We start from the raw sequence: 461,373 nt of genomic DNA on the forward strand, positions 1-461,373 counted from the left end.
GCAAGCGTTCGCCAATCAGATCGGCATGACGATGCTTCCGCACTTTAAATTTCACGGTGCGAATCAGGCGGCGGACGAACAGATCGAGAGCAGCGCGGAGCGATACGTCAGGCATATCTTGACTCCCGAGCTTGATCCCCGGATTGCCCGGCGGAGAATGCTTAATGACATGAAACAGAAGATGCAGGCCTCCCTGTAAAAACAAAGCCGATGCTCCCCACACGGGGAACCTCGGCTTATGTGACGTTCGGATTTCGGGAGAGTATAATGGGAATGGTTGGGACCAAACAGACACATGGAGAAAACTTGGAGGAATCGGACATGAGCACAGAACCGAATACGGCGGGCTGGGACGCCATTGACAAGGAATTCGTAAAGCTGTACGGAGATCAGGAACCGAAACATTACGGTACGCTTATCTCCTATGCGCTGGGGGGACCGGATCCGCTGGATGGAATCAGTGCGTACAAAACGGACGAGCCTGCCCCGCATTGGCATTTCGTAACGTTCGGATTTTCGGAACTTTACGATAAGGAATCCGATCATCCGGAAGAGAGCGGCTACGGATTCGAATTGACGTTTCGGCTGGACCGCGGTGCAGAAGAGGAAGAGCCTCCGGCGTGGGCGATCAACCTGCTGCAAAATATGGGAAGATACGTATTCAACAGCGGCAATATTTTCCGGTCGGGCGATTACATGGACGCCAACGGTCCGATTTGCCTCGGTTCCGATACCCGGCTGACCGCTCTGGCTTTCATCCGGGATCCGGAGCTTCCCGCAATCGATACGCCTAACGGGCGGGTGGAATTTATCCAGATGGTCGGAATTACGAGAGATGAGCTGGAAGCCATGCAAACCTGGAATACGCTTGGCATGCTGTCCGCTTGTTTGCCTTATATGCCGCACTACATAACGAATTTATCGCGGGATTCTCTGCTTAAAGTCGAAGCCGTTTCCGAAGCCGCTGAGAAAGGAATGCGGGAAGACGGCTCCAATACCGGCTTTTTGTTTGTGGATCAGCTCGCCTGGGAACCGGGTAAAAAAGGCTGGCTGAGCAAAGCTCCCGCAGCGCTGACGCTGGGGGCCAAACAAGCCGGCATAATCGGCAAGCTGCTGCAAGGTCGGATTTTGAAAGGAAAAGACCTCACTCTCGTGGGACCGGAAGTCCGCGCGATCTTTAAGGCGGGAGAAAAGCCGGAGTGTGCGGCCGGAGACGGCGAGGTCCGGATCATGCTCGATGAGCAGGCTGCCGACGAGCTGAGCAGAGGCTTAATCCCTAAAGAAAGCGTGCTTGAGATTCCGTCCTTGCAGGGAACGGTCATTCGCATCGTGAAGACAAACATTAAGGACAGTGAAGGTAACGTAGTGGAAGTTATCGGCTGACTGATAACGATCTCTGACGGGTGCGATTGCATACGGACCTTTGACCGGGAGACGGATGGAGGAGATCGGAGAGATTCTGAATTCGCTGCAAATACAGGAGTAACGGACTATATCGCACGGAGATGAGGGCCTGGAAACGGGCCTTTTTTTGTCGAAAAATAAAAATGAAAACGGTTCCTTACGAAGGGTGGACACAGTGCCCATTTGCTTAAGGAGCCGTTTTTTTGTGCGGCTGAAAAAACAGGAAATACCGCAGGACACAGGAGCATGCAGGCGATCGGCTCTACACGTTTTATCCGAAATGAACCTTTGCAGCGGATTTTACGGATTAAGACCTTGCTTATAATGCGTGGAGACTATAAGAGGTAATTTTTTACCGTTTATTGTCATAAAATGCCGATTAGGATACCGGTAAGCGATAGGTACGAAAGAAGCAGAAGAGAATGACCCGGTTGAAAGCTCAGTCCTATTCGTTGTGACTCAAGCCTTATTTCCTGCAAAATGAGCAACCGAAACACGAATTGTGCGTAGAAGCAGAAGAAAAGAAAATCCAAATATAGGAAATAACCATATATTTATGGTTTATATATCATTCATTTTAGTTCTAAAACAAAAACTAAAACCATTTAATTTCCAAAAATGGTAGTTGACAATTAATTTTGGTAATTATAGGATGTAAATGTATCCATAAATAACACATTATGGAAACTATAGTCGATTAATAGACTTTAAATATCCAAAGGAGAGTTATCATGACCATTCCATTTGACCATTGGCCAGAATGGCCTCAACACTCCGATCGTACCCGCCGGAAAATTGAAGAAGTGTTTCAGTCGAACAGATGGGCGATAAGCGGATATTGGACGGGCGAGGAAAGCATGGAACGGAAATTCGCCAAGGCTTTTGCGGATTTCAACGGGGTCCCATACTGTGTGCCGACGACGAGCGGCTCCACGGCTTTAATGCTTGCCCTTGAAGCGCTCGGAATAGGCGAAGGGGACGAAGTCATTGTTCCCAGCCTCACTTGGATTGCAACCGCTACCGCCGTATTAAACGTGAATGCGCTTCCTGTTTTTGTGGACGTTGAGGCGGATACGTATTGTATTGATCCTCAATTGATAAAGTCGGCCATTACGGATAAAACGAAAGCCATTATCCCGGTCCATTTGTTCGGAAGTATGGCGAATATGGATGAAATAAACGAAATCGCGCAAGAACACAATCTTTTCGTGATTGAAGACTGCGCGCAAAGCCACGGTTCCGTATGGAACAACCAGCGTGCCGGAACGATAGGAGATATAGGGGCGTTCAGCTGTCAGCAGGGCAAAGTGTTAACGGCCGGAGAAGGGGGGATTATCGTGACGAAAAATCCCCGTTTTTTTGAACTCATCCAGCAATTGAGAGCGGATTCCAGGGTTTATTGCGATGATTCCTCCGAATTGATGCACGGTGACATGCAGCTGGTCAAAAAAGGGGACATTCAAGGCTCCAACTATTGCTTGTCCGAATTTCAATCGGCCATCCTTCTGGATCAACTTCAGGAGCTGGATGACAAGAACGCGATCCGGGAAAAGAACGCCATGTTCTTGAACGATGCCTTAAGCAAAATTGACGGCATTAAGGTGATGAAGCGCCCTCCTCAAGTCAGCAGACAAACTTATTACGGCTATGTATTCCGGTTCGATCCGGTGAAATTCGGCGGGTTGAATGCGGATCAGTTCTGTGAAATTCTTCGCGAAAAGCTCAATATGGGGACGTTTTACCTGCACCCGCCGTATCTCCCCGTACACAAAAATCCATTGTTCTGCCCCTGGACAAAGAACCGTTATTTGAAATCGGTTCGTAAGACAGAAGCTTATTGGAGAGGGCTTCATTACCCGGTCTCCGAACGGGCTTCCGGGCAATCCATCGTTATCCACCATGCTATTTTACTGGCTGAACCCTCGCATCTGTCGCTTCTGGTCGATGCCGTAGCCGAACTTGCCCGGAAATTTTGCGTGACTCATTAACGAAGGATGATTAGCGAGGAGGAAATGGGATGGATAAGCTGTTTTCGATGATCGAAGTAGAAGTCAATTCTCAATGCAACCGGACGTGCTGGTACTGCCCCAATAGCGTCTCCAAGCGCAAAGAGACCGGAGAGATGGACCCCGCCCTGTATAAAACGCTGATGGAACAGTTAAGTTCGCTGGATTTTGCGGGACGTATTTCGTTTCACTTTTACGGGGAGCCGCTTTTGTGCAAAAATCTCGATCTGTTTGTGGGCATGACAACGGAATATATCCCTAGAGCAAGGCCCATTATTTACACAAACGGCGATTTTCTTACCGAAAAACGGTTACAGACTTTGACGGAACTGGGCATTCAAAAATTCATTGTGACCCAGCATGCCGGAGCCAAGCACAAATTCAGAGGCGTATACGACCAACTGGCGGGAGCGGACAAAGAAAAAGTGGTCTATCTCGATCATTCGGATCTGGTTTTATCCAATCGGGGCGGGATTCTGGATAATATTCCTCAAGCTTCGAAAGCCAACATGTCGTGCATGGTGCCATCCAATCTGGCCGTTGTTACCGTTTTGGGGAACGTGCTGCCATGCTTTGAAGATTTCAATCAAAAGATGGTTATGGGCAATATCGGGGAACAGCATATTTCGGATATCTGGCACAATGACAAATTCACCTCCTTCCGGAAAATGTTAAAAGAAGGGCATCGAGGCAAATCGGATCTATGCAAAAATTGCAACAATGTAAGCGTGCAGACGGAAGAACAATACGATTATGTGCTCTAACGAGGAGGGGGTGTACGTTTGAATATTTTGCGGCTTACCCCTCATTACTATTTTGAGACTACCGAATGGCCGAGCCGGTTTGATCCGATGGGCGGCATGCAGGTTCAAATCACGAATTTGACGGAATGGCTGGCCGATCAAGGAGTCCGGCAGGACGTGCTCACAACCGGCATTCCCGGCATCCCCCGAACCTTACAACTTCGGGACCGGTTGACCGTCCATTCCGTCCGTTTTATGACGCTGCCCTTTAAGTCCAGCCAAACGGGAACGGTGTTTCTCGATCAGAGCTGGTTCATGGGCGCTGTCAAATGGATCGTTCTGAACGGCAAAAAGAACAGGTACGATGCGATTCATGTCCATGCAAGCGGAGTGGTGTGGCCGTTACTCGCGGGAATGTTCGCTCAAAAATATTTAAAAAAGCCTTTGATTCTAACGATACATTGCAGCCGGATATTTACGTACAAGCCCATGAACAAGTGGGATCAATTCGTTCACGATTTTGTTAAATCCGTGGAATTAAAGAGCATCAAACTCAGCCATAAAGCCGTCGTTCTTACGGATAAGAGACTGGACAGCTACAACCGGCTGCTTGAAGATTCGTCGAAAATGACGGCCATCAGCGACTGTATCGGATCGAATCATCTCAGTCATTCCATCGATTGTCCTTTTTGCAGCCGGTTAAAAACCGAGCTTCTCGGCAAAAAAACGGTTTTGTTCCTGGGCAGAATCGCACACGAGAAAGGCTGGGCCACCTTTGTAAGTGTTGCGAAAGAGCTTGCGGACAAAATCGGCGATTTGCAATTCATCGTGTGCGGGGACGGTCCCCAGCGCGAGGCGATGGAAGAACAAATTAAAGCGGCGAATTTGCAGAACCAATTCCGTATCACCGGTTTTATTTCACATAAATTTGTCTCCTGCTATCTGCATCATGCCCAGTTGTTCCTGCTGCCCTCCCACCATGAGGAATTCGGCGGAAGCCTGATTGAAGCGGCCATTGCGGGAGTTCCGATCATCTCGACCAATAACGGAGGTCCCGCCGATATTTTTACTCACGGTGAAACCGCGATTTTAAAAGACCCGGGCGACGTGTCGGGGATCGCTGACGAGGCTTATAAAATATTGACGAACGACTCCGTCGCCGAGTCCCTGAGGCTCCATTCCAGACCCGAGGTTGTCAGTAAATTTTTGCCTCACTGCGTGTATCCGAATTATTTGAATTTGTACTCTTCCAAAGAGGCTTCCGTCCATGAAGGATAATCCGATCTCTTTGTTTCACGAATTGGAAAGCTACGTCAGAGGAAGCAAGGACCCTCTTCATCGTTACATGTACGCCTGTATCCTGGAGCAGCGATTGGCGGATTTGCTTTTGCTGAGCCGGTGCGGCGTACATCCTGATGACGAGGATCGTCTGGCCGTCCGGCTGGCCTCCCAGCGCAGTCTTTGCGTGCAGGCTGCTTCCGACCTTGCGGAAGGTACGCAGGAGGCGCGGGGGAGTACACCGGCATGGCCCGACTGCAAGGTTATCAAATCGTCCGCTGCGCAGAAAAGACCGGAGCTGCTCTCTTTAGTCAAAGTGTTGCAGGAGCTTCGCACCCCGGAATGCTCCGGGTATGATTTGTGCGACCTGGAGGTTTGCCGGGAGGATGCTCTGCACTGGCTGAGAGACCATGCCGATCCGTCTTCACCGCCCGTGCTCATCGGCGTTCGAACCGGAGGCGCTTTCTACGCTCCGTTCTGGTCTTCGGCTTTGCAGCAGAGGTGGGGGAATAAAGCCCTATATCACACCGTCAGAGCTCTGCGGATGCCCTCCGATCCGGGCGCGTCCTTGTATTTGCCCGAGGAACTTTCGATGCTGCCGGCGGCAATAGAGCCGGATACGGATATCGTGATTCTGGAAGACCAGCCGCATACGGGCGGGACAGTTCTGGAACTGGCCGGAAGACTTAGCGCGAAGTATCGGCTGAACAAGCCTGTCTGGGTTTCTTCTCCGGGCCGGTTGTTCCAAATCGAGAACGGCCGGCTTGCGAAGTACAGCGATCGTATCCCACTGAATACGGCGACAAGAAAGCGCATCTGGCAGATGCTCGGCAATTCGGAAGAAGTGGCGGAGTTTCTTCTGCCGAAGCTCGGCTTATCTGACGCACGTCCTGCGGATTTGGAAGCGGTCCCTTATAAATCCGTGCCTCATTGGAATGATCCGATGTATCGCCGTGAAGTTCCCTTTCGGATTAATCCGAAGAAAACTCCGTTTTTCATCCGACGAAAAAGCACGAATGAGCCGGTCGTATTCGCAAAATTTATCGGGAAAGATCTTTTCGGCGATTTTCAATTTCATCAGCTGAAGAAGTTTGAAAAGTATTTCCCTGATATTTTAGCGTACCAGGACGGTTATGTGATGACCAAATATGAACCGGGATTAAAGGAAATGAGAGAAATGTTCGTCAACATGCCTTCAGCCGTGACAAGGGAGATTTGCCAAAGCGTTTCCGGTTACTGGAAAACGCTGCTTGATTCGTGCCAAATAAGCGGAGGTCATCCCGTTCATCCTTTAGCCGATCATTGGCAAGCCCGTCTTGGAGAAATGGAGGACTTCATCGGGAGAAAGCTGCCTTATGATCTGGATTGGTTCGAACAAAGTTTGTATACCGAATGGATCTCGTCCGCTCATGTTTATACGTCCTTGCCTTACGCCAACCAATACGGACACTGGAAAGCGAGGCTTTCAGCCGGACAACGATTAAAAACGTACCGTTTTCACATCGATTCCACCTGGGGCGGCACTTCCAGCATCGAGGTGGAGCTGGCTTCGTTTCTTTTGGAAAACAGGGTGAGGCCCGATGACTTCCGTCTGCTGGTAAACCAGGTGAAAAAAGCAGCCGGTTCCTTAACCATTGAAGCGGTTACCGATGCCCTGCCGATCGCTTGCGTCCTGCAAGCCGCGAATCTTTTAAAACAGGCGAAGGATGAAAGCCGCTTGTCGAAAGAGCTGATTTTGTCGGAAGCGATGCAATCATTCGAGTATCTTCAGGCCATGAAGCCGAAGCTTTCGGATGTAAGATAAATGTCACGGTCGAACGAAACCACGCACATGTTTGAGGAGGCTTTGTATGAATAGCTTCGGAATAAAATGCGAGAGACTGTTGGAGCTGCGGAACAATGAAACGTTTACAGCGCATATTCCCCCTCTTTATCCGATCGATCCTAAACCAGCCGTTGAGTTCCTGGAACAATACAGCGGTACCGAAGAAGAATTGCCGGGTAGGCTGGCCCGGTACCTAGAGCAGCGCGAACCATCCCGGTTCGATCAAATTAAAAAAGTTTGCGGGGACCTTCCATGGATTATCAGGAGCTCCGGGGAAGAAGACTTAAACGAAACGACGAATGCCGGCGCTTATCTCAGTTTAGTTTGTGAGCACAGGGATAACTTTTACGAGGTGCTTGCGCAGGTCATGCTCAGCGGAAGCACGGAGCACGCCAGGAACCAGAATAGACGTTTCGTGAGCCGGGATTTGCACGATCATGAGCCTATTCCCGTATTTGTACAGCCGCTGGTCCAATCGGAGCACCCGGGGCATCCCATTCCTTATGACGCAACCCCTTATGTCAGGGGAGAGGATTTACAAACGATCATCGGTCTGCTTAAAAACCTCCACAGCACCATGCCGGACTATGCGCTTGATTGCGAATGGGTAGGGGACTCGGACTTCGGAACGATTTCCATGACAAGCTTAACGGAACTTGCCGACGGAAAACTCACGGGGCAGATTGCTTTCGGATTCGATCTTTTCTCTACGCAGCATGTGAAAGCGAACAATAGTGTCCGGTATCTGCTGCCGGGCGGCGAGTTGAACTTGTGGCAGGGGCATATTTTTCAGGAAGTGAACATGCAAAGTTTGTTTCTCGTGCAGACAAGACCGGCTAAGAACTACTGCTTGTTCCAGCACGTCTACGAGCTGTCGGCATCTTCCAAAAAAGAATTGGAAAAGGATGCCGCTCTTTGTCTGGATGCAAAGGAGTTCATCTCGCAGGGCGGCAAGCCGTTCTTCGGCAAGTTTATTAAGGCGGTGACCTTGAACGAAGCCTGGAACGCCTATCTTCAGTACACCGGCAAAGACGTTAAGGAGGATATCGCCGCTATCCTGGTGGAATTCGGTACGAGAACGGAACATGCCGGAATTATGTTTAACCAGGTCGGAATTCCGGTCATTCGTATCGAGATTGCGCTTATACCGGAAAGTATGACTTATATCGTACTTGATCCGTTTTCCCTGCAGTGCCGTTTGTACAGCCACAACAAAGAAGTCAAGGCATTGGAATACGAGACCAGGGAAATTATTCCCCTTCCGGACAACTGCATTCTTGTTCAGGATCGTGAAGGGAAGCACCAGCAGCGGGAGGCCATGGCGGTATCGGCGGACGAGTACTTTAACGAGGTGTTAAACAAGCCCTTCTTCTCGGAAAAGACTAAAGAGCATTTGACGGCAAATAGCGCCTATCCGGCTTACAGCTTCATTTTTCATGGAAAAGATGATGCCCGCTCACCGAGTTACTACGCAAATGACGCCGAACGGTTGACAGCTGAAACGGTTGACGATTTTTTAAAAAGCCGTGAGTGGCCGGAAGCATCGGTGAATTATTTCCTGGCCTTGTTTCATGCGAAAAACTTGCTCAAAGACGGGAACATCGCCGCTTATTTCGGGCGGCAGCCGGATGACCGGGGCCGGTCTAATGAAACGCTCGTGTACTGGAAGGTACTGCGCATCCATCATCTGCTGGCCAAATGCAGCAGCCGGGACCGGGATACGCTGTTGGAGCGGGTCCGTGCGGAAATGAGCGTTAATTCGGCCGTCATCGAGCTGCGGCTGGACGTGCTGTTTTTATTCGAGCAATATCTGGACGCCTTGTGCATTTATTCGAAGCGGGAGGAAGAGGCGCTGATCCAAAGCTTTATCGGCATACTTTCTTCCGTTAAGGATGAAGACCTGCCGGTCGTTCTGGATCTAGCCCGCAACGGGATTTTTAACGCGGGTCACCTGTGCCAATTTTTAAAGCATGCCATAGAGAACCGGCACTTGTTCGATCTTTACCGGAACTATTCTCTAGTCGGCAAAGAGTTTGCCATCATTCCGTACGATTTGAGCGTCGTCAGCAGATTTCCGTATTTTAACGAGGTTTTCGTTGATTTGAACAACGAGATGAATAAATACGAGTCGCTCGGCGAGTTAAGCAGCTCTATTTTTCATACCGTAGTCGAAACCTACGATAAATCGGCCAAAGAAATTCTTTTGAGCGTGATAGATGACGGCAGTCCGTCTTATTATCAAGCGTATCTCAGACTGTTAACCGAATGGCTCGGTTTAATCCGGCAGTTCGATAAGAACGAGAAAGTCATTCAAACTTTCCTTGACTGGATCGGGGTCCAAGAAGATCGGCAAGCGGAAATCGAAGATTACTTCCTGGAAGAAATTCATTGGAAAACAAGAATAGAAGAAGCCGAGGCGGGTACTGCCGAAGACTTGTCGTTAACTAATTTGCATCAGCTGCACAACGTGCTGCACCAGTGGTCGTTGCAGTTGGTTCCCGCGTCCAATGGCGCTCATATGCCTCTTTTCGTCAAAGAAATGGTGGCGTTCGCCCAATCTTTTTCCGAACAGGAAAACCGATTGCTGCGGATGCAAAAGGACTTTTTTGAAATCGAGCTGGCGATGTGTACGCACAAGGCAGGGTTTATGTTTTACAAGCATTCCGTGACTGTCGAATTTAGCGAGCCTCCTTCCGTACATGACGACGAAATCGCGAGACTATCGGCTTTTGCCTCTTTTATGAACAAGTGCAACGACTGGTTCGAGGCTTTTCGATTCCGCACTCATTACGAGAAGGTAGCAGGAACCTGGACCTGTTATATGACCGTAAAATCCGTCGAAGACGGCGCACTTCAGCAAAGCGATTACAAAACGATTTTTCATATCATCCGGTTTGTTTTAGACAGCTCGTACGATTTTTCGCATAATCCGCTTTCTGCGGTTGAGGATTTGTCCGCTCAATTGAATGAACCGGAATGGAAAGATATTTTCCGGAAGCTGGTAAACTATCGTGTCCATTTTGACGATGAAGGGCAGTTTATCAACTTGAAATTGTTCGCCATGTCCACTTTCTTTACGTACCTGTGTCTTTCGCCGTCCCTGCGAAGCCGCCTGCTCTCCTTGTACCGGGATGGATTCGATCGTATGGTCGGTGAGCTCGCCGTACTGGAAGACGGGATGGCACGCGCCGGTCACTACTCGGAATGGCTCGAGCATTATGAATCGGCAACCTATACCGCCTTATTCCTTGCGGCTATTTATCCTTTGGAGACAGTGGGCAAGCTGGAGTCGCTGCGTGACCGGCGGTTGACCTACGATATCGTGGCCAGAAACTTGCTCAAGCACAAAGATGCCGCCAATAAAGTTATCGAGACGCTGCCAACCTGGGATAAAGCGCTTCAATCCAGTGTGACGGACAAGCTGCTGCACTATTGTCCGGCTAAATTTTTCAAAACCGTTTCTTCTGTTAACGAAGTGGCCAAGGAGCTCTCCAAACGAAGCAAATCGTTTAAACGCGCCAAGCAGGTTTTACTCAACGCGTATGCGGATTCCTTGGAGCCAGACCTTTTGCAACAATTCATCGACGACTTGCAGTATGTCCCTTATGCCGGGACCGAGGCGCAAAATCAACAACTGGATAAATGCCTGACGGATTCCGGGAAAAAGAGATATGACATTCAAAAAGAAATTTTGTATATCTGATCCGCCATATCGCACGTTACGACTAAGGAGTGAACGATGAAATGAAACAAGAAACGGTTAAAAGTTCGGAACAGCTGCTATCCGTACTCGGTACTTATATCGATTCGCCGGTCGATCCCTTCCGCAAGGAAAGAGTGATGTTTTCAAGGGGAAGCGGGGCTTATTTGTTCGATTACGACGGCGGCAATTATATCGACCTGATGAGCGGGAAAGGGTCTATTATACTGGGGCACAACGATCCGAACGTCAATGCCGCCTTGCGGAATTTTCTGGAGCAGGACCGGGAGGTTGTAACGGGTCCTTCCAAACCGATCATTGATCTGGCCGAACGGATCAAGAAAGACAGCGCTTTGCCGGATGCGAAGGTTTCGTTCTATACGACCGGAACCGCCGCCTGCAGAGCGGCCGTGTATGCCGCACGCGATTACAGCGGCAAGAAAATCGTCCTCAGCTCGGGATACCACGGCTGGGATCCCATGTGGAGGCAGCAGGGTCCCCTGCTGGAACCGAATGAGGACGGGGTGATCGAGTTTTATTTCATCCCCGAGCTCCTGGAACGCGCCTTAACGGCGCATAAGGATCAAGTCGCCTTGGTCATATTTTCGCCGGACTATACGTATTTATCGGCTTCGACGATGGAGAGAATCCTTGGCATATGCCGGGCGCATGGAGTCCTGGTTTGCTGCGACGATGTGAAGCAAGGCTACCGGCACCGTCAAGGGTCCTCCCTTGAGCTTGTGACGACTGAGAAGGCCGACATGTACGTCTTCTCCAAAGGGTTGTCGAACGGGCACCGGATTTCATGCGTGGTGAGTTCGGAAGAAATTATGGCAGAGACCAAAGAACACACGTACACGGCCTACTACCAGATGCTGCCGATTCTGTCGTCCCTGGAAACGCTGAAAAAAATGGAATCCGGTAAAGGCTACGATTTGATACGTTCTTACGGTCAAACCTTGACGGGGAATTTGAAAGAGCTGTTCGTTCAATCCTCTTTGCCCATCGAAGTGAACGGCAGCTCCATTTTTCAGCTGGTATTCGGAGACGAAGAGCTGGAGGAGGCGTTTTACCGGGAAGCCTTTATTCAGGGACTCATTCTATTCGAGGGGGATAATCAGTCGCTTTCCCTGTGCATGGACAAAGACGTTCAAGTGGACCTGATTCGCAGGTTTGCGAACGTAACCGATGTCTTATCGGAGCAATTTAAACACCTGAGAGGAAAAGAGGTTACGACCGAGCAAACGTTCAGAACCGCCTGGAACATGATTGACGGGGCATCGGATTTGCTTCCCTATGAGAAACAGCTCAAACTTCTCGATAATTTGATCGGTGGAGGTTAAACATGACGACTAAACAAATTTGTTTTGCGGACCGGTGTTTTAACTTTGCATTCGGCGAACATGTTTTGGAATCGGTTGAATCCTATATTCCCCGGGATGAATTCGATCAATATATCGTGATTTCGGACTCGGGGGTACCGGACTCGATTGTTCATTATGCGGCCGAGTACTTCGGCAAACTCGCCCCTGTACATATTCTTCGCTTCCAGGGCGGTGAAGAATACAAAACACTTTCAACCGTGACAAATTTGCAAGAGCGGGCAATTGCTCTGGGAGCCAACCGCAGAACCGCTATCGTAGCGGTTGGCGGAGGGTTAACCGGGAACGTGGCCGGAGTGGCGGCCGGCATGATGTTTCGCGGGATTGCGCTTATCCACGTTCCGACCACGTTTTTGGCGGCCTCCGATTCGGTTCTTTCGATCAAGCAGGCTGTTAATTTAACGAGCGGAAAGAACCTGGTCGGCTTTTATTACCCGCCCCGCTTCGTGTTCGCCGATACCCGAATCTTGTCGGAGTCGCCGCCCCGTCAGGTGAAAGCGGGAATGTGCGAGCTGGTAAAAAATATGCTGATTCTGGAAAACGACAACAAGGAATTTACAGAGGATGATTTAAATTCAGCCAATGTGTATTCTCCGAAGCAGCTGGAGACGTTTATCAACTTCTGCATATCGGCCAAAATGTCGGTATTAAGCGAAGATATTTACGAGAAAAAGAAGGGCCTGATCTTTGAGTACGGCCATACGATCGGTCATGCGATCGAGCTTGCCGAGCAGGGAGGGATCACGCACGGAGAAGCCATTGCAGTGGGCATGATTTACGCCGCTAAAATAGCGAACCGGATGAACCTGATGCCCGAACATGACGTGTCCGCCCATTACTGGCTTTTAAATAAAATCGGGGCCTTGCAGGATATTCCGCTCAAATCGGACCCGGATTCGATCTTCCATTATTTAATCCACGATAACAAGAGGGGCTACATTAAGCTGGATGAGGATAATTTGGGCATGATTTTACTTAGCGGAGTCGGTAAACCGGCGATGTATAACCAAACGCTGCTTACACCGGTCAGAAAAACGCTCATAAAAGAAGTGATCCGGGAAGGGCTGTAAGGATGAACCAGGATAAGCGTGCTTTTATGTTCATCTCGCCTCACTTCGATGATGTCATTTTGTCGTGCGCCTCGACTTTATTGGAACTGATGAATCAGGGGCACACCTGCAAGGTGCTGACCGTATTCGGGGGCTGCCCGTCGGTTCGCTTTCAGCCCGGCGAGATTGCCAGACAGTACGCAGCCGAGGATTTGGGATTGTTCGAGGATGAAATAGAGGGCGATCACTTGTCCATACTCGTGGCGCGCCGACTCCAGGAGGATCAGCAGGCATTCCGGCATCTTCCCGGTGTACAGGTCGAAGTACTTTCCTTTCCGGATGCCATCTACAGGGAAAATAAGGGGCAGCCTTATTACCGGACGGAGGAAGACTTATTCGGCATTCCGGACAAACAGGACGAAGATATTTTCCTGCCTAAAATCGAAACCTATTTGCAGTCCTGCGATCTTGCCCGGAAATACACCTGGGTATTTCCCGCCATCTCCAAACATGTCGATCACCGGCTGCTGACCAAAGCCGGTTTGAGGCTGATGTCGCAAGGGTATCCGGTGCTTTTCTATTCCGAATTTCCGTACTGGCAGCAGCACAATGAGTTTTTACAGGACGGATGGCGTCAGTTGGAATTGAGAAACAGCGTCTACACGCCGGTAAAAAGAGCCGCTGTATTGGAATACAAAACGCAGCTGCTCGGATTGTTCGGCGAGGAGGCGGAAACGAAAATCAATAACGGCGGAGTCCTTAGCGAAGCCGAGCTATTTTGGATACAAGAAACGGATACTCAAGCTTGGCGGGTATTCCGGTCTTTAAGTCCCGAACCGCTTCAAACCTGACACAAAGAAAAGGAGTGCTTTCCATGGAAATTTTAACGTACACGGGTCCAAGCCGATTAATCGTGGAAACGGCGGAAGAATTGCCGTTAAAGAGCGGCGAATGCCGGATACAGTCCCTCTATTCGGGGATCAGTCACGGAACGGAAATGGGGGCTTACAGAGGTATCGCTCCCTATTTCACAAGAGATATGGATTCCGAAACCCGGTTGTTCGAGGATCTGGCCGAAGAACACAAAGTTAAATATCCGATCCGGAGCTGCGAGGACGATGCCTGGTTTATCGGGTATTCGAACGTAGGGAAAATTATTGAAGTTGGATCGGATGTCGAAGGATTTTCGGTCGGAGATATCGTGTTTTCCCACGGCAGGCATCAAACGATCGTGTGCAAGCATCACAAAAAGATCTTTAAACTTCCCCCAAAGCTGGAGCCTGAGCTCGGCATTTTCTACACAAACCTGATGACGGCTTATAACGCTGTATTGGATACGAGAATTAAAATCGGGGACGTTGTCGTCGTATCTGGACTCGGCGTAGTCGGGCAGTTAATCGCTCAATTAGCCAAACTGTCCGGCGCCACAGTCGTCGGAGTCGATCCGCTTGAGAACAGACTGAACATCGCCAGGGAAGTTGAAATCGACTATGTGTTTAATCCGAATCGGACGGATGTCGCCAAGGAAATCAGAGAGATTACGAATAACCGGGGGGCCGATGCCGTCTTCGAAGTATCCGGTCATTCAACGGCTTTGAATCAAGCGATTCGCATAGCGGCGCCGGACACGGTAATTACAGCGGTAGGCTGGTATCAGGGCGGGCAATCGGTGCTGAATCTTTCCGAAGAATTTCACCAGAACCGGATTACGATCCGCGCTTCGCAAACCCTTGGGATCGATCCTTCCATCAGCCATATGTATGACGATGCGAGAAGAAGGAATATCGGGAAAGATCTGCTGCTCAAGCTTAAGCTCCGCAACCTGATCAGCCACCGGATTCCGTTCGGCGATGCGCCGAAAGCCTACGAAATGATCGATAAACACCCGCATGAAGTTCTGCAGGTCGTTCTGACCTACTCTTAAGGGGGAAGCCCATGATCGTTTTCATAACCGGCGCGAACCGCGGGCTGGGACTGAGTCTTTGCGAGGTTTTTTTGGAACGGGGACATCAAGTTCTTGCCGGAGTGAGGAACATGAACAGAGCCGGGCAGCTGCTCCCGTTAAAAACCAAATACAAGGAAGAGCTGAGCATCATTCCCGTGGATGTAAGCAGCCAGGATTCAATCCGGCAGGCTTATTCCCTGATTACCGCCGTGACGCCAAAGCTTGACGCGATTATCAATAATGCGGCCCGTGAAGGCATCCGATGCAAAAAGATCCAGGAAGTGGACATCGCGGATTTCGAAGAAACGTGGAAAACGAACGTTTTGGGTCCGATGGCCATTATCAAATCCCTCAAGCCTATGATGGAAAGCAGCTCGGTCAAAAGCATTCTTAATATCAGCTCCGAGGCCGGAAGTATTTCCGAACTTCCTTTGAAAACGTACGGCTACTGTATCTCCAAAGCGGCTCTGAATATGTTTACCCGTATGCTGGAGAGGGAACTGAAACCGGAGAACTTTAAGGTGGTTGCGGTTCACCCCGGCTGGATGAAAACCGAAATGGGGGGAGAGGACGCCCCTTACGAACCCGGTGAAATCGCCCGGCATTTGTACGAACGCCTCACGGAATCGCCCGGGAAAAAGGCTGATTTCAACATCGTCGATCATCTAGGAAACCGCATGCCCCCGTAAGGGAGTTTAAGGCGATGATTAGCTGGACGAAAGCTTTTACCAAGCCGTTAAAGGGGAGAATTTTCATGCCCAACTTATTTGTCTACGGGACTCTGCGTGAGGGAGAAAACAACCACAAGTATATGAAAGAAGCCACCCTGCTTTCGCGAAAGGCCAGCATAGCCGGTTCCTTGGTAGATACCGGCAACGGTTACCCCGGCTTACTGCTGGAAAATCAGCTGGTGGCGGGCGAGTGGTATGAAGTCTCGGAAGAAACGCTGAAACGGATAGATGAGCTGGAAGAGTATTTCGGTCCCGGGGATACAAGAAACCTATTTGACAGAATCGAATGCCAAGTAAACGAGAGCGGCGGAACACATCTGGGTTGGACGTACGTGTACAACCGGGACGATTACCTGGAAACAAGGTTTTCCGACTGGAAACAATACCGGCTGCAGCATGCTTCCGGAATAGAGGAGAAGCAAGATGTGCCTCACTCGTTATGACGAGAAATTTTTCGATTGCAGAAAATCGCAGATAATCGCTTATTTGGACTCACAACATGTCCCCGTCATTCCTCTATTTTATAACAGTTATCAAAGCACAGCGGAAATTTACCGCCAGATCTTTATCGAAAATAAGAGCAAATGGAAGTATTCGGAGCCTTCTTTTTCCGACGATGATTTACTAAGAAAAGGAATTAGGCCTGTTCGGGCTTCTTTTCCCGACTTCAGCCAGGCTTCGGATTGTTTAAAGGATCTGCTGGCCCGGCATAAACTCGTTTTCGTATGGGGGGACGAGTATTGTCTGCCTTACCGGAAGGAAGCCTTCCAGGCCATTCATTCCACTCATTCGCTTGTCGTCACGGGCTATGACGGTGAGAACAAGGCATACTACGTGGAAGATTGGGACGGGCTCTACGGATATTTGCCGGCGGTACATTTGGAAGCGGCTTTCGACAGTCTGTCCGGACAGATGAGGACATTGTTGGTTCTGGAACTGAACGACGAGGAAATGCGGGAAAACAAACAAGAGGATACAGATTTGTTCCGGAAGTGGCTGCAAGCCTTCGAGGACGACTATAGCTTCTACGACCGGGTGCTGCTGGATATGCGCGATTATGAGGATAACCGGCTGATCTCGATGGATCACGGACTCCGTTTAATCGCCGCATCCCGGCATGTTTTCTCCAAGTTTCTTCATTATATAGATGACGCCCCGGAGGAGGTCGGCCTCCTTATCCGCAACCATCAACTCGCTAACCATATCGCGGCCATTGTCAGGCGGTACATTATCGCCAAACAGATCGATTGGGACGGGGCAGCTTGCAAGATTCGGCAATTAAGAGAGCAAGAGGATGACTTTATGCGAAAGCTAAAGAGCCGCTACGGCTAATTACGGCAGCAAAAGCGGATAAACCGCTGTGCGGAAACCGCCATCCCATACAGAAGGAGTTGAATGTGATGTCTTTAGAAACTCAGGAAAATGTTCGGACCGCTCAAATTGTATCTTGCGTGAATGAAATTCTGCAGACAAAGGAATTCATTACCCCGGAAACCGATTTGTTTCTGCTTGGCTTGGACTCGGTAACCGCCGTTAATCTGATCGTCAGTTTGGAAAGCCATTTCGGGATCACGTTTAACGACGACGAACTGATCGTGGAAAATTTTTCGACGGTGCGGAAAATTACGGAACATGTGACGGTCAAACTTGAGGGAGCCCTATGAAGTTCACTCATCCGCTGGATTATTATCGTCTGAACGGCAAACAAATCCTGTGGTACATGAATATCGGCGAAGATCAGGACAGCCAGGCGTCGAATTACTTTCCCTCCGTCAAGGACCCTCAATCCGAGAAGATTGTCGTGCAGCAGGAGCATCAGCTTCTCTTTCTGGCGAGGCCGCAGGACACGGTATTTTTTCATACGATGCCGGAGCAAGCCTTTCTCGATTATTGGAAAGAGCGCCGCCTCTCCTTGCCGTCGATAATTTGTTGCGACAAACTTTCGCAAGTGCCTGATCTTGAGCGTTATACGATTATCCCGTTCATTGTTTCGGATCAACTGCTTGAGCTGAAGCGGCGGTATCCGCATATGGATATCATTGCGCCGGATTTGGCGGTCTGCCGGGAAATCAATCATAAGTTCAATACGAGAAGACTTATGGAGAGGAACGGGTTTCACGTCACAACCGGTTATTTCTGCAGCGATATCGAGAGCTTGGAGCATGCCTACGAACAGCTCATTTCCGCCGGCTTTTCCAAATGCGTGTTGAAAGTTCCATACGGTTCGTCGGGTAAAGGTCTCAAAGTCATCGACAACGAACGGAATTTCCGTTTTTTGCTGAATTATATTCAAAACCGCCAGACAAACGTCGACCTGCTCCTGGAAGGCTGGCATCCCCACCGTCTCAGCCTGACGTCTCAGCTTTTCATTACCGAATATGAAGTCCATCTTCTGGCCGTCACCGAGCAAATCGTAGACCCGAACGGTGTCTACAAAGGAACGAATTTCACGCCTGCCTTATCGCAATCGGAAGCGGCCGATTATCGCGAAGAAATTTTACGGGCAGGAGAACTGATACGGCAGATGGGGTATAGGGGCGTGCTTGGGATCGATTCGATCCTCGATACGAACGGAGAACTGATTCCGGTTATCGAGATTAACGCCAGGCTCACTCAGGTCACCTATATTCTTCCGTTGGTTATCGAACAGAAAAAGCGTTATGAGTTTGTCGAAAGCAGGGTGCTGGTGTTTAATTCCAGAGCGGATCTGGATTTTGAAGATTACGAAAACGATCTCTCGGAAGTGACCCGCGATTTACCGGTCCGAATCGATCTTTACAATTTCTGCAAGGCTTCGGGAGCCTTTAAAAACACCTATAAGCTCTTTGTGTTAGTTTCTGCCCACAATTCCGAACAGCTGATAAAAGCCGGAAGCCTGCTTGACGAGCTGAACACGAAAATGACAACGGCTGTTCATTAACTCATGAAGAAGGGAGGGGATTTGCGGATGAACCTGGATCAAGCTGAAATCACGGCCTTAACGAAAAGGTTTGAGACTCCTTTTTATTTGTATGACGGCGATTTTATCGAAGCGCATTACCGGCAATTAAGAAGCCGGACGAACCCGGCGATCCAGTTTTATTTGTCCCTAAAAGCAAATAACAATATTCATCTGGCCAAATTGTTCCGGCAGTGGGGACTTGGCGTCGAGGTTGCATCCGCCGGAGAACTCGCTTTAGCCCGGCATGCCGGATTTTCAGCCGAAAACATCATTTTCTCGGGACCGGGGAAAAAGCGGAGCGAACTCGAGATTGCCGTCAAAAGCGGGATTTACTGCATCATCGCGGAATCCGTTGAAGAACTCTTTTACATAGAAGAACTGGCTGAAAAAGAAAACAAAACGGCCCGCGTCGCGATCCGGATCAATCCCGATAAAAGCTTCGGCAGCACGGCCATCAAAATGGGCGGGGTACCGAGACAGTTCGGAATGGACGAATCCATGCTGGATGCCGTAATGGATGCCGTCCGCTCTCTTCAATTCACCAAGTTTATCGGGATACACGTATATACCGGAACCCAGAATCTGAATACCGACAGCATTATCGAGTCGATGAAATATACCGTAGATCTAGGCAGAAACATTTATGAACGATACGGAATCGTCTGTGAATGTATTAATCTTGGCGGAGGGTTCGGAGTCCCGTATTTTTCACACGAAAAGGCACTGGATATCGGCAAAATCACGCGTGCGGTCAGCGATTACGTTCAAGAGGCGAGAGATACACGGTTCCCGCAAACGACCTTTATTATCGAAAGCGGAAGATACTTATTGGCTCAAGCGGCCGTGTATGTAACCGAGGTGCTTTACCGGAAAGCGTCCAAAGGAGAAGTTTTTGTGATCGTAGACGGGGGAATGCACCACCATGCGGCCTCCACTTTCCGGGGAAGAAGTATGCGGAGCAACTACCCCATGGAATATATTCCCGTTAGGGAAGACTCCGGCCGTCGCGAACTCGAAAAAGTCACCATTGCCGGTCCTCTCTGTACGCCCGAGGATTGTGTAGGGAAGGATGTCCATGTGCCGGCCTTGTATCCGGGCGACCTCGTATGTGTGTTGAACTCGGGAGCTTACGGACTGAGCTTTAGTCCGGTTCATTTTCTGGGGCACCCGACGCCCATTGAAATTCTCAAACGGAACGGTTCATACGAGCTGATCAGACGGAAAGGAACGGCGGATGATATAGTCGCGACCCAGCTGCAGACAGAATCAAATCTCCTCTTTGTGGACAAATAGAAAGCCCAATATACGAAAAGCAGGGGGATGATTGCATTGGATACGATTCAGTATTATGGCCAAATTCCAGGCGTCAACCATTATAACGGCAAGAAAGAATTTATGGAAAACGCCGTTAAAATCGCGCAGCTGTCCGATGCTTACGGCATAGTCGGGTCCCTGTCGTTTTTTAACCATTCCGTATTGGACCCTTGGGCCGTAAGCTCGGTTATTATGCGGCATACGGAACGTCATGTTCCTCTAATTGCGCTTCAGCCCTACATGTATCCTCCCTATACGGCTGCCAAGTTAATTCAGAGCTTCACTTATTTGTACGACCGGCGGATCGACTTGAATATGATCACCGGTGCCGTTACCGGCGAGCTCCAGCAAACCGGGGGCTATATCGACCATTCGTCCCGCTACAAGAAACTTCACGAATATGTTCAGGTGCTCCGTCTGCTGCTTGAATCCGATTCTGCCGTTTCGTTCAAAGGGGACTATTATGAGCTGAATAATTTGGAGTTCAAGCCTTCGCTGCCGGACAAACGGCTTTTCCCGCGCATATTTATGTCCGGTTCTTCCGAGGAAGGGCTTGAAACGGGTTTGAAAGCGGCGGATTTCGTCGTTACTCATCCGGGACCGCTGGAACATTTTAAACGCCATTTTAGCGAAAAGGTGCAGGGATCGGCTGTTCAAAGTGCCATAAGAATCGAGATTATCGCCAGAGAATCGGCGGAGCAAGCATGGAAGATCGCTCATGCCCGTTATCCCGGGAACCGGCAGGGGAAGATCCAGCTCCGGATGAAAACAAATTCGGAATCAAGCTGGCAGCGGACGCTGGCCGAACTGGCTTTAGCGAGTGAAACGTACGATGAAGTCTTCTGGATGGGCGGGTACATGAACGGCGGAATATACAGTCCCGTGTTAGTCGGGGATTACGAGCAAGTGGCCGCTTATTTGAATGAGTATTACAAACTCGGCGTGAAAGCCGTGTTGCTGGGTTCCATGTACAGCGAGGAGGATTTTATTCATTTCAGCCGGGTGAAGGAAGGAATTTCGAATCCGGTCTAGGGACCGGACCGCGAGCGAACAATCCGACGGAAGGAGAGATAGCATGCGATTGATTTTAATCCGTCATGCGCAGGCCCGCTGCAATATTCTGGAGGACGACGCTCTTATGGACGCTTACGATCCTCATTGCGAGCTGACGGAAGCGGGGATCGGCCAGGCCGTGAAGCTCCGGGACGAATACCCGGTTTCTCTGACGCCGTCGGTCATTTATTCCAGCCCTTTGAAAAGGGCGAGGGAAACGGCGGGCATTTTCCGCGGGCGCTATCCGTCCGTGCCTTTCGTCGAAGACGAACGTTTGAGCGAGCTGAAAGCTCCGGAGTCTTTTATCCCGCCGATTACGCAGGGGCAGTGGGATCTGTATCTGGAGCAGCGTATCCGGTCGCCTCATTTGGAAATCGTCAAGGGGCTGGAGTCGCTTGACGTACAGCGGGAACGGATCGAGCGGTTCTATAAGGATCTGTTCCGGAAGTATGCCGAAGAAGCGTGCAACATCGTCATTTTTACCCACGCTTTCAGCATCCAGCTGTCCATCCTGTTTTTTCTCGGATTAGGGAACGAGCAGCTCCTGCAATGGCAAATCAAAGCAAGCAATACGGCGATGCACATCATTCATTACGACCCGACCAACGGCAGTTTTCTACTGGAGAGTCTGAACAACCGTTCACATCTTCAAACAACCGGATAAGAAAGGATGAAATGAGATGGATAACAAAGAGCGGAACACGCTGTATCAAGTGATCTACGCGATTTCCGGCGTCACCGGCGAGGACGGGGACGAGCTCGTGGAAACGTTTAAACAGGGACCGATGGAAGTGGATAAGCGGGATTTCTTTGAAATCGTTCAACGGGTCGAATCACTGTTCGACTGCACGCTCGATATGAATTTGGAAGGTCCTTATCTGATACATGCCGATGAAATCGTGACTAAGATTACTAAGCTAAACGTTTAGTACTGGCCATTGAAATAAGCAAGTAGGAGGAATCACCTTGACCAAGCAATTCGATGTATGCGTGATCGGCAGCGGAGCAAGCGGTTCCGTTGTCAGCAAATATTTGGCCGAGAAAGGGTTGGAAGTCGCCATTGTGGAGCAAGGCGGTCTCATTGAACCGGGAACGAATATAGATTCGGTCATGAGCCATGCGGAGAAAGCCTACGCGAGAGAGTCGGACGGAACCTGGGGGAATAACGGCTATCCGTGGTCTGCCAGCGCGGTTGGCGGCGGAACGATATTTTATGCCGGTATCTCGTTCCGATACAAAGACGTCGACTTCGATGCGAGGGAATATGTGGCGTCCGATGCTCTGGACCCCCAGTGGCCCATCGGGTATTCGGATTTGGATCCCTACTACAACAAGATCGAACAGTGGCTTGGGGTGTCCGGGGATTTGAATGCCGATCCGTTCAAAAACAGTGCCGGTACCGGTTCGCTCCGGACGGCCCATTCCTACAGCCAGCAGGGAGCCCTGATCGACCAGGCGGGCAAAGAGCTCGGCCTGCATCCGTTTCCGACTCCGCTGGCGGTTAACACAACGGATCATAACGGATATCCGGGCTGCGACAACTTAACCAGCTGCACGGATTACGCGTGCCCGATCGGCGCCAAAGCGGACAGTTTTACGCGTATTTTGAAGCCCGTGTTGAAGCTGGAGCATGTGACGCTGATGAAAAATACGAAGGCTCTGGCGTTCCATCAGACGGATCCGTCCGTAATCGACTCCTTGGAATGCCTGGATTTGGACACGAAAGAACGGTTCCACATCAGAGCGAAACAATTCGTTCTGGCCGGTAACGCCATCCAAAGCGCCGCGCTCGTGCTGCGTTCGACGAACAAATGGTGGCCGGACGGAGTAGGGAACAAATCCGGTCTGGTCGGCTCGGGATTAAGTTTCAAGAACAGCGAATACGTATCCGGTTGGGTGGACAATCATCCCTACGAGCAGTTGAACGAACCGTTGAAAGGATTGTACTCCACCGTTTCGATTACGGATTATTACCAGGACCCGCATTGCCATTCCGGCCTGGGCGGGCTGATCTACGAAGCCAATCCGTGGACCTATTACGGCCATGAAGGCAGCGGCATGTATGTTCAATTGGAATGTATCATAGCGGACCAGCCTATGGTGACCAATAAAGTCCGGCTGTCGAACGATAAAGAAGCCACGGGGGTACCCAAAATTGTCCTTGATTATCAGACACATGAATGGGACAAGCGCCGGCTGAGCTTTATGATCGAGAGGGCCGGAGAAATTTTGACGGCCATGGGAGCCAAGCGGGTACAATGCAACCCTTCCTACTACTATTTAGGAAGCGCTCATTTGCATGGAACTTGCCGAGCAGGCACGGATGAGCGGACTTCCGTTGTCGATAAGTTCGGCCGATTCCACACGATCGACAATTTGTTTGCGGCCGACGGGTCCTTCATGCCTTTTGCGGGCGGTGTTAATCCAACCTTGACGATCCAGGCGAACGCTCTAAGAATAGCCGAAAATATGAGCGTCTGATTACGGGCGACAACCGGGCGGCACGGGAAATCCGGAAGCGGGGAAGTGATCGTTATCGTTTCAGTTTTGGTGAGGCTCGGCTGGTTTTTTAGAGAGCATAAAATCCGGTATACGCTGGCGGTACTCATCCTGGTCCTCGTAAACGGGGTCGAAATGCTGCCGCCCCTGCTGCTGGGCTCCGCTCTTGACCATATCCAGCAAAACACGCTGACCCCGGCGAGTCTGGCGCAGTATATCGGATTTATTCTCGGACTCTCCGTCGTCATCTATACCCTGAATTACGCTTGGATGTTTCAATTGCACGGCGGAGCGAACCGTTTGCAGCTCAAAATGCGTTCGCGTTTGATGGCCCATCTGTTAAAGATGACACCGCCCTTTTTCGAAAAGTACCGGACCGGCGATCTCATGGCCCGGGCGACCAACGATATCAAATCCATCGGAGAAACGTCGGGCTCCGGCATTTTGACCTTAGTCGACTCCTGTTTGTTTTCGGTGACGATCCTGATTACGATGGGCTTTTTTATCGACTGGAATTTAATGCTGGTCACCATCTTGCCGCTTCCGCTTATCGCGGCGGTCATTACCTTTTTCGGAAAATACCTTCACCGCCGTTTTACGATCGCTCAGGATGCTTTCGGAGCGCTTAACGATCAAGTGCTGGAGACCGTGACCGGTATTCGCGTGGTTAGAGCTTATGTGCGGGAAGAGGCGAATCAGAAAAATTTCGAAACCATGGCGGAAGATCTGTTCCGGAAAAATGTCGCCATCGCGCGGGTCGAAGCTTTATTCGAGCCCACCATCCGCATGTTAATCGGGATCAGTTATTTGATCGGTCTCGGATACGGGACCTATCTTGTTTTTCAGCAGCGCATTTCACTGGGAGAACTGATTACGTTCAACGTCTATTTGGGCATGCTGATCTGGCCCATGTACGCGATCGGGGAACTGATTAATATTATGCAGCGGGGGAGCGCTTCCTTGGACCGTTTGGATGAAATCATGACCTATCCGCCCGACGTACGGGATGGGGAAGATCCGGAAGAGGACATCGCGCTGCCGCATACCCTGCAATTTCACCGCGTAAGCTTCCGCTATCCGTCTTCCCAAACCGATAACCTGAAAGACATCACGCTGCATATTAACCGCGGACAGACCATCGGTATCGTCGGACGGACAGGAAGCGGCAAGACGACCCTGTTAAGGCAGCTGCTCAGGGAGTATCCGGCAGACAGGGGCGAAATCACCGTTTCGGGCATCCCGCTGGAACGCATTCGGCTTGAAGCCTGGAATCGATGGATCGGTTATGTCCCGCAGGAGCAGCTGCTGTTTTCGAAAACCGTCAAAGAAAATGTTCGATTCGGCAAGGAGAACTCGACCGACGGGGAAGTGTTCCGGGCTCTGGAGCTGGCTTCCTTTATGGAGGATATTCATACGCTTCCGGACGGGATCGATACATTAGTAGGGGAAAGAGGGGTGTCCTTGTCGGGCGGACAGAAGCAAAGAATCGCTTTTGCGCGGGCGATCATTTCCGAACCCGAAATTATGCTGCTGGATGACGCTTTATCCGCTGTCGACGCTAAAACGGAGGCGGGCATAATCGCCAACCTTATTGCGGAGCGAAAGGGGCGTACGACGCTCATTTCGACGCACCGGTTATCCGCCGTGGAACATTCCGATTTCATCGTCGTAATGGATCAGGGCCGGATCGTCCAATGCGGCGCGCATGTTCAATTAGTTGCCTGCGAAGGTTGGTATAAAGAACAATACGAGTCGCAAAAACTGCAAATGAACTTGCTAAAGTGAGCGTGGAAAATCCTATGAATGTAGGAAAGAAGCTTTTCAAGTATGTTCTTTATTACAAGAAATCGTTTATCGGGGCGCTTTGTCTTCTCTTGCTGATGGTAGCGGCGGAATTGTCCGGACCAATTATTGCCAAACGGTTAATCGACCAACATATTCTGGGGATAGAAAAACCTTGGTACGAAACACGGGAACCCGGGGAAAATGCCGTGCCTTATAAAGGGAAGCATTACAAAAGAGGCGATTATTTTCACGAGCAGGAAGAGAAGGGACAAGAAGTCCGCATTCTCCAGGTGCAGCGGCAGTTCGTATTTGTTCCGGAAGCTGTGAAGGCGGACGGTGAACGGATTGTACAAGGCGACCGACTCATTATCAAGCGAAATGCGGAAACCGGGACGTACCCGGCCGATATTCTCTCCACGCGCGACTTGTTTCTCTTTTATGAACCGGAATTGGAGAAAATCGTCAACTTGATCCTTCTTTATTTCGGATTCGTAGGGGCAGCCAGCATGCTCGAATACGGTCAAACGTATGCCTTGCAAGTATCTTCCAACCGTGTCATTCAAAAAATGCGGATAGATGTTCTAAAGCAAATCCACCGGATTCCCATTTCGTACTTCGACCGGATACCGGCCGGCCGGATCGTATCTTGCGTAACCAACGATACCGAAGCCGTGAAAGAATTGTTTGTTACCGTATTGAGAAATTTTTTCACCGGAACCGTCTACATCACCGGAATCTTGACGGCCCTCTTTATATTGGACGTCAGGCTCGCGCTTATTTGCACGCTTATCATTCCTGCCCTTGGGGGCTGGATTTTCCTTTATCAGAAATTTGCATCCAAATACAGTCAAACCATCCGATCCACCTTGAGCGATATCAACGGCTTGATCAACGAAACCATTCAATGTATGCCTGTCATTCGCGCGTTCTCCCGGCAGCGCACCGTGCGGCAGGAATTTGAGGATAAAAATGTACGTTACTTTACGTATTCCAATAAACTGCTTACTTTAAAAGCGCTCACTTCCAATAATTTGGTTACGGTTCTCAGAAGTCTCGCGCTCGCCGCCATCATCTGGTATTTCGGCAGCGCCGGTTTGAGCCATCAGTCGGTCTTCACCTTTGGCATGATTTATGCCTTTGTGGAATATGTGGAGCGCTTATTCCAGCCTCTGGTGGGAATGGTGAATCAACTGGCTCAGCTGAATCATTCCCTCGTTTCGGCCGAACGGGTTTTCAGGCTGATGGAAGAGGAAGGCTCGGATGTCGCAGACGAGGAAACGCCGAAAATGAAAGGGAACGTAAAATTCGAGAACGTTTCCTTTGCCTATTCGGACGATCATTACGTTCTCCGAGATATTTCTTTCGAGGCGAAGCAGGGACAGACGATCGCATTCGTCGGACATACGGGATCGGGGAAAAGTTCCATCATGAACGTACTGCTGAGATTTTACGAGCTGCAAAAGGGAACCGTTACGATTGACGGATACAATATCCAGACCCTCTCCAGGCAGCAAGTAAGGAAACAGATCGGCATCGTTCTACAGGAACCCTTCTTGTTCACAGGCACCATTGCCAGCAATATCAGTTTGGACAATCCGGCCATCAGCCGTGAGTTGATCGAGGAATCGCTAAGAGCGGTCGGAGCCCGGCGCGTGCTTCAGCATCTGCCTAATGGATTGGACGAACCCGTGATCGAAAAAGGAAGCACCTTATCGGTCGGGCAAAAGCAGCTGATTTCGTTTGCAAGGGCGCTCGCCTACAACACGCCTGTCCTTATCCTCGATGAGGCAACATCCAACATCGATACGGAGACCGAAGGGATGATCCAATCGGCACTTGAAGTGTTGAAGAAAGGAAGGACTACGCTTGTCATTGCCCACCGGTTGTCTACCATCCATCATGCGGATCTCATTCTAGTGATGGACCGGGGCCGAATCGCGGAACGAGGCAATCACGACGAATTGATGCGGTATCGGGGCATCTATTACCAGATGTATCAATTGCAAATGCGTGATAGGGCGAACGTTCCCGTTTAATCCAAGAAAGCAGTCGGCCGCATCGTGCGGACACTGCTTTCTTGCTTTTTAAGCAAATCGGCGTGGATGAGATAATCCTGTGGAATAAGGGGTTGTAAAAATTGCCTGTTCATGGTAATTTAGCTCCTATCCAGTAAGAATCAGGAGGATTATTCCACATGAATTGGCTCAAATGGGATCTGAATCTGAAAATCAGATTAACAGGCGATACCGTGTTTAATCTGCTTTTTTGGATGTATTTCCCTTTCATTACCTTGTTTTTCAGCGAAGCGTTCGGCAAATCCGTTGCCAGCGTGCTGATGGCTGTACCGCCTATATTCAGCCTGGCTGGCGGCTTGTTCGGCGGTTTTCTGTCGGACCGCCTGGGCAGGCGGCCGGCCATGCTGCTGGGCGCGTTTATGCAAGCTTCGATGTTTGCCGTGTTTGCGTTATCTCCATCGCACTGGCTGGACTATCTCGCTTACATCGGCATCGGCCTCGGGGGAGCCATCTATATGCCGGCCAGTTCGGCTATGGTGGCGGATGTGACGCCGTTACAAGACCGGCGGATGGTCTATGCCACTTTTGTGACCGGAAGGAACATCGGGGCCGTGTTCGGACCCGCGCTCGGTTCGGTCTTCTTTTTCCAGTACCGGCAAGAGCTGCTCTGGACCTGCACGGCTGTCACGCTGCTGTATTCGCTGGCCATCCTGCTGATGATCAAGGAGACGCTGCCGGCGGCGGCCGGAGCAGCCCGGCAAGGCATGAGGCTGTCCGGAATTTTGAAGGAGCAGGTGAGCAGCTACGGCGTCATTTTCCGGGATAAAGTATTTGCTCTCTATATAGCCGCAGGCGTTCTGGTTACGATCGCCTTTATGCAGCTCGATATGTACCTGGCGGTGTACGTGACCGAGTATGTGCCGGCGCAGAAGCTGCTGACCATCGGGGATTGGACCTTTTCCCTCAGCAGTTCGCAGGCATTCGGTCTGATACTCGGTCTGAACGGCCTATTGTTCGTTCTGGGTGTCATGCCGGTAACGAAATGGTTTGAAGAATGGCCGGAACGCAACGTGCTCATCCTGTCTTCGCTGCTGTTCGGAGCGGGAATGTTTATGTTCGGGTTCACGACACAGATATGGCTGCTGCTGATTTTCACGGTTATTTTCACGGTAGGAGAAATTTCACGAAGCCCGGTTACCGAAAGTTTCATCAGCAAATACGCGCCCGACCATGCCAGAGGCCAGTATATGGGGGCATCCGGTCTTCAGTTTTCGGTCGGCAGGCTGATTGCGCCCGTTACGGTTTTGCTCTCTACCTGGTTTCCTCCGCTAGCGGTATTCGGGTTTATTTTTCTGGTTACCATCCTCAGTTCTCTCCTATATATACGCGTGTTTAAAATGCTCCCTGCCAGCTACTACGATCCCCAGCGGAAAGCGGATGCCGTCTGACTAAGAAACGATTGGGGGTAAAATAAACGAACTTGAAAGAAAGCCGGGGAGGCTTTCTTTTTTGTTGCGGAGATGCGGACTGTAAAAAGTAAAAATAAATTTTTTTTCGGGCAGGGGTGTCGATTTTGCCGTTTGTTCTTCGTCGTCTTGATAGAAGGCGGCCGTTGAAGCATTTATTTCGGAATGCTCCTAATTCAGAGAAAGCCGAAAAGAAAGCGCTGGAGAAAGAAGCGGCCGAAGACAGGCATGGAGGAAAGACGCCGCCTGCATGGTCCAGTACTTTCCAAAAACAGCGTTCCGTTTTAAGATAGCTAAATAATCCGTTCAGCAGAAAAGGAGACATTTATGATGGACTCGGTAATTTCAAAAGACGGCACAAAAATCGCTTACGACAAGACAGGGCAAGGCCCGGCGCTTATTCTGGTGACGGGAGCGTTCAGCTACCGCAAATTTCCGGGGCAGGTGCAGCTGGCCGAGCTGCTGGCCGGGCAATTCACGGTGTACAACTACGACCGGCGGGGAAGAGGGGACAGCGGAGACAAACAGCCCTATGCCATCGAACGCGAAATCGAGGATCTGCAAGCCGTTATTGGCGAAGCCGGCGGCTCCGCTTTCGTCTGGGGATTGTCTTCTGGAGCGGTCCTGGCCCTGCAGGCGGCGGTGAGCGGGGCGGGCATCGCCAAATTAGCTTTGCATGAACCCCCGTTTGTGGTCGATCCGGCCGACCGGAAGCCGCCGCACAATTTTACGGCGCATGTAAGCGAGCTCATTGCCGCCGGCCGTCGTGCCGAGGCCATCAAATATTTTATGACCCAAGGCATGGGAGCGCCTTCGTTCGTGGTCGGCATGTTGAAGCTGATGCCGGGTGTCTGGTCAAACCTGATGGCCGTTGCCCATACGCTCCCATACGATGCCGCCCTGCTCGATGGCTATATGGAAGGAACGCCATTGCCGGCCGAATTATGGCGCTCCGTCACGCTGCCAGTTCTTGTGCTTGAAGGCACGGAAAGTCCGGCGGGTCTGCGTCATGGCGCGCAAGCGCTCGCTCATGCCCTTCCCAATGCTCGGCTGCTCAGCAAGAAAGGACTCGGCCATACGAAAAAACTCCCCGCCAAATTAATTTCAGCGGAACTTTCGGCGTTTTTTACAGGAAAACAGTGAAGTTCGATTTAGAGCTGGCAGGTAAGTGGGGGATGGGAGTGTACGGAATGGGACCTATATTTCCGAATAGCAGGAACCAGACTTGCTTCCGCCGAAAGCTAGTAACCAAAGTTAACGTAGGAAATCGAAACGGGAAAATGGTATCCACTGTCGATTCCGTTAATCCCGGTTCGTCGTATAAGTGAAGGTACACGAAAAAGAGGAGGAATTAACCGATGAGATTTATGATGATTGTTAAAGCGACGACGGATTCCGAGGCGGGGGCTATGCCCAGCCAAGAGCTTATCGAGGCGATGCAGAAGTATAACGAAGAATTGGTAAAAGCGGGCGTTCTGCTGGCCGCCGACGGCCTGCAGCCAAGCTCGAGCGGAATCCGGATTTCCTATCCGGAACCCGGAGGCAAACCGAAGGTGGTGGACGGACCGTTCACCGAGGCGAAAGAGATGATTGCGGGCTACACGCTTATTGAAGTCAAAACGAGAGAAGAAGCTATCGAGTGGGCTATGCGTATGCCGGATCCGCACGGATACGGACAAGGCGAGATCGAGCTGAGACAGGTGTTTGAGGTGGAAGATCTGATGAGTAATCCCGAGACGGCCGAGAAGGAAAAATCGCTCCGCAGGCAGGTCGAGGAGCAGAAGAAAGCGTGACGCAGTCTTCAGCACACCGGACGATCGATGCGATATGGCGTATCGAATCGCCCAAACTTATCGCGGGACTGACGCGTATGGTGAGGGACGTAGGACTCGCAGAGGATCTTGCCCAGGACGCTCTCGTAATCGCGCTGGAGAAATGGCCCCTTTCCGGTATTCCGGACAATCCCGGGGCCTGGCTGATGACGACGGCGAAGCGGCGTGCGATTGACCTCCTGCGAAGAACGAAGGTGCAAGACCGTAAATACGCCGAAATGGCCCAAAGCATGGATCTGTATACGGAGGAAGACCTCAATTCCGCACTGGACGGGGAGATCGGCGACGATCTCCTCCGTCTGATCTTTATGACCTGCCATCCGGTGCTGTCGCAGGAAGCCCGAGTCGCGCTGACGCTCCGCCTGCTATGCGGGCTTACCACGGATGAAATCGCCCGTTCTTTCCTGTCTGCGGAGTCAACGGTTGCCCAGCGGATCGTGCGGGCCAAAAAAACGTTAAGCGCGAAGAAAATACCTTTTGAAGTGCCGGCCGGAGAAGCGCTCAAGGAACGTTTGTCGGCCGTACTCGAGGTGATTTACCTTATGTTTAATGAAGGCTACTCCGCAACGTCGGGGGAGGACTGGATCCGGCCGCTGCTGTGCCGGGAGGCGTTGAGGCTCGGACGCGTGCTGGCCGAGATCGCTCCTGGGGAAGGGGAGGTCCATGGACTGGTCGCCCTGATGGAGATTCAATCCTCGCGGTTTCGAACGCGGATTGGCGCGGCGGGCGAACCCGTCCTCTTGATGGACCAGAACCGGGCGCAGTGGGACCGCCTGCTGATACGGCGGGGGTTGGCGGCACTCGAACGCAGCCGGAAGCTTGGACGCCCGCTCGGTCCTTATGCGCTGCAGGCTGCCATCTCCGCCTGCCATGCGGAGGCGATTAGCCCGGCCGAGACCGACTGGATCCGGATCGCGGCGTTTTACGAAGCGCTGTCAAGAGCCGCGCCGTCGCCGATTGTCGAGCTGAACCGGGCCGTCGCCATCGCTATGGCGTTCGGTCCGGCCTTCGGGCTGCAGATGGTGGACGAACTGAGCGGTGAGCCTGCTCTGGAGGGATATCATTTGCTGCCGAGCGTCCGCGGCGACCTTCTGGTGAAGCTCGGACGGCTGGAAGAAGCCCGTGCGGAATTCGAGCGGGCGGCTTCCATGACGCGCAATGCCCGGGAACGGGATCTCTTGCTGAACCGGGCCGCTGAGTGCAGGACGGATGCCGCGGAATAATTTTGTGCCGGCTTGTCGATTGCAAGGCTTCTCGTTCGTTGTCCTAATAAGGGGAGGAGCTGCGGAGGAACTGCCGCAAGTATTCTTCCCGCGAGGAGGAGACGGGGATGCGATTTATGCTGATTGTAAAAGCGACAAGTTATTCGGAGGCAGGTGTAAAACCCGGCCGGGAATACGCGGAAGCGGTGGCTGCGTACCGCAAGTCATTGGCCGATGCCGGTGTGCTGCTTGCCGCGGAAGAGCTGCAGCCAAGCTCGAGCGGAATCCGGATAGGCTATTCTCCGAAGGGAGAGGAACCTGAATTCGAAGCGGGGCCTTTTCAAACCGGGCAAGGGCTTTTGGCGGGCTACACACTCATTGAGGTGAATTCCGAACAGGAGGCCGTGAACTGGGCGCGACAGATGCCGGTTCCGCCTGGACTCGGGACTTTCGGGATTGAAGTCCGAGAGCTCACTGAGCCATTCAATCGGGCAAAAGAACCGGTGAATCGGGCCTTGGAAGCCGATTTGAAAAATCAGCTCGATATGCTGAAACATACCTAAAGGAGAAGAATACCATGAACCAGGAAGTAACCGATTTTATTGAAGCGTTGAAGGAACAATGGCAGAAAGAACTGTCCGCCGGGCTGCGTGAGGTCGTTCGCCAGGCTATCCCCGATGTGGCGGAACGGATCCAGTACAAGAAGCCGCATTTTCTGAAAAACGGAAAATACGCCGCAGTCATTTCCACCTCCAAAGATGCGGTGAGCTTTACGATCTTTAACGCCGCCGATCTCCGGCTGCCCGAAGGAATGTTTGACGGTCCTCCGGAAAGAAAAACGTTGAAGCTGCGTAAAGGGGAGACGTTTGATTCCGGGCTTCTGGTTCCTCTGGTTGTCCAAGCTTCAAGCACACTTTAAAGTACTTTTTCTGTAAATAAAAAAAGCAGGGAGTAATTTAGCAAACGCTAAGTTAATCCCTGCTTTTTTCGTGAAATCAGTTGATTGCTAACCGTAGTAAGGCGGACTCTCGTCCGGAAATCTAGGGGAAGAAGCCGTGCTTCGTGACAAGTTCCCGCCCCTTGAACCCCGCCGTCGGGATGCCCGCTTAAACGTCTATGCCTGTTCAGCCACTCTGGCGATGTTTTCCTTAACACCGCCCTGAACGAGACCGCCGTGGTAACAGACGGCCCGATCAATATCGAAAGCCGCGAACTTCTTCAGTGACTCCAGCGCTTGTCCCATGTCAGGCGTATTCGCAGGATTAGGTCCTGTTAATTCACCGTTCTTGGCGAGCATGGCGTCCCCGGCAATCAGCGTCTTGCTCGGTCCATGATACAGGCTGACATGGCCGGGCGTGTGCCCCGGTGTATGGATAACGGTTAATCCTCCGCCATAAGGCAGTGTCTCTCCGTCGGCAAATGTCCGGTCCACGTTCGGCCCGGGCGGATTCAGGAACGTCCGCTCGAACTGCTCCCGGACGTCTGCGGGCATCTGCTCGAGGAACCCGGTCAGCCGCACGGGCGTCATTTTGAGCATCGGCTGTGTACCGTTAACGGCGCCTTCGTCGCCGGGGTGGGCGAGGACGGTCGCCGAGCCGCCGGTGGCCTCCAGGATGCCGGGCAGTCCCCCGATGTGGTCGATGTCCTGGTGCGTCAGAACAATGGAGCGAAGCGGCAGATCTTCGGTGCCCGCTTGTTTCGCCAGCTGCAGAATCGCCGGAGCGGACCCCGGCATGCCTGTGTCGATCAGCGTCCAGGAATCCTTATCGAACACGATTACCGGATGAATCGTCATCGGTCCTAATTGCAGTTCCAACATCTCAATACCTTCGGCAATTCGCATATGAACGCCGGTCCGAGCCCTCTGTCGGCGGGCCGAACCGGCTGCCTCCTCTCGTAGTGCGTATCGGTTAATTATATTTTAGAACTCAAAAGTTTACGTGTCAATTTAGTGGGCGTGCCGCTGCATAAGGAGTCCCGCCTATCGGATCGAGAAACTTAATTACCGGGCTTCATCATCGGCCGACGGACCGTAGAAGCCCGGTACCGGAATATCGAGAAGCCGCAAGAATACTCCGAGCTGTGCCCGGTGGTGGATCATGTGACTTAATCCGAAGGAGCGGAGCGCGATCGCCCGCGGCTCGCGGAGGATGACATGGTTGCCGTTGCGCAGCGTCCATTCCTCGCCGAGCGTTCTCTCGTCGCATTCGGTGAGCAGCTTTTGTAATTTGTCGACGTTCACATCGAACTCTTCCAGAATGTCAGCGCGTTTTCTCAAAGGCTCCCGCCGCAGCGGCACGGTCGAAAGATCAAACTCCGGATATTGAAAAATCGGGATTTGCCAGTTCAGCAGGTTAATCAGGTGTGTGGCCAGCCCGCCGAGCGTCATCGATTTCTCATGGGGCTTCCACGACATATGCTCCTCGGGTAATCGTTCCAGGATGCGGCGCGTAGTGGTCAGTTCATGTGCTGCGTCTCCGACGATCAGTTGTTTGTCCATAAATCCATCTCCTCTCTTACGGTTTAGCATACTATAAATTCCAGTCGAGCGGGAAAAGCAAGTCCCGGTCGTTTGACGTTTTGTCATCCTGAACCCGGTGCCCCGAGTCTAGCTAGGGTTCATACTTTATACACATAAACATTTGCAAAGCATCTTTTTTACGGACGAGCACAAGATTTCGTAACCCAAACGATACTTTCCCGTATAAATAGAACAAAATCGGTTGCCGTCCGGCGGGGCCGTTGTTTCTCCCGCCACATACGGTTTAACCAAATAGAAGTCGAGGTCGTGCATCCTATGAAGCAGACATTTACAGACCATACCGAAACCTGGTACCGGCTGGCTGAGCAGCGAGCCGCACAGTATTTCACATCGCTTTACGAACAGATCAAGGAGAAGAGCTATGTGCCGGTCCTGACTGAAGATATCCGCGTTTGGAAAAAAGATCATATCCCGCCTTTTTCGCTATTTTCCGTTTTATCCCGGAGAAAAAGAAGGCCCGATTCACGGGATTATTCCCGATATATCCAATGGCTCCGCTACACGGGAAAGTTGGACGATTATCTGGACCGGAGCATTTCGTACATTTATTTGCGGGATCTGGGTCAAGCCCTGGATGCCCCCTCCACACAGAAGAAGGTTCTGGGCCTGATCGGCGATATCAAAAACCGGCTGTTGGATTCCGGCAAAGCGGACGGAGGCGATCAGCCGGATTATATAAGCTGGGCGGGCTTGTACCGCTGGGCCCAGAAGGAAGGTATCGAAACCGCCACAATATGGTTAATAACCAAGCTCAAAAACGTTTCTTCCCGTATCCCCAAAGAAATGAATGCCGAGCAAGCCCAGCGCAAACTGCTCAAAATTATTCTCGGAGTCATTCTGCACGTAGACGACGATATAGAGGATGAAACGCCGCCGGATGAACGGTCCCGCAGATTGGATGAAGCCATCCGGCTCGGATATTCGTACGGTCTGACCTATCCTTTCATAGACGATCTTCTCGATTCCGGTATCTTAACTGACTTAGAGAAAGAACAATTTACCGGCATGATACGTAACGCGCTCCTTACGGGTTCCGTGCCTGAATTAGGCGAGTGGTCCGAGAATAACAGGGCTTTGCTGGAATTCGTACATGCGGAGCTGCGGGATGCTTTTCAGTCGATCCAGGCGTATCAGCGGCCGGAAACACTAAGAACCTTTTACGAACAATCGTATGTGTTCTTCCACTCCCAAGAGCTGGACCGTATAAAGGATCTGTCCTGCGGGTCTTACACGAATGAAGAGCTTTATGTTCCCATCATTTTAAAATCCTCTTCTTCCCGGCTGATTGTGCGTTCCGTACTTAGTGCGGATGCGGACGAAGGCTTTGATAACCGGACGTTTTACTACGGCATTTACAATCAGTTGGCCGATGATTTCGCGGATATGTTCGATGACAGGAAAGACGGTGCGGTAACCCCCTATACCTACTATTTAAAATACCGGGATCGCCGGCCGGATCTGATCAATCCTTATGAATTGTACTGGACGGTTATATCCCATCTGATTCATAACGTGTACCGCTCCGATGCCAAGACCCGTGAGGTCATCCTGGATCGTGCGATCAACGGCCTCAAACGATGTAAAGAACGTCTCGGTGCCGAAAAGTATAACGACATTATGAATATATTCGCGTCGGGAGACCCCGAATTCAACCGTCTCGTCCAAACCATGGTAAGCAAAGCGGACGATGTCGATTTCTTCGATAAACTGCTTCGGGATCAGGTGGTTACCGTTCTCCAAAATAACCGGAAGGAAAAGGAGGCCTTCTCCGATACGATCGGGACTGTCCGCGATCAGATCAACGCCTTCCTGCACATTTCGAAACCTCACGGAATGCCGGCGATGAAAGAAGCGCTCATTGACGCCGCCAATTACAGTCTGGAAGGATCGGGAAAGCGTATCCGGCCCATTTTGACATGGGTTATGGGGGTAAACGAATACGGCTTGAAGGCGGAAGAGATCGTTCCGCTTCTCAAATCGCTCGAATATATGCACACCGCCTCCCTGATCTTCGACGATCTGCCTTCCCAGGATAATGCCTCCACGAGGAGAGGACGGCCGACCCTGCATCAGGTGCACAACATTGCCACCGCCGAGCTGACCGGTCTGTACCTGATCCAGAAGGCCACCCAAGAGCAGACATCGCTGGACCGTTTTCCGGCCCAATCCGTACTTGCCCTTATCCGCTATTCGGCCGAAAAGACCGAAGAAATGTGTATGGGACAGGCGATGGACCTGCAGGCCAGGGGAAAAGCATTGACCCTGGAGCAGTTGAACCGGATCTGCTTTTACAAGACCGGCATCGCATTCGAGGCGGCTCTCGTTATGCCGGCCATTCTTGCGGAAGTCCCGGCTCCCGAGATCGAAGCTTTGAAAAAGTTCGCCTATCATGCGGGTATTGCCTTCCAGATCAAAGACGATTTGCTCGACGCGGAAGGAAATTTGGATGTACTAGGCAAACCCGCCGGCAAAGATATCGAAAACAACAACTCGACTTTTGTGACGATCCTGGGAGTGGACGGCGCCGGCAAAGAGATGTGGGAGCACTACTGTCTGGCAGCGGAAACGCTGAAGAAAATTCCCCGCAATACCGCTTTCCTGAAGCATTTATTGACTTATATAGTCGGCCGGGATCATTAAAGTTACGGGATCGCAAACATAAGACTCTGTAAACATAAAAAAAGCCGATTTTCTGAATACAGAAAACCGGCTTTGCTGGGAAGAACGTTTACCTGAATATGCCGCTTTTATTTTACGGTTAGCTGCAGCTTTTTACTTACGAATACCATCATCAGCGATAAGGCGAGAAAATAAAGCGGCATGGCCAGCAAAGAATCATTGTGAAGGTAACTCATGCCGCTCGTGATCAAGCTGACAAGGATATAATAGCCCAAGCCGAAGATGGCGCCCGCAGTTCCGAGTACATCGCCGTATCGAACCAGAGCCAAGCTTAGACAATTGGGTATAGCCATCCCGATTCCCAACAGGAAGATGAAGATACAGATGGCCAGAAGGATTAGAAAGATTACGGAGGGACTAGCCCAATACAATATGATGGCGGTCATACAGGCCGCTCCGACAGCGGATAGTACCGTGCCGGCGACGATGATCGTTTCAGCGGGGAATCTCGTTAACAGCTTTTTCGAGGACAAGGCGCCGAGAATGGAAGAAAGCGCCACAAGAATTCCGAAAATACCGAACTCGCCAGGTGTCAGTTGAAAATACCCCATAAAAATAAACGGCGACTCGGCATAGTAGCTGAACAAAAGACCGTTAGTTGCCCCGATGAGAAAGCCGAATGCCCATAACTTTCTATCGCCGATCATGCGCCGGAACACAGACAGGATCTTAATGTCAGTTGTTACGGCTCCTTTCGTTTCGGGGAGCGCAGCGAACGTATAGGCAAAAACGGCCGCGCTCATGATAACAAGGGTGAGGAAAACCGCTCTGAAACCGAGCGCTTGATCTACCCACCCGCCAATTAACGGGCCGATCGCCGGAGTGAAGGCCAGCGCTGCGGAAATTTGGGCAAATACGGCGTGACGTTTGGCTCCTCCGATACTTTCTCGCAGGATGGTTTGCGTGACAACCGAGCCGGTGCTGGCTCCAAAAGCCTGAACGAACCGGCTTACCAACAGCCATTCGGCGGTGCCGGACAAATAACATCCTAAGCTTCCGAGACCATAAACGAGGATCCCCCAAAGCTGCGCGGGACGCCGTCCGATACAATCCGAGAGCCTTCCCCAGCAAAAAACACCAAGGGCGAAGCCCAGGAAGTAGATACTGAACGTCAGTTGAATCAAATTCCGGCTGACCTGGAGATGATCCGCGATGTCCGGTAAAGAAGGCGTGTATATCGTTTCGCTAATTTGCGGAAAACCCACAAGAATAATAAACAGCAGGATGGATGGTGTTGAGATTTTTTTTGTTACCACAGTTCAGGCCCCCTATAAATTGAAAAATCTCAATTCGTTCCGGGTATTACGGGATAGGGGGCTTGCATTTAATCAATCGGGCAAATGAGAGCATGTAATTTCACCTTATTTTGTTATAGGGGGGACTATAACGAGCATTATAGCAGGAATTCTCAAAGTTCCCAAGGGTTACGGACCAGTGAATCTGAAAAAGAAGCAAGCAATTACTCGTTGCGTAAGGGTATTCTTGTCCGCTGGTTTGATTAGGAGGAGCTTTGCGGGTTCAAAAAAAAGAAGCGGCAACCCCTTCGGGTTATCGCTTCATGGAAATTAGATTCTTCGTTCAAAAACCAGAACATTCCTTCTGGATGAGACAAGCCGGAAACCGTGGCTTAAAAGACATCGTTCAGCAAAGAGCACACGACCGCCAAAGAATATGAAACGGTTGCATGGTCTGGCGCTGCCGATTATACGGAAGGCGATAATAATTCTTCGTCCGGTTACGACACTGCGTCTAAACTTGATTTCTACCACATCTCTTCTTATGCGGGCCATATCAATCACCTCGCTTTCCTCTAAATACTATAGATAATGCGAGAATAGATAGCTTGGTTACTTAGTAAGCCGCACAATTTTTTATACAACCAGGTGGGAAAAAAAGAGACCCGAGTCATGTCCGGGCCTGAATGTCGAAATGGATTCATCTTCTGATCCTTTTTAGTTGCTCATCGTTCACAGTAAGCTGTTGGCGGCAATCACGAGAAGCATCATGCCGCTAACCAGGGTGCCGAATTGGCCTAGCGTAAAGGAACCGATGCGGATGTCGGCAACTTTGCCGCCCAGCCAGACTCCAAGCCATACGGTCAGAAAACTTCCAAAAGCCGCCGTAAGAGATATCGCAAAGGGAGAGAGGCCGAGCAGCCCCGCACTTAACCCATTGGTCAGCGCATTGGCCGAAAGGGCGATCCCCAGAATAAACGATTCGGCGATTCCGATATGCTTGGAATTGTCCCGGTCTACCTGCTCGGGATTTCGTAAAATCGACCGTAATCCGTTACTCTTTGACTGAGAGGGAGCTATTTCGGACTCCTTTCCCGGAGTTGCCATCAAAATGATCCGTATTCCGATGAAGAACAGGCTAAACGCGCTCAGAAGGACGGGGAGCATGCCGGGCAGGACGGAAGAAATCCATTTTCCAAACCATATTCCCGTATAGCTGAACAAGAAGCAGACAGCGGCAACAATCAAGTTGGACAAAATTCCGATTCGGATTTTTCGAATCCCGTAAGAAATACCCACACCTAAATTATCGAGACTAGATGAAATTGCAAAACCTAAGATAAGCAGCAGCGCCATTTTCTCAACACCTCGTTATGTTGTATTTGCTTTTAAAATATGTTCCGTTGAGAAAGTAGTGCCAGTACCAATCAAAAATCTCAACAAACTTCACGCTTTACGGACAAAGAAAAGGTAAATTATTCAATAGTCTTTCATATACTAGTTCATAAAGGGTCGAGAAAGGAGATGCCCGATGGAAGCCCTTGATCCGCCGAAAGAAAGCACGATTGGGGAACTAATTAAGGTTCAATTGAAAAAGCAATCGCTTTCCATGCGTAAGCTCAGCAGTCTCTGCGGAATGGACACCGCTACGATTTCGCGAATCGTAAACGGCAAACAGGAGCCAAAGCTTATTCATCTTAAGCTTTTTTCCGAATACCTGGATCTGTCGCTGGATAGGTTGATCGAAGCTTCCGGTTATATCGTGAACCCTGGAAAAGAAACCGGGCATTCTCATATCCATCATTCGCTGGGTATGCTGCTGGAGTTGTTCGGGGACTCTAGCGTGTCCGATTTAAAAGCCACAACGGGGCGCATCGAACAGGAATTGGCCAAATACGAACTGTATGCACAGACGGAAGAAGGACACCGCTTGATTTGCCGGGAGTTCGATACCAAGCTGGCACAAGTGAACGGGGTAGGGCCGTTAATCGATCAATTGAAGGAAATGTATACGCTCTACTGCGCACAAAGTTCCTCCGAAACCGATCAGGCTATCCTCGGAAGCGCTTTGTTGTACTTCATTTTGTCTGCCGATATCATACCCGACTATCTGTTTCCGATCGGTTACGTGGACGATGCCATGGCTATTCATCTTGTTCTAGACAGGCTGAGTCAAAGAGGTTTTCCGCACAAGCTTTGACCGCCTGCAGGCGGTTTTTTCTTTTTCATTGCTTAAGGAGGCTATTTCTGTTACCATCATGACGACTTATTAAATGTATTTAATAAGTGAGCGAGGAGTGTGATACAGGGTGAGTGAGCTGCCTCCTACATCCAATGACGGCATGAAGAAAGCGATCCTTAGCAGCATACGCGCAGCTCTTCTGGAGCTGGGAAGTGCAACGAAGGTTGAACTTAGTCGCAAACTAGGCATCAGTTTTCCGACTGTCAGTAAGTTTCTGACGCAAATGGAGAAGGACGGGGAAATTTTTTCAGCCGGTCTCGATGGTTCGAGCGGGGGAAGAAGAGCCAGCAGGTACGTATATAACCCGGATTATCTGCTTGGTTTGGCTCTGTTTCTGGAGAAAACCGAAACGAATTACACGATATTTAATGCTTCGGGCGAGATAAAAGAACAAGGAACAACGTCCGGCATGCTCCTGGACCCTGTTATCTGCTTATCGGATCAAATCGGCAAAATCCTTGCAAAGTACCCGCAAATCGGGTCCATAGCGGTCGGCGTGCCCGGCGCGGTCAATAATGGCCGCATCATCTATATTCCCGGGTACGAGCAGTTTCACCATTTTGATCTGAAGAGCGATTTTGAAGAGCGTTTTTCCATCCCGGTAGCGGTTGAGAACGATATGAATGCGGCGATTCTCGGCTATAGTTTAAACGCGGCCAAGACGGAAAACCCGTCCATGATCTATCTGTATTTCGGACAAAACGGGCCCGGTGCCGGCATTCTGGTCAATGGCGACGTTGTGCGGGGAAGCACGTTCTTCTCCGGGGAAGTTTCTTTCGTACCTCAGTATGATAACCGCAATTTCCTGCAGGCTTTGAAGCGGGAAGCGGGACCGGGGGAAATATCCGACGGCGAGAAGGAAATAGATGCCATTAGCAGGCTGGTCGCTTCGTTTACCGCTATTCTAAATCCCCATGCGATTATTTTTTGCGACGATGAAGCAAACGGCCAACTTCTTGATCGAATCGCAAGCAGGAGCGCCGCTTACATACCGGAAGAGCATCTTCCGGAACTTACGACCAGTGACTGGAAGCGGGATTATTTACGGGGATTACAGAGCCTCGGGCTAGACCTTATGATTCGGGAGAAGAGGTGACCTATGGCTACTTTCTTTTTATTGATTATTTATATGGCATTTATCAGCTTGGGACTGCCTGATTCCTTGCTGGGATCGGCCTGGCCCGTTATGCAGACGGATCTTGGCGTGCCCCTTGAAACCGCCGGTTTGCTGTTTATGACCGTCACAGCGGGCACGATTGTTTCCAGTATGGCAAGCGGAACCCTGCTTAAATGGTTCGGAACGGGGAAACTCACCCTCATCAGCTGCATCATGACGGCCGGTGCACTGCTCGGCTTCGCTGCAGCCCCGTCGCTTGTCTGGTTAATAATCTGCGCCATCCCCCTTGGGTTGGGCGGAGGCGCCGTAGATGCGGGCCTGAACAATTATGTTGCCGCACATTACAAAGCGCATCATATGAGTTGGCTTCATTGCTTCTGGGGAGTGGGAGCTACGCTCGGGCCGATTATTATGGCGCAATTTATTTCAGGACCGGACTCCTGGAGGGATGGATACCTGACGGTTGCCGGGATTCAGTTCGCCCTGGTGATCCTTCTGTTCGTCACTCTGCCCTTATGGAACCGGGTTGCAAAGAATAACCATGCGGCTTTAGGTGAAGAAAAGGAAGACCTGCACGGGGCAGGAGATGCTCATTCCGAAAGTTCCGAGAACTCCATAAAGCCTTTACAAGTTAGGGGCATTAAGCTGGCTTTGGCCACCTTCTTGTTTTATTCCGGAGCGGAAGCGACAATCGGGCTGTGGGGAAGCAGCTTTCTGGTGAATATGAAAGAAGTGCCGGCCGCGGTTGGGGCGCAGTGGGTGTCCCTTTATTATGCGGGAATTACAGTCGGCAGAATGGTTACGGGGTTTATTACGTTCAAAGTGTCTAATCGAACCCTTATCCGGTGCGGCCAAATCACCGCTCTCGCCGGTGCGGCCTTGCTGATTCTGCCATTGCCGCCAGTTTTCTCGCTTGCGGGTTTTATGATAACGGGATTGGGCCTGGCGCCTATCTATCCGTGCATGCTTCATGAAACGCCCGTGCGTTTCGGCCGGAAGCACTCCCAGTCGATTATGGGGTATCAAATGGCCGTAGCCTATGTGGGCAGTACATTTATGCCTCCTCTGCTTGGTTTTCTGGCCTCTTTTGTCGGCATCGGGGTTTTCCCGTTCTATATTGTACTTTCCGCCGCAGCCATGCTCTTGTTCTCGGAAAAATTGAATGCCTTCTTAACGGCGAGGAAGAATGCCTGGAAGAACAACACAACTTTCACAGGATGATCATTTTGTCCTTATGCATTCCTGAGCTATAATAGATGTACTAAAAAATAGGGAGGCTTTTCAATGAGCCAGCGTTATCGAATTACAAGAGCGTTCCAGGAAAACGGCAATTCCGCTAAAACCATCTCTTTGGAGGAGTGCAAACAGATTTTCTCGTCCAAAGCTGATTTTACTTATACATCCGTTTTTACGGTGAAAGGTTCTACCAGCATGTCTATTGAGGGAGATTTTTTCATTTGGAGCTACGACGAGGATACCCAGATTCCGTTCAGGCATTATGATGGCGACCTCTACGTATCCGGTACGAATAAAGTCGTCATTCCCTTAGTCATTGAAGTTGCGAGTGAATTAGGCGCGGATGTGCAGGAAGAGTAGACTGAATCATACGATTGCGGGAAGCCCGCCGGGTTGGTGGGAATGAGAAAAGAGCTTGTCTTCATTAGAAGGCAGGCTCTTTTCGTCTTTTGTAAGTGGTAAGTTTACGAAGAAAATGGGGCAAAAGGCAGAGAATCTTTTAAAGCCCAGAGCTCTTCAAAACTTCTTACCCGGTGATCGGCGAGCGAAAGATCCTGATTGCCCGAACCGGGATTTTGAAGTCCGATGCATCGCATGCCGGCGCTTTTCGCGGCCTTGACGCCGTTGCGCGAATCTTCGATGACGAGACAGGAAGAGGGCTCTACTCCCAGCAAGCCGGCCGCATGAAGAAAAATGTCCGGCGCCGGTTTCCCGTGCTTGACTTCCTCTCCGCTGACTCGTACGTCGAAATAGGGCCCGAGGCCGGTCTTGTCCATAATCAGCTCAATAAGCGGCCGGGGGGAAGAGGAGGCGACAGCTACCGGAATCTGCTTTTCTTTAAGCCAGCTTAACCAGCGCTCCACTTGAGGCATGGCCGTAAGCTCCGTATGTCCGGACAAAATAGTCATCACATTGTCCTTGTGATATGTTAACACCTGTCCCAGCGCAAACGGAATCCGGTGCTTGTCCAGTATTTGCTCCCACATGGATTCCAGCGTTACCCCCACAAAACTATGATGGTCTTCTTCGCTCACGGGCACGCCGAAATGGTTGAACGAACTGCGTTCAATATCAAAATATATCGGTTCGCTGTCTATAAGGACACCGTCCATATCAAACAGAACCGCTTTTATGGAAGCTGCCTTCCGTTCGGATTTGTTGAAATCCTTCAATGAAATTCCTCCTTTGACATACAGCGCGGACTATTAACCCATGCTAGCATATTAGCCCCTCTTTTTAAAGGTTAAAAGGCTGTTCAGGGCTGACGCCGGTTTTCTGTGATTCGATCCATCAGCCCGCCGTCTCTGGCCACGCCGATACAGCCTCTTGGCGGAAATCATCGAACAGTATGCTGAGCGATCAGGTTGAAACATGCGATTATCGCGATGAGAACCGCAAAGATTGGGAGCCCGCCGGAGAAATGGGTGGTGCGCGTGCATACCAGAGACATAAGTACAAGACAAATGGAAAACTCGATAAATTCATGCCTTATCAGAACAGCTGAAAACATGTTTAAATACCAAATAAAAATTTTGTGTATAGGATCTTGTTGGATACTGTGAAAACCGCTTAAACGGCGCGTGAAACCGGTCAAAACATGTGTTTTATACATAGAAAACGTATGCTATTATATAGACCTGCACAAAAAGGAGGGGTTCTTTGCCTTATTTTAATGTTGATGCACAATCGTTGAACAGGCGTTCTTATTTAGCCGATGGGAGGGAGCAATGACTATCTCTCTGATCCTGCTGGTGGTCGCTGCGGTTTTTGTCGGCGCCTTCATGAAATCTATGTTCGGCTTTGGGGAGGCGATCGTGAGCATGCCTTTGCTTGCTCTGCTGCCTGTGCCTCTGCAAACGTCGGTTCCCTTGATCGGTTTGGCGGGACTGACCGTTGCTTTGCTGACCGTGTTTAGCGGCTGGCGCCATGTTGAACGTCCTGTCCTGATTCGATTGGCCGTTTCCACTGTAATCGGTATTCCTTTCGGGCTTATTATGCTTCATCTTGTTCCTGCTATCGTGATTACTTCCGCACTCGGTATTTTCTTAATCATTTTCGGCTGCTATTCCTTACTGAAGAAGTTACTCTCCCGGAAAATCGGTCGGCCGCTGCTGCACAACCGAGGATGGGTTTTGCCGTTTGGGTTTGCTTCCGGAGTTCTTGGCAGCGCCTATAATTTTAACGGTGTACCGGTCGTTGTTTACGGTACCTTGCGGCGCTGGAATCCGGATCGTTTCCGGGGAACGCTGCAAGCACATTTTCTTATATCCGGTTTACTCGTAGTGACAGGACACGCACTCGGCGGATTATGGACGATTGACGCGTTGGTTTTGTATGCGTACTCTTTGCCCGCTATACTTGCGGCTACCGGACTTGGCGTCCTCTTGAATAAGCGTATTTCCGCTGAAAATTTCGAGCGGTACTTGTTTATGATCATCATCGCACTTGGATTTCTGTTAATTCTGCCAAGGGGTTCTAACTAAGCCTACCTCTCTTCCTTCACGGCATCGTACAATTCAAATCCAGATACAGGCGACTAAAATCCCTGTTATGGTAAAATAAGTGAGCGAGTTATTCCTTGGTTATATAGAAAAGAGGCGACGTATTATGAATGAGGAGACCAATAAAGAGATATTAAAAGAACTGAGGAACTTAAACGAAAAGGTCGATCATTTAATCGCAACAAAAGGATTATCCACCCCTTATAAACTTTTAGCTGTTTTTATCGGGTTTGCGGTGATTGGTCCTCTAGTTGCTGTGATTTTGTCGGTCTTGTTAAAGTTATTCTAGAACCGCGTAAAAGGCTGTAAGTTTTAGATTGAGAAGCTTGTAAAGGAAAAGAGGGGGGAGAAATGAGAAATACACCGGGGATCGCGAGGGCAATCGATAGTTTGGGGAAATACGGCGCGAAAATTTATCTGGGATTTGCTTTGGAACAAATCAGGAAGCTGAAAGAACGGGAAGCGCCGCTGGAAACAGCGGTTTCCGATCTCATTGAGCTGTACGACGAATTAATCGAATCGGCAGAAAAAAAGGCAGCTTGGGACCCGGTTCCGACCTGTACTCATGTCCATTTTGTTGTAGGCTGTTCTTTTGCGGGCCTTATGAAAGCGGCTCTGAAGCAGCTCCACTGGTCGGGCACACATAAGGTGATTACGCTGAGCGAGAACTACGCCATTGGACCGGTTCGCGACTTGGACTCTTACGAAGGACGGAAAGCAAGGCGGGACTGGTTTCAGGACCATATAACGGAATTCTTTGAAGTCTGCGATGACCCTGAAGAAGATTACGATCATCTACTGGAAAGGGTCAACAAAATTCCGGAACAGGCGAAGGTTATCGTCTGGGCCAGCCGCAACGCATGCGAGCAGACGGGAATGCTGTACGCGATCCGTTTGCTGAGCGGGCGGTCCAATTCTTTAGCGGTATACGATGCGTGCAGAATCTGTGAGGAGCTTGTTAATCGTCCGGATGTTACCTACAGCTTTAGGTACTCGGGAGAAATTCCGTCAGACAGCCTGCAGGCGGCGCTTGTCCGCACGAAGGATAACAGCTATCTGAGCGATGCGGATAAGAGACGGTTGGAGCGGGAATGGCAAACAATCTCGAAGCAAAGCGGAACATTTCGAATTTGGCGTGATGCGGCGGTGGCCGAGGTGCCGGATGATTATTATGACAGGTACTTGCTGGAAATGTTGGACAAGCTAAGATCTGCCTCCGATCCTCGTTATCTGAAAGCGGCTCGTCTAATAGGAGAAGCGATGGGCTGTTGTGAGCAATATATCGGAGACGCCTATTTTGAATATCGGTTGAGGCAGTTGATTTATGACGGTATTCTTGAGATTAAAGGTGTTCCCAGCTCGATGAGACGCTACAGCGTCAGACGTAAAAACTTTTCGCCAAACTGAGTACCGAGATTGTAAGGAACCTGTTCGGGATTTCCATCGGCACATGCGGCTATAACGCGGCCCGCCTAGGGACCGGAAGAGCAGAGAGGATGAAGGCAAGCTCGTTCAGCATCTTAGCCTTCTAAGCATCCGGAATAATTGTAATGGCAATCGATACCTCCAAGAGCAATGGAGCATACACTCGTAACGCTTGTTTGGATTGCGCTGATCCTCTTTGCGACTAATCACTGGATTTCGGGCAATAAAATCACTTCCGATTAAGTGAACCGCATTGGGCTGAACTTTGCGGGACAGGTTACGCATTTCTTCTTATGTACATCCTTCACAAATGAATGTGAAGAATATAATCATGAAGTTCACAAGAACGGATCAGGGAAAAACAAGTCTTATTTACATGATCGGACTAAGTGACGAAATAACGGATAATTCGGATTGTAGAATGCGTTGATCCGTGACAAGGTTACCAGATCCATCAATGCCGAAAACGGAAAGTAACGCATTGGGTGTTTCAACAGAAACCGTGTTAATTTGAACTTCATAAGCGACGTTTCCGGCGATAAAAAATTCTCTGACATTGTAAGAGTTTGCAGGAACCACATACGTGACCAGATAGGCCGTATAGAAAGTAGTAGAATCTACAGATGCGAATATATGCACCGTAACGGTTACCGGATTAGTGGTATCCAAATTCCTGACGTTCATCACAATGTTAGAAGATGCGGTACCTACGTCTCTCGTATTGGTAATTGTACCTGTTGAAAATGGCATACATATTCCTCTCCTTTTGGTAGATTTCTGTAAGATATGAACGAGTACTAGCGATTGATTGGACTATCATCTACCGGCAAGAGAAATGGATAAGATCTAGTATAAAAAATAAAAACGACGACCCCAATCCGGTAGGTCTGTCGTTTTATAAATCTTAACCTTATGTATGGCGTTTTCGGGAAACCGTAATCACGACAACGGCAGCTATAATGAAGACAGCGGCCGTCAGCGAATTGGGGGACAACTGCTCACCGGCCAGGAACCAGCCCAGAAATACGGCAACGACGGGATTGACGAAGGCATAGGTGGAAACCAGCACGGGTTCCGCATGTTTTAACAGCCAGATGTAGGCCGTATAACTGACGATAGAGCCGAATGCGATTAAATATCCAAGGGCTGCATAAGAACGAAGGGTGATTGCACTCGGCTGCAATCCGGACCATTCACCCAGGACAAGCGCAGCGATTAAAAGCAAAGCTCCTCCGATGATCATTTGGAGGGCGGTAGACAGCAGCGGCGATTCGGGAAGCTTGGCTTTGCGGGAATACAAAGAACCGATTGACCAGGAGACGGAAGCGAGAAGGAGAGAGACGATCCCCGCCATATCCAGACTTCCGCCGGAAGATGAACCGGGATGGACGACCAGAATGACAATTCCCGCAAAACCAAGTAACAGGCCCGTCACGATACCTGCCGAGGGCTTATTTCGGCTGCGGCCTATCCAACCGAATACGAGCATCCATAAAGGAACGGTAGCAACCAGCAGAGAAGCAATGGCGGAGGGGACACGCTGTTCGGCCCAAGCCACGACCCCGTTTCCGCCCAGCAGCAGCAAGGCGCCTGTAATTCCCGCGCTTTTCCATTCTGTGACAATGGGACGTTGTGCCCCTGTTAATCTTGCCAGCACGTACAAGATTAATCCGGCGCTGAGAAAACGAACTCCTCCCATCGTAAAAGGCGGAATCGTTTCAATGGCGACTTTCATCCCGAGGTAGGTCCCTCCCCAGAACAAGTAAACCGACATCAATGCGGCTGCAATGATCATAAATTTGGATGTTCCCGCCTGAGTAAGATTTGTGGCCGCAGGCTGTTTCATATTCTTGCTCCTTTCCTGTCCGACAGAAGACTGCGATAGTGCGGACTTAATTTTCTTTCCGCCCGTTCTCATACACGGTAGACAAAATGAAAGTCGTGGAAGTTTCCTGAACCTCGTGAATCTTAACCATCTCATCGATTAAATTGGTAATATGCTCGGGGGTGGATACCCGCACTTTAAGCATCATGCACCATTCTCCCGCGAGCCGTTGACATTCCAGGATAGTAACATCCCTGACCTGGAGAGCCACGATTTTATCCGAAATTTCTTTGAAATTCAGGCATTTGATTTTGACGTAAATATAAGCTTTGATTTTTTGTTCCAATTGACTCCAATCTACGATGCCGCGATATCCTTTGATAATTCCGTTTTTTTCAAGCTTCGAGACCCGCTGATGAACCGCCGGACGGGAAATGTGAAGCGATTTGCTTATCTCTTCATGGGACAGTCTCCCGTCCTCTTCAAGCAGCCGGATGATTTTTATGTCGATAGAGTCCATCTGTAACCTAACCTCCTCGAATAAATTATAGCACGTGACCGGCAACAGGGAACTATTCGTAATCATAAAGAGATCAAATCAAACGAATCGTTATAATGGAACCTGATTTTGGGGATACATACCGATATTCGTATAAAAAAGGACTTCAGGTTTTACGAATCGTAACGATGATAGAGGCGGTCAACCGGCAGGAACGATGACTCCGCCACAAATATTCCTTTACAGGAATATTCCCTATATGGTATATTGATTTCAGCAAGAAAAGTAAACCGAACAACGACTCCGGACACTTACCTGTAAGACCGGCAGAGAATGGATGATGACCATGGACGCTCGCGTCATGAGTGCTCTTGCCGAGCCGAACCGGCTGTTGATTTTGGAGCTGCTGCGGGAGTGTCCGCTTACGGTAGGGGAAATCGCGGAGCGGTTGCAGATGCGCCAGCCCCAGGCATCGAAGCATTTGCGTGTTCTGAGCGAAGCGGGCCTTGTTAAGGCACAGGCGGATGCGAATCGGCGAATCTACAGCCTTCAGCCGGACCCTTTCCGGGAGCTGGATGAATGGCTGGAGAGCTACCGTGTCATCTGGGAGGAACGATTCGACCGTCTGGACGACTATCTACAGAAGCTGCAGGGCCGGGAAACCGGGGAAGATCGGCAAGACTGACCGAAGAGAACCCAATTATTGAGGAGGAATTTACAATGACAAATTCAATCACTTCCAAGGTGGAAGACAAGACCCTGACGCTGGAGCGCGTATTCAAGTCTCCCCGCGAGCTGGTGTTCGAGGCCTTCTCCCAGGCCGAGCATCTGAAGCGCTGGTGGGGTCCGAGAGGCTGGAGCATACCGGTATGCAATGTGGATTTCCGTGTCGGCGGCGTTTGGCATTATTGCATGAAATGTGAGGACAAAAATCAGGGCGGATTCTACGGCATGGAATCGTGGGGCAAAGCGGTATACAGCGAGATCCAAGCACCGGAGAAGATCGTGTACACGGACTATTTCTCCGACGCGGAAGGCAGCATCGCGGAAACGATGCCGGCTACGATTTGCACGCTGACGTTCATCGAAGTTGAAGGCGGCACCAAAGTCGTCAGCAGAGGCGAATATGCAACGGCCGAGGACTTGAAGCAGGTCCTGGATATGGGCATGCTGCAAGGCATCACCGAAACATGGGATCGTCTGGGCGAGCACCTGGCATCGATTCAGTAGAACAGCCTGTCGGTCACGCGGCCAGTCATTTTTAAAATCCATAAATGAGAGAAGAGGATCACTCCCCGGAGTGATCCTCTTTATCGATAGCCGTCTTCGGGCATTTCCTGAGCAGTACGCGTGACGTATGTAGCAGATGAAGACATTGTCGTTCCCGGACAGATGGTACAGGGGTATAAATGTTCCAGAGCCCCACATATACAATAAGGTATCCGGAAAATGGACGTGTGGGAGGGACAATGATTATGGAAGGAAACAACGGACGGTTTCAATCAGACGCAACATCGCCACGCAGCGGTTCTCCGCAAAGATCTTCGGCGCAGCATGTACCCAAAGAGCATGCTCCTAGAAGTCACACTCCTGCGGAAGGGGCGGGGAACATACCGGCAGCATTCCATTCACAGACGATAGGCGAAAGAGGCCCGGTACTTGAACAGGACAATATTTTACACGAAACACTGGAAACCTTTGTACATACAAAAATTATCGAAAGGCCGGTGCACGTGAAAGGCAATGGTGCCTTTGGTTACTTTCAAACCGTCCATTCCATGGCGGCCTACACCAAGCTCTGCTTTTTACAAAACCCCGGCCAGCAGGTTCCCGTTACCGTAAGGTTTTCCCTCGCCGTAAGCAATAAAGGCACCCCGGATACTTCCCGCAATGTGCGCGGTTTCTCCACCAAATTTTACACGGAACAAGGAGTTTTTGATTTGCTCTGCAATCATATCCCCGTATTTTCCGTACGGGATGCCATTCGTTTTCCGGAGTTCGTTCAAGCCTTTCTGCCCTCGCCGGTAAACAACCTGATCGATCCGGAACGGATGTGGAGCTTCGTTGCCCGTGCGCCCGAATCCACTCATTTTCTGGTCCGGCTCTACTCGGACGCGGGCACGGTCAAAAGCTTCCGCCATATCCCGGGTCATAGTGTGAACACCTATGTGTGGAGAAACGCGCAGGGCGTCCGCACCTATGTAAAATACCACTGGATCCCGTTTGCCGGCGTGCAGGTTATCGACCGTCACGAAGCGGCCCGATTGAGCGAGAATCCGGATCTTGCAGGCCAAGATTTATTCGATACTCTGGCAGCGGGGAGCACCGTTGAATACGGGCTGCATGTACAGCTAATGAACCCGGACGACGAGGCCCTTCTTCCTTTCGATCCGCTGGATGATACCAAGGTCTGGGACGAGAGACAATATCCTTTGCTGCCGGTAGGCCGGCTGATACTGAACCGCAATCCGGACAACTATATGGATCAGGTGGAGAAAATAGCTTTCTCGCCGTCCAATCTCTTGGATGGAGCCGAGTTATCGGACGATAAATTGCTGCAAGGACGCGCCAACATTTACTGGGATTCTCAGCGCCGGCGGTTGGGGACGGATTTCCGCAAAATCCCTGTCAATCATCAACAAAATTGGTCGCCCGATTCCCTTGTGACCAGCGGCAGCGGCAGATATGTTGAAGGCCGTCTCGTGCGGACCGATCTGTCCGAACCGGATAATTTTACACAGGCCGGCCAGTATTATCGCGCTCTGCCTCCTGTGCAGCAAGAGCATCTGGTGGATAACCTCTCTGCCGATCTTGCCGGTATATCCCATGGAACGCAAAGTACGGTCTTGAGCTATCTGTACCAGGCCTCGGCGGAACTGGGAGAACGGGTTGCCCGGCACATTCAAATGCAGACTAAAGGATAATTCCCTAAAAAATGAAGGGCCCTTCAGGGCAGCACGCATAGTTAGATCTGCTTAGAGCGCAGTCTGTTGATAACAAGGATAGATGTTCTTGTCTTAGGCACCGGACAAGAACATCTATCCTTTTCCGTCTAACCGGCAGCATGCTGTATTTCGGGCAAATCACCGAGGCGGAGCAGGGTAGGAGAAGCTGTAAAATTCCGCGTCAGCCAAGGCCAGACTCCGCCGTCCCTACCATTCGTGCAATCATTGTATTGTCAAAAAGCGACGGGAAGGGAGGTTATTCCCTGTGAGCTCAGCGTGAAACTCCAGGCGACGCTCTCCCGCGGGACGTTGAGCCGCAGATTAGGCAAGCGCCTTAGCAGGGTAGTAAAAGCAATGTCACCTTCCACACGGGCAAGCGGAGCCCCCAAGCACATATGGATGCCTTGTCCGAAGGCGAGATGACGATGGATTGTACGCGTAATGTCGAGTTCTTCCGGCTGCGTAAACTGATTTTCATCGCGGTTCGCTGATTTCAACACGGGAATGACGATATCGCCCTTCTTGATCGCCTGTCCGGCAAGCTCGAGATCTTCCGTTGCAAAACGCGGTCCGGCTATAGTGGCAGGACCATTGAAGCGCAGCAGCTCTTCGACGGCGGAAGGAACCAGGCTAAGATCGGATTTGAGTTTCTCGAGCTGCTCGGGATGATCCAGCAGGGTGAAGGCTCCGGTGGCGATCAGATTCGAGGTTGTCTCATGCCCGGCAAAGATCAATAACGTGATCATCGAGAGCAGCTCCGCTTCGCTGAGCCGGTCTCCCTCCGATTCCATCTCGATCAGCCGGCTGATCAAGTCATCGGCAGGACGGCGGCGTTTGTCGGCCACAAGCTGCGCGGTATATTCGCCGAAGGCTCGCAGATGTTCATCGATACCCGGCTCCCGTCTTCCGAGCCCCAGGCCGTGCGCGATGGCCGCGGACCAGACATGGATTTGCTCCCGGTCAGCTTCCGGCACTCCGAGCATATCGGAGATGACGTTGATCGGCAAAGGATAGGCATAGTCTTTGACGAGGTCCATCTCGCCTTGATCCTGCACCCGGTCGAGTAATTCGTCCGCAATTTGCTGCACGCGGGGACGTAAGCCTTCCATGTATCTTGGCGTGAAGACTTTGGAAACGAGGCCGCGCAGTCTGCGGTGATCGGGTTCATCGACAGAAAGCATGGAACTTCCGGTAAAGAAGGTAGGAGGAGCGGACGGGTCCGGATTGCCGCCGGCTAAAGTTTGCCTGATATCGCCGTGTCCGTCGATAGTACTCGGATCGACCGTAAAGCGGGTATGATCCTTGAGTACACGCATCGCCTCTTCCATACGCGTCACCATCCAGGCCTGCTTATCCGCCCCCGCCATCGGGAACGGGACAGAAATAACGGATCCCATTGCCCGCATTTGCGCAAATATCGTAAAAGGGCTTTCATCGCTTTCGCCGCTAAACAAGCTGAGTGCCGACTTCTTTGGAACATTTGGATCCGAATTGTTCATAAATACCATCCCTTCGCTTGAGCTTTTTACTTTTTTAAAAGAAACCGAACCTCCAAGTCAAAATGCCTGTATAAAGGAACCACGATAATAAACCGAAAAGCGCGGAATCTCGACCGGACAAAGTGTCAACGGAGGAATCGATGCGCTTTTTCTCGCTGTCTTACATTGTGAAATCCCTTTCCAAAGAGTATAATGTCACTGAATGACAAATGTCAATGAAGGAAGAAATGTGATGAATACCATAAAATTTCTGCCAAACGGAGACACGCAGCCGGAAAACTTGCGGGAACGCAAGAAACGTCAGGCGCAAGCGGCCATTGAAGAAGCGGCACTACGGCTCTTTCGGCAAAAAGGCTATGAGCAGACCTCCATCCAGGACATAGCTGACGCGGTGACGATGTCTCCGCGCACTTTTTTTCGCTATTTTGCGTCCAAGGAAGAGGTCCTTTCCGGGCTCATTCATACGATACAGAGCGATGGTATCCGTACGCTCGTGCACGCTGCGTCTTCGGCATCGCCGCACACTGCGCTGCGGGAAGTCTTCGGGTATCTGGCTGGCAGGTATCAGGAGCAGCGGTCCAACCTGTATATCCGTCATCAGATTGCCATGCAGACCCCGTCCATCGCTTCCTTGTTTCTGTATGCGCTGCTGGAAACGGAGCCGGCCATTTGCGAAGCGGTTTGCTCCCGCCTCGAACCGGCCAGGGACCGCAACGAGATACGCTTCCTGGTAGCCGTCTATATGGCAGCGCTGCGTGTCTCCCTGGAGGAGTGGCTGGAATATGAGGACAGCCGTGATCTCGTTTCCCTGCTTCACAACCATCTGGATTGCTTCTCTACCGACCCTAATTGAACAAAACGAATGTAAAATGAATGCGAGGAAGTGAAACGGTGAAAATTGCACTTTTAATCGTCGATATGCAAATTGAATTTCTGCAGGGTCTTCCGGTCGCAGCCGCAAGCGAGTATATAAATCATACGGCTCGAATTTTGCGTTCCGGCGGACATCAAGTCATTCATATCCAGGATGTGGAAGGGGCCGGGACGGTTAGTCCGGAACGTCTTGATTTTATACCGGAGATTCAAGTGGAGCAAGATGACCTCCTGGTGAAGAAGACTTTCTCCAACGCTTTCTGGCAGACGGATTTGGAACAAATTTTGCTCGATCGTCAGATCGGCCTTGTCGTGGTAGCGGGCTATGACGCCGGGAATTGCGTCTTATTTACGTACAATGGAGCGATTGAACGCGGGTTTAAATCCGCCGTTTTACAGCATGGCATTATGAGTTCGAGAGAAGATCTCGTTCACCTTACATACCGGGACCGCCATGTGATTTCCTATCCGGTTATCGAATTCATGGTTCAGTCCTAAGCGGCTGGAACGGGACCGGTTGGCTGCCTATCGTTTAAATGTCCTCCATCTTGGTTACAAAGAGAAGTGTTAAACACTTTTCAGTCAACTGTCGAACGAATACAGAGACAACCCAGAGGAGGACTTCACTATGCCGGAACAAGACCAGAATACCGTGCAGGATCCAACTACCCAATATCCGAAGGCGGCACCCGATTGGAAGCAGACACAGCCTGAACCGGGGCTTCAGAACAAAATGACTCCCGTACCCGACGCAGGGGAGACCAGCTATCGCGGCAGCGGGCGATTAACCGGCCGCAAAGCGGTAGTCACGGGAGCCGACAGCGGAATCGGACGCGCGGCGGCGATTGCTTTTGCCCGCGAAGGTGCGGATGTGGTTCTGTCTTACTTGCCGGAGGAAGAGGCGGATGCGCAGGAAGTCGTCAAATTGATCGAAGAAGCGGGCCGGAAAGCCGTTGCTTTTCCGGGCGATCTGAAGGACGAGCATTACTGCGCGCAGCTGATTGCGACAGCGGTGGATAAACTGGGCGGAATCGATATTCTTGCCAACGTGGCAGGCAAGCAGCAGTACGTGGAGAATATTGCGGATCTGACGACCGAACAATTCGACGCCACTTTCAAGACCAACGTCTATTCTCTGTTCTGGCTCTGCAAAGCTGCGATCGGGCACATGAAGCCGGGCAGCTCCATTATCAATACTTCTTCCATTCAAGCGTATAAACCGTCGCCGATCCTTTTGGATTATGCGACTACGAAATCGGCGATCAATACCTTCAGCAAAGCGCTCGCACAGCAGGTAGCGGGCAAGGGCATCCGGGTAAATGTGGTGGCCCCGGGTCCCGTATGGACCCCCCTGCAGGTAGCGGGAGGGCAGCCGACCGAGAAGCTGGCGCAATTCGGCGCGAATACGCCGCTTGGCCGACCCGGACAGCCCGCCGAAATGGCTCCGGCCTTTGTATTTTTGGCGAGTCAGGAATCCAGCTATATCAGCGGAGAAACTCTTAACGCCAACGGCGGAACGCCTACGCCGTAACATTTTCAGCATTCATGAGGACGACTTTGCCCGTAAAGGAACGAGTCACCCCAAAAAACTCTTCCGGTCTTCAAAAAGACGGGTAGGAGTTTTTTTTGGTTTAACAAGAAAGCGGACAAATCGAGCTTCTCTCACACTTACCTTTAGGTAAGTACCTGTACTAAAAGTGCACAAGATTATGTGAGTTTTATTGATCATTTGTAACAGGCTGCTTTAAAAGACGTGAAAAAAGAAGTATTTCCTGATAAGGAAATACTTCTTTTGATTTCGTTCGAAACAGCGGACCTTACCGCTTCCCGGTCTGTGGAACCGGCAAGTTGTTTTCTCCCCACTCGCACATCATATTTAATAAGGGAAGGAGAGATAAGCCGCGTTCCGATAAGGAATATTCGACTTTTGGAGGCACTTGGGGAAATTCCTCGCGCACGGTAAGTCCGTCCGCTTCCATTTCTTTTAACATGATGCTCAGTGTCTTATAGGAAATGCTTCCTATGTTTTAAAGCCTGAATCTGTCCGCCAGACGCTGGATAGCGGCCGATCGCATCAGCATGCTGTAGAGAAGAAAGCCAAGCGCTCCCCCGAGCGTGTTGGCCAAAATGTCATTAATATCCGTGCTCCTTCCGTTGCCCAGAGTGATCCGAATGATCAACTGTAATAATTCTATGGAGAGACTTACAACCAGAGCCAGTTTCGCCGCTTTCGTAAAGGTGCCGTATTTAGGGTTCATGAGAGGCAGGTAAATACCCAGCGGTACGAGCATAAGGATGTTCAGGACAAATGTCTTTATGTCAAGTGTCAGAAGCGGAATAAAGTTAATCGTTTTATACCAGGGCGTCTGATTGGCATACAGCCCGAGATTGACGTCAATCGGAAAAAAGACCAAATGGATGACTGCCAATATATAGATGCAAAATGAGATCAGCAAGATGCATTGTAGAGCTGTAAACTTACGTTTTTTAAACGTTGAAGTCCCGAACAAAGTGACCAGAAAAATCAAGAATAGCGGTATCAGGATGAAATAGGACTCAATCGTAAATTGGATAGACATCAGTCTCGAATCTCCCCCGTTCAATTGGCGGCATGCATATCGATTTTCATTTCAAGCCCTTTGATGTACTGATCCTCGTGCACGTTCTCCGTGAAGTCATCCTTGATCACAAAAGGTTTTAAAACTAAATAGTCGATCTTTCCCGGTGTTGTGGCGTACCGGTTGTCAAAGTTCAGACGATTCCCTTCATATACGCCATCTCCGTTCAAACGGGGCAGTTGCCGGCCTTGATCGTCGAATACCGCTATGCCGATTCGGCGCAATCTGTTTTCTTCATTCAGGTTCAGCGCGGTGACTTTATCCAATGTCACGGACGAATAGATGCGGGTCGTCAAAGGCGTCGCTTGAAGAGCGGTTACCGAGAAAGTAAGCTCGTCCTTGGTAACGGCGGCATCCGGATGCCTGTTAACGATATGATCCGTGGACTTGCGGAAAGGGACATCGAGTTTAAACTCGTGATCAATCCCGTCCAAGACGAGCGTTACTTCGGCATTGAACGAATCGGGAACAGAGCGGGCGCCGGACGTGTCCAGCACTTCTTCAAAGATGAGCATGTTCGGATTTGCTTCTCCGGCCCCCGTAAAGAAACCGCCTTTCAGAATAGAACCCGGAGTGCCCTGCCGTTTACCGTCTACGCTGAAAAAGACGTTGTCGATCGCGTTATTAAGATTCACGGTTCTTTTTCCGTTATCGTACTTGCCATCCCGCAGATTTGGAGCCGTCACCCTCAGCAAGAAGGCGGCCCGGCTTCCGTCGAAGACCGTCTCGGTTACTTCAAGCTTAACATCCTTGTAAAACACCTTGTTGTTCACGGGTGAAGCAAGTCCGAGGTCGCCGGCGTTGCGAAGTCCGATATCGGCTTCAATAGAGCTGAAGAGGCTTCCGATTAAAGGAATACTCTTGATCGAATTGGCCATTACCGGAGACACGAAGCCGGAAGCGAAGAGCGTCGTACCGAGGATAACCGCGGCTGAAGTGACAGAGGTGATCCGGCGCAGGCGAGACTTCGGTTTATTTTTGCGAGTGGCAGCCCTATCCGGGAGTGAAGCATAGGTTTCATCCAGGCGCGAGCGGACAAGCGATGAAATAGCCATATTTGCGGATTTCACTTCTTTCAGTTTTTTTAATTCGTCCGTAAGGTCAAATTGATCCATAATTCATCTTCCCTTCACGAAGGATTTTAAAATGTTTCAGCAGGGTATCGCGCGCTCTGGAAAGGCGCATCTTGACGGCACTCTCCGAAATGTTTAGGGCGCTTGCCACCTGGCGCAGGGGCAAATCTTCAAAATAATGAAGAATGACGACGATACGCTGGTTCTCATCCAACCGGTCTACCGCTTCTCTCAGATCCACTTTATCGTAATCATCGGAGAAGGAAGAGGCTGCTGGGACTTCCGAGTAAGCTACGGCACGGGACCTGTTTGCAAGAATCGTATGACATTCATTTATCAGAATCCGGAACATCCAGGTTTTAAAAAATTTCGGCTCGCGCAGGGAAGGAATCGCTTTATACGCCTTAAGTACGGTTTCCTGCAGCGCATCGGCGACATCCTCGTCTTTTCCCAAAATGGATTTGGCCATATGGTGTAAAGAGTCCTCCGAGTGTCTGACAAGGCTGACAAAAGCTTCACGGTCGCCGGCTATCGCTTCAACCGCAAATTTCGTTAACTCCACTTTCCACACTCCTCTTTCTTGTAGGCTTATATTTATACTAGTTAGACGGCCCAGGTCAGAATATGGTCACATTTATTTTTTTGCCGCGTGTCCGCTGAGGGGACTGCAAACGTTCCCTCCAGGAGAAAAAGACCTCCGATCCGGCAGTTGACTTTCCCCTTAGGGGAAGCTGTACAGTGAAGTTGAACGAACTTCGCCCGAGGAAAGACGAATTGTCACGTACAAAGGCGCGATACATACCCCGCATAGCTCTTAAAAACAAGAAGAATGGAGGCGATCTCTTGCTATCGATTGGAGAATTCTCGAAAATATGCGAAGTGTCCACAAAAACGCTTCGATATTACGATGAAATCGGATTAATTAAACCGGACGAGATTAACCCCGAAAACGGGTATCGTTTTTATTCCGTCGGCCAGCTGAAAAAAATGCTCCTGATAAACCGCTTGAAATCTTATCATTTTTCTCTCGAAGACATCAAAGCGCTGCTTGAAACGGAAGAGGATCGTTCGGAAGAGAAGCTTTATTCCGCCCTTAGCCGCAAAAGGAAAGAAATTCAGAATAAGCTGAATGCTTTGGAATACGCGCTGAACCAAATAAGTACGGACATCTTCCATTTTCAGAAGGGCATATCCATTATGTCACACTTGGATCAAATAGAAGTGCAGCTTGTTGAAACCCCGCCCGTGAATATCCTTTATACGCGTCATTTGTTAAGCGGAGATGACTTTGCCTCGGGCTATGCGAAGTATTTTAGCGGGCTATATGAGAAAATTGCCGCCGAAAAGCTCACCATGCTGGGGACGCCGATGACTGTTTATCACAGTCCGGATTACGATCCCGCCGGCAATGATACGGAGTTCGCCATCCCGATAGCGGAGTCCGTAAAGGGAACGCGGGATTTGCCGGGAGGTCTCTGCGCCAAGTCCGTATGGAGAGGTTCCTACCCGGAATTGAGATCGGTTTATGCCAGGCTCACGGAGTGGATAGAGAATGAAGGATATGAGTGGGTAAGACCCCCGTATGAAATCTATGTAACCGATCCCTATCAAGCCGGGGTTTCGGGGGATATTGTTACCGAGGTGTATGTTCCTGTAAGAAAAAAACGGCTTATAGACTGACATTATCCATAGGAGGCGTCGATCATGCAGAGGAACTATTGGCCGACTAAAGAATGGCAATCCGGAGATCCGGAAGCTTTGGGAATGGATGCGCGAAAGCTTGCAGAGCTTGAACCTGTTATACGATCCGGGTACGGCAACATAAACGGAACGGTCATTGTAAGAAAAGGTTGTATTGCTTATGAGAGCTATAACAACGGGTACGGGCCGGATGATACGCACCATGTGGCATCGGTAACGAAAAGTGTTCTGTCCGCCCTGATCGGGATTGCCGTCGATGCGGGCTTTATTAAACATGCGGACCAGAAGGTGCTGGATTTTTTCCCCGAATATGTTCCGGGTGCCGCTGACGGACAGATACGTGAAATCACGCTGCGCCACCTTCTCACGATGACGGCTCCCTATCCGTTTGAAGATTGGCACGAACCGCTCGACAAGATGTGTATACAGCCGGATTGGGTGAAGTACACGCTGGATATGCTGGGCCGACAAGGTGAAATCGGAACGTTTAAGTATTCCACCGCGGGGGCGCATCTGCTTTCCGGCATCATCACCCGCAGTACAGGCAAAAGTGCCCGGGAGTTCGCCAACGAACGGTTATTCAGCGCCATCGGTATGCAAGAAATTCCGGATTATGAAATGAAGTCATTCGGGTTTGAGGACTTATTCGGAGCTGAAGTAAGGGGATGGGTCAGAGACCCCGGCGGCAACTCCACGGGAGGATGGGGACTCACGCTCACTCCCCGCGATATGGCGCGTTTCGGTCTCCTTTATTTGAACCGCGGCTTCTGGGACCAAACTCCGATTATTTCGGAGAAATGGGTCAAGGAGTCCACTGCGATGAACGATAACCATTACGGTTATTTGTGGTGGCTGCGCGAAGAAGGCGGAGTTCATGCATTCATGGCATTGGGCGACGGCGGAAATGTCCTTTGCTGTATCCCGGAAAAAGACCTGATCGTGGCCATTGTGTCCGAATTTATCGTTCAGCCCCGTGACAGGTTGACGCTGATTAAGGATCATATTCTGCCTGCCGTCCTCGACTAAGCCGTGTCACGCTGTATAAATCTTAGTCCCTATTATCGGGGGCTTTTTTATTTGGTCTTAAGATGCATATATAAATAGGGGCGAGTCGTATAAAATGGAAATCAAGAGTTAATTGTTTTAGCTCTAAACAAATGGAGGTGCCGTCTTACCATGTATAAAGAAGTGGTTTCCATTCAGGACATTACCGGTTTTAAAACCAGAGCCGAAGAGTTTTTCCCGCTCCATTGGTACCGGCGGATGCTGTCCGACGCCCCTGTTTATTATCATGAAGGTACCGATACGTGGAATGTGTTTCGGTATGACGACGTCAAGCAGGTAATCAGCAACTCCGAATATTTCTCCAGTGAAGGCACGCGAACAACGATAGCGGTCGGAGCGGACAACAAGGAAGGGTCAATCCCGGCAAAAGTCAACATTTCGAGTGTCGACCCGCCTCAACATCAGAAAAATCGCTCGCTGCTTTCAGCCGCTTTTACACCCCGCAGTTTAAAAAACTGGGAGCCGCGCATCCGGCATATTGTCCAGCTGCTGCTCGATAATATGGAGCCGCATTCTACCGTCGATATTGTGCAGTCGCTGTCGGGTCCTTTGCCTTCCATGGTAATGTCTGATTTGCTCGGGATTCCTCTGCAGGATAGTCACCGGTTCAAAAATTGGGTCGACATTCTGTTCCAGCCCGTGAACAAAGAGAACGAAAGGGAGAGCGCGGAGAGAAAGCGGACGGCAGCCAAGGAGTATTATCAATTCTTGTATCCGATAGTAATGAAGAAGAGATCGGATCCCGGCGAAGATATTATTACGGATTTGTTGAACGTGGAGTCGGAGGGCGAACGGTTTACGGAGGATGAAGTCGTCCGGACGACCATGCTCCTGCTGGGTGCGGGAATCGAAACGACAAGCCACTCGATATCGAGCGCCTTTTATTCGTTTCTTCATGATGACAAGATGCTGTACGAGGAGCTTAGGAGTGACTTGGATCTCGTCCCCAAAGCCGTTGAGGAAATGCTTCGCTACCGGTTCCATATTTCCAAGCGGCACCGTACGGTTAAACAGGACAACCATTTGCTGGGCGTAGAATTGAAAAAGGGCGATCTCGTCATTGCCTGGATGAGCGCGGCAAACTTGGATGAACGTGTGTTTGAAAATCCGTTCGAGCTGAACATTCACCGCAGCAATAACAAGAAGCATTTAACCTTCGGAAACGGTCCGCACTTCTGTCTGGGAGCGCCTCTTGCCAGGCTTGAATTGGACATCGCGCTAAGGGGGTTTCTGGAAAGATTCCCTCGTATCGAACCCGTCGATTCGTTTGAGCTGGAGCGTAATCTTGTGACTTCCGCTCCCGGTCAGTCTTTGACGCATCTGCCTTTACGAATCGTTCGGTAATCCCTGCCGTTATCGTAATTTGACAAAGCCTCTGCCGCATCTCTATAATTTAAATGAACACCTGTTCAATAACTTTTATGGAGGGACTCCTCATGAGGCTGGAAGGTAAAGTTGCGGTCGTCACCGGCGCCGCATCGGGCATGGGCAAGGCGATTACGGAGTTGTACGCGAAAGAAGGAGCTAAAGTCGTCGTTTCCGATTTGAATATCGAAGGCGCGGAAGCGGTGGCGGCAGCTATTCAAGCGGGCGGCGGCGAAGCGGTGGCGGTAAAAACCAACGTTGCCGAGCTGAACGATATTCAAGCGATGATCGATACGGCCGTCAATAAATACGGAACACTCGATATATTGGTCAACAATGCCGGCATAATGGATAATATGGCGGCAGTCGGCGATGTAGACGACGACAGATGGGATCTTATTTTCGACATTAATACGAAAGGCGTTATGCGCGCGATCCGTAAGTCGATTCCGATCTTCCTGGAGAAAGGAAAAGGCGTTATTATCAATACGGCTTCGACCGGCGGTTTCAGCGGAGCGCATGCAGGCGCAGCTTATACGGCTTCCAAACATGCCGTCATCGGCCTCACCAAAAACACGGCTTTCATGTACGCGCAAAAAGGCATTCGCTGCAATGCGATCGCACCGGGCGCTACGATGACGAACATCGCTTCGACGATCACCAACGTGAACGAGTTCGGCGCTTCGCGAACGAAAGTAACCCAAGGCGTTATCCCTCGTGTCGGGCAAGCGGAAGAGATCGCGCAAGTGGCGCTATTCCTCGCTTCCGACGAATCGAGCTTCGTGAACGGCGCGGTTATCGCCGCGGACGGCGGCTGGACGGCAGGTTTTTGACCTCAGCGGAATTTTAAAAGCGGCATCCTTTAACAGACACAAATACAGGTGAAATCATTGATATTGAGCCTGGTAATGAAGAATGGTTGCTAGAAGTTTTGGAAATGTTATTGAGCCAGACATTGCTGCTCCCGATCATGCCGCTGGCAGTACAAGTCTTTGATCTTCCACATCGAAGCGGGTTTAGACTGCTCGAGCGAGCGATTATGATACCGCAAGCTCATATCAGGAGGAGGGGGAGGTTGCAGAGCGCCAGCACGTCTCTAACGATCGAGGAGCAGTTTTTCAATGTTATTAAGGATCGCTGGTCCGTCCGCAGCTATGATCCCAAAGTCAAGATTTCGCGGAAGAAATGAACGAAATCTTGCAGCTGAGTTATACTTCTTCCGCAACCGGCTTAAGGATAGGCAAAGGCTGGAGAGCCGTAGTCCTGTCGAGATGAACAAACGCATCATAACGGTCCTTCATGCTCGAAGGTACATAATTTCCGAATCGCTCGTGAGTCGGATCGTAAACCACCCCGATAGCACGGTGGCCAATGATCGTCTGGAGCACGGAGGATGCCTCGGAGAGTATGACCATGCCGTCCCGTCCGCCCCCGGCCCGGTGCATATAATCTTCCCAGCTTCCCGGTTGTCCGGGCGGTACGGTCATTTTCTCCACCGAAGCTCCCCAGGCGCTTCCGGCCAGCACCTCGCCTTGATAGGTGCCGAAGCCAACGGCAAACACCCGGTATTCCGGATCTTCCCGCAGCAGTTGCCCCACATTGACCATGCCCTCCCGCGCCATATCCGTCGCCCGAGCATCCCCGATATGCGTATTATGCTCCCAGACAATGGCTTTGGCGGAGGACCCGTAATAGGACATAATTTGCTTCAGCGATTTAACCATATGCCGGTCCCGCACATTCCAGGACTGCGGTCCGCCTCGGACCATCGTCCGATAATAGGCCTCCGAGCTGGAAGTGACCAGCATATTCACCTCCGCATTCAATCCTTCCTCGCTGTCCGGATGCGCCATGCGCCGGCTCTGCATCTGCTTCAGCAGTTCAACCACTTCATCTTCACAGCTCTCCGAGAGCAAGCCGGCCGCGATACCATACGACTGATGGTCCCTGTTGTAGGGATCGAAGCAGGCGTAAGTCCGGCGAGCCTGTTCCAGCTGTGGAGACTGGGTCTTTTCCAGATAGCCGATAATGGCCTCCATCGATTCCCACAGCGAATACATGTCTATGCCGTAAAATCCAACCTTCTGCCGCTCGCTGCTGCCCCCGTGACTTGCCGTATTATGCGCCTTCAGCCAATCCGCGAAATCACGGATCTCCGTATTCGCCCACATCCAGGTCGGCCAGCGGGTAAAATCGCCGAGCGCATCGGCTGCCGAGGAATCGGCTCCTGCTATTCCTTTGACATACCGGTTCATCCGGTAAGCGGCGGGCCAGTCTCCTTCGACGGCGATGATATTGAAGCCCTTGCTTGTAATCAGCCTCTTAGAAAGCTCGGCCCGGATCCTGTAAAAATCCGATGTTCCATGGCTCGCCTCGCCGAGCAGCACAATATTTGCGTCTCCAATGGCTTCAACCATCCGGTCGAGGGTTTCCATTTCGTCCAAAGGGATAAATAAGGCACTCAGCTCTTTCAAATAGGCATTTTGCCCGGTTGTTCGATCATTGGAATTCATGAGGCAGTTCCTCCTATTGTCTGTATGAGTGAATTATTTCCGATTTATCTAATCATTAACCGCAAACGGCTCGCGCATAGTGGTACAGGATCTTTAATGTTAGTACGGGAAGTTACATCGCTCCTAGTTAATGAAACAGCTAACAAGCTCTTTTCTCAAATCTGGAGAAAGGGGCTTTAATGTACTCAAAATTTTAAAATAAATAGAGTTGGAGCCACACATGTCTGGGCGATTGCTGGAGTACTCCTACGCAAAATCATAAATAGATATTGGCGTTTCACCTCATGAGAGGAGAGGTCCAGTCGCTCAAGAAAATTGAGTCGGCTGCACCTTTTTTTCGTTTATAATTAAGGCATCATAGAGAAAAAAAGCACATATACCTTGTTACGAGGTGAACGACGAAGAGAATTGTATCGCCGCTATTGTTAGATTGGACACGAGAAGAAATGAATATATTATCCATATAGATACGAAAAGCGATTCCGCTGACATTACAGTTGAAAACGCCTGAAGCGGTGGACCCGCTCAACAGACCGGCTGGTTGCAGCTTTTTTTATAAGGAGAACAACTTCTATGAATGAAACCGATTTAAGAGTCATAAAGACGAAGAAAGCGCTGCATCAAGCGCTCCTAGCCTTGTTAAGAACAGAATCGCTCGAAACGATCACCGTGTCCGCTCTCTGCCGCGAGGCTTCCGTAAACCGGGGGACTTTCTACTTGCATTACACAGACATCGGGGCTTTGTTCGATGAGCATCTCCATTTTTTGCTCCAAGATTTGGAGGAATCGTATAACGAGCCTTACCGGCATGTGGTACATGTAAACCCGAGCGAACTCGACCCTTCGACGATTCGTATCTTTCATCATGTGAAGAAATTCCAGCCGTTTTACGAGATCGTATTCGAGAAAAAGTCGCCGCTGGCTTACTATTATTCCTTGTTAGAGAAAATAAAAAGCCTGATGCGGACTAACTCGCAGGTTTATCCTTTGGGAGATAGAGATCTCTCCCTGCTGGTTGCTTATCAGGCCAACGCGATTATGGGCTTGCTCCTTCAATGGAGCGAAGACGGCTTTGCCCGCAGCCCGGAATATATGAACGAACAGCTCACTTATTTTTTAAGGAAGCCCGGTAATGGTTCGTTCTCCGAATAATCTTCAGCGGACGGCCATGCATGATTCGATCACCCGGAAAATTCGGCCGGATGTGATGGGAAGCTTGAGCCGCAGCTGATTCGGCAGGGAGGGGGATTAACACGTCGTCATCTGTGATCACGATACCGGGGAGACTCGCCTGCATCGTAGCCTATCCGAAAGGCGGCGCCCTTATCGAATACGAGCTCAGACTGGACTAGTTCGGTAACATCTTCGTCAGGATGTGTACGGGCAATCAGGTCGGTTGCCTGCTCATGAAGCTGATCCAGTCGTTCCCGGGTCTTCCTGATCACCGGTGACAGACGGTTCATATCCGCCTTGGCGTGTACATCGGCTCTAACGGATAGTTCCTTGTCCTTATAACGAAATGCGGTTCAATAGGAACAAAACGAGCTGGCGCATTGAAAAGCATCCATTCCTTTGACCATATGATTCGGCTCAACGGTCAGATTATCGTCCAGCCGTTTCAGACTGCAAATCGGAATATTCTTGACAGGTTCACACAATCGAAGTTATTATAGATTCGTAAAGTCTTTAAATAGAGTGAAGAAAATGAAAGATTCAAAAGCGACGAACTATGGCTTCATCGACGATTCGCCGCGCGTTATCCACCAGGCGATGTTCACTGCCGAGGAAGCGATGGAGCGGCATCCGAGTTACATCGTTATGACCGGTTTTGCCGATCAAGCTGTATTGTCCTTGTTAGTACAACGGGCAACATTAAGCCTTGAATAATTACAGATATAAAATATTTACGAAGTACATGAAGGAGATTGCTGCCGGTGCGACGGACGGACTACCGAAGTGGAGTATACTCTGCCGGGGATTCTGTCTATGTGACGCCTTCCCGATTGTTTCATACCGCAACCTCCGGCAGCAAAGCAGCGTTGGTCGCTGATGCGGACCTTACGGAAGAGAATTTCCAGTTATACAAAAAAAGGAGACAACACCTATGTGCAGCGAACTTTCTAACAACCACTTGAATCCGAACGTGGATCAGGATAATCCGGATTTCGTCGTCAAACCGGGAGCGGAGGTCTTGTCCCTGCTGCTGCCGCAAACCGGAGAGCGAATCCTGGACGTAGGATGCGGGAATGGGGACCTGACGGCGAAGATCGCAGCCGCGGGAGCGGTACCCACAGGTATCGACCTATCGGAGGAGATGGTGAGAAGGGCCGGACAGAAGTATCCTGAACTGAACTTTCTGGTGGAAGACGTTCGTCATTACCGGACAGATGTCCGATATGACGCTGTGTTCTCCAATGCGGCCTTGCATTGGATCAAGGATGCCCCCGCTGTCGCCCGCACCATCTGGCTGGCTCTCCGAGAGGGAGGGCGATTCGTTGCCGAATTCGCCGGCAGAGGCAATGTCGCCGCGCTGACCACCGCCATGGAGCAGGAGCTGGAAGCTCGTGGTTATACGTGGGCGGGACGTAGTCCGTGGTATTTTCCCACCATTGGCGAATACGCCAGCCTGCTGGAGCAGACCGGCTTTCGCGTTATGCTGGCACAGCACTTCGACAAGCCCACTCCGCTCAAGGGAGATACGGGAGTTCGGAACTGGCTGGATAAGTTCTCCGACTACTTCTTCCGGGACGTCACCTCGGCTGACAAAGCGTCCATCTACAGCGCCATCGAGGCAAAAGTTAAGCCGCACCTTGACCGGGGAGGTCAATGGATGATCGACACAAGCCGGTTACGCATCGTTGCCGTCAAGTAACCCATGATTGAAGTCGTGCCGCCCTATGTGCTGAATACCTCCCGGATTATCAACGTTCAGGAGTGAAGAACACCAGTCCGTTCTGAACCGCTTCACACAGGTGAAGGTTTGCCTTGCGCATAACCGGGTCCGACGATTTTCCGACGCCGAGGAAGTCCGATTTGAGAGAAAGTGAAGGCAGCGGAAGCTTCGGCTGGAAGCATCCTCCACTGAATCCTGAACCCTGGACCCTGAGCGGCATCGCGTGTTTCAAGAAGGTGTTATATTACCGCAGAAAAGGAGACATTCCGTTACAGGGTCTCCTTTTTTTGTTAAAAAAAATCATTGTGATATGCTTTGATCCGGCTTATAATATGGAAGATATGCCCATGCATTTCCTGTTTCTACTAAGGCTTGCTGCTAGACTTTTAAGGGAGGTGATATCGTTTAAAACAACGAAATGTAAGCGCTTTTGACGCTCAAAACCCAAATCTGAGGAGGAATGAATGATGAATTTGGCTTTACCGAACCACGCATTGCTGCACAAACTGGTTGCCGCATGCGGAATGCTGCTGATGTTCGCTTTACTGATGGTTTTGTTTCCCGAAACCGGCTCGGCTCACGGGTATTTGGATGTTCCCGCCAGCCGTGCGCTTTTATGCAAAAACAACGTGAATACGGATTGTGGAGGAGCCTCTTACGAGCCCCAAAGCGCCGAAGCGGGCAAAGGCTTTCCTAACGGAGGACCCGGCGACGGTCACATCGCGAGCGCCGGCAACACCTTCCCCAAACTGGACGAGCAAACCTCGACACGTTGGAGCAAAGTTCCTATGAAGGCGGGCCCGCAGGCTTTCAAATGGCAGCTGAACGCCGCCCACGCTACAACGACCTTTAAATATTTCATCACCAAGCCGGGCTGGAATCCGAACGCCCCTCTGACGAGAGCTTCCTTTGACTTGACGCCTTTCTGCCAAGTGGATCTGAACGGTGCAAGCCCTAGCAACTATTACACCACGAATTGTAACGTTCCCGAGAGAACCGGTTATCATGTCATCCTGGCTATCTGGGAAGTCTCCGGTGCGCCTACCGCTTACGTCAATGTAGCGGATGTAGATTTCGGCGGAGGCAGCGCACTCCCCGCTCCGGCGAATTTGGCTTCCACAGCCGTAACGGACAACAGCGTTTCCTTGAGCTGGGCATCGGTAGCGGGAGCGGCTAGTTATCAAGTATACCGCGATAACGTTGCGGTAGGCACGACAACTTCGACCTCCTACACGAACACGGGCTTGTCGAGCGGCACTTCCTACAGCTTTACCGTGACCGCTATCGACTCCTCGGGCAAAGCATCTCCATCCTCTTCCGTAGTGACGGTCAAAACGACGGGCGGCAGCACAACGACGTATCCGGCCTGGAGTGCGACTACGGTTTATGTAGGCGGAAACAAGGTATCCTACAACGGTGTCAACTATGAGGCCAAATGGTGGACACAAGGCGAAACACCGACCGGCACCAACGTATGGAAGGTCATTCCTTAACGTTTGCGCAGCAAGCCCTGGAGACTGAAATCTCCAGGGCTTTTTTTGCATGGATATGGAATTCTAAGCGAAGCGCTTGCCGGCTGCCATGAAAATATCCTGAAATCGCGTGAGGAATGGATAAACTGCTTGGTTTCAGCTTCACACGCTTAGTAGAGCAGCGGCGCGTCTTATTTCAGGTTTTTAATGATATCGCCGGCTCCATCAAAGAAAAGATCGGGCAATCAGGAAGCGACGGACAAAACGTTTTCTTGGTTTATCGAAGCATAGGGGTTCGCACGCAAGAGATTTAAGTTTATTAAGCGCGTTCGGCATAATGTTGGAGGCGGGCGGGACCTCTTTTTACCGAATTATCGTAAATTCTCGGGGTTGACCGTACATTCTGATGATGAACTCGGGAACGGCCAGCAGCAGCACAACGGAGCCGTAAACGCCAATCGTATAACTGGCCGCGTAAGCGAAACCGAATCCTTGATAAAAAAGAGTAGCAATGAGATGAATGAGCAGGTTCGTAAAACAAAAGGCGTAACTTCGGATCATCCAGTTTCGGTGCCGGGCGATCCTTTTCTTTTTGATTTGAACGAGCGCCATAATGGTCATGAACGGCCATATCAAATTTAGCGCATTAAACCCCATACTGGTTATTTTTCCACCGGTGGCGTAAGGTGCCATGTACCCGGAAGTCAGCACGACAAGAAGGACGGACACCAAATAAACGTAGCCGTTTAGGCGATGGAATTTGCGGTTTTTTTCCAGGAGCCGATTAGAAAAGTTAAGCAGTCCCGCCGCCATGGCGATGCAGGCAAATGCAACATGAACATGCATAACGTTTAACCAGACGGGTAGATTAAGCTCGCGCTTCAATCCGGTTTTATGGCTTAAAAACCCTTGAGCTCCGGGCTCTATCAAATAATTGTTTGCTAGGGCATACAGGATAAATGCCACACTGACACAGGCCAATAGGATATATAATGTTTTTCGTATTTTCATCTGCTTTGCAACCCCCGCTGCACTATTTATTTGCTCTCATCCATCATTCCGGATCAGGAAATCCGTCTGCCTGTTAATTTGCTTCCCGGTAACATCCCGGCCTTGGCGGTTCCGGTCATATCATCCCCGTGGGCGGAAACTTCGAATTTCAGATTTAGGCGCATCGGTTTCGTGATCCGCAGCAACCAGGTAAGCCTGTTGCCTTCCAGTGCGGGGTTCAAAAATTCGACCGTTTCATTGCCCTGAGTCGCCTTCCCTTGGATCATTCCGTTCCGTACGGTTATGGAGAGCTTAACCTGCATTTTTCCGACAGGCGTAGCGATTGTCGTATCCCAATTCCCGTCGAAAACAGATGCCTGCGGGCTTGTGTTAACCGGAATGGCGTAAGCTATTGGCTCTTTGTCCGCTTCGGTGTTCGGTTCGTGTCCCGCCGCCGCTTTACGATTGTCAGGCGCCATACCTGCTTCTCTCCAAACCGTCCCCCTCCGTTCAAACTCGAACAACTGCTCTACCGCGTGACTGATACGAGGTCCGAGCTCACGTTCCACCAAGTAAAGAGCAACATCGAGTCCGGAGGTTACGCCGCCGCCGGTAACCAAGTTGCCTGCATCAACGACACGTGCCGGGACGGGAATGGCCCCTGTTGCTCCGAGTAAATCCATACCCAGATGATTCGTTACCGCCGGTCTGCCTTCCAAGAGTCCTCCCATGGCCAGCAGGAGAGAACCGCCGCATACCGTAGCGACGATGATGTCCGGCTGCAAGAGTGCCCGCCCGATCATACCGGGCAGCTCTGTATTCAAGGCTCGGCCCAGAATAGCCGGAATCGAGTCGGGGCCGTCTCCGTCGACGTCGCCGGAAGCGCCGGGAACGAGAATGATTCCCGCTTGACCCGGGTTCAGTCTGCCGCTCGCTTCAATTTTCAACCCGTTGATGCCGCTGGGCACTGATCGGGGCCCTTCAGCAGTGACCAATTTTACGCTTAACGCATGTTCGGCATGCATGGCAGCCGCACAAAAAACTTCATAAGGCGCGATAACATCCAGAAGGTCGAAGCCATCAAATAAGACAATTTGAACGTTTAACATAAATAAACATCCTCCTAAGCTGTGTTCTCAACAGAATCCTAACAAATGAATCTCTCAAAGGAAGCGGCAAAAAAATCACAAAACAATAAACAATTCATCACAAAACATAGGGGGTCATCTGTTCTCGCACAAAAAATGATAAACTGGGTGGTGAAGGTGGGATATTTCATGCATGAATCAAATACGATACTCGTCGTAGACGATGATCAAAGTATCGCTGAACTATTGAGGGATTTTTTGGAAAACGAAAATTTTCACGTTCTTACCGCTTGCGATACCGCTGAAGCTTGGGCTTTGTTCGAGCAGAGCGCCATCGACGGGATTGTTCTTGACATCATGATGCCCGGCCAAAGCGGGTTTGAGCTGTGCCGTCGGATTCGGAAGGAGAGCGAAGTGCCGATCCTTTTCTTGAGTGCTCGCAGCGATGATGTGGACAAGATTCGAGGACTGACTCTAGGCGGCGATGACTATATCGTCAAAACGGCTTCACCCGGAGAGATTGTCGCCAGGGTAAAAGCCGTGCTGCGGCGTACCGCATCAAGTCGGCAGCCGGAACGAAAAATTTTAGATTACGGCCGCATCAAAATGAATTTGTCCACCAGAGAAGTGGTTGTGGAAGGGAAGAACGTTGTGCTCACACCGAGGGAATACGAGCTGCTGCAGCTGTTTTTTGAGCACCCTAGACATGTTTTTACTTATGAACAATTACTTGCAAAATTTTGGGATGGTGTGGGCGATAAGCATACGATTCGGGTCCATCTCAGCCGTCTCCGCGAGAAAATCGAATCCGATCCTAACCATCCGCTGTACCTGATAAATGTGTGGGGAGTAGGGTATCGCTTCGAGGGAGGACAAAATGAAGACGCTTCGCATTCGTAAGTTTACTATCCTTTGCTTTTTGTTCATCCTGTTGTTGCCATGGATCTTCTTTTTGACAGCTCACTTTATGGAAACTAACACGTTTAGCTTCGCAAAAAGTCAGTCGCAAAATGAGACACTGCAAAAACAATTGAACGAGACGATGCATCTGATCGAAGCGGGCAAGGACAAATGGTCGGATACCGATTGGCAAAACCAATTACATCGAGAGCTGCTGAAAGCGAAGATGGATGTGTCTATTCAATCCGCGTCCGGTCAGGAAGTTTATCGGTCTAACCCGGAACGCCGCGGCGCTTTGTCGTCTGCCGAACGATTTTCTGTCCTAGAAGACGGTCAATTGCTGGGAAGAATCACTTTTTATCTGCCCAAATCCAATACCGTTCAAATGATTGCAGCTCTTGCCGGGCTCCTTCTGGCTTTCTTTATTGTCGGGATGGAAATGAGGCGATTCCTCCTTAAACCCCTCGAGAGACTGAGTGTTGCAGCAAGACAAATTGCAGCAGGGGATTGGGAAGCGCAGCTACCCTTGTCCAGGATTTCTGAAATCGCCGAAGTACGCGACAGCTTTCAAAATATGGTGATGGGACTTCAAAAATCATATCGGAAACAGGTAGAATTGGAAGAAGAGCGCCGATTCGTAATTTCTGCCGTCGCGCACGATTTACGGACTCCGTTGTTCGCCTTACGAGGTTATTTGGATGGGTTGGAGCAAGGGATTGCTCAATCACCGGAAAAAATAACTAAGTATATAAGAGTTTGCAAAGAGAAATCGGCACAATTGGATCGTCTGGTAGAGGACCTTTTCACCTTTACCAAGATGGAGTATTTGGAGACGAAACTTGACAATAAAACGGTTGATTTTAGACTCATACTCCGGAAATCGCTTGACAGTCTGAGACCGTCGGCAAGGCAAAAACACATCTCGATCTCCGACTATTCTGCGGACGGCTGCATCCTTAACGGAGACACCCACTTATTGGAACGCGCCATGAGCAATCTTTTGGATAATGCCGTGAGACATACACCCTGCGATGGTGAAATTGTCGTCCATTGTTACCCGGACGGGAATAAAATAAAATTTACGATACGCGATTCGGGGCCGGGCTTCTCTCCTGAAGAATTAGAGCGCGTTTTTGAACCGTTATATCGTGGCGAAAGTTCCAGAAATCGTTCGACCGGGGGCAGCGGGCTGGGGTTAACCATTTCACAAAGAATTGTCAGGCGGCACGGCGGCGACCTTGCCGTCAATAACCATCCTGAGGGGGGAGCCCTGCTGGAAGGCTGGATTCCTGCTTCAGGTCCGGATTAAACATGGAGCCGGAAAGTCGTAGAATATGACGGCAATCCCTTACTTCACCGGGAGGAACGGGATTGCCGTTACAGGAGGGCGTCAGCTGAGTTTAAATGTCGGTTAATTAGACGATAGAGCCTTTAATCATTGTCCATTGGACTTGAAATTGTTCGTCTAACAAGACAAGGTCGGCATCAAAACCCGCGGAAATCTTGCCTTTAGCAGCAAGTCCTAATAGCCGTGCAGGTGTACTTGAGGCCATTTTAACCGCATCCGTTAAAGAAATTCCGGTATCTACGGTTAGACGAAGTGCCTCATTCATCGTAACCGTACTGGAAGCTAAAGTCCCGTCCTCAAGGCGCGCTACACCTTCGGAAACCGTAACGGGATGGCCGCCGAACATATATTTCCCGTCACCGAGCCCCATGGCTTGCAAAGCATCTGTGATAAGTACCATGCCATCCGGTCCTTTAAGACGATGCATCATTCGAACGATCGCCGGATGCAAATGAATGCCGTCTACAATCGCTTGGAGGCTTACATGCTCTTTTTCAAAAGCGGCTACAACCAGGCCGGGATCCCGATGATGAATCGGACGCATGCCGTTGAAACAATGCGTAACATGGCTGGCTCCTGCTTCAAAGGCCTGCTTGGCCTCCTCGTATGTGGCATCCGAGTGCGCGACGGCGATAATTACGTCCCTTTCCTTCAGAAATGAGATGAGTTCCATCCCGCCGGGTAATTCGGGAGCTATTGTAACCATCTTGATCAGCCCGTCCGCTTCGTCAAAAATTTCTTTCATTTCAGCAAGATCCGGATGTCGTAAAAACCGTTCATTCTGCATCCCTTTACGTTTCGGATTCAGATAAGGACCTTCTAGATGAAGTCCGGCGATTTTGGCCCCGGCTTCATGCCCTGCGACACGCTTCGCACTGCGAATCATGGCTATTAAGTCTTCCATCGTTGAGCTGACGGAGGTGACCAGAAACGAGGTACAGCCCGTTGCCGCACAAGCCCGCGAAACCTCCTGAATACTCGTCTCGCTTCCATCCATCATATCGAAGCCGTTGGCGCCGTGAATATGGACATCGATCATGCCCGGGATTAATAAGCAGCCTTGACCGTCCATAAATTCATAGTCGCCCTCCGGAAGAGCAGATAGGGTATTTTCTATCCGTTCAATAATTCCGTCTCGTATCCAAAGTGTGGCAGACATAACGGAGTTATCTTCTTGAACCACGTTTACATTGTGTAAAATTTTAAGACTCATCTTTATTTTCCTCCTTGTAGTTGTCTTTCTCCTCACATTGTATAAGCGTTATATTTTTATTATGAAGTACTTCTCTAATAGCGAAGGGCACTTCTTGATCGGTAATCAAAATATCTACAAAATCAAAATCCATCCGATAAACCGACTTGCTTGTAAACTTCGTAGAATCTGCCACAACAATGACCTGATCCGATCTGCGGGCCATCTCTTTTTTAACCGAGACATCCTCTTCGTACGGAAAATAAAGCCCATCCGCTCGTATAGCCGTTGCTCCGATAAATGCCTTATCGGCTCTTAATTCCCTTAGCTTCTCGATGACGGAAGGTCCGTATAACAACCGGTTTTTGGCATGTAAATAGCCGCCGAGCACATAAACCTGCAGATCTTCCCGACCGGATAGAATCCCGACAATGTCTATGGAGTGCGTGACCGCCGTAATATGTTTAGCTGAAATTTGCTCGGCTGCGGACTGTACCGTAGTGGATACGTCGAGAATGACGGTTTCGTGATCTTGAACTAGTTTAGCCGCTAACTTCCCGATTTTTCTCTTGCTGTCTGTTTCGTCAATTAAACGTTCCTGGTAGGTAGCTATTTCTTTCTGCAATTGCGGGAGAGCGACACCTCCGTGTGTACGAATAACGACCCCTTCTTGCACTAATTTAACAATATCTCTTCGGGCCGTATCCCTGGATACATTTAGAAGCGAACAAATATCCATAACACTCATCGCGTGATGTTTATTAATATAGTCGAGTATTTTCAGTAATCGTTCTTCTTGATACATCGTTTTCACCTCTTATAAGTAAATTTATCATAAAATTTAAGTATTTCAATAAAAATTTTAAGTATGTATAAGTATTATGTGGATTTCCCTAAATCAGCAATATGAAAATTAAAAAAACAAGCCATCCTTCGCTTTAGCCCAGGATGGCTTGTTTTATGTGAATAAACGGATCGGCCTTTAAGACAAAGTTTCGCACCGATCTTAGCGAGTTGCGTTGTGCTCGTCTTGAAGCTACCGCAAACGGCGGTCGCTTGACTGCCGAAATAAAGGATGAAACGGCAGCAAAATCTTGACGGGCAGAGGATACGGCGTCTGCATTTCCTGAAGGAGCGTTCTTGCGGCGACACTTCCGATTTCAAAGGTAGGAATATGGATGGTGGAGAGAGGAGGAACCGTGTAACGGGAAGGCTCGTTGTCGTCAAAACCGATAATGGCGAAATCTTGCGGAATTTGATAGCCCTTCTCGGAAATGGCGCGCATAGCCGCCATCGCCATAATATCGCTGGCTGCAAAAACCGCTGTAGGCAGGTGGCCGCGATGCTCGTCGATGTAATTCAGGACGAGACGGTAAGCCTGATCCGGTTCCCACTCGGCGTTAAGCACGTACTGCTGCTTAACCGCCAAACCGGCCTGCTCCAGTGCCAGCTTATAACCCCGGTAGCGCTTCTCCCTCTGGAATTCTCCGGACAAGCCGGTGCCCCCGATAAACAGGATGTCCTTGTGGCCCTGATCCGTTAAATGTTTGACGGCCGTACGAGCCGCTTCTACCCGGTCATAGGAGATGGTAGGAATGTCCGGGGCGGATACGTCGATTCCGACGATATGCTCCACGTGCTTGCGGATATCGTCATACAATTGTTTCTCGATGCCTTCGATAATAATTAGGCCTCCGATTTGATCTTTGTGGATGACTTGCTGCAAAATTTCAGGTTTTTGCAAATCTTCTTGCGTATAAGTGAACGCAATCTGATAGCCGTGAAGAGCTAACTCTTTCTCTATTCCCTCGAAAATAACGGAAAAGTAGGGATGGTAGCGCCGTCCCTGCATCGTGGAAACGATACAGCCTATTTTCTTCACCGGCTCTTGTGCGGGAAGCTTGACCGTGTAGCCCAGATCATGGGCAGCGTCCCAAATCTTCCGGCGTGTTTTGCTATGGGAAGCGCGGCTGGTATCGTCGGCCAGAACACGGGAAACCGTAGAGATAGAGACGCCAACCCGGTCCGCTATATCTTTTAGTGTGGGCATGCTATGACCTGCCTTCATTTCATCTAAGAATGAACGAACAAAAATTCTTACTCTCTATGTTAAGGAAAATAAAAACGCAGGTCAACTGAAAAAAAGAAGAATGGAAATGCAAATTACGATCAATAAAATGCAATTAAAATGCAAAATAATTATTGACGTTCCATTTTTGTGGAGGTATTATTTTTATATGGACGGAAGAAATTCCAGGTAAAATAAAAAGAAAGGGGTTACAATTTGAAAAATGTCCGCTTTTTTTCATTTATTTCTCTTTTATTTGCGATAATTATCCTTTCATCTTGCGCAAATGATATAGAAACGACGGCTGACAATTCTGCAAATCCGGACGGAAAAGTCAAACTTGTTTTTTGGAGCCATCAAGAAGATGCCTTTATGGATGCGTATAAAAACTTGATTGCCGCTTATCGGACAGCGCATCCGGAAGTAGAGATCGACTATCAATCCTTTCCTTACGATGTTTACCCTCAGAAGCTAAAAGCTTCTTTCATTGCCAAAAATCCTCCGGACATCGCCGAGATGTTCGGCACCTGGGTTCCCGTCTACTCCACGAACGGTCTGCTGGCGGAAATACCGGACGGCGAACGGCTCCGGGACGGCTACTACAAAGCCCCGCTAGGGGGATACACATGGAACGGGAAGCTTTACGGACTTCCTCTCGAATTCAATATCGAAAACGGCGGCATGCTGATTCATCCGCAAATGTTGAAAGAGAGGGGGATCGCCCGGCCTCCTTCCACGTGGGAAGAGCTGGTGGAGAGCGCCCGAAAGCTGACGGTGAGGGACGGGAAGGGCATTAAGGTGAAAGGATTTGATTTTGTGTCCGGCGACAATATCACCTTCACGTTCTTGTCCATGATTTTGCAGCAGAACGGGAAGTATTGGGGCGATAACGATCATGTGAATTTCCGGACGCCGGAGGCGAAAAAAGCGATGCAAGCACTAGTCTCGCTTATCAAAGACGATAAAGTCGCGGATCTCACGACGTTCGGCGGCGAGCTGGACACCTCCGACTATTTCTTTCAGGGAGGTTCGGCGATGACGTATCGCGGACCCTGGTCCATAGCCGCCGGTTTGAATACATACAAGGCAGACGACTTCGAGTATGTGCCGGTGCCGTCTTTCACGGCAAATCCGCCTTTATACGCGGCCGAATCCGGCTGGGGACTGGTAGCCGCACAAAAAAGCAAGCAGCGGAAAGCCGCCGTCGATTTCATCGAATTCGTTTCTTCCAATGAGAATCTGCTGCAGTGGAATCTGAGCACGTTTACGGTCCCCGCCAAAAAAGAGGTGGCCGAAAATCCGGAATTTCTCAAGGCTAATCCGTTTATGAAAACTTCGCTGGATATTTTGACGCTGGGAGAGTGGATCGGACCGGTTGCGGACCGGGATTATTTCTTCAAAGTGATCAACGATCATTTTCAATTAATGGCAAGCGGACAGGAAACCGTCGAAGCCGGTCTGAGCGGCATTGAAAAATCAATAAACGACAATCAGGATCAACACAAATGATCGGAGTGATCGGAGTATGAATCTTGAACCGGCAGCAGGCAGAACCCGAAAGATTCCACCGGCAGCCCAACCTAAAGGCCGAAAGAACGCGCGCGCGTTTGTTTATTTGTCGCTGATTCCAATCCTGCTATTATTCGGCGCATTCGCTTTTCTTCCGATTGGCTGGAGTCTCGGGCTGTCCTTTTTCAAATATAATCCCCTCAGCTCCAACACGACGTTCATCGGTGTGTCAAACTACGCGCGGATGCTGGGAGATTCGGTCTTTCTGAAATCGCTCTGGGTGACGGTTAAATTCGTGGTCGTTGCCGTTGCGGTGAATATAGCCATCACCCTGCTCATTGCGGTGGCCATTCAGCGGCTGCAAACAGGATGGCTGCGAAATTTGATGCGCACGGTGTTTTTTCTGCCGACGATCGCCCCGCTTGCGGGAACGGCTATCGTATGGAGCACGATGTTCAATTATAATCACGGCCTGTTCAACATGCTGCTTGAAAAGCTGCATATGGCGCCCATCCAATGGCTGAGCGACCCGCATTATGCGCTGTATTCCGTCATTATCATGACGTTGTGGGCGGACATCGGCTACAATATCGTCCTGTTCATCGCCGGAATCGATTCCATTCCCGGGCTTTATTATGAAGCCGCTCTCTTGGACGGAGCGAACCGCTGGCATTCATTCCGGTATCTGACGCTTCCGCTTCTGCGGAGAACGATGCTGTTCGTATCCGTGACTACGGTCGTCTCCTATTTTCAGGCCTTCGCCCAATTCCAAATCATGACTAAGGGAGAACCGTTTAACGAAACGAGAGTAATTGCCCTGCACATTTACGAGATGGCTTTCTCCAACTCCAACATGGGCTATGCGTCGGCGATGGCGACTGTTTTCTTGATGATCATTCTGGCCGTGACCGTCCTGCAGCTTAAATGGGGCCGCACGGATTGGGAACATTGAAGGAGGCTCCGATAGATGCAACGTAGAAACAGATGGCTGGACGGAGCGATTCTGACCGTACTGGCGGCTGCCGGTTGTTTAATGCTGCTGCCTTATCTCTGGATGGTTCTGTCTTCGCTGAAAAGCAATATGGAAATTGTCTCCGGATCGCACACCTTGTTCCCGCAGGAGGCAAGCCTGGAGGGATATCGAACGGTGCTTATGGACGCGCCCTTTGTAAGATGGCTGCTAAACAGCACGGTGACATCTGTCGTCATTACGGCAGCGACTCTTTTTACGAGCGCGCTGGCCGGTTATATTTTCGCCAAACATGAGTTCAAAGGTAAAAAGATCTTGTTCCTGCTCATTCTGGCCACGATGATGATCCCGTTTCAGGTCGTCATGATTCCGACTTATTTGATCACGGCCAAACTTGGTCTCGTCAACCAGCTACTGGCGATTATTTTACCGAGTCTGGTCAGCTCGTACGGTGTTTTTCTCGCCAAGCAATTTATCGAGGACATCCCGAAGGATTTGCTCGATGCCGCCAGAATAGACGGTGCGGGGGAGCTGCGGCTGATGGTCCGAATTATTACGCCGCTTATTTTTCCCATGCTGTCGGCGCTTGGCATCTTTACCTTCATGAACTCATGGAACAACTATTTGTGGCCGCTTATCGTTTTGGACGACACCCGAAAAATGACGGTGCCGCTGGCCCTCGTTTATTTTAACGGAACGCATACGGTCAATTATAACGTCGTCATGTCGGCGGCCGTTCTTATCACGATTCCGGTGATTATCGTATTTCTCATTTTCCAGAAGCAGTTTATTAAAGGCTTGACGATGACCGGCATGAAATAGACCTTAACAAGGAGAGAACAACCATGACCAAAATTTCAATTATCGGCGCGGGAAGCGCATTTACGCAGGAAATAGCGACAGATATTTTACTGATCGAAGGAATAGAGGGAGGAACCCTCGCACTCGTGGATATCGACGGGGAACGGTTGGAGATTGCCCGCAAGCTGGTGGCCCGGATTATAGAGCAAACGGGGAAAAAATGGAACGTAATCGCCTCTACCGACCGCAGGGAAGTAATCGGCGGCTCCCGGTTCGTCATTAATCAGATTGAAGTGGGAGGGCTGCAGACCGTCCGCTATGAATACGAAATTCCGTTGAAATACGGCGTGAATCAGTGTATCGGCGATACGCTCGGGCCCGGGGGGCTGTTTAAGACGCTGCGGACGCTTCCCACCTGGATGGACATCGTACGGGATATCGAGGATTTGTGCCCGGATGCCACGATTCTCAATTATACCAACCCGATGTCGGCCGTCACGCTGCTTACGTCCCGCATCACGACGCTTCCCGTTGTGGGCCTGTGCCACTCTATTCAGAACACGTCCAGGCAGTTGGCCAAATATGCCGGTGTGCCTTACGAGCAGATGCAGTGGAAAGCGGGAGGCATCAATCATATGTCCTGGTTTGTCGAACTGACCCATGAAGGACAAGATTTGTACCCGCTGCTCCGGGAGAAAATTCAGGATCCCGAACTGCTGAAAAAAGATCCCGTGCGCTTCGACGCGATGAAATATTTGGGGGCGTTCGTGTCGGAATCGAGCGGGCATTTCTCGGAATACATCCCTTACTACCGCAAACGCCAGTCGTTAATCGACCGGCACTGCAGCTCGGGATACAACGGGGCGACCGGCTATTACGCGGACAACTGGCCGATCTGGCGCAAAGAAAACGACGAGAAAATCATCGAGCAGCTCGAAGGGAACCGGCCGCTTGAGCTTGCGCCGAGCAACGAGTATGCAGCCATCATTATCGAAGGGATGCTCAAAAACGAGCCGAAAGTCATCTACGGCAACGTGCCCAATACCGGCCTCATCACAAATCTTCCGGGCGACGGTATCGTGGAAGTAGCCTGCATGATCGACCGCAACGGCATTCATCCTTGTCATTTCGGCAGCTTGCCGGAGCATCTCGCCGCTTTGTGCCGCTCCAATATGGCCTTTTTCGAACTGGCCGTAGACGCCGTGCTCCGCAAGGATAAAGAGATGGCCCGCCACGCCCTGATGGTGGACCCCTTGTCCGCAGCGGTATGCTCGCTCGAAGAAATCGGCGAGATGTTCGAAGAGCTGTACGAAGCGGAACGGGACTTCGTACCGGTGCTGAAATGATGCCTACCGACAGCAAAAGGAAACCGGTCGTTGTCGTCGCCGGCGAGCTGAACGCGGATATGATCGTATCCGGCAGGGATGTAATTCCGGAGTGGAACCGGGAGAAAATCATCGACGGATTTCAAACCGTGCTCGGTTCCTCTTCCGCGATTACCGCTTGCGCGCTGGCCAGTCTGGGGGTTGACGTAAGGTTCGTGGGAGTTGCCGGCCAGGATGATCTCGGCGCCTTCTGCATCGGTGAGCTGCAGCGGATGGGTGTGAACACCGACGGAGTGACCGTACTGCCGGATGTTCAGACCGGGGTCACCTTGTCGTTCACGACTCCTTCAGACCGGGGTCTCTTGACTTATCCGGGCAGTATTCCCATGTTAGCACCCGAATATATTCCCGAAAGTATTCTGCGCGGAGCGGACCATCTGCATTTCGGTTCCTACTATTTGCAGGACGGCATGAGGCCGCACTGGAAAAAGCTTTTCGGAGAGGTCCGGTCCAGGGGGACGCGAACTTCATTCGATGCGGGATGGGACGTGCGCAACGAGTGGGATTCCGAGGGCATCCGTTCCCTGCTGGAAGAAACGGACTTGTTTATGCCGAGCGAGGAAGAGGCGCTGCATATTTTCGCGGCGGACCGGATCGCGGATATCCGCGAGAAGCTCGGAAGCGCGGCGGGGCGGGTGGCCGTCAAGCAAGGGGCCAAGGGCGCGAGCCTTCTTGCTCCGGACGGGAGCGTCGCAGCAGCCGGACCGTGCCGGGTATCTCCCCGGGATACGACTGGAGCCGGGGATTGTTTTAACGCCGGCATCATTTACGGTTCTCTCCACGGCTTGCAAGGGGAGGAGCTGCTGCGGTACGGCAACGCGTGCGGCGCATTGTCCACCCTTGGCGTCGGGGGAACGGGCAATCTGCCGACGACTGCGGCCGTCGGCAGGCTGCTCCAAGAGCCGTCAGCCACCTAAACGCGGACAGGGAGGTGAGGCCCGCACATTCTCGCAGAGATAGACGCGGTTTCGTTGAAACGAATCAAAGTCCGGCTATTAACCAATCAGGGAGATGATCATTCGTGCAAATCGGCAAAACGTTTATTACGGGTTTAAGCCTGGCCGTACTGGGTTTAGGACTGGGCATGGCCCAATCGTCGTCTGTATCGGCTGCAGGCACCGACTATTATGTGGCGGCGAACGGAAGCGATTCGAATCCGGGTACGCTAAGCTCGCCGTGGAAGACGCTGCAGCATGCGGCGGATCAAGCGGGACCCGGCAGCACCGTCTACGTCCGGGGCGGCGTGTACAACGAGAAATTGAAGATCACGAAATCCGGCTCTGCACAGCAAGGCCCCATCACGTTCGCGTCCTACAATTCGGAGGCCGCCGTCATCGACGGTACGGGGCTTGCAGTCAGCGGAACGGAAGGGCTGATCGATCTCGCCGATGCCAGCTACGTCAACATTAAAGGATTTGAGGTCCGCAACTTCACGACGGCCAAAAGCAATGTCATGCCGGTCGGCATTTACGTGCATGGCGCCGGAGGTTTCATCAACCTGTCCGGCAACAAAGTGCATGATATCAAGAACACGGCGGCTCCGACCGGAACCGATCTTCTGGGAAGGGATGCCCATGGAATAGCCGTGTACGGGACGAAAGCTCCCCAGTCGATCCACGACCTTACGATTGACGGAAACGAGCTGTATAATCTCGTGCTAGGATCGAGCGAGTCTCTGGTTCTCAACGGTAACGTAGACACGTTCGCCGTGACCAACAACACGATCCACGATAACGACAATATCGGCATCGATGTGATCGGTTTCGAGGGCAAAGCGCCGGATGCTTCGTATGACCAAGCCAGAAACGGAGTCATCCGCGGTAATCGCGTATACAACATTTCATCCAATAACAACCCTTCTTACGGCAAAAAGCTTCCGAACAACAGCAATTCGGCAGGCGGCATTTATGTCGATGGCGGCAAAGACAACCTGATCGAGCGGAACTATAGTTACGGCAACGATATCGGCATCGAGATCGCTTCCGAACACGCGGGCAAAGCGACCAGCCGCATTACGGTCCGCAGTAATATGATTTACAACAACCGTTTGACCGGCCTGGCTATGGGAGGTTACGACAAGCAGCGGGGAGCGACGGTAAACTGCGTGGTTGTGAACAATACGTTCTATAAAAACGACAGCTTAGGAGACGGCAGCGGGCAGTTATATGTCCAATACGATACTCAGAACAATGTCATTAAAAATAATATTTTCGTAGCCGGTACCTCGGATGTTCTGATCTATAACGAATACACGAAAAATTCGGGGAACATTGTGGATTATAATTTGTACTTTGCGCCAGGGGGCAGTGCCAACGCGGCCTGGACATGGAAAAATGTGACGTACAACGGTTTCGCCGCTTATAAAAAAGGCACGGGCAATGACGCCCACTCGGTATTTGCCGATCCTTCATTCGTAAATGCGGCATCGAGCGATTTCCATCTGAAGCCAGGATCTCCGGCAATTGACGCCGGATCGACCGAACCGGACATTATCGGCTCGCTTGATATCGACGGAGATCCTCGTGTACGGGGTGCCGCAGTGAATATAGGGGCGGACGAATAAAACCTCCGCTGCCGAACCAAGCGCTAGTTCGCATGAAGACGACCAGCCTTTCCTGGTATAGGGAAGGCTGGTTTTGCGTGTTCATATAAACGAGCAATTAGTCCTAACGGATTCAATCGGAACGGTGAACTGGGTGGAACACGTCTGAAGGCGCATTTGAGATCGGTCTTGCGAAAAATATGATTAAGAGGGTCGCCCAGACCCGGAGCGTGAAATGCGGTGTTTCTATGATGCACCCGACTTCTTCGAGATACTTTCACACTGCTTTTCTGCTTCTATTTTCACTCTAGTAATGGACATTTCAGTTAAGTCTTCTTTGTAAACGTCACTTATTTATTACCGAGTTGTTCCGCCAAACCGATCAGAAGTCCGTCTTTTCCACGAATATAGCAGAGCCGATACGAGTTCTCGTACTGAACCACTTCGCCAACGAGCTGAGCACCATGCTTAGTGAGTCTGGATACCGTTTCGTCAATGTCTTCAACGGTGAACATGACGCGCAGATAACCGAGGGCATTTACAGGAGCAGTCCGGTGATCTGATATAGCAGGTGGGGTGAGAAATCGCGAAAGTTCAAGTCGGCTGTGGCCATCCGGGGTAACCATCATAGCGATCTCTACACACTGTGAACCCAGCCCGGTTACGCGGCCAGCCCATTCACCTTCGACAGTAGCCCGCCCTTCGAGCTTCAAGCCAATCTCCTCGAAGAAAGAGATTGAGTCATCAAGGGATTCTACAACGATGCCAACATTGTCCATTCTTAGTAAATTGTTTTTTGCCATAGTTTTATCTCCTTATGTGTACAAATTTATTACCTGATCAACTTCATACATTTATTCTATCAACAATTACTAATTCCTTCCAAACGCTTAACATCGTGTCACATTTCATGATAACAAAAATACGTTCAGACCGAATACGTCCACGCCCAACAGTGATAGTACTCTAATTATAGAACGTTAGTTCGTATATTTCGAGTATCAACAACAAAGTTTAACATAGCCAAAAAACTAATTAAAATGATTTATTTCCTTTGTCGATTTCATCCTTGTTCATTCGTTGTAATCATAGAAAGACAAATTCAAGGGGAAAGGTTGTTGAATTTTTATGGGAGCACAAATTCACTGTTATCTGATGTCGGAAGATGCAAGAGGTCAGGCGAATTTTTACGTCGAGTCACTCGGTGGCGAAATTCAGTTTCTTACCACATTCGGGGAGGCGCCTGGAACACCCGAGGCGATGAAGGATAAAGTCATGCATTTGGCTTTGACCGTAGCGGGTACGAATAAGTTAATGCTTTCCGACTCTTTCGAACCGGTTTCTTATACCCGCAGCATCCCTATTTCACCACAAGCGGTTCGTGTCTTGTCTGGGGACACAGCTCGAACTCACGAATTGCCGCGGATCCCGCGGCTTTTTTATTTAACGTGAAACGTGAAGTGAAACGTACAATGCCGTTTTTAGAAATAATAGGAGAAGGGTACATCAAATCTATTTATAGTATAATAATATGTACGGCTATATAGGATGGAAAACAGGAAAGAGGGAACAGATGCCTACTATACTGGTTGCGGATGACGATGCGAACATTCGTGAACTCGTCTGTTTGTTTCTACGCAACGACGGATTCGCAACAGCGGAAGCGGCGGACGGCAAGGAAGCACTGGCTGTCTATGCCTCGACGCACATTGATCTTGTCGTGCTCGATATTATGATGCCGATTATGGATGGCTGGACGTTATGCAAGGAACTCCGAAGAGCTAATCCTGATCTTCCGCTGCTTATGCTGACTGCGAGAGGCGAAACCTGGGAGAAAGTAAAAGGGTTCGAACTCGGGACGGACGATTATTTGACGAAACCATTCGATCCGCTAGAATTGACGGTTCGTGTTAAGGCATTATTGAAACGATCTCGGAATGGCTCCATGCAGACAATTCAGATCGGCAGCGTCATCCTTGATCGGCAGACCTATAAGGTAATGAGAGGGACGGAGTCGCGTACATTGCCGCTCAAGGAATTTGAATTGCTGTATAAGCTTGCCGGGACACCCGGACAAGTCTATACGCGCGGCCAGTTGATCGATCAAATTTGGGGGATCGATTACGCCGGAGATGATCGAACGATAGACGTGCATATTAAACGCCTGCGCGAACGATTCGCGACTACACCCGATTTTCGTATCGAAACGGTGCGTGGTCTGGGCTACCGGCTTGAGGTCTGCGAATGATCAGATCCTTATATATACGTGTTGTCCTGACATTTCTAGTCAGCGTCATCGCAGGCACGGTCATTGCTTTTTTTGTGTCAACTTGGATATTCGAAGAAAAATTTAGCGAAAACGCGCAAACCAACTTACGTAACTTTGGCCAAGACATCGTCCGGATCTACAAGACCCTTCCGTTACGTGAAGCAGATTCGTTCGTAAGTGAAATGAAGCAGCTGGATTCCTATCATATTCGAATTTATGAAGCAACGGGGCAGTTCCAATCTTACGGTAAACTTAACGGACACAAACCTGCTACGGTGACGATGGAGCAGCTTAAGAAAGTCATCGATGGAGGCGTTGTTCAAGACACGCCGAACGGTATTGCTATAGTCCTCTTAGGGCTGCCGCTGCAAACGGAAACGGGAACGAAAGCGATGTTTTTGGAAACGATCACTCCTCCTTCTGCCTCTTTTGTCGCCAAGTGGGGACTGATCTTTGCAATCTGTTCGTTGATTGCAGGAAGCTTATTGATTCTAGTTTCTTCTGTATTCCTGGTCAGACCGATCAAAAAGATGACCAAAGCGACCAGGCGTATTGCGGCTGGAGATTTCAACGTCAAACTGAATATTAAGCAAACGAGTGAGCTGGGTACGCTGGCTCGCAGCTTCGAAGACATGATGCACGATCTGCAGCAGCTTGAGCAGATGCGCAGGGAATTCGTATCGAATGTGTCGCACGAAGTACAATCACCGCTCACCTCGATATCCGGTTATGCTCAAGCACTTAAGCAAGTAAACCTCGCAGATCATGAACGAAGCCGTTATCTGGATATTATTATCGCTGAAGCGAAGCGGATGTCCAAAATGAGCGATAGCTTGCTGAAGCTGAGTTTGCTTGAATCCCAGTCACAGCAACTTCGTTTAACCACACGTAGCCTTGATGAACAGATCAGACGGGTCATCGTGGCGCTCCAGCCGCAATGGACTGCTCGCAGGCTGCAGTTTGAGCTTGATTTGAAGACGCTTCAAGTAACGGCGGATCATGAGCTATTAAACCAGGTATGGACGAATATTATCGGCAATAGTATCAAATTTTCCGAGGATGGCGGGATGATTAACGTGAGCATTCAACACGATATCAACAACGTGACCGTCCGAATATCCGACACCGGTATCGGCATACCCCTTGAGGACCAGAAGCGTATATTTGAGCGATTTTTCAAGGCTGATCGTTCCCACAGTCGCAAGGTTGATGGGAGTGGGATGGGACTTGCCATCGTTAAACAGATCGTATCGCTGCATCAAGGCGACATTCGAGTGGAAAGTGAGCTTGGTCAAGGAACGACCTTCATTGTCGCCTTGCCAATCTCTTCGCCTACAGATTAGTTAGATTCATCGGGATCCATCGGATTTACTAAACCGCGTTCTCCATGCCGAGGCCCACCACATGCAAACTTCCTTGTATGTGGTGGGCCTCGGCATTTTTTACATGTTCATATTCAGTTCATATTGTCGTCATGGGGAGTACATCTTTGTCGTTTATGATTGCCTAACGGCCCGTTAAAGCTGCCCAAAATAGAGATAACGACAGGAGAAGAGGCGAGTGAAATAAGCGAGGTAAAGAAAAAAGACTTGGACACAACAACAGGCAAAAAACCAGCTAGCACGATGAAAAAGTTGTTTCTCATTTTACTTAAAGTATTAGCAGCATTCGTTATAGCAATAGTCCTTTTTCTAGCCATTGTGTTTACAGTTAATATTATCAGCAGCAAATCAGAGGAAGGAAGAATAAAACCCTATGGTCAGTCCGTAACAGTAGATGGAAAAAATATGAATGTTTTGATTCAAGGACAAGGCCAAGAAACAGTCGTGCTACTACCAGGTTTGGGAACAGGAACACCGGCACTTGATTTTAAGCCGCTAGTAGAAGAGTTATCCCCTTTTTACAAAGTCGTAGTGGTTGAGCCTTTTGGTTATGGATTAAGTGATGGAACGGATAAGAAACGAAGCACCGAAAATATTGTAAGTGAAATTCATGAAACTTTACAGAGTCTTAAAATTGACCGATATATTCTAATGGGGCACTCCATTGCGGGCATTTACGGACTAGATTATGTGAACAAATATGAACACGAAGTGAGTGCATTTGTCGGGATCGATAGCAGTGCTCCAAGGCAATACGGTGATAAGGTTGTTGAATCTCCAATACCATCTTCAGTAATTACACTACTCAAAAAATCAGGTTTAGCCAGATTGGTAATGAAACTAAGTGCTGACCCATTTGCTGCACTGCCCGTTGATGATGAAACGAAAGAACAAATGAGAATTCTTTCTTTCAAAAACTTTAGAAATCCCACCATTGTGAATGAAATAGAAAATAGGAATTCTAATTTTAAAGCGGCTGAAAATTTAACATTCCCCAAAAACCTTCCTGTTATTTTCTTTTTACAACCGGATAGTACAGGAATTGAAGGATGGTCAACACTACATGAAGAGCAAGTCAAAGATTCTGTACATGGAAAAGTGATGACATTTGAAGGAACACATTACTTACACCATACCAAATTCAAAGAAATCGCTGAAAACTTCAGGGCATTTATGGAAGGAATTAAATAAGAAAGTTGTACAATTCGGATTGTCTACACCGCATAAGGAGTACATCTTCGGTGTGTAAGCTATCCTTAGTGGCCCGTTTTGGCAGCCAGATAAACAGAGGAGGACAGGAGACGATGAGTGTGCAACCGCAAGAAGAGGGAATGAAAATGAGGATGGGGAAACCGTTCCGCGTTATACTTAAAACCTTAGGAGTTATAGCTATAGTAATCGTCCTTTTTCTAGCCATTGTTTTTATTGTGGATAAGGTCGCTGGTAAATCGGAACAAGGAAAAATAGAACCTTATGGTCAGTTCGTAACCGTAGACGGGAAAAAGATGAATGTTTTAATTCAAGGAAAAGGTCAAGAGACGGTAGTGCTTCTGCCTGGTTACGGAACAGCCGCACCGGCACTTGATTTTAAGCTGCTTATCGATGAATTATCGCCCTACTACAAAGTTGTTGCGATTGAGCCTTTCGGTTATGGATTAAGTGATGAAACCGAGAAGGAGCGCACCACGGAGAATATGGTAAATGAATTTCATGAAACATTACAGCAGCTTCATATTACCCGTTATACGCTAATGGGCCATTCCATTGCAGGACTATACGGAGTGGAATACGTAAACAAATATCCCGACGAAGTGAAAGCATTTGTCGGAATCGATAGCAGTGTACCCACACAACCGGGTATGGATGTTAAATTCCCATTAACCATGTTTAAATTTCTTAAGCAATCAGGCCTTCAAAGATTCCTCGTGAATGTAGGTAGCGACCCATATGCATCCTTATTATTTGATGATAAAACAAAGGAACAAATGAAGATGATTATGAATAAAAACGCGAATAATAACACGATCTTAAATGAAATGAAAAATATTTCTTCTAACTTTAAGGGGGCTCAAAATTTAACATTCCCTAAAAATCTTCCCGTTCTTCTTTTTGTACAAGCGAATAATACAGATATAGAAGGATGGATACCTCTACATGAAGGACAAATAAAAGATTCTGTACACGGAAAAGTAATAACAATGGATGCATCCCATTATTTACACCATACCAAATTCAAAGAAATCACTGAAAGCGTGAGGGAATTCAAGGAAGCAATAAAATGAGACCTTACCGGGAATGAATATGTCATTCGGGTGTATTCTACAGCCCCGAGGTCGGGAAGTGAAAAATGATTCGGGAAGCAGATATCGAAGAAGGGCGCTCTTCTGTAGAGCGCCCTTCGCTTCTTAGCTTACATGTCTAATAATGATTCACCGCTTTAACCGGCAGAGAATAATAGGCGTTTCCTTTTTGTTTGCCGTAGCTGTGCACCGCCACGCCGCCAAAACCGGCATGTCCGCCGAAATGCGCTTTTATTGCGGCGAGCGCACGATCCAGATCATCCAAACCTTCTTCATAAAAGGTTATACTGTCCCCGCCGGCCGTTACGGGATCAATCGTTTCAAGTCCAACAGTAATTTTTTTGCCAACTTGTGCCGCATAGTCTATTTCGTTCTGGGCGTCCCGGACGGCTTGCCATTGACCATCGGAATACCGGTCGGTATAATCCATAAGTCCAACCCAATCCAGCCGGTCGATCAAATGTTTATAAAAACCTTTGTCGACGCCGTTGTACGTAACCGTGTATTCCGGGCCGTCATACCATCTCGGAATATCTTGGGCGTATGTCATACCGGTACCGCTCATAAGGGCCGTGGCTTTATCGATATAGGCAAGAGCTTGCTGCATCACATCGGTTTTGTTACTTTCCCATTTTTCTTTGTTAAGGTAAACTTCGATATCTTGATGGACACCGTCGAATTTTTCGCTAGATGCCGCACCTCCGTTGAAGGTAATGACATCGGTTATTCTTTCCAGCCCTATCGAATGCTTGTCTGTCAATCCCCAATCTATATCCCCGCTTAACGCTTCCACTCTTATCCCTTTGGCATGTGCTTGAGAGATAAATTGCTTAAGCTGCGTGTTATAGGTGGTCAAATGGGTTTTGTTGATGGAAAGAAGCAGAACATTAACCCCTTTGTCCTGAGCGAATTGGAACAGGGTCGAACGTTCCGCCGAATCCTGCAGCACGGAAGTCGTTTCCTGCCAGACCCACATCGCCTTGACGTCCTTATTTATCGCTTGGACACCGCTTCTGGCTTTAAGACTAAGATCGTCCAAAAAGGCGTTTGCCCCGCTGTCGGCATTTTTATATATGTATACCTGGAGTTTGGCGGTGCCCGGAACGGTCGTAAAAGCGGTCGATTTAAATTCATACAGCGTTTGATTAAATCTCAGCGTGTTCTTGGCCAGTACATTGTTATTTGCATCTAAACAATCTACACCGACAATGGCCGTATCCGTACCGGCGCTTACGCTGCCGTGCCCGGACAAGACATAGGTCGTTCCCGACGGAATGCCGGAAATGATTTGCCCCGCGCCCCCTTCACCGGAAGCGATGCGTGCCGCTTTGACTCCCGCAAATGCCGGAGAAGTGACGACAGCGGTATTTCCCCAGTTGGTCCAGCTTGCCAAGTTGTCTTCAAATCCCGGATTGGCGATCAGATTATCGCCCAGATTCAAAGCAGCCGCGCCCGAATCGGCACGATCTGTCGATGCGCTAACAATCTCAGGATTCAGCAGCAAATCGTTACCCGCCGCATGTCCATTAGAAGGTAATCCCGAGAGACCCAATAAGAGGGAAAATACCATACCAAGCGACAAAGGTGCGTGCATAAACTTTTTCATCAGCATGTCTCCTTTTTATCATAGATTGGTTTAAATATATATTAATGGTATCATGCCTTGATTTAATAGTATATATAATCCAGTTTTTGGACTGTTAATAGACACGGAATGCGGAAAATGAACATTCAAAACGATTTGTAACCTTTTTATGGTAATTTAATTACTTTACTCAGCAACCTCATGACTATCGTTTATAAAGTTATTGTTAAAATAATACATAAATGTTAATTTGAATCCGAGATCAGAGTACTCATTCTCAAACTGAAAGCAGAGGAGGAACTTTTACGAGAACAGCTCGGTCAATTACGACCGGGCTGTTTTATTTTACCCGGTATACTCATAACCGAAAAACGGCGTGGACGAGCTGCATGAATAAGGTGCGCGCTCCAGTCCTTCCGCTAGGGTTCGGATGCCCTCCTTGTTCGTCGGTCTGATGAAGCCGGGAAACTGCAATTCTTCCAGCCGTTCTTCTGTCTGATGCTTACGGATGTCGTCCTGCGTAACGTTTAAATCACTGTGTGATCGATCATTAAAATGGTAGCCATAAACTAAAATCTGAGATACCATTTGTAGAGAAGTATCCCGAGGTTGCGGAGTCCGAAGCTGTCCGGAGTTAAACGAGATTTGGTGACCGCTGCTTATGTATGGTTGCTCCCAATAAAACAGACAGAGATGATGTTGATAATGAAAATTGTACTCGGCCAACAACAAATAGAAGTTCACGTGGAATACGGTCAGCGCAAAAAGCTCTCGCTCCACATCGATCCTTCCGGACTCGTCACGGTGAAGGCCCCCAATCATACGGCTGATGATGTGGTGATGAACGCGGTAAGGCAGCATGCCAATAAAATTTTAAAGCAGCTGCAGGCGATTGAGACCGCTCGCAAACCTCAGAAACTTCGGGAATATGAAGAGGAAGGCAAGTTTCTTCATCTTGGCCGATATTATCCGCTTCATGAGTTAATCGAGACGAACGGGCGTACGGAACAAGAGCTTCAAGATGATCTGAAGAAGTTTTACTTCGCAAGCTGTAAGCAGGTGATCGGGGAGCGCATAAAAATCTATCAGAAGCAGCTGAAAGTCACGCCTAAATCCTTCATCATCGAGGAGTCCCGAACGAAGTGGGGCAGCTGTAACTCGGCTAAGCATCTTACGTTCAATTATCGTCTGGCGATGGCACCCATTGACGTTATTGATTACGTGGTCATTCACGAGCTTTGTCATCTCTTGCATATGAATCATGATCGGTCCTTCTGGCGGCGCGTTGGAAGCGTGATGCAGGATTACAAAGCGAAGGAAGCGTTCCTCGCGAGGTATGGACACGCCATGACATTGTAATGAAAAGATACATGCTTTCTATCTTCTCTCATGTTACATGGAAAAAGTTTACAAATGAAACTTCAATGCGTTAATATATCTATAGATATAGAAACATCAAATAAAGCGAGGATGGCGACCTATGAACCATGTGCAATCACATCATGAAGCGGTAAAAGTATTCAAAGCACTGGGGGAACCAACCCGGTTAAATATTGTAAAGCTCTTAAACAAGCATAAAGAATTAAGCTGCTCCGAGATTGGAGAACGTCTGCATTTTAAAGGCTCTACTCTTTCGCATCATCTGAAACAGCTCGTCGACTGCGGGGTTTCAAGGCTGGCGCGCAAGGAAAGGACCTATCATTTTTATCAAATTAATGAGGATACATTAAAGCGTCATGTTGTGCTTGGGAGTGATTCAGATTAATTTTTTGCGTTATATTTCGATACTTATAAATGTATGAATTTATCTTGCTTTCAATAAACGATATACTGTCACACTGGTTGACAGCAACTTATCGCTCTATATTTCGATAGCGCGGATTGTTCCATCAGGCGACAATGAGCGGGTCGTGCTGCATTACAAGTTGGCTATCAACTCTGTCGAGTATACGGTGGATCTCGGTCAGGCCTTTAGAGGCCACAGGTTTATGTATCACCCGGTTGAGCAATCCGGGTCTAATACAGAGCCTACTGAGACACCAGCTGAGATCAGCACTCACGATGATTGTAACATCCTGAACCTGCATGGTCTGGTAACAAACGAGTCAGGTATCCATTTTATTTCATCCGATGGCAATCCACTCGTGCTATGGGATGAAAATGACGCTTCCGCTCCATATTGAAGAAAAGGAAGGCAAAAGCGGTTCGGATGTCAACGACAACACTCAAGAATAGAACGAACAATGGACGGTATAAAGGATTAAAACCTGTCGAAACGAAAGTTTTTTGCGAAGTCACATTCCGTGCATGTTCTGCCCATAACCGGAAGAAAGCCTTAAAATAGTTTTCAACGTCCGCTTTTATTCGCAGATTGATATAAGTAATATGAAGTAAAACGCAGAAATGCAGCAGGGGGGAAGAGTATGGTTTCAATCATTCAGATGAAACTCGAAGATTCGTTTAGAATACGCGACATAGACCGTTCCGAAACCATAGAGCTTGTCTATACATGTAAGAATGAAGTTCTGGAGGAAATAAAAACCGGTCATGAGTGCCCTAATTGGAAAGAAGACGATTATAACGCTGTCATTTCAAGGTATGAGTATGAGCTAAAAAACGGCGGTACAGCTTTCGGAGCATACGATGGGGATACCTTAGTCGGGTTTGGTGTCCTGGCTAATAAGTTTAGAGGTAAAGAGAATGACCGGCTTCAGATAGACCTCATGTATGTTACCCGGGACTACCGGAGACAAGGAATAGGCAGGCGTATAATGGATGAGTTAAGTAAAGCGGCAATCGAAAAAGGCGCGAAATACTTATACATCTCCTCTACAGAAACAGAATCCGCTGTAAATTTTTACACAAGCTGCGGTTCGGCCATTACGTCAGAAATCGATGAGGAGCTATTTGAAAAAGAACCTTGCGATATTCATATGATTAAACGACTTTAAGAGTTTTTCTCCCTAACAAAACCTTAGCCATTATGTTACTCTGCAAAGGAATGTGCATCGAAAAGGAGACCCATTAGGCAATATCATAGGGCCCATTCAAGCCGGATCAGTTGCTTCAGACCGAACCCACCCTTACTTCAAAAGGTGGGTTTTTCTATCTTCCGAAAACCTCCATATGCGATTTGAGTGAGCTTGGGATTGATTAATGTCCGCTGGCGGAGGTAATACGGGAAGCGGAGCGGACAATGGCGTCCAGGTCAAAATATTCGATCAGGTAGAACCAGCACGAATCTCCCCCTATTATTTTATATTTTTTCATAAGGTAAGTGGAAGTGTTCAGGGAATAGGGCGCGAATGCTTCCATGCTGCTTCTGTGTTCGATTCCTGTCTCCGTTATTTCCCTTCGTGTCGGATATTCAGCCAGCAGTTTGCCGAGCGGAAACTGCCGGTTATCGAGCTGCCTGGCCAAATCTGCCGGAAGTGTCAGCAGGTTCGCATATACAATATTGTAAGATAACACACGGCCGGGCAAGGTTAGGCTCGATAGGCGTCTGATGAACTGTCCGTTGGCCGGAAAAGCTTGCCGGACGTCTTCAGGAACGGATTCCGAAGCTGCCCGTTCATGTTCATAAACATGAATATTCACTTGGTTACGGACGATAATCTCGATCGTTCGTGTTGTCGTTCCGTCCGTTTGCAGCAGAAGATCGGATATGAGGAGATGGTCCTGTTCGTTGTCCGCGTAAATTGTCATTATGCCTCCTTTATTCTCGTTTCTTACTCTTGATTATATATAAAATGGTTAATTATTCAAATAATTAGTAGTATGATAAAATTATTAGGAATAATTCCGAAAACATGATTTATTATTTTCGGCAATTTATTGACCCCCGTAAGGTTATGAAAGTCGAATTAACTACTTAAAAAATATCATATTTGCTTGAAAATAACATTTTTTTCTCTATACTTGTAGGTAATAAGGAAGGAGGAGGGATAAAGAATCAGGCATCCGTGGGACTGAATAAAAGTCAAGGATTTCATTTATTGCTGCGATAGGAGATGAAAATGACATATAAGGTTTCATTTATAATTCCGACGTACAACTCGGGGAGCTTTATGGCTGAGGGGTTGCGATATCTGGCGGCCCAGCGTAATGAGAGCCGGAAAGAGTTCGAAGTCATCGTCGTAGACGACGGATCTACGGACGATACAGCGGAGTTAGTTGAAGCGGCGCGGGAAAGTCTGGATCGTCTGACTTATCTGTATATCCCCCGCGATGAAAATTCAAGCCGCTCCCGTACCCGTAATCGAGGAATTTGTGCGGCGACCGGGGATCTCTTATGTTTTCTGGATGCCGGAATAATAGTGCCGCCTGACTACCTGGACACGGTTATCGCCCGGTTTCGGGAGCGGCCGGATCTCGTGCTTTTGCACATGGTACTTGGGCTTAATGCGGACCCTGAGCGTGACGATACAACCGTTGTCCATAAGCTGTCACCGCTCAATCTGCGGGAGGAAGCTTCGAAACTGTCCGTGTCACCGGTATGGCAGGACAGCCGGTATCAGGCTCTCAGGATGCTCCGGGACAATCTGGATCTGCTTGCTGCACCTTGGGAGATGGGTCTGGGAGGCGCCATGAGCGTGTCTGCTTCGCGTGTTCGCGAGGTGGGAGGCTATGACGAGAACTTCAGAGGCTGGGGCTCGGAGGATATTGATTTCGCTTACCGGCTCTACAGAACGGGATGTTCTTTCCGTTCGGAGAGGCATGCCTTTGTCCTGCATCTGCCGCATCCCATCGTCCGATCCGAAGACAGAATGGAGAACGATTTTCGCAACAAACGCTGTATTCACCGCAAACTGTGGCAGCTGGAAACGGAAGCTTATCCCCACCATCAAGGGATGTATTACTCCGCTTTTCTGGAGAAGCTGCTGTACATCGACTTATCCCTGTTAATGAAAAAATTTACGGCCCCCTTTATTCAACACCTGTATAACGAGCACATTCGAGGCGCGTCCGCTTCCTTATTGCTTGGACTAAGCGAACAGAACATGGCCAGGCAGTTGAATCCCACTCATATCTACCTTTGGAACCGTCGATTGGAAGAGTTATTCCAATCTTCTCTCTCACAAGAAATCCACTGCCGGCTCGGCTGTGATACCCCTTATGAAGACAGTTTTTTCGACGTGGCGCTTATAACCGATTTTATTCTCTTGTTTCCGTCTTATATGATGGAACAAATTATAACGGAGCTTTTAAGAACCGCCCGTAAAATCGTATATGTGTATGACCCTGATTTCGAGAACGAATATCCCGTCCAACCGGGCGGCCCTATGTCGATAAGCATGCCAGTCGTTTCACCGCATCTTACCCCGCGCTTCCGAACGGAGCTTGCATTGAGCCCAAGTAAGTTAATGATGGAGCGCATCCAGGTGAGTGCCAGGAGTGAGCTGATCACGCTGCTGAACAGAGGCGAGAGGAAGATTGTTCTGGAGCCTCTGTGTGCATTCGGTCAACCGGTTACAACCAATTAAGGAGGAAAACATATGGAAGCGATTACCGAAATGAAAGCTCTCATTACCCGTATTTGCGAGGAGAAAATGAACATGGAGGTCAAGCCGGATGTAAATCCGAAGGAGCCGATTGCCCAGGAATTCACCCTGGACTCCATCTCTTTATTCGAACTGATCGTAAACCTGGAAGAAGAATTCCAGTTCAAAGTGGCCGATGACGATATCGACAAAGTCGGGAAGATGAACATCGAGGAACTTCATGAATTTATCCAAAAGCAGCAGCCGATTCATGGATAAACGAGTCGTTATAACCGGATATGGGGTTGTGACCCCTTTCGGGTTAGGGGAGGTTCCCATTCTCGATAAAGTATTTGAGGGTAAGCATTGTTTCCGGCCTTTGCAGAGTATCGATACTTCCAGAAGCTATACGAAAGTAGGCGGAGAGGCGCCCGTCGAAGAACGTTCCTACAAGTTTTTTACAGAGTACTGCACAGAGCAGGCTTTAGCGATGGCCGGGCTCGACCCAGAGAATCACCGGAGCAGCCTGGAGAAAGCCGCAGTAGCTGTCGGAAATCTGGGAGACGGCACTCATCTTCTGAACTATTACGAGCAGTTCTCGCCTGATTGGGAGGCAGAGGAATTCGCAAGCAGAAAATCCGAATTTACGCGATCGGAGGGAGATCGGCCGGTATCCATTCATGATTCCAATCCATACGAGCAGGCGGCGGCGGTTGCCGGCATAATCGGTTCCACCGGCGAACGCCTTGCGTTTACGAATGCTTGTGTGGCCTCAGCCAATGCGATCGGATACGGCTTCGATCAGGTTCGCAAAGGGAGAACTCCGGTCGCAGTGGCAGGCGGAATCAATGTTCTCTACCCGATCGTTTTTTATAATTTCGATTCGAGCCGGGCTATGGCGGAAGAAGTCGTACGTCCATTCAGCAAGCATCGCAGCGGTCTTCTCATCGGCGACGGAGCGGCTATCCTCGTTTTGGAGGAACTTGAGCATGCCCTTTCAAGAGGAGCCGAGCCCTTGGCAGAAATTATCGGCTGGGGCCTAAGCTCCGACGGTTTTCATATCACGCAGCCCGACCCTGAAGGAGACGGACTGGCGAGATCGATGAAGACTGCCCTGCGACAAGCGAACTGCAGTCCGGAAGAAGTGGACTATATCAATGCGCACGGAACCGGGACACCGCTGAATGACAGCAGCGAAACGAATGCGCTCAAACAAGTTTTCGGAGAGTACGCCCCCAATATTCCCGTTAGTTCCACGAAATCGACAACGGGTCATATGCTGGAAGCTACCGGTGCCGTCGAAGCGATTATCTCTGTTCTTGCCTTGACTCATGGGAAAATTCCTCCAACCGCGAATTTTGTTGAAACCGATGAAGGGCTGGATTTGGACTATGTGACGGAGGGCTCCCGGCGGAAGAGTCTAAACGTGGTGATGTCCAACTCAAGAGCATTCGGCGGGAATAACTGCACACTTCTTTTCCGCAGATGGAATGGAGGGGAATAAGATGAAGGAAATCTCAGAGCAGTCTCACAGACTGGATACACGGAAGATGCAGGTTGTGGTCACCGGTTTCCACGAACAGAGCGAAAACGATCCCATTCCGTCTCTACGGGGATTTGTCCGCTCCTCGTATAATCCGCTGATTTACCATGCGGCAATGAAAGCGGCGGAACAGGCGGGATCCGGGGATATCCAGCCGGCACGCAAGGCGATTCTGCTCGGAAGCTTGTTCACCGACATGATGACGCTCCAGGAGACGAGCAAGGATTTGCTGCAGGGCAGGAAAGTCAGCCCGATCATGTTCCCTCCCTCTGTGCCGAGTTCTGTCATGGGATACATCGCCAAAGAACTCGCTGTGCACGGCCCGCTAAGCTGTATCAGCGTTACGGCTGCAGGTGTGCGTGCGCTGATCCGGCAGGCGGAGGACTATATCGAGGATGGCGCAGCGGATCTTGTGCTGCTTATCCTGTGCGATACCCGGTCCATCCGGTCGTCACACTGGATTTCGGATCACGGGGAAGAGGGAGGAGACCCCTTCGCATCGGGGGGCGTCATTTCGCTTGCCGTCGAATCGGCGGAACAGGCAAAGAACCGGGGCTTGAAGCCCGTCATCGCTCTGGAGCCGTGGCTCGAAAAGTATGAGCGGAATGCAGTCCGGGGTTACGGTCTTTATGTGCCTTCCGAAGGGGTGGAGCGATTATGATCTCTTTCAAGCCTCTTCCTAAAACAGCCCTCCTATCGTCTGAGCTAAGCTTGTCCTACGCCGAGCTAAACGGCAGAATCGGGGACAAAAAGAAATGGCTGGACGACCGGGGCTGGAAGAACTGCCGGGTTGCCATTGACCTGCCGGATTCGTACACGCTGCTCGAATGGACTGTGGCGAACTGGCAGCAGCGCAACCACGTTCTACTGCTCGATCAGCGGATGAAAGACGACGAAAAGCAGGCTCGTCTTCGTCTGTTTTCACCGGATCTGACCATAAGTGCCGAGTCCCGGAATCCCAAGCCGGTCGTTTCGTTCTTTCAAGCGGAAGCTCCCTTCTTCCTGTCTGCGGGAGACGGGGAAGACGTTGATCGCATCGCAAACGACAGCAAAAATACGGGCGAGGAGGAGCAACCTTCGAGCCGTTGGGAAGCGCTTACTTTGTTCAGTTCAGGTTCGACGGGAGCACCGAAGTCAATTACGCGCACCTATCAGTCGTTACTGGATGAATGGTCCGGCTATGCCCGCGAAGAGGGAAGCCCCGGTGAAAACAGCCTGGTGTTGTGTCTGGTTCCGTTAAGTCACGCGCTGGGTCTGATGTCGGCTGCCATGCATACGCTGCTGCAGGGAGGAACCGTCGCATTCCCCGATTTTATAAACGGAGAGGAAATCGTTTCGTCCATCGAACGCTACGAAGCATCGCACGTATACGGTGTCGCTTTCCATTACAAGCTGATGGAAGCCCGTATGGAGGAGTTTGTCTCTAAACAGGGTCACGTCCGAAGCGGTAAGCCCCTGTATCTGATCTCTTCCGGAGGGCCGCTCCCGGCGGATTTGGCCGGCAGATATCGTGAACGTATCGGGCTGCCGATCGGACAGCAGTACGGAATGAGCGAAGTCGGCTATATCTCGGTTGATTTTACGGACAGCCATTCGCCTTCACTCGGTAAAATCTCGCAGCATATCCGCTACGAATGGAGCGAGGAGCAGCCTCAATTGGCGATCCGTCTGGATAACAGCCCTTATACGGGCAAGCAGGACAATTGGATACCCGATCCCGACGGAGACGGGACCGGCGGAATTTTATATACCCAGGATCTTGTTTACCTCGATGAGCACGGCTTTCTTACGGTGACCGGACGCAGCAACGATCAGATCAGTATCGGAGGCCTCAAAGTGACGCTTCAAGAAATCGAAGCGTCTCTGAGAGAACATCCGTTGATCAGAGAGGCCGCAGCCGTGCACTACGAGCATCCGGTTCTCGAACGCGTCATCGAAGCCTTCATCGTATGGGAGGAGCCAACCGCGACCGAACCGCTTGACGACGTCTTGTATTGGCTTCGGAACGTTCTTTCGGATTATAAAATTCCCGAAAGGCTGCATGTAATCGAACAGCTTCCCTTATCGGCTGCCGGCAAATTGCTGAGGGGAGAATTGTTAAAGGAGCTTTCTCATGGTACACATCGCTGACATCAAGTCAATTGTCATTGAATCGGGGCTTTTTCAGACCCTGGACGAACAAGTGGAATCGGATATGCCCTTGCAGCTTGATTCCTTCTCGCTGATCTGGCTCATCGAACAGTTGGAACGCCGATACCGGATCAGCATCGATTACCGGACACTCGATTTGGAGCACTTCAGTACGATCCATAGGATTCATCAGCTTGTCCTGGATAAACTGGGGGCCGGACAGCCATGAAACCGGTGAAAATCTCCAGCTTTCTTCCTTATTTTATGTCGCAGCAGCTATTTACCCAACCGCCAGCCAGGAGGTCGTCCGATGGAAATTCCGGTTACATCCGTACTGCCGCATCGTTATCCGTTTCTGCTGATTGACAGAGTAACGGAAGCGGAGCCCGGAGTATGGGCGAGGGGGTACAAAAATGTGTCGATCAACGAATGGTTTTTCCAGGGTCATTTCCCGGATGAACCGATCATGCCCGGCGTCTTGATTGCGGAAGCGATGGGGCAGCTTGGCGCATTCGCCATTCACAAGCCCGGCCAAGCGCCTTGTGTCGGAATGATCGCCTCCATGAAAGATATCAAATTCAATAAGCCTGTACTGCCCGGCGACAGACTCGATCTTTTCTATGAAGTCATGAGTCATAAAGGTCCGTTTGTAAAAGGAAACGCTCGGGCTTCCGTCAATGGGGAAACGGTTGCGAAAGTAGCCGAAATGATCGTTTTCTTGAAGGGGGCCGGGGGAAAATGAAGGTGCTGCTGGTAACAAGCAACTGGGCGGAAACTTACGGACACGCCGTGAGAAGCATGGCGGCGGCCGAGCAGTTAATGGCGGCGGGACACGAGGTTGCTGTGCTGGCTCCGGCATCCTTTCGTCAGTTGTTTCCGAGCGGGGTCCGCTTCTACGAGTCAGTGCCCAAGCCCGCATACATTGAGAACAAGCTCCCGTTCTTCGGTTATCACACCTATGAAGATTTAATTTTTGTCTCCGGTCATGCGGATGACTTTCATCTGATCGACACGATTGAGCGGGAACGGGCAACGATCCGGGATTTTCAGGCGGATCTGGTTTTTGCCGATATGCAGTTCACGATCGCCATCTCGGCCTGTACCGAAGGCGTCCGGCTCGCTTCAATCGCCAATTGGCCCCTTCATCCGGCCCATAACATTGAACTGGAAGATCTTCATCCCGGGCGCAAGCTTATTCTCAGAAGAGTCCGCAATATCTGGAACCGCGTGCTCCATAAATACGGCATGCCGCCCGTCGATCATGTCTGCCGCACGTTATTCGACCACTGTCAGCTGCTGCTTGTGCCCAGCTGCAAAGAACTGGAGCCCGAGCTGCTCCGGTATGAGCCGGAAGCCGAATTTGTCGGACAGCTGGTTCCGGGCGCATTCAAAGAGGAGCCGGGCTGGTTTAAACAATGGGAGCAAACCTGCAAGGAGCCGCTCGTATTTGTTTACCTTTCGTCGCTCCCGTTCGGTATTAATTCGCGCAGCACGTTCGAAATGATGTACGACGTGTTTGAGAACAATCCGGTACGCGCCGTATTCGCCATCGGCAAATACAATTCGGCTTTCCTGGATCATCCTCTGAAATCTCGACAGGAGCGGATTCGCTTCGAGCCTTTCGTACCGTCCGAAACCGTCATGGCGCATTCGAGCCTCTGCATTACGCCCGGTTCCAATTCCATGATGGTATCGGCGATGAGGCATCATGTTCCGGGGCTGCTTTTTCCCGATACTTATGAACGCAATTTCAACGCCTTCTGTATGGAGCGAGCCGGTCTAGGAATCATATGCGGAGAGGATGATCTCTCGCGCGAACGCTTCGAATCCCTGCTGCATGAAGGGTTGGCGGGGATGCGTACGGAAATTTCCTTGCGGATTCAGAATCAATTGACCGCTCTGGAGAAGACGCCGAGGCTTGTCAGGCTGCTCGAATCAGCCAGCAGAGGCGGTGTGACGTCTTGACGCTTCAACCCGTCTACAACTGTCTGCTGGGCTGTTTTTACAACGAGCTGACGATCCGGCACAGGCTTCGGTTTCCGCTGGAGAAATGGCTGCTTCGCCGGGACTATTTCCAGGTTATTCACTGTGTGGTTCACGGATATTCGAAGCTTTCGGGGCCTCACCCCGGAGACCTGATAGAACAATTTCAGCAAGAATTTCCGGTGATCCGTACAGTCGTTCCTGAATTTCGGGATGTCAAGCAGGCCGTGAATTATGCCAGGGATTATACAAGGAAGCATGGATTTATTGCGGCCGCACATAACCTGAAGCACGCTCCTTTCGAGACGACAACCTATGACAGCGATTCCTGGAACTACCTGCTGCTTACGGAATTTACGGAGAAGGACGAATGCCGTGTCTACAGTCCCTACAATAACGAATATGCAGTGGTTTCGGCGGGACAGCTTGAATTCATGCTGGATACGGCTTTTAATTACCGGCAGGCGGGGAAGTTTACGCCTTATATGTACTGGGAATGCGACGATACACAAAGCATCCAGAAAGCCATGGACCGCTTGGACGAATTGGAGCTGTACCGGGCTGCCGTGCAAAATTATCCCTTGGAGTTTAACTTGCACGAAGGCCGCATTTATACCGAATCCTTAAAAGTGATGCGTGAGCATATTCCTCCGGAGCAAATAAGGATGCAAGTCAACGAAATCCATGCCTTTCATCGTATTCTTCTCAGAAGCCGTCAGGATCTGTCCGGTTTCCTGATTGGGTTGGGGTTAGAAGCCGGCAGGGATATCGATTACCTCGTACATAAGTGGACGAGATTTAATCACCTTGTGGCCTTGGCCATTCTCAGAAACAGTGCCGGGGAGTACGAGCGTCTCTATCCTCAGTTTGAAGAGTTGATTCGTGATGAAGAGCGCTTGCTGAAAAGGCTGCCGGATCGATTTGCAGCTGCATCGCCGCAGAGCAATTTAGGCAAAAGCGGGGGAGATAACGATGTCCATCATAGAAGTTGAGCATGTGACCAAGGTATATGACAAGGGAAACGTCAGAGCGGTAAACGATGTTACATTCGATGTTAACGAAGGCGAAGTTTTTGGACTGCTTGGTCCTAACGGTGCGGGGAAGAGCACGACGTTCAAAATGCTCACCACCTTAATCCGGCCGACGGACGGTGTGATCCGGATGTTCGGAGAATCCATTGCAAAGCAGCCGCGCGAAATCAGGAGCAGGATCGGCTATGTTTCTCAACAGGGCGGGCTGGATGAAAGCTTAACCGCGTACGAAAACCTGAGGTGGGTCGGCAAGCTGTATCATATCAGTTCGTCCGGGATGGAACGCGCCATCTCGGATGCGCTGGAGACGGTGGATTTGCTGGCGGTCAAGGACCGTCTGCTCTACACCTATTCGGGAGGCATGAAACGCAGGCTGTTCATCGCTTCGGCTCTGCTGCACCGTCCCAAGATCCTGTTCCTCGACGAGCCTACAGTCGGTCTTGATCTGGAGCACCGGCAGCAGTTGTGGGAAGCACTAAAAACATTACATGACCGGGGAACAACCGTATTCATCACCACGCACTATCTGGAAGAAGCGGATAAGCTGTGCGACCGCATCATGATTATGGATTCCGGGCATAGCGTCTGCATGGGAGAGCCGCAGGTTCTCAAAGACCAAGTCGGAGGGGACCAGATTTTCCTATCGTTCTCATCTTCGATATCCGCGGTCGACGAATCGCTGCTGCAGCGGCAAATTCAAGAGGCGCTCCCGCTAATGAGCTTGCAGCAAATCTCCGTCGGTCAGAACGGGGAAGAGCTTCGCCTATGGGTCGATTATGCTCATAAGCATATCAGCCAGTTGATTGACTGGTTTGCAACGAGAAATTTACACGTGACTTCCGTACGCATATTCCAGCCGACCCTGGACGATGTCATGATTCAGTATACGAAAAGGAGCTTGGCTGATGATAAAAATGCAGCAGTTCTGGTATGACTTCAGCTCCATGTTTTACCGCAATTATATTTATGCGGTCAAGAAACCGCTGTATATCTTGTTTAATTTGTCCACTCCGCTGATCTGGCTGCTGCTGTTCGGGCAAATTCTGGCGCCGATTTCAAGCATCCCGGACTTCGGGCAGAGCGGAGCCGACTATTTGCTGTTTTTTGCGCCGGGCGTAGTCGTCATGACAACCTTGTATGCGTCGGGATGGTCCGGCATGGCCCTGCTTGAAGATATCCAGTCCGGCGTCATCGAAAAAATCATTTCGACCCCGTCCAGCCGTTCGGCTGTTATCCTCGGGAATTTGTCCTACTCGGCCGCGATGAGCGTCGTTCAGGCGCTTGTGATTGTGCTGATCTCCGTTCTGATTGGCGCAAGCGGCAATTTGACAATCGTTTCCGTTCTTGCGATTGTCCTGTTCGGTTATCTGATTTCGGTCGCAATTTCTTCGTTCTCGTACATTCTGGCGCTCCTTACCCGCAAGACGGTTTCTTTCGTCACCGTGCTGAATTTAACACTGCTGCCGTTAATTATGCTGTCGAGCGCTATGATGCCGGTCCGGCTTCTGCCGAAATGGATTCAGTTTATCGCTGCGATTAATCCCATGGAATGGTACGTCCAGGTCGTACGCCAGGTGTGGCTGACGGGCTCGGGAGTAGCTGGGCTGTACGTGCCGATGGGGCTGATTGCGCTGCTGGCTGTCGGTGGCGTCTTAATCTGCGCGTTTATATTCAACCGGACACTGAACAACGATTGGCGTTAGGAGGCGGGAAGAAGTTGAAACTCTCGATTGTAATACCGGCATACAACTGCGGTCCTCTCCTGCATAAGGGATTGCAGTATTTAGCCCGGCAGGATGCGGAATGGTTTCATTGGGAGCAAGCGGAGCTTATCGTCGTAGATGACGGCTCCAATGACGATACATCCTTCTATATCGAGCAGATTCGCTCTGTTTTACCTAAGCTCCGGTATATGTACCGGCCCCGCGACGAACATTCCGGACGGTCCTGTGCCAGAAACACGGGACTCCGGGAAGCTGCAGGAGAATATGTTTGTTTTCTGGATGCGGGGATGCTAGTGCCACAAAATTTCGTGAGCCGGATCTTCACGCTTTACGAGAAATCGCCCGCAGCCGTTACCCTTCACTTCATGTACGGGATTGATCTGGACCCTGCCGTAACGGACATTTCTGTAGTGGAGGGAATTACGCCGGACAATATCGGAGAAATCGCTGCAAAACTCAGCAAGCTTCCCGCCTGGAAAGACCGCAGAGAGCCGTTCTTTCTGTACATGCGGGACGACATTCAGCAGCTTGCGCTTCCGTGGGAAATGGGATATTCGGGAGCGATTACCGTGCCGGCCCGAACGGCTCTGGAGATAGGAGGATTCGATGAATCCTACAAGGGCTGGGGGGTGGAGGATATCGACTTCGCTTACCGTTTGCACCGGGAGGGAGTGTACTTTCGCTCGGACCGCCAAGCATACGCGATCCATTATCCGCATGAGTCCGCATCTTCCGGCGACCGTCAGACCTTTTCGGATTATCAAAACCGTATACAGATGCACATAAAGTTCAAGGAACTCGAAACAGAGCTGTTTCCCGAGTATCAAGGGCATTTCTACGGTGCATTCATTGAAAAAATGAATACATTGCAGCTCCCCAAGCTTGCGGACTATACAACCGAAGAGCTTGATAAGGTTTCCGCCTGCGCAGCCTTATCATCCCGTACGCTTCTGATCGGTACCGATGATCCGGAACTGGTGAGACACCTGGATGTCTCGCATATCTATGTGCATAACCGGACTACGCTTGAACTTTTCCGGGCAGAGTTTCCTTCCCGGGTAGTCGAATACTCGCTGGGGCTGCGGAGTTTCCTGCCGGCAAATACGTTCGAGCTTTGTATCGTGACGGACATAATCCGGGTGCTTCATCCCGAGGTGCGGGCCAAGCTGCTGAGAGAACTAACCAGAATATCCGGGGAAGTCATTCTCCTTTTGTCAGCAGGAACAGGTGCACCGGAGACCGCTCTGTTGGCCCCGAATGAGACTGGTCAAGCCGCGAAAAAAGAAGCTGTTCAAGAGCATACTCAAACTGCGCCTGAATTTCTGCAATTCGATTTAATCAGAAGCCCCAGGATCCGGCATGTGATGGAGCCGCTTTTCTGGTGTGAGGAGGATGAGCTGCACGATTTGCTGGAGCGGATCAAGCGGGAAAAAGCGAGCGGTTCTATAGCGTAAGAATTTGCCGGAGACGTAACTTGTCCTTCCTCAAAGGTAAGAGCCTGCATTTAGATTGCGGGCTTTTAATTTTGGAAAAAATACCGGCCCGCTGTATCATTCCGACAGTTGAGAAAGACAACTGAAGGAGAGGATACACAAGTTCAGTCGCGATCATGGATTCTATCAAGTGTGGAAGGTCCTGACCAGTTCTTTGGCATACTGTTTGCCTGCCGAGAGAAGGCTACCGCTCAGTTCAGGATCATTAACAGTCCGTGCAAGAACAAGAGAGCCCACCATGGTACTAAGCAGTGCGCTGCCTTTGGACGTATCAATTTCGGCAAGATTGGAGATAAAAGCAATCATCCGCTCCACTTCATAGGTGAATACTTGCCTGACGTCTTCCGAGGAACGGGAGATTTCGGCAGAAAGGGCAGGGATAATGCAGCCCATCTCCGTTTTGTCGCGGTGATACGTACTTAAATAATAATCAATGACCGTATTGATTTTTGGGGTCTGCTTCTCCTGATCGGCGGCTTTCTGCAAAAGCGCGATGGTATCGGTGATGGCGTACCGACAGGCTTCGGCGACCAGTTGTTCTTTGTTGTCAAAGTGTGCATAAAACCCTCCATGAGTCAATCCGGCCCCCTTCATAATGAACGGAACGCTTACATCGTGAATTCCCTTGGTGCGAAAAGCCCGGGCAGCACTTTCAACGATTTTATTCCGCACTTTTGTCTTGTGGCCTTTGGGATACGGCACTGTAATCACCCCGCTGCTTCATCATTTTGCTTCCAAAATATTATAAGCATCATAATAAAAACTGTCAATTTAGGGGGCCCGTAACTGTCAGCTCAAGAAAGGCTGCTCACGGCTGTTGACGGTTTTAAAATATGATGATTATAATATATTATGGTCATCATAATATAAAACAGCTTCAACTTGGAGGTATCGGGATGAATAAGCTTGAATCCGTAGAAACGTTGGTTATTGGCTCAGGTCCGGGAGGTTATGTGGCGGCGCTGCGATCTTCACAGCTTGGTATGAAGACGGCGATTGTCGAACGCGGCCAGCTTGGCGGAGTCTGCACGAACGTGGGGTGCATTCCATCCAAAGCATTAATTGCAGAATCGCATCGCTATGATTTGCTTCGATCGTTCAATCATGCAGATGCGGCTGCGTCGTTTAAGACTGCTCAGGAATTCAAGGAAGGGATTGTGACTAAGCAGGCAGGCGGAGTCCGTTATTTGTTAAATACTGCTGGTGTGAGCGTTTTGGAAGGAGAGGCTAGACTAATCGATGAACATACGGCTGTTATCGAACAATCCGGACAGGAGCAAACCGTTTCTTTTAAGTACGCCATACTGGCAACGGGATCGCGTCCGATTGAGCTGCAAGCATTCCCGGTTGGAGGACGTGTTTTGTCTTCTACAGAAGCTCTGTCGCTCCCTGAGGTTCCGGCCAGCCTTGTCGTTATAGGCGGTGGATATATCGGTGTCGAGCTGGGGCAAATGTATGCCAAGTTCGGAACAGAGGTAACGATTCTGGAGGGAGGAGAACAAGTGCTGCCTGGATTTGAGGCGGACCTTGTGGTCCCAGTTATCCGGCGGTTGAAGGCCGATGGTATTAACATGATTACCGGGGCGACAGCTGAACACGTAGTACAGAATACGGATTCAATTACACTACACTATTCTAAAAATCAGGAGCAGCATCATGTTACAGCGGACTATGTGTTAGTCACTATCGGCAGAAAACCAAATACGGACGGCAAGTTAGGACTGGAACGCATAGGCCTGCCGGTGACGAGCAGGGGATTGATCGAGACGGACGAACAGTGCAGAACGGCTATCCCGCATATTTTCGCAATTGGAGATATTACGGCCGGTCCGGCCCTCGCTCACAAGGCTTCCTATGAAGCCAAGGTGGCGGCAGAAGCTATTGCCGGCCTTACATCCGAGATTGACTATAAAGCGATGCCGCTCGTCGTCTTTTCCGACCCGGAGCTGTCCAGCGTCGGCTTAAGCGAAACGCAAGCAAAGGCAAACGCCACCCCGGTTGTGATCGGCAAAGCATCTTTCGGGATTAACGGAAGAGCATTGGCATTGAGGGAACCCGAAGGGTTTGTCAAGATTGTCGCGGACCCGGCCTCTGGAATCGTGATGGGCGCACAAATCGTTGGAGTGGAAGCATCGACACTCGTATCGGAACTTGCGCTTGCTATCGAAATGGGGGCAACCGTAGAGGACTTGGCTATGACGATTCACCCCCATCCTACATTGGGAGAAGTGATTATGGAGGCTGCCGAAAACGCGGTCAAAAAAATGAGGATAAAAAGTAAAAAAGAGCAGCAGATTTAAAACGGCCGACATCCATGGGTTCGAATGAGACGAGATGAACCGCGGGATTTTACAGGACTTGACATTCGCCAAGGAAGTAAGGTACAGTTAAAAATAATTATAGCCTAAGGGAGAGATTTTGATGTCGGTGAACGTTCTTAACTAATCAAATTCCATAATGAGAGTTCTGGAGATTCATGGGTGAATTTTGCTGTGAAGCAAGGTTTATTTAGCCATGGATTTACGGGCGACTCGGAATTAGTTAAGAACAACGGATATCATACAATGCCATAGGTATATGCCTATCATTGCGCCTGTCATCCGTGCTGAGTTCAGCACGGATTTTCTGTTTTATCAGGCGCTCTTATTTAGGCGTAACATTAAAAGGCAGAGAATGACGCACGTTCATTCTCTGTCTTTTTTTATTTTCTTACAAGGAGAGATTACCCATGAATGAAAAAGCATTGCAGCGTTTGGAATACGGCAAAATCAAAGAAGCTCTGGCGGAATATGCCGTATCGTATCTCGGAAAGCGGCAGATTGTCGAGCTGCTTCCTTTAACGGCGATGTCCGTCGTGCGGGCGAAGCTGGACGAGACGGCGGAAGCGAAGTCCCTTCTTCAGCACGGCGCCAGTGTCCCGATTCCTTCATTGGAAGGCATGGAAAATATTTTGAACCTGCTGGGAACGGGCTACGTGTTCAGTGAAAAGGACTTCATGCACATTCACCAATTTCTGACCAGCTGCGCGCAGCTCATGAGGTATATGGCCGCGAAAAGCGGGGCAGCGCCTCAGATTAGCTCTTATGCGGCTTCCATGTATACGATGGATGCGCTGAAATCGGAGATCGAACGGTGTATCCGTCACGGTCAAGTGGCCGACTCCGCGAGCAAGGAACTCATGAAAGTCCGCAAGCGGCTGGCTGTATTCGAGGAACGTCTGAAGAGTAAACTGGACTCCTTGATGAGCCGCCACCGCTCTATTTTGCAGGAGCATGTCCTCAGCTCGCGCGGCGGACGTTATGTGCTGCCGGTTAAGAAAGAGCACCGCAAGCTGGTGAAGGGGACAGTGCTCGACGAGTCGGCAAGCGGCCAAACGGTATATATCGAACCGGCCGAGGTGATGACGATTCAATTCGAGCTATCGGGGCTTAGAGCGGAGGAAGCCCGGGAGGAGCTGAAAGTACTCAGCGATTTGACCGCGCTGGCGGAAAGCTGCGATCAACAGTTTCTGACGAACATCGAGACGGTAGGCACCTACGATTTCATCTTTGCCAAGGCCAAATATGCGCTGGCCATCGGAGGCTCCAATGTGGAGCTGAACGATCAAGGAATCATCGACCTGCGCGAGGCGAAGCATCCGCTGTTGAACCGGCCGATGGTTCCCTTGAACTTCGTCATCGGACGAAGATATAAGTCGCTAATTGTTACGGGACCGAATACCGGAGGCAAAACCCTTTCGCTGAAAACGGTCGGTCTGCTGACTGTCATGGCGCAGTCGGGTTTATTGATTCCGGTACGCGAAGGAAGCCTGCTTTCCGTTTTCAACCATCTCGCCGTTGATATCGGGGACGGCCAAAGCATCGAGCATGCGCTCAGCACTTTCTCCGCGCATATTCGGAATGTCAATGACATGCTGCGGTTTGCCGATCGTTCGACGCTCATTCTGATCGATGAGATGGCTTCCGGAACCGATCCGGGGGAAGGCGTCGGCTTGTCGGTGGCTATTCTGGAAGAGCTGCACCGAAGGGGAGCGACCGTCGTGGCGACGACTCATTTTACGGAAATCAAAAACTTCGCCGACGTGACGCCGGGGTTCGAAAATGCCCGTATGGAGTTTGATACGGACACGCTGCGGCCGCTGTACCGGTTGAAGATTGGAGAAGCGGGGCAGAGCTACGCTTTCCTGATCGCGCTGAAGCTGGGCTTGCCGGCCGGCCTTATTGAGCGGTCCCGGGAAATTACCGTGCGCGGCTTGCCGCAAAGCTCGCCGCGGGGGACGCAGTCCGCGGGATCTGAGCCGGAGCCGGACGAAACTTCCGCGGCGGATACGGACGATCCGCAGGAAGAAATGCCCGTGATGGATGTGACTCTGTTTCCATCGGAGAAGGAGAAGGAACCGGAAGACGGCGCCGGTAAGACGGTTCCGGAAGTCTCTGGAAGCTTCCGTGTCGGCGACTGCGTGTATATCGCTTATTTGGGCCGTACCGGTATTGTGTTCGAGACGGAGGATGCCCGGGGCAACGTCGGGGTGATGATCCAGAAGCGGAAGGTCAAAATCAACCGGAAGCGGCTGAAGATGCACATCGAGAGCAAGGAGCTTTACCCGGACAATTACGATCTGGACATTGTGTTCGAAACGAAAGAAAACCGTAAAAAACGCAAGTTGATGAGCCGAAAGCACGCACCGGGCGTTACCATCGAGACCAAATCGGAGGAGTGAGATAGAAGAGCCGACGTCTTATAAGGACGATCGGCTCTTTTGCTCGGCTGCATATGTATGCCGGAAGACAAGAACATGAGGTCGTTCGCTGGGAAAATCACGGCTTACTATGCTTGACATCTAGAGAAAGAAGGCATTAAGGTATAGGCAATAAGAACTATATTATTCGTATTTTCACTCCGAAGGGAATGGGTTTATGGAACTACTTTACATATGGGTGGATCATTACAACGGCCTGTTTGAACGCCAGGGATTTAATTTCGGAGGACCTTTTCGCTTTCATTATAACGCGGATACGTCGGTGCTGACGGTTAAGCCAAACCATCACCATATTTCAGGCTTTTTCAACCCGGAATCCGTTGACGAAGATCTCGCCTACATAAGCAACGTAACCGCTATTGTCGGACAGAACGGAGCCGGCAAATCGTCTTTGCTGGATTTGATCAAACGGCAGATCGGCTCAGGCCGCGTATTACAGGACACGATCATAGCCGTTAAGGACACGGAAGGAAATTATGCCGTGTATTACCCGTTCGGGATGGAACTTATCGTCAGCCGCTCTGGCGAAGTGCCCGAGTTCAAACGGAAGCCCTACATCATTGAATCTTCTAAAATCCCGGCACAGATCGGGAACGGTACCCGTACAAAGATTGGATCAATACCCGATTTACAGGCAATGACGTCCGTTTATTTCTCGAACATCTTCGATTTACGCGGTGAACAGACACCGAAAGACGTAGTGAATCTTTCGACTAATTATCTGTTGTCCGATGTGAAGGAAAACTCGCAATATTTACAAACCCATGAAGTCGCCGTATACCGGTGCCGCGAGATCGAACGGCAGCTTCATCTGCTTAATATGCGGTATCATCTTGACGTCAACCTTCCATTCGCGGAGCCGGAGACGCTAACGATTAACTTTACTTACGAGGATTTGGATGAGCTGCCCAATTCATCCTTTGAGCTGTCTGGACTCTTTGAACGGATGGAGCAAGAAGTGTCTGCCGGTACGCTTCAAGAACGGCTTCTGTTAACGCTTGTCAATCACATTTTCGTTGAAATTTGTAATATGGACTTGGATCACCATGTAACGAAACATCTTAAAATTTATAACATTGCACACGGAAAGACTTGGAGCGATCGTGTTATTTACTGGCTGGAAACCGTAAGGATAAAATTGAAAAACGGCAAAGGCATGAGCGCTGTAGAACAGGTCATTGGCGAAACCGTCGAGCTGTACCGTTATTTGGATCGGGAAATCCGGAATGGCATTTTTACTCTTGAGAATGAAGGTTTGCGCCTACCTGTCAGTGAATCGGATACCTTCGAGTCTTTCTTTAGATTATATGCCCGTTCTTTGGCTACTCATGAATATGCCCTCTACGATTGGAGGGATTTAAGTTCCGGCGAACAAGCGCTGTTAGGCATGTACGCCCGTTTTAACACGTTGATGAAGCGTGACGTAATTAATCATGACCATATTTTGATCATGATTGACGAAGGCGAATTATATTTCCACCCCGAGTGGCAAAAGTCGCTGCTTCTGCATCTCTTGCAATTTTTCGCCGGATTATTTCGGTCCGAAGAACGGCGTCGCAACGTACAGATCGTAATTACTTCGAACTCGCCGTTTATCGTATCCGATTTACCGGCATCTAATATCATTTTTTTGCGAAAAAACGGCACACTTAGTCAAGTAGTGGACGGGCTGGACGATCATAAACAAACGTTTGCTTCGAACATTCATACGCTGCTGGCTCACTCTTTTTTTATGGAAAACGGGTTGATCGGCGAGTTTGCCAAGAGCAAAATTAACGCGGTCATAGAACTGTTGGTGCACGGCAAGACGTCGGAAATTAAGGCGAACAAAGAGCAAATCGAGAAAACGATCCACTTGATCGGGGAACCGGTTATCAAAGCCAAGCTTATTTCTATGCTGAACGACAGAATCGCCGTTCATTTTTTGAACATTGATGATCAAATCTACGACCTGCAAAGGCAAATTGACGAACTGCGCGGTGCGTCGCAATGATTCAAATCAATCAAGACCGCAGGGTTAATTTGGATGATATTGCCGCGGAACATTTGGCCTACTACCAATCCAGGATCGAGAAGAAGATCGATACCTATTTGGCAGGCCGGTTGCCCCGAGAGCAGCGCGCTTTTCTACAGCATGTCCGGACAAAGCTTAGCACGATTTTGATCGGATTGCCGGAGGAGCTCGAACGATTCTCGGAGGAAACCGAACGGCAATATCCGGCTGTCGTCACGCAAATAAGACAAGGGAAGAAACCAAAAAAAGGGAGCCCGGTATCTTTTCCCGAGAAAGTCCGGAAGTTGTTCAATTATGAGGCATTCACAAAACGTTACGACCCGTCCCAATGGGGCGCTTACCGGCTCGCAAAGCTTCTTGGCGTTCAAGTATGCGTTTACTGCAACCGGCAATTTACGCATACCTACAATTCCGACAATGGGCGAGTCCGTCCCCATTTTGATCATTTTCTGGATAAAGCGACGCATCCTTATTTGGCGATCTCGATGTATAATCTTATTCCGAGCTGTTCGGTTTGTAACAGCAGCCTGAAGGGAAGCGAAACATTTTCAATACGGACACACCTGCATCCTTTTCTGGAGGGAACCGGGGAGCATATTCGATTTTCGGTCCGGTTTAAAGGGACCTGCACCGATTATACGAAGCTCTGGTCGGGGAACAGCGATGTGTTCGACATTGTGCTGAAGACCGATCCGGGCACAAAGGCGCCGTTCACGTTTCTGAAGAGGGCGATACGAACTACGCGCACGTTTAAGATAAAAGAATTGTACCAATACCACAAAGACTACGCCGCTGAACTGGTAGTCAAAGCCCAAATCTACGACGACGCGCATATCCGTTCGCTGATGGCCGACTTTCCGCAGCTGTTTCGCAGCCGTGAAGATGTGCTTCGCATGTTGACGGCTAACTACACGAAAACAGCGGATGCCGATAAAAGGGTGCTCGCCAAACTGACGATGGATATTGCCAAGGAGTTCGGTCTGTCCTGATTAGCTGTCTCGCTTACGGACAGCCTTTGCCGTTTCCAATTTTTTCGACATGGCTATTTTTGTGCAGATTTAAAGTATAGTACCAAGGATCGGCTTGTATTTAACCGGATCGTCCCGTTAAAGGATTCTTGGAGCAAAAAATGAGGCTTTGAAGCTAAGCATAGCGTAAAAAACTGCCGGTACGACCGGCTCTTGGTATTCGGCTTTTTAACGCGCGCGTCAGCAGAGCGGGAATGTCAGAGGACGAGAACTTGTGTTCATTGCCGATTCCTATGTCAAGGACACTCATCGATGAGTGTCCTTCTTTCGGATTTGTTGATGCTTGAGACTCGCTTAAGTACAGTGAGACACTAAAAGTCTCCTATAGCCCGGTTAGCCGGTGTGTGCGACGGCGCGGATTTCAATCAGTTGGTGTGGGAACGCCAAACCTGACACGCCAACGAGGGTGCCGGCCGGCCGATGATCGCCTACATACTCCTTATACAAAACGACGCACTTTTCAAAATCTTCTTGCGGGTTTGTCAAAAAAATTTCTATTTCGGCGATCTGCGACCGCGTGACACCGAATCCCGCCAGCACGCGATCAAGGTTCTCCAGTGTCTGCCGGGTCTGTGCCTCGAAATCGCCTTCGCCAATGAACGCACCCTGCATATCGTGTGAAAATTGTCCCGAAATGTAGATCATGCCGTTAACGCTGTAGCCTTGGGAAACGCCGAAAGCTTCTTCCCACGCGACACCGTGGTTATATGTTTTAGTCGTAGTCATTTTATTCTCTCCTTTACTTCAAAGTAAGGCTAGTATAAACTGAGCACAAATAAATAAGTAGTACGCACTATTTTGATAGGTACTACTCGAAAGGATAGTGTAAACATGAGCATGGCTGAATATAAAGGCAAAGTTAAACACATTCAAGATACACCTTTTGGTTATACAATGTCCGTCATTTCAGGCAAATGGAAAATGGTACTTATTTATCTGTTGGCAGAAAACCAGCCGGTTCGTTTCAACGATCTGAAAAGACAAGTAGGAGCGATTACTTATAAAACATTGAGTTCACAATTAAAAGAATTGGAAGCGGACGGCCTGGTTAAACGGGTAGAGTATCCCCAAATTCCGCCTAAAGTCGAGTACAGTCTCACCGATAAAGCGAAAACCTTATTACCCATCTTGGAAGATTTATGTGAGTGGGGAGTAAGTAACCAACCTAGTTGAAGAATCCGGTTTATTTGTTAAGATCCGCGCAGGGCGCGGTTTTTTTTGCATGTTCTTACAAACTATAAAAGGGATCAACCGCTATTCCGCTTGACGAGACACCAAATGGTGTCATATAATAAATGTGTCACCAGATGGTGTCCAATTAGAGAATCAATGAACGACTTAGGAGAGGGTGTTGTGAGCGAGGACCATCAGTTGCGGGATGTGTTTGACGCGATTGCAGATCCAACTAGGCGCCGGCTAATTCATCTGTTAGCTGAAGCAGAGGAGATACCTCTTCATGAATTAACGGCACAGTTTCAAATGGGCCGTACTGCGGTATCCAAACATTTGACTATCCTTAAAGAAGCCGGACTGGTACTTGACCGTAAAGTCGGCAGAGAAACGCGATTTAGGCTAAACGCCTCTCCACTCAGAGAAATCCAAGATTGGGTGGCTTTCTACAGCAAGTTCTGGAGCACAAATTTATTGCGCTTAAACCAACTATTAGAGGAGGAAGAAGAATGAGTTTAACTTTGTCCCTGGATTTTCAATACAAAACATCCGTTGAGAAGCTTTGGTCCGCCTTAACCGATTCCAGCAAGCTTGCCAAATGGGTGGCCGACATCCACACCGGTCAAGCGATGGAGAATGATTTTAAGCCGGTCGTAGGACACCGTTTTCAGTTCCGTGCGCAGCCGACCGAATGGTGGAACGGAATTATTGAAGGCGAAGTGCTTGTCGTGGACGCACCTAACCGGTTGTCCTATACTTGGGCCAGCGGAGAGAAACACACGGTCACCTGGACGCTGCAGGATTTAGGGGAGGGGAAAGTTAACCTTCATCTCGAACAAACCGGCATCTCAAATGATCAAGCTCTTAATGGTGCCAAGTATGGCTGGACCAAATGGTGCGGCAATCTCGAAAAGTTGCTGGAACAATAACCACATTCGGTGCTCTATCTCTTTCCTGAAGGCTTTAACCAATGGGAACGCTAGAATGAACCATGCTTGACCCGAATCAACATAAACCGGCTGCATATCGATTGCAGCCGGTTTACTATCTTTTCCGGACAATCTGCCAAGTTCTTGTCGCTTCGTGATATGTTTACACTAGGTACGTATGGATAAAGCTAGTATATGATCGAATCATTTGCTAAGCCCCTCCCAAGCTGATACTTTCTATGCACGGCAGATGGTACAATGTGAATTCAATTGGAGATTAACTATCGGAAGGATGTCAATCATGAGCGATTCTAATCAAGAATATATCGTTATCTCGGCTGCCAGGGAAAACAATCTCAAGAACGTATCCTTGCGCATACCCAAGAGGAAAATCACGATATTCACGGGGGTATCCGGATCCGGCAAGTCATCGATCGTTTTCGATACGATTGCCGCGGAATCCACGCGCTTGCTGAATGAGAACTTCAGCATGTTCGTGCGTACTTTCCTGCCTCGCTATCCGCAGCCGGATGCGGACGCGATCGAAAACCTGAGCATGGCGGTTATCGTCGATCAGAAGCGGTTGGGCGGCGGCTCCCATTCCACGATGGGCACGATTACCGATATCTCTCCCATTCTCCGTCTACTATTCTCAAGAGTGGGCCAGCCCTATGTCGGACAAGCCAACATGTTCTCTTTTAACGATCCGCAAGGCATGTGTCCCGAATGCAACGGGATCGGCCGCAGCTTGTGCGTCGATATGAGCAAGGCGCTGGACAAGTCAAAGTCGCTCCATGAAGGGGCAATTCTGCTGCCGGGCTATTCGGTGGACAGCATGGATTGGACGATAATCGTGCAGTCGGGGCCCTTCGATCCCGACAAGAAGCTGCGCGATTATTCGGAGGAGGAGCTGGAACAACTCTTGTACGGCAAGGCGAGGAAAGTGGCGACGCTGTTCGGAGGGAAGACGATTAACATTACAGTGGAAGGCGTCATTGAGAAGTTCACCAACAAATACATCAAGCAGGACGTGAAAACGAAGTCCGAGCGCACACAAAAAACGGTTGCGCCGTACATCTCCGAAGGTCCCTGTTCCAGCTGCCACGGCGCAAGGCTCAGTCAGGCGGCGCTCGGCTGCAAAATCAATGGACTTAACATTGCGGAGATGTCCTCTATGGAGGTCGGCCGGCTCATACGTGTCATTCGGGAGATTGACGATTCTGTCGCCGCGCCGATCGTTAAGTCGCTGACAGAGCGGCTGCAGCATCTGGTGGACATCGGGCTTGACTATTTGACGCTGGACCGTGAGACGGATACATTGTCCGGCGGCGAGTCGCAGCGGGTCAAGATGGTGAAGCACCTGAGCGGCAGTCTGGTGGATGTCACGTATATCTTCGACGAGCCCAGCATTGGCTTGCATCCCCGTGATGTACACCGGCTAAATGAATTGCTTCAGAAGCTGCGCGACAAGGGCAATACCGTGATCGTCGTCGAGCATGATCCCGATGTGATCAAGGTGGCGGATCATATCGTCGATGTCGGTCCTTACGCCGGCAGCCGCGGCGGTACCATTGTGTATGAAGGAAGCTTTCAAGGCCTGCTGGAGGCAGATACATTAACCGGTACTCACATGAAGCGGCAGCTCCGGATAAAGCATGATTGCAGGCAGCCATCCGGCAAGCTGTCCATCAAGGATGCCACACTTCACAACCTACGGAATGTGAGTGTAGATATCCCAACCGGAGTGCTGACAGTAGTTACGGGTGTGGCCGGCTCGGGCAAGAGCACGCTGATTAACGACGTATTCCTCGGCCAGCATCCGGATGCGATCGTCATCGACCAGTCTGCGGTAGGCGTGTCGACACGTTCGAATCCCGCAACCTACACGGGCATTATGGATGATGTGCGCAAGGCGTTTGCTGCCGCGAACAAGGTGAGTCAAGGCTTATTCAGCTTCAACTCCAAGGGGGCTTGCGAGAACTGCCAAGGTCTGGGTGTAGTGTATACAGACCTTGCATTCCTCGACAGCGTGAAGCTGCCGTGCGATGTATGCGGAGGTAGACGGTTCAAGGAAGAGGTACTCGCGTACAAGCTGAACGGAAAGTCAATTGCGGAAGTGCTGGAGATGACGGTGGAGCAGGCATTGGATTTCTTTCAGCAAAAAGAGGTTGTGCGCAAGCTCCAGGCGATGAATGATGTGGGGCTGAACTATATTACACTCGGCCAGCCGCTCAGCACGCTTTCGGGCGGGGAATGTCAGCGTATCAAACTGGCAAGCGAGCTGCATAAGAAAGGCAGCATCTACGTGATGGACGAGCCGACTACCGGGCTGCATATGTCGGATATCGGTCACCTTCTGGAGATTATGAACCGCCTCGTGGATGCCGGCAATACGGTGATCGTTATCGAGCACAATCTCGATGTGATCAGCCAAGCGGATTGGATCATCGATATGGGACCGGACGGAGGCAGCAAGGGCGGGCAGGTAGTGTTCGAAGGCACACCGCCGCAAATCATCCATGCGGAGCAGTCGATCACGGGAAAGTACTTGATGTAATCATCAAATCCCACAAGTAGAACGTATTAAAGGTTGCTGCCGAAAAAAATCGGCAGCTTCTTTATTATGTGAATGACAGCTCGACTCTGATTGAGACACCTTATACATGAGTTGTTGAATAAAAACAGCCTTCATTCGGTGTACGGCCGGACGAAGGCTGTTTTTTAATTAGCAAGACTCTGCAACCCTTCTAGCTTACTCAATGAGTTTTCTTCGGGATACAAGGATCGCGGCAATCAAGATAATAATGGCAGTGATCATACCGGATTCCCCGACCCAAATTTCAGTATGATTTCCGGTAGTTGCACGAGCGAATGGCCCTTGAACAACGGCATTCCACGCGGAATGGAGGATAACCGCAGGCCAGACGCTGCCTGTGGCAAGCCGCAAATGGGCGATGATATAGCCGAACGGAACGATACATAAATAGATGCCGGCTACGGAGAGAAGAATAGACGGACTATTCACATATAAACCGGCAATGACAATCGGAACATGCCAGGTTGCCCAGATCAAACCGCTAACGAGGATAGGACGCGGAACTTTGGCATCGACCAGCCTTGTCAGCATATACCCCCTCCAGCCGACTTCTTCCCCCATAACCGGGATCAGGTTGATCAAGCTTCCCAGAATTCCGGTTACGACAACGATCAGAATGAAATTCAGCGGAGTTGGCAGATGCTGCAATCCGAGAACTTGGAAGATCGGTTCTAACGAACCGCCCACAGGAAGTTGAAAGATAGCCAGTCCGCTGAACCAGGCGATGGAGTAGGTGATGAAACAGATGGCCATAGGAATCAGTACGGCCAATCCGATGCCTTTCCATATTTTCGCGCTGCCGAGATTGAACGATACGTCTTTAAACCCTTCTCGCAAGAGAAGCCGGGCTAGAATGGAAGAGAGCGCGGGCGTAAACATGTACACGACAATGAGCGGAATGCTCTTCGTCAAGATTACGGCTGTATTCATGACAATAGAAAAAACGAGCAGGATGCTTAAAAAGAGCCGAAGCCCTTTTCTGGCACGATGGACTTGCTCCTCGGTAGAGAGCGTTGCCGCATTAGATATCATAGGTACCCTTTCCTTCCTAATTCATTAGTTTGTTTATCCGATCGAATTATTTACCTACAGGTGTCTGACGGATTTTCCATCTGGATCACATCCTTTTTCGGGAATCATTTATTTCGCTTTGATGGGCTCATTATCACCGGGGAACTGTCATTATCGCCAGTGATAGAACGTCATTTCTCACTGCGTGATGTTTTGTCAAACCGTTTTGTGACGGTTCGTCACTAGGAAAAATGATACTAAATGAGCGAAAATCGGTTTAAAGCGATTGACGATTTGTGTAAGTTTTCGAATCATCTTGCTTAATAATTCGATTGAGGTGGAGACGATGAAAAAGAAAATGATGTACGGAGGAATGGTAGCGATGGTGAGTGCCGCGCTGCTGGTTGGAGGATGCGCAAAAGAAGGGGAGACTAAAACGGTGGTAGTTACCGAATCAACTGTGCCTGTCCAAAACGATGTGATCTCATCCATTAAATCGCAGGCGAAGCCTTTAAAGACGATTGATCCGACACAACCACTCGATGATTTGCAGCCGCTAAAAGGCATGATCGGGGATGCCCGTTATGTGGGATTGGGAGAGAATACTCACGGAAGCTCCGAAATATTTACGATGAAGTTTCGGCTTGTGAAGTATTTGGTCACCGAGCTCGGTTTTACGAATTTTGGGATGGAAGAAGATTGGGGGAGCGGTTTAAAGCTGAATGAATATATCCAAACGGGAAAAGGGAATCCTAGAGAATTTTTGAATCTGTTGTATCCGACGGATGAAATTGTAGCGATGATAGATTGGATGAAAGATTATAATGCCGATCCTGCGAACAAGAGGAAAATTCAATTTATCGGACTTGACATAAAATCGCTGGATCAAGGCGTCTATCAACAAGTGACAGATTATGTTAAGCGGCATTATCCCGATATGCTGGCTGAAGTGGAGCTTAACTACAAAGAGCTTCGGTTATCAACCGGAAGCTTGCAGGATTATATGAAGCTGTCGCCCGAGGTAAGAGAGCGGTTTAAGGGTAACGCGGAGAAAGTCGTCCGATTGCTTGAAGAGAAGACCAAACAGGCAGACAAAGAAGCAGAAACAACCGAGCTTATCTGGGCGAAAGGAACCGCGACGGCTATTCGGAATTTCACGGCCATGTTGATTCCGGATGATTATCCAAGCATGATAAAGCTGCACGAGCAATATATGGCCGATCAAGTGATGTGGGCCGAGGAGGCGTTAAACGGAAAAACGATGATATGGGCTCACAACACCCACGTGGCCAAAGGAATTGTCGATAAAGAATTATATCCGGATGCTTTCGGTAATTTTTTGAAACAGCGTCTTGGCGACCAATATATCATCATGGGAAGCACCACTTCGGAGGGTGATTACACCTTATTCAGTGAGTACAACCCTGAGGGCAACAGTAAGCTCTCAACAGCAAAAATTCCACAGGATGTGAACAGCTCCAATTACATGCTTGGAAAAGTTTCTCCGGAAATGTTTCTGCTTGACGCCCGCCATCTTGAAGGACCGGCCAAGCAATGGATTGGTGAAAAACGTCCTTTTCTGGCCCTCGGGGGACAACTCCTCCCGAACAAGCCGGTATACTTCGACGCGTCTTTACAGGAACAATTTGATATTCTTTTTCACATCCGGAAAACAAGCCCGTCCCATATGAAGTAACCGCCGGAGAGCTGCGCAAGACCGATCCGTACATATAACAGGATCGCGAATTATTGATTCTGAGGTCCACGTGAACCTTCTCAACATACTCATCCGTCATGGATGAGTATTTTTTATTTCCATCGCATGAGAAGGTGAATTACGTTAATTATGGATTGCAATAACTCTATATTTATGGACATTAATATCCATTCCATTTGCTGGTAAACTTACCTCACAAGACTTAAATACAATAGGAGTGATCACAATGGATGGAGTACGTTACAAGATCAGAGAAGTGTTGGACAAGAAAAAGATTGATACATTTCTGCAGCAAGCTCGAATCGGACAACTGGGTATGGTCGATGGTCATCTGCCGTATGTCGTTCCGCTCAATTTCGTTTGGACAAACGGGAAGCTTTATTTCCACGGAGCCACCGGCGGGAGAAGAAATCAGGTGATGGGTGCTAATCCGCAGGTCTGTTTTACGGTTTGTGAAGAATATGGAACGATTACGGATCCGGTGCCGGCCAAAACGGACACTGCCTATATGAGTGTCATGATTTTTGGCAAGGCACAGCCTATCGACGATCTGGATGAAGCTACACACATGCTGCAAGAAATGATGCATAAGTATGTGCCTGGTTACTATAATCGGCCGTTACCCCGGCAGCACGTAGATAAATACCGGTCAGCGGTATTCGGCGGTCCTGTTCAGGTGTACAGAATTGATCCACACCATATCACCGCGAAAGAAAATGCAGTAGAAGAAGAAAAAATGTTCAAACCTGGAAAAACCGTGTGAGATGTTTTTTTAAAATAAATGCTGCCGTTGCTTTTGCGGCAGCATTTGCATTATTACCTCGGTTGTGGAAGAGGAGAGCAGAAAGAGGGGAAGAGAAATGGGCCATCTAGTCGAAGAGAATCTCAAAACCGTAAGGCGGCAGATGGAATTGGCCTGCCAAGCCTCTGGGCGCAAGCTAGAGGACGTGAAATTGTTGTTGGCAACCAAAACCGTACCGCTTGATAAATTGCAAATGGCCGTACAAGCGGGTGAGACTCTATTTGGAGAAAACAGAGCGCAAGAACTTCGGGACAAATTTCCGCTTATGCAGCAATATAATCAAGTGGAATGGCATTTTATCGGACATCTGCAAACGAATAAAGTGAAGGATGTTGTCAAATATGTAACACTCATTCATTCTGTGGACCGTTTGAAATTGGGGCAGGCCCTGCACAATCAGCTCGTCAAAGTGAACAAGACTATGGATATTCTGGTGCAAATCAACACGTCCTATGAAGAAAGTAAATTCGGTGCTTCGCCGGAAACGGCACTGGAGTTGGTGGAGCAATTGTCCCGGTTTGAAACGTTAAACGTGAAAGGATTAATGACAATTGGAAAACTGAATGCTGCAAACGACGAGACCCGGCACTGCTTCCGATTATTAAAATCTATTCAAACACAAATTAGGGAGAAAAAGATTCCGCGTGTAGAAATAGATAACCTCTCGATGGGCATGTCAGGTGATTTCCGGGTAGCCATAGAAGAAGGAGCTACTATTATCCGCATAGGGACAAGCGTATTCGGCCAACGTTACTTGCCGGACAGTTATTACTGGAACGAAAATGCGCGTCAGGACGATTAGGAGAGAGGCAGGAGAAAGGATATGAACACAACATCATCTTCGCTGCGCGGTCGCGATTTGATATCGCCGACCATAGCCGCTTTAATATCGGTCATTGTCAACTACGGGGGCACCTTTATTCTCGTGTTTCAGGCAGCAAAAGTCGCGGGTTTAAGTCCCGAAATGACCGCTTCATGGATTTGGTCGATCTCCATTGGAGTGGGTGTAACCGGGATATGGCTAAGTTTTCGATACCGGGAACCGATTATTACGGCTTGGTCAACACCAGGCGTGGCTTTTCTCGTTTCGGTATTAGCGGTAACCCCTTATCCGGAAGCAATTGGCGCTTATATGATCTCTGCAATAGGATTTATTGTTTTAGGATTATCGGGCATGTTTGAACGTTTCGTCCGGCTTATTCCTCCAGGCATCGCTTCCGGGTTGCTAGCAGGCATTTTGCTGCAATTTGGCATTTCAGCCTTTGGAGGAGCGAAAGTTGACCCATTGCTTGTCATGGTACTGTTTGCCGCTTATGTTGTGCTAAGACGGTTTACATCCCGCTATGCGATTGTCGGCATACTGGCAATCGGATTGATTTATTTGATTTGTATGGGGAAAGCGGATTTCAGTACGATCCAATTGGCGATTGCATCACCGGTATTTGTCGTTCCGGAGTTTTCGTTACATGCTTTATTGGGCGTTGCATTACCGCTGTTTATTATTACCTTGACGGGACAATACATGCCTGGAATGCTCGTATTGCGGAATGACGGGTTCAAGACGAGTGCAAATCCGATTTTGACCATAACGGGTTTGGGTTCGCTTCTTGCAGCACCATTCGGCTCGCATGCTTTTAATGTAGCAGCCATTACAGCAGCAATTTGCACAGGAAAAGACGCGCATGAGGATTCGACAAAACGTTATATTGCAGGCATTGCCTGTGGCATGTTCTACATTGTTGTCGGCATTTTTGGCGTGACGTTGGCTGCGCTGTTTTTAATTCTTCCTGCTACTTTTATCGCAACGTTAGCGGGGTTGGCATTGCTTGGCACAATTGGCGGCAGTCTTGCGGGCGCTTTAACCGATCCCAAGGGACGCGAGACAGCTCTGATTACGTTTTTAGCAACAGCCGCGAATGTGACCTTGCTTGGCGTCGGCGGCGCATTTTGGGGACTGGTCGCGGGTTTGGCAGCGCATTTATTGATTCATGGGAAATTTCATAAAAAGCAACACAGGGCGAGAGGAATACAACAAGTCGAACAAAAAATAGAAGGTGTGAAAAATGAATACAGGTAACATGAATTAATTGTAAGAAAGCACAAAATCTGACGGGGAGGCTTGTATTATAAAAGCATCTCCGCCAGACGAGAAATGCCTTCTTCAATGGCTGCTTCATCTACTTTAGCGAAACCAAGTACCCATCCTTTACGATCGCTTTCCAAACAATACGTGCTAAGCGGATAAACACGGATTCCCTTTTCGATCGCCAAGTTCGTCACGGCTTCTTCGTCAAACGATTTAGCAGCTTCAAGAAGCATATGCAATCCCGTTTCTACGCCGCTTAGCGTGAAGTGTTCGTTCAGACCTGTCGTGATGATGGCCTTCGTCATAGCTTCGTGCCTGCGCCGATATATATTTCGAACTCGTCTCATATGACGCATGAAATGACCGTGTTCGATAAAATGAGTAAGCGTTAATTGCTCCATAATCGGAAGATGACGATAGGTTAATTCATGGACCCGGGCAAGCTGACGAATGGCCTCTCTGGGACCAATGATGGCCGAGATCCGAATACCGGGCGCAACCATTTTGGAAAAACTCATCATATACAACGTGTTCTGAGGGCGCTGACTGAACAAGGTTGGAAGCGGGTCGCCGCGATATCGAAATTCGCTGTCGTAATCATCCTCAACAATCCAAAACCGCTGCTCGGCAGCCATGTGTAACAATTGTTGTCTACGAGGCTCCGACATAATAACTCCAACCGCACACTGGTGCGATGGCGTAACAAAGACAAGTTTGGACCTAGGATGAATGCGGTTAACGCACAGCCCGTACTCGTCGACCGGAACGGGTACAACTTGCATACGCCGATACTTCATCGCCATCCAGGCAGCAGGGAAGCCGGGATCTTCAACCGAAACCGTTTCTCCTTCATGTAAAAGGGCTTGTGCGATCAAATCGATGCTATGTTGTGCGCCTGAGGTTAATAGGATTTGATCGATATTCACATGAACGCCTCGTTCAAGCGACAAATAACGTTGAATCTGTTCTCGCAGCGGCAGGAATCCATAGGAGTCGCCGTAAGCCCAACTGTCCAGGTCTGTTTCAGTGGAGGCATGTAAAAAGGATTGCCTCCAATTCTTTTGAAAATGTTCGTCTAAATAAGGCTCATGGGGACTGAAATCGATCTCTACTTTTCGTTTTTCTTTGTCTCCGAACCAGCTGTGCAAATGGCCGATTGCAGAGTTTAATAAAGGCAATTCGGGGGGGACGGGTCCTTGTGTCGCTGCAACCTCTGTAGGACGAGTCGCATATATCCATTTGCTGACTCTTGTCCCGCCTCGACGAGAGGTTACAGTGTACCCGCGGCTGAATAACTCCTCGTAAACAATCTGTATGGTTGAACGGGAAACGCCAATCAATGGAGCGAGTTCGCGGGATGGGAGCAGCAATTCGCCCGGCGGCCATTTTCCGGTTGTGATATTATGAATCGCTTGGTCTAGAAGCTGCTGCCAGATGGGACGTTCGTCATCTCGGTTTACTTTTAGCATTCATTCACCTCTAGTGTTTCTCCGGGATTATGGATTGCTCCAAAAGATTATATGTTAATAATTATTCACACTCCATTGACAGATATATTATCATAACAGTACTTTCTTTTGCAAACGATACAATTATCGAATTTTAAACCTAACCAGCGTTAAGAAATTGCAAATAGCTTCTCATCCAAAGGGACGAGGAGGCGTGTTGCCACTTAGAACGTTCGTATTTGAAAAATAAACTATTTTCACTTTAAAGTAATCGCTTAAACCGATACATGAATGGATCTGAGAACGTACAAGGGATAAAATGCGGAGGAACCACCGAGGGATTAAAAATCCAGTGCGGTGGTTCTTTTTTTCTCTCCTTTCCTATGCCATCATTAGTAAATGGGGGCGATGAACGATGTTCCAGGATTTTAAGCTCGCCGGTGACCGTCCGGTCGCGCTGCAAGTGAAAGAATATATCAAACGGTTAATTATAAAAGGGGCGCTTCAGGCGGATCAGAAGCTGCCCTCCACACGAGAAATGAGCGGTCTGCTAAAGGTGAGCCGCAATTCGGTCATTACAGCCTATGAAGGCCTGGAGGATGACGGATTTAGGTATGCGATTCCAGGCAAAGGCAGCTATGTGGCCGCTATGGGCGGCCATCTGACTACAGACAACGGAAGAGCTGACGGCCATGCCGCCTGGCAGATCGACTGGAAGGCAAGAATGAACGAGTATGCCGTATCGGCTGTGGAGCTGGATATGATGAAGCAGGGCATTCGCGCCCAAAAAGGAGTCATCTCTTTCACAAGCATCGCTCCGGATGAGCAGCTGTTTGATCTGAGGGATGTAAAACGAGCCTTTATGGATCGGATGGCAATCGAAGGGCAGGTGCTGCTCAACTACGGCTATGCCAAGGGCTATAAGCCGCTGATCGATTATCTGTTACGTTATATGGAGAATAAAGGCATCGATATAAGCGGCAAGGATATGCTGATTACAAGCGGGTTTACAGAAGGCTTTGATATTGTGTTGTCGGCACTGCGTCCTTCCGAGCGCCGCGGAGCGGCAATTTGTGAAAATCCGACCCATCATACAGCGATCAAAAATTTGAAACTGCAAGGGTTTGAAATAACCGGCATTCCGATGGAACGTGACGGTATTGATGTGAACCGGCTTGAGAAGGTATTGCAGAAACAGACAAACAGCTTTGATCTGGCTTATTTGACTCCTTCCTATCACAATCCTACAGGCATCGTCATGTCGCCGGCGAAGCGCAGTGCCGTTATAAAATTAATGACCCGCTATCAAATTCCGGTGATCGAGGATGGATTCAATGAGGAGCTGCGTTACTCGGGAGCGCATGTTGCCCCGTTAATAGCGACAGCAGGGCAAGGGAACGGAGTCATCTATATTGGCAGCCTCTCCAAGGTGCTGTTTCCTGGCTTGCGAGTGGGGTGGGTGCTTGGGGACCGGTCGCTGATCCACAATCTGGAAAGCATTAAGCGTGCACGCACCATTCACACATCAACAATCGATCAATCGATTTTATATCAATACTTGCTCAACGGAAATTTCGATAAATATATAAAAAAAGCGCGTATGGAATATAAGCGCAAATATGAGCTGACGAAGGCGAGCTGTAAAGCGCATCTGCCTGAGGCGCAACTGTCCGGCGACGGGGGCTTGCATTTGTTTCTTACCTTCCCGTCAAGCGTGGATACACGCCAACTGTTGGAAGCTTGCACCGAACAGGGTGTTATTTTTACGCCGGGAGACAAGTTTTTTATTCGGGAAGGCGAAGGGACGAATACATTGCGGCTTGGTTTTTCACGAGTGACGGATGAAAATATCGAGCGGGGTATTCGGATAATCGGCCAAGAGGCGCGCAGTTTTCTTCAGGCATAACGATTTTTAAGAGAATGAGGGGTCATGATGAGGATCGGCGTTATTATGGGGGGTATTTCGTCTGAACGAGAGGTTTCTCTGCAGACAGGTCAAGAGATGATCCGGCATTTGGATCGCAGCCGCTATGAGGTGGTTCCAATTGTGATCGATCGACGAGCGGATTTAATCACACAGGCTCAACAGGCAGGCATAGATCTCGCGCTATTGGCGCTTCACGGCCGGTATGGCGAGGACGGCACGGTGCAGGGAGCGCTGGAGACACTGGGCATTCCATATACAGGCAGTGGTGTCCTGGCAAGCAGCCTATGCATGAATAAGCAGCTATCCAAAAGGCTGCTGAAGACGGTAGGCGTGCATACGCCTGAAGGCCTTTGCTGGCAGGGGATGGACGATTATGAACCGCAGGCGGTTAAACAGCTGGGTTACCCGGTTATTGTGAAGCCGAATATGGGGGGATCCAGCATCGGTATCCAACTTGTGCATAAGGAGAAGGAATTGCTGACGGCTGTTCAGAAAGCCGGCAGTTTCGATCAGGCGATCTTGATTGAGCCCTATATAAAAGGAATGGAGCTTACCTGCTCGATTGTGGACGGCGAGGTATTGCCGATTATCGGTGTTCGCTCCGCGCATTCGGAGTGGTTCGACTACAAAGCGAAATATGAGCCCGGCGGTGCCGAGGAGAAGGTGATCCAGCTGCCTCCAGCTACCCGGCAGCGAGTACGTGAAGCGGCGCTTGCCAGCTATCGGCTGCTGCAGTGCAAGGTTTATGCAAGAGTCGATATGATTTTGTGTGGGGATGTTCCTTACGTGCTGGAAGTAAACACCTTACCGGGAATGACCGGGAATAGCTTGCTTCCGAAGAGCGCAGCAGCATCAGGGATGACGTTTACACAACTGCTGGACCGTATTATTGCCAGTTCGCTCCTCGAACGGAAGCTGGAGTGGGGGATGGTGCAAGATGTTTAGCGAAGAGGGCACAGGGCGGTTTTTATCCTCCCGTGTACGGGATATTCGGCCATCGGGTATTCGCGCTTTTTTTGATCTGAATGCAGCAGGCGGAGATACAATCGCCCTTGGTGTCGGAGAACCGGATTTCGTTACGCCGGAAAAGGTGCGTGAAGCGTGCATTCAAGCATTGCGTGAAGGGCAGACGAAGTATACCTCAAATGCCGGCTCGATGGAGCTGCGGGAAGAGCTTTCTGCTTATCTTGCAGACAGCTTCACGCTTTCCTACGATCCCGAGCAGGAAATCATCGTGACCGTGGGTAGCAGCGAAGCCGTCGATCTGGCTCTGCGAGCAGTAATTAATCCGGGTGATGAGGTGCTTATTCCGGCCCCAAGCTATGTTGCCTATGAACCGATTACCCATCTGCATGGCGGTAAAATCATGGAGGTGGCGGCTTCGGTACAGGAGCAGTTCAAGCTGACCCCCCAAGCACTTCAAGCGGCGATTACGCCTCGTTCGAAGGCTTTGATGATCAATTATCCCTGTAATCCGACCGGAACAGTTATGACTGAACAGGATTGGCTGCCAATTGTAGAGCTCATCATCCAACATAATTTGGTTGTCATTTCGGATGAAGTTTATGCCGAGTTGACTTATGGGAGAAAACATGTCAGTATCGCCTCCTTTCCGGGCATGAAGGAGCGCACGATTGTCATCAGCGGTTTTTCCAAAGCGTTTGCAATGACAGGATGGCGGGTAGGGTATGCTTGCGGCCCGCGCGATTTGATAGCCGGCATGCTTAAAATCCACCAGTACACGGCCATGTGCGCCCCCACCCTTGCACAGATCGCCGCAATCGAATCCTTGCGTCATGGCATGGCTGCCAAGGATGAGATGATGGCGAACTACAATGAACGCCGTAAGCTGTTTGTAGCAGGCTTGAATGCAATCGGGCTGACCTGTCACGAGCCTGAGGGGGCTTTCTATGCCTTCCCTTCAATTGCTTCTACTGGCATGTCGTCTAAGCAGTTCGCTCTTCGGCTGCTGGAGGAAGCGAAGGTGGCGGTCGTGCCGGGACATGTATTCGGATCCGGCGGAGAGGGTTTTATTCGCTGCTCCTATGCAGCCTCGCTCTTCAATTTGGAGAAGGGGCTGGAGCGGATGGGGAGGTTTATGCGGGCGACGCAGCCGATTTGATGACGCTGCACATGGAGTAAGTTTCATTTCCTTTTTCAATAAAGAGTAAAAAAGGGCACGCTGTCCCGTGACATTGTCCACGCTATTTGGACGTAGCGTTCATATACTAAGCTAAACGAACCGAGAGGGAGTGCTTACATGCCTTTAACCACAGGCATCATTACGAATACGGGAATCAACCCTGCATCGAACCTAGTCATCAACATAGACAACGACAATTCCAGTTTTACATCTAACGTTGTTTACCATATCTACGTGTGGAACAGCGTAGTGAGCAAAGCGCTCGTTTATTCGAATTCACTGTTTATCAATGCGAACACCAGCCAAATTCTTACTTTCAACATCGCAGGCAATACTTCTTACCAGGTTCAATTTCTGGTTACAGGTACGGTGCCGACCGATACAGTCATCACGGTTTTCGGAACGGATTCGTCCGGAAACGTAATTCAGCATCAAAGAATCCTGCAACAAGAACTCACTCAAATCGGGCAGCTCAGCCCTTAATTGGGGATAACCGTCGTTATCCTGATAAAGAGAGGAGGAGGACCTGTGGCGAATATACAAATTTCGCCGAGTGCCAGCATTCAGTTTGAACCAAGCATCGCGGTGAACTGGCTAAATCCTTCTGTTATGGTGGTTGTAGCTGTAGATTTTAGCACAGGATCGCCGAATATCGGCCTTTATAAGTCCATTGACGCGGGCGCAACATGGAGTACGACGCTCCTCCCGTTACCGACGGGGTTCGTGGGCATAGAATCGCCTCATATCGATTATCTTTTTCCGAATTCTTTTGTTGTGCTGGCACATGCCTTTGATGAGAACGGCCTCAGCGGTACGATAGTAAGCTATACCTCCAACGATAATGCATCCTCGTTTGGACCGCCTGTGGTTGTCAACCAGGGGTATGGACAGTTTATCAATGACGATCAAGTCGTAGTTACCACCGATAAAGCCGGATCCAGCCCGTTTTTTGGATCTATTTATACGGGTTATACCCACGATTACAACACGGAGTTCACACCGGGAAATACCATATTCTTCAATCGTTCCAAAGACGGCGGAAACACGTACTCGGACCCGACGCTTCTCTCTTCAGTCACCGAATTCGAGGAGTTTCCCGGTATCGCGATCACATTAAATGGAATTCTCATCGTGGGATGGATAACCCAGCCTCCCGGCGTAAGCAATTTTAATATCCGTACTTCACAGGATGGCGGAACCACATTTGATGGGGAAACCGTGGTTACATCGGTCGTTGTTGTACCTTCGCCATTACCCGGCTATCAATTCAGGTGCCTGACGTATCCCTCCTTGTCGGGAGACATCTCAAACGTACCGTCTACGCGGGGAAACGTCTACGCCGTATGGCAAGACTATAGACAAGGCTATTCCGATATCTACCTTTCCATCTCCACAAACTTTGGTGTAAATTGGGGAACGCCAATGCCGATAGCAGACAGTCCGGTCGGATCCCAGAACTTTTTCCCGGCTATCACGGTTTCCCCTTCGGACGGAGCGGTGTTTGTTTCCTATTACACCAATCGGGTCAACCCGCCTAATCTTGACGTTTTTCTCGCTACATCCAGGGATGGCGGATTAACGTTTGTAAACACTCGCCTGACGACGACTTCGTTTAGTGTTGCGGGTCTTCCTGTGATCGGGGACTACATCGGCAATGCGATTGTCCCTCAGACAGACCGTCTTGTCACCGTTTGGACGGACACACGGACAGGAGTTGAAAACATCTGGTTTGGAGATAATCAATAAACTTATGCCGAACCTGAAAAAAAACATACGCATACGCACAATCTAAAATCAAAATTTGCCGTACCGGGCTGACTTCGCTTAAGAATTTGTTTGAGCAGTTGTGTGGGGAGCAGCGAAGTGTTTTTTAACGGGATATAATCGCTTTTGTTGACGCTGACCGGCCAGCAGATTCATCATCCGCTGTTGAATTGTTCTCGTTTGTTCCGTTGCATATGCGGGATGAGCCAGGTTGCATGTTTCCATCGGATCAAGGGTTATGTTATACAGTTCATACTCGTCTGGAACTGGTCGGGTTTTGACTTGGGTGACCCAGAGCGCATCCGGGGTGCCGGAAGCAGCCCCTTTAGCGGGGTGGAGCGTTACGTCTTGTACGCCCGGCTGGCTCCAGAATTGAGCATCATCGAAGTAGCGGGAGAACTTCCATACTTCTTTCTTTCCGTTTCTATAGAACGGTGTGATGACAGTCTCGATGTGGGTAGGCTGAATAACGGATGAATAGGGCACCCCCAATGGACTGATCTGATGCTGGCCCCGGGTAACATCGTCATCCGTCATGAAATAAACCGGCTGATCGTCGATTGCGGACAAGCCCCCTCCGGAGAGATAGGGACTGAGGTCGCGCCCGGCAAAAGGATGAACTTCGCTGAATGTGTTTCGCAAGGTGTTCTGAATCTCTTCGATATTCACATTCGCTAGTCCAAGCATAGTAGGCAGAAGATCAACATGGCTTGTAGGAGTACGGAAGCTTGCATGCTGCGGAAATAAATGTTTATTGTGAATGAGGAAGGGAACATGCAGAATCTCCTCGTAGGCGCAATAAAATTTTTGATGAAGACGGCCCTGAGCGCCAAGCATTTCTCCGTGATCCGATGTAAAGATAACAATCGTTTGGTCATAGAAAGAAGAGCGGGTGAGGGCATCGAACACCTTAAGCATTTGCCGGTCGGCATTTTTTTGCAGTTGGTAGTAGAGTTTGCGATAGAACGACTGATCTATAATAGGCTGTAAAGCTTTTGGATACAGATTCCGGTAGCTGGCCTGACAGCGCGGTTTGGTAAAAAGCGATTCGTTTAAAGTTGGAGGAGGAGCGACCTCCGGCATAGATTCCACTTCAAATTTAAACTGGGGCAAACGTTCAGTAATAGCGCCGTACAAAACTATATCGTGCGGATTCACAAAGGAAGCTACGAGCAGCCAAGGTTCCGCAAGATTGTCTTGACGGTTCAATCGGTTCAGGCCCTCTATGAGTTCGACCGCTTCCGCCGCGTAAATCTCGTCTCTGCCGCTTAGTCCGATTCCGGCCGATGAGGCCGAATTACGCGGGTTTCTTCCGTGAGGTTCTGGTCCGATCCACGTGGAAAAGCCGAAATCGTTCAAGCGGTCGGCGTTCAAATATAGAGCTTCAAGGCTTTTGTCCGGTACACCTGTCACAGGATCGTAGCTTGGAAGGCTGGTGTGAGTACCAGGTATGGTAATATCTTCATGGGATATATGCCATTTCCCTTTATAAAACGTCCGGTATCCGGCTGCGCGAAAATAATCTCCCATCGTAGGTACGGTGTTTCTATCCAGCCAAAACATATCCGAGTCAAAAGCTTCTTTCGCGATTTCCGTTGTCTGCGTGACGCCATGAAGAGAAGGATAATGACCCGTCATTAAGGTGGCACGGCTGGGGGAACACGCTGCGCTCCCTATATAATGTCTGTGAAATTCCAATCCATGAGACTTCAAAAGATTTTGAGCCACAAGATTCTGTTCACGCCATTCTTTGATTTCCACGTTTTCGTAAACAGGCGGGTACCGTTCTTCATCGACCAGGAACACTAAAAAATTAGGCCTTTTTATATGTCGGTTAATGGGAATCACATCCTAGAAAATCTTCTTACCCTAAATTATGTGATCCGGCGTGAAAAAAGTATAACCTGACGGCAGGACTTCAGAAGTGGGATACTCGTTTAAATTAAATGAACACGAAGCCATATACGGTTACCTCCGATACAGCCGTACGGCTGATTGCAAAAAAAACACCCTGACCACTAGTGGAGGGTGTTAAAGCGAATCAATGGAAGCAGCGGTTTTCAGGTTGCCTCATCTAGGTAAGAACGATTTTGAATTCGATCAGGCAGAACTTTCCGCGGTCTTTCCGTGCGGTGTTCAGTTACTCTTCGTGATGAACGATCCGAACGGTAACCGGATTGGACTGCTGGCTGCCGGAAATAAGGCGGCCATCCGGGAGCCTGACAGAGAACCCTACAGGCAGCCGGAGTGAAATCAACCCATACGTAGCGGGAAGTATGGCGACAGCGAACTGAACGTTTATGCTCTCGCCTTCCTGAAGCTCTCCGAGCGGGATTCCCGCGGTTATGTCCGCGTTAGGTGCGGCCATGCCGTTAATCCGAACGCTTCCGGGTACGAAAGCGAGACCGGCGGGGAGGTCATTTTGCGTAAAGATTTCAACGATTGGCGCGCGGCTTGTATTCGTAATGACGGCCGTATAGGTCAGTACATCTCCAGGGGCCGCTTCATGGCTGTCAACATTCAAATCGATCGACGCAGCCGGTGCAAAAACGGGCAGGACGACTTCATTGGATGCGGATGCGCCGGTATAAACGGCTGTTTCGTCCGGCAGCCGGTACGTAAACGTTGCCGTAGCCCGGTTCCGGAGAAGACCCTCCGCCGGAAGCGACGTTATCGTTAAACGGAAAGCTGCTGTTACGGCAGTGCCGGGAGCCAGAAGTCCGATGGCCAGGTCGGACGGGTCAGCCGCTGGACGAGGCTCTCCGTTAACGGTCACGGAATCCGGGAGGTAGGCCGAGTCTGGCGGAAGCAGATCTTGCAGGATAACATCCGCTGCAAGTGTTCCGCTGTTCCGAATCGCCACGGTGTATTCAACGACATCTCCCAGGATGCGGATGCCGGGCGATGCCGATTTTTCCGCAACGATCACTGGGGATTGCACGCTTATGCCGATGAGATTGGATGCAACCACGTCCGAGTAGGTTTTACCGTCCGGAAGAACATACGTGCTTTCAATCCGAGCCTGGTTTTCGATTTGGCCGGAATCGGGCTGCTCCGTTACCGTCACCATGTAGGATACACTCGCTGAACCGCCGGGTCCGAGTGAGGGCAGGGATAGCCCTGCGGAGAGATTGGCCCCGGGCTGAAGTTGCCCGTCGATACGGATACTGTCCGCATCGAGCTGCGTCCCCGCCGGCAGCCGGTCGGTCAAGACGAGCGAGTTCACGGCAATCGTTCCGGTATTCGTCACCACCACGTTATAAGCGATTTCGGAGCCGATCGTGGCAATGGTCTGGACTGAACTTTTCACGGCTTCGATCCCGTACTCGTAGACGAATACGGCGTCCGAACTGGCGGATACCGTGTAGGAATTGTCCGCATACGTGAAGCTTGCCGATGCCGTATTGACGAGCTGGGCCGATGCCGGAACGGAGGTGACTTCCACCTGGAATCCGATCAGGACTTTGCTCTGTGGCGGAACGGCCCCCAAGGCAATTCCGGCTTGTGGCCGGGCATCCGGAAGAGCAGTGCCGTCGACCGTTACACTTCCCGGCACGAAAGACGTTCCCTCCGGCAGGAGATCCGTGACGATCATATCGGCAGCAGGGGCCTGCCCTCCGTTCGTCACGGCTATGCCGAACGCAAGAACATCGCCGATTGCGGCAGCCTCTACGGTGCTGTTTTTGAGCAGGCTGACGGAGTGCGGCGTGACAGGGATCACAACCGGTTCCGAAGCGGAGCTGCCTTCATGCGTGCGGCCGTCCGGCGTCTGGAACGAGAAGGCGGATAGCGCCTGGTTTACGACAATGCCTTCCGGAGGCATCGCGGTAACCCGCACAAGGAAGGAGACTGACGCCGACGCCCCCGGAGCAATGGTGCCGACCGTGATTCCCGCGGCGGGATCGGCACCGGGAATCACGGTGCCGTTGACGGTGACGCTGTCCGGCACAAGAACCGTTTTCGGCGGCAGTACATCCGTGATCGTGGTAAATGCACCGGTGGATCCGGTGTTCGCCACTGTAATCGTATAGAGCACGGTATCCCCGGCCGCCACGCTGTCTGTGTCGCCCGTCTTCTGAACCGTCAGAACCGGCTGAAGAACAGGAACGGTAACGGAATTGGATACAATGGACTCGGATTCGGCGCCGCTGACGAAAGTAACGACAGCCTGATTCGTAAGCTCCGGAGGAGACGGAAGCGATACGACGGATGCCTGGAAGGAAACGGAGGCCGAGGCTCCGGATGCCAGCTGCCCGATAGCGATGCCCGTATTGGGATCGGCATCGGGCAAGGCAACACCGTCCACGGTTACACTGCCTTTCACGAAAGCGGAACCCTGCGGAAGCGGATCTGTGAGCAAGACTTCCCGGATAAGATCGGCATCCTTGTTCGTTACGGTGATCGTATACCGGATGGTATCGCCGAGAATGGAGCTTCGCAGATCAGTCTCCTTGACTGCTGTGACAGGAACACTAGATACCGAAACAATGACCGTGTTCGATGCGCCCGATCCCGTATTCGTCCTTCCGTCCGGAGAAACGAAAGTAAACTGCGCCGATGCTTGATCGATAAGCAGGGGAGGAGCCGGAACGGCCGTAACGAGCACCTGAAAGGTAACGGCAGCGGACCCGCCGGGGGCAATGGATCCCGTAGGTATGCCCGTAACAGGATCGGTTCCGGGCAAGGGGATCCCGTTCAGCGTGACACTGTTCGGCACGAAGGAAGATCCCGGTGGAATGGGATCGGTTACCGATGCGCTCGCCGCAAGATTGCCCGTATTCGTGAGGACAATCGTATAAGTGACGGTGTCTCCCACGGTTGCGTTGTCCGAACTGCCCGATTTGGCGACGGTTAGGATAGGCTGGAAGATCGGCACGACAACGGGATTCGATACCGATGAGAACGTAAAGGCCCCGCTCGTAAACGCGACGGACGCCTGGTTATACAGTTGGGGAGGCGTCGGCAGAGACTGGACGGTGACTTGGAAAGTAACCACTGTCGTGGAGCCTGACGCAAGGGTGCCCAAAGGAATACCGGTAACCGGACTCGTTCCGGGCCTGGTTGTGCCTCCTACCGTGACGCTACCCGGCAGGAAAACGGAGCCGGCCGGGATCGGATCGGTCACGACCGTATCGGTCACGGCTTCTATTCCGTTGTTCGTGACGGCGATAGAGTAAGTGACGATATCCCCGAATATGGCATCGGCCGCAGTCGTTCCCTTTACGACGGATACGTTCGGAGCCGATACCGGAACGGACAAGGTGTTGGAAACGGCGGAGCCGTTTACGGTGCGTCCGTCCGGGGGCAGGAAAGTAAAATCGGCGGTTGCCTGATCCGTCAACTGCTGCGGGTTGGGAACCGATGTAACGAGAACTTGGAACATGACGGAAGCCGTACTTCCCGGGAGAACACTTCCGGCGATTATACCGGAGACGGGTGAAGCGCCCGGTACGGGAATTCCGTTTACGCTGACGCTGTTTTCAATAAACTGCGATCCTGAGGGAATAGGATCCGATACGACGAGGGCGGCGGCGATATTTCCGTTGTTGGTTGTCTGTATCGAATAAGTCAGAGTGTCTCCGACGGTCACATTGGAGAAATTTGCACTTTTGACGAGTTGAAGGATCGGCTGATAGAGCGGTACGGTAACCGGGTCGGAGTAAGAAGTGCCGGAGAAAACTCCCGATGTGAAGCTTACGGCAGCCTGGTTGGACAGAACGGGCGGAGACGGGAGCGATGTAACCGTAACCTGGAAGGTGACGGTGGCAGTTGCCCCCGCTGCGATCGTTCCGGCATTGATACCCGCGTCGGGCCGGGCCAATGGAAGAGGCACACCGCCAAGCGTTACGCTGCCCGGAACGAAAACGGAGCCGGTCGGAATCGGATCGGTTACGATAACACCGGTCACCGCTTCGATCCCGCTGTTCGCCGCCGTGATGGTATACGTCACCGTATCTCCGAATACGGCGTCCGCCGCGCTGGCGCTCTTGGCCACGGTCACGTTCGGAGCCGATACCGGGATGCTGACGGTGTTGGAAAGAGCAGTACCGCTCAGCGTCCTTCCGTCGGGCGGCTGGAAGGTGAACGCGGCGGTTGCCTGGTCGACAAGTGCCGGCGGAGACGGGACGGAAGTAACGACAACCTGGAAAGTCACTCCCGCCGTGCCTGCAGGCGGGATCGGACCGACTGCGATCCCGACGGTCGGGTCGGCTCCGGGGATTGGCTGTCCGTTCACGGTCACGCTGTTGGCTATAAATGTCGAGCCGGCGGGAATCGGATCCGAAATCGTCGTTACCGCTGCGATATCGCCGGAATTGACCGCGAGGATCGTGTAGACGATTGTATCTCCCACCGTGGCATTGGCGGTGTTGGCGCTTTTGGTAATGCTGAGTATCGGCTGGTACACGCTGATGACTACCGGGTCCGAGAGAGAACTGCCGGAAAAAGCTCCGGATGTGTAGCTGACCCGCGCCTGATTGGACAAGACGGGGGGAGACGGCAGGGAAGTGACGGTGACTTGAAAAGAAACCGTCGCTACGGCGCCGGGGGCTACAGATCCGACTGCGATACCGGCAGCCGGGTCAGCGCCGGGCTTAACGACCCCGTTCACGGTCACGCTCCCGGGGACCAAAACGGAACCGGTTGGAATGGGATCTGTCACGACCACGTTAGTCACGCCGGAGATACCGGCGTTGGAAGCGGTAATCGTATAGGTGATCGTATCGCCTACTGCCGCATCCGTGGAACCGGCCGTTTTGGAGACCAAGATATCGGGGGCCGATACAGGAATGGAGACTACGTTGGAGACGGCGGATTCCTGGATAATACGTCCGTCCGGCGGAACGAAAGTAAAGCTGGCGGAAGCCTGGTTGACGAGCGAAGCCGGTACCGGAACAGAAGTGACAATTACCTGGAAGGTGACTAGAGTGGAACTTCCGGGCGCAATGGACCCGACTGCAATTCCCGTGGACGGATCGGACCCAGGGTACGATGTGCCGTTCACGGTGACACTGTTCACAAAGAAGGCGGAGCCGGCCGGAATCGGGTCCGTGATCGTGGCGGCAGCGCCGATATTGCCGGAATTGGTTACCAGAATCGAATAGGTGATCGTGTCGCCTACGGTTGCGTTGGTTGAATTTCCGCTTTTGGCCAAGGTGATAAGAGGCTGATACACGGGAATGGAGAGCGGCGCGGAGACCGAAGATCCTGTAAAAGCGCCGGAAGTATAGCTGACCGTAGCCTGATCCAGGAGCTGGGCCGGAGAAGGCAAAGAAGTGACCGTCGCTTGGAAACGGAGAACGGCCGAAGCGCCTGGCGCGATAATTCCGGAAGGAATGCCTGCAGCCGGATTACCCGCGGTAACAGGCAGTCCGTTCAGGGTTACACTGCCCGGGACAAGAACCGAGCCGGCCGGGATAGGATCGGAAATAACGACGTTGGCCACATTTTCAATGCCGCTGTTCGTGGCGGTGATGGTGTAGGCGATGGTATCGCCGACGACGGCATCCGTGGAACCGGCGGTTTTCGTAACCGTCACGTTCGGCGCGGATACAGGAATCGTAACGGGATTCGAATTGACAGATTCGCTGATGGTGCGTCCGTCCGGAGGCTGGAACGTAAACGCGACCGCGGCCTGATCGTTCAGTCTTGAAGACGGCGGGACGGAAACGACAACGGTTTCGAACGAAACCGATATGGTCGCTCCAGGCGGAAGCGAGCCTGCCGCAATGCCTGTCGTGGGATCCGCTCCGGGGAGAGGCAGTCCGTTCACAAGCACACTGTTAGCCAGAAAAGTGGAGCCCGGAGGGATCGGATCGGTTACGATGAGGCTGGCGGCAATATTTCCGCTGTTCGTTACCGCAATCGTATAAGCGATCGTATCGCCAACCGTAGCGTTGGAGAAATTAGCCGTTTTGACGGCCGCTAGAATCGGCTGATAAACAGGCACAAGCACGGTTTCCGACGTGCTGGACCCGGTAAAAGCGCCCGAAGTGAAGGAGACGATGGCTCTGTTGGACAGGACGGGCGGAGAAGGCAGCGACGTTACGCTGGTTTGAAAGCTGAGTACGGCCGAGGCGCCCGGCGCAATGATGCCGACGGGAACACCCACAGACGGATTGGCCGACGGCAGCGGAACACCGTTCAGAACCACGCTTCCCGGAATGAATACCGATCCGGCCGGGATGGAATCCGTGGCGAGAACACCGGTCACGTTCTCGATGCCGTTATTGGTCGCCGTGATGGTGTAGGAGACGACATCTCCGAGGACGGCATCCGTAGAAGCTGTTGTAAGTGTAACCGTCACGTTGGGAGCCGAGACCGGGATCACAAGCGCGTTGGACAAGGCCGAGCCGGTAACGGAGCGTCCGTCCGGAGGGACAAATACAAAGCTTGTGGAAGCCTGATCGAGAAGGATCGATGAGGCCGGAACGGAGTTTACGACCGTTTGGAACGTGACCGTCACGGGAACGCCGGGCGCGACGGAACCGACGGGAATTCCGGCCGAAGGATCGGCTCCGGCGCGTGGAGAACCGTTCACGGTAACGCTGTTGGCAAGCAGGACGGAACCGGCGGGAATCAGATCCGTCACGGTTGCCGAAGCGGCAATGTTTCCGCTGTTGGAAAGCACGAGCGTGTAAGTAATCGTGTCTCCTACGGTTGCGTTGACGGTATTTGCGCTTTTGGCTATAGACAGAATGGTTTGATAGACGGGAACGGTAACGGTGTTCGATAAAGAAGAGAAAGAGAGCGTGCCGCTTGTAAAACTGACGGAACCGCGGTTCACTAGCTGTCCGGAGGCCGGCAGCGAATTGACAAGCACGCTGAAAGTTACGGCAGCCGCTCCCCCCGGAACAATCAGACCCGCCGGCACGCCTGCGGAAGGGTTTGCGGCCGGCACAGGGACGCTGTTGACAGTCACGCTTCCGGGCACGAGCGTTGTGCCGCCGGGAATAGAGTCGGTCACGATCACGTTCGTCACATTCTCAATGCCGTTATTCACTGCGACAAGCGTGTACGTGATCGTATCGCCTACGACGGCATCGGCGGCGCTTGCGCTTTTGCTTATGACAACATTAGGAGCGGAAACCGGGATCACGACGGTGTTGGACGAAGCGGAGCCGGAAACCGTCCGTCCGTCCGGAGGCTGATACGTATACGACACGGCTGCCTGATCGACTAACTGTGGAGGCGTAGGCACGGAAGTAATCACCACCTGAAATGTCAGAGTCGTTGAAGCGCCGGGTGCCAGAGTGCCCGCGGCGATACCGCCGGCGGGGTTGGCTCCCGGTAGGGGGACTTGGTTGAGGGCGACGCTGTTGGACACAAGCGAACTGCCGGCCGGAATCGCATCGGTAATCGAAGCGGTAACCCCGATATTTCCGCTATTGGAGGCTGTGATCGAGTAGGTGACAAGATCGCCTACGGTTCCTTGCGAGAGATTTGCGCTTTTCTTTACGGTGACGATGGGCCCGTAGACAGGAAGACTGACCGTATTGGAGGCTGCCGAACCGCTGAAGGAACCGCTCGTGTAGCTGACGGTTGCCTGGTTTACAAGCTGCGGCGGGGAAGGCAGCGACAAGACCTGCACCGAGAAGACGAGGGTCGATGAAGCTCCGGCCGCAATGGTCCCCGCAGAGATACCGTTAGCCGGATTAACGGCCGGAACGGCGGTGCCGTTTACTTTTACGCTTCCTGCAACGAAGACGGAGCCGGCCGGAATCGGATCGGTTACTACGACGTTCGATACGGCACCTGTCCCGCTGTTGGAAACCGTCAGCGTATAAGTTACCACATCCCCCGGAATCGCATCGGGTGCGGACGGGCTTTTCACGATCGTAACATTCGGCAGGGAGACGGGAAGCGTAACGCTATTGGAGGAGACGGAGCCAGTCAGCGAGCGTCCATCGGGCGGACGGTAGGTATATGAAACCTGGGCCTGGTCGGTCAAAACAGGCGGTGCGGGGAGCGTGTTGACGACGGTTTGGAATGTGACCGTCACGGCCGCTCCCGGTCCCGCGGAACCCGCGGCTATGCCCGTAGCTGGATTGGCTCCCGGGACCGGAACCCCTCCGACCGTCACACTATTGGCGACAAAAGACGAACCGGCCGGGATCGGATCCGTCACGGTAAGCTGGGCGGCCAGATTGCCCGAATTCGTTACGGTGACGGTATAGGTAACGGTATCGCCGACGGTGACACGTGAGGCGCCGGCGCTTTTCACAGCGGCCAGAACCGGCTGGTAAACAGGTACAATCAGAAGGTCGGATACGGCCGTTCCGGAAAACGCTCCGCTGGTAAAGCTCGCGGAAGCCTGGTTGCTAAGCTGCGGCGGAGAGGGCAGAGTATTGACCTGTACGGCAAACGTTACGGCCGCGGAAGCGCCTGCCGCAATGCTTCCGACGGGAATGCCCGCGGCAGGATTGGCGGTGAGAAGCGGCGCTCCCCTTACATTTACGCTTCCCGTAACAAACGAAGAGCCCGCCGGAATCGGGTCGGTCACCACGACACCCGATACGGCTTCTATCCCGTTGTTCGTAACGGCAATCGTGTAAGTCAACGTATCGCCGATTACCGCATCCGTGGCGGAAGCGGTTTTGACAACCGACACGTTAGGCGCCGAAACCGGGATGGTAAGCGTATTGGACGACACCGTGCCGGTCAGCGTTCTTCCGTCCGGAAGACGGTACGTGTAAGCCGCTGCGGCCTGATCGCTTAGCTGCGGAGGGGCGGGCAAGGAATTTACGACCGTCTGAAAAGTAACCGTTGACGTCGTTCCAGGCGAAACAGTTCCGACGGATATGCCCGTAACCGGATCGGCTCCGGCCAGCGGCAGTCCGTTAACGGTTACGCTGTTCGGAGCGAACGAGGAACCGGCGGGAATCGGGTCCGTCAGCGTAATGCTCGCGTTGTAGTTGCCGCTGTTCGTCAAACTCACCGTGTAGGTCACACTGTCTCCTACAGTAGCTCTTGCCGTATCGGCGCTCTTGACGGCCGAGAGCACGGGTTGGTAAACCGGAACAGATACCGTATTGGAAACGGAAGAGCCGGTAAAAGCACCGGATGTAAAACTGACGGTTGCCTGGTTTCCGAGCGTGGCGGGAGAGGGCAGCGAAGTAACGGCAACCGTAAATTGCAGCGTCGTCGAAGCTCCGGCGGCGATAGCGCCTACCGGCACTCCAGCGGCGGGATTGGCCGCCGGGACAGCGGTCCCGTTCACAGTTACACTGCCGGTATTGAATGTGGTGCCGGCCGGAACCGGGTCGGTTATAACGACGCTGGTTACCGGGACATTGCCGCCGTTGGCGGCGACAACCGTGTACGTAATGACGTCTCCGACAGTGGCGGCCGTGTTGGAAACGGATTTGACGGCTGTGACGTTCGGCGCCGATACAGGAACGGACACTTCATTGGAGACGGCACTTCCGGTGAGCGTCCGCCCGTCCGGGGGCAGATACGTATAGGACACGGTCGCCTGATCCACGAGCCGGGATGAAGCGGGCAGGGAAGCGACGACTGTCTGGAACGTGATGACGGAGCTTGCACCGGCCGCCAAACTTCCCGCCGCGAATCCCGCTGCCGGATTCGCCGCCGGTAAAGACGTGCCGTTGACCGTGACACTGCCCGCAAGAAACGTGGAGCCGGCCGGAATCGGATCACTCACGTTAAGGGAGACGGGAAGGTTGCCGGAGTTTTTTACAGTGACGGTATAAGTGAGGGTCGCACCGACCGTCGCGCTTGCGGGACTGACGCTTTTCACCGCCGATACGACCGCTTGGTAGACAGGCAGCGTGATCGTATTGGACAGGGACGAGCCGGTAAAAGCGCCGGACGAAAAGCTGACAGTCGCCTGGTTGGAAAGCTGAGCGGGCGACGGAACGGATGTTACATTAACACGGAAAGTGACCACTGCCGAGGAGCCCGCTGCAATGGATGCGACGGGAACCCCTGTCGCCGGATTTGCGGCAGGCACCGCCGTCCCGTTCACGGTTACGCTGCCGGTAACGAGTGAGGAGCCGGCCGGAATCGGATCGGTTACGACCACACCGGTGACGGCCGTAATCCCGTTATTCGTCGCCGTAATGGTGTAAGTCACGGTGTCTCCGACGACAGCGTCCGTTGCACCGGCGGTTTTGACCACGGTAACGTTCGGCGCCGAGACGGGAATGGACAGCGTGTTGGATACCGCCGAACCGGAAAGCGTCCGCCCGTCGGGAGGAGAATACGTGTAGCTGGCCGTGCCCTGATCGGTTAGTTTTCCCCCGGTGGGGACAGACGTCACAACCGTTTGAAACGTGACGGTAACGACGCCCCCTCCGGCATCGATGTTGCCGACGGAGAACCCCGTCGCCGGATTTGCGGCCGGCTGGGATGTTCCGTTGACGGTTACACTGCCCGTCACAAAAGTGGACCCCGCGGGAATGGGATCGGTCAACGTGGCGGCCGCACGGATACTCCCCGTGTTCGTAGCCGTCAAGGTGTAAGTAACCGTATCTCCCACGGTCGCGGTAGAAGTGTTCGCCGTTTTGACGAGTCCGATAACCGGCTGATAGATCGGGACGGTGAGTGTGTTCGAGGGAACGCTCCCCGAAATAACCGGTCCTCCGGTAACGCTCTGAAACGAGAAACTGGCGGTCGCCTGGTTCGAAAGCTGAGCGGGCGACGGAAGGGAGGTCACGGTCACCCGGAACGTCACGGTGGTCGTACTGCCCGCGCTTATCGTCCCGAGCAGGATGCCGGCCGAAGGATCGGTACCCGTACGGGCGGTCCCGTTGACGGTCACACTGTTCGCGGCGAGCGTGGAACCGGCCGGAATCGGATCGGTGAAGACCGTGTTGGAGGCGTCGACCAATCCGGTATTCCTAACGGCGATGGTGTACGTGACCGTATCCCCGATGACGGCTCCGGTGACGCTGGCGGTTTTAGTCACGGTGACGAGAGGAGCGTTAATATCGATTTGAATGGCGTTCGCATTCACGATATATCCGTCCCCGGACGTCGTCAGTTGTAAAATCGCGGAGGTCTGGGCGTTTTTCAGCGTCGAAGATATGTCCACGTTGGTGATGTCCCAGCCCTGGCGTCCGCCGCTGATCAGCGTGCCCGGAGCTCCGTTTACGGCGTTGCGCGTACCGAACGTTCCGGTTGTATCGAGCGTGCCGTCATCTTTATTGATTTGGGACGCGAAAAAGTTGGCGGCGAAATTGTTGGCCCCCGATAAAGCCGTCAGACTCGATGCCGTCGGACCGAACAGAGCCTGGTCCCCGGTTTTGTTGGCGTCTCCTTCCTGTGCGCTGATTAACGCACGGCCTTTTAACGTCCCCTGCGCCGGAGTGGCGAACCCGGAGATGACCACATTGACGGCCCCCGAAGTCGACTGGACAATCTCCGCGCCCACACCCAGCGAGAGGTTCCGGAAGGGAAGACTCGGGTTCTGGTACACTACTGCCAGCGTCCATCCGGCGTGATTGGCTGTGGGGTCCGGAACGGCAAGCGTGCCTACGATGCTTTTGGCCGTGTAGGTTCCCGCGCCTCCGGCACTGACCAGAGCCGTTACATTCGCCGTGCGGACGTATGCCAGAACAGAGCTTGGAGAAACCGAGAACGTCACGTTATAGACGGTAGCGGCATCCGGAGTCACGCTCGATGTGCCCGCCGGTGTGGTGAAAGTGACGGGATTGTTGATAAAAGCGGTATTGTTGACCGTGCCGTCCAGGTAGGAGCCGCCCCAGATGAGCTCTGCGTACAATACCGTACTTCCTGCGGGAAGAGTGAGAACTGCGGCGGAGCTGTTGGAGGTGTATAAGCTGGTCGTTCCTGCCGGATATGTACCGTACTGAAGTGTCGTGTCCGTAGTTATGTAAGCCCCTATGCTGTCTACTGTTCCTGGAACGCCGGCAGTTTCGGATCGGCTCAATCCGAGTGTGTTGCCTGTAAATGTAATGGCGCCTGTCTGGTTTGCGGCATATCGCTGCAAAAAGGCCATCGCTGCATATCCTCCAAGTCAGATAATGATCGGCTCCCGATTAATGGAAGGTTCGACTATATCTATGAAAGGGAATCTTGACCCTATGCATAAAAAGAGGACCACAAATACAGCGGTTTAATGTGACTAAGGATAGCGGGAAAACAAAAAAAGAACCTGAGCAGTTGTCTCGGGTTCTTTAATATTGCGTATAAACAAACATGATGATATAATCAGTTCACGACTCTTTTTATTGAGTCAGACATAGTAATTGCATCTTATAATTTAAGTATACCGCACCGATGAACTCTTGTCAAATGTTTTTCGCAATTTAATGGTTAGGGGAGATATCGAATGAGTTCTTTGGTTCTCGGTTTTCAGGAAATGGAAAAAACGCAGCTCATGCTTGTTGGCGGAAAAGGGTTAAATTTAGGGGAATTATCAAAGATGGAAGGAATACAAGTACCCGAAGGATTTTGTGTCACAACAGCGGGGTATCGAAAAGCCATCGAGGAAAACGAAACCTACCATGCGTTGCTCAATCGACTAACCATGCTCAAAGTAGAAGATCGAAATCAAATTGGTGAAATCAGCAGGAAGATTCGACAAATCATTATGGAAGTCGACATTCCTTCCGATGTTGCGAAAGCAGTGACTCGCTATCTCTCCCGGTTTGGCAATGAACATGCTTATGCCGTGCGTTCTAGTGCGACTGCCGAAGATTTGCCGCATGCTTCCTTTGCCGGTCAACAAGACACTTATTTAAATATCATCGGCGTCGATGCCATCTTGCGGCATATCAGCAAATGCTGGGCTTCCCTTTTTACGGATCGCGCGGTAATCTACCGTATGCAAAATGGATTTGACCACAGTCAAGTTTATTTATCCGTTGTCGTTCAAAGAATGGTTTTTCCGCAGGCTTCAGGGATTTTATTTACCGCCGATCCGATTACATCTAAGCGAAAGCTGCTATCCATCGATGCCGGGTTTGGACTTGGAGAAGCATTGGTCTCCGGCTTGGTCTCTGCCGATTGTTATAAAGTACAGGAAGGGGAAGTCGTCAGCAAGAGGATCGCAACCAAAAAATTGGCTATCTATGGACGGAAAGAAGGCGGAACAGAGACCGTGCAGCTCGATCCCGATCGGCAAAAAACTCCAACACTTACTGAACAACAAATTTTACAGCTGGCACGCATCGGCAGACGGATCGAAGCTTATTTTGGCCAGCCGCAAGATATCGAATGGTGTTTGGCCCACGATACCTTCTATATTGTCCAGAGTCGTCCGATCACGACTTTGTATCCTATCCCTGAAGCAGACGATCAAGAAAATCGCGTCTATCTATCTGTCGGTCATCAACAAATGATGACTGATCCCATGAAGCCGCTGGGATTGTCTTTTTTCCTGTTAACGACTCCCGCACTCATGCGTATTGCCGGTGGAAGGTTGTTTGTCGATTGCACAGATTTGCTGGCTTCACCCGCACGCAGAGAAGTGTTCTTAAAGACCATGGGAGAACACGATCCGCTTCTAAAAGACGCGATCATGACCCTAGTAGAGCGAGAAGGTTTTATAAAACCGTTACCGGATGATAACAAAGCACCGAGTCCCGGAAGAAGCCATACAGAGATGCCGGCACAAATCGGAAACGATCCGACAATCGTATCGGATTTGATTAAGCGTAGTCAAACATCGATAGAAGAGTTAAAACACAACATCCAAACGAAATCAGGATCAGCTTTATTTGATTTTATTCTGGAAGATATCCAGCAATTAAAGAAGATCTTATTTGACCCGCAAAGCTCGCGTGTGTTTATGGCTGCTATGAACGCCTCATCGTGGATCAATGAAAACATAAACGAGTGGTTGGGTGAGAAAAACGCGGCAGACACGCTTTCTCAATCTGTACCGGGCAATATTACTTCGGAAATGGGTCTGGCGCTAATGGATGTCGCGGATGTGATTCGTCCTTATCCGGAAGTCATCGATTATTTGCAGCATGTAAAAAAGGATAACTTTTTGGATGAGTTGGTTAAGTTGGATGGGGGACAGGAAGCCCGAGACGCTATCTATGCTTATCTCGATAAATACGGAATGCGATGTGCCGGAGAAATCGATATAACTCGAACTCGATGGAGCGAAAAACCAACTACACTTATCCCCATAATTCTTGGTAATATCAAAAACTTTGAGCCTGATGCCGGCAATCGGAAATTTGAACAAGGGCGGCAGGAAGCTTTGAAAAAAGAACAAGAGTTATTGGATCGATTGAAGCAATTACCGGATGGGGAACAAAAAGCCAAAGAAACAAAACGAATGATCGACCTAGTCCGGAATTTCATCGGTTACCGGGAATATCCGAAATACGGCATGATTAGCCGCTACTTCGTTTATAAGCAGGCTTTACTGAAAGAAGCCGAGCAGCTCGTACAAGCGGGCGTTATTCAAGATAAAGAAGATATATACGATCTCACTTTTGAAGAACTTCGCGAAGTCGTACGCACTCACACACTGGATCGCCGGATCATCGGCAAACGAAAAGACGCGTACAAATTATATGAAAAACTAACGCCACCGCGTGTTATCACGTCTGATGGCGAAATCGTTACAGGGGAGTACAAACGAGAAAATCTCCCGGCCGAAGCTATTGCAGGTCTGCCCGTTTCTTCCGGAGTTATAGAAGGACGAGCACGTGTCATCCTAAACATGGAAGATGCCGATCTGGAAGATGGAGATATATTAGTCACCGCCTTTACTGACCCGAGCTGGACACCCTTGTTTGTATCCATCAAAGGCCTGGTCACCGAAGTCGGCGGACTGATGACCCACGGAGCGGTTATCGCGCGTGAGTATGGCTTGCCGGCAGTTGTCGGAGTGGAAAATGCCGTCAAACGGATCAAAGATGGACAACGAATTCGCGTGCATGGAACTGAAGGGTATATCGAAATATTGTAATCATTGCCGATCGCCAAACACCTGTCCGGATTATGGTGAGGGCAGCCTGTGATAACTTGAACTCTGAGCCTCGCCGTACGGTGAGGGCGTGAATCTCTTCCGATTCGCGCGTATGCAAACAGCCTTGGCCGACTAATGGCCAAGGCTGTTTTTGCAGATTATGCCAAGCCGTTACCGGGACTAAGGCGGCCTAAACTATTCTATGCTTTTCAAGGATTCAATCATATTAATTTGGGATACTTTCCGCTGAAGCAGTAAGTTAGAGAGAATGGTGAGTAAGAATGCGGCAGCAACGGCAGCCGAAATGACGAACGTGTTTAATTGATCCGGGATTTGCTGATGGGTACTTGATAGTGCCTTTACAACAAGTGAATACACATAGCCGCTGATCGGCAGCGCTAGGAGCACCGCAAAGGTAGTGAGTATAAGGTTTTCAAAAAAGATCAGCCGGTTTATTTTGTTTTTTTGGTAGCCTAATACCTTCAGGGTTGCCAGCTCGCGGTTTCTTTCGTAAATGTTTATGGACGTTATCGTATAGAGGGCTCCAAAAGAAAGCAGGACCGCACAAATGAGAAACATGATGAATACAAAGCTGTTTTGTTTCAAAATATATTGAGCCGATTTCTTCAGATCATTCTTATCTGTAAGGGTATCTACATGTGGATCTTGTTCAAAGTAGTGACGAACGCTTGCAAGCTCTGCAGGGCCGGCGGCTTCAATTAAAAGCGAGGCCGGGCTGTAATCAATGCCAAAACTCTTAAGATAAGCCGGTGTGATGTAAAACGATGGGTTGGAGTACTGGGTAGATATTTGTGAAACCTTCATAGTGACAGACTTATTTTTCAGCTCAGGGGCTGCGAACTTTATTTCGATCCGGTCCCCTTCTGCAATTCGATGTTTGTCGGCGTAAGATTTGGGTACCAACACACCGCCTTCTTCCAATGAAATCCTGTTCTCCTTATCGTCAAAGAAATGAAGGAGACGGTTATCTTTTTCAGTCACTGCCAGAGTGGCATTCTCATGCGCATCGCCTTTGATGAATTCAACGGGGAGGGTGGCTAACCTATACCTGTTTTTAATGCCGGCGGGCAGTTCTGACGGATCGGGGGTTGGTCCCACCGTATAATCCACTCTTAAATCATAGGTATACACATGTTCAGTTTGATCAGCTACTTTCTGCAAGGCGGTCTGAGTGCCGAAAGCAGTGATCAACAAAACCGTGCTTACAACAACGCCGGCCGAGCTCGCCAAAGCCTTTTGTTTATTTAACCCTATATTTCGGAAAATGAGTTTGTAGCTGTAGGGAATACGGCTCCAGATCCCCGGAATTCTTTCGATGATCAGCTTGTTCATTTTCTTGGGGGGTTTAGGGCGCATGGCCTGAGCCGCTCGTTCTTTTAATACGGCTCTTCCGCTTAAATAACAGGATAAGCTCCCGAAAGCACTGGAGAAAATGATGGGAGGAATAAGGGTTACTAAGGAAAGCGAGAATGTAATATCAGGCAGGGAGTAGGCTCTGGCGTTCGACGCTCTTACTAAGGGAATGAATACAGCAGCGGCAGCGGCGCAGCCCAGGATGGAGCCTATGATGCCGACCAGTATGGGGTATCCCGTGTAATGAAGCAGGATGCTTCTGTTTTTTACGCCCAAAGCCTTCATTATACCCACTTGATTTCTTTGAGAATCTATCATCCTCGACATAATCAGAAACACGATAATCGCCTCAATCACAAAGAGAACCAAAGGGATAACCTTACTCATCATGGTATTGTTATAGAGGGTTTGAGTGATTTGAGAATAGTTGAAGGTCCGCTCTTTACTTATTTGGTTTAAATAGGCAAGATGTCGGGACTGCGCTTCAATGGATTTGCCTAATTTGTCCATGTCGTAGCTCTCTTCGGCATCAATCATGATTTCATTATAGGTAAAGCCGCCATCCAGGAATTCAGGTATTGTCTCTTCGGCCACATATGCGATTCCGTAAGCTTTGTGGTCCTGTGTTTGGTTTTTCTTGGCATATTCCGCGTTCTCGCACAAGCCGCTAACGGTAAACGTAGAATCTTTGCCATCCGTATGTATACGAATGTTGTCACCGGTTTGAAACTGATGCTCTTTTGCGTAATGGGAATCTAATACGATCTCTCCTTTTTTTGATGGAATACTGCCCTCGACCATCGTAAGCGTATTGATTTCATTGTTCACGGGAATGGAATGAATGGTTAACGAAGCTTTACCCGTATCGAAAACCTGCTTGGCATCCAACGTATAGCGTCCTTCAATTTTATGTATACCTTCAATTTTGGTTAAACCCGCCACTTCTTCTTTGGATATTTGATTGTAGTATACGTATAAGTCGCTTAAATTATGGTTTTTAAAATAATCTTTCGTATAAGAGCCGAGAGTATCGCTATAGGTGACCAGTCCCCCGTAGAAAAAAGCCCCCACGGCAACCACCAAAACCAGCGCTATAAATTGTCCTAAAGACTGCCTGATATCCCTTATTGATTTAGAGAATAATTTCATGATCACCACTCGATCCCTTCAATACTTTGTTTGTCTTTGTTAATCGTTACACTTTCAATCATTCCGCTTTTAACCTTAATGATTTTGTCAGCCATCGGAGCAATAGCCGAATTGTGGGTGACCAGAACGACGCACTTTTTCGTTTCCTTGTTCAAATCTTGAAGAAGCTTCAAGACGGTCTTGCCTGTACCGTAATCCAAAGCTCCGGTTGGTTCATCACAGAGTAAAAGTAAAGGATTTTTGGCAACCGCTCTGGCTATGGCAACTCTTTGCTGTTCTCCTCCAGAGAGCTGGGAAGGGAAATTTTCGATCCGGTCCCGGAGTCCCACTTTATACAAAATATCTCTCGGATCCAGATAGTTTTTGCATACTTCCGTGGCGAACTCCACATTCTCCAAAGCGTTTAAATTCGGAATTAAGTTATAAAATTGGAACACAAAGCCCACTTTCTCACCGCGATATTCGGTCAGCTTTTTTTCGCCCAGGCCAGTGATTTCCCGATCGCCAACAAAGACTTGGCCTGACGTAGCCGTATCCATCCCGCCAAGTATGTTCAAAATCGTGCTTTTACCGGCACCGCTTGCTCCCAAAACAACGACGAATTCCCCCTCCGCTATGGAAAAATCAACGCCATCAAGCGCTCTGATCTCCACTTCACCTATTTTGTATTCTTTCGATACGTTCTTGAATTCGATTAACGTTTTCACTTAGGACATCTCCTCGTACAGGAATAATGAAACTAAAATTTCGAAAGTCAGTTTGTGCTAATTTGTTCAGCATGCGTATTAGTATGTTACTAATGTAGCATACTATAATGCGCTTGTGAATAATTGTCAATCATGGATGATCGGATGTGCGAATCGTCAAGGTCTTTACAATGGGAACGCAAGCTGTTTTGAAGCCTTTTATTGACAATTATTTGCTTATAAATTATAGTGTGCTGGACAGGTAACATACTAATATGCTGAATGGTGAGGTAATGAATGTAACTTTCGACGAAAAGCAGCCGATTTTTCACCAGGTAGCCGACATTATTGAGGACGATATTCTGAACGGCACTTTCCGCGTAGATGAGCAAATTCTTTCCGTGGCCCAATTTTCTCAGCTGTTCCAGATTAATCCTGCGACCGTAGTGAAGGGGATCGGCCTGCTCGTAAATGAAGGTATTCTGTATAAAAAGAGAGGGCTTGGCATGTATGTCGCGGCTGATGCGAAGCAGAAAATTCAGATTAAACGAAGAGACCGTTTCTATAAGGAACTGTTATCCAATCTGGTGAATGAAGCCGACAAACTCAGGCTGACAACCGGGGACATTATTAACATGATCAAACAGTTGAGAAAGGAATAGCGAATCGTGAGCATAGCATTGACCTGCGGCAATTTAACCAAAAAATACGGTCAAACTTACGCATTGTGCAATCTGGATCTGCAGTTGGAGGAAAACGTTATTTACGGTTTGCTCGGGCGTAACGGCGCCGGCAAAACGACGCTGCTTAACACGATCGCCGGCGGCATTTCCCCGAACTGCGGCTCAATCGAGGTAAGAGGGAAGAAGCTTGGGAAGGGAGAACTTCCGGAGAATTTCTGTTTCGTGCGCGAGAATAGCAAACACTTCGGAGGAGGGCGGATTATCGAAGTATTGAAATTCGCCGCTAATTTTCATCCGAATTGGGACTGGACTTTTGCTCTGGATCTGCTCAAAACGTTTCGGCTCGATCCGGACAAAAAAATCAGACAGCTTTCAAGAGGCACGGAATCGCTCGTAGGCAACATCGTCGGTCTGGCCAGCCGGGCGCCGCTGACGCTATTCGACGAGCCGGTGCTCGGACTCGATGTTTTGATGCGGGAACAGTTTTACAAAGCGCTTTTGGAGGATTGCGCCGATCACCCTCGCACGATCGTACTGTCTACGCATTTAATGGACGAAATCGCCCCGGTTGCGGAAAGAGTTTATATTATTGAAGCGGGCTCGATCCTGCTCCATGATGAAATGGATCATATACGCGTGGCGGCTCATCTGATCCGGGGCAATTCGGAAGCCGTGGCTTCCTTTACAGCGGGAAAACGAGTCTTACATAGGGAGTCATACGGCCACGGCACACTTGCCGCTATTTACGAAAAGTTGAATGATGGGGACAGGCAGCTGGCGCGTGAGATGGATATTTCGATTGAACCTCTGTCGCTTCAACCGTTTTTCTCGTATTTAATCAGAGGAGGTCATTGACTTGGGGGCATTGGCCGTTCATTTAAAGGCAACCTATTTGCAAATGAGGATTTACATCTGGTGCGTCATTCTTCTTCTCCTGCTGGGAAAATTGGCGGAATTCATTGTCGGCCTCTTTATAGACAGCAGCCAAAGCAGGGGACTTTCGGGCGGAAACATCCTGATTCTCATTCTGCCCCTTATCGCTATCGTGCTGCCGCTCATTTATTACAAACGCATCGTGCATTTGGGCGCAAGCAGAGAGCACTATTTTAAGGGACTTCTATTCGTCTTTGCCGTTTACGCGGCAGCTATCGCTTTCATTAATTCCTTATGGTTTGTGATGGAAGGGAATGTGATCCGGAGTTACACGACCCCTGTTAATCTTATTAAGGCTTTTCATTGGGATGACTTTGGTTTGGCGGGTTCTTTCCTTTACCAAACCGCTTTTTATTTGATGGCGATGGCGCTGCTCAGCATGCTGATCTCCGGTTATTATCACCCTGCCGGCTGGCTGCTGTGGGCGCTGCTCATTGCGGCGATCCCGGTCGGAACCGCGATTCCTTCGCTGCGCGTTCATGTCGTTTCTTTCTTCAAAGCATTGTTATTCAACGGCTCGCTGTTTGCGGGCATGGGATTTAACTTGATTCTATGTTTGGTTTTTATGGCAGGCGGCTGGCTTTTTACCCGGGGAAGAACGCACTGAATAAACTCATTTGACCGGAAGTGAAATTTGAGCCCCAAACGCGCGTATTCATAAAAATAATGCATCGAACCATTCGTGGTCTTGATGCAAGCTTAATTGAATCCGCGGCGGTTACGGAATATCAAGTCACGTGGAATGCGGTTAGTGGAGCTGCAAATTATAAAATCAAAATAGTGAGAGGCGTGGCTGAAGTAGGGGGAGGGGACAAATCCGCACCCACTGGATCTCATAAGTTTGTACATAAATTGAATAGAACCCCTTGATAAATCAGGGGGTTCTTTGGCTTGTGACACAAGAGCCTAGGACACGAATCGTCGGTTTATATTCAGTTCATATTTAGATCGTATGATTAGTTCACCGATTACAAACGGTAACAAAAATCATAGGAGCTGATTATTATGAATGCCACTTTTACGGAAACGAAGACCCCATGGAAAAATCGTCGGATCGCCATTATCGGCGGAGGCCCGGGAGGGTTGACTTTAGCTCTCATTCTTCAAAAACACGGGATATCATCCGTTATTTATGAACGCGGCGAATCTGAGCGGAACCGAGAACGCGGCGGATCGCTCGATATTCATGAAGATTCGGGTCAACTGGCGTTGAAGGAAGCCGGACTGTTCGAAAAATTTCAAGTACTCGCAAGGTACGAGGGTGAAGATTTTCGCCTATTGGATCATCACGGAAACATTTATATGGATGAAGTTGCAGATGAAGACCATGACGGCGCCCGTCCGGAAATCGACCGAGGTGTGTTGTGTGATCTATTGTTACATGCATTGGAACCGGACACCGTCCGGTATGGTCATAAGCTGCTTCAAGCCGTGCCTTTGGAAGACGGTAAACTTGAGCTTTATTTCGAAAACGGAAATACGGATAAAGTCGACTTGGTCGTCGGTGCCGACGGTGCTTTCTCCCGCATTCGCCCGCTCTTAACTGACGCCGCTGCCGATTACACGGGGATTACTATGCTGGAACTTAACGTGCAAGCCGCGGATCATCCTGATTTAGCCGCTTTTAATGCGCGCGGTAAAGTATTTGCTCTCGGCGATAACAAAGGCATTCTTGCCCAGTTGAACGGAGACGGGCGTATCAAAGTTTATGTTACTTTTGAGGTTGAGCGAGACTGGATTGAAACCTGCGGTATTCCATTTGATCAGCCGGAGGAAGCGAAACGTCAGCTTATAGAACAGAATTTTAAAGGCTGGGATACGACACTGCTGAACTATATCCGCTGCTCGGATAATACGATTCTACCGAGACGGATCTACATGCTGCCAATCGGTTTACAGTGGAAAAGTAAATCTGGAGTGACGTTAATCGGCGACGCGGCACATTTAATGTCTCCTTTTGCCGGCGAAGGCGTGAATTTGGCGATGCTCGATGCGATGGAACTTGCGCTTGCTATCGTTAACCATTCTGAGATTGACGATGCGATTTCTGAATATGAGCAGAACATGTACGCTTACTCCTCCAAATCTGCGGAGCAGTCGGACGGTAATTTGAAATTGATGTTTGGTGACCAGGCAGCTGCTAATTTTAAGAAATTTTTTGACGATCTTGCCATGATTCAAGTTCAACATCCGTAATGGGCTGTGCCAATCCTTAAGCTTATGAAATTCACATTACTTACGTTCAAGAACCTACCGCCAATTAGTATTGACATATATAATATAGATAAATATAATATGTATAAATACTATCTGAGGAGAGATGAAAATGTGGCAATTTGAGCATTCCCTAACGACGACGGCCAAGGCGGAGACGATTTGGGAGCTATACCGTGATATTACGACCTGGCCGACATGGGATAAAGGCATCGTAAGCGCTTCGTTGGGGGGACCGTTTGTCCAGGGCACGAGGGGCCTCCTGCAACCGGAAGGTCAAGATCCGCTTCCCTTTGAACTTACGGAGGTTAATCCCTTACATGGATTCTCGGATATCACTGATATTCCGGGTGCCGGCATTCAGGTTCAATTTACCCATTTGTTGGAGGAGTCGAACGGAACGACCAAGGTTACCCATCAAGTAAAGATCACGGGACCGAATGCGGAGCAGTTGGGGCCCAAATTCGGGGCTCACATGGTAGAAGGCATCCCTCATACCATGAAGGGACTCACAACTCTGGCATTAGAGAAGGAACAAACCCAGATAAATAAACAGGTTGAGAAGTCCCGCCGGTATTGGATTGGCGTCGTCTCTGCCTCTCATGTGGCCAGAGGAGTGGAGGGCGGGTTCGCCCAGCTCTGTCATGGGAAGGCAGCACCCTTGAAACGAATGCAAGCCGGCGATTGGCTGATTTATTACTCGCCTCGCACGGATATGCAGAATGGGGATCCCCTGCAGGCCTTCACGGCGATCGGACAGGTGCAGGATGACTACGTATATAAATTCCGGATGTCCGATTCATTCATACCATTCCGCCGCAACATTCGTTATACTTCTTGTAAGGAAACGAAGATCAGCTCGCTGCTGGAGCAGCTTAGCTTCACCCGCGGCGTGAGCAATTGGGGTTACCGGTTTCGGTTCGGCCACTTTGAGATCTCGGAGCAAGACTTTCGGGTCATTGCGAATGCCATGTTGGACAGCGCGGAGGGAAAGGCACATGAGCTCAGAATTCAATAACGAAGAGGAAAGTCCCGGCTTTATGCTGTGGCGGGTCACGAATCTATGGCAGAAGGCGATACGGAATGCATTGGATCCTTTTGAATTGACCCATCCGCAATTCGTACTTCTTTTTTCCTGCAAATGGCTGAATGAACAAAATAATTGCACGGGCATTACCCAGGTTCAATTAGCCCAGCATACGCAGATGGACGTGAATGTTACGTCCCAGGTGCTGAGAACGCTGGAGAAGAAGGGCTACATCGAGCGCCGGCCCCACCCGACGGATTCGCGAGCGAACGTTATTTCCGTCACGAAGGTGGGGGACACAGTCGCATCACAAGCCGTTCAGGCGGTTGAAGCGGAGGATAGGGCTTTTTTCTCCAGCCTTGGTCGCGATGTGGGACAGCTGAATCGACTTTTGCGTCAGCTTGCGAAGCGGTAGCCTACGACCCTCATAAATAACTCCCAAGAAAGCCGCGCCCTGCGCGGTTTTTTGCTGTGGATGCATAGATTATTTAAGACAGAGTATTTTATTTAAAACACTACCTTGACAGTCATAGTAATATGTCTTATCATGCAGATATAGAGGTGATTGTATGAGCGAGAACAAAATCACATCCGACCTGCTCCGCGGACATACGGATACGATGATTTTACGGCTCTTAACCGAAGCTGATCATTACGGTTACGAGATTGTCAAGCTGATCGCCGAGCGTTCGGGCGGCGAGTATGAATTGAAGGAAGCCACGATGTACTCCAGCTTCCGGCGGCTTGAAGCAGACGGCGACATCGAGTGGTATTGGGGCGATGAATCGCAGGGCGGACGACGCAAGTATTTCAGGATTACCGAAAAGGGCAAGGATACATACGCCCGCAACAAAAGCAATTGGGAGTATGCAAAGCGCGTGTTAGAAAACTTAGTATAAAGGGAGATTGGATGGGATGAATCAGAAATTGACGGATTATCTGAACAGCGTTTTTACGCCATACGACGGGGTAAAAAGCGTCACCGAATTAAAGGCCGACCTGCTCTCCGATTTGCAGGAGCGATACCGTGAGCTCAGAGCCGAGGGCAAGGACGATGATACGGCGTTTAAGATGACCCTTGAGAGTATCGGCGACATCGAGCAAACGATCTTGGAGGTCGCCAACCTCTCCCGCTCGCTGGAACGGCAAGTAGTGACAAACTTTAGCGCAAGCAACCTGGCGAAAAGCGATTTTGCGGGCGTTACGGCTCATAAAGGGCAGTTTAACGGCAGCGCGCTGCACGGTTCCGACTTTTCGGGCGCGGATTTGACCGGCAGTTCGTTTAAGGGCAGCGATGTACGCGAAGCCCATTTTGACGGCGCGAATCTGACGGACTGCAGCCTGTCCGCACTTGACTTGAGAAATGCAAGCTTCAATAAGACGATCCTTGTACGAACCAATTTCAGCAAGTCAGGGCTTGACGGAGCCAAATTTACAGAAATAAGACTGACCGACGTGACTTTAGCGATGACCGATCTCAGAAAAACGATTTTTGATGGTTGTTTATTTGACGGGGTTGACTTCAAGTACTCCGATCTGAGCGGGCAGTGCTTTGACGGACAGACGTTTATCGGCGTTAAGTTTGAAAAAGCGGCATTAACCGAAGCTTCGTTCAAGGGAGCCATCTTTAAAAACGTTTCTTTCCAGCCTGGATTTACCCTCACCAAGAAGTACTACCGTATGATCAAAACCATCTGCTTTGACGGCGCAACGATGGATAAACTGACCTATGCCGCTCTTAAAGGAATGGAAGCCGATTTGTCAAAAGTTACAGTCATTTAAGGGGGGGAATCCGATGCAAACCGTGCAACCCAAGGCCATTGAAGTAAAAGGACTGCAAAAATCCTACAAGCAGCACGAGGTGCTGAAAGGCGTTGATTTCGAGGTGGATAAGGGCAGTATTTTCGCCCTGCTCGGCTCCAACGGAGCGGGCAAGACAACGATCGTCAAAATCCTCGCCACACTGCTCAAACCTGACGGCGGAACCGCGGCCATAAACGGGTTCGATGCCGTGTTCAGGCCCGATCATGTACGGCAGGCGATCGGCCTGACCGGGCAATTTGCCGCCGTGGACGAAATATTGACCGGACGGGAAAATCTGATTATGATTGCCAAGCTGCGATATCTCGAAAATCCGCGTCAGGTGGCGGATAACATGCTTAAACGCTTCGGCTTGACAGACGCCGCCGACCGCAAGGCAGCTACTTATTCGGGCGGTATGCGCCGAAGGCTCGACATTGCCTTGAGCCTTGTGGGAAGTCCGCAGATCATTTTCCTCGACGAGCCGACTACCGGGCTTGACCCCGAGTCGCGCATCGAGGTTTGGAAGATCGTCAAGGAGCTGGCCGACGGCGGTACGACCATACTCCTGACCACGCAGTATTTGGAGGAAGCGGAGCAGCTTGCCGACCGAATAGCCATTTTGCACGAGGGCAAAATTATTGCTAACGGTACGCTCTCGGAGCTTAAAAAGCTGTTCCCATCCGCTAAGGCGGAGTACGTTGAAAAACAGCCGACATTAGAGGAGATCTTCCTCGCTATCGTCGGCAAAAAGGAGAGGAAGTAAATGGAGGCGGTAAAGAAACATTATTTTAGCGATCTGGGCGTTATGCTTGGACGTTCCATGCGCCATATTTCCCGCAGTATGGACACTATCGTCACAGTCACCATCATGCCGATCGCGATGATGCTGCTGTTTGTCTACGTGCTCGGAGGTGCAATTCAATCCGGAACGGATAACTATGTAAATTACCTGTTGCCCGGTATACTACTGATTGCGATTGCCAGCGGTGTATCCTATACGTCCTTCCGCCTGTTTACCGATGTGCAGCGGGGCATTTTCGAAAGGTTTCACTCCATGCCGATTTCACGCTCCACCTTATTGTGGGGGCATGTGCTGACCTCGCTGGTATCCAACGCCATATCGGTGGTCGTCATCATTCTCGTCGCGTTGGTGATGGGCTTTCGTTCGTCGGGGGGAATCGTGCCATGGCTTGCCGTAGCCGGCATACTCCTGCTGTTCACACTGGCGTTAACTTGGGTCGCGGCGATTGCGGGACTGTCCGCCAAATCAGTGGATGGCGCAAGCGCATTTTCCTACCCGATAATCTTCCTGCCGTTTATCAGTTCGGCGTTTGTGCCGACCGGGTCGATGCCGACCGCCGTTCGCGTCTTTGCCGAGAACCAGCCGGTGACCGCGATCGTGGAAGCCATTCGGGCGCTGCTGTCAGATCAGCCGGTGGGCAAGGATATATGGGTCGCACTCGCGTGGTGTGTCGGGATTTTGCTCCTGGCTTATATCTTTGCGATGAGAGTGTATAAAAAGCGAGTATAAAAAAAGGCCCTGAACATTCCGGCTGCGTCTCGTAAAATGATCCCTGAAATGGCGAGCCTAACCTGACCCATAAAAAATGTTTCCTTTTGGCGATAATACCTTCAACTGCGAAGTGGCTGAGCTGCTTTTTAACCGATACAGTTGGATGGTGTCGCAGTTGCAAAAATAACGGACCGTTCCCCGAATAGAGGAACGGCTTTTCATTATGATTGGCATAGGAGAAGACTGGCAGGAGAGTTTAAGATCATGTGCGGCGAGCCGTATCATCGCTAGTGGTAAAGTAGAGAATCGAGTTGAAGGTGGATGCTTCGATAGTTAATCTCCAAATCGGTGCATAAACTCTGACGCAATAGGCGTGAGCAATACGGCAAGGCTTTAATCAAATTATTCTTTACTGATCGTTCTCAATATGCTAAATTGAAAACGGGAGGGTTAGGGAATGGCGAGAAGCAAGGAATTTGATGAGAATGTGGTATTGGATAAAGCGATGAGGCTCTTTTGGGAACAAGGCTACGAGAAGACATCCATGAACGATCTGGTCGAGTGCATGGGAATCCATCGAAGAAGCTTGTATGACACGTTTGGCGACAAACATACGTTGTTTCTAAAAGCGATGGACCGTTTCGGCGAGAAAGTAAACGCCGCGCTTGTAGCTGGAGTTAAACGTTCCAAGACAGCAAGGGAAGCTCTACAGTTTATTTTTAACTTCATGATTGATGGACAAATAGACTCCCCTTCCGGCTGTTTGCTGGTAAATTCGGCAGTAGAATTGGCAGCACGCGATGCCGATGTTGATGCGAAGTTCACGAAAATGATCACAGCAGCAGAACAGCAGCTCAAGGAAATTATACTTTGGGGGCAGCGGGACGGTGAATTCACCACCGATTACGATGCCGGAGAATTGGCGGAATACCTGCACAATGTACGGGTCGGGTTAAGGGCAATGGCAAGAACCTCGGTTGCCAAAGAAAAACTTCACCGTATTGCCAATACATCGATGAAATTTATAGAAGGTTGATGGAAATTTTTTTGATTAAATTAGAATGATCGTTCTCAAATTAACCCCCTTCTCTTTAAAGCTATTTCTCTCACTAGCGAGCATTAGTTATACCTATTTTAGAATGATCGTTCTCAAATTGGAATTGAAGCATACCACAAGGAGGAAACAATCCATGTCTATCAAGATCGCGCTTGTAACAGGGGCAAATAAAGGGATCGGTTTCGAAGTTGCCAGACAACTTGGTCAGCAAGGGGTAACTGTATTACTTGGCGCACGCACGAAAGCAAGTGCAGAAGAGGCCGCGAGTAAGCTGCAAAACGAAGGGTTTCAAGCCATAGGTGTGCAGCTAGAAGTTACGAATGCCCATCACATTTCAGAATTGGTTCATTTTATCAACAGTGAGTACGGCCGATTGGATATTCTGGTGAACAATGCGGGAATTCTGCTTGAAGCTCAGGGGTATGAAGGGGATTTTTTACGGGATACGTTTGAAGTAAACACCTTCGCGCCATTCTTTCTCACAGAAGCATTACTGCCCCTATTGCTCAAAAGCGATGCAGGAAGAATCGTAAACCAAAGCAGTGCTTTAGGGTCGATAGAATTAATTGGAACTAATGAACAAGTGCAGAAATACGCTACACCGGCTTACTCGGCTTCCAAAGCTGCTCTGAATATGCTGACAGCCTATTGGGCACAAAGTCGGAAGGATACGAACTTAAAAATAAACGCAGCACACCCTGGCATAGTCCGAACGCAAATGGGTGGCGACAACGCGGAACTGTCGGCGGAAGAGGGGGCGAAGACAGCGGTTCGATTAGCGACCTTGCCTAATGACGGTCCGACGGGCGGATTTTTCTATATGGACAATCAGCTTCCATGGTAACAAAGGTGAAGATTAATGGTAAATGCAACACAAATAGCTATGAAAGAATGAAAAGACCATGTCAAACCACAAGATGATGAGAGCCATTGGATACTATAAACCCGGGGAAGGAGTACCGGCGTTCGAGGAGGTTAAAGTGGAGAGACCGATAGCGTCTGGGACAAGGTTATTTAAGGTCACCTGGTATCTCTACTGTAAATCGTAAATCGCCAGCGCCGCCTAATATTGGACCAGAACCAACGGCGAATCTTGAATTTTCACTTCCAAGGTTCGTCCAAACAGTGAAGGACACCCTATCAGGGTGTCCTTCACTGTTTGGAGTGGAGGGTTCCGGCTTGAGATGTGGAGGTTTCTATGCTTATAGCCGTTTGGAGCCACGGACGATGGTATCCATCACATGCTTCCCCCAGTTCGAGGCTTCCGAGCCTTTCTCATTCCATGCGTAGGTGATGAGTGCTTTCCTTAGGGCCCACCCGCGGCGCGATTAACCGTATTTTCATCGAAATTCATGAGCTTCAGGAATATCTTACGGCTGTCTTCGTCAAAAAAGTTCCAGGCCACCACAAGACCGCTCGAAGGATCACTCACGCCCATAGTTCCGAAATTTGTCTGCCGTTTTCCGTCGTGTGGTATGATGGGGACTAGGTTATTGCTTCGGACACTGGGAGGGCTCTAAAGGAGATATGTGTTAAGTTGGAGAATAAGACGCTAGGCGAAGCTGCTAAATTATAAAATCTCAAGGATGAATAAATAATGGCCTGGTATTCCAATCGTTCGCTAGGATTATGGACAGGTGGGCAAATATGAGAAAAGGCATTGTTTTTAAGCTTTTCTTGTTAACGACCGCCTTATGTATGTTCATTCTAGCTGTGATTTTTATTGGACAAACCGTATTTTTCAAACAATTTTATGTGAATCAAAAAGTAAAGGATGTAAACGCAGGTCTCCTAGCTTATAAAGACGAGTACCTAAAAAACACCGGGGATGCACAAACTGCCGCGAGGCTGGAACAACAATTTTATCAAAAGTACAACACGTGGTATGCGGTATTGGATTCTTTTGGCGGTTTGAAAAATACCGAAGATTTTTTTATGGAAATTAGGCTGAACCGTTCGAACAATGATCCCGCTTATTCGGGCCGTACGATAAAGATCCCGCTCTATAAATTCATAAATGTAGAGGATTTTTTCAGCGGAAACACGTTTATTGCTCCATGGATCAAGGAAGGGGAACCGATTACCGTTGAGGGGTTAGTGATGAACAACCAGTTCGTTATTCAGCGGATGGGAATGAACTCTGCTAATCTTCGGGAAGAAAATCGGTTGGAGAATCGGCAGATGGTGAACAAGGAATACGAAGTCGTTACCCGATATCCAAGTCCTACCCAATATCACGAAAAGTATCCCAACATCTTGGCCTCCGGAACGATTACGAAAATACAAATACCGGAAGGTGCAGGAAATGCGCGTTATATGAACCATTTGTTTCTGGAGCGTATCAAAGCTTTCGAGGCCAATCTGTTGTACGGTGACTATGATCCTACCCGTGACGCGAATCAAATTATAGACTATGAAGAAAACCACGTGAACTACAAAATGTTCGTGAATCGTTTAGAGGACCGAGGCGAGAATCCCGGCTACCTTATTGGGATGACATCGCTGCAACCTGTGAGTGAAGCCGCGGGAGTTATGCAGCATTACTATGTCTATATTGCCCTAGCCACTCTGCTGCTTGTGATGCTGGCATCGTTCTATTATTCCCGGCGGATCGCACGGCCGCTGCTGCGTATCACAAGCATGACGAAACAAATGGCCGGCCTTGATTTTTCGGAAAAAATCCCGGTTACGACCAAGGATGAGATCGGCGATTTGTCGAACAACATTAACGTGCTTTCCGAGCGGCTGCATTCCCATATCCTTCGTCTCAATGAGGACATAGAGAAAGAAAAGCAGCTGGAGCATACGCGAAAAGAATTTATTTCCGGGGTGTCGCATGAACTGAAGACACCGTTAAGCGTCATCCAAAGCTGTCTTTCGATTCTTAAAGACGGGATTGTCAGCCACAAGCGGGATTATTATTTTAACGCGATGGAAGACGAGGTCACAAGAATGAATCTGTTGATCGCGGATATGCTGGAGTTGGCCAAATACGAATCGGGAACCTATAAAATGAAGATCGGCTCTTTTTATATCGATACGGTCATCAACCAGATAGGCGGGAAGCTGGCCGTTGACATCTCGGACAAACAATTGCATCTGCACACATCGATTGGACATGTGGAAGTAGTGGGGAGCGAGCTGAGGATTGAGCAAGTCATCATTAATTTCCTTACCAACGCCATACGATATACACCTGAAGGGCAGTCCATCCTCATAACAACCAAGGAAGAACAGGACAAGGTTAAAATTTGCATCGAAAATAAAGGAGCGCACATTCCCGACGAACAACTGGAAAAGATCTGGGATCGATTTTATCGGGTCGAGCCTTCTCGCCAGCGGTCAACCGGAGGAACCGGTCTTGGCCTTGCCATTTCTAAGAAGATTTTAGACATGCATGACGTGCCTTATGGCGTTACCAATACGCCCGACGGGGTTCTCTTCTACTTTTATTTGAATAAAAAAGGAAAGTAGACGCAAAATTAGGCTTCTGCATCTTATCTGCACAGGTTCCTGTTATGCTGGCACCGTGTATTTTTGAACGGCCCTGGTCTTCAATTGTACAAGTTTCTTGCGACAACATTTTCCTCACAGGAGTTTACCGGATGAATAAAACTGTTCTTATTGTTGAAGACGAACCCATTCTACGGGAAATTATGAAAGATTACTTGATCGATGAAGGATACCAAGTATTGGAGGCCGGTGATGGCAGAGAAGCGCTCGCCTTATTCCACGATCATGAAGTCCATCTGATTCTACTGGATATTATGCTGCCCGGTTTGGACGGCTGGTCCGTCTGTCAGCGAATCCGGAAAATTTCGTCCGTTCCTATTATTATGCTGACTGCGCGTATGGATGAGGACGATACGCTGCTCGGGTTCGAACTGGGAGCCGATGATTACGTCACCAAGCCGTACAGCCCGGCTATTTTACTTGCAAGAGCGAAGAGACTTCTGGAAGGGCGCCAGGCTAGCGGGCAGGCAAGCGAACAGACAGGCAATTTGTTGTCCGGCGGCGGGATAACACTTAATTTTCTTTCCCGTACGGTTACGGTCGACGGCGAGCCGTGCTTTTTGACTCATACGGAGTTCGAACTGCTTGCCTGTCTGATGCAGAACAAAGGCAATATCATTACGAGAGATCAACTGATCACTAAAATATGGGGCTACGATTTTGTCGGCGACGAACGCACGGTAAACAGCCACATCCGGAACTTGCGCTCTAAATTAGGGGCCAAATCCGCCTGTGTCGTGACAGTTATTCGCTTCGGTTACAAATTCGAGGAGCCAGAAGAAAAAGACTTATCCCGATCACCGGCGGGAGGCCGACCTATTTGAAATCAATAGAAATGTAAAGTTAAAAAGCGGAGGGCTTACGGCTCTCCGCTTTTTTTTATTGCACGCGTTCATTCTTTAAATGAACTGGATTTGGTCTGCATTTCATCTTTATACAGCTCTACTAAACTTCCAATTAACAGAGAGAGAGGAGTTGAGTAGAAATTGACCCGGCAACAACATGGCAGACCCAAACAAAAAAGAAGAATCGGCAGGCGGAAGTCGAGATGGGGATTGTTTACGGGAGCCCTCCTCGTGCTGCTTTATGGATTCTACGAGTTCCCTTCGTCTTTGGAGAAAGCGGAAGCCTTGCAGAACGAGAAGGTCCTAGTAAATGAAAAAGCCGCTCATCCGGCGTCGTCAACATCCGGTAAGGTTGTGTATTTAACGTTTGACGATGGACCGAGCGATTTAACTAACCAATTTCTGGACGTGTTGAAGGAGAAGGGCGTTAAGTCGACCTTCTTCATGCAAGGGAGAAATCTGGAGCGAGAAAAACTGCATTCCGTTGTCAAACGTGCGTCGCTTGAGGGGCACTATATCGGCGGGCACAGCATGACGCATGTGTACAAGACACTGTATGAAGAAGGACAGTTTGTAAACGAAATGAAGCAGACGTTATCTCTCATCCGCGATATAACCGGCAAGTCGCCGCATCTCGTACGTCCTCCCTACGGTTCCGCACCGGGGCTGTCGGATAAGAAAATCCGCGACCAATTGGCTGCGGCAAAAATTAAAGTATGGGACTGGACAATCGATTCCAATGACTGGAATCTTAGTGGCCGGCCGGAAGAAATACTGACAACGATCAAGAAAACGACCAAACGGAAAACCGAGATCGTCCTGCTTCATGAAAAGCCGCAAACCCTAAAGGTCTTGCCGGACATTATAGACTTCTATAAAAAACAGGGCTATACATTCGGAGTCTATGACGATGCGAAGCATTTTCCGCTGAATTTTACGAAGGATGAACGGCTATGAGAAAGCTTATTGAGCTGATTAGAACTGAAATTAAACTAGAATCGGAGAGGAACACGGATATGAAACCATTAACTGCAACTTCACAAACATCACACACAGCTTATACAAAATGGGCGGCGGCCGCATTTGCGGGACTTCTTGCCTTAAGCTTGTCGGCCTGCGGGACTGTCAAACAGGAGAGCGGGCAGAAGTTGCCTCTCACTGCATCGCAGTCTCCGCTTCCCACATCCTCTACATCTCCCTATAAAACGCTGTTTAAATCGGTTGTTTTCCTGGGAGACTCCATTACGGAAGGGTTATCCTTTCATGATGTTCTGGACAAGGCAAACGTCTTGGCCGGGGCCGGAAAAACGGCCGAATTCAGCTTGATGACTGAGGATATTGACGATTTAACCGGACGCAATCCCAAGCAGGTGTTTCTCCAGCTCGGTTCGGATGACATTTTATGGCCGACTGAAAATCCTAAGGAATATTCCTTGAAGCATTACAAGTCACTGATTACAAAAATTAAAGAAAAGCTCCCGAATGCCAAAATTACCATTCTGACCGTCACTCCCGTAACGGAAGCGGCGGAGAAGAAAGAACCCCGTTATAAACATATCGCGGATTACAACCAGGGACTGAAAGAACTGGCGGCAAGCGAGAAGACCGGCTTCGTTGATCTGACATCGCTCATTCAATATAGCGCTGATTTGTATGATTCGGACGGCATTCATTTCAAAGCCGGATATTACACGATTTTACTGGATGCTTTGAAAAATGAAGTGAAATAACGGCACCATAGAAAGACCTAGGAGGTAATAGAGTTGGTCTTCAGCAGTCTCATTTTTCTTTACTTATTTCTTCCCCTGACATTATTGCTCTATTATGTTTCTCCCAAACAATTCCGCAATGCAATCCTGCTTATCATAAGTTTGCTGTTCTATGCATGGGGCGAGCCCGTTTATATCGTCCTTATGATTTTTTCAACATTGTTCGGCTATATGAACGGACTGCTGATTGAGAAATACCGGAGTCGGAAAAGAATCGCCAGAATTGTCTTTATGGGATCTCTACTTGTGGACTTGGGGATGCTTGGTTTCTTTAAATATGCCGGATTTGTTGTGAATAACCTGAATGAAGCCTTTGGGCTTCAGATGAACGCAACGGATCTTCCTCTCCCGCTGGGAATTTCATTCTATACGTTTCAGACCCTATCTTACATCATCGATGTTTATCAAAATAAAATACCCGCGCAAAAAAATCCGATTACCTTTGGCGCTTATGTGGCCATGTTTCCGCAGCTTATCGCAGGTCCGATCGTCAAATACAGTGACGTAGCCGGACAATTGAGGGAGAGAAGGGTGACGCTAAACGATTTCGGCGAGGGGGCCCGGTTGTTTATTCGGGGACTGGCCAAAAAAGTTCTGCTCGCCAATAACATCGGACTGCTGTGGACAAGCGTAAAAGCGGAGCCCTTCACTGAACTCAGCATCCTATCCGCCTGGATAAGTATCCTCGCTTTTACGCTGCAGATTTACTTCGATTTCAGCGGCTATTCGGATATGGCGCGGGGACTCGGGAGAATGCTTGGATTTGATTTTATGAAAAACTTTAATTATCCATATATATCCAGAAGTGTTACGGAATTTTGGCGCAGGTGGCATATATCGCTCGGTACCTGGTTCAGGGAGTATGTTTACATTCCTTTAGGCGGCAACCGGATAGGACGCCTCAAACAATTACGAAATATGGGAATCGTCTGGTTATTAACCGGATTGTGGCACGGAGCGTACTGGAATTTCATTTTGTGGGGGCTGTATTTCGGCTTCTTCATTTCCTTGGAGAAATTGTATGTACTGAACTGGCTCAAGCAAAGACCTGCTTTCATAGGTCACTTGTATACACTCGTTATAGTGATTGTGGGATGGGTCATCTTCGAGAGTGAACAGCTGCCGGAAGCGGTTGTTTTTATCGGAATTCTTTTCGGTATAGGAGGACACGTGATCACGGATATGGCCTCCATGTATGCTCTTTCCACCAACTTTCTCCTGCTGATTGTGTGTGCCGTGTGCGCCACTCCGCTTCCAGGAAAGGCTTTGTCTTCTTTTACGAAAAAATACAAAAAAACCGGCGCTGTTATTATACCGGGTTTATACGGCTTGTTCCTGCTTTTATCGACCGCTTATCTGGTCAATGCGACGTATAATCCCTTTCTATATTTTCGATTTTAAAGGGGGGATGCGGCATGAAAAGATTTTTTAATACCCCGGCTGCAAGCATGACGTTCGTTCTATTGACCGTAATCTATTTGATTTTCACCGTTAATCTTCTGCTGCCCTCCCGGGATTTTTCCGAAGCGGAAAACCGCAGCCTCGAACAGCTGCCGTCCTTATCGCTGGGGAGTCTGCTGGATGGAACGTTCACGTCCGATTTCGAGACATACATCTCCGACCAGTTTATGCTGAGAGATATCTGGATCGGGATAAAATCAGGTGCCGATCAGCTTTTGGGGAAGAAGGAGAGCAACGGGGTTTACATCGGCAGGGACGGATATCTGTTGCAGAAGTTCACCCCGCCTGCCGATAGCGACTTGCAGAAGAAGGCGGAAGCTTTAAATAGCCTGGCAAGGATGGCACCTGGCGTACATACGTATGTCATGCTTGCACCTACGGCTCTCAGTGTTCTTACGGAAAAGGTCCCTCATTATGTTGCGGGCGAGAAGATGCTCGAAGAAATGGCAAAAGTACGCGAGCAGCTTCAAGATGTCTCATTCATCGACGTGTATCCGGCGCTGCATACGAGGCGCAATGAAGAGATCTACTATCGGACGGATCACCATTGGACGATGCGAGGCGCTTTCTATGCATATCGGGAGTTGGGTAAGCAGATGGGCTTTGTGCCTAAAGAAGTAAATGATTTTACGATACGTCAGGTGTCGAATGCTTTCTATGGCACGCAATATTCCGCAAGCGGCTACAAATTCGTACAGCCTGACAATGTGAACTTGTTCCTTCCTAAAGTTCCGGACGACTATACGGTAGAATATACCGCTGAAAAGCAGACGTCCGCTTCTTTGTACAATTTTGAATATTTAAGCAAAAAGGATAAGTATGCGCTATTTATGAACGGCAACCATGCTCTTGTGAAAATTAAAACCGGCAGCCATGAAAAGAGGAAGCTGCTTGTTGTCAAAGATTCATACGCTAACAGCTTGGTTCCTTTTTTGACTCCGCATTTCAGCGAAATCTTTGTGGTCGATCCCCGTTACTACGAAGAGGATATCCGGAAACTGCTGGAGGACAACCAGGTTCATGACATGTTGGTGCTTTATAATTTGCACACTTTTTTTGAAGACGAGTCTCTCAATAGAATGGTAGGGCCCGTGGAAAAAGGAAGGAGTTAACACCATGCTCAACAACCTAACGAACAAAAGCCTTAAAGGGGCGCTGCTGATTTTACTGCTTGCCGGTTTATGTATAGCAGCAGGATGCTCAGGCAAAGGGAAGAGTGAAGTTATTCCGGTCGATGAGATAGGAAAGCGTATCGAACAGTCCGTGAACTTAGATAATCTGAAGAAGGGAGACCTAGAAAAAGTACAGAAACTGTATGGACTAGAAGCGGAAGTTGTTGAAGATGTTATCTTGTATACCGCTTCTTCCAATGTAAAAGCGGATGAAATTGCAGTCATTCGTCTGAAGGAAGAAGGGAAGGCCGACTACGTGAAACAAAGGCTATTGAAGAGAATCGACGAACAGACCGTAAAGTTCAAAGACTATCGGCCCGACGAATATGTTCTAATTAACAAGCATGTTTTGAAGGTAAAAGGGAGCTACGTTCTTTTTGCGGTTTCAAAAGATGCCCGGTTAATTGAACGTGCTTTTGATGAGGCTCTTGGAAAATGATTGAATGGCGGGAGCCCCATTTTTGTAGACATTAAAAAAAGCTTTTAAATGTAAGCTGGCGCCGGGACCCAACCGCCTGCACTTTCATGCAATGAGGAGTGGCTTCGCGAGATCGCGAAACAATTTGGCTCTTCGGAGTAGAAAATGAAAAGAGGTTCTACATGACAACAACCCCCTTGAAAGTCCTCATTATAGGCGCCGGAACAGGCGGTCTCAGAATTGCTCAGCAAGCACGATTGCATGGAAGTTAATTCGGCTTTAAGCGAAAATATGTTAGGTGTCGCTGTGGGCAATAATGAATATGGCCAATGTGATGTAAGTGGCTGGCGAAGTATCAACTGCCCGGCGATTAGGTTTTTAATCTATTAAGTCGCATCTTTGCGGCTTTTTTTGTTTTAGGCAGTTTTTCTAAAAGATTATTTTTGAAAAGGGAAAATTTGTCAATACCCTATGATAGAATTAGTGAAAATGGGGGTGTTAGGAATGAGTAAAGAGAAAGAAACTCCTGAAAGAAGAAGAGAAAGACTAAGGCACGAAGAGTTAAAAAGAAATCCGACCGGAAATATGAGCGATGCGTTTAATCGGGCTGAAACTGGAAACCTTGCTGATTTAACAGGTGGTTTAGGTTGGAAAAGCACTGGAATCCTAATTCTTGTCATCATAATAGGTGTTGTGGTTGCATCAATACTCTTAAAGTAAGATCAGTTGCTCCAAAGAAAAAACAAGACCTTCCCATTAAAGTGGTGGTCTTGTTTTTCTATGAACCGGATAAAGACGAAACGATTTATGGTGCCACAATCCTTATCATTATTAATATCATTAACTATTAATGTCCCTAAATTAGGGAAGGAATTAAAACATTTTCCGTAAAAAGGAGGTGCTTATTATGAAGGATGACATCCTTTCATCTCTGCTGGAAACAGCCGAGTTGAAAATTTTGACGTTCGATATCCATCATCGTATGGAGATGAACTATAGAAAGAACATAATTAAAGAATTTTATATGATGACTTATATAAGAAAAGGATCAGCCAAACTCAGAGTTCATAACCAAATCTATGACATTGATCCGGGAACCGTAATCTTTATCCCTCCCCATCTGGAATATGATCAATATAAAGATACTGATGAAGAGACAGAGTTTCTATGGTGGAATTTCACTTATAAGATTCAGAATGCGGTTGATGTTCTGCCGCTTCTACAAATCCCCTACATTTATCCGCTGAAAAATAACAAAAAATTCGAAGCTGTATTTGATGAATTTATGCTCTCCAGGACACAAGAAGGTTACATATCCAATATCATTTTGCAAAAAGCCAAATCGCTGGAATTACTGTATTTATTAGTAGACAATGCTTTTGAAAATGTGCACGTCGCCGATAGGAGACAGCAATCTCACAGCTTTTTATCCATTTTACTGAAGATCGTATCCCAGCCGGAGGCTTCCTTTTCGTTATCGGAACTCGCCAAGGAATTACATATGAATCCAACCTACGTCAGTAACCGTTTCAAAGAATTGTTCGGCAAATCTCCCATCCTGCTGCATCGGGAAATCAAAATTGAAAAAGCCAAATCGCTTTTAAAAATGCGGGAAATGAACATGACGGAAATTAGCGCCAGCCTCGGTTTTAACGATATCCAAACCTTTACCCGTCTTTTCAAGAAGTACACAGGTATTTCCCCTAGTCAATACAAGGGTTTGTTTAATAAAAACGTCTAACAATCCTCCCATTTTCGACCTGTATAAGTGTTAAAATTCTGCAAAACCATGCTCTTCTTTTCCTAATCCGATCCATCTAAGCTAATCACAAGGGCAAATCATCCCTTCGGAGGAGGAATTACGATGGAAACATTGAGTATCGTTTTCCCGGAAAAACAAAAGGTAGAGATTCGCAAGGAATCATTCGATTCCAAACTCGGAAAGACAGAAATTTTATGCGCGGCTATCACTTCGCTCATTAGTACAGGGACGGAGCTTCAATGTCTTAGAGGCGTGTTCGACAAGGATACAAACTGGGCCAGCTGGGTTAAGTATCCGTTTTACCCCGGCTATTCCATGGTCGCTGAAGTACTTGAAGTCGGTGAGGATATCCGGGCCATTCACAAAGGTGATCGCGTATTTGTTGATGGACCACACACTCAATATTTTAAGACAGAAGCCATCCATGTAACTGTGCTTCCCGATGAGGTCAGCTCGGAGGAAGGCGTATGGATCAGTCTTGCCAAAACAACGCAGCTCGGGGTAAGGAGAGCCGAGTTATTTCTCGGAGAAACGGTCGGCGTGATCGGACTTGGTCTCCTCGGACAATTGGTTACCCAATATCTCTATCTGTCCGGGGCCAAAGAGATATATGCCATGGACCCGGCGGAAAGCCGAATCCGACTTGTTCCCGAAAAGGCGGGTATCCATCGGATAGCTATGGATGCAGCGAAAGCTAAGGGGGAAATTTCAAAGAAGACTAATGGGAGAATGCTTGACGTTGTCTTCGATATTACGGGTCATCCGGCTGTATTGGCCCAAGCCACACAGCTCGTTAACAATTTCGGACGCGTTATTTTACTCGGAGATACCGCTACTCCTACTGCTCAGGGAATGGGAAGCAATGTGGTCTCCAACTCTATTGCCATTCTGGGTATTCATGGAACCATGAATTATAAAGGGTGGAATCATCCCGATATGGCGGATCTGTATTTGAGCTATATTAGGCAAGGAAGAATGAATGTAGCCCCATTGATTACTCATCGTTATTCCCCGCTAGAGGCCGCTCAGGTCTATGATTCACTGGTGCAAAACCGCAGCTCGGCCATGGGGGTTCTTTTTGATTGGACGAATTTAAAGGAGCAAAGCTAAGTAAGGAAACAAATTCATAAAGGAATGGGCTAAGGACTTTTGGCTCATTCTTTTTTGTTTCGATTCAAAAAACTAAAGTTTGCTAAGGAAGTATGGCTGTATAATAGACACAAGGAAATTCATGGCATTAAGTAAATTGTGAGTAAGTGCAATGTTTTAGAAGAAACCGAATAGGAGCGGTCTATTTCTTGGCGAATCATTCATCGAACGATCAAAAAAAGAAAAGCTATATGCTAATAGTGCTAGGCTTGTTAGTCATTATTTTATCCGGTTCGCGCGTATTGTGGATGGAAATGTTTCGTGATCAAAAGCATGAGCCCATTAAAAACGGGCAACTCGATCTGCGCAATTGGAATGCAGAAGATGGGAAGGTTGTTTTACTCGATGGGGAATGGGAGTTTTATCCCTCACAACGGCTGATGGATGGCAGGCAGCCGCAAAAATTTGGCGAGAGTCAGCCAAAGCTTATTCAGGTTCCGGGCAGATGGAATGAAGCTTTGCACGCCGAGAAGTCAACTCCATACGGATTCGGTTCTTATCGCTTGCGAATATATGTAAATCCGGAGAAGGACCTGAATTATAGTATTCGTGTACCCAGCGTACGAACTTCATCGGAATTATACGTAAATGGCCGATTGCTTGCAAAATCCGGACGGGTGGCGGAATCGGAACATGACTATACGGCGAAGAATCTGCCTTATTCCACAACCTTTACGGCAGACAAAAACGGCGGAATCGAACTCGTGATTCAGGCGGCCAATTATGTGGATAGCCGAAGCAGCGGCATTGTTCGATCCATTAAATTCGGTTCAGAAGAAGCCATTGCAAAGGAAATCAAGGTCTCCATTTCTATGCAGCTTTTGGCATCCGTTATATTTCTTATGCATTCTGTCTATTCGCTTATTTTATTTTTACTGGGAAATAGGGAAAAAAAGCTGCTTTATTTTTCATTGCTGACATTTTCGATCATGCTCACAAGTGTATTAAGTAGTGATGAGAAGTTATTCCATCAAATCGTTTATATTGGCACTGTTTGGGATTTCCGGTTGACTAATGCGGTTTTAATGATTGGAGTTTATGCATTATTGGGGTGCACGAATCATCGCGAACTTCCTTATTGGAGCAGGATATATCCGGTATATAGGGCAATGGTTTTGGGGACTGGCGGCATTACGCTGTTTTTGGTTCCTTATCAGGTGACGATGCTCTTCCCCGTTTATTACCTGCTCAGTGGTATTGCTGTAGTTATCACGATGATTACGTTTACAAAAAAAGTAATGAAGGATACAAAGGGGAATCTTTTACTGCTTGTTTCATTCCTTGTGCTGATTCATCATTTTATTTGGCTGCTGATCTGGCGTGAAGTTGGTTTTAGTCTGGTCTACTATCCGTTTGATATGATTATTTCGATGGGTTGTTTAGCCGCTGTATGGTTTAAAGATTATTTTAACATGCATGCGAACACGAAAGAGCTTGCGACAACCTTGCAAAGGATGAATGATCATAAAGATCAATTTCTTGCAAATACTTCGCATGAATTTAAAAATCCGCTGCACAGCATGCTTAATATGTCCCAATCCGTTTTAAAACGGGAAGGGCATTTGCTGCAGGAAAGGAGTATCAAAGAGCTTGAAACGATTTTATCCGTAGGACGTCGAGTGACATTGACCATCAATGATTTGATTGATGTGATGAGTTTACGAGAAGGTAATCCGCGTATTCAGAAAAGAGTCCTATCTATTCAGCCGATTGTGACCGGCGTGCTTGATATGCTGCAATTAAATGCAGAAGTGAAGTCTCTGCAAATTGTAAATCAAATTCCTGAAGATTTTCCTCCCGTGCATGCGGATGAGAACCGGGTTACTCAAATTATTTTCAATTTGCTTCATAATGCAGTGAAATATACGAATGATGGAGTCATTTCGATTCGAGCTTATGTGGAAGAGGGACAAGCCTATATCGTTATTGCGGATACCGGAATCGGAATGGATGAGAATATGCTTAAGCGCCTATTCCGACCGTATGAGCAAGCCAGCACGAATGAGACCATGGTTGAAGGCGGCTTCGGGTTAGGTTTGAGTATAAGCAAGCAGCTGGTCGAGCTTCATGGAGGTACGTTAGTTGTTTCCTCTGCTGCAGGAGAAGGCTCAGAATTTAAATTTTCATTAAAGCTGGCAGACTTGGTGGCGGAGGAAGAGAATGATAGGACGAGTTCACTTGAACCGATACCGTTACGATCCATGCCGATTCAAGAAAATGTCTCGATAAACGGAGAGAAGGCGGATATCCCGCCGGCTGTGAAACCAGCCATTTTATTAGACGTGCATCGCGATCGTCCGCACCTATTAATTGTTGATGATGATCCTGTCAACCTTCAGGTGCTTGAAACCATTCTGCCGCCGGAAGAATATGAGGTGACGATGGTAACGAGCGGTAAAGAAGCGTTAGCCGTACTGGGCACCAAGGAATGGGATCTGGTCATCTCAGATATTATGATGCCGCAGATGTCCGGTTATGAGCTGACACGGATCATTCGTGAGCGATATACACTCACCGAACTTCCTATTCTGCTCCTTACCGCAAGAAGTCAACCGCAAGATATTCAGAGCGGATTTTTGGCGGGAGCGAACGATTATGTGACGAAGCCGGTAGAGGCCATAGAAATAAAGTCACGGATCGAGGCTCTAACCACGATTAAACAAGCCGTGCGTGAACAATTGCAATTAGAAGCTGCATGGCTCCAAGCGCAAATTCAGCCTCATTTTTTATTCAATGCGCTAAATTCTGTCATAGCTTTAAGAGACATTAATTTGGATAAGATGAGCAATCTGCTCCATGAGCTCAGCCATTTTTTGAGAAATAAATTTAAATTCGAAAATCCGAATGGACTTGTTCCGATTGAAGAGGAGCTAAGTCTAGTGCGCTCTTACTTATATATCGAAAAGATCCGTTTCGAGGAAAGGCTGCAGATCATTTGGGAGATAGATGACTATGCGGAATTAGAAATCCCGTTTCTTACGATCCAGCCTCTCGTTGAAAATGCGATAAGACATGGAGTTATGCAGCGCCCCCGCGGAGGGAAGATTGTGATCCGGGTTTCTGTCTATGATACGCATGCAGAGATAACCGTAGAAGACGATGGGATTGGAATGGACAAAGATCAAGTACAAAGAATACTGGAAAGAAAAGCGGGCAGCAGTTCGGGAGTCGGTTTAATTAATACGGATCAGCGATTAAAACGGCACTTTGGAACAGGACTCGATATCCAAAGTATGGTAGATACAGGGACAAAGGTAACTTTTCGTGTGCGTAACAGGTCGAGTAGAGCGGATACGATAGACCCGTTAAGTGAAGGGTATCACACATAGCAATAAAGCGGATGAACCGGGTAGGCTGTTGCTTGCCCGGTCATTTTCATACCTTGCGAACCCAATCGAGCAGAGCCGGAAGAACAAGCCAAAGACTGCTATCGCACTTCGTGTGCTGCGCCCATTAGTTGGAATTTACGTCATAGAATTGATCCAATAATGAAACAAGTTGTTTGGCCGCAGGAGAAAGATGTTTTTGACGATGATAGACATAACAGATCCCCCTGGTGAAGGCAGCCCCTTTTACGGGTATTTTGACGATTAATCCGTTTTTGACTTCTTGTTGAATGGCAAAATTAGAAACAATCGATACGCCAAGCTCATGAATGACCGCTTGTTTAATTCCTTCCAGGTTGCTGATCTCCAGATATTTGGGTGGAGTAAACCCCAATTCCTCAAACTTTCCCTCCAAGTAACTTCGCGTGGCCGATTTGTCAGGTTTGATAATGAACGTTTCGTTAGCCAAGTCCTGTAGGGTGCATATCGGCTTTGCGGCAAGCGGGTGAAGAGGGTTGACAATAAGGACAAGCTCGTCCTCGTAAAAAGTTTTCCTTTCAAAACGGGATTCATCCATCAGAACCCGATCAGACAGAACAAGAAATTCAACTTTATTAGATTCCAACATGTGAATAAGATGGCTGGAAGAAGTAATGCTCATGTTGATTTTAATGTTTGGAAACGTTTTGGAATAATGGCGCAGGATCATGGGGAGCAGATAGACACCCACAAAATTGCTCGCGCCGAACGACAAGGTTCCATAGGATAATTCTTCCAACTGCCTGATATGCTCTTTAGCTGAATGCAGCAGGTTGATCATTTGTTCCGCATAAGGCTTGAACTCCTCGCCTTGTTTGCTCAGGTAAAGCCTTTTGCCGATCCGGTCAAAAAGTAAAACCCCCAACTCCGCCTCCATGCTTTGAATTTGCATGCTTACGGACGGTTGGGAGCAATAGAGCAATTCGGCCGCTTCCGTAAAGTTCAAGCACTCGGATAGAGTGAGGAACGTTTGCAGTTTGCTGAAATTCATGGACAGTTCACCTTTCAAGCAATTGGTATTATAATGATTTGTTATTGTTTATCAAAGATAATCAAATTGATTGATACAATTAACGTTACTATACTAAAAATGCAAACGAAAATAAATAAAAGGATGGGGATTCAATGAATCCGGAATGATAACAAGATGAGATGATTACAAGAATAAAATCGAACTGATTGAAGGAAAAATTTTACCCATTATGTAAGCGTTATCATTAGACGGGGAGGGCACAAGATGTCCGAGATCAAAGGGAACTTAGAAAGTGATGACAAACAACCGCCGATCAAGAAAAAAAGTAAGATGGAAGCAAGCATGAAGAAGTGGGGGATCCCCCTGGCCTTAACGGTCGTATTACTGCTTTTCTATATGCCGACGCCTGAAGGCATGAGCGCGCAAGCCCAAAGTTCGATCGCCATATTTACCGGAGCACTCATTCTTTGGATTACTACCCCGATTCCTATTTATTTGACATCCATTATTGCCATTTTACTGCTTCCTCTAATGGGGGCTGTTAAGGATCAATCGGTCGCGTTCGAAACATTAGGGTATGACGTTATCTGGCTGATGGTCTCCGCGTTTATTCTCACCGCTGCCATGATCAAGTCGAATTTGGGCAGGAGATTATCGCTATGGATGGTCACAAAGTTCGGTAAGACGCCGAAAACGACGTTATTCTTATTGATTGTCATCAATTTCATTCTCGCCTTCTTCGTTCCTTCCACTACGGCTAGAGCTACACTTATGGTGCCAATTTGCCTAATATTGTTGGATGTCTACAAAGCGATACCGGGTCAAAGCAACCTTGGAAAGACGATGATGCTTCAAGGGATTCAAGCGGATGCGATTGCGACATCGGGTGTCATGACGGCTACTTCGGGAAACATTATCGCAGTCGGATTCATTAATGATCAGGCAGGGGGCCACATCGGCTATATGGATTGGCTTCTCGCCTCTATGCCCACTGCGATCGTTACGATGCTCATCACATTCTTCGTCGGATTAAAGCTGTTTTCATTCAAGGATGAAAACAATTTCGCTAACGCAATGGATACGCTTAAGGATGAGTTAAGGAAGCTGGGTTCGTTCTCCCTGGATGAAAAGAAAGCTGTGGCGATCTTTATTTTCACGGTCATTCTTTGGGCAACCGGTGACTACCACAAGGCTTGGTTTGGTTTTGAGATCAGTACGGAACAAACGGCCGTGCTCTCTGCGCTCCTGTGTCTCTTGCCCCGAGTCGGTTTGCTCACATGGAAAGAGACCAACATCAAATGGGAGCTGATGATTTTCGCGGCAGGTGCCTACGCGGTCGGTAATGCGCTGGATAAATCGAAAGGCGCAGAATGGATGATCGGCAAGGTCGTGGGAGCGCTGGGCTTAGAGCAGATGAACCATGCTCTCGTTTATATCGTGGTGGTGTTCCTCAGCATGTACAGCCATCTTATCTTTACAAGCAAAACCGTACGAGTCACGATATTGATACCGGCATTCATCGCACTGGCCAAATCGCTCGGAATGGACCCTGTCCCGCTAGCTTTAGCCGCAGCCATGACCATGACGTACACCATTACGCTTCCGCCGCATTCCAAGGTGAATACCATCTATTTCGGGACAGGCTATTTTACCGTATTGGATCAAGTGAAATATGCGGTCGTGACATGCTTTATCGGTGCTTGCGTAATCAGTTTGGCCATTTTCACTTGGTTTAAAGTAATCGGAATCTAGAACTTTAGGAGGCTGCCATGCTGCAGAGAAAAGTTATTTTAGCCATTGCCGACGGGGTAGGAGACCGCCCCCACCCATTGCTTAATCATGAAACGCCGTTGGAATTCGCGAAGACGCCTCATTTGGACAAGCTGGCTTTGATGGGCATTTCAGGCATGATGGATTTGATCGGTTCGGGCATTCCCGTCGGGACGGATATGGGGCATATGATTTTATTCGGCTACCAGCCGCATCATTATCCAGGACGGGGGCCGATCGAAGCTCTGGGAATCGGAATGGATGTTCAAGAGGGAGATGTCGTGCTTCGGTGCAATTTTGCCACGGTAGACGACAACGGAATCGTTGTCGATCGCAGAGCGGGACGAATACGGCAGGGAACGGATGAAATCGCGGATGCGATCGACGGTATGGAGCTTCAAGGGGTAAAGGTGTATTTTAAACCGGCAACGGAACATCGGGCTGTACTTATCCTGAGGGGAGCCGGTTTGAGCGAAAATATCAGTGATTCGGACCCTAAAGCGCCGAACGACGGCAGTCCCTATCAAGAGGTACGGCCGCTGGACGATTCCGAGGAGTCCAAGAGAACGGCATTGGTCCTGAATAAGCTTCTTTCTGAATTTCATGCCATCTTATCGGATCACCCGGTCAATGCAAAACGTATCGAACAGGGCAAACTGCCCGCTAATTTTCTTCTTACCAGGGGAGCCGGGAAGATGGCTCGTCTTGAGCCGGTCACGGATGAACTAAACATAAAGGGAAGCTGCATTGCGGGAGAAAGTACGGTTCTCGGCGTTGCACGGCTGGCCGGCTTTAAAGCCATCACGGATAGCAGGTTGACAGGAAATATCGATACGAATATTGAGCTGAAAGCTAAACTGGCGATCGAAGAAATCACCCACAGTGATATGGTTTTGGTACATTTCAAGGCGCCTGACCTGAACGGTCACGATAATGAACCGCTTGAAAAAGCAAAAGCGATCGAGCAGTTTGATAAAATGGTGGGACTTATCGCTCAGGGACTGCCTGAAAACACCTATCTCGCATTGGCTGCCGATCACTCGACGCCTTGTGAGGTAAGAGAACATACCGGCGACCCCGTCCCGGTTCTGATCTCCGGACCTAGCATTCGAAGAGACCGGAACTGGCGGTACAATGAAATTGATTGTGCTTATGGAGGGTTAGGACATTTAACCGGAAATGAATTTGTCCGAACGCTCCACGGGCTTATGGGCCGAGTGAAAAAGCTGGGGAATTAGCTATTTCACAATCACATAGCTAAGTCTATCTTAAAAAAACGTAATCGTTATCCAAGAGAGGCAGGGAATTTTCCCGGCCTCTCTTTTTATTATCAGTTGGAATCGCGTACGATCCTAGGCATGAGACCTAGAAAGAGAACGAGTACCTCACGTTATACTCATGTTGCTGTGAAGGAGGAGATCTTTCTGCTTTATAATGACTTTACATATTTAAAATAGGTATTTCTCCAAGCAGTTTCTTCAAGTTGATAGAATCCCACGGTATATGCTCCGTTATCCCTAATCCAACTACATCTGTTTCTTCAGACAGCTCTTTAATCAGATTAAGGAGCCCGGACATTGGCATGATTCCGGCAGCAGAAAATTCATAAGGTGCTTCAGGGTTGGCGAATAATAAAGAACGAAATGCTGGTTGGACAGGATGAATAGTGCCAGGGAACCGATCGAAACAAACCTTCAGTTGCTGAAGCTTGACGCAATGAAGCATAATAGTTATTATAGACTTGTTAAGTCTGTGATTGAGGTGATTAGGAATGAAGTACTCCAAGGCGACCGATTATGCCCTCCATACGATGCTCTTTCTTACTGCCGCGACTCCCCAAAAACCAATAGGTGTACAGCAGTTGGCGGAGCGGCAAAGTGTGTCTCCAACCTATTTGTCCAAAATACTGACCAAGTTGGTGAAGGCGGGCATGATTGAATCGATAACGGGGGTGAACGGCGGCTACCGACTCAAGCGAAATTGGGAAAATATTTCGTTCCTGGATATCATTCATGCGATTGAAGGCTCGGCCTCTTTGTTCGATTGCAGTTTCGAACATGGATCAGGATGCCCGATTCAAAAGGTGGTATTATCGGCAGAAGAGAAGATGGAAGAACAGTTGAGAAATCAGAAAATGTCTGATCTTGTGCGGGAATTGAACATAGTCATATAAGATTTCTTTTTTTAAGCCTATTATAGATAATAATTATCTTTATTATCTATAATATTGATTTAGAATTGGCATGCTTGAATCGATAAGGGGGTGAATGGCGCGGCTATCGACTCAAATGAAATTAGGGAAATATGATAACCCTGGTAAATGGGAAAGAGAGGAGACTATGAATATGAAAGCCATTGCGCTCGGACAATACGAGGGAGCGAAATATCATCCTTTCACGAATATCGATCACGAATTACAATCCATATTTGAACATGCTATGGACGTTGAATGTACGGATGATTACGCCGTGCTTCAGGAGGATAAACTGAAGGGCTATGATCTGTTCATATCGTACACGGACTTTTCGGATCTGGAGATCCCCGAAGATCAGGTACAAGCGCTCCTATCCTATGTGAAAAACGGCGGGGGGCTACTAGTTATTCACAACGGTATCTCTCTGCAGCAAAGCGAAGAGCTAGAAAAGTTAATCGGCGGCAGGGTTACGGGACATCCGGAATATACGTCACTGCCAATTCGATATAATCATGGGAGTCACCCTATTGTGGAGAGTTTAAGCGATTTTACGATAGATGAAGAACCTTTCCGGTTCGAGCTGAGTCCGCATGAATCGGCGGTTATACTTGCCGAATATGTCCATGATAGCCAGCGGTGGCCTGCAGCGTGGGCACATACCTATGGCTCTGGACGCGTGGTATATCTGATGCCGGGGCATCATCTTCCGTCTTTCCAGGTAGAGTCCGTACGCAAGCTGATTCGAAATAGCGGAATGTGGGCTGCGGGGAGGTTAGTAGAGTAGTTTAACCAGGGGGAGAAATCCCCCGTTTGACCCATACTATCACAAGGGGAGCGAGTAGATGGACGTACTTAAAAGCCAGTATGAATGGATCCAACGCACAAGGGAATCATTATTTCGTTATTGCGAAACGTTTTCCCCAACGGATTATGTTAAAGAAATTGAAACCTTAGGCGGAGATTCTATTCGCAGTCTGCATGCTCATGTAGCCGATTGTTATCGGGTATGGTTGGGGAGTCGCGCCCTTGGTAAATCACTTCCCAAAATAAAACCGGAATCCTTCGACAATGTACAGGAAATGCGTGAAGTTTTTAAGAAAACGGATGCGCTGGTTCATGAATTTTTGAGTGAATTTAAAAACAAATGGGACCTTACCGTTCAAGCACCCTGGCAGAGTGACAGCGTTGAGTTAACCGAATTATGGCTATTCACGCACACCATCACCCACGAATTTCATCATAGAGGACAAATTTTAAAAATGGGCAGGCAGCTCGGGTATATCCCGCCGAAAATGAACCTCGCTAAACCTAAGTGATTTCATTGAACCGGGAACTGAATATTAGGTACATAACTTTTTTTTAAAGTAATTAAAGATATCTAGTATCTTTAAAATCTATATAATGAATTTTAACTGGGCGAGTGGTGAGTATGCAAGCAGTGGCGACAGCTAGCGGTAAAGGATTCCGCGGCGAAATTGCAGCAGACCGATGCCGTGATACCAAGTTTGCGTCGATTGACTTCCGCTCTCCAAGAGAAGGGCTCGAAGGCTGTGCTGCAAATTTTTCATAGTGGTCACGAATGATTCCGGTTGATCTGAGGTCTAATGGCCATGTTGTCAGGTTGTTTTCCGATGAATCACAAACAACAAGTTGTTCTCTACTCAATTTCAAGCGTTTATTATGTGAAAAAAGGGTGATAAATACGATGAGAAACGAACTATTTGATTCGGCGGTATGGGAAAAAGCCTGGAAGGAAGATCCGTATACGGGAGTAAACAAGATGAAGAGGGCTGGCATCGATCCGGCGCATTCACTTGATTCAGCGGCCAAGTCGTTCAATAAGGAGGTGTTCAGCGAAGAAGGCAGGCGAAGGGCCAGGCGGATTATGAACTGGTTAGAGGACCAGGGCGTTGAATTTTCGGGATCTTCCGTTCTGGATATAGGTGCGGCATCGGGCGGCTTTTCCGTACCTTTCGCGGAGCGGGGAGCGGATGTTACGGCGGTAGAAACTTCCCGTCCGCTGATCGAGCTCCTGGAGCAAAATAGTGCGGGCTTAGCGAATGGAACGGTCAAGATGGTGCACGAGCCTTTCGAAAATATCGATCTTAAGACAAGGGGATGGGAGCGAGCCTTTGATCTCGTCTTTGTCTCCATGTGTCCGGTTCTGATCGATTGGGCCAGTGTGGAGAAGGTGCTGAGCTGCGCGAAAGCGTTCTGCTACATGAGCTTGTCGGTAGGTTCCAGGAAGCACAGCCTGGTCGACGAGGTATGGCCGCTTGTAACGGATCGCCCCCGGGAGACCGAGCATTTGGAGATGATATACCTGACCCAATTACTGCTGCTAAAGGGATACTCTTATCAATCGTTGGTAACCCAAGAAATGAAAACAACGAAAGTCTCCAAGGAGACGGCATTCAATGATACGATCACTTGGCTGAACATGTACGGCATCGAGACGGACGATAGAGTTCGTCATATTGTCTCCCGTCATTTGGACACGCGCTATCCCGGCGAAGGAGTGGAAATCCGGCAAGGCGGCCGGTTCGGCAAAGTGCTTGTTCGTCTGGAAAATCAGCATATGTACGACAGAGAAGACCGTATCTAGCCTGCAGTCGCCATAACTATCGAATAGCACAACAACGAGGAGGACTAAACAATCATGAACAAAGTGGATGTAGCGATTATCGGGGGAGGTCCTGCAGGTTTGAGCGCCGGGCTTATGTTGGGGCGCGCAAGGAAGCAGACGATTATCATTGACGAGGGACGCCCCCGCAATAGTGTGACCCGGGAGGCGCACGGTTTTTTGACGCGGGACGGAATCAGTCCGAGTGAATTCCGACGTATTGCGCAGGAGCAGCTGCGCGTCTATCCTACGGTTTCCCAGGCGGAGGATACCGTTGTGTCGATCTCGGGTGAGGACGGAACCTTCTTGCTGGAGACGGCCACAGGGATGAAGATCGCCAGCAAAAAACTGCTGTTTGCCGCAGGCATGAAGGATCGCAAGCTCGAGATTCCGGGATTGGACGAGGTCTACGGGAAGAGTGCGTTTGTTTGCCCCTATTGCGATGGTTGGGAATTAAGGGATGAGCCGCTGGTTGTCATTAGCAGAGGAGCGGCACTCATGCATTTCGCTCCCTTGTTGTCGGGGTGGACGAAGCGGTTTGTCGTTTGCACGAATGGCCCCGATGAATTGAACGAGGCTGAACGCGATGAATTGCGGGATCATGGTATTCCGCTATTCGATACGCCGATTCGTGCCATTATGTCCAGTGAGGGTAGGGTGAACCATGTAGTGCTTGAGGATGGGACAGAAATTCCGTGTACGGGAATCTTCTTCAAGTCGGAACTGGTTCCGGGAACGGATTTGCCGCAATCCCTTGGCTGCCGCACATCGGATACGGGGATGATTGAAGTCGACGAATTCGGAAAATCCAGTGTCCCCGGCGTTTATGCAGCGGGTGACGCGTCTTCACTCATGCATCAATCCATTGCGGCAGCCGCATCGGGCGCTGCAGCTGGGGCAGCAATAAATGGAGAATTAAATCAGGAAGCATGGAAGAAAACGCGATAAATGATCCAACCATCGGCGGGCAGCTCTGGATTTTGTCCAGAGCTGCTGTTTTTTAGAGGCACAAATGTGCCCACCGTTGACGAATCTATGAAACTACTGTATTTTCATATAATGTTACCTATCCTATGTGGACATACGTTTCCGGGGTACAGGAGGGATTGTTATGACATCTAACAGGGGGATCCAAATCGGTCCGCCGCGTTTCGGCGTTGCCGTGCATGCTTTGATTCTGCTCGCCCAATGCGAAGGAATGCTTTCCAGCGCGGCCATAGCCGGCTGTGTACAATCGCATGCTACCTTCCTCCGCAGAGTATTGGCTCAGCTCACTCACACCGGTATTGTCGAAGCGAGAGAAGGGCGTGGCGGAGGCTACTATTTAAAGCGCCGTCCGGATCAAATTACACTGGCGGATATATTTATGGCCGTCAAATCGGATTGCTGTGAACAGGGGGTTGAACCCGATTGCGCCACGGGTCTCCACATCGATGCGAAGCTCGAAGCGATTATGGGAAAAGTACAGCAGCAGACTGTCGAACTGCTCAAGAAGCATACGTTAGCCGAATTAATGGAAGGATAATTTCCGGATTGCAATGTGAGCCGGAACAGTATATACTGTAATAAAATGGATTGCAGTTGGTCGTTGGCTGCATTTTTATTTAAGATATACTGTGCCTAGAATGGACACAGTAATTTTTGAGGAGGAGAGAATTATGTCCGTTTCACAACCATCTCTAACGATTGAGCAGCAGCAGTTTTTCAATGTTATTAAGGATCGCCGGTCCGTCCGCAGCTATGATCCCGAAGTCAAGATTTCACGGGAGGAAATAAACGAAATCTTGCAGCAAGCGACGCTGGCTCCTTCAAGCGCCAATTTGCAGCCGTGGAGGTTCCTCGTTATCGAGTCGCCGGAGTTGAAGCAAAAGCTTCTTCCGATCGCGTATAATCAGCAGCAAGTGATCGAGGCATCGGCCATCATTGCGGTGTTAGGAGATATGGAGAGCTATAAATTGGCCGAAAAAATTTACGGAATGGCAGTTGATGCGGGTCACATGCCTGCAGAGACGGCTAAATCGTTCGTGGAACGCTATCAAGGAATCTTTCAGAGCATGCCTCCGGAGGCTATTCGCCGAATTGTTTCCATTGACGGCGGATTGGTATCCATGCAGCTCATGCTTGTAGCCCGCGCCAAAGGCTACGATACGGTCCCGATGGCTGGCTATGACGAGGCCAAGTTCGTGGAAGCATTCAATATTTCAGAACGGTACGCTCCTGTAATGCTTATCGCCATCGGTAAGGCAGCGAAGCCGGGACATCCGACGTTAAGATTGCCGATTGAGGATGTCACTTTCTACAACGAAATACCCCAGGCATAAAAAATATTCAGAACGAAAAGGCGCCAGAGGATCCAACGGGTCCCCGGTGTCTTTTTGTTTGGCCGACGATGCCCTGTAATCATTTTCGTTATATGTTGTGACTCGGAAACTCGTCTTGGGGAGATTGTTGATCAATACGTGGCTGCCGATACAGCTATCTTACTACGGTTTTACAGTTCTATGGGATTCAATCTACCGAGGCTATTTTTGTTGCAGGAACGGCATCCTTAGAGAAGCTCCAGCTATTAAAGAAAAAGCCATTGCTCATGCAACAGAAGTTGCCAAACGTTTCTAATAAGAGGGCATCGTTCTTGGATCCTGGGTTGAAATGTAAAAATGGACCGCTTAAACTGTTTTGGAAAGATAACAGATTATGGTGAGGGCGAGTGATCTTTGATGATAGTTAAATTGAACAGGGAAAGGGTAAAGGATACGCGATGCGAGTAACGTCCTCATGGGCTCAAGCGATACGACGATCCGGAAGGATCCCTTTGTACAGTACATCATGGGATAATTATCCTTCCCAGTCTATTGCAAAACGCCTCCGTCTTCACCTTTATGGCACGGACATTTCAATCTATTAAGGTGTGGATCAAAAAGAAAGGCCATCCCGCAAAGGATGGCTTAAAAATAGGTTTATGAAATAACGAAGGGGCTGCTAAGGCAGCTCCTTTCGCATTATTTCGCTAATGGGCCCCCGTTAAGCCGAACCGTATCCTAAGTTTAAGTTCTGATTCCGCGTTAACTTTGGTAGGGGGTGCTCAGCACTTCCGTCATCGTTCTAGCGATAGAAGTCAACCAGATCGCCAAACAGCCGCTTGGTAAATTCGAGCTCGGCCTCGGTGTATTTCCCCAAAAATTCGTTCATTCTCTGCGCTTCCTTGGCATGGAGCTCGTCATGAAGTGCAAACAGCTTCTTTCCGACCGGCGTTAGCCGAAAATACACTTCTTTCTTATTGTCGTTAAGCTGGGCTTTTCGAACCCACCCAGCCTTCAATAATTTATTGGTGACCTTAGAAGTGTTCCCCTTGCTTAAATTTAGCATTGCCGCGATGGATGTAACGTTAATCGGCTCCTGTTCTCCGATGCATGCTATGGTGTGCAGTTCCGTCATGTTCAAGCTGAATTCCGCACCTACGATTTTTCGAATGTCCTCGAGATAAGATCCGGTTATCCGGGATTCGTACTGCTCTTTTTGCTGAAGAATCTGAATAAAACATTCATGAATTGCGGCTTTGTTTGTCTTGATTGCATCCATGATTTTGCTGGCTCCTCGTTTTATTTAGTTTGTTTATTATATCACAAATTATTTCCTGTGAAACAATATACTCTTGCAGGTTGACAGAAAGAAAAGCGGTGGGTACAATAATATTGTTTCTTATGAAACGATATTATATTTTTAAGTGTAATAATCCGTTTGCTTTAGCTGATTTTCTTTTATTCGAACGAAACTATAATTAGGATCGGAGGTTTTTATGAAGATGCGACCCGGAGTAAATTTACGTACCTTTGCTTTTGAACAGCCATTCGTTAGGGAAGAAGGAGTGCTCATGTTATGGAACTGTTGAATCCAAAGACGTTGACGGATAAAGTCACGTCTGTCATTTCCCATGTCGTTGTGACTACGGCCTCAAAGCTAGCCTTCATCTCAGGACAAGTGGCGGTGGATGAAACAGGAAAATTAATGGGTTCCGGGGACTATCGTACACAAGCGATTCAAGCGTTCATCAATCTCAAGTATGCGTTGGACGCTGCAGGAGCGGATCCGCTGCACATGGCAAAAATGAACATTTTTGTAGTCAACCACAGGCCGGAATTGGTCTCGGTCATTTTTGACGCCGGGCTTCAGGTATTTGGATCTAACTGGCCGAAGACAGCAAGTACATATATAGGCGTTCAATCACTAGCCGATCCTGCTTGGCTCATCGAAGTAGACGCTATCGTTACCTTCCCATAATAGTTAAGAAAAGAGGTTATACGTATGGAACATGCATATGAAGTCATTCTAATCGGCGGCGGGCCCGTCGGCATGATGTTGGCAGGAGAATTGGCATTGGCCGGCATAAAGGTTTGCATTGTGGAACGGTTAAAAGAAACGACTCCTTTCTCCCGCGCGCTTACCGTGCATCCACGGACACTCGAAATATTGGATATGCGGGGCGTGAAATCGAAGCTGATGAGTACAGGGCGCCCGCTGCCGAGAGGGCACTTCGCGGGACTGGACACTCCATTGAATTTTTCGGTGTTGGATTCGACCTCCAACTATACGCTCTTTCTACCGCAAAGTGAGACGGAGAAAGTGCTCGAGGAATGGGCTCTTGGCCTGGGCGCTGAGATCCGAAGAGAGGTTGAGGCACTATCTGTACATCAGGATGAGGAGGGGGTCGATGTTCAAATTGCAGGACCTGACGGAGAGACGGCGTTAAGAGCTGCTTATGTGGTCGGAACCGACGGGGCCAGAAGCTTGGTTCGCAAACAAGCCGGTATTTCTTTTGAAGGTACCGATGCGACCTTCACCGCTATTCTGGGCGATGCCGTTCTGTCCGAGCTGCCTTCAATGAGCGTTGTATCCCGAATTTCTGAAAAAGGTTTAGCCAGTATCATGCCGATCAATGAACACCTTTATCGGGTTTTGATCATTGATCCGGAACGTTCCCATGTGTCTAAGAACGAACCCGTGACGTATGAAGAATTTCGTGCGTCGCTAATCCGCACCGCAGGAAGTGACTTTGGATTAACCGAGGCAAGATGGCTATCCCGGTTCGGTAATGCGACACGGCAAGCAGACCGCTACCGGAATAACCGATTGTTCTTGGCGGGAGACGCTGCGCACATTCATTTTCCGGCTGGCGGACAAGGAATGAATGTGGGTCTTCAAGAAGCGATGAATTTAGGCTGGAAACTTGCCGGCGCCATTAAGGGTTGGGCCCCGGACTGGCTGCTGGACAGTTATCATACGGAACGCTTCCCATGGAATACGGCCTTGCTTCGGAATACCGAGGTCCAGACCTTGCTTTTGGACACGACACCTCCGATCATGGAAATGCGAGGCATGTTGTCCAAGCTTCTCAGCATACCGGAGGCTAATTATCAAATCGCGGCTCAGATTGCCGCAATTGATGTGCACTATGCGCCGGACGCCGAAGCACCGCCCCATCCGCTAAACGGGAAACGCTCTAAGGACATCACGCTAAGGCTAAAAAACGAACAACAGGTTAGCGTGTACCAGCTCCTGCATAAAGGTACTTTTCTTCTCTTGCAGCTTAATTGTAATGAACAGAATGAAGAGAATTGGGAAGATTATCGTAACCTTCAAATTGTGTCTGCATCGTTAGACGTAACCGACGACGATTGGAACGATGTCCACTCGGCACTCATCAGGCCGGATGGGCATATTGCCTGGGCGATACCCCGCTCAAATCCAAATTCAGGACAAACGATAAAGGAGGGGATTGCCCGTTGGTGCGGAAACGTTACGGAATAGGGTTGGTGAAGTTACCGCATGTCGTAGCGGATCGATGAATCGACCCTACGCATTTTGATCCACGGCTGCTTGCTTCCCGGTTCTAAACAAAATAGCTTCCGCCTATTACACAAGGCGGAAGCTATTTATTAATTCTTCTCGATGACGGTGAAAGCACGGATTCTACAAGCTCAGCTTCTCGATCCGGTCTTTAATGTCCTCAACCAGCAGCTTGGCCGCGATGATGCCGCCCGATGTATTCCATATCGCTTCATTGACATTGAAAGCCCGTTGTTTTTTTACAACGTTCAGATTTTGTCCGAGAGGGCTTTTCAGCCATTCGTCCGCCGTTTTGGAGGCATCGGTTTCACCGTTGCGGTCGGAAGTGAAATAGAAGAACACATCGCCGTCAAGCTCGTTTATTTGTTCGGTTGTAAGATCGGCAGTGAACTTATCTTTGTTTTGAGCTTCCGGGCGGGCAAATCCCAGCTGTTCAAGGACGACGCCGGCAAAATTGTTTTTGTAGTAAACGCGCACTTTTCCGGGCTGGAATCGGGCCAGCGAAACACGCATTTTCGTTTTATCACCGAGAGCCGCCTTCGTTTGCTCAATGGCCTTGTTGTAGCTATCCAGAGCCGCTTTTCCTTCCGCTTCTTTGTTTAGCGCCATCGCATACAGCTCGAAGTTTTCAACCATGCTATCGCCGAGATTTTCGGTAAAGACGGTTGGCGCAATAGCGGAAAGCTGCGGATATATTTTTTCGTGGCGGACCTTGGTTCCCAAAATAATATCCGGTTTCAGGCCGGCAATAAGCTCCAGATTGGGCTGCGACTCGTCTCCGATAACTTTTACGCCGTCCATCTTATCTTTGATATGATCAAACCAGGGCTCGCCAATCCAAGACTTTACCGCAGCGAGTGGTTTAATGCCAAGTTCCAGTAATGATTCGGTGCCTTGATTCGTCAACACGACGACGCGCTGCGGCGTTCCGGTAATGGGCGTGTCGCCCATCGCATGTTTAATCGTGCGGACCGGAGCTTCGCTGCTCGTCACTTCTGGCGGCTGGGGTGCGTTCGGTTTGGCGCAGGCTGCGACAAGCAAGGACATGAGGAGGAGGAGAGGCAACGCCACCCATTTTTTTGATCTTCCCAACAATAATACCCCTTTCGTTTTTCCTTATTGGTAAAAATGATTATCATTCTCAATAGGGGGGGTGCAAACGACTCCCTTGATTTGAATGATGCGTCTCTCCAAAAACAGAAACGTTACAGATGTCACACGTGTGATCCTTGTCTACCTTAATATAAAACTTTTTGGGATGCAATGCTTATCGAGGAAAAGAGAATGAAAATAGACACTTAAGAGAATGTGTCACACTTTGAACGGTCAGCCATTTCCTTAATCACTTTCTTTCCGCATTTACGTTACTTGGCGGGTCGTGACACGATGTTTTTTGAACAACATTCATGGCACAAGTGTAACATATGGTATAGTTGTATCCGTTACGGTAAAGCTTTTCATGCAGCGCCGATATAGTAAATAAGATCGAAATGTACGCGATAAGAGGATGTGTCACACTTTGAATGCGCAGTCAGGCAAGCTTGCTCTACGATCACAGGAATGGATTCAAACGGCTTTGTTTCAACTTATGGAAAAAAAAGAGTATTCTCAAATATCGATAACCGAGATCGCGGAGAGGGCCGGGCTTGCACGGCAAACCGTTTATCGCAATTTTCAGGACAAGGACGTCATCCTGCTAAACTATTTGGACGGATTTATGAAAGGGATGTGGCACGATGTAGGCGTCGGGATGAAGACCTCGTTCGACGAAGAGATGTTCGTCCTGCTGTTCCGCAATTGGAAACGCAATGCTCCTGCCGCCTTAATCCATAGTATCTTGACCAAAGACCGCAAGATCAGGCAGCTCATTTATAAAAGCATTTGCGACTACTTCGACGAACTGCTCGCAAGCAGAAGAAACGAGCCGGGCGGAAACGGTGAGGAAGCGATTCATACACATGGGCTGTACGCCGGCAAATCGCTATCCTCCATCGTGCATATGATGCTGATCGAATGGACTCTGAACGATTTTCATCTCACACCGGAACAAATCGGAAGTGTGGTTAGCGATTTGACTGCTTCTATCCGGGCGTACTTATGAAGAAAGCCGAAGCAGCCCAGCTCGATTTTCAAATGACAACAGCCTATTCCATGTACCTAAAAAAAGGCAGGTTCGGGGAGTGCCCTCATCCTGCCTTCTTGCGTGTTATATGTTTTAATTTTTCGTAGTATAGAACCTGGTTATTGACTATAGTTGCCGTGACCGGGTATGTCGTTGCATGGAAGTTTCCAATGATGATCTATCCGTTCGCATTAAGCGCCAGCAAGCGTTTTAAGTTATCATCAATAAATTGATTATCGGCACTGTTGATTCCGCGCCCGGCAAAATGGCCCCAGATCGACTCGATAGGATTAAAAACAGCATTAGGTATAAGCTTAGCCTCGTATTCGCTATCGTCCGCCGGGCAGAAGAGATCCGTGCTCCCTGGCATGATGCAGGCAATCGCTTTAATGCTTTGGAGCGCTTTATCGAAATCACCGTCATACGCGGGGTTTGCACTGATATCTGCATGTTGGCCTGTCCATAGCATGGCCAGAACATTGTGCGGGTCCATCTTCATAAAGCTGTCTTCCCAGACGCCAGTCACATAATTTTCCAATAATTCAAATCCCAGGTCACGATAAAGTTCCTCTCTGTAAAACGCCTGCGTCACGCCCCATCCCGCATAGACGCGTCCAACGGCACGCATGTCTGCAGCAGTCAAGCGGTTTAGTCGGTTTGAATCGAAGTGAACCGCAGCCATAAGTGAAGCCTTCATTCCGTCCAGGACCACATACGTATGGGGCCAAGTTTTGGCAACGCCGGCGAAAGGCGCAATTCGTTCCACCATGTCCGGATAACTTGCCCCCCATTGGAAGGATTGAATGCCTCCCATTGACCATCCGACGACGAGTGCGATCTTTTGGATGCCGAATTTTTCGGTCACCAGCCGATGCTGAAATTGAACGTTGTCATAGATGGTTACCTGCGGAAAGTTAGCCCGGTCGAATGGGGCAAGCGTGTTACTGGGAGAGGAAGATAATCCGTTGCCCAGAAGATTGGGAACGATGATAAAATATTTTCGCGGATCCAGTGCCATGCCGTCTCCAATCAGCCATTCATTCTGAACATGCTGGTCGCCAAAAGCAGTTGGATAGACGATGACGTTATCTTTCTTTTCATTCAATGTTCCATAGGTCTTATACGCAAGAAAAGCGCTCGGTAACGTCACTCCCGATTGCAAGGTTACGTCACCCAAATCAAAAATCTCATAATCCATCGTATTGTCGCTCCCTTCAAGATGAAACCACACAGTTAAAATGTATGTCTTGTTGCTAGTATAGATCCGTGATACTCTCAATAAAAGTGAATGAATTTAAAAGCAGTATTCAATAATATTGAAAGTAGAAGGGGGATAATAGGATGGAAGTGCGCCAGCTGATTACGTTCCGTACGGTTGCATCAACTTTAAATTTCAGCCGGGCTGCGGAAGTGCTGAACTACGTCCCCTCAAATGTCACGATGCAAATGAAAGCGTTGGAGGATGAGCTTGGTGTTCGCCTCTTTGACCGCTTGGGCAAGCAGCTCGTTCTCACAACGGCGGGTAAACGATTTTTAATTCATATCCAAGGCGTTCTAAATAAATTGGACGAAGCTCGCAGCGTCGTTCATGACAATGAAAATCTAAGCGGCACCCTAACGATAAGTGCCAACGAGGTTCTTTGCGCGTATCGGCTTCCCGTTGTCTTTCACTTATTTCGTTCGCGCTATCCGGGAGTACGTCTCATTTTCCGCTCCGTTCCCAATCAAGAGCTCAAGCAGACGCTCTTTGAGGGAACCGCGGATGTCGTCTTTATGCTGGACGAATCCATTCGCTCAACGGGGCTTGCAGTGGAACCGTTGCTGGAAGAAACTTTCCGTTTTTTTGCCGCTCCCGATCATCCGCTCGCGAAACGAACTGTACTGCAGTTGGACGATTTTCACGGAGAAGTGTTCCTGACCAATGAAAAGGGTTGTCCCTATCGGACCATGTTTGATCGATCCTTTGAGAAAGAGGGCATTGACAGCATTACGTATTTGGAATTTCAAAGTGCCGAAGCCATTAAACAATGTGCCATTACGGGAATCGGTATTGCCTTTCTTCCTGAAATTACAGCGAAAGCCGAAGTTGAACGTGGTGAGCTTGTTGCTCTCCCATGGCAAATTCCGGACTTGCACGTGTATACACAGATGTTATGGCATAAAGACAAGTGGCTTTCACCGATCATAATATCTTTCATAGAAGCAGCAAGAGAGGTGCTCGCTGTAGAGGAGGAGAATAGGAGCGTTTAGCCTACTCAGCGATAAGAAAACACCCATTCGCCTGCGCGCTATTTGTCCTCGATCCGCAGCTGTTGCAGAACAAAACCATGTATCGTTACCCGAAATCCAAAATAAACTAAAAAGAATTTCCTCTTACAGCACTTGCCGTAAATAAATCGTGAGTATGTGGAGCAAGGCGGCAAGGATTTTAATGCTTCCCTAGAGATGCAATATGAGTCGCTGCTTCGGAAGCAGCAGCTCGTCCGGCGCGTTGCGGCTAAGATTGAGCGGGCAAGAGCGACAATTGTCGAAGGAGAAGAACATATATCGTATAGGAGTCGCATTGTTGCGGCTTTTTTTATTTTAACGATAGAAGTTCTTGTCCCAAGTCAAAGACAAGAACTTCTATCGTTTTCCGTATAAGACAAGAACTTGTATTCTTAAGCTCGTCTGCGATTGGCTCAGATTGGAGCGAAACATGCAGCCACCGTCTAGTTTAAGATTGATGCGGTGACGAGATTGATCAAAATTCCCTTATATACGTTAAACCGTGCCCTCCGAAATTCAAAAGGGAACTTCCTCCAGCTACGTGAGTGGCTGCCTCAACCGCATAGGAGCGGTAGGTGTGGGGAGGGTTCAATGACAGCGTCAGGCAAGCTGGGCCTTTGGCCGGACGACCAGTTCGTTCACGTCGACGTCTGCCGGCTGCTCTATCGCATAAGTGATGGCGCGGGCTATGGCGGAAGCCGGGAGGGCGTCGCGCCGGTACGTTTTCATCATTTCCTTCGCCTCCTCGTCTGAAATGCTCTCAGCGAGCTCAGACTCCGTCACACCGGGAGAAACGAGTGTTACCCGGATGCTGCTGCCAACCTCCTGCCGTAAACCTTCCGTGATGGCACGAACGGCGTATTTGGTCGCACAATATACCGCTGCCGTTGGCGTGACTGCGTAGGCGCCGATGGAGGCTACGTTAATCATATGACCGGATTGCTGCTCTTTCATAATGGGTAGACCCGCTGCAATGCCGTGCAGAACACCGCGGATGTTGACGTCGATCATGCGGTTCCATTCGTCGATTTTCAAGGCTTCCAAGGGAGAGAGAGGCATTACACCGGCATTGTTTACTACCACATCGACCCGGCCAAACCGGCTCTGCGCCAAGCGGATGATCGCCTGCATCTGACCGATATTCGTAACGTCCAGCTGTTGATAAGCGACGGAACCTCCTTCGGCCTCAATGTGGGATGCCAGAGATGCCAGTCTTTCCACGCGTCGGGCCCCAATGACGACATGGGCCCCCCGGCTGGCAAGAAGCTTCGCCGTTGCTTCGCCGATCCCGCTACTTGCTCCTGTAATCACAACTACTTTTCCATTGATTTCGGACATTGTACATGACTCCTTTTGAATGGATTCATTCCAGTTGATCTCATTAAATTAACGTGTGATGATAATCGAAATTCCTGTTATTTTTCACGGTAAAGAACCATGCCGGCGTGATAGAGCACCGAATCGCGAAAATCGCCGTCCGCTCTAAAGCCTGTATCATCCACATATTCGATATGGTCGCCTACTAGGGTATATTGGCCTTGATAAGCGCTCTTCCGTTTTCCGCGCGCTTCGTCATACCGGCCAGTCGGCAGCAGTTCATGCCGGATATAACCGTCTTTTGTCACCCACATTCCGACATAGGGATGGGGTTTTACGTTTTGAGTACTCATTTAGAATCTTCTCCTTTCATTTACGAATCCTGGATTGTGTCTACCTAGTCACCGGTTCCATGGTTTCGAACTTCGTACTGTGCAACGCATTTGTTACATGTTCATTATCGTATCAGCGAAAAGCTAGGCGGTAGCAGGAACATACGAGATGATTGCCTAATCCTCCAGGAAAAGATAAAATTAAATTTTAGTACGGATAAAAGGAAAAGGGGGACGAAGAGGATGGATGAATGGTTCGAGAAACAAAGGGGAGAACTGCTGCAGATCATCAAGAAATTCACACCGGAAGACGGGACGCATGACACGCAAGTTCCCGGTTTACGCTTGATTCGTGCTTCCCGATTGTCCGAGCCGGTTTACTCTGTCTTTGAACCCTCCCTTTGCATCGTGGCGCAGGGTTCCAAAATGGTTATGTTGGGGCAAGAGGTTTACCAGTATGATCCAAGCAGCTATTTAACCGCTTCGGTACAGTTGCCGATTACTGGACAAGTGATGGAAGCTTCGAGAGAAACGCCATACTTAAGCCTCCAGATCCTATTCGATATGAACCAGATTCTTGATGTCATTCAGGTATTTGGAGAGGCCATACGAGCAAGGAATGAGGCCAGTCGCGGGTTGAAGGTGAACCGGATGAACGATACGCTCCTGGATGCGGTGCTGCGGCTTGTGAAACTGGTGGAAACGCCGCAGGATATCCCGGTGCTTGCGCCTTATTTCATTCGGGAGATCATTTACCGGGTACTACAGCACGAAAACAATGCGTCTTTGAAGCAATTTGCTGTCATCGGAAGCCATGCGCAGCGAATCGCGAGGGTCGTCGAGAAGCTTAACCGCGATTTTGCCCAGCCCCTGCGCGTAGACGAATTAGCGGCAGAGGCCCATATGAGCGCCTCGTCTTTGCACGATTATTTTAAGGGAGTCACGGGGATGAGTCCGATCCAGTTTCAAAAGCATATCCGATTACAAGAGGCGCGCCGCCTGCTCTTCTCCGGATCGATTAATGCGGCGGAAGCTGCGTTTCAGGTTGGATACGAAAGCCCGTCTCATTTTAGCCGGGAATACGCGCGGATGTTTGGGCAGCCGCCAGTCCGGGACATTGGCCGTTTACGCGGCTCCCTTGTTAACGAAATGACAGTTTCCGAGGAGATAAATGAAGGATAGCCGGATCATCATGTTGACATATCGAGAATTGCGGGTGACAAGGATGAGACCTTGTATCGTTTTCCGTATATGGACAATAAAATGGATTCATTGCCGATCGCAAGGGTATCACGTACGTCCATCTCAGGGTCGGTAGATGAATAATTCTAAATATAAGCGGTACAAGATAAATCTTCGATAACCCTGTGCATTGATTACCCCGGAAAAGAAGGAAGGTCCGTTCTGCGCTAGGCAGAAGGACCTTTTTGTATTGTGAAGAAGTGGAGAAAAATTACTTGCCATCTATGTGCCTCCGTTCTTCTTCGAAAGGGGTGTAAGACGCCGGCGATTCAGAATAGTCGGTGTACGGCCGTGCGATCCATCCTAACCGCGTCTAGCTTGTTCCCGGTTTAGGGAAAAGGAAGATGTTTTGCAGGGCTTTTCCGTACAAATTAAGGGGCACGCGATCCTCGCTGATAGAGTAGAATACTGCCATGCCGTTCTCGAGCGACAGAAGGGTCCATGCCATTTCGTCCGCGGATAAAGTGGACCCGTGCTTTTCCGTCGCCAACAAGTTTCCGATCGATTGGGAAATTTGATTGATGGTTTGCGAGATCATGTCGGACCATTTAACGCGGGCCGATTCTTCACGCATGGCATAGAGCAGAAATTCCATGTTCAGGATGCTCCATCGTTTGCTTTCCTGCCGGGCCGAATCGAAATAGGAATCCATCGTCTCGATAAACTGACTCAAGGAATGCTGCTGCTCGATGACTTGCTTGATTTTATACACATGCAGCTGCATTTGCTGCTCTAGTATAGCGAGGAAAAGCTCCTCTTTGGATTGGAAGTGGGCATATACCGCCCCTTTGCTGAAACCGGCAAATTCGGCGATTTTATCGACGGAAGCCCCGTGAAAACCTAATTGTGCAAATGTTTCTACGGCGGATTCCAGGAGCAGCTGCCGTGTTTCTTTCTTCCGCTCTTCCTGTGTTAATCTACGTCTTGCCATACCTCGTTCTCCCTCTCTTAACAATTATACTGTATAGTATTAATATACCAAATAGTATTTAAATTACCTATTGTTTTAGTATTTATGCACTCAGACGGATCCGCTCTGTACCATTGGATTGATGAGAACAGGGCTGACTCGGCCAACGAAGTAAGATTACAGCACGTAAGCTGACAGTTGAAAAGCTGTCCATGCAAAAAAAATAATAAGGCAGGCGAACGCTTATGAATATCCTTTTTCATCGTAAAACACTGCTGGGTGTCACCGTACTTTCTTTTGTCGCGGCAGTGATCGTGTGCATTTTTTGTCCCATGCAAATCCCCATTCATTTCGTTCTGGGACAAGGATCGGATTGGCTGGTCAATAAATTTTTAGGTTTGTTTATTTTGCCTGTTGTTATGGTCGTATGTCTTTGGTCAAACGCGTTTTACTACAGAGCGGGGTGGGCTGTTTACTTTTTTGCGGCGCTCCAAATCTTCCTTCTTTATCAGGCTGCCATACTGTAGCTGAGAGGACTAAGAGCATAAACGACATCTATTACTAATGAATTGAGGAAACCGCGATGATCAACTATCCCTCGTCGGTAAACGCTTTAAGAGATGGACAATTTATACCGGAGTTTGCCGCTTATACAAAATTAACTCTGGTTAATCGTTTTCAAAACGAATTAAAAGGCGGCCCGTTGTCTTCCAATTCGAATTCCATGACGTTTCAGCAATTCATGGATGCGCTTCAGAACCAGCAGCCGGATAGCGTTCCTACACGGAACGTGCCTCGCGAGGAAGAAGAGACCAATCGCTTCTACCTGCAGCAAAACGGGGAAAGCTTATTTGCCCGCAAACGTTATGAGGCGATTGAAAGAGCCTATCGGCTTGGGTTGGTAGATGCAAACGGCATATTGAAGTTTTAAATATAAGTAAGCGCGAACGATGTTTTCGCGAGACCGGGGAGTAAGATACCCGGTCTTTTGGCTCAGCGATTTTGTTGTTTCGGATGCGGTACGATCCGGACTGCACCCAAGGCGAACAGCTTATTTCCCTTAAAACACGATTACGGATATGCCATCCTTTTATAGACTTATTTTCTTTCTTGTCACGAATCCGGCCTTCTCGTTCGTTCTAGTTATGTAATCGGAAACGAATCAAACAAACAGAATGGAGCGAGAAACATGAAAAACAAATCGGGTAAGTCTCTGAAAAAAATGCTGGCGTTAACATCGGCCACAGCAGTCTTGGGAGTGACGGTTATCGGTGGAAGTCTGGCTTCGCCGGCTATGGCAGAATCGATGAAAGACATTCCGTTGGCAAGCAATCTGGTGAAAAAAATCACGGGCGGCGCATACACGTTGAACGAGGGACCATCTTGGAGCATGGGCAAAGACGGAGGCAAGACTTATAACGTGCAGGGAAGTTAGCACAGTCAAATCAAGACCGATTCGAACGGGGAAGCGTGGAATATCTTAATGGATGTGGAGTGGCCGGATCTGAAAGATTCGTACAAGCTGCAAATGGAAACGGCACTGCAGCAGCTCTTCCATGAAAATATTCATATCGATACGGTTTGAATCTCTATTCACCGTTTCGATATGAAAACCTAGATTTTCTCGGTTTAATTCAGCAGATGCAGCGGATGGGGCATTTACAACGGGGGGAGCGGAAGCAAATCTGACGGCCGTACTGACCGCACTGCTACATCATTTTTCGTCCTATGCCAAAGAGGGACTGAGGTCCCTTCCCAAGCAGCCGGTCATGTACACCTCTGCCGAGAGCCGCCATTACCTGGTAAAGGCAGTGCGTTCCTGCGGGAGTCGGTACAGATTCCCTTCGTATTATTACGAAGGGCTCTGTCCAAAACAAGAACTTGCAACGTTATCCGTTTAAGGACAAGAACTTGTACCCTAAAGCGCGACTGTGATTGGCTTAGTTTGGAGCGAAACATGCAGTTGCCGTCTAGTTTAAGATTCATAAGGTGAATGGATAAATAAGAAATAGCCTGTTGAGGATTTCTCAACGGGCTGTGAAGCAAAAAGGATTGTTATAATTGACAATCCTTTTTGCTTTCCTTAACCGTTTGATTGCTTTCCAAAATGTTTGACGGAAAATATTGCGAACTATGATTCTTCAGCGGCCTCATTGCCGGCGGGTTTCTTTACTCTCACGATCGACGGGCTCCGGTTCGCCCCGCCAGCATCAATGACAGCGGCAGGATGAGCACAGTGACGGCGGCCAGCACATTTAGGCAAATGTTAAACGCGTCGGAATAGGCGGATACCGAGCCGGTATGGGCTTCAAGAGCGCTAAGCCAAACGATGCCGATCAGGGCGATTCCGATCGTAGAAGCGATCTGTATGCTGGTTGTCATGACACCGGATGCGGAGCCGATGTCCGTTGTGCGGATTTTCGCCAAAACGATATTGGTCAGTGGCGCGGCGACTAAGCCTTGACCGATGCCGAGCACAGCTAGAGCCGGGATCCACAGGCCGATATCGGATGAAATTCCGGTCGTTCGGACCGCCCAGCTAAGCAGCAGGTAACCTGCTGTCGTCAAGATGGAACCGACGGTCAGCACATGGGCTCCAAGCTTCGCAGTGACTCGGGAAGAGAACAGCGATGCGAGGAAATAGCCCATTCCCATCGCCCCGATTACAAGGCCTGCTTGCAAAGCCGAGAAATGAAGTCCAAGCTGAAGCATGTAGGCGGCGACAAGGAAGAAGGCGCCCTGCGTCGACATCAACAGCAGCACGACGAGAATGCCGAACGTGAACACCTTATGTCTAAAGAGATCGACATTCATAAACGGGAGCCGCCCGCGGCGCAACAGTCGCCATTCGTACCAGGCGAACAAAACCAACACAGGGGCCGACAAGAGCAAACTGACGACGAGGCCGGCGGGCCATCCTTGACGCTGTCCCTGCACGAGCGGATAGACGAGCATCAGCAAGCCGGCCGCGGCGAGTGCGGCTCCAATCCAATCCAGTCGGGAGCGATCCGGCGAGCCGGATTCCGGAATAAACGGAATCAGGGCCAATATGAGAGCCCCGAACAGGACGCTGATCAGGAACACCGCTCTCCAATCCAGATCCCACAAATTCATGCGGAGAAGCAGACCGCCGATTATCTGCCCGGCCGTCGCCGCGATTCCCTGGGTCGCTCCATACATGCCGAAGATCGCACCCCGACGTTCCGGAGGATAATTGGCCTGAATGAGGGATAAGATCTGCGGCATAAACAGAGCGGCGCCGACGCCTTGGACAACGCGCGACGCAATGAGCAGAGTGACGTGGGCAGATAAGCCGCATAACAGAGAAGCAATCGTGAATAAGGCCACTCCGATGAACAGCATTCTCCGGCGCCCAAACCGATCGCCCAGCCGGGCGCCGATAATCAGCAGAACGGCGAACGTAAGAGTATATCCGGTGAGCATGAATTGTACATCGGCGAAGCTGGCCCCGAGCCCTTTTTGGATCGAAGGCGTGGCTACGTTCACGATGAACGCGTTCGCCACTGCCATAAATACAGGCAAAAGCAGAGCCGGTAGCATCAGACGCGATCTGCGCCCGTCTCCTTTGGAGACGGGGTCGCGAGTCCGCACCACCTGGGCGGAAGCGTCCGAAAGTGTACTGGGCATAGAAAGTTCCCCTTTCTCACTACTCGCTCGATTGACAGGAGGCGAGAGGATTTCATATAATGGAGGAGACAGGTCTGTCTCTTCACGATGAAATGATACAGACAGATCTGTCTCGTGTCAACACACTTTTTTCCAAACCTATAGAGACGGGGGTCGAATATGCAAAAAGAATCGGCTAGAGATCGTATACTACGGGTCGCCTCCGAGTTGTTTTATATGGAGGGGATACGGGCCGTCGGCATCGATCGGATTATTAAGGAATCCGGCGTTGCCAAGGCAAGCTTCTATCGAAGTTTCGCGACGAAAGATGATCTGGCGGTTGCTTATCTCGAATCTAGGGATGAACTAAAAGTAGAAAAACTGGAAAGACTGAGGCAGCTGTATCCGAACTCCCCTAAGGAACAGCTCGACACCCTCATTCGCGATGTGACCGAACAGATGGGGATGCCGGATTACCGGGGGTGTCCGTTCTTGAACGCGGCGGTCGAATTCCCGGATCCGGATCACCCCGCCCACATCAAATTGCTGGGCATCCAGAGGAGTTTCTGGTCTCGGGTTCTAGAGCTTGCAAGGGAAGGCGGGGCACGACAGCCCGAGGAGCTGACTGCGCAGCTGAGAATGTTGTATGACGGATTCGTCATGAAGAGCTACTTGGATAGGTCCGAGTTTGATCCGGAGTATTTCCGGAAGGCTGCGGAGCTGCTCTTGGAGAAGCAGCTCACTCCGGACAGCCAACGCGGATAACGGACGATATTCATTTCGCAGGAGGCCATATTCGCTTAAAAATGAAAATCGAGTTACCGCATGAAACTGCGTTAAGCTGAAAATGAAAAGCCTCCATCGCCACGTAAGAAGCAAAGTGGGGGTGGAGGTTTTCGAAACATGGAATGACGGAGATACGATTGTACTTGAAGAAGGATTGTTCGAGGCGTTTTTGTCGCATACGCGCAATTTTTTTCAACTGAACACGATGGTATTCCGCCGGGAGCTGCTGGACGAAGTCGGCTTGATCAACGAAAATTTTTATCTGGGGGAAGATACGACTTATCTGCTCCGTTTTTTCGACAAATACAGAATTGCGCTGCAAACCAAACCTCATTCCGTCTACCGGGAGTCTCCCGACAGCCTCTACTTCTTCTGCGACCGCTGGCAGCTTGATCCTGATACGATTCATCTCAATGAAGAAATATATAAAAAAATTGAGGGACTTAGCTTCAAATCTATCAAGGTGCGCAAGCATATCCGGGATTTGGTCGCTCAGTCCGATTCCGTCAGCAAGAAAGCGAAACAGCTCTCTTACATTGACATCGGCATCGCAAGTAAATATTATACGCTCAGCTATTTGAACCGTTACGACCGTAAAAAAGCGCTCCGCTATTGCCGCCAATCCCTTCGTTACAAAGTTTCGATTTTTAATCTGTTATTGTTTGTCAAGCTCCTGTTTTCAAGCAAGAGAGGAAATGTTTTTTTACATGGAGCTCTTAATATTTGGTAGATTTAACCAAAATAAGTTAAAAAATAAAAGAATTTCCCCCATTATTGTAAGATTATCACCCTATCGAAAGCAAAGGTTTAGCACTACTATAAAGGTAAGTTGCAAGCGATTTCATTTTCATGAGAAAAGTATTTATCGCGCTGCAACACTTTAGTTCATTACCGCTACATCTGGTTACACAGCATGATTCTCCCCCTTCGCAGCACTGAATCGTCTGTATGATGAGCTGCTGCCATGTACAAAGCCACGTTTTTTGTTTCTGCTTCAGAATTGTCTATCAACTAGAACCCCCACAAGAGCATAACCTGCCTAATCAGCATGACCTCATCCAAAAGCATGGGCTTACCCAATCAGCAAGATTCCACACAAAAAGCATAAACTTGCCAGTCAACATGCCCCCTCACAATCGCATGAAATCCCCATTCAGCTTGATCCCGCACATAAGTATGAACTTGCTTACTCCGTACAAACAACCACTTGGGCACCAGTTTGCCGCAGAACTTCGTTTTTGAACGGCTTGATTGCTCCAGATTGTTCTTTTTGACAAAGCAACAATGTAAGTTTGTTTCCACTCTGAATGTTCCTTAAAAAGAATATTTGGACAATAACGTTCGTTCTAGAAATTAATACGTTTTAATTTTCCCAAACTACTCCATAAGGAGAGTGTATTCATGTTTAGAGAGATGCATAAGTCCAAAATTCATCGGGCTGTCGTGACAGAGGCCAATTTGAATTATGTAGGAAGCATAACCATCGCTCAGGATATTTTGGATGCATCGAACATCCTGGAGAACGAGAAAGTGCAAGTTGTCAATATTAATAACGGAGCCAGGCTGGAGACGTATGTCATAACCGGACCTAGAGGCTCGGGTATGGTTTGCTTGAACGGCGCCGCTGCCAGACTGGTGCAGCCGGGCGACCGCGTCATTATTATTTCTTACGCGATGATGGAGGAATCGGTAGCCCGCACGTATCGTCCGCATGTCGTCATTATGGACGAGCATAATCGCATCGTAACGGAGGATTATCAAGAACTGCATTCCACTACGGTGTGATAAAAGATAGAACGGAGGGCTGCCGACTATGAGAACCATCCGTAATTTGTCCGGCGTACTACTGGCGTGCAAGGAAAACGATGCGGGAATTTTATTTTGCGAAAGCGGCGGAGAGCACTACTTGTCGTACGGCCAGCTACTTGTATCGGCCGGAAGGGCGCTCCATCTGCTGCGCGAGCAGGGTCTTGGGCCAGGCGACTTTGCCGTCCTGCAGACGGAAGATAACAAACGGTTTATCCTTCTGTTCTGGGCTTGCGTGCTCGGCGGTATTGTCCCCGTACCTGTGACGGCGGCGCGTACGGACGAAGGACGCAAAAAGCTGATTCAGGTATTCAAGCAGCTGGAAGCGCCTACATTGCTCTGCGATGAAGAGCTGTGGCCGGGAATTCAAGGCTACGCTTTGAAGCACGGGGAGGCGGAGGCACTGGCCCTGCTCGAGTCCGGCAGCGTGCCGATTGCGGAAGTGCTTGCGGCGGTTGCGGATGCAGGCCGTCCCGAAGCTGAGCCGTATGACGCAGCCGAAACGGACACCGCATTTATTCAGTTTACCTCGGGCTCTACCGGAGACCCGAAGGGGGTCGTGTTGACTCACGGCAATCTTCTGTCGAACATGCGCGCCATTACCCATGGGGCGCAGTCGACGAAGCGGGATTCTTCGCTAAGCTGGCTGCCGCTGACGCATGATATGGGGCTCATCGGCTTTCATCTTACGCCGCTGTTTTGCGGCATGAATCAGCTGCATTTGCCGACCTCGACGTTTGTGCTTCATCCGATGAAATGGCTGGAACTTACGCATAAGCATCGGGTGACATGCCTTTCTTCGCCGAATTTCGGTTATGTTCATTTTCTGCAGCATTGGAAGCCCGAAGGGGCGGCGGCATGGGATTTGTCCTGCGTCAGATTAATTTTTAACGGGGCCGAACCGATATCGGCCGCCCACAGCCGCGATTTTCTGGTGGCGATGGAGCCTTACGGGTTAAAGGGAAATTGCATGTTCCCGGTATACGGTCTTGCGGAAGCGAGTCTGGCCGTGACGTTCCCGGGGACGGAAGATCACCTGAATACCGTTAAGCTTGAGCGCCAATCGCTTGCTGTCGGAAAGCCTGTACGAATGGCCGCGCACGGGGATCATGCCGCGATCGAGATCGTCGAGCTGGGTTTCCCCGTACAAGAGTGCGAGGTGCGCATTTGCGACGAAGCGGGAACCCCGACGGCGGCAGGCAGCATAGGCTTGATTCATATCCGAGGCCGCAACGTTACAAGCGGCTACTATAAGCGGCCCGATGTAAACAAGCGAACGATTTCCCCCGACGGCTGGCTGAATACGGGAGATTTGGGTTTCTTGCTGGAAGGGCGTTTATATGTGACCGGCCGCATGAAGGACGTCATTTTCGTCAATGGGCAAAATGTGTATCCGCACGACCTGGAGGCGTTGATCAGCGGACTGAAAGGGGCCGAAATCGGGAAAACGGCGGTTGCCGCCATTCAGGATGCGACGACCAAACGGGATGCGATCGCAGTTTTTATTCAGCATCGCGGCAAGACCGGCGGATTTGTACCGCTGATGGCCGAAGTGAAAAAGTTGCTGAACGGGTCGGCCGGTCTGGACGCCGCTTTTGTGGTCCCCGTTCGGCGAATCCCGAAAACGACCTCCGGCAAAATTCAACGCTACGTTTTGGCGGAAGCGCTGCGCGAAGGCGTATTTGCCGAAGCGCTTGCCGAGCTGACGGAGCTGGAGGCGGCGGCCGCGCTTAAGCGGTGTGATGCGGAAGTCAGCGATGCCTTGCGCGGGGATTTCGGCTTGGAGCCGACCACGGAGACGGAAGAGCGGATCATGTCCATCTGGCGCGAGGTGTTGAAAAAGGATTACATAGGCCGGAAGGACGGCTTTCTCGAGCAAGGTGGCAATTCGCTCAAGGCGGCTTATGCCGCCGCCAGGCTGCAAGAGGCGTTTGGCGTCGAGCTTACGCTTACCGAGCTGTTTCTGCACGATACGGTGAGATCGCTCGCCGCTTTGCTGGAGCAAAAGGCGAGGGAGGGCGCAGGAACTGCCGCCGCCCCTCCGCCGGTGGCCAAAGCGGAGGAGCGGACGGTTTATCCGGCGAGCTCGGCGCAAAAGCGGCTGTTCCTTTTGGAAAAGCTGAATCCGGGGCTGCTGGGCTATCATCTGCCGTTTGCGGTCCAGGTGAAGGGTCCGCTCGATGTCGAACGATTCCTCGCGGCGTGGCAGGCGCTGATAGAGCGGCATCCGGCGCTGCGGACATCTTTTTATATGGAAGATGGCAATGTGATGCAGCGCATCGAACAGGGGGTCGAGCCGCCGCTTTCCGTCGTTGACGGAAGCGGCTGGCCGGAGCCTGCACTGGCGCTGCGGCAGCGCAGTTTCCTGCAGCCGTTTCATCTGGAGCAAGCGCCGCTGCTGCGCATGGAGCTTGTGCGCATGGAGCACGAGTCAAGCGTGCTGCTGCTGGATATGCATCATATCATTACGGACGGAACGTCAATGGGGATTTTGATGTCCGATCTTACGAGGTTTTACGAGGGGAACGCGCCGGAGCCGTTGTCCATTCATGGCGGGGATATGGCACTGTGGGAGGAAGCGGGCCGAAGCGGCGGCTGGCTGGAACGCCAGAAGCTTTATTGGCGCGAAATCTTTCGGGATGGCGTGCCGTCTCCGGCGATTCCGTCCCCCCGTCCACGGCCGCAGACGCCAAGCTATCGCGGGGCAATAGAGCGCTTCGAGCTGGAGCCGGAGCTTGCCGGATCGCTGCGGGCGTTGGCTAGACGCGAGGGCGTAACGTTATACACCGTCCTGCTTTCGATTTATTATGCACTGCTTGCGAAATATACGGGCGAATCCGACATCGTTGTCGGCACGGCAGCCGCGAGACGGGTGCGGCCGGAGCTGCAAAGCATAGTCGGGATGTTCGTCAACATGGTTCCGATCCGCCTGCGCGGGCAAAGCGGTTTGCGCTTCGATCAATGGCTGAAGCAAGTCCATGGGAAGGCGCTGGCGGCTATCGGCAACGGGGATGTGCCGTATGAAGAAATAGCCGAGCTGGCGAATGTGAAACGGGAATACGGGCGAAATCCGCTGTTCGATTCGGTGTTTACGCTGCAAAATATGGAGCTGCCCGAATGGCGGAGCAGGGATGTCGTTTATACGCCCCAAGCGATGGACAACGGCTCGGCTAAGTTCGACCTGACTTGGGAGTGCGCGGATACCGGCGCAGGCATCGCATTCACACTGGAGTATGCGCTGGATTTGTACGATGAGCGGGCCGCCGCGCAATTGGCCCGGCATTATGCAGCGCTGGCCCGGGCAGTCGCCGTGCAGCCGCATGCGGCGCTTGGCGAGCTTGATCCCCTCGATGCAGAGGAGCGGGAACGGCTGCTCCGGCTTGGCCGTTCCTCTGCCGCGCCGCCGCAGGAGCTGTCGCTGCACAGGCTGTTTGAACGGCAAACGGTAGAGAGACCGCAGCAGATTGCCGTTGAAATGGGCGAGCGGGCGTATACCTACAGCGAGCTGAACGAACGTGCCAACCGGTTCGCGCGCGTGCTTGCGCGGCGCGGCGTTGCGCCGGGGGCGAAAGTGGCGCTGCTGCTCTTGCGCTCGCCCGATATGATTGCGGCAATATTGGCTGTGCTGAAAGCGGGAGCCGTCTATGTACCGATCGACCCGCAATATCCCGAAGAGCGGATATTGTTTATGCTGCAGGATACGGGAGCGGGAGCGATCGTGGCTGCGGCTGCTACGATGGAGGTAAGCGCCCGACTTGCCGGAGACAGCATAGATGTCGTCGACATGGATGGACTCGATACGAGGTGGGCCGGCGAGTCCGGCCATGATCTGGACATCGACGGCTCGGCGGACGATGTCGCTTATATCATGTACACGTCCGGCTCGACGGGCAAGCCGAAAGGGATTATGACCGCGCATCGCAATGTGTCCCGGATTGCCGTCCATACCGATTATGTGAGCATTACGGAAAACGATTCGCTGCTCCAGCTTTCCAACTACGCCTTTGACGGTTCAACGTTCGATTTGTATGGAGCGCTGCTGAACGGCGCGAAGCTGACGCTGGTCGGAGAGGAAGAGGTTGCCGACGTTGTGCGGCTGGCCGAGCTGATTGAGGATAGAGGCATTACCGTATTTTTTGTGACGACGGCATTGTTCAATACGCTGGTCGATCACGGGCTGGAGTCGCTGCGCGGCTTGCGCCATATTTTATTTGGCGGAGAGCGGGCTTCCGTGCCGCATATCCGCAAAGCGTTCCACGCGCTTGGACCTGGCGTGTTGCTGCATGTCTATGGCCCTACGGAAACGACCGTGTTCGCTACCTGCTATAGGGTCACGGACCAATGGGACGAACAAGGAGGAGCCACCGTCCCGATCGGCATCCCGATCGCGCGTGCGGAAACGCTGGTGCTAAGCGAGCAGGGCCGATTGCAGCCGGACTGGGTGCCGGGTGAGCTGTGGATCGGGGGCGAAGGTGTCGCAGGCGGCTACGTGAATTTGCCGGAGCAGACCGCTTTAAAGTTCCGTCCGCATCCGTTCCGGGAAGGCGAAACCGTATACGGAACCGGCGACCTGGTGCGCCGCCTGCCGGACGGAAATTTGGAGTTTCTGGACCGGATCGACAGCCAGGTCAAGCTGCGGGGTTTTCGGATTGAATTGGGTGAAATCGAAAGCAGGCTGCTGGATTGCGCGGGCGTCAAGGAAGCGTTTGTGGCCCTGATCGAGAATGACGGCGCGCCGTATTTATGCGCTTATGTCGTTGCGGAGCAAACCGAAGAGCAGGCAAGCGTTCGGAGCCAACTGACAGGCAAGCTGCCGGCATTTATGATTCCCTCCGCGTTTGTGCATTTGGAGAAGCTGCCGCTCAACGCAAATGGCAAGGTGGACAAAAAACGTCTGCCTGCGCCGGAGCGCACGGTTCTCTACGAGGCGCCCGCCACTGATACGGAGATCATTGTCGCAGGATTGTGGCAAGAAGTGCTTCATGCGGGGCAGGTTGGCGCGCTCGACCATTTCTTTGAGCATGGCGGCCATTCCCTGAAAGCGGCCGCATTGACCTCGGCAATCTACAAGCATTGCCGGGTGCGCATGCCGCTTCCGGAAATTTTCAAGCTGCCGACGGTCAGAGAGCAGGCGGCCTGGATCGACAGGGCTGCCAAGGAAGCGTACGAACCTGTTACGGAAGCGCCGAAAGCCGCATCCTATCCGCTCAGCCCGCCGCAGCGGCGCATGTTTTTGGCGGATAGCATGGCTGATATCGGACTAACCTACCATATTCCCCTCGCGCTTAAGCTGTCGGGTGCGGTGGGCGAGACCAGAATCGGGCCAGCGCTTCGGAAGTTGATCGAACGGCATGAGTCCCTGCGGACCTCCTATCATTGGATCGACGGCGTTCCGGCCCAGATCGTGCACGATTCGGCCCCCTTTGTTCTGCAAACGGCGGAGCTCGCGGAGACGACGCTTCCGGAATGCTTGAGCGAGTTTTTCCGTCCGCTCGAGCTTGCCGCAGCGCCGCTGCTCGCCGCCTGTTATTGCCGGCCCGAAGCGGAAGGAGCGGACGCCTATCTGCTGCTCAACATCCACCACATCGCGGCGGACGGCATATCCGTCAAGCTGCTGCTGGAGGAGCTGACCGCTTTGATCGACGGTGCGGAACTTGCGCCTTTGGCTCTGCACTACAAGGATTATGCCGTTTGGCAGGAGCGGCAGTCCTGCTCTGAGCGAGCCCTGGCAAGCCGGGCATTTTGGACGGAGCAGCTTGCAGAGCCGACGGCGCCGCTCGATATGCCGCTGGATCGGCCTCGCGGCGACCGTCAAACATTTGCGGGCAATACGTATACGTTCCACATTCCGGCGGCGCTCGCCGCACGGCTGAAAGAGACGGCCGCAAGTGCCGGAGCGAGCATGAACAGTCTGCTTTTTGCGGCTTACGCGCTGTTGCTCAAGGGAACGACGCATCAGCCGGAGTTTGCAATCGGGTCTTTGACGGCAGGCCGGACGCATCCGGACACGGCCCGGATGATCGGCATGTTCAACCAGTTTCTTCCGATTCGGATGCGGGTGGCGGACGAGCTGCCGATCCTGGCGTTTATCGGTGAGACCCATGGGCGTTTGCTTGCCGCATACGAGCATGGCGATGTCAGCTTCGAGCACATGATAGAAGCGGCCCGGTATCCGCATGACCCGTCGCGCAACCCGCTGTTCGATACGATGCTGATCGTTCACAACCAGTTTGAAGACGAGAAACTGGCGGCGCGCGGCGACGGCTGGAGCATGGAGCCTTTGCCTGTCAGCCACGGAACATCCAAACTGGACTTCAAGCTCGATCTGTACAGCGATGGCGAAGGCGGTCTGCGGGCGGAGCTGGAGTATAATACGGGATTGTTCCATAAAGGCACGATGGAGCGGTTGGCGGATCGGCTGCTTTACATTTTGGAGCAAACGGCTGCCAGCCCAGACCTGATCTGTGGCAACGTCGTTATGGCGACGCCTGCCGAAGAAGCCGCCTTTGCGGCATGGAATGAAACGGGGCATTCGTACCCGGCGGAGAAGACGATTCACGGATGGTTCGCCGAGTCCGCCCGGCGGTGGCCGAATCGGACGGCCGTGCGGTCGGGCGAAGGCTCGCTGACGTACGGGGAGCTGAATGACCGCGCCGAACGCATGGCTGCCGTACTGAGAAGCAAGGAGGTTGCGGTCGAAACGATTGTGCCGATTGCCGCTCAGCGCTCGTTGTCCATGATGATTGCGATCATGGCGGTGCTCAAGGCGGGAGGGGCCTATTTGCCGATCGACCCGGAGCATCCGCCCGAGCGGATCCGCGGCATTCTGGAAGATAGCGGGGCCAGGCTGCTTCTGGCGGGGACCGAGTGGATTCATACGTTCCCGGCCTTCCAGGGAGAAACGCTCGATCTGGACGCGCTTGCGGCTGCCGCCGCATCGGAGCTGCCGAAGGGCGAAGAAGAAACGGACCTGTCGCCTCAAGCGGGCCCCGAGCATTTGGCGTATGTCATTTATACGTCAGGCTCCACCGGCAAACCCAAAGGCGTTATGGTGGAACACCGCGCGGCGATCAACCGGCTGAACTGGATGCAGACGGCTTATCCGCTGAATGAGCGCGACGTTATTTTACAAAAAACACCGATTACGTTCGACGTATCGGTCTGGGAGCTGTTCTGGTGGAGCTTTGCCGGAGCTTCGCTATATTTGCTGGAGCCCGGCGCGGAAAAGGAACCGTCGGTCATGCTGCGGGCGATTAAGGAGCAGGCGGTGACGGTTATGCATTTTGTGCCGTCCATGCTGGGCGTCTTTGTACCCTATGCGACGGACAGCGGCAGTGGCAAGGGGCTTTGTTCCCTGCGATACGTATTTGCGAGCGGCGAAGCGCTCAAGCCCGCGCATGTCGCAGGTTTTTACAGCCTGATGGAGCTCGGCGGCGGCCATTGCCGGCTCATAAATCTGTACGGCCCGACGGAAGCGACGGTCGATGTCAGCTATTACGATTGCCCGGACGCGGGGGCGGTTACGATTCCGATCGGCAAGCCAATCCATAACATCCGGCTCCACATAGTGGACGAACGGATGAGACCGCAGCCGATCGGCGTGTCCGGCGAGCTGTGCATCGCGGGTGCCGGTCTTGCACGCGGATATCGCAACAGGCCGGACTTGACGGAGCAAAGCTTTGTTCCGAATCCTTTTGCCGCAGGAGAGAAGCTGTACCGTACCGGTGACCGAGCAAGGTGGCTGCCGGACGGCAATATTGAATATTTGGGACGCTTTGACCATCAGGTCAAGCTGCGCGGTCTCCGCATCGAATGCGCCGAGATCGAACACGCGCTGCTCTTGCAGGCGGAAGTTCGTGATGCCGTGGTGACGGCGGTGACGGACCATGCGGGAGAGCCTGCGCTTTGCGCATATCTCGTAACGGCGGACGGTCAGGCGCCGGAGGAAGCGAGCCTTCGGGCCGCACTTAAGGAACTGCTGCCGGAGTATATGATTCCTTCGTATTTTGCTGCCATGAAAGCTTTGCCTCTGAGTCCGAGCGGCAAAGCCGACCGCAGCCGCCTGCCGCAGCCCCGGTTCGCTGAACCGGCGGCTTGCGGCGAGGCGCCGGCTACGCCGACGGAGCAGCGGCTGGCCGAGCTTTGGCGGGAGGTACTCGGTCTGGCCGCAAGCGAGCCGGACGACCCGGCGGCGGTCGGAAGAGAAGCCCATTTCTTCCAATTGGGCGGCCATTCCTTGCGCGCCGCTCAGCTTGCGGGCTTGATCGAGCAGCGTTATGGGGCGGCGTTTGCGATGAAGGATGTGTTCGACGCTCCCCTGCTGCGGGAAATGGCGGCGCGCATCGACAACGCGGCCCCCAAGCGGGCCGCGGTTATTACCCGGACGGAAAGCCGGCCGTTCTACCCGTTGTCGCTCGCGCAGAACAGGCTGTTTGTGCTGCAGCAGCTTTATCCGGGCAGCACGGCCTACAATCTTCCGCTCGCTCTGAACCTAACGGGCAAGCTTGACCAGGACAGGCTTCGCGAGGCGATTCAAGGGCTGATTGACCGCCATGAACCGCTGCGCACCAGCTTTGACTGGGCAGACGGCAGGCCGGTACAGCGTGTCCATGAGAGGGCTTCGTTTGAACTCGCCGTGCATGACTTGATGGATGCCGCGGACTTGAATACATTTGCTCTCGCGGTCGTCCGCCCGTTCGATTTGCGAAAGGCTCCGTTAATTCGGGCGTTTCTCGCGACGGACGGCGAAAGTCGGCATACGCTGCTGCTGGACATTCACCACATCGCCGCAGACGGCGTGTCCATGAATGTGATGGCGCGCGATTTCGAGCAACTGTATCGCGGCGGCTCCTTGCGGCCGCTGCCCATTCACTATAAGGATGCCGCCGTTTGGCAGCAGGAGTGGATGGCTTCGGAGGCGAGAGAGCAGCAAGAGCAATATTGGGCGTTCCGGCTAGCAGGTACGCTTCCTGTGCTGCAGCTGCCGACCGATTATCCGCGTCCGCCCGAACAAAGCTTCGAAGGCGCCAAGCTTCCGCTGCCGATTCCGGCGGAGCTTGCCGAGGGGGTCGGAGCGGCGGCGGAACAATGGGGCGTTACGCCATTCCATATCTGGCTTGCCGCCTACCATACGTTATTGCATCTGATGACGGGGCAAGACGATCTTATTGTCGGCACGCCGATCGCCGGCCGCTTCCATCCCGCAACCGAGTCTCTGGTCGGCATGTTTGTCAATACGCTGCCGATTCGCAGCGGGCCATCCGGCGAACTGCCGTTCAGAGCGTTCGCCGAGCAGCTCAAAGAAACTGCGCTTGCGGCGCTGGACAACGGCTTGCTCCCGTTTGAGCATATGGTGACGATGCTGGAAGTGCCGCGCGACCTGAGCCGCAATCCGCTGTTTGACACGATGTTTGTCATGCAGCATATGGAGGCCGGACAGGCGGCTGACGCCTTGCAATTCGAGGCGCAAGTACCGGACAATCGCGTTTCGAAGCTGGACTTAACGTTTGAGATTGCGGATCAGGGCGCAAAAGGCGCAGCCTTGACGCTCGAATATGCGACGGCGCTGTTTAAAGAAGACAGCATACGCCGAATGGCAGAATGGTATTTCCGTATTGTCGGCCTTGCACTTGCCGAACCGGAGCGGCCGCTTGGAGAGATCGGGCTGCTCGACGCCGCGGCAGCGGAGAAGCAGAGCGAAGCGTTCAATTGCACGGCCGCGCCGTACGCAAGCGGCGATACGGTAGAGGTTTACCTCGAAAGGCAAGCGGCAAAAACGCCCCAGGCCGTTGCGGTTGCGGCGGAGGACGGAGCATTGACGTATGCGGAATTGAACCGGTGGTCGAACCGGATGGCGCAGGCGCTCAGAAAGCAAGGCGTCAAGCGCGAGGAGCGCGTGGCCGTCGTGATGGACCGGAGCCTGGAGATGATGATTGCAATCTTTGGCGTGCTGAAGGCGGGCGGAGCTTATGTGCCCGTTGCGCCGGGCTTGCCGCCTGAGCGAATCCGCTACATGCTGGACAATTCCGGAGCCAGGCTTGTCTTGACGAAGGGCAAAGCCCCGGAAGGGCTGGCGACGTTCCTGCCATTGATGGACGTTAATGAGACGCTGGCGCAGGAACGGGACGACTTCCCTGTGGAGAAGCTGCATGATTCACGTTCGCTTGCCTATGTGCTGTATACTTCGGGCTCGACCGGACAGCCGAAAGGGGTCATGATCGAGCATCATTCCGTCATCAACCGGATCGGCTGGATGCAGGAGCAATACGGACTGGACTCAAGCGGAGTCATTATGCAGAAAACGCCGATCACCTTCGACGTATCGGTCTGGGAGCTGTTCTGGTGGAGCTTTGCGGGAGCCAAGCTGGTCCTGCTGCCTCCGGGCGGCGAAAAGGACCCTGCGCTTATGATGGATACGATAGCGCGGCATGGCGTAACGACGATGCATTTTGTGCCGTCCATGCTGCACCTGTTCCTGGAGCATCCCGGCTTGCTGCGCGGCGAGGCCAGGCTGGAGAGCCTGAGTCATGTGTTCGCCAGCGGCGAAGCGCTGACTGCGGATCAGGTGCGGCGGTTCCGAGAGCGGATTGGAGTTCCGTTCGGTGCCAGGCTTGCGAACTTGTACGGCCCGACCGAGGCGACGGTTGACGTTTCCTATTACGATTGCTCTTACGGGGATATTCCGACCCAGGTGCCGATTGGCAAGCCGATCGCCAACATCTCGCTTTATATCGTGAGCGAAGCGATGAAGCTCCAGCCTGTCGGCATTGCCGGGGAACTGTGCATATCCGGCGTTGGACTGGCGCGGGGTTATATCGGCCGGCCCGATTTGACGGAAAAAAAGTTCGTCGATAATCCGTTTGCGGCGGGAAGTCTGATGTATCGGACAGGAGACCTTGCCAGATGGCTGCCTGACGGAACGATTGAATATTTGGGCCGAATCGACCATCAAGTAAAAATAAGGGGCCAGCGCATCGAATGCGGGGAAATCGAGCATGTGCTGCTCGGTCATCCGGCGGTTTCTGAAGCTGTGGTCATGAAGCGGGACGCCGCAAGCGGAAGCGAATATTTATGCGCGTACATCGTTTGCTCCGAACTTGCGGATCACCAGGAACTGCTTGATTTTGCAGCGCTGCGCCTGCCGGATTATATGGTTCCGCAGGCCGTGGTGGAACTGCCGGCCATGCCCCTGTCTTCAAACGGCAAAATCGACCGGAAGGCGCTGCCGGAGCCGGAGTCTGGCGCCGATGATAGCGGCACTCCGTTTGTCGAAGCGGCAAGCGATATCGAACTGGCGATTGCGGCCGTATGGCGCGAAATCCTGCAAAGGGACGACTTTGGCATCCATCATCGTTTCTTCGATGTCGGTGGAGAATCGCTGCTGCTGGTGCGGACGCATCAACGGCTGGAGGAGTTGTATCCCGGCGCTCTCGGCGTAACGGATTTGTTCACTTATCCGACGATTGCATCGCTAGCGGCTTATCTGGAGTCGAGAAATCGCGAGCTCGCGAGCTGGAGCTGGAGCGGTCTGCCTGTGGCAGACGACTGCGTCAGCAGCGGCTATGCCGCGGAGCGTATCGGCAGCGTCCGGTTCCGATTGGACCGGGCGGTTGCGGAAGGGCTTGCGGAACTTGCGGCATCCCGTTCGGTGACCGTTGAAGCCGCGGCTTATGCCGTCTATCTGTACTTCTGGCGCGGCGAGTCCGGCATGGGCCGGCTTGTGCTTCCGGCCATGACGGACAACGGGCTGATTGACCCCAAGGAAATCGACTTTGCGGAGGTGCGCGATTTCGATTCGCTGCTGCGGCATGCCGCCAAGCGGGCGGGCGCAAGAGAATGTTATACCACGCGGCAAATCAGAAAGCAGCCGCAAGCCGAGGCCGGTTTTGCCTTGTTCCCGTTATTTGCAGGAGCAGCGCAGCACGGGTTCAAGGAGCGGGAGGCGCTATTGGAACGATTCGATATTGTGCTGTATATGGATGGCGCTGCCGCACCAAGCGGGGAGGAAGGGCCAGAGCTTGGCGGGGTATGGGCGTACGACGCCCGGCGCCTCGGCAAGGAGGCGGTGCTGGATTGGGCTTCCGCTTATCTGGAGCTGCTGTCGAGCGTGGTCGAGCAATATCGTGCCGCAGCAGGCAGCGCCGTCCCGGGTGCGTAGCATGGGCCAAGTCGGATTGTGCGTGGCCTAGAAATACATCTGACGAACGAAGAAAGGAGCTTTCCTGTGAAAAAAGTGTTGACCATGATAGGGAATATCGCGCTTTATCTCGGGGTCTTTTACGCGCTGCTCTATCTGCTTCGCTCTACTTACCAGTACGAAGTGACGCTGTCCTTCGCCAAGTTTCTGGATCGCAACCCGGCCATGTTTATGGCCGTTCTGTTCACGCTGATTACGCTTGTGTACATGCTCATCTTTCGTATCAAAGGCTGGATCTGGCCCCATGCGGAAAAAAATCTGTTTCGCGCGTCGGGCTTCAAACGGCTGAGCGCCTCGCGCGTCTTGTTGATGATCGGCCTGGGTCTTGCCGGAAGCTTGTTCAGCATCGGCCTGATCGTCATTGACGACATTGCGCGGCAATTTCCGTCCATTCCCGGGCTGGTCGACGATATGATCAGAGGGGATTCGATCTGGTACGTCATTCTGGGCGCCGGTTTGATAGGCCCGGCATTTGAAGAAATATTGTTTAGGGGCCTCATTTTCAGAGAGCTTCGCAGGGTTATGCCGGTATATGCGGCCTTGCTGCTGCAAGCCGCGGCTTACGCCTATTTCCAGCCGAGCGCGGCGCTTTCGGTCATCAGCATTGGTTCGGGCCTGATTTACGGGTCGCTGTATTTGCGCACCGGGTCGCTGTGGGCGCCTATTCTGGTACAAAATACCGCCATGGGCACAATTTTTCTATTTAAATACATCGGGTTCTACGAATGGTTTGACAAGCTGGGCGATGTTTCGCTGTATATCATTACAGCACTCTGTCTGGCTGCGTTGATTGGAGGATCCGCCTATGTCTGGCGGACCTCCGGCAACGGCGGTATCGGCGCACGCGCCGGTCAAGCGCTGACGGCTGACGCGCCGTCGGCAGCACAAAAGGGGGTCTAACCGCATGAAGGCGTGGGGAATGATGCTGGCTCGCGTGGCCGTTGTTATCGGTCTGTATTTTGCATGGTTTTTTACCGCGACGTCATTATTTTTCGATTATGTTTACCCTAGAAGCACGTGGTTTGAACGGAACACGGTAACCGTCATTATTTTGAATGATATGGTGGGGCTGCCGCTCATGCTGTTGGCCTGGAGGTTTATATTCAAAGAAAATCTGTTTAAAGCGGCCAAGTTCCGCGTGATGGGCGGCAAATCGGTAGGGATCGCTTTATGGATCGGGCTTGGAGCCGGCCTGTTTACGGTCGCTTTCTCCCGGCTTCCCGTCATTGCATCGGACAAGTACAAGTTCCACGAGTTGTTTGATTACCTGAACCGCGCGGAATGGTATGTATTCCTGGTTTTCCTGATTCTCGGAAATATTTACAAGGAGACGTTGTTCAGAGGCATTCTGATGAATGAGTTCAGACGCGTGCTCCCGGTTTGGATGGCAATCGTGATTCAGGGCGTGTTGTACGGGGCGTTATTCTTTTTGGGAGACATTCCGTTATCGCTGTACGGTTTTCTCGGCGCGGTTATTTTTGCGCTCTTGTATGTCTGGTTTAAATCCATCTGGGCGCCGATCGCCGCGCAAGTGGCCTGTCAGGGCAGCCAGTACCTGCTTTGGCATTACGGGCCGGAGACGACGGATATCACCGTCATGTCCATCGTGATGGCTGTGGCGGCCCTCATGATTGCGGTTGGCATATTCCTTGCGGTCAAGCATCGCTCTTCGGTCTCCGCGTCGCTATCTTCCAAGGCGGTGACGTCGGCGTGAAGGGCTTGCGAATAGCGGGAAATACCGTCTTATATTTGGTCATTTATGCGGCGATTGTGATGCTTGTCAATCAAGCGCTCTACAATTGGATCAGCGATCCCGGGCTGAAAGACTGGATCGCCGGCAATTCCGGCATTGTGCTGATTGTATCCAATATCATCGTGCTTGCCGTCTATCTTCCACTGCTGCGCCAGCAAAAAATTTCACTGAGGGAGTTGGGGTTTGTTCCTGCGCGCGGCGGATCGTTGCTGCTTTCCGCAGGGACGGGTGTCTGGCTCGGCTTGTTTATCGCCACATTTACCCGTCTTCCGTGGATAAAAGCGACCTTTCCGGCCATTTCGGATCTCGTCGCTTTTGTAGCCGGCGGCAGCCTGATCATTTTTGTGCTCGGGAGCTTGCTCTTGGGGTCTTTGCTGGAGGAATGGCTGTTCAGAGGAATGCTGTTCCATACGCTGCGTCAACGTCTTTCGGTTCCGTGGACGGTTCTGCTTCAGGCCGTATTGTTCGGCGCGGTATTTATGAATGTGACGATTGGCGCATTTGCGGCGCTCGGCGCGATCGTATACGGCGCCGTTCGCGCCGGCTCGCGTTCGCTTTGGGGGTCGCTTGCAGCCCATGTGTGCAGCACGGGCACCTTGTATATCGTGCTGCAACGGGCGGGCGATTGGCAGTCCGGTACGCTTGGATTATTAGCCCTGATCAGCGCACTCGGCATCGCGGCGCATGTGTTGCTGCTGCTGCGCGGGAGCGGAGGAAGGGCGGGAAAAGAACAGGCTGTCAGCGATTCCATTACTAGCTAGGAGGGAAGGGCGCCATGTTTCAACTGGATTTGCTGGATACCAAAAAAGACACATCCGGGAGGAAGGGACGGAGCGGGGGCTCCGTCTCCAATGTTTCCCTCAAAGATATTGCGATTGTCGGGATATCCGCCAAGCTGCCGCGCGCGGAATCGCACGAAGCCTTCTGGGAGCTTCTGCGCAGCGGCAAGGACCTGGTAAGCGGGTTTCCGGATTCCCGTAAGGAGGAATTGAAGCCGTACTTGAGCCGCATGGAGGCGCAATACGGCTCCGTTTCCTTTTTTGACGGGGCGTATATCGAAGATATTTCAGGTTTTGACTATTCTTTTTTCCGGCTTTCGCCCAAAGAAGCCTCGCTGATGAGTCCGGCGCAGCGTCTGTTCCTGCAGACGGCCTGGGGCGCGCTTGAAAATGCGGGGTACGGCGGAGATGCGCTGCATGGGTCGCGCACCGGCGTCTTTATCGGCTATAACGGGGACGCGCTGCATGATTACAAGCGAATCATCGAAGCGCTGGACCCGGACGCTTTGTCCTTGGCGGCACCCGGCAATCTGAGCTCCATGATACCGAGCCGGATTTCGTATTTGCTTAATTTGCGCGGACCTGCGATCAGCGTGGATACCGCCTGCTCCTCCTCGCTGGTCGCGGTTCATCTGGCCTGCCAATCGATCCGCAGCGGCGAATGCGAGGCGGCGATTGCCGGCAGCGTCAAAATTAACGTGCTGCCACTGGATACCGGCATACGGCTTGGCATCGAGTCAAGCGACAACCGGGCGAGAACGTTCGACGACTCGGCGGACGGAACAGGCATCGGCGACGGCGTGATTGCGCTGCTGCTGAAGCCGCTGTCCCGCGCGCAGGAGGACGGCGACCCTATTTATGCCGTCATCAAAGGCAGTGCGATGAATCAGGACGGCAGCTCGGTCGGCATTACCGCCCCGAACGCCCTCGCGCAGGAGGATGTCATCGCGCGCGCCTGGCAGGATGCGGACATTGATCCCGAAACGGTGACGTATATGGAGGCGCACGGCACGGGAACCTCGCTGGGCGACCCGATCGAAATCGACGGGCTGACGCGCGCCTTCCGGAGATATACCGATAAACGTCAGTTTTGCGCCATCGGCTCGCTGAAAACAAATATCGGTCATCTTGATCATGCCGCCGGTATTGCGGGGCTGCTCAAGGCGATCCTGTCGCTTGTCCACAAGCAGCTTCCGCCAACGCTTCATTACCGCTCGCCGAACCGCAACATTTCGTTTGTGGATTCGCCCGTTTATGTCAATGACGAATTGACGACATGGGAGACGAACGGCGAAGCAAGAAGATGCGGAGTAAGCGCGTTCGGCATGAGCGGGACCAATTGCCATGTTGTCCTGGAAGAGGCTCCCGCCGGGAGGCCTTCGGGTCGTTCGGACAGAATGGAGCTGTTCTGCTTGTCGGCGCATAGCATGACGGCGCTGGAGCGGCTCGTGCTGCTGATGCGTGATTGGGCTGATCGGCATCGCGGCGATGAGAGCCGCAGCCTGGCCGACCTTTGCTATACCTTAGCCGTCGGTCGGGGAGCCCATCGGTATCGCCTGGCGATTGCTGTAAGCGGCTGGGAAGAGCTTGCCCAGAGCTTGCATGCCGCAGCCGAAAAAGGCCTTACCGGCCTTACGCTCCCGAACGTCCGCTTCGGGACGGCGGATTCGGCCGCGGCCGGGAATATGCGGCAGCAACCCGTTCCAAACGAACGGGGAATGGAAGCGCTGGAGCTGGGCCAACGTTACGTGGGCGGATACGAGATCGACTGGAAGGCGATCTACCTGGGACAGCGCCGAAAGCGGCTGCCGCTTCCGACGTATCCATTCGATTCTCACCGCTGCTGGGTGGAGGAGGCGCGCCCCGGAGCGACGCTTCATACGCCATTTGCGGCCTGGAGCGGATATTCGCTCGGTGTAGATATTCCCGAGGAGCTTCGGCAAGAAATGAACGAGACGTTTGCCAGATGGCAATCCGCACTGGAGCGGAGCGGCGGGATGACGAGTCAGCGCCGCCGCGGCGTTGCGTTAACCGGGGAGCGCTCCGGCCTGGAATGGGAGCAGCATGTCGCAGATGTCTGGGGAGAGCTGCTCGGTTACGACGAATTGCCTGCGGATGCCGGGTTTTATGAGCTGGGCGGAGATTCCATTATTGCGCTCAAAATTGTAAATCGGCTCAGCGAGCTTGCGGGCGTCCGCATTCAGGCGGCTGATTTGCTGGGGCATGCGGATCTGCCTTCGTTCACGGCGCTGATCGAGCGGCGGCTCAGGGAGAGCGGCGCGGCGACAGCGCAAAGAAAGAACGCCCGGCACAACGGGCAAGGAACGGACGTTTGGAACGGCGGACACGAGGCGGCCTGCGGTCATGACGGGCAAGCGGCGGCCGACGAGCTTGAAGGAGCAGAAGCGTCCGTCGGGCATGTCGGGCCTTTGACCGGCCAAGCGCCCGATTCTTTGGGCGATACGATGGAACCGATTCCAAAGGCGGCCCGGCAAGAGCATTACCCGGTTTCATCGCCGCAGAAACGCATGTATTTGCAGCAGGAGGCGATGCCGGATGATCGCAGCTACAATTTGCCCGAATTGCTGCACTTGGACGGGGCTATTGATGCAGACCGGCTGGAGGCCGTCCTGCAAGCCATCGTAGAACGTCACGAGACGCTTCGCACCACCTTCCACGTCATCGACGGAGAGATCAGGCAGCGCATTCACGCCGCCGTTCCTTTCCGCCTGATTCGCATGGAGGCCGACGAAGCGGAAGCGGACGGCGTGCTGCAAAGCTTGTTCCGGCCGTTCAGGCTCGATACGGCTCCGCTGCTCCGCGCAGCCTTGCTGACGCTGGGGCCGGAGCGCCATGTGCTGTTTCTTGATATGCATCATATTGCATCCGACGGCATGTCGGCGGGAATTCTTTTGTCCGACCTGATGACTTTATATCAGGGCGGTTCGTTGCCGCCGCTGCCGCTGCAATACAAGGATTATGCGGTATGGCAGGAGAGCAGGCCGCTCTCCGGGAACGCCGAACGGTATTGGCGCGAGCAATGCAGGGGAGACTGGCCGCTGCTTGCGCTTCCGACCGATGCCCCGCGTCCGCCCGTCAAAGGAAGTCGCGGCGAAACGTTCGACGTGTACGTCGAGGCCGGTTTGACGGCGGCGGTGCGCAGCCTCGCGGCCGAATCGGGAACGACTCCGTTTATGGTGCTGCTATCGGCGTATTACACTTTCCTCGCCCACTATACGGGGGCCGAGGACATTGCAGTCGGCACGCCGATTGCGGGACGGAACAGGCGCGAGCTGGAAGCGATCGCGGGCATGTTTACCGGCACGCTGGCGCTGCGTGCTTATCCGCGCGCGGACAAGCCGTTCAGAGTCTTTTTGTCCGAAGTGAAAGAGATGGCGACCGGGGCTTACGCCCACGCCGATTATCCATTCGAGGAAATCGCGCAATGGATGGACAGAAGGGACGCCAGCCGGAGTCCGCTGTTCGACACGATGTTCATCATGCAAAACCTGGGTATTCCAAACGCTTCGTCAGCGGGATTGTCGTATCGGCACCGGCGCTTTGAGCATGGCACAGCCAAATACGATTTGATGATTCAGGCTGTGGAGAATGGTGCGGAATTGCGGCTTGTCGTGGAATATAATGCCGATTTGTTTCACCGCGCGACAGCCGAGCGGTTCATGCGGCATTATGTGCAGCTGCTGCGCAGCGTGACGCACTGTCCCGACGCCGCGCTCGGCGAAGCGGAGATGCTGACGGAGGAGGAGCGCCTGCACATGCTGGCGCTGGGGAGACGCGAAGCGGAATTTCCGCCGCCTCGCTGTCTGCATGATTGCTTCAAGGAACAGGCGGAGGCCGTTCCGGGCCTCCCGGCCGTATCTTGCGGCGGTGAATCCATGACCTATCGGGAGCTGGATCGCCGCACCGATGCGCTGGCGCGAACCTTGCGCGCCAAAGGAGTGGGACGCGGCAGCATCGTCGGCATCATGGCGGAGCGCTCCATCCCCATGCTGACCGCTATGCTCGCCGTTATGAAAGCCGGAGGCGCTTATATGCCTGTAGATCCGCATTACCCCGGGGAGCGCATCCGCTATATGCTGGAGGACAGCGGCGCGGAGCTGGTATTCGCGGACGGCGCGCGTTCCGGAGCCGCGGCCGACGTGCCGGCCTCCTTGCAGGTGCTGGACATTGCGGATGAGACGCTGTTCTCCGGCGGAGACGATGCCACCGTATGGCCGCAGGACGCCGCCGATCCGATGTATGTCATCTATACCTCCGGTTCTACGGGTCAGCCGAAGGGCGTCATTGTGCCGCACCGCAGCTTTTACAATTTCGGACATTCGCTAAGGACGTTTTTCGACGGACAATACGGGGAGAGAGACAGATGCCTCAGCCTGACCAATATTTCGTTTGATGTCAGTGTAGCGGAGCTGTTTATGCCGCTTATGTTCGGGGCTTGCACGGTGCTTTACCCGGAGCCGAAATTGCTCGATCCGCGGCGAATTGCCAAGGTGATTGAAGAAGAGCGGATTACATTCGCTTATCTGCCGCCGTCCTTGCTGAAAGAGGTTGCGCGGATGCTGGAGCAATCGGCTTCCGAGATTACGCTGGACAAAATGCTCGTTGGCGTAGAGCCGATTAAAGACGAAACGCTGGAGCTGTATACGAAGCTTAATCCCGAAATTCGGATTATGAACGGCTACGGCCCGACGGAGGCGACGGTTTGCTCCAATATGTACGCATACAAGCCGGGCGCTTATCAAGGCGGCTATGTGCCGATTGGCGGGCCGATGCACAATGTCGAAATTTATATATTCGGCTATGGCGCCCAGCTTGCCCCTATCGGTGCAGCCGGGGAGCTGTATATTGCCGGCAGCGGCCTTGCCGACGGTTATGTGAACAAGCCGGATATGACAGCGGAGCGCTTTTTGCCGCATCCGTACCGCGAGGGGCGCTTCATGTATCGCACAGGCGATATCGCAAAGTGGCTGCCGGACGGCAACGCGATGTATGAGGACCGGGCCGACCAACAGGTAAAAATCAGAGGCGTGCGGATTGAAATGAACGAGGTTCGCTCGCAATTGATTTCCCTTCCCGAGGTAGAGGATGCGGTTGTGACCGTCCGCGAGCAGGCAAACGGCGACAAGGAGCTCTGCGCATATGTGGTCGCTTCCGACAAGCTCCCTTCACGGGAATGGCGAAGAAAGCTGAAAGACAAGCTGCCGGAGGCGATGATTCCGGCCTATATCGCGGCGATTGACGAGATCCCGCTGACGCCGAACGGCAAAGTGGACCGGCGCGCCTTGCCGGAGCCGGAACTCGGGCTTCGGGAGCGGGGAAATCCCGTGCTGCCGCGAGACGGGCTGGAAGAGCGCGTCGCCGCCATTTGGGAGGAAGTGCTTGGCGATACTGCCGGGCCAATCGGCATTCACGATGACTTTTTCGAGCTTGGCGGCCACTCCTTGAAGGCTGCCGTGCTGGCGGGCAAGCTGCAGCAGGCGACGGGCGCCCTGGTTCCGCTCAGCCTGATATTCGAGCTTACCTCCATTGCGGAAATGGCCGCGTGGCTGAATGAGCGGGACGGCACCGCCGCGGCGGCCGAGCCGATTCCGAAGGCGGAGCGCCGCAAGTGGTATCCGATGTCGCGCGCCCAGCGCCGCCAATATATGATGGAGATGCTGGCCGGAGACGCCGCCATGTATCACGTGCCGTTCGCGCTCCGCTTGCAGGGCAGGCTGGATACGGCGCGGCTGGAAGACGCGTTTACGGCGTTGATCGGCCGCCACGAAAGCTTGCGGACGACCTTCCATATGACAAAGGACGAGTTCAGGCAAACGGTTCATCCGCCGTATGCGTTTAAGATGGAGGCGCTGGACTCTGAAGCGTTGACCGGGGACAAAGCGCTGCGGGGAGCGCCGCCTGACGCCGCCGAGCTGACGAGGCTGATGGAAGTTTTCCGGCGCCCGTTCCAACTGGACAAGCTGCCTTTGCTGCGGGCGGGACTGCTGCGGCTGAATGAGGAAGACCATCTGCTGCTGCTGGATGTTCATCACATTATTACGGACGGCGTATCCTCCGGTTTGCTGGTGAATGAGCTGTCGCAGCTGTATGCCGGACAAACGCTGCCGGAGCTGCGCGTGCAATACAGCGATTATGCGGTATGGCAGGAAGCCGGATTTGCAAATGCCGTTTATGCGGAGCATGAGCGGTACTGGATGGAAACCTTCGAAGGCAAGATTTCTGTGCTGGAGCTGCCGACGGATCGGCCGCGCCCGTCTCTGCCGAGCTATAAGGGCCGCCGCCATTCGTTCCGGCTGGACGCGCGGACAACGGCGGAGGCGCGAAAGCTGGCGCGGGAAGCGAAGACGACGCTGTATACGGTGCTGCTGGGCGCTTTTGCCGCGATGCTGGCCAAATACAGCGGGCAGGCCGAAGTGATTGTGGGCACTCCCGCCGCCGGCAGGGAGCATGCCGATACGCATGGCATGATCGGCATGTTCGTCAACACGCTGGCGCTGCGGACAAGGCCGGAAAGAGGCAAGACGGTACGGACCTATATGGCGGAGCTGCATAACCATGTCGTAGAGGCGCTTTCGCGCCAGACGTATCCTTTCGAGGAGCTGGTCGAAGCGCTGAAGGCAGATAGCGACCGAAGCCGCAATCCTTTGTTTGACGCCATGTTTATCTTGCAAAATATGGACCGGGCGGTGACGGAAGCAGGCGGCGTCGTCTTTGGTGAAATGCCGTTCGAGGCGGGTACAAGCAAGTTCGACCTGACTCTGGAAGCGGTGGAACGGGAAGCGGAAATCGAACTTCAACTGGAATACGCCACGGATTTGTTTCATGAGGAAACCGCGCGACGCATGGCGGAAAGCTATACCGTACTCGTGCGGGAGATATGCAGATCTCGTGATCGAACGGTCGGCGAGCTTGAGCTGATGAGTGATAGCGAGCGGGAGCAATTGCTGGCTCTGTTGGCCGGAGGAAGCATACCGGTACAGGTTGCAAGTAGAGAGGGGAGCAACGGTAGGATGGAAATTCGAGCTGAAAAAGGCACGACGGACCGGCAAGGAGACGCTGCGACGGCTTCCGCGCAAGCAACGGCGGAATGGATGGGGTTCGTGCAGGAAGTGGAACGCCAGGCGGCGCGCACGCCGGATGCGGCGGCGATTCAATTCGGCTCGGAGACGGTGACGTACGCCGAGCTGAACGAACGCGCGAATCGGCTTGCCCATTCCCTGCGCGCGAAGGGTGTGGGACCTGATCGCATTGTCGCGCTGATGGCGTCCCGCAGCCCGCTGCTGCTTGTCGGCATTTTGGGTGTACTGAAAGCCGGAGGCGCCTATGTCGCTATTGATCCCGCTTACCCGAAAGAGAGGATCGACTGGATGCTTGAGGATTGCGGCGAAGCGCTTCTGCTGACGGAAAAAGCATATGCAGGAGTCGTAACGAGAGCCGTTGCCGAGTGGTATCTGGACGATCCGGAGCTGTATGCGGCGGACAGAGGCAATCCGGAGCTTGTCCATAAGCCGGACCATTTGGCGTATGTGCTGTATACGTCGGGCTCGACCGGGCGTCCCAAAGGAGTGATGATCGAGCATCGCGGGCTTGTGCATTTCATCAGCGGCTTCCGAAACCGGATTCCTTTTGAGAAGGGCCAAAGCATTCTGGCGATGGCATCGGCCTCCTTTGATATTTTTGTCGTTGAAAATCTGCTTCCGCTCACGCTGGGTATGCGGATTGTACTCGCGAGCGATGAGGAACGGGGCGACGCCGCCTTGCTGCAAGGCCTGATCGACGCGCACGGCGTCGATGTGCTGCAAATTACGCCGTCGCGCTTCAAATGGTGGATGAATCAGCGAGGCGAAACGGACGGCTTGCAAAAGCTGCGCCTATTGATGATCGGGGCGGAGCCGATGACGGCCGATGTGCTCGGCAGGCTGCGCGCCGCTACCGGAGCCAGATTGTTTAATTTGTACGGTCCGACGGAGACGACGGTGTGGACCTCAATCCGGGAAGTGACCGAAGGCGAGGACATTTCGATCGGCACGCCGATCGAAGGTTCCGTCATGATGGTGCTTGACGAAGGACTGAAGCTGCAGCCGACAGGCGTGACGGGCGAAATATGCATCGGCGGGCCGGGCGTCGGGCGCGGGTATCTCAGCCATCCCGAATGGGATGTCGCTTTTGTGCCGAATCCGTATGCGCCGGGCGAACGCATGTATCGCACGGGCGACCTTGGGCGCAGGCTAGAAAATGGAGAGTTTGCCTATGCGGGACGCCGCGATTTCCAGGTAAAAATCAGGGGCCACCGGATTGAAATCGGCGAAATCGAGCAGCTCCTGCTTCGCCATGAGCAGGTGAAGGAAACGGTAGTCACCGCGTTCCAGGAAGAGGATGGCGAATATGCTCTTTGTGCGTATGTCGTCATGCAGAACGCCGCGGCAGCGGATGCGGAACCGGACGGCGCCGCCTCATCCGGCCGGTTGACCGCGCAGCTGCGCGAATATCTCGGGGACAAGCTGCCTTCTTATATGATTCCGGCCTTCATGGTCGTTCTGGAGGCGATTCCGCTTACGCCAACGGGCAAAATCGACAGAAGGGCGCTGCCGAAGCCGGGACCGACCGACGCGGGCAAACGCGAGCTTGTTCCGCTGTCGACGGATACCGAGCGCAAGCTGGCGGAGATTTGGAAGGAGCTGCTCGGTACGGATGCGATCAGCGCCAAGGACAGCTTTTTCGAGCTGGGCGGTCACTCCCTGAAGGCGGCGGGCATGATCAGCCGCATTGCGGAACGCTTTGGCATCCAAATTCCGCTGCGCGATATTTTTATGAATCCTACGCTTGAAGGTTTAGCCGCCCATCTGGACACTAGCGGAACCGTGGCGGCCGCGCGCATTCCGAAGCAGCCGGAGCGCGAGCATTACCCAATGTCGAGGGCACAGCGCCGCCAATTTATGATGGGGCTGATCTCGGGCGAGGCAACGATGTACCATGTGCCGTTTGCCGTGCATATGCAAGGCAAGCTCGATGTGGAGCGGCTGGAGGAAGCTTTCCTTGTGGTGATGAACCGCCATGAATCGCTCAGAACGACGTTCCATCACGAGGAGGATGAGTTCCGCCAGCGCGTGCATGCCGAGCCGATATTTACGCTGGAGCGAGGCGCCAGACTGAGAATGGCGGCGGGCAAGCTGCTCGCGGAAGGCGGAGACGAAGGATTGTTCGACGGTATCAGCGCGCTGATGGAGCGCTTTATCCGTCCGTTTGATCTCGGCAGTCTCCCGCTGTTCCGGGCAGGATTGGTTCCGCTGGGCGAAGAGCGACATCTGCTTCTGCTGGACTTTCATCATATTATTACGGACGGCGTCTCCGTCAGCGTCCTGCTGCGGGAACTGACCACTTTGTACGGCGGCGGCGAACTGCCGGATCTGGATATCCAGTACCGGGACTACACGGTATGGCAGGAAGAAAAAATCGGCAGCGATGCCTATAGGGGACAGGAGCGCTACTGGCTGGAGGCGTTTGAAGGGGAGCTGCCGACGCTGGAGCTCAAGCCGGCCTTGCCGAGACCGGAACTTCAAAACTTCGAGGGCGGTCTGATTGATTTCATACTGGATGAGGAGCTGACGCTCAAAATCAAAGCGTTTGCGCGCGAGCGCGGCACGACGTTGTATACGGTACTGCTCGGGGCTTATTCGATGCTGCTGAGCAAATGGAGCGGTGAGGAGGATATCATTATCGGCACGCCGGTAGCGGGCCGCAATCATGCGCAGCTGGAAGGGCTGATCGGGATGTTCGTCAATACGGTCGCGATTCGTAGCTTCCCTGAATCGTACCGGACCGTTGGCGATTATTTGTCCGAGCTGCATGAGGATGTGCTGCGGGCGCTGGAGCACCAGGATTATCCCTTCGAGGATTTGGTGCAAAAGCTGGGAATCGAACAGGACCGCAGCCGCAATCCGTTGTTCGATACGATGTTTATTTTGCAAAATATCGATCGCGTCGCTTACCGTTCGGGCGGCATTGAATTCGAGCCCAAGGAGTTCGATCCGGGCGTCAGCAAATTCGATTTGACGCTTGAAGCGGCGGAGCTGGATGGCAGAATCCGCTTTGCGCTGGAATATGCGACTAGTCTTTTCCGCGAAGAGACCGCCCTGGCGCTGACTGATGATTATACGGCGATCATACACGCGCTGGTCGAAGACGGAGCAAGCAAAAAAATCAGTGCCGTGATTGCGGCAAGCAAGCTTGCTTGAACCAACATTCTGAGCTTAAGGAGGCGGCGAACGATGAAGCTGTCGATGGAAAGGAAACCGTTTAACGAGTTTTGGATGAACTGCATGCTGAATCAGGCGTTTTCTATTGCTGTGTCGGAGGAGCCCAGCTACAGGGACGCGGCGTATTTGAACATTTACCGATACTATCCTTGGGAGGCCGCAACGGACAAGGACTTCCGCTATCCGACAATTGATACGCTGTATTATATGGACGATCCGGGCAGATTCCCGCTGTCGCAGGTGATCCGCTATATCGAGCCCGGTCATTTCCGCAGCAAGGAGACGGTGCCGGATGAAATCAGGGCGATGCTTACGGGCGGACGCAACTTGAGCGTAAACGTCGATTTGTATGACTGGCTGCCGGGCAGCATGGCCTGGAAAAGGTTCCATTGGTATCATTACTCGCTGTTTAACGGATACGACAAGGAGCGCGGCGTCTTCTACGTCATTGACGATACGCTTGCGGGCTACGAGGAGCACGAGGTGCCGGAGGAAAGGCTGCTCAAGGCGTACGGCAACTCGGAGTACAACGTGAACCCGGGCTATTTGGGGCCTGCCTTCTACGTATACAACCTGCACGAAAAAGTTCAGCCCTACGAGTTGAAGCTGGCTGAAGTGGTGGAAAATGCGGAGCGGCTGGCGAGGGAGCTTGGCGAGTTCTCAATAGAGGGCATGTGGAATGTAGATTCCGACCCGGAGAAGAAGCAAGCTCATTTGACCTATGGCCTTGTCGGCGTCAACATCATTTGCAACCGGCATACCGCCAACATGTCTCTGCTCCGCTCCATGCGGGAGAAGAGGCTGATCGGCGAAGCACTGCATGAGTCGCTGTCCGATCAGCTTGGCGCAGTGAAGGACGGATGGGATCTGGTGAAGGACCGCTTTGTGACGGGGGACTTCGAACGCGGCAGAGAGCTGGCGCTCGCGGACGAATTATTCGCGAAGGAAAAAGCGTTCTGGACCACGCTTGCCGCCGGCGCGTAAAGACCGCTTGTGTCAACATGTTACCGGGAGGCGGGCGCTATGACGATATCTTTAATTTGTTTGCCATATGCAGGAGGCTCCGCACAAGTGTACAAGCGCTGGACGAACCGGCTGCACCCTGGCGTGCGTTTGGTGCCGGCCGAACTGGCGGGCAGGGGAAGCCGCATGGACGAGCCGTTCTATGCGGACGCGGCGGAGGCCGTGCGGGATTTGCTGCCGCTGGTGATGGAAACGGCGCTTGGCTCCGATTCCTATGCTTTATTCGGCCACAGCATGGGCAGCCTGCTTGGGTATGAGGTGCTGCATGCGCTGCGGGAGGAAGGATTCCCGCTGCCTGCGGCAGTCTTCCTCTCCGGCAGAGGGGCACCGCATTGCGAGCAGAAGGAGGTTCGCCGGATCCATATGCTTCCGGATGACGAGTTTCTCGAGGCACTAAAACGGCTCGGCGGCATGCCAGTAGAGCTGTTCCGGCATCGGGAGCTGCTGGATATGTTTATGCCGATACTAAGAGCCGACTTCAAGCTTGTCGGCGAATACGAGCATCGGATGCGGCCGCCGCTGCCGCTCCGGCTCGCCATCTTGAGCGGCAAGGGTGACGCCTGCGTCAAGGGCCCGCTCAATGAATGGGAGCGTTATGCGACGGGAGGCTGCGAGCTGATGCTGTTTGAAGGCGGACATTTTTTCCTGCATGAGCGGGAACGCGATGTTATAGCGGTGATTAACAAAATGCTGAGCGAGGCGGCCGCCCCGATCTGACCCTGAGGAGCGTGATGGAAGATGCTGAACAAACATGCGATATGGTTTCCCGGTCAGGGCTCGCAGCGCGTCGGAATGGGAAAAGCGCCGAGCGAGCGGTATTCGGTTGTCAAAGCGACGATGGAGGAAGCGAACGAAGCGCTGGGCATGCGCCTTGACAGCCTGATGTATGAGGGAATGATGACGGAGCTGACGCGGACGGACAATGCCCAGCCCGCCATTCTTGCGCTTGGCGTGGCGATGTATCGCGTCTACAGCGGGGAATGGGGATACGCACCCGCGATGGCTGCCGGCCACAGCCTGGGCGAGATTACAGCTTTAACCTGCGCGGGAGCCATAACGTTTCCGGATGCGCTTAGGCTCGTACGCCGCCGCGGCGAGTTGATGCAAGGGGCCGCCGCTGCGGGGATCGGCGCGATGGCCGCCGTGAACGGGACGAGTCCCGATATTGTCGCCAAAGTATGCTTGGAAACCAGCGCAGGCTGCACGGACGAAAGTCGTATTGTTGTGGTATCGAATATAAATTCTGAGCGGCAAACGGTGATTTCAGGCCACAAAGAGGGCGTCCATAAAGCGTCCGAAAGACTGTCCGCCCATGGGGCCTCAGTCATTCCACTGCAGGTAAGCGCGCCGTTCCATAGCCCGTTGATGGCGCCGGCAGCAGCGCAATTTGCCGAGGTGCTGAGCCGCGTCTCGTTTGGAGAAATGGGTTTTCCCGTAGTTTCCTCCTTGACGGGTCTGCCTTACGGGAATACGGCGGAGATCGCGGGTATGCTGGCAAGGGGATTGACGAACCCCGTCAATTGGCCGGCGGTCCTTGCATTTCAGAAGAGCATTGGCGTTGCCGCTGCCGTGGAACTGGGACCGGGCAATGTATTGAAACGGCTGGCTCCATCGGACGGACTGCGCGTATTCGCTTTTGACGACCAGGAGGATGAGGCGCATCTGCTTGCCGCAAGCCGGGAAACGAACGCTTATTCGATTGAACTGCTTAATCGTTGTCTGGCTATCGCTACTTGCGTCCGCAACCGCAACTGGAACGCGGCCGAATATGAACAAGGCGTCGCTTCGCCTTACCGCGGCGTGCAGCAACTGGTCGAGCGGCTGCGGGAGACGGGAGAGCAAGTGGCGGAGGCGCATGTACGGCAAGCGCTGTCGATGCTGGAATCTGTGTTTCGCACTAAAGGCACGTCCTCCGAAGAGCAGGAGCGACGGCTAGCAAGACTGCAAGGTGAGTTCGGCCTGCGCAGCTTGCCAGGCGTTTCTCCTGCCGACCGGCCATACGCGGACAGTCTGTTATAGGAAGGATGAGGTCATGGGTATCCGGCTGGCCAATGACGAGTTGGATCAAGATGGAGTCGAGCGCCCCGCGGAGCTGCCGTCTCCCGTGGAGATTTTGCAGACATTGATCCGCTTCAATACAACAAATCCGCCGGGCGAGGAAGCCGCATGCATCCTGTATATCCGGCAACTGCTTGAGGATGCGGGCATTGATACGCGGATCTGTGCGCTTGATCCGGCCCGGCCCAATCTGCTGGCCAGGATGAAGGGCAGCGGGGAGGAACCGCCGCTGCTGCTGTACGGGCATGTCGACGTCGTTGGCGTCGACAAGCAGGCCTGGAGCCGCGACCCGTTCGGGGGCGAAATTGAGGGTGGCTTCGTATGGGGACGGGGCGCTCTTGATATGAAAGGCGGTGTGGCGATGCTCGTATCGGCTTTCCTCCGCGCGCATGTCCGCAAGCTGCCGCTGCGCGGCGATCTCATTCTGGCGATTGTCAGCGACGAAGAAGCAGGGGGCGAATACGGGGCTTCCTTCCTGGTCGAGCGGCATGCCGATTATTTTGCGGGCGTAACGTATGCGCTCGGCGAATTCGGCGGCTTCGCGTTTCATGCGCTGGGGAAAACCTTTTATCCGATTATGGTGGCGGAGAAGCAGCTATGTTGGCTCAAAGCAACGATTCGAGGAGACGGAGGCCACGGCTCCATGGGCAAGCCGGGAGCCGACTGTATGGCGCAATTGGGGGACATGCTTCAATCGCTTAGCAGGAATAAGCTGCCGATTAGTGCGTCCCCGGCGGCCCGGTTGATGATTGAAGGCATGGCCGCCGCGCTGCCGCTGCTGCCGTCGCTGCTGCTGAGAGGGCTGCTGCGTCCCCGGCTGGGGGGACTCATTCTGAAGCTGCTGGGGAAAAAGGGCGGGACGTTCGCCCCGCTTCTGCGTAATACGGTCAGTGCGACCGTCGTTCGCGGCGGCGAGAAAATCAACGTTCATCCAAGCGAAATTACAGTCGAGCTGGACGGCCGAACGCTGCCGGGCGTCACTCCGCAGCAATTCATGGACGAGCTGCGCCGATTCGCGATTCATGATTCGATCGGGCTGGAAGTGCTGCGCCATGACTCAAGCGCCGCAGCTCCCGACATGGGGCTGTTCGGTTTGCTGTCCGATGTGCTGAAAGAAGCGGATAAGGAGGCCGTTCCGGTGCCGATGCTGCTGCCCGGAGGAACGGACGGAAGATTATTTGCGAGGCTCGGCATCCAAACCTACGGTTTCCTGCCGATGCCGCTGCCCAAGGACATGCAGTTTACCAAACTGATTCATGCGGCAGATGAACGCATTCCCGTAGAAGCGATCGGGTTCGGCACGGATGCGATTTACCGGGTGCTGGAGCGGTACGGAGAATAAGACGTGAACAGATTACGTATAAAATTGGGTTAAGATACCCACATTTAATTATAAGTTGCGAATCGGGAAGCATCCTATTATTTGTTAATGGTTTTCATGAGAAGTATGAATGTTGGCAGGTGGGAGTGCACTTTGATAATGATTGGCTAGTTGTTGCAAGTCCAATGATGATAAAGAGTTGAATGAATATACCAATTCTTCCGATTGGGATATTGAATATCACAAAACCCTGCTCACTGACCGCAATGTAGATATGGCCGAGAAGATTAAAGACTTCCTGAATTAAGATCATTCATCGCTCACGCCTGGCGCGGCTTTTATTACGCACATCTTTGTTAAAAACCATCGCTAACCTGGCGATGGTTTTTGATATACTCTGAGATCCGGGAGTAGAATCATGTACTTGTCATACGAGGTGTCGCATTAAAGTAAGTGTGGTCTCATTTTTTCAGTTGGGGCATCAATCGATATTCCATTCAAAAGCAGTTTGATCGCCTTGACATGAAGCGCTGCATATTCTTCCCCGCTTAACTTTGGCATCGTTAGACAGAGCTGCGTTGCCCCAGCCATTGTGGACATTACGCCGAAACTCAACGTGTCGATATCTTCCTTAATAAAAACGCCCTGGTCGATCCCTTTTTGCAGCACCTGTTTGATTGAACGATAGGCTGCATCTGTGATCTCTCTCAATGTAGTTAATGCTTCGGATTCACTGGAAAGTGTTCTGGCATACTCTTCGAGCGCGCGGAGTAACGGACTTTCGCAATCTCTTCCGAATAATTCAGCCATTTCAAGCAGCTGCTGGCCGGGAGAGTTGGATTGCTCGGCCAAATGAAGCCACTTTTGTGACATTTGTTCCGAGTGCCGGGTAAGCAATTGGAGAAAGAGCACCTCTTTGTTTTTAAAATGATGATACAAATTGCCTTTACTCATCTGGGTCAAAGTACATAAGTCGTCCATTGTGGCCCGATCATAACCTTTTTCTATAAATAACAGCTTGGCATGGTTTAAAATAATCGTTTTTGCTTCTTCTGCCGGCAATCGCCTTCTACTCATAAGCTCCTCCAGGGAACCTTACAAACGGTCCCTCTTCTGTTTGAAAAATTGAAAAGCGCTATATGAAATAACGATAGCAAAAATCCCAAAGAATGCAAACCTCATATCCAACGTGTGGCGGTAAACAATACTCTGCAGCCCCATGTTATCCAAAGCCGATGATCCATATCCCCAAATAGATGTATTGAAAATGTTCGTGGCAAAATGAATCCCGATGGGAGCGGCCAGCCCATTGGTGTAATAAGCAACGATTCCCAGAAAGAATGCTCCTTGCAGGTAATACAACGGTCCAAAAATTCCGTAGTTTAGCATTTCGGGGTTTAGTCCATGGATCAGAGCAAATGTCAGGGAAGTGAGGAGGATCGACCAGAATACACCGCCTTTTAAGGATCTGAACATACGGTACATATACCCTCTGAACAAAATCTCTTCAGCAGCACTTTGAATCAAAATCAAAGGGGCAGTAACAAGGAGTACACCTAACCACGGAAGCGGATTGAAATGAAGCGTAAAGGCTTGGGGATGCACAGCTATATCGACAAGTAAATACAGGATAAGTGCCATTACGTACAGTGAAAAATACTTCGCGAATTTACGGTAATCAGGCTTTTTGCCTTCAAATAAAAATGCTCTAAAACGAATTTTGAAAAAATATCTGGTGACGATGTAGACTCCGAGAATCAGGAAAAAAAAGGACAAATAGAGCGTGATTAAGCTAGGTAATCCTGAGCGAGTAGCGGGAATTAGAGCATTCGTTAGATTTAACCCTAATAAAGCGCCTCCTTGCCAAATAATGAAAATGACGATAAACCCTGCTAAAGATTTGAAGCCGAATGGTATCGGCGGTTGGAGCCCATAATTTTTTTCCATGTAATACACCTCATTCTTTTTTCGTATTTACCGACTACATAGTTGGTAAATACAATATACTTATCCGAGAATGGTCTGTCAACGCAAGGACAACGACATTTTCTCAAATGATGATTGGAGGATGGTACGGAAGATTGAAAAAGTGAATATACGATGAAATTGATATGTATGCGATCGGCTGCATTTTGGCGAGCACTTAAATAGCGAGAAAACAAAAAGGAGCAGCTTTGTAGTGCAGCTGCTCCTTGTTTTATAAGCTGCTTGAAGACTCGATTAAAAGATGGTGGATACCAATCCTTCCGGATCAAACTTTGTCCACGGCACCCGGTCTCGAGTAGAGGGGTTTATTGTTAGTTTCTTTATATATGTTTTTCATGTTGAGGCATCGATGGTTTTTTGCTAAAATTTCCAGTGAAAGGTGGCCGATTTGGATGGCAAATCATTTTGCCAGTATCTTACGCGGCTCATGCAAAGCCTTTTCTTAGGGCGAACCTTTGTATGGGCGTATGTATGCCTCACTGATTGGCAGCTTCAAAGCAGACTCAAAAGCAAAAGCGTACGTAAAAAATTACAATTAATTATCAAAAAATTCGAAAATCCGCGTATAGCGCGGTTTTTTTATTTTGAGGAGTCGTCATCCGTTGCCATTTCACAACGGCTCAAGTACCGCCATAGACCCGATTAGGGCCGGTAGTTTTTTCCGTAGCTCAGTTACCTTCCTCGCACTCTAGCAATCAATTGAAAATACGAAATGAACCGACTCCCGGCTTGTGACAATATATAGATGAATGGCCATTCGGGAAGGAGAAGTTACTTGGATATTGATGAGTTGATCGAACTCGTGAAGCTTCATGGCAAGTCGATTTACGGTTTTTGCTACAAGCTGACGGGGAACAAAGAGGATACCGATGATTTGTATCAGGAAACATTTCTCAAGGCCGTGGAGCTGCGACTCAAGATAGACGCGTCCCATAACCCGAAAGCTTTTCTCCTATCGATTGCAATTCGGCTGCATAAAAATCACCGTCGCAAATTTGCTTGGAGACAAAGAATCGCCCCTACAGCTGAACTAGACGAAGAAGCGGCGAACAAGTCCCGGTTTCTCTCAAGTGAAACAACGCCGGAAGACGAAGTGCTGTCGCTGGAGCTCCGCACCTTAATTCGGGACGCCGCTCACCGGCTGGGCGACAAGCTGAAGATTCCCTTTTATATGTATTATACGGCGGAAATGACCGTGGAGGAGATCGCTTCGGTGCTGAGAATCCCGCCGGGAACGGTGAAGAGCAGGCTGCATAAAGCTCGTGAGACCATGAGAAAAGTATTGGAGGTTGATTCCCCATGAAGGATGCGGATTGGGAGCGGTTGCTCAGGCAATCTTTAGCTTCCGCAGCAGAGCCAGAAGAAAAGCTGAATCAGCGTATAATCGATCAGTTAAAGGAGCACACCCAAATGAAGCGTAAATACAAGAAAAGAGTATCCGCAGGACTATTAGCTGCCGTATTGTTGCTGGTGCTGTCTGTATCCGCTTATGCAGCGACTCGACTATACAGCGCCAAGCAGGTCGCCGAGCATTTGGGCGATCCGCAATTAGCGGTTGCGTTTGAAAGCAAAGGCGCTATTCAGGTCAATCAATCAATCGCTTCCGGAGACTACCGTTTTACGCTGCATGGTCTCGTTTCGGGAGCAGGTCTTACCAAGTTTAAACACTCTTCGGAGGGAATATTTCCTGACAGAACCTATGCGGTTGTATCCATAGCCAGACAGGATGGCAAGCCGATGCCGAATACCGACGATCCGGAATATGGCAAGGTCCCGTTCTTCATTTCTCCGTTGATCAAAGGACAGAAACCATGGCAGGTTAACATTGCCTCTATGAATGGTGCCTACAGTGAGGACGTTATCGATGGTGTCATGTACAGGCTTATTGAATGCAGCCAAGTGGAAATGTTTGCGGATAGAGGAGTGTATTTGGCGATCAGCAGCGGCAGCACTTTTTTTAGTAGAGAGGCGTTTGCGTACGACGAAAAGACGGGGGAACTCAAACCCAAGGAGGACTATTCCGGTGCCACGGCGCTGTTCGATCTCCCTCTTGAAGTCGCAAAAGCGGACCCTGCTAAGGCAGAAGCTTATTTGAAAGCCCTGCTGAATCCATCGTCTTCGCAAGCTAACGATGCAGAGGAAGAGGAGTGGGTAAAGTGGAGTAAAGATTTACGGGCCAAAATACGTGACGGTCAGAGTATCGGTGAGACCATACCCGAATCCGTAAAAGAAGTGACCTATGACGATTCCGGAAACATCAAGTATACGCATGAAGATTGGAGCGTAACGACGTCTCCCAAAGAATTCTTCGAGGAAGGACAAATTGGATTCTCGGATAGAATCTCTATAAGTGGGGATGGCAATACCTACAAGACGATTTTATTTCACAGGGACGAAAACGGCGTGATTACCGGCAGAATCGTTATATTGGACTACGAACCAAAAAGGTTTTAACAAACAAGACCAAGAACCTCAACAGGGGTTTTTGGTCTTGTTAAACGCCGTACCTGCTGTATTTGATGACTCGATGGAGGCATACCTTCCTCTGACTGATTTTTATCACGATCAGGTCAAGAGACGATTGGGTACTCCCTTAGGCGCTTTATATCATTTTTCGGTATTACTAACGGAATTAGCAGCTGGTTGTTTTTCTTCAGAAGCTTTTGGACTTGTATTAAAGTCGATCGGCGTAATCCCTTCCGCTTTCCACACCGTGCCTCTTTTCTCGTACTCAAATAACTTTTCTACGGAATTCGCGACTTGGGGCCCTAATTCACGATTGACCAAATACAAGGCCACGTCAAGTCCCGAAGTCACGCCTCCTCCGCTCACGAAACGAGGACCATCTTCAACGACTCTTGCTTCAATCGGAATTGCACCGAGAGCTCCTAACGCAGCCATGCCTATATGATTGGTAACCGCATGTCTATCTTTCAACAAACCTGCCATTGCAGGCAGCAATGTACCTCCACATACTGTAGCCACAGTGACTTCCTTATTATTAAAAGCTTGTTTCAACATACCCGGCAAGCCTGTCTTCATGGTCTGCCTTAATATATTCGGAATGGCATCTTCAAAATGACCCGCCGGCTTGCCCGAAGCTCCAGGCACCAAAATAATTCCCGGACGATTCGGGTCTAATGCGGCTTGCGCTTCGAGAGCGGGCCCATTCAGACCGCTCGGCACAGAACGCTTACCTTCCGCGGATACCAATTCCACAGTAATTACTCCTCCTGAGTACATTCCCGCGGCAGCGAATACTTCGTATGGCGCTAGTGCGTCCAGTAGATCGAAACCATCGAATAATACGATTTGAACATGCGTACTTTTTTTGTCTTTGAATGCATCAATATTCTCCGTTGTTTTCGCACTTGCTACAGAGCCGACTAGACTTAGAACCAGTGCAAACGACATGAGTAATCCCAAAACTTTTTTCATCCTTATCCCTATTCCTTTCGTTTAGCTCAAGGCATAAAACGGTACGTAATCCGTTAACCTTAAGCGATTTTTTATTGGTGTGCTTAACGAATCCAGTACACTACTCGAATCATGCGGAATTGGAAAAGTTTAGCAGCCCCTGCGAGTCGATCAAGGAAAAGTTATTTTGTCAGAAGATCTTTCATACGGTCTTTTTGATTGGAATCTCTGTAGCGATGACGAATCGCATAGATTCGAACTGCCACAAAAGAAAAAAGCGTGAGACAAAATAGAGCACCGAATGGAAAAAACGAGAAACTGCCGTGTTCCAAGCCTATGTCATCCTCCTTCATTCGTTTTTGCGTAGAACGAGCCCTTACTCGCGATAGTTGCCGTCCGTGTCCGCAAGAAGAATCATAACAAACGAGTATCTCAAACGAAGTTGTAAAAAGGGCACAAAACAATAAACATTCATCACAAATCAGGTGGTTCAGCACATCGATGAATGACCGGAAGCTAACCGCCTGTTCATCTTGCATCTGACCCAGTTCTTCATGTTCTCAAAGTAATTCAATTGACCATAGTCTAATCAGACTATACAATATACTATAGTCTAATTAGACTATAGTAGGGATGTAAAGGAGCGAAGACTAAATGATAAAGTCATTTTTAATGTTGGGTCAGTCTAATATGGCGGGCCGTGGATTTTTGCACGAAGTCGATCCTATCTATAATGAAAAAATAAAAATGCTGCGCAATGGACAGTGGCAGATGATGACAGAGCCGATTAATTACGACCGTCCTGTTTCCGGTGTAAGCCTGGCGGCGTCTTTTGCCGATGCATGGTCAAAGGACAATCCCGATGAAGAAATTGGTTTGATTCCTTGTGCGGAAGGTGGTAGTTCCTTAAATGACTGGCATCCGGAAGGCATCCTTTTTCAGCATGCTTTGTCCGAAGCCCGCTTCGCCATGCGGTCCAGTCAAATCTGCGGAATTCTTTGGCACCAGGGTGAGAGCGACAGTTATCGTTCGCTACATGAAACTTATTACGAGAAATTAACCCTTATCATCCAGACCCTAAGAAACGAATTGAATCTTGACGAGGTGCCGTTGATCATTGGCGGACTTGGTGATTTCCTTGGGAAGACCGGTTTTGGACAGCACGCGACAGAGTATCGACAGGTCAATGAACAATTGCGGCACTTCGCTAACGAACAGCAAAATTGTTATTTTATAACAGCGGCAGATTTGACGGCGAATCCTGATGGCATTCATTTAGACGCGGTTTCACAACGCAAATTCGGCTACCGCTATTTCGAGGCTTATTCGAAAAAGTGTCATGTCATGGAACCCATCCCTGGGGAGGAGCAGTCGCTGAAAACGGAGCGCGACTATTCGAAAACAGAACAGATTTACCTTCATAGCATGGATTTGGCTTCGGGTAAAATCACGTACGCAGAATTCGAGGCGCAGATGGTGAAGGTGATGCAGCCTTGATCCCCTTACTCATCCTTGGCTTGCTCATCCAAAACCCTGGCGCTCACGGCTATGAACTACTGGCCTTAATGGAAAAACGCCATTACAAATACATTGTAAACTTCACAAAAGGCTCGTTTTATTACAATCTGCAGCAACTTGAAGAAAAAGGTTGGATTGAACAGATTCAGCAGAATCCTTCAACCAGTGGGCGCGAAATTCGGAACTTTAAAATCACCGGGTCGGGAATGGCTGAATTCGAAAAATTAATGGTCAAATACGGCACCAAATCGGAATATGTGAACCTGCAATTTTATGGGGCGCTGCTCTTTGCCGACGAATACGACAAAACCAAATTGCAGGAACTGATCCAATCGCAAATAGACCAGACTAAAACCCGAATCGCCCTCCTTGATGAATACCTGTCCAACACACAAGAACTTCCCGGCACAATCGATTACTACCGCCGCATGAACGAAAATTCCCGTTCCCATCACTTGGTTAACTTAGAGTGGTTTGAACAATTGAGAGCAGAAATAGAGGGAAATCTTGCACAATAAAAAAAGAAGTTTTGGGGCAAGCGCGAACGTTTGGACGCATAAGCTCAGATCGATGCGGCCCAAACCAAGCCATTGAAGCTTGAGATCGAGCACAGAATCCAGAAGACCCGGAGTATGTTGAATTGCTTCGGCAATTTTATCGCCGTCAGCAATCTGTTCAGGTCGAACATTGGAGTCTCCTTTTTAGCAAGAGGGTTTGACGAAATCAGTAATAATTGGTAGGACAAAGGTTCATGGCGTTAAACGTCACGGGCCTTTTTCTTTTTCCGCCGATGATCTTTGATGACTCCCCATAATCCCAGTATCAAAAAGTATCCTACCTTACAAAAATGATCGGATCCTACAAAAAAGTGCGTACTATTCAAGCGTAGGGGAACCTGATAACCTAACATACAGAACGATCGATCCAGATTTTACTGAGCGGTGAGGTCGTTTAAAAAAATCATAAGTGAGGTGCGAAGGTATGCAGGAATATCAACTTACTTTGAAAGATAAGCGAATTGTATGGGGGAGGGCTATCGATATTGAGTCTCTTATTGGCAAGTATCCTAGCGACTCCATCAGACAGGGCGTGAACGCGGCCTTGGATTGGAATTTGCCTGCCGGTGTATATCGGGCAAAAGAGGTCGTTATGGAGCTCGATAAGATGCTCGAAGCGATGCTGGTTCAGCTTGGCAAACCGGTGAACGGCGATCCGACGGTGCTCTTGGACAGCCTTCAAGCGAATTTGGCGATTTCCGGACACCAGTCATCACTTCCACTTGGGCCATTGGCTTTAAAAGATAAGGCTGGCGCCGAGCTTACGGCTCAGGCGGTGCGCATAGGCGAACAATTGGTAAGCTGGGCACGGGAGATTAATTCCGAGAAAAACGCGCTCGCTAAGTATGGACCGGAAACGCTCGGAAAGCTGGAATTTCGCAGTCACTGTTATGGTCACTCCCTGATTCCAGAAGCCAACGCTCAGGTATGGGGGCCCTATGGCGGTCCAAAGATCATGCAGATTTATAATGAATATCTGCACCAATTCGTTCTGCTGCGGGATGCCTTGCTTCCGTTTGCAAATTGGGAAGAAGTTCCGTTTGAAGTCAAGGAACACACAGGCTTCAAAGGACTGCGTTTTCTGGAGCCGGCTCGGGAGATCTTTTTAACACAATTGCTCGGGAAAAAGTTGACGCACAAATCGATTATCCGATATGCGCAAAGTGTCGTCAGCTCCGGTCTGACTGCCGCCGGTTACGGCTTCCAATATCGTCTGGGAACCGTCTTGCCGGCGGGTTTGGGAGAGTCGGCCCGGACGGCGGTGCGGTACCTGCTGAAGTGGCATCCGGTACAAACCATAGCGGCAGATGAAACACAAGATATGGCTGCGGTCATCTTCGATTATGAACATGCAGATTATTATGCCGCGCCGCGTAATGAGGCAGGGAAGGGCTCACCGGTGAACAAGAACGGGCTTCCTATTTCCGGGGAGCATGACGATGAACCATCCACAGCTCGGTTGCTGCCAAATGTCGGTACTGATCGAACGACCCTGCGGTTTAACCTGGAAATGGAAGGCCGCGAGTTTACGGTAGATCTCGGTCAGCTTTTTAGGGGACATCGGTTTTTATATCGTCCGAATAGAAACGACAATGCCGATGCCGCAGTTGCGAAGCGGGACTCCCTCAGCTGGCATCTTGCGGCAGATATTCTCTCGTATTCCGGATTGGTGACAAATACCGATGGCATTCATTTCATTCCAACCGGCGGAAATGAACTTGTGTTATGGGCGTTGCTAGGCAAACTGTATCCCGAAAATGTGGTTTTATTGGACAAAGGGGATAAGGAGGAGCTGAAGGCGGCTTATGTTTCCGGCAAGGGGTTCGGAACGCAATTTTTAGTGCTGTAAGTCTTTAAACCAAACGAGATTCACTGACCATCCGGATAGGAGCAGAAGGAAGGAATATAAGGTTAAGAGGTACCCTTCCTAGGTACCTCTTAATGTTTCAATATTTGAAGCAGTTCCTAAGGCATGCTTTTGGTCGGTGCACGATACTTCGTCGGAGTAATTATCGATATAGGCGGTGCCAAAATCGCATAACATCGTGAGCATGGGAGCCAACTGTTCGCCCAACTTGGATAAGCCATATTCCACTTTTGGAGGCGAAACCGGATAAACCTTGCGAATAATGAGTCCGTCGCTTTCCAGCATTCTTAGCTGCATCGTAAGCATGCGTTGGGTCGCGTCGGGAAGCAGCCGCTGCAGCTGATTAAACCGCACCGGGCCTTTTGCTAAATGGTTTAATATAGATATTTTCCATTTCCCGCTGATTAAGCCTAGTATAATTTCCGAGGTACAGCGATATGTTTTGTCTCTAAAGGTAATCATCTGTCGACACATCCTTTACAGAAAAATTTTGAGCAAAAACCATGAGTTTCAAATTAAGCCGAATATAATCAAAAATCGATCATTCCATATAGTAAGATTAACTAGGCCCCAATGTCAACAACTTCCAGATCGATTAGAATATCTGCTCTGGACTTGCTCAAACGGCGGAGCGGCGTTTTTTTTCGCTTGCTGCGGAAAAAGTCTGTTATAATGTCGAAACTAAGATGGAATAAATTTATCCTATAGTAAGGATGATCTGCGAATGAAAATTTTATTAGTCGAAGATGATAAAACGATCGCGTCCGGTTTGGAATATTCGCTGCAACAAGATCGTTTTTCAACCGTTCTTTGCCATGATGTCGGCTCAGCAAAAAAGGTTCTCGCCGAAGAAATCGATCAATTTGCATTATGCTTGTTCGATTTACAGCTTCCCGACGGAAGCGGCTATGAATTGTGCAAAATGGTGAAAGAGCGACGAGACATTCCGGTCATCTTCTTAACGGTAATCGACGATGAGGTCAATGTCGTGATGGGGCTTGACATGGGAGCCGACGATTATATTACGAAACCTTTTCGTGTTCGTGAGCTTCTTTCCCGGATCAAGTCCGTCTTGCGAAGGTACCAGAAGCCATCCCACGCTAGCGCGATCATAGACATCGATAATGTCCGAATCAATACGCTGGAAGGCAAAGTGCATAAAAACGGCACCGAAATTCCGTTGACGGCATTAGAATATCGCTTACTGCTGATCTTTGGCAACCACATTGGACAGGTTCTCACAAGGAATCAGCTTCTAGAGCAAATCTGGGATGTGGCCGGCGACTTCGTGAACGACAATACATTAACGGTTTATATCAAAAGGCTGAGAGAAAAGTTGGAGGATGATCCAGGGCATCCGACTTTGATCAAAACCGTACGCGGTTTAGGCTACAAGGTCGGTGATTAGATGCTGCGTAATCGGGAAATTCAAATGTTGTTGCTCATCATGGGCTCGATCAGCTTAACGGCGATCGTCATCGCTGCTTTCATTTCGTCTGTCGCGGCGGCATTCGTATTCATTCTATCCATTCTGCTTATTGGGAGCAGTTTGTTATTCACGAGATGGAGATATCGCGAGCTAGAAAAGTTGTCCGTCTATTTGCGGGACATTAGCAGCGGCAATGATTCCCTTGACGTTCGCGATAATCAAGAAGGCGAGCTTAGCATTTTAAAAAATGATATTTACAAAGTGACGCTCATGCTATCGGAGCACCGATCGAATCTGCAGCGGGACAAAATTCAACTGACGGATGCCATTTCCGATATTTCGCATCAGCTCAAAACGCCGCTCACCTCCATGACGGTAATGGCGGATTTATTAAGCGACTCCGACCTCCCTCCGGCCAAAAGAATGGAGTTCACCCATCATATTCGCATCCAGCTTGAACGCATCGACTGGCTTGTTTCTTCCTTATTAAAGTTATCGAAAATTGACGCGAAGACCATCCCATTTAAAAAAGAACGAATACCCATGAAAAACCTTATCCAAAAGGCATTAGAGCCGGTTATGATTCCGATGGATATTAAGGGACAAACGGTTTCCGTTACGGGCGATGACTACGTCTCTTTTGTCGGCGATTTCAATTGGACTACCGAAGCGGTTATCAATATTTTGAAAAACGGCGTGGAGCATACGCCTGAAGGCGGAGCGATCACCATCGCATTTTCCGAAAACGCGCTATTTACGGAAATCGTCATTGCTGACAACGGAAACGGCATTCCGAAAGAAGATTTGCCTTATATTTTCAAACGTTTTTACAAAGGAAAGAATGCCAGCGAAGGGAGCATCGGCATAGGGCTTGCGATGGCTCACAGCATCATTGCCAGCCAGAACGGCGTGATCGATGTGACGAACGGCACCGAGACGGGTACGCAGTTTCGGATTAAATTTTATAAACAAGCAATTTAGCGGCACTTCTTAAGTGACTGAATTGTCACCTCCATCGTCACTTGATAGTCATTTTAGACAGATAAAATGAGAATCATCAGATGAACGATGGAGGTAAGACGATGCATGTAAAGCAACAACGAAAGATCATTTTTGCCGTCACTATATTCTATACTCTATTTATTCTTTATTTTTTGTTTTTCGCTTTCGGCAGAGTAGGTAATGCGGATAAAATCACCGAGTACGCCTTTAATTTTTTACCGGAAGATTTTTTCAGGGTGCCCAGCCTATCCGATCTTCTACATCCGACGTTGATGGATTTTGTAAGTATCGGGAACATCGCGGCCTTCATTCCCTTTGGCATATTGATTCCGTTGTTATATCGGACCAACTTTGTTCGCTTTATGACATTGTTCATCCTGTCCATTCTCGTGCTGGAAACTATTCAGGCACTAACTTTCCTCGGGAGCTTCGACATTGACGACGTCATAAAGAACTCATCGGGCGCAGCTATCGGATTCGGAGCGTACAAGCTTGGCTTTCGCACAAAAAATATCCGGAGAAATATTGCTTCTACGGGCATTTCCGGTATTGTCTTGATGCTTGGGGTGTGGGGGATCTTCGGAACACTTGATCATGTGTTCACCAAAGAAATGGGACCCTTTGTGGCGATAAACGATTTGAAGAATAGTACCGGCAATCCACCAACGGAAACCAAACCGTCCAGTCTTAAGATTGGCGGTCAAGACGTGGAACCCAAATACAATGTGTATAGCACCGAAGGGAAAAACAAGGAAACGTATACGTATTCGTTAGGCAATAAGGAGGAGGTATATCTCTCCTTGAATTATGGAATTCCCGATCACAAAGATTTCCACGGCAGCATCAGGGTTACCGTTGACGGACATGAGTTCCTGTCCGTATCTGCAGAAGCTCAGCGCCATGAACCGGATATGGGCTTAATTTTTCTCCCTCAGGCCAATGAGCTTACGATAACCATTGAGGGGAATGAAACCCTATGGGATGTCGGTTTTAGAAAGATGGAATATACCTGGAATTGAGCATCAAAGGAAGGAGGTATGGCAATGGAAATTTTAAAAATCGAGCATCTGTCTAAAGAATACGGCACTGGCGAATCTACGGTAAAAGCGCTTGACGATGTATCTTTTTCGGTCCAAAAAGGCGAATTCGTCGCGATTATCGGCCCATCCGGGTCGGGGAAATCAACGCTCCTCCATATGCTGGGCGGCGTGGATCGGCCGACTGGCGGTAAAGTTTATGTTCAGGATACGGACATGTATGCCTTGAACGAAACGCAGCTGACCATCTTCAGGCGCAGGCAAATCGGTCTGATCTACCAGTTTTTCAATCTGATTCCCGTCCTGACGGTGGAAGAGAATATCACGCTGCCGCTCTTGCTGGATAAACAAAAGGTAAATCAAAAGCAGTTGGATGGCCTTGTGAATACGTTGAATTTGCAGGATCGATTAAACCACCTGCCTAACCAGCTATCCGGCGGTCAGCAGCAACGGGTCTCCATCGGCAGAGCGCTCATCGGCAATCCTGCGATCGTGCTGGCCGACGAACCGACCGGGAATCTGGACAGCAAGAACAGCAGCGAGATCGTCGACTTATTAAAAATGTTGAATAAAACCTATCATCAGACGCTGATCGTAATTACGCACGACGAACGAATCGCCTTGCAAGCCGATAGGATCATTTCAATTGAAGACGGGAGGATGGCCAAAGACGAGGTGATACGACGATGAATATTGTCCATACACTAACCATCCGGCATCTGAAGCAGAACAAGAGACGAACGCTCGTAACTATCATCGGCGTCATCATTTCGGTTGCCATGGTGACCGCTGTTGCGACGCTTGTTTTTTCTTTTTCGGATTTAATGATTAGGCAAACCATCGCGGATACGGGGGAGTGGCATGTCCGGTATCAAGATGTTAACAAAGAACAGCTTGCAGCGATACAGGGCGATGATGCAACCAAAACCGTCGCGATCACAAAAGATCTTGGTTATGCCCCATTAGAAGGGGGGCAAAATCCCAATAAACCGTATTTGTTCGTAAAGGCATACGATACGAGGGGTTTCGCGCAATTCCGGATTGAACTAAGCAAGGGGCGTCTTCCGCATACGGACAAGGAAGTCGTCATTTCCGAGCCCGTTGCAACAAACGCGAAAGTGAAGTACGAGATCGACGATCGTCTAACCCTTCGAGTCGGGAAACGATTCGAGCAAGGGGGCGATCGTCCCCTAGATCAGACCGAACCGCTGCGTAGGGAAGATAACACATTGACCGAAACGTTGCAGCATGTCAAGACAAGGGATTATACGGTGGTAGGCTTCATCAAGCGCCCCGTATGGGAAAGGGCTTGGGACCCAGGTTATACGATCATTAGCTATGTCGATGAAAATATCATCGGAGCAAACGATCGAGTCGATGCATCAGTGGTCGTGCAGAGTGTCAATCCGTCCTTGTTCGCTCATGCGGAGGATTTAGCGACTAAAAACAAAATTGAAAAGGTCCAATATAATAACGATTTACTTCATTATTACGGCTTGTCCAAAAGCAAAGCCTCATACAGCATGATGTTCTCTTTATCGGCAATCCTGATGGCGGTCATTATGATCGGCTCGGTTTCGCTTATCTATAATGCTTTTGCGATATCCGTCTCGGAACGTTCCCGCCATTTAGGGATGCTCGCGAGTGTGGGAGCTACGAAAAGACAGAAGCGAAATTCAGTGCTTTTTGAAGGGTTCGTCATTGGCTTGATCAGCATACCCGTCGGCATCCTATGCGGTCTTGGAGGGATTGGAATCACCTTTGGGTTCATGAACGCCATGATTGAAGGGGCATTATGGACCACCGAAAAGCTGAGGCTCACCGTCACGCCGTTATCGCTCTTGATTGCCTGTGTTGTGTCGATGCTGACGATTTTCATTTCAGCGTACCTCCCGGCGATCAAGGCATCCAAGGTATCCGCTATGGACGCGATTCGCCAAACCACCGACGTAAAACTTACGGCCAAAGCCGTGAAAACGTCAACGTTCATTCGCAAGCTCTTCGGGATTGAGGCGGAAATTGGGCTGAAAAACTTAAAAAGGAACAAACGGAGATATCATGCCATCGTATTTTCGCTCATCATCAGCATCGTTTTGTTTTTAACCGTATCGTTTTTTACGGCCGGCATGAGACAATCCCTGGAATTGTCGCGGGAAGGCGTCAATTATGATCTTGAAGTATCATACAGCAACGGAAAAAGAATAGACGACCGGTTGATGCAATCGATTGTATCCCTGGATGGCGTCACGGAATACAGCGTGATTCAAGAGTTATATAAGAACGCTTGGATCGATGAAGCATTCATCGCGGATGAATTGCAAGAGAAGGTGAAGAAAGATAAGAGTTTACTGCAAGACGGGAAATACCCTTATGAGATTAAGATTCATGCCTTGAACGATTCGAGCCTGCAGGCCTATGCCAAAGCGGTAGGCGCAGATTACGAACAGCTTACGGATCCGGGTCACCCCGCCGCGATCGTGATGAATACGATTCATTACAAAGATATGGATACGGGAAAATATGTTCAGACGAAGGCCATGTATACGAATGTCGGTCAAGGAATCGAGTTAACGAATATCTATAAAAAAAAGGAGGAAGACACGAAGATAAACAAAGTGACCGTTGCCGCGTTGACGGATCAAGCTCCTATGGGGATGAACCCGATAGGCGTAGGCGGGTTAAACATCATCGTTTCGGAACGCGTCATGAACCGACTGGCTGACGACGGGGATCTAGCTAGTGTTTTGACGCTCCTCCATTTGAAAAGCACCGAACCGATAAGAACGCAGCAGGAAATCGAAGAGATGCATGAGACCAATCTGAATGTTAACAACGTATATAAATCCAGAAAAAGCGAAGAACAACAGATTCTATTGATGTCCGTCTTTTCTTACGGTTTTATCGTATTAATCTCCGCGATTTCCATTGCGAACATTTTTAATACGATCTCGACGGGGTTATCCCTTCGAAAACGAGAATTTGCCATGCTGAAATCCGTAGGCATAACGCCAAAAGGCTTTGCGAAAATGATGAACTTCGAAAGTATGTATTATGGGGCCAAATCGCTGATGTTCGGGCTTCCCCTCAGTTTTATCGTGATGTATCTGATCTATGGGGCGTTTGCGAACAAATTCAGCTATGGGTTCACCCTCCCTTGGATGAACATTCTTTCTGTCATTGTCGCCGTATTTGTCATTGTCGGTTCCGCCATGTTATATTCCAGCTCGAAAGTAAAAAAAGAAAACATTATGGATGCATTAAAGCAAGAAAGTATATGATAGGAAATCGCCCGCCCTAGCTTGGAGTCAGGCTGCTTGGAACTGCCGGTTTCAGCCCAAAAAAGCACTCATCAGAGTGTTTTTTTTCTTATAGATTGATTAAAAGAATGCGGGGACAAGTAACGCATATTCGTATAAGCAAAATTAAAAAGCCGGCGGAGTCACCGAAAAAAGTATGGAAGCAAGTTCGTTAAAATTATTTTCCCATTTGTGCTTCATTTGTGCCGGTATTTTTACACTATCGCCAGGTTCCAATATGTATTCTTCATCGTCTAGAAACACTTTAATTTTCCCCACTAATACAAAAGCAATTTCTTCTCCTTTATGCCCCATCTGTTTCTCGGATGAAGCGGTGTTCGGTGGGAAATTCATAATTGCTGTTGCCAAGTTTCCTGTGAAATCAGGCGAGACCAGCTCATAAGATAAGTTGTCAATGACCATTTTCTTTCGGTTATTAGATCTAACCACTAAATCAACCGTGTTTGTTTCTTCAATGAAAAAACTAAATGTAGGCACTTCTAGAGATTTCGCTAAAGCCTTAATAGTCTGAATAGAAGGGTTTGCTAAGCCGCGTTCGATTTGGCTCAACATGGAAGGCGTTATTTCAGCTAACCTTGCTAATTCTCTAACACTCAAGCCTTTCGCTTTTCTATACTTTTCAACCTTTTTACCGATATCTATATTTTCCATTCCAATGCACCCCGTTAACTATAATTAAACAAATTTAAATATCATTTAACAATCGAAGTGGTTCGTGTTAAACTGTACTTAATAAATATTAAATTACATTTTACCTGGTTTTGATGACTATAATCAAGTTAATGAGGGGGATTGACAAAGTGAAAGAGTTTGAATTCAGAGAGCTACAAACATGGAAAGAAAACTATCCTTTACTAAACAAACTCATTTCCACGAAGGAAATATTGTGGTTAAATCCTAAACTTGAAAAGTTTAAAGCAGGAATTAAAAAATCCCCCCTTACTCAAGATGACGTTAGGGATGCAGAGGAAAGGTTGGAACGTTTTGCTCCGTATATTGCCAAGGTTTTCCCTGAAACAAAAACGATGAATGGAATAATAGAATCTCCTTTAAAGAGAATTCCTTCCATGAAACAATCCTTAGAGCAGAATTATGAGCAGCCTCTATTAGGTGAATTATTGCTTAAGTGTGATAGTCACCTTCCTATATCGGGGTCTATAAAAGCAAGAGGCGGGATTTATGAGGTTCTTAAACATGCGGAAGAATTAGCTTTCCAACATCAATTGTTGACGATCCAAGATGACTATTCCATTTTAGATAGTGAAAGGTTTCGGACATTCTTCTCCCAATATTCAATCGCAGTAGGCTCGACTGGAAATTTAGGACTCAGCATAGGCATAATGAGTGCGAAGTTAGGCTTTAATGTGACTGTTCATATGTCGGCTGATGCAAAACAATGGAAAAAAGACTTACTTCGAAACAAAAATGTTCACGTTATGGAGTATGAATCGGATTACAGTAAAGCAGTAGAGCAAGGCCGGCTCCAAGCAGATGGGGACCCTTCCTGTTATTTTGTAGATGATGAAAATTCTTATGACCTATTTTTAGGATACGCGGTAGCAGCATCTCGATTAAAAAAACAATTAGAAGAGTTAGAGATCACAGTTGATGAAAATCATCCTTTGTTTGTTTACCTTCCATGTGGAGTAGGTGGTGGTCCTGGCGGGATAGCTTTTGGTTTGAAGTTATTGTATCAAGATCATGTTCACTGTTTCTTTGCGGAACCAACCCACTCTCCATGTATGTTACTTGGTTTAATGACCGGACTTCACGATAAAATTTCCGTGCAAGATATTGGGATTGATAATGTAACAGACGCTGACGGACTTGCTGTTGGAAGACCATCCGGATTTGTGGGTAAAACCATAGAACCGTTTCTAAGCGGTAATTATACGGTGAGCGACGAGCACTTGTATACGTTATTAAAGGAACTAGTTGATACAGAAGGAATTCATTTGGAACCTTCGGCACTGGCAGGTATGATAGGACCCATTAAATTAAGTAAAGAAGGAACCGATTATTTAAACAAGCATAATTTAACGGAAAAAATGAGTAAGGGTGCTCACATTATTTGGGGGACCGGCGGGAATATGGTTCCTGAAGATGTGATGAGGCAATATTATCAAAAAGGATTGAATTTAACACGGACAAAATAGAACCCTAATTGAGGGGGCTTTTTTTGCCATAACATAATTAGAAGAGCCCGCTTTGGAAGCGAGCTCTTTCTCATTGTTAGACATGGATGGATCCGTTATTAGGCTTCTCTTAATTCCTTAATTACGTCCTCAGCAAAGCGAACGGTAAACCGAATGGTTCCGTGATCCTGTACGATCCGCCCTTCCTTGATGCGAAGATCAAGCCAATCCGTAATAAAGGAGGGGGCATATCCGCCTTGTCCGAATTCCCCGCCAAAGACAATTATGTTCGGATACGCTGCCACGTATTGGTCGCGGCTTGTGTTCGGATATGACTTCGTATATAACCAAAACTGCACATCATACATGAGAGTCGATAATTCATCCGCATGAAAAGAAAAATGGCCTTTTTCTTCAACAATTCGTGTACATAGGCTGCGGATTTTCTGCTCAATTTGTTCCACTTCGACTGCCCCAGAGCAAAGCTCCTCCAGCAAAGGAGAAAATTTGCCGTGTGCCACTTTATTTAAGTCATGTTCTTTGTCTTCCTCAGAAGTATCATATTCTTCATCGCTCACTAAGCCTCTAATAAACGCTTCAAAATTATCGGCCAGGAAGGTAATCTCATAGTCATCTTCTTGATCGACGTGAACGACTTCAGGTTCACCCTCTCTACCGCAGGCTCGATAGTCTAACATGACCACATCATGACCTGCCGAGGGACAATCACAAATTACCACTCCAATGTCAGGATATCCCCATTCCTCGATCATAAACGGACTGCCCAGATCCCCGCACAGTGAATAGCTTTTCTCACGCCCAATACCCATGATGCCCGTAATTGCTATGTGGTCCTCAGCCCATGAAGTGGCTTCCTCTGTCGGAAAGTTAGTGTTCCGCGATACACCGCCATTCTGCTGTTTCATCAGTTGAATATAAGAGGAGGGAAGCTTGTAACCAAGCTCTTTCTCGATAGACACGATTAGTTCATCCGTAGGCGGCTCAGATTGATAGGAGGTTCTTGCGTATTCGCTGTCATCCCAGAAATCAGCTAGAGACCCATCTGAAAAAGGAACCTTCTCCTCGACCGAACCGCCCCCCTCCAGGGAAGCTTTCTTGTTGGCGAGCCGGAGCGCTTCTCTTTTCTGCTTCTTCGCTTTTTGAATGCTCCGTCTCGAATAGTACTCCGTACTTTGATCACCGGGCTTCAACTCTTCAGATTTGCGGAAAGCTTGAGCTGCTTCCTCATATCGTTTCAGATGATAAAGACTAAAACCTGCCCGATAATGCCAGAGGGAATCCTCTTTGCCAGCCTCGGCAATGTTCTCAAGTTGACAGAGTGCTTCTTCATAAAGCCCCAAATTGTTATAGGCTCTGGCCAGGAGACTGACCGCTTCATAGTCTCGTTCTTCATCGGGAATAGCGATCAGCAAATCCACAATTTTCCGATGTTCGTCTTCTTCATGCCATTCGTTCAGTTGATTAGTAAGCGTTTCTTTCATTTCTACCTCCAAGATGTTTAATTAAACAATAGCTTCATTTGTACTTGGCAGCCTCTACCATTACTATAGTACTATCTATAATGAGATGCCAGCAGAGCCGGAACAGGAAAGTCCGGAAAAGCGGAGTTGGATCCTTCACTGCTTCGTGATATTTAGCATAAATCGCCTTTGGGTTACTTGATGATGAATAGGATCATTCGTTTTCAAAACGGGAAGCAAGCAGATCGCTTTACGAAGTCGTTTCGATAAGGATGTTCCCATTGTTCAACTAACGGGGAACGACAGGTGAACTAGCAGACCACAACAATGGTCTGCTTTTCTGCTTTTTCATTGAAGTACGGATTTTACGATTCCTCCCATACCGCAAGATCGAATTACAAAATTGTAAGGTAGATGTAAGGTAAATCGATAGCTTAGGCCAGCCTGGCAGGATAAGATTGGAACAAATGTAAATAAATTTTTTTAAAAGGAGAATCGAGATGAGGCTGTTTGAACTGCTGCTTTTATTGTCAAACATCGGCTTCTTTGCGTTAACAGTCTTATTAAAAAAAGGACGGCGTAGAATTCCAGTATTCGTTGCAAGCGGGATCGCCTCACTTTTACTGGTCATTCATTGGACGGTGGAAGGATACAGAGTTCAGCTATTTTTCCTATATTGCATAACGATCATTTTTTTAGCCATTTCAGGTTCCAGCTATTTTAAAAAAAACGGCCCCAAAAAAATCCCACGATTCATGTTGGGTACAGCTTATACCGGTATAGCGATAATGCTGGTCGTAACAGCGGGTCTCCTGTATGCTTTTCCTGTATTTAAACTGCCAGAACCGACAGGTCAATTTAAGGTAGGAACGCAAACTTTTCATTTCGTGGATACAAATAGGGAAGAGATTTTCGACAAAACCAGAGTTGGTAAGAGAGAATTGATGGTTCAGGTATGGTATCCGGCTCAAGCCGGCACCGGCAAGTACGCTCCCTATATTCCCGATACCCGGATTTTACGTTATATGGCCTCGGACTATGGCCTTCCCGGGTTTACTTTTCAACACTTGAAGTACGTATCCGGTCATGCTTATTCGGGGGCCGGAGTCTCTTCGGCACAGACTTCATACCCGCTGATCTTTGCGAATCCAGGCAACGCCTCTTCCAGGTTCCTCCACACGTCGCAAGCCGAAAATCTCGCGAGTCACGGATATATCGTGGCAGTGATCGACCACACCTACAATACATTTGCAACCCAGTTTCCGGACGGTCGAGTCACGACCAGCACAACCAACGCCTTATTCTCGCCGGACCATGATTACCGGACGGAAAGAGGTAATCGCGACAAGTTGGGAAAAGTTCTAACCGACGATGTGGCGTTTGCGCTTGACCAATTCGAGCTCATCCAATCGGGGCAGATTTCAAGTCATCTAAAAGGGAGGATTGATCTCGGTCATGTCGGGGTGTTCGGTCATTCCATCGGCGGAGCGACGGCCTATGACGCTTCTTACGATCCGCGAATCGCGGTTGGAATAGACTTGGATGGAGGGCTTTATCGATTGCGTGACAGAGAGGGTCTGCGAAAGCCGTTTTTGTTCATGAACTCGGAAAGCGAATTCGGAAGATTAAAGATGGTGATGGATAACCACGCCTACACGGAGGCAGAGCTTCAACGTATGGGCAACACAAGAGAGTGGGAGGATCAAGTAACGGAAGATAAAAAGTTGGAGCTTGAACGGATGCGCGAAACGGTTGCTTCAGGGGGGCAATTCCTCTATATCGACAATACGGAGCATCTGAATTTTACCGACATACAGTTCCTTTCTCCGATATTTAAGTTGCTGGGCATTACCGGAAAGATTGCGCCCGAAAGAGCAAACTCCGTTATCAATGCCTATATGCTGGATTTCTTCGATATGTATCTGAAAAATCAAGGCGGACACTTAATGAAAGGAGAGGATAGCCGCTTTCCGGAGGTGAAGTTCGTAACTTCGCTATTATAGATCACGGAATTGCGAGCGAGTTTCATAGCGGAACAAGAATCGAAATTATATTCTAAAAGAGAACGATAAGCTGTGTAATAGAGGCTGCTTCTCTAGGAAACTTTAGCTCAATACACAAATTAGATGAAGCTGCCGCGGCGAACGGCAGCTTCATTGCGTGAACGGGCCGTATTTTCAATAGCTCTTGTTTTTATGCTCGGGATAATGGTAATATTTTACGAGAACGTGTGTTTGTTTTATGTAACGCTAGGGGGAATAGGCATGGTTGAGATCATTGAAAAAAATCAATTTTCGGTTATCGGAAAATCAGGAAAGGTGTTTGCTAATGAAGCTCCCCAATGGATGCCATCCTTACGGAAAGAAGCAAATAGTAACTTTATTGACATAAGCAATCTCGCCATCCATCATCATGTGCAAACGGCTCCCGTTTGTTTCGTTAAGGAGCGGATGTTTACATGATCCAATTGACGAACCGCCAGGCAAGGCAATTTCTGCTATTGAAACACGGGTTGTTGGGCGAATATCGTTTTGCCGGAAAGCAGGGAGTATTGGATTTTGTGCGGCAGGTCGGCTGTATTCAATACGATCCCATCGATATTTGCGGAAAAAACGCCGAACTGGTGTTGCAGTCGCGAATCAAAGGATTTACCAAGAACATGCTCGCCGAGTTGCTGTATCAAGATAGAATCCTTGTCGATTATCCCGACAAGAATTTGGCCATTATCCCTGTTGGGGACTGGCCGTATTTTGAGCGGTACAGGCAGGCTGCCCGACAACATGCCGAGCGTTATCCCGAAATGGAAGCGTTGATAGAGCAAGTACGAGCTCACATCCAAAATCACGGTCCGCTAAGTTCGGATGATCTAAAATTGGATGGAAATTTCGCTTGGCGATCGGCCATCCACTGGAGCAGCGGAAACAACACATCCCGGTCGGTGCTGGAGCAGATGTACTCGACAGGCGAGTTGATTATACATCACAAAAAAGGAACACGTAAATATTACGATATCGCAGGGAAGTACATACAGCCAAATCTGCTGAATGCGCCGGAGCCGCTGGAGAACGAGCTTGAGCATCACAAATGGCGGGTACTGCGTCGAATCGGCGCTGTTGGCCTTTTATGGAACCGCGCATCCGATGCCTGGCTGAACATATGGGGATTGAAAGCGGAGCAGCGCAACGAGGTTTTCCGCCAACTGTCGCACGAAGCTCGCATTGTTGCTGTTGCCGTGGAACAAATGAAGGATATACTTTATTGCCGCTCGGAGGACTTGCCGCTTATTGAAACCGTGCTGCAAAATCCAGCGCCGAAATGGCGCTGCGAGCTGATTGCCCCACTAGATAATTTCATATGGGACAGAAAACTGATCAACGAATTGTTTGGATTCGATTACACCTGGGAGATTTACACGCCTGCAATCAAACGAAAATTCGGCTATTATGTGCTGCCTTTAATATACGGAGAAAGCCTCATCGGACGAGCCGAAATAATCGCGGAGCGAAAAACCGGGACTCTCATTGTTAAAAATGTCTGGTACGAGAACGACATAAAGCCAACAAAGCAATTGCGAACAGCCTTGAACAATTGTTTTCAAAATTTTGCATTATTCAACGGATGCGAGACGATTTCGACAGCGTCTATGAACTGAGCTTCCTAAGCCTGCAGGAAAAAAAGGGGAGAGACGAGCGCATGACTAAAGAAGAACAGACGCTCAACTCTCGAATGTCGGAACTTCTGCAGCAATTTAAAAGTACGAAAAAATATGATTGCCATGCCGCTGCATAACTTGATAAAAGTGAAAGAAAGGAGCAATGCCTAATTAATAGGTGTTGCTCCTTTGCTTCTAAATCTTTTCGTTTGGAGGAACATACAAGGTTCAGACATCTAAAGGCCTATTTTTCTTTTAGTTTGGCCGCCTCTTGTTTCCTTTCCTCAACATCTTGCCTCAAGACAAGTCTAGTTCTTCCGCTTTCCTTAATAACCATGTTCATTATCTCTTGTTCGCTTCTCAATACGGCAGCCCTCTTCCTTCTTACTTAAAATAATCTGCGATAAAGTCAAGAAACTTGCGCGCCGCCAGGGAAAAATAGCGGTTCTCCGACCAATAGACCCGGTAGCTCCGTTGGCAAGCAGGGGACTCGACCCGCAGCAGCTTAAGGCCAGCCTCTTCGCCGCTCTTACAGCCGAACAAAGCTACGCCCAATTCCCTCTTAAGCAGGCCGAAGCGGCTCATCGATTGATCGAGACCAGGCACGGCCGCGGTAAAATCGTTCTTACTATGGAGTGACTATTGAGGAGGATAACAACTGTGGATAAAGGAAACTTAAGAATCGGGATTATTCTTGGAAGCATGAGGCAGGGCAGGGTTAGTCCGCAAGTAGGCGAATGGGTGAAAGGTATAACGGACGAGCGAGCGGATGCGGAATACGAAATCGTCGATATCCGCGAGTATCAATTGCCTTTCTACGGGGAAGGAAACGGGGAAGAGCCTGGCTCCAAGGCATGGCAGCAAACAATCGATCGGCTCGACGGGTATGTCTTTATCGTTCAGGAATATAATCATAGCATTACGGGCGCATTGAAAAATGCACTTGATTCCGCGTACAAAGAGTGGAACAAAAAAGCAGCCGGCATCATAAGCTACGGTTCGGCGGGTGGCGCTCGCGCTGCAGAGCATTTGCGGGGCATATTGGGCGAATTGTCGGTAGCCGATGTCCGTGTGAATCCGACCTTTTCCCTTTTTACAGAATTCGAACAATACAAAACGTTCAAACCATCCGACTTGCACGCGAATAACGTCAACGCGATGCTGGACCAAGTTATCGCTTGGAGTGGCGTTTTGAAGAGCTTGCGTACAAGTTAAGTTAACGAAAAGACCACATCAGAGCCGTGCTCGATAGGGTCTTTTTTTTGCGGGACGTGCTGTTTATTTTTGAATATTTTTTACCTACTCTTCTTTCCAATCGTGCTGCAGTCTTCCGAATTCTTGCCATTCAGTGATCAGTAACCGTCAGCAAAAGGCTCGAAGGAGGTACATGAAGCTTACGAAATCAGAGCTTGTGGAGTTGTTAATCCAATCGGAGCAATACACTGCGCAAAACAATAAGCTCTGGTTGAAAGGAGAATCTGAAAAGTACCAGTAAACCATGTTCATGGCATACGACCTCGATAAACGGTTCTGGTCTTACGTCATTTGCCTTATTTCAGCCATCGATAAGTGCAGTTCCAGTATGTGGTATATTTGATATAGTGACAAATCGCTTGCCGTCAGTCGAAAAGAATTGAAAAAGGTTTCCCTTCAAACTGGACAACGCCGGACTGGGCGAGCTGGAACGGGCTTTGCAGCGGCCGGAGGCGGTCGGGATCAAAATATACCTCGGCTATTATCCGTTCTATGCCTATGACAGCGTCTATCAGCCGGTATATGAGTTGGCGAAACAATATAAAGTGCCGGTCGTATTCCATACAAGCGATACGTACTCGGAACGCGGCTTGTTGAAATATGCGCACCCGTTGACGGTAGACGAAGTGGCCGTCGAGCATCGCGAAGTCAATTTCATGATGGCCCATTTGGGCGACCCGTGGGTGCTAGACGGAGCGGAAGTCGTATATAAAAACCGCAACGTATTCGCCGATCTATCCGGTCTGATCGTCGGCCATGCCGCCGAATGCGCGCGGCTGAAAGATTCGCCGCTCGTATTCGCCCATTTGCGTCAAGCGCTGGCTTACTGCGGCCAAAACGAAAAAATGCTGTTCGGCACCGACTGGCCGCTCGCCCCGGTAGAACCTTATTTGCAATTCGTGCGGGAACTGATTCCCGAATCCTGTCACGAGGATGTCTTTTATCGGACTGCCTTGCGGGTGTTTCCCAAAATCGCCCCCTTGGTCGGATAACGATCGATCTGTACTGCAGGATCACCTGGACCGATCTATTATTCGTTATGCTTATATATCACTGAAGCTGGTATTGCCATAAAAAACGTTTTTAACCACCGCATTTAACCTAATTTAACCTATCGTTTGAGCAGGAGGGACAGTTCATGAAATACGATTCAAGTCAATTATTTTGGTTAAATGAGCCCACGAGTTATTCGATTCGAGGAAATGAAGTTGTAATTCAAACAGAGCCTGGAACGGACTTCTGGCAGCGTACGTACTACGGTTTTAGAAACGATAACGCACCGGCTCTGTTATTTAAGATTCATGAACCTTACTTTTCATTTGTGGTTCGAACAGAGTTTGATACTAAAAATCGGTTTGATCAATGCGGTGTAGTGATCTACCAAAACAGCGACAATTGGTTCAAGGCTTCCATTGAGTACGAAAATGAACAATACCAACGATTAGGCAGTGTAGTGACGAACAACGGATTTTCCGATTGGGCGACGACAGATATTGACGGTAGTATTAAAGTTATGTTTTACAGAATTAGCCGGCGCAATCGTGATTTCTGCATCGAGAACTCCTATGACGGAGTAGAATATAAACAAATGCGTATTTTTCATTTATTTGAGGGAGGCGGGGAAATTCAACTGGGAATGTATGCGTGCAGCCCCGAGAATTCTTCGTTCACATCTGTTTTTAGTGGGATGGAGATCATGGAATGCATGTGGAAAGCTCATGAATGAGTGGAAGGGGAGGCAGCGAATGGGAATATAACATTGGCGAATTCTCTAAAATCAACAAAATATCGCACGGATGTTGAGATACCTTGTATTAGAACCCTGCACCGTGGAAGCTACGACAGCATCAGTTACGCTTATCGTGCTTTGTACGATTGGGCAGCCGCAGACAGGTACCCGAAACTCCGTTATTCTATCCGGAATAACGGAGTTTATCTGCAATCTGGAACCGTACTCTAAGAGGTCGATTTTTCTTTATTCTTCATGTTCTTCTACTACTATAATCAAAACATTGGATTGAATCGTAAATATTTGAGTGGAATTGAACGGCTGGAAGCTGACTACAGCCTGATTAATTAGTCGGTTCACAACTTGTTCGAGGACCTACAAAAGTGAAACAAGGGAGAGCAAACCTTCAAAACAACGAAGGATTGTGGAAACGGCGATTCGATTATTTGCCGAGAAAGGGTATTCTAACACTTCAACGGCAGAAATCGCTAAAGCCGCCGAGGTTGGAAGCGAGCATCTTCAAAAATTACGGAACGAAAGACAAATTGTTATTATCACTTCTCGTTCCCAATTTGAAGGAAATTTTCCCATCCAAAATCGATAAAGTTGTTAGCCAATTCAACTCCAGTACAAGCTTTTAAGCCTTTTTGGCGGCTTTCCTCAGAAACCGTAATGAATTTATTTCATGGAAGGGTTCCGAAAGAACGCATCTCCGAACTGATGCAAGGGAAATGAATCCATAATTGAAGGAGTTTTGAACTGTTTACTAATAAAAAAGGAGTGGAAGAGTATGAAACGTTCAGGAAATACTATACTTATTACTGGTGGAGGTTCTGGTATCGGGCTGGCATTTGCAGAACGATTTGTCAAAGAAGGAAATCAAGTCATTATTTGCGGACGGCGCGAGGATGTTCTTAAACAAGCCAAAGAAGACCTTCCAGACGTCATTACACGTGTATGCGATTTAACGGTTGAATCCGAACGTTTAGCTTTGTTTGAATGGGTAACCACTAATTACCCGAATGTAAATGTATTAGTGAACAATGCAGGGATTCAACAACGTTTCAATATCCTAAAAGCAGAAGCAAAGGATAATTGGTCTTATTTCAGTAAAGAAATCAAGTCCAATATTGAAGCACCTATCCATCTTTCCATGTTGTTTGCACCATTCTTTGCTAAAAAAGAAAAGGCAGCGATCCTTAACGTTACATCGGGGCTAGCTTTTACGCCCGCTATGTTTGCCCCTGTATATTCAGCCACGAAAGCGGCCCTCCATTCATTTACCATGAGTCTAAGACGTCAGCTTGCCGATACATCTGTAGAAGTGATTGAAGTCGTTCCTCCTGCAGTGAATACGGACTTAGGGGGAGCAGGCTTACACGCGCAAGGCGTACCGTTAGATGCTTTCACAGACGGGATATTCAAAGGACTGGAGGAAGGCGAGAAGGAAATTGGATATGGCACTTCTGCAAGCGCGATGCGCATGTCCCGAGATGAAATTGACGAGTTCGGTGAAAAAATGTACAACACAATGAAATACATGCTTGAAGAATTGTAAATTGATCCATACACGACTAGGTTGCATGTTAGAAAAGGCCAAAAAGCTTGGTAAAACAAAAGGAATGCGACTGCTTCAAAAATAATCAAACACACAGAGCAGCTTTGCCGGCAGCAAAGCTGTTATTTTTTTGGCAAAGCGAAAAGGGATGTCGGCTTATATTCGTTTGCCGTATTGGGACAAGAACATATATCATTTCCCCTAATTGAGGATCTTTCTCAAGAAGCAAAGAGAACGGCTTGCCGGACGGGACGTGACCGTCATAGGGGCCGGCGTATGCATTGCAATTCCCCGTTTCGTGCTGGTCTTTGTCCTGCCTCTAAAAGCTAAAGCACAACATTTAAGATGATGTGGGGAAAAGATAAAGATTTCCTTAAGCTTCCATCGAGGGGCCTTAAGACTTTCTCTCAACGCAGCTTCTCGCCTAGCTTTCCGGCAGTAGAATGCCATTACCTCCAATTAATTTCTCCGTGGTAAAAATCTTACCTACTAGGCATATCACCTTACATATCCAGCTAAAATCTATTGAAATTCAAGGTTCAATTGATCGTGTGTATTCTAGTCACTTGCGGTTATGAAGGCTAAAAATAGTTTCATATGTCATATTCATGTTATGTATATGCGGCTTAATAATCATTTTGATCATTTAAATATAATACCCCTTAAATTTAATCGCTTACATTTTGCTTTAAAAATTTTATTCATAATTCATGTTATTTATATTGACACCATATAAGGCTGTGACTATTATTATAAATATCACTGGAGAATATAAAGATAAATTAGACAGAGTTTTCGTTGAATATTCGTTAAAAGCATCAGTTTACAGTCAAAATCCTCATTAATTAATTCATTGGTAAAAATAATGGAGAATGAAAAGTGAAAAAACATGACCAAGATTTTATGAAACGCCAGAATCGGCTGACGGTGTTTGAGATCATCAAGCACCAGCAGCCCATCTCCCGGGCTTCCATTGCCAAGCAGACCGGGATGAGCCCGACTACGGTAAGCCGCATTGTGGCAGAGCTTACAGAGGAAGGGTATCTGCTGGAGTCCGAACAGGTCTCTGCCGGGCTCGGCAGGAAGTCCACGCTGCTTGAAATGGTAGATGCCGCCGTGCTCTCGGTAGGCGTTGAGCTGGATCGCCATCAAGTGAATATCGGCATTGTGGATTTGCAGGGAAATGTTGTAGCCATGAGCCAATATCCGCGGTCAGTGGAAGAGAGTCCCGAAGTTACGCTGGAACGCGTTGGAACAGAGATTGACCAGCTTACGAAATCCAATGAGATCGACTGTGAGCGGATCATCGGAGTTGGTGTAGGCCTTCCCGGGATTATAGATAATGACACGGGAGAAGTTATGTTCTCCGTACAGCTCGGTTGGAGAAATGTCCGGCTTGCTGAACGGCTTAAAGAAATCACTGGTTATGATGTGGCGGTGGACAACGAGCTCAAGGCCAAGGCCTTGGCCGAGCATATGAAGGGCGCGGCGATTGGCTCACAGCGGACCGTCCTGCTTGGTTTCGGGAATGGAGTAGGTTCGGCGTTCATCATGGAAGGGGAGATCTACCGGGGCAGGACGAACAGCGCCGGTGAAATCGGCCATACGACGATTGATCCGAACGGCATGCTGTGCGACTGCGGGAAGGCGGGCTGCCTTCAGACTTACATCAATATCAAATCATTGCTGTCGGAAGCGAACAAGATACGGCCGGTCCGCTCAATCGAGGACCTTTTTGAAGCCAAGAAGGCAGGGGAACGCTGGGCACTGCATCTGATCGAACGAGCGCTGATGTACATGGCGATCACCATTAACAATGTGGTCTGCATGTACAACCCGGACAGTGTCATCCTTAGCGGGGAACTGACCGACAAATTCCCGGAGATCCTCGATGAGGTGGTCGACCTGTGTTATTCGAAATATGTGTGGGAGCCCCTCAGGGGTGCCTTCCGGATTCTGAAGTCTGAACTGCATGAGCAGGGCGTAGTCATCGGCTCGGGATTGATTTCGCAAAACTGTTTTTTTGCATTGGAATAAGTCAGAGCAGTTAAGAAGGGGAGAGCAGGATTGGACATTAAGGAGGGGACAACGATGAGATTTACACCATTAGTTGAGGAGTACCGCGGCGGTGTGCTGGAGAACGTGCATTACGGAGCGGTCAGCATCGTGGATGAGAAGGGCCGAATCCTCTATTCGGCAGGTGACCCTGGACATCTCACGTTTCTAAGGTCGGCTGCCAAGCCGTTCCAGGCGCTTCCGGTTATGAAAAGAAAAGTAGACGAGGTGTACGGACTCACCGGACAGGAGGCGGCCTTGTTTTCTGCATCCCATCGTGGAGAGCGCTTTCATATTGATGCGCTGGAATCCATGCTTCTGAAGACAGGCATCAAGGAGGAAGGGCTGCACTGCTGTGAGTCGTATCCGCTCAATGAAGATGCGAAGGCCGAGCGCCACCGGGACCGCGAACCTAAGCGGAGAATCTTCCATAACTGCTCGGGCAAGCATACCGGACTTATTGCGCTGAGCAAGCATATGGGCTGGGATGAGCGGACGTATTACGAACCTGAGCATCCTGTTCAGAAGGAGATTGTGGAGATCCTTGCTTATATTGCAGAGGTTCCCGAAGCTTCGATCCCGCAAGGGATTGACGGCTGCGGACTGCCGATCTTTGCATTACCGCTGCACAAGATCGCCTATTCCTTCCTGAAGCTGGCCTGTCCGGACCTCATTGAAGATAAGGAAACACGGGAGGCGGCGGCCCGGATCGCCCGGCTGATGAATGAGTACCCCGATATGATCGCGGATACCCGGTTCGTCTGCTCGGAGCTGCTCAAGGACCCGAACCTGTCGGCCAAAGGCGGCGCAAAAGGAGTGTACGGCATTGGGCTGAGAAACGAAAGACTCGGAATCTCCCTTAAGGTTTCCGACGGTTCCGAACAGGTGTGGCCGTGCATTATCGCTTCGATCCTCGAGCGCCTCGGCTACAGCAATCAAGAGACAATTAACCGCTTATACAAGCTTGTACCGAATTCCATCGTCAATGACGGGGGAACGGAAGTAGGAGAACGCCGGGCGGTGTTCGAACTGAAGCCTTCATCCAGGGAATAACCTCCAATCCCGCAAGTAAGTATACCGGACATGGAGCGATTCTATATTAACTACTTTTGAGGAGTGAGACGAATGAAGGTTCAAGGGAAAATGTGGTCCACACTAATGCTGCTGCTGGTCTTCGCGGCAGTTGCCGCAGGCTGCGGAGGCAATACGGAGACTGGCAAGGAAAGTGCGAATACGGGCAAGAGTGAAGGTACCCAGACCGTATCCAAAAACAAAAAAGATGTTGTTATTGCCATTAATGCTAACTTTATTACACTGGACCCTCACAACACGAGCGATACTCATTCGATTACCGGAGCAAGAACCATGGTTGAAGGCCTGATGGGCTTCGACGAGAACATGAAAATCGTTCCAGTGCTGGCCGACTCCTACAAAATTAGTGATGACGGTCTGGTATACACGTTTACATTGAAGCAGAACATCAAATTCCACGACGGTACGGATTTCAATGCCGAAGCAGTTAAGGTAAATCTGGACCGCATCCGTGATGAGAAGAACAACCTGAAGATGCGCAAGAGCTTCGCCAAAGTCAGCAAAGTTGAGGCTCCGGATGCCAAAACCGTAGTCATCACCTTAAGCGAACCGTATAACGCCTTCCTGAACAAAATGGCGATGGCCCTGATCGTAAGCCCTAAAGCACTGAAGGAGCAGGGCGAGAATATCGGTAAAAATCCGGTAGGTACAGGCCCTTTCAAATTTAAGGAATGGGTGCAGGGCGACCGCCTTGTGGTGGTGAAGAACCGGGATTACTGGCAAAAGGATCTGCCGAAGGTGGAGAGCATCACCTTCAAGCCGGTACCGGAGAACGGTTCCCGGATTGCGATGCTGAAGACAGGGGAAGCGGATTTCATCTATCCGATGCCAACTGAACAAGTCTCCCAAGTAGAGGGGGACAGCAATATTGTGATAGATAAAACGGATTCCACAATTGTCCGTTACGTCACACTCAACACGATGAAGAAGCCGTTCGATGATGTGAAGGTTCGTCAAGCGATTAACTATGCGATTAACAAAGAAGCTTACATCAAAGTCGTCAAATCCGGTCTGGGTGTGAAGCTGGATTCTACCATGTCATCCAAGACGCAGTACTACTCCCAGCAGAGCGGTTATGACTACGATGTGAAGAAAGCAAAGAGCCTGCTTGCAGAAGCCGGTTATCCTGATGGCTTCACGGCTGAGATCTGGGGCGAGAATGATTCCGAGACAATGAAAGGCATGCAGTTCATTCAGCAGCAATTGGCTCTTGTTGGCATCAAGCTGGATGTGAAGTCGATGGAAGGCGGTACCTTGTCTCAGCAGATTAACTCCGCTGCTACACCAGAGCAGGCCAAGATCCAAATGTGGTATGTGAGCTGGTCCCCGTCTTCCGGTGACGCAGACGGCGCTACAAGAGGTCTGTTCAGCAGCGAAATGTTCCCTCCGGCAGGAGCCAATACGGCGTACTATAAGAATCCGAACGTGGATCAGTGGATCGCCGATGCCAACAAGGCGACCGATCCAGAAAAAGCAAAATCCATTTATGCGGATATTCAAAAAACAATCTGGGCGGATGCCCCTTGGGCCTTCATGGGTGTGGATCAGGTGATTTCAGGCAAGAGATCCAGCCTGAGCGGCGTAAAAGTATTACCGGACGGCTCCATCAGCGTTCGTAATGTGGAAGTGAAGTAATCGTTACTTAAGGACGAACAAGTCCCGGGATACGAGCAGGGAGAAAGAAGCAGAAAGTAAGAAGCTAGAAGCACTCAGCAAGCAATAGCTTGGGGTTGTTGTTGCAAAGAAAGGGGCCGTTTCTGTCTGTAGCTGAGGAGCGGCCCCTCTTATGTACTTGTTCAATGAAGGGGGCTCAATGATGGGAAGATACGCGCTACAAAGACTACTTGGAGTCATTCCGCTGCTGTTTGTCGTATCGGTGCTGGTCTTCATGTTCATACACTTAATCCCCGGCGATCCGGCCCGGCTTGTCGCGGGCAAGGAAGCCACGCTGGAGGAGATTAACGGCATACGGGCACAACTCGGGCTGGATCTGCCGCTATGGCAGCAATATTTCAATTATATGGGCAAGCTGTTGCATGGCGATCTGGGCAGTTCTCTGCGGTCCGGCCTGCCGGTGTCCGACATGCTGATGAGCAGATTGACGCCAACCCTTATTTTAACGTTTTTGAGCTTGGGCTGGGCATTAATCATCGGTCTGCTGATCGGTACGATCTCTGCGGTTAACCGCAACCGGTGGCCGGATTACGTGGGCATGCTGACCGCAATTTCAGGCATCTCGATTCCAGGCTTTTGGCTGGGGCTGGTGCTGATTCAGATCTTCTCGGTACAGCTCGGCTGGTTCCCTACCGGCGGAGTGGATTCCTGGAAGTCCTATATCCTGCCTTCCCTCACACTTGGAGCGGGAATTATGTCCATGCTTGCCCGGTTCTCCCGCTCATCCATGCTGGAGACGATGCGGGAAGATTATATCCGGACGGGACGTTCGAAAGGGCTTAGAGAGTTCGTCGTGGTTGGACGGCATGCGCTGCGAAACTCGCTGATTCAGGTTGTCACTGTGGCGGGTCTGCAATTCGGGTTCCTGCTGGGCGGCTCCGTGATGGTGGAGACGGTATTCAGTATTCCGGGTCTTGGAAGGCTGCTTGTGGATTCGATTTCTTTTCGGGATTATACCGTGATTCAAGCGCTGCTACTACTGTTTGCGACCCAATTCATACTTATTAATCTTATCGTTGATATGCTGTACGGTGTGCTGAATCCGAAAATCAGGTATGCGTCTAGCTAGGAGGGGAACAGGATGGACAACAATACAACGGTGATGGGAGCCGACTCCTCAGGGGCGGGTGTGACTCTGGTGACGAAGCTGACCAAAGGCCGTACAGCGGAGTTCTTTAGTAAGTTCAGCAAGCAGAGAGGGTCGCTTGCAGCAGGCATTTTTATTATTTTTCTGACGGTTATAGCGATCTTCGGTCCGCATCTTACACCTTATGATCCGAATGCGCCGGATTATGATGCGCTCATGACTGGTCCATCGGCCGCCCATTGGGCCGGAACCGATGAATACGGCAGGGATATCCTGAGCCGACTGCTTGACGGAACAAGGTTGACCTTGGCGGTCAGCTTGAGTTCCGTGTTGATTGCGGCTGTGCTGGGTACCGTGCTTGGATTGCTCAGCGGATATTACGGAGGCTGGCTCGACCGGCTCATCATGCGGGGCAGCGATGTGCTGTTCTCCTTCCCGGATCTGCTGCTGGCCATCGGGATTGTGGCGATTCTGGGCCCGGGACTGTCCAATGTGGTCATTGCCGTTGCCGTGTTTGGCACGCCGTCATTTGCGCGGATTATCCGCAGTGTCACCTTAAGCGCCAAAGAGACTTTATTTGTGGAAGCAGCCCGCTCGATGGGCGCGAAGAACGTGCGCATTATATGGCAGCATATTTTTCCGCAGACCGTGCCGAGTGTGATCGTGAACGTAACGATGAAGATCGGCGGTGCGATTCTGGCGGCATCCTCCTTGAGCTTCCTGGGTATGGGGGCGAAGCCGACCGAACCGGACTGGGGCGCGATGCTGAGCATGGGGCGCGACTATTTGAGCATCGCTCCGCACATTGTGTATTTTCCCGGGGTAGCGATCTTTCTGGCTGTACTTGCTTTTAACCTGGTTGGGGACGGACTGCGTGATGCGCTGGATCCCAAGACGAAAAATTAAAGGGGGACAAGGCCATGACACCCAGACTACTTGAAGTGGAAGGATTGAAGACAGAGTTCAGACGTGATGGCGGAAGCGTATTGGCAGTGTCCGGCATTGATTTTCACATCAATAGAGGTGAAGTGCTGGGGCTGGTCGGCGAGAGCGGCTGCGGCAAAAGTGTGACTTCCCTGTCGATTATGCGCCTGCTCAAGGATACACCGGGAAGGATTGCTGGCGGGGCAGTCCGGTTCGAAGGCACCGACCTGACTCAGATTCAGGAGAAGGAGATGCGGAAATTCCGTGGCAATGAACTGGCGATGATCTTCCAGGAGCCGATGACCTCCCTGAACCCGGTGCTGCGAATCGGACGTCAATTGGAGGAGCCGATTATGCTGCATCTCGGATACAGCCGGAAGCGTGCACGGGAGCATGCCATTCATACACTGAAGCTGGTCGGGATTCCCCGGGCGGAGGACGTGGCCGATGAATATCCGCATCAGCTATCCGGCGGAATGAGGCAGCGCGTGATGATTGCGATGGCCATGTCGTGCGGCCCGAAGCTGCTTATTGCCGATGAGCCGACAACGGCGCTTGATGTGACCATCCAGGCGCAGATTCTGGACCTGATGAAGCGATTGAAGGAAGAACAGGAGATGGGCATGCTGTTGATTACACACGATCTCGGTGTTGTGGCGGAAATGTGTGACCGGGTGGTTGTTATGTATGCGGGACGGGTTGTGGAAGAGGCACCGGTTCAGGAGTTATTCTCAAATCCCCAGCATCCGTACACCAAAGGCCTGATCCAATCCGTTCCCAAGCTGCGCCAGAAGGTTCGCCGTCTGGAATCCATTCAGGGCAATGTGCCTGACTTAAGTGCGATGCCTCCAGGCTGCAAATTCATGCCTCGATGTGCGTATGCGATGGAGCGGTGCCTTCAGGAACCGGAGCTTCTGCTTGTGGAAGGACAGGAGCAGCGCAAAAGCCGCTGTTGGTTAACGCAGATGGATACATCGGAAGGGGGAGACAACCAATGATACAGTCACACACAGAGACTCCGCTTGTTGAGGTAAAGGGGCTGCGCAAATCTTTCGCCTTGAAAAAAGGCTGGTTCGGTGCGGCCAAATACTTGCGCGCAGTGGATGGTCTGTCCTTCGCTATACGCAAAGGGGAGACGTTCAGTCTGGTCGGGGAGAGCGGCTGCGGGAAGTCTACGACCGGGCGGCTTGTGAATCGGCTGCTGAAGCCAACAAGCGGTGAAGTATGGTTCAACGGACAGAATATCAGCAACCTTTCCGACAATCAGATGCGTCCAATGCGCAAAGATATGCAGATGGTCTTTCAAGATCCATACGCATCGCTCAATCCGCGGATGAAAGTAAAGGAACTTGTGGCTGAACCTCTGCTGATCCATACGAAGCTCAGCGTGAAGGAGCGGGATAAGCTGGCCCGGGAACTGCTGGAGACAGTAGGCCTCAGCAGCATTCATGCCGAGCGCTATGCACATGAGTTCAGCGGTGGCCAGCGGCAGCGGATCGGGATTGCCAGGGCGCTGTCCGTACGTCCAAGCCTGATCGTGGCGGATGAACCAGTCTCGGCGCTGGATGTGTCCATCCAGTCCCAGGTGCTTAACCTAATGCAGGATCTGCAGGAGGATTATGGCCTGACGTATCTGTTCATTTCCCACGATCTTAGTGTGGTTGAGCATATTAGTGACCGTATCGGTGTGATGTATCTGGGTACGCTGGTGGAAACGGCGGACAAAGACACGCTCTATGACCGTCCGCTTCATCCGTACACCCAGGCGTTGTTGTCATCCGTGCCGGTTCCAGATCCGAATCAGAAGCGGGAGCGCATTATTCTGAAAGGGGACTTGCCAAGTCCGGTTGATCCGCCTTCCGGCTGCCGGTTCCATAACCGCTGCCCGGCCTGCATGGATATTTGCAGGCAGCAGGAGCCGGTGTTCCGGGAAGTGGAACCCGGACATCAGGTTGCCTGCCATCTCTATAATGAAGCCTGATTAGGCGGATTATTACAATGCCTAAGGAAAGGATCGCCATGCACATTACACTAGATATGACTGAACTGGAGGATGTTCTCATTCATCCGGCATATGCGGGGGAATCGCTTCCCTATGCGCTGAATGAAGCGCGCAAGCGGCAGGGCACCATCACCTGGCTGTACGCCCGTTCTGAAGGTGAAGCGGATGTGCTCGCCGCCGGAATAGGGGAGCGTTGTGCCGTGACGCTGGAACGGGTACGCCGCGCCGGGGGCGCTGCGGCACGGACTCTGCTGCAGGAAGGGCGGGGCAGCGCAACGCTGTTCAGACATCCGGGGACAGTAATTGGAGTTGGAGGCAGTCAGAGCATAGAGTCAACGGCCGCGTGGCTGCAAGCCTGGATTGAGGGCTGGCTGCTTGGATTATACCGGTTCGATAAATATAGAAGTGTCACGAAAATAAGCGGCAGTGTGAAGTTGAATCTGCGGTCTGCAGATTGGCCTGAACTGTCCGCGGCCGGACTGAATTCGGTCATTCAGACGGCCATCCACCGGGCGGAGGCGACAAATCTGACCCGGGACTGGGTGAATGAGACGCCGGGTACGTTGAACCCGGATGCTTTTGTGGAATGGACGCGGGATCTCTTCAAAGACAGGCCGGTAAATATTTATGTCTACCGGGGACAGGAGCTAACTGAGCGCGGCATGAACGGCCTGCTGGCAGTGGGTGCCGGGAGCAAGCACGCTCCTGCGCTAATCGAACTGAGGTACGAAGCCTGCCCGGATGCCCCGATGTTAGCCTTGGTCGGCAAAGCCATCACCTTCGATATGGGCGGCATGAACGCGAAGACGGGCCGGGACATCAGCGATGCCCGGATGGATATGGGCGGAGCGGCCGCCGTCATCGGCGCGCTGGACATTCTGGTCCGGCAGCAGGCCAAGGTCCGGGTCACGGCTCTGATCGCCGTGGCCGATAACCTGCCGGATGCCCGCGCCACGCTGCCTTCATCCGTGATTGCTTATCCGAACGGGTTGACCGTTCAAATTGCAAATACGGATGGAGAGGGCCGGCTCGTACTGGCAGACGCGCTGATCCATGCGGCCGGGCTTGGCGCAGCGCAGGCGATCGACATTGCCACGCTAACGGGCAATGTCGGGGATGCACTGGGACTCGGGATCGCCGGCATATGGGGCGATGCCGATATGACGCGCGAGCTGGCCCAGATTGGCGAGCATAATGGCGAGCGGCTGTGGCCGATGCCGCTTATGGATGATTATGAATCCGAGCTGAGAAGCAATTATGCCGACCTGCGTAACGTGGGCACCTCTACGCTGGCTGGCGCCATCACAGCAGCGTTATTTATTCGGCGGTTCGTCGACAAATCCATGAACTGGGTCCATATTGATATGGCCGGCACGGTACAGTACAAGCAGGATGTCGGTTACGCAGAGGCGGGAGCGACAGGGTATGGCGCAAGACTGCTGGCTGATTATGCGGTGAATTATGCCCGGAAGTGTGCCGCGGGAAAGGCAACAGGGAATGGAGCAAGGAATGCAACAGAGGACGTATCAGAAGATGTGTCAGAGAATACATCGAGGAATGAAGCAAGGGATGCAGCAGGGTTTGTATCAGGGGACGTATCCGTAAATGAATCCCGGAAACAGGAGGGTTCGTTATGATCCTGGAAGTCATCGCTACGCCTGGATCTCGGCTATCATCGTCTCCAGATCAAGCTTGCTGTACACAAAGCTGGGGCTGTGCAGCCGCACCATCACATGGACCGGAATCTGCACAGCCCCTACAACCTGGCGGATCAATCCGATGCCCGGCGTCAACCCGCCTTCGGTAACGGCCGTGATCAGCTCCAGCCGATTTGCCCATTTTCTTCAGCCTTTAACGCATCGTCAATACAGGGGACGAACCGGCTGATTGCGCTGGTAATTACGTTGATGATTGTAAGTGCTGATGAAGCAGATCGTAATTTCCAGGAGGCAGGCAGCAAGCTTTGGTATTGCAAACTGTAAGCGTTGTCCGTGTGGAAATTCCTAAATCTGCATGAAGCAACGGCAAGCAGATGAAGCAAGCTGAAAGCTTCAACAGCACCGAGTCAACCAGGGCAGCGGAAAAAGCCGGGAAGAAATGCATGAAATATAGAGCGAACGTTGTCTTAAGTCCCATCCATACAGATCTGAAAATAGGTGATTGATTTGCAGAACACAGACAAATATGTTGTGGGAATTGACCTTGGTGGAACAAAGATCGCCGCAGCTCTCTTTAATGCTGACGGTGAGATACTGAACCGTGAACGCATGGAGACGGCGAACGCCCGCACAGCGGAAGAAGTCGTGCAGCGCATGGTGGAGATGATTCATTCCGTGTCCATGGAACACCCGGTATGCGGCGTGGGTCTGGCCTCGCCTGGGACCGTGAACAGTAAGGACGGTATCGTGCTTCAGGGCACAAACCTGCCGGAATGGAACAACGTCCCTCTGAAAAAGTGGATGGGAGACGCACTTGGCGTCGTGGTGGAGGTCGTTAATGACGCGAACGCAGCGGCATGGGGCGAGTATGTCCGGGGTGCGGGAAAAGGCTCCGGGAACATGGTATACATCACGTTCAGTACAGGCATCGGTGCGGGCATTGTCCTCGACGGGAAGCTGCTCCTGGGCGCGACTTCCTTTGCTGGGGAACTGGGTCATAACATCGTTGTGCCGGATGGGCCGGCATGCATCTGCGGGAACCATGGCTGCTGGGAGATGTACGCTTCAGGAACCGCCATCCGCAACTCGGCGCTGGAACTTATGCTGAGCAACCCGTCCGTGATTGGAGAACTGGCGGCTGCAAGCGGTGAAGAGATCTCGGCCAAGCATGTGTTCGAAGCTCACCGTCAAGGTGACCCCATCGCCGCCCAAGTGGTGAACCGGGCGGTTCATTACATGGCGCTGGGCTTGGCCAACGCGATTCATACATTCAATCCCGACCGGATTGTAATCGGCGGCGGCGTAAGCAAGGCAGGCGACCTGCTGTTCCCGGCGCTTAAGGCGGAGACCGGGAAGCTGGTCATGAAGCCATACCGTGGCACGTATGAGATCGTGCCTGCGGGATTGCGGGACGACGTCGGCCTGATCGGAGCCGCGGCTTTGTTTCATACTTGATTTAAGCGGGAACGAATGAACTTTATGCTAAGCAACGGAGGGGGCGGAACGATTCTGAAGAAGCGAAGCGTCTCGCTCTTGTCCCGGATTTCACACGCTAAGCGGTATAATCCAGAAATCTGGGGACAACAGCGATCGCAAGAACGTTCCGCATCCGGAGTAGTCTCTTCAGCCGTTGGGTGTATTTAGAATCACTTCATAGGAGACGGGGGATTGTCGCATGAGTACAAGAGAGCAAAGGACCCGGTGGTTTTTGCAGGACCGGTTCGGCATGTTCATTCATTGGGGATTATATTCCATTCCCGCCAGGGGAGAATGGATTCGAGGCAACGAGCGGATGAGTTATGAGCAGTATCAAGTGTATTTTGACGAGTTCGACGCATCCCGGTATGAACCGAAGAAATGGGCGAAGGCCGCCAAGGCTGCAGGACAAAAGTATGCGGTGCTGACGACCAAGCACCACGACGGCTTCTGTCTGTTCGACAGTAAGCTGACGGATTTCAAGGCGACGAACACCCCGGCTGGACGAGACCTGGTTCGTGAATATGTGGATGCTTTTCGCGAGGAGGGCATTGTGGTCGGACTGTATTATTCGATCATCGACTGGCATCATGACGATTACCCGGGATATGGGGACAAAGCGCACCCGGATCGGGACAATGAAGCGGCCAAGAACAAGCCAATCGACTTCGACCGATATCTGGACTACATGCATGGTCAGGTGAAGGAGTTGCTCACGAACTACGGCAAGATTGACATCATGTGGTTCGATTTCTCCTATGATGATATGACCGGCGAGAAATGGAGAGCGACCGAGCTGATTCGGATGATTCGTTCCATCCAGCCGGATATCATCATTGATAACCGCCTGGGCGGTAATATCCGGGCGGCGGAACCCGAGGAATATGCCGGGGATTTCTTCTCCCCGGAGCAGATCATTCCACCTGGTGGCATCGTGGATGAGAAGGGGGAAGTTGTCCCTTGGGAAGCGTGTATCACCCTTAACGATAACTGGGGTTATCATGCTGCGGACAAGAACTACAAGTCAGCCAAGCAGGTGATTCATACCCTGGTCGAATGCGTCAGCAAGAACGGGAACTTGCTGCTTAACGTGGCCCCGGATGCAAAGGGCGAGATCAACCGGGAAACACTGGAGGTGCTGGACGAAGTAGGGGAATGGCTGAGACTGAACGGTGACAGCATTTATGGCTGTAAGGCGGCCGATTTGCCGAAGCCCGAGTGGGGCCGCTACACCCAGAACGGGAACAGGCTGTATGCCCATGTATATGACCGGGGGATAGGCCCGATTTACTTCGAAGGGTTGAAGGGCAAGATTGAGAAAGCCAGACTGCTGCGGGATGGGACCGAACTTAAGGTAGAAGTTCCATGGATGGCGCTGGAATACTCCGACATTGAGAACGGCGCCTTCATTAATCTTAGTGGATCCAGGCTTCCGGATGAGAGTGATACGGTGATTGAGCTTTATCTGAGATAGGGCTGCGGCTTTAACTTTTAACAGGTACAATCTATAGGGCTAAACAGAATTGCAGGACACGGAAGGTCATCCCGTGTCTTTTTTTCAACTTCCTTGATTGAGCGAGGTTCAATCTTTTTCAAAATTTACGCTTCCGAATTAATGAGACCGATGAATTCCCGGATCGGATGTCGTCTATATAAAGGAAGGCATAAATGAACACAAACTAATTTGACGAAGAGGTGTTTTGAAAATGGCATTAACGTCCGCATTCACGAGCTTCAACCTGCCTGTAAAAAACGTAGAACAATCGAAAGCGTTCTTCACCGGAATCGGATTCGAGCTCAACCCGCAATTCCCCGAGAATGAGAATTCGGTAGCCATCGTGATCGGCGACAACCTGCAGGTCATGCTGATCAACCAAGCATTCTTTAATACGCTCACGGAGAAGGAAACCGTCGATACGAGCAAGTATGCGCAGATGACGATCGCATTGGCCTTTGAGAGCCGGGAAAAGGTCGATGAAATCGTGAATACCGCGGTCTCCTTGGGCGGGAAATTGCACGCTGAACCTGAAGATCATGGGTTCATGTATCATTGGGGCTTCGTGGACTTGGACGGCCATCTGTGGGCCATTAACTACATGAACATAAACGCGGCACAAGATTAAGGCTAACGGAGAGCACGCTCGTACTAGGGTTCAAAAAGAAAGACGCCGGGCATCTTCCCAGGCGTCTTCTTCGCGATGATTAGTTTTGTTCGGTATAGGCTTTGAAATTGTCCATGATCGCTTGCCAGCCTGCTTGCTGGAACTCGACGGGATTGGAGCTTTCCGCGTCGAACGTTACAATGACCTTCGTCTCATTCCCTTGATCGACGAAAGCAATATCCACTCTTCTTCCGTCTTCCATGGTGTAGCCGATCGCCTCATGCCGATTCACGACATCGTAGACGCCGCCAAAATCAAAGCCCATGCTGCCATCCTTCGCTTCCATCCGTGTCATAAACTTGCCACCGACCTGCAGATCGTTTTCGGCTCTCGGCGCATGCCAGTCCTCGGACGCTTGATTCCACCTCGTGATGTGTTCCGGTTCGGTCCAATAGCACCATACCTTCTCGATAGGGGCTTGAATGACGGCTTGCACGGTTACTTTCGTCGGTTGACTCATTTCCATTAGACACCTCTCTTAAGATATTCGTCGTTTGGTTATTCTCAAAGATATAGACGTACGCCAATGACGAAATTCATTGGTCAATTCGCTCAGGCAGCCCAAATCGCGAAAATAATGGCGTATGAATGAAGTTTTGAACATGCAGGATTTGATTTTCTTTGGTTTCGATGACGTGGATGCCCCAGGGTACCAGGCCAGAGCCCTCTTTGCCCGGCATATACTGGGCCAACGCCGGATAACCGCCATTCACCGTAATGGGCACAAATCGCGAACTTTCGCAATGCCAGCGAGTAAGCGAATAGAAGGCGGACAAATCTTCCTTGCCGCGGATCCACATCTCGAAGGGCGGCATCGACATGCAGCCTTCCTCGTGGAACAACGCGACGAGCGCCGTAATATCGAATTGCTCGAAGGCCTCCACATACCGGGACAGCAGCTGCTGTTCCGGTTGAACGTTCATGCTGCTGAGCTCATCCGAGCGAAGCTGCGCCCGGTCCATCGTCTCTCGGGCTCTCTGCAAGGCGCTGTTCACCGCTGCCGGCGACATCGCCAACGTTTCCGCGATCTGCTTGGAGGACCATTCAAATACATCCTTCAAAATGAGTACCGCGCGCTGCCGCGGAGGCAAGGTCTGCAGGAGAGCGATGAAGCACAGTTGAAGGGTATCTCTGCGGACGAGCCGATCCTCCGGATTGCCTCCAAAGTCGGGAGACGGCCAGATCCAGGCAGAGTCCGGCAGCGTGTCGCGCGGCTCGACGATGGCGACGGCCGGGTCGAACAGGTCAACGGGAAGCGCGCGGCGTTTGGATTGCCTCAGCTTGTCCAAGCAAAGGTTGGAGGCAATCCGATAGACCCAAGTTTTGAACGAGGAATCCTGTCTGAACGTGCTCCAGCTCTGCCAGACCCGAATACTCGTCTCCTGAACGGCATCGTCCGCATCGTCCATGGAGCCTAGCATTCGATAACAGAACGAGGTTAAGCCCGGCTTCAAGCTTGCAAATAATGGTTCGTCAAATGCGGTCTCGTTCATCGCGGCCTCCCTTAACGATCTCCCCGAAGGGTGGTACCTTCATTATATGCAATGAAGCGGACAGCCTCAATCCGAATAAATAGGCAGGATTATAGATTAACCCTTGTCTATACTTATAATTCGCAATACCTCACGCCAGAACCTGAATACTGGAGCTTTACTTGAAATCACTTGTTTCAACAAAGCCTAAAATACTGGTTAAATGAGATATTTGAAAGAAAAAAAGCAAGGAAAGTGGGGAGGTAGAAAACCGTTTTCAGTGAAGGAGATCAATTGGGCAGATGTCGGATGACAAGAACTTATATCGTTTACCGTAATTGAAGATAATTCTCAATGCATGGTTAAAAAAGCAACCTTAAAGGTAATCTCATAGTCATCTTCTTGATCGACGTGAACGACTTCAGGTTCACCCTCTCTACCGCAGGCTCGATAGTCTAACATGACCACATCATGACCTGCTGAGGGACAAACTGCCGGTCCCATCTCATAAAATTTTTCTCCTTAAATACTTGTATTATAATTGACCTTTTTGGCTATTTAGTCAGCTTGTTCCCACGTTATATTTACTTTAATCTTCCTGTATGCTACATTAACGTTATAACATTATAATGTTATAATCATTTCTGTGATCGTGCACATACCTAGGGAACCCATAACAAATAATCGTTTGCAAGCGTTCTTAACTAAAACCAGGGAAAAGGTGAAGTTCATGTATGAGCCGAAGCAAGAGTCGTCATTTGTGTTACGTAATGTAAAGCGTGTGAATGGGGAAGCTACCGATGTCGTAATCGAAGAGGGTAAAATTACCGAGATAACGACAGCCGGGAGTGGACAAGGAAAACAAGTGAAAGACTGCTCGGGGATTTACATGTCAAGCGGTTGGATTGATATGCATGCCCATGCCTTTCCCGAATTTGAACCCTACGGCGATGAAATCGATGAAATTGGAATTAAGCTGGGCGTCACGACCATCGTGGATGCGGGAAGCTGCGGGGCGGACCGGATTGCCGAGTTAGCCGCAAGCAAGCAGCATGCCCAAACCAATCTATTCGCCTTTTTGAACATTTCGCGAGTAGGCTTGCAAAGAATCGATGAATTATCCAATCTGGAATGGATAGATACGTCAAAAGTCATTCAAGCGGTAAAAGAGCACAAAGATTTCATAGTGGGATTAAAAGCGCGAATCAGCAAAAGCGTGGTGGGTGAAAGCGGCATTGAACCTCTACGTATCGCGCGAGCTCTTTCCGATAAAACATTACTGCCGTTAATGGTGCACATTGGTTCCGCACCGCCAAGTATTGAGGAGATCGTCCCTCTATTAGAGAAAGGGGATATTATCACTCACTATCTCAACGGGAAGCCGAATAATCTCTTCGATGATCAGGGCAATCCCCTTCCTGTGTTAGCGGATGCCATTGAACGCGGCGTAAACTTGGACGTCGGGCATGGTTCAGCAAGCTTTTCATTAAGAATTGCCGAGGCAGCAAAGCAGCATGGCATCGGTTTAAACACGATTAGCACGGACATCTACCGTAGAAACCGATTAAATGGCCCCGTGTATAATATGGCCAATGTCCTCTCGAAATTTCTTTATTTGGGATATTCGCTAGAGGAAGTGATTGCAGCTGTTACGGATCATGCGGCCAATTGGCTCGGAAAACCGGAGCTTGGCCGGATACAAGTTGGGGACGTTGCCAATTTAACCTTATTCACCCTTCGGAATGATCCGATTACACTGGTTGATTCCGAAGGTATCAAGTGGACAGCCGATAGAAGCATAGAAGCCAAAGGGGTCATTGTGAATGGTGTCTACATGGAATGTTAATTACGAGGTTTTAACGCGTCATTAGCGCAAGCGGGAGTATGAGTATTTAATGTTTCAAGAACGCTCGCGTAATGGGACTGGAGATGCATATCGAGAGAGACCGTGTATGGCGAATCGGAACGATTTTTCCGGCTGCCCGAACAGTTGAGTTTATCGCGGCGGCAGTCATGTTCGCGCCCCCAGAGCGGGAGATTCTCCGAAGTCATCGGAGTGTGAACTACTCGGAGCTTTGTCGGTCTCAACAGGGACTTAGAAAGGAAGTGGACGCAGAAGTGAACTTATCCCGGAATCAAAGGCCCTTGTATTTGCAAATCAAAAATATTTTAAAGGATAGAATACTGCACGGCGTGTATCCTATTAAGGCGAATATCCCTTCAGAGCCCCAATTGGAGAAGGAGTTCGAGGTCAGCAAGATTACAATTCGCAACGCCATCAAAGAACTGTGCCAAGAAGGCTATCTGGAAAAGGGCAGTGGCAAAAGGACGAAGGTTATACGCAATACGGCTACTTCCAAGCTGTCTACATGGAAACGGTTTACAGAGCTATTGGTCGAAGAAGGCAATCAGGTTCAAAAGCAATTGTTGCAAGTCGAAGTGATCACGACGGAAGAGGGTACGGAACCGCGTCAGCTATTTGGAGCACAGTGCGTCCGCATAGAACGTCTGTACAGCCTTAACAATGTGCCCTATACGCATTACACACATTATTTGACCATGCGTATAGGAGAAATCGATCAATGGGAACTGAATGCTCAGTCTCTGTACGAGTGGCTTGAGGAGCAAGAAATCACGTTGGCGAAATATCGGGATCATTTTGCGGTAGCATTTGCCTCTCCTCTTATAGAGGAGAAATTACGCGTGCAAGAGAAAACCCCTTTATTGAAAAGATTGCGTTATTCCTATGACGAAACGGACGAGGTGATCGAATACAGCGAGGGCTTCTACAATACGGGAATGCACAGTTATATTGTAAATTATAATGTTTAGCCCGATGTCGGATGACAAGAACTTATAAGCTTAAAGGTCGCGTAGCAGCGGCTTTTTTTATTTTAACGATACAAGTTTTGTCACAAGTCAGTGACAAGAACTTGTATCATTTATTCTACGGTATCAAAAGGCACAGGCTATAGAAGTGGCACAAAGTAGAAGAGAAAGTTAAGATTATTCGTGGTGAACCGTATCACTTATAGTGGTAAATCAGAAAATAGAAACCAATATTAATATAGATGACTTGAATATCACAGCATAGCAGTTGAAATCTTGAAGCAAAAGACGAGTGAACAAGAATATCACTCGTCTTTCTTCTTTTGAAGGTTAACTTTGAAATTCTCTGACCTCATCGCTGCCAGTGTCCGCCGCGTGTTATCTCTGGTTATAATAGGGTTTGCTGAACAAGTCCTCAACCTGAAGGAGAAGTTCCGCTGGAAGTGTCACGGCAAGTCGTAAGACGACAAGGTCTTGCTGTGTCTTGATGATTCTCATTCATCTGTCCCTCCTAAAAAAGAAAATAACCCCTCGAAAAAGGGGTCATGGTTATGATATGGGTAAGTTTTTTTGTTTGAATCGGTTTTATATACCATTACGAACACCGTTCTTGACGAACGATGTTCGTAATGGTATAACTGAATTGTGCTTATTAGAGCTCAATAAGCATGCTCTGAAATTTATGCAGAAAGAAGTGAGAATAATCGATATGGGGCCAGCAAATAAAACAGCAAGTATGCAATCAGAATTTTCATTGAAAAAAATATTACCGGTGCTGCTTGCAGTGACTTCGGGAATGTTCCTCATAATCTTGGACAGTACGATTATGAACGTGGCAGTACCAAAATTGGTAAGCGCCTTTGATACCAATCTCAGCACCATTCAATGGGTCATTACGGCCTATACCTTGTCATTATCAGCTGTTATTCCGCTCGCAGGTTGGTTCTCGGACCGTTTCTCGTCAAAACGGATGTTTATGACGAGCATCGTATTATTTGTGCTTGCTTCTGTCTTGTGTGCCCTGGCGCAAACGCCTGAGCAACTGATCATCTTCCGTATCCTTCAAGGACTCGGAGGGGGCATGGTTGCCCCGATTGGGATTGCAACGGTGTTCTCCGTTTCGCCTCCCGACAAACGTGGTTCAGTCATGGGGATTCTCGGGATTCCGATGCTACTCGCACCGATTCTCGGTCCTGTTCTGTCTGGTTGGCTCATTGAGTTTATAAATTGGCACTGGATCTTTTTCATCAATGTGCCGGTTGGGTTTATCGCGTTACTAATGGCATGGAGATACCTCCCTACAGCGAAGCCGAAGCACAACAGCAAGCTCGATGTAGTCGGCGCAATCTTAGCTCCGATTTCCTTCGCCTCACTGGTCTTCGCGGTTCACCAAGCTGGTGAGAAGGGCTGGTCGAATGCATGGACGCTTGGTTCACTCATATTCGGTATCGTCATGCTTACAATATTTATCTGGCATGAATTGCAGCAGAAATATCCTCTGCTGGAGCTTAGGGTGTTCCGCTCTCCGGCATTCGTACATGGGATTCTCGTCGCGTGGCTAAATCAGATTGCGTTGTTCGGCAGCATTCTATTGTTCCCTCTTTATTTGCAGCAGGTTAAGGGCCTTTCGCCGCTTGAGGCTGGACTGTATGTCATTCCACAGGCAATCTTGTCAACGGTGGGAATCAACCTCGGTGGCAAATTGTTTGACCGTTACGGAGTTCGGCCGGTTGCCATTATGGGCATTCTGTCCCTATCTGGCTCATTACTCGCATTGACACAAGTTACTGCTAATACCAGTCCGTTGTACATTATGTGTAGCTTTGCCTTTGCAGGACTAGGACAAGGATTGACGATGATGCAGATCAATACTCATGTGCTCAAATCGGCTCCGAAGGAATTAGTCAGTCGCGTGACACCGATAACAACTTCAGCCCAGCAAATCATGTCATCCTTCGGAGTGACGATTACGATGGCTTTTCTAGCTGAAAATATTAGAGAACTACCTTCCCAGCATACTCTCAATCAGTTGGGGCATGCTTTCGGTTCCACGTTCTGGATCACTCTGGGGTTTGCGATTGTGGCATTAGTACTCAGTTTATTTTTTGCAAAACGTATAGAAAATAAGAATGCCTCACCTCAATCGAAATAACGTTAGCTTATCAGGAGAGAGAATTTGTATTCTGCGGCCCTGGACGAACGGGGTTCCTTAAGAACGGAGTTCGCAATAAAGATATTTTACTTTGATAAACGACAAATATGCTGAGGAGATGTTTACAATGACAACAACTATTAAAGATCAAAAACGTATCGCTATTATCGGAGGAGGCCCAGGCGGACTAACGCTTGCGCTCATTCTTCAACATCATGGCATTCCGTCCGTCATTTATGAGCGGGAGCTGGAAGACAAGAGTCATGAACGCGGAGGTTCCCTTGACATTCATGAGGAATCGGGTCAACAGGCGCTGAAGGAAGCCGGACTTTATGAGGCTTTTCAAAAAGTGGCTCGTTATGAAGGGGAGGACTTTCGGCTATTCGATAAGACTGGAAAATGTTTTATGGATGAAGTAGCTGATGAGAATGCTCCAGGAGGGCGACCAGAGATCGACCGTGGCGTACTTTGCGATTTACTCTTAAGCAAGTTGGACCCAACGATCATCCGCTATGGGTATAAGCTAGACAAGGCCGTTTCACTATCTAATGGCATGACAGAGCTTCATTTCGAGAACGGGTTCGTCGATACCGCGCATCTTGTAGTTGGAGCGGACGGTGCCTTCTCCCGTGTTCGTCGGCTGCTTTCGGATACGGATGTCAGTTATTCGGGACTAACCATGTTAGAGCTTAATGTTGAGGATGCTGCTAAACGCTATCCTGATTTGGCTGCATTCAACCGTCGTGGCAAAGTTTTTGCATTGAACGATCACAAAGGGATTTTGGGGCAGTTGAATGGTGATGGGCGCATTAAGGTCTATGCGAGCCTGTGGGTGGATCGGGAGTGGCTCGAAACAAGCGGTATTAGGTCTGAAAATCCTCAGGAAGCGAAAGCAAAACTACTGGAGATCTTCCAAGATTGGGATGAGTCGCTCAAAAATTATATCCGCTATGCGGCTGATGCTGTTCTTCCAAGACGGATTTACATGTTACCGGTTGGATTCAAGTGGAAAAGGAACTCCGGTGTTACGCTGATCGGTGACGCGGCCCATGTCATGTCTCCGTTCGCTGGCGAAGGCGTTAATATGGCGATGCAGGACGCAATGGAGCTTGCACTTGCGATCGTACGGAATAAAGATCAACCAAGAGCGATCGAGGATTATGAGGAGAAGATGTACGCCTATTCTTCGGAGATGGCTCGTGAGTCAAACGATAATCTCGTCCTGTGCTTCTCGGATGATGCAGCCCGGAAGCTTAACGAGCTTATGAATTCGTACCATGAACAGTATAACGAAGCGTAATCGAGCCTGTGGTAGACAACAGCCGTCATGCAACGCCACACCGCGCGCTGGGAGCTTCGCGCGAAAAGTGGATTTACTAATCGCTTCCGGCATGATATAAGGATAGTATGATGAAACCTAACCGTAAAATTGTAAGTCGCCGGGCTCGTCCGGCCAAAGAACCGCTCAGTCATGAGTTGATTGTAAAGACCGCCTATGAGTTGCTGAAAGAAGAAGGCACCTCAGGCATGAGCATGCGGAAGGTGGCCAAAGCACTGGACACCGGACCTTCCTCGCTCTATGTTTACGTAAAGAACTTGCAGGAGTTGAGCTCCTATGTGCTGGATTATGGACTTGGGGAGCTCGTGCTGCCAGAGTTAACGGAAGGCAATTGGAAGGAACAGCTTTTCCGGGCTTTGGATGCGTATGTGATGTTGCTGATCGAGCAGCCTGGACTTGCGGAGCTGTCACTTCAGACAATTCCGGTAGGGACCCATGCATTCCGGTTGAATGAATACCTACTTACGGTCCTGCACAAGGGTGGTATTACGTCCACTTCCGCTGCTTGGGGAATGGATCTACTATTGCTGTATGTTTCCTCAGTCGCTTTCGAGAAGGCCGCTAGGTCCAGGCATGGAGAGGAACAGATGAATGCCACCCAACATTCTTACCAGGCTTCAGATCCGGTTCGTTTCCCGCTCATTCACAGTCTGAAAGAGGAGTTGTTTTCCGGAGACATCGTTTCGAAGGAACGATTCTATTGGGGGATTGAAGTGATCTTGAACGGTATTGTGCAAGCTAACGGTTTGCAGCGGAGCTAGATCAGTTGTTGGACGGTAACGACTTACTGGTTTCCCTGCAAGAGCGAATTTTTGAACAAAGCGAGAACAAAGAGAGGGCCATCCCGCGAAGGATGGCCCTTAAAACTTGCCGTTACTGACAGCGCGGTGAACCGTACCACAAGTAACGGTAAATTTTTTCGGGAAATCTCGCTGTCGGCTGACAAGAACATGCATCCTTAAAAGTCGCGCAGCAGCGGCTTTTTTATTTTAACGATATAAGTTTGCCGTATTGGGACAAGAACATATATCGTTTCCCATAATTGAGGAACTTTCTCAAGTCGCAAAGAGAACGGTGTGAGTTAAGCGTAGAAAACCCGACGTCCAGGTAGTAACGCAGGTGACTTATAGGAGAAGTCCACAGAAACGCCTTTATAAACGTGGTATATTTGATGTAGTGATACTTTCTAAGTTGAGGTGCTCGCTGCCTTGACAAGAACGGAATACAAGAGCTATAAGCAAATCGTTGATCATTCCCGGCAAAGTGACATTCCTCTCTCCATTATCACAATAGGCTTGCCGGGCGTAGCAGGCATTATATTCATCACGATGAATTGGATATGGTGATAGAGAGATACTGATCATGTTGAAGGTTTAAAGATTTTGGTTGGCTGTTCCATTTTATAAGACGGGGTGATTACATGTTTTTTCCTTCGGCTATCATCTTCACCGAACTCCATGCAACGTCTGCGCAATGGACAGATGGCGATTGTCGCATGGAGATAATCTAATAATCGCCGACATTCATTCCGACTGTCCACTTTGTTTAGAGCGCAGACTTGCATTCCTTAAGATTAGCATTTTTTAAGGAGTGAGTTGGAATGAAATATAAGAATGCCAATGATGTACTGCCGAAAGGATTGTTATTGGAAATTCAAAAACATATCCACGGCGAGATCCTATACATCCCGAGGCCAAGCGCTTCCCGCAAAAAATGGGGTGAAGAATCAGGATATCGGCTTTTTTTAATAGAAAGAAACAATGAAATAAAGCTTAAATTCAAAGAGGCGGGTTCCATCCAGCAACTTGCCGTTCAATACAGCCTTTCCTATGACACCATTAGGAAAATTGTCTACTCAAAGGATTAATAGAAAGAGATTCTTTTAGGACCATTCCTGTGTGTAAAGAATAGTTATAAAGAATAGAAGGGATCAAGCTCTGGTCATTTTGTTATATGCTTAACCTTAGAAAGCAAAAAATGTTGTGGAGGTTCATATGCACGATCAAAAAATGGCGGCATTGATTCAACAAAATTTTGTATGCAAGGTTTCGTATGTTCCAAGTAAAAGCGCCGGAATGTCTGTCATTGAAACGGATGAATTCGTAAATGTAGATTGCGGCTTGCCGGCGGATACATTCAATATCAGTGTTCTGTTAAAAGATCATACAGATGCCGAGCGTCTGCTTCGTGAAACGGTGGAGCCTTTTACGGTTCAGAATTTCCCGATGTCTTTATGGTGTTGGGATAATATAAGTGATAGCACCCGGCAAGCAATCATGAAGCATGGATTGATTCTCTCTGAAGTCAACATCGGCATGTATGCATATACATCCGACTTACATCCAGCGATGGAACTGCCTTTTGGTTTTTCGGTTAGACAGGTCGGTTCGCCTATGGAAGTGAGACAATTAGGCGAGGCCCTGGCCTCTTTATTCGAGGAAAGTATGGAAGGCGAGTATGTGAGAAAATACTACGAACTGCTGTCAGAATCGGGGCTGTACAAACATTCAGATTTGAAATTATTTATCGGGTTAATAAATGACAAGGTAGTTTGTATAGGATCTGCGATATATACCGAAAACAGTGTTGGAGTTTATGATATCGCGACGCTGCCGGAACAGCGGAATAAAGGGTTGGGCTCCGCCATGTTTCACTATATTTTAGCAGAAATAAAGAGAAGTTATGACGGGCTATGTGTGCTGCAAGCGTCCGAAGCAGGTGCTAACATTTATAGGCGGGCCGGATTCCAACCAGTGTGCAATATTGCCGTGTTTGAGAATAATAATATGCTTGATCTATAATGAATTTCTAAAAGTGCGATGTCGAAACGTTAGTTCAACGATTCAGGAGCAGTGCGCCACACGCGGCAGCTGCTTCTTTTCATTCAGATATGGGCAGATCATAGAAGGCTTCTTACTTAATACTTAATGACCAGGGGTGTGACAAGAACTTATATCGTTTGCCGCATTGGTGTTAAAAGAAAATAAACCATTAGACTGAAAATATAGTATTAGACTCGGAAATTATAGTACTAGACTGGAGATAGTGTTAAACTAACGGGCAGTTATGAGTAATAAAAATGGCACGGATATTGACAAAACTTCCGGTAGTAACTACAATGGTTACAATGGCGGGTGATGCACTTGAAACAAATAAGTACGCGCTTTTCTATTGGTGTTCATATCCTTTCCCTGATTTCTGTCAGTTCGAACGAATGTACTGGGGACTTCATTGCGGGTAGCGTAAATACAAATCCTGTGGTAATCCGAAGAATTATGGGGATGTTAAAAAAGGCTGGATTAGTGGAAGTACGTCCTGGTGTGGGAGGCGCTTCTCTACTCAAAGCACCTGAGGATATTACGCTTCTTGATGTTTATCGAGCTGTAAATGTGATTGAAGAAAACCAATTATTCCGATTTCATGAAGATCTGGATGAGCGATGCCCAGTTGGGCGGAACATAGAGTTGGTTCTTCAACCCGAGTTGAATGATGCTCAATCCGCTATGGAACAAAGGTTGGCACAAACGACGTTGAGTCAAATCACAGAAAGATTCAAATAAATGAGAGCTCTTTTAAGAGAGCTTTTATTTTATAAGCTAGTTGTAACTAATGTTGATATAACAAAACGCATTACAACAAAACATATTTGGAGGAATAGAAGATGAAAATGTTGGTAACAGGCGCGACAGGGAAATTGGGAACAAAAGTTGTAGAGGCGCTGTTGAAATCTGTACCAGCGAGTCGTCTGGCTATAAGTGTCCGCAATCCAGAGAAAGCGGAAGGATTACGAGATCGTGGAGTAGAAGTTCGCCAAGGAGATTTTGACCATCCAGAAACATTGGATACTGCTTTTGCAGGTATCGATCGCTTATTAATTATTTCTGCGGATGGAGACCACGAAACAAGAATTCGGCAGCACACAAATGCTGTTGCTGCTGCAGAGCGTGCTGGAGTTAAATTTATTGCATATACCAGTATAACGAATGCTAGTGAAAGCAAGTTGTTCCTTGCTCTAGTACACCGTTTCACAGAAGAAGCTATCATCAAAACGGGCATTCCTTACTCTTTCTTACGCAATAATTGGTACTTGGAGAATGAAATTTCAAGCATTCAAGGTGTGATAGCAGGAGCTCCCTGGGTGACCTCTGCTGGATCTGGCAAGGTGGGTTGGGCACTTCAACAAGATTACGCGGAGGCGGCTGCAACAGTATTGGCAGGGAACGGACACGACAATACAATTTATGAATTTTCGGGTAAACCGATGTCTCAAGAAGAACTGGCGTCTGCTCTTGGCACGGTATTAGGCAAGGAAGTACCCGTCCAACAGGTTGATGACACCACTTATGCTGACATCATGAAAGGCGCAGGTGTACCCGACTTCGTTATCCCTGTTCTCGTAGGCATCCAGAAAGGCATTCGGGAAGACACACTGGAGATCGAAAGTAACGATCTTGAAAAGTTGCTCGGTCGTCCAGTTACACCAATCAGGGAGACACTGACTCAAATCGTTAACGGAAACTCTCAAACAAAATAATTGACTCATTCGAAAACCGACCTTTCGTAATGCGAGGTCGGTTTTCAATTTAAAGGTTTAGGCTTGCCAAGTCATTACGCTAACGGTGAACGTTAGTTGAATGATTATAGCGGCAGTCTAAGACTCTATTTTTCCAGTCTTGGTCCGCCGCTGCTTCTTTTAATGGATCAGTCTAAATCTTATTTTTCAAAAGCTGACGATTCATCAATTCAAAAACCACGTTAAATCAACGACTCCAGTCTAAAACTTTATTTTCACCGAACAATTGGGACAAGAACATATATGGTTTCCCGTAATTGAAGTTAATTTTCAATTACTATGCTAAATTTGTAGAAGGGCAATTGATAAGTTATTGAGGCAGGGGAGATTGTGTTCTGCGGTAGCGAAATGGGCATAGGCTATAGAGGTGGCACACAGTAGAATAGAAGAGGGTATTAAGTTAGTTGCTCACGAAAACTTTAATAGGAGAGAGATGCTGTCCATTGATTTTCCTTCAGATAATGGCGTCGGAGAAGGATAACGGCAATGAGAACAATAAAGCGACAGTCGACTATGTCGTGAAGCTTTCTGAACTGTTGAGAAAAACGGGCGGCAGCTCGACTTAAACCACGAAAACGGAGGATTACGATAACTATCGGATTATTGGGCACGACGCATTCGGAAGAGTACAGAGAAGAATACAGGTACCCGCTACAGCTGTTGGAAGAGATCATTCTAGAGTTTGCCCCAGATGTCCTATGCGGCGAGGTCTTGCCGGAGAGTTGGGAACTAGAAATCATATTATGGCGCAACGTATCAGAAAAGCTATTCGCAAGCATGATGGCAAGCGCATCTTGATATTGGTTGGAGCAGACCATAACTATATTTTGCACGAGGATCTGTCGGTTCACTATCCAGTGGTTTATCCTTTGCGATGAATGTTGACCAGATGAGGAGACGTATGGAAAAGGACAATGTGCTTACTCTAAAAAACTAAACTCCTGTCGGATGACTAGAACTTATATGCTTAAAGGTCGCTTAGCAGCGGCTTTTTTTATTTTAACGATATAAGTTCTTGTCACAAGTCAGTGACAAGAACTTATATCGTTTCCCGTAATTGAGGATCTTTCTCAATTACTATGCTAAATTTGTAGAAAAGCGGGATATCTAATACTTAGACGTGACTCTCATTTGTAGTTTTTGAGGTATGGGAGCGTTTATTCTACGGTATCAAAATGGGCACAGGCTATAGAAGTGGTGCAAAGTAGAATAGAAAGTTAAGATTATTCATGGTGAACCATACCACAAGTAACGGCAAGTTTTTTCTCAGAATTGGCCCAAATGTGTGTATGGCAAAGTTTTTTTACCATTTGGAGAATTTAAATGGTTAAAACACCATATAAAATGATGGAAGGAGGAGAGTCATAACATGCAAATTTTGAACCCATATGTTCTTGGAACCGTAAGTATGGTTTACATGATGACCAATAATGAAATAATGAATCAAATCATTGCATTTTATAGGGATATAAATGGATTGCTCACTTTTGTCGGATCATACCCCACTTATGGAAAAGGTACTGGAACAAAGGAGGTTTCCACTGCAACAACAAACGACGGTGTCGATCCCCTTACTTCGCAGGGCGCCCTAACTTTGTCCCGTGATGGACGTTTCCTGCTTGCCGTTAACGCAGGAAGCCATAGTATCAGCAGTTTTATCATAACCGACAACGGAACACCTGTCCTGATGGATGTAAAGCCATCTGGAGGTGCCCAGCCCAATAGCGTAGATGTGTTTGATAATTTTGTCTATGTATCCAATGTAGGTAATCCCGCAAACAATTTTACATCCAATATCACAGGTTTTCACATTGATGACAACGGACGCCTTACTCCTTTATCCACCCACTCCCTCAGCACTTTGAATGCTCAACCGGCGCAGGTTCTCTTTACTCCTGATGGAAGTAAAATCCTTGTAACTGAACTTACCTCAAATCATCTCAGTGTATTCCATGTTAATAAAAATGGAATGGTTACAGGACCAATTGTTAATGATTCTTATGGTCAAGGACCATTGGGCGCTTATTTTCTATCCTCCGGAATTCTCTTGGTTACGGAAGCAGTTTCAAATGCGCTGTCATCTTATTCAATGAGCAACGACGGTATCCTTCATGTGATTAGCGGCTCTGTACCAAACGGATATAAGACTGCTTGTTGGGTTGTAACCACAAGGGATGAACGTTTTGCATATATCTCCAATACCTTAAGTGGCACAATATCTACCTACCGTATAGATGGCAGCGGAGCACTGACTGTTGTGGGGCATACTACAAGTACACCGGTAGGAGCACCTGCTGGCTTGCCAATAGATGCTAGGGTCAGTAAAGATGGACGCAATTTTTATACCCTTAACGGGAATCAAGGCACCGTCTCAGTATTCAATATAATGAGTAATGGCAGTCTAGTCAGAATACAGGTTGCCGCATCTACGAACTTTCCGTATTTTGGATCACAAGGTTTAGCTGTTCTTTGATTCTATTGGCAATGCACATCTATTCAAAATGAGAAAACTTGCCGTTACAGACAGCGCGGTGAACCGTACCATAAGTAACGGCTAAATTTTTCGCGATAGAAGGGCATGGAGGCGTTTAAAGAGGAAGGAGTAGGTAAGGTGGTATATATGGGATAAATGAGGCCCGATTAGCTTGTTTAAAGGCTAATACGGGCCTTTCTATCGTTATTCTCAATGTGACTCTGCTAATGCATATCCCCATAAGCTGAATACTAATGCCTATCTGCCGAATCCAGACCGATAAACATTAGAATGCCGGTAAGCATTAAAAGCTAGCGGGAGGATAATGTTCGACAAATGTTTTATGCGGATCTAGGATACAAAGAATTTAAATGGAAAGGTGAGCATGATAGGCTGATCAACCAGGTAACCCTTGTGGATTGCTGTAGTTCACGAACACTCATGCCCACAGAGGGTCATGCGCATACCTCTTTTCCACCACATCCCATTTTGGTTATTTTTCTGGAAAATTGTAAACCGTAATGATGTTAACAGTTTTCGTTAACATTTATTTGTTGGGGGGCACTTTGCAAAATGAACGTATTTCAGAAATGGATGAAACATACGCTATCCCATTCCTCCGAACAGAAATCCCGGGAAAATGAGGATATGGCTAGCAAGGTTACGGTAGACACTTGTTTAACGGCCAATATTGATTGGATCATACAGCGGCTGGGAAACAGCACGGATCTGATCATGAGACCATTTAAAATGGGTGAAAACGGTACGCAAAATGCAGCCATCTTTTATATCGAAGGCATTTCCGACATGAAATCGATCCTGGAGCCTTTATCCATGATTCTGCATGAACAAGCGAAGCAAGAGGTCCGTTGGCCGGTATTAAACGCTGAAGATTTTATTCAACGTCTGTTGATTCCCGTAGGATCGGTCAAGAAGGTAGTTGACATGAGCGCGCTTTTGCAAGCGATGCTCTCCGGAGATACCGTTATTCTTTTTGATGGAATAGAATACGGCGTTGTTGCCAGTTCGCGGCAATGGAAGGGTCGCAGTATTGAGGAACCCAGTACCGAGCCTGTGGTGAGAGGACCGCGAGAGGGCTTTACGGAAGTGCTGCGTACCAACACAGCGCTTCTGCGCCGAAAGATCAAGGATCCTAATTTATGGATGGAAACCCTTCAGATCGGGAGAGTCACGCAAACGGATGTCGCATTTATGTACATCAAGGGCATCGCCAGCTCGGTAGTGGTCGATGAAGTGCGCAATCGGTTGAAGTCGATTGACATTGACAGTATTTTAGAGAGCGGATATATCGAGGAATTGATCCAGGACAAGACCTTCACCTTCTTTCCGACGGTTTATAACTCGGAGAGGCCCGATGTGATCGGGGCCGAATTGTTGGAAGGCCGGGTGGCCATTTTGGTGGATGGAACCCCGGTTGTGCTCGTTGTGCCGGCGATATTCGCTGAATTTTTACAGGCTTCGGAAGACTATTACCAGCGGGCCGATTTCGCCACGTTCATTCGGATCATCCGATATTGCAGCCTTGGCATCACGCTTCTGGCACCCGCGTTGTATGTGGCGATTATCACGTTCCATCAAGAGATCCTTCCTCCCCAATTATTGATAAGTTTGGCCGATGCCCGGGAGGGAGTCCCGTTTCCGGCCTTCGTGGAGGCCGTCTTGATGGAGCTCGTCTTTGAAATCTTGCGGGAAGCGGGGGTTAGGATGCCCAAAACGATCGGTCAAGCCGTATCCATCGTGGGTACGCTCGTGATCGGACAGGCGGCTGTGGAAGCCGGACTTGTTTCTCCGGCGATGGTCATTATCGTCTCATTGACGGCGATAGCCAATTTCGTTATCCCATCGTACAGTGTTGCGATTTCCCTCCGCCTTCTCCGTTTCTTTATGATGATGTTGGCCGCTTCCCTTGGCATATACGGGATTTTGTTAGGTTTGTTTGTGACCGTATTTCACATGTGCAGTCTTCGTTCCTTTGGCATTCCCTATATGAGCACATTCGCGCCGTTCCATTTGGCCGATCAAAAGGATGCTATCCTCCGGGTACCCTGGTGGGCCATGGTCTCAAGACCCAGTTATACAAAAAATCGGAATTACATCCGGATCGGATCTGACACCGATCGCGCAAAGCAAGATCCATCTGGGGAAAGTTAGTTCCCATTCCTAAGGAGGGAGGAGCGTCCGTGTGCAAAACAGTTTGGAAATGGCTGCTGATTAGCCAATTGATTCTGCTTCTGACCGGTTGCTGGAACCGCAGGGAACTTAACGAGTTGTCCATAGCGGTGGCGATGGGACTTGATGTGTCGAAGGATAATCAATATACGGTTTCCGTCCAACTGGTCAATCCCGGAGAGATCGCTTCCAAGAAATCGGGGGGAGGAACCGGCACCCCGGTATCTACGTTTCAGTCTCAAGGGCATTCCGTTTTAGAAGCCCTTCGAAGAATGACGACTAAGCTGAACAGAAGAGTTTATTTGTCCCACCTGCGCATGGTAGTAATCGGAGAAGAACTGGCCCGGAGAGGCATTGCCGATTCGATTGATATACTTTCCAGGGATCATGAAATGAGGACCGATTTCTTTATTGTCGTGGCAAAGAAAGCAAGGGCCGAACAAGTTTTGGAGATCCTGACCCCACAAGAAAAAATACCGGCAAATAAATTGTATTCCTCTTTGGAGATGGCGGAAAAGTCGTGGGCGGCAACGGGCAAAATTACGCTGGATAGGGTGATCGACGACCTGCAAAGCGAGGGAAAAAGCCCCGTTTTAACCGGACTTCTTATGATAGGCTCCCCAAATGAGGGGAAGACAGCGGATAATCTCAAATCTTCCGCCGTGCCCGCTCTTTTGCAGTATAACGGTTTGGCGGTATTTAAAAGCGACAAGTTAATCGGATGGTTGAACGAAAACGAAAGCAAGGGCTATAACTATATACAAGGAAAGGTCAAAAGCACGGTGATCGTCAACAAATGCCCGGGAGGCGTAATGGAGGTGGAGCTCATTCGAACAAAGACCAAAGTCAGAGGAGCATTGTCAAGCGAAGGAAGGCCGCAAATCGATATCCAATTGCATGCCGAGGGCAATGTCGGGAACGTCGCATGCGATATCGACATGTTGGATCCCTCCTTCATTCAGCAAATCGAACAGATGACCGAGCGGAATATAAAGGAACATATCATGGAAGCTGTACGAACGACGCAAACCCGTTTTAAGACCGATGTCCTCGGTTTCGGCGAAGCCGTTCACCGCTCTTCCCCCGACTATTGGAAGAAGTCGAAACAAAATTGGGATTCCATCTTTACCGATCTGACGGTTCATGCAACCGTTGCCGTTGATATTCGCCGAGTCGGAACGACCAACCAATCGGTCAAATCGAGGGTAAGGAAGTAGCCATGTGGACAGTAATAGCATCCATCGTCGCTATCGTCTTTCTGATTCTTTTGGAGCTGCCCGCGCTGCGGAAAGGAAAGCAGTATAAAGAAATGACGGTATTTGGCTTTTTGCTAACCGTTTCATTGACCATTTATACCATGCAGACGCTGCACATCCGTGTTCCGAATCCTCTTGAGCTTATTTCGGCAATTTATGAACGACTCGGTTTGGTGACGGGGTAATACGGGATAGCAGTCATAAGCGGAAGGGGTTCATTGATCGTGAAGGAAAAGGAAAATCGTATCATTGACGTTCATCAGTTTACGATCCTGGCCATTTTTTTCGGCGTCGGCACATCCATCCTGATCGCTCCCGCTCCCTTGGCCGCCGGTGCCAAGCAGGATGCCTGGATATCGTCTGTCATTGGGATCGTCGCGGGTCTATTGCCGATTGCCATCTATATAAGACTATCCAATCGCTTTCCCCAAAAAACGGTGCTCGAGATGAACGAATTGATTTTTGGAAAGTGGTTGGGGAAGGCCGTATCCTTGTTGTATACTTTATTTTTCTTTCTGCTCAGCGTCCTGATGCTTGGAGATATCGGGTATTTCTTAACAACGGAAGTCATGCCGGAAACCCCTATTGTTTTTATTATGGCTTGTTTGATGGTTGTAGTGATTATGGCGGCTCGTAAAGGGCCGGAAGTGATCGCAAGGGGAGCGGAAATCTTTTTCCCTTGGGTGGTCATATTGTATGTTATGCTCGTTTTGATGCTGGCTCCCAAAATAGAAACAGTAAAAATACAGCCCGTGCTGGAGAACGGATTCCTTCCGGTCTTGAAAGCAGCCCTGCCCTTTTTAAGCCTGCAGGAATACGTCATTCTTATGATGATTTATCCCTTCGTGAAGGTTTCGAAAAAGACCGCTTCCGCCTTTTACGTCGGAACTCTAATAGCCGGGGTCATGCTTGTCATCATGGTATTGCTGTGTATTCTGGTATTGGGACCAAACTTAACGGCATCCAACCTCTATCCCAGCTTTACGCTCGCCAAAAAAATCAGTGTCGGAAGATTTTTTGAACGGGTAGAGGTGATTATTGGAGCCTTATGGCTCATTACCATTACGTTTAAATTAATTTTGACCTTCTTTGCAATGGCGCTCGGGACAAGTCAGGTTTTTCAATTCAAATCGTATAATTTTCTAACGGTACCGCTTGGCATGCTGACTATTGCCATGGTCTTGCCGGCTTATACAAATATTGTTTATGCGATGGATTTCATTCGCCGGGTTTGGCCGGCTTATGCTTTAACCTTTATGTTTGTACTTCCTCTTATAACCTGGATCGTGGCCTCCGTTAGAAAGCCACTTAAAGAAGAAGAGGGTTGATGGCCGTTGTTGATTTCGAATCTTTTCGAACGCTGTGGTGCCAGCTATCCAATCACTTCCATCGAATCCGAAGAGAATCTGCACGTGTACGATTTTTTGCTGCGCCGGGAAGTGAAATAACTCCTCCAGTGAACACGGTGGATTTCATTAAAAGACGATGATGCATCGGTTTAAAAGCATGTATAAAGGATCATGGTTAGTGCTGTTCTATTTTACGCTGATCCGTACCACAAGTAACGGCGAAAATTTGGTGGCAAAAAGGGTATTTAAGGTCTGTAGGAGTAATGGAGGAAGGTGTTACAAAGAGGTTGCGTCCCTGATGGGAGGTAGAAGCACTCGGCAAGCGAGGGGAGAGCGCAGTGTGGCCGGGGCTAATCGATAGGTTTGTCAATGTGGTCCCGATAGTAGTCAAAATACAACTGATTTTGCGTACCTCTCACGGCATAGAATATGTCGGATACGGACTTGTTCCGCTGCCGCAGCACCTGCTCCAGCCACTGGACGGCCGCGGTGTGTAGCTTCAGATCTTTGTGCATCACCCACTCATACTCGCTTTTTTTCTTGACGGACAGCGGTTGGAGCCGGGGTTATAACTTTTCGCATTGGGGGCTGGAAAGAAAGGACATACCATAAGAATGGCCTTAAACTTGCAGTTATAGACAGCGCGAAGAACCTTATCATAAGTGACGGCGAAAATTGGGTTGTGGAGAACCCAAGAGAATGTGTTGGCTTTTAAGGAATAAGTGCTGTCGAAAGACAAGAACATATATGCTTAAAAGTCGCGTAGCAGTGGCTTTTTTTATTTTAACGATATAAGTTCTTGTCACAAGTTAGTGACAAGAACTTATATCGTTTGCCGTATTGGGACAAGAACATATATCGTTTCCCGTAATTGAAGATCTTTCTCAAGACGCAAAGAGAACGATGTGAGATAAGCGTAGACAACGCGACGTCCAGGCGGTAACGCAGGTGACTTATAGGAATAAGGTGAAGTCCGCATAAATGCCTAATGATTTAGGAATGAATCTGAAATACAATTAGCTCAACAAGATATGACTTCCCTGTTAAGTCAGAAAGGAGTGAACAATTTGAAGGAAATTGACGAAATAGCTGATGTGTTCAAGCTGTTAGGAGATAAAACCAGACTGACGATCGTCGCGATGCTGAAAGAGAAGGAATTGTGCGTATGTGAGATTGTGGAGTTATTAAACACGAGCCAGCCTAATATTAGTCAGCATATGCGCAAATTAAAAGACGGTGGTCTCGTGAAAGAGTCAAAAAAGAGGGCAGTGGGTATATTACTCTCTAAGTATCGAGGACAAGCCACTTGTCGTAGAACTTCTTAAGCAATTGCCTTCACAGAAGGATAAGATCCAATCCACCATTTGTAATGATATTGACTGCTGCAATTAATTCAAGAGGGTGTTATGGCCTACATAGCTTTTCTTATATTCGTATTTACCTTAACATTAGTCATTTGGCAGCCAAAGGGAGGTAGTACCAGCGTAGCTGACACCACCCGCAAACACATGGATATAAATGTACAATTGCAGCCTGTTCGTTAAGCTATCGTTTTCCGTTAGTGTAACGAGTTACAAGTTTCATTGATTTTTATGTTTAGGTTACAACTAACTTGAGTGCTATACCTCTTGTGTTGCAATCCACCACGTGTTTCCAGCAGGATCCTTTACCCCTGCACGTCGATCATGATCTCCTTCTTTGCGAGTTGGTTCCAAGATTGATATGCCACCTGCATGAACTGCAAGCTGATGAGTTCTTATAACATCCTGCACATAAATATGTAATTGAGCAACAGTTGCGCTCCAAGTATTTGTGGCATCCCCAAACATTACAACCGTATCCTCAATTTGCATTTCGACATGCATTAAAGAACCATCAGGTCTATAAAAACGTCTTAGTTCGGTTGCACCGAAAGCTTCCTGCAAAAAATTAATTACACGCTGTGCACTCGGCACCACTAAATAGGGTGAAACACTTGAATATCCTTTTGGCTTCCAAAAGTCAGACATTTACGGACCTCCCTATTTACAAAAATGTTTTTTATCTTATTTCGCTGAAATATTCATAAATCCTTTCATTAACCAAATACTCGGAGAAAGCCAAGCTATCTCAAAACCTATCCCCCCACAAATTGCGCCATTTTCTGTTGACCTAGCTTAAAAAGCAAGGCATCGATGACGCTCTGATTCAACCGTATTCTGGACACGAGAGCAGAAAATCGTTGGAAGTGTACTCGAAATTGGCAATTACTGATGCACAATTCGAATATAACGAAATGGTAGTGGGAGGTAGCAATAAGATGTAAACTTCCCGCAAATTGTCCTTGGTAAAAGGCTAGTAAAGATCATACATTAGTAAATCTAAAGATCATTTTATACCCATCAAAAGTTGTTCCTAATGCTTCCTCATAATTACCTTTTGTGTAGTTTGAAACTGTTTTACGCCAAAATCTTTGCCCCACGATATTTTTTTCGGATGTGTTAGTAAACTGGAACAGTTAGGCATACGGAATAAGTCCCAACTGAAGACATGGATGAAGTGGTATCGAAAAGGGGAACTACATCGTCTGGAGCAGCCTGTGGGTAAGCAATAACAGCTATGGAAAAGGACCTGAACATGCTTCGGAGCTCGAAAAGGTAAAAGTGGAGAACCGTTTTCTGAATTCAACATAAGTCTATTAATTTTTTGATGAAAACTGTATGTTATTTATGCGACCGTGGCGCAAAACGAATGGCATAAAGTGAGAAGACATGCATGATTACACTCAGAAAAATTACGTTGGAAATCTACGCTCCATATTAAACTTGTAAGTATCAAAAGAACAACGGCGCTTCGTTGCGTCCCGCAAGCGAAAGGAAGGGTACCGATGATTATGACACAAAAAGAAATGCTGTTCATTGTGCAGTCACAACTTGCTATTGACCTGAATTGCTCGATTGATGACCTGAACGGTGAGAAGGACAACATTATTTTTGTTGAAGCTAAAGAAAATCCTGGACGAAGACCATTTCCAAGGAAGGCTCGTTATTTCGAGATGGTGTCTATGGGGAAATCAATTATAGTGTCGGCTACACCGGAACGGTTGTCAGTTGCTAAAACACAGATGGAGGGCAAAGACAGGGAAAAGGTATTCTCCTTGCCATTTATCAGAGGTCTTTACTTCCATTTTCTACCTGATGTAAAAAGAATAAGGCCAATGGTACCACCGAAACATTTTTCATTTGAACTGATTAAACGAGAAGAAGTGGTTAGTTTATTTGATGTCACAAGATTCAACGAAGCTATTATATATGATAGGAATCTTCCTTGGCAGACTGATCTAGCTGTGCTTGCGAAGCAAGACGGGGAAATTGTTGGTGTGGCAGGAGCAAGTAAAACCTGTGCAAAATTGTGGCAAATTGGCATAGAAGTATTACCTAAATATCATAATTTGGGATTGGCTAGTTATCTTGTAAACAGGTTAACTTTAGAAATATTGGAACGTGGAGAGATACCGAGTTATGACGTAATCGCAAGTAACATTGCTTCACAGAGAGTAGCTCACCGAATTGGGTATTTTCCCGCTTGGGTGTCTGATTGGCGATGCAATTTTGAAGGACTTGAACAGTAATTGTTTCTCAAGAAATGTTCATAACTAGGCTACCGTAAAAACGCGAGACAAAACTTCAAGTTTTTTCTCGTGTTTTAGTTGTATCTGAGTAAATTGGTAATTATGATGTATTATGTATGTACAGGCCGCGCTAGAGTTAGGACGTTATCAAGGCAAGCTGTATGTGGAGCAGCCCGCTGTTCTGCAGAGCCTGACCAACCTAAGCCATGTGGATCTAATGAAGAATACGTATCTGCATTATCGGTCATGGCCGGTCGTCTACGATTATATACGCTCAGAGGACTGCGAATTCCCGCAGCACGTGCGGCAAATGCTCATCGACATCGATGAGCACGCAGACGAGATACTCACCCTCATCGAAAAATTACCCATCGTGCTATGCCACCGAGACTTTTGGGTGACCAACCTGATCTATGCCGATGGGAAAATCGCGCTCATCGACTGGGATACATCCGGATGGGGCCGCCTAGGTGAGGATCTCGCAAGCCTAATTGCGGATGAAGCCGATATCGATCACATGGTCGAATACTACCAGCGATGTGTCCCTGCGTATTACAAAGGCTTCTCGGAGTATACGGATGTATCGCCTATCGCTGATAATTGCGTCTACGAACTGATTCTTCTCATATTCGGATACAGGCTTGTGGAGTGGTATCTCCGTACAGAGGACGATGACCAGAAGACGAAGCATGTCCATACGCTCCAAAAAATTTATGAGATGAAGACCAGCACTGCGCAGGGTTGACTCTAAACAAGAACTCCGAAAACCGTTGAGCGTAGCGGGTTTTCGGAGTTCTTTCATTACTCCCATTGGATCGTCGCCGACAGCCTTCTAAAACTTGCCGTTATAGACAGCGCGGAGAACCGTATCATCGATAATGGTAAAGCAGAAGATTGAATTGAACATTAATGTTGCAATGATAAATTTCCGAATTGGAGTTTAATTGCTCGACACATATTGAATAAGCAAGTGTCAAATATTACACTCCTATGGCGACCTATAAAACATGAGATAAACTTCCTCAGAATGTTTTGAGCTGTCCGTGATATAATGGACCCTTGGCCCATGCTGATCAACCTTGATGCGCAGCAACCGGCATTGGTAGGGCTTTACTGGAAGGCGGATCTATTTGTCGTCCAGACCTGTGTTGCTTGCAGTAGTAACGATACGGTGTATATGGAGACTGATAGGGCAGGGAGAGCCCGTCTGGAGTGAACATAATGCAATGTCGTAAGGAGCGGGAGAGATTTGCGCGGGCGCCCCGACATCCGTTTCATGGCAGCGAGTGGGACGTGCGATTGCGCACATCGATTTTTCGAAGATAAAGGAGAGGACGAGCGGAACATGAATGTGGAAGTGTATACGTTAAATGCGTTTGCGAAAGGGGAGTGTGGTGGTAACCCAGCAGGCGTTGTTTTGGAGGGCGGCCTTTCGCTGTGTGCTGCCGAAATGCAGCTTATAGCGAAGGAATTGGGTTTTTCGGAGACGGCATTTATGGAAAAATCCCTGTTTGCGGATTACAAAATCCGCTATTTCACCCCCGCCAGCGAAGTTGATCTGTGCGGACATGCCACGATTGCTGCATTTGGACTAATGCATTCGCTGGGTTTGGCAAAGGAAGGGACCTCCTATAAGATAGAGACCAAGGCAGGGATTTTGGATGTTGATATTAGCTCTGGTCTTGTTTATTTGTCACAAGCCTTACCACAATTTCTTGAAAGGATATCCTGTGAGGAAATCGCCCCATCTTTGGGGATGGATGCCGAGGATTTGGAAACCGGATTGCCCATCCAAATTGTTTCGACGGGGCTGCGGGACATTTTAATCCCGATCCGCAGCAGGAAGCTCTTGAATGAAGTTCAGCCAAATTTTGACGCTATAACCGCCATCAGCGAAAAATATGATGTGGTTGGATATCATCTGTTCACGATGGATACTCCAGATGATGCTGTTGCGGAATGCCGGAATTTTGCGCCGCTGTACGATATTCCCGAGGAAAGCGCGACAGGAACATCCAACGGTGCCCTGCTCAGCTATTTGTACCAACATGGCCAACTATCTTTGCGGGAAGTGGAGCTCGTCATGTTCAGGCAAGGGTATTCGATGAATTGTCCTTCTGAAATTAAGGTAGGATTGCGCCTGAGCGAGAGCGGTGAAATCAACCAGGTTCGGGTTGGCGGTGCAGTGGCTGGTATTGAACGAAGACATATCACGATATAAGTAAAATCAAACAGGCTGTTTGCAGCTACTGTACCTTACGGGGCAACGGGCTTATTCTGTTACTTGCTTGCGTGAGCAGACGGGTTAACGCTTTTGTCTGTCTGTAGAAAAAAGATGTCTGCAAGACCGTTGAAAAAGCTACCCACCCAAGTTATAACATCAAGTAACTTGTTTACTTGGGGGAGAATTTACAATAGTCGTCATTGACTGAGCGGGTTTGATTCTCCCTATGTTGGGGGGATTCTCGATGAGATCGCCCAATCCTACGAACATGAAGCAAGGTTGGCAAGATTCCGAAGCAAATATCTCAAAGAGACTTCGCGATTGAGTATTGTCTTTATGATGGACTTCTGCAGTTTTTAGAGTCTCAAAACGATGCGGTATCTGGAGGGGGACCTTTTGCTTGGGGAAGGCAAAAGCCCCCTCCGCCGTTTGGCGGAGGGGGTGGAATAAAGATAGCGAATAGAATACCCCTACAATTTTAAGAAGCATGCAACGACGGATTATATAATTATATGCATATTGATGAGTTATTGAGGCAGAGGAGATTGTGTTCTGCGGTAGCGAAATGGGCATAGGCTGTAGAGGTGGCACACAGTAGACCATCGGTTCCAGCTGCTTAGAAGATGTGAACAAACTACACGTTCAAGTATTAACTCTTTTGGGAGATTGGATTGGCGTTGCAGGGAAACCAATAACTATTCATGATATGACGGCTTCCGCCTAAGGTATGGCAACTTCGAATGCTCGTCACTCGGGTCAGAGGAGAAAGAACATAGCCCTATAGAAACCCGCGCTAGGCGCGTTTTTTTCATTTTAAAGGGTCAAGTTCACGTCCTTGGTCAGGTACAAGAATTTGACCCTATTGCCGATAGTGGACATGAACAAGTCCTTATAGCCGTGGACTACACAGAGAATCTATTCCGCTACTCTGGAGAGTGGGACGGGGTAACAGGTCTTCAGTATATGCGCAACCGCTGGTATGATCAAACAAAAGGATACCTTTCTCCAAATAGCTTTACGGAATACTCAGAAACTGCCCGGGTAAAATGGTACGGATAAGATGATGTATTAGAAATATTTATATCGGAATTATTGGATATTAAAGCTAACTTATTCCCTGTGTTTTTACCAAGGCACAACTCCATTTTCATCAAAAAAGCTACCAGTTGGACCATCATTATTGATTGTGGCAAGCTTAACCACACTGGAAGCTGCTTGTTCGACTGTGCGATAGCCAGTATTACCATTTAAATCGGTAGCTGTAAATCCAGGGCAAACCGAGTTGATTTTAATAGGAGTATCTCTTAATTCTTTAGCAAAGAAAACAGTTAAAGCATTTACAGCCGTTTTGGAACTATTGTAGGCGAGCGAATTCACATTATAAAATTCCGACGTTTGGTCTGAATTCAAAGTTAAGGAACCTAATCCGCTGGAAAGATTTACGATTCTTCCGGCAGAAGATTTTTTGAGCAATGGAAGTATTGCTTTAGTGACAGAAAATACGCCGAAAACGTTTGTCTCATATGTATTCTTGAGAACGGACAGTTCCAGTTCACTTGGAGGTGTATTGCCTTCAAAAAACACGCCTGCATTATTAATCAAGATATCAAGGTATCCATATTCTTGTTCAATCCATTCTACTGCGGAGAGAACGGATCTGGGGTTTGTGACATCAAGAACCACCGTTTTAGCTTTAATGTTCTCCGTTTCTAAAAACGTTACGGCCTCATGTCCTTTTTCTTCGCTTCTTGCTCCTATTAAAATCTCATACCCCATGTTTCCCAATTGTCTTGCTGTCTCAAAACCAATACCTTTGTTGCCACCTGTAATTAATACGATCTTGGATTTATTCATAAAATTGCCTCCCTAATCTATTTTCTAAAACCTGTACCTACGAAAATGTATTTAATTCTTATATTTGTCACTGCTATTTAGATTCTCTCATTGTAATCGAGACATATCTCCTTTCATTTCTGATATAGTTAATATAGTGGAAATGATTGATACTTGTAAGTACGCACATTTTTGTAACTTAATGAATGGAGTGGCAATATGGGATATGGATTAAAAGAATATGGCGATTGCAGTGAAGAGGTTATAAGGGCCTGCCCTGTTGAAATGGCTTTACATATGATAGGAGGAAAATGGAAGGGAATCATTATCGACATTTTATCCGAAAAATCGGTCAGATTTAATGAACTTAAACGATTAATACCAGGGATTTCACAACGAATGCTGACTTTACAACTCAGGGAACTCGAGGCGGATGGAATTGTGAAGAGGATAGTAGATGACACTGTGCCACCCAAAGTAGAATACTTCCTCACTGAACAAGGAAATAAATTGTCGAGTATCATCGATTCTATAAGAGTATGGGGAAAAGAGTTTCTATCCTAAGTCTGCGATCGGGAAGTCTTAGTGGATAGCCGTATACTTACTCTCTGCCGATAGATATGACGAACCAAAGAAGAATCTCTTTGAAGCTGGTGCTTTATATTTGTTTCAATGAATGCGGATGAAATTAATATGTAAGATGCGAACTAAGTTCCAGTGCGCAAATCACCAAGAAATATGCGGCTGAAAATATCGTCGGAAAACAAATCGTAGGCGTCGTCAATTTTCCACCGCGCCGCATAGCGGGATTCAATTCGGAAGTTTTGGTTCTGGGCGGACTGCCTGAACAGGGAGATGTCGTGCTGTTAAAGCCGGATTTCGATCTACCCAACGGAACGCAAATCAGATAATAAAGGCAAAACCCACCGTGCAAGGCGACAGCCTTACAGTGGGTTTTAATTTCTTAAATAACCCTGTATGATTTGTTATTACCACCCTTTCTTGTTCTCAATTATACAGTAATTGGAATTATTGGTTCTTATATGGACTCTTTAGAAATTTAAGCTAACGGGGAACGTTAGTTCAATGAAATAGCGACAGTCTAGGACTTTATTTTCTCGTCCTTGGCTGTCGCTGTTCCAATTTTTAAGGTCAGTCTAAAACTTATTTTATGAAGTCTGGGGGGGGAACAATTCGAAAAGTCGCATGGAATACGGACACCCAGATTTTCTTTTGACAGCATGCTCACGTAGGCCGAGTATTGCTGATCGCTGGTGGACGAGATAAGAGGGTACCGTTTGACGAGATGGCCAGGCTGCTGCCCGATCGTGTCAAGGTCTTGCTGTTGATCGGCGAAGCAGCCAGTCAAATCGAGATTGAGGCGCGTAAAGTGCCGAATTGCCCACATATTATCCGCTGTGAAGGCTTGGCTGAGGCAGTGGAGCAAGCGCACAAGCTGGCCGTACCGGGTGACACTGTGCTGTTGAGCCCTGCCTGCACTGCATTTGACCAATACCGAAACTTTGAAGAGCGTGGGCATCACTTTGTAGAATTAGTCAAACCAATTTACATTAGCGCTTATATGTTTGTCCGACCGAAATTTAACACCACAATCGATTTCCATGGAGGAGTTTTTGCCAACACACATTGAGCAGTATGGGAGGAAAGGGGGGCTAGCTGTCGGATGACAAGAACATATATCGTTTCCCGTAATTGAGGATTTTTCTCAAGACGAAAAGAGAACGATGTAAGTTAAGCGTAGAAAACACGACGTCCAGGCAGTAACGCAGGTGACTTATAGGAACCGGTGAAGTCCGCAGAAACGCCTTTATAAATGTGGTATAGGACAATTCTTTTGGCGGTTTGGCCGCCAGATTGTATGCAAGGCTTTATCCGCAGCTTATTACCGGCATCGTTCTGGTTAACGCTGCGCCTGAATATAAAGAGCTCGCATATGAAAAGGTTTTGCCTGAGAAGCTGGCTGCATAAAATAGGGAGTATTTCGAGAATCCTACGCTGAATCATGATAAGATCGATAAGGTACAGAGCTATAAGCAAAATTGCCGGGCAGGCATTATATTCTTCAAGATGACTCAGATATGGTGATAGAGGAGATACTGATTTAAAGATTTTGGTTGGCTGTTTGTGACTTGAACCATAATTTTGCTGCTGCGGCAAGGATATGCTTCCAAAAAAGAAGGCCTTTTATGGCCTTCTTTTTGGATTAGTTATTGAGGATTATTTGAAAAATGCTTTTGTAACTCTTCAAAAATTCCCCTAATATCTTCTACCTGTTTATCAAACACCTCAAAGTATTCGGTGGGAGAAATGTATAAATAAACAGATAAACACCCTAAGTTCCGTTTACTAAAACAAAGTCGGAACTTAGAGTGGAGTAGATGCTGATTCAAAGTAAGGCTTTGTGGATGCAGCAAAATAATATTCAAGTAAAGTAGGAAATTCACGCCCAAAAGGCTGTTTGGACAATTCGATCCAGCAGCTGATCGGCCTTATTTTCTGATGACGAATTGACAACGGACAAGTTGTCCTTATATAATAAATCCCGAACGGACAAGTTGTCCGAATTTATAGTGTGAAGGGTGAAACTGGATGTATGTCAAGAAGCTGAATTTTTTACCTGTAGGTGAATGTTTCCTAGATCAATCGGCAGTTAATCGAACCCTTGCCCCCGGAAAATTAGTCGGAATGCCTGTGTGGTCTTTTCTGTTGGAAACGACCAGCGGGCCGATACTCATCGATACGGGAATGCCAGACGCTTTTATCAACAATCCCGATTACTACAAGGGGACTAGACGTGAAGGGCGCGTCGTCCCCAACATGTCAGAAGGCGATTCGATCGTGAATGTGTTAAAGCGTGTCGGTTATCGACCTGACGATATTCAGATGGTCATTAGCTCCCATTTACATTTGGATCATTCTGGGGGAAACGGGCATTTCCGCAATACGCCGATCCTTATTCAAAGGGCAGAGTATGATGCGGCCATAGGCAACGAGGATTACTCTCCTTTAGAGTGCAGGCTGCCCGATTTACAATATCAAATCATTGAGGGTGACCATGAATTGATGCCGGGGGTTCAAATTTTCTTTACTCCAGGTCATTCCCCTGGCCATCAATCAGTCCTCGTCACAACGGAAAAGTCGGGTCCAGTGCTTCTGACGATTGATGTTGCTTATACTCGGGAGAACTTCGAGAGTAGCGTACCATTCTTGACATTCGATCAAGAGATGGCTGCCAAATCGATTACTCGCATGCAGGAGTTGATTGAGGATGTTCGGCCGTCCTATGTTTTCTTGGGACACGATAGAGATCAAGCGCAAACATGCCGCACCTTTCCTGACTTCCTGTAATGGAGGAATAGGCTATGGATACTCAATCAATGGCTTTATCCGGTAATGAGCGGAAATTAATGGGGACACTTTGCTTACTCATTATTTTCGGAAACATCAATATGACCATGTTTAACTTGGCTATACCCTCGATTTCCGCTGACTTTGCTCTGACCTCCTCGCAAGTAAGCTGGGTCATGGTCGGATATAGCATTTTGATGGCCATCGGCGCCGGTACTTACGGCAAGTTAACGGAGTCCTTTTCCTTCCGTCAGCTGTATGTCATTGGTTTAATCCTTTTTGCTTTCGGCTCTATGATCGGCTTCTTTGCAGCTTCATACTTGCAAGTCATTATTGGGAGATTAATGCAAGCAGCAGGGGCTTCGTCCATCTCACCCCTGTCTTATGCGGCAGTAACCCTATATTTTAAGCCTGCCGTCAAGGGACGGGTACTGGGAACGTTATCCGCCACAATTGCCTTTGCTTCCGGCTTCGGGCCTGTGTTCGGCGGTTTCGTGGAGCAATACTTTGGCTGGCGCGCTTTGTTCATCGTGTCCAGTCTAAGCCTATTTGTTATCCCTTTGGTATTCAAATATGTTCCAAGCAAGAAACACGACCGCGGTTCATTCGATATTCTCGGAGCTGTTTTGTTCTCCGCCGGACTGGCGTTTGTATTGCTAGGGGTTACTAACTATTGGTTTATGCTCATTGCAGGAGTAGCAGTTCTTCTATGGTTCGGTACTCATATTCAGAAAAAAGAAGATCCATTTATCGATGCATCTTTCATGAAAAATGCTCCTTACCGACGAATTCTAGGAATTGGATTTCTTACCTTCGTTTGCAACACGGGGTTAACCTTTACTTTTCCTGTCATGATGAAGAACGCCTTTCATTTACCGACTAGCAAAATCGGTCTACTGATGCTTCCCGGTGCTGCTTGCGCAGCCTTGCTCGGATCCCGGATCGGAGGTTGGACGGATCGTTTCGGAAGCTCCCGCGTGCTTGTCATATCGCAAAGTCTCGTCATCGGCGGATTTATACTGCTTGGTGTATCCGTACATTTGCCGCCATGGTTCGATGCTTTATTGATCATTATCCTTATGATTGGATTCAACGGTGTCCTCACCTCTAGCAGCAATTTAGTTCCGACGACACTCCGTTCGGCTGAGCTGGGTGTGGGGATGAGTATTTTCACGCTGGCCTATCTGCTAGGCGGAGCATTCGGTCCTGCACTGGTCAGCCGACTGATTGATTTAAAGATACCTTTTTCTGTTGTATATTTTACCATTGCCCTGTTGGCAATCCTGACATACTTATTGGCAAGAAAAACAAATCCTAGCGGGTAGACGGACGACTTGTCCGAAGATAGGGAGGATGACGAGATGAGTAAATTAAATTCCCAACTGTCCTTTGCTGCTATTCATGAGCTGGCCGAAGGGATCCGGACAAGGAAAATATCCCCGGTAGAGATTACGGAACATGCACTTCATCGCATCGAACGTTTGAATCCGAAACTGAACGTTTTCGTTACCCAAACGGCCGAGCTGGCGGTTGAACAAGCGAAGCAAACGGAACGCGATATTATGCATGGTCGGTACAAAGGGCCCCTTCACGGGATTCCCATCGTTCATAAGGATCTATATTACACTAAAGGGATCCGAACAACTGCCGGTTCAAAAATATTAAACAGCTTCGTCCCCGATTACGATTCGACGGTTGCAACTAAGCTACATGAGGCTGGAACAGTTCTGCTAGGCAAAGTACAGACTCACGAGTTCGCTGCGGGATTGACAACAACTAGCCCGCACTTCGGTCCTTGCCTCAATCCGTGGAACACTGAACTTGTACCGGGAGGTTCAAGCGGCGGCTCGGCTTCTGCTTTGGCGGCTGGACTTGCTTATCTGGGAACAGGCTCGGATACCGGAGGATCGATCCGCATACCCGCCGCATTGTGCGGCGTCGTAGGAATGAAGCCGACGTACGGTCGGGTCAGCCGGTATGGTATCATTCCAATGGCCTGGTCATTGGACCACTCGGGTCCGTTGACCCGAAGCGTCATGGATGCGTCCCTGTGCTTGGATGTGATGTCAGGCTTCGATCCGAAGGATGAATCGACGGTCGATCTGCCTGCGCCAGGTATCAAGATGTATCCGAATGGTCTCAGGGGTGTACGTATCGGATTGCCGACAAGCTACTATTACGAGGATTTGATGCCGGAAGTAGAAGCTGCGATGAAGGCCGCTATCAATAAATTCCGTGAACTGGGAGCGGAAATCATCGAAGTCAGCCTACCCATGATCAAACATGCCCAAAGCGCGACGATGGCCATTATGATGACGGAGATGTTCTCGAATCACGAGAAGTGGCTTGAGACAGATTTGGAACAGTATGGTCCGGATGTCCGAATGTTTCTTGAAAGCAGCAGAGATATTCCGGCTTCCATTTACCTCCAGTCTCAGCGGGCCCGGCAATTAATTGTCAATGATTTTTTGAATGCATTGTCCGGAATCGACATCTTGTTGACGCCGGCAACACCGATCACTGCGCCGCGTGCAGATGATACTACTGGTGTATTCAGATTGAACTCATTTACGGTTCCGACCAATTTGACCGGCTTGCCTAGCCTGAGCATGCCTTGCGGCTTCTCACCTTCCGGTCTGCCGATTAATATGCAATTGATTGGCCGCCCCTTCGAAGAAGCGACAGTACTAGGTATCGGCAATACTTATGAGATGAATACCGACTGGTACAAGAGACATCCGGATTTGTAAGCATGACTAAATTTAATGGAGGGTATCCTATGGAACAGAAGCAACTTAACTCTGAAGTTAACAGGAAATCATCGACCGAAACCGGAACAGATACGACGAGCGACAACAAAAAAGCGTACGAGCAGTTTATTCCTACGATCGCAAGTTTGAAGGAACTGGACCTATCGGGCATTGAACCGCATTTGCCTCCCATTCACAAAAGGTACTACACCAACAAATAAAAAAAGAACATCGGTCCCCCAAATGAATGTATTTTTAATTTTTCACGAATTGAATTATAATATGATTTAACGGACAACATGTCCAATACACGAAAAACGGACATATTGTCCGTTTTTCGTATTAAATAACAGTTAAATTAATGATGAAGGGAGATGTTTATAGTGAATTCAGAATCGCAATCCGCCTCTCCGAAAATTCCCAGAGAGGAGTTAAACCGAAGACGAATTTTGGCGTCAGCTAGAGAACTTTTCATCAAAAACGGTGTTGACAATGTCAATATGCATCAGATTGCGAAGACTGCTGGAGTCGGACAAGCAAGCCTATACCGCCGCTACTCGGATAAGGGCGACATCTGTCAGGAGATCGCGTGTGAAGAATACCAACCCTTGTTTGATGAAGTTCAAGCATTTCTTGATCAATCCCCAGAAACCGCTGCCTTGGACCGGCTTTACCATGTAATCGTAAGATATGTTTCTTTTTTAGAGGCGAAAGTTCCTTGGCTCTGTGAGGTCAGTCGGGCCTCAACCGGGCACCGTCCGTTACAATCTCCCTTATGTCAATGGATGCGCAATATAAGCAGAAATCTGCTAAATGAGGCCGTTGAACGGGGAGACGTATCCGGGGTGGACATTCCATATACCATTGAAGCCCTGCTGGCCGTGCTTCACAATATCGATTACCATCTCCAAGATGAAGGCTTTACGAGCCAACGAGTTCTTGATGGTTTACAACGCATATTTATCGAAGGTTTAAAAGCTCATAGACATTAATTGAGGGGCTGGCCCAAAGCCACACAACATGCAGAACTACGCAGCTTACAATGACAAAGGAGAAGGCGTTGGTCATGATCTAGAGTCAGTTGTACGTCAAGGTCAATCCCTAGCAACGGAAGGCTAGTCGTTACGGTTACGGGGAATTCAGTAACTTTTACGGGAGATGTAGAAAAGGCAACCTATTACTCTGCATCAGAACCAGCTTTATTGAAGAAAATAACGGAAACAGTGTGTGACAACTGTCGGATGACAAGAACATATATGCTTAAAAGTCGCGTAGCAGCGGCTTTTTTTATTTTAACGATATAAGTTCTTGTCACAAGTCAGTGACAAGAACTTATATCGTTTGCCGTATTGGGACAAGAACATGTATCATTTGCCGTAATTGAAATCCTTATCAATTAATTGTTACATGGATTCGCATGGAGTGGAGCTATGCCTCTGAAGCCGAACGGGATCCGCGTTTCCCGGTCTACTTTGAAGATAACACACAACCCCTTATTCGGTAGATAGTTGGGAAACGGCCTTTCGCTTGAGGACGTGGATCGAGACTGTTCCGGTCACTTGCTTGTTTAAGAATAATGGTTAAGGAGTGTTAGTAGCTCGGCCGTACAGATTCCCAAGAAATTACGGGAAGTTAATAGGTATCCAAACGGAGAAGAGCATACGGAGCGGGTCTAAGAATGGTCCATAGGAACTCGAAGCTGAAGATTGATTTACGTTGGAGAAGATTTACTGAAAGAATGCAAGACGTTCATGTGTAAGTACCTTGCTTTCCCCACACTAGATGCCGTTTGCAGTGTGCCTTAACAAGTTCATATGATACAGTTGCTTTTTTCTGAAATATGTATTTAATTATAGATAAACGTGAGAAAGTCTAATAAACTCATGGTAATTTTCAAATAGAAATTTTGATTCCTTCTAGAAAGATAATCGAATATAGACGATCGAAGGGAGTAGTTATGATTGGCTTATAGCATTTCCAGAACTACACGACATGGTTGGATGGACGTCTCTGAAAGAATCTTACCTGCACCATTGCTTAAAAAGCGGATCATCATTGAAACGCTAGACGAACGAGGTGAAGTCATCGCTGCTTCAGAGGCTGCAGAAGTGGATAAAGATAGCTTTTTGGCTCTACTATTTGCAAAATATGGTCCCGCTTTTATCCTCAAGGAGCTACACCCTAAATTATTTTCTGAAGAGGAGTTTGAGTACGCTGTAGAGCTAATTGAGCTCGAGTACGATTTAATCCCGAGTCACGACAATATTATGGAGATTCGCGCTTTGTTTGATGCACATGGTCACAACAAAGTAAAATTAGCACAAGACATGGCTTGCGGGATGTCGGCGTGGGGAGACGGATACTTTATGGTTACCCCGAAAAATCCATATTTCCGGAAAATGTTTACTTTCGAAGAAGCATTAGAATTTATAAATAAACGAAAAGGGCTTTATTACGCAATCGATAAACTAGGAAATAGACGATATGATTTTATAGATGAGCCAACAAAAAAGCAGATAACATATCAACAAAATAAAAACGGGAATCAAGTTGTATTTTTAAGTTTTGCTGACTGGAAGTTACATAAAGTATAAAGGGGGAAGACAATGGATTGGGCAGAAGTTATTGCAATTTCAAAAATAGCAACACTAGTCAGCGAGCAAAAAATTATTCGGACCGATGATAACTCGGTTTGGGATAAAATACTTTCAAGCGCAGGACAAAGTGAATTATATGATCACTATAAAGAAAATCTGCTGCCTTACACTTACAATGGGAAATATCAGAATCCCAATTGAAGGTTTGATGAATTTTTCACGGCCATCAGAAACATTCTCAAGACAGTGTATCTTGAATCGGAAGAGAATGGGGAGTTCCAAAAACTCATTGAGGCGATCTTCGATTCCATCGACTTTAACCTTATCCTAATAGGGGACCTTGAGAGCTTAGAAGAAGGCTATTACTATAAAAATTTCAAGCAATATATGGAACGTATAGATGATCGGCTAGCGAAAATAGCGATAGAAAATATGGCAACCTTGGCTTACAAGGAATTCATTTTAAACCTCAACATTTTAAATTTGAACATCCAGTATGAGAACCATAAGCTGCAGCTGCGTCCCTTGCCCGAAGATGTAGAACATGCTAATCAAACAACTAATGTCATCATGTCATGGCTGAAACGTGATCATCCAGCCATAGCGGATGCCTATAAAGAGGTTTTGGAATCCTACTCAAACGGTCACCCAGCATCATGTATTTCCAACTGCTGGGCCATCATGACAGGCTTGTTCTCGGAATCAAAGGACGAACAGACTAAGTGGGCGAATGGGCTACGAAACGTTAGTACGGATCAAAATATCGAAAACGTAACGGTAAAGGATATCATAGGCAATAGAGCAAATCGAAGCTTCAATTATCCTAGATTTCGACTGATGTATAGCCTCTACGTTATGACCTGCGACCTGGGATCGAACAATCCGGCACTTCTTCGAAAGTTCAAATGAATTTTACGAAAGTCTTTGCGGTCTATTATTTTTTGCAACTCAGTTCACCCCACAATAAGGGCAAAAGGGGTTCCCCAATAATTTAGATAAGTTGTCCGCTTTAATATTTTTTTCGCAGCATTTCATTTGCATGACTTCCAAATCGTCATTTTCTACAAGTAATCGTGGTTCCTTGAGCGGCAGATTCCGATATGATGTTTTAACATTTATAAATTTGTTTCCTTTGAATGACTTACCAAAGTTCTTTAATAAATCGTTGAGTTGACGGTTCAATTCGTTTTCGGCAATCATAGCATGTTCGGTAATGTCTTTGGTATAAAAGGACGACGGAGGGCTAGGCAAGCCACAATAAGGGCAAAAGAGCTCGATTATGGTGTCGTCTTGAGCTTCTTCGGGATGTAGTTTGAATGTCTCCGTGCAATGGGGGCATTCAAAAGAAGAGAAACCTTCTACATCAGATTGTTTTCTAATCGTATAATTTATTAGTATGCTAATCCAACTTTTCTATTATAAGGAATTACTTTAAGTGTATCAAAAATGCAGTAAGTGTGAAATGCATATGTCTGTAATTTTTCATTAGAAGGAAGGAAAATAAAAAGCCGATGATCATCAAGATTATGAAGATCTCGGCTTTTTTTGAACACAAAAGTTAAAGGGATTTGGAACATAGGTTCCCATGATATGGTATAATGAGAAACTGATAATTTCAAGAAATGGGCAGAGAAGCACCAATATACCAAGCTGATCTTCATACCTCAATACAGTCTCGAAAGTTTCTGAAAACATTCAGTTTATTAATATCATGATGACGGATCAAACAAACAAGCTTCAAAACCTATTGGACATACAGGTATCTGCTAAGTCTAAATCGACTTTTTTGAAGAAGGTTGTTGGTGAAAGTATTTAATCAAAGCTACGGTCAGGAAAGCTTAGTAAATCAAGTGATATATGAACTTTATATACATATGTATAAAATACGGATTTTGTGAAGTAGCACGTATGAACTAACTGTATTGTGTATGTTGTTGTGTCCTTTGTTGGATCGTCCTGTTGGATCGTCCTATCTATCACGAATATCACGAAACATGTTTTGTTTTTCTCTACAAGATGATTCATCTTTCCATTCTTGCGGATCAAAACAATAAAAGCCGCTTAATTGGCGGCTATTATTTAAGCGGACTTTTAAGCGGCCTGAGCATTTGGTATGTGCATATGCATTCAACTCATTCGGCCATAATTATCCAATTGCTTCCATTGGTATGTTAACGGAAGCCATCGCACTTTTCTTTTGCTCATCATTTACATGCGTATAGAGCGCAGTGGTTTCAATGGATGAATGCCCCATAAGTTCCTTCACGATTCGAATATCATGTCCTTTTTTTAGCATCATTGTTGCAAAAGAGTGTCGCAGCTTATGGCAGGATAAATTCATGTCCGTTACCTTCGGATTTTTCTCCTTAAAAGCTGAAAAAGTCTGGTTAGCGATCTTCTGGATCTGCCTGATCGAGAGTCGTCTTCCCTTTTGTGATACAAAAAAGGCGTTTTCTTTTTGGCTATAAGGAGTAAGCCGCTCCTCCTCCAAGACTCTGCTTAAATAGTCTTTAAGCATATCAGGCAGTGGGATTTCATTCCATTTCCTCCCCTTACCGAACACTTCGATAGTTCCTTTTGCCTTTTTGAAGTTTAAGAGATTCAATCGGTGCACTTCACCTACTCGTAACCCGCAATAACCCATTAGCAGAAATATGGCGATATTTCGATTCCGATACCTTCCGTTAATATACTCCAGGCTTTGTACCAGTTCATCTTCCTCAAGATATACGGGCTTCTTATTTTTCTCGGTCTTGGATTTTTTCACTTCCAAGGCGGGATTCTTCGTTGCCAACTCAAAGTCGATTAGAGCGCTGTAAAAGGATCTTATTGCGGAAAGCGACCGATTTCTTGTAGACTCACCGGCCGTTTTTTGCTTAGAAACAAGAAAGTTGATAACGTCTATCTTGCCGGCTTCTTCAACTGGACTCCCTTCTAAGGATTGAAGAAAGCTCAGTACCTCCCTGGAATACTCTTTTTGCGTTGCTTCGGTATATCCGGAATGTTTCATCCATAATGAAAATGCACGGATCTGCTCCGCATATCTCGCTTTGATTTCATCGCTATACTTCAAGGTGCGTTTTCCCTCCATCAATAAGTGCTCACCGGTACATCCGGGTTATTTCTAAATGCTAGACCGACAATAGCAAATCAATTTTTCGCCGTTTCCTAAAAAACTACCAGAATACCACTTTTGATGACAAAAGAAGCCCTACACTTGGTCGCTAATAAAAGTAAAAATCGATTTAAAAGGAAAGTGCGCCAAATATGTATTTGGCGCACTTATTATAACACATTTTTACCTTAGTTTTCTTTATAGATTAGACATTCCTTAACGGATCTGCTCGTTAGCGCAAACAAGGCTGCCAATCGTGATGGCAGCCACGTCTTAGATAGTTATTAAGCTATCGTGTCCCTTTAGTTTAATCGTGTGACAAATTCAAGCAGGCGGCCGGTAAGTTCTGGCACAGCGCTTGCATGCGATGCTGTCAAAGGTCATGCCACCCGCTTATTTCTCGTAAGCCTGTTTCAATGCCTGGATATCGATTTTATCCATTTGCAGCATCGCTTGTGAGACGTTATTTGCTTTTCGGGCATCCTTGTCTGCCAGCAGCTCGCCGAGGATCGATGGAACGATCTGCCACGACAAGCCGAACTTGTCCTTCAGCCAGCCGCACCGGCCAGGTTTCCCTCCATCAGCGGTGAGCTTCCCCCACAGATCGTCAACTTCCTCCTGCGTCGTGCAGTTCACGAAGAACGAAACAGCTTCGTTAAACTTGAAGTGCGGGCCGGCGTTTAACACCATGAACCGCTGCCCCTCCAGCTCGAAAGTCGCGGACATCAGCGTGCCTTTCGAAAACGGCGCTCCGTCTCCATAACGGGTAACGTTCAAGGTTTTCGCATTTTTGAACACCGAGCTGTAGAAGCCGATGGCTTCTTCCGCGTTGTCGTTGAACCACAAGAAAGGGGTAATTTTGTTTTGCATGACCATTCATCTCCTTAGTTATCCACCGTTTTAATTTTCTTCCATCCTTAAACGATGAGCTGGCCGATGCTTACGGCGAACTTGTCGAGCGACTGTTTCATGCCCATAACGGCGTATTTGGACATTTGGCCCGGCGACCATTCGCGTTCAGTGATCGTCAGTTCTGTCCGGGCGTCACCCAGGTAACTCTTCACAATCGGCAAGCATCTCCAGGATGCTGCGGCGTGTTGGATCTGCCAATGCGGAAAATATATCGTCAGGCATACATCTTGTTCCTTCCCCTCCTAATATAGGATAATGTTTTCTCCTGTTTTCTCGCAACTTTGATACCATATTATATGTTATGTAAACAATGTTCTTTTCCCTGTTACCGCCTGAACCTAGGCTCACATCCGATATGACAGAAGCAAAAACGGGTGCCGTGCCCGTATTCACGCCAGTGTATTTGATTCAACCCGGGTTAATTTACAGTTTCATTCCAGTTACCGACATAAAACGGTAACCACGCGACATACTAAGCCGTAACAACAAGTTTAGGGGGATAATTTGCTTGCTCATCCATAAAATCGAAACCTTTCCGCTCTTCTATCGTCTTCCCGCCGCATATGGAGATGCCAACGGCATTAAATCATACAGAACCACTTATTTGTTCCGGATAACTACGGATACCGGCGTCGAAGGTTGGGGGGAATGTGTGGATTGGCTGCCGACCTTGCATAAAGGTTTTCAGGAACGAATCATTCCTTATTTGATCGGTAAACCGGTCGTTGACAGAAGCAAATTGGTTCTGGCTTTAAAAAAGTGGCATTCGCGCGCAGCCGCGGCTGTTAGTATGGCTTTAACAGAAATTCTGGCGAAATCGAGCGGTTTGTCCGTATGCGACCTGTGGGGCGGAAAATATCGGGATAAAGTACCCGTCTATGCCTCGTTTCAATCCTATTCAGCAGAACCGGATTGGCATAAACATTCACTGGAAGCCATTAATCAAACGGTTACACAAGGATTTAACAGGATCAAGATAAAAATAGGCGGTAAATCAATCGCTGAGGATCAACGCCATGTCCTGTCCGTACAAAACTTGCTGCAAGGAAACACGAGTTTGGCTCTGGACGCCAATCAAAGTTATGATGTGGCGGCAGCTCTTCAGTGGAAGACTTTGCTTGAGAAATGGCCCAATCTCCTGTGGATGGAAGAGCCGCTCCAAATTAAATATATCGCTGAATATACCGTATTAAGAAGCCGGTTGCTTGTTCCCTTGGCCGGAGGCGAGAACATTAAAACGGGGTCCGATTTCATTCCCCTCCTTTCGCATCATGCTTTGGATTATATCACTCCAGATCCCATGCATATTACAGGGATAGACGAGTACAGGGAGACATTAAGCCTCGCCAGAAAATTTGGCATTCGTGCAACGCCTCATGCTTATGACGGTGCATTAACACGCTTATATGCTTTATATGCTCAAGCCTGCTTGGAACCATGGAGCAAAATGGATACGGACATGATCGAACCTGTGGAATGGGATGTTATGGACAACCCGTTCAACCGATTGATTTCGGTTCAACCTACCAATGGTGAAATAGCCATTCCATACGGCATCGGAACCGGAATTGAAATCGACTTGGACATGCTGGCATTTTATCAATGGGACGGAAGCAGTTACGGCTAGTCCAAGAGAAAGATATAACAGCCTGTGCTATTCTTAGTTCTTGTCTTTTCCTATGTCCACATAACCTCTGAAAATAACATAATTTATATTATGTAAACTATATGATTCCTCCCTCCATGTCCGCCAAACAAAAAGACGCCCGATAACGGACGTCCTGCAAACGATCTTGGATCAAGCGCTCGCTCTTCTAAGCAGAAAATACGAAGCAGCGGCAAATAACAGCGTTAAGGGAAACAGCCAAAAAGCTAATTGTACAGCCGTATGCCCGGCTATCCAACTGAAAATCGCCCCCCACCATCCGTTGGCGGTACAGAGTAAAGCCAGTATCGTAAGGATTAGGAAAAGAACCACCATCAGGATGAACGTACCTTTTCCTCCGAATTTGCGCTGAAAGCTCCCGATTACAAAACCGGCAAATAGATTGTAGAGAAGCAGGCTAAAATAAATAATGAACTGCGCCAAAATCGATCCGTCGGTCACATAAGGCAAATGAAAGAAATGCAGATTGGTTCCCCAATTGCCGGTCCCTACCTCCAGCACAGATAACAACAGAATCAGTAGAGCGGTCAGCACGGACACACCCGTAAACATGAGCAGAGTACCATTATAATAATCGGTACGCCGTACACTGAATCCTAGTGCAAACGGAAACGTCTGCGCGGCGGTGAAAATGCCTCCGATAAACAAGCAGACAAAGATGGAGACCATACCGCCGGTATAGATCTCAACGCCTCCCGTAAGCCGGCTCACGAGGTAATTAATGAGAAAATTCCCCAGTAGGATCCCGCCGAAAATATACAGCCATAACACCTTATTCCGATAATGTATACTCATAATTCCCGATAAACGCTGCAAATTCATGACCCCTTCACCCCCTCTTCCTCCAAATTGGTCTTCGTCAGGTAAATGATCAGCTGCTGCAGGGAAACCGGCGCAATTTCAAGCCCCATATCTGTGGCCAGCAGCTTAGCCCTGGATTCGGAATCCCCCATAATCGTGACGGAAAGCATAGACCCGAACGGTTCCCGGTGGATCACTTCTTTTCCTTTTACGAAAGATTCAACGCCGGCAGCCGGACCGACCACGGTATAAGCCATTCCTCGCAGTTCTTCCGTTTCGGCGTCAAGGATCAGTTTGCCGCTGTCAATGACAATGACATGCTCCAACAGCCGGCTTACCTCGTCGATCAGATGTGTGGATAAAATGACCGTGCGCGGATACCTCGTATAGTCCTCGATTAACCGGTCGTAGAAAAGACTCCGCGCCACGGCATCCAGGCCCAAATAAGGCTCGTCGAAAATAGTAAGCGGCGAGCGGCTGGCAAGCCCGACTACAACGCCGACCGAGGAAAGCATGCCTCTGGACAGCTTTTTGAGGTTACGCTTAAGCGGGAGTCTGAAGTCCCGGATCAGCGCCTCCGCGTAATCGCCGTCCCAATTCGGAAAAACAGCCGCCGCCACTTTTAACACATCCGCTACCCGAAAGTTATCGGGGTATTTCTGGCTTTCTTTGATAAAGCAGATCTGCTTCATGACATCGTAATTTTCATAAGGAGGCTGACCAAAAACCTTCACTTCCCCGCTCGTAGGAAACATTTGCGCGGTAACCATTTGCATGACCGTCGTTTTGCCCGCCCCGTTTCTTCCGAGCAGACCGTAAATTTTGTCCGCTTCTATGGAAAAACTGATTCCGTCGACCGCCTTAACCTCATTGTACGTTTTCGTAAGCCGGTTGACTTCCACTACAACTTCTTTCATCCGCTTCTATCCCCTTTCCGGATCATCTCGATCAGATGCTCGGTTGTAATACCGAGTTTCTCTGCTTCTTGTACCATCGAGACAACGAATTGCTCATAAAATTGAGTTTTCCGCTTCTCCATCAATCCTTGTCGTGCTCCCTCAGCAACGAACATGCCGATCCCCCGCTTCTTGTATAAAATGCCTTGGTCCACCAGCAAGTTAACACCTTTGGCCGCCGTTGCCGGATTAATCTGGTAGAACGATGCGAATTGATTAGTTGAAGGAACCTGGGTTTCCTCTGGCAGCCGCTGCTCAATGATGTCATCTTCGATCTTTTCCGCGATTTGCATAAATATAGGACGGCTGTCATCAATTCTGAACGACACTTTTATCACCACTCTCATATTTCGAGCTTTATTGGTTAGTTACTCATGTAATTAACCATACAAGAGAAAAGGTACCCCGTCAATAGGCACCTGTCATTTTTACAATCGAGATACATAATAATAATTATGTAAACATTTTTAGAAACATTTTAAAAAACATCCACTCAAACGCAAAAAAAACCGCCCGAAGGCGGCTTGTAAACGGTTATTATCCAAGGTCTACGTTGTGATAAACCTGCTGGACATCTTCCAGGTCTTCCAGGACATCAATCAATTTTTCAAACTGGGCCTGCGCGTCTTCCGGCAGTTCCAGATCGTTTTGCGCGAGCATCGTTAATTCCGCTACGGTGAATTCGGTGACTCCCGCGTTTTTGAACGCTTCTTGTACCGCATGGAACTGATCGGATTCCGCATAAACGATAACGGTATCTTCTTCCTCGATGATATCGCGGACATCCAAATCCGCTTCCATCAAGAGTTCCAGCACTTCCTCGGAAGACTTGCCCTGCACGCCGAAAACAGCCGTAGGATCGAACATATAAGTAACCGATCCGCTGACGCCCATGCTGCCTCCATTTTTGTTAAAAGCGGAACGCACTTCCGAAGCGGTTCGGTTTACGTTGTTGGTCAGCGCATCGACAATCACCATCGAACCGTTAGGCCCGAAACCTTCGTAACGAAGCGTGTCGTAGCTTTCCTCTCCTCCGCCTTTCGCCTTTTCGATCGCGCGGTCGATAATGGCTTTCGGCACCATGTATGTTTTTGCACGCTCAAGAACGACCTTCAGAGCACGATTGGATTCCGGATCAGGCTCGCCCTGTTTGGCAGCCACGTAAATCTCGCGGCCGAATTTCGCGTAAATCCGGCTGGTGCTTGCGTCTTTCGACGCTTTTTTCTCTTTTATATTGTTCCACTTACGGCCCATTAATGATCCCACTCACTTTCAGAAAGGTATTTACCGAGGATGGCAGCGGTGGAAGCCGAACTTCCGTCTTAGTAAGTGCTGCCTCTATTATAACGTGTATATTATATATCTAATCGGACCTCTTGAACAAGTTCGAATCCTTTCAAAATCGTCTGAAGCCCGCTCCGCCGCTGTCTTGAAAACACAAAAACCCGCCGAAAACGCGGGTCTTTCTCTTGCGCTATAGAATCGGAGAAACCAGGCGGGCTGCCGATTCCTTGATACGGTCCAGGAGAGAACGGGCTTTGTACATATCGGGCGTAAACTGCGAACAGTACAGCATGTCCTCCTCGAAAATAAGCCTCTGCCGCGTAGCGGTCCGGGTGTCAAACAGAAAAGCGTTGACTTCAAAATTCAGCTTAAAGCTGCGCATATCGAGATTGGCCGTCCCGACCGAAGCGACTTTGCCGTCGATAACGATTGTTTTGGCATGGAGGAATCCTTTCTCGTACAAGTATCCTTTCACACCCAAATTGAGCAGTTCTCCCAGATAGGATTTGGTGGCCCAGTAAACCATTTTATGATCGGGAATCGACGGGATCATGATCCGGATATCCACGCCCGACAGCGCGGCCATTTTCAAAGCGGTCAGAAGGCTCTCGTCCGGCACGAAATACGGAGTTTGGATAAAAATGCTTTCTTTGGCCGCATAGATCATTTTCAAATATCCGTTACGGATTTGTTCCAGTTCATTATCGGGACCGCTTGATACGATCTGGATGCCTACCGACCCGTGATGCTTGATTAAAGGATAGTAGCGCGGTACCGCCTTGAGGTAGTGAGAAGACGCCAGATTCCAGTCCATAAAGAATTGGGCCTGCATCTGCAGAACGGCGCTGCCCGTTACTTTCAGGTGTGTATCGCGCCAGTCGCCGAACCGCTCGTTGATGCCGAGGTATTCGTCGCCGATATTAAATCCGCCGATATAGCCGGTCATGCCGTCAATGATCGCCAGCTTCCGGTGATTCCGGTAATTGACGCGGAAATTCAGGTACGGAATACGGGAAGGGAAGAAAATCGCCACTTCTCCGCCCGCATCCAGCAGGGGCTTGTAAAACTGACGGGGAAGCCAAGAGCTGCCGATATCGTCGAAAAGAAAGCGGACCTCGACGCCTTCTTTCGCTTTCTCCGCAAGCGCCTCGATTATTCTGCGCCCGAGCCGGTCGTCTTTGACGATGTAATACATCAGGTGAATGTGGCTCTGCGCTTCTTTAATCGACGCCAGCAGAGAGGCGAATTTGTCGTTGCCGTCCGTAAAAATTTCGACTTCGTTGTCCTGGGTATAAACCGCGGAACTGCTGGTCAAGTTCATATAAATGAGATCCTGATAATCGGCCATAGCCGGATCGGTGTATCTCACCTGGCTTTCACGGAAGCCTCTGCGCTGGGATTCGATCAGATTGTCGATATCTTTCTGATTAAATTCCTTCAGCTTGTAAATTTTGCGCCGGCTCATGTTCTGTCCGAAGATCAAGTAAAGGATAAATCCTATTCCGGGCAAAAAAATCAGAACCATCACCCAGGCCCACGTAACGCTGGCGTTCCTCTTCTCCATGAACACGACAGCCAGGGCAAACAGAAAGTTCAATAGAGGAACAAAAGAATAAAGCTTCATCAGGATGTCCAAAGATGCGTACCTCCATTTAACTAAGGGATCCGGGAATATTTTGGTTGCCGGTCCCTTTCCTGATCATACATCATTTTGGATGAAATCGAAAAGTTTATCCCGCATTCTTTTCGAAAAAATGGTCGTTTGCGAAGGATTCTTGACGTTCGCACCTGCAAACATGCTAAAATAACATGTCGAAAGGCACAATTTTTGCGGAAAGGTGCGGACCGTCATGCGAACAGAAGATCAAGTCCAGAGAAAGTTAACGGAGTTAAATAAACAGAAGCAATCGGTGCAGGAGCGCTTGAACAGCGACCCGGAGAACGATTTCCTGAAAGCGCAGTTGGAGAAACTGGAAGATATGACGCTAATGCTGGAATGGGTGCTTAACGCGCCGACAGGCAGCTATCATAGTTAACCTCGTGAACTAAAAAAAGAGCAGGCGTATACCGCGCCTGTTCTTTTTGCTGCCGCGCTCCGTACAAGCGCCCGGTTCTTTTGGGGTTTATCTATTTATTGAATTCATTAACTGGAAGAAGTATTCGGGCTTATGCGTTTTGTTCAGCTGATACCAGGCATGCAAGGTATCCGGTTCAAATACATCTAATTTCTTCAACACTTCCCTCGCGAATTCCAGAGGAGCTACTCCTGATGCGGTAACCAAATTCTCACCGGACACTGCTGGTCCCGCTTCATAAAACTTTTCTCCTTTATACGCAGGACAGACCCCTTTAATATACGCTAAGTCATTGCTTGTATGCTTTCTGGAGTCCAGGTATCCCATATTCGCCAGTCCCTCGGTTGCGCCACAAATGGCAGCGACAATAACCCCAAGCTTTAAAGCTTCGCCTGTTTTTCTCAAGATAGGTTGATGAATATTTTCTCCCCAAGTATTCCCTCCAGGTAAAATGAATAAATCTTTACTCTCAAGTGTCCACTCATCAAGGGAAATATCCGGTAACAGGTTCAGCCCTCCCATCGTAGTAATCCTTTCTTTAGTAGCTCCTACCGTAACTACTTTTAAAGGCGTTAAACCCTTTTTGAAAAATCTTCCCGTGTTTAGTTCGGCAATCAAATAACCATATTCCCAGTCTGACATCGTATTAAATACATAAAGATACACCTTTTTTGTTTGCATCCCATAACACTCCAATCGCAATTGATATAGCCTATTATAAAATCCCTTCCCTGACAGCTACCGTCAGGGAAGAAATCTCTTTTTCACAAAGGGGCAGCAACAGAAATAGGCAGATTTAAAAAACACGAAGCAAATCTTCCCGAAGATGCCCCGAAAAGCTCAAAAAAAAGCTCCCGGAACATTCCGGAAGCCGCTGATCGCTAATCATTTGAAGCTTTGTTGCCGTCTGTTATTTATGATGAACATGTTGATGGGGAAGGTGCAAGACCGTTCGATTTCACATAAATATCTCTTTTCTTAATTTCCTGCGCGAATGCCGTAAAATCAGCTCCGCATCAAAAAGCTCGTGAACCAGAAAACAGACGGAGCCGCTGCACGTAAGCTGATATTCTTTCACGGGAAAAAGATCCGCTTTGAGCTTAATCGGGTGGAAACAGACGTCAGCGCTTCGGTTGTTCTCATAGCCCGCGTACAGGATTTCCCGCTTCGTTTCCAGGCTGTCAATCAGCTTCTCCAGATGAAGTTCCTCGCGGTTCATCCCGTCCAGCGCGCCTTCCGGCAGCGCCTCCAGATGAGCGTAAATCGCCTTATGAAGAATGGTCTCTTCCCTGTATCGGTAAGAACTGACTCTGCGCAGCAGCGGGCTTGTCTGTCCGAAGACGGCGCGAGGCTTTTTATGTAAGCTTTTAGAGGGGATCAGCACCTGTTCGACGACTTCCTCGCTCAATTGTTCTTGAAGGATGATTTCCAGCATCTTAATGGATGAGCCTTCCGAATGCATAAGCAGGTCAAACAAATAACGCTCGTTGCCCCACATCGACCACTCTTTCTCCACTCGCCCCCGTCCTCCTTATTTACTATTCGGTCTCCCTGAATTATGGTAAACGATTTCCAGTCTTTCAGGTAGGTTACCAAATGTCTTGTGAGGGGATAAATTTGCAGAGAATCGGTGGAATAGGCGAAAAAAGAGCCGTCCACCCGAAGGTATAGGCTCTTTCGCTAGAATTACAAGACTTGCGGCGGCCGGTTATTGTCCTTTGCTGATATAGAACGTAACGCGATCGCCTTTGTTCGCCGGCTGATAAGGCGCGGGCTCCTGCCTGAATACGGTGCCGCTCTCGGCGGGATTCGGTTCGATAAAGTACGAATACCGCATTCCGGCCGCTTTCACCGCCTCCTGCGCGGCTTCCTGGGTCATTCCGATCAGGTTCGGAATCTGACCCGGCACCGCATCGGTTGCCGGCGTTGGCGTCGGTGTGGGCTCCGGAGTCGCCGTGTTCACCGTCGATGAAGGCGTCGGCGTCGGCGCCGGCGTGGAAGTCGCCGTATTGCCTGCCGTACCGCCGCTGCCGGAACCTTTGCTCGGGCCCCCTGGAAGGAGCATATACATGAAGACAGCGATGCCGAGCAGGACCACGGCCACGGTCCCCAAGGTCCAGATGGTCCGCCTTAGCGGCATCCGCTCCCGGGTGTCGGCTTCTTCCGCTTCAGGCTCCTTTGCCTTGGGAGGCTTCTCTGTCCGCCGCACCCGTTCCGGCGCAGGCTCTTCTTCCTGCCGGTACTGAATGCGCGGCGGCGCGGTCTCACGTACCGGCTCCGCCGGAGCGGCCGGCGGGATGAACGCCTTAGGCGGAGCCTCCGGCGATTTCTCCAGCGCGATGATTTCCCGCAGGCTGAATATAAACGAAGACAGCGAAACTTCTTCGCGGAAAACACGGCGCGACAAAGCAAGCAGCGCCTCTTTCTGTCCGGACGTCAGACCGGTCAGATTGGGCACCACATTCTCCTGATACTGGTCGAACGTCGCCGGTCCTTGTTTCGAATGCGTGCTGATTTGATAGAGCAGCGTGCATAAACCGAGCGAGCCGCGCGAAACCAGTTTTCCGGGTGACCAGTAATTCATCACTTTGAGGCGGTTATCTTCCGTCAGCCACATATTCTCGGCCGTTACCGAGAAGCCGGAGATTCCCTCTTCCATCGCTTCCTGCATGCCTTTGCCCAAATCGAAAACAGCGGAGACAATTTCTTTGCCCCGCATGCGGTGGCGTCCCAGTTGAGCGGAAAGCGGTGTTCCTTTCTGTGCGGTCAATACCGTGTAGACGTGATTTTCAGCAAGTCCCGCGTTTAAAATATGAAAAAAACGTTCGTCCGAAAACTGTGCGGCCTGACCGAGCACACGCAAGTAATCGGATGATGAAGCGTCCCCTGATTTTTCTACCATGAGCAGAAATACATCCCGGTGCAAAGACAGGTCTTTCCCTGCATACATGACGCCATCCGCCAAAGGATGAATCGGTTCGGTCAATACGTACCGCTCTCCAATGCGCTGTTCCATTTTAACAGTCCTCCCGTCCGTGCGATCCTCTACGATTCTCCAATCGTTCTCTTTCTATAGTATACCATTCGAAGCTTATTCATGTTTTGTGCGCGAAAACAAGCGTCTCTCGTGTCATTATGCAGGAAATCGGAGAAAATAGCAAAAATCCTTCCCTCTTCTTCCAGTTTTGAAAAAATGTCTTATAATGGGGAAAGGCCTTTGTGGATAAGGCTGGAAATCATGACAGAGAGAACCGTAAAGGAAAGGATGATGAGAAATGAACAGACCGCTGACCCGCCGTCTGGACTTGCGATTTGTGACCGTGTCTAAGATCAGCTCGCTGCTGACCAACGGCATTTTGCTGCTGGCTTCGTTGGCCTACCTGGCGGCGGCCCAAAGCCGTGACTGGTTCATGCTTCCCGGCTGGATTGCGGCAGCCGCTTCCGCCGTATCGCTTGTTTTGTTCACGTTCGTGATTCCGCAGGCCAGATACCGGTTGTATGCGTTCGAAGTAACCGAAGAAGAACTGGAGATCCGCAGCGGCTGGATTTGGATTACGAATATCCTGGTGCCGATGGTACGTGTCCAGCACGTTGAGCTGGAGCGGGGGCCGCTGCAGAGATATTACGGACTCGCCGAGCTCAAAATCGTGACAGCCGCCACCACTCACCGGATCAGGGGCCTCAGCGAGGATGACGCGGCAGCTTTAAAACACCGCCTCGGCGTGCTCGCAAGGGCGGTGGACGAAGATGAATGAGCCGAGCAAATTACATAAGTCTTATATTCTTTTCCCCGTCTTGAAGGGGCTTCAAACTCTGGTGCCGGTTTTTGTGCTTATTGCCATACGGGAAGGAGAATGGAGATGGATTCCCCTTCTGATCCTGCTCGGCATCTGCGCGCTGTTCGCAGGGTTCGGGATGGTCGGCTGGAGCACGTTTCGCTACCGGCTGGAAGAAGATCGTCTGATCATTCAAAAGGGCCTTATTTTCCACGAGGAAAAAATGTTGTATTATCCCAGAATTCATTCGATGAATACGGAACAGCCTTTTGTGCAGCGGCTGCTTGGCGTCGTGCAGCTCAAGTTTGAAATGCCCGGCGGCAAAAATGAGTCCGACGGCGTACTGCCCGCCGTATCGGCTGAAGAAGCCGCAAGGATTATCCGGGAGATTAACGCTTTCCTCTCCTCGTCCGGTTATTCTCCCCTTGCCGCAGAGAGCGGTGAAGGAAACGGAAGCACGGAGAAGGCAATGGAGCCGGATGCAGCACCTGCCGCAACAGAAGGCCGGCCGCCGCATACCGCTTCTGGGGGAAAGACGGGCGTGTATGCATACCGGGCAACGGCCGGAACGTTGATTCTTGCCGCGTTCTCAACGCTGAACATCGGGTTGATCGCGGCCTTCGTGGCCGGTGTCTTGTCGCTTGCCGACAACGTTCTACCCGGCAATTTGTATGCACGGCTATGGTACGCAGCCAACGAGCTGCACGGGGGCTGGCTGATCTACGTCCTGCTGGGCCTGGGCGGTTTGGCGGCGGCATGGCTGCTGGCGGGACTCTTGTATCTGCTCAAATACGCGGGCTTTACCGTCCGGGCCGAAGCCGGGACGCTCACCGTTTCCTACGGGCTGCTGGAAAAAAAGAAGCACACCTTCCAGGAGGCGCGCGTACAGGCGGTGCTGATTAAAGAAGGGCTGGTGCGGCAGCTTTTAGGACGGGCGCAAATCGAGCTGCGGGTCGTTTCTTCTTCCAAAGAAGAGAAAATCATGCTCATGCCGCTGGTGTCCGCCAAGCGGATTCCGCAGCTTCTGCCGCAGCTGCTCCCGCGTTTCAGCCTGCCGGATATCGAGAGCAGGCCGCCGGCTAGAGCGCTGCTGTATTACAGCCGCACCGACGGTGCCGTAGTGGCCGTTCTTGCGGCTGCGGCCGTCTATTTCTGGGGATCGGCCGCCCTCTGGGGAATGCTGCTGCTTCCGCTGGATTTCCTGTGGTCTTATTCCCGCTTCAGAAGCTCGGGAATGACTCTCCGGGGAAGCCAGCTTACCGTTCGCGGCCGGATGATCGCAAGATCGACCTGGCTCGTGCGGCGCCCGCAAATTCTGAGCCTGCGCGTGAAGGGCTCCCGCACTCAGCGGCGCAAGCAGCTCCTGAGCCTCTCCGTTTCGGTGATGGGAGATACGAGCTCAACCGCATGCGAAGTCTCCTTCATCGAAGAGCGGGATGCGCAGCGGGTGTGGTCCTGGTTCAGCAGAAGCACGGATCATGCGCACGCCAAGGACTAACTCAGGGCTGGTGCCGGAGCCGGACGGCCCGGTAAATATCGAAATGAAAAGCGTCGATCGCGTCCGCCGGAATATCGAACGGATTAACAGGCTTCAGGGGGTTTACTTCAAAAGAGTAAACCCCTTCTTCGTTGTCCGGTTCATAACCGCTGCCGCCGATCCACTCCTCAAGCCGGCCGTATAGGTTCATCATTTCCTCTCGGCCGCCCCGGCAAGTAACGACGGCATAGGTCCGTTCCGGCACCGAAAGAAGCTCAAGATCTCCTGCGTCAGGAATCTCCCGGTTCTCCGGAAGACGCACCCCGACTTTCAAACGGAGGACGGAAGAAGACGGGGCTTCCCACTGCGGGATGAAGACATAACCCGCTTCCTCTTCTCCCCGCACATAATCGGCGAGGTGGCTCCCAACTGTCCGCCAGGCTTTCCGAACTTTTTGACCCAACTCTTCAAAATGCCCCTCCGCTTCGCACACCAGCGCTTTAAATGCCGGGACTTTTCTTACGGAAACTTCCATCGGCTATCCCTTCCTTTCATGATTTTGCATCCGGGTTTACATAGAATAGAACATCTGTTCTCCAACCCGTAAAAAGCGCATTTTGTCATCCACAGGTTCCTTCTTGTTCGCTTTCAGATCATTTCGCTGTTATCCCAGCATTTTCCTCCCGGACTTTTTCGTTTCATCCTTCCTTCGTTGCTTTAAGGAATAGGAGCGGACAACTCCTTGATTTGTCTGATATTTCTCGCATTCGAAAGGAGACAAACGATCATGAAAACCATGTATACGACTTCCGCAACAGCTCAAGGCGGACGCAAAGGACGGGTGGCTACCCCGGACGGCAAACTGGATTTACGGCTCAGCATGCCTCAAGAAATGGGCGGTGACGGTGGCGAAGGAACGAATCCCGAACAATTGTTCACTTCCGGCTATTCGGCTTGCTTTTTGAGCGCGGTAGAACTGGTCGCCAAGAAAAAAGGCATCTCCACGGAAAACGCGAAGCTGACGGCAGAGGTTTCGATCGGCAAAAACGAGGACGGAAGCCTGCAATTGTCGGCTAAACTTCAGCTATCCGTGCCCGGAGCGGATAAATCTCAGGTTGAAAAGCTGCTTGAAGAAGCTCATCAGGTATGCCCATACTCCCGTGCCACACGCGGAAATATAGAGGTGGATCTTCAAGCGGTTTAATTCTTCCAATCCCTACCTGGATAAAGTGGATTGCCGCCCCGCTCATAGGTTAGAATAGAAAAGACGGATATTTTCGTCCATTTTTCCGGTAGAAGGAGATCCCCTTATGAAAAACTTTACTTTCCATAATCCGACCAAGCTCATTTTCGGCAAAGGGCAGCTGCAGCAGCTTCCTAAGGAGCTTACCGCATACGGCAAAAGAGTACTCCTCGTGTACGGAGGCGGCAGTATTAAGCGCAGCGGGCTTTACGATCAGGTCGTTTCCCTGCTTAAAGAAGCCGGTGCCGACATTTTCGAACTGGCCGGCGTAGAGCCGAACCCCCGCGTAAGTACGGTCAAGCGCGGCGCGGATCTCTGCAAGAAAGAAAAGATCGACGTAATTCTCGCCGTAGGCGGCGGCAGCGTCATCGACTGCACGAAAGCGATCGCGGCAGGCGCTAAATACGACGGCGACGTGTGGGATTTCATGACCCGCAAAGCAACCCCCGCGGATGCTTTGCCGTTCGGAACCGTCCTGACGCTGGCGGCGACCGGTTCGGAAATGAACTCCGGTTCCGTCATCACCAATTGGGAAACCCAAGAGAAATACGGCTGGGGTTCCCCGCTCGTTTTCCCTAAATTCTCCATTCTCGATCCGGTCTTCACGGCAACCGTGCCCAAAGATCAGACGGTGTACGGCATGGTTGACATTATGTCGCACGTATTCGAGCAGTATTTCCATCATACGCCAAACACGCTTGTCCAAGACGGCTTTTGCGAGACCATCTTGAAGTCCGTGATCGAAACGGCTCCGAAGCTGGTTGAAGATCTGGAGAATTACGAGTACCGGGAAACCATTCTCTACAGCGGCACGATGGCTTTGAACGGCCTTCTGGCCATGGGTGTGCAGGGAGACTGGGCGACCCACAATATCGAACATGCGGTTTCCGCCGTTTACGATATTCCCCACGGCGGGGGTCTTGCCATTCTGTTCCCGAACTGGATGACGCACGTTCTCGATGAGAATGTCGGACGTTTTAAGCAGTTCGCAGTCCGTGTATTCGGTATCTCGGCCGACGGCAAATCCGACCGCGATGTCGCGCTTGAAGGCATTGAAGCGCTTCGCGGCTTCTGGAATTCGATCGGCGCGCCAAGCCGTCTGGCGGATTACGACATCGACGACAGCAAGCTCGACGTCATGGTCGACCGTGCGATGGTCTACGGTCCGTTCGGCTACTTCAAGCGTCTCGACCGCGAAGACGTGACGGCCATCTACAAGGCATCGCTGTAACGGTCCGGAGCTTGCACGGCACAGACCTTCCCGGCATCGCTGCCGCGTGGCGCATGCCGCGTGAAGCGGCCGTGCCTTAGCCCCTGCTGAGCATACAAGAAGCCCCGCTTCATTGACGGTTGTCAGTGAAGCGGGGCTTCTTTGCGTCAGCAGGGGCTTGACCCGCCCGGCACGAAGGCCGCTGTTCCTTCCTGCGGTGCCGCCGGCCGTTTTGGCACTCTGCGTGCGCATTCAGCCCTGCGATCGGGCGGGCGTGCAGCCTGCTGCAGCAGGCAGTGCTTGCGATCAGCTATCGCAGTCAGCGGCAGGCCAGGTCGGCCGCCTTCGGAACCCGGCAGGACCCAACGCCGCGTTTAGTCGTCCCGGCGGCCGGGCACGGCCTTCCAGGCTTCCCGCCAGGCGGCAAACTTGCGCTCCCAGCCCATGGCGTTGGCCGGACTCGAGGACGGCAGCCGGACAAAGCCGAGCCGGCTATCGGCGAGCAGGTGCCCGGCATGCTTTCGGAACAGTTTTTCGGAAGCTGCGCCGTTAAACATGACAGTGCGCAGGTTCGGATACTCCGCAAACAACGCGTCAAAATCGTTCACGGCCGGCTCCCGGATGTTCGCGTCCAGACTCCCCTCCCGCTCGCAGGAAGCGAGCACGTCCCACAAAGCGATTTTGCGGTTGACCGCAAATTGCAGCCGTTCTTCATAAGTATCCGGCACACGGTCTTCGCCATGCAGCGAAGCCAGCAGCTTCCAGAAATCGTTACGCGGATTTCCGTAGTATTCCTGCCTTTCCAGCGAAAGCTCTCCCGGCATGGAGCCCAAAATCAGAATGACGCTGTCCGGAGCGATGACAGGCTCGAATCCCATACACAACATAAGTTACCTTCTCCTCTTCTTATTCTCCCCATCCCGATGCGTAGAAGCCATGCTCGCGATGCCACTCCGCATAGAAAATATCTTTAATCTGCTTGAACCCCGACTCCTTCATCCGTTCCCTCAGCCACTCTTCGTCGCGGCCGATGCGTTCCAGCTCTTTGAATTTAATTTCTCCTTCTTCAATTAGAGGGACCGGGAGTTCGACGGGTTCTTCCGGCAGGTTTAAGTCACTCCGGACGACCGTGTCGTACGGCGATTTTTTCAGAATGCTGAGCGAACCGTTGTTTTCGAAAATACCGTAAGCGACTTCGTGAAGGGAAAAAATCCCCTGCTCCCTCAGCAGCATAAGAAGCTGTTCCAGATCGAGACTGTTCGATCGCATAGCCTTTACGTTCAGCTTCCCTTTCTCGATGACGACAGCCGGACTTCCTTCGAAGGCGCGGCGCAGCTTTTTATATTTTTGGGTGATTTTTTCGAAGGTCAGGGAAAGCACGGTCCATAAGGCGAGCGCAAACAGAAGCTCGAGATACTTGACCTCTTTATCATACACGGTGTTCCCCACAAGTTCACTCAGCATAAGAGCGGAAACGAAATCGAACGGGGTGAGCTGGGAAATTTCCTTTTTGCCGAGCAGCCGGGTCATTCCCCATAAGCCGACGAATCCGGTAATCAGTTTGATGCCGATGTACATAAAATCCACACTGAAACACCCGCTTTCTGGTCTGCATAATGTCGGTAACCTGAATACAGCCGTCAAAGGCGTTCAGATAGTACTCAATAACCGGAAAAGCCAGCATGCAAACAGGAATTCCGCGTCAGCCGGGCATGGTATATAATAGAGAGACGGAGCTCACGGATAAAATAGTGAAGAGCAGTCTTGTTAAATTACATAATATTTATTATGTAAACTTGTAGTCATCTTATTTCAGGTTGACGAATTATACCGGATGACGCTCCGATCTGCGGATGGTTCCATGTTTCAGGCTCGCTTGATTTAAGAAAGGTACTGAGGTGCACCCGATGAATATTCAAAAGCAAAAAGACCGTGAAGAACTCGATAAAAAGATTCCTTTTATGCCTTGGTATGTGGATAAATTCATCCATCATAAGCTTCCGGACCTCTCCCCTTCCACTCTGCTGGAGTATGTACGGGATTATGAAACGTTCTTTTCCTGGCTTCTTGCCGAGGGACTCAGCACCGCGGAACGGATGGCGGACATTCCACTGGAGGATCTGGAAAAGCTTCATATGGAAAGCGTCGATCATTACCGGGCTTATCTGGCGACGAAGAAGGATCAAGCCAATACGAAGATTACGATTAATCGCAAAATTTCGTCTCTGCGTTCTTTATTCCATTACTTGAGCCAGATCGCCGAGGATGAAAATTATTATCCGCTGCTTAAACGGAACGTGATGGCCAAGATCGAAATCAAGCGTACGAACAAGGCCAAAGATCTGGCGGGGAAATTGGAAGGAAAGCTTCTCCAGGAAAATGAGATCTTCGAATTTATCGACTATATCCGCAGCGGGTACGAACATGACATTGCGAAAAATAAGCAGGCCCTGTATGCGTACGAACTGAACAAAACCCGTGATGCCTGCATCGTAAGCCTTATTCTTCATTCAGGCCTGCGTGTGTCGGAAGTCGTTAATTTAACACTGGACGATCTCGATATGAAAAAAAGAACCGTGTACGTGTACCGCAAAGGGAACAACGACGGTTCCTTCAAAACAAGGGTCTTCTTCCGGCAGGAGGCCGTGGACGATTTAACCTGTTACCTGCAGCTTAGAGAAACCCGGTACCGTCCCCCCAAGAAGGAAAAAGCGCTTTTTCTTACGATTCCTAACGGTAAAAAGGAAGGGCAGCTGATGTCCAAAAGGGCCATACAGGAAATGGTCATCAAATATGCGAAACGCTTCGGCAAACCTTTTCTAAGCGTACATAAGCTGCGGCATTCATTCGCAACCGACTATTATTTGCAAAACGATTTGTACAAGACACAGGAACAGCTTGGACACGCGTCGTCCGATACCACGCAAATTTATGCCCACTTGACCGATAAAACGATGGAAGAAGCGATCGATAAGCGGAAAGAGGGTTAAATTTTTATTTGTGCCGCTAATGATTAATATCATTAATTACATCCGTTTTTTCAGCTGACCCTATTCGTTACACTCACTCCACTTTGTCGCAAAGGATGTCGTGATCATGATGCCTATAACCACTGATCTTATTTACTTACGCTATTTAACCCAGGAGGATGCTCCCGCTCTTCTTTCTCTGATGCAAAGAAACCGGACCCACTTTGAGCCCTTTACGATTACACGTCCCGATTCGTTTTATACGCTGGAAGAACAGTTCGAACGGATACGGAAGTGGACCGAGGACCGGTCGGCAGACAAGAGCTACAATTTCGGGATATTTTTCAAAGAAAACGATGAGCTGATCGGTGAACTTTCCTTGTTTCACGCAGCCCGAGAACCGGCGCACAAATGCATGATGGGATACTGTCTGGATCATGCTTACCAGGGCAAAGGGATTATGTCGCATGCGGCCCGCCTTGCCCTGGACTTCGCTTTCGATGAAGCGGGGTTTCACCGCGTGGAAGCGGGCGTTATGCCTCACAACATCGGCTCCATCCGAGTGCTGGAAAAGGCAGGGTTTCAGCGTGAAGGAGTCGCCCGCAAAAACGTGAAAATCAACGGAGTCTGGCAGGATCATGTCATGTTTGCCATCCTCGAAGAAGACGAGCGGCCGCGCTCTTAACTACCGGCCGGATCACTTCCGGCATGACAAAAGACAGTTCACACGAGCTTGTATAAGCTCTTCCCGAACTGTCTTTTTTTTAATGCGCCTTACGACCTGACCGGTGTATAAGCTTTGCTCCGGTTCACTGTGTCCGTTTACGCAAGCCTTTTACCCGTTTTCGCGCTGACGGTTTCTTTTTCACCGGTTTCTTGCTCCCTTTTCTTCGTTTGGGGGGAACCGGCAGGGGATCCCGCTGGGGAAGGACGGAGCCTGGCTCATGCCGGAACGTGTTTTCCGGCGGCTGCCTGCTTTCCTTTCCGGCGGCCTCTTCCCTTCTGCGCTCCGCCAGAAGAAGCGGCTCTTCGTAAGTACCCTGGGCGAGCTCTTCCAGCTCCTGCCGAGAGATCGGCTCCTTAACGGCTACGAAATAATACAAGATTTCGTCCACCACATTTAGCGTGGATTGCCGGAGCATACGCCGGTCTTCTTCATCGTAAATGGGAGACAGATACTGCGGCAGATAAAAGAATTCGCAGCGCAGCAGCTTTAAATCGATCTCGGCCCTGGCTCCCTTATCCCATCCGGCGGGAACGTCAGTCATATAGGTGTTTTCACGCAAAGGATCGTATACATACATCTCGTTCGTAAAAAACCGTGGCAGCTGTTCGTCAAACGAGGAACGGAACTTCGGGTTTACCGCATGATAAGAAGTATGCGCATATGGAGCAAGCAGACAGATGACCGCTTTATGCCGGCAAACACGGTAAATCTCCTTCATTACGTTCAAAAGATCGGGCACATATTCCAGCGAACGGCTGGCCATGACGAAATCAACCGTACCGGTTTCTAGAGGGATACCGTCGTTTAAATCGCACTGGAGATCAACACCGGGGAGCGGCTCTTTGTCGATGCCGATAAAACCGGGATGTTTGCGCAGGCCGCATCCCAAATCGATTTTCATACCCATCGCTCCCTATCCCTTTACCAGATACTATTACCGTATGGATGAAGAGGATGGTTGGCATGGGTCAAGCGCCAATCTCACGGAAATTGTGCGAATCGGCTTGCCTTTGTCTAGAGGTATCGGGATCTTCAGGTTCCAGAATAAGCGTCACTTCAAGCGTGGCCATATTTTTCCCCGTATAGATCGGTTCGAGAAGCTCGGGGATACCGAAATTTTTATTTTCCAGTCCGCTGCACCTTACTTTTAGTTCCATTCGGCTGCCGGTATGCTTGATCTCCCCTTTAAATTGAATCGGTTGGGTCATATTCCGAACGGTCAATTCGCCCTCGATTGTCAGCGGGTGAGGTTCCCCTTCCAGCAGCGGTTTTTCGAACCCGCCCACTTTAACGATCCGGAACGAGGCTTCCGGGTAAGCTTTTACGTTAAAAAAATACCAGTCCCGCAGTTTAGCGTTCCAGGCAGGATCTTCCGAATAAAGAGAGGTCATGTCTGCGGCAACCGTACCGACTATGTGATCCGTGTCTTCCTGATTGATTTTTAACAGCCCCGAAAGCTTCGGAAACGTCAAATCCAGCGATTCGTGTGGAGATACGACCGAAACCGCCGCCGAAGACCCCGCAGTCACTTTCCACGTTTTTCCCAATTGGAGCGGCCCCAGCTTATCCCCTTTTTGTATTTCTTTCTTCTGTATCCACGAGGGTTCCCTGGCAATTGCGAAGTATCCCGTCAAACTTCCCAAAATCAGAACAGCTCCAAGCGTACCGAACCACCAATAGCGTCTCCGATTCATTCGTAAGCAATGCCCCCTTTTTGGCATAACCGGATGGCCTTCTAATGTTTACATAACATATATTATGCAATCCATTCTGCTTATCTGATAAGCGCTTTCAGTTCATCTCCTAAAAGCCACCGTTATAGGAAATTTGTCCTAGATAACTAATTCGTCAAAAACATTCATATTCCTCTCCTTATTTTTCTGGGTATACGGAATTATTCAAATTTTAAGTCAATTTTTACATTCGCCACGATTCGAGTACAATAATGGAGCAACCATTCCCTTTAAGAAGGTGTTAGCTTGAAAACTCATCTCTTGATTGCCGATGACGATGCGCATATACGCGAGCTTCTGCAATTTATTTTCAATAAGGAAAATTACCTCGTATCCGAGGCCGCTGACGGCGAAGAAGCCGCCGCGCTGCTGGAACGGGAGCAAATTCATCTCGCGGTTATCGACGTTATGATGCCGGGTAAAACCGGACTGGAGCTTTGCGAAGAAATCCGCAGCTATTACGACATCCCGGTTATTTTACTCACCGCCAAAGGCGAACTTGAGGACAAAGAAAAAGGATATTTGTCCGGTACGGACGATTATCTCGTAAAACCGTTCGAGCCTAAAGAACTACTTTTCCGGGTGAAAGCTCTGCTGCGTCGGTATCAGCTCGTTTCCTCGGATGTTATCGCACTGAACCGGACCGTTATAGATCGCAAGAGCTATGAAATACATAGGGACGGAGAGACCTATGTCATTCCGCTCAAGGAATTTGAACTTCTGGCTCAACTGGCCAGCCAGCCGGGACGCATTTTTACGAGGGAACAGCTTCTGAAACTGGTTTGGGGGGCCGACTATGAGGGAGGCAGCCGGACAATCGATGTGCACATCAAACGGCTGCGGGAACGTTTTCACGAGAAAACGAGCGATTTCGTGCTGACCACGGTACGGGGCCTCGGCTACAAATTAGAGGTGTGCTCCACATGAAGACCTTATATGTACGGATCGTCATCACTTTCCTTCTGATCGCCGCGGTTAGCAGCGCGGCCGCACTTCTCTTCTCCAACGGATACTACTCCGCCAAGCTCCGGGACTATAACGAACAGAAGATTTTAAAAATTTCTCAGGAAATCCGGGGCCTGTACGAGGAAATTCCGGGACTTGGGCTCGACGAGTATTTGACCCGCATTGCCAATATGGGGTTTCAGGTTTACGCGGTAGACGACGGACTCCGGGGAACTTTTTACGGGTCGCCTTTTAAACATACGGAGATCGAACGGGACACGATTGTCCGCGTGCTGAACGGCGACACTTATCACGGAGTAATGGAAGAGCGCCACCTCCTCCTCGTCACGGGTTTCTTCGAGAACAGCATCCGCAACAGCATCGGTCTTCCGGTTCGAAGCGGCGGCAAAACCATGGCCTTGTTCATTCGTCCCGACTTGGAACAACAGATCGGAGAAGTCCGGATTCTGATGGCGCTTCTGCTCGGTTTCACGTTTCTGCTCAGTCTGGTGCTGATTATTGTTTCCACCCGCTTTATCGTTAAGCCTGTACAGAAATTGACGGAAGCCACGAACAAGATCGTAGGCGGAGACTACAACATCCACATGGACGTCACGCGGCGCGACGAAATCGGCAACTTGGCCCGGCATTTTACGCAAATGGCGCAGTCGCTGGGGAAACTCGATCAGATGCGGCAGGAGTTTGTCGCCAATGTCTCGCATGAAATTCAGTCTCCTCTCACGACTATTCAAGGCTTTGCCCAGAGCATTCTGGAAAAAGGCGCTACACCCGAGGAAGAACGGAGATACCTCCGGATTATTGAAGAAGAAAGCCGCCGGCTGTCGTCCCTCAGCAAAGAGCTTCTGACGCTAGCCGCTCTGGACAAAGAGACGAGTGCCCTCAAACCGTCCTCCTTCCGGCTGGACGAGCAGATCCGCCAAATTTTCATTACGACGGAATGGCAGTGGACGGAAAAAGAACTTCAGCTTCAGTTGGATCTTCCCGAACTGGTCATTCGCGCGGACTCGCAGCTTATGCATCAGGTGTGGTTGAATCTGATTGCCAACAGCATCAAATTTACCCGGCCGGGGGACACAATCTCCGTTCAAGTCCGGCAGGACCAGCAAGACATCCTCGTCTCAATCGGCGATACCGGACCGGGTATCCCTCCCGAAGACCTCCCCCATATTTTCGACCGTTTCTATAAAGGGGATAAGTCCCGCAACCGCTCCCGCTCCGGCAGCGGCCTAGGACTGTCCATCGCTCATAAAATCGTCGCCTTGCACAAGGGCAGCATCGAAGCAAAGAGCCTTCCGGGGGAAGGAACGATATTTCTGGTCCGGCTTCCTCAGATGTAATCTTCCGTTCATCGTCCGTTCATAATCCTGTCCTACAATTCATTTGAGAATAAGGACAGGAGGTTATGAACATCATGAACAACCCGTGGAACAAACTCGCGCGCGCCGTGAGCTCCCCCCGAGGGGCTAAAATCGTCGCCGCCCTATGGATAATCGCAATCGTGGCACTCAGCCTGGCTGCGCCGGGATCTAAACAAGTTGCCGTAAGCAGCGGAGAAGGCAGCGCCTTTAGTCAAACGCCTTCGGAAGAAGCTCAAAAAATAATGGATGAGCGGTTTCCATCCGAGGATGGTTTGACGGCGCTGCTCGTTTTTCACGGCAAAAATTCGATTACGGCGGAAGAGCGATCGAAGATCGCCGATATCAGCGAATGGCTGGCCTCCGCCGGCAAACCGCCGCAGATTGCCGGTGCGCTCCCTTTTCACACGCTGCCCCAAGCGGTCCAGGACAAGATGTTTTCCGATGACGGAACGACAATCCTGCTGAACGCCGCTTTCCATAAGGATTTGGAATCCGGACAAATTTACGAAGGGCTTCAGCAAATCCGTACGCACGTCGAACAGTCGGGAATCGGTTCGCTCGAATTCAAGATCACGGGCCCGGCCGGCATCGCGGCAGACACCACTTCCCTCTTCAAGAACGCCGACTTCGTCCTCATGTTCGCTACCGTCGGCTTGATTCTGGTGATTCTCATGATCATTTACCGGTCACCGCTTCTTGCCGTTATCCCTCTGGTCATTTCCGGTATGGTCTACATGGTCGTGGACCGGATACTCGGCCTTGCCGGGAAATACGGCTGGTTTCTCGTCGACAAACAGGCACTGTCCATCATGATGATCCTGCTCTTCGCCGTACTGACCGATTACTGCTTGTTCGTACTAACCCGCTATAGAGAAGAACTCCGGACGTCCGCGGACAAATATGAAGCCATGCAGCGCGCCCTCAGCCGGGTGGCTGAGCCGATCCTGTTCAGCGGCGGCACGGTCCTTATCGCCATGCTCACGCTGTTTACGGCCGTTTTCAAACCGTACCACCATTTTGCGCCCGTTTTCTCGGCAGCCATGGCCGTTATCATGCTCGGCGGCCTTACGCTTATCCCCGCTGTCTTTGCCCTGCTGGGCCGGAAAGCGTTCTGGCCTTTTGTTCCAAAGCTTTCGAAATCTTCTCCGGGCAAGACAAGGGGTTTTTGGGCTTCGATGGGCGGATTCGTTACGCGAAGGCCCGGTTTAACGGCAGGCGTCCTGCTCCTTGCCCTGCTCGCGTCTTCGCTTACCGTTACTTCGATGAAGAATTCGTTTAATCTCTTGAAATCTTTTCCGGACAGTACTTCGTCCCGTCAAGGCTTCGAGATTCTTGAAACCAAATTCCCGCCGGGACGGCTCGCTCCGGTATCGGTTCTTTTAACATCGGAGAAAAGGCTGCCGCTTGACGCCGCCTTTTACGAGAAGGCCGCCGCCCTGACCGGCCTCTTAAAAAATCAGCCGGGGGTAAACGCCGTCTCTCCGGAGATTACGCCCGCCTTACCCGCAAGCGGTGCGCAGCTTCCGAAAAATGTGTTATCTGCGGACGGAACCGCCATGAAACTGCAGCTGACGCTGGACAGCAATCCGTACGAGCCGGTTTCGCTCGATCTGATCGGTCTGCTCCGCGGCAGCAGTCCGGCGCTTCTGGAGAAAAGCGGACTGAGTCCGTCCGAATTTACCCTGCATTACGCAGGACAAACGGCGGTGCAGCTCGATGTCAGAGATATGAACAAGCGGGATACGATTCTTCTTTTCTCTCTGATCACGCTTTTTATTACGATTATGCTGCTCATTCAGACCCGATCGTTTAAACATGCTCTCACCATGATCGCAACGATGCTGCTGTCCTACACGGCCACACTCGGCCTCGGCTGGATGATCTTTCATTACGTGCTGGGTTATGATTCCATCAGCTACCGTTTGCCGGTATACACTTTCGTATTCCTGATCGCGCTGGGCGTCGATTACAACATCATGCTCGTATCGCGCATCAAAGAAGAGGCGGCACGCTTCCCTTGGAAAGAAGCCGTAAGCCGCGGCGTCGCTTTGACGGGGGGAGTAATCTCATCCGCCGGGCTCATTCTGGCCGCCACCTTCACGGTGCTCATAACCCAGCCGCTGCAGGAGCTCTTTCTGTTCGGCTTGACGATGGCCCTCGGCATTCTTCTCGATACGTTCCTGGTCCGGGGTATGCTTCTACCCGCTCTGCTCGTATTTACCGGGGAGCGCAAGAACAGCGCGATGAAACGAGAAACCGTGGCAGATCACATTTCGTCCGATAATACAAACTAAACTCAGGAGGAGCTTTTGACATGTTCGGATTGATGTTATTTCTTCATATTACGGGTTTACTGGGCTGGCTGGGTGCTTTGCTCGGTATTCTTGTCACCATGCTTTTGCTGAGAAAACAACTGGGTACACCCGATGCAAACAGTCTGGCCGGAAAAACGATCCGTGTGTTCGGACGGATCGCTCACCCCAGCTCGATTCTCGTTCTTCTCAGCGGTGTTTACCTCATTCTCCAAATGGGCCTCGGCTCCGGAAAACCGTTCTGGCTTCAAGTGATGGAAAAAGGCGGAGGCACGATCATTCTGCTCGCGGTTATCTTTACAGCCGTACTGGGCAGCAAAATGACCAAACGGCTGGACTAGCGGGCGGGACTTCCGTGCAATTAACCGGCTACCTCGGCACGGTGGGAGTCTTCATGTTTCTGATTGTTTCGGTCGTTCTTGTCGTCAGCTTGAAACTGTAAGTCACTCGTGACAAACAAAAAAACGCCGTAATGGCGTTTTTTGTTTGTTTTCTTAATTAGATCCGCCGGCCGGAACCAGCTTGCGTTTGTTTTTGTTGCTCCAGGAGGTCGAAATGATGAAAGAAATGACCAGGATAACCGCACCGAACATATACGGGAGGTTAATTTGTACGTCAAACAGGGTACCCGCGATGGCAGGACCGAAAATATTTCCAAGGCTCATGTACGCATTGTTCATTCCCGCGACGAAGCCCTGCTCATCTCCCGCCATTTTGGACAAGAGCGTATTGATTGCGGGCCGCATGATGGAAGTCAGGGTGAAGAACAGCATCGTAATCACCAGAATATACCAGAAATTGCCCGAGAGAAGCATCAGAATCAGACACAGCGCCGACAGGATAAAGGTCAAGTTAATGAGCTTCTTCTCTCCGAAACGGCGGATCAGCTTATCGATCAGCATCGCCTGAATAACGGCGCCGATCAACGCTCCAACGGTAATCAGAATCGAAATATCCTTCGCTGTGTAGCCGTATTTGTTATCCACGAACAGCGGGAATACCGCTTCGAAGTTAGCCAGACCGAACGTCAGGGCGAACACCAGCAGCAGCAGGATAAAGTACGGGGCTTTGAACGATTGTCCCAGCTGGATAAAGATGCTCTCCTTCTTCACCTGAGACGAACGGTTAGCGGCAAGCTCTTCTTTGGACAACGATTCCGGCAGAACAAGCAGGGAACCGATCATAGCCAAAGCGCCGACTGCGGACGATACGTAGAACGGAGCCCGCAAACCGAGTTCCGCCAGAAACCCGCCGATGCCGGGTCCGATAACGAAACCGAGCGACATGGCCGCTCCGAGCATCCCCATTCCTTTTCCGCGTTTCTCATCGGTTGTAATGTCCGCGATGTAGGCCATCATAGATGGAATCATGGCAGCCGCACCGATACCGCCGATGAGACGGGAAGCATAAAGCATCCAGACTTCGGAAGCCATGGCGAAAAGCAGATTAGAGATCGTGAACAGCGCCAGACCGGACACGATCATGATTCTGCGGCCGTATTTATCCGACCACTCTCCCCCGATCGGAGAGAAAATAAACTGAGTAAGGCCGAAGGCCGCGACGAGGTAGCCCGCTGTTTTGCCTCCGAGACCAAACTCTTTCAAAAATTCAGGCAGGACCGGAATAATAAGTCCGATACCGAGCATCGCGATAAACATATTGATCATCAAGATGACCAACGGCGAGCGGCGGTTTTTCATTGTGCTCATTTGGATTCTCCCTCCAGCTATCCTTAAATAAGGGTAACTGCTTCTTTTTGTATTACAGAAGTATAGCGCACAGATTAACTTTTAGTCAATTTGTAAAGTTGTAAAGTTTTTTTATAAGTTAACTTTCCCGGACAGGCTTGACTTTGAACAACTCTCATTCCTATGATAAGGTTGGTATTTAATGCTTAACCGAGGTGAAAAGATTGCCGAGAAATCCAGAAAGAGACCAGGAAATCCGTAAAGAACGCTGTGATCAGATTTTATCCGCGGCGGTTGAGCTCTTTGCCAAAAACGGGCTCAGCTCCACGAAGATTTCGGATATCGCCCATAAAGCCCACATGAGCCACGGCCTTATTTATAACTATTTTCAGTCTAAAGAAGAAATTTATATTTCAATCGTAGAGAAAAATTTGTACATCCTGACGGCGCTGTTCGAACAGGCGCAAAAGTTGCCGGATGCTTCTTCCTACGAGAAGCTGACTTGGCTGCTGGATCAGGTCTACAGCGAAAGATGGGACGACGCCGTGTTCTACCAGGTCGTCGCCGATCAGATTCTTACTTCCGATTCCGTGTCGGACCAGCTAAAAACTTCCGTACGCACGAGCATCGGTGACAATTTGAAACTGCTCACCCGTATTTTCCGGGAAGGTCAGGAGAAAGGTGAACTTATCCAAGGAGATCCGCGGGAGCTGGCCTTTTATTTTATGAATATGATCCAGGCCGTACTGCTTGCGGAGACAAGAGGGATTTATTTCACGGGTACTCCCCTGCACCGCAATTTGCTTCAGCTCTTTTTGCCGAAAGCCTGAAAGTCGGGATGAGTTACAGCCGGTCGATCCTTTCAAGGAAGGCCGGCTTTTTGCCTCCCTGCAATACGGTGCACGAATTGTCGGATGCGGGAGTTTCGGTTCTGCTAATGTAAAGTTGAAAGGAGGTCATGAGTATGAACGGGCTTGAGAAGATGAACAGTGCCCTTGCGTACATCGAAGCAAATCTTGCGAATGACATTGATTTCAAAGAAGTCGCCAGACTCGCGGTATGCTCGGAGTATCATTTCAAACGGATGTTTTCGACCCTTGCGGGAGTTACGCTTTCGGAGTATATCCGCCGCAGGCGTCTTACGCTTGCAGCCTTCGAGCTCGCCGACACGGACCTCAGACTGCTGGATGTGGCCGTTAAATACGGCTACAGCTCTTCGGATTCTTTTGCGAGGGCATTTCTCAGTCTACACGGGATTAATCCTTCCGAAGCGCGTACTCGCGGGCAATCTTTGAAAGCTTACCCGCGCATGACCTTCCAATTAACGATACAGGGAGGAAGCGAAATGAATTATCGTTTGGTCGAAAAGAATGCATTCCGGATCGTCGGGTTGAAAAAAAGGGTACCCTTGATCTATAACGGGGTTAACCCGGAGATAGCCGCTATGTGGGAGAATTTGAATATGGAAACGATTTGGCTGCTGAAATCATTGTCAAACGTGGAGCCTTCCGGGCTGATCAGCGCATCCGTGAACTTCTCGGAAGGACGTCTGGAGTACGGGGAACTTGATCATTATATCGGTGCAGCAACTACTGCGGACTGCCCGGATCACCTGTCCAAGTTGGAAGTGCCCTCTTCTACCTGGGCGGTGTTCGAAGCAGTCGGGCCTTTCCCCGAGACGCTTCAAAATATTTGGGGCCGCATTTATGCCGAGTGGTTTCCGTCTTCCGGCTACGAGGCGTCGAATGGACCCGAGATCTTGTGGAACGAAAGCAAAGACACCAGTTCCCCGACCTACAGAAGCGAAATTTGGATCCCTGTTATGAGAAAGTAATTTCTTACCGATATAGCGACACAAAAAAAGAGGTCGACAAAGTCGGCCTCTTTCATTTATCTAATTACTCTTCCCCTTTTCTCACTCGGATGAGCAGAAGATCTGGAATAGCGAAAAATACCGCTAAAAAAAGAGCCCCGTTTAGCAACGGGGCTCTTCCATGTCCGGTTTGCGCTTTAAGAGTGCAGCGCGTGCGATTGATATAAATAAGTGCGATTAGATCTTCATGACGCCGCCTGTGCTGGCGTTGGTTACCAGCTTGGAATAGCGGGCGAGGTAGCCGGTTTTCACTTTCGGCTCGAACTCTTTCCAGCCTTTGCGGCGCTCTTCCATTTCTTCGTCGCTCACTTTCAGCTCGATTTTGCGCTCGATCAAATCCAGTTCAATGATGTCGCCGTCCTGAACGAAGGCGATCGGTCCGCCTTCGGCCGCTTCCGGCGAAATGTGGCCGATGCTGATCCCGCGGGATGCGCCGGAGAAACGGCCGTCCGTGATCAGGCCGACTTTGGCGCCGAGGCCCATGCCGACGATCTGCGAAGTCGGAGCAAGCATTTCCGGCATGCCGGGGCCGCCTTTAGGGCCTTCGTAGCGGATGACCACCACGTGGCCTTCTTTGACTTTGCCGTTAGCGATGCCGTACAGTGCATCGTCCTGGGAGTCAAAGCAGATGGCCGGTCCGACATGGCGTCCGCCTACGGAAGGGTCCACCGCGCCGACCTTGATGATGCTGCCGTTCGGCGCCAGGTTGCCGAACAAAACGGCAAGGCCGCCACGCTCGGAATGCGGGTTATCCAGCGTATGGATAACTTCTTTGTTCAAAATCTCGGCGCCCGCCACGTTCTCGGCCAGCGTCTTCCCGGTTACGGTCATGCAGTCGCCTTTAATGGCGCCCGGCTTTTTGAGAAGCTCGTTGATAACCGCGCTCACGCCGCCGGCTTCGTGGATATCCTCGATGTGCCAGTCCGATGCCGGAGCGACTTTGGACAGATGCGGCACACGATTTGCCACTTCGTTGATGCGCTCGATCGGATATTCGAATCCCGCTTCATGAGCGAGAGCCAGTGTATGAAGAACGGTATTCGTCGATCCGCCCATGGCCATATCCAAGGCGAACGCGTTGTCGATGGCATCGATCGTAACGATGTCGCGAGGCTTCAGATCGAGCTTGATCAGCTCCATAAGCTGCGTCGCGGACTGTTTCACGAACTCTCTGCGCTCCGGAGATACGGCAAGAATCGTGCCGTTGCCCGGCATAGCCAGTCCAAGCGCTTCACAGAGGCAGTTCATGGAGTTAGCCGTGAACATGCCGGAACAGGAGCCGCAAGTCGGACAGCCGTATTGTTCAAGCTCAAGAAGAGCTTTATCGTCGATCTTGCCGACCTGGTAGGCGCCGACGCCTTCGAATACGGAAGTCAGGGAAATCGAACGGCCGTTGCTGTCTTTACCCGCTTTCATCGGACCGCCGCTTACGAATACGGTCGGAATGTTGACGCGCAGGGCGCCCATCATCATGCCCGGGGTGATTTTGTCGCAGTTCGGGATACAAACCATGCCGTCGAACCAGTGCGCGGAAACGACCGTCTCCAGGGAATCGGCGATAATCTCGCGGCTCGGAAGGGAATAACGCATGCCGATGTGGCCCATGGCGATGCCGTCGTCCACGCCGATCGTGTTGAATTCAAACGGAACGCCGCCCGCTTCGCGGATCGCTTCCTTAACGATTTTACCGAATTCTTGCAGATGAACGTGTCCCGGTACGATATCGATGTAAGAGTTGCACACCGCGATAAACGGTTTGCCGAAATCCTCTTCCTTCACTCCGGCCGCTCGCAGCAAGCTGCGGTGCGGCGCCCGGTCGAACCCCTTCTTGATCATATCGCTTCTCATGCCTTGTTTAGCCATCTATGATTCCTCCCGCTTCTATCAAGTGCGTTGCCGTTTTACTGCATTAAAAGGAATTGTATCACGGATAATCCTTGTTTGCCTATCTTTTTTACAAAGGAATGTCGAAAAATATCAATCGAAAATTTTCGCGCGCTCCACTGAGGAGAGCTTGCGGCCCGCGATGTCCAGGACGATCTTCCCTCCGGCGAGGCCCCAGATGCGGCTGGCATACCGCTCCGCGAACTCCACGTTGTGCAGGGAGCAGACGACCGTTACCTTCTCCCGCTTGCACAGCTCGCGCAAATCTTTGAGCACGCCGTTGGCGGCTTCGGGATCGAGACCGGATACCGGCTCGTCCGCAATGACAATTTTCGCGCCCTGCACGAGCGCCCGCGCGATCGAAACTCTCTGCCGCTCTCCCCCGCTCAAATCTTCGACCTTCTTCTCGGCTTTATCGAGCAGGCCGACTTTCTCCAGATAGTCCATGGCAAGCACATGCTCGTCCCGGGCATTCGTGCCGGTTAGCACCCGCATGACGGACTTTTCGTAAAACCGTCCTCTCAGCACGTTCTTGACGGCCGTCTGCTTCCGGTCCAGCGCCGGGCTTTCTTCGATAAACGCCCAATCCCGCTTCAGTTTGAACTTCTCGGTAATGCCGAGCGACGTAATGTCCCGGTCGTTATAAATGAACTGGCCGTCGTCCCATTTGTCTTTCAAAGCGATGCACTTCAGCAGGGTCGTTTTTCCGCTCCCGCTTGCGCCGACAAGCCCGATCAGCTCGCCTTCGTCGATTTGTAGCGATATTTTGGAAAGGATCTCCTGTCCCGTGGTCAGCTTCTTGGTCAAATTGCGTATCGTCAACATCAGCCGTATGCTCCCTCGTCTCCGTTAGGTGCACACGCTTACAACTGCGTGCGTCAGCCTTTGCTAGTTTCACCTATTATAGCAAAAACACGGTCGATGAGGAATCGTTTCGTCAGGCGGACGTGCGGAACCCTCCCGACGGTGTCCGAAAGATGACATCCGCAGAAGGGTCCGCAGCCACTGCTTATGAAAACTTAGCTTTCCGGGTTAACCGGCCGGATCGCCGGAATGTCACGGAAGCCGTACTTGTTCCTTTACTTTTTCAAGCTCGCGTTAAGCTGATCACATTCGGCGGCGGTAACGTTCTGTCCGCACACCGCAATCTGATCTTTCGGCTTGCCGTCCGAAACATCGCTGACCAGCTTATTGCCCAGGATATGGTTCAGCGCGTTGAGGTTATAGCCGTTGTCCTGCTCGATCTGCCATCCGAAAATACCGGCAAGCCCGTTGTCCTTTGCATATTGCGTCTTAAGCGCGACAGTGCGCGGCGTTTCGACGGTGATGAACGAGCCGATCGGATTCACGAGATAATCGGCGTTGGCCGCTTTGTCGGTGTAAAGCTTATAGCCGTTCTTAGGCTTCAGATCTTTATCCAGGTAATTCTGATAAAGGTCGTACCCTTCGACGACTCCGGCTTCCCATGAGCCTACGCCGGCGATACCGAGGATGAGGCTTTTGCCTTTCCAGGCCAGGTCCCCGAACGTCGATTTACCGATTAAACCGTTCGTGTATTCCGTAATGTCTCCGTTTTTCATCGCTTTGGAGCGGTGATAGTTGGCGATGCCGATCATGATTTTATTAGCCGGTACGCCGTATCCTTTAAGCAGCTTGACAGTCGTATCCAGAGACTGATCCGTGTGCTTGCCCGTTACCGGGTCCTTGGTGTTCGGGTTGGGATACAGCGGCGTGTGATGGCCAAGCTCCCGTTCCCAGGCTCCGCTCAGATCGTAGGTCATTGCGTAGAGACGGTTGAGGTATTTGCTCGCTTCGGCCCAGTCGATCTTGGCCAGTTTTTCTTCCGTAGCCGGGATCGCGCTCGACAGGCGGTATTCTTTGCCGGTTTTCTTGGTGAGCCAGTCGAGGCCGGCCCGCAGTTCTTTCAGAAGCTTGATGTAGTTCTCGGGATCGTCCTTGCGAGCCATCCCTATGACGGCACCGTCGGAAGCGGGATATTCCCAGTCGATGTCGACGCCGTCAAAGCCGAACTGTTCCAGGAAGCGGACGACGGAATCGACGAACGCTTTGCGGCGCGTCGTATCGGAAGCCATCCACGGGAAGCCTTCGCTCAGCGTCCAGCCACCTACGGAGAGATCCAGCTTCAGGTTCGGGTTCGTTTTGCGGAGCTGGTAGAGCGCACCGAAGACACCTGCGACATCGTTCGGATCGAGGTCGTACATGCTCTCGGTTCCCGTGATTTTGCCGCCCGTCTGACCGGGAAGCGTCCGCAAGAAAGCGGCTTCAAAATCCGCGATAGCCATCGCTCCGTCAGGCAGGTTGCTCTGCTTGCACGTCCTGTTAACCGATGCCGGCGCGGTGGTCGGGAAGCCCGGGTCCTGCGTGTTCTGGGCAGCCGGGAAGCAGACGCCCGCAAAGCCGTAGACAAGCCGGTTCACGTTCTTGACCGGAAGCTTGCTGAAATCGAACCGGCGGCCGTAGATGGCCCAGTCACCGAGGTACTCGACGACTTCCTGGCCGGCGCTCATTTCGTAGGTATTGTGCTGCAGCGGCAGGGTGCCGGACGGAAGCTTGGCGACACGTCCGCCCGTATCGGCGTCAAAGCCGGGATGGTTGCCGCCGGGATCGGTGGCGGGATCGATGCCGCCTTTGGTGCCGCCCGTTCCCGTTCCGGAGACGGGATGTCCGGCGCTGATTGCGCCCGTCGGGTTAATTTTACCGACGTTGGTGTTGCCGGTTCCCGGGTTCGCCGTGCCGTAATCTATGTTGTTCGGGATGGACACCGGACAAAGATCGTTGCTGATTTTGCCGGCTACTTCCCACATGTTGTAAGTGGTGTCGTCCGGCGCAATGCCGTGTACGTCGGAAATGGCTCTGTATGCCTTTCCTTTATAACCGACAATTTTGCCTTTGGCGTAAATTTTCGAAGCGCTCCAATCCGGCGCGCAGAAAGGCGTCGTCGGTTCAGGCTTGGTCGGATCCGACGTGTCGAGCTTCCAGAGCGTCGGCGTCGTAGCCGGTTCCCAGCCGACAAGGGCGGTATGAGCTGCAAGGGCTTTATACGTCTTGCCGTTGTAAGATGCGAGATCGCCTACTTTATAGGCGGTTCCGGCCTGCCAAGCGGGAGCTCCCGTGCCTGGGCCTGGGCTTGGGCTTGGACTTGGGCTTGGATTAGGACTTGGACTCGGGTTAGGGCTGGGGCTCGGATTGGGACTTGGACTTGGGCTGGGACTCGGTGTAGGGTCCGCCGCTTTTTTCCACAGCGAAGCCACGTTCGGAGGCTCCCAACCGTTCAAGGAAGTATGGGGCTGCAGGCATTCGTACGTGACACCGTTGTAGGAAACAAGATCTTTCGCTTTGTAAGCCGTGTTCGGCGCCCATTGGGCGGCCGCTCCCGATGATGTCGAGGGATAAAGGGGAAGTAAACTGAGCAATAAAGTGACCAGCAGCAGCAATGGGAGTAATTTCTTACCGTACGCTTGCGTTGCGTGCATAAAATAACTCCTTCCACTATTTAAGTTTTGTGCGGTCCTTGCCTTCCCTGGCAGGCGTAAAGATTCTTCGTCTCCTTTCCTGTAAATTGTATAAAAACTCCCGAAAATTAAAGAGCTTATACCGGTGCGGGCACAGAAGCCATGATCCTATTTTTGAATATGGAAGCGTTTTCCACAAGGGGGACATTCGCATCATGGAGGGAGAATTACATCCATTTTACTGGAAATTAAAAAGAAGCCCTGCAGGCTCCTCTTTAAAAAGCGGATATACGGATCGGATTCGGCCGCATCAGGAAGAACTTTCTATTTGGCAGCGGGATTCGGCCGCCCGGTTTCTTCTTGTTTCATCACGTGAATGCCGGCCAGAAAAGCTGAGATAAGGAGCTTCTGGCTCACCTCCACCGAAAGCGCCATTCCGAAGCCTCCGGAACGCTCGATGGACGAGAAGCCGTGCAAAATGCTGCGAAGCCCTCTTGTCGCGTGGATAGCCGCATCCCCTTCCAGCCCGTAGTACCGGAGTACGCCGACGATAAGGCCGACAATTTCGGACGAAACACGCTCCAGCTCGTTCTCCTGCCGGTCGGGTGCGCGGAGAGTCGCTTCGTAAAGTCCGGGATGTCTGCGTGCGTAGGCCGCGTAAGCCGCTCCCAAGGCATAGACAGCCTCATCGCCTTCCAATCCTTCGACGGCAGCCGCCAAATCATCGTACAGGATGGACAGGCTGTAGAAAGCAAGCTTGGCTCTCAGAGCGCCCAGTCCTTCAATATGATTGTACAAAGAAGGCGAACGCACATGGAGCTTCTGTGCAAGCGAAGCCAAGGTGACGGCTTCAAAACCTTGCTCGTCGGCCAGCTCGGCAGCCGCCCTGAGAAGCGTTTGTTCATCGAGACCGATTCTGGGTGACATTTTAATGAGAACTCCTTCCGTTTAGCGAGTCGGCGAGATTGCGTTCGGCAGCGGCAATGGCCAGATCCAGCTTGGCGGCGGGATCGGACAGCATCGCTCCATGACCGACCGCAAGCAGAGCCGGCGAATAGCCGCGAAGCTTTTTGACGCTTTCCAGCGCTTCGTGTTTGTTCCAGGTAGCGAGAGCCGGAAACGGGAAAAGCAGTTTAATTTGACCCGAAACCGCTATCCCCGCTCTGAGCTGCAGGGCATCGCCCGCGATGACGGCATTGCTGCGGACATCGAGGAAGCTCATGGAACCCGGCGTATGACCCGGTGTAGACAGAGCAAGCAGGGAACCGATCCGGTCACCTTCCTTCAGCAGCACGTCGGGAACGGTCGTTACTTTCTTCGGAACGGCCCCGCGCACCGGCAGCTGAGGCTCGTCCGGGTCAAGACTCGCGTCTCCCTTAAGCAGGCGTGCGTCACGTGCGGAGATAAACACCTCCGCTTGGGGCAGTTGACGCTTGAGTTCGTCGAGAGCGCCGACATGATCCTCATGCGCATGTGTCAGGACGATCCGTTTAATCGGTTTGCCGATTCCGCCGGCCGCTTTCATAATGCCTTTGGCACTGAAAGGCATCGCCGCGTCTATGAGCGTTAATCCGTCCTCTTCTTCCACCAGGTAACAGTTTACCGGAAACATCCGGGGTAAAAAAGCCAGTTGGTAAAGATCGCCTTCACGAGTTATTTTCATTGAAATATTCCTCCGCTTCTCAAAACTAATCTTGTTAGTTTTATAATAACTAATGCCATTAGTTTTGGCAAGCTAAAATTTTATTTTCATTACCCTCCTGACAAACAAAAGCAAAAAGACCCCTGAATTGTCAGGGGTCTTGCAAGGTAGGCTTTGCCGAAGCTGAGCTTCCTTCGCCTTACTTCGCCTGCGATTGCAGGCTGCGGTTCCAGTGCCGATGCTGTGCGACGGCAGCCGCGAAATCACGGCTGAAGCCGGCTGCTTCGTCCGCGCGATCCGCCGTCAGCACGCCCGGCTGAATTTCCGGCGCGGCCGTTGCCGGCATACTACCGGCAGCCGATCCGGCGATTCCCGCTGCGGCAAGAAGCTCCGCGCCTTCACCTACGGCGCCTATAGTCTTGTAGTGCTGGAAGGCTTCCTTGATGAAGTCCGCCGTTTTGGAATCCGCCAGAAGCTCATCGGCGCTTTGACGTCCCCCCGGTATATAGACGGCATCAAACAGCACCGAATCGGCCGTGAGAAGGGAATGATCCGCTTCCAGCGGATTTCCGCCGTCGCAAACGATCGTGCCGAGCTGTACGCTGACCACTTCCGGCACGAGACCGGCCGCCTTCAACGATTGGAGCATGCCGCTCACTTCTTTGCCGCGGAAACCGTTGCCGGCCAGCACGGCTACTTTGCGGGTCAGAGGCGTTTTTACCGTATTCATCTGGCTAAGTGCCTGAGAGGACAGCGTCACGCCGGTGTCGGAAGTGCCTTCCGGCGCTTTGGCGCCGATTCCTGCGGCAATCCGCTTCGCCAGATCCACACTCACCTCACTGAACATATCGACGGCCCGCTGGCGGATTTCTTTGGTTTTCACTTTACCGAGCTCAAACCGGAACGCGTTCACGATATGCTGCTTTTCCACGTCAGACATACTGTTCCAGAACAAGGTCGCCTGACTGAAATGGTCCTTGAAGCTGTCGCTGCGCGCCTGGATTTTGCGGCCTTCCACCTTCTCCGCGTAGTGAGCGTAGCCGCCTTCTTTTTCGGATGCGGGCTCGGGAGAATTGCCTGCCAGCGAGTTTTTATGATAGCTGACCGGACCGCGGTTGATCGTCATCCGGTGCATGCCGTCCCGCTGGTTGTTATGCACGGGAGCAACCGACCGGTTGATCGGGATTTCGTGGAAGTTCGGACCGCCCAACCGGGAAAGCTGGGTATCCGTATATGAAAACAGTCTACCCTGAAGCAGAGGATCGTTCGTAAAATCAATCCCCGGCACGACATGTCCCGGATGGAAAGCGATTTGCTCGGTTTCCGCGAAGAAATTGTCGGTATTTCGGTTCAGCGTCATTTTACCGATGATTTTCACCGGAACCTGTTCTTCCGGCCAGATCTTGGTCGGATCCAGGATGTCGAAGTCAAACATGAATTCGTCTTCTTCCTTGATAATCTGAACACCGAATTCGAACTCCGGGTAGTTGCCCGTCTCAATGGCATCCCACAAATCCCGGCGGTTGAAATCGGGATCTTTACCCGCCAGCTTCTGCACTTCGTCCCAAACCAGGGAATGCACACCCAGGAGCGGTTTCCAGTGGAATTTGACGAAATGCCCTTTGCCCTGTTCGTTTACGAACCGGAACGTATGTACTCCGAAGCCCTCCATCATCCGGAAACTGCGCGGAAGCGATCGGTCCGACATCGCCCACATGACCATATGAGCCGTCTCGGTATTGGTAGTCACGAAGTCCCAGAATGTATCGTGCGCAGATTGGGCCTGCGGAATTTCATTATGAGGCTCCGGTTTGACGGCATGGATAAAGTCCGGAAACTTCATGGCGTCCTGAATAAAGAAGACGGGCATATTGTTTCCGACGAGATCGTAATTGCCTTCTTCCGTGTAAAATTTCGTAGCGAAGCCGCGGACGTCCCGGACGGTATCTGCTGAGCCGCGCGACCCGGCAACCGTTGAGAAACGGACAAAAACGGGCGTTTTTACGGATGGATCCTGTAGAAATTTCGCTTTTGTATACTCCGTCATAGGTTCGTATACCTGGAAATAACCGTGTGCTCCAAATCCTCTTGCGTGTACGATACGCTCCGGAATACGCTCGTGATCGAAATGAGTCATTTTTTCCCGGAAATGAAAATCTTCCATCAAAGTCGGCCCGCGCACCCCGGCCTTCAAGGAGTGCTCATCCTCGCTGATCCGAAGTCCCTGGTTGGTTGTCAGCTTCTGCCCGGTGTCATCCACCCTGTACGGCTCAAGCTGTTTATCTTTGCTTTGTTCGTTTACAGGTTTGCGCTGATCGTCATTTTTCATCGGACAACCTCCTTCGATTTGTTCAGGAAATGAACTCTTCTACTTAGTAACCCGTTTCAGATAAAGCCAAACCGAAATCGCGATGAGAAAATATTACATGATCTTCCGCATCGATCCTTACCGTAGAAAGCTTGCGCCTAAAGCCACAAACAAAAAAATCCCTGCCTGGCCGGCAGGGATTCCGATCATTGAGTTTCGTCTAGTACAAGAAAGTGCGGGAGATAATGACCAGCAGAATGAAGAGAACCAGAATAGCCGCTGTGCTAGTACCGAGGCCGAAGCCTACTCCTCCGTAACCCATTCGTCAACACCCTTTCTTTGTTTGGGATAGGATATCTTATGCAGCAAGTAACTTTTGTTTTGGACTCTCTCCCGGTTCCCGGAAATTTCCGCGGGAACCGGGAGAGGCAGTCCGCAAGGTCGGCATCAAACTACCAGAAATGGTCATGACATTGACCTACTAAGAGGGAGGCTCTCCTTTTACAATAAAATAAATTCGCCCCGCAGCGGGCCCGTCAACCTGGAGGTTACGTCTTGATGAAGCTGTCTTTAAGCATGTGGAGCATGCACCGAACAACCCGTGAAAATCAGGGAACCGTCCTGGATTTTCTCACTTTTTGTCAGCAGGAAGGCATCGGCCAGGTCGAGCTTCTGGATGTCTTCTGGAAAGACAAAGAAGCCGAAATTCCGGCGGTTCTTGCCTACTTGAAAGAAAACGGAATAACCTTGTCCAGCTATGCCGTCGGCAACGATTTCGTAAAAGGAACTCCCGGCGAAAGAGCCGAAGCGCTGCGCGTTGTAAAAGACGGGATCGAGACGGCAGACAGGCTGGGCACGTCGGTTGTCCGAGTTTTCTCGGGAAATATGTCCGACGCCTATACGTTCGATTCCGCTCTTGAGTGGATCGTATCCGGCCTTGGGGAAGCGGCGGCTTTAGCTGAACGAGCGGGCATGACCCTCTGTCTGGAAAATCACGGCAAGCTCGCCGGTAAAGGGGATCAGGTGCTGGAGATTTTAAAACGAGTCGACTCGCCTGCCCTGAAATCGACCTTCGATACGGGAAACTTTCTGCTCGTAGATGAGAAACCGCTCCATGCGCTGGAAGTTCTTCTTCCTCACATCGGGCATGTACATATTAAGGACTTTGCCGAGACACCCGAAGGACGATATAAAGCACTTAGCGGTAAAACGTATGAAGGTGTCTTCGCCGGTGAAGGGGACGTCCGGCTCGACGCGATCGTTTCGAGGCTCAAGGAAGCCGGGTATAACGGCGCCTATGTCCTCGAATATGAAGGAACCGGAGACGAAGCCGAAGGAATCCGTAAAAGCTATGAAAATTTCAACCACCTTGTCCAAACCAAAGGAGATTAAACCCCATGACACCCATTCAACTAGCCGATGTCGTCATTATAGGCGGAGGAACCGGCGGTTTCGCCGCAGCGCTAGCGTCAGCCGAGTCGGGTAAAAGCGTTATCCTGACCGAGGAAACCGTGTGGATCGGCGGACAGCTCACCAGTCAGGCGGTCCCCCCCGACGAACACCCGTGGATCGAGAAATTCGGCTGCACCCGTACATACCGCAGGTTCCGCGAAGGTGTCCGCAATTATTACCGGGATTATTTCCCGATGAAGCCTGAAGCCAAAGCGATAACGGAGCTTAATCCGGGCAGCGGCTCCGTAAGCCGGTTGTGCCATGAACCGAGAACGGCACTGGCCGTTCTCCAGCAGATGCTGGCGCCTTATGTTCACAGCGGTCAAGTGACCATCCTGCTCCGGCACATTCCGGTACATGCGGAAACGGACGGGGACGCGATTACATCGGTTGAGGTGAAAAGCCTGGACAGCGGCGCGCTGACTGTTCTCAAGGCTCCCTACTTCCTGGACGCTACGGAATGCGGCGATCTGCTGCCGTTAGCAAAGGCAGAGTATGTGACCGGCGCCGAATCTTACGCGGAAACCGGAGAACCGAACGCGGTAGTCGGAGATCCTCTTCCCGGCGACATGCAGGGTTTTACGTACTGCTTCGCGGTGGATTATCTGGAAGGCGAGCATCACGTTATCAAGAAGCCCGAGATGTATGACTTCTGGAAAACGTACAAAGCGGATTTCTGGCCGGATCGCCTGCTTAGCCTAATGGGTGTCAAGCCTGCCACGAACGAGCCGGTCCGGTATGAAATTTTTCCGGGGACGGAACACTTCTCCCTCTTCCGGTACCGGCAGATCGCGGACATGGAGCACTTCCGTGAAGGAACCTACCGCAGCAGCATTTCGCTCGTCAACTGGCCGCAGAACGATTACTGGCTCGGTTCCATTATCGACGTCCCCGAAGAAGAGAAGCAGAAGCATCTGTACCAGGCCAAGCAGCTATCGCTCTCTCTCCTGTACTGGCTGCAGACGGAAGCGCCCCGTCCGGACGGCGGCACAGGCTACCCCGGCCTGCGTCTGCGCAAAGATGTCGTCGGCACGGAGGACGGCCTGGCGATGTATCCTTACATCCGCGAGTCGCGGCGGATCAAAGCGGAGTTTACCGTGCTGGAGCAGCACGTCGCCACCGCCTGCAGACCCGACGGCCGGGCCGAAACGTTCGCGGACAGCGTAGGAATCGGCTGCTATCGCATCGACCTGCATCCGAGCACGGAGAACCGCCCGTATATCGACGTCTCGTCCCTGCCGTTTCAAATCCCGCTCGGCAGCCTCATTCCGGTCCGCGTGCGCAACCTGCTGGCCGCGGGCAAAAACATCGGCGTCACGCATATCACGAACGGCTGCTACCGGCTTCACCCCGTCGAGTGGAATATCGGCGAAGCGGCCGGATACTGCGCGGCCTTCTGCATCGACAACGGCATGACGCCGAGCGAGCTTCGCGGCAATCCTGACGAACTGGCCAAATTCCAGTCGCACCTGGCCAAAGCCGGCATTGAGCTGGAATGGCCCGCTCTTCGGCCGGTCTAATTCCACCTGCGAGTCCGCCACTACCTGATCGGGCGGGATGATCTCCGCCTGCATTTTACGATGAGCGCCTTTGGGAGATCAGTCCGTCCGCAGAATTCGGTAAGCCTTCAGATCTTTCTGGAGGCTTTTTTTGGTAAAATAAAGCACCGGACTCACGTTTTTTTGTTATAATCGGAAAAAATGATTTGCCTTTAGGAGGTTAATGAATGGCCGGCTCTCTTTCCGATGATTTATTTATCGGCTCCGTTATTTCCCTGTTAATCTGGGGATGCACCAGCGGCATTTTTACGAGGTTTAATCTGACCCATACGGAGGACAGGTACATACAGCCTCCGGACGCCGAGGAATACTTCTCTCCTAAACCCGACAAAAAACCTCTCCTGCGCGCCTTCCGTTCCGTCTTTTTTATTGCGGCCATACTCGGTTTTGCCGCCTCCGTTGTAGTTTCGTACCTTGAATTTTAATCATTCGAGGCTTCTTTTTTTCTCGGAGCGCGCTTTTTCGATGCTGATTACTCCCCGGATGAAAAGGGTAAGCTGAAAATTGGGAGTCCATGCATCCTAATGGGATCCCTATAACCAAAGCCCGATACGGAGGTACGACCATGAGCCGCCGGAAACTGCAGGAAAGACTCAAAATGAAGAGCGTGGAACCCCAGCACGGAGAACAGTTCAACCACTTGCTCCGCTATGTGTTCCAGGTTACGAACCATGATTTACAAACGTTCGGCTGGGAAGACCGTGAAATCGCCCAGGCTAAGCTTCCGGTGCTGAAGCAAGCCGATGTTCTCGGCTGGTTTGATGAAGACAAGCTGATTTCACAGCTGGCCGTATACCCGTTTCAAGTGAATATTTTCGGCCGGATCTACGATATGGGCGGTTTGACGGGCGTCGGCACTTATCCCGAATACGCTAATATGGGGCTTATGAACCAACTGATGAGGCAGGCTCTTACGAACATGCGAGGACGCAGGCAGTCTATCTCGTATTTGTATCCGTACTCCATTCCGTACTACCGCCGCAAAGGCTGGGAAATTATTTCCGATAAAATTTCGTTCGAAGTCAAAGACACGCAGCTACCGAAGCTGAAAACCGTCCCCGGCAATGTGGAACGGGTGACGATCGAACACCCCGATATCAAAACCGTGTATCAACGCTTCGCTTTACAGAACCATGCCGCCATGCTGCGGAATAATTTGGCCTGGGAAGAATATTTGCGCTGGGATCTCGACGACATGACCGTGGCCATTTATTACGATGCGGATCATGAGCCTACCGGGTTTTTGCTGTATTGGATTGCGGGCGAAATTTTTCATATGAAGGAAATGGTTTTTCTCGATGAAGAAGCCCGGACGGGTCTGTGGAATTTCATAAGCGCTCATTTCTCCATGGTCACCTATGTAAAAGGCCATACCTACAAGGACGAACCGATGTCCTTCCTCTTGGAGGACGGGGATATCAAAGAAACGATTGCGCCTTATTTCATGGCGCGGATCGTGGATGTCAGCCAGTTCATCGAACAATACCCGTTCCAGGCGCAGGGGGAAGAATGCAAGTTAACCTTCAACCTGCACGATCCCATGCTGGAATGGAATCAGGGAACGTTCACTTTGACAGTGGACAAAGAAGGTCAAGGCCGACTGGCCGACGGGGGCGGTACTCCCTCCGCTTCCTTCGATATCCAGACGCTGACCACGATGCTGATGAGCTACAAGCGGCCTTCTTACCTGCAGCGGATACGCCGGTTTCACGCGGACAAAGAAGCGGTTCAGCTGCTGGAAAAGCTAATTACGAACGAGCAGCCTTATTTCTCGGATTATTTCTAGATGTCACGCCTTCCCGCCGCTATACCACTGTAAAAAAACACATCAAAAAACCGCTCCGGCTTGGTGCGGTTTTTTTCGGCATTCCGCCGTCTAATCATCCAGTTCCACTTTCGCCAGCGGCTTCAAAGCCGGCCCCTCGACGACTTCACCCGTGTAGGCAAAACGGGAGCCGTGGCAGGGACAATCCCATGTCCGTTCGGACGCGTTCCAATCCACTTCGCATCCCATATGCGTACAGGTCGTGTCGACCACGTGCAGGCTTCCTTCGCGGTCGCGGTAAGCGCCCGCTCTTTTCCCTCGGACATGTACCACGGCTCCTTCATCCTCGCGGAGTTCGTCGGCTTCTCTCGTGGGAAATTCGAGCTTGCCGGCGATAAGCTCTTTGGCGACGTTCGCATTTTGTACCACAAAGGTTTTAATCGACGGGTTCGCGTGAAACCGGGAGGGCGAGAACAAGTCCCTGTAGGGGCTATCTTCCCCTAGAATGAGCTTCGCGTTCAACTGGCCTGCGGCAATGCCCGTGCTCATTCCCCACTTCTTATAGCCCGTGGCGACGTACAGATTCGGAACGTCATCCAGCTCCTGTCCGATGTACGGGATCGTATCCAGCGTGTACAGGTCTTGAGCCGACCAGCGGTACGCGATTTCTTTCACCCCGAAGGTTTTCCTCGCGAATTTCTCGAGCGCTTCGTAATACTGGAACGTGCAGATGCCCTGGCCCGTCTTGTGGCCTTCTCCGCCGACGATCACCATCGGCTCGCCGTTAATCAGCACGGATCTCAGGGAGCGCTTCGGCTTATCGGCACTAATGTACATGCCTCCGGGGTAGCGCTTGTCCGTTTTGACGGCAAGCACGTAAGAGCGCTCTGCGTGAAGACGCGCAAAATACAGCCCGTGCAGGTTGTTAAAAGGAAAGTGGGAAGCGGATACGACATGCGAGCTGCTGACGGTAAATCCGCCGCTTGTCTTTAGAACGGAGGGACTCCCCGGCTCGTATCCGGTTACGGTGGTTTCCTCGTAAATCCGCCCGCCTTTGCGCACGATTTCTTCAGCCAGATGAGTCAGAAACGGGACCGGGTTGTATTGCGCCTGATTTTTCATTACGACCGCCCCTTTCGTTTCGAAAGGGAGATCGGTTTTTTCTACATAGCTGCCGGGAATTCGCAATTTTTCGTAAGCTTCGTATTCTTTGAACACTTTTTGCAGAGAAGAATCCGAATCGGTGTACACAAAGGCATCCTGTTCTTCAAATTGGCATTGAATGTTGTGCTCCTTGACCAGATGACGGACGAACTGAAGAGCGTCTCGGTTCGCCTCGTAGTACAGCCGCGCTTTTTCTTCGCCGAAGTCGGAAATATACTGATCGTAGATCAAATCGTGCTGGGCCGTAATTTTGGCGGTCGTATATCCGGTCGTCCCGTGCAAAATGCGCCCCGCGTTCACAATCGCGACTTTTAAGCCTTTCATGGCCAGCAGGTAGGCCGTCGTCAGACCCGTTATTCCGGCGCCGACGATTGCAGCGTCTACCCGGATATTTTCGTTCAGCCTGGAAAAAGAGGGAATATGGGCGGAAGCCAGCCAGTACGATTCCGGAAACTGGGGGAAAGCGGCGGCTGATCTCGAGTTCGTTTCGTTCACGTGGATTAGCTCCTTTTACCAATATTCTCCTAACTTCTCCAGAGTGGCCTCATTCTATTCGTTCCGGCACAAAGTAAAAAAGCATCCTTCCGGATGCTTGTAAGGCTAATCAGGCGTTATCCACCTGCATAATGTCCATAAAAGGAACTTTCGTCAGCTGTTCGCCGTCCTGAACGTGTACGAGTCTCGTCCGGGGATCCATGACCGTAATTCTGCCGTAGACCTGCTCCTCCCAGCCCCATACCGTGAGAAGAATTAAAGAATCCTCGTCCTTCGCTTCCACCAGCCGGTTACCGAGTTCTTCCAGCTCGAATTCATCCCGGGTCGGACGTTTTACTTTTGCCTTTGCCATTATACCTCCTGAATGACGGTCTTACCTTCTGCCGTTTATCCTTCTATCTTACCATGTTTATGGGTTTCTTCCAACGGTTTGGAAACTCACGTTCCTATTTTCTTCTCGTGTTAATGTAAAAAAAAGCCTCTGCCCGGTTTACGCCGGACGAAGGCTCGGATTGTTGGACGGCTTATGTTTATCGGTCCGTAAGCATCTGCAGCCAACCTTAATCTGCTCGGTGGTTAAGCTTGAGTAACGGCCATGGTTTCCCGGCACTGTTTGGCGGCCGCAACCATGTTGCGCAGGGCGGCTGCGGTTTCCTCGCTGCCTCTCGTTTTGAGCCCGCAATCGGGATTGATCCAGAAGAGCTGCGGGTCGAGTACGCGCAGAGCACGCTCGATCATGCTTACCATCTCTTCGACGGAAGGGACCCTCGGACTGTGAATGTCGTAGACACCGAGCCCGATTCCCTTCTCGTACGTGTGCTGTTCGAAGCTTTCGATCAGCTCGCCGTGGCTGCGGGAAGTTTCGATGGATATGACGTCGGCATCCATATCCCGGATAGACCCGATCATGTCGTGGAATTCACAGTAGCACATATGGGTATGAATTTGCGTCGTGGCCCGCACGTTCGCCGTTGTGCTGCGGAAAGCGTTGACCGCCCAATCGAGATAAGCCCGGTGCTCATCTTTCTTAAGAGGAAGGCCTTCACGGACAGCGGGCTCGTCGATTTGGATCATTTCGATTCCCGCCTCTTCGAGCGCTTGCACTTCTTTCTCCAGCGCAAGCGAAATCTGGTAGGCGACCACGTCTCTGGACAGATCGTCCCGGACGAATGACCAGTTGAGAATCGTAACCGGTCCGGTCAGCATCCCTTTGACGGGACGTGTCGTGAGCGACTGCGCGTAGACGGTTTCCTCGACAGTCATCGGTTGCGTAAACGCCACATCGCCGTAAATGACCGGCGGTTTCACACAGCGCGAGCCGTAGGACTGCACCCAGCCGTTGCGCGTGAAGGCGAAGCCGTCCAATTTTTCGCCGAAAAATTCCACCATGTCCGTCCGTTCGAATTCCCCGTGAACGAGGACGTCCAGATCCAGTTCCTCCTGAAGCTTAATCCATTTATCGATCTCGCTCCGGATAAACGCTTTATACTGCTCGTCCGTCCATTCCGCTTTTCTCCATTTGGACCGCGCCTGTCTGACTTCCGCTGTTTGCGGGAAGCTTCCGATCGTCGTCGTCGGGAGAAACGGCAGGTGCCACTTCTCGCGCTGGAGGGCCCGTCGCTCGCCGAAGCCCGCGCTGCGTGCCGCCGGCACCTTTTGAAGCTGCAGAGCGGCCGCCTGGACGGCTTTGTTGCCGCGAGCTTCGGAAGACCGGAGGGCGGCCAGCGCTTTTTCGTTCCGCTGTAGCTCTTCGGCCGTTTCCGCCGTTTGGGATACCGCCGCCTTGGACAGCAGGACGATTTCCTCCAGCTTCTCGTCGGCGAAGGCAAGAGCGTCTCTCAGCACCGGATCGAGTTTATCTTCGTGAATGGTGGACACCGGCACATGCAGAAGGCTGCAAGATGGCTGGACGATCACCCGCTCCCCGGGAACCACGGCTAAAATGTCGCGAAGCGTATTCAGCTTCTCCTTCAGATCGGAACGCCAAATATTCCGGCCGTCCACGATACCCGCTCCCAAGATTTTGCCTTCAGGAAATCCTTCGCTCTTCAGAAGCTTCAGCGTCTTCTCCCCGCCGTGTACGAAATCAAGCCCGATCCCGCTTACGGGCAGCTGTACAACCCTGCTGTAATGTTCCACGGATTCGAAGTAGGTCTGAAGCATAATGTTCAGTTTCGGCGCTGCCTCTGCCAGCGCTTTGTAGATCGCTTCAATCCGTTCCATGTCCTTGGCGGATACGTTTGTCGAAAGCAGTGGTTCGTCCACTTGCACCCATTCGGCGCCTTCCCGTTCCAGCTCTTGCAGCACTTGGCCGTACAGCGGAAGCAGCCGGTCGATCCAGGCATCGGTTTCCGTCTCGGCATACCCTTTGGACAATTTCAAAAACGTAAACAGTCCGAGCAGCACGGGCTTGCCCTGGATTCCGAGCGCTTCTTTGGCTTCGCGGTAAGCTTTGAGAGGCTTGTTCTCAACCAGTTGGGGCCTCGCTCCCTGGAGTTCCGGCACAATATAATGATAGTTGGTGTTAAACCATTTCGTCATTTCGCATGCGGCCGCCCCGTCCTCACCTCTAGCCATCGCATAATAGGTGCCCGGAGATACTTCACCGCCTTCATATTGAAACCGTTCCGGGACGATTCCGAACATGGCGGAAGTATCCAGCACGTGGTCGTATCCCGAAAAATCGTTGACCGCGATATGCTCAATGCCCTTCTCCCGCTGAACGCGAAGATTTCCCAAGCGGACCTCGGTCAGCTTGTCCGTCAGCTCCCGCTCCCCGATTTTACCGGCCCAGAAAGACTCCAGCGCCTTCTTCCATTCACGTCCCGCTCCGATCCTCGGGTACCCCAAACTGCTGCTTCTCAATGCGTTCATGATCTTGACCTCCTGATAGTGGCTTGAATTGGATGTTTGCATAAGTTCCCTGCTTCAATTGCTTCTTTGTACGCGAAAAATAAGAAAAGGACGTCATTATCCCCGGAGCATGCAAGGATAAAGACGCCCTCTGTTTGTATAATCAGCGGCTCGTACTTTAACACCTCCCTATCTCCCGTAGGTAAAGCAGTGCTGTCAGAACAGGCAGGTCTCCTGGCTCCAGAATCATCATCTTCGGCTGCCTTCCCGGTCTAAGACCAGTGGCATAATCGCCTTGACTCCTCTGTTACAGTGGCGGGACCGCGCCGGTTTTTCACCGGACTTCCCTTTTAAGCTCCAGCTCCCGAGGGGCTGGGCACCTATTCCCAACATATTCAATTGGTTAACTTAGGAATGACTATACACAACGAAGCTTATTTATGCAAGCTTTATTCCAGAGGAATGCCGAAATATTTAAGCAGAGCTTCCTTGTAGGCCGCGTCGTTTTCAGGCACGAACGTGCGCACGCCTTCGGGCGTGAACAGCTTAAACTCCTTGCCGGAGACCGAATTGCGGCCCTCCCGGGTCCGAACGGCTACCATCGCATCCTTCGTGAAAATGGAGTCCGGGCTGTGCTCGCACCAGAAGCTGGCCATGACAAAATCTTTGGGCAGCTGCGGCTCCTCGGTAAACGAGTAAATGCGCCTCCAACTGCCGTGATGCTTCTCGCTCAGCACCCAGCCGAATACGGGGTTCCGCTCCATGGCGTATAACTCATCGCCCTGCCGCTGTTCCAGCTTCTCGGCAAGACGGACCGGTCTCCGGGGCACGATGCCCCCGACACCTACGTCGCATAAGTAGCTGACTCCCTCCGCCTCCACTTTCAGCACGTGATGGCGGCGTTTGGGCGGCAGCTGCGTCTCGTCTCGCCAGAACCTGGCGACATAATCGGTCACGGGGTAACCGAGCTGGCGCAGCAGCCAGCCGAACAGGGCGTTCAGCTCGAAGCAGTAGCCGCCCCGCCGCCGCTCGACGATTTTGTGGCGCAGACGCTTTATGTCCAGAGACAGCGGAACACCGTTCAGGATATCCAGATTTTCATACGGAACGGTATGCAGATGCTGCTCCTGCAGCAAAGCCAGCGCTTCATAACTGCCGTCCAGCGGCCCTTCGTAACCGATTCGGTTGAGGTAAGCCTTCACTTCGGGTTTCAAAGCTTCTCTATCCGTCCTCACAGGACACTCTCCTTTGCGGCGGGTTCACAGACCGTGATTTCTTTGGTGCGGAGATCCACAATACGGCTGCGCACATCGCCTTTGGAAATGAACAGAGGCTCACCGTCCCGGTCTATCCAATACGCGATAGGCAGCGAAACTTCGCTGCCGCGAAAGGATCCGTCCGCATGACTCGTCCCGATCACCATGGCATGATGCCGGGAGGCGATTTCTTTCGCTTTTGCAACCCATTCATCGAACTGCTCTTCACTGAACATGCCGACGCCGATCGGCTGTACAAACAAATCGGTCCGGGGGCTGTTCGCATCCCCCACCTCCCGCAGAACAAGTTCGTCACACAAAATCGGGGTGATGAGTAGCCCTTCTTCCAAGACAGATTCATATCCGCTGTATTTGGCCCGGTCCATCACGACTTCCCCTCCCCGGTTAATGATCACGGCCCGGTCTTTCGGATTCTTCGACCCGCTTATCAGAAGAGTACGCTTAAGGGCCGCAAGCTCACACGCCCGGGGTAGATTCGTATGTAAGTATCCTTCAGGGAAAACTGCCGCAGTTATGTCGGGATACATCATCAATTCCGCTTGCAGTTGTTCCAGGTTCCGTTCCAGCTTAGGCTGGCTGACAAGAATTCTCAATCTCAGCACCTCCGGCTTATTTTTAAAGATTTCAACAACTTGGTGAAATATTCCTCCATGTTCACCAACTTTTGATGAGTTTCCGGGCAAATGGCATCATTATTTATTGCATTATCTGCCAGAGAACTCCATAATAGGAATCTGAGTTCTTTTTTCTTTCAGAAAGAGAGTGCGGCCCGTGAAAGATATCCTTGTCCATTTGTTCATCATGACATTTCCCCCTCATATTTACCAGATTTTTATGCTTACGCGTTTTTATAAAAGAGAAAAAAAACGAAACCGATTTCTGATGGGAATCCTGATGGGGTTTTCCGGGATTTTCAGTATAAGCTATCCGGTTATGTATCTCGTTCCTGATTTTTATTGGGATTTAAGAGGCATTCCTCTGCTGCTCGCTTTTATATACGGAGGGTATTACGGAGGGTTTACCGCGCTCGGAATGATGCTGATCTTTCATGGGATCATGTTCCCGTCTTTCGGAGTTTCGGACGTCATCCTCTATGCGGCAGGATTTCTGCCCGTCCTGTTCAGGGCCCGTGATTTCTACCAGTATCCTTCGCGAAAAAAAATCGCCCTGTCGCTCTTGTACACAAGCATCGGCGCTGCCGCTCTGCTTATCTGGCTGTCTTATATCGTCTCGCATCACGGTTTTGTCTGGCAGGATCTGCTGCCGCAAGTAAGTCTTCTCGTAACCGTACAGCTTCTGCTGCCGGTGCTCCTTATCCTATGGTTTCAGCATATGCTCCGGCATGACCAGATGAGTATCGAAATCCAGAAAGCCGAGAAGCTGCAGCATCTCAGCGATCTCGCCGCCAGTGTCGCTCACGAGATCCGAAATCCGCTTCAAGTTACGCGCGGGTATATCCAGATTTCCCAGAAGGAAGCCGACGAGAAGCTCGGCCGTTATTTAAACATCGCCATCGGAGAACTCGATCAGGCCGAGAAGATTATCTCGGAGTTTCTGCTCTTCGCTAAACCCGAATTGACGGAAACGGGCCTCATCCATCTCGGCGATTCGCTTCAGCAGGCGGTGACGATGCTTGAACCTTATGCCAGCATGTCGGGAGCCGTAATCGAGCTTTCCTGCGAGGGCGATATTTTTATCGAGGGGGATTCTTCCAAGCTCAAGCAGGCGTTCGTCAATCTGATCAAAAACGGAATCGAATCGACCCAAACTAACGGTCTGATCCGCATACACGGTCATGTCCGGAAGCACAAAGCCGTCATTACCATCACCGATAACGGCAGCGGTATGACCAAGGAAGAAATCGAAAGACTGGGGGCTCCCTTCTATACGACGAAAAGTAAGGGGACCGGGCTCGGCCTGATGGTCACGACCCGCCTGATCGATGCCATGCGCGGCAAAATGCGGTTCTCCAGCGAAGTCGGCACCGGATCGGAGGTCACGATCACCTTTCCCCTGACGACAAAAAACAGAGTATCTATTTCCGGAGAATAGATACTCTGTTTTTTTATACGTGCGCGAGATGCTGGAGAGTTTGGCGGAAAATTTCTTTCACGTGATCGTCGTCCAGTGAGTAAAAAACGGTTTTGCCGCTTTTGCGCCGCTTAACGATCCGGACATTCCGTAAATACCGGAGCTGATGGGAGACGGCGGATTGTCCCATTTCAAGCACGACACTCAGATCGTGGACGCACAATTCCTGCTGGGAAAGCGCATAAATGATTTTGACGCGTGTAGGATCTCCGAGAGCTTTGAACATATCCGCCAAGTTGACGGCCATAAATTCGTTCATCTTCGCATGCTCCAGAGCAGTCCCGTCCGTTTCCGTCCCCGCGCAGGAATCGTCGCAGAGGTCTTCGATTGGTTTTTGCATGATCCATTCACCGCCTTCGTTTCCATACGGCCTATTATATCAAAAACATTACGGTTAAGGGAGTCCCTTCTCCGCCGCACAATAAGAAAGTGCCCCGCACCCGGTGCGGAGCACTTTTTTTCTATTGGTTAAGATAAAGAAGAGGGCTTCTTCTCGATAAGAACGGTCAAGCTGATCAGCGTTACGAAAATGGTGGCTCCCATGTCCGACAATATGGCGATCCACAAGGTCAGCAGACCGGGAATAGTCAGGAGCAGGGCGATGGCTTTCAATCCGAGCGCCAAACTGATGTTCATCTTGATTACCCGGTTCACCTGCCGCGCTACGGAGATAGCTTCGGGCAGTTTACCGAGGTGATCCTGCATCAGCACGATGTCGGCGGTTTCCACCGCGCTGTCGGTTCCTTTGCCCATCGCAATGCCGAGCTGGGCGGAAGCGAGTGCCGGAGCGTCGTTGATGCCGTCCCCGATCATGGCTACCGTGCCTTCTGCGGCGAGCTCCTTGATTTTGTCGACCTTTTGTTCGGGGAGAAGACTGCCGTAATATTCGCTTACACCGACAGCTTTGGCGACTTTCTCCGCGGTTTTCTGATGATCTCCGGTCAGCATAACCGTTTTATGAATGCCCGCTTTATGCAGCGCGGCGATCACTCCGCGGCTTTCCTCCCGGATCTCGTCGGATATTCCGAACATACCGAGCACCTTTTCGTTATCGGCGACTATAACTAAAGTAAGCCCTTCTTCCTTCAACGAGTCGATTTGCCGCTGGATATCCGCCGGAATCCGCAGATGTTCCATGCTCTTCTCGTTGCCGAGCCAGTACCGCTCTCCTTTGAAGCTCGCCACCACTCCCCTTCCGGATACCGTCTCGATAGAGTCGGCTTCTTCGGCCCGGATGCCCTTCGCCTCTATCTCCTTCATAATCGCTTTGGCGAGAGGATGCGAGGAAGATTTTTCGATAGCCGCGGCGGCGGGATAAAACTTGCCCTCATCCAGCACCACGGACTTCTCCACGTGCGGCTCCCCTTTGGTCAGCGTGCCGGTTTTATCGAACGCGAGCGTATCGATTTTGCCCAGCTGCTCCAGGAACACGCCGCCTTTAACCAGAATGCCGTGACGGGCATTTCGGGTAATGCCGGATACGATGGCGATCGGCGACGATAAAATCAGGGCGCACGGGCAGCCGACGATCAGAACGGCCAGCCCCTGATAAAGCCATGTCGACCAGCTTCCCCCCAGGAAAAGCGGAGGGATGACGATAACGAGTAGCGAGATGATCATGATAAGCGGCGTGTAATACTTGGCAAAGCGGTTGATGAACAGCTCCGTCGGCGTCTTCGTCTCCTGGGCTTCTTCGACCAGATGCAGGATTTTCGCCAAGGACGAATCCTGATACGCCTTCTCGATGCGGACTTTAAGCAGCCCTTCGTTGTTGATGCTGCCTCCGAACACCTTCTCGCCGGGCGCTTTTTCCACCGGCAGAGATTCACCGGTAATGGCGGCTTCGTTGACCGAACTTCTGCCTTCTTCCACAATGCCGTCGGAAGGAATTTTCTGTCCGGAGCGGACCTGAACGAGATCTCCGATCTTAAGAGACGCGATCGGTACGACGGATTCTTGGCCGTCCGTCAGCAGCACCGCTTCTTTGGGAGCGACTTGGAGCAGCGTTTCCATGGAACGGCGCGCTTTCTCCATGCCCATTCCTTCCAGCAGCTCGTTCAGTCCGAACAGGATGGCGACAAGCGTCGCTTCCTTCCACTCGCCGATCACGATGGCTCCCACGAGCGCGATGGTCATCAGCGTATCAATATTGAATTTCAGGCGGAACAAGTTTTTAGCGCCCTTGATGAACGTCATGTAGCCGCTCAGTGCCATAATGATCAGATATAAGGGGATGGATACATAGGCCGGCACCCGTCCGTCCGTGAAAAATGCAATCGCGAAAAGCACCGCCGAAACGATAAGATTGCGGGTAATCGCCCGGTTGGATTGTCCTCCGTGATCATGATCGTGACCGTGATCGTGACCGTGATGACTGTGTCCGTCCGCTTCGTGCGAATGTGAGTCCTCCGGCTGGGGTTTGACCAGATAAGCCCCGTCATTGCCCAGAATTTTCTCGACGGCAGGCATGGATATCCGGCTGTCCACGGTCAGCTTGCCGCTGTTATAGCTCAGTCTGGCTTCCGCCCCGTGTTCCAGCTTCTGAATCTGTTCTTCCAGCTCGCGTGTACAGTTGGCGCAGGATAAACCTTTTACGCGGTGCTCCTCCATCTCCATTCCTTCTTTCCAAACAAACGTTTTTTATAAAGTATGCAAAATATGAGTATATGTTCATATAATAAATTTCTGGAAACATAAAGTCAAGATGCTGGAAGTTCGTGGGATAAAATAGAGCTGCCGAACCCGCAGATCGGCTGTGCGGTCATGCTTACCCTAAAGACTGAAATCCGCAGAGATGGTAGGATAAGAAAAGAACAGGTTCTGAGGAAAACGGAGGGTGATGTTCCATGACGGAAGCCTTGTACAAGCAGTACCATTCTCTTCTTTATTCCATCGCTTACCGGATGCTCGGAACGCTGAACGATGCTGAAGATATCATCCAGGATGTTTATCTGGAGATCCAGCAGCAGGATCTGGTCCGTATCGGAAATATTAAAGCTTATTTATGTAAGGCGGTTACCAACCGCTGTATCAACTTTCTCCAATCCGCGCGCAGCCGCAAAGAAATCTATACCGGCGAATGGCTTCCGGAGCCGATATCCGCCCGGCCTGGTCTTGACCCCGCCGAACGGATCGTGCAGGAGGAAACCGTCTCCTACGCGCTGCTCGTCATGATGGAGCGGCTCAATCCGGTCGAGCGTGCGGTGTTCATCCTGCGTGAAGCGCTCGAATACAGTTACCGAGAGATTGGAGATACCCTCCAGAAGTCCGAGGAAAACTGCCGCAAGATTTACAGCCGCGTCAGAGCGAAGCTTGTCCGGAAGGAGACGGAGCCCCTTCACAAAAGCGAACGGGAGGAACAATTCGTGAAGCTGTTTCTCGATGCGGCCAAGACAGGCGATTTCGCGGACTTTATCGCTCAGATGACTGCGGACGCCGTTCTTGTTACGGACGGCGGCGGCAAAGTCCGCTGCGCGCTGCGTCCCATTTACGGCTCGCACCGGATCCGGGCGCTGTTCGAAGGCATATGGCCGCGCGGTTATTTCAGCGGCTCCCTGCTCCCCGCCCGGATCAACGGAGAGCCGGGCTTCGTCCTCATCCGCGATGAGCGTCCGGTCCTTGCGGTCAGCATGGCGTGGGACTGGGAACAGAGCCGGGTAGACCGCCTGTTCATGGTCAGCAATCCGGATAAGCTGCACGGAATCCGTCTATAGAGTTACCCCAGAGGAAGGAGGCGAAAAACTTTTTTTGCCTCTTTCCTTTTTTCTGTCACAAAACGGCCTCCTTATCTGTTATAAGTCTGAGTGCAAATAGGAGGAGGAATATAAGATGAAAACCCGTCTTCAAATGGATCAGCTGATTCCGAAAGGTTATGCCGCCATGCTCGGGCTGGAGCAGTACTTGGGTTCCACAAGCTTGGACAAATCGCTGAAAGAATTGATCAAAATACGCGCATCCCAGCTGAACGGCTGCGCCTTCTGCATCGACATGCACGCGAAAGACGCGCGCAAGCACGGGGAAACCGAGCAGCGAATTTACGCCTTGAACGCCTGGCGCGAAACGCCGTTCTTCACGCCGGAAGAGCGTGCGGTGCTCGCATTGACGGAAGCCGTTACGCTCGTTGCCGAAACCCATGTCCCGGACGATGTATACGACGAAGTCCGCCTTTATTTCGACGAAGTTCAGACATCCGAGATTATTATGGCCATCGTCGTCATAAACGCTTGGAACCGGCTGTCCGTATCGGCCAGGAAGATGCCTGCCGCGGACTGATCCCCAGCCCCTGCCTTCCTTGAAGGCGACGAACCAGACTCCCTTGTTTCGATGGCAAGGGAGTTTTTGCTATGCACAGGCCCCTCAACGGCAGTTTATCCAAACCTTAAGTCAGCCTCCCCTTCCTTAAGCTTGTCCGGCTTTCCTGCATAACTTGCAGATATTTCCGCATTCTAAAGAAAAAGGATACCGGACGACAAAAAGGAGGGGTAAGCGTGGAAATGAAAGGTCTGATGTATGAAAATATACAACAACTTCTCGCGGGAAGCGAGGATACGATTTATCAGCCTTTTCTCCTATACGAACGCTCCTGCGTGCTCATTTATATCCAATCGATCGTCGATGTGAAGACACTTCAAGAAAAAGTCGCTTCCGCACTCATTACCGAAGCCCAGGGCGACCATGAGTGGGAAGAATTCCTTCAACTGCTGGACGAAGGGACTTTGTTCCCGCTGCCCGCGAAGCCGGTTTATGCCTCCCAGGATGCCGTCCGGGAAATTGTGCACGGAAAAGCGGCGCTCTGCATCGAAGGACTGGGCTGCGCTTATATTTTCGATGTCGTCAAGTATCAGAAAAGAGCGGTTTCCGAGTCCCAGAACGAGCTTGTCGTTATCGGGCCCCAAGAGGCGTTTATCGAAGATATCGTCAGCAACTTGTCCCTGCTCCGGCATAAAATCAAGCACCCGGATTTGAAAACCGTTAAATATACCGTGGGCACTTATACGCAGACGACTGTCTATATGGTTTATATCGAAGGACTCTGCAAACCGGAAATTTTGAAAGATCTCGATAAAGGAATCCGAGAAATTTCCATCGACGGAATACTCGGGATCAGCTACCTTTCGGAACAGATGAAGAAAGGAAACAAAACGCCCTTCCCTCAATTCCAATATACGGAACGGCCTGATTCCGTCGCCGCTTCCTTGCTGGAAGGCCGTGTCGCTCTCATGCAGGACGGGACGCCGTCCGCGCTTCTCGTACCCGTGACGCTCTTTTCTCTGCTCCAGTCTTCCGAGGATTACTACCAGAGCTATTTATCGGCAAGCTGGATACGGCTGGTGCGGATCTTCTTTGCCATGATTTCGATGCTCCTGCCTTCGTTATACGTGGCGATCACTACGTTTCAGCCCGAAATCATCCCGTCGGATCTGCTGCTTACGATCTCCGCGGCCCGCGAGAATATTCCGTTCTCCGCATTGACGGAGGCTCTTATCATGGAGCTGACCTTCGAAGGGCTGCGCGAGGCCGGGACGCGAATTCCTAAGCCGGTCGGCCAGACGATTTCCATCATCGGCGCGATCGTAATCGGACAGGCGGCTGTACAAGCGGGGATCGTATCCGCTCCCATGGTAATCGTCGTATCCATCACGGGGATCGCGTCCTACATCATCCCCCATTTCGAGCTGGGACTGGCTTTTCGTCTGCTGCGTTTCCCGCTCTTGCTGATTGGCGGTACAACAGGTCTGATCGGAGTTTTCATCGCCAGTTTTATTGTGTACGGGCATCTTACGAGCCAGAGATCGTTCGGCGCTCCTTACCTGAGCCCGCTGGCGCCGCTGGTTCTCCGGGACTGGAAAGACATCTTTATGCGTGTGCCCTCGTCTCTTATGACTAAGCGTTCCAAAGCCTACACCGACCGGAACTTCAGGAGGCAGAAATAACATGAGCCCGATAAGACTTTTTCTTGCCCTGCTTCCGCTTCTGCTGATGACAGGCTGCTGGTCGAAGGTCGAAATCGACGAACAAACTTTTATTTTTGCCCTGTATATCGATCAGGGGGATACCCCCGATAAGGTAGAAGTTACCATCAGCAGCCCGCTGCCGAACCGTCTTATGTCCGGTCAACAGGCCGGCAGCGGCACTTCCAAAGGAAAACCGTACGCCATGATCACCAAACAAGGCACTTCCATTCCGCAAGCCCTCATGCTCATTCAGAGAGATTTGACCAGGAAGATTAACTTCGGGCACGCTCGGGTCGTTATTGTCGGTAGACAATATGCGGAGAACGGGATCAAAGATCTGCTGGACTGGATCCAAAGGGAACCCACTTTTCATATCAGCACAATTGTGAATACGGCCCCGGGCAAGGCAAGAGATATAGCGGAACTTACACCCGTTTACGAACAGATGCCGGCGGAAGTGATGCTCAAAATGTCCCTGCAAAGAACGATGCTGGATACGAGCGCCAAGCAGTGCTTGATAGCAGAAGCTTCCGGTCAGGGAGTCGCAACCAATTACTTGTCGGTGGGCATGATGAAAATGCCTAGTGAGAACGGAGAGCTCAGGCAATGGGCGGGCATTCAAGGAGTAGCCTTATATTACAACGACAAGCTCACGGGCGTACTTCCGAGTGCGGAAGGTAGAGCCATAGCCTGGGCTTTGGGAAAATTGGGCAGGCAAGTTTATACCCTATCCTGGGACGACGATCAAAGTAGGGCTGACATTCTTTTTAATCAATTGATAAGCAAAAAATCGGTCCGGATGGGACCGGACGGCCCCAAGTTTACGCTGACCCTTAAAGGCTACGGAGATCTGATCCACAAAAGAGATATCATGAACCGCGACGTGAAAGAAATGAATGCTATCCTTGAACAGAAACTGCGTGAGAAAATCGAAAAACAGCTGAAAAGCGCATTCAGCAAAACGCAGAAAGCAAAGTCGGATGTCCTGCAGCTGGGCATGCTGCTTGATTGGAATTATCCGGAATTTTGGGAGAAGAAGCGGGACAACTGGACCGATTATTATAAGAACGACCTCGATATCGAATTTAAATGCGAGATAAATGTGAAACAGACCGGAATCCAATCTTAACGTTCCCCCATCCGGTCCGTCATCTACGGGAAGGAAAATCCGCTATGATCGCTGTGGCTTTCTTCGCTATCAGCTTGCTGGAATGGATTAGAACCAATCCCAGACCTCCAGGCGACACCGTCAAATTCTGGGTACTTTTCTCGGTGCTGGGCTGTTGGAGCGTTCTGGCCTCCGCCTTTGCGTGGTGGCCCCAGCCCAATCAGCTCATGCATCTGCTGCTTGGCTGGCTGGAGTAAGCTTCTTATTTCTGATTGAAGGAGGTGATCGCATGCGCTCGACATCCTGGCAGACATTCCGGTTTGCAACGATTTACATGATTTCTCAGCCGATCGCTTTTCTTATTTCCCCTCTGATTACAACCTCCGGCTATCAGGGCTGGATCTCCCTGCTTCTGGGAGGGCTTATCGGCGTTTTATTCATCTGCTGCACGGTCTATATCGGACGGTTAAACCCCGGAGTCCCTTGGGTTCAGTTCGGCGAACAAATTATCGGAAAATGGCCGCACCGCTTCGTTTTGTTACTTGTTCTGTTCTGGTGCGTTTATTACATTTCTATCGATCTCGAAAGCTTCACGCTGTTCTACGGAGCGACTTATATGAGAGAAACGCCCCAATGGTTCCTGCAGCTTATCATCGGGCTGGTTATCGTGATTACGGCGCGCTGGGGATTTGTCTCGATTGTCTATATGGCGGACGGGCTTTTCCTCATTACGATGATCGGGACCGCCATCATTTTGGGCTTGTTTACGGCGAACGCCAATTTTCAAATGTTCCCCGCCTTATGGACCCATCACAAAATGGGCTTGGCGGTGCGGGATACCTTTACCGTCGTTTCCTGGTTTGGCGAATGGTTCGTTTTTTTATTTATGGTGCCCCATCTGAAATTCGGCCCCAAAACGCTTCGCAACCTGCTCTCGGCCTGTCTGCTCGTGACGTTTGCCGTCTCCTTGCAGTGGATGCTGACATTGTTTAATTTCGGCCCTTACTTCGGAAGCCGTATTCAGTATCCTCTCCTCGAATTGATCCGAAGTTCGACGTTAAGCGGATTTCTCGGCAATGCGGATCCGCTGCTGATCGGCTTGTGGACAACATCCATGTTCGTTCATGATGCGTTTATCCTGTATGTAGGGACCAAATGCGCGGGACAGCTGTTTAAATTTCAGACGAGAAAAGCGATCCTTCCTCTACTGGGCGGGACCGCAGTTGTTGTGGCACTTCAATATTCCCGGGATACGACCCGTTTTCTATCCGATATGAACTCCATTTCGATCGTCATGTTTTGGGTGTTGGTGGATGCTCTGCCTGTTTATTACGCGGTTATTGCTTATGTGAGAATTAAATTTGGCAACAAGCTTTTTCAAACTAGTGAATAAGCAGATATATTTTTCCGTTTCAACTAAGCTCTCCATACAAAATCACTTTGCGCTGTGATATCCTTGTAAAAGCGCTGCCTCCGGGCTGTTCAGGCGCTTATTCCCGATAAAAACTGGAGAGATATCATGTCAACATCTGCCGCAAAATCATCCGTTCTCTTGAATTTTTACAAAGACGAGTACGACGACGGGCTCCGTTCCTTTTATTTGCCGGACGAGCAGCTTCAGTTCAGCGCCCTGCCTCATGAAGTCCTGAAGGCGGCGGCACAAGATTCACACCGCTATCCGGTTGTCATTTTGGCCGATTCGAAACCTGTCGGTTTTTTTGTCTTGTATGACGGCGAAGAAATCGCCCTCTATTCGGACGACCCGCAGACTATCGTACTGAGAGCTTTTTCGGTCAACCATGCGGAACAGGGAAAAGGCTACGCCAAGCAGGGACTGCTCCTCCTCCCCGATTTTGTGAGAAACCATTTTCCTCTGGCTCGGATTGTCGGCCTCGGGGTCAATATGAAAAATATTACGGCACGGAATTTGTATTTGAAATGCGGGTTCGAGGATCACGGACGGACCAAGATCGGACCGCTGGGCCCTCAGCACATTCTTACCCTGCCGCTGTAATCAGAGAGAGAGGGCAGTTAAGGAAATTTTCAAAGTCGGGGCGATTATAATTAACCCTATTAATTAAATATTTAATTAACCTCATTAACTACAAGATTTATTTAATGCGGTTAACTATTTAAAAAGAGCCTGCCTAGGCTCTTTTTTCTTATCTCTATACCTACCTCGCCCGTCCAAGAGAATTCAAAACATTCTTGTACAGCCATGATTAATTTCGATCCCGGTCGAATGGTGGATGTGCTATTGTAGGAAGAGAATATGCAGCTGCATTGGAGGAATGCGAACATGAAAGCTTTACCCGATACGATAGCCTTGGCAGGCTTAATCGGAGAACCGTCGAGGATGCAGATGCTGCTGCAGCTTCTGAGCGGCAAGTGCATGCCGGCCAGCGAGCTGGCCGCAGCCGCCCGCATCACTCCCCAGACGGCCAGCTCGCACCTGGCCAAGCTGGTGGAAGGCGGCCTGCTCACGGTCGAGCTCTCGGGGCGCCACCGGTACTACAAGCTTGCGGGCCCGGAGGTCGCCGATGCGCTTGAAGCGCTGAATACACTGGCGCGGCCAAAGCCGGTCAAGTCGCTGCGGGAGTACGACCGGCTTAATCATCTGCGCTTCGCCCGGACCTGCTACGACCATCTCGCGGGTGAAGCGGGTGTCGCGCTGGCGGACCGCCTGCTTGAGACGGGCATCATCGGCCAGTCCGGCCGCGACTTTACGGTTACGGAGAAAGGCGAAACCTTCCTCCGAGCCTTCGGCATAAACTGCGCGGATCTCCGCAGAAGCCGGAGACAATTCGCCAAGTGCTGCCTGGACTGGAGCGAACGCAGGTACCACATCGCCGGAAGCCTTGGCGCCGCCTTGACGGAGCAGCTGTTCCGGCGGGAATGGATCGAACGGATCCCCGGCGGACGGGCCGTCCGGATCACGGACACTGGGCGTGACGGGCTGAGGCATTTAGGGGTAGACCTGAATCTGCTGTGAAACCGCGCCGAGCTTGCAAGAATGTTTCGACGGGGGTCGAATGGTACATCATGTATGCTTCTTGCAAGGTGATAAGAATGATTAAACAAGAAGTACAAAGTACGTTTCGGACGATTCGGCCCTCCATTCTTTATTTCGGAACCCCCGTCGTTCTCCTCACCACTTTAAGCGAGGACGGAAGCACGAATATCTCCCCGTTGTCGTCCGCCTGGGCGCTCGGCAGCCGGATTATTCTCGGCATCGGAAACGGCGGAAAAGGGCTGGAAAATTTGTCCCGAACGGGTGAATGCGTAATCAACCTTCCGGACAGCTCGCTGTGGGAAAAAGTTGAGAAGCTGGCCCCGCTGACCGGCAAATCGCCCGTCCCGGACAATAAACGCGAGTTATACCGGTTCGAGAGAGACAAGTTTGCGGCCGCCGGCTTCACCTCTCTTCCGTCCGCATGCGTGAAGCCCTTGAGAATTCAGGAATGCCCCCTGCAAATCGAAGCCGCTCTCGTTCAGGTGCACCCGAGCGACGGCTTTTGCATCGTGGAAACCGAATCCCGTGCCGTTCATGCCGAAGAACGGATCGTGCTGGGGGAACATTATGTAAATCCAGCCGCATGGAATCCGCTCATTTACAGCTTCCGGCATTACTTCGGCTTGGATGCGGAGAAAGGCAAGTCCTTCAAGTCCGAAACTTGATCGGCATGTACGGACGCCTCTTATTCTGCCTTCCATTCCATCCGGAACGTTCCTTCCGCATGATCTCCCGTAAGAATAAGGGAAGAAATACCGGATTCGGGGGCACGGATGCGAATCTTGTTATCTCTAGGGAGATCTCCGGGCGCCTGCTTTACGTCCGTAAACCGGACTCCGTATCCGCCGTTTTTCATCGTCCACGAATAGGTTAACAGAGCTGTTTCTCCCTGTTTTACGGGAACCGGAACAGCTTTTTCCCCGTTGAAACAGGCAAAGCTCGTTTTTAATCGGAAACTTTTCGCCTGGAAGTAACGTACCTTCATCGCCTCCCTCATGCCGAGAATACCAAAAGGCCCGCCGGTCAAACAGTTCTAACTTTTATAGGTCCTCCCGTCCCGGCAGCAAAAAGAAGCACCTCTTCAATCCGGTTTTTATTACGACCGTCATGAAAGGTGCTACTTTAGAAATTCCGTAGAAATCGGGCTGCGCTACCTGCCGGAGTTTAGCTGTGCACTTCGAAATCCGCTTCAAAGGAACGTACCACTTCCGGCAGCCACCTCTGCTCCACAAACTCGATATGCCGCGGAACGGCTGTATACTCGTCATAGTCGCTCTGGCTGGAAAACTCCATCGAGAACGCGTACTGATAATCGTTTTCCAGGCTGATCTGCCGTAAAACTTGAAGCTTCTGCACCTGTGGTATGGAGGCAAGCAGTTCTCTTCCGTCGTTCAGAAACTTTTCCGCTTCGGCCGAACCCTCCTCATGCTTCAGGTTGAATAAAACCAGATGACGAATGGTGCTCATTTAAGTTCCCCCGTTCATTCGGTTTAGTCGTCCGTTTATATTGCAAACGATTACGGATTATAAAGTTTGTTCGCGATCCCGGTTTACAGGACTGCCGGGCGTCCTTTTATCGGGCTTGGGCATTTTGGCCCGCATGACTTTGTAAATCATCGCCGGTTTAAACAATTCGGTCGGTTTTTCTACCATGTGCAGGATGCGGATAAACTTCCCGTACACGTCCTGGTCATACTCCGACAGTCGGTACAGTCTGCGGACGTACCACTGCATAAAACCGAGGCCCCCGGGCTTCTTTCCTTTCGTATTCGGATACAAAAACGCATCGGAGGTCGCCGTCATCCACGTAGGTTCAACGAGCGCCGACAACCGTTTATGGAGAACGATTGGAATCACATCGGCCTTGATCTCGCCCGAACGCACTTCCTTCAGAACCTTCTGCAGTTCCAGCGCTTCCAGGCAAGCGATGCTGATGCCCTGCCCGAAAACCGGATTAAACCGGCAGAAGGCATCCCCGATGACGACAAGTCCTGACGGGAAACGGTCGAGTTTTTCGTAATGCCGGCGCACTTGGCTCGGAAACCGGTACACATGAATATCGCCCGCCGGTTTAAGCGATTTGATATGGTCATACAAATGCGGATGTGTAAGGGACTTGGCGAAATTCAGGAATCCCTGGTCATCGCGCGGCGGATGATTTTCGTCTCCGTATCCGACGAGGGTAACGGACCAGCGGTCTCCTTCAATCGGGAATGTCAGGCCGCCTTTGGACACTTCCGGCGGATTCGGAAAAACGATCACGGACTTGTAATCATGGCTTACGGAAGGATCGCGCTCGTACATCCGTGTGGCATAAGCGAGATTAATATGCACTTCGGATTGCGGAAGAGGGTCAAAACCGTGTTTCAGAAGCTGATCCGGCGTTTTAGTCGCCGAACCCGCCGCATCGACGATCAGGTCCGCCTCCAGACGCTCGGATTGCTTGGTAACCAGGTTCTCCGTCTCGACACCCGTAAAACGGTTCTCGCCAGGACGGCTGATATACTGAACGACTCTGTGCGAATAAGCGAATTCGATGTTGGAGCGCTGGAGCAGCCGCTGATGTACCCGCCATTCCAGCAGGGGCCGGCTTTGGGAAACAACCTCGAACCCGCTGTTGAACCGGACAAAGTGAAAGTTCTGGTAAACCCAGGAAATGTCCCGGATAAAATCGAGCCTCTCGCCACCGTGCCCCTCCAGCTCCTGCATAATACCGGGAAACAACTTGTCGAGCGTATTTTCTCCGCTTTTTAAAAGCCCGTGGGTATGATAGCTCTGCGGTGTTCCTTTGCGAGGGTAAGGCCCCTCCGGCTGAGGGTCCTGCTCGATAATCGTAACGGTATCAAAGTAATCGGACAGAACCCGAGCGGCCAGTTTTCCGGCCATGCTGTTGCCGATGACGATTGCTTTGCGCGGCTCTTTCTTGAAATCATTCATTCCGCCACACTTCCTTCCCGTCTAAAAGTGCCCAACTGATCCACCGTTCGTTCAGGTGCTGCTTTTGGTTACGGTCTGCCGCCAGGCTGATTTGCGGTCCATCCATATCAGCGTGACGGCGAACAGGACGCCGATCAAGCCGATGGCTACGCCGGACAGCGGTGCTCCCCGTAGTCCCAGTGCGGTATTGATCGCAACTCCGCCTACTGCGGCTCCGATGGCGCTGCCTACATTAAAGGCGGAAATGTTGAGAGAAGCCGCCAGATCCGCAGCGTCTCCGGCTTTCCGCAGCACAAGCATATTGAGCGGTGTTACGATAGCGAAACCGGTCAGTCCCCAGAGGAAGGAGAAAATCACCGCCAGAATGGGCACCTGCCCGAGCAGGGCGAAGGCCGTCATCGTGATGATCATGGCTGCCAGCGACCCGAGTAATGTTTTCATCAGGCCCTTATCGGCGAGCTTTCCGCTGGCGATGTTGCCGATGGCGGAACCGATCCCGAACGCGAGCATAATGGGTGAAACCGCTGTCGGGGTAAAGCCGGTAACTTCTTCAAGGTAAGGCGCGATATACGTATAACCGGCAAACAAACCGCCGGAGCTGAAAACCGTCGTCATCAATGCGACAAGGGGTTTGGCTCGGAAAATTTCACGGGTTTGTTTAGCCATCCCGACGGCTTTGCCGGACTTGATCGTTGGGACGAGCCATGCCATTCCGATAACACAGATGGCGGCCGCAATCGTCAAGGCATAGAAGGACATCCGCCAGCCGTAGCTGTTGCCGATAAAGGTTCCTACCGGAACGCCCAATATGGTGGCTACCGTCAAACCTACCGTTAAATAGGAAATGGCGCTGCCTTCTTTTCCCGGAGGTGCAAGCCGCTGGACCACCACGATGGCCACACCGACAAGCGTCCCGTGGGAAAACGAGCAGAACAGCCGGCCGACCATCAGCAGATAATAGTTGGTCGTAACCGCGCTGATCAAAGATCCGGCAACGAACAGGAGAAGCAGTGCGATCAACAGCTTCTTCTTCTCGACTCTTCCCGTCGCGGCCGTAATCAAGGGGCCGCCGATCGCGACGCCGAGTGCGTAAACCGTAATGAGCAGTCCCGCGCTCGACACATTCATGTTGAAATCCCGGGCAATCTGCGGCAGCAGTCCCATCGGCAGAAGCTCGGCGGTACAAATAATAAAAATACTTACAGCCAGGAAATAAACGGCCAGCGGCATCCGGGTCCGTTCGGGTCCTTGTATCCCGGCACCGGAAGCATGAACCGCTTCCCCTTCTTTGGGTTGTTTTGTAGACATGATGCTCACCTCTCTCTATCCGTTTGACTAATATGTCAGTGATTTACGAGACCGACGGCTTCTTTAATTCCCTCGGCCCGCTTGTTCAGCGCAGGCTTGACATCCAGCAGCGCATAGCGGATGCTGTCGCATAAAGCCTGCCAGCTGGCTTCGATAATGTTTTCGGAGACGCCGACCGTGCTCCAGGTTTCTTCGCGATCCGAGAATTCGATCAGAACCCTGACTTTCGTGGCGGTACCGTCTTTATCGTCGAGCACGCGGACCTTATAATCCGACAAGTGCATCGTCTGAAGACTCGGATAGTGCTGCATCAGGCATTTGCGCAGTGCATTATCCAGCGCATTAATCGGCCCGTTGCCTTCGGCGGCGTTGTACACCGACTCTCCGTGTACCTTGACCTTCACAACCGCTTCGGACAAAATCGCCTGATCGACGGATTTGACGACGGTTATTTTAAACGACTCCAGGGTTAGGATTTCTTCCAGATTCCCGTGGACACTCCGGATCAGAAGCTCCAGGGAAGCGTCGGCTCCGTCGAACTGGTAACCCTGATGCTCAAGCTCCTTTACGCGTTCGATAAGGATCTTCGTATTCGGGTTGTTCGCTTCCAGTTCCAGACCGAGCTCCTGAGCCTTGAAAACAAGGTTGCTCTGGCCGGAAAGCTCGGAAACCAGAACCCGCTGCCTGTTCCCCACCAGTCCGGGCGCTATGTGCTCATACGTGGTCGAATCGCGCAAAATAGCCGAGACATGGACACCGCCCTTGTGAGCAAAGGCCGCATGTCCGGCAAAAGGCTGATTGACCGGCATATGCATATTTGCAATCTCGCTCACATAACGCGCCGTACTTGTAAGTCCGGCAAGCTGCTCCGCGGTTATAACCGGCAGACCCAGCTTGAGCTGGAGGTTCGGAATAACCGAGATGAGATTTGCGTTGCCGCATCTTTCGCCGTAGCCGTTGATCGTTCCCTGCACCTGCGCGGCACCCGCCATAACGGCGGCAATCGTATTCGCCACGGCGAGTTCACAATCGTTATGGGCGTGAATGCCGAGCGGGCAGTCCAATTGTTCTTTCACGGAAGCGACTATCGCCGCTATCTCGTGCGGAAGAGTTCCCCCGTTCGTGTCGCAGAGAACGATCCAGTCCGCCCCGGCTTCGTAAGCTTTGCGAATGGTCGACATGGCGTAAGCGCGGTTGCTCTTGTAGCCGTCGAAAAAATGCTCCGCATCGTAGATCACGCCGGTACCGCTGCGTTTAAGAAACCGGACCGTGTCTTCGATCATGCTCAAATTTTCGGAAAGCGTCGTCTGGATCGCCGTTTGGACCTGAAAATCCCACGATTTACCGAAAATCGCCGCCGTGCCTACCCCGATATCCAGCAGCTGCCGGAGGTTCGCGTCACGCTCGGCCGAGCTGTTCTTGCGCCTGGTGGAGCCGAATGCCGTAATTCTGGCCTGCTGCAGGTTCAACTCTCTGGCGCGGATAAAAAATTCCACATCTTTGTGATTGCTGCCGGGCCAGCCTCCTTCGATGAAAGAAATACCCAGCATATCCAGCCGTTTGGCGATTTTCAGCTTATCCTCGACTGTCAGGCTGACGCCTTCTCCTTGCGTGCCGTCCCGCAAAGTCGTATCCAAGATCGTAATCCGATTGTCCATATCTCCCTCCCGCTTGAAAATCTCCGCCTACCTCGGCCGGGGACCGCCTACGAGACAGCCCCCGGTCCGATTTCGGCTGGGATTATTCCGACTTAACTCCCTCGACGGCAAGCATATACATCGTCTGAGAGACCGCTTCCGTCTGCACCCACTGCCGATATTCGGTTTCGGCGGCCGCCCGTTCCTGCTCGGACAAGTAGCCGTCCGCCACCATCTGGATACCGCGGGTTGCCGCAACGTCCGCCCAGATTCCGGCCTGCTGAAGGAAGTTCCCGTCTTCACGCGTCACGGTTTCGTGCTGTTCGCTGCTCCGGATATCCACGAGCCCCAGGTCCGCGAAAACGCCGGGAAGCTCGTCGGCTATCCCGTTGCGCATTCCCGCATCAGAACGCCATCTCAGAAAGGCCGCATAGAAGGCCTTCATGCTTGGGGGCGGCTCCGGCTGCCAGCTGATCTTGTCGTGATTATAGTCCAGCACGATCACGCGGCCTCCCGGTTTTGCGGCTTCGATGAGCTGGCCGAGCGCCTGCCGGGGATCGGCCAGCCATTGAAGCACACGGGCCGTCGTCACGATGTCGAATTCGCCCTTGTACGGCAAATAGTGGATGTCCGCCGTTTCGAAGGCAAGCGCCGCCTGCCCGCCGAAGGTTTCCCGGGCGTAAGAGATCAGTCCTTCGTTATTGTCGATTCCGACGACACGGCCTTCTTGACCGACCGCCTCCGCGATGCCTTTCGTAATGGCTCCAGTCCCGCAGCCGGCATCGAGTACCGACTGTCCCGGCTCAAGAAGCTCAGCCAGTCTCCGGTGCGAGGAGCCCACCGTTCTTGCGTCGAACACGCTCCGCACACTGGCCGCGGAACTGTCCAGTCTGGCTCTGTTCTCCGTTATTCCACCGCTCATAAGCGCGTCTCCTTTCGTGCGTACCCCGTTTTTCAATACCGGTTCTTCAGAAAATAACTGACAATTTCTTTCATATCCTCGGAAGACTTCCGGCTTGTCGTGAGCTTCCACGTTTTGTACCTGGCGAGCTGTCTGAATTTAGGCGCCGATACGACCGAACCCACGATCTGGATGTCGAGGAGCAGCGGCCGCTCTTCATCAAGAAACGATTTAGCCGCCTCCTGAAGCTCCTCTACCGTTGTCACACGGATCGTATCGATCAGCATCGACCTGCCAAAGGCCACATAGTCGATCGGTTTATACGACGTTCCTACCACGTTGCCTTTGTAATACGATTTCTGCGCGTTGTTGATGGACTCGAACTTCTCGTTGTTCAAATTGAGCCAGAGCACCGGTATTTCGTGGGACGTGGCCGTCGCCATCTCCAGCGCCGTCTGGCGGAAGCCGCCGTCACCGAAGATGGAGACCACATACGAATCGGGCTTGGCGCATTTGGCGCCGATCGCGGCCGGAGGCGCATACCCGATAGCCGCCCCGTTCAAGCCTTCGATATACGTGCCCGCTCCTTTCGAAAGCAAATGGGTTTCAGTCCACGAGACCGGGTCCGTTACCCAGATCGTTTTATCGAGCGGAAGCAGTTTTTGCAGCGTTTCGATGACCTGAACCGGATGCAGCTTGCCTTCGACGGCGGAGACGTAAGACAAATCCTTCTCGCGGTCGGCATCGGCAAATTTGTGCTTCGACTGCCGCAGCGCCGCCGTCGCTTTCTCCCACGAGGCGTCCTCCAGCAGATCATACAGAGCTAGCAGGAAAGTTTCCGAATCCGCAGCAATCCCTATGCGTACCTTGTAGTTTTTGCCGATCTGCTTCGGGTCGATGTCGACCTGCACAAGCGGAACTTTATCGAAAATGGAATCCCAGCCCTGCGTCGTAAACTCGCTCATGGACACGCCGACCGCGATGACGAGATCCGCTTCCCGGTACAAATAATAATTGGCGGCCGATTTCCCGTGCAGCCCCGTGCAGCCGAGCGCATGCGGATGATTCTCGCTGAGAATTCCCTTTCCTCTGAGCGTCGTGGCTACCGGAATTCCCAGGTCGGCGATCTGTTCGACGACTTCTTCATTGTGGCTGTAGTTAGCACCGGCTCCGAGCAGCAGCAAGGGCTTCTGCGATTCTTTCAGCAGATTTCCGAGCCGGCTTACTTCTTCTCCGGCCGCGTCAACGATTTCGGTCGGTTTCGGGAAAGCGAACGGCTCAAACCCTTCAAAATGAATTTCCGTGAACTGAACGTCGATCGGTATGCAGATATGTACGGGCCCTTTGCGTCCCGACCAAAGGTGCATCTCCGCCTCCTTCAACGTATCGAGCAGGTGGTCTGCAGACTCGACCAGTTTGGAATACTTGGTCACGTTGGACATCAAAGCTTCCAGATCGAACGTGCGCCCCTCGCCGACACACTCCTGGAGGGCGCCTTTCCCGTAAGTCGATATGGGAACCTGACCGGTCAGAAGTATAACGGGCTGCGAATCTGTGAAAGAGTTCACAATGCCGCTGAGCGCATTCGTGGCTCCTATCCCCGTCGTCGTAATGACGCAGGCGGGTACTGCGCCGGCTTTGGCAAAACCGTCCGCCATCAGCGCCGCACCGTATTCGTGCTGAGAAAGCACAAACCGGATTTCCTTGCGCGAAATTTCGTCGATCATCGGAAGCACATAGCTTCCGGGAATTCCGAAGACCGTATGGATGCCCATCCGTTTTAACCAAAGCGCGACGATTTCCTTGATATACATCGTTTTATTCCCCTTCATCTAACGGAAATGGAAGAATAACCGGACGGATGCGAAATTGCGCCCTAGACATCAAATTTCAGCGGTCCCTTGCCGGCGAGATAATCGTCCAGCCCCGTAAGGGATGCCATGCTTTTGCCGCTTAAAATTTCTTTCTTCAATTCTTCTTCCCTCCGTTCGACATAAAGGGCTCCCTGAAGAACCGCGTTTAAATATTTGCGCTTTATGAGCAGCAGCCCGTCGTTATCTCCGAAAATCCAATCCTGCGGCTCGATGACGATATCCCCGGCCTGAACCGTGTCAGGCACTTTCGTCGCAGGCTTAACCGCCGTTTTGGCCGATACGTAAGTGACTTCCGTAGAGAAGACGGGAAAGTCCAGCTTGTTGATATCGTCGATATCCCGGACGGCGCCGTTGATGACAAGACCGCCCAGCTTCCGCCGGATCGCTTCAAGGACGTAAATATCTCCCGCGAGCGCTTCGGAACGTTCGTTCACATTGTTCAAAAACAGGACGCTGCCCTGAGGTGCCTTGCTGAGCGCCTCCAGACCCGGCAGCATGTCGTTGTCCGTGTTGACCGTATACACAGGCCCGCACAGTTTAAGATGACGCGTCCGGTTCTGAAATGTCGTCGGAAACGGAACGGTATACTTCTGGGAAGCATCGTTAAGCTGAGCGCAGCCTATGCCGGCAAACTGGCGTCTGACCTGCTCGATCGTAGATAAGTCGATGCCCTTCTCTTCCGTAATCATGTTCAGCACACTCCTTCGGGGTTTTATAGGGTATGAACCGCGCCTGCGTGCGTCAGCACATCGGCAAGCTGTTTGATGGCGTACACCAGATTCGTCTTCTCAATCGTCAGAGGCGGGGCGAAACGGATTCGTTGTCCGGCAGGGCCGCCCGTGAAAATCAGAATTCCGCGTTCGAGGCACTGCTGGACGATGGACTTCCCGGAAACTCCTTCGACTTCAAAGGAAAGAGTCGGACCTGTCAGATGGACGTCCCGCAGCAGCGGAAGCTCGAAAGGAAAATGCTCGCGGATCAGCGCCTCGATCTCGCCGCACAGCTCTTCGGGACGGCTGGCGTCGATATATTCGGCGACCGCCATGGCCGCGAAGCAGCCCAGCGACGAAGTCTGAAACGTATGCGCAAGAAACAGCGAGCCCGGGATCGTTTCCTTCAACGAGCCCCGGTATACGACGGCGGAGAACGGATACAGCCCGTTGGTCATCGACTTGCTGAATAAGTAAATGTCCGCTTCTATTCCGAGATGGCAGGACACGCTAAGGTGACCATGACGGTAAAAGCCGCACTGGATCTCATCGGACACGACGACCACACCATGCCGCCTTGCTTCGGCGGCCGTATCGGTCAGCCACTTCTCCGGGAGGGGGATGTAGCCGTTGGCTCCCTGCACCGGCTCGTAGATAAAGGTCGAAATCATCTCCCACGGAATATCCGTCTGCCCCGGCTCGATTTCGATGCAGTGCTTTTCAAGCTCGCCCATCAGGGACGTTTGCTGCAAGGCAAAATTTTTGTGCACACTCGTAACGGCCAGCGCATCAAGGCCCAGTCCGTGGAAAGAGCCTTTGAGATAGGCGATTTTGCCTTCTCTCACGCGCTGGCCGATGGAAAGTGCCGTTGATACGGCCATACTGCCGCCGACTTGAAACAGAAGCTCGTAGCCGGGAGCCTTGAGCTTGCCGAGAAGCCACTGTGCATACTGCTCCGCTTCTTTCGGGTAAAAGCAGGCCGCGATATCCGAGCGCAGCTCGCGGAACGGAGCGATATCCGGGTTGCAGTGACCGAAATTCACCGATGCGTAAGCGCTCATGCAGTCGATATAATGCTTCCGTCTTCCTTCCCGGTCTTCCAGGATCAGAAATTCGTTCTTGGAACCGGCCAGATAATAATCCGCACCATAAATTGACTTTTCATCAAAAACGCTCAACGTCATGGGCTCAGCTCCTTCAATTTTTAGTCAATAGCGTTCCCATCCACGAATGGGGAGCCGGAAAGAACGTCAGGATGGAATCTCCCCTGGAAATAATTCCAGCCGTCTTCATATCCAGAAGATTGATAAACACGTCTCCGGCCGGACAGTGAGCCGTTCGCGGGATGTTCAGGCTGAAAAATTTCTCGTACGGAATTTCCCAGTATACCGAAAGGTTTTTGGAAATCGTGAAATTAAAATTGTTCGTCACCACATGATGAATGCTCTCTTTCGGCAGGTTGTTCGCTTCGAGAACCCGAGAGATGACAAGACGGGAATTCGTAAGAAAACTGTCCTGCAGCCCTTTCTTCTCCCGGCCGTACATCAGCCGCCATGAAGAAGAATCCTGAAGCGTCTGAAAAGGAGTCATCGTAAACTGGGGATTCCGGTCCGTCACGATGCAGGAAACGGCTCCATCGCTGTGCAGGCCGATCACGCCAGGGATGATGCGCACGATAGGTCCGTAATCGAGGATTTTATCCGCGCTCACGAGCAGGACGTTCGTGCCGTTCGCTTCCGCAAACTGTCCCGCCAGTTGAAGGGCTGCCGCAACGCTTGCGCAGTACTGCATGAATACCCCGTAAAAAAACGCGCGGTCAAGTCCAAGCTCGTCTAGAAGCCGCCCGCCAAAATCCTCTTCGTGCAGCTCCTTGCAGTGATGATTGCCAGTAGCGAAGAAAACGGCGCCGACCGAACTTCTGTCCAATCCGCTTTTTTCCAGAGTAGCGGTGGCCGTCTCCAGCGCGAGCTGGTACATGGTCTTATCGGACCCGCAGTATTGACGGACCCCGTTGATCCGGAATTTGGCTAAATTTTCTTTGGAAGTATCCATCTCCGGGATCTCCGTCAAAGGTTTGTAATCGCCCAACACGTAATGCACATGACTGATTCCGACCATAGCTAACCTCGTTTCTTCTCTCTCGCATCCTGCTTTACGTGAAGGTAAGCAGAAGCTTCTGCGGTATACGGAAAGTTTGTCCTTGAATGACAGGACGCTCGTTTTGGGTAAGCTTTACTCCGCTGAACCGGTTGAACAACTGAAGGAACGTTTCCTCAAGCTCCAGCTTCGCCAGGTTAAACCCGAGGCAATTGTGGGAGCCCATCGAGAACGATAAATTCGCTTTTTCTTTGCGGGAAGGAATCCACTGGGCCGGATTATCGTACATCTCCTCGTCCCGGTTGGCGCTGGCCAGAAGAAGGATAACAAACTTCCCTTTCGGGATGACAACCCCGTCCAGCTCATAATCTTTTTTGCAGATCCGGGTCGTCGTGTGAAGAGGAGGCTGCCAGCGAAGGCTTTCCTGAACGGCAGACTTCAGATAGTCGCTATCCTCCATCACGCGCGCCAGCTCTTCCGGTTTGTCCAGCAGAATGGCCATGATATTGGCAATAGAACAGGCCGTCGTCTCGGAACCGGCGGACAGCAGAAGCAGAATGTGCCGGTTCATATCTTCCTGAGTCCACTGCCCCTTCTCCACAGCCGCCCGGAAATGGGCGATCATGCCCCGGGAAGTTCCGCCAAGCACGAAGTTCTCGATGTAAGCGTAGAGTTCATCGCTCGCTTCCAGGGCGGCCTGAAAATGACTTTTGGGATTATCCAGATGGAGAATAATCGGCCGCATCTTGCGATAGACCCACATGGCATCCTCCGCCGGCAGACCGATTGCCTCCATGATGATGGTCATCGGAATGGGGATCGCGACTTCTTGGATAAAATCGACCTCCCGGCCGGAAGGAATTCCGTCCACGATCCGTTTAACGACCTGCCTGACGGCGTCTTCCATCCCTTTTTGCATCGCGCTGGGCTTGAACTGGTTGCTCATGATCGGGCGTCTTTCGCTGTGCTTCTTACCGTCCATATCAATGATCGTGGAGCCGAACAGATGGCGGGTCGTCCGGAACGGATGCTCGACCGTAAAATTTTCCGTATCGAGCAGGATCTGCTTGATATGTTTAAACTTGCTGAGGAAGTAGCACTGCTGTTTTTCCGACCAGTGAATCGGCTCCTCCTGTCTTAAAGCGGTATACAGCGGCCAGGGATCCTGCCGGAACTCGGTGGACATATAATCAATGACGAGAGGAGTCGCTTCGCTTCTCATAAGATCACCATCCTCAATTGGAGGAAACCAGATGATCTTGGAAGAAAGTTTCGTAAATCGATTTCAACGTATAAAACTTACGGATATCATAATCTTCGATCACGATTTCGCGTCCGACCTGTTCTTCCAGAAACACAATCATATCCACCATCGACAAGGAGTCGATATAACCGTGCTCCAGCAGATTGTCGTTCTCGTCGATCTGCAGGTCTTCCGCCTGATTCGTTTTTTGAATGTGCTCCACAAATTTCGCATACACGTCTTCTTTAGTCACAATCCATCATCTCCTTAACGGGTTAGGGTTGGAATCTGCATGCCTTTAAGCGCCTTCCGGTCGACTTTGCCGTTTGTGTTGAGAGGGAATTCTTTGAGGAAGCTGAAACGCGAAGGAATCATGTAAGACGGCAGCATTTCCGCGCAATAAGCCCGCAATTGCTGCTGTACGGTTTGGGTGTTTTCCTGATCTGTCAGGACCATAAAAGCGTGAAGCTCCGTTTTGTTCCCCTCGTGTACAATCAGGCATACGCCGTCGACCTTCGGATGTGAAAGAAGTCTTCTTTCCACCTCCTCCAATTCGACCCGGTAACCCATGATTTTGACCTGGTTATCGGTCCGGCTGACATAATAAAATTCGCCGTTCTCGTCCATGTACGCCAGGTCGCCGGTTTTGAACACTTTCTCTCCCGTGCAGGGCGTTTCCGGATGAGGGACCAGCCGGCTGCCCGTCAATTCTTCCTCCAGCCAGTAGCCTGAGAACAGACAAGCACCGCGCAGGTAAATTTCACCGGTGATTCCCGGCTCGCGAATGATATTGCCCGCTTCATCGACGAGCAGCATTTCGGTGTTGTGCATTCCCGAACCGACGGAGATCGCTTCCGTGTCAGGGAGCGGAAGGGGTAAATCCTTAAACGAACACGCAATGGATTCCGATTGCCCGAAACAGTTAATGATCCGCTTCAAGCCGAGCAGAGACTGGAGTTTGCGAAGATCACGCGCCGAGCAGTACTCGCCCCCGTAGAGGATCGTATGGAGATGAATGTCTTCTACAGGCTGACGCTCATGAACGAGGACATTTTTCCAGATGGAAGGAACGCCGCTCATCAAGTCCACCCGCTGCTGATGCAGGTGCTCCAGAAACCGTCTGGGCTGGAAAATGAGCGAACGGGGCACGATGACGAGGGTTCCTCCGGTGCCGAATGCCAGCCCCATATCCACCAGGCTGAAATCGAACTGCAGGGACGATACCGAACCGAACCGCGTGTTCTGCGGCAGAGCGCACTGGGCGTTCATCCCGTCGAAATAAGACACCACCGCCCGGTGCGTCATCATGATGCCTTTGGGCTGACCCGTCGTGCCCGAGGTAAAAATGAGATAAACGAGATTTGTATCCAGTAGTTTGGAATCGGTGGACAGAACGTCCGCGGCTTGGCTTGCTTCCGGCACAAGCAAATGACCTTCATCGAGGTAGGCCTGCCCTGCTTCCGCTTGCGGCGAAAGCTTCCGGGAGCGGCCTTTTTGAATATGCAGTCTGGCTCCCGTGCGCGTGAGGATGGATTCGAGCCGCTCCTGGGGAGTGTCCGGATTCAAAGGAATGAACACGAATCCCCGGATCGAGCACGCAATCATAACGGCAATCGCTTCCGCAGACGGGTCGAGTTCGAGCACGACCCGGTCTCCGGTACGCAGACCGGCAGTTTTCAGCCGTTCCGCATAATCACGGGATTTATCGGCCAGACGGGCGTACGTCCACTTCTCGGAATGGTGCACAATAGCTAAGGATTCCGGGGTTTTCTCGGCAAATTTCAAGAAATAATCATGCAGAAATTTAGGTTCGTCAGAGCGATACATACAGACCTCCACTTAGCGTCAAGTTCGTGTGCCTATTCATCAGCTGAACGAAGCGATGAGTTCTCGCATGGCTTTTTGCCGTTGTCCCGTCACATCCTTTGCGCATTTAGTCGGGGTATTCAGAGGGATTGCTGTCCTTAAATTATCACTACCCCTACCGAAATTAAAATGTGGTCACCCACATAAAAAATGTGGTTTTGTTCCCATCAAAAAAAGCTCCCGTCACCGGATTAAGCCCGGCGGGGAACCTTTTTTGCTCACTTCATTTGCATAATTTTCTTTACGGCGCCTCTTCGCGAAGACACTTCCAGCTTGTCGTAGATTTTGGTCAGCCGGCTCTCTACTGTCCGTATAGTCACGTTCAGTTCCTTGGCCATCTGAGCGTTGGTATAGTCGAGGGCAATCAGCTCCAGCGTCTGGATTTCCACTTCCGTGAATACCGACGAGATATGATTTAACAAATGGTAGAAAGAATACGGCAGGAAGAAATGCCCGTCCAGCGTGCACTCGATCACTTGAGCCACCTGTTCCGGTTTTGTATCCATATTCAAGATATTGTTGACTCCCGCTTCCATAAGCGTATGGAAAAACAGGACGTAATTGTATTCGGACAGGACGATGATCCGCAGATCCGCGTAAGTTTTTTTCATTTTCTTGATCCATAAAATATCACAATGCGGGGAATCGCTCATAAGCATAACGACAACGAACGGTTCGGGCAGCACGCTCAAGTGAGTAAAAGACGCCGATTTCATTCCCGTGTCGATTCCGGCAATCTGAAACTGATCGGACTGGCTGAGATAGTCCGCAATCGCGGGATTTTTCCCGGAACTGTTATCCACAATGAAGACATGAATTGGCTTGTATTTCTCTCTCATCGCACATTCTCCGTTTTTGATTCTTATTTTTAAACCGTCCATCCTCTTGTTCTGCATCCGTCTTAGGACATAGCGGATCAACTCCTTGTCTTATGGAGTATCGTGAACGGGTTGGCCCGGGAGAGTAGTGAGCATACGGATAGGAAGCCGGAGCCTCAATAAATTTGGTTCTCCGGGTGGAAAGCCTCCAGATTTTCCTTGACTCTCTGCAGGAATTGGCCGGTCACACGGCCTTCGAGGATCCGGTTATCGCTGGAGAGGCAGAGATTTGCCATGGATCGGACGGCAATCATCTCGTCGACGACCCGGGGCCTTTTTACAATCGATTCGATCGTCAGAATAGCTGCCTGGGGGTAATTGATAGTCGGAGAGGAAAGAATGGAACCGAATGCGCCGGTGTTGTTGATCGTGAACGTTCCGTCCTGCATATCGGCCAGAGCGAGGCGGCCCGTCCGTGCTTTCTGCGTAAGGCTTGCGATTTCCAGAGCGATCCCCGAGACGCTTTTCTGGTCCGCGAATTTGATAACGGGGGCAAGGACGGAATCTTCCGTCCCGATAAGCAGGGAAATGTGGACATTCCGCTTCATGATGATTTTATCGACGGCCCACACGGAGTTCATCGCCGGATAATCCTTGATGGCCGATACGACCGCTTGAATAAAAAAAGCCAGATAAGTTAAATTAACGCCTTCCCGGCGCATAAAGTCATCTTTAAGCTTCGTCCGGAGCTTTACCAGATCCGTTACATCCGTCTCAATCGACGTCAAGGCGTGGGGAATTTCCCGGACGCTTTGCAGCGTGCGCATGGCTATCGTATGACGGACAGGCGTGACTTTGATAAAATCTTCCGCCTCGCCGACTGTCTCCGCTTCCGTTTGACCAAACGGGGTAGGAGGATTGTCCGACAGATGGATGCCGGTGCTTCTAACGTGAACAGGCTTTTCTTTCGATTCCGTATGGCTTGTCTCGCCTTTCTCCATTTGCTCCCGCTCCTTTTCCAAACTCATAACCGGGACAGCCGCCTTTCTTTTTGTATAATCTGCATACCTATCCTTCCATTAATGGTTATGACTGCCTTTTATTGTTTAGAAATTGTACCCCACACGTTTACAGCCTGTCAATTGATTCGCAAGCATCCACAAAGTCTCCATACATCCGACAAAAACCGCCAAATCTCTCTCAATAAAAGAAAACATCTAGCTAGGCAGCGATTAAATTGGATGCAACTGGTAATTGTGAGAATATATGATACAATATAGGAATAAGTATTAAATAAGTCCTATTCTTGATTCAGGACGTACATTCTAAGGTGGGCCAACCCGATCCCGGACAGAAAAAAAGCCCTGCCGCTAAGGCAAGGCTAATAGACCCGTTTGTAAACTTGCTTAAAGCGTAGAGATTCAACCGTGTTCGAAAGCCGGCTTGTTATCCTTGTCGAAAACAACCGCTTTTCTCTTCCGGCCCGCCTTAGAAGCTAAATACGGAAGCAGATAATAATCAAGACCGAATCTTCCAGCGTTTGCCCCCGCGGCAGCCACGAAAAACCCGAGCAGGATCATCCACGGATTCGAGCTCACCGTTCCCGCAAACATATACATAAAGTTCATCAGCAATCCGAATGTGGCCGCTACGGCCGTCAGACCGCCGAGTATCAGCCCGAGACCGACCAGTAATTCGCCCCAGGGTACCAGGATGTTAAACCCTTTAACGCCCGGCAGCGCCACATTTTCCAGAAAAGCCTGGTAGGTCGGATACACAAGCTCATTAGTCGCCTTATCCATCACCGGCTTCGCGATGGCGCCCTTCATAAAACCGCTTGCATCGAAACCTCCCGTAAGCTTGCCCCATCCCGCACTTGCCCACTTCCACCCGACGTACAGACGAAGCAACAACAGCAAACCCGAAGCGTAAACATTTGTTCTTAACCAATTCATCAAAACGATCATCTCCTTTTGGTATGGCTCTGCATGAACATGTCAGAGCTGTGTTTTGGCGGAAATCTCCTTCCGATAAATCAAGACTGGATATAGATACCCTCCTTTCCATGTAATGGTAAAAGATGCCTTAATTGTACTTGATTTTTAAAACGCTATCAATTTATTTTTTGCCATTAAGTAATGGACTATTTTGACTCTTACATGGAATGTGAAGCACAAATCCCGCCAATTCAGGCTGAAATAAAAAAGCCCCCGTATTAGCCGGGGTTAAATTTAATGTAAGTGCCCTCACTCCCGAAGCTCTTCCCGCAAAGGTTTTACATGATCGGGAATATCGGTCACTCTGCATGGCACAAGCTGTGCCCGGAACGTTCCTCGATAGCCGAAGACCGGACCGAAGACGGGATTGCTCACATTTACGGAAATTTTATAAGCGTCTTCGGCGTCATCGAACCACTCGCATACTTCGGCCGTCCCCGTCAAGCCAGCGGGAAAAGGAAACTGGAGCCAGCCTTCATAAAACCGCTGGTCTCCCGAACGGATGCGGATACCGCCGTTGGGAGCCGCCGCAAGTTCAAGATCTACAGCGAGATGCTGCTTGTTCCCCAAGTAATCGACTATTTGCCGGCGCCGGCTGCTGTAGATCATCGTGGCGTCGAAATGCCGGACTCTGGACCTGAACGTGAAGTGCCGGTTCCAGGTTACCGTCTCCCGGCCGTAGCCGTCCCGGTAGGCGAAATTTTCGATAGTGAAAGGAATTTCGGTGCCGCTCTCCGGGAACATGATGTGCCGTGAGGCGCCGATCAGCAGCGGGAGGGCCGTCCACTTGCTGGCCCAGATGCGGTGCATCACGCCTTCGCCAACGGAAGCAACGCCGTCCCCGCTGCTGAAACCGAACCGCTCCCGGATGCGGGGATGCAGCCTGCCGAATTCCTCGCCTAGAGCCCGCTCGTATATAGATGCCATTTTAATTCCCTCCCTTGTGATTGCCGCGCGGCTTACGCAAACATCTTCCGGCTTGCGGCAATTCCCGCCTCGACCAGAACCCCAGCAGGCACAAGCCGGCCATCGCTCCGCTGAGGGTCAGCGGATTAAAGGGCGCCTGCAGCAGCTGGGGACTCCGGGCGAGAGCGATTGCGGGCAGCAGCAGCAGCGCCGCCGCCTGCACGATGTACGCGCCCGCCTGTCTGTGTGCCGCCGCCGCAAGCAGGCCGATGCCGATCTCGCCCGCCCCCAGCAGGGCGAGTACAGGCTTTTCGCCTCCGGGGAACCACCCGGCCGCCTGCAGGATGGCCAGCTCGCCTGACTCGGGGAAGAGCAGCTTCGGCACCAGCCCCTGGTACACCCACAACAGTGCGAGTAGTCCCGCACTGACATAGTGCATCAGGGCGCGCTGGATGCTGACCGAAGGCGGAATGCCTGTTTCCAGCCAGATGCGGAGCATGTCAAAGCTCCAAGCGGTCGCAAAGCCGAAAAGCGGGCGGAACAACAACCGGTCGAACCAGCGCCCCGCCGCTCCGAAGCGTGTATCGTACGTATAGCGCGTCGCAAACGTCACACCGCCGCCTTTAGGCGAATACTTCCAGTATCCGCTCCCGCTGCGGATCAGCGAGATCCGCTGGGGAGAGCCGAACTTCAAGCCCGACATGCGTTCCCCGGTCAGCAAATTCATTTTGGCTTTCGTTTCGCCCGTTCCCGCGATATTCATCCCAAAGCCGATTCTTGTCCGGTAATGAAACCGCTGCGGCTCTCTATCCACGCTTCGGGGCAGGTATGCGATCTCCGTAAAACGCAGATCCCACTGCTGATGCAGTTCCGGAGCCTGAGTCGCTTTCCACAGCGTTTCCATGTCCGTTTGAATGTCGAGTTCCACATAGATCGGTTTTGCCGCCATTGTTTTCTCCTCCTCCGCGTCGGGACGCTCTTCAGATTTCAGTCCCGTCCGTTTCCCGCCCTTCGTCAATAAATCTCTTCCGGATGTCCAAATCGGGGAGAAGGCAGTTCTCCCTCCGTCCGAACCACCGGTGACGGCCCCGCGCAATCCAATCGTAAACCCGGTCCCTTACCGAAACAGGCACGATTGCGGCCAGGCTCAGAACCGGCCAGAACCCCGGCATGCAGCGAAAGACGCGCAGAGCCGCCGCGGACTTCGTATATGCCCGGCCTCCCTGGATCAGCACGAACGTATCCGGGTCGCCGGCCGCCAGCCCCTGCGTCATCAAGAGATGTCTGCCTGCCGACGACTGGAAGGCGGCGAACCGAAAACGCAGCGAAGGGTCCCTGCGGATTACGAACCGGGTGATCCCGTGACACAAGATGCAGGATCCGTCGATCAAGAGGATGACGGAGTCCTTCCGGCAGGTCTTTTTTCGTCTCCCCATAATCCCGCTCCCCGGCAGCTGTTTTCTGTCTTCGCTGTCTTAACGCCAGTATAGGGCAGAATGGCGCTTTTGCTCAGTTCTAACTTATTTAGAACGCGGCAAAAAGAGGTTCTACAAATCATAGAACCTCTTACCTGCCGTTCCGTCGGTTAATGAGCTCAGTCCGACTGTTTATCCCGCGAAATCCCTCGTCGCCGCACTTTTTCCACGGCTTCCTTGCTGCTTTTGACTCCCAACTTTTTAAGCATTTTGTTCACCTGGTTTTTCAGCGTGCTTTCCGCCTTCACGAGCTTTTTCTCGATCTGGGACTGCGTGTAGCCTTCTTCGATCAAGTCGTATACTTCCCGTTCTGCGGCCGTCAGTTTCTTTAACTGTTCCTCCCTTTTCAACCGGGAAAATTCCCTCAGCAGAGCGTCCATGGCGGCGGGATGGCGATAGGCGCTGCGTATGGCGTGCGGCACTTCACGGAACCTCGTTTTTTCAATATAATTGACGGCCCCCGCGGTAAAAGCTTCCGTCATCACACGTTCGTCCGACATGGAAGTCAGCATAATGATTTTGACCGGGCAAAGTTCCAGTATTTCCACGGCCGTATAGATGCCGTCAAGTCCGCGGTCCGTCAGCTGAATGTCCATCAGAACTACGTCGAAATCAAGTGTCGCCGCCATACTGACCGCCTCGTTGGGATGAACGGCCGCGCCGACGACGAGAAGATCGTCTTCCTTATTTAAATAGGAAGTCATCGCTTTGATCCAATCCGGATCATCCTCCACCAGCAAGACTTTAATGAGTTCCATCGGGCTTCTCTCCGTTTAGTTGAACAATTTTGTTGCGAGGAAAATAAAGACGCACGCACGTTCCGGCTCCCGGTTTGCTGGAAATCTCCACCGAGCCTCCGGATTTCTGCATCACGTTATACACGTACGACAAACCGAGCCCGTAATTGGCCGCTTTTGTCTTAGTCGTATAAAACGGCTCAAATACGCGCGACAGCCGGTCGGAAGGAATACCGCCGCCCGTATCGGCGAAGCTCAGCACCGCGCCATGCCGGGCCGATGCCAGCGTCACGGTAAGCGTCCCGCCGTCCGGCATCGCTTCGGCCGCATTGCCGAGCAAATTGCCGATGACCTCTGTCAGATGCACGGGATCGAACCGGACAACCGGACGCCAGTCGAAGACGGTTTTGACCGTAATCCCCTGCCGTGCAAATAACTGTCCGTGCCGGCGGACAACTTCCATGGCCAGCTCGTCGAAAGGGACCGGCCGTTCCTTGAGCGCAATCTCCTTCGTCCGGTTATGAATGCGCCCTACCATATCGAGCATGTGATCGGAGGCGGCTGCGATAATCCGCAGATGTTCCTTCGCTTCCTCGCTCTTCTCGTCCGGGCTTTCCTGCAAATTCACCGTGCTGAGCGCTATTTTGCCCAGCTCGTTTTTGATCGAATGGTTGAGCAGCGTCGTACCGGATGTCACCGCCTGCATGGTCGTGTCGAGCGGATCCCTTTCAAAACGGAGCCGGATGCCCAATACGCCGTATACAAAAACGCAGAGCAGCGCCACCGCGAACGAATACATCATAAAGACGGAAACATAGCTGAAAAAATCGAATTCCGGCGAGAACACCCGCGCCACGTTAATAAACAGCAGTACGCCAAGCAGTGTGGGCACGATAATCAGCGTCGTGATGAGCCGGTTTCTTTTGCGGACGGGATTCCCTTCTCTACGGAGAGATAGGACGAGCAGCGAACAGGCGCCCAGATAATAAGGAGCCGTCCACAAAAGCAGCGGACCGTAATGGATGGCAAACGCATCCCGCGAGACCGTATAAATCAGCATGGCCGGAACGGGCAGAAGCAGCAGTCCTTTGGCCGCCCGCCGGGCCCGGGGCCTGTTTTCCAGCACGCCCGAGTACACGAGACTAAAGACAAGTACCCCGTAAGGCGTCAGGGTATGATTGATAAATTCCGCTGCGTGAGCGAGTTCCGTAAAGCCTTGCTGCCTGAGCAAGCCGTTCAAGCCGCCTATGGAAGCGCTGAAAAGAAAAAACGCCGCCCACCGGTTCGTCTCTTTATGAAGGTGCGGAATCAGAACAATTAGCGAGGCCAGCGAGAGAGCCAGAAAATAATAAAGCATACGATCACCTTTATGGAAGCAGTTATGTTTATCCTACCATATTGCTCCAAGGAAATCCGATCACGGATAGCTTTTACGGAAAATTCTGATAGTATAGAAGGAAGGGCTCCTACCGGGAGTCTTATTTTTACATAAGGAGGAACACCCCTATGACGACAAACTGGAAAGAAAGGCTGACCGGCATTGCCGGCGCGTATTTGGGGATGGAAGGAGGAATCTACTATGAACCATAGTCTGACGGGTTCCCGGCATCAGCTCATCAACCAGCTCGTCTATTTCGACGAGGAACTGCATCAGTTCCTGGAGCTCTATTTCCCCTCCCCGACGAAATCGCGAACCTATACCGAAGAGCGTCTTCAGGAGTATTCCGAAGCTCTCACCGATCTGATCAGCGAATTCAGCGAGGAACTTCTGCATTCCAAGGTGCTTATCGGCAGCAAGGTACAGATTCGCTACCTGGATGATAACCAGTCGGATACGTATTCGATCGTTTTCCCTTCCAAAACGGACCCTTCCAGCAACCGGATTTCTTTCTTATCCCCTATCGGAAGCCATCTCCTGCTGGGGACGCGGGAACAGACGTTTACGATCCAGACACCGTCCGGCGAATGCAGTGTGCGGATTGAAGATATCCGGTATATGAACGCTGGAGACGTTTAACCGATATACGATTCGTATCGACGGTTTGAAACAAGCAACCTTCTAGAAATTTTTTCCGTCAGTAAGGTTGAGGTGAACTAAACGATGAAAAATAAAAAGAACATGATTGCAGCGCTGACTCTAGGATGTTCCCTGCTGGCTGCTTCTTCCGCTTCTGCGTTTTCCGACGTTCAGGGAGCGGATGCCGCCGTTATCGCGTCCTTGCAGAGCAAAGGAGTGATTCAGGGCGTGTCGGAGGACGAATTTGCGCCTCAAGGCAAACTGACGTCCGTGCAGGGCGTACATTTGATCGTCAAGGCACTCCAGTTAAAGGCAGCGGACGGAGCTTTGCCTAACCCGAACGCACCCTGGTATGCCGAATCGCTTGAAATCGCCGCAAAAAACGGTCTTCCCGTCGGACTCGCGGCAGACCCGTCAGCCGAGCTGACCCGGGAACAGTTCGCACAACTTCTGTATAAGGGAATCCAGGCGACCGGGGATTATCCGCTGATCAAAATGTATATTCAGGTCGCGGACGAAGATCAGATGACCCCGTCGTATCAAGGCAGCATTCAGAACCTGCTGCTTATGAAGGTCGCCGCGCTCGACGATAAAAGCTTGTTCCATCCGCAGGACCGCATTACCCGGATCGAAGCGGCGGGCATGATCGCCAAAGCGATTGAATTTACCGACCGCCACAAGGAACAGACGGACAATCGAGAAGATCAGGAAGTAAGCTATACGATCGAAAAGATAAACGAGGATATCAACAAAATCGTACTCACCCGAAGAGAGCAGCCCAGTCCCGGATACGGAATTTCGATTACGAAAATCGAGATGAACGACAGCGGGCAGGCGAAAATCCACTACAAGCTGACTTCTCCGGAACCGGGTAAAATGTATCCTCAAGTCTTATGGACATCGAAAACGGAAACCTATCTTTCGAGCAAATATAAAGTGGAAATCCAAGCGAACTGACACACAGGCGCCGCCTCCGGTTACGGAGAGCGGCGTTTTTATTTTACCTGCATATGGCAGAAAGTCTTTGGGATGAAGTCCGGGCGGGGAAGACAGCTCTTCTGATTAAAACACTGTTAACAGGGTAAAAATGGAGGGAAAGGTCAGCGTCTATTTCGTTCGGGAGGTACTTCTCATGGCTGCACGGCACGAATCCGGTAATAACCGGGAACGGCGCATTGCCTATCTTGGCCGCAATTTAGGATCCGGATTTCTTTTCGGAGTCGGAATGGTCGCCTTCATAGATGAGACGGTTTTTCACCAGCTGCTTCATTGGCATCATTTCTATGACAAATCCACTTCGGATATCGGGCTGATTTCCGACGGTCTGTTTCATGCGTTCAGCTGGTTTGCGACAATCGGCGCTCTGTTCATGTTCGCCGACCTCCGCAGGCGGAATGTTTGGGTTAAAAAACGTTGGCTGGGCGGCTCGCTCCTCGGCAGCGGTATTTTTCAACTCTATGACGGGACGATCCAGCACAAACTTATGCGTCTCCACCAGATCCGCTACGTGGATGATGTGGCGGTGTACGATATCATTTGGAACTCGCTGGCTGTTGTCATGATCGTCGCGGGAAGCCTGCTTGCAGCCCGTGCCCGCAAGGAAGTGGAAACGGCAGAAGGAAGCGGCGCACAATGAGCGGTCATGTTCATCACGGCAGCGGAGCGTGGCCGGGCTGGCTCTCTCTCTTGCCTTTCCTGCTGGCGCTCCTGCTATATGTTTATACCGCGTTTAAAAGCGGGCGGAGCTACAAACCATGGCCGCTTCCCAGGTATTTGTATGCGTTTATGGGCGCCGCGAGTGCCGCCGCCGCTGTTGCCGGACCGCTGGCCGAACGGGCACGCACGGATTTTGCCGCGCATATGACCGGGCATCTTCTGCTCGGCATGCTAGCGCCGCTCTTATGGACTCTCGCGGCACCCGTGACGCTGCTTTTGAGAGCGTTGCCCGTGCGGGCGGCACGGTTCGTTGCGGGGGTGCTCAGGCACCGGGCATTCGGGCTGCTGAGCGACCCCCTCACGGCCTCGTTGCTTAACATCGGAGGACTGTATGTCCTGTACTTGACGAATGTATATTCTCTGATGCATCACAGTTTCATTTTACATCTGGTGATTCACGCTCATGTTTTCTTGGCGGGCTGTCTGTTTACGGCTTCCATGATTTCCATCGATCCGGCGCCGCACCGCAAAAGTTTTGTTTACCGGGCCGCCGTGCTTATCCTTGCTTTGGCCGCACATGGAATTTTGGCGAAATATTTGTACGCTCACCCGCCGGAAGGTGTTATAGCGGAGCAAGCGGAAATCGGATCCCTAATCATGTATTACGGTGGCGATGCGGTAGATATTGTGCTCATCACGTTATTTTGCCAGCAGTGGTACAAAGCGGCCCGTCCCCGCAATGCCGACGTACAAGGCAGCGGACGACAAAAAAGCCGGAGCTCTTAAAAGCTCGGGCTTTTTTTGCCGTTCACCTATGAATTCGATGCGAGCGGATAAACCCTCGGCTGCCCTATATGGCAAGGGTTACTTATACGGATTGAAAATAAATAACGCTTGAAAAACAAGAACATTTGTTCTAAAATAGAAATATCAGTAAATAACGGAAGGAACGCTAACGATGAACAAACCCCATTCCGGCAAACCGGAGAGCTTTGAAATTTCTGTCCGTCCCTGGTCCGAAAATGACCTTTCTCTGCTCCAACGGATGAATACGGCAGAAATGTGGGCCCATCTTGGAGGCCCCGAATCGGAAGAATCTTTAGCTTCCAGGCATCAGAGATACATGAAAGCCGTACCGGGCCAGGTTCGCATGTTTACGATTCTTTTCGGAGACGAAGCTGTGGGCAACGTAGGCTACTGGGCGCAGCACTGGAGAGATCAGGACGTTTTTGAAGTGGGTTGGGGCGTACTGCCGGAATTTCAGGGGCACGGTATTGCCATGACCGCAACTTCGGCTATGCTGAACATGCTACGAGACGATGTGCCCGGCGCGATCGTTTATGCGTTTCCCGGCGTGTCCAACTCCCCCTCGAACGCCATTTGCAGGAAGCTCGGATTCTCTCTCGCCGGAGAAACGGAAGTGGAGTTCCCCAAAGGTTCCTGGATGAAGTCTAACGAATGGAGACTTGAATTTCCCGGACAATCCGGTTAGCTTATTGTTTCGTTTGCTTCCTTTCGTTTTTGAGAAGGAACGACCGTAATCCATTCCGGTGCATAAGGAGCCATACGACCTTTAGGTGCAAGCCGCTTATCCACTCTTCCAACCCGCTTTTCGTTTTCCGTACATACCCGGGTATATTCCGAATAATCACGTTTCTTCTCCGTACTCCATTCCTCAAGCTTTCGATCGTCACGAGGGATTCTTTTATACATATCCTCCTTTTTACTTATTAGGTGCTGGGATTAACGAACAGCGGCGCCTTTTCCCCTTTCTTTTCTTAACTCTCATTTAACTGCAGCTGCCAGGTGACTCCGTAACGATCGCTAATCCAGCCGAACATTTTACTGAACGGGTAAGATCCCAAAGGCATTAATATCTGCCCTCCCCGGGACAATTCTTCGTAAACCCGCCGAATTTCTACCTCGGTCTCCAGAGCCGCATAAAGCGAAATAGCAGGGGTAAATGTCCAGTCATGTTTCACATTGCTGTCGATGCACATGAAGGCTTGTCCGTTTAAGGAAAACGACGCGTGCATGACGCTTCCTTCCTCGCCGGGTTCATTCGGACCGTACCGCGTTATCCGGATGATTTCCGAGTTTTCGAATACCGATGTATACAGATTCAAGGCTTCTTCCGCCTGCCCCGTAAAGGTCAGGAAAGGCGTTATCGGTGACATTTTAACCGTACTCATTCAAACCACTCCTTTAGATAGTTATACTAGTTATACTGCGGTTTCATTTCAACTTCGTTTGACTGACTATGGGGTTAAGTATAGGGAGACAACAGTCATGGTTCAATCCGCTGAAGAATCCTCGCCGATAAAATGGGTTCTCTTGCGAATGAAGTCTTTCAGTGAAATACCCCGCCCCGGCAAAGGTAAGGATAAAACACAGCTTTAGGTAAGAACCAAATGTAAAATGGATTGATTCTCCAAAAATGTTTTTCTATAATAGATCTGATTGCCAAAATCAGAAAGGAGGTCCCATTATAACTGAATAACGCTCATACACATTGAGCATTTCCCAAAGCCGGCCCTTTTAAAATCAGATAAGGAGTGATACTTGATTGGAACGCACATTTAGGCGCTATCGTCCCACTCTCTCATTTTCTATGGTCATCGCACTCTTGATCGGCTTGTTCCCTTCCTTTTCTGCAAGCGCTTACTTTGACTTGGCTTCCCTCTCCGCCAGTTCAGTAACCAGCGTCACATACGGCACTTATAATTCAATTTCCTTGACACCCAATCCGGTGACCGTTGCCCCCACTTCCCTGCAGCAGTTTGCCGTATCCGCTTACGATGCCAACGGAAATACGGTTCCACTTCAGGCTGGCGATGTCAGCTGGTCTGCCGATAGCGCGATCGGCACTGTGGATGGGAACGGCTTGCTGACGGCAGCCGCGGGCGGCGGCGGATTCAAGGCTGGTTACGTCACCGCTGCTTACGGGGGGCTAAGCACCCGAGCGCTCGTAATGGTCGGAAGTAAGGCGACGGCCTTACTTGAAGATTTCGAGACCATTAACAACGGTAAAGCGTTATTAAGCGCGGGAACCGCGGGCGCAGCGGGAACGAAGAGTTCCATCAGTTTGGCGGAAAGACCCGAACCCGTGCTTTACGGCAGCCGCTCCCTTAAATTTACTTACGATATGAGAGGAACCGCGGGTACGTCCGCCGCATTCGTTAGTCTCCGAAATCCCGATACGGGAGCTCTCGACAGACCGATCGAAGGCACCCCGAAGAAGATCGGCGTCTGGGTTTACGGGGACGAGAGCAGTCATTGGCTGCGCGCAAGGCTCAGAAATCAGGCTGGTGTTTCTTTCACCGTTGATTTTACCAGCAGCACCGGCTTTAACTGGAAAGGATGGCGCTACGTAACCGCAGAGATTCCTTCCTCACAGCCAGGTCCTTTCAAGTTCATGGACCTTTATCTGGTCGAAACGAAAGATACGAACAAAAACGCCGGCGTTCTTTATTACGACCGGTTGAGCGCCATATACTCGGACACCGAAATTACGGGACTCGACCTGACCGGACTGACTCCGATGAAAACAGGTCAGAGCAAAACCGCAGAGGTCTATATGACCAAAGCCAACAGCACGTCGCCTCAAAAAGTCGAAAACGGAGTCAGTTTTTACAGCAGCAATCCGGATGTGGCCGTCGTTGACGGCAGCGGCCGGGTAAGCGCGCTCAAAGCCGGAAAAGCGGTTATTGCCGCCCTCTATTCCGATAGCCAGCCCGCCGCTTTTGAATTGGACGTCACCGATGACGAACCGCAGGTGCTGAGCATCCAGGCATTCGCACCGGATCAGCTGGAAGCTGGACGGACCGGTACTCCCAAAGTTTTCGCGGCTTACGCCAATAGAGCCGATTCTCTCGAAGTCACGAAAGAAGCCCGGTTTGCAAGTTCCAACCCTTCTGTAGCCGAAATATCGGTTGATGGGAAGATTGTTGCAAAATCGCCCGGTTCCGCTTCGGTAACCGTTACTTTCGCAGACCGGCAGGCGGTAATACCCGTAACGGTTATCGAACCCGTTCCGGTTCTTACCAAAATCCAGCTGACCGACGTAAAGTCGATGAATATCGGAGCCGCTCGGCAGGCCAAAGTGCTTGCCACTTATACGCTGCTTGACATTCCTCAGCCACCGGAGGCAGTGACAAGCGGCGTGACTTATAAAAGCAGCAATCCCGCAGTAGCCGAGATCGACGCCAGCGGAACACTCACGGCCAAAACAATAGGTGTCACAACAATCAGTGCCTCGCTAAACGGCAAAACGGACACTTATTCACTGGTCGTAAACAAAGAAACCGGCGCTCCGAAACATGAAATGAGAGCCGCCTGGATTGCGACCGTCGAAAATATCGATTGGCCCGTTAAAGGAACATACGATGCCGTGCAGCAGAAGCAGCAATTGATCCGTTTGCTTGACGAGCTTGAAGCCACGGGAATCAACACCGTGATTTATCAGGTCCGTCCCACTTCCGACGCCTTCTACCGTTCCGCTTTAAATCCCTGGTCGGCCTGGCTGACGGGAACTCAAGGCAAGGACCCGGGTTACGATCCTCTTGCCTTCGCCATACAGGAAGCTCATAAACGGAACATGGAGCTTCATGCCTGGTTCAACCCTTACCGCATCAGCAACGATACGGATAAAAGCAAGCTGGCGGATACGAATCCTGCGGTAAGGCACCCCGACTGGGTCGTCTCTTACGGAGGCAAGCTCGGCTATAATCCAGGCAAACCGGAAGTCAAGCGGTATATTATCGACAGCATCATGGAAGTGGTAAACAACTATGACATCGATGCGGTACATTTTGACGATTATTTCTATCCTTATCCTGTAACCGGCGTGGATTATCCCGACGCTGCGGAGTATGCGGCCTACGGATCGGGCATGAACATAGCGGATTGGCGCCGCAGTAACGTAGACTCGCTGATCCGGCAGCTCTCCGCCGAAATTAAAAAATCCAAATCTTACGTCCAGTTCGGGATCAGTCCGTTCGGAATCTGGAGAAACAAAGCCAACGACCCGGCAGGTTCCGAGACGAACGGATTGGAGAGCTACTCGGCGATCTATGCGGACAGCAAGAAATGGGTGGACGAACAATGGATCGACTACATCACGCCGCAGCTTTACTGGAACATCAACTACAGTCCCGCTTCTTACGACAAGCTTATCGACTGGTGGAAACGGCAGGTAGAGGGGAAACATGTCCTGCTCTATGCGGGCCACGGCGTTCATAAGATCGGAGCAGACGATCCGAACTGGCTGGATCCGGACCAACTGCCTAACCAAATCTTATTCAACCGGAACTTCGCGGACGTTAAAGGAAGTATGTTCTTCTCCGCCGTGCAGGTTCTCGAAAATAAACTCGGTTTCCAGGACCGGTTAAAAACCGATTTGTATAAATACCCGTCCCTCATGCCGGAAATGAGCTGGCTTTCCAAGTCGATTCCGGCCGCTCCGGCCGTAACGGCCGCTGCCGAAGGCAGCGCCATCAAGCTGAATATTCAAAACAAGGCGGACAGCACGGCCGGCACCTATGTGATTTACAGATCAGTTGGCACCGGCGCACCCGACACGTCGGATCCTGCTCATATCTGGAAACAGGTAAAAGCTGGACCGTCGGGGGTTCAAACTGTCGTTGACAACACCGTTAAGACCGGTACGACTTATACGTACGTCGTTACGGCTCTCGAACGCGGAAGCAGCTTGGAAAGCCCCGGCACTACCCTTGCGGCAACCGCTCAATCTTCGACGGGCTCTGACGGGTCCGGTTCCGGCGGTACCGGATCCGTTGGCGGCCCCGGACCGACAGATCCGTCCGTGCCTGCACCAGCACCCGGAGACAGGGTTCAAGTCATAGAACCTGCTGATCTTAAGGTAACGGACGGCAGTTTTACCGTAACCGTTCCAGACGGCATCCGCGAAGTTCACCTGCCGGCCGATACGGGTACGACGATTGGCAATAGCCGTCCGCTGCTTCTTCGGTTTGGCAATGTGAGCGTATCGATACCAAACCCGGTGGTACAGCAGTGGCAAGATTTGACCGCCGATACAGGTGCGAAGCTCGTTTTCAAAGCGGAGCCCGTCGAAGGAAGTCAACTGCAAGCTTTGGTTCAAGCCGCTGAAAATAAGCTGGGCGCTGAAATCCGCCCCCGTGGCATGTACGACTTCCGGATGGAAGTCCGGGCCGGAGGCAAGACTGCAGCGGCGATGGACCGCTTCTCTACTCCGCTTGAGATCTCGTTTCAGTCAGCGGGGGGAAGCGATCTGAGCCGTACGGGGCTCTATTACTTAGCCGGAGACGGAACGCTTCAGTATATCGCCGATCAGAAACCGACCGGCAGCGGAACGATCATGGCGAGTATCCGCCATTTCAGTACTTACGGCCTGCTGGAGGTAACCAAATCGTTCCAAGATGTAAATGCTGGTCATTGGGCGTATCCCGCAATCAGCGAGCTGAGCCGCAAGTTGATTGTAACCGGTGTTACCGAGGACCACTTCAGTCCCCAGCTTCAGGTGACGCGGGCCGAATTCGCCGCCCTCTTGGTTCGCGCTCTTGGATTGCCTCAAAAATCAGTCACCCCATTCTCCGACGTAAAAGCGGGAGACTGGTTTGCCGGAGAAGTCGCCGCAGCATTCGATGCGGGAATCGTAACCGGCATGACGGATACGCTGTTTGAGCCAGGCGGAGCGGTCACCCGCGAGCAGATGGCGGCGATGTTGATCCGCGCTTACGAAGCGAAGCACGGGAAGCTGTCCGCTGAATCGCCTTCTGTCTCCTTCACGGATGCCGGAAGCATACGTGAATGGGCCAAGGGCGATGTCGCGAAAGCTTCCGCTGCCGGGCTGCTGAACGGCCGCGAAGGAAACCTATTCGCACCGCAAGCCGTCCTTACCCGCGCGGAAAGCGCGCAGGCGGTTTACAATCTTTTGAAATAAACGGCCCTTCGCGTCCGTGTTCACGACTAAACAAGCTGGCACCGGTTAAGACCGGGCCAGCTTGTTTTATGGGATGGAATGTCTACTTTTTTTCTTTTTTCGCTTGCCTCACTTGATATACTCTTTGATATACTGGTCTCCCCAGTCGCACATTTGATCCAGAATCGATTTTAACGACCAGCCAAGCGGGCTTAGTTCGTACACCACTTTAGGCGGAACCTGATTGTATACGGTCCTGGTGATAATTTCGTCTTCCACAAGCTCTTTAAGCTGCTGAGTCAACATTTTCTGGGTGATGGCAGGTATATCTTTTTTCAATTCGCTCGTTCTTTTGGGACCTTCGGTCAAGTAGCACAAAATAACGGTTTTCCACTTTCCCCCGATAACATCCAGAGTCGCTTCCACCGGAATATTGTAAGTACGCTTATTTTTGGGTTTCGCGGGCATCGGTTGCTGCACATCCTTATTTATCCGAATGTCTATCGTTCGGTTCTTACGCCCATTTTAACCTACCCCGGTGCGATTAACCAGTATTTGTCTAAACCGTGAACTCGGTTCCGGTAAGGAGGAAGGCCGGGAAAAAAGCCCGGCTGCAAAGCGAATTTTAACGCACCGATTGGTGTCTAAGATACTTTTTGGTAGCAATAAGACGAAAAAGTGCGTACTTCCCATTCCCCACCCCACGATGCATAATTCCCTTGTACCCGATAAAAGGAGGGAAGATTACAGTGCCTTTGAAAATTTTGATAGCCGGAGGTTATGGCGTTGTGGGCGGTATCCTTGCCCGGTTAATCAGAGAGGTAAGCGCGGACGTTGAGCTGGTTCTTGCAGGCAGACATCCGCAATCGGACGAAGCTCTCTCTCTTGCCCGTCAGTTGGGTGGAGCCCGCACAGTTCAGCTTGACCTGGATAAACCGGCGCCTTTTCAAGAAATCTCCTTATCCGATTTCGATTTGATCGTGTCGGCTCTGCTCGATCCGGCTGATCGGCTCGAATATGCGGCAGTGGAACATAAGCTCGCTTATATCGGTTTCTCCCGTCTTGCCGACCAGACGGTTCCTTCGCTTATAGCGGCTGTCCACGCTCCTCCGGAGCGGCCCTTGGCGTTGTTCGGCCATTGGGTTGCCGGCGGCATTACGATGTTCGTTAAATCGCTCGCTGCTGATTTTAAGGAATTGCAGACGATCGAGCTGGCTGCCGTTTATGATCCGCGGGATCCGATCGGGCCTACGGTTGCGAACGAACAAAACAGCGGAGAACTGACCGCCCGTTCCCTCCTGCGCAGAGATGGAGTCTGGATTTGGGGAGAAGCCGGCGAGGAACGTCATGCCCGGCAAATAACCGCGCTTCAAGGACAGGTAGTCACCGGAACGCCGATGGCCGTCCTCGATCTTCCCAGTCTCTCTAATATGACCAAAGCGTCTAACATCCGGTTTGATCTTGCCACGGGCGAATCCGCCGGGACATCCGCCGGAAAGGCTGCCTCTCACGAAGTATACATGGACCTGCAAGGGACACTGCTTTGCGGAACCCGAGCACGGAAGCGATTCGTCCTGTCCGATCCGAATGGTCAGGCGCACCTTACGGCTCTCGGTGTCCTGGTTGCCGTCGAACGAATTCTCGGCCTGGATGGCAGTCCGCCTGCCGCAGGCGGTGTCCATTTCCCCGAAACGCTGTTGAATGAACAGCATGTCCGGAACCGTTTCGAACAATTCGGCGTACGCCTATTTCCTTTTGAGGAGGTAAAAAAATGAAAGTGCTCACGGTTGTTTCCCACCCCAGAACCGATTCTTTGACCATGGCGGTTACCGACCGCTTCGTACGCGGCCTTCGGGACGCAGGCCATGAAACGGAAGTGCTGGATCTTTACCGCAGCGGATTCAACCCTGTCCTGAATGAACCGGATGAGCCTGATTGGACGGACAGCGGCAAACAGTATTCCGATGAAGTGCTGGCCGAAATGGAACGCATGAACCGGCACGACGGTTTGGCTTACATTTTCCCGCTCTGGTGGTACGGCATGCCGGCTATGCTGAAAGGCTACATCGAACGCGTATGGAACCACGGATTCGCTTACGGACCGCGCAAACTGCATCATCGGAAAGTGTTATGGCTCAGCCTTGCGGGCGCGACTCCCGAGCATTTGGCAAAAAGAAACTACGACCAGATGATTAACCATCATCTCAATGTCGGCTTGGCGGAATATGCCGGAATTCCAACTTCCAAAGTTGAATTTCTGTATGATACGCTCAGCGCCGATCCAGACCACATTCAGGATTTGCTTCGGCAGGCTTACGAGCATGGGCTTCATTACGGGCGCGAATAAGGGCGGGGATCTTTTCCCCGATAAAAAAACGGCGCATTCCCCCTTGCGGGGCGTATGTGCCGTTTTTCCCAAAGTCCTAAAGGTCCGCTTGCTTCCGCATCTGTGCAGTCAATTATTCCTCCCCTTGTCGCATAGGCTCCGTAGTATTTATTCGGAAGGGGGCGTGCCTATTCGTGATTCTCCTTTTGCCTGTTTCTGTTCCGGTACGTCCAGCCGAGCAGGACAACAATGCCGACGATTACGGAACCGAGCGATACCAGATAACTTCCGTAAGGCGATAAATATTCCACTTCAATAAGAGCGTAATCGGAGGGAACAATCACAAAACGGACCATTTCCAGCCAGGCTAGATGAAATCCGATACACATCCACAAATTTCCGGAGAAAATCCGGCACAATTGAAGCGCGGTACCGAAAGCAAGCAGATTGACGATATAGTCGATGGTTATCAGATCCCACGTACCCACTCCGGCGGCAACCAAAGCGGCAGTCAAAGCGACGGGAGCTGACACAAAAAGAACAATCTGCAGCAGAAGGGCCAGCCACTTGCCGAATCGTTTGCGCAGGTTGCTGTACAGATAGCCCCGAAACGTCACTTCCTCCGGAAACGCTTCGTAAAAAAAAGCGATCGGAATGTTAATCAAAATGATAAGCAGAGTTTCGACAGGCAAATGTACATCCACCACGCGGATCCAGCCTGCCAGCGTTCCCGCGAGCAGAGCCACCCCCATCATGGTGCTTAAAAAGCCTGCGCCAAGCAGCAGGTACGGAAGGCCCGACGGCAGGGAACTTAGCCCCAATCCGCTCCATGGCCTGTTGTCGGCGTACCGTCTCAACAAATAAATAAGCGGCACGGCGATACTCGACGTCACGACAGCTAGAATAATTTGTTGGGCAAGGACGGGGAAGCCGTACTTTTGCGCGGCCAGGGTAACGACGACTGCCAATCCCAATGCGGCAACGAACGACAGCCAGCCGAGCACGACGCGCCAGACCAAGTGAATTCTTCCTTCGGTATCCCGGATAAAGCGCGCGAACGCACGACTGTGCCGCGTTTCAAGTGAAGGGTTAATAACACATTCTCCTCTCTTAGCCTGACTCGGTGTCTTTCTACCTTTTCTCTCGAGACATTCTATATATAGTAGGTTGAAAAGAATTATGTGATCGGAAAATACCCATTTATTCGACATTTCACCGAAAATAGCCGACTGTTCCCGATTGTTTGCCTCCATGTGCTTCTGCTTTTCCCCGGGTTTGTCACACCTTACATGATTGCGCCGCAAATGGGTATATTAGATCAGTAAAAATATGCAAAATAAGGGAGCGAAACGTATGGGTATTTTAAGCGGCAATCCGAAAGAAGAACCGATGCACTTCGGAGAAATTAACAGTGTATGGTTGTTTTCCATGGCAGCTAAAGGCTCCGTCTCCTGTTACCAGGCGTATTTAAATCATGCCGGCGACAAGGACCTCAAAAAAATACTGGACGATCTTATCGATCAGGCAAAGCTTGAGATCAAAGAATGTGACACATTACTAACCGATAACGGAATCCCTCCTGCTCCCGCTCTGCCGGAACGGCCTTCCGTTAAACTGGAAGAAATCCCGCCGGGTGCCCGTTTCACGGATCCGGAAATTGCCGCCAAGCTGGCCGCGGATACTTCAATCGGCCTGGTTGCCTGCAGTCAGGCTATGGGACAAGCTATCCGGGAAGATATCGGCGCTTTATTCGCCAAATATCATCTGACCAAAGCCGCCTTAGGAACCCGGATTTTGGAGCTCAACAAGGAAAAGGGATGGCTCGTCCCTCCCCCGCTGCAACTGAAACGTTCCGAATCCGAATAAGCCTGACTTGCTACCTGTCCTGCCTCCCGGCAGGATTTTTTTGTTCCTCCACGCATTGTTACTCCTAACTCTCTTTCCTTTTTAGAGCGAAAAATGTCAAGAAAGAGAAAATTTCTCCCTGATAATAAAAAAATACCCCTTTTTCTGGTAAAACTATTAAACGATAATAGGAGAGCAAGCGGATTCATAGACTTGCAGCAGCAACCTTTACAAGAATAAAGACTCCCGCTTTCTCATGACGGAGTACTCGGCCGTTGTTTGCGGATTCCTGTACCCGGGCTAGCCTTTTATTGCCCTGAACAAAGGATCGGGAGCCTTTACAAAGCGAGGTGAAGAAGCGAAACCATTTAATGTAAGCGGTATCATAATTATTCATTAAAGGAGGCTACAAGTAATGAATTGGCAATCTATCCGTTCTCAATCTCCCAAGCAGGTCTTCTTCCGTGTTCTGCTCATCGCGTCCCTGTTAGTTTCTCTACTGCCTTTCCTTGGTTTGAATACCCGGCAGGCTTCCGCGGCTGCAAACGTCTCGGCTGCGGCTGCCGCTTGTACGGATGCGGCCTGGGATTCTACCAAAGTCTACACGGGCGGACAAAAAGTTTCCTACAACGGGAAAGTATTCGAAGCGAAATGGTGGACGCAGGGCGAAACGCCTTCCCAGACAAATACATGGGGAAGCTGGAAATACGTCAGTGACTGCACAGGCGGTGGCGGCACGACGGATACAACGGCACCGACAGCTCCCGCAGGTTTGACTTTAACCGGCAAAACTTCCACAAGCGTTTCCCTTTCGTGGAATGCTTCCACGGATAATGTCGGCGTAACCGGCTACAACGTATACAACGGTTCCGCGCTGGCTGCCTCGGTAACCGGCACAACCGCTACGGTAACCGGCCTGACTGCCAATACGGCTTACTCTTTCAGCGTTAAAGCGAAAGACGCGGCCGGCAACTTATCGGCAGCCGGCAATGTTCTTGCGGTGACTACGTCCTCGGACGGTGGCGGTACGACGCCTCTGGCCAAAATCAACGGCGCTTACGTTGCTTCCTGGCATTTCCCTGCCGTGAGCACGGTCCCCGCCAACAAATTGACGCATATCTTCTATGCATTTGCGGATGTCGCCAATAACGGCGTCAGCGGCGGAGATACTTCCCAAATCGCTCAACTGGTCACGCTGAAACAAAAAAATCCGAACTTAAAGGTTCTGATTTCCGTAGGCGGCTGGGGCCGTTCCGATGGTTTCACGAGCGCGGCTTCCACGGATGCGAACCGTACGGCTTTCGCTAACAGCGCCCTGCAGTATATCCGTGCCAACAAACTCGACGGAATCGATCTGGACTGGGAGTACCCGACAACGGCGGACAAACAAAACTACACCCTTTTCCTGAAAAAGCTTCGTGAAGTTCTCGATGCCGGGAGCGCGGCCGACGGCCGTACCGGTAACAAAAAGTATGAAATTACAGCGGCTATGGGCGCTTCCGAGTACGGCGTACAAGGAATCGACCTGGGGAGCGTACACCCTTACTTCACTTTCATTAACATTATGACCTACGACATGCAGGTCGGCGCCAACACCCACCACACGAACCTGTACACGTCTTCCCTGAATTCCAGCTACAGCGTGGACAATGCGGTGAAGCTTTACAAGGGACGCGGCGTTCCATCCGAAAAAATCGTAATCGGCGGAGCTTTCTATTCCCACGGTGCCGGAGATTATACGTATGACGAGCTCAAAGCCAGCTATATCAACAAAAACGGCTGGACCCGCCAATGGGACGACGTTGCCAAAGCCCCTTACCTCACTAACGGCAGCAGCATGCTGAGCTACGATGACGCGGAGTCTCTGACTCAAAAAGTCAACTATCTCAAGAGCAACAACCTCGGCGGCATCATGTTCTGGGAATATGGTCAAAACCTGGGCGGAGAGCTTTTGGATGCCATCTATACGGCATTGAAATAAAGCTCCGTTCCGTTCCCGAATGGCAAAAAGCTGTCCCGATGTCCTCCTTGGACGCGGGCAGCTTTTTATTTTTATTGTTAAAATCGTTCCGTGACTGGATCGCAAGCCGTTTACTTTTGAACGAAGGCATGATATAGTTATTTCGAAAAGTTTGGAAATAAGAAAAGCGGCAAGCAGCGTGTTATGGCCGGAAGAAAAAGGGTGTAGAAAGCATGGAAACCAATCAAGCCGTTAAAGTGCACAGGGCATTAGGTGAGCATACCCGCTATAAAATCGTTCAAATTTTGACCAAGGAAAGCAATCTCTGTCCCGCGGAGCTCGAGAGCCGCTTGGAATCGGTCGCTCTTTCCACTTTGTCTCATCATTTGAAACAATTATCGGACTGCGGATTGCTTCACTCCCAGAAAAAAGGGACCTACATTTATTACAGTTTGAATGAAGATACGGTCAAAAAATTTGCGCCTTATTTGACCGAATAGTTTTTTTGATTATTATTTCGATATAACTAGAAATATCAAAAATACATGCCTTTGAACTCCGTATAAAACGCTTATGTGACAAAACAGCTTTTAACGCCGCTGCCCCTTTTATATTTCTATATTTCTAGAAATATAATATTATTGAGAAATGAGGATGAGAACATGTTTAAAACATGGAAAATTTACATGCTTGCCCTGATCAGCTTTCTGGTGGGAACGTCCGAGTACATCATTGCCGGAATTCTGGATAAAATCGCAGCCAGCCTAGACATCTCGCTGGTTGCCGCAGGACAGCTGATTACCGTTTTTTCGCTCGTATACGGGCTCGGGACTCCCTTTCTGATCGCGTGGACCGCCCACTGGGAACGCCGCAAATTACTGATCTATTCACTCGGACTTTTTGTCGTCGCGAACGCACTCGCATTTATCCTGCCGGGCTTTGCCGCATTTATAGGCGCCCGTGTTCTGATGGCGTTCGGCGCGGGAGTGGTCGTCGTAACCGCTTTGACCATTGCGGCCAAAATTGCGCCCTCCGGTAAGCAGGCAAGCGCGATTGCGACCGTCATTATGGGCTTTACCGCTTCTCTCATCGTGGGCGTCCCTCTCGGAAGGATCGTTGCGGCGGCTTATGACTGGAAAACGGTTTTCGCCGGAATCGGAGCACTCGGCCTGCTGGCGATGTTCGTCCTATCCGTTACCATACCGAAAACGGAAGGTGACGCTCCCGTTCCTCTGCGCGAGCAGATGTCCCTTCTCAAACAACCCAGAATTCTTTTGGCTCTATCGGTAAGTTTCTTCTGGCTGGGGGGATACTCCATCGCGTACACCTATATCTCCCCTTATCTGCTGACAATTACCGGCATGAACGAGAAAATGTTAAGCGCCGCACTGCTCGCATTCGGCATCGCCAGCCTCGCCGGTTCCAAGATCGGCGGCTACAGCGCCGATAAATGGGGAGTGTACCGCACGCTCATGTCCGGCATGACACTGCACGTCATCACACTGCTTCTGCTGACGCTGGCCGCCCACTCCCCTGTCGTCGTATTCGCCGTGCTGATCCTGTGGTCGTTCGCCGCCTGGTCTTCCGGCCCGACCCAACAGTATAATCTCGTCACGATGGTGCCCGAATCATCCGGAATTATGCTCAGCTTGAACAACTCCGTGATGCAGCTTTCGATGGCGGCCGGCGCCGGAGTCGGCGGCATTATCGTCGGAAGCGTCTCCCTGAATGCCGTGACATGGATCGGAGCGGTCGGGGTCGCGGCGGCAATCGCCATTAACTTCGTCTCTTCCAAGCTTTCCGTCGGCGAAAGACGCAAGGCGGAGAACATCCGCCATGCCTGAATGAATGTTTGAATGCAGGCGAAAAGCTATCCCGGCCGGGGTAGCTTTTTTATGTACCAATCATTCACGCCTTTTACAAAATCTCTACAATCCACTTACTCAACGTTAACAATGCCCTGCTATAGTCAGGCTTAGTAATTCATACATACTATCCGACTTATGAAGGGGATCTGCAAAAATGAAAAAGAACTGGCTTATCGCCGCATCCGCAGCACTTACTCTCGTATCCGGAACAAGGTCCGCTTTTGCCGCGGATCTGAAAGGCTCTACGGCAGACTCGGTCACCTACACCAACAACGGGGAAGCCGTTGCTCCGTCCGTTCCGGCCGTTAACATCGACGGCAGCCTGTATCTGCCTTTTCGCGCAATCAGCGAAGCGACCGGCAAATACGTCGATTGGGACGAGTTCCGCAGCCGTGTCTCTCTGACGGACAAGCCTGCACTGACAGGCAAATACAAGCTGAATGCTCCCGATCTGGCAAAAGGGGTCAAAATGGGCATCGGCTCCTCGCTGACACACCTGCCGGGCGATCCTGACAATGTATTCTACACAACGGCGGACCGCGGTCCGAACGGAGAAGTCGATGTAAAAGGAACCATGGTCCGTACGTTCCCGCTCGCCGACTATACTCCGACCATTTACAAAATCGAAATCAAAGACGGCCAAATCAACATTCTCGACCAATTCCCTCTTAAATTGAACGGCATCAATCCGGCAACTGGGAAAGCCAACATCAGCGGATTGCCGAACATCAAAGGCCGGGATGAAGCGCCTTTCGACGCCAATGCCGAAAAAGAACTCGCTTACGATCCGTACGGTCTTGACGTTGAAGGACTGGCCTACAACCCTAAAGACGATACGTTCTGGATTTCGGACGAATACGGCCCCTCCCTCGTGCATGTAAAACGGGACGGCACCCTGATCGAGCGTATCGTGCCCAAAGGCTGGGCCGCTCAAGTTTCCACACCGCTTGTGCCAGCCCGTGAAACACTGCCGGCCGTCTACAACAAGCTCCGCCAAAACCGCGGCGCCGAAGCGGTAGGCATCACACCGGACGGCCGCTACATGTTCATGGCGATGCAGAGCCCGCTGCGCAACCCGAGCAAGGAATCCGACAATTCGCGTCAACTGCGTATCGTCAAATTTAACCTGCAAACGCTGGAGCCGGTAGCCGAATTCGCTTATCTTACGGAAGACGCCAAAGCGTTTAATGGCTTGAAGCAAGCCGATATCGTCATTTCGGATCTCGTGGTCGTGGATGAAAATACGCTGCTTATCGACGAACGCGACAAAAACGCGGGAGACAAAGCGCAGCTGAAGCGCATCTATTCCATCGACCTGTCCAACGCGACAAACATTCTCGGCAAATACGACGATACCAAGGCAGCCGGTAAAACACTGGAGCAAATGTCCCCGGCCGAGCTGAAAGGCCAGAACATCCTTCCTCCTTCCAAACGGACGCTGCTCGATCTGGTCCCTTTCAAATATCCGTATGAGAAAGTGGAAGGCGTGTCTCTCGTAAACGGCAACACGCTTGTCATCGTGAACGACAACGATTTCGGCGTGGACAGCAGCTCCCCGGAAAACGGCACAGAGCTCTGGACGTTCAAGCTCCCATACACCATCAAGTAAAACATGCAAAATCAGCAAACCCGGCCAGGACCTTTTCGGTCCGCCGGGTTTTTAAGTCACTCACATCAGTCACATTATTTCTCTTTCAACATACAGATGGAGAACTGAAATAATGGAGCGAGTAAAAACCGTCTGAGTCCGGTTCCGGATTTTCATAGGAACCGTACCATTTCCGAAGAGGTAGCATTCCCCCCAACCGCCGGTAAACCTCTCGGTCTTTAAAACACGTCTCCAAGATCTCAAGGTTTTGCTCCTCTAAGGCTTTAAACCCCTGTACGTTTGCCATCTTGTCCACTCCTATCTGTATTTTTGTGCTTGAAGCTCGTACAATTCGGCCTATTGAGCCCGCTTTCCGAACAACTCAACATGGCCGAAATATCCCACCCTCAGCGCTCGAATACCCGTTTTCCATCTAAAAAGACAGACTTCCTTTTTAAGAAAGTCTGTCTTTTTTGGCCTGTCTGCTTATGAAGTTAAAAAGCCGCGTACGATACGGACATACTCATCCGGCTCTTCCAAATATCCCGCATGAGAGCTGTTCTCCAGCACTTGAAAGCCCGACTGAGGGACAAGCGAGTGATAGTAAAACGTAGACTCCGGCGCCGCTTCGTCATACCGGCCGCACAGGAACAGCGACGGCACATTAATTTCATGAAGCCGGGGTGTCACGTCGTATGTTTTCAGACTGCCGGTCGGGCAAAACTCGGAAGGCCCCCACATGGACATGTAGATGTCCTTATTAGCCTTGCCCCGGCTTTCCAGCACGACCGCAGGCAGAGGGTCGATTCGGCATACGTGCCTTCTGTAATATTCATTCATCGCATCCCGATACTCATCCGAATTCGTTGTGCCCTGCTCCTCGCTGCGCCCGATGACCGCTTGGACTTCATCCGGCAATTCAGCCAGGAACCGGTCCGCGTCTTCTTTCCAGCGCGCCGAACTCAGGCAGGGACTGGAGAAAATGACGCTTCGTACTCCGGTTGGCTTGCGTTCGATCAAATAGGAAGCCGCGAGCATCGTGCCCCACGAATGCCCGAGTATATGAACTTCATCCAAGCCGAGAGCTTCTCTCACACAGACCAGTTCATCGATAAACCGTTCCGTACGCCACAAGGAGGCATATCCCGGTCTGTCCGAATTCCCCCCGCCGAGCTGATCGTAGAAAATAACCGGCCGTTCGTCTCCCAGCACGTGAAGGGCCGCTTTAAGCGGATCGTGAGTGTTGCCCGGGCCGCCGTGTAGAACGAGCAGGGGCGTTCCGCCGCCTTCTCCCGCCGAGCTGTACCACACTTTGCCGCCGGGTACCTCGATATAGCCTTCTTTATGCCGCATCCTGCATGCCTCCCGCTTTCTTTTTATCTTTCCAGTATAAAGCTTTCCGCGGCTTTACGAAATGCCGGATGCCGCTCCTCTTCTTCCCGCCCGCAAAGACAAGGCGAAACATAGGAACAAGATCAGGGCCGCCGACACATACGGATAATTCAAATTCCGGTCGAAAAGAACTCCGGCCACGATAGGACCCGTGATATTTCCGAGACTGGTATAAGCCGAGTTCAGGCCCGCTACATATCCCTGGTGCTCGTTCGCCATTTTAGACATCTGAGTTCCGATCGCCGGACGCAAAATATCGATCGACAAAAATACGATAAACGTCACGACAACAATCATCCAGTATTGATGGACGAACAGAGTCAGCAGTACGAACAGACCGGCCATCGCAAGACAGACCGATATGACACTTCTTTCCCCGAAACGATTCAAAATCCAGCCGAATATCGTGACCTGCACGACAGCTCCGGAAATAGAGCCGAACGTAATGATAAAAGCGATATCTTTAGGTGTAAATCCGAATTTATGATCCACGAAAAGTCCGAAAACCGTCTCGTAATTCGCCAGGCCGAAAGACATCACGAAGACGATGACCAGGCTGATGAAATACGGTTCCCGGAACGAACTCAGCATCTGGGCCATAAAGCTCTGCTTCTGCGCGGGAGCCGCTCCGGCTTTGACGGGCGGTTCCACCGGTTTCGATTCGGGCAGAATAAACAGCGTGACAACCGCGGCGACGGCGCCGACGGCCGCAGCCGCGTAGAAAGGCGCACGTATGCCGAACTCCGCGATAAAGCCGCCGATGCCCGGGCCGATGATGAAGCCCGTCGTGATCGCGGCATTGATAAATCCCATTCCTTTGGCCCGCTCCGCGGTTGTAGTGACGTCGGCTATGTATGCCATAATCGAAGGCATGATCAGCGCCGCGCCTATCCCTCCGAGCATTCTGGAAGCGAAAAGCAGCACGGGCGAACTCACTACGCCGAATAGCAGCTCGGACACGGTGAAGATGACCATACCGGCCACGATCATTTTCTTCCGGCCCAGCGAATCGGAAAGCCTTCCCGCGAGCGGCGAGAAAATGAGCTGCGTCAGCGAAAACGCGGCCACGAGGAAACCCATAATGCTTCCGTTTAAATGAAGTTCATCCATGTAAGTCGGCATGATCGGGATAACGAGTCCGATACCGGTAAATACGAGAAAAATATTAAGCATGAGAAGCAGTACGGCTCCTCGGTTTTTAAGAAGCAAATCCACTTCCATCCCCTCCTCCAAAAATCTGTCTATTTAGTCTATCCCGGGTTCCCTTAATTTCATATACTGAACGTTCGTTCAGTATGAAGGCGCAGTAAAAGACGCCAAAGCGCCGGATCGAAAATTTCCTCGGCTGTCACCGGCATTCCGCCTTATCGGCTCGGTTTTGCTATACCGTGCAGGAAGACGCCGAAAGCCAGCCGGTACAGCTTCAATGCTTCCGCCGTGGACGATTTCCGCGACATCTGGCTCAGCCCCAGGATCAGACTTTCCAGAATTACCGCTAGAGGTTCCACATCGGCGCCATTAAATTCACCGCTGTCCATCCCCTGTTGAATCAGGGCCTGATTGAACTTTAAGTGCCGGTTCACCAGCTCGGCGATCCGTTCTTCCACGTCGTTCGTCTTCTCTTCGTTATTAAAAAACTCGTCGGCCGCTTTCGTCAAAGGATGGTTCAAATCCTCGATAACCATCTGTTCCGCCATTCCCAAGATCTTCTCGGTCGTTGTTTTGTAAAGCGGTTCTTTTTCCATCCACTTTTCTTCCCATTCGCGGTCCCATTCGTCGACCAGATAAAGAAATAAGCCTTCTTTGCTTTTGAAATGATAATAAATGTTCCCTTTGCTGCTGCCCGTAGCCTCCACGATATCTTCGATAGAAGTGGCTTTGTATCCCTTCTGGACGAACAAGGTTCTGGCGGCATCGGCAACCCGTTTTTTTGTCTGTTCGCTTTGCAGCTGCTTTTTATTCATCCGCTCCGCTTCACTCCTTCGTGGATGGTTTGACGGCATCCGTACATGCCGGGTCGTATTCAGATCACAATAATACTGAACGTTCGTTCTGTATCTTATCAAAAACAGCCGATTAAGGCAAATTTTTTCCCCTTCGCATTCGTTTCAAGTTAGAGAAAAAACCGGCACAATCTGTGCCGGCTCCATTGCGTATCCCTGCAGACTGCGGATAGCGAAGCTTTCTTTCCCCCCTTAAAAGTCAGGGGGCATCCGGGCCCACTTCCGCTTGAGTCAGCGGATGATTCGTAAAGCTTGTCGCGCTCGAACGCTCATCGGCCCCGGCATCGTTAACCGAGCGGGTTTCCCCGTCCATGTCCTCCTGGACAAAAGGATAAGAGCCTTTCGCATAATTGATCGCCGGGCTGGAAGCCGATAATTTCTGCAGCCCCTGAACGGCCGTCAGCAGCGGATTCTTATTCCAGATCTCGGCTGACGATCTGCTTTTGTTGGTCACGGTCCCTCCGTAGCCGATGTTGCCTTCGAATACCGTATTGGTGGCTGCCGCCTCGTTATAGAGAATCCCGGAGCTGTTTTTCACGATATTGTTGGCTACTCGGCTGTCTACCGGAGTGAACGCTTTGCCCGAACCGACTACGATACCGGTCGTGCTGTTGACGATCGTGTTATTGACTACCTGGGCACGGTAAATTCTCCACTGAGCCCGCAGATCGTCTTCGCTCGGATTCGAAGGATACCCGCCCGTTCCGCCGTCGTAATTGCCGTTGTCGAGAATAATCGCGCTGTTCGTCAGATTTTCCATGTAATTGTTATAAATCTTATGGTCGTTCCCGTAAATGCGGATGCCCGCCTGTTCCGATTTTACCCCGTCGCCGAGAAAGAAGTTCCCGTAGAAACTGTTGTTATGACCGTGTCTCGAAGTAAGTCCGCCCTTGGACGTTTTGAATGTATTGTAGCGAACGGTATTATTGCTGCTCTTTACGGATACGATTTCCGGTTCGCCGTCCGTATTTTCAAACAAGTTATATTGGATTTTGTTGAACCCGTCGGAAAGCGAAATTTTGGACAGACCCAGCCGGATCGTTTCTTTTCCGTTCGCAACCCATGGCCCTACATCGTGAAAATAATTGTATTCGATCACGTCATGCTGGGAAATGTTCCCCTGCCCGTCCCCTTCATAGGCGATAAGAGGATTGGTGTCCGTTTTGTTGCCGAAATCGTTGCGGTCGATCTGGTTATGATGGCTGTTCGCCCCGCTTACCTGAAGCCAAATGGTGTCTGTTCCCCTGGCCGGCAAAGCAAACTGGTTCCGCGTCAGGCGGATATGATGGGAACCGTTCAATAGGACACCCTTGTCGGCCGAATTGGCAAATTTCAAGCCCTCGATTGTAACGTAAGAGGAATTTTTGACTTCGAAAGTTGTCGAGCCCGTAATGACGGCCTTTCCCCGGTTTGCGGCTTTGATCGTAATGGGGCTTGCCTCTGTTCCGTTTTTAGTATCGATTAAAATCGACGGATTATTACCGCTGACCGTGTAATTACCGTCCGCCAGCACAATCGTCTGTCCGGCGCTTGCGGTTTTCAGAGCCGCTGCCAGTCCTTCCGAAGTGGACACGGGGATTCCCCCCTGGCTGTCGTCTTCCCCGTAAATTTCGACTTCCGTGTAGCTGTTCCACAAATTGACGGAGTTGCCGTGCCCGACAAGTTTCACGTAACGAACCGAGGATACATCCGCAAAATCAAATGTCTGAAGCTGCGCGTTCAGGCTGCTCGTCACATTTGTTTTCACATTCGTATACGTAACGTTGTCCGCCGAAGTCTGAATATCGAAAGTCGATGTTCTTGTGTCACCGGTCAGGAAGGCAGCCTTGATATAGGCGACTTTACGGAGTGAACCGAGATCGAAACGGATCCACTCGCCGTCCCCGTTTGCGGACCAGCGGGTCGACAGGCTGCCGTCCACCGTATTAGCCGGCAGGTTGCCGTCGTGGCTGCTCGCCGTTACGGCGGAAGCGGGTACGGAAAGTTTCGTGTTCGCCGCATAACCCTGAGCGGGAATCAGCATAAGCAGCAGACAAAGAGACAGAATGAGCGAAAAGGTACGATTACCGGCGTTCATCACAGCACATCCTTTTGAGCGTATTTTGGCGCCTGATTTGCAGTTCCTTACTCCTTCCGTGAAACAGATTGCAGAGTGCGCACTCTACTTCCTGTATACCTTAAACGTCTCGTAAAAGCTATCTTCAATTCTCGAAAAGCCCCCTCAAAAACCGGAATATCGCTGTGCTTCTTTAAAAAAGCTTTACCTTCATCGTGTCCAGCCATGCCCTGGCTATCAGTCCGTGGCCGGCGGCCGACGGATGTACCCCATCCGGAGCCCAGTAGCTGGCCGGCGCTTCCGTGGAAGCGCGGGCAAACAAGCCGTCGAGCGGAACCAGCCGGGCTCCGAATTCCCGTGCCAGCTCCCGTACGACTCCGATCTTCGGGTCGAGATCTTCCCGCCACGCCTTGCGGTCTTCCGGCACGGGAAGGACGAAAGGCTCCATCAGCACGATCCGGGCTGCCGTTTCTTCCGTCGTGCGCGTCATAAGCTGCCGGTATCCAGCGGCAAACGTCTCCAGAGACGTGGGATCGTTGCGGTCATACCTTCTCCAGCAATCGTTGATCCCGATACAAAGGGTGACCCAATCCGGCTTCAAGTCGATGCAGTCCTGCTGCCAGCGGTTTTGCAAATCCTTGACGCGGTTTCCGCTTATCCCCTTGTTCAGAAAAGTGACCCGGTTTCCGGGACAAGCGGCGCCGAACAAGCCTGCTATCATCTGAACATAGCCTTTTCCCAGGTCTGCATGATTATCGCGGTCTCTGCCGGTATCCGTAATGCTGTCTCCTTGAAAAAGAAGCAGCTCTCCTCTTCCGATCGTCCTATCTATGTGCTCCTTCATGTCCGATCCTCCTCTAATAAATTGCGGAACGGAAATCCGTGCAGGCGCCAAGGCTTGGAACCTCCGAAATACCGGACGGGTCCCGTCTTCGCCTCAACGGGTCCGATCCGCAGCTCGGGTTCTTCGCCGGCCGGGTAAAGAATCGCTTCCTCCCCCTGTTTTAGCGGAAGCATAACCGATTCCCGGCTGTCCGCCACCTGCACAACATGGCGCGTGTCCTCTCCGGCCAGCCGCCAGTGAACCGTGCCGGTCCAGCCCGTCCGGATTTCGCAAGGCTCGCCCGCCAGACTCTTGACCCTCACGAAGGACGTGGCCCCGGCGCGGCGGACGGCGCTGACGAGGAAGGCGCCCTCGGCTCGCAGGTCGTGGAAGGCGGCCTCCCGCCAATCTTCCGGCACCGCCGGGAAGATCCGGATCGTGCCGCCCCAGCTTTGCAGCAGCATATCGTGCAGCGATTCGGCCCCGGCAAGAGGGGTCTCGATGACAGGACCGGCTTCTTTGTACATCGTGTTCGGCTTGATAAGGTCGAGAAGTGTATGAAGCAGGCGCAAGGCCTCGTCCCCCCGGCCGAGTGTGGCGGCGATCGAAGCCGCCCCGGTAAAGCTGAAGCCGCGCAGATCGCCTTCGCTGTCCAGCCAGTGCCGGAGGGAACGGGTGATCAATTCCCGTTCCTCTTCCCGGTCCGGGCTGGCCAGGTGCAGCGGAAAAACCGCCAGCAGGTGGCTGAAGTGCCTGTGCCCGAAGGCAAGGGGGACGCCGCGGCCGACCATATAGCCGCTTTCGTCCACCGGCAGCGGCGTCAGATGGTCCAGCGTTTCCCGCCACCTGCCGGCAAGGGGATCGCCGCTTCCGAGCCGTGCGTCTGCGGCAAGCAGCGTCTCGCATCCCCAGCGGAGCAGCGCGAGGTCGTAATGGCAGTCGCTGACGGTCAGCCGTTTGAACGAGCCGTATTCCGGCGAGACCGTCGGAGGCAGATGCAGCTTCCCGTCCTCGCCTGCGCGAAGCAGATGCAAGTAGTAATTAACGCTTCCGCGCAGGACGGGATACAGGACATCCCGCAGCAGCCCGTCGTCCATGGAATAACGGTACTGCCGCCACAGACAATGGCAGAGCCAGGTCAAGTTCCCGATCTCCTCGCCTACCTCGCTGCGGAAGTCAAAGCTGCCGCTTCTTCCAAGACCCGCGGAATCATGGCGGTACGGCTGCGGAACGTTTTCCCTCAGATGCTCTCTGTTTTCCGCTACCGCTTTGACCATCGACTCTCCGATCGCGAGACGGTTGGACGCGTACACCGGGGAATAACTCATCTGGACGTTCATGTTGAACCAGTTCCCGGCCCAGGGAGTCGGTGCAAGCCAGGGGCCCTGGTTGTCAAGCAGGACACTGTCCGCCCTTGCCGCCGAGGCCAGTTTATACATCTGAATCCAGTAAAAGCTTTCCAGACGCCGGTCGGGGATGGAAAGAAAGCTTTGGCGGTAATAGCCGTGCCACCATCTGCGGTGAGCGGACACCCATTCGCCGAAATCGGCGGACGCCGCTTTCCGGACGGCTTCCACCGCGTTCTTTCTCGCCTCTCCGGTGCAGCCGTTCTGGATGGAGACGAAGGCGACTTTCCGTCCTTCAGGCAATTGCGTGACTTTCCAGGCGGTGACGCACCCTTCCCCGCATTCTTCCCCTCCCGCGAAACGCTGGATAGCTAAAGTCACTCCATCTTTCCGGGACGTCTCGTGTACGGCAAGCGGAATGTATTGATTAACGTTGATGCCGTCGGCAAATTTGAGCACATCGTCCGCTTCGGAATGAGGCACCCACTCCAGGCGTGCCTCCCTTTCCTCCTCCGATGTTCCGAGTTCAATGGCCATGACCGCTTCTTCAGCATGTACAAGCGCCCTGATGCGCACTTCTCCGCATGTCGTAGTCAGCGAGCCCCTAAGCTCGGCGTTCCACAAATCCACCCTCAGCCGTGTGGGATTATAAATCAAACCCGCCAGCTCCAGGTTCATTTCGCCTATCGGAACACGGGGTTTAAAATCTTCGCGGTCCGTGCGGGTTGCCGTCACATCGGTGCGCCCCATGACAAACCGGAGCGTCCGCCGCTTTTTCGCATTTTCCGCTCCGTAGACCATCGCTCCGATCGTACCGTTTCCGATGTAAGCGCCTTCATCCCAGTTCGTCGGTTTCACGACCCATTCCATATCGTGTTCCGCCATAAAAGCCCGCCAATCGAGATCCAGACGCGGACGGTCTGTTACGGATTGCTTCATGAAGCGTCACTCCTATCCTTTTATCGCTCCGATGAGAGCTCCTTTTACGAAATATTTCTGTAAAAACGGATAAACGAGCAGGATCGGCACCGTTGCGACGATAATGGTCGCGTACTTTAGCGTGACGGTGAGCATAGCCACGTCGCCTTCGGATGCGCCCAGATTGGCGTTCGCTTCCCCCTGCAGAAGAATTTCGCGCAAAATGAGCTGCAAAGGAAACATGGATCTTTCCTGCAGGAAGATGAAGGCGTTAAACCACGCGTTCCAGTGGCCGACGCCGTAATAGAGCAGCATAACGGCAAGAACCGGCAGCGAAAGCGGCAGGACGATCCGGAACAAAATAACGAAATCGTTCGCCCCGTCGATTTTGGCCGACTCCTCCAGTGCATCCGGGATGCCCTCGAAAGCCGTTTTCATCAGAATCAGATTAAACGTGTTAACCGCCGTCGGAATAATAAGCGCCCACAGCGTATTCGCAAGCCCCACTCCTTTGACCGTCAAATAAAAAGGGATGAGCCCGCCGCTGAAAAACATCGTGAACACGATGAACAGCATGATCCGCTTGCGGTAAGCGAGACTTTTGCGGGACAAGGCGTAAGCGCCGAGCGAGGTCAGCAAAATATTGAGCGCAAGACCCGCGGTGACCACGAAAAACGTGTTGGCGTAGCCTCTCAGAATCATGGGATTGCGGAAAACGTTCGCGTAGGCGTCCAGCGAGAAGCCGACCGGCTTCCACAAAAACCCTTTGTGCGCAAGAAGCCCTCCCGCATCGCTGAGCGAGGCGAATACGACATATACGAGAGGGTAGATCGTTACGATCATAAGCAGGGTAAGAACAAGCAGATTGAAGCCGTCAAACGTCCGTTCGGAGAAAGTCCGTCTGTTCACTAGGGATTCCTTCCTTTCCTACCAGAGACTCGTGCTGTTCAGCTTCCGGCTGATCCAGTTGGAACCGAGAAGCAGCGTGAAGTTCACCGCGGAGTTAAATAGACCGACCGCAGAGCTGAAGCTGTAATTAAACTCCTGGAGCCCTACCCGATACACATAGGAAGACACGACGTCTGCGGTATCGAACGTGCTCGGATTGTAGAGCAGGATGATTTTTTCGAAACCGACGTTCATCATACGGCCTAACTCCAGAATCAGCAGGATGATGATAGTCGGCATCAGTCCGGGCAGCGTAACGTTCAGCATCTGCTTCCAGCGCCCGGCGCCGTCCATTTTGGCCGCCTCGTATTGTTCCTGGTCGATGCCGGTCAAAGCGGCCAGATAGATAATGGTTCCCCAGCCGATATGCTGCCAAATGCCCGAGGACACATAAATGGTACGAAACCACTCCGGTTCCAGCAGAAGCGTCAAGCGTTCGCCGCCGAAAAAAGCGATGATATCGTTAATTACGCCGCTGCTGGCCATAAAATCTTTAATGATGCCGCAGATCACGACGAGGGAAATAAAATAAGGCATGTAAGTCACGGTCTGAACCGTCCGCTTAAAAACCGAGTTCCGCACTTCGTTCAGCAGCAGGGCCAGAATGATCGGCGCCGGAAATCCGAAGACAAGTTCGTTCAAGCTGATCAGAATCGTATTTTTGATCGTCCTCCAGAAATAAGCCCCGGAGAAAAAACTTTCGAAATGGGCGAATCCGACCCATTCGCTTCCCCAGATGCCCAGCCTCGGCGAGAAATCTTTAAAAGCGATAATAGCGCCGTACATGGGAGCATAGTGAAAGACGGCGTAGTAGAGCAGCACCGGCAGCAGCATCACATACAATAGTTTGTTTTTGCGGATATCGAGTAGGAGACCGGCCCGGGCCCGTTTTTTTGCGGCCGGGTACGGCAGAGCTTCCTGATTTATGGCAGCCATGACACAATTCCTCCGTTCGTATCGGCAGCTCCGGCCGTGAGACGCACTTGTTCACACGGTAAAATCCGATTAACGGGCTGCCGCAAAGCATGGTATTAGCGCTTGTTGTAGCGGTCGAAAGCATCCTGGTAAATTTTCGTCACTTTATCGACCCCCATCTCCTTGATCCGCTTTACGTACTCGTCGAATTTATCCAGAGGCTCTTTTCCCATCACGAACTTGATGAACATTTCTTCCTTGTAGCTCGTAATAGCTGTGTTCAGCTTGGCGATTTCTTTGCTCTCTTCTACGGTCGGCGTAATAAACTGCGGCATAACATGCTTCGCCGCATCGGTCTCGGACCATATTTTCAGAGCCTCGTCCTGCTGCTTGAATGTATTGAAGTTCTTCCGGCTGTCCCCGAGGTAAGGGCCGTTCGGTTTCGTATATTGGGAAATCATTTGCTGAAGGGTGTATTTCCCGTCCTTCGCTATTTTATCGGTAAATGCTGGCGTGCCGTTGTTCAGGGTATAGCTGTCGCCTTCCGTCCCGAAGTTAAAAAGCAGACTGCCCTTCTCCCCGTACGCGTAATCCAGCCACCTCACGGCCAGTTCCGGATTTTTGGAGGCATCCGAAACCGCTTTGCTGGCAGCCGGATTATACTTGAAATCCCGCTGTCCGATGAACGGGCGCTCGCCTTTGGTCAGCGTCGGGTAAGGAGCGGCGACGAGCTGAAAATTCGGATTCTTCTTCTTTCCCGTATCCATCCATCTTCCCATTCCTCCGCTCAGGAGATGAACCGTCGCACCGGTGCTGTCGTTCAGCATTTTCGTATCCAGCGATTTGGAATCCGTATTGAGGGCGAAATCTTTATCGATCAGCCCCTCCGCATACCACTTGCGCAAAAGCGTCAGCGCCTCTTTGAATTGAGGATCGACCGGCCCGTATCTGACTTTTCCCCCATCGTCGATATAGTAACGGTTTGCCGTTTTGTAGGCGCCGATAAAAGCGTCCTGGATGTTAAACTCGTTCTGGTATAAGGCGGAAAACGGCGAGGCCGCCCCTTTGCGTTCTTTAAACGCTTTCAAAACGGTGTACCAGTCGTCGATCGTCACCGGAACATCCAAGTTCAATTCGTCCAGCCAGTCCTTCCGGATCATCGGTCCCCGGAATATGAGCCCGTTCTCCGGGCGGATCATCGGAAACACGTAATAATTACCGCTGTCCGTTTTGATCATTTTGTCCAGCTCTTTGTCCTTTTCGAGCAGCTTTTTCAAGTTCGGGGCGTACTTGTCGATATACGAATTGAGCGGAATGATTACCTTATCGGCGATGGCTTTCTCCGGTCCGCCCGGGTACGATCCGTTTCCGCCGCTCCAGTTGTATTCGATCACATCGGGCAAATTGTTGGACGCGATCAAGAGATTGAACTGGTCTTTGGACTGTCCGTCCGCCGGGTGCGTGTACTTCACTTTGATGCCCGTTTCTTTCTCCAGCTGTTTGCCGAACGGCGAGTCCGCCAGATTCGTTACGAACGCGGAAAGGTTCGTGTCCATCGGCTCCCACGAGGTTAACGTTTCTTCCGAACGAATCGGGGATTTGCCGGGTTCCGAAGCCACCGCCGATTGTTTCTCTTCCTTACCTCCTCTTACCCCGGCCGAACAAGCCGCGAGCATAACCGAAGCTGCCAGAATGACGATGACGCCCGAACGGCTGTTTTTTCTTAGCGCATGTCTGACCATGCAAACCCTCCTCTTCAAAATCACGGATGCACGGTTACGTCGCGCATCTCAGTGTCAGTATGACCTGCCGCTGCCTCCAAAAGATATCTTCAAAAATCGGAATGGCCCATCAATTTGCCGAAATCCGGGTTGACCGGCAGTCTATAAAAACCGCAATCCGTCTGCAAAAAACACACAAAAGCGTAAAAACCGCTCATGGCGGCTTCTACAGAATTTCTTTGTATTTGCCCGGTGTGACGCCTTCGAATTTTTTGAAAATCCGGTTGAACGTATTGATATCGGAATAGCCGACTTTCCGGGCAATTTCAATGATCGGGTCGCTTGATTGCGACAACAGTTTCTTGGCTTCCGCAAGTCGGACCTTCTGGATCACATCCAGCAGCGCTTCACCCGTCTGAGCTTTGAACTGCTTGGACAAATAAGAAGGCGTGAGACCGAACGCTTCTCCGATCATGCTGATATTCAGATTTTCCGAGCTGTAGTTCTGCCGCACATACTCCGTTACCTGCCGGCTGAGCTGATCGTGCTCCGGCTTGCGGCTTTCCTGGATAAACCCGCATACGCGCGACAGCACCTCCCGCATTCCGGCCGTCATTTCCTGAAGCGTCTCCGAGCCCGCCAGCCGTTCGGCCGGATTCAGTTCGCGGATCAGCTCCCGTTTGCCCGGCAGTCCGATTTCATCGAGCGCTTTGAGCAGAGTGCCGACCAGATCGAACAGCAGACAACGGCTTAGCGGCACGGAAAGCGTCCTCTGCACCACATTGCGCTCAATAACCTGTTCGACGAGCGCATTCGCCTGCCCGAAATCCCCCGCTTTCACGAAGTTGATCAACTGCTGTTCCACATGCATCGGATAGGAATAGAAAGCCGCCTCCCCGAACTCGTCTCCCCCGGGCAGATCCCTATAGGCGATCACTTCACCGCTTCCCATGACGATGCGGTATTCCATCGCGGCCAGCGCTTCTTGATAAGCGAGAGGAACGCCCGCGAGACCCGCATGTACGCCGCTGATCGCGATCGTTAACCGGACCTGAAAATGGTCCGACAGAAACGCCTTCACCTGCCCGGCGAGCCGCCGGATCTCTTGTTCGTCGGCTTCAGGACGGATATTCAGAATGCAGGCCTGCATATCGTCTATCCCGGCAGTGACCGCACTGCTGCTTCCGGCCACTGCCGTTTCTTCCGCCACGTTCATCAGAAGGAAATGAATCTGCCGGATTTTTTTGGCGTCGCCTCCGCCTGGCTCGTCCCACTTTCCGAATTGATCGATCCGGAAAAGCAGGACGGCATAATGTTCATGCGGGAATCCGATCTCATGAGCGGCCAGGGATTCATGAACCGGCACATTGGGATCGAGCCTGCCTTTGAGAAGCCCCTGCAGAAAGTGGGACCGGATCGCATCCCGATGCTGCATCAACCGCTGGCTGACGATCTCCTTCTCGGCAAAAGCGTTGTTCAACGCGTTCTGGACGAAGCCGTATTCATTGGACCCTTCCTCGAACGCCAGACCTGACTTGGTGGAGAGATTGCGGATCAGAACATGAATGGGGCTGTAGTTCTTTTTCAGGAACAGGAACGTCAAAATCCCCCCGATCAAGAGGCTCAAAAACAAGTTCACAAAAATAAGTACCGACATATGCTTCATCTTCTCGTCAAAAATGTCCGCCGGCATCATCGACACATACTTCCAGCCGGTCTGCTCGGATGTGGTGTAGGACACGGCCAGATTCCTTCCCGCCGATTCTTTGTAAACGAGCCCGCTCTTGCCGGAGAGCTCCCCGTAGGCCGGATAATCGGTCATTTGGGCGGTGCCGGAGGAAGCCAGCAGCCGGTTTTTCTCGTCCAGCACGGCTACGGAGGAATTATGGACCGGCGCGAGATTAGCCAGAAGCTTGGACTCTTTGATCACAAAAAGAATGACACCGCCGGGAAGATCGGGATTGTCCAGAATAACCGATTTGGCGTACAGGACGGCGCCGGTTCTGCTGCCGTTCTCCGTAAGCGTCACCGGAGCATACTCTTGAATAAATCTTTTATCGAAAAAAGATTTCCATTCGCCGTAGCCCGTGCCTTCGTTTTCGCGTAAAGTCTCATACAAGGCGCGGCTGTCCGTCCGTTCGCGGGATGAAATGACCGTATCGCTGTTTTTGTAATAAATATAAATCTGATCGATGAAATCGTTGGCTACCTTATACACGCCCAGATCGCCCGCAATGCCGATCAGTTCATAGTGATCGTTGTCCGTCAGAGGGCTGCCCGCATGGATAAACCCCGCAAGCCGCTTGTTGAGCGCCATTTCGACGCTAAGCCTTTCGATGCCTTTCAAATGATTGTCGATCGCCTGCTCCATCTGCTTGATCACGCCTTCATTGGACCGGTTGACTTCCGTTTCGACCACATTCCAGGTCACCATATAAATCACACCGTTGATCAGAACGGGAACAAGCAGAACCGTTATGTAGGAAATGAGCCAGGTTACAATAACGCTGCGCCGGTTAAATCGTATTCTCTTCAGGCTGTACACTCCCCCGTCATCTCGTAATGTAAACGCTTTATTGAACATTATACCGAAAAGGAGAACCGGGAACATGAACGCGGGTCATGCTTCTTTTATGATTTTTTTGTAAAGGTGCATAAAAAAAGCCAGTGTCCTCAGCGGAACAGACTGGCTGCATGCTATCTCCGTTTCATTTACGTGCGGCAGCGCCGTGTCATGACGCCAGCCTTACCACGAGAATACCGGCCAAGGCCAGAAGCATGCCGCATGCTTCCCTCCCGGAAATGTTTTCTTTGAGGTAGAACTGCGCGTACAGCAGAACCAGCACGACGTTCATCGCGCTGATGGCGGATACGATCCCCGTCACGCCTTCCCGGAATGCGGGGATGATGAACAGCATCCCGGCCAGGTTCGTGATGCCCACGGTCATCCCCCAAAGCACGGTCCGTTTCATCGACCACGCAGGAGATGCCGGATTGTCCGTGCCGCCCGTGGCAAGGTTCGTCGGGCGATCGTCTTCGCTGCCGGGAAGACTCTTATCCCCGCCGGAGTGCCGGGAAATCCGGGCTTGCCGCGCACCGGAGCCGTAACCGGTCTCCCGGTCGCGCAGGCTCTCGTGCGGCGTACCGACCGCCGTGATTTTCTGCCCCGTCTCCGCCGGAACCTTCAGCCTGGACAGCAGGTACATGCAGGCGAACAGGATCGTGCCCGTCCCGTACATGACGGTTAATACAGGTAAAGTATTTGCTGCCGATAAGGTCGCCTGTTTGGACGATAAATCCGTAAAGCCGAAGAACAGCATCGTCAGCAGGCCCCACTGGATTCCTTGCAGCTGACCCAGCTTCAGATCATGCGAATACCGGATGACGAGCAGGCCGAGAATGACGATGCAAAAACCGGCCAGCTGCACGAGGCCGAGCGCTTCTCCCCAAAGGAAATACGCAAGAGTCGCCACGACGACCGGCGGCAGACCCGTAAACAGCGCGATCAGTGAAGCTCGTCCGACCGAATAGCCTTTATACATCGACGCGTTTGCTATAAAGGAGAAAAGCCCCATGGGAATCCCGAACCACACACCGCAGCTCCATGCCTGGTTAACAAACAAATTAACGGCAAACGAGATCAGGGCGCCGGACAAATAAACGCCGAATAGCAGCACATTCCGGTCGGTGCGCCGCTGGGAAGTCCATTGGTACAAAATACCCCGCAGCCCGAAAGAGACCGCGGCAAGTGAAGCATACATAAACCACATCGTTCGTTTCCTCCGCTCCATACAATCAGCCATACTTGTAATGTCTATCATCTTTATAGACATAATAGCCTTTCATGCCGCCGGCTGTATACCCGGTTGTTGGGTAAGCTTTTTCCTGTCCGTTCCATCTTCCGGGCTGCGCCGGCACTTGCTATCCGCAGGATGCCGGCCGATCTTTTATGCAAGTGTTTCATTAGCCGGGCCCGTATTTCATTATCTTGCGGTTTCATTCCGGAACAGGTACGCAAATGTCATTCCGGAGGTATACTGTTTTGGGATAGCCCAAAACGCTGTTCCCGTTATTAACCGAGAGAGAGGATCATCTGACATGAAAAATCATTCCGCTGATTTTGTCCTGTACCGGACTTTTTTGCAGACCCGGACCAAAGGTTCGTTTGTCCCGGTATCGTCGGAACCGGTCCTTACAGGCACTGCCCTACCCTCCATCTTCGCAGCCCATGTAAACGGCGGCTTACGTACCGGAGGAGGGGCCCGTCATGCCTGATAATGCAGCGGAGCGTATCGCCGGACTGGACTGGGATTCGATCCGGCAGTCCTTGGACGAGCACGGATATGCAAAGCTCCCTTCCATGCTCGATTCCACGCAGTGCGAGGAGCTTATCGGCGGCTACGGAGAGGAGCGGCTTTACCGCAGCACGATCAATATGGCCCGGTACCGTTTCGGGCTCGGCGAGTACAAATATTACCGCGCTCCCCTTCCGGATGTGATTCGGGAGATGCGCGAAGCGTTTTATCCCCCGCTGGCGGACATCGCAAACTCCTGGCTGAAGCGGCTGAACCAAGAGACCTTATACCCGGACTCGTTATCCGGTTTTTTGGAACAGTGCCGCCGGGAGGAACAAACACGCCCTACCCCGCTCATCCTGAAGTATGAGGCCGGAGGCTACAACTGTCTGCATCAGGATGTATACGGAAGCGTATTCTTCCCCTTCCAGGTCGTATTTGCATTGAATCGGAAAGAGCAGGATTACACGGGCGGAGAATTTCTGCTGGTGGAACAGCGGCCCCGCGCACAGAGCAGAGGACATGTCCTTACGCTGGAACGCGGCGAGGGGCTGATTTTCCCGACGACCCATCGTCCCGTGTCCGGTTCGCGGGGGTACTACAAGACTACGCTCCGGCATGGCGTAAGCACCGTAACGACGGGCACGCGCTACAGTCTTGGACTTGTTTTTCACGATGCCAAGTAACTGCCGCCTTGTCTTGCCGGGGGTTTAGAGGCTGCAAGTTCAACTCATGCGGAAATCGCCGTTTTGAGTTATACTGGATAAATCTACATAGAGAAAGGACTGAACTATGCGCAGATATCAATACTTTAACCCGCCGAAGATAAACTAAATTGGAGGTAAAGCTATTGATGAAAGACATGCTGAAATCGGAAAGACTCCTGCTGCGGACCATGACGGAAGCCGACGCTCCCCGTCTGTTCGAGATCTGGTCTTCTCCCGATGTAACGAAATTTATGAATATCGACCCGTTTACGGATGTTAAACAGGCCGCGGATATGATCGCCTTTCTGAACGGACTGTCCCTGGAAAACAAGGCGGTCCGCTATGCGGTCATCGAGAAGCAATCGGATGCCATTATAGGTTCCTGCGGGTTCAACGAACTTGATTACGGGCAGCGCAGAGCGGAAATCGGCTACGACCTGGACCCTGCTTACTGGGGAAAAGGCTACGCGCCCGAGGCGATCGGATGCCTGCTTGCTTACGCGTTCGGCGAGCTTGGAATGAACCTCATCGAAGCTAAAGTCGAGCCCGAAAACGTCAATTCGGTTAAAGTTTTGCGGAAGCTGCGGTTTACTTTCGCAGGCGCGCTCAGCAGCGGGGAAGACGCCGGGTCCGGCCCTTCTTCACCGCCTTTAAACCTTTATACGAGAAGCCGGGAAGACTAACTCTCGCCGGCCCGATCACGCAGCAAAGGCTGCCGCACATTCGCGGCAGCCTTTACTGCGATTTTTCGCCTTACGCGCGTATCTTGGAGCATTCGAGCCGTCTAATTAGCATCTGTTCGCTATATGGCGGCTAGCTCACAGCTCACGATTAATTGACGACCAATTCGGGCTTGTTAGCGGGATTCTCCCGGCTGTTGAACTGGATCGTGCGGTCCTGGTCGGACACGCCTTCCACGATCAGCGTGACGATGCCGTCGGATAGCCGGTCCTTGACGAAAGACGTGACATCCAGTTCATAGTATGTCAGCGTCCCGCCCACCTGGATGGTGGACAACGCGCCAGTGGCGGCGGCAGGCGCGTTGTTCCAAGTTAGCCCCGTCTCCGTCCAGCCGTTTGAGGCCGCTCCCGACACTTTGACTTGGACGTTCGAAGCGTCCTGCGTGTTCCCGCCGAACAGGCGGAGCTTGGCGGAAGTCACGGCGGTCAGACCGCTGACGTCGAATTTGAGGTAAGCCTTCCGGGTGTAGCCTGCGGCCGTGCCGTCTTTGACGTACAGCGTCGGGGCTGTCCCGTAATTGACCCCCGCGCCGGAACCGTCGAGCACGTAGGCATCGGCTGTCGGCGCTTTGACGCCCGGCGCGGGCGTTACCGGAACCCCGGCGCCGTTGTAAGCGCCGATATTCGGTGCCGCGGTTGCGGAAACGGTTCCGCCGAAATAATCTTTGCCGCCGTTATCGGCGATAAGCTTGCCGGCGTTTAGCGCCGGAGAACCGGCCTTCAGGCGGTAAGCCGCCGCCGTAGCCAAGCCGGTGCCTGCGCCTCCGGGATTCACAAACGACGGGTCGGCTGTCCGTTTGGCGGGATCGGCGGGTTCATTTGCCGAATGGGTTCCGCTGGCTTCATAGAAGATGTTGTTGCCGAAAGTGGTCTGGCCCCAGTTGGCCGCTGTTCCCCAGTTGGTCGTGACGGACGGATTCGCGTTGTAGAAAATATTGTTCGTAAACTGGTAGCCGGTTTTAGTGGCATCGTTGCCGCCGATTACCTTGTGAGAAGCGCCGTTATAGTAAAAGACATTGTTATAGATCGAAGCCGGAGTCGCCTCGTTCGCATTGAAATGGCGGATGATGTTGCCTTCGTTCTGGCTGATGTGATAACGCATCACATCGTTCTTGTTCGTGCCCATCATTAGAACATGCCCCATCGGATTATCGTGGCTGTAATTGTATTGGTAGGTCGTATTTTCCAGATACAAATCGAAATCCCACGCGCATCCGTCCTGATTGGACGCCGGTCCGCCGAACGCTTCGTTGTACTGCAGGACGGTATTTTTGGCGACGGCCAGCCAGATGGCGGCAATCGCATTGGTGGAGGCTACGCGCGTACCGAAACGGTTTGCCACGTTATATTCGACGAGAGCCCCGTCCGTATCCCGCAGAATGATGCTGTCTCCGCCGACATCTTCCAGATTGTTGTGGCCGATATAGACGTTCGTATTCCAGTTGCCGTACGTGCGTGTGCTCGTCGTGCTGAAGCTGTCGTCGTTCACATAGTTGCTGTGGGCCGCCGCCCGGATTCCGACGCGGTCCACTTTGCGGATGGAGTTGTTTTCGATCCGGACATCGTTGAACCTGGCGTAGGTGCGGGTAGACGTAGCCGCCGTTCCCTGAATAACCGTAATAATGCCGCCGTTTTCCTTCGCTCCCGCGTTGTTGCTGCCGTCCACATCGTGAACGTCATTGCCCCGGATGTAGATGTGATTGTAAACCCGGTCGCTTTCGTTGGCGTCGATGACGACGAAAATTCCTGCCCGGAGTGCGGCGGAGTCATTGTTCTCCACGGAAAAATTGTCGTCGTTCGTGACTTCCAGATTGTTGATTTCCCAGTATTCTTGGTTGCGGAGAAATACAGTTCCGGTATTGTACGTTTTCGAACTGTTGGAAACGGTCTGATTAAAGTTGTTGCCGCCGCCGTTTATAACCGGTTTGCTTCCGGTTCCGTACTTGTCGATGACAATCGGACTGCCGTCCGTACCGGAACCTTTGGGCCAAAGCTGGCCGTTCCAGACACCGCCGGATTTTAACAAAATCCGATCTCCCGGCTGAAACGTCGTCGCGTTCACTTTGGCTAACGTCTTCCAGGCCTGTGCCTGAGAGGCGCCGCTGTTGGCATCGTTTCCGGCCGCCGAATCCACATAGTAAGCCGTACCGGCCGCGTTAGCCGGCTTCACACCATAGAAAGCGTTTACAAAAAGCGATAAAAACAAAACGGCTGCCGTCCAGGCACTGATTCTGCTGGAAATTTTCTGCACGATGACTTGCCTCCTTTTTCGTAATGCGCGATGCTTCGCTCCTCTACTTTACAAAAAATTCCTCCGCCCACCATAGGCAAAATTTTGACTTTCGTGTGCAGGCTTTTTACTTTATGATGCCGGTTTCCCCTTCGGATGACGGCGGTTTTGTGACGATTATTTCAGTCCGGGACATACGTGTAGCCAGTTCCGCGGCATACCGCTCATCCGTGTAAAGAATCCGGACGCGTTCTTTCACATCTTCGAACGGCTCGTATTCCGCCTTTCCACGTTCCGTGCAGCGGATGATATACAGCCGCTCTCCCTCTCCGATCACTCCGCTCATCTGGCCGGGCTGAAGCCCTTCCGCCTCTTGCAGCAGCGCCGGATACCTCTCCGCGTCGGCTTTGCGGTCCGCCGGTTCGAACCAGCGCGCTTCCGCCGCGAGACCACTGTCAGCCTGCCCGGCCAGGCTTTCGAAATCTTCTCCGGCCTTCAGTCTGGCCGCCGCCCGGTTCAGCTTCCCGGCACCGCTTTCACTGTTTTCCGCCGAAAGGAGCTGCAGGCGGATTTTGGACGGGCGCATGAACCGGTCGTCCTTCATGCGTTCGTACGCGGCCTGCAGTTCGGCGTCACCCGCGGCAAAATCTTGCCCGGCCAGCGCCTCTTTCAGCCGGAGCTGCAGGTTAGACTGCTCGTAGCGGTAATATCCGGCCTGATCGTAAGAGACCGGACCGTAAACCGGCTCGCCGTGATCCGCAGCGGCTTTGCGTCTGGCGTTCTCCTGCCGCCAGCGTTTCTCGAAGTCGCCGAAACCGAGTCCGCCCGCGGCCAGTCCTTTTTCCTTCGCCCACAGCTGCTCGGTTTTGAGCTCTTTCACCCGCTCCAGCGTCTTCGCGTCCAGTTCTTCCGGCTTTGCCGTGCTTCTCAGCATGTCCCGGACGAGTGCAAACTCCCCGTATTGGATAGGCTCGTTACCGATGGAAGCGACGACTGTGTATTCGGTTACGGATGAGGATTTATAACGCGCAAAGCCTGCCGCTGCGGCCGCCGCCGTCACAATAAGCGCCGACACGACGATGATTCGTGCGAACCGTTTTTTCTTCCCGTTCGTTTTTAGTCCGGGCGTGTTTTTTTTACCCATTCGACTCCCTCCCTTCAAGGTTCAGCTTTGCTTTTCCCTATCTTAAGAAAGGCCGTGCCGGTTTGCCAGGAACTCCGTTGACCTTTTGATCCGAAAATGTGAACAATTTTGACTTTTTTCCCTACATAATCCGATCATCCGGCAAAATAACTTCTCCTATATAGCCCGGTTGAGTCATGTTAATTTTCACATTGATGGATATAATTGGTTTACGGAATTTCCGTATATACAAAAGAGGAGGAAGAAAAACATTCATGAAAACACGTAAATATCATTTGTGGGTAGGATTGATCGCTTCGATTTTTATTTTTGTGGAAGCGCTAACAGGCATTCTTCTGGTCCACACAAGCACCATGGGTTTCAACAAGGAGGTTCAGACGTACGAAACTCCTGCAGCTTCAAACTCCGGTCAGCAGACTTTAAATGTGGCCGAGGCCGTTTTAAAAGCAAGCCAATCCGGCGCTTTTGATCTCTCGGAAGCCCGGCTCGTTATGAACCATACGCTGGGAGACGGCCATCACGGAACGGCGGGAGATTACAAAGTCCGGCTGCGCGACGACGATCAGACCCTCTATGTCATCGACCTGTACGGGAATGTGATTCGCAAGGAAGTTAACAATGTGAACAATTTCGTCCGGGATCTCCATTTCGGCGAGCTTTACGGCAAAGATATTACGTGGTTCGTCGATATCGCGGCCATTGCCATTATGTTTCTGACCGCCACCGGCATCGTACTTTCCATCCGTGTTCTGAAAGCGGGGTCGATACGCAAAAGCAAGCGCAAAAAAGCGGAAGCCGCAGGCTAAATCTCAACTTTGGAGGAGGTATGGATAATGTCTACGATTCTCGATACGATCGGCAACTCCCCTCTTGTACGGTTAAACCGTCTTGTCGAGTCGGCGGATTCGGAAATTTATTTAAAAATGGAGCGGACCAATCCCGGCGGAAGCATCAAGGACCGTCCCGCGCTTTACATTATCGAGGAGGCGGAAAGAAGAGGCTGGCTGCGCCCCGGCGGCACGCTTATCGAATCGTCATCGGGTAATTTCGGCATCTCGCTGGCCATGATCGGCGCAGCCAAAGGGTATCGCGTCATCGTGCTGGTGGACCCGAAAACGACCTCCGTCAATCTGGCCATGATGAAAGCGTACGGTGCGGAAGTGATCGTAGTCACCGAGCAGGACGACAGCGGGTCCTATCACAAGACCCGGATCGCGCTGGCCAACAAGCTGCACCGCGAAATTCCCGGCTCGTTCCGGCCGGATCAGTGCTTTAACCCGTGGAACGGAGAAGCGCATTATGTTCAGACGGCGAAAGAGCTGATGGATCAAAGCGGTCACCGGATTGATGCCGTTATCGTCACCGTCAGCACAGGCGGTCAGATCGGCGGCCTTTCGCGTTACATCAAGGAGTACGCTCCTCATGTGAAAGTGATTGCGGTCGATGCGGTCGGTTCGACTATTTTCGGCGGCAAGGCGCATGCCTATCTTCTGCCCGGCATGGGGCTGAGCTGGACGCCGACCAATGTGGACGATTTGCAGCGCATCGACGAAGTCTACAAAGTGCCGGACGAGGATGCGTTCCTCATGTGCCGCATGCTTGCCAAGCACGAAGGCATACTGGGCGGCGGATCGACGGGAGCCGGGATGGTCGCCGCCTGGAAGCTGGCGCAGCTCATGGGAAGGGGCAAACGGATCGTTTGTGTCGCCTCCGACAACGGGGAACGGTACCTGCCGACCATCTACAACGACGAATGGCTGCAGGAACACGGAATTTTGACGGATATCGGGCTTCAGGAAATGAAGGTACGCGTCCGCGAGCTGCCTCCCTACAGCAGCAATCCCGCCGAAACGGCCAACTACAAACCCGAGCTGGCCGAACAGCTCGATTCCCCCAGCCGCCTCATCTCAAGGGAGCTGTTCCGGCATGGATAATCCGTATTCCTTCCGGTCTTTGCAAGTGTATGCGGTTACAATTCTGTTTTACTGCATTGTCTACATGGTGCTGATGATTCTTCCCTTCTATGCCATCACGGCCGGCGCCGGCGAAATGGAAATCGGTCTTATCATGGGGACGACGATGTTCGCCTCGATGATCTGCAGACCCATTGCCGGAACCGTTATCGACCGGTACGGGACCCGGAAAGTGTTTGTGCTCGCGCTGCTTCTTTTCACCGTTTCTTTAGCGGGCTATTTCATTCCGAATCTGTGGCTTTTCGGTCTGGTCCGGGCGGTTCAAGGCATCGTAGCCGCTTTCTTTTCCACGGCCATGGAGATTATCACGATGGACCTGCTTTCCGAGAAAATGAGAGCGCAGGGCTTGTCCCTTTATTCCCTGGCGACCATGATCCCCTCGACATTCGGGCCTACCATCGCACTGCTTCTGAAAGACTGGCTGCCGATGATATGGATTTTCGGTTCGTTGTTTATGATGAGTATGGGAATATTCTTATTCGGTCTGTCTCTTTCCAGGCAAATGAAGTCGTCGGCCGCTGTGCCCCCGGCAATAATTCCGGATGATCCGGCAGCCAGTCCTCTTGCCCGAAAAGGCGCATGGAAAAGCCGGACCCTGCTTCTCTCCTCCGCCGTTATGCTTCTCGCCTCGGTCGCCAACGGCGCCATTTTCACCTTTCTGCCCTTGTATCTGGAGAAACAAGGGCAGAAATTTGCCGAGCTTTATTTCCTCATTCAGACGCTTGTGCTGGTCTTGACGCGGTTTGCGGGCCGGAAGTATATTCCTTCCGACGGGAGCTTTCCCGGCCGGATTCTGTTCCCCGCTCTCGCTTTGGCAAGCCTCGGCTCGCTGATTCTGGGAACCAGCCTGTCACCCGCCGCGCTGGCGGCCGCGGCTGTTTTTAACGGCATCGCGTTCGCTTTGCTGTACCCGGCGCTGCTAACCTATGTGTCTTTCTCCGTTCCGCATTTTGCGCGGGGGCTGCTGATCGGTCTTTTTATCGGCGCCGCCGATCTCGGATTTTCGCTGGGAGCTTTAGCCATGGGACCTGTCGCTTCTTCCTTCTCGTTTCCGGTCATGTTTATTACGGGAGGCGCGCTTTGTTTGCTGGCAGGATTTGCAGGCTTAGGATTTCGCGCGCGGCAAACGGAAACCGGAAAGAAGAAGACGGCAGCCGGATTGTAAACTCCGCTGTTATTGCGGTTCCGGTTTGCTCCGTACGACAAAACCCGGAAATTGTCTAGTTTATTCCTCTCCGCCCTGTGTCCAAGTAATTAGGGAGAGGAGCTGATGAGAGTGAATACGCGAAAAGAGACAAACAACCATGCTTATTTCATAGGAGGCGGCATCGCTTCCCTGGCTGGTGCCGTTTTCCTGATCCGGGACGGCGGCTGGGACGGCGAACGGATTCATATCTTGGAAGACCGCCCGGTAAACGGCGGTTCTTTGGACGGAAGCGGCAACGAAGAGCAGGGCTATGTGATCCGGGGAGGCCGGATGCTGAACGAACCGACGTACGAATGCACGTGGGAGCTTCTGGATTCCATTCCCTCGATCGATTCTCCCGGCAAAACCGTCAAAGACGACATCTACGCCTTTACGGAGAAATATCCGACCCATGCGCAGGCGCGCCTGGTCGATAAAGACCGGAATATCGTCGACGTGGAGCATATGCTCTTTTCCAATAAAGACCGTCTGGATATCGGCAAACTGCTTGTCACACCGGAAGATCGTCTCGGCAGGCAAAAAATCAACGAGTGGTTCGAGCCCGAATTTTTTGAGACGAATTTCTGGTTTATGTGGGCGACGATGTTCGCTTTTCAGCCTTGGCACAGCCTGGCGGAGTTCAAAAGATACATGATCCGGTTTATGCATGAGTTTCCCCGCATCCATACCCTGGCCGGTGTCGCCCGCACGCCTTATAATCAATTCGATTCGATCGTGCTTCCGGTCCAGCGATGGCTGGAAAGCCAGGGCGTCCGGTACGAGAGGAATACGCGCGTAACCGATGTGGATTTCAAGCCGGATCCCACGGGAAAAAGCAAGGTAGTGGCGGACCGCATCCAGGTCGTTAAAGACGGGAATACCGGCTCGATTGAGGTGAACCCGGACGATCTCGTGTTCTTCACGAACGGCTCCATGACGGAAAGCTCCGATCTCGGTTCGATGACGTCTCCACCTAAACTGGGCGGAAAAGGGCCTTCCTTCGGGCTATGGGAAAAAATTGCCGCGAAGCTGCCGGGCTCCGGCAATCCGTCCGCATTCGACGATCATATCCCCGAGTCCAAGTGGGCATCGTTTACGGTCACCTGCAAGGACCCGATGTTTTTCGACTTCATGGAAAACTTCTCCGGCAACAAAGCGGGTACGGGCGCGCTCGTTACCTTTAAAGATTCCGGCTGGCTGATGTCCGTCGTGCTTGCGCGCCAGCCGCATTTCCGCAACCAGCCGGACGATGTGCAGGTATTCTGGGGCTACGGGCTTTTCCCGGACAAGCCGGGTGATTACGTACCGAAGAAAATGTCCGAATGCACGGGAGAGGAGATTTTGACGGAGCTGCTGTCCCATCTGAAGCTGACGGAAAAACTGCCGGAAATGCTGGAAAGCTCCATCTGCATTCCCTGCATGATGCCGTTCATTACGAGCCAGTTCATGCCCCGCGAAGCGGGGGATCGTCCGCAAGTCGTTCCGGACGGCTCCGGTAATTTCGCTTTTATCGGGCAATTTACCGAAATACCGGACGATGTCGTGTTCACGGTGGAATATTCCGTCCGAACGGCTCAAACGGCCGTCTACAAGCTTCTTGACATCGACAAAAAGATCCCCGGGATGTACCACGGGAATCATCATGCGAAGGTGCTGTTCGATTCGTTCGTGACCATGGTCAGATAGCTAGCTCCGCTCCGAGAAGCTCCCGCCGAACCGGCGGGGGCTTTTTGGTATGCCCGCTACATTTACGCCCGTTAACATTTCATACAAACTTGTGAGTTAAAAATAAATTGAACCTGAGTCTCCTCCGGCTCGACTATGTTTATGAAGATAAAATTGAAAGGGTTGGTATATTATCATGTTAAAAAACAGGAAATGGATTTCTGCCGGATTGGGGCTGTTGATCCTTGCGGCGGCTCTACCCGTTAATGCGGGGGCAGCATCAAAAGAACCCGCTCCCCGCGCGCTAACGCTGGAACAAGTGGCAAAAGAAATAAGGGAAAAGGCCCCTGGCCCCATTTACGTGGAATGGAAGGAAACCAGTAATTTCGAAGGCGGAAAGAGCAGCATTGTCTGGTACAAATCCTGGGACGATGCTCCAAATGCCCGATACAGGCTGGAAACCAGTTATGATACGGCCGGTAAAACGCTGACCACCTTCCTCGTTAACGGAGACGACGGCCTCACTTATACGGCCGAAGGAAACAAAACAAGCAAGGTCAAACTGAATGGCATGGAATTTAACAGCTACTCTAAACTTTCAAAAATGCGCCTCGAAACATTCCTGACGGATACGGAAGATCCCACTTATCAAGGAGAAGAAACCATTTTAGGCCGACAAACTTACCACCTTTCCGGTAAAAGCAAGAAAACAGTGCTCAAGTTTACCGATCAAGCAGGCGATGTGAGATCGACGCCTGTAATTATGCCGGCCAGAGAACAATGGTATGATACGGAAACCGGTATGCTGCTTAAAGAACGGGCGGCTAAACCGTCCGAAAGCGGTTTTGAAACCGTCGTTAGCGCTATAAAAGTATCACCGGAGATTACTCCCGATCTATTCGACTTCGAATCGATAACCAAAAAGACGGATGAGATCCAGGTAACCATCGACGGTCAAACACAACGGTTCGAGCAGCCGCCGGTAATCGTAGAAGGCAATACGCTGGTGCCGTTAAGAGCTATTTTTGAAAAGCTCGGCGCAACCATCCTATGGAACGAGAAGGAGCAATCCGTTACAGCACAAAAAGGCGGCACCGCGATCTATTTGAAAATCGGTTCTAAAAGTGCCGCCGTCAATGGCGCGAGCAAAGAACTGGAAGTGCCTGCGCAGCTCGTGAACGAACACACGATGGTTCCGGTTCGGTTCATCAGCGAAGCACTCGGTGCCGATGTAAAGTGGGAACCTGTGTCCCAAACGGTGGTTATTACGAACCCGTAAGAACATGCCTCCTTTAAGGACCTGCTTCCGGCCTCAGAATAACGAAAAACCGGGCAACGAACGCTGCCTGGTTTTTCGTCGTCTGAGTGCCCCTTCGGTTCACTCGTTTATTCCGTCTTTTTGTTTATATTTTCCAGACTCTTGAACTCGTACCCCTGCTTTTTTGCTTCATCGATTATTTTGTCCAAGGCATCCGTATTGTCCTTTGAAATGGAGTGCAGCAGAATGACCGCGCCCGGATGAAGCTGGGCAATGACTTTATCGTAGGCGTACTTCCAACCCTTTTGATCTTTGACGTCCCAGTCTTTATAAGCAACCGACCAAAATACGTTGGTGTACCCGTATCGTTTGCTTACCTCTAACACCCGGTCGCTGAAAATTCCGCGGGGCGGACGCATGAAAGACATCGTTTGCACCCCCGTCAGATTGGCGACGGCATCTTTGACCCGGTCCAGCTCGGTCTTTATTTTCTCGTCGGAAATTCGGGACATGTCCGGATGACTCCAGGAATGGTTGCCGATGAGATGACCTTCGGCCGTCATTCGTTTAACCAATTCGGGCTTATCCTCGACAAAATGACCGGTTAAGAAAAAAGCCGCGGGCACCTGCTTCGCTTTTAACACATCGAGTATTTTGGGTGTACACCCGTTTTCATACCCGTTATCGAAAGTTAGATAAAGTTCTTTTTTGCCGGTATCCCCAAGAAAAACCGCTTCATGTTTCTCCAAAATATGCTTGAATCCTTCTTCGTCAATGGAGGCAGGCTTCCCTTGTTTGCTCTTTTTAAATCCGAAGTGATACGTCTTATTCCCCCCATCGGCCGCCAAGGTATCTAAAGGAAAAACCGTGATGAAAATGGTCAATAAAGCAAAAACGATCGTAATCCGTTTCATGATTCGCCTCCGTTTTCATAACTTTGATGCATTGGTAATATGTCTCTAATCGGAGAGATTCATGCGATTCTGTTCTTTGGAACTTTGTGGATCGTCAAAATAAAAATATCCGCCGGGTGACGGATATTTCCTTTTATATGAGTGATTCTGGATATCTTTCGTATTCTACTTAATCGTAAAAGTATCCCCGTCCTCTATTCTTCCCGATTGATAGCCCTTGCTGAACCAGGATTTTCTTTGTTCCGATGTGCCGTGCGTAAAGCTTTCGGGAACCACGTAGCCGCGCGCTCTTTTCTGAATCGTATCATCCCCGACCGCACTGGCGGCCGTTAACGCTTCCTCCAGATCGCCTTCTTCAAGCACATCCATCCCTTTGGCATGATGTGCCCAGACTCCGGCGAAATAATCGGCCTGCAGCTCAAAACGGACCAGATATTTATTGAATTCCGCTTCACTCATCTTTTGGCGCAGCGGCATAATCTTATCGGATGTCCCGAGCAGTGTCTGCACATGATGTCCGACTTCATGAGCGATTACGTAGGCCATGGCAAAGTCCCCCGGCGCTTTAAACTCCTGCTTAAGCTCGTTATAGAAGCTTAGATCGATGTATAACTTACGGTCGCCCGGGCAATAAAACGGTCCCGTTGACGAACCGGCCGTCCCGCAGGCGGATTGCACCTGGTCCGTGTACAGAACAAGCGTCGGCTTCTCATAAACGAGGCCCCGCTGCTTAAACTGGGCGCTCCACACGTCTTCCGTGTCGGCCAGGACAACAGAGACAAACTGGGAAAGCTCCTTCTCCTGCTGCGTTTCCTCGTACGGCGCGTTTGATCCGGAGCCTGCGCCCGTCAGATCACTCAGCAGATCGCCGGGATTTCCGCCAAGCAGAGTCATGAGGAGCACGATAATGATCCCGCCGATCCCGCCTCCGACGAGCGTTTTACCGCCGACTCCCCTTCGGTCTTCCACGTTTGAACTTCCTCTTCTTCCCTGCCACTTCATCGCTTGTCCTCCCCCTGATGTATAGAAACAAGTCCGTCAGAATGAATGATTTTATATAGGTATATACCCGATTTGTAAAGTCAGAAACTTTGTGAAGGCTTGGCGGACGCTTCATAATCCAACCCTTTCCAGCCAAACAAAAAGAACCGCGCTTGCCGCGGTTCTTTTTGTTTCCTTTATTTCCCGAATCGGCGCTTTATCCCTGGGCAACCGCGCTCTCGTCCATATAAATAAACTCCCAATGATGACCGTCGATATCCCGGAAGCTCCATGTGTACATAAAGCCATGGTCCACTTTATCATTCATCGGACTTCCGCCCGCTTCCAGCGCTTTGCTTACAATCTCGTCCACCTGCTCTTTGCTGTCCGCAGATAATGCCACAATGACTTCGGCACTTCTTCCCGTATCGGCAATCTCCTTATTCGTAAACGTTTTGAAGAAGTCTTCAACCAAGAGCATCACAAAAATGCTATCGCTGACAACCATGCAGGTTGCTTTCTCGTCTGTAAATTGGGCATTGAATTCAAAACCGAGCGCCGTGAAAAATTGTACCGAGTTGTCCAAATTTTTAACCGGTAAATTCACAAAAATTTTATCCGCTTTAGTTGCCATCAAGAAATACCTCCATGTCATCTATTGTGTTTTTCCGAAAAATTCTTCCGGTTGCTATTATTGTAGCATGGGCTTCACGGAAGGATTTCTCTTAAATTGCGCTTTTAGTTAGTGAAGTTATGTATAGCAGGTCGTTCTGCGCGTTATATCGGTTTAGCGATATGTTGCTGTCTCATTCGTTTATACGTACATACGTTCACTTTAGAGGTATAATGGATAGGTAAAAGGAGGTGTTTCCAGCTATGTCAGTGCGATTTCGGAAAGCGGCAAACTTGGATAGTCCCTCAACAGATAAATGGCAGGCCATTATCAGCAATGATTCTTCCTACGACGGCATCTTTTTTTACGGAGTGAAAACAACCGGCATTTTTTGCCGTCCCTCCTGCAAATCCAAGACACCCAAACCGGCAAACACCTGCATATTCCAAGATGCCGAACAAGCCCTGCAGGCCCAATTCCGTCCGTGCAAAAGATGCAAACCGACCGGCAGGCGCCTCCCTGAAGACGACTGGATCGAACAAATCGTCCATTACGCGGACAACCATTATAAACAACCGCTGACACTGAGAACCTTCTCGGAAATTTGCCACGGCAGTCCTTATCATCTGCAGCGTACGTTTAAGCGGATTAAAGGAATGACTCCGCTGGAATACCTTCAGCACATTCGCATCGAGAATGCGAAAAGTCTGCTCGGAAATTCACAGCTATCGGTGTCCGACATCGGGTCTAAAGTCGGTATTCCGAACACCTCCTATTTCATTACGCTGTTTAAAAAGAAAACCGGTTATACTCCCGCAGGCTACCGGCAGTCCCAAAGCTTGAGCCGGACGATAGAAAGCTGAGTACCTTAAGCGGAAACAGATGCCACCCACCGTTTTAAATCATGTCGGAAGCAATCAGAGGAACGGAGCGACTATGAAACTGGAATACGGGTATACAATGCCTAAAACACTGCTGAATAAGGGAACTGGTTTTCTTGCCGGCTATACCCATTCATTAAATCCTTACACCGGCTGTTCCTTCGGCTGTTCATATTGTTATGTAAGAAAAATGCCTGTCTCCACTTTCCGCGGAGCCGAATGGGGAACCTGGGTGGATGTCAAGAAACAAGCGGCCGAACTTTTCCGCAAAGAGCTTCGCCGCGCGAAAAGTAAAGGTCCCGTCACTCTCTTTATGTCCTCGAGTACGGATCCTTATCAGCCAATTGAATACAAAGAAGAAGTCACCCGGTCGCTGCTCGAAGTGATGACCGAAGATCCACCCGATTTTGTGCTCCTCCAAACTAGGAGCCCTTTAGTGGAACGGGACATGGATCTGCTGCTTCAATTAAAAAACCGGGTCCGTGTCAGCATGACGGTAGAAACGGACCTGGATGAGATAAGAAAACGGTTCTCCCCGGCGGCGCCGCCTATACAAGCACGCGTAAAGACTCTTAAAGCGTTAAAAGCTGCCGGAGTACCCGCACAAGCTGCGATTGCTCCTCTCCTGCCAAGCAGTGAGGCATTTCCGGACCTGTTAAAATCGGTTGTGAACCGGGTTTGCGTTGACGATTATTTTATGGGGGACGGCAGCGGCGGAAGACGTACGCGGAGTTTGAACATGGAAACCGTCTATAAGGAGTTGGGAATGGAAGAATGGTATCATCCTCATGCTTATCAGCTTATGGTAGAACGCTTGAAGAAAGTATTTACCGAGAATCAGATCTTTATAAGCCAGAAAGGTTTCGAACCTTAAGATCCAAATGCGGCAGCTGAATGCAAGCAGTTAATGGAGGCAAAAATCCGCGGGAATGCGGATTTTTGCCTTTCTTTCATAGAGGAGATTTGTCGGGGGAGCAGAAAGGCTGCTGCAAGTCGCTCTCGTAACTGGCTAGCGGCGGCTTGGTTTACTGGGATTCCCTGCAAGCCGAGAGATCGGACGTGATCATCCAAGTGATTCCGTATTTATCCTCAAGCTGTCCGAATAAGGCGCCCCAGAAAGCCGGTTCCAGAGGTTGATTGACTTTACCGCCCTGCGACAAATTGTTAAAAGCCGAGTGAGCTTCTTCTTCGGTAGCGAATTCAAGACAGAGATTTAACACATTTCCCGGTGTCAACGCTTCAAACATCGAATCCGACATCAGAAAAGTAACTCCGGCCGCAACCAGGCTCAGGTTGATGACTTTGTCTTTCAGCTCTTCTTCCTTTGCGCCCGGCACCTGTCCGTATGTGGTCACGGACGTAATCTCGCCTCCCAGCGCCTGTATGTAAAATTCAGCTTGAGCCCGGGCATCCTCGGAAAAAATATACGTCGTATGCTTAGCCATGCATCAACATCCTCTCGAAAGGTATATGTGGTTCCTGTACATATCGTAACACCGATTAAAAGCCGACGTTTCTTATAAATTGCGATGTGCGGAGGAAGACTCTCCGGTTAGGTGCCGCCCGGTGAACTTGCCCGCCTGAGGAAATTATTCATGAGAACCGGCAGAGAAATCAAAATCGGTGGATCGTCATAGCGCGGCACGTGCAGGGTTACGAGCTGCTGCGGTACGGGAATTCCCGGTTCAACGACGACCGGTTCCCTCGAACGGGTGCGCAGCGTCGCTTCAGTCAAAAGAAAGTCAACCGCCTTCGTCCCCCAGGAGACCGAGGTTGCCATCAGGTAGTAGGTGCCCGGCTTAACGCCCGGAATACAGAAGCTTCCGAGCGAGGAGAGCAGCGTGCCGTACAGCGGCAGCCCTTCCGGAATCGGTTTGGCGAACAGTCCGATCAGAATGACGCCCTCGAACGGTATCGTGGCTTGAACGATTCCTTCGATATTTCCGAAAGGCCGTGCAGCGGTTTCGGGCATGGACCAGTCATCCAGCTTCTTGAGGGAGTGAAAATGGCTGTCGGCTAAAAATGTGGAATTCCGGAATTCAGACGGGGTCATCCCGACTTTTTCGGTAAATCTTGTCGTGAAGGTACCCAGGCTTTGCTGTCCGATTTCAAGGCCGATGTCACGGATGCTCAAATTTGTGCGCAGCAGCAGGTCTTTGGCTTTCTGAAGACGAAGCGAAGAAACGTAGTATTGAGGAGTAAGTCCGATTTTTTCTTTGAAAAGTCTTGTAAAATGGTAAGGGCTGTAGGCGGCGTAAGAGGCCAATTGATTAAGCGAGAGCGGCTCGTAAATGTTCCTCTGTATGTACAAAATTACCTCATCAATTTCGGAATACCGGTCAGTCAAACGATTCACCTTCCTTGTATTCTTAACACACTCATTTTACCACATACTTCCTGGGCTTTGTACGAACAAAACATTAAGAATCGAATGTTTGTTCCCTTTTTTGTTTATAAAAAAGCCCTGCCGAAGCAATTGCTTGACAGGACTTTTTCTGGATGGCACGGCACCCGGCCGGGAAGGTTAGAACACTTTCGTCGTCCAGGACTCGCAGTTCCAAGTCTCCGTAACAACCTCACGATAGAATTCAGGTTCATGGGAAATGAGCAGGATGCTGCCTTTGTAAGCTTTGAGCGCGCGGGCTAATTCTTCCTTCGCATCCACGTCCAAGTGGTTGGTCGGCTCGTCGAATACAAGCAGGTTGGTTTCGTTGTTGATCAGCTTGCAGAGACGAACTTTGGCTTTCTCTCCGCCGCTTAGCACCGTGATTTTGCTCTCGATATGCTTGGTCGTCAAACCGCATTTCGCCAGCGCGGCCCGCACTTCAAACTGGGTATACGAAGGGAATTCCTTCCAGATCTCCTCGATACACGTGTTGTAGTTGGCCTCTTTCATTTCCTGTTCGAAGTAGCCGATGCTCAGGTTTTCCCCAAGCTGCACGGATCCGGATAAAGCCGGAATCTCGCCTAGAATGCTGCGCAAGAGCGTCGTTTTACCGATTCCGTTGGCGCCGACCAGAGCGATTTTCTGCCCTCTTTCCATACGGAGATTAAGAGGTCTGGACAACGGCTCTTCATATCCGATGACAAGATCTTTCGTTTCGAAAATCAGTTTACCTGGCGTTCTGCCCTCTTTGAAGTTAAACTGCGGTTTCGGTTTCTCTTTGGCCAGTTCGATAACGTCCATTTTGTCGAGCTTCTTTTGCCGGGACATCGCCATATTCCGGGTGGCGACGCTCGCTTTGTTCCGGGCCACGAAGTCTTTGAGGTCCGCAATTTCCTGCTGCTGGCGCTTATAAGCCGACTCCAGCTGCTGTTTTTTCATTTCATAGACTTGCTTGAAGTGATCGTAATCGCCTACGTAGCGGTTTAACTCCTGGTTTTCCATATGATAAATCAGGTTAATGACGCTGTTCAGGAACGGAATGTCGTGCGAAATCAGGATAAAGGCATTCTCGTACTCCTGCAGATAGCGCTTCAGCCATTCGATATGCTGCTCGTCCAGATAGTTGGTAGGCTCGTCGAGGAGAAGGATATCCGGCTTCTCCAGAAGCAGCTTCGCCAGCAGGACCTTCGTCCGCTGACCGCCGCTGAGGTCGTTGACATCCTTGTCCAGCCCGATATCCGTGAGGCCGAGACCGCGGGCGGTTTCCTCGATTTTGGCGTCGATCATATAAAAATCCTGATTGGTCAGCGTATCCTGGATGGTGCCGACGTCTTCGAGCATCTGCTCCAGCTCTTCCGGAGTGACATCCGCCATTTTCTCGTACATGCCGTTCATTTCCTGTTCCATGTCGAACAGATATTGAAAAGCTCCTTTAAGCACATCGCGGATGGTCATACCTTTGCTGAGAACCGCATGCTGATCCAAATACCCGACCCGCATCCGCTTCGACCATTCCACTTTGCCGTCATCCGGCTGGAGCTTGCCCGTAATAATGTTCATGAAGGTAGACTTACCTTCTCCGTTGGCACCGATGAGTCCGATATGCTCGCCTTTCAGGAGGCGGAAAGATACGTCGTTAAAAATCGCGCGGTCTCCAAAACCGTGGCTCAGTCGTTCTACGTTTAATATGCTCATGAATAGACACCTTTTCTTATAAACTTTTTACTCGCTTTATTATAAGCGTTACGGGGTGGACAACTCAATGCACGATTGAAAAAAAGCCGTTTTCTTTCAAAGTTTTGCGTACCGGCTGGTGCGCAGCGGAGTTCCGTCGATAATACGCTTTACCACTACCGGGTATTCCATTTACAGCCCTCATCGCTTATTTCGCACGTAAAAAGAGCCCGACATCGTCGGGCTCTTTTGCCTGCTCCCTAAAAAGGAGGCAGCTGATCCAGATTATTCGATTTGACTCCATCTGGCTCGCTGCGGAGAATATCGCGGCCGTACCGGTGAAACACGTCCACATGGGCCAAGGCGCCGGACTTCGCTTCACTCAAGGCGGATACATAGTCGAGCTCGCGTCCGGAAGACGTTTTAACGGCAATAATGTCCCCGTCCTCGTTTTTGCGGACGGCCACGATCGATTCCAAACCGTCCGAAGCCGCGGCTTCCGTCTGCTCCTGAGCGGCCCGGATTTCTCCCTCCTGCTTGTAATTCTCGTAAATCGCTTCGAAATCGGTATTCGCCGGTCCTTCATTCATCGGAATCACCTCGGTTATAGCATGCCTGTTTTTACTTACTTTTATAAAAGACGGCGGACTGAATCATTCAACGGTTTGGTATGCTTTATTTTTTATTCATCAGAGCGTGAATCGTATCGGAAACGGCTTTCTCGTGAGGCGTCCACATGATCGGACCGATTTCCTTCTCATACTTCCGGCCGCTCAATACGAACGGTTCTTCGGTCAAGTAGAGCATTTCGACGACTTCCTTCATCACGGGGTTAAAAAGACCTGCCAGTGTCAAGCTCATACGCCCGAGCGAGTATACCGCCTTCCGTTTGCCGCTGGCCCGCTGAGCGAGCTGAACGAGCTCTTTGCCCGACAAAAGTCCCGGTCCCGGAATGTGCCAGTTCTGACCCTCGGTACCGTCACGGCCGGCAATCTCGACAATCATCCTGGAAGCGTCCGGCAAATACACATACTCCCTCGGAACGGTCATATTGCCGATAAAAACAGTCGGCTTCCCGGCGGCTATCGCTTCCATGGTCATGGCAAGATAAGAAGCCTGCGCGGAAGGACCGTAGTAATCGGGCAGCCGAACGATAAGCGGCTTCGCTCTCTTCCAGCGGGATGCGAAAATCAACTGCTCATACGCAAGCCTCACTTTGCCTTTACGCGTGTGCGGCTGTTTGGGATGATCCTCCTCCGCCTTCGCCGCGCCGGTCCTCCTGCCGTACGGATATATTCCGTCCACCACGACCACTTTAATGGCCAGATGTTCGGCCGCTTTCATAACGGCTTCGCCAAGAGGCAAAAGTCTCGATTCCATCTCGTGGTAAGGAATGTTCGCGCTGTGAAACAAGACATCGGCGCCATCCGCGGCTTTGATAATATCGGCGGAGTCGAAGGCATCTCCCTTTACCAGCTTGAGATGCGCGGGATTTCCCAGCTCCAGCTTCAGCTTTTCCAGTTTGGCGGCGGAACGGCCGAAAGCGACCGTTTCTATCCCCCGTTTGACCAATTCCTCCGTAAGAGTCGTTCCCACTCCGCCTGTCGCACCCAATACAACCACTTTTTTCATGATAATCGCTCCTTTGAATGTTATTGATTAACCAATTACTAGCCGTTAAAAAAATTTTCCCGCTGCCTGTTTTATTTTTTTAACATCAGGTCCGGCAGCCCGATCGCCATCGACACATTGCAGAGCATGCCTCTCGCCAGAAAATCCGATGTCCGCCGCTCCGCGTCTTCCATCTCCGCCTCTTCAAAAGCGTTCAGCACAAGCTGCTTAACGCGGCTCATCCCTTCCTGCATCGCCTTGCGGACCGCTTCCTCCCGGATCGTCTGCGCCTGCATTTGAAGCAGAATTTCACTCCCGTGGGCGGCCATAATGCCTTCGTACGCTTCAATGAAGTCCCTCTCCAGCGTATCGGGCGATGCCGATTCCAGCACCTGCCGGAAAGCCGTCTCTATCCGCTGCCACGATACTTCAAGAGCTTCAACGAGCAGCGACTCCTTGGTGAAAAAACGGTACACGTACGGCTGGGAAATAGCTGCGCGTTCGGCAACCTGTGCCGTAGTCGCCCGGTAATAGCCGGTTTCCGCAAATACTTCGATAGCGGCCGATACGATATCGGTCCGGCGGCTCGCGGAGGACGTATTTTTCTTGACCATAGAGCTGGCTCCTTTCTGTTAGATCTTTTAGTTATTGATTGGCCAATCACTAATTTAAATTCATCATATGCCACTCCGCGCGGATTTGCAAGTATTTTTTTTAAAAAAAAGTCAGACTGCGGACAGTCTGACTCTCTTTTGGGCTCCGCCTCAGAACGAATAAAAGGAGTCCGCCCCCTTATTCTTCCGGCAAAAGCAGGCTGTGCTGGCATACGGTTTGCAGATCTCTCCACGTCCGGTTAACCGGACTGTCTTCCATAGCCGCCGACAAACCCAGCAGCGAAAACAGCTCAAACGTACCGGTCAGCACGCTGCGTACTGCACTCAGGCATTGTTCGGATACCTGCTTCTCGTCAGCTTCGGACATGATTCCGTGCAGGACTAGCTCGTCCCACGAACGCGTTATTGCCGAATAGAAAGCGGATTCAGTCCTGCTCAGAAGAGCCTCCTGCTCTTCCAGCTTCCTCTGAACGTTCGCTTTCCGCTCCTTCACGCGGATATAGTCGCGGGCCGCTTCAGCGAAATGAGCGGCGATGCCTAGGGCAACCGCGGCGAAAGAAGCCTGGGCAAACGGGATAAACGGGTACCGGTAGATGAGCTCGTCTCGGTAAGCGTGCACTTCCGTGAAGAGAAACGTCATATTGTCCGGGACGAACAGGTCCGCAACGGAAACGCTATGGCTTCCGGTCGCCTTGAGGCCGAAAGTATTCCAGTCCCGGTGAATCCGGACTTGATCCGGCGTAAAAATAAACGAACGGATTTCCGCGTTCTCTCCCCGTCCCTGCCCCTCCGGCTCTTCTACCGCGCAGTTAGCGGTGAACATCGTCGCGTGGGCGGCGCCGCTGCAGTATTTCCAGCGGCCGCTCACCAGATAGCCGCCTTCGACCCGCTTGGCTGTTCCGGTTGGAGCGCCGCTGCCCGCGACGACGGCTTTCTCGCTGGCAAACAAGGCGGACCCGATTTCCGGCTTCATTAACGAAGCGAAAAAACCGCCGCCCGCTCCGATCGTCACCAGCCAGCCGAAACTTCCGTCTACGCGCGAGCATTCCCGGAAAATCCGGAGAGCGTCCGGGAGAGAAGTCATGCGGCCGTTCAAATCGTCCGGGACGAACAGTTTAAACCATCTGTTTTGATAGATCAGGTTAAGCAGTTCTTCGGTTAGAGCTCCCCCCGACTCCATGCCTGCCGATTGTTCTCTGATCCGCTGCGCTTCCTCTGGAGTAAATATCATAGGTACCGCTTCCTTTTGTATGTTTTTGAATGGACTTTTCTGCTTTCAAAGCTCTATGTATTTTAACACGGGATGGAGCAATCGTTCACGGCGATTTGCTGACGGCCGCTTTTATAAGACCTGTAAAGAATGGCTATAAAGGGAACTGTCCCTCGGAAGGCGGCAGCGGCTGTGGTAAAGTGAATATATCTTAGCAGAGGAGGCGTTACGTGTGGTGGATTTTATCCGGGTCAGATCTTTGCACATCTAAGGATGGTGTCAAAGACTCTGTGTGTTGTGTGCAGAGGACTACGGGATAGGTCTGTCATTTTACAGGTAACCCTCGGACGGTTAAACGAAGAGGTTCATCCATAGACCCTATATATCCGCAGGGCAGGAAATCCGCGCGATTTCTGTGCCCGGTCCTCTTGTATCTTCAGCACGGGAAGTATTCTTGTGCTGTTTTTATTTTTGTATCGAGAGGATGATTAGTTTGGAACGACAAAAACAAAAAGCGATACTTATCGGGATTCATCCGGGCAACCGTACGGATTTCGGCTATTTTATGGAGGAGCTCGCTAATCTGGCCGCCGCGGCCGGGATCGAAGAAGCCGGCATGCTGACCCAAAAGCTGGCCCGCAGCAATCCTTCCCACTATATCGGGAAAGGGAAAATCGAAGAGCTGCTGGAGCTCATCGAAGCGCACGGTGCCGATCTCGTCATCTGCAACGACGAGCTCACCCCTTCCCAGCTCCGCAATCTGGAAGCCGCCTTGAACCGGTCCGTGATGGACCGGACGGCCTTGATTCTCGCGATTTTCGCGGAAAGAGCCCGCACTAGAGAAGCCCAGCTTCAAGTCGAGGTGGCCCGGCTCCACTATATGCTCCCCCGCCTGGTCGGTTTGCGCGAATCGCTCGGACGGCAGGGCGGCGGCTCGGGGCTTAAGAACAGAGGCGCCGGGGAAACAAAGCTGGAGCTGGACCGGCGCAGAATCGAAGAGCGGATCGTCATGCTTCAGAAGGAGCTGGAGCAGCTCGTCAGCCATCGCCAAACTCAGCGCAAGAAACGCCGCAAGACCGAAGTGCCCGTCGTCTGTCTCGTCGGCTATACGAATGCGGGCAAATCCAGTCTGATGAACGCCATGATGGAGGCGCACAACCCCGGCCCCGGCAAGCAGGTTACGGCGGAAGACCGGCTGTTCGCCACGCTGGAGACATCGGTGCGCAGCATTAGCCTGCAGGACGGCAGATCGTTCCTGCTGACCGACACGGTCGGATTTGTCAGCCAGCTTCCCCATCATCTCGTTAAAGCGTTCCGCTCCACGCTGGAAGAGGTTGCGGAAGCGGATTTGCTGCTTCACGTCGTCGATAGTTCCAGCCCGGTGTATGAGCGGCAGATGGCGGTAACGGAGGAAACGCTCAAGGAGCTTGGAGCCGATCATATCCCCAAGCTGTTCGTGTACAACAAAGCGGACCTCTCCTCTCTTGAGTTTCCTAGTGCGGATAACGGAAATGTCGTGATTTCCGCCAAATTAAAAGCCGGAATCTCTCAATTGACGGAGCAGATCCGGGAGCGGATCTTCCGGCACGAGGTTCAGTGCGAGCTGCTCGTCCCTTACGATCAGAGCCATGTCGCCGCTTATTTCAATGAATTCGCCCGCGTCCGGTCTATCCGCTACGAGGCGGACGGCGCACGTCTTACCGTGGAATGTCCGGAATCCGTTCTGGAGCGCTACCGCGGTTCCTACATTCCGCTTTCGGAAGGCCCGGCTTACCCGGGCAATTAAGGCGTTTGCTTTTAGCAGGTCCGACTGTCGAAATGAACGAACTCAGATACCCCTCGTTATCCGCCTGACGCGGCAGCGGCGGGTATCTTTTCTTTTAACCTGACGGCGGCCCCATAGAAAAAAGCCCCTCTGAATCAGAGAGGCTTTGCATTCCCAGCCGGCACGGGCTCATGCCGGTTAAATGAACGTGGTAACCAGCAAAAATAAATTTAGTAAAATAACGATTGCGGCGATAATCCAGCCGAGAACCGTCGTCCATCGCTGATTGACGAGGCCTCCCATAATCGAGCGGTTGCTCGTAAACAGCAGAAGGGGCACCAACGCGAAGGCGATGCCGAACGATAACACAACTTGGCTCATAATAAGCGCTTTGGTCGCGTCGATTCCCATAATGATAATAACCAGCGGAGGAATGGTCGTAATGGCGCGTCGCAAATATAAATTGATCCGCTTGTTGATAAAGCCTTGCATGACTACGTCCCCGGCTAACGTTCCGACGGAGGCGCTGGAAAGACCCGCGATCAAGAGGGCCAGACCGAACGATACGGCGGATACCGGACCGGCCAGCTCGTAAAACTTGTGGAACGCTTCGTCCAGCTCCTCCACGCCGAGTCCGTTTTTGAAAAACAAGGCGGCGGAGATAATGACCATCGCCATGTTCACCGCGCCCGCGATCACCATCGCCAGGACAATATCAATAAATTCAAGCTTGAAAATCCGTTTTTTCTCCTGCTCGTTCTTGCCGACAATCCGTTTCTGAGTCAAAGACGAATGCAAATAAATGGCATGCGGCATCACGGTTGCCCCCAGCATGCCCGCCGCGAGCAAAATGCTGTCGACTCCCTGGAATTTCGGAGTGAAAATACCCGCGGCGACCGCTCCCGCATCCGGCTGCGCGTTGATCACCTGAAGCGCAAAGGAGCAGACGACAATTAAGATCATGCCGGCTATTCCGGCTTCCAGGGATCTGTACCCCCGCCGCTGCAGCTCAAGGATGGCGAAGGAGCCTACCGCCGTAATCAGCGCGGCCGGCAGCATCGGAATGCCGAACAGCAGATACAAGCCCAAGGCCGCACCTATGAATTCGGCCAGATCCGTGGCGATGATGACCAGCTCGCTCTGAATCCACAAGAAGATCGAGACCGGCTTCGGGAACTGCTCGCGCGCGACTTCCGGCAGGTTCATGCCTGTCGCAATGCCGAGTTTCGCCGATAAAGCCTGAATAAGAACCGCCATGAGATTCGACACGGCAATCACCCAGAGGAGAAGATAGCCATACTTCGACCCCGCCGTAATATTGGTTGCAAAATTTCCGGGGTCCAGATAAGCGACCGCTGCGATAAATGCCGGCCCCAGAAAAGGAAGCAATCGTTTAAGTCCCTTCACGTCCCCGCTCAAAACGGATTCCGCGGTAAGAGGTGTTCGTTTATATTTCGTGATGTCCTGTTCAGCCATGGTACTCACCTCTTGCCTAAAAGTTACCTGCGTGCATAAATGTTTCTCGAACGCAAAATATTAACTCGATTATAGTCCCTTCTCTTCCGCTTGTAAACCATCAAACATATCTATGAGACCCGACTTTAACCTATTCTCTGAACTATTGTATGTAATTATTACGCCGGGGCGCCGTTTCCTAATCGTCTTTAACCTTTTCTTTAGAGAGGAAAACGAAATCAGCAAATAATAACGACCGGAAAACGATTAAAACCGTTCTATTTATATGAAAGCGGCAAAAAAATTAGGGGGCCATGTCGGTGGGCTTGCCCTGAGCGGCCGCTGTATTGGGCAACCTCGGGAAGAACACGTTCCGCATTCCGCTCAGTTCCTAATCGGTCTGCCGATTCCGGCAAAATCATAATGAAAAATATACCCTTTCTCATCAGGCATCCTATGCAGCGTTTTCGGAAGGTGTGCTCTGGATCGGCACCTGCACGAAAGAGGCACGATGACGGGGCCGCAAGGAACGGTGTGCGGGTGCGCCTGTCCTGCGGCAGGAACAACGACAGCTAACGGCTCATTCGCAAGCGCGGATCGGGCGTCGCGAAATAAGCCGATGATGACGCTTCCGATCTCGGAAGGAATTTGTCAAAGCCAAAAGACCCTGCAAAGCTTTAAGCCTTGCAGGGTCTTTTGGCGCGCACTTATACCGGCGGGGTAACCGATACCCGGTTTCTGCCTTCGTTTTTCGCTTTCTGCAGCGCACGTTCCGCCGCATAGACGAGATCTTCCGGAGCGCTCCCCGGCTCCGGATAAGCCGCTGCCACACCCAGACTGACGGTGAGGTAATCGCCGCTGTCGCTATGAGTCTGGGGGATTTTCATGGAGAGGACGCCGAGCCGGATCTGCTCCGCCAAATCGACGGCCTTCTCAATCGCGGCTTCCAGCCGGAGGATGAACGTCCCTCCGCTGTACCGGGCGATTACCGCTTCGTTCGGCTTGCCGATCGCAACGAGGATGTCCGACATCCACTGCAGGCAGGTGTCTCCTCCCTGATAGCCGTACAAAGCGTTGTAGGCTTTGAAATGGTCGATGTCCATCAGAATCAGGGAAATCGGCGATCCCGTACCTGCAGCGCGATCCCACTCCTCCTCCAGATTCTTCTCGAAGAAGCGGCGGTTGGGCATTTCGGTCAGGGAATCCGTGTTAATAAACGTCTGCAGCTGATCGCTGACTTCCGAGAACATCTCTTTCTCCCCTTCCTCTCTGCGCCGCGCGATGGCAAACAAGGAAGGCTTGCCGCCGTAGATCACGCTCGCCATCGTAATCTCAAGCTGCAACTCCCCTCCCGTGACGGTTACGTATCTGCCGCTCATCGAAAACAACGAAAGCGCCGAGGTGTCCAGATCCGCCATTTTCTGCTGCAGAACCGGAAGAAAATCGGGATGGACGAATTCCGCCACCGATTTGCCGATCAGCTCTTCCGCGTTCGCGGCTTGAAAAAGCTCCGCGCCCTGTTCGTTGCAGTAAACGACACGCTTGTCCGTGATCGTGAAGAAGGCAACGGGTGAAAGTTCCATAAGCTGCAAATACCTTTTCTCGTTTTCCTTGAGAATCCGGGAATTTTGCCGAGCCTGTTCCTCCGCCTGCCTCATCTGGTTTTCCGTCTGCTTGAGCACGATGGATTTCAGATCGGGCAACTGCCGCAGCTCTTGGATCTTCCATGGCAGAGACGACGACTCGACAACCTGTCTCCACTTCTCGAACGATTTGCGCGGCGACAGCCGGACACCGTCGTTCTCCCTAAGCACGGCCTTGGAAGGGTCCCCCGCCCAGTTGACGACTTGCACGACTTCGGGCCGGAACCAGATCACATAATCTTTGCCGTCCGGCGACAGAGCCAAATAAAGCGCCCCGGAGGCGGTTTTCTTGTATGCGGCCGCAGGCGAGTGCTCTTGACTGAGCCTCGATGTATGATATTCGTAATCGTCGGCATGTCTGGACATCCAGAACGCCAGTTCCCGTATTTGCTCTTTTTCCGGGGTGACGCCGAATAAGGCCAGCTTATCCTTGTAACTGACGGCGACGCCGGAAGCGTTCATCACCCGGAGAAGCGATTTTTCCTCCAGTTTAAGCTGCTCGATGACGCGGTTTGCGCTGGTATTTCCGATAAAAATATTGGAAATCCGGTTCGCCATCGTCTTCAGTTCGATTTCGGTCTGATAGTCGTCAAGCTGCTGTCTTTGATAGAGTTCACTGGAGAAGAAAAAACCCAGGAAGTTGCACAGATTGCGGACCCGGTGCGTGATATATTTCGGTGAATAGTGATGGCAGGTAACCAGGCCCCACAGCTTGTTGTCATGAATAAGC

General features: G+C 50.6%; 387 protein-coding genes, 10 pseudogenes and 1 riboswitch (2 of these 398 only partly in view). Of the genes and pseudogenes, 264 read left to right on the top strand and 133 right to left on the bottom strand.

What is annotated here, in order from left to right; all coding sequences use genetic code 11:
- The 29 genes from ACI48J_RS12265 to ACI48J_RS12405 all read left to right on the top strand — a co-directional run.
- On the top strand, nt 1-199 hold the final stretch of the coding sequence (locus ACI48J_RS12265) for an NAD(P)H-dependent oxidoreductase (protein WP_405083213.1). It extends 377 nt beyond the left edge of the window; only the last 199 of its 576 coding nucleotides appear in the window; the start codon falls outside the window, past its left edge; its stop codon occupies nt 197-199.
- Nucleotides 200-321: 122 nt separating this feature from the next.
- Nucleotides 322-1,383, top strand: a complete 1,062-nt coding sequence (locus ACI48J_RS12270) for a suppressor of fused domain protein (protein ID WP_405082966.1) — start codon at nt 322-324, stop codon at nt 1,381-1,383.
- Between the two features lie 752 nt (nt 1,384-2,135).
- Entirely contained in the window at nt 2,136-3,392 is a 1,257-nt protein-coding gene (locus ACI48J_RS12275; RefSeq protein ID WP_405082967.1) for a DegT/DnrJ/EryC1/StrS family aminotransferase, read from the top strand.
- 29 nt (nt 3,393-3,421) lie between these two features.
- The gene (locus ACI48J_RS12280; RefSeq protein ID WP_326050248.1) at nt 3,422-4,174 is read left to right on the top strand and encodes a radical SAM/SPASM domain-containing protein; all 753 of its coding nucleotides are present in this window, start codon (nt 3,422-3,424) and stop codon (nt 4,172-4,174) included.
- 18 nt (nt 4,175-4,192) lie between these two features.
- Complete coding sequence (locus ACI48J_RS12285) at nt 4,193-5,431, top strand: glycosyltransferase family 4 protein (protein WP_405082969.1); 1,239 nt, start codon at nt 4,193-4,195, stop codon at nt 5,429-5,431.
- On the top strand, nt 5,421-7,235 hold the full coding sequence (locus ACI48J_RS12290) for a Neamine phosphoribosyltransferase (protein ID WP_405082970.1): 1,815 nt from the start codon (nt 5,421-5,423) through the stop codon (nt 7,233-7,235). Before ACI48J_RS12285 ends, ACI48J_RS12290 begins: the two co-directional genes overlap by 11 nt.
- Nucleotides 7,236-7,281: 46 nt before the next feature.
- Complete coding sequence (locus ACI48J_RS12295) at nt 7,282-10,959, top strand: hypothetical protein (protein WP_405082971.1); 3,678 nt, start codon at nt 7,282-7,284, stop codon at nt 10,957-10,959.
- 41 nt (nt 10,960-11,000) lie between these two features.
- Nucleotides 11,001-12,299: an aminotransferase class III-fold pyridoxal phosphate-dependent enzyme gene (locus ACI48J_RS12300; RefSeq protein ID WP_405082972.1), complete on the top strand. Its 1,299-nt coding sequence runs from the start codon at nt 11,001-11,003 to the stop codon at nt 12,297-12,299.
- Between the two features lie 2 nt (nt 12,300-12,301).
- Nucleotides 12,302-13,408, top strand: a complete 1,107-nt coding sequence (locus ACI48J_RS12305; protein WP_405082973.1) for a 2-deoxy-scyllo-inosose synthase — start codon at nt 12,302-12,304, stop codon at nt 13,406-13,408.
- A 2-nt stretch (nt 13,409-13,410) separates the two neighbouring features.
- Complete coding sequence (locus ACI48J_RS12310) at nt 13,411-14,238, top strand: PIG-L deacetylase family protein (RefSeq protein ID WP_405082974.1); 828 nt, start codon at nt 13,411-13,413, stop codon at nt 14,236-14,238.
- Between the two features lie 23 nt (nt 14,239-14,261).
- A complete protein-coding gene (locus ACI48J_RS12315; protein WP_405082975.1) occupies nt 14,262-15,311 on the top strand; it encodes a zinc-binding alcohol dehydrogenase in 1,050 nt (349 codons plus the stop codon).
- An 11-nt stretch (nt 15,312-15,322) separates the two neighbouring features.
- Complete coding sequence (locus ACI48J_RS12320; RefSeq protein WP_326050238.1) at nt 15,323-16,021, top strand: SDR family oxidoreductase; 699 nt, start codon at nt 15,323-15,325, stop codon at nt 16,019-16,021.
- Nucleotides 16,022-16,086: 65 nt separating this feature from the next.
- Nucleotides 16,087-16,506, top strand: coding sequence for a gamma-glutamylcyclotransferase family protein (locus ACI48J_RS12325; RefSeq protein WP_326050236.1), 420 nt, complete (start codon nt 16,087-16,089; stop codon nt 16,504-16,506).
- On the top strand, nt 16,487-17,395 hold the full coding sequence (locus tag ACI48J_RS12330; protein ID WP_405082976.1) for a BtrH N-terminal domain-containing protein: 909 nt from the start codon (nt 16,487-16,489) through the stop codon (nt 17,393-17,395). Before ACI48J_RS12325 ends, ACI48J_RS12330 begins: the two co-directional genes overlap by 20 nt.
- Nucleotides 17,396-17,463: 68 nt before the next feature.
- The gene (locus ACI48J_RS12335; RefSeq protein ID WP_405082977.1) at nt 17,464-17,727 is read left to right on the top strand and encodes an acyl carrier protein; all 264 of its coding nucleotides are present in this window, start codon (nt 17,464-17,466) and stop codon (nt 17,725-17,727) included.
- The gene (locus ACI48J_RS12340) at nt 17,724-18,983 is read left to right on the top strand and encodes an ATP-grasp domain-containing protein (RefSeq protein WP_405082978.1); all 1,260 of its coding nucleotides are present in this window, start codon (nt 17,724-17,726) and stop codon (nt 18,981-18,983) included. Before ACI48J_RS12335 ends, ACI48J_RS12340 begins: the two co-directional genes overlap by 4 nt.
- A gap of 27 nt (nt 18,984-19,010) precedes the next feature.
- A complete protein-coding gene (locus ACI48J_RS12345) occupies nt 19,011-20,297 on the top strand; it encodes a type III PLP-dependent enzyme (RefSeq protein ID WP_405082979.1) in 1,287 nt (428 codons plus the stop codon).
- A 27-nt stretch (nt 20,298-20,324) separates the two neighbouring features.
- Entirely contained in the window at nt 20,325-21,350 is a 1,026-nt protein-coding gene (locus ACI48J_RS12350; RefSeq protein WP_405082980.1) for an LLM class flavin-dependent oxidoreductase, read from the top strand.
- A gap of 43 nt (nt 21,351-21,393) precedes the next feature.
- Entirely contained in the window at nt 21,394-22,035 is a 642-nt protein-coding gene (locus ACI48J_RS12355; RefSeq protein WP_405082981.1) for a histidine phosphatase family protein, read from the top strand.
- 16 nt (nt 22,036-22,051) lie between these two features.
- Complete coding sequence (locus tag ACI48J_RS12360) at nt 22,052-22,300, top strand: DUF6137 domain-containing protein (protein WP_405082982.1); 249 nt, start codon at nt 22,052-22,054, stop codon at nt 22,298-22,300.
- A gap of 37 nt (nt 22,301-22,337) precedes the next feature.
- Nucleotides 22,338-23,852: a GMC family oxidoreductase gene (locus ACI48J_RS12365; RefSeq protein ID WP_326050227.1), complete on the top strand. Its 1,515-nt coding sequence runs from the start codon at nt 22,338-22,340 to the stop codon at nt 23,850-23,852.
- Nucleotides 23,853-23,906: 54 nt separating this feature from the next.
- A complete protein-coding gene (locus ACI48J_RS12370) occupies nt 23,907-25,655 on the top strand; it encodes an ABC transporter ATP-binding protein (RefSeq protein WP_405083214.1) in 1,749 nt (582 codons plus the stop codon).
- A gap of 14 nt (nt 25,656-25,669) precedes the next feature.
- On the top strand, nt 25,670-27,691 hold the full coding sequence (locus ACI48J_RS12375) for an ABC transporter ATP-binding protein (protein WP_405082983.1): 2,022 nt from the start codon (nt 25,670-25,672) through the stop codon (nt 27,689-27,691).
- A 158-nt stretch (nt 27,692-27,849) separates the two neighbouring features.
- Nucleotides 27,850-29,118, top strand: coding sequence for an MDR family MFS transporter (locus ACI48J_RS12380; protein ID WP_405082984.1), 1,269 nt, complete (start codon nt 27,850-27,852; stop codon nt 29,116-29,118).
- 348 nt (nt 29,119-29,466) lie between these two features.
- Complete coding sequence (locus ACI48J_RS12385) at nt 29,467-30,279, top strand: alpha/beta fold hydrolase (RefSeq protein WP_405083215.1); 813 nt, start codon at nt 29,467-29,469, stop codon at nt 30,277-30,279.
- A 215-nt stretch (nt 30,280-30,494) separates the two neighbouring features.
- A complete protein-coding gene (locus ACI48J_RS12390) occupies nt 30,495-30,929 on the top strand; it encodes a YciI family protein (RefSeq protein ID WP_009676473.1) in 435 nt (144 codons plus the stop codon).
- Complete coding sequence (locus tag ACI48J_RS12395) at nt 30,926-32,191, top strand: RNA polymerase sigma factor (protein ID WP_405082985.1); 1,266 nt, start codon at nt 30,926-30,928, stop codon at nt 32,189-32,191. Before ACI48J_RS12390 ends, ACI48J_RS12395 begins: the two co-directional genes overlap by 4 nt.
- A gap of 107 nt (nt 32,192-32,298) precedes the next feature.
- Nucleotides 32,299-32,733: a YciI family protein gene (locus tag ACI48J_RS12400; RefSeq protein WP_405082986.1), complete on the top strand. Its 435-nt coding sequence runs from the start codon at nt 32,299-32,301 to the stop codon at nt 32,731-32,733.
- Between the two features lie 14 nt (nt 32,734-32,747).
- Complete coding sequence (locus tag ACI48J_RS12405) at nt 32,748-33,089, top strand: DUF1801 domain-containing protein (protein WP_405082987.1); 342 nt, start codon at nt 32,748-32,750, stop codon at nt 33,087-33,089.
- Nucleotides 33,090-33,284: 195 nt separating this feature from the next.
- Here the strand turns inward: ACI48J_RS12405 and ACI48J_RS12410 are convergent, their stop codons facing one another.
- The gene (locus ACI48J_RS12410; protein WP_405082988.1) at nt 33,285-33,989 is read right to left on the bottom strand and encodes an MBL fold metallo-hydrolase; all 705 of its coding nucleotides are present in this window, start codon (nt 33,987-33,989) and stop codon (nt 33,285-33,287) included.
- 183 nt (nt 33,990-34,172) lie between these two features.
- Nucleotides 34,173-34,670 carry a DinB family protein gene (locus tag ACI48J_RS12415; protein ID WP_405082989.1) on the bottom strand — a complete coding sequence of 166 codons (498 nt, stop codon included), beginning with the start codon at nt 34,668-34,670 and terminating at the stop codon, nt 34,173-34,175.
- Between the two features lie 297 nt (nt 34,671-34,967).
- Between ACI48J_RS12415 and ACI48J_RS12420 the strand changes: the two genes are divergently transcribed.
- Nucleotides 34,968-37,352 (top strand): polyprenyl synthetase family protein, encoded by a 2,385-nt coding sequence (locus ACI48J_RS12420; RefSeq protein WP_405082990.1) that lies wholly within the window; start codon nt 34,968-34,970, stop codon nt 37,350-37,352.
- A 107-nt stretch (nt 37,353-37,459) separates the two neighbouring features.
- Here ACI48J_RS12420 and ACI48J_RS12425 read toward each other — a convergent pair whose 3' ends face one another.
- Both ACI48J_RS12425 and ytaF read right to left on the bottom strand, forming a co-directional pair.
- Entirely contained in the window at nt 37,460-38,647 is a 1,188-nt protein-coding gene (locus ACI48J_RS12425; RefSeq protein ID WP_405082991.1) for a multidrug effflux MFS transporter, read from the bottom strand.
- Nucleotides 38,648-39,358: 711 nt separating this feature from the next.
- Nucleotides 39,359-39,982 (bottom strand): sporulation membrane protein YtaF, encoded by a 624-nt coding sequence (ytaF, locus tag ACI48J_RS12430; RefSeq protein WP_405082992.1) that lies wholly within the window; start codon nt 39,980-39,982, stop codon nt 39,359-39,361.
- Nucleotides 39,983-40,157: 175 nt separating this feature from the next.
- Between ytaF and ACI48J_RS12435 the strand changes: the two genes are divergently transcribed.
- The 4 genes from ACI48J_RS12435 (at nt 40,158) to ACI48J_RS12450 (ending at nt 43,581) form a co-directional block, all read left to right on the top strand.
- Nucleotides 40,158-40,826: a helix-turn-helix domain-containing protein gene (locus tag ACI48J_RS12435; protein WP_405082993.1), complete on the top strand. Its 669-nt coding sequence runs from the start codon at nt 40,158-40,160 to the stop codon at nt 40,824-40,826.
- 142 nt (nt 40,827-40,968) lie between these two features.
- Nucleotides 40,969-41,964, top strand: coding sequence for an ROK family protein (locus ACI48J_RS12440; RefSeq protein ID WP_405083216.1), 996 nt, complete (start codon nt 40,969-40,971; stop codon nt 41,962-41,964).
- Between the two features lie 3 nt (nt 41,965-41,967).
- A complete protein-coding gene (locus ACI48J_RS12445; protein ID WP_405082994.1) occupies nt 41,968-43,206 on the top strand; it encodes an MFS transporter in 1,239 nt (412 codons plus the stop codon).
- Between the two features lie 63 nt (nt 43,207-43,269).
- Complete coding sequence (locus ACI48J_RS12450) at nt 43,270-43,581, top strand: hypothetical protein (protein ID WP_326050209.1); 312 nt, start codon at nt 43,270-43,272, stop codon at nt 43,579-43,581.
- 104 nt (nt 43,582-43,685) lie between these two features.
- Here ACI48J_RS12450 and ACI48J_RS12455 read toward each other — a convergent pair whose 3' ends face one another.
- Nucleotides 43,686-44,393 (bottom strand): HAD family hydrolase, encoded by a 708-nt coding sequence (locus tag ACI48J_RS12455; protein WP_405082995.1) that lies wholly within the window; start codon nt 44,391-44,393, stop codon nt 43,686-43,688.
- Between the two features lie 555 nt (nt 44,394-44,948).
- Here ACI48J_RS12455 and ACI48J_RS12460 point away from each other — a divergent pair.
- The 3 genes from ACI48J_RS12460 (at nt 44,949) to ACI48J_RS12470 (ending at nt 47,129) form a co-directional block, all read left to right on the top strand.
- Entirely contained in the window at nt 44,949-45,704 is a 756-nt protein-coding gene (locus ACI48J_RS12460) for a sulfite exporter TauE/SafE family protein (RefSeq protein WP_405082996.1), read from the top strand.
- 124 nt (nt 45,705-45,828) lie between these two features.
- Nucleotides 45,829-46,011 carry a hypothetical protein gene (locus ACI48J_RS12465; RefSeq protein ID WP_326050205.1) on the top strand — a complete coding sequence of 61 codons (183 nt, stop codon included), beginning with the start codon at nt 45,829-45,831 and terminating at the stop codon, nt 46,009-46,011.
- Between the two features lie 62 nt (nt 46,012-46,073).
- Nucleotides 46,074-47,129, top strand: a complete 1,056-nt coding sequence (locus tag ACI48J_RS12470) for a DUF1835 domain-containing protein (RefSeq protein WP_405082997.1) — start codon at nt 46,074-46,076, stop codon at nt 47,127-47,129.
- A gap of 390 nt (nt 47,130-47,519) precedes the next feature.
- Here ACI48J_RS12470 and ACI48J_RS12475 read toward each other — a convergent pair whose 3' ends face one another.
- From ACI48J_RS12475 to ACI48J_RS12485, 3 genes are all read right to left on the bottom strand, one after another.
- Nucleotides 47,520-47,897 carry a hypothetical protein gene (locus ACI48J_RS12475; RefSeq protein ID WP_405082998.1) on the bottom strand — a complete coding sequence of 126 codons (378 nt, stop codon included), beginning with the start codon at nt 47,895-47,897 and terminating at the stop codon, nt 47,520-47,522.
- 160 nt (nt 47,898-48,057) lie between these two features.
- Complete coding sequence (locus ACI48J_RS12480) at nt 48,058-48,993, bottom strand: EamA family transporter (protein WP_405082999.1); 936 nt, start codon at nt 48,991-48,993, stop codon at nt 48,058-48,060.
- Between the two features lie 46 nt (nt 48,994-49,039).
- Entirely contained in the window at nt 49,040-49,492 is a 453-nt protein-coding gene (locus ACI48J_RS12485; protein WP_326050193.1) for an Lrp/AsnC family transcriptional regulator, read from the bottom strand.
- Between the two features lie 325 nt (nt 49,493-49,817).
- Between ACI48J_RS12485 and ACI48J_RS12490 the strand changes: the two genes are divergently transcribed.
- The 3 genes from ACI48J_RS12490 to ACI48J_RS12500 all read left to right on the top strand — a co-directional run bounded on the left by ACI48J_RS12490 (nt 49,818) and on the right by ACI48J_RS12500 (nt 52,395).
- Nucleotides 49,818-50,156 (top strand): helix-turn-helix transcriptional regulator, encoded by a 339-nt coding sequence (locus ACI48J_RS12490; RefSeq protein WP_009676488.1) that lies wholly within the window; start codon nt 49,818-49,820, stop codon nt 50,154-50,156.
- A gap of 35 nt (nt 50,157-50,191) precedes the next feature.
- Nucleotides 50,192-50,701 (top strand): SRPBCC domain-containing protein, encoded by a 510-nt coding sequence (locus ACI48J_RS12495; RefSeq protein ID WP_405083000.1) that lies wholly within the window; start codon nt 50,192-50,194, stop codon nt 50,699-50,701.
- Nucleotides 50,702-50,940: 239 nt separating this feature from the next.
- The gene (locus ACI48J_RS12500; protein ID WP_405083001.1) at nt 50,941-52,395 is read left to right on the top strand and encodes a catalase; all 1,455 of its coding nucleotides are present in this window, start codon (nt 50,941-50,943) and stop codon (nt 52,393-52,395) included.
- Between the two features lie 254 nt (nt 52,396-52,649).
- On the opposite strand, the gene ACI48J_RS12505 is transcribed toward ACI48J_RS12500, so the two are convergent.
- Nucleotides 52,650-53,915 (bottom strand): cytochrome P450, encoded by a 1,266-nt coding sequence (locus tag ACI48J_RS12505; protein ID WP_405083002.1) that lies wholly within the window; start codon nt 53,913-53,915, stop codon nt 52,650-52,652.
- 232 nt (nt 53,916-54,147) lie between these two features.
- Between ACI48J_RS12505 and ACI48J_RS12510 the strand changes: the two genes are divergently transcribed.
- From ACI48J_RS12510 to ACI48J_RS12520, 3 genes are all read left to right on the top strand, one after another.
- Nucleotides 54,148-54,768 (top strand): TetR/AcrR family transcriptional regulator, encoded by a 621-nt coding sequence (locus ACI48J_RS12510; RefSeq protein WP_405083003.1) that lies wholly within the window; start codon nt 54,148-54,150, stop codon nt 54,766-54,768.
- Nucleotides 54,769-54,806: 38 nt separating this feature from the next.
- A complete protein-coding gene (locus ACI48J_RS12515; RefSeq protein WP_326050185.1) occupies nt 54,807-55,286 on the top strand; it encodes an isochorismatase family cysteine hydrolase in 480 nt (159 codons plus the stop codon).
- A gap of 130 nt (nt 55,287-55,416) precedes the next feature.
- Complete coding sequence (locus ACI48J_RS12520) at nt 55,417-56,319, top strand: SDR family oxidoreductase (RefSeq protein ID WP_326050184.1); 903 nt, start codon at nt 55,417-55,419, stop codon at nt 56,317-56,319.
- A 286-nt stretch (nt 56,320-56,605) separates the two neighbouring features.
- On the opposite strand, the pseudogene ACI48J_RS12525 reads toward ACI48J_RS12520, so the two are convergent.
- The 4 genes and pseudogenes from ACI48J_RS12525 to ACI48J_RS12540 form a co-directional block, all read right to left on the bottom strand.
- Nucleotides 56,606-56,815 (bottom strand): annotated as a pseudogene (locus tag ACI48J_RS12525) (winged helix-turn-helix transcriptional regulator); the annotation flags it as partial.
- Entirely contained in the window at nt 56,816-57,202 is a 387-nt protein-coding gene (locus ACI48J_RS12530; RefSeq protein WP_405083004.1) for a VanZ family protein, read from the bottom strand.
- A gap of 185 nt (nt 57,203-57,387) precedes the next feature.
- Nucleotides 57,388-58,521 carry a DUF4179 domain-containing protein gene (locus tag ACI48J_RS12535; protein ID WP_405083005.1) on the bottom strand — a complete coding sequence of 378 codons (1,134 nt, stop codon included), beginning with the start codon at nt 58,519-58,521 and terminating at the stop codon, nt 57,388-57,390.
- Nucleotides 58,508-59,041: an RNA polymerase sigma factor gene (locus ACI48J_RS12540; RefSeq protein ID WP_405083006.1), complete on the bottom strand. Its 534-nt coding sequence runs from the start codon at nt 59,039-59,041 to the stop codon at nt 58,508-58,510. The genes ACI48J_RS12535 and ACI48J_RS12540 overlap by 14 nt, the downstream gene beginning before the upstream one ends.
- Nucleotides 59,042-59,322: 281 nt before the next feature.
- On the opposite strand from ACI48J_RS12540, the gene ACI48J_RS12545 reads away from it, so the two are divergent.
- From ACI48J_RS12545 to ACI48J_RS12560, 4 genes are all read left to right on the top strand, one after another.
- On the top strand, nt 59,323-60,159 hold the full coding sequence (locus ACI48J_RS12545; RefSeq protein ID WP_405083007.1) for a MerR family transcriptional regulator: 837 nt from the start codon (nt 59,323-59,325) through the stop codon (nt 60,157-60,159).
- 24 nt (nt 60,160-60,183) lie between these two features.
- Entirely contained in the window at nt 60,184-61,206 is a 1,023-nt protein-coding gene (locus ACI48J_RS12550) for a serine hydrolase domain-containing protein (protein ID WP_405083008.1), read from the top strand.
- A 150-nt stretch (nt 61,207-61,356) separates the two neighbouring features.
- Nucleotides 61,357-62,589 (top strand): cytochrome P450, encoded by a 1,233-nt coding sequence (locus ACI48J_RS12555; protein ID WP_405083009.1) that lies wholly within the window; start codon nt 61,357-61,359, stop codon nt 62,587-62,589.
- Nucleotides 62,590-62,681: 92 nt separating this feature from the next.
- Nucleotides 62,682-63,443, top strand: a complete 762-nt coding sequence (locus ACI48J_RS12560) for an SDR family oxidoreductase (RefSeq protein WP_405083010.1) — start codon at nt 62,682-62,684, stop codon at nt 63,441-63,443.
- A gap of 375 nt (nt 63,444-63,818) precedes the next feature.
- Here ACI48J_RS12560 and ACI48J_RS12565 read toward each other — a convergent pair whose 3' ends face one another.
- Nucleotides 63,819-65,123: an erythromycin esterase family protein gene (locus ACI48J_RS12565; RefSeq protein ID WP_405083011.1), complete on the bottom strand. Its 1,305-nt coding sequence runs from the start codon at nt 65,121-65,123 to the stop codon at nt 63,819-63,821.
- Between the two features lie 573 nt (nt 65,124-65,696).
- Here ACI48J_RS12565 and ACI48J_RS12570 point away from each other — a divergent pair.
- From ACI48J_RS12570 to ACI48J_RS12585, 4 genes are all read left to right on the top strand, one after another.
- On the top strand, nt 65,697-66,275 hold the full coding sequence (locus tag ACI48J_RS12570) for a TetR/AcrR family transcriptional regulator (RefSeq protein WP_405083012.1): 579 nt from the start codon (nt 65,697-65,699) through the stop codon (nt 66,273-66,275).
- A 552-nt stretch (nt 66,276-66,827) separates the two neighbouring features.
- Nucleotides 66,828-67,010 (top strand): hypothetical protein, encoded by a 183-nt coding sequence (locus ACI48J_RS12575; protein ID WP_405083013.1) that lies wholly within the window; start codon nt 66,828-66,830, stop codon nt 67,008-67,010.
- A 217-nt stretch (nt 67,011-67,227) separates the two neighbouring features.
- Nucleotides 67,228-67,995, top strand: a complete 768-nt coding sequence (locus ACI48J_RS12580) for a class I SAM-dependent methyltransferase (RefSeq protein WP_405083014.1) — start codon at nt 67,228-67,230, stop codon at nt 67,993-67,995.
- Between the two features lie 485 nt (nt 67,996-68,480).
- Nucleotides 68,481-69,509, top strand: a complete 1,029-nt coding sequence (locus ACI48J_RS12585; RefSeq protein WP_405083015.1) for a lytic polysaccharide monooxygenase — start codon at nt 68,481-68,483, stop codon at nt 69,507-69,509.
- Between the two features lie 342 nt (nt 69,510-69,851).
- Here ACI48J_RS12585 and ACI48J_RS12590 read toward each other — a convergent pair whose 3' ends face one another.
- The gene (locus ACI48J_RS12590) at nt 69,852-70,499 is read right to left on the bottom strand and encodes a DUF2306 domain-containing protein (protein WP_405083016.1); all 648 of its coding nucleotides are present in this window, start codon (nt 70,497-70,499) and stop codon (nt 69,852-69,854) included.
- Between the two features lie 53 nt (nt 70,500-70,552).
- Nucleotides 70,553-71,587, bottom strand: a complete 1,035-nt coding sequence (locus ACI48J_RS12595; protein WP_405083017.1) for a DJ-1/PfpI family protein — start codon at nt 71,585-71,587, stop codon at nt 70,553-70,555.
- Nucleotides 71,588-71,755: 168 nt separating this feature from the next.
- Here ACI48J_RS12595 and ACI48J_RS12600 point away from each other — a divergent pair, with 168 nt between their 5' ends.
- A complete protein-coding gene (locus ACI48J_RS12600; protein ID WP_405083217.1) occupies nt 71,756-72,466 on the top strand; it encodes a response regulator transcription factor in 711 nt (236 codons plus the stop codon).
- On the top strand, nt 72,444-73,775 hold the full coding sequence (locus ACI48J_RS12605; protein ID WP_405083018.1) for a sensor histidine kinase: 1,332 nt from the start codon (nt 72,444-72,446) through the stop codon (nt 73,773-73,775). Before ACI48J_RS12600 ends, ACI48J_RS12605 begins: the two co-directional genes overlap by 23 nt.
- A gap of 106 nt (nt 73,776-73,881) precedes the next feature.
- On the opposite strand, the gene nagA is transcribed toward ACI48J_RS12605, so the two are convergent.
- The 3 genes from nagA to ACI48J_RS12620 all read right to left on the bottom strand — a co-directional run bounded on the left by nagA (nt 73,882) and on the right by ACI48J_RS12620 (nt 77,056).
- Nucleotides 73,882-75,027: an N-acetylglucosamine-6-phosphate deacetylase gene (gene nagA / locus ACI48J_RS12610; RefSeq protein ID WP_405083019.1), complete on the bottom strand. Its 1,146-nt coding sequence runs from the start codon at nt 75,025-75,027 to the stop codon at nt 73,882-73,884.
- Nucleotides 75,017-75,811, bottom strand: a complete 795-nt coding sequence (locus ACI48J_RS12615) for a DeoR/GlpR family DNA-binding transcription regulator (RefSeq protein ID WP_405083020.1) — start codon at nt 75,809-75,811, stop codon at nt 75,017-75,019. The genes nagA and ACI48J_RS12615 overlap by 11 nt, the downstream gene beginning before the upstream one ends.
- A gap of 231 nt (nt 75,812-76,042) precedes the next feature.
- Nucleotides 76,043-77,056 carry a LacI family DNA-binding transcriptional regulator gene (locus ACI48J_RS12620; protein ID WP_326050158.1) on the bottom strand — a complete coding sequence of 338 codons (1,014 nt, stop codon included), beginning with the start codon at nt 77,054-77,056 and terminating at the stop codon, nt 76,043-76,045.
- A gap of 390 nt (nt 77,057-77,446) precedes the next feature.
- On the opposite strand from ACI48J_RS12620, the gene ACI48J_RS12625 reads away from it, so the two are divergent.
- From ACI48J_RS12625 to ACI48J_RS12650, 6 genes are all read left to right on the top strand, one after another.
- Nucleotides 77,447-78,583, top strand: a complete 1,137-nt coding sequence (locus ACI48J_RS12625) for an ABC transporter substrate-binding protein (protein WP_405083021.1) — start codon at nt 77,447-77,449, stop codon at nt 78,581-78,583.
- Between the two features lie 16 nt (nt 78,584-78,599).
- Nucleotides 78,600-79,535, top strand: a complete 936-nt coding sequence (locus ACI48J_RS12630; RefSeq protein ID WP_405083022.1) for a carbohydrate ABC transporter permease — start codon at nt 78,600-78,602, stop codon at nt 79,533-79,535.
- Nucleotides 79,536-79,550: 15 nt separating this feature from the next.
- Nucleotides 79,551-80,375, top strand: coding sequence for a carbohydrate ABC transporter permease (locus ACI48J_RS12635; RefSeq protein ID WP_405083023.1), 825 nt, complete (start codon nt 79,551-79,553; stop codon nt 80,373-80,375).
- 23 nt (nt 80,376-80,398) lie between these two features.
- Nucleotides 80,399-81,700, top strand: a complete 1,302-nt coding sequence (gene melA, locus ACI48J_RS12640) for an alpha-galactosidase (RefSeq protein WP_326050153.1) — start codon at nt 80,399-80,401, stop codon at nt 81,698-81,700.
- A complete protein-coding gene (locus ACI48J_RS12645; protein WP_405083024.1) occupies nt 81,697-82,656 on the top strand; it encodes a carbohydrate kinase family protein in 960 nt (319 codons plus the stop codon). Before melA ends, ACI48J_RS12645 begins: the two co-directional genes overlap by 4 nt.
- Before the next feature lie 167 nt (nt 82,657-82,823).
- Nucleotides 82,824-84,302 carry a choice-of-anchor Q domain-containing protein gene (locus tag ACI48J_RS12650; protein WP_405083218.1) on the top strand — a complete coding sequence of 493 codons (1,479 nt, stop codon included), beginning with the start codon at nt 82,824-82,826 and terminating at the stop codon, nt 84,300-84,302.
- A gap of 329 nt (nt 84,303-84,631) precedes the next feature.
- On the opposite strand, the gene ACI48J_RS12655 is transcribed toward ACI48J_RS12650, so the two are convergent.
- A complete protein-coding gene (locus ACI48J_RS12655) occupies nt 84,632-85,084 on the bottom strand; it encodes a VOC family protein (protein WP_405083025.1) in 453 nt (150 codons plus the stop codon).
- Between the two features lie 325 nt (nt 85,085-85,409).
- Between ACI48J_RS12655 and ACI48J_RS12660 the strand changes: the two genes are divergently transcribed.
- The 5 genes from ACI48J_RS12660 to ACI48J_RS12680 all read left to right on the top strand — a co-directional run bounded on the left by ACI48J_RS12660 (nt 85,410) and on the right by ACI48J_RS12680 (nt 90,214).
- Complete coding sequence (locus ACI48J_RS12660; RefSeq protein WP_405083026.1) at nt 85,410-85,733, top strand: VOC family protein; 324 nt, start codon at nt 85,410-85,412, stop codon at nt 85,731-85,733.
- A gap of 121 nt (nt 85,734-85,854) precedes the next feature.
- Nucleotides 85,855-86,529: a response regulator transcription factor gene (locus tag ACI48J_RS12665; protein WP_405083027.1), complete on the top strand. Its 675-nt coding sequence runs from the start codon at nt 85,855-85,857 to the stop codon at nt 86,527-86,529.
- Complete coding sequence (locus tag ACI48J_RS12670; protein ID WP_405083028.1) at nt 86,526-87,893, top strand: sensor histidine kinase; 1,368 nt, start codon at nt 86,526-86,528, stop codon at nt 87,891-87,893. Before ACI48J_RS12665 ends, ACI48J_RS12670 begins: the two co-directional genes overlap by 4 nt.
- A 282-nt stretch (nt 87,894-88,175) precedes the next feature.
- A complete protein-coding gene (locus tag ACI48J_RS12675) occupies nt 88,176-89,123 on the top strand; it encodes an alpha/beta fold hydrolase (protein ID WP_405083219.1) in 948 nt (315 codons plus the stop codon).
- Nucleotides 89,124-89,236: 113 nt separating this feature from the next.
- Entirely contained in the window at nt 89,237-90,214 is a 978-nt protein-coding gene (locus ACI48J_RS12680; RefSeq protein ID WP_405083029.1) for an alpha/beta fold hydrolase, read from the top strand.
- Between the two features lie 136 nt (nt 90,215-90,350).
- Here ACI48J_RS12680 and ACI48J_RS12685 read toward each other — a convergent pair whose 3' ends face one another.
- Complete coding sequence (locus ACI48J_RS12685; protein WP_405083030.1) at nt 90,351-91,838, bottom strand: carbohydrate binding domain-containing protein; 1,488 nt, start codon at nt 91,836-91,838, stop codon at nt 90,351-90,353.
- A 684-nt stretch (nt 91,839-92,522) separates the two neighbouring features.
- On the opposite strand from ACI48J_RS12685, the gene ACI48J_RS12690 reads away from it, so the two are divergent.
- From ACI48J_RS12690 to ACI48J_RS12700, 3 genes are all read left to right on the top strand, one after another.
- Nucleotides 92,523-93,176: a M48 family metallopeptidase gene (locus ACI48J_RS12690; RefSeq protein ID WP_405083031.1), complete on the top strand. Its 654-nt coding sequence runs from the start codon at nt 92,523-92,525 to the stop codon at nt 93,174-93,176.
- Between the two features lie 121 nt (nt 93,177-93,297).
- Complete coding sequence (locus tag ACI48J_RS12695) at nt 93,298-93,582, top strand: ArsR/SmtB family transcription factor (RefSeq protein ID WP_405083032.1); 285 nt, start codon at nt 93,298-93,300, stop codon at nt 93,580-93,582.
- Between the two features lie 658 nt (nt 93,583-94,240).
- Entirely contained in the window at nt 94,241-94,768 is a 528-nt protein-coding gene (locus ACI48J_RS12700) for a GNAT family N-acetyltransferase (RefSeq protein WP_405083033.1), read from the top strand.
- Between the two features lie 202 nt (nt 94,769-94,970).
- Here the strand turns inward: ACI48J_RS12700 and ACI48J_RS12705 are convergent, their stop codons facing one another.
- On the bottom strand, nt 94,971-95,522 hold the full coding sequence (locus tag ACI48J_RS12705) for a chorismate pyruvate-lyase family protein (protein WP_326050136.1): 552 nt from the start codon (nt 95,520-95,522) through the stop codon (nt 94,971-94,973).
- 362 nt (nt 95,523-95,884) lie between these two features.
- Between ACI48J_RS12705 and ACI48J_RS12710 the strand changes: the two genes are divergently transcribed.
- The 12 genes from ACI48J_RS12710 (at nt 95,885) to ACI48J_RS12765 (ending at nt 107,162) form a co-directional block, all read left to right on the top strand.
- A complete protein-coding gene (locus tag ACI48J_RS12710) occupies nt 95,885-97,300 on the top strand; it encodes a glycosyltransferase family 2 protein (protein ID WP_405083034.1) in 1,416 nt (471 codons plus the stop codon).
- 12 nt (nt 97,301-97,312) lie between these two features.
- Complete coding sequence (locus ACI48J_RS12715) at nt 97,313-97,576, top strand: phosphopantetheine-binding protein (RefSeq protein ID WP_326050134.1); 264 nt, start codon at nt 97,313-97,315, stop codon at nt 97,574-97,576.
- Nucleotides 97,569-98,801 carry a beta-ketoacyl-[acyl-carrier-protein] synthase family protein gene (locus tag ACI48J_RS12720; protein WP_405083035.1) on the top strand — a complete coding sequence of 411 codons (1,233 nt, stop codon included), beginning with the start codon at nt 97,569-97,571 and terminating at the stop codon, nt 98,799-98,801. The genes ACI48J_RS12715 and ACI48J_RS12720 overlap by 8 nt, the downstream gene beginning before the upstream one ends.
- Nucleotide 98,802: 1 nt before the next feature.
- Nucleotides 98,803-99,501, top strand: coding sequence for a hypothetical protein (locus tag ACI48J_RS12725; RefSeq protein WP_405083036.1), 699 nt, complete (start codon nt 98,803-98,805; stop codon nt 99,499-99,501).
- Nucleotides 99,498-100,970 (top strand): class I adenylate-forming enzyme family protein, encoded by a 1,473-nt coding sequence (locus ACI48J_RS12730; RefSeq protein WP_405083037.1) that lies wholly within the window; start codon nt 99,498-99,500, stop codon nt 100,968-100,970. The genes ACI48J_RS12725 and ACI48J_RS12730 overlap by 4 nt, the downstream gene beginning before the upstream one ends.
- Nucleotides 100,954-101,199 (top strand): hypothetical protein, encoded by a 246-nt coding sequence (locus ACI48J_RS12735; protein ID WP_405083038.1) that lies wholly within the window; start codon nt 100,954-100,956, stop codon nt 101,197-101,199. The genes ACI48J_RS12730 and ACI48J_RS12735 overlap by 17 nt, the downstream gene beginning before the upstream one ends.
- A gap of 81 nt (nt 101,200-101,280) precedes the next feature.
- Nucleotides 101,281-101,712: a 3-hydroxyacyl-ACP dehydratase FabZ gene (gene fabZ / locus ACI48J_RS12740; protein WP_405083039.1), complete on the top strand. Its 432-nt coding sequence runs from the start codon at nt 101,281-101,283 to the stop codon at nt 101,710-101,712.
- Nucleotides 101,709-102,935: a glycosyltransferase gene (locus tag ACI48J_RS12745; RefSeq protein ID WP_405083040.1), complete on the top strand. Its 1,227-nt coding sequence runs from the start codon at nt 101,709-101,711 to the stop codon at nt 102,933-102,935. Before fabZ ends, ACI48J_RS12745 begins: the two co-directional genes overlap by 4 nt.
- Complete coding sequence (locus ACI48J_RS12750; protein ID WP_405083041.1) at nt 102,932-103,945, top strand: hypothetical protein; 1,014 nt, start codon at nt 102,932-102,934, stop codon at nt 103,943-103,945. Before ACI48J_RS12745 ends, ACI48J_RS12750 begins: the two co-directional genes overlap by 4 nt.
- Nucleotides 103,926-104,918, top strand: coding sequence for an ABC transporter ATP-binding protein (locus ACI48J_RS12755; protein ID WP_405083042.1), 993 nt, complete (start codon nt 103,926-103,928; stop codon nt 104,916-104,918). Before ACI48J_RS12750 ends, ACI48J_RS12755 begins: the two co-directional genes overlap by 20 nt.
- Nucleotides 104,890-105,687, top strand: a complete 798-nt coding sequence (locus ACI48J_RS12760) for an ABC transporter permease (protein WP_405083043.1) — start codon at nt 104,890-104,892, stop codon at nt 105,685-105,687. Before ACI48J_RS12755 ends, ACI48J_RS12760 begins: the two co-directional genes overlap by 29 nt.
- A gap of 14 nt (nt 105,688-105,701) precedes the next feature.
- Nucleotides 105,702-107,162, top strand: coding sequence for a glycosyltransferase family 2 protein (locus tag ACI48J_RS12765; RefSeq protein WP_405083044.1), 1,461 nt, complete (start codon nt 105,702-105,704; stop codon nt 107,160-107,162).
- A 165-nt stretch (nt 107,163-107,327) separates the two neighbouring features.
- Here ACI48J_RS12765 and ACI48J_RS12770 read toward each other — a convergent pair whose 3' ends face one another.
- A complete protein-coding gene (locus ACI48J_RS12770) occupies nt 107,328-107,903 on the bottom strand; it encodes a TetR/AcrR family transcriptional regulator (protein WP_405083220.1) in 576 nt (191 codons plus the stop codon).
- Between the two features lie 194 nt (nt 107,904-108,097).
- Here ACI48J_RS12770 and lpdA point away from each other — a divergent pair, with 194 nt between their 5' ends.
- The 4 genes from lpdA to ACI48J_RS12790 all read left to right on the top strand — a co-directional run bounded on the left by lpdA (nt 108,098) and on the right by ACI48J_RS12790 (nt 114,963).
- The gene (gene lpdA / locus ACI48J_RS12775) at nt 108,098-109,501 is read left to right on the top strand and encodes a dihydrolipoyl dehydrogenase (RefSeq protein WP_405083045.1); all 1,404 of its coding nucleotides are present in this window, start codon (nt 108,098-108,100) and stop codon (nt 109,499-109,501) included.
- A 428-nt stretch (nt 109,502-109,929) separates the two neighbouring features.
- On the top strand, nt 109,930-111,921 hold the full coding sequence (locus tag ACI48J_RS12780; protein WP_405083046.1) for an endonuclease MutS2: 1,992 nt from the start codon (nt 109,930-109,932) through the stop codon (nt 111,919-111,921).
- A 196-nt stretch (nt 111,922-112,117) separates the two neighbouring features.
- Nucleotides 112,118-113,953, top strand: coding sequence for an AAA family ATPase (locus tag ACI48J_RS12785; RefSeq protein WP_405083047.1), 1,836 nt, complete (start codon nt 112,118-112,120; stop codon nt 113,951-113,953).
- Nucleotides 113,950-114,963, top strand: a complete 1,014-nt coding sequence (locus ACI48J_RS12790) for a hypothetical protein (protein ID WP_405083048.1) — start codon at nt 113,950-113,952, stop codon at nt 114,961-114,963. Before ACI48J_RS12785 ends, ACI48J_RS12790 begins: the two co-directional genes overlap by 4 nt.
- 372 nt (nt 114,964-115,335) lie before the next feature.
- Here ACI48J_RS12790 and ACI48J_RS12795 read toward each other — a convergent pair whose 3' ends face one another.
- Nucleotides 115,336-115,728, bottom strand: coding sequence for a RidA family protein (locus ACI48J_RS12795; RefSeq protein ID WP_405083049.1), 393 nt, complete (start codon nt 115,726-115,728; stop codon nt 115,336-115,338).
- Nucleotides 115,729-115,833: 105 nt separating this feature from the next.
- Here ACI48J_RS12795 and ACI48J_RS12800 point away from each other — a divergent pair, with 105 nt between their 5' ends.
- The 4 genes from ACI48J_RS12800 to ACI48J_RS12815 all read left to right on the top strand — a co-directional run bounded on the left by ACI48J_RS12800 (nt 115,834) and on the right by ACI48J_RS12815 (nt 119,658).
- Nucleotides 115,834-116,175, top strand: coding sequence for a winged helix-turn-helix transcriptional regulator (locus ACI48J_RS12800; RefSeq protein ID WP_405083050.1), 342 nt, complete (start codon nt 115,834-115,836; stop codon nt 116,173-116,175).
- Between the two features lie 156 nt (nt 116,176-116,331).
- Nucleotides 116,332-116,685: a helix-turn-helix transcriptional regulator gene (locus tag ACI48J_RS12805; protein ID WP_256124199.1), complete on the top strand. Its 354-nt coding sequence runs from the start codon at nt 116,332-116,334 to the stop codon at nt 116,683-116,685.
- Complete coding sequence (locus ACI48J_RS12810) at nt 116,682-117,101, top strand: SRPBCC domain-containing protein (RefSeq protein ID WP_405083051.1); 420 nt, start codon at nt 116,682-116,684, stop codon at nt 117,099-117,101. Before ACI48J_RS12805 ends, ACI48J_RS12810 begins: the two co-directional genes overlap by 4 nt.
- Nucleotides 117,102-117,402: 301 nt before the next feature.
- Entirely contained in the window at nt 117,403-119,658 is a 2,256-nt protein-coding gene (locus ACI48J_RS12815; RefSeq protein ID WP_405083052.1) for an ATP-binding cassette domain-containing protein, read from the top strand.
- Nucleotides 119,659-119,853: 195 nt separating this feature from the next.
- Here ACI48J_RS12815 and ACI48J_RS12820 read toward each other — a convergent pair whose 3' ends face one another.
- Nucleotides 119,854-120,729, bottom strand: coding sequence for a CPBP family intramembrane glutamic endopeptidase (locus ACI48J_RS12820; RefSeq protein ID WP_326050106.1), 876 nt, complete (start codon nt 120,727-120,729; stop codon nt 119,854-119,856).
- 352 nt (nt 120,730-121,081) lie between these two features.
- Between ACI48J_RS12820 and ACI48J_RS12825 the strand changes: the two genes are divergently transcribed.
- The 4 genes from ACI48J_RS12825 to ACI48J_RS12840 all read left to right on the top strand — a co-directional run bounded on the left by ACI48J_RS12825 (nt 121,082) and on the right by ACI48J_RS12840 (nt 125,304).
- A complete protein-coding gene (locus ACI48J_RS12825; RefSeq protein WP_405083221.1) occupies nt 121,082-122,404 on the top strand; it encodes an erythromycin esterase family protein in 1,323 nt (440 codons plus the stop codon).
- Nucleotides 122,405-122,651: 247 nt separating this feature from the next.
- Complete coding sequence (locus ACI48J_RS12830) at nt 122,652-123,188, top strand: pyridoxamine 5'-phosphate oxidase family protein (protein ID WP_326050105.1); 537 nt, start codon at nt 122,652-122,654, stop codon at nt 123,186-123,188.
- Nucleotides 123,189-123,285: 97 nt separating this feature from the next.
- Nucleotides 123,286-124,029 (top strand): YggS family pyridoxal phosphate-dependent enzyme, encoded by a 744-nt coding sequence (locus ACI48J_RS12835; RefSeq protein ID WP_405083053.1) that lies wholly within the window; start codon nt 123,286-123,288, stop codon nt 124,027-124,029.
- A gap of 21 nt (nt 124,030-124,050) precedes the next feature.
- On the top strand, nt 124,051-125,304 hold the full coding sequence (locus tag ACI48J_RS12840) for a benzoate/H(+) symporter BenE family transporter (RefSeq protein WP_405083054.1): 1,254 nt from the start codon (nt 124,051-124,053) through the stop codon (nt 125,302-125,304).
- A gap of 47 nt (nt 125,305-125,351) precedes the next feature.
- Here ACI48J_RS12840 and ACI48J_RS12845 read toward each other — a convergent pair whose 3' ends face one another.
- Entirely contained in the window at nt 125,352-126,782 is a 1,431-nt protein-coding gene (locus ACI48J_RS12845) for a PLP-dependent aminotransferase family protein (RefSeq protein WP_405083055.1), read from the bottom strand.
- A gap of 394 nt (nt 126,783-127,176) precedes the next feature.
- Here ACI48J_RS12845 and ACI48J_RS12850 point away from each other — a divergent pair, with 394 nt between their 5' ends.
- The 5 genes from ACI48J_RS12850 (at nt 127,177) to ACI48J_RS12870 (ending at nt 132,577) form a co-directional block, all read left to right on the top strand.
- Nucleotides 127,177-128,667, top strand: a complete 1,491-nt coding sequence (locus tag ACI48J_RS12850) for a PLP-dependent aminotransferase family protein (RefSeq protein WP_405083056.1) — start codon at nt 127,177-127,179, stop codon at nt 128,665-128,667.
- Between the two features lie 27 nt (nt 128,668-128,694).
- Nucleotides 128,695-129,633 (top strand): D-alanine--D-alanine ligase, encoded by a 939-nt coding sequence (locus tag ACI48J_RS12855; RefSeq protein WP_405083222.1) that lies wholly within the window; start codon nt 128,695-128,697, stop codon nt 129,631-129,633.
- Complete coding sequence (locus tag ACI48J_RS12860; protein WP_405083057.1) at nt 129,626-130,810, top strand: aminotransferase class I/II-fold pyridoxal phosphate-dependent enzyme; 1,185 nt, start codon at nt 129,626-129,628, stop codon at nt 130,808-130,810. Before ACI48J_RS12855 ends, ACI48J_RS12860 begins: the two co-directional genes overlap by 8 nt.
- A 138-nt stretch (nt 130,811-130,948) precedes the next feature.
- On the top strand, nt 130,949-131,314 hold the full coding sequence (locus ACI48J_RS12865) for a hypothetical protein (protein ID WP_326050097.1): 366 nt from the start codon (nt 130,949-130,951) through the stop codon (nt 131,312-131,314).
- A 45-nt stretch (nt 131,315-131,359) separates the two neighbouring features.
- The gene (locus ACI48J_RS12870) at nt 131,360-132,577 is read left to right on the top strand and encodes a sialidase family protein (protein WP_405083058.1); all 1,218 of its coding nucleotides are present in this window, start codon (nt 131,360-131,362) and stop codon (nt 132,575-132,577) included.
- Between the two features lie 78 nt (nt 132,578-132,655).
- Here the strand turns inward: ACI48J_RS12870 and ACI48J_RS12875 are convergent, their stop codons facing one another.
- Together ACI48J_RS12875 and ACI48J_RS12880 are read right to left on the bottom strand one after the other, a co-directional pair.
- Complete coding sequence (locus ACI48J_RS12875) at nt 132,656-134,443, bottom strand: sulfatase-like hydrolase/transferase (protein ID WP_405083059.1); 1,788 nt, start codon at nt 134,441-134,443, stop codon at nt 132,656-132,658.
- Between the two features lie 292 nt (nt 134,444-134,735).
- A complete protein-coding gene (locus ACI48J_RS12880; protein ID WP_405083060.1) occupies nt 134,736-146,576 on the bottom strand; it encodes an adhesin in 11,841 nt (3,946 codons plus the stop codon).
- A gap of 333 nt (nt 146,577-146,909) precedes the next feature.
- On the opposite strand from ACI48J_RS12880, the gene ppsA reads away from it, so the two are divergent.
- On the top strand, nt 146,910-149,510 hold the full coding sequence (ppsA, locus tag ACI48J_RS12885) for a phosphoenolpyruvate synthase (protein ID WP_405083061.1): 2,601 nt from the start codon (nt 146,910-146,912) through the stop codon (nt 149,508-149,510).
- 195 nt (nt 149,511-149,705) lie between these two features.
- On the opposite strand, the gene ACI48J_RS12890 is transcribed toward ppsA, so the two are convergent.
- Nucleotides 149,706-152,033 carry an ABC transporter permease gene (locus tag ACI48J_RS12890; RefSeq protein ID WP_405083223.1) on the bottom strand — a complete coding sequence of 776 codons (2,328 nt, stop codon included), beginning with the start codon at nt 152,031-152,033 and terminating at the stop codon, nt 149,706-149,708.
- A gap of 2 nt (nt 152,034-152,035) precedes the next feature.
- Complete coding sequence (locus ACI48J_RS12895) at nt 152,036-152,740, bottom strand: ABC transporter ATP-binding protein (protein WP_405083062.1); 705 nt, start codon at nt 152,738-152,740, stop codon at nt 152,036-152,038.
- Nucleotides 152,741-152,994: 254 nt separating this feature from the next.
- On the opposite strand from ACI48J_RS12895, the gene ACI48J_RS12900 reads away from it, so the two are divergent.
- The 24 genes and pseudogenes from ACI48J_RS12900 to ACI48J_RS13015 all read left to right on the top strand — a co-directional run bounded on the left by ACI48J_RS12900 (nt 152,995) and on the right by ACI48J_RS13015 (nt 177,367).
- Nucleotides 152,995-153,381: a GntR family transcriptional regulator gene (locus tag ACI48J_RS12900; RefSeq protein ID WP_405083063.1), complete on the top strand. Its 387-nt coding sequence runs from the start codon at nt 152,995-152,997 to the stop codon at nt 153,379-153,381.
- A 6-nt stretch (nt 153,382-153,387) separates the two neighbouring features.
- Nucleotides 153,388-154,257 carry an ATP-binding cassette domain-containing protein gene (locus tag ACI48J_RS12905; RefSeq protein ID WP_405083064.1) on the top strand — a complete coding sequence of 290 codons (870 nt, stop codon included), beginning with the start codon at nt 153,388-153,390 and terminating at the stop codon, nt 154,255-154,257.
- 1 nt (nt 154,258) lies between these two features.
- The gene (locus ACI48J_RS12910) at nt 154,259-154,942 is read left to right on the top strand and encodes a hypothetical protein (RefSeq protein ID WP_405083065.1); all 684 of its coding nucleotides are present in this window, start codon (nt 154,259-154,261) and stop codon (nt 154,940-154,942) included.
- Between the two features lie 398 nt (nt 154,943-155,340).
- Nucleotides 155,341-156,531 carry an FAD-dependent oxidoreductase gene (locus ACI48J_RS12915; protein ID WP_405083066.1) on the top strand — a complete coding sequence of 397 codons (1,191 nt, stop codon included), beginning with the start codon at nt 155,341-155,343 and terminating at the stop codon, nt 156,529-156,531.
- A gap of 130 nt (nt 156,532-156,661) precedes the next feature.
- Nucleotides 156,662-156,976, top strand: a pseudogene (locus ACI48J_RS12920) (SRPBCC family protein); the annotation flags it as partial.
- Between the two features lie 72 nt (nt 156,977-157,048).
- A complete protein-coding gene (locus ACI48J_RS12925; RefSeq protein ID WP_405083224.1) occupies nt 157,049-157,567 on the top strand; it encodes an EVE domain-containing protein in 519 nt (172 codons plus the stop codon).
- The gene (locus ACI48J_RS12930) at nt 157,548-157,991 is read left to right on the top strand and encodes a MarR family transcriptional regulator (protein WP_326053335.1); all 444 of its coding nucleotides are present in this window, start codon (nt 157,548-157,550) and stop codon (nt 157,989-157,991) included. Before ACI48J_RS12925 ends, ACI48J_RS12930 begins: the two co-directional genes overlap by 20 nt.
- Nucleotides 157,992-158,145: 154 nt before the next feature.
- A complete protein-coding gene (locus tag ACI48J_RS12935) occupies nt 158,146-158,475 on the top strand; it encodes a PadR family transcriptional regulator (protein WP_405083067.1) in 330 nt (109 codons plus the stop codon).
- A gap of 16 nt (nt 158,476-158,491) precedes the next feature.
- On the top strand, nt 158,492-159,358 hold the full coding sequence (locus ACI48J_RS12940) for a pentapeptide repeat-containing protein (RefSeq protein WP_405083068.1): 867 nt from the start codon (nt 158,492-158,494) through the stop codon (nt 159,356-159,358).
- Between the two features lie 13 nt (nt 159,359-159,371).
- Complete coding sequence (locus ACI48J_RS12945; RefSeq protein WP_326053340.1) at nt 159,372-160,142, top strand: ATP-binding cassette domain-containing protein; 771 nt, start codon at nt 159,372-159,374, stop codon at nt 160,140-160,142.
- On the top strand, nt 160,143-160,910 hold the full coding sequence (locus ACI48J_RS12950) for an ABC transporter permease (protein WP_405083069.1): 768 nt from the start codon (nt 160,143-160,145) through the stop codon (nt 160,908-160,910).
- Between the two features lie 439 nt (nt 160,911-161,349).
- Entirely contained in the window at nt 161,350-161,928 is a 579-nt protein-coding gene (locus ACI48J_RS12955) for a TetR/AcrR family transcriptional regulator (protein WP_326053342.1), read from the top strand.
- 154 nt (nt 161,929-162,082) lie between these two features.
- Nucleotides 162,083-162,793: an SDR family oxidoreductase gene (locus ACI48J_RS12960; RefSeq protein WP_405083070.1), complete on the top strand. Its 711-nt coding sequence runs from the start codon at nt 162,083-162,085 to the stop codon at nt 162,791-162,793.
- A gap of 803 nt (nt 162,794-163,596) precedes the next feature.
- Nucleotides 163,597-165,423, top strand: coding sequence for a sensor histidine kinase (locus ACI48J_RS12965; RefSeq protein ID WP_405083071.1), 1,827 nt, complete (start codon nt 163,597-163,599; stop codon nt 165,421-165,423).
- Between the two features lie 131 nt (nt 165,424-165,554).
- Complete coding sequence (locus ACI48J_RS12970) at nt 165,555-166,286, top strand: response regulator transcription factor (RefSeq protein ID WP_405083072.1); 732 nt, start codon at nt 165,555-165,557, stop codon at nt 166,284-166,286.
- A 162-nt stretch (nt 166,287-166,448) separates the two neighbouring features.
- A complete protein-coding gene (locus ACI48J_RS12975; RefSeq protein ID WP_405083073.1) occupies nt 166,449-167,264 on the top strand; it encodes a polysaccharide deacetylase family protein in 816 nt (271 codons plus the stop codon).
- Between the two features lie 59 nt (nt 167,265-167,323).
- The gene (locus ACI48J_RS12980) at nt 167,324-168,037 is read left to right on the top strand and encodes a GDSL-type esterase/lipase family protein (protein ID WP_405083074.1); all 714 of its coding nucleotides are present in this window, start codon (nt 167,324-167,326) and stop codon (nt 168,035-168,037) included.
- A 33-nt stretch (nt 168,038-168,070) separates the two neighbouring features.
- Nucleotides 168,071-169,477 carry an MBOAT family O-acyltransferase gene (locus ACI48J_RS12985; protein ID WP_405083075.1) on the top strand — a complete coding sequence of 469 codons (1,407 nt, stop codon included), beginning with the start codon at nt 168,071-168,073 and terminating at the stop codon, nt 169,475-169,477.
- A 14-nt stretch (nt 169,478-169,491) separates the two neighbouring features.
- Nucleotides 169,492-170,649 carry a DHHW family protein gene (locus tag ACI48J_RS12990; protein ID WP_405083076.1) on the top strand — a complete coding sequence of 386 codons (1,158 nt, stop codon included), beginning with the start codon at nt 169,492-169,494 and terminating at the stop codon, nt 170,647-170,649.
- 4 nt (nt 170,650-170,653) lie between these two features.
- Entirely contained in the window at nt 170,654-171,148 is a 495-nt protein-coding gene (locus tag ACI48J_RS12995; RefSeq protein ID WP_405083077.1) for a DUF4358 domain-containing protein, read from the top strand.
- Between the two features lie 483 nt (nt 171,149-171,631).
- On the top strand, nt 171,632-171,847 hold the full coding sequence (locus ACI48J_RS13000; RefSeq protein ID WP_326053356.1) for a DUF6366 family protein: 216 nt from the start codon (nt 171,632-171,634) through the stop codon (nt 171,845-171,847).
- A gap of 187 nt (nt 171,848-172,034) precedes the next feature.
- The gene (locus ACI48J_RS13005; RefSeq protein WP_405083078.1) at nt 172,035-172,868 is read left to right on the top strand and encodes a helix-turn-helix domain-containing protein; all 834 of its coding nucleotides are present in this window, start codon (nt 172,035-172,037) and stop codon (nt 172,866-172,868) included.
- Between the two features lie 123 nt (nt 172,869-172,991).
- Nucleotides 172,992-173,999: a zinc-binding alcohol dehydrogenase gene (locus ACI48J_RS13010; RefSeq protein WP_405083079.1), complete on the top strand. Its 1,008-nt coding sequence runs from the start codon at nt 172,992-172,994 to the stop codon at nt 173,997-173,999.
- Nucleotides 174,000-174,187: 188 nt separating this feature from the next.
- Entirely contained in the window at nt 174,188-177,367 is a 3,180-nt protein-coding gene (locus ACI48J_RS13015) for an ATP-binding protein (RefSeq protein WP_405083080.1), read from the top strand.
- 124 nt (nt 177,368-177,491) lie between these two features.
- Here the strand turns inward: ACI48J_RS13015 and ACI48J_RS13020 are convergent, their stop codons facing one another.
- Complete coding sequence (locus ACI48J_RS13020) at nt 177,492-178,394, bottom strand: LysR family transcriptional regulator (protein ID WP_405083081.1); 903 nt, start codon at nt 178,392-178,394, stop codon at nt 177,492-177,494.
- 246 nt (nt 178,395-178,640) lie between these two features.
- Here ACI48J_RS13020 and ACI48J_RS13025 point away from each other — a divergent pair, with 246 nt between their 5' ends.
- Both ACI48J_RS13025 and ACI48J_RS13030 read left to right on the top strand, forming a co-directional pair.
- Nucleotides 178,641-180,128, top strand: a complete 1,488-nt coding sequence (locus tag ACI48J_RS13025) for an SLC13 family permease (protein WP_405083082.1) — start codon at nt 178,641-178,643, stop codon at nt 180,126-180,128.
- A gap of 17 nt (nt 180,129-180,145) precedes the next feature.
- Nucleotides 180,146-181,384 carry a 2,3-bisphosphoglycerate-independent phosphoglycerate mutase gene (locus ACI48J_RS13030; RefSeq protein WP_405083083.1) on the top strand — a complete coding sequence of 413 codons (1,239 nt, stop codon included), beginning with the start codon at nt 180,146-180,148 and terminating at the stop codon, nt 181,382-181,384.
- Nucleotides 181,385-181,586: 202 nt separating this feature from the next.
- Here ACI48J_RS13030 and ACI48J_RS13035 read toward each other — a convergent pair.
- Nucleotides 181,587-181,793: pseudogene (locus ACI48J_RS13035) on the bottom strand (arginase family protein); the annotation flags it as partial.
- Between the two features lie 124 nt (nt 181,794-181,917).
- Between ACI48J_RS13035 and ACI48J_RS13040 the strand changes: the two are divergent.
- The 8 genes from ACI48J_RS13040 to ACI48J_RS13075 all read left to right on the top strand — a co-directional run bounded on the left by ACI48J_RS13040 (nt 181,918) and on the right by ACI48J_RS13075 (nt 187,868).
- Nucleotides 181,918-182,319, top strand: a complete 402-nt coding sequence (locus ACI48J_RS13040; RefSeq protein WP_405083084.1) for an Rrf2 family transcriptional regulator — start codon at nt 181,918-181,920, stop codon at nt 182,317-182,319.
- A 172-nt stretch (nt 182,320-182,491) separates the two neighbouring features.
- Entirely contained in the window at nt 182,492-183,124 is a 633-nt protein-coding gene (locus ACI48J_RS13045; protein ID WP_326053366.1) for a ThuA domain-containing protein, read from the top strand.
- Between the two features lie 58 nt (nt 183,125-183,182).
- Nucleotides 183,183-183,656 carry a DinB family protein gene (locus ACI48J_RS13050; RefSeq protein WP_405083085.1) on the top strand — a complete coding sequence of 158 codons (474 nt, stop codon included), beginning with the start codon at nt 183,183-183,185 and terminating at the stop codon, nt 183,654-183,656.
- A gap of 389 nt (nt 183,657-184,045) precedes the next feature.
- On the top strand, nt 184,046-184,945 hold the full coding sequence (locus tag ACI48J_RS13055) for a class I SAM-dependent methyltransferase (RefSeq protein ID WP_405083086.1): 900 nt from the start codon (nt 184,046-184,048) through the stop codon (nt 184,943-184,945).
- A 54-nt stretch (nt 184,946-184,999) separates the two neighbouring features.
- Nucleotides 185,000-185,911 (top strand): NAD(P)/FAD-dependent oxidoreductase, encoded by a 912-nt coding sequence (locus ACI48J_RS13060; RefSeq protein WP_405083087.1) that lies wholly within the window; start codon nt 185,000-185,002, stop codon nt 185,909-185,911.
- A 163-nt stretch (nt 185,912-186,074) separates the two neighbouring features.
- Nucleotides 186,075-186,488: an RrF2 family transcriptional regulator gene (locus tag ACI48J_RS13065; protein WP_405083088.1), complete on the top strand. Its 414-nt coding sequence runs from the start codon at nt 186,075-186,077 to the stop codon at nt 186,486-186,488.
- A gap of 133 nt (nt 186,489-186,621) precedes the next feature.
- The gene (locus ACI48J_RS13070) at nt 186,622-187,284 is read left to right on the top strand and encodes a nitroreductase family protein (RefSeq protein WP_405083089.1); all 663 of its coding nucleotides are present in this window, start codon (nt 186,622-186,624) and stop codon (nt 187,282-187,284) included.
- A gap of 437 nt (nt 187,285-187,721) precedes the next feature.
- Nucleotides 187,722-187,868 (top strand): hypothetical protein, encoded by a 147-nt coding sequence (locus ACI48J_RS13075; protein ID WP_405083090.1) that lies wholly within the window; start codon nt 187,722-187,724, stop codon nt 187,866-187,868.
- A gap of 197 nt (nt 187,869-188,065) precedes the next feature.
- On the opposite strand, the gene ACI48J_RS13080 is transcribed toward ACI48J_RS13075, so the two are convergent.
- Nucleotides 188,066-188,542 carry a MarR family transcriptional regulator gene (locus tag ACI48J_RS13080; protein ID WP_326053378.1) on the bottom strand — a complete coding sequence of 159 codons (477 nt, stop codon included), beginning with the start codon at nt 188,540-188,542 and terminating at the stop codon, nt 188,066-188,068.
- A 297-nt stretch (nt 188,543-188,839) separates the two neighbouring features.
- Here ACI48J_RS13080 and ACI48J_RS13085 point away from each other — a divergent pair, with 297 nt between their 5' ends.
- Together ACI48J_RS13085 and ACI48J_RS13090 are read left to right on the top strand one after the other, a co-directional pair.
- Nucleotides 188,840-189,241 carry a RidA family protein gene (locus ACI48J_RS13085; protein ID WP_405083091.1) on the top strand — a complete coding sequence of 134 codons (402 nt, stop codon included), beginning with the start codon at nt 188,840-188,842 and terminating at the stop codon, nt 189,239-189,241.
- Nucleotides 189,242-189,265: 24 nt separating this feature from the next.
- The gene (locus ACI48J_RS13090; RefSeq protein ID WP_405083092.1) at nt 189,266-190,768 is read left to right on the top strand and encodes a monooxygenase; all 1,503 of its coding nucleotides are present in this window, start codon (nt 189,266-189,268) and stop codon (nt 190,766-190,768) included.
- A gap of 162 nt (nt 190,769-190,930) precedes the next feature.
- On the opposite strand, the gene ACI48J_RS13095 is transcribed toward ACI48J_RS13090, so the two are convergent.
- Nucleotides 190,931-191,899 (bottom strand): ABC transporter substrate-binding protein, encoded by a 969-nt coding sequence (locus ACI48J_RS13095; protein ID WP_405083093.1) that lies wholly within the window; start codon nt 191,897-191,899, stop codon nt 190,931-190,933.
- A gap of 427 nt (nt 191,900-192,326) precedes the next feature.
- Here ACI48J_RS13095 and ACI48J_RS13100 point away from each other — a divergent pair, with 427 nt between their 5' ends.
- The gene (locus ACI48J_RS13100; protein WP_405083094.1) at nt 192,327-192,908 is read left to right on the top strand and encodes a TetR/AcrR family transcriptional regulator; all 582 of its coding nucleotides are present in this window, start codon (nt 192,327-192,329) and stop codon (nt 192,906-192,908) included.
- Nucleotides 192,909-193,107: 199 nt separating this feature from the next.
- Here the strand turns inward: ACI48J_RS13100 and ACI48J_RS13105 are convergent, their stop codons facing one another.
- Complete coding sequence (locus ACI48J_RS13105) at nt 193,108-194,127, bottom strand: alpha/beta fold hydrolase (protein ID WP_405083095.1); 1,020 nt, start codon at nt 194,125-194,127, stop codon at nt 193,108-193,110.
- 143 nt (nt 194,128-194,270) lie between these two features.
- Here ACI48J_RS13105 and ACI48J_RS13110 point away from each other — a divergent pair, with 143 nt between their 5' ends.
- The gene (locus ACI48J_RS13110) at nt 194,271-195,179 is read left to right on the top strand and encodes a LysR family transcriptional regulator (protein WP_405083096.1); all 909 of its coding nucleotides are present in this window, start codon (nt 194,271-194,273) and stop codon (nt 195,177-195,179) included.
- 618 nt (nt 195,180-195,797) lie between these two features.
- Here ACI48J_RS13110 and ACI48J_RS13115 read toward each other — a convergent pair.
- Together ACI48J_RS13115 and ACI48J_RS13120 are read right to left on the bottom strand one after the other, a co-directional pair.
- Nucleotides 195,798-196,535, bottom strand: coding sequence for an SDR family oxidoreductase (locus tag ACI48J_RS13115; RefSeq protein WP_405083097.1), 738 nt, complete (start codon nt 196,533-196,535; stop codon nt 195,798-195,800).
- Nucleotides 196,536-196,612: 77 nt separating this feature from the next.
- On the bottom strand, nt 196,613-196,867 hold the full coding sequence (locus ACI48J_RS13120; RefSeq protein WP_326053390.1) for an Atu4866 domain-containing protein: 255 nt from the start codon (nt 196,865-196,867) through the stop codon (nt 196,613-196,615).
- Between the two features lie 222 nt (nt 196,868-197,089).
- Here ACI48J_RS13120 and ACI48J_RS13125 point away from each other — a divergent pair, with 222 nt between their 5' ends.
- Nucleotides 197,090-198,028 carry an AraC family transcriptional regulator N-terminal domain-containing protein gene (locus ACI48J_RS13125; protein ID WP_405083098.1) on the top strand — a complete coding sequence of 313 codons (939 nt, stop codon included), beginning with the start codon at nt 197,090-197,092 and terminating at the stop codon, nt 198,026-198,028.
- Between the two features lie 373 nt (nt 198,029-198,401).
- Here ACI48J_RS13125 and ACI48J_RS13130 read toward each other — a convergent pair whose 3' ends face one another.
- Nucleotides 198,402-199,019 (bottom strand): TetR/AcrR family transcriptional regulator, encoded by a 618-nt coding sequence (locus ACI48J_RS13130; RefSeq protein WP_405083099.1) that lies wholly within the window; start codon nt 199,017-199,019, stop codon nt 198,402-198,404.
- Between the two features lie 224 nt (nt 199,020-199,243).
- On the opposite strand from ACI48J_RS13130, the gene ACI48J_RS13135 reads away from it, so the two are divergent.
- The 3 genes from ACI48J_RS13135 (at nt 199,244) to ACI48J_RS13145 (ending at nt 200,433) form a co-directional block, all read left to right on the top strand.
- The gene (locus tag ACI48J_RS13135) at nt 199,244-199,525 is read left to right on the top strand and encodes a hypothetical protein (protein ID WP_405083100.1); all 282 of its coding nucleotides are present in this window, start codon (nt 199,244-199,246) and stop codon (nt 199,523-199,525) included.
- Between the two features lie 56 nt (nt 199,526-199,581).
- A complete protein-coding gene (locus ACI48J_RS13140) occupies nt 199,582-199,929 on the top strand; it encodes a hypothetical protein (RefSeq protein WP_405083101.1) in 348 nt (115 codons plus the stop codon).
- A gap of 258 nt (nt 199,930-200,187) precedes the next feature.
- A complete protein-coding gene (locus ACI48J_RS13145) occupies nt 200,188-200,433 on the top strand; it encodes a hypothetical protein (RefSeq protein WP_405083102.1) in 246 nt (81 codons plus the stop codon).
- Nucleotides 200,434-201,173: 740 nt separating this feature from the next.
- Here ACI48J_RS13145 and ACI48J_RS13150 read toward each other — a convergent pair.
- The gene (locus ACI48J_RS13150; RefSeq protein ID WP_405083103.1) at nt 201,174-202,646 is read right to left on the bottom strand and encodes an MFS transporter; all 1,473 of its coding nucleotides are present in this window, start codon (nt 202,644-202,646) and stop codon (nt 201,174-201,176) included.
- Nucleotides 202,647-202,805: 159 nt separating this feature from the next.
- Between ACI48J_RS13150 and ACI48J_RS13155 the strand changes: the two genes are divergently transcribed.
- The 12 genes from ACI48J_RS13155 (at nt 202,806) to ACI48J_RS13210 (ending at nt 234,645) form a co-directional block, all read left to right on the top strand.
- Nucleotides 202,806-203,390, top strand: coding sequence for a TetR/AcrR family transcriptional regulator (locus tag ACI48J_RS13155; RefSeq protein WP_405083104.1), 585 nt, complete (start codon nt 202,806-202,808; stop codon nt 203,388-203,390).
- Between the two features lie 121 nt (nt 203,391-203,511).
- Complete coding sequence (locus ACI48J_RS13160) at nt 203,512-204,141, top strand: hypothetical protein (RefSeq protein ID WP_405083105.1); 630 nt, start codon at nt 203,512-203,514, stop codon at nt 204,139-204,141.
- A 671-nt stretch (nt 204,142-204,812) separates the two neighbouring features.
- Entirely contained in the window at nt 204,813-205,196 is a 384-nt protein-coding gene (gene panD, locus ACI48J_RS13165; protein ID WP_009674847.1) for an aspartate 1-decarboxylase, read from the top strand.
- A gap of 28 nt (nt 205,197-205,224) precedes the next feature.
- On the top strand, nt 205,225-217,374 hold the full coding sequence (locus ACI48J_RS13170; RefSeq protein ID WP_405083106.1) for an amino acid adenylation domain-containing protein: 12,150 nt from the start codon (nt 205,225-205,227) through the stop codon (nt 217,372-217,374).
- Nucleotides 217,375-217,440: 66 nt separating this feature from the next.
- Entirely contained in the window at nt 217,441-218,313 is an 873-nt protein-coding gene (locus ACI48J_RS13175) for a CPBP family intramembrane glutamic endopeptidase (protein WP_405083107.1), read from the top strand.
- Nucleotides 218,314-218,317: 4 nt separating this feature from the next.
- Nucleotides 218,318-219,127 carry a CPBP family intramembrane glutamic endopeptidase gene (locus ACI48J_RS13180; protein WP_405083108.1) on the top strand — a complete coding sequence of 270 codons (810 nt, stop codon included), beginning with the start codon at nt 218,318-218,320 and terminating at the stop codon, nt 219,125-219,127.
- Nucleotides 219,124-219,927, top strand: coding sequence for a CPBP family intramembrane glutamic endopeptidase (locus tag ACI48J_RS13185; RefSeq protein ID WP_405083109.1), 804 nt, complete (start codon nt 219,124-219,126; stop codon nt 219,925-219,927). The genes ACI48J_RS13180 and ACI48J_RS13185 overlap by 4 nt, the downstream gene beginning before the upstream one ends.
- Before the next feature lie 14 nt (nt 219,928-219,941).
- The gene (locus tag ACI48J_RS13190) at nt 219,942-230,201 is read left to right on the top strand and encodes an amino acid adenylation domain-containing protein (protein WP_405083110.1); all 10,260 of its coding nucleotides are present in this window, start codon (nt 219,942-219,944) and stop codon (nt 230,199-230,201) included.
- Between the two features lie 33 nt (nt 230,202-230,234).
- Nucleotides 230,235-231,206: a hypothetical protein gene (locus tag ACI48J_RS13195; RefSeq protein WP_405083111.1), complete on the top strand. Its 972-nt coding sequence runs from the start codon at nt 230,235-230,237 to the stop codon at nt 231,204-231,206.
- A gap of 39 nt (nt 231,207-231,245) precedes the next feature.
- Nucleotides 231,246-231,962 (top strand): thioesterase II family protein, encoded by a 717-nt coding sequence (locus ACI48J_RS13200; protein ID WP_405083112.1) that lies wholly within the window; start codon nt 231,246-231,248, stop codon nt 231,960-231,962.
- Between the two features lie 21 nt (nt 231,963-231,983).
- The gene (fabD, locus tag ACI48J_RS13205; protein ID WP_405083113.1) at nt 231,984-233,264 is read left to right on the top strand and encodes an ACP S-malonyltransferase; all 1,281 of its coding nucleotides are present in this window, start codon (nt 231,984-231,986) and stop codon (nt 233,262-233,264) included.
- A gap of 13 nt (nt 233,265-233,277) precedes the next feature.
- Complete coding sequence (locus tag ACI48J_RS13210; RefSeq protein ID WP_405083114.1) at nt 233,278-234,645, top strand: M20/M25/M40 family metallo-hydrolase; 1,368 nt, start codon at nt 233,278-233,280, stop codon at nt 234,643-234,645.
- 423 nt (nt 234,646-235,068) lie between these two features.
- Here ACI48J_RS13210 and ACI48J_RS13215 read toward each other — a convergent pair whose 3' ends face one another.
- A complete protein-coding gene (locus tag ACI48J_RS13215; protein ID WP_405083115.1) occupies nt 235,069-235,701 on the bottom strand; it encodes a TetR/AcrR family transcriptional regulator in 633 nt (210 codons plus the stop codon).
- Between the two features lie 18 nt (nt 235,702-235,719).
- Entirely contained in the window at nt 235,720-236,571 is an 852-nt protein-coding gene (locus ACI48J_RS13220; RefSeq protein ID WP_405083116.1) for a CPBP family intramembrane glutamic endopeptidase, read from the bottom strand.
- Nucleotides 236,572-237,385: 814 nt separating this feature from the next.
- Between ACI48J_RS13220 and ACI48J_RS13225 the strand changes: the two genes are divergently transcribed.
- Nucleotides 237,386-237,913, top strand: coding sequence for a sigma-70 family RNA polymerase sigma factor (locus tag ACI48J_RS13225; RefSeq protein WP_326051587.1), 528 nt, complete (start codon nt 237,386-237,388; stop codon nt 237,911-237,913).
- Nucleotides 237,910-239,064 carry a hypothetical protein gene (locus ACI48J_RS13230; protein ID WP_405083117.1) on the top strand — a complete coding sequence of 385 codons (1,155 nt, stop codon included), beginning with the start codon at nt 237,910-237,912 and terminating at the stop codon, nt 239,062-239,064. Before ACI48J_RS13225 ends, ACI48J_RS13230 begins: the two co-directional genes overlap by 4 nt.
- 153 nt (nt 239,065-239,217) lie before the next feature.
- Here ACI48J_RS13230 and ACI48J_RS13235 read toward each other — a convergent pair whose 3' ends face one another.
- Nucleotides 239,218-240,048, bottom strand: a complete 831-nt coding sequence (locus tag ACI48J_RS13235) for a DJ-1/PfpI family protein (protein ID WP_405083118.1) — start codon at nt 240,046-240,048, stop codon at nt 239,218-239,220.
- A 633-nt stretch (nt 240,049-240,681) separates the two neighbouring features.
- Between ACI48J_RS13235 and ACI48J_RS13240 the strand changes: the two genes are divergently transcribed.
- From ACI48J_RS13240 to ACI48J_RS13250, 3 genes are all read left to right on the top strand, one after another.
- Nucleotides 240,682-241,524, top strand: coding sequence for a sialate O-acetylesterase (locus tag ACI48J_RS13240; protein ID WP_405083119.1), 843 nt, complete (start codon nt 240,682-240,684; stop codon nt 241,522-241,524).
- Nucleotides 241,521-242,063, top strand: coding sequence for a PadR family transcriptional regulator (locus ACI48J_RS13245; protein ID WP_405083120.1), 543 nt, complete (start codon nt 241,521-241,523; stop codon nt 242,061-242,063). Before ACI48J_RS13240 ends, ACI48J_RS13245 begins: the two co-directional genes overlap by 4 nt.
- 463 nt (nt 242,064-242,526) lie before the next feature.
- Nucleotides 242,527-243,951, top strand: coding sequence for a hypothetical protein (locus ACI48J_RS13250; protein WP_405083121.1), 1,425 nt, complete (start codon nt 242,527-242,529; stop codon nt 243,949-243,951).
- Between the two features lie 78 nt (nt 243,952-244,029).
- Here ACI48J_RS13250 and ACI48J_RS13255 read toward each other — a convergent pair whose 3' ends face one another.
- Entirely contained in the window at nt 244,030-244,431 is a 402-nt protein-coding gene (locus ACI48J_RS13255; protein WP_405083122.1) for a winged helix-turn-helix transcriptional regulator, read from the bottom strand.
- A gap of 262 nt (nt 244,432-244,693) precedes the next feature.
- Between ACI48J_RS13255 and ACI48J_RS13260 the strand changes: the two genes are divergently transcribed.
- The 5 genes from ACI48J_RS13260 (at nt 244,694) to ACI48J_RS13280 (ending at nt 250,715) form a co-directional block, all read left to right on the top strand.
- The gene (locus ACI48J_RS13260; protein WP_405083123.1) at nt 244,694-245,377 is read left to right on the top strand and encodes a response regulator transcription factor; all 684 of its coding nucleotides are present in this window, start codon (nt 244,694-244,696) and stop codon (nt 245,375-245,377) included.
- Nucleotides 245,378-246,379: a sensor histidine kinase gene (locus ACI48J_RS13265; protein WP_405083124.1), complete on the top strand. Its 1,002-nt coding sequence runs from the start codon at nt 245,378-245,380 to the stop codon at nt 246,377-246,379.
- A gap of 101 nt (nt 246,380-246,480) precedes the next feature.
- Nucleotides 246,481-247,419: a VanZ family protein gene (locus tag ACI48J_RS13270; RefSeq protein ID WP_405083125.1), complete on the top strand. Its 939-nt coding sequence runs from the start codon at nt 246,481-246,483 to the stop codon at nt 247,417-247,419.
- 24 nt (nt 247,420-247,443) lie between these two features.
- Nucleotides 247,444-248,127: an ABC transporter ATP-binding protein gene (locus ACI48J_RS13275; protein ID WP_405083126.1), complete on the top strand. Its 684-nt coding sequence runs from the start codon at nt 247,444-247,446 to the stop codon at nt 248,125-248,127.
- Nucleotides 248,124-250,715, top strand: coding sequence for an ABC transporter permease (locus ACI48J_RS13280; RefSeq protein ID WP_405083127.1), 2,592 nt, complete (start codon nt 248,124-248,126; stop codon nt 250,713-250,715). The genes ACI48J_RS13275 and ACI48J_RS13280 overlap by 4 nt, the downstream gene beginning before the upstream one ends.
- 144 nt (nt 250,716-250,859) lie before the next feature.
- Here ACI48J_RS13280 and ACI48J_RS13285 read toward each other — a convergent pair whose 3' ends face one another.
- Nucleotides 250,860-251,405 (bottom strand): cupin domain-containing protein, encoded by a 546-nt coding sequence (locus ACI48J_RS13285; RefSeq protein WP_405083128.1) that lies wholly within the window; start codon nt 251,403-251,405, stop codon nt 250,860-250,862.
- Nucleotides 251,406-251,554: 149 nt separating this feature from the next.
- Here ACI48J_RS13285 and ACI48J_RS13290 point away from each other — a divergent pair, with 149 nt between their 5' ends.
- Nucleotides 251,555-252,910: a D-serine ammonia-lyase gene (locus tag ACI48J_RS13290; protein ID WP_405083129.1), complete on the top strand. Its 1,356-nt coding sequence runs from the start codon at nt 251,555-251,557 to the stop codon at nt 252,908-252,910.
- Nucleotides 252,911-253,008: 98 nt separating this feature from the next.
- Here the strand turns inward: ACI48J_RS13290 and ACI48J_RS13295 are convergent, their stop codons facing one another.
- A complete protein-coding gene (locus tag ACI48J_RS13295) occupies nt 253,009-254,391 on the bottom strand; it encodes an SMI1/KNR4 family protein (protein WP_405083131.1) in 1,383 nt (460 codons plus the stop codon).
- A gap of 479 nt (nt 254,392-254,870) precedes the next feature.
- Here ACI48J_RS13295 and ACI48J_RS13300 point away from each other — a divergent pair, with 479 nt between their 5' ends.
- The 17 genes and pseudogenes from ACI48J_RS13300 to ACI48J_RS13380 all read left to right on the top strand — a co-directional run bounded on the left by ACI48J_RS13300 (nt 254,871) and on the right by ACI48J_RS13380 (nt 273,034).
- The gene (locus ACI48J_RS13300) at nt 254,871-256,373 is read left to right on the top strand and encodes an alpha/beta hydrolase family protein (RefSeq protein WP_405083132.1); all 1,503 of its coding nucleotides are present in this window, start codon (nt 254,871-254,873) and stop codon (nt 256,371-256,373) included.
- Between the two features lie 261 nt (nt 256,374-256,634).
- The gene (locus ACI48J_RS13305) at nt 256,635-256,832 is read left to right on the top strand and encodes a hypothetical protein (RefSeq protein WP_405083133.1); all 198 of its coding nucleotides are present in this window, start codon (nt 256,635-256,637) and stop codon (nt 256,830-256,832) included.
- Entirely contained in the window at nt 256,829-258,022 is a 1,194-nt protein-coding gene (locus ACI48J_RS13310) for a winged helix-turn-helix domain-containing protein (protein WP_405083134.1), read from the top strand. Before ACI48J_RS13305 ends, ACI48J_RS13310 begins: the two co-directional genes overlap by 4 nt.
- A 474-nt stretch (nt 258,023-258,496) precedes the next feature.
- Nucleotides 258,497-258,661 (top strand): zinc-binding dehydrogenase, encoded by a 165-nt coding sequence (locus ACI48J_RS13315; protein WP_405083135.1) that lies wholly within the window; start codon nt 258,497-258,499, stop codon nt 258,659-258,661.
- Between the two features lie 63 nt (nt 258,662-258,724).
- Nucleotides 258,725-259,237: an NADPH-dependent FMN reductase gene (locus ACI48J_RS13320; protein WP_405083225.1), complete on the top strand. Its 513-nt coding sequence runs from the start codon at nt 258,725-258,727 to the stop codon at nt 259,235-259,237.
- 431 nt (nt 259,238-259,668) lie between these two features.
- Nucleotides 259,669-260,268: pseudogene (locus ACI48J_RS13325) on the top strand (amidohydrolase family protein); the annotation flags it as partial.
- 146 nt (nt 260,269-260,414) lie between these two features.
- A complete protein-coding gene (locus ACI48J_RS13330) occupies nt 260,415-261,002 on the top strand; it encodes a DUF1349 domain-containing protein (RefSeq protein ID WP_405083136.1) in 588 nt (195 codons plus the stop codon).
- 427 nt (nt 261,003-261,429) lie between these two features.
- Nucleotides 261,430-261,609 (top strand): helix-turn-helix domain-containing protein, encoded by a 180-nt coding sequence (locus ACI48J_RS13335; RefSeq protein WP_405083137.1) that lies wholly within the window; start codon nt 261,430-261,432, stop codon nt 261,607-261,609.
- 186 nt (nt 261,610-261,795) lie between these two features.
- Nucleotides 261,796-262,563 carry an SDR family oxidoreductase gene (locus tag ACI48J_RS13340; RefSeq protein WP_405083138.1) on the top strand — a complete coding sequence of 256 codons (768 nt, stop codon included), beginning with the start codon at nt 261,796-261,798 and terminating at the stop codon, nt 262,561-262,563.
- A gap of 879 nt (nt 262,564-263,442) precedes the next feature.
- The gene (locus ACI48J_RS13345) at nt 263,443-264,600 is read left to right on the top strand and encodes an ROK family protein (RefSeq protein WP_405083139.1); all 1,158 of its coding nucleotides are present in this window, start codon (nt 263,443-263,445) and stop codon (nt 264,598-264,600) included.
- A 54-nt stretch (nt 264,601-264,654) separates the two neighbouring features.
- Nucleotides 264,655-265,671, top strand: coding sequence for an asparaginase (locus tag ACI48J_RS13350; RefSeq protein WP_405083140.1), 1,017 nt, complete (start codon nt 264,655-264,657; stop codon nt 265,669-265,671).
- Nucleotides 265,672-265,743: 72 nt separating this feature from the next.
- Entirely contained in the window at nt 265,744-267,345 is a 1,602-nt protein-coding gene (locus tag ACI48J_RS13355) for an ABC transporter substrate-binding protein (RefSeq protein WP_405083141.1), read from the top strand.
- A gap of 181 nt (nt 267,346-267,526) precedes the next feature.
- A complete protein-coding gene (locus tag ACI48J_RS13360) occupies nt 267,527-268,453 on the top strand; it encodes an ABC transporter permease subunit (protein WP_036740357.1) in 927 nt (308 codons plus the stop codon).
- Between the two features lie 12 nt (nt 268,454-268,465).
- Nucleotides 268,466-269,377 carry an ABC transporter permease subunit gene (locus ACI48J_RS13365; RefSeq protein WP_405083142.1) on the top strand — a complete coding sequence of 304 codons (912 nt, stop codon included), beginning with the start codon at nt 268,466-268,468 and terminating at the stop codon, nt 269,375-269,377.
- A gap of 14 nt (nt 269,378-269,391) precedes the next feature.
- Nucleotides 269,392-270,393 carry an ABC transporter ATP-binding protein gene (locus ACI48J_RS13370; protein WP_405083143.1) on the top strand — a complete coding sequence of 334 codons (1,002 nt, stop codon included), beginning with the start codon at nt 269,392-269,394 and terminating at the stop codon, nt 270,391-270,393.
- A complete protein-coding gene (locus tag ACI48J_RS13375; protein WP_405083144.1) occupies nt 270,390-271,376 on the top strand; it encodes an ABC transporter ATP-binding protein in 987 nt (328 codons plus the stop codon). The genes ACI48J_RS13370 and ACI48J_RS13375 overlap by 4 nt, the downstream gene beginning before the upstream one ends.
- Nucleotides 271,377-271,393: 17 nt before the next feature.
- Nucleotides 271,394-273,034, top strand: coding sequence for a leucyl aminopeptidase family protein (locus ACI48J_RS13380; RefSeq protein ID WP_405083145.1), 1,641 nt, complete (start codon nt 271,394-271,396; stop codon nt 273,032-273,034).
- 18 nt (nt 273,035-273,052) lie between these two features.
- Here ACI48J_RS13380 and ACI48J_RS13385 read toward each other — a convergent pair.
- Nucleotides 273,053-273,285: pseudogene (locus ACI48J_RS13385) on the bottom strand (copper homeostasis protein CutC); the annotation flags it as partial.
- Nucleotides 273,286-273,553: 268 nt separating this feature from the next.
- Here ACI48J_RS13385 and ACI48J_RS13390 point away from each other — a divergent pair.
- From ACI48J_RS13390 to ACI48J_RS13400, 3 genes are all read left to right on the top strand, one after another.
- Nucleotides 273,554-274,510 carry an ROK family protein gene (locus ACI48J_RS13390; RefSeq protein WP_405083146.1) on the top strand — a complete coding sequence of 319 codons (957 nt, stop codon included), beginning with the start codon at nt 273,554-273,556 and terminating at the stop codon, nt 274,508-274,510.
- A 220-nt stretch (nt 274,511-274,730) separates the two neighbouring features.
- Nucleotides 274,731-276,005, top strand: a complete 1,275-nt coding sequence (locus tag ACI48J_RS13395) for an alpha-L-fucosidase (RefSeq protein ID WP_405083147.1) — start codon at nt 274,731-274,733, stop codon at nt 276,003-276,005.
- A gap of 232 nt (nt 276,006-276,237) precedes the next feature.
- Nucleotides 276,238-276,654 carry a VOC family protein gene (locus ACI48J_RS13400; protein WP_405083148.1) on the top strand — a complete coding sequence of 139 codons (417 nt, stop codon included), beginning with the start codon at nt 276,238-276,240 and terminating at the stop codon, nt 276,652-276,654.
- 79 nt (nt 276,655-276,733) lie between these two features.
- Here the strand turns inward: ACI48J_RS13400 and ACI48J_RS13405 are convergent, their stop codons facing one another.
- From ACI48J_RS13405 to ACI48J_RS13415, 3 genes and pseudogenes are all read right to left on the bottom strand, one after another.
- A complete protein-coding gene (locus tag ACI48J_RS13405) occupies nt 276,734-277,159 on the bottom strand; it encodes an SRPBCC family protein (protein ID WP_405083149.1) in 426 nt (141 codons plus the stop codon).
- 70 nt (nt 277,160-277,229) lie between these two features.
- The gene (locus ACI48J_RS13410) at nt 277,230-278,186 is read right to left on the bottom strand and encodes a sigma-70 family RNA polymerase sigma factor (protein WP_405083150.1); all 957 of its coding nucleotides are present in this window, start codon (nt 278,184-278,186) and stop codon (nt 277,230-277,232) included.
- A gap of 357 nt (nt 278,187-278,543) precedes the next feature.
- Nucleotides 278,544-278,654, bottom strand: a pseudogene (locus ACI48J_RS13415) (SMI1/KNR4 family protein); the annotation flags it as partial.
- Nucleotides 278,655-278,895: 241 nt separating this feature from the next.
- Here ACI48J_RS13415 and ACI48J_RS13420 point away from each other — a divergent pair.
- The 15 genes from ACI48J_RS13420 to ACI48J_RS13490 all read left to right on the top strand — a co-directional run bounded on the left by ACI48J_RS13420 (nt 278,896) and on the right by ACI48J_RS13490 (nt 296,305).
- On the top strand, nt 278,896-280,011 hold the full coding sequence (locus tag ACI48J_RS13420; RefSeq protein ID WP_405083151.1) for an amidohydrolase/deacetylase family metallohydrolase: 1,116 nt from the start codon (nt 278,896-278,898) through the stop codon (nt 280,009-280,011).
- Between the two features lie 272 nt (nt 280,012-280,283).
- Complete coding sequence (locus ACI48J_RS13425) at nt 280,284-280,997, top strand: GntR family transcriptional regulator (protein ID WP_405083226.1); 714 nt, start codon at nt 280,284-280,286, stop codon at nt 280,995-280,997.
- 553 nt (nt 280,998-281,550) lie between these two features.
- Complete coding sequence (locus ACI48J_RS13430; protein WP_405083152.1) at nt 281,551-283,146, top strand: MDR family MFS transporter; 1,596 nt, start codon at nt 281,551-281,553, stop codon at nt 283,144-283,146.
- A 127-nt stretch (nt 283,147-283,273) separates the two neighbouring features.
- A complete protein-coding gene (locus tag ACI48J_RS13435) occupies nt 283,274-284,446 on the top strand; it encodes an FAD-dependent oxidoreductase (RefSeq protein ID WP_405083153.1) in 1,173 nt (390 codons plus the stop codon).
- A gap of 107 nt (nt 284,447-284,553) precedes the next feature.
- The gene (locus ACI48J_RS13440; protein ID WP_405083154.1) at nt 284,554-285,246 is read left to right on the top strand and encodes a TetR/AcrR family transcriptional regulator; all 693 of its coding nucleotides are present in this window, start codon (nt 284,554-284,556) and stop codon (nt 285,244-285,246) included.
- Between the two features lie 839 nt (nt 285,247-286,085).
- Entirely contained in the window at nt 286,086-286,352 is a 267-nt protein-coding gene (locus ACI48J_RS13445; RefSeq protein ID WP_405083155.1) for a CD3324 family protein, read from the top strand.
- A gap of 127 nt (nt 286,353-286,479) precedes the next feature.
- On the top strand, nt 286,480-287,286 hold the full coding sequence (locus ACI48J_RS13450) for a GNAT family N-acetyltransferase (RefSeq protein ID WP_405083156.1): 807 nt from the start codon (nt 286,480-286,482) through the stop codon (nt 287,284-287,286).
- A 342-nt stretch (nt 287,287-287,628) separates the two neighbouring features.
- Nucleotides 287,629-288,045: an Rrf2 family transcriptional regulator gene (locus ACI48J_RS13455; protein WP_405083157.1), complete on the top strand. Its 417-nt coding sequence runs from the start codon at nt 287,629-287,631 to the stop codon at nt 288,043-288,045.
- Between the two features lie 101 nt (nt 288,046-288,146).
- The gene (locus tag ACI48J_RS13460; protein ID WP_405083158.1) at nt 288,147-289,019 is read left to right on the top strand and encodes an SDR family oxidoreductase; all 873 of its coding nucleotides are present in this window, start codon (nt 288,147-288,149) and stop codon (nt 289,017-289,019) included.
- A 482-nt stretch (nt 289,020-289,501) separates the two neighbouring features.
- Nucleotides 289,502-289,624, top strand: coding sequence for a hypothetical protein (locus ACI48J_RS13465; protein ID WP_405083159.1), 123 nt, complete (start codon nt 289,502-289,504; stop codon nt 289,622-289,624).
- A gap of 803 nt (nt 289,625-290,427) precedes the next feature.
- Nucleotides 290,428-291,531, top strand: coding sequence for a lactonase family protein (locus ACI48J_RS13470; RefSeq protein WP_405083160.1), 1,104 nt, complete (start codon nt 290,428-290,430; stop codon nt 291,529-291,531).
- 573 nt (nt 291,532-292,104) lie between these two features.
- Nucleotides 292,105-293,703 carry a spore germination protein gene (locus ACI48J_RS13475; protein ID WP_405078655.1) on the top strand — a complete coding sequence of 533 codons (1,599 nt, stop codon included), beginning with the start codon at nt 292,105-292,107 and terminating at the stop codon, nt 293,701-293,703.
- Nucleotides 293,704-293,732: 29 nt separating this feature from the next.
- Entirely contained in the window at nt 293,733-294,938 is a 1,206-nt protein-coding gene (locus tag ACI48J_RS13480) for a Ger(x)C family spore germination protein (RefSeq protein WP_405078657.1), read from the top strand.
- Between the two features lie 2 nt (nt 294,939-294,940).
- Nucleotides 294,941-295,162, top strand: coding sequence for a hypothetical protein (locus ACI48J_RS13485; protein WP_405078658.1), 222 nt, complete (start codon nt 294,941-294,943; stop codon nt 295,160-295,162).
- Between the two features lie 39 nt (nt 295,163-295,201).
- Nucleotides 295,202-296,305, top strand: a complete 1,104-nt coding sequence (locus ACI48J_RS13490) for an endospore germination permease (RefSeq protein ID WP_405078659.1) — start codon at nt 295,202-295,204, stop codon at nt 296,303-296,305.
- 371 nt (nt 296,306-296,676) lie between these two features.
- Here ACI48J_RS13490 and ACI48J_RS13495 read toward each other — a convergent pair whose 3' ends face one another.
- Nucleotides 296,677-296,841, bottom strand: coding sequence for a hypothetical protein (locus ACI48J_RS13495; RefSeq protein ID WP_405078660.1), 165 nt, complete (start codon nt 296,839-296,841; stop codon nt 296,677-296,679).
- 552 nt (nt 296,842-297,393) lie between these two features.
- On the opposite strand from ACI48J_RS13495, the pseudogene ACI48J_RS13500 reads away from it, so the two are divergent.
- A pseudogene (locus ACI48J_RS13500) lies at nt 297,394-297,718 on the top strand (ArsR/SmtB family transcription factor).
- 227 nt (nt 297,719-297,945) lie between these two features.
- Here ACI48J_RS13500 and ACI48J_RS13505 read toward each other — a convergent pair.
- Nucleotides 297,946-298,335, bottom strand: coding sequence for a VOC family protein (locus ACI48J_RS13505; RefSeq protein WP_405078661.1), 390 nt, complete (start codon nt 298,333-298,335; stop codon nt 297,946-297,948).
- An 857-nt stretch (nt 298,336-299,192) separates the two neighbouring features.
- Here ACI48J_RS13505 and ACI48J_RS13510 point away from each other — a divergent pair.
- From ACI48J_RS13510 to ACI48J_RS13520, 3 genes and pseudogenes are all read left to right on the top strand, one after another.
- The gene (locus ACI48J_RS13510) at nt 299,193-299,936 is read left to right on the top strand and encodes a GNAT family N-acetyltransferase (protein WP_405078662.1); all 744 of its coding nucleotides are present in this window, start codon (nt 299,193-299,195) and stop codon (nt 299,934-299,936) included.
- Between the two features lie 112 nt (nt 299,937-300,048).
- Nucleotides 300,049-300,681 (top strand): annotated as a pseudogene (locus ACI48J_RS13515) (phosphotransferase family protein); the annotation flags it as partial.
- A gap of 600 nt (nt 300,682-301,281) precedes the next feature.
- Nucleotides 301,282-302,157 carry a PhzF family phenazine biosynthesis protein gene (locus ACI48J_RS13520; RefSeq protein WP_405078664.1) on the top strand — a complete coding sequence of 292 codons (876 nt, stop codon included), beginning with the start codon at nt 301,282-301,284 and terminating at the stop codon, nt 302,155-302,157.
- 1,128 nt (nt 302,158-303,285) lie between these two features.
- Here the strand turns inward: ACI48J_RS13520 and ACI48J_RS13525 are convergent.
- Nucleotides 303,286-304,014, bottom strand: coding sequence for an SDR family oxidoreductase (locus ACI48J_RS13525; protein ID WP_405078666.1), 729 nt, complete (start codon nt 304,012-304,014; stop codon nt 303,286-303,288).
- Nucleotides 304,015-304,212: 198 nt separating this feature from the next.
- Between ACI48J_RS13525 and ACI48J_RS13530 the strand changes: the two genes are divergently transcribed.
- The 12 genes and pseudogenes from ACI48J_RS13530 (at nt 304,213) to ACI48J_RS13585 (ending at nt 313,618) form a co-directional block, all read left to right on the top strand.
- A complete protein-coding gene (locus ACI48J_RS13530; RefSeq protein ID WP_250273257.1) occupies nt 304,213-304,557 on the top strand; it encodes a helix-turn-helix domain-containing protein in 345 nt (114 codons plus the stop codon).
- A gap of 146 nt (nt 304,558-304,703) precedes the next feature.
- Nucleotides 304,704-304,904: pseudogene (locus ACI48J_RS13535) on the top strand (tRNA-binding protein); the annotation flags it as partial.
- Between the two features lie 350 nt (nt 304,905-305,254).
- Nucleotides 305,255-305,644 carry a glutamate ligase domain-containing protein gene (locus ACI48J_RS13540; RefSeq protein ID WP_405078667.1) on the top strand — a complete coding sequence of 130 codons (390 nt, stop codon included), beginning with the start codon at nt 305,255-305,257 and terminating at the stop codon, nt 305,642-305,644.
- A gap of 197 nt (nt 305,645-305,841) precedes the next feature.
- Nucleotides 305,842-306,051, top strand: a pseudogene (locus ACI48J_RS13545) (alpha/beta fold hydrolase); the annotation flags it as partial.
- Nucleotides 306,052-306,603: 552 nt separating this feature from the next.
- Complete coding sequence (aiiA, locus tag ACI48J_RS13550) at nt 306,604-307,362, top strand: N-acyl homoserine lactonase AiiA (protein ID WP_217563095.1); 759 nt, start codon at nt 306,604-306,606, stop codon at nt 307,360-307,362.
- Between the two features lie 14 nt (nt 307,363-307,376).
- Nucleotides 307,377-308,687 carry an MFS transporter gene (locus ACI48J_RS13555; protein WP_405078669.1) on the top strand — a complete coding sequence of 437 codons (1,311 nt, stop codon included), beginning with the start codon at nt 307,377-307,379 and terminating at the stop codon, nt 308,685-308,687.
- A gap of 36 nt (nt 308,688-308,723) precedes the next feature.
- Nucleotides 308,724-310,112 carry an amidase gene (locus ACI48J_RS13560; protein ID WP_405078670.1) on the top strand — a complete coding sequence of 463 codons (1,389 nt, stop codon included), beginning with the start codon at nt 308,724-308,726 and terminating at the stop codon, nt 310,110-310,112.
- Between the two features lie 29 nt (nt 310,113-310,141).
- Nucleotides 310,142-310,333 carry a hypothetical protein gene (locus tag ACI48J_RS13565; protein ID WP_405078671.1) on the top strand — a complete coding sequence of 64 codons (192 nt, stop codon included), beginning with the start codon at nt 310,142-310,144 and terminating at the stop codon, nt 310,331-310,333.
- A gap of 153 nt (nt 310,334-310,486) precedes the next feature.
- Nucleotides 310,487-311,104 carry a TetR/AcrR family transcriptional regulator gene (locus ACI48J_RS13570; RefSeq protein WP_405078672.1) on the top strand — a complete coding sequence of 206 codons (618 nt, stop codon included), beginning with the start codon at nt 310,487-310,489 and terminating at the stop codon, nt 311,102-311,104.
- A 969-nt stretch (nt 311,105-312,073) separates the two neighbouring features.
- Nucleotides 312,074-312,706: a hypothetical protein gene (locus tag ACI48J_RS13575; protein WP_405078673.1), complete on the top strand. Its 633-nt coding sequence runs from the start codon at nt 312,074-312,076 to the stop codon at nt 312,704-312,706.
- Nucleotides 312,707-312,718: 12 nt separating this feature from the next.
- The gene (locus tag ACI48J_RS13580; protein WP_405078674.1) at nt 312,719-312,910 is read left to right on the top strand and encodes a hypothetical protein; all 192 of its coding nucleotides are present in this window, start codon (nt 312,719-312,721) and stop codon (nt 312,908-312,910) included.
- Between the two features lie 45 nt (nt 312,911-312,955).
- Entirely contained in the window at nt 312,956-313,618 is a 663-nt protein-coding gene (locus ACI48J_RS13585; RefSeq protein WP_405078675.1) for a hypothetical protein, read from the top strand.
- A gap of 1,237 nt (nt 313,619-314,855) precedes the next feature.
- Here ACI48J_RS13585 and ACI48J_RS13590 read toward each other — a convergent pair.
- The 3 genes from ACI48J_RS13590 to ACI48J_RS13600 all read right to left on the bottom strand — a co-directional run bounded on the left by ACI48J_RS13590 (nt 314,856) and on the right by ACI48J_RS13600 (nt 316,888).
- Nucleotides 314,856-315,800, bottom strand: a complete 945-nt coding sequence (locus tag ACI48J_RS13590; RefSeq protein ID WP_405078677.1) for a tyrosine-type recombinase/integrase — start codon at nt 315,798-315,800, stop codon at nt 314,856-314,858.
- Between the two features lie 417 nt (nt 315,801-316,217).
- A complete protein-coding gene (locus ACI48J_RS13595; RefSeq protein ID WP_405078678.1) occupies nt 316,218-316,694 on the bottom strand; it encodes a VOC family protein in 477 nt (158 codons plus the stop codon).
- A 47-nt stretch (nt 316,695-316,741) separates the two neighbouring features.
- Nucleotides 316,742-316,888 carry a hypothetical protein gene (locus tag ACI48J_RS13600; RefSeq protein ID WP_405078679.1) on the bottom strand — a complete coding sequence of 49 codons (147 nt, stop codon included), beginning with the start codon at nt 316,886-316,888 and terminating at the stop codon, nt 316,742-316,744.
- 356 nt (nt 316,889-317,244) lie between these two features.
- Between ACI48J_RS13600 and ACI48J_RS13605 the strand changes: the two genes are divergently transcribed.
- A complete protein-coding gene (locus tag ACI48J_RS13605) occupies nt 317,245-318,363 on the top strand; it encodes a mandelate racemase/muconate lactonizing enzyme family protein (RefSeq protein WP_405078680.1) in 1,119 nt (372 codons plus the stop codon).
- 171 nt (nt 318,364-318,534) lie between these two features.
- Here the strand turns inward: ACI48J_RS13605 and ACI48J_RS13610 are convergent, their stop codons facing one another.
- From ACI48J_RS13610 to cls, 5 genes are all read right to left on the bottom strand, one after another.
- Nucleotides 318,535-319,224, bottom strand: coding sequence for a hypothetical protein (locus ACI48J_RS13610; protein ID WP_405078682.1), 690 nt, complete (start codon nt 319,222-319,224; stop codon nt 318,535-318,537).
- Nucleotides 319,221-320,120 carry an ABC transporter ATP-binding protein gene (locus tag ACI48J_RS13615; protein WP_405078684.1) on the bottom strand — a complete coding sequence of 300 codons (900 nt, stop codon included), beginning with the start codon at nt 320,118-320,120 and terminating at the stop codon, nt 319,221-319,223. Before ACI48J_RS13615 ends, ACI48J_RS13610 begins: the two co-directional genes overlap by 4 nt.
- Nucleotides 320,117-320,506 carry a GntR family transcriptional regulator gene (locus ACI48J_RS13620; RefSeq protein WP_405078686.1) on the bottom strand — a complete coding sequence of 130 codons (390 nt, stop codon included), beginning with the start codon at nt 320,504-320,506 and terminating at the stop codon, nt 320,117-320,119. Before ACI48J_RS13620 ends, ACI48J_RS13615 begins: the two co-directional genes overlap by 4 nt.
- A 190-nt stretch (nt 320,507-320,696) precedes the next feature.
- Nucleotides 320,697-321,413, bottom strand: coding sequence for a YebC/PmpR family DNA-binding transcriptional regulator (locus ACI48J_RS13625; protein WP_326051651.1), 717 nt, complete (start codon nt 321,411-321,413; stop codon nt 320,697-320,699).
- Between the two features lie 220 nt (nt 321,414-321,633).
- A complete protein-coding gene (cls, locus tag ACI48J_RS13630; RefSeq protein WP_405078688.1) occupies nt 321,634-323,079 on the bottom strand; it encodes a cardiolipin synthase in 1,446 nt (481 codons plus the stop codon).
- Between the two features lie 214 nt (nt 323,080-323,293).
- Here cls and ACI48J_RS13635 point away from each other — a divergent pair, with 214 nt between their 5' ends.
- The gene (locus ACI48J_RS13635; RefSeq protein WP_217557148.1) at nt 323,294-323,479 is read left to right on the top strand and encodes a hypothetical protein; all 186 of its coding nucleotides are present in this window, start codon (nt 323,294-323,296) and stop codon (nt 323,477-323,479) included.
- Nucleotides 323,480-323,566: 87 nt separating this feature from the next.
- Here ACI48J_RS13635 and ACI48J_RS13640 read toward each other — a convergent pair whose 3' ends face one another.
- The 3 genes from ACI48J_RS13640 to ACI48J_RS13650 all read right to left on the bottom strand — a co-directional run bounded on the left by ACI48J_RS13640 (nt 323,567) and on the right by ACI48J_RS13650 (nt 326,534).
- A complete protein-coding gene (locus ACI48J_RS13640; RefSeq protein WP_405078689.1) occupies nt 323,567-324,199 on the bottom strand; it encodes a type 1 glutamine amidotransferase family protein in 633 nt (210 codons plus the stop codon).
- A gap of 277 nt (nt 324,200-324,476) precedes the next feature.
- Complete coding sequence (locus ACI48J_RS13645) at nt 324,477-325,034, bottom strand: hypothetical protein (protein ID WP_326051654.1); 558 nt, start codon at nt 325,032-325,034, stop codon at nt 324,477-324,479.
- Nucleotides 325,035-325,226: 192 nt separating this feature from the next.
- Nucleotides 325,227-326,534 (bottom strand): PASTA domain-containing protein, encoded by a 1,308-nt coding sequence (locus ACI48J_RS13650; RefSeq protein WP_405078691.1) that lies wholly within the window; start codon nt 326,532-326,534, stop codon nt 325,227-325,229.
- Between the two features lie 259 nt (nt 326,535-326,793).
- Here ACI48J_RS13650 and ACI48J_RS13655 point away from each other — a divergent pair, with 259 nt between their 5' ends.
- Together ACI48J_RS13655 and ACI48J_RS13660 are read left to right on the top strand one after the other, a co-directional pair.
- Nucleotides 326,794-327,273, top strand: a complete 480-nt coding sequence (locus ACI48J_RS13655) for a PH domain-containing protein (protein WP_405078693.1) — start codon at nt 326,794-326,796, stop codon at nt 327,271-327,273.
- The gene (locus tag ACI48J_RS13660) at nt 327,266-328,792 is read left to right on the top strand and encodes a PH domain-containing protein (protein ID WP_405078695.1); all 1,527 of its coding nucleotides are present in this window, start codon (nt 327,266-327,268) and stop codon (nt 328,790-328,792) included. The genes ACI48J_RS13655 and ACI48J_RS13660 overlap by 8 nt, the downstream gene beginning before the upstream one ends.
- A 1-nt stretch (nt 328,793) precedes the next feature.
- On the opposite strand, the gene ACI48J_RS13665 is transcribed toward ACI48J_RS13660, so the two are convergent.
- The gene (locus ACI48J_RS13665) at nt 328,794-329,306 is read right to left on the bottom strand and encodes a GyrI-like domain-containing protein (RefSeq protein WP_405078696.1); all 513 of its coding nucleotides are present in this window, start codon (nt 329,304-329,306) and stop codon (nt 328,794-328,796) included.
- A 252-nt stretch (nt 329,307-329,558) separates the two neighbouring features.
- Between ACI48J_RS13665 and ACI48J_RS13670 the strand changes: the two genes are divergently transcribed.
- On the top strand, nt 329,559-329,975 hold the full coding sequence (locus ACI48J_RS13670; RefSeq protein ID WP_405078697.1) for an organic hydroperoxide resistance protein: 417 nt from the start codon (nt 329,559-329,561) through the stop codon (nt 329,973-329,975).
- 106 nt (nt 329,976-330,081) lie between these two features.
- Nucleotides 330,082-331,245 carry an iron-containing alcohol dehydrogenase gene (locus ACI48J_RS13675; protein ID WP_405078698.1) on the top strand — a complete coding sequence of 388 codons (1,164 nt, stop codon included), beginning with the start codon at nt 330,082-330,084 and terminating at the stop codon, nt 331,243-331,245.
- 353 nt (nt 331,246-331,598) lie between these two features.
- Here the strand turns inward: ACI48J_RS13675 and ACI48J_RS13680 are convergent, their stop codons facing one another.
- Complete coding sequence (locus ACI48J_RS13680) at nt 331,599-332,111, bottom strand: DNA-deoxyinosine glycosylase (protein WP_405078699.1); 513 nt, start codon at nt 332,109-332,111, stop codon at nt 331,599-331,601.
- Nucleotides 332,112-332,130: 19 nt separating this feature from the next.
- A complete protein-coding gene (locus tag ACI48J_RS13685; RefSeq protein WP_405083227.1) occupies nt 332,131-332,802 on the bottom strand; it encodes a DUF421 domain-containing protein in 672 nt (223 codons plus the stop codon).
- Between the two features lie 329 nt (nt 332,803-333,131).
- On the opposite strand from ACI48J_RS13685, the gene xerS reads away from it, so the two are divergent.
- Together xerS and ACI48J_RS13695 are read left to right on the top strand one after the other, a co-directional pair.
- The gene (xerS, locus tag ACI48J_RS13690; protein ID WP_405078700.1) at nt 333,132-334,214 is read left to right on the top strand and encodes a tyrosine recombinase XerS; all 1,083 of its coding nucleotides are present in this window, start codon (nt 333,132-333,134) and stop codon (nt 334,212-334,214) included.
- A gap of 109 nt (nt 334,215-334,323) precedes the next feature.
- Nucleotides 334,324-334,878, top strand: coding sequence for a GNAT family N-acetyltransferase (locus tag ACI48J_RS13695; RefSeq protein ID WP_405083228.1), 555 nt, complete (start codon nt 334,324-334,326; stop codon nt 334,876-334,878).
- A 124-nt stretch (nt 334,879-335,002) separates the two neighbouring features.
- Here the strand turns inward: ACI48J_RS13695 and ACI48J_RS13700 are convergent, their stop codons facing one another.
- Together ACI48J_RS13700 and ACI48J_RS13705 are read right to left on the bottom strand one after the other, a co-directional pair.
- Entirely contained in the window at nt 335,003-335,821 is an 819-nt protein-coding gene (locus ACI48J_RS13700) for a class I SAM-dependent methyltransferase (RefSeq protein ID WP_405078701.1), read from the bottom strand.
- A gap of 67 nt (nt 335,822-335,888) precedes the next feature.
- Complete coding sequence (locus tag ACI48J_RS13705) at nt 335,889-336,614, bottom strand: YceI family protein (RefSeq protein ID WP_326051670.1); 726 nt, start codon at nt 336,612-336,614, stop codon at nt 335,889-335,891.
- Nucleotides 336,615-336,899: 285 nt separating this feature from the next.
- On the opposite strand from ACI48J_RS13705, the gene ACI48J_RS13710 reads away from it, so the two are divergent.
- From ACI48J_RS13710 to ACI48J_RS13725, 4 genes are all read left to right on the top strand, one after another.
- Nucleotides 336,900-337,580: a response regulator transcription factor gene (locus ACI48J_RS13710; protein ID WP_405078702.1), complete on the top strand. Its 681-nt coding sequence runs from the start codon at nt 336,900-336,902 to the stop codon at nt 337,578-337,580.
- Nucleotides 337,577-338,956: an ATP-binding protein gene (locus ACI48J_RS13715; RefSeq protein ID WP_405078703.1), complete on the top strand. Its 1,380-nt coding sequence runs from the start codon at nt 337,577-337,579 to the stop codon at nt 338,954-338,956. Before ACI48J_RS13710 ends, ACI48J_RS13715 begins: the two co-directional genes overlap by 4 nt.
- A gap of 74 nt (nt 338,957-339,030) precedes the next feature.
- Nucleotides 339,031-341,271, top strand: a complete 2,241-nt coding sequence (locus ACI48J_RS13720; protein ID WP_405078704.1) for an MMPL family transporter — start codon at nt 339,031-339,033, stop codon at nt 341,269-341,271.
- Between the two features lie 20 nt (nt 341,272-341,291).
- Nucleotides 341,292-341,630 (top strand): hypothetical protein, encoded by a 339-nt coding sequence (locus ACI48J_RS13725; RefSeq protein WP_405078705.1) that lies wholly within the window; start codon nt 341,292-341,294, stop codon nt 341,628-341,630.
- 153 nt (nt 341,631-341,783) lie between these two features.
- Here the strand turns inward: ACI48J_RS13725 and ACI48J_RS13730 are convergent, their stop codons facing one another.
- The gene (locus tag ACI48J_RS13730; protein WP_405078706.1) at nt 341,784-342,998 is read right to left on the bottom strand and encodes an MFS transporter; all 1,215 of its coding nucleotides are present in this window, start codon (nt 342,996-342,998) and stop codon (nt 341,784-341,786) included.
- 194 nt (nt 342,999-343,192) lie between these two features.
- On the opposite strand from ACI48J_RS13730, the gene ACI48J_RS13735 reads away from it, so the two are divergent.
- Nucleotides 343,193-343,807 (top strand): TetR/AcrR family transcriptional regulator, encoded by a 615-nt coding sequence (locus ACI48J_RS13735; RefSeq protein ID WP_405078707.1) that lies wholly within the window; start codon nt 343,193-343,195, stop codon nt 343,805-343,807.
- A gap of 134 nt (nt 343,808-343,941) precedes the next feature.
- Nucleotides 343,942-344,811 carry a GyrI-like domain-containing protein gene (locus ACI48J_RS13740; protein WP_405078708.1) on the top strand — a complete coding sequence of 290 codons (870 nt, stop codon included), beginning with the start codon at nt 343,942-343,944 and terminating at the stop codon, nt 344,809-344,811.
- A gap of 216 nt (nt 344,812-345,027) precedes the next feature.
- Here ACI48J_RS13740 and ilvD read toward each other — a convergent pair whose 3' ends face one another.
- The 7 genes from ilvD to ACI48J_RS13775 all read right to left on the bottom strand — a co-directional run bounded on the left by ilvD (nt 345,028) and on the right by ACI48J_RS13775 (nt 354,479).
- Nucleotides 345,028-346,713: a dihydroxy-acid dehydratase gene (gene ilvD / locus ACI48J_RS13745; protein WP_326051681.1), complete on the bottom strand. Its 1,686-nt coding sequence runs from the start codon at nt 346,711-346,713 to the stop codon at nt 345,028-345,030.
- Between the two features lie 114 nt (nt 346,714-346,827).
- Nucleotides 346,828-347,559 (bottom strand): phosphonate ABC transporter ATP-binding protein, encoded by a 732-nt coding sequence (locus ACI48J_RS13750; protein WP_405078709.1) that lies wholly within the window; start codon nt 347,557-347,559, stop codon nt 346,828-346,830.
- Between the two features lie 254 nt (nt 347,560-347,813).
- On the bottom strand, nt 347,814-350,228 hold the full coding sequence (locus ACI48J_RS13755) for a glycosyl hydrolase family 18 protein (RefSeq protein WP_405078710.1): 2,415 nt from the start codon (nt 350,226-350,228) through the stop codon (nt 347,814-347,816).
- A gap of 303 nt (nt 350,229-350,531) precedes the next feature.
- On the bottom strand, nt 350,532-351,134 hold the full coding sequence (locus tag ACI48J_RS13760) for a TetR/AcrR family transcriptional regulator (RefSeq protein ID WP_405078712.1): 603 nt from the start codon (nt 351,132-351,134) through the stop codon (nt 350,532-350,534).
- Nucleotide 351,135: 1 nt separating this feature from the next.
- Nucleotides 351,136-351,870, bottom strand: coding sequence for an MBL fold metallo-hydrolase (locus ACI48J_RS13765; RefSeq protein ID WP_405078713.1), 735 nt, complete (start codon nt 351,868-351,870; stop codon nt 351,136-351,138).
- Between the two features lie 178 nt (nt 351,871-352,048).
- Entirely contained in the window at nt 352,049-354,178 is a 2,130-nt protein-coding gene (locus ACI48J_RS13770; RefSeq protein WP_405078715.1) for a catalase, read from the bottom strand.
- Between the two features lie 199 nt (nt 354,179-354,377).
- Nucleotides 354,378-354,479 (bottom strand): YjcZ family sporulation protein, encoded by a 102-nt coding sequence (locus tag ACI48J_RS13775; RefSeq protein WP_405078717.1) that lies wholly within the window; start codon nt 354,477-354,479, stop codon nt 354,378-354,380.
- Nucleotides 354,480-354,715: 236 nt separating this feature from the next.
- Here ACI48J_RS13775 and ACI48J_RS13780 point away from each other — a divergent pair, with 236 nt between their 5' ends.
- The 4 genes from ACI48J_RS13780 to eis all read left to right on the top strand — a co-directional run bounded on the left by ACI48J_RS13780 (nt 354,716) and on the right by eis (nt 358,954).
- A complete protein-coding gene (locus ACI48J_RS13780; RefSeq protein ID WP_405078718.1) occupies nt 354,716-355,549 on the top strand; it encodes a sugar phosphate isomerase/epimerase family protein in 834 nt (277 codons plus the stop codon).
- 5 nt (nt 355,550-355,554) lie between these two features.
- Entirely contained in the window at nt 355,555-357,129 is a 1,575-nt protein-coding gene (locus ACI48J_RS13785; protein ID WP_405078720.1) for an FAD-dependent oxidoreductase, read from the top strand.
- A 206-nt stretch (nt 357,130-357,335) separates the two neighbouring features.
- Complete coding sequence (locus ACI48J_RS13790; protein WP_405078722.1) at nt 357,336-357,593, top strand: hypothetical protein; 258 nt, start codon at nt 357,336-357,338, stop codon at nt 357,591-357,593.
- 140 nt (nt 357,594-357,733) lie between these two features.
- Nucleotides 357,734-358,954 carry an enhanced intracellular survival protein Eis gene (eis, locus tag ACI48J_RS13795; RefSeq protein WP_405078723.1) on the top strand — a complete coding sequence of 407 codons (1,221 nt, stop codon included), beginning with the start codon at nt 357,734-357,736 and terminating at the stop codon, nt 358,952-358,954.
- Between the two features lie 90 nt (nt 358,955-359,044).
- On the opposite strand, the gene ACI48J_RS13800 is transcribed toward eis, so the two are convergent.
- The 5 genes from ACI48J_RS13800 to ACI48J_RS13820 form a co-directional block, all read right to left on the bottom strand.
- Nucleotides 359,045-360,592 carry an FAD-dependent oxidoreductase gene (locus tag ACI48J_RS13800; RefSeq protein ID WP_405078724.1) on the bottom strand — a complete coding sequence of 516 codons (1,548 nt, stop codon included), beginning with the start codon at nt 360,590-360,592 and terminating at the stop codon, nt 359,045-359,047.
- A 109-nt stretch (nt 360,593-360,701) separates the two neighbouring features.
- Nucleotides 360,702-360,944: a YolD-like family protein gene (locus tag ACI48J_RS13805; RefSeq protein ID WP_009673767.1), complete on the bottom strand. Its 243-nt coding sequence runs from the start codon at nt 360,942-360,944 to the stop codon at nt 360,702-360,704.
- Nucleotides 360,945-361,168: 224 nt separating this feature from the next.
- On the bottom strand, nt 361,169-363,466 hold the full coding sequence (metE, locus tag ACI48J_RS13810) for a 5-methyltetrahydropteroyltriglutamate--homocysteine S-methyltransferase (protein ID WP_405078725.1): 2,298 nt from the start codon (nt 363,464-363,466) through the stop codon (nt 361,169-361,171).
- Nucleotides 363,467-363,651: 185 nt separating this feature from the next.
- A riboswitch (cobalamin riboswitch) is annotated at nt 363,652-363,844 on the bottom strand.
- Nucleotides 363,845-363,894: 50 nt separating this feature from the next.
- Entirely contained in the window at nt 363,895-364,680 is a 786-nt protein-coding gene (locus ACI48J_RS13815) for an arylamine N-acetyltransferase (RefSeq protein WP_405078726.1), read from the bottom strand.
- Nucleotides 364,677-365,315: a hypothetical protein gene (locus ACI48J_RS13820; protein ID WP_405078727.1), complete on the bottom strand. Its 639-nt coding sequence runs from the start codon at nt 365,313-365,315 to the stop codon at nt 364,677-364,679. The genes ACI48J_RS13815 and ACI48J_RS13820 overlap by 4 nt, the downstream gene beginning before the upstream one ends.
- Before the next feature lie 178 nt (nt 365,316-365,493).
- On the opposite strand from ACI48J_RS13820, the gene ACI48J_RS13825 reads away from it, so the two are divergent.
- Nucleotides 365,494-366,774 (top strand): ATP-binding protein, encoded by a 1,281-nt coding sequence (locus tag ACI48J_RS13825; protein WP_405078728.1) that lies wholly within the window; start codon nt 365,494-365,496, stop codon nt 366,772-366,774.
- A gap of 13 nt (nt 366,775-366,787) precedes the next feature.
- Here the strand turns inward: ACI48J_RS13825 and ACI48J_RS13830 are convergent, their stop codons facing one another.
- Both ACI48J_RS13830 and ACI48J_RS13835 read right to left on the bottom strand, forming a co-directional pair.
- Nucleotides 366,788-367,153 carry an ArsR/SmtB family transcription factor gene (locus tag ACI48J_RS13830; protein ID WP_405078729.1) on the bottom strand — a complete coding sequence of 122 codons (366 nt, stop codon included), beginning with the start codon at nt 367,151-367,153 and terminating at the stop codon, nt 366,788-366,790.
- 128 nt (nt 367,154-367,281) lie between these two features.
- A complete protein-coding gene (locus tag ACI48J_RS13835; RefSeq protein ID WP_405078730.1) occupies nt 367,282-369,423 on the bottom strand; it encodes a heavy metal translocating P-type ATPase in 2,142 nt (713 codons plus the stop codon).
- A 236-nt stretch (nt 369,424-369,659) separates the two neighbouring features.
- Between ACI48J_RS13835 and ACI48J_RS13840 the strand changes: the two genes are divergently transcribed.
- From ACI48J_RS13840 to ACI48J_RS13880, 9 genes are all read left to right on the top strand, one after another.
- A complete protein-coding gene (locus ACI48J_RS13840; RefSeq protein ID WP_405078732.1) occupies nt 369,660-370,526 on the top strand; it encodes an RNA polymerase sigma-70 factor in 867 nt (288 codons plus the stop codon).
- A gap of 115 nt (nt 370,527-370,641) precedes the next feature.
- Entirely contained in the window at nt 370,642-371,085 is a 444-nt protein-coding gene (locus ACI48J_RS13845; protein ID WP_326051699.1) for a carboxymuconolactone decarboxylase family protein, read from the top strand.
- A gap of 221 nt (nt 371,086-371,306) precedes the next feature.
- Nucleotides 371,307-372,746, top strand: a complete 1,440-nt coding sequence (locus ACI48J_RS13850) for a spore germination protein (RefSeq protein ID WP_326051858.1) — start codon at nt 371,307-371,309, stop codon at nt 372,744-372,746.
- Between the two features lies 1 nt (nt 372,747).
- On the top strand, nt 372,748-373,896 hold the full coding sequence (locus tag ACI48J_RS13855; RefSeq protein WP_405078734.1) for a Ger(x)C family spore germination protein: 1,149 nt from the start codon (nt 372,748-372,750) through the stop codon (nt 373,894-373,896).
- Nucleotides 373,897-373,940: 44 nt separating this feature from the next.
- Complete coding sequence (locus tag ACI48J_RS13860; RefSeq protein WP_326051701.1) at nt 373,941-374,132, top strand: hypothetical protein; 192 nt, start codon at nt 373,941-373,943, stop codon at nt 374,130-374,132.
- 32 nt (nt 374,133-374,164) lie between these two features.
- On the top strand, nt 374,165-375,268 hold the full coding sequence (locus ACI48J_RS13865) for a GerAB/ArcD/ProY family transporter (RefSeq protein ID WP_405078736.1): 1,104 nt from the start codon (nt 374,165-374,167) through the stop codon (nt 375,266-375,268).
- 126 nt (nt 375,269-375,394) lie between these two features.
- On the top strand, nt 375,395-375,889 hold the full coding sequence (locus tag ACI48J_RS13870; RefSeq protein ID WP_405078737.1) for a GNAT family N-acetyltransferase: 495 nt from the start codon (nt 375,395-375,397) through the stop codon (nt 375,887-375,889).
- A gap of 285 nt (nt 375,890-376,174) precedes the next feature.
- Nucleotides 376,175-376,867, top strand: coding sequence for an ArsR/SmtB family transcription factor (locus tag ACI48J_RS13875; protein WP_405078739.1), 693 nt, complete (start codon nt 376,175-376,177; stop codon nt 376,865-376,867).
- 77 nt (nt 376,868-376,944) lie between these two features.
- On the top strand, nt 376,945-377,553 hold the full coding sequence (locus ACI48J_RS13880) for a flavin reductase family protein (protein WP_405078740.1): 609 nt from the start codon (nt 376,945-376,947) through the stop codon (nt 377,551-377,553).
- 20 nt (nt 377,554-377,573) lie between these two features.
- On the opposite strand, the gene ACI48J_RS13885 is transcribed toward ACI48J_RS13880, so the two are convergent.
- From ACI48J_RS13885 to ACI48J_RS13985, 21 genes are all read right to left on the bottom strand, one after another.
- A complete protein-coding gene (locus ACI48J_RS13885) occupies nt 377,574-377,873 on the bottom strand; it encodes a hypothetical protein (RefSeq protein WP_405078742.1) in 300 nt (99 codons plus the stop codon).
- Between the two features lie 179 nt (nt 377,874-378,052).
- The gene (locus ACI48J_RS13890) at nt 378,053-378,355 is read right to left on the bottom strand and encodes a Dabb family protein (RefSeq protein WP_405078743.1); all 303 of its coding nucleotides are present in this window, start codon (nt 378,353-378,355) and stop codon (nt 378,053-378,055) included.
- 57 nt (nt 378,356-378,412) lie between these two features.
- Complete coding sequence (locus ACI48J_RS13895) at nt 378,413-379,825, bottom strand: FAD-dependent oxidoreductase (protein WP_405078745.1); 1,413 nt, start codon at nt 379,823-379,825, stop codon at nt 378,413-378,415.
- Between the two features lie 51 nt (nt 379,826-379,876).
- Nucleotides 379,877-381,133: an MFS transporter gene (locus tag ACI48J_RS13900; protein ID WP_405078746.1), complete on the bottom strand. Its 1,257-nt coding sequence runs from the start codon at nt 381,131-381,133 to the stop codon at nt 379,877-379,879.
- Nucleotides 381,134-381,168: 35 nt separating this feature from the next.
- Nucleotides 381,169-382,791, bottom strand: coding sequence for a citramalate synthase (gene cimA, locus ACI48J_RS13905; protein WP_405078747.1), 1,623 nt, complete (start codon nt 382,789-382,791; stop codon nt 381,169-381,171).
- Between the two features lie 82 nt (nt 382,792-382,873).
- Entirely contained in the window at nt 382,874-383,692 is an 819-nt protein-coding gene (locus tag ACI48J_RS13910) for a methyltransferase domain-containing protein (RefSeq protein ID WP_405078748.1), read from the bottom strand.
- 32 nt (nt 383,693-383,724) lie between these two features.
- Nucleotides 383,725-385,485 (bottom strand): thiamine pyrophosphate-binding protein, encoded by a 1,761-nt coding sequence (locus ACI48J_RS13915; protein ID WP_405078749.1) that lies wholly within the window; start codon nt 385,483-385,485, stop codon nt 383,725-383,727.
- Between the two features lie 62 nt (nt 385,486-385,547).
- Nucleotides 385,548-386,234 carry an RraA family protein gene (locus ACI48J_RS13920; RefSeq protein WP_326051713.1) on the bottom strand — a complete coding sequence of 229 codons (687 nt, stop codon included), beginning with the start codon at nt 386,232-386,234 and terminating at the stop codon, nt 385,548-385,550.
- A gap of 23 nt (nt 386,235-386,257) precedes the next feature.
- Nucleotides 386,258-387,439 carry an aminotransferase class III-fold pyridoxal phosphate-dependent enzyme gene (locus ACI48J_RS13925; RefSeq protein ID WP_326051714.1) on the bottom strand — a complete coding sequence of 394 codons (1,182 nt, stop codon included), beginning with the start codon at nt 387,437-387,439 and terminating at the stop codon, nt 386,258-386,260.
- A 13-nt stretch (nt 387,440-387,452) separates the two neighbouring features.
- Complete coding sequence (locus tag ACI48J_RS13930; protein ID WP_405078750.1) at nt 387,453-388,373, bottom strand: 3-oxoacyl-ACP synthase; 921 nt, start codon at nt 388,371-388,373, stop codon at nt 387,453-387,455.
- 34 nt (nt 388,374-388,407) lie between these two features.
- The gene (locus ACI48J_RS13935) at nt 388,408-389,574 is read right to left on the bottom strand and encodes a cytochrome P450 (RefSeq protein ID WP_405078752.1); all 1,167 of its coding nucleotides are present in this window, start codon (nt 389,572-389,574) and stop codon (nt 388,408-388,410) included.
- A gap of 13 nt (nt 389,575-389,587) precedes the next feature.
- Complete coding sequence (locus ACI48J_RS13940) at nt 389,588-389,848, bottom strand: acyl carrier protein (protein ID WP_217557035.1); 261 nt, start codon at nt 389,846-389,848, stop codon at nt 389,588-389,590.
- A 14-nt stretch (nt 389,849-389,862) separates the two neighbouring features.
- Nucleotides 389,863-391,422 (bottom strand): amino acid adenylation domain-containing protein, encoded by a 1,560-nt coding sequence (locus ACI48J_RS13945; protein WP_405078754.1) that lies wholly within the window; start codon nt 391,420-391,422, stop codon nt 389,863-389,865.
- 257 nt (nt 391,423-391,679) lie between these two features.
- A complete protein-coding gene (locus ACI48J_RS13950; protein ID WP_405078755.1) occupies nt 391,680-392,300 on the bottom strand; it encodes a helix-turn-helix transcriptional regulator in 621 nt (206 codons plus the stop codon).
- Nucleotides 392,301-392,455: 155 nt separating this feature from the next.
- The gene (locus ACI48J_RS13955; RefSeq protein WP_326051719.1) at nt 392,456-393,307 is read right to left on the bottom strand and encodes a 2-oxo acid dehydrogenase subunit E2; all 852 of its coding nucleotides are present in this window, start codon (nt 393,305-393,307) and stop codon (nt 392,456-392,458) included.
- Between the two features lie 393 nt (nt 393,308-393,700).
- On the bottom strand, nt 393,701-394,234 hold the full coding sequence (locus tag ACI48J_RS13960) for a DoxX family membrane protein (RefSeq protein ID WP_405078757.1): 534 nt from the start codon (nt 394,232-394,234) through the stop codon (nt 393,701-393,703).
- 291 nt (nt 394,235-394,525) lie between these two features.
- Entirely contained in the window at nt 394,526-395,203 is a 678-nt protein-coding gene (locus ACI48J_RS13965; RefSeq protein ID WP_405078758.1) for a DUF4166 domain-containing protein, read from the bottom strand.
- Between the two features lies 1 nt (nt 395,204).
- Entirely contained in the window at nt 395,205-396,131 is a 927-nt protein-coding gene (locus tag ACI48J_RS13970) for a DoxX-like family protein (protein ID WP_405078759.1), read from the bottom strand.
- A gap of 31 nt (nt 396,132-396,162) precedes the next feature.
- Entirely contained in the window at nt 396,163-396,618 is a 456-nt protein-coding gene (locus tag ACI48J_RS13975; RefSeq protein WP_405078760.1) for a thiol-disulfide oxidoreductase DCC family protein, read from the bottom strand.
- Nucleotides 396,619-396,776: 158 nt separating this feature from the next.
- Complete coding sequence (locus ACI48J_RS13980; protein ID WP_405078762.1) at nt 396,777-397,415, bottom strand: response regulator; 639 nt, start codon at nt 397,413-397,415, stop codon at nt 396,777-396,779.
- Nucleotides 397,402-398,751: an ATP-binding protein gene (locus ACI48J_RS13985; protein ID WP_405078763.1), complete on the bottom strand. Its 1,350-nt coding sequence runs from the start codon at nt 398,749-398,751 to the stop codon at nt 397,402-397,404. The genes ACI48J_RS13980 and ACI48J_RS13985 overlap by 14 nt, the downstream gene beginning before the upstream one ends.
- A 222-nt stretch (nt 398,752-398,973) precedes the next feature.
- On the opposite strand from ACI48J_RS13985, the gene ACI48J_RS13990 reads away from it, so the two are divergent.
- From ACI48J_RS13990 to ACI48J_RS14010, 5 genes are all read left to right on the top strand, one after another.
- Nucleotides 398,974-399,411 carry a GreA/GreB family elongation factor gene (locus ACI48J_RS13990; RefSeq protein ID WP_326051726.1) on the top strand — a complete coding sequence of 146 codons (438 nt, stop codon included), beginning with the start codon at nt 398,974-398,976 and terminating at the stop codon, nt 399,409-399,411.
- 84 nt (nt 399,412-399,495) lie between these two features.
- On the top strand, nt 399,496-400,368 hold the full coding sequence (locus ACI48J_RS13995) for an S-layer homology domain-containing protein (RefSeq protein WP_405078764.1): 873 nt from the start codon (nt 399,496-399,498) through the stop codon (nt 400,366-400,368).
- Nucleotides 400,369-400,543: 175 nt separating this feature from the next.
- Nucleotides 400,544-401,047, top strand: coding sequence for a DUF2243 domain-containing protein (locus ACI48J_RS14000; protein WP_405078765.1), 504 nt, complete (start codon nt 400,544-400,546; stop codon nt 401,045-401,047).
- Nucleotides 401,044-401,853 (top strand): cytochrome c oxidase assembly protein, encoded by an 810-nt coding sequence (locus ACI48J_RS14005; protein ID WP_405078766.1) that lies wholly within the window; start codon nt 401,044-401,046, stop codon nt 401,851-401,853. Before ACI48J_RS14000 ends, ACI48J_RS14005 begins: the two co-directional genes overlap by 4 nt.
- 172 nt (nt 401,854-402,025) lie before the next feature.
- Nucleotides 402,026-402,559, top strand: a complete 534-nt coding sequence (locus ACI48J_RS14010) for a GNAT family N-acetyltransferase (protein ID WP_405078768.1) — start codon at nt 402,026-402,028, stop codon at nt 402,557-402,559.
- On the opposite strand, the gene ACI48J_RS14015 is transcribed toward ACI48J_RS14010, so the two are convergent.
- The gene (locus tag ACI48J_RS14015) at nt 402,556-402,780 is read right to left on the bottom strand and encodes a hypothetical protein (RefSeq protein ID WP_405078770.1); all 225 of its coding nucleotides are present in this window, start codon (nt 402,778-402,780) and stop codon (nt 402,556-402,558) included. The two genes, ACI48J_RS14010 and ACI48J_RS14015, sit on opposite strands and share 4 nt — an antisense overlap.
- Before the next feature lie 65 nt (nt 402,781-402,845).
- Nucleotides 402,846-403,259: a VOC family protein gene (locus ACI48J_RS14020; protein ID WP_405078771.1), complete on the bottom strand. Its 414-nt coding sequence runs from the start codon at nt 403,257-403,259 to the stop codon at nt 402,846-402,848.
- A 374-nt stretch (nt 403,260-403,633) separates the two neighbouring features.
- On the opposite strand from ACI48J_RS14020, the gene ACI48J_RS14025 reads away from it, so the two are divergent.
- Nucleotides 403,634-408,010: a family 10 glycosylhydrolase gene (locus tag ACI48J_RS14025; RefSeq protein WP_405078772.1), complete on the top strand. Its 4,377-nt coding sequence runs from the start codon at nt 403,634-403,636 to the stop codon at nt 408,008-408,010.
- 108 nt (nt 408,011-408,118) lie between these two features.
- On the opposite strand, the gene ACI48J_RS14030 is transcribed toward ACI48J_RS14025, so the two are convergent.
- On the bottom strand, nt 408,119-408,457 hold the full coding sequence (locus ACI48J_RS14030; protein ID WP_326051734.1) for a helix-turn-helix domain-containing protein: 339 nt from the start codon (nt 408,455-408,457) through the stop codon (nt 408,119-408,121).
- A gap of 281 nt (nt 408,458-408,738) precedes the next feature.
- Here ACI48J_RS14030 and ACI48J_RS14035 point away from each other — a divergent pair, with 281 nt between their 5' ends.
- Together ACI48J_RS14035 and ACI48J_RS14040 are read left to right on the top strand one after the other, a co-directional pair.
- Nucleotides 408,739-409,764 carry a hypothetical protein gene (locus ACI48J_RS14035; protein WP_405078774.1) on the top strand — a complete coding sequence of 342 codons (1,026 nt, stop codon included), beginning with the start codon at nt 408,739-408,741 and terminating at the stop codon, nt 409,762-409,764.
- Entirely contained in the window at nt 409,761-410,336 is a 576-nt protein-coding gene (locus ACI48J_RS14040) for an NAD(P)H oxidoreductase (RefSeq protein ID WP_405078776.1), read from the top strand. The genes ACI48J_RS14035 and ACI48J_RS14040 overlap by 4 nt, the downstream gene beginning before the upstream one ends.
- Nucleotides 410,337-410,503: 167 nt before the next feature.
- Here ACI48J_RS14040 and ACI48J_RS14045 read toward each other — a convergent pair whose 3' ends face one another.
- The gene (locus tag ACI48J_RS14045) at nt 410,504-411,334 is read right to left on the bottom strand and encodes a CPBP family intramembrane glutamic endopeptidase (RefSeq protein WP_405078777.1); all 831 of its coding nucleotides are present in this window, start codon (nt 411,332-411,334) and stop codon (nt 410,504-410,506) included.
- A 334-nt stretch (nt 411,335-411,668) separates the two neighbouring features.
- Between ACI48J_RS14045 and ACI48J_RS14050 the strand changes: the two genes are divergently transcribed.
- The 5 genes from ACI48J_RS14050 to ACI48J_RS14070 all read left to right on the top strand — a co-directional run bounded on the left by ACI48J_RS14050 (nt 411,669) and on the right by ACI48J_RS14070 (nt 417,597).
- Nucleotides 411,669-412,181, top strand: a complete 513-nt coding sequence (locus ACI48J_RS14050; protein WP_405078779.1) for a DUF3231 family protein — start codon at nt 411,669-411,671, stop codon at nt 412,179-412,181.
- A gap of 394 nt (nt 412,182-412,575) precedes the next feature.
- The gene (locus ACI48J_RS14055; protein ID WP_405078780.1) at nt 412,576-414,141 is read left to right on the top strand and encodes a glycosyl hydrolase family 18 protein; all 1,566 of its coding nucleotides are present in this window, start codon (nt 412,576-412,578) and stop codon (nt 414,139-414,141) included.
- A 212-nt stretch (nt 414,142-414,353) separates the two neighbouring features.
- A complete protein-coding gene (locus ACI48J_RS14060; RefSeq protein WP_326051738.1) occupies nt 414,354-414,620 on the top strand; it encodes a metalloregulator ArsR/SmtB family transcription factor in 267 nt (88 codons plus the stop codon).
- Between the two features lie 162 nt (nt 414,621-414,782).
- On the top strand, nt 414,783-415,964 hold the full coding sequence (locus ACI48J_RS14065) for an MFS transporter (RefSeq protein WP_405078781.1): 1,182 nt from the start codon (nt 414,783-414,785) through the stop codon (nt 415,962-415,964).
- A gap of 178 nt (nt 415,965-416,142) precedes the next feature.
- The gene (locus tag ACI48J_RS14070) at nt 416,143-417,597 is read left to right on the top strand and encodes an esterase-like activity of phytase family protein (protein WP_405078783.1); all 1,455 of its coding nucleotides are present in this window, start codon (nt 416,143-416,145) and stop codon (nt 417,595-417,597) included.
- A 465-nt stretch (nt 417,598-418,062) separates the two neighbouring features.
- Here ACI48J_RS14070 and ACI48J_RS14075 read toward each other — a convergent pair whose 3' ends face one another.
- The 11 genes from ACI48J_RS14075 to ACI48J_RS14125 form a co-directional block, all read right to left on the bottom strand.
- Nucleotides 418,063-418,929, bottom strand: coding sequence for a proline iminopeptidase-family hydrolase (locus ACI48J_RS14075; RefSeq protein WP_405078784.1), 867 nt, complete (start codon nt 418,927-418,929; stop codon nt 418,063-418,065).
- A 54-nt stretch (nt 418,930-418,983) separates the two neighbouring features.
- Nucleotides 418,984-420,183: an MFS transporter gene (locus tag ACI48J_RS14080; protein ID WP_405078785.1), complete on the bottom strand. Its 1,200-nt coding sequence runs from the start codon at nt 420,181-420,183 to the stop codon at nt 418,984-418,986.
- Nucleotides 420,184-420,332: 149 nt separating this feature from the next.
- A complete protein-coding gene (locus tag ACI48J_RS14085; protein WP_326051744.1) occupies nt 420,333-420,932 on the bottom strand; it encodes a TetR/AcrR family transcriptional regulator in 600 nt (199 codons plus the stop codon).
- A gap of 238 nt (nt 420,933-421,170) precedes the next feature.
- Nucleotides 421,171-423,048 (bottom strand): chondroitinase-B domain-containing protein, encoded by a 1,878-nt coding sequence (locus tag ACI48J_RS14090; RefSeq protein WP_405078786.1) that lies wholly within the window; start codon nt 423,046-423,048, stop codon nt 421,171-421,173.
- Nucleotides 423,049-423,220: 172 nt separating this feature from the next.
- Nucleotides 423,221-423,871, bottom strand: coding sequence for an SGNH/GDSL hydrolase family protein (locus tag ACI48J_RS14095; protein ID WP_405078787.1), 651 nt, complete (start codon nt 423,869-423,871; stop codon nt 423,221-423,223).
- Nucleotides 423,868-426,135 (bottom strand): glycosyl hydrolase family 95 catalytic domain-containing protein, encoded by a 2,268-nt coding sequence (locus tag ACI48J_RS14100; RefSeq protein ID WP_405078788.1) that lies wholly within the window; start codon nt 426,133-426,135, stop codon nt 423,868-423,870. The genes ACI48J_RS14095 and ACI48J_RS14100 overlap by 4 nt, the downstream gene beginning before the upstream one ends.
- Nucleotides 426,136-426,147: 12 nt before the next feature.
- Nucleotides 426,148-427,023 carry a carbohydrate ABC transporter permease gene (locus ACI48J_RS14105; RefSeq protein WP_405078790.1) on the bottom strand — a complete coding sequence of 292 codons (876 nt, stop codon included), beginning with the start codon at nt 427,021-427,023 and terminating at the stop codon, nt 426,148-426,150.
- An 18-nt stretch (nt 427,024-427,041) separates the two neighbouring features.
- Nucleotides 427,042-427,998 carry an ABC transporter permease gene (locus ACI48J_RS14110; protein ID WP_405078792.1) on the bottom strand — a complete coding sequence of 319 codons (957 nt, stop codon included), beginning with the start codon at nt 427,996-427,998 and terminating at the stop codon, nt 427,042-427,044.
- A 95-nt stretch (nt 427,999-428,093) separates the two neighbouring features.
- On the bottom strand, nt 428,094-429,719 hold the full coding sequence (locus tag ACI48J_RS14115) for an extracellular solute-binding protein (RefSeq protein ID WP_405078794.1): 1,626 nt from the start codon (nt 429,717-429,719) through the stop codon (nt 428,094-428,096).
- Nucleotides 429,720-429,924: 205 nt separating this feature from the next.
- Entirely contained in the window at nt 429,925-432,243 is a 2,319-nt protein-coding gene (locus tag ACI48J_RS14120; protein WP_405078796.1) for a helix-turn-helix domain-containing protein, read from the bottom strand.
- 187 nt (nt 432,244-432,430) lie between these two features.
- Complete coding sequence (locus ACI48J_RS14125; protein ID WP_405078797.1) at nt 432,431-433,468, bottom strand: EamA family transporter; 1,038 nt, start codon at nt 433,466-433,468, stop codon at nt 432,431-432,433.
- A gap of 497 nt (nt 433,469-433,965) precedes the next feature.
- Between ACI48J_RS14125 and ACI48J_RS14130 the strand changes: the two genes are divergently transcribed.
- Nucleotides 433,966-434,679 carry a 2OG-Fe(II) oxygenase gene (locus ACI48J_RS14130; RefSeq protein WP_326051755.1) on the top strand — a complete coding sequence of 238 codons (714 nt, stop codon included), beginning with the start codon at nt 433,966-433,968 and terminating at the stop codon, nt 434,677-434,679.
- 167 nt (nt 434,680-434,846) lie between these two features.
- On the top strand, nt 434,847-435,383 hold the full coding sequence (locus tag ACI48J_RS14135) for a GNAT family N-acetyltransferase (protein WP_405078799.1): 537 nt from the start codon (nt 434,847-434,849) through the stop codon (nt 435,381-435,383).
- A gap of 148 nt (nt 435,384-435,531) precedes the next feature.
- On the opposite strand, the gene ACI48J_RS14140 is transcribed toward ACI48J_RS14135, so the two are convergent.
- Nucleotides 435,532-437,691 (bottom strand): DNRLRE domain-containing protein, encoded by a 2,160-nt coding sequence (locus ACI48J_RS14140; RefSeq protein ID WP_405078800.1) that lies wholly within the window; start codon nt 437,689-437,691, stop codon nt 435,532-435,534.
- Between the two features lie 106 nt (nt 437,692-437,797).
- The gene (locus ACI48J_RS14145; RefSeq protein WP_405078802.1) at nt 437,798-438,814 is read right to left on the bottom strand and encodes a peptidyl-prolyl cis-trans isomerase; all 1,017 of its coding nucleotides are present in this window, start codon (nt 438,812-438,814) and stop codon (nt 437,798-437,800) included.
- 254 nt (nt 438,815-439,068) lie between these two features.
- On the opposite strand from ACI48J_RS14145, the gene ACI48J_RS14150 reads away from it, so the two are divergent.
- The 5 genes from ACI48J_RS14150 to ACI48J_RS14170 all read left to right on the top strand — a co-directional run bounded on the left by ACI48J_RS14150 (nt 439,069) and on the right by ACI48J_RS14170 (nt 444,917).
- Entirely contained in the window at nt 439,069-439,620 is a 552-nt protein-coding gene (locus tag ACI48J_RS14150) for a PepSY-associated TM helix domain-containing protein (protein ID WP_326051761.1), read from the top strand.
- Between the two features lie 27 nt (nt 439,621-439,647).
- On the top strand, nt 439,648-440,748 hold the full coding sequence (locus tag ACI48J_RS14155) for a PLP-dependent cysteine synthase family protein (protein WP_405078804.1): 1,101 nt from the start codon (nt 439,648-439,650) through the stop codon (nt 440,746-440,748).
- The gene (gene cntE, locus ACI48J_RS14160; RefSeq protein ID WP_405078805.1) at nt 440,741-441,952 is read left to right on the top strand and encodes a staphylopine family metallophore export MFS transporter CntE; all 1,212 of its coding nucleotides are present in this window, start codon (nt 440,741-440,743) and stop codon (nt 441,950-441,952) included. Before ACI48J_RS14155 ends, cntE begins: the two co-directional genes overlap by 8 nt.
- Before the next feature lie 105 nt (nt 441,953-442,057).
- Complete coding sequence (locus ACI48J_RS14165) at nt 442,058-443,659, top strand: oleate hydratase (protein WP_405078806.1); 1,602 nt, start codon at nt 442,058-442,060, stop codon at nt 443,657-443,659.
- Between the two features lie 208 nt (nt 443,660-443,867).
- Nucleotides 443,868-444,917 carry a copper amine oxidase N-terminal domain-containing protein gene (locus ACI48J_RS14170; RefSeq protein ID WP_405078807.1) on the top strand — a complete coding sequence of 350 codons (1,050 nt, stop codon included), beginning with the start codon at nt 443,868-443,870 and terminating at the stop codon, nt 444,915-444,917.
- 107 nt (nt 444,918-445,024) lie between these two features.
- Here ACI48J_RS14170 and pdaA read toward each other — a convergent pair whose 3' ends face one another.
- The 3 genes from pdaA to ACI48J_RS14185 form a co-directional block, all read right to left on the bottom strand.
- Nucleotides 445,025-445,810 (bottom strand): delta-lactam-biosynthetic de-N-acetylase, encoded by a 786-nt coding sequence (pdaA, locus tag ACI48J_RS14175; RefSeq protein WP_405078809.1) that lies wholly within the window; start codon nt 445,808-445,810, stop codon nt 445,025-445,027.
- A gap of 165 nt (nt 445,811-445,975) precedes the next feature.
- Entirely contained in the window at nt 445,976-446,812 is an 837-nt protein-coding gene (locus ACI48J_RS14180; RefSeq protein ID WP_405078810.1) for a neutral zinc metallopeptidase, read from the bottom strand.
- A gap of 196 nt (nt 446,813-447,008) precedes the next feature.
- Nucleotides 447,009-447,425, bottom strand: coding sequence for a VOC family protein (locus tag ACI48J_RS14185; RefSeq protein ID WP_405078812.1), 417 nt, complete (start codon nt 447,423-447,425; stop codon nt 447,009-447,011).
- Between the two features lie 242 nt (nt 447,426-447,667).
- Between ACI48J_RS14185 and ACI48J_RS14190 the strand changes: the two genes are divergently transcribed.
- Together ACI48J_RS14190 and ACI48J_RS14195 are read left to right on the top strand one after the other, a co-directional pair.
- Nucleotides 447,668-448,267, top strand: coding sequence for a bifunctional transcriptional activator/DNA repair enzyme AdaA (locus ACI48J_RS14190; RefSeq protein WP_405078813.1), 600 nt, complete (start codon nt 447,668-447,670; stop codon nt 448,265-448,267).
- Nucleotides 448,268-448,340: 73 nt separating this feature from the next.
- Entirely contained in the window at nt 448,341-449,159 is an 819-nt protein-coding gene (locus tag ACI48J_RS14195; protein WP_326051771.1) for a radical SAM protein, read from the top strand.
- Between the two features lie 151 nt (nt 449,160-449,310).
- Here the strand turns inward: ACI48J_RS14195 and ACI48J_RS14200 are convergent, their stop codons facing one another.
- The 7 genes from ACI48J_RS14200 to ACI48J_RS14230 all read right to left on the bottom strand — a co-directional run bounded on the left by ACI48J_RS14200 (nt 449,311) and on the right by ACI48J_RS14230 (nt 455,801).
- A complete protein-coding gene (locus ACI48J_RS14200; protein WP_326051772.1) occupies nt 449,311-449,730 on the bottom strand; it encodes a VOC family protein in 420 nt (139 codons plus the stop codon).
- 107 nt (nt 449,731-449,837) lie between these two features.
- Complete coding sequence (locus tag ACI48J_RS14205; RefSeq protein ID WP_405078814.1) at nt 449,838-450,632, bottom strand: helix-turn-helix transcriptional regulator; 795 nt, start codon at nt 450,630-450,632, stop codon at nt 449,838-449,840.
- 177 nt (nt 450,633-450,809) lie between these two features.
- Nucleotides 450,810-452,366, bottom strand: coding sequence for an ABC-F family ATP-binding cassette domain-containing protein (locus tag ACI48J_RS14210; protein WP_326051774.1), 1,557 nt, complete (start codon nt 452,364-452,366; stop codon nt 450,810-450,812).
- A gap of 239 nt (nt 452,367-452,605) precedes the next feature.
- A complete protein-coding gene (locus ACI48J_RS14215; RefSeq protein WP_326051775.1) occupies nt 452,606-452,935 on the bottom strand; it encodes a DUF3892 domain-containing protein in 330 nt (109 codons plus the stop codon).
- Between the two features lie 85 nt (nt 452,936-453,020).
- The gene (locus ACI48J_RS14220; RefSeq protein ID WP_405078815.1) at nt 453,021-453,977 is read right to left on the bottom strand and encodes an SDR family NAD(P)-dependent oxidoreductase; all 957 of its coding nucleotides are present in this window, start codon (nt 453,975-453,977) and stop codon (nt 453,021-453,023) included.
- 71 nt (nt 453,978-454,048) lie between these two features.
- Nucleotides 454,049-454,570: a TetR/AcrR family transcriptional regulator gene (locus ACI48J_RS14225; RefSeq protein ID WP_405078816.1), complete on the bottom strand. Its 522-nt coding sequence runs from the start codon at nt 454,568-454,570 to the stop codon at nt 454,049-454,051.
- Nucleotides 454,571-454,748: 178 nt separating this feature from the next.
- Nucleotides 454,749-455,801: an acyl-CoA dehydrogenase gene (locus ACI48J_RS14230; RefSeq protein WP_405078817.1), complete on the bottom strand. Its 1,053-nt coding sequence runs from the start codon at nt 455,799-455,801 to the stop codon at nt 454,749-454,751.
- 472 nt (nt 455,802-456,273) lie between these two features.
- On the opposite strand from ACI48J_RS14230, the gene hflX reads away from it, so the two are divergent.
- Entirely contained in the window at nt 456,274-457,566 is a 1,293-nt protein-coding gene (gene hflX / locus ACI48J_RS14235) for a GTPase HflX (protein ID WP_405078819.1), read from the top strand.
- Between the two features lie 177 nt (nt 457,567-457,743).
- Here the strand turns inward: hflX and ACI48J_RS14240 are convergent, their stop codons facing one another.
- Nucleotides 457,744-459,021, bottom strand: a complete 1,278-nt coding sequence (locus ACI48J_RS14240) for an Nramp family divalent metal transporter (RefSeq protein ID WP_405078821.1) — start codon at nt 459,019-459,021, stop codon at nt 457,744-457,746.
- Between the two features lie 686 nt (nt 459,022-459,707).
- Nucleotides 459,708-461,373, bottom strand: the 3' portion of a protein-coding gene (locus ACI48J_RS14245; RefSeq protein WP_405078822.1) for a diguanylate cyclase domain-containing protein. The gene runs 890 nt beyond the window's last position; 1,666 of the gene's 2,556 nt are visible here — the last part of the coding sequence; its start codon lies off the right edge, out of view; it ends in the stop codon at nt 459,708-459,710.

The sequence above is a fragment of the Paenibacillus chitinolyticus genome (assembly GCF_045038035.1).
GTDB lineage: Bacteria > Bacillota > Bacilli > Paenibacillales > NBRC-103111 > Paenibacillus_F > Paenibacillus_F chitinolyticus_A.

Bases quoted from the DNA above. Each gene is read 5' to 3' on its own strand.
- ACI48J_RS12270 (WP_405082966.1), top strand. From the start codon at position 322: ATGAGCACAGAACCGAATACGGCGGGCTGGGACGCCATTGACAAGGAA.
- ACI48J_RS12275 (WP_405082967.1), top strand. From the start codon at position 2,136: ATGACCATTCCATTTGACCATTGGCCAGAATGGCCTCAACACTCCGAT.
- ACI48J_RS12280 (WP_326050248.1), top strand. From the start codon at position 3,422: ATGGATAAGCTGTTTTCGATGATCGAAGTAGAAGTCAATTCTCAATGC.
- ACI48J_RS12290 (WP_405082970.1), top strand. From the start codon at position 5,421: ATGAAGGATAATCCGATCTCTTTGTTTCACGAATTGGAAAGCTACGTC.
- ACI48J_RS12295 (WP_405082971.1), top strand. From the start codon at position 7,282: ATGAATAGCTTCGGAATAAAATGCGAGAGACTGTTGGAGCTGCGGAAC.
- ACI48J_RS12300 (WP_405082972.1), top strand. From the start codon at position 11,001: ATGAAACAAGAAACGGTTAAAAGTTCGGAACAGCTGCTATCCGTACTC.
- ACI48J_RS12305 (WP_405082973.1), top strand. From the start codon at position 12,302: ATGACGACTAAACAAATTTGTTTTGCGGACCGGTGTTTTAACTTTGCA.
- ACI48J_RS12310 (WP_405082974.1), top strand. From the start codon at position 13,411: ATGAACCAGGATAAGCGTGCTTTTATGTTCATCTCGCCTCACTTCGAT.
- ACI48J_RS12315 (WP_405082975.1), top strand. From the start codon at position 14,262: ATGGAAATTTTAACGTACACGGGTCCAAGCCGATTAATCGTGGAAACG.
- ACI48J_RS12320 (WP_326050238.1), top strand. From the start codon at position 15,323: ATGATCGTTTTCATAACCGGCGCGAACCGCGGGCTGGGACTGAGTCTT.
- ACI48J_RS12325 (WP_326050236.1), top strand. From the start codon at position 16,087: ATGCCCAACTTATTTGTCTACGGGACTCTGCGTGAGGGAGAAAACAAC.
- ACI48J_RS12330 (WP_405082976.1), top strand. From the start codon at position 16,487: ATGTGCCTCACTCGTTATGACGAGAAATTTTTCGATTGCAGAAAATCG.
- ACI48J_RS12335 (WP_405082977.1), top strand. From the start codon at position 17,464: ATGTCTTTAGAAACTCAGGAAAATGTTCGGACCGCTCAAATTGTATCT.
- ACI48J_RS12340 (WP_405082978.1), top strand. From the start codon at position 17,724: ATGAAGTTCACTCATCCGCTGGATTATTATCGTCTGAACGGCAAACAA.
- ACI48J_RS12345 (WP_405082979.1), top strand. From the start codon at position 19,011: ATGAACCTGGATCAAGCTGAAATCACGGCCTTAACGAAAAGGTTTGAG.
- ACI48J_RS12350 (WP_405082980.1), top strand. From the start codon at position 20,325: ATGATTGCATTGGATACGATTCAGTATTATGGCCAAATTCCAGGCGTC.
- ACI48J_RS12355 (WP_405082981.1), top strand. From the start codon at position 21,394: ATGCGATTGATTTTAATCCGTCATGCGCAGGCCCGCTGCAATATTCTG.
- ACI48J_RS12360 (WP_405082982.1), top strand. From the start codon at position 22,052: ATGGATAACAAAGAGCGGAACACGCTGTATCAAGTGATCTACGCGATT.
- ACI48J_RS12375 (WP_405082983.1), top strand. From the start codon at position 25,670: ATGAATGTAGGAAAGAAGCTTTTCAAGTATGTTCTTTATTACAAGAAA.
- ACI48J_RS12380 (WP_405082984.1), top strand. From the start codon at position 27,850: ATGAATTGGCTCAAATGGGATCTGAATCTGAAAATCAGATTAACAGGC.
- ACI48J_RS12385 (WP_405083215.1), top strand. From the start codon at position 29,467: ATGGACTCGGTAATTTCAAAAGACGGCACAAAAATCGCTTACGACAAG.
- ACI48J_RS12390 (WP_009676473.1), top strand. From the start codon at position 30,495: ATGAGATTTATGATGATTGTTAAAGCGACGACGGATTCCGAGGCGGGG.
- ACI48J_RS12400 (WP_405082986.1), top strand. From the start codon at position 32,299: ATGCGATTTATGCTGATTGTAAAAGCGACAAGTTATTCGGAGGCAGGT.
- ACI48J_RS12405 (WP_405082987.1), top strand. From the start codon at position 32,748: ATGAACCAGGAAGTAACCGATTTTATTGAAGCGTTGAAGGAACAATGG.
- ACI48J_RS12410 (WP_405082988.1), bottom strand. From the start codon at position 33,989: ATGTTGGAACTGCAATTAGGACCGATGACGATTCATCCGGTAATCGTG.
- ACI48J_RS12415 (WP_405082989.1), bottom strand. From the start codon at position 34,670: ATGGACAAACAACTGATCGTCGGAGACGCAGCACATGAACTGACCACT.
- ACI48J_RS12420 (WP_405082990.1), top strand. From the start codon at position 34,968: ATGAAGCAGACATTTACAGACCATACCGAAACCTGGTACCGGCTGGCT.
- ytaF (WP_405082992.1), bottom strand. From the start codon at position 39,982: ATGGCGCTGCTGCTTATCTTAGGTTTTGCAATTTCATCTAGTCTCGAT.
- ACI48J_RS12435 (WP_405082993.1), top strand. From the start codon at position 40,158: ATGGAAGCCCTTGATCCGCCGAAAGAAAGCACGATTGGGGAACTAATT.
- ACI48J_RS12440 (WP_405083216.1), top strand. From the start codon at position 40,969: ATGAAGAAAGCGATCCTTAGCAGCATACGCGCAGCTCTTCTGGAGCTG.
- ACI48J_RS12445 (WP_405082994.1), top strand. From the start codon at position 41,968: ATGGCTACTTTCTTTTTATTGATTATTTATATGGCATTTATCAGCTTG.
- ACI48J_RS12450 (WP_326050209.1), top strand. From the start codon at position 43,270: ATGAGCCAGCGTTATCGAATTACAAGAGCGTTCCAGGAAAACGGCAAT.
- ACI48J_RS12460 (WP_405082996.1), top strand. From the start codon at position 44,949: ATGACTATCTCTCTGATCCTGCTGGTGGTCGCTGCGGTTTTTGTCGGC.
- ACI48J_RS12465 (WP_326050205.1), top strand. From the start codon at position 45,829: ATGAATGAGGAGACCAATAAAGAGATATTAAAAGAACTGAGGAACTTA.
- ACI48J_RS12470 (WP_405082997.1), top strand. From the start codon at position 46,074: ATGAGAAATACACCGGGGATCGCGAGGGCAATCGATAGTTTGGGGAAA.
- ACI48J_RS12475 (WP_405082998.1), bottom strand. From the start codon at position 47,897: ATGCCATTTTCAACAGGTACAATTACCAATACGAGAGACGTAGGTACC.
- ACI48J_RS12480 (WP_405082999.1), bottom strand. From the start codon at position 48,993: ATGAAACAGCCTGCGGCCACAAATCTTACTCAGGCGGGAACATCCAAA.
- ACI48J_RS12485 (WP_326050193.1), bottom strand. From the start codon at position 49,492: ATGGACTCTATCGACATAAAAATCATCCGGCTGCTTGAAGAGGACGGG.
- ACI48J_RS12490 (WP_009676488.1), top strand. From the start codon at position 49,818: ATGGACGCTCGCGTCATGAGTGCTCTTGCCGAGCCGAACCGGCTGTTG.
- ACI48J_RS12495 (WP_405083000.1), top strand. From the start codon at position 50,192: ATGACAAATTCAATCACTTCCAAGGTGGAAGACAAGACCCTGACGCTG.
- ACI48J_RS12500 (WP_405083001.1), top strand. From the start codon at position 50,941: ATGATTATGGAAGGAAACAACGGACGGTTTCAATCAGACGCAACATCG.
- ACI48J_RS12505 (WP_405083002.1), bottom strand. From the start codon at position 53,915: ATGAACAATTCGGATCCAAATGTTCCAAAGAAGTCGGCACTCAGCTTG.
- ACI48J_RS12510 (WP_405083003.1), top strand. From the start codon at position 54,148: ATGAATACCATAAAATTTCTGCCAAACGGAGACACGCAGCCGGAAAAC.
- ACI48J_RS12520 (WP_326050184.1), top strand. From the start codon at position 55,417: ATGCCGGAACAAGACCAGAATACCGTGCAGGATCCAACTACCCAATAT.
- ACI48J_RS12535 (WP_405083005.1), bottom strand. From the start codon at position 58,521: ATGGATCAATTTGACCTTACGGACGAATTAAAAAAACTGAAAGAAGTG.
- ACI48J_RS12550 (WP_405083008.1), top strand. From the start codon at position 60,184: ATGCAGAGGAACTATTGGCCGACTAAAGAATGGCAATCCGGAGATCCG.
- ACI48J_RS12555 (WP_405083009.1), top strand. From the start codon at position 61,357: ATGTATAAAGAAGTGGTTTCCATTCAGGACATTACCGGTTTTAAAACC.
- ACI48J_RS12560 (WP_405083010.1), top strand. From the start codon at position 62,682: ATGAGGCTGGAAGGTAAAGTTGCGGTCGTCACCGGCGCCGCATCGGGC.
- ACI48J_RS12565 (WP_405083011.1), bottom strand. From the start codon at position 65,123: ATGAATTCCAATGATCGAACAACCGGGCAAAATGCCTATTTGAAAGAG.
- ACI48J_RS12570 (WP_405083012.1), top strand. From the start codon at position 65,697: ATGAATGAAACCGATTTAAGAGTCATAAAGACGAAGAAAGCGCTGCAT.
- ACI48J_RS12575 (WP_405083013.1), top strand. From the start codon at position 66,828: ATGAAAGATTCAAAAGCGACGAACTATGGCTTCATCGACGATTCGCCG.
- ACI48J_RS12580 (WP_405083014.1), top strand. From the start codon at position 67,228: ATGTGCAGCGAACTTTCTAACAACCACTTGAATCCGAACGTGGATCAG.
- ACI48J_RS12585 (WP_405083015.1), top strand. From the start codon at position 68,481: ATGATGAATTTGGCTTTACCGAACCACGCATTGCTGCACAAACTGGTT.
- ACI48J_RS12590 (WP_405083016.1), bottom strand. From the start codon at position 70,499: ATGAAAATACGAAAAACATTATATATCCTATTGGCCTGTGTCAGTGTG.
- ACI48J_RS12595 (WP_405083017.1), bottom strand. From the start codon at position 71,587: ATGTTAAACGTTCAAATTGTCTTATTTGATGGCTTCGACCTTCTGGAT.
- ACI48J_RS12600 (WP_405083217.1), top strand. From the start codon at position 71,756: ATGCATGAATCAAATACGATACTCGTCGTAGACGATGATCAAAGTATC.
- ACI48J_RS12605 (WP_405083018.1), top strand. From the start codon at position 72,444: ATGAAGACGCTTCGCATTCGTAAGTTTACTATCCTTTGCTTTTTGTTC.
- nagA (WP_405083019.1), bottom strand. From the start codon at position 75,027: ATGAGTCTTAAAATTTTACACAATGTAAACGTGGTTCAAGAAGATAAC.
- ACI48J_RS12615 (WP_405083020.1), bottom strand. From the start codon at position 75,811: ATGTATCAAGAAGAACGATTACTGAAAATACTCGACTATATTAATAAA.
- ACI48J_RS12620 (WP_326050158.1), bottom strand. From the start codon at position 77,056: ATGCCCACACTAAAAGATATAGCGGACCGGGTTGGCGTCTCTATCTCT.
- ACI48J_RS12625 (WP_405083021.1), top strand. From the start codon at position 77,447: ATGGATGCGTATAAAAACTTGATTGCCGCTTATCGGACAGCGCATCCG.
- ACI48J_RS12630 (WP_405083022.1), top strand. From the start codon at position 78,600: ATGAATCTTGAACCGGCAGCAGGCAGAACCCGAAAGATTCCACCGGCA.
- ACI48J_RS12635 (WP_405083023.1), top strand. From the start codon at position 79,551: ATGCAACGTAGAAACAGATGGCTGGACGGAGCGATTCTGACCGTACTG.
- melA (WP_326050153.1), top strand. From the start codon at position 80,399: ATGACCAAAATTTCAATTATCGGCGCGGGAAGCGCATTTACGCAGGAA.
- ACI48J_RS12645 (WP_405083024.1), top strand. From the start codon at position 81,697: ATGATGCCTACCGACAGCAAAAGGAAACCGGTCGTTGTCGTCGCCGGC.
- ACI48J_RS12650 (WP_405083218.1), top strand. From the start codon at position 82,824: ATGGCCCAATCGTCGTCTGTATCGGCTGCAGGCACCGACTATTATGTG.
- ACI48J_RS12655 (WP_405083025.1), bottom strand. From the start codon at position 85,084: ATGGCAAAAAACAATTTACTAAGAATGGACAATGTTGGCATCGTTGTA.
- ACI48J_RS12660 (WP_405083026.1), top strand. From the start codon at position 85,410: ATGGGAGCACAAATTCACTGTTATCTGATGTCGGAAGATGCAAGAGGT.
- ACI48J_RS12665 (WP_405083027.1), top strand. From the start codon at position 85,855: ATGCCTACTATACTGGTTGCGGATGACGATGCGAACATTCGTGAACTC.
- ACI48J_RS12670 (WP_405083028.1), top strand. From the start codon at position 86,526: ATGATCAGATCCTTATATATACGTGTTGTCCTGACATTTCTAGTCAGC.
- ACI48J_RS12675 (WP_405083219.1), top strand. From the start codon at position 88,176: ATGAAAAAGTTGTTTCTCATTTTACTTAAAGTATTAGCAGCATTCGTT.
- ACI48J_RS12680 (WP_405083029.1), top strand. From the start codon at position 89,237: ATGAGTGTGCAACCGCAAGAAGAGGGAATGAAAATGAGGATGGGGAAA.
- ACI48J_RS12685 (WP_405083030.1), bottom strand. From the start codon at position 91,838: ATGAAAAAGTTTATGCACGCACCTTTGTCGCTTGGTATGGTATTTTCC.
- ACI48J_RS12690 (WP_405083031.1), top strand. From the start codon at position 92,523: ATGAAAATTGTACTCGGCCAACAACAAATAGAAGTTCACGTGGAATAC.
- ACI48J_RS12695 (WP_405083032.1), top strand. From the start codon at position 93,298: ATGAACCATGTGCAATCACATCATGAAGCGGTAAAAGTATTCAAAGCA.
- ACI48J_RS12700 (WP_405083033.1), top strand. From the start codon at position 94,241: ATGGTTTCAATCATTCAGATGAAACTCGAAGATTCGTTTAGAATACGC.
- ACI48J_RS12705 (WP_326050136.1), bottom strand. From the start codon at position 95,522: ATGACAATTTACGCGGACAACGAACAGGACCATCTCCTCATATCCGAT.
- ACI48J_RS12710 (WP_405083034.1), top strand. From the start codon at position 95,885: ATGGCTGAGGGGTTGCGATATCTGGCGGCCCAGCGTAATGAGAGCCGG.
- ACI48J_RS12715 (WP_326050134.1), top strand. From the start codon at position 97,313: ATGGAAGCGATTACCGAAATGAAAGCTCTCATTACCCGTATTTGCGAG.
- ACI48J_RS12720 (WP_405083035.1), top strand. From the start codon at position 97,569: ATGGATAAACGAGTCGTTATAACCGGATATGGGGTTGTGACCCCTTTC.
- ACI48J_RS12725 (WP_405083036.1), top strand. From the start codon at position 98,803: ATGAAGGAAATCTCAGAGCAGTCTCACAGACTGGATACACGGAAGATG.
- ACI48J_RS12730 (WP_405083037.1), top strand. From the start codon at position 99,498: ATGATCTCTTTCAAGCCTCTTCCTAAAACAGCCCTCCTATCGTCTGAG.
- ACI48J_RS12735 (WP_405083038.1), top strand. From the start codon at position 100,954: ATGGTACACATCGCTGACATCAAGTCAATTGTCATTGAATCGGGGCTT.
- fabZ (WP_405083039.1), top strand. From the start codon at position 101,281: ATGGAAATTCCGGTTACATCCGTACTGCCGCATCGTTATCCGTTTCTG.
- ACI48J_RS12745 (WP_405083040.1), top strand. From the start codon at position 101,709: ATGAAGGTGCTGCTGGTAACAAGCAACTGGGCGGAAACTTACGGACAC.
- ACI48J_RS12755 (WP_405083042.1), top strand. From the start codon at position 103,926: ATGTCCATCATAGAAGTTGAGCATGTGACCAAGGTATATGACAAGGGA.
- ACI48J_RS12760 (WP_405083043.1), top strand. From the start codon at position 104,890: ATGATAAAAATGCAGCAGTTCTGGTATGACTTCAGCTCCATGTTTTAC.
- lpdA (WP_405083045.1), top strand. From the start codon at position 108,098: ATGAATAAGCTTGAATCCGTAGAAACGTTGGTTATTGGCTCAGGTCCG.
- ACI48J_RS12780 (WP_405083046.1), top strand. From the start codon at position 109,930: ATGAATGAAAAAGCATTGCAGCGTTTGGAATACGGCAAAATCAAAGAA.
- ACI48J_RS12785 (WP_405083047.1), top strand. From the start codon at position 112,118: ATGGAACTACTTTACATATGGGTGGATCATTACAACGGCCTGTTTGAA.
- ACI48J_RS12790 (WP_405083048.1), top strand. From the start codon at position 113,950: ATGATTCAAATCAATCAAGACCGCAGGGTTAATTTGGATGATATTGCC.
- ACI48J_RS12795 (WP_405083049.1), bottom strand. From the start codon at position 115,728: ATGACTACGACTAAAACATATAACCACGGTGTCGCGTGGGAAGAAGCT.
- ACI48J_RS12800 (WP_405083050.1), top strand. From the start codon at position 115,834: ATGAGCATGGCTGAATATAAAGGCAAAGTTAAACACATTCAAGATACA.
- ACI48J_RS12805 (WP_256124199.1), top strand. From the start codon at position 116,332: ATGAACGACTTAGGAGAGGGTGTTGTGAGCGAGGACCATCAGTTGCGG.
- ACI48J_RS12810 (WP_405083051.1), top strand. From the start codon at position 116,682: ATGAGTTTAACTTTGTCCCTGGATTTTCAATACAAAACATCCGTTGAG.
- ACI48J_RS12815 (WP_405083052.1), top strand. From the start codon at position 117,403: ATGAGCGATTCTAATCAAGAATATATCGTTATCTCGGCTGCCAGGGAA.
- ACI48J_RS12820 (WP_326050106.1), bottom strand. From the start codon at position 120,729: ATGATATCTAATGCGGCAACGCTCTCTACCGAGGAGCAAGTCCATCGT.
- ACI48J_RS12825 (WP_405083221.1), top strand. From the start codon at position 121,082: ATGGTAGCGATGGTGAGTGCCGCGCTGCTGGTTGGAGGATGCGCAAAA.
- ACI48J_RS12830 (WP_326050105.1), top strand. From the start codon at position 122,652: ATGGATGGAGTACGTTACAAGATCAGAGAAGTGTTGGACAAGAAAAAG.
- ACI48J_RS12835 (WP_405083053.1), top strand. From the start codon at position 123,286: ATGGGCCATCTAGTCGAAGAGAATCTCAAAACCGTAAGGCGGCAGATG.
- ACI48J_RS12840 (WP_405083054.1), top strand. From the start codon at position 124,051: ATGAACACAACATCATCTTCGCTGCGCGGTCGCGATTTGATATCGCCG.
- ACI48J_RS12845 (WP_405083055.1), bottom strand. From the start codon at position 126,782: ATGCTAAAAGTAAACCGAGATGACGAACGTCCCATCTGGCAGCAGCTT.
- ACI48J_RS12850 (WP_405083056.1), top strand. From the start codon at position 127,177: ATGTTCCAGGATTTTAAGCTCGCCGGTGACCGTCCGGTCGCGCTGCAA.
- ACI48J_RS12855 (WP_405083222.1), top strand. From the start codon at position 128,695: ATGAGGATCGGCGTTATTATGGGGGGTATTTCGTCTGAACGAGAGGTT.
- ACI48J_RS12860 (WP_405083057.1), top strand. From the start codon at position 129,626: ATGTTTAGCGAAGAGGGCACAGGGCGGTTTTTATCCTCCCGTGTACGG.
- ACI48J_RS12865 (WP_326050097.1), top strand. From the start codon at position 130,949: ATGCCTTTAACCACAGGCATCATTACGAATACGGGAATCAACCCTGCA.
- ACI48J_RS12880 (WP_405083060.1), bottom strand. From the start codon at position 146,576: ATGGCCTTTTTGCAGCGATATGCCGCAAACCAGACAGGCGCCATTACA.
- ppsA (WP_405083061.1), top strand. From the start codon at position 146,910: ATGAGTTCTTTGGTTCTCGGTTTTCAGGAAATGGAAAAAACGCAGCTC.
- ACI48J_RS12890 (WP_405083223.1), bottom strand. From the start codon at position 152,033: ATGAAATTATTCTCTAAATCAATAAGGGATATCAGGCAGTCTTTAGGA.
- ACI48J_RS12900 (WP_405083063.1), top strand. From the start codon at position 152,995: ATGCTGAATGGTGAGGTAATGAATGTAACTTTCGACGAAAAGCAGCCG.
- ACI48J_RS12915 (WP_405083066.1), top strand. From the start codon at position 155,341: ATGAATGCCACTTTTACGGAAACGAAGACCCCATGGAAAAATCGTCGG.
- ACI48J_RS12925 (WP_405083224.1), top strand. From the start codon at position 157,049: ATGAAGGGACTCACAACTCTGGCATTAGAGAAGGAACAAACCCAGATA.
- ACI48J_RS12930 (WP_326053335.1), top strand. From the start codon at position 157,548: ATGAGCTCAGAATTCAATAACGAAGAGGAAAGTCCCGGCTTTATGCTG.
- ACI48J_RS12935 (WP_405083067.1), top strand. From the start codon at position 158,146: ATGAGCGAGAACAAAATCACATCCGACCTGCTCCGCGGACATACGGAT.
- ACI48J_RS12940 (WP_405083068.1), top strand. From the start codon at position 158,492: ATGAATCAGAAATTGACGGATTATCTGAACAGCGTTTTTACGCCATAC.
- ACI48J_RS12945 (WP_326053340.1), top strand. From the start codon at position 159,372: ATGCAAACCGTGCAACCCAAGGCCATTGAAGTAAAAGGACTGCAAAAA.
- ACI48J_RS12950 (WP_405083069.1), top strand. From the start codon at position 160,143: ATGGAGGCGGTAAAGAAACATTATTTTAGCGATCTGGGCGTTATGCTT.
- ACI48J_RS12955 (WP_326053342.1), top strand. From the start codon at position 161,350: ATGGCGAGAAGCAAGGAATTTGATGAGAATGTGGTATTGGATAAAGCG.
- ACI48J_RS12960 (WP_405083070.1), top strand. From the start codon at position 162,083: ATGTCTATCAAGATCGCGCTTGTAACAGGGGCAAATAAAGGGATCGGT.
- ACI48J_RS12965 (WP_405083071.1), top strand. From the start codon at position 163,597: ATGAGAAAAGGCATTGTTTTTAAGCTTTTCTTGTTAACGACCGCCTTA.
- ACI48J_RS12970 (WP_405083072.1), top strand. From the start codon at position 165,555: ATGAATAAAACTGTTCTTATTGTTGAAGACGAACCCATTCTACGGGAA.
- ACI48J_RS12980 (WP_405083074.1), top strand. From the start codon at position 167,324: ATGAAACCATTAACTGCAACTTCACAAACATCACACACAGCTTATACA.
- ACI48J_RS12990 (WP_405083076.1), top strand. From the start codon at position 169,492: ATGAAAAGATTTTTTAATACCCCGGCTGCAAGCATGACGTTCGTTCTA.
- ACI48J_RS12995 (WP_405083077.1), top strand. From the start codon at position 170,654: ATGCTCAACAACCTAACGAACAAAAGCCTTAAAGGGGCGCTGCTGATT.
- ACI48J_RS13000 (WP_326053356.1), top strand. From the start codon at position 171,632: ATGAGTAAAGAGAAAGAAACTCCTGAAAGAAGAAGAGAAAGACTAAGG.
- ACI48J_RS13005 (WP_405083078.1), top strand. From the start codon at position 172,035: ATGAAGGATGACATCCTTTCATCTCTGCTGGAAACAGCCGAGTTGAAA.
- ACI48J_RS13010 (WP_405083079.1), top strand. From the start codon at position 172,992: ATGGAAACATTGAGTATCGTTTTCCCGGAAAAACAAAAGGTAGAGATT.
- ACI48J_RS13020 (WP_405083081.1), bottom strand. From the start codon at position 178,394: ATGAATTTCAGCAAACTGCAAACGTTCCTCACTCTATCCGAGTGCTTG.
- ACI48J_RS13025 (WP_405083082.1), top strand. From the start codon at position 178,641: ATGTCCGAGATCAAAGGGAACTTAGAAAGTGATGACAAACAACCGCCG.
- ACI48J_RS13030 (WP_405083083.1), top strand. From the start codon at position 180,146: ATGCTGCAGAGAAAAGTTATTTTAGCCATTGCCGACGGGGTAGGAGAC.
- ACI48J_RS13040 (WP_405083084.1), top strand. From the start codon at position 181,918: ATGAAGTACTCCAAGGCGACCGATTATGCCCTCCATACGATGCTCTTT.
- ACI48J_RS13045 (WP_326053366.1), top strand. From the start codon at position 182,492: ATGAAAGCCATTGCGCTCGGACAATACGAGGGAGCGAAATATCATCCT.
- ACI48J_RS13050 (WP_405083085.1), top strand. From the start codon at position 183,183: ATGGACGTACTTAAAAGCCAGTATGAATGGATCCAACGCACAAGGGAA.
- ACI48J_RS13055 (WP_405083086.1), top strand. From the start codon at position 184,046: ATGAGAAACGAACTATTTGATTCGGCGGTATGGGAAAAAGCCTGGAAG.
- ACI48J_RS13060 (WP_405083087.1), top strand. From the start codon at position 185,000: ATGAACAAAGTGGATGTAGCGATTATCGGGGGAGGTCCTGCAGGTTTG.
- ACI48J_RS13065 (WP_405083088.1), top strand. From the start codon at position 186,075: ATGACATCTAACAGGGGGATCCAAATCGGTCCGCCGCGTTTCGGCGTT.
- ACI48J_RS13070 (WP_405083089.1), top strand. From the start codon at position 186,622: ATGTCCGTTTCACAACCATCTCTAACGATTGAGCAGCAGCAGTTTTTC.
- ACI48J_RS13075 (WP_405083090.1), top strand. From the start codon at position 187,722: ATGCGAGTAACGTCCTCATGGGCTCAAGCGATACGACGATCCGGAAGG.
- ACI48J_RS13080 (WP_326053378.1), bottom strand. From the start codon at position 188,542: ATGGATGCAATCAAGACAAACAAAGCCGCAATTCATGAATGTTTTATT.
- ACI48J_RS13085 (WP_405083091.1), top strand. From the start codon at position 188,840: ATGGAACTGTTGAATCCAAAGACGTTGACGGATAAAGTCACGTCTGTC.
- ACI48J_RS13090 (WP_405083092.1), top strand. From the start codon at position 189,266: ATGGAACATGCATATGAAGTCATTCTAATCGGCGGCGGGCCCGTCGGC.
- ACI48J_RS13105 (WP_405083095.1), bottom strand. From the start codon at position 194,127: ATGGATTATGAGATTTTTGATTTGGGTGACGTAACCTTGCAATCGGGA.
- ACI48J_RS13110 (WP_405083096.1), top strand. From the start codon at position 194,271: ATGGAAGTGCGCCAGCTGATTACGTTCCGTACGGTTGCATCAACTTTA.
- ACI48J_RS13115 (WP_405083097.1), bottom strand. From the start codon at position 196,535: ATGTCCGAAATCAATGGAAAAGTAGTTGTGATTACAGGAGCAAGTAGC.
- ACI48J_RS13120 (WP_326053390.1), bottom strand. From the start codon at position 196,867: ATGAGTACTCAAAACGTAAAACCCCATCCCTATGTCGGAATGTGGGTG.
- ACI48J_RS13125 (WP_405083098.1), top strand. From the start codon at position 197,090: ATGGATGAATGGTTCGAGAAACAAAGGGGAGAACTGCTGCAGATCATC.
- ACI48J_RS13130 (WP_405083099.1), bottom strand. From the start codon at position 199,019: ATGGCAAGACGTAGATTAACACAGGAAGAGCGGAAGAAAGAAACACGG.
- ACI48J_RS13135 (WP_405083100.1), top strand. From the start codon at position 199,244: ATGAATATCCTTTTTCATCGTAAAACACTGCTGGGTGTCACCGTACTT.
- ACI48J_RS13140 (WP_405083101.1), top strand. From the start codon at position 199,582: ATGATCAACTATCCCTCGTCGGTAAACGCTTTAAGAGATGGACAATTT.
- ACI48J_RS13145 (WP_405083102.1), top strand. From the start codon at position 200,188: ATGAAAAACAAATCGGGTAAGTCTCTGAAAAAAATGCTGGCGTTAACA.
- ACI48J_RS13150 (WP_405083103.1), bottom strand. From the start codon at position 202,646: ATGCCCAGTACACTTTCGGACGCTTCCGCCCAGGTGGTGCGGACTCGC.
- ACI48J_RS13155 (WP_405083104.1), top strand. From the start codon at position 202,806: ATGCAAAAAGAATCGGCTAGAGATCGTATACTACGGGTCGCCTCCGAG.
- panD (WP_009674847.1), top strand. From the start codon at position 204,813: ATGTTTAGAGAGATGCATAAGTCCAAAATTCATCGGGCTGTCGTGACA.
- ACI48J_RS13170 (WP_405083106.1), top strand. From the start codon at position 205,225: ATGAGAACCATCCGTAATTTGTCCGGCGTACTACTGGCGTGCAAGGAA.
- ACI48J_RS13180 (WP_405083108.1), top strand. From the start codon at position 218,318: ATGAAGGCGTGGGGAATGATGCTGGCTCGCGTGGCCGTTGTTATCGGT.
- ACI48J_RS13190 (WP_405083110.1), top strand. From the start codon at position 219,942: ATGTTTCAACTGGATTTGCTGGATACCAAAAAAGACACATCCGGGAGG.
- ACI48J_RS13195 (WP_405083111.1), top strand. From the start codon at position 230,235: ATGAAGCTGTCGATGGAAAGGAAACCGTTTAACGAGTTTTGGATGAAC.
- ACI48J_RS13200 (WP_405083112.1), top strand. From the start codon at position 231,246: ATGACGATATCTTTAATTTGTTTGCCATATGCAGGAGGCTCCGCACAA.
- fabD (WP_405083113.1), top strand. From the start codon at position 231,984: ATGCTGAACAAACATGCGATATGGTTTCCCGGTCAGGGCTCGCAGCGC.
- ACI48J_RS13210 (WP_405083114.1), top strand. From the start codon at position 233,278: ATGGGTATCCGGCTGGCCAATGACGAGTTGGATCAAGATGGAGTCGAG.
- ACI48J_RS13215 (WP_405083115.1), bottom strand. From the start codon at position 235,701: ATGAGTAGAAGGCGATTGCCGGCAGAAGAAGCAAAAACGATTATTTTA.
- ACI48J_RS13220 (WP_405083116.1), bottom strand. From the start codon at position 236,571: ATGGAAAAAAATTATGGGCTCCAACCGCCGATACCATTCGGCTTCAAA.
- ACI48J_RS13230 (WP_405083117.1), top strand. From the start codon at position 237,910: ATGAAGGATGCGGATTGGGAGCGGTTGCTCAGGCAATCTTTAGCTTCC.
- ACI48J_RS13235 (WP_405083118.1), bottom strand. From the start codon at position 240,048: ATGAAAAAAGTTTTGGGATTACTCATGTCGTTTGCACTGGTTCTAAGT.
- ACI48J_RS13240 (WP_405083119.1), top strand. From the start codon at position 240,682: ATGATAAAGTCATTTTTAATGTTGGGTCAGTCTAATATGGCGGGCCGT.
- ACI48J_RS13250 (WP_405083121.1), top strand. From the start codon at position 242,527: ATGCAGGAATATCAACTTACTTTGAAAGATAAGCGAATTGTATGGGGG.
- ACI48J_RS13255 (WP_405083122.1), bottom strand. From the start codon at position 244,431: ATGATTACCTTTAGAGACAAAACATATCGCTGTACCTCGGAAATTATA.
- ACI48J_RS13260 (WP_405083123.1), top strand. From the start codon at position 244,694: ATGAAAATTTTATTAGTCGAAGATGATAAAACGATCGCGTCCGGTTTG.
- ACI48J_RS13265 (WP_405083124.1), top strand. From the start codon at position 245,378: ATGCTGCGTAATCGGGAAATTCAAATGTTGTTGCTCATCATGGGCTCG.
- ACI48J_RS13270 (WP_405083125.1), top strand. From the start codon at position 246,481: ATGCATGTAAAGCAACAACGAAAGATCATTTTTGCCGTCACTATATTC.
- ACI48J_RS13275 (WP_405083126.1), top strand. From the start codon at position 247,444: ATGGAAATTTTAAAAATCGAGCATCTGTCTAAAGAATACGGCACTGGC.
- ACI48J_RS13280 (WP_405083127.1), top strand. From the start codon at position 248,124: ATGAATATTGTCCATACACTAACCATCCGGCATCTGAAGCAGAACAAG.
- ACI48J_RS13285 (WP_405083128.1), bottom strand. From the start codon at position 251,405: ATGGAAAATATAGATATCGGTAAAAAGGTTGAAAAGTATAGAAAAGCG.
- ACI48J_RS13295 (WP_405083131.1), bottom strand. From the start codon at position 254,391: ATGAAAGAAACGCTTACTAATCAACTGAACGAATGGCATGAAGAAGAC.
- ACI48J_RS13300 (WP_405083132.1), top strand. From the start codon at position 254,871: ATGAGGCTGTTTGAACTGCTGCTTTTATTGTCAAACATCGGCTTCTTT.
- ACI48J_RS13305 (WP_405083133.1), top strand. From the start codon at position 256,635: ATGGTTGAGATCATTGAAAAAAATCAATTTTCGGTTATCGGAAAATCA.
- ACI48J_RS13310 (WP_405083134.1), top strand. From the start codon at position 256,829: ATGATCCAATTGACGAACCGCCAGGCAAGGCAATTTCTGCTATTGAAA.
- ACI48J_RS13320 (WP_405083225.1), top strand. From the start codon at position 258,725: ATGAGGCAGGGCAGGGTTAGTCCGCAAGTAGGCGAATGGGTGAAAGGT.
- ACI48J_RS13330 (WP_405083136.1), top strand. From the start codon at position 260,415: ATGAAATACGATTCAAGTCAATTATTTTGGTTAAATGAGCCCACGAGT.
- ACI48J_RS13340 (WP_405083138.1), top strand. From the start codon at position 261,796: ATGAAACGTTCAGGAAATACTATACTTATTACTGGTGGAGGTTCTGGT.
- ACI48J_RS13350 (WP_405083140.1), top strand. From the start codon at position 264,655: ATGAGATTTACACCATTAGTTGAGGAGTACCGCGGCGGTGTGCTGGAG.
- ACI48J_RS13355 (WP_405083141.1), top strand. From the start codon at position 265,744: ATGAAGGTTCAAGGGAAAATGTGGTCCACACTAATGCTGCTGCTGGTC.
- ACI48J_RS13360 (WP_036740357.1), top strand. From the start codon at position 267,527: ATGGGAAGATACGCGCTACAAAGACTACTTGGAGTCATTCCGCTGCTG.
- ACI48J_RS13365 (WP_405083142.1), top strand. From the start codon at position 268,466: ATGGACAACAATACAACGGTGATGGGAGCCGACTCCTCAGGGGCGGGT.
- ACI48J_RS13370 (WP_405083143.1), top strand. From the start codon at position 269,392: ATGACACCCAGACTACTTGAAGTGGAAGGATTGAAGACAGAGTTCAGA.
- ACI48J_RS13375 (WP_405083144.1), top strand. From the start codon at position 270,390: ATGATACAGTCACACACAGAGACTCCGCTTGTTGAGGTAAAGGGGCTG.
- ACI48J_RS13380 (WP_405083145.1), top strand. From the start codon at position 271,394: ATGCCTAAGGAAAGGATCGCCATGCACATTACACTAGATATGACTGAA.
- ACI48J_RS13395 (WP_405083147.1), top strand. From the start codon at position 274,731: ATGAGTACAAGAGAGCAAAGGACCCGGTGGTTTTTGCAGGACCGGTTC.
- ACI48J_RS13400 (WP_405083148.1), top strand. From the start codon at position 276,238: ATGGCATTAACGTCCGCATTCACGAGCTTCAACCTGCCTGTAAAAAAC.
- ACI48J_RS13405 (WP_405083149.1), bottom strand. From the start codon at position 277,159: ATGGAAATGAGTCAACCGACGAAAGTAACCGTGCAAGCCGTCATTCAA.
- ACI48J_RS13410 (WP_405083150.1), bottom strand. From the start codon at position 278,186: ATGAACGAGACCGCATTTGACGAACCATTATTTGCAAGCTTGAAGCCG.
- ACI48J_RS13420 (WP_405083151.1), top strand. From the start codon at position 278,896: ATGTATGAGCCGAAGCAAGAGTCGTCATTTGTGTTACGTAATGTAAAG.
- ACI48J_RS13430 (WP_405083152.1), top strand. From the start codon at position 281,551: ATGGGTAAGTTTTTTTGTTTGAATCGGTTTTATATACCATTACGAACA.
- ACI48J_RS13435 (WP_405083153.1), top strand. From the start codon at position 283,274: ATGACAACAACTATTAAAGATCAAAAACGTATCGCTATTATCGGAGGA.
- ACI48J_RS13440 (WP_405083154.1), top strand. From the start codon at position 284,554: ATGATGAAACCTAACCGTAAAATTGTAAGTCGCCGGGCTCGTCCGGCC.
- ACI48J_RS13445 (WP_405083155.1), top strand. From the start codon at position 286,086: ATGAAATATAAGAATGCCAATGATGTACTGCCGAAAGGATTGTTATTG.
- ACI48J_RS13450 (WP_405083156.1), top strand. From the start codon at position 286,480: ATGCACGATCAAAAAATGGCGGCATTGATTCAACAAAATTTTGTATGC.
- ACI48J_RS13460 (WP_405083158.1), top strand. From the start codon at position 288,147: ATGAAAATGTTGGTAACAGGCGCGACAGGGAAATTGGGAACAAAAGTT.
- ACI48J_RS13470 (WP_405083160.1), top strand. From the start codon at position 290,428: ATGCAAATTTTGAACCCATATGTTCTTGGAACCGTAAGTATGGTTTAC.
- ACI48J_RS13475 (WP_405078655.1), top strand. From the start codon at position 292,105: ATGAACGTATTTCAGAAATGGATGAAACATACGCTATCCCATTCCTCC.
- ACI48J_RS13485 (WP_405078658.1), top strand. From the start codon at position 294,941: ATGTGGACAGTAATAGCATCCATCGTCGCTATCGTCTTTCTGATTCTT.
- ACI48J_RS13495 (WP_405078660.1), bottom strand. From the start codon at position 296,841: ATGCACAAAGATCTGAAGCTACACACCGCGGCCGTCCAGTGGCTGGAG.
- ACI48J_RS13505 (WP_405078661.1), bottom strand. From the start codon at position 298,335: ATGTCTGACTTTTGGAAGCCAAAAGGATATTCAAGTGTTTCACCCTAT.
- ACI48J_RS13510 (WP_405078662.1), top strand. From the start codon at position 299,193: ATGATTATGACACAAAAAGAAATGCTGTTCATTGTGCAGTCACAACTT.
- ACI48J_RS13520 (WP_405078664.1), top strand. From the start codon at position 301,282: ATGAATGTGGAAGTGTATACGTTAAATGCGTTTGCGAAAGGGGAGTGT.
- ACI48J_RS13525 (WP_405078666.1), bottom strand. From the start codon at position 304,014: ATGAATAAATCCAAGATCGTATTAATTACAGGTGGCAACAAAGGTATT.
- ACI48J_RS13530 (WP_250273257.1), top strand. From the start codon at position 304,213: ATGGGATATGGATTAAAAGAATATGGCGATTGCAGTGAAGAGGTTATA.
- aiiA (WP_217563095.1), top strand. From the start codon at position 306,604: ATGTATGTCAAGAAGCTGAATTTTTTACCTGTAGGTGAATGTTTCCTA.
- ACI48J_RS13555 (WP_405078669.1), top strand. From the start codon at position 307,377: ATGGATACTCAATCAATGGCTTTATCCGGTAATGAGCGGAAATTAATG.
- ACI48J_RS13560 (WP_405078670.1), top strand. From the start codon at position 308,724: ATGAGTAAATTAAATTCCCAACTGTCCTTTGCTGCTATTCATGAGCTG.
- ACI48J_RS13565 (WP_405078671.1), top strand. From the start codon at position 310,142: ATGGAACAGAAGCAACTTAACTCTGAAGTTAACAGGAAATCATCGACC.
- ACI48J_RS13570 (WP_405078672.1), top strand. From the start codon at position 310,487: ATGTTTATAGTGAATTCAGAATCGCAATCCGCCTCTCCGAAAATTCCC.
- ACI48J_RS13580 (WP_405078674.1), top strand. From the start codon at position 312,719: ATGGATTGGGCAGAAGTTATTGCAATTTCAAAAATAGCAACACTAGTC.
- ACI48J_RS13590 (WP_405078677.1), bottom strand. From the start codon at position 315,800: ATGGAGGGAAAACGCACCTTGAAGTATAGCGATGAAATCAAAGCGAGA.
- ACI48J_RS13595 (WP_405078678.1), bottom strand. From the start codon at position 316,694: ATGCAAAACAAAATTACCCCTTTCTTGTGGTTCAACGACAACGCGGAA.
- ACI48J_RS13610 (WP_405078682.1), bottom strand. From the start codon at position 319,224: ATGAATTTGCAGCGTTTATCGGGAATTATGAGTATACATTATCGGAAT.
- ACI48J_RS13615 (WP_405078684.1), bottom strand. From the start codon at position 320,120: ATGAAAGAAGTTGTAGTGGAAGTCAACCGGCTTACGAAAACGTACAAT.
- ACI48J_RS13620 (WP_405078686.1), bottom strand. From the start codon at position 320,506: ATGAGAGTGGTGATAAAAGTGTCGTTCAGAATTGATGACAGCCGTCCT.
- ACI48J_RS13625 (WP_326051651.1), bottom strand. From the start codon at position 321,413: ATGGGCCGTAAGTGGAACAATATAAAAGAGAAAAAAGCGTCGAAAGAC.
- ACI48J_RS13635 (WP_217557148.1), top strand. From the start codon at position 323,294: ATGCGAACAGAAGATCAAGTCCAGAGAAAGTTAACGGAGTTAAATAAA.
- ACI48J_RS13640 (WP_405078689.1), bottom strand. From the start codon at position 324,199: ATGCAAACAAAAAAGGTGTATCTTTATGTATTTAATACGATGTCAGAC.
- ACI48J_RS13650 (WP_405078691.1), bottom strand. From the start codon at position 326,534: ATGGAACAGCGCATTGGAGAGCGGTACGTATTGACCGAACCGATTCAT.
- ACI48J_RS13655 (WP_405078693.1), top strand. From the start codon at position 326,794: ATGAACAGACCGCTGACCCGCCGTCTGGACTTGCGATTTGTGACCGTG.
- ACI48J_RS13660 (WP_405078695.1), top strand. From the start codon at position 327,266: ATGAATGAGCCGAGCAAATTACATAAGTCTTATATTCTTTTCCCCGTC.
- ACI48J_RS13665 (WP_405078696.1), bottom strand. From the start codon at position 329,306: ATGGAAGTTTCCGTAAGAAAAGTCCCGGCATTTAAAGCGCTGGTGTGC.
- ACI48J_RS13670 (WP_405078697.1), top strand. From the start codon at position 329,559: ATGAAAACCATGTATACGACTTCCGCAACAGCTCAAGGCGGACGCAAA.
- ACI48J_RS13675 (WP_405078698.1), top strand. From the start codon at position 330,082: ATGAAAAACTTTACTTTCCATAATCCGACCAAGCTCATTTTCGGCAAA.
- ACI48J_RS13680 (WP_405078699.1), bottom strand. From the start codon at position 332,111: ATGTTGTGTATGGGATTCGAGCCTGTCATCGCTCCGGACAGCGTCATT.
- ACI48J_RS13685 (WP_405083227.1), bottom strand. From the start codon at position 332,802: ATGTACATCGGCATCAAACTGATTACCGGATTCGTCGGCTTATGGGGA.
- xerS (WP_405078700.1), top strand. From the start codon at position 333,132: ATGAATATTCAAAAGCAAAAAGACCGTGAAGAACTCGATAAAAAGATT.
- ACI48J_RS13695 (WP_405083228.1), top strand. From the start codon at position 334,324: ATGCCTATAACCACTGATCTTATTTACTTACGCTATTTAACCCAGGAG.
- ACI48J_RS13700 (WP_405078701.1), bottom strand. From the start codon at position 335,821: ATGAAAATCGATTTGGGATGCGGCCTGCGCAAACATCCCGGTTTTATC.
- ACI48J_RS13705 (WP_326051670.1), bottom strand. From the start codon at position 336,614: ATGAATCGGAGACGCTATTGGTGGTTCGGTACGCTTGGAGCTGTTCTG.
- ACI48J_RS13715 (WP_405078703.1), top strand. From the start codon at position 337,577: ATGAAGACCTTATATGTACGGATCGTCATCACTTTCCTTCTGATCGCC.
- ACI48J_RS13720 (WP_405078704.1), top strand. From the start codon at position 339,031: ATGAACAACCCGTGGAACAAACTCGCGCGCGCCGTGAGCTCCCCCCGA.
- ACI48J_RS13725 (WP_405078705.1), top strand. From the start codon at position 341,292: ATGTTCGGATTGATGTTATTTCTTCATATTACGGGTTTACTGGGCTGG.
- ACI48J_RS13730 (WP_405078706.1), bottom strand. From the start codon at position 342,998: ATGAGCACAATGAAAAACCGCCGCTCGCCGTTGGTCATCTTGATGATC.
- ACI48J_RS13740 (WP_405078708.1), top strand. From the start codon at position 343,942: ATGAACGGGCTTGAGAAGATGAACAGTGCCCTTGCGTACATCGAAGCA.
- ilvD (WP_326051681.1), bottom strand. From the start codon at position 346,713: ATGGCTAAACAAGGCATGAGAAGCGATATGATCAAGAAGGGGTTCGAC.
- ACI48J_RS13750 (WP_405078709.1), bottom strand. From the start codon at position 347,559: ATGTTGACGATACGCAATTTGACCAAGAAGCTGACCACGGGACAGGAG.
- ACI48J_RS13755 (WP_405078710.1), bottom strand. From the start codon at position 350,228: ATGCACGCAACGCAAGCGTACGGTAAGAAATTACTCCCATTGCTGCTG.
- ACI48J_RS13760 (WP_405078712.1), bottom strand. From the start codon at position 351,134: ATGTCACCCAGAATCGGTCTCGATGAACAAACGCTTCTCAGGGCGGCT.
- ACI48J_RS13765 (WP_405078713.1), bottom strand. From the start codon at position 351,870: ATGAAAATAACTCGTGAAGGCGATCTTTACCAACTGGCTTTTTTACCC.
- ACI48J_RS13770 (WP_405078715.1), bottom strand. From the start codon at position 354,178: ATGAAAAATGACGATCAGCGCAAACCTGTAAACGAACAAAGCAAAGAT.
- ACI48J_RS13775 (WP_405078717.1), bottom strand. From the start codon at position 354,479: ATGGGTTACGGAGGAGTAGGCTTCGGCCTCGGTACTAGCACAGCGGCT.
- ACI48J_RS13780 (WP_405078718.1), top strand. From the start codon at position 354,716: ATGAAGCTGTCTTTAAGCATGTGGAGCATGCACCGAACAACCCGTGAA.
- ACI48J_RS13785 (WP_405078720.1), top strand. From the start codon at position 355,555: ATGACACCCATTCAACTAGCCGATGTCGTCATTATAGGCGGAGGAACC.
- ACI48J_RS13790 (WP_405078722.1), top strand. From the start codon at position 357,336: ATGGCCGGCTCTCTTTCCGATGATTTATTTATCGGCTCCGTTATTTCC.
- eis (WP_405078723.1), top strand. From the start codon at position 357,734: ATGAGCCGCCGGAAACTGCAGGAAAGACTCAAAATGAAGAGCGTGGAA.
- ACI48J_RS13805 (WP_009673767.1), bottom strand. From the start codon at position 360,944: ATGGCAAAGGCAAAAGTAAAACGTCCGACCCGGGATGAATTCGAGCTG.
- metE (WP_405078725.1), bottom strand. From the start codon at position 363,466: ATGAACGCATTGAGAAGCAGCAGTTTGGGGTACCCGAGGATCGGAGCG.
- ACI48J_RS13830 (WP_405078729.1), bottom strand. From the start codon at position 367,153: ATGCAAAAACCAATCGAAGACCTCTGCGACGATTCCTGCGCGGGGACG.
- ACI48J_RS13835 (WP_405078730.1), bottom strand. From the start codon at position 369,423: ATGGAGGAGCACCGCGTAAAAGGTTTATCCTGCGCCAACTGTACACGC.
- ACI48J_RS13840 (WP_405078732.1), top strand. From the start codon at position 369,660: ATGACGGAAGCCTTGTACAAGCAGTACCATTCTCTTCTTTATTCCATC.
- ACI48J_RS13845 (WP_326051699.1), top strand. From the start codon at position 370,642: ATGAAAACCCGTCTTCAAATGGATCAGCTGATTCCGAAAGGTTATGCC.
- ACI48J_RS13850 (WP_326051858.1), top strand. From the start codon at position 371,307: ATGAAAGGTCTGATGTATGAAAATATACAACAACTTCTCGCGGGAAGC.
- ACI48J_RS13855 (WP_405078734.1), top strand. From the start codon at position 372,748: ATGAGCCCGATAAGACTTTTTCTTGCCCTGCTTCCGCTTCTGCTGATG.
- ACI48J_RS13860 (WP_326051701.1), top strand. From the start codon at position 373,941: ATGATCGCTGTGGCTTTCTTCGCTATCAGCTTGCTGGAATGGATTAGA.
- ACI48J_RS13865 (WP_405078736.1), top strand. From the start codon at position 374,165: ATGCGCTCGACATCCTGGCAGACATTCCGGTTTGCAACGATTTACATG.
- ACI48J_RS13870 (WP_405078737.1), top strand. From the start codon at position 375,395: ATGTCAACATCTGCCGCAAAATCATCCGTTCTCTTGAATTTTTACAAA.
- ACI48J_RS13875 (WP_405078739.1), top strand. From the start codon at position 376,175: ATGAAAGCTTTACCCGATACGATAGCCTTGGCAGGCTTAATCGGAGAA.
- ACI48J_RS13880 (WP_405078740.1), top strand. From the start codon at position 376,945: ATGATTAAACAAGAAGTACAAAGTACGTTTCGGACGATTCGGCCCTCC.
- ACI48J_RS13885 (WP_405078742.1), bottom strand. From the start codon at position 377,873: ATGAAGGTACGTTACTTCCAGGCGAAAAGTTTCCGATTAAAAACGAGC.
- ACI48J_RS13890 (WP_405078743.1), bottom strand. From the start codon at position 378,355: ATGAGCACCATTCGTCATCTGGTTTTATTCAACCTGAAGCATGAGGAG.
- ACI48J_RS13895 (WP_405078745.1), bottom strand. From the start codon at position 379,825: ATGAATGATTTCAAGAAAGAGCCGCGCAAAGCAATCGTCATCGGCAAC.
- ACI48J_RS13900 (WP_405078746.1), bottom strand. From the start codon at position 381,133: ATGTCTACAAAACAACCCAAAGAAGGGGAAGCGGTTCATGCTTCCGGT.
- cimA (WP_405078747.1), bottom strand. From the start codon at position 382,791: ATGGACAATCGGATTACGATCTTGGATACGACTTTGCGGGACGGCACG.
- ACI48J_RS13910 (WP_405078748.1), bottom strand. From the start codon at position 383,692: ATGAGCGGTGGAATAACGGAGAACAGAGCCAGACTGGACAGTTCCGCG.
- ACI48J_RS13915 (WP_405078749.1), bottom strand. From the start codon at position 385,485: ATGTATATCAAGGAAATCGTCGCGCTTTGGTTAAAACGGATGGGCATC.
- ACI48J_RS13920 (WP_326051713.1), bottom strand. From the start codon at position 386,234: ATGATTACGGAAGAGAAGGGCATCGACTTATCTACGATCGAGCAGGTC.
- ACI48J_RS13925 (WP_326051714.1), bottom strand. From the start codon at position 387,439: ATGACGTTGAGCGTTTTTGATGAAAAGTCAATTTATGGTGCGGATTAT.
- ACI48J_RS13930 (WP_405078750.1), bottom strand. From the start codon at position 388,373: ATGGTCGGAATCAGTCATGTGCATTACGTGTTGGGCGATTACAAACCT.
- ACI48J_RS13935 (WP_405078752.1), bottom strand. From the start codon at position 389,574: ATGAGAAGCGAAGCGACTCCTCTCGTCATTGATTATATGTCCACCGAG.
- ACI48J_RS13945 (WP_405078754.1), bottom strand. From the start codon at position 391,422: ATGTATCGCTCTGACGAACCTAAATTTCTGCATGATTATTTCTTGAAA.
- ACI48J_RS13950 (WP_405078755.1), bottom strand. From the start codon at position 392,300: ATGAGAGAGAAATACAAGCCAATTCATGTCTTCATTGTGGATAACAGT.
- ACI48J_RS13955 (WP_326051719.1), bottom strand. From the start codon at position 393,307: ATGAGTTTGGAAAAGGAGCGGGAGCAAATGGAGAAAGGCGAGACAAGC.
- ACI48J_RS13960 (WP_405078757.1), bottom strand. From the start codon at position 394,234: ATGAATTGGTTAAGAACAAATGTTTACGCTTCGGGTTTGCTGTTGTTG.
- ACI48J_RS13965 (WP_405078758.1), bottom strand. From the start codon at position 395,203: ATGGCATCTATATACGAGCGGGCTCTAGGCGAGGAATTCGGCAGGCTG.
- ACI48J_RS13970 (WP_405078759.1), bottom strand. From the start codon at position 396,131: ATGGCGGCAAAACCGATCTATGTGGAACTCGACATTCAAACGGACATG.
- ACI48J_RS13975 (WP_405078760.1), bottom strand. From the start codon at position 396,618: ATGGGGAGACGAAAAAAGACCTGCCGGAAGGACTCCGTCATCCTCTTG.
- ACI48J_RS13980 (WP_405078762.1), bottom strand. From the start codon at position 397,415: ATGGAACTCATTAAAGTCTTGCTGGTGGAGGATGATCCGGATTGGATC.
- ACI48J_RS13985 (WP_405078763.1), bottom strand. From the start codon at position 398,751: ATGCTTTATTATTTTCTGGCTCTCTCGCTGGCCTCGCTAATTGTTCTG.
- ACI48J_RS13990 (WP_326051726.1), top strand. From the start codon at position 398,974: ATGAACCATAGTCTGACGGGTTCCCGGCATCAGCTCATCAACCAGCTC.
- ACI48J_RS13995 (WP_405078764.1), top strand. From the start codon at position 399,496: ATGAAAAATAAAAAGAACATGATTGCAGCGCTGACTCTAGGATGTTCC.
- ACI48J_RS14000 (WP_405078765.1), top strand. From the start codon at position 400,544: ATGGCTGCACGGCACGAATCCGGTAATAACCGGGAACGGCGCATTGCC.
- ACI48J_RS14005 (WP_405078766.1), top strand. From the start codon at position 401,044: ATGAGCGGTCATGTTCATCACGGCAGCGGAGCGTGGCCGGGCTGGCTC.
- ACI48J_RS14010 (WP_405078768.1), top strand. From the start codon at position 402,026: ATGAACAAACCCCATTCCGGCAAACCGGAGAGCTTTGAAATTTCTGTC.
- ACI48J_RS14015 (WP_405078770.1), bottom strand. From the start codon at position 402,780: ATGTATAAAAGAATCCCTCGTGACGATCGAAAGCTTGAGGAATGGAGT.
- ACI48J_RS14020 (WP_405078771.1), bottom strand. From the start codon at position 403,259: ATGAGTACGGTTAAAATGTCACCGATAACGCCTTTCCTGACCTTTACG.
- ACI48J_RS14030 (WP_326051734.1), bottom strand. From the start codon at position 408,457: ATGCCCGCGAAACCCAAAAATAAGCGTACTTACAATATTCCGGTGGAA.
- ACI48J_RS14040 (WP_405078776.1), top strand. From the start codon at position 409,761: ATGAAAGTGCTCACGGTTGTTTCCCACCCCAGAACCGATTCTTTGACC.
- ACI48J_RS14050 (WP_405078779.1), top strand. From the start codon at position 411,669: ATGGGTATTTTAAGCGGCAATCCGAAAGAAGAACCGATGCACTTCGGA.
- ACI48J_RS14055 (WP_405078780.1), top strand. From the start codon at position 412,576: ATGAATTGGCAATCTATCCGTTCTCAATCTCCCAAGCAGGTCTTCTTC.
- ACI48J_RS14060 (WP_326051738.1), top strand. From the start codon at position 414,354: ATGGAAACCAATCAAGCCGTTAAAGTGCACAGGGCATTAGGTGAGCAT.
- ACI48J_RS14065 (WP_405078781.1), top strand. From the start codon at position 414,783: ATGTTTAAAACATGGAAAATTTACATGCTTGCCCTGATCAGCTTTCTG.
- ACI48J_RS14070 (WP_405078783.1), top strand. From the start codon at position 416,143: ATGAAAAAGAACTGGCTTATCGCCGCATCCGCAGCACTTACTCTCGTA.
- ACI48J_RS14075 (WP_405078784.1), bottom strand. From the start codon at position 418,929: ATGCGGCATAAAGAAGGCTATATCGAGGTACCCGGCGGCAAAGTGTGG.
- ACI48J_RS14085 (WP_326051744.1), bottom strand. From the start codon at position 420,932: ATGAATAAAAAGCAGCTGCAAAGCGAACAGACAAAAAAACGGGTTGCC.
- ACI48J_RS14090 (WP_405078786.1), bottom strand. From the start codon at position 423,048: ATGAACGCCGGTAATCGTACCTTTTCGCTCATTCTGTCTCTTTGTCTG.
- ACI48J_RS14095 (WP_405078787.1), bottom strand. From the start codon at position 423,871: ATGAAGGAGCACATAGATAGGACGATCGGAAGAGGAGAGCTGCTTCTT.
- ACI48J_RS14100 (WP_405078788.1), bottom strand. From the start codon at position 426,135: ATGAAGCAATCCGTAACAGACCGTCCGCGTCTGGATCTCGATTGGCGG.
- ACI48J_RS14110 (WP_405078792.1), bottom strand. From the start codon at position 427,998: ATGGCTGCCATAAATCAGGAAGCTCTGCCGTACCCGGCCGCAAAAAAA.
- ACI48J_RS14115 (WP_405078794.1), bottom strand. From the start codon at position 429,719: ATGGTCAGACATGCGCTAAGAAAAAACAGCCGTTCGGGCGTCATCGTC.
- ACI48J_RS14125 (WP_405078797.1), bottom strand. From the start codon at position 433,468: ATGTGGTTTATGTATGCTTCACTTGCCGCGGTCTCTTTCGGGCTGCGG.
- ACI48J_RS14130 (WP_326051755.1), top strand. From the start codon at position 433,966: ATGCCTGATAATGCAGCGGAGCGTATCGCCGGACTGGACTGGGATTCG.
- ACI48J_RS14135 (WP_405078799.1), top strand. From the start codon at position 434,847: ATGAAAGACATGCTGAAATCGGAAAGACTCCTGCTGCGGACCATGACG.
- ACI48J_RS14145 (WP_405078802.1), bottom strand. From the start codon at position 438,814: ATGGGTAAAAAAAACACGCCCGGACTAAAAACGAACGGGAAGAAAAAA.
- ACI48J_RS14150 (WP_326051761.1), top strand. From the start codon at position 439,069: ATGAAAACACGTAAATATCATTTGTGGGTAGGATTGATCGCTTCGATT.
- ACI48J_RS14155 (WP_405078804.1), top strand. From the start codon at position 439,648: ATGTCTACGATTCTCGATACGATCGGCAACTCCCCTCTTGTACGGTTA.
- cntE (WP_405078805.1), top strand. From the start codon at position 440,741: ATGGATAATCCGTATTCCTTCCGGTCTTTGCAAGTGTATGCGGTTACA.
- ACI48J_RS14165 (WP_405078806.1), top strand. From the start codon at position 442,058: ATGAGAGTGAATACGCGAAAAGAGACAAACAACCATGCTTATTTCATA.
- pdaA (WP_405078809.1), bottom strand. From the start codon at position 445,810: ATGAAACGGATTACGATCGTTTTTGCTTTATTGACCATTTTCATCACG.
- ACI48J_RS14180 (WP_405078810.1), bottom strand. From the start codon at position 446,812: ATGAAGTGGCAGGGAAGAAGAGGAAGTTCAAACGTGGAAGACCGAAGG.
- ACI48J_RS14185 (WP_405078812.1), bottom strand. From the start codon at position 447,425: ATGGCAACTAAAGCGGATAAAATTTTTGTGAATTTACCGGTTAAAAAT.
- ACI48J_RS14190 (WP_405078813.1), top strand. From the start codon at position 447,668: ATGTCAGTGCGATTTCGGAAAGCGGCAAACTTGGATAGTCCCTCAACA.
- ACI48J_RS14195 (WP_326051771.1), top strand. From the start codon at position 448,341: ATGAAACTGGAATACGGGTATACAATGCCTAAAACACTGCTGAATAAG.
- ACI48J_RS14200 (WP_326051772.1), bottom strand. From the start codon at position 449,730: ATGGCTAAGCATACGACGTATATTTTTTCCGAGGATGCCCGGGCTCAA.
- ACI48J_RS14210 (WP_326051774.1), bottom strand. From the start codon at position 452,366: ATGAGCATATTAAACGTAGAACGACTGAGCCACGGTTTTGGAGACCGC.
- ACI48J_RS14215 (WP_326051775.1), bottom strand. From the start codon at position 452,935: ATGAATGAAGGACCGGCGAATACCGATTTCGAAGCGATTTACGAGAAT.
- ACI48J_RS14220 (WP_405078815.1), bottom strand. From the start codon at position 453,977: ATGAAAAAAGTGGTTGTATTGGGTGCGACAGGCGGAGTGGGAACGACT.
- ACI48J_RS14225 (WP_405078816.1), bottom strand. From the start codon at position 454,570: ATGGTCAAGAAAAATACGTCCTCCGCGAGCCGCCGGACCGATATCGTA.
- ACI48J_RS14230 (WP_405078817.1), bottom strand. From the start codon at position 455,801: ATGATATTTACTCCAGAGGAAGCGCAGCGGATCAGAGAACAATCGGCA.
- ACI48J_RS14240 (WP_405078821.1), bottom strand. From the start codon at position 459,021: ATGGCTGAACAGGACATCACGAAATATAAACGAACACCTCTTACCGCG.